At 40.8% G+C, this 370,368-nt stretch carries 328 protein-coding genes, 4 tRNA genes, 2 other RNA genes and 1 pseudogene; 166 read left to right on the forward strand and 169 right to left on the reverse strand.

The features are described from left to right. The coding region (locus tag E4635_RS01000; protein ID WP_169630178.1) for a collagen-like protein at nt 1-2,745 on the forward strand (2,745 nt) is incomplete at its 5' end. A 190-nt stretch (nt 2,746-2,935) separates the two neighbouring features. Here E4635_RS01000 and E4635_RS01005 read toward each other — a convergent pair. From E4635_RS01005 to E4635_RS01015, 3 genes are all read right to left on the reverse strand, one after another. Continuing rightward, the gene (locus tag E4635_RS01005; protein ID WP_135524751.1) at nt 2,936-3,925 is read right to left on the reverse strand and encodes a hypothetical protein; all 990 of its coding nucleotides are present in this window, start codon (nt 3,923-3,925) and stop codon (nt 2,936-2,938) included. A gap of 122 nt (nt 3,926-4,047) precedes the next feature. Then, on the reverse strand, nt 4,048-4,932 hold the full coding sequence (locus tag E4635_RS01010; RefSeq protein WP_135524752.1) for a glycerophosphodiester phosphodiesterase: 885 nt from the start codon (nt 4,930-4,932) through the stop codon (nt 4,048-4,050). A 3-nt stretch (nt 4,933-4,935) separates the two neighbouring features. Further along, entirely contained in the window at nt 4,936-6,063 is a 1,128-nt protein-coding gene (locus E4635_RS01015; RefSeq protein WP_135524753.1) for a cysteine desulfurase family protein, read from the reverse strand. 48 nt (nt 6,064-6,111) lie between these two features. On the opposite strand from E4635_RS01015, the gene E4635_RS01020 reads away from it, so the two are divergent. Beyond that, nucleotides 6,112-6,606 (forward strand): metallophosphoesterase family protein, encoded by a 495-nt coding sequence (locus tag E4635_RS01020; protein WP_135524754.1) that lies wholly within the window; start codon nt 6,112-6,114, stop codon nt 6,604-6,606. Nucleotide 6,607: 1 nt separating this feature from the next. On the opposite strand, the gene E4635_RS01025 is transcribed toward E4635_RS01020, so the two are convergent. From E4635_RS01025 to E4635_RS01040, 4 genes are all read right to left on the reverse strand, one after another. Then, a complete protein-coding gene (locus E4635_RS01025; protein WP_135524755.1) occupies nt 6,608-8,296 on the reverse strand; it encodes a tetratricopeptide repeat-containing sensor histidine kinase in 1,689 nt (562 codons plus the stop codon). Nucleotides 8,297-8,378: 82 nt separating this feature from the next. Beyond that, complete coding sequence (locus E4635_RS01030) at nt 8,379-8,663, reverse strand: hypothetical protein (protein ID WP_135524756.1); 285 nt, start codon at nt 8,661-8,663, stop codon at nt 8,379-8,381. Nucleotides 8,664-8,683: 20 nt separating this feature from the next. Further along, nucleotides 8,684-9,346 (reverse strand): response regulator, encoded by a 663-nt coding sequence (locus E4635_RS01035; protein WP_135524757.1) that lies wholly within the window; start codon nt 9,344-9,346, stop codon nt 8,684-8,686. A gap of 193 nt (nt 9,347-9,539) precedes the next feature. Then, on the reverse strand, nt 9,540-9,950 hold the full coding sequence (locus E4635_RS01040; protein WP_135524758.1) for a DUF4293 family protein: 411 nt from the start codon (nt 9,948-9,950) through the stop codon (nt 9,540-9,542). 187 nt (nt 9,951-10,137) lie between these two features. Here E4635_RS01040 and rho point away from each other — a divergent pair, with 187 nt between their 5' ends. Further along, a complete protein-coding gene (gene rho / locus E4635_RS01045) occupies nt 10,138-11,856 on the forward strand; it encodes a transcription termination factor Rho (RefSeq protein ID WP_135524759.1) in 1,719 nt (572 codons plus the stop codon). A 143-nt stretch (nt 11,857-11,999) separates the two neighbouring features. Here the strand turns inward: rho and yaaA are convergent, their stop codons facing one another. The 5 genes from yaaA to E4635_RS01070 form a co-directional block, all read right to left on the reverse strand. Next, nucleotides 12,000-12,758, reverse strand: coding sequence for a peroxide stress protein YaaA (gene yaaA / locus E4635_RS01050; protein ID WP_135524760.1), 759 nt, complete (start codon nt 12,756-12,758; stop codon nt 12,000-12,002). A 119-nt stretch (nt 12,759-12,877) separates the two neighbouring features. Further along, the gene (locus E4635_RS01055) at nt 12,878-13,435 is read right to left on the reverse strand and encodes a fasciclin domain-containing protein (RefSeq protein ID WP_135524761.1); all 558 of its coding nucleotides are present in this window, start codon (nt 13,433-13,435) and stop codon (nt 12,878-12,880) included. A gap of 162 nt (nt 13,436-13,597) precedes the next feature. Further along, entirely contained in the window at nt 13,598-14,053 is a 456-nt protein-coding gene (locus E4635_RS01060; RefSeq protein ID WP_135524762.1) for a hypothetical protein, read from the reverse strand. A gap of 189 nt (nt 14,054-14,242) precedes the next feature. Further along, nucleotides 14,243-16,645 carry an alpha-ketoacid dehydrogenase subunit alpha/beta gene (locus E4635_RS01065; RefSeq protein ID WP_135524763.1) on the reverse strand — a complete coding sequence of 801 codons (2,403 nt, stop codon included), beginning with the start codon at nt 16,643-16,645 and terminating at the stop codon, nt 14,243-14,245. Between the two features lie 183 nt (nt 16,646-16,828). Then, the gene (locus E4635_RS01070; RefSeq protein WP_246020626.1) at nt 16,829-19,660 is read right to left on the reverse strand and encodes a gluzincin family metallopeptidase; all 2,832 of its coding nucleotides are present in this window, start codon (nt 19,658-19,660) and stop codon (nt 16,829-16,831) included. Between the two features lie 243 nt (nt 19,661-19,903). On the opposite strand from E4635_RS01070, the gene E4635_RS01075 reads away from it, so the two are divergent. Continuing rightward, on the forward strand, nt 19,904-21,853 hold the full coding sequence (locus E4635_RS01075) for an endonuclease (protein ID WP_135524764.1): 1,950 nt from the start codon (nt 19,904-19,906) through the stop codon (nt 21,851-21,853). A 246-nt stretch (nt 21,854-22,099) separates the two neighbouring features. On the opposite strand, the gene E4635_RS01085 is transcribed toward E4635_RS01075, so the two are convergent. Beyond that, nucleotides 22,100-22,963, reverse strand: a complete 864-nt coding sequence (locus E4635_RS01085; protein WP_135524766.1) for a bestrophin family protein — start codon at nt 22,961-22,963, stop codon at nt 22,100-22,102. Then, nucleotides 22,960-24,933 carry a KUP/HAK/KT family potassium transporter gene (locus tag E4635_RS01090; protein WP_135524767.1) on the reverse strand — a complete coding sequence of 658 codons (1,974 nt, stop codon included), beginning with the start codon at nt 24,931-24,933 and terminating at the stop codon, nt 22,960-22,962. The genes E4635_RS01085 and E4635_RS01090 overlap by 4 nt, the downstream gene beginning before the upstream one ends. A 109-nt stretch (nt 24,934-25,042) precedes the next feature. Between E4635_RS01090 and E4635_RS01095 the strand changes: the two genes are divergently transcribed. Further along, a complete protein-coding gene (locus tag E4635_RS01095; protein ID WP_135524768.1) occupies nt 25,043-26,095 on the forward strand; it encodes a WD40/YVTN/BNR-like repeat-containing protein in 1,053 nt (350 codons plus the stop codon). A gap of 17 nt (nt 26,096-26,112) precedes the next feature. Here E4635_RS01095 and E4635_RS01100 read toward each other — a convergent pair whose 3' ends face one another. Genes E4635_RS01100 through E4635_RS01110 form a run of 3 tightly spaced genes read right to left on the reverse strand, consistent with a single transcriptional unit; the run spans nt 26,113 to nt 27,587 of the window. After that, nucleotides 26,113-26,631: a sensor of ECF-type sigma factor gene (locus E4635_RS01100; RefSeq protein ID WP_169630179.1), complete on the reverse strand. Its 519-nt coding sequence runs from the start codon at nt 26,629-26,631 to the stop codon at nt 26,113-26,115. Nucleotide 26,632: 1 nt separating this feature from the next. Next, nucleotides 26,633-27,013, reverse strand: coding sequence for a hypothetical protein (locus E4635_RS01105; protein ID WP_135524769.1), 381 nt, complete (start codon nt 27,011-27,013; stop codon nt 26,633-26,635). Between the two features lie 31 nt (nt 27,014-27,044). Next, a complete protein-coding gene (locus E4635_RS01110) occupies nt 27,045-27,587 on the reverse strand; it encodes an RNA polymerase sigma factor (protein ID WP_135524770.1) in 543 nt (180 codons plus the stop codon). Between the two features lie 492 nt (nt 27,588-28,079). On the opposite strand from E4635_RS01110, the gene E4635_RS01115 reads away from it, so the two are divergent. Beyond that, on the forward strand, nt 28,080-28,739 hold the full coding sequence (locus E4635_RS01115) for an HAD family hydrolase (RefSeq protein ID WP_135524771.1): 660 nt from the start codon (nt 28,080-28,082) through the stop codon (nt 28,737-28,739). Here the strand turns inward: E4635_RS01115 and E4635_RS01120 are convergent, their stop codons facing one another. After that, the gene (locus E4635_RS01120) at nt 28,740-30,026 is read right to left on the reverse strand and encodes a cryptochrome/photolyase family protein (RefSeq protein ID WP_135525119.1); all 1,287 of its coding nucleotides are present in this window, start codon (nt 30,024-30,026) and stop codon (nt 28,740-28,742) included. A 191-nt stretch (nt 30,027-30,217) separates the two neighbouring features. Here E4635_RS01120 and E4635_RS01125 point away from each other — a divergent pair, with 191 nt between their 5' ends. Beyond that, complete coding sequence (locus E4635_RS01125) at nt 30,218-31,063, forward strand: DUF2911 domain-containing protein (RefSeq protein WP_135524772.1); 846 nt, start codon at nt 30,218-30,220, stop codon at nt 31,061-31,063. 54 nt (nt 31,064-31,117) lie between these two features. Here E4635_RS01125 and recG read toward each other — a convergent pair whose 3' ends face one another. Further along, nucleotides 31,118-33,223: an ATP-dependent DNA helicase RecG gene (gene recG, locus E4635_RS01130; protein WP_135524773.1), complete on the reverse strand. Its 2,106-nt coding sequence runs from the start codon at nt 33,221-33,223 to the stop codon at nt 31,118-31,120. A 234-nt stretch (nt 33,224-33,457) separates the two neighbouring features. Here recG and E4635_RS01135 point away from each other — a divergent pair, with 234 nt between their 5' ends. Beyond that, a complete protein-coding gene (locus E4635_RS01135) occupies nt 33,458-33,910 on the forward strand; it encodes a hypothetical protein (protein WP_135524774.1) in 453 nt (150 codons plus the stop codon). Nucleotides 33,911-33,935: 25 nt separating this feature from the next. Continuing rightward, entirely contained in the window at nt 33,936-35,546 is a 1,611-nt protein-coding gene (locus tag E4635_RS01140; protein ID WP_135524775.1) for a tyrosinase family protein, read from the forward strand. Nucleotides 35,547-35,604: 58 nt separating this feature from the next. On the opposite strand, the gene E4635_RS01145 is transcribed toward E4635_RS01140, so the two are convergent. Genes E4635_RS01145 through E4635_RS01155 form a run of 3 tightly spaced genes read right to left on the reverse strand, consistent with a single transcriptional unit; the run spans nt 35,605 to nt 37,541 of the window. Next, nucleotides 35,605-36,300 carry an aspartyl/asparaginyl beta-hydroxylase domain-containing protein gene (locus tag E4635_RS01145; protein ID WP_135524776.1) on the reverse strand — a complete coding sequence of 232 codons (696 nt, stop codon included), beginning with the start codon at nt 36,298-36,300 and terminating at the stop codon, nt 35,605-35,607. A gap of 4 nt (nt 36,301-36,304) precedes the next feature. After that, on the reverse strand, nt 36,305-36,799 hold the full coding sequence (locus E4635_RS01150) for a hypothetical protein (protein WP_135524777.1): 495 nt from the start codon (nt 36,797-36,799) through the stop codon (nt 36,305-36,307). A 7-nt stretch (nt 36,800-36,806) separates the two neighbouring features. Next, complete coding sequence (locus E4635_RS01155) at nt 36,807-37,541, reverse strand: Dph6-related ATP pyrophosphatase (RefSeq protein ID WP_135524778.1); 735 nt, start codon at nt 37,539-37,541, stop codon at nt 36,807-36,809. A gap of 86 nt (nt 37,542-37,627) precedes the next feature. Between E4635_RS01155 and E4635_RS01160 the strand changes: the two genes are divergently transcribed. Beyond that, nucleotides 37,628-39,715, forward strand: coding sequence for a M1 family metallopeptidase (locus E4635_RS01160; RefSeq protein WP_135524779.1), 2,088 nt, complete (start codon nt 37,628-37,630; stop codon nt 39,713-39,715). Here E4635_RS01160 and E4635_RS01165 read toward each other — a convergent pair. Further along, on the reverse strand, nt 39,708-40,229 hold the full coding sequence (locus E4635_RS01165) for a DUF7935 family protein (RefSeq protein WP_135524780.1): 522 nt from the start codon (nt 40,227-40,229) through the stop codon (nt 39,708-39,710). The genes E4635_RS01160 and E4635_RS01165 overlap by 8 nt on opposite strands. Before the next feature lie 130 nt (nt 40,230-40,359). On the opposite strand from E4635_RS01165, the gene E4635_RS01170 reads away from it, so the two are divergent. Then, the gene (locus tag E4635_RS01170) at nt 40,360-42,693 is read left to right on the forward strand and encodes an ATP-dependent helicase (RefSeq protein ID WP_135524781.1); all 2,334 of its coding nucleotides are present in this window, start codon (nt 40,360-40,362) and stop codon (nt 42,691-42,693) included. A 95-nt stretch (nt 42,694-42,788) separates the two neighbouring features. Then, complete coding sequence (locus tag E4635_RS01175) at nt 42,789-43,409, forward strand: L-threonylcarbamoyladenylate synthase (RefSeq protein WP_135524782.1); 621 nt, start codon at nt 42,789-42,791, stop codon at nt 43,407-43,409. Nucleotides 43,410-43,636: 227 nt separating this feature from the next. Here E4635_RS01175 and E4635_RS01180 read toward each other — a convergent pair whose 3' ends face one another. The 4 genes from E4635_RS01180 to E4635_RS01195 are packed head-to-tail and all read right to left on the reverse strand — an operon-like array spanning nt 43,637 to nt 46,851. Beyond that, nucleotides 43,637-44,467: an OmpA/MotB family protein gene (locus E4635_RS01180; RefSeq protein ID WP_135524783.1), complete on the reverse strand. Its 831-nt coding sequence runs from the start codon at nt 44,465-44,467 to the stop codon at nt 43,637-43,639. A gap of 17 nt (nt 44,468-44,484) precedes the next feature. Beyond that, entirely contained in the window at nt 44,485-45,480 is a 996-nt protein-coding gene (locus E4635_RS01185; RefSeq protein ID WP_135524784.1) for a glycosyltransferase family 2 protein, read from the reverse strand. Nucleotides 45,481-45,482: 2 nt separating this feature from the next. Beyond that, the gene (locus tag E4635_RS01190; RefSeq protein ID WP_135524785.1) at nt 45,483-46,394 is read right to left on the reverse strand and encodes a hypothetical protein; all 912 of its coding nucleotides are present in this window, start codon (nt 46,392-46,394) and stop codon (nt 45,483-45,485) included. 7 nt (nt 46,395-46,401) lie between these two features. After that, nucleotides 46,402-46,851 carry a type I restriction enzyme HsdR N-terminal domain-containing protein gene (locus E4635_RS01195; RefSeq protein ID WP_135524786.1) on the reverse strand — a complete coding sequence of 150 codons (450 nt, stop codon included), beginning with the start codon at nt 46,849-46,851 and terminating at the stop codon, nt 46,402-46,404. A gap of 46 nt (nt 46,852-46,897) precedes the next feature. On the opposite strand from E4635_RS01195, the gene holA reads away from it, so the two are divergent. From holA to E4635_RS01225, 6 genes are all read left to right on the forward strand, one after another. Continuing rightward, nucleotides 46,898-47,902 (forward strand): DNA polymerase III subunit delta, encoded by a 1,005-nt coding sequence (holA, locus tag E4635_RS01200; protein ID WP_135524787.1) that lies wholly within the window; start codon nt 46,898-46,900, stop codon nt 47,900-47,902. A gap of 123 nt (nt 47,903-48,025) precedes the next feature. Beyond that, nucleotides 48,026-48,490, forward strand: coding sequence for an Mpo1 family 2-hydroxy fatty acid dioxygenase (locus E4635_RS01205; RefSeq protein WP_135524788.1), 465 nt, complete (start codon nt 48,026-48,028; stop codon nt 48,488-48,490). A 15-nt stretch (nt 48,491-48,505) separates the two neighbouring features. After that, nucleotides 48,506-48,952: a DinB family protein gene (locus E4635_RS01210; protein WP_135524789.1), complete on the forward strand. Its 447-nt coding sequence runs from the start codon at nt 48,506-48,508 to the stop codon at nt 48,950-48,952. Between the two features lie 15 nt (nt 48,953-48,967). Further along, nucleotides 48,968-49,279, forward strand: a complete 312-nt coding sequence (locus E4635_RS01215; protein WP_135524790.1) for a hypothetical protein — start codon at nt 48,968-48,970, stop codon at nt 49,277-49,279. A 51-nt stretch (nt 49,280-49,330) separates the two neighbouring features. Next, entirely contained in the window at nt 49,331-49,744 is a 414-nt protein-coding gene (locus E4635_RS01220; RefSeq protein ID WP_135524791.1) for a hypothetical protein, read from the forward strand. 134 nt (nt 49,745-49,878) lie between these two features. Next, entirely contained in the window at nt 49,879-50,055 is a 177-nt protein-coding gene (locus E4635_RS01225) for a CAL67264 family membrane protein (protein WP_135525120.1), read from the forward strand. A gap of 90 nt (nt 50,056-50,145) precedes the next feature. Here the strand turns inward: E4635_RS01225 and E4635_RS01230 are convergent, their stop codons facing one another. Then, nucleotides 50,146-50,646: an SRPBCC family protein gene (locus tag E4635_RS01230; RefSeq protein ID WP_135524792.1), complete on the reverse strand. Its 501-nt coding sequence runs from the start codon at nt 50,644-50,646 to the stop codon at nt 50,146-50,148. Continuing rightward, nucleotides 50,643-50,963, reverse strand: a complete 321-nt coding sequence (locus tag E4635_RS01235) for an ArsR/SmtB family transcription factor (RefSeq protein ID WP_135524793.1) — start codon at nt 50,961-50,963, stop codon at nt 50,643-50,645. Before E4635_RS01235 ends, E4635_RS01230 begins: the two co-directional genes overlap by 4 nt. A gap of 324 nt (nt 50,964-51,287) precedes the next feature. Between E4635_RS01235 and ettA the strand changes: the two genes are divergently transcribed. Both ettA and E4635_RS01245 read left to right on the forward strand, forming a co-directional pair. Then, nucleotides 51,288-52,979 (forward strand): energy-dependent translational throttle protein EttA, encoded by a 1,692-nt coding sequence (gene ettA, locus E4635_RS01240; RefSeq protein ID WP_135524794.1) that lies wholly within the window; start codon nt 51,288-51,290, stop codon nt 52,977-52,979. A 111-nt stretch (nt 52,980-53,090) separates the two neighbouring features. Then, nucleotides 53,091-55,286: an ATP-binding protein gene (locus E4635_RS01245; RefSeq protein WP_135524795.1), complete on the forward strand. Its 2,196-nt coding sequence runs from the start codon at nt 53,091-53,093 to the stop codon at nt 55,284-55,286. A gap of 91 nt (nt 55,287-55,377) precedes the next feature. Here the strand turns inward: E4635_RS01245 and E4635_RS01250 are convergent, their stop codons facing one another. From E4635_RS01250 to E4635_RS01260, 3 genes are read right to left on the reverse strand one after another with little or no spacing between them, the layout of a single operon-like run. Then, nucleotides 55,378-57,306 (reverse strand): OmpA family protein, encoded by a 1,929-nt coding sequence (locus tag E4635_RS01250; RefSeq protein ID WP_135524796.1) that lies wholly within the window; start codon nt 57,304-57,306, stop codon nt 55,378-55,380. A 17-nt stretch (nt 57,307-57,323) separates the two neighbouring features. Beyond that, complete coding sequence (locus E4635_RS01255) at nt 57,324-58,241, reverse strand: PorP/SprF family type IX secretion system membrane protein (protein ID WP_135524797.1); 918 nt, start codon at nt 58,239-58,241, stop codon at nt 57,324-57,326. Nucleotides 58,242-58,247: 6 nt separating this feature from the next. After that, entirely contained in the window at nt 58,248-63,848 is a 5,601-nt protein-coding gene (locus E4635_RS01260; RefSeq protein WP_135524798.1) for a gliding motility-associated C-terminal domain-containing protein, read from the reverse strand. A gap of 345 nt (nt 63,849-64,193) precedes the next feature. On the opposite strand from E4635_RS01260, the gene E4635_RS01265 reads away from it, so the two are divergent. From E4635_RS01265 to E4635_RS01275, 3 genes are read left to right on the forward strand one after another with little or no spacing between them, the layout of a single operon-like run. Beyond that, nucleotides 64,194-64,682 (forward strand): SixA phosphatase family protein, encoded by a 489-nt coding sequence (locus E4635_RS01265; protein WP_135524799.1) that lies wholly within the window; start codon nt 64,194-64,196, stop codon nt 64,680-64,682. Continuing rightward, a complete protein-coding gene (ppk1, locus tag E4635_RS01270) occupies nt 64,679-66,793 on the forward strand; it encodes a polyphosphate kinase 1 (protein ID WP_135524800.1) in 2,115 nt (704 codons plus the stop codon). Before E4635_RS01265 ends, ppk1 begins: the two co-directional genes overlap by 4 nt. Before the next feature lie 32 nt (nt 66,794-66,825). Further along, a complete protein-coding gene (locus E4635_RS01275) occupies nt 66,826-67,716 on the forward strand; it encodes a Ppx/GppA phosphatase family protein (RefSeq protein WP_135524801.1) in 891 nt (296 codons plus the stop codon). Nucleotides 67,717-67,754: 38 nt separating this feature from the next. Here the strand turns inward: E4635_RS01275 and E4635_RS01280 are convergent, their stop codons facing one another. The 4 genes from E4635_RS01280 to E4635_RS01295 all read right to left on the reverse strand — a co-directional run bounded on the left by E4635_RS01280 (nt 67,755) and on the right by E4635_RS01295 (nt 70,978). After that, nucleotides 67,755-68,291 (reverse strand): DNA polymerase III subunit gamma/tau, encoded by a 537-nt coding sequence (locus E4635_RS01280; RefSeq protein ID WP_246020628.1) that lies wholly within the window; start codon nt 68,289-68,291, stop codon nt 67,755-67,757. 110 nt (nt 68,292-68,401) lie between these two features. Beyond that, nucleotides 68,402-69,487, reverse strand: a complete 1,086-nt coding sequence (gene dnaX / locus E4635_RS01285) for a DNA polymerase III subunit gamma/tau (RefSeq protein ID WP_135524802.1) — start codon at nt 69,485-69,487, stop codon at nt 68,402-68,404. A 96-nt stretch (nt 69,488-69,583) separates the two neighbouring features. Continuing rightward, nucleotides 69,584-70,654, reverse strand: a complete 1,071-nt coding sequence (locus tag E4635_RS01290) for a DNA topoisomerase IB (RefSeq protein WP_135524803.1) — start codon at nt 70,652-70,654, stop codon at nt 69,584-69,586. An 18-nt stretch (nt 70,655-70,672) separates the two neighbouring features. Next, nucleotides 70,673-70,978, reverse strand: coding sequence for a hypothetical protein (locus tag E4635_RS01295; RefSeq protein ID WP_135524804.1), 306 nt, complete (start codon nt 70,976-70,978; stop codon nt 70,673-70,675). 108 nt (nt 70,979-71,086) lie between these two features. Here E4635_RS01295 and rnpB point away from each other — a divergent pair. After that, nucleotides 71,087-71,395, forward strand: an RNA gene (gene rnpB, locus E4635_RS01300) — RNase P RNA component class A. A gap of 351 nt (nt 71,396-71,746) precedes the next feature. On the opposite strand, the gene E4635_RS01305 is transcribed toward rnpB, so the two are convergent. Together E4635_RS01305 and E4635_RS01310 are read right to left on the reverse strand one after the other, a co-directional pair. After that, nucleotides 71,747-72,436: a response regulator transcription factor gene (locus E4635_RS01305; RefSeq protein ID WP_135524805.1), complete on the reverse strand. Its 690-nt coding sequence runs from the start codon at nt 72,434-72,436 to the stop codon at nt 71,747-71,749. 21 nt (nt 72,437-72,457) lie between these two features. Beyond that, nucleotides 72,458-73,825: a sensor histidine kinase gene (locus E4635_RS01310; protein ID WP_246020630.1), complete on the reverse strand. Its 1,368-nt coding sequence runs from the start codon at nt 73,823-73,825 to the stop codon at nt 72,458-72,460. 113 nt (nt 73,826-73,938) lie between these two features. Here E4635_RS01310 and E4635_RS01315 point away from each other — a divergent pair, with 113 nt between their 5' ends. Together E4635_RS01315 and E4635_RS01320 are read left to right on the forward strand one after the other, a co-directional pair. Continuing rightward, complete coding sequence (locus E4635_RS01315) at nt 73,939-74,907, forward strand: alpha/beta hydrolase family protein (RefSeq protein ID WP_135524806.1); 969 nt, start codon at nt 73,939-73,941, stop codon at nt 74,905-74,907. Nucleotides 74,908-74,916: 9 nt separating this feature from the next. Then, nucleotides 74,917-77,016, forward strand: coding sequence for an outer membrane beta-barrel family protein (locus E4635_RS01320; RefSeq protein ID WP_135524807.1), 2,100 nt, complete (start codon nt 74,917-74,919; stop codon nt 77,014-77,016). 1 nt (nt 77,017) lies between these two features. Here E4635_RS01320 and rsmD read toward each other — a convergent pair whose 3' ends face one another. Continuing rightward, entirely contained in the window at nt 77,018-77,614 is a 597-nt protein-coding gene (gene rsmD, locus E4635_RS01325; RefSeq protein ID WP_135524808.1) for a 16S rRNA (guanine(966)-N(2))-methyltransferase RsmD, read from the reverse strand. Then, a complete protein-coding gene (locus E4635_RS01330; RefSeq protein WP_135524809.1) occupies nt 77,605-78,429 on the reverse strand; it encodes a DUF3822 family protein in 825 nt (274 codons plus the stop codon). Before E4635_RS01330 ends, rsmD begins: the two co-directional genes overlap by 10 nt. Nucleotides 78,430-78,538: 109 nt before the next feature. Here E4635_RS01330 and E4635_RS01335 point away from each other — a divergent pair, with 109 nt between their 5' ends. From E4635_RS01335 to E4635_RS01350, 5 genes are all read left to right on the forward strand, one after another. Continuing rightward, nucleotides 78,539-79,966: an ATP-dependent DNA helicase gene (locus E4635_RS01335; RefSeq protein WP_135524810.1), complete on the forward strand. Its 1,428-nt coding sequence runs from the start codon at nt 78,539-78,541 to the stop codon at nt 79,964-79,966. Between the two features lie 61 nt (nt 79,967-80,027). After that, entirely contained in the window at nt 80,028-80,768 is a 741-nt protein-coding gene (gene kdsB, locus E4635_RS01340) for a 3-deoxy-manno-octulosonate cytidylyltransferase (RefSeq protein WP_135524811.1), read from the forward strand. Continuing rightward, the gene (locus E4635_RS01345; protein WP_211518711.1) at nt 80,768-82,525 is read left to right on the forward strand and encodes an FAD-binding protein; all 1,758 of its coding nucleotides are present in this window, start codon (nt 80,768-80,770) and stop codon (nt 82,523-82,525) included. The genes kdsB and E4635_RS01345 overlap by 1 nt, the downstream gene beginning before the upstream one ends. Continuing rightward, nucleotides 82,515-83,375 carry a methyltransferase domain-containing protein gene (locus E4635_RS15790; protein WP_211518713.1) on the forward strand — a complete coding sequence of 287 codons (861 nt, stop codon included), beginning with the start codon at nt 82,515-82,517 and terminating at the stop codon, nt 83,373-83,375. Before E4635_RS01345 ends, E4635_RS15790 begins: the two co-directional genes overlap by 11 nt. A 2-nt stretch (nt 83,376-83,377) precedes the next feature. Next, nucleotides 83,378-84,463, forward strand: coding sequence for a hypothetical protein (locus E4635_RS01350; RefSeq protein ID WP_135524812.1), 1,086 nt, complete (start codon nt 83,378-83,380; stop codon nt 84,461-84,463). A 20-nt stretch (nt 84,464-84,483) separates the two neighbouring features. Here E4635_RS01350 and E4635_RS01355 read toward each other — a convergent pair whose 3' ends face one another. Then, nucleotides 84,484-85,146, reverse strand: coding sequence for a spermidine synthase (locus tag E4635_RS01355; protein WP_135524813.1), 663 nt, complete (start codon nt 85,144-85,146; stop codon nt 84,484-84,486). A 54-nt stretch (nt 85,147-85,200) separates the two neighbouring features. Here E4635_RS01355 and E4635_RS01360 point away from each other — a divergent pair, with 54 nt between their 5' ends. Next, entirely contained in the window at nt 85,201-85,773 is a 573-nt protein-coding gene (locus E4635_RS01360; protein ID WP_135524814.1) for a 1-acyl-sn-glycerol-3-phosphate acyltransferase, read from the forward strand. On the opposite strand, the gene E4635_RS01365 is transcribed toward E4635_RS01360, so the two are convergent. Continuing rightward, nucleotides 85,758-86,237: a helix-turn-helix domain-containing protein gene (locus E4635_RS01365; protein ID WP_135524815.1), complete on the reverse strand. Its 480-nt coding sequence runs from the start codon at nt 86,235-86,237 to the stop codon at nt 85,758-85,760. The genes E4635_RS01360 and E4635_RS01365 overlap by 16 nt on opposite strands. 302 nt (nt 86,238-86,539) lie before the next feature. On the opposite strand from E4635_RS01365, the gene E4635_RS01370 reads away from it, so the two are divergent. From E4635_RS01370 to E4635_RS01390, 5 genes are all read left to right on the forward strand, one after another. Beyond that, complete coding sequence (locus tag E4635_RS01370) at nt 86,540-87,694, forward strand: M14 family metallopeptidase (protein WP_135524816.1); 1,155 nt, start codon at nt 86,540-86,542, stop codon at nt 87,692-87,694. Nucleotides 87,695-87,772: 78 nt separating this feature from the next. After that, complete coding sequence (locus tag E4635_RS01375) at nt 87,773-88,252, forward strand: Lrp/AsnC family transcriptional regulator (RefSeq protein ID WP_135524817.1); 480 nt, start codon at nt 87,773-87,775, stop codon at nt 88,250-88,252. A gap of 44 nt (nt 88,253-88,296) precedes the next feature. Then, nucleotides 88,297-88,809, forward strand: coding sequence for a DinB family protein (locus E4635_RS01380; RefSeq protein ID WP_135524818.1), 513 nt, complete (start codon nt 88,297-88,299; stop codon nt 88,807-88,809). Between the two features lie 315 nt (nt 88,810-89,124). Beyond that, a complete protein-coding gene (locus tag E4635_RS01385; RefSeq protein ID WP_135524819.1) occupies nt 89,125-89,715 on the forward strand; it encodes a Crp/Fnr family transcriptional regulator in 591 nt (196 codons plus the stop codon). Nucleotides 89,716-89,771: 56 nt separating this feature from the next. After that, nucleotides 89,772-90,458: an alpha/beta hydrolase gene (locus tag E4635_RS01390; RefSeq protein ID WP_135524820.1), complete on the forward strand. Its 687-nt coding sequence runs from the start codon at nt 89,772-89,774 to the stop codon at nt 90,456-90,458. Between the two features lie 94 nt (nt 90,459-90,552). Here E4635_RS01390 and E4635_RS01395 read toward each other — a convergent pair. The 5 genes from E4635_RS01395 to porX all read right to left on the reverse strand — a co-directional run bounded on the left by E4635_RS01395 (nt 90,553) and on the right by porX (nt 94,292). Beyond that, nucleotides 90,553-90,627, reverse strand: a tRNA-Val gene (locus tag E4635_RS01395). A 58-nt stretch (nt 90,628-90,685) separates the two neighbouring features. Then, nucleotides 90,686-91,060, reverse strand: a complete 375-nt coding sequence (locus tag E4635_RS01400) for a DUF4258 domain-containing protein (protein ID WP_135524821.1) — start codon at nt 91,058-91,060, stop codon at nt 90,686-90,688. A gap of 38 nt (nt 91,061-91,098) precedes the next feature. Continuing rightward, the gene (locus E4635_RS01405) at nt 91,099-92,292 is read right to left on the reverse strand and encodes an alanine dehydrogenase (RefSeq protein WP_135524822.1); all 1,194 of its coding nucleotides are present in this window, start codon (nt 92,290-92,292) and stop codon (nt 91,099-91,101) included. Between the two features lie 42 nt (nt 92,293-92,334). Continuing rightward, nucleotides 92,335-92,742: a tRNA (adenosine(37)-N6)-threonylcarbamoyltransferase complex ATPase subunit type 1 TsaE gene (gene tsaE, locus E4635_RS01410; protein ID WP_135524823.1), complete on the reverse strand. Its 408-nt coding sequence runs from the start codon at nt 92,740-92,742 to the stop codon at nt 92,335-92,337. Further along, nucleotides 92,742-94,292 carry a T9SS response regulator signal transducer PorX gene (porX, locus tag E4635_RS01415; RefSeq protein ID WP_135524824.1) on the reverse strand — a complete coding sequence of 517 codons (1,551 nt, stop codon included), beginning with the start codon at nt 94,290-94,292 and terminating at the stop codon, nt 92,742-92,744. The genes tsaE and porX overlap by 1 nt, the downstream gene beginning before the upstream one ends. Nucleotides 94,293-94,766: 474 nt before the next feature. Here porX and E4635_RS01420 point away from each other — a divergent pair, with 474 nt between their 5' ends. From E4635_RS01420 to E4635_RS01465, 10 genes are all read left to right on the forward strand, one after another. Further along, entirely contained in the window at nt 94,767-96,815 is a 2,049-nt protein-coding gene (locus E4635_RS01420) for a M13 family metallopeptidase (protein ID WP_135524825.1), read from the forward strand. Between the two features lie 97 nt (nt 96,816-96,912). Beyond that, nucleotides 96,913-98,148: an HD domain-containing protein gene (locus E4635_RS01425; RefSeq protein ID WP_135524826.1), complete on the forward strand. Its 1,236-nt coding sequence runs from the start codon at nt 96,913-96,915 to the stop codon at nt 98,146-98,148. A gap of 33 nt (nt 98,149-98,181) precedes the next feature. Beyond that, complete coding sequence (lpxD, locus tag E4635_RS01430; RefSeq protein ID WP_135524827.1) at nt 98,182-99,201, forward strand: UDP-3-O-(3-hydroxymyristoyl)glucosamine N-acyltransferase; 1,020 nt, start codon at nt 98,182-98,184, stop codon at nt 99,199-99,201. 2 nt (nt 99,202-99,203) lie between these two features. Next, nucleotides 99,204-100,592: a bifunctional UDP-3-O-[3-hydroxymyristoyl] N-acetylglucosamine deacetylase/3-hydroxyacyl-ACP dehydratase gene (locus E4635_RS01435; RefSeq protein ID WP_135524828.1), complete on the forward strand. Its 1,389-nt coding sequence runs from the start codon at nt 99,204-99,206 to the stop codon at nt 100,590-100,592. 3 nt (nt 100,593-100,595) lie between these two features. Beyond that, entirely contained in the window at nt 100,596-101,378 is a 783-nt protein-coding gene (lpxA, locus tag E4635_RS01440) for an acyl-ACP--UDP-N-acetylglucosamine O-acyltransferase (protein ID WP_135524829.1), read from the forward strand. 41 nt (nt 101,379-101,419) lie between these two features. Then, nucleotides 101,420-101,986, forward strand: coding sequence for an elongation factor P (gene efp / locus E4635_RS01445; RefSeq protein ID WP_135524830.1), 567 nt, complete (start codon nt 101,420-101,422; stop codon nt 101,984-101,986). A 4-nt stretch (nt 101,987-101,990) separates the two neighbouring features. Further along, nucleotides 101,991-102,932, forward strand: coding sequence for a UDP-3-O-(3-hydroxymyristoyl)glucosamine N-acyltransferase (locus E4635_RS01450; RefSeq protein ID WP_135524831.1), 942 nt, complete (start codon nt 101,991-101,993; stop codon nt 102,930-102,932). Next, on the forward strand, nt 102,922-103,284 hold the full coding sequence (locus E4635_RS01455) for a nuclear transport factor 2 family protein (protein ID WP_135524832.1): 363 nt from the start codon (nt 102,922-102,924) through the stop codon (nt 103,282-103,284). The genes E4635_RS01450 and E4635_RS01455 overlap by 11 nt, the downstream gene beginning before the upstream one ends. Nucleotides 103,285-103,366: 82 nt before the next feature. Then, entirely contained in the window at nt 103,367-104,239 is an 873-nt protein-coding gene (sucD, locus tag E4635_RS01460) for a succinate--CoA ligase subunit alpha (RefSeq protein WP_135524833.1), read from the forward strand. A gap of 83 nt (nt 104,240-104,322) precedes the next feature. Beyond that, entirely contained in the window at nt 104,323-104,751 is a 429-nt protein-coding gene (locus E4635_RS01465; RefSeq protein WP_135524834.1) for a hypothetical protein, read from the forward strand. A gap of 71 nt (nt 104,752-104,822) precedes the next feature. Here E4635_RS01465 and E4635_RS01470 read toward each other — a convergent pair whose 3' ends face one another. The 4 genes from E4635_RS01470 to recJ all read right to left on the reverse strand — a co-directional run bounded on the left by E4635_RS01470 (nt 104,823) and on the right by recJ (nt 111,501). Continuing rightward, the gene (locus E4635_RS01470; protein ID WP_135524835.1) at nt 104,823-105,548 is read right to left on the reverse strand and encodes an LOG family protein; all 726 of its coding nucleotides are present in this window, start codon (nt 105,546-105,548) and stop codon (nt 104,823-104,825) included. A gap of 118 nt (nt 105,549-105,666) precedes the next feature. After that, nucleotides 105,667-108,498 (reverse strand): excinuclease ABC subunit UvrA, encoded by a 2,832-nt coding sequence (uvrA, locus tag E4635_RS01475; RefSeq protein ID WP_135524836.1) that lies wholly within the window; start codon nt 108,496-108,498, stop codon nt 105,667-105,669. A gap of 56 nt (nt 108,499-108,554) precedes the next feature. Continuing rightward, nucleotides 108,555-109,808, reverse strand: a complete 1,254-nt coding sequence (locus E4635_RS01480) for an MFS transporter (RefSeq protein WP_135524837.1) — start codon at nt 109,806-109,808, stop codon at nt 108,555-108,557. Next, nucleotides 109,801-111,501, reverse strand: coding sequence for a single-stranded-DNA-specific exonuclease RecJ (gene recJ, locus E4635_RS01485; RefSeq protein WP_135524838.1), 1,701 nt, complete (start codon nt 111,499-111,501; stop codon nt 109,801-109,803). Before recJ ends, E4635_RS01480 begins: the two co-directional genes overlap by 8 nt. A gap of 156 nt (nt 111,502-111,657) precedes the next feature. Here recJ and ade point away from each other — a divergent pair, with 156 nt between their 5' ends. After that, nucleotides 111,658-113,277: an adenine deaminase gene (ade, locus tag E4635_RS01490; protein ID WP_135524839.1), complete on the forward strand. Its 1,620-nt coding sequence runs from the start codon at nt 111,658-111,660 to the stop codon at nt 113,275-113,277. Here the strand turns inward: ade and E4635_RS01495 are convergent. From E4635_RS01495 to E4635_RS01505, 3 genes are read right to left on the reverse strand one after another with little or no spacing between them, the layout of a single operon-like run. Then, nucleotides 113,274-113,633 carry a HopJ type III effector protein gene (locus E4635_RS01495; protein ID WP_135524840.1) on the reverse strand — a complete coding sequence of 120 codons (360 nt, stop codon included), beginning with the start codon at nt 113,631-113,633 and terminating at the stop codon, nt 113,274-113,276. The two genes, ade and E4635_RS01495, sit on opposite strands and share 4 nt — an antisense overlap. Then, nucleotides 113,626-114,336, reverse strand: coding sequence for a 16S rRNA (cytidine(1402)-2'-O)-methyltransferase (rsmI, locus tag E4635_RS01500; RefSeq protein ID WP_135524841.1), 711 nt, complete (start codon nt 114,334-114,336; stop codon nt 113,626-113,628). The genes E4635_RS01495 and rsmI overlap by 8 nt, the downstream gene beginning before the upstream one ends. Then, nucleotides 114,337-115,311: a hypothetical protein gene (locus E4635_RS01505; protein WP_135524842.1), complete on the reverse strand. Its 975-nt coding sequence runs from the start codon at nt 115,309-115,311 to the stop codon at nt 114,337-114,339. 101 nt (nt 115,312-115,412) lie between these two features. Between E4635_RS01505 and E4635_RS01510 the strand changes: the two genes are divergently transcribed. From E4635_RS01510 to mscL, 3 genes are all read left to right on the forward strand, one after another. After that, nucleotides 115,413-116,021, forward strand: coding sequence for a thymidine kinase (locus E4635_RS01510; protein WP_135524843.1), 609 nt, complete (start codon nt 115,413-115,415; stop codon nt 116,019-116,021). A gap of 5 nt (nt 116,022-116,026) precedes the next feature. Further along, on the forward strand, nt 116,027-118,471 hold the full coding sequence (locus tag E4635_RS01515) for a bifunctional UDP-N-acetylmuramoyl-tripeptide:D-alanyl-D-alanine ligase/alanine racemase (protein ID WP_135524844.1): 2,445 nt from the start codon (nt 116,027-116,029) through the stop codon (nt 118,469-118,471). An 84-nt stretch (nt 118,472-118,555) separates the two neighbouring features. Then, nucleotides 118,556-118,930 carry a large conductance mechanosensitive channel protein MscL gene (gene mscL, locus E4635_RS01520; RefSeq protein WP_135524845.1) on the forward strand — a complete coding sequence of 125 codons (375 nt, stop codon included), beginning with the start codon at nt 118,556-118,558 and terminating at the stop codon, nt 118,928-118,930. 31 nt (nt 118,931-118,961) lie between these two features. On the opposite strand, the gene E4635_RS01525 is transcribed toward mscL, so the two are convergent. Further along, on the reverse strand, nt 118,962-119,345 hold the full coding sequence (locus E4635_RS01525; RefSeq protein WP_135524846.1) for a hypothetical protein: 384 nt from the start codon (nt 119,343-119,345) through the stop codon (nt 118,962-118,964). A gap of 48 nt (nt 119,346-119,393) precedes the next feature. Further along, nucleotides 119,394-121,349, reverse strand: coding sequence for a metallophosphoesterase (locus E4635_RS01530; RefSeq protein WP_135524847.1), 1,956 nt, complete (start codon nt 121,347-121,349; stop codon nt 119,394-119,396). Between the two features lie 373 nt (nt 121,350-121,722). Here E4635_RS01530 and E4635_RS01535 point away from each other — a divergent pair, with 373 nt between their 5' ends. The 3 genes from E4635_RS01535 to E4635_RS01545 all read left to right on the forward strand — a co-directional run bounded on the left by E4635_RS01535 (nt 121,723) and on the right by E4635_RS01545 (nt 125,402). Beyond that, on the forward strand, nt 121,723-122,712 hold the full coding sequence (locus E4635_RS01535; RefSeq protein WP_135524848.1) for an aspartate-semialdehyde dehydrogenase: 990 nt from the start codon (nt 121,723-121,725) through the stop codon (nt 122,710-122,712). Between the two features lie 67 nt (nt 122,713-122,779). After that, the gene (locus E4635_RS01540; RefSeq protein WP_135524849.1) at nt 122,780-123,133 is read left to right on the forward strand and encodes a hypothetical protein; all 354 of its coding nucleotides are present in this window, start codon (nt 122,780-122,782) and stop codon (nt 123,131-123,133) included. 64 nt (nt 123,134-123,197) lie between these two features. Continuing rightward, complete coding sequence (locus E4635_RS01545; RefSeq protein ID WP_135524850.1) at nt 123,198-125,402, forward strand: TonB-dependent receptor; 2,205 nt, start codon at nt 123,198-123,200, stop codon at nt 125,400-125,402. Nucleotides 125,403-125,435: 33 nt separating this feature from the next. Here the strand turns inward: E4635_RS01545 and E4635_RS01550 are convergent, their stop codons facing one another. After that, entirely contained in the window at nt 125,436-125,858 is a 423-nt protein-coding gene (locus E4635_RS01550; RefSeq protein ID WP_169630180.1) for a thiol-disulfide oxidoreductase DCC family protein, read from the reverse strand. An 8-nt stretch (nt 125,859-125,866) separates the two neighbouring features. Then, entirely contained in the window at nt 125,867-128,032 is a 2,166-nt protein-coding gene (locus tag E4635_RS01555; protein WP_135524851.1) for an endonuclease MutS2, read from the reverse strand. 96 nt (nt 128,033-128,128) lie between these two features. On the opposite strand from E4635_RS01555, the gene E4635_RS01560 reads away from it, so the two are divergent. Beyond that, the gene (locus E4635_RS01560) at nt 128,129-128,797 is read left to right on the forward strand and encodes a uracil-DNA glycosylase (RefSeq protein ID WP_135524852.1); all 669 of its coding nucleotides are present in this window, start codon (nt 128,129-128,131) and stop codon (nt 128,795-128,797) included. 7 nt (nt 128,798-128,804) lie between these two features. Here the strand turns inward: E4635_RS01560 and E4635_RS01565 are convergent, their stop codons facing one another. The 7 genes from E4635_RS01565 to E4635_RS01595 form a co-directional block, all read right to left on the reverse strand. Then, nucleotides 128,805-129,743: a transglutaminase gene (locus E4635_RS01565; protein WP_169630181.1), complete on the reverse strand. Its 939-nt coding sequence runs from the start codon at nt 129,741-129,743 to the stop codon at nt 128,805-128,807. A 29-nt stretch (nt 129,744-129,772) separates the two neighbouring features. Continuing rightward, nucleotides 129,773-130,618 (reverse strand): substrate-binding domain-containing protein, encoded by an 846-nt coding sequence (locus tag E4635_RS01570; RefSeq protein WP_135524854.1) that lies wholly within the window; start codon nt 130,616-130,618, stop codon nt 129,773-129,775. Beyond that, complete coding sequence (locus E4635_RS01575; RefSeq protein WP_135524855.1) at nt 130,615-131,148, reverse strand: GNAT family N-acetyltransferase; 534 nt, start codon at nt 131,146-131,148, stop codon at nt 130,615-130,617. The genes E4635_RS01570 and E4635_RS01575 overlap by 4 nt, the downstream gene beginning before the upstream one ends. 3 nt (nt 131,149-131,151) lie before the next feature. Next, nucleotides 131,152-131,529, reverse strand: a complete 378-nt coding sequence (locus E4635_RS01580; protein ID WP_135524856.1) for a VOC family protein — start codon at nt 131,527-131,529, stop codon at nt 131,152-131,154. Between the two features lie 2 nt (nt 131,530-131,531). Beyond that, a complete protein-coding gene (locus E4635_RS01585) occupies nt 131,532-132,404 on the reverse strand; it encodes a nucleoside phosphorylase (RefSeq protein WP_135524857.1) in 873 nt (290 codons plus the stop codon). A gap of 6 nt (nt 132,405-132,410) precedes the next feature. Then, the gene (locus tag E4635_RS01590) at nt 132,411-132,743 is read right to left on the reverse strand and encodes a translation initiation factor (protein WP_135524858.1); all 333 of its coding nucleotides are present in this window, start codon (nt 132,741-132,743) and stop codon (nt 132,411-132,413) included. Between the two features lie 69 nt (nt 132,744-132,812). Next, nucleotides 132,813-133,766, reverse strand: coding sequence for an isopenicillin N synthase family dioxygenase (locus E4635_RS01595; RefSeq protein ID WP_135524859.1), 954 nt, complete (start codon nt 133,764-133,766; stop codon nt 132,813-132,815). 179 nt (nt 133,767-133,945) lie between these two features. Here E4635_RS01595 and E4635_RS01600 point away from each other — a divergent pair, with 179 nt between their 5' ends. Continuing rightward, on the forward strand, nt 133,946-135,922 hold the full coding sequence (locus E4635_RS01600) for an alpha-ketoacid dehydrogenase subunit alpha/beta (protein ID WP_135524860.1): 1,977 nt from the start codon (nt 133,946-133,948) through the stop codon (nt 135,920-135,922). A 294-nt stretch (nt 135,923-136,216) separates the two neighbouring features. Here the strand turns inward: E4635_RS01600 and E4635_RS01605 are convergent, their stop codons facing one another. Further along, complete coding sequence (locus tag E4635_RS01605; protein ID WP_135524861.1) at nt 136,217-138,793, reverse strand: ligand-binding sensor domain-containing protein; 2,577 nt, start codon at nt 138,791-138,793, stop codon at nt 136,217-136,219. A gap of 396 nt (nt 138,794-139,189) precedes the next feature. Here E4635_RS01605 and E4635_RS01610 point away from each other — a divergent pair, with 396 nt between their 5' ends. Beyond that, nucleotides 139,190-140,257 (forward strand): T9SS type A sorting domain-containing protein, encoded by a 1,068-nt coding sequence (locus E4635_RS01610; RefSeq protein WP_135524862.1) that lies wholly within the window; start codon nt 139,190-139,192, stop codon nt 140,255-140,257. 71 nt (nt 140,258-140,328) lie between these two features. Here E4635_RS01610 and E4635_RS01615 read toward each other — a convergent pair whose 3' ends face one another. Beyond that, nucleotides 140,329-140,508 carry a hypothetical protein gene (locus E4635_RS01615; RefSeq protein WP_135524863.1) on the reverse strand — a complete coding sequence of 60 codons (180 nt, stop codon included), beginning with the start codon at nt 140,506-140,508 and terminating at the stop codon, nt 140,329-140,331. Nucleotides 140,509-140,847: 339 nt separating this feature from the next. Here E4635_RS01615 and E4635_RS01620 point away from each other — a divergent pair, with 339 nt between their 5' ends. The 4 genes from E4635_RS01620 (at nt 140,848) to E4635_RS01635 (ending at nt 143,649) form a co-directional block, all read left to right on the forward strand. Continuing rightward, complete coding sequence (locus E4635_RS01620) at nt 140,848-141,369, forward strand: helix-turn-helix domain-containing protein (protein ID WP_135524864.1); 522 nt, start codon at nt 140,848-140,850, stop codon at nt 141,367-141,369. 189 nt (nt 141,370-141,558) lie between these two features. Continuing rightward, entirely contained in the window at nt 141,559-142,026 is a 468-nt protein-coding gene (locus tag E4635_RS01625; RefSeq protein WP_135524865.1) for a VapA/VapB family virulence-associated protein, read from the forward strand. 314 nt (nt 142,027-142,340) lie between these two features. Beyond that, the gene (locus E4635_RS01630) at nt 142,341-142,979 is read left to right on the forward strand and encodes a fascin domain-containing protein (RefSeq protein WP_135524866.1); all 639 of its coding nucleotides are present in this window, start codon (nt 142,341-142,343) and stop codon (nt 142,977-142,979) included. Between the two features lie 106 nt (nt 142,980-143,085). Further along, complete coding sequence (locus E4635_RS01635; protein ID WP_135524867.1) at nt 143,086-143,649, forward strand: ExbD/TolR family protein; 564 nt, start codon at nt 143,086-143,088, stop codon at nt 143,647-143,649. Between the two features lie 151 nt (nt 143,650-143,800). Here E4635_RS01635 and E4635_RS01640 read toward each other — a convergent pair whose 3' ends face one another. Next, a complete protein-coding gene (locus E4635_RS01640; protein WP_135524868.1) occupies nt 143,801-145,303 on the reverse strand; it encodes a hypothetical protein in 1,503 nt (500 codons plus the stop codon). A gap of 314 nt (nt 145,304-145,617) precedes the next feature. On the opposite strand from E4635_RS01640, the gene E4635_RS01645 reads away from it, so the two are divergent. From E4635_RS01645 to E4635_RS01675, 7 genes are all read left to right on the forward strand, one after another. After that, complete coding sequence (locus E4635_RS01645; protein WP_135524869.1) at nt 145,618-146,295, forward strand: Crp/Fnr family transcriptional regulator; 678 nt, start codon at nt 145,618-145,620, stop codon at nt 146,293-146,295. Between the two features lie 86 nt (nt 146,296-146,381). After that, complete coding sequence (locus E4635_RS01650) at nt 146,382-146,837, forward strand: YHS domain-containing (seleno)protein (protein ID WP_135524870.1); 456 nt, start codon at nt 146,382-146,384, stop codon at nt 146,835-146,837. A 5-nt stretch (nt 146,838-146,842) separates the two neighbouring features. Continuing rightward, entirely contained in the window at nt 146,843-147,223 is a 381-nt protein-coding gene (locus E4635_RS01655) for a DoxX family membrane protein (protein ID WP_135524871.1), read from the forward strand. Nucleotides 147,224-147,225: 2 nt separating this feature from the next. Continuing rightward, nucleotides 147,226-147,714 carry a DinB family protein gene (locus E4635_RS01660; protein WP_135524872.1) on the forward strand — a complete coding sequence of 163 codons (489 nt, stop codon included), beginning with the start codon at nt 147,226-147,228 and terminating at the stop codon, nt 147,712-147,714. Continuing rightward, complete coding sequence (locus E4635_RS01665; protein ID WP_135524873.1) at nt 147,702-148,412, forward strand: NRDE family protein; 711 nt, start codon at nt 147,702-147,704, stop codon at nt 148,410-148,412. Before E4635_RS01660 ends, E4635_RS01665 begins: the two co-directional genes overlap by 13 nt. Next, nucleotides 148,412-149,446, forward strand: a complete 1,035-nt coding sequence (locus tag E4635_RS01670; RefSeq protein ID WP_135524874.1) for an ATP-grasp domain-containing protein — start codon at nt 148,412-148,414, stop codon at nt 149,444-149,446. Before E4635_RS01665 ends, E4635_RS01670 begins: the two co-directional genes overlap by 1 nt. Nucleotide 149,447: 1 nt before the next feature. Next, nucleotides 149,448-150,095 carry a hypothetical protein gene (locus tag E4635_RS01675; RefSeq protein WP_135524875.1) on the forward strand — a complete coding sequence of 216 codons (648 nt, stop codon included), beginning with the start codon at nt 149,448-149,450 and terminating at the stop codon, nt 150,093-150,095. Nucleotides 150,096-150,119: 24 nt separating this feature from the next. On the opposite strand, the gene E4635_RS01680 is transcribed toward E4635_RS01675, so the two are convergent. The 13 genes from E4635_RS01680 to E4635_RS01740 all read right to left on the reverse strand — a co-directional run bounded on the left by E4635_RS01680 (nt 150,120) and on the right by E4635_RS01740 (nt 163,289). Beyond that, the gene (locus E4635_RS01680) at nt 150,120-150,881 is read right to left on the reverse strand and encodes an SDR family NAD(P)-dependent oxidoreductase (RefSeq protein WP_135524876.1); all 762 of its coding nucleotides are present in this window, start codon (nt 150,879-150,881) and stop codon (nt 150,120-150,122) included. Nucleotides 150,882-150,953: 72 nt separating this feature from the next. Continuing rightward, on the reverse strand, nt 150,954-151,346 hold the full coding sequence (locus E4635_RS01685; protein ID WP_135524877.1) for a helix-turn-helix domain-containing protein: 393 nt from the start codon (nt 151,344-151,346) through the stop codon (nt 150,954-150,956). A 9-nt stretch (nt 151,347-151,355) separates the two neighbouring features. Then, nucleotides 151,356-152,441: a winged helix DNA-binding domain-containing protein gene (locus E4635_RS01690; RefSeq protein ID WP_135524878.1), complete on the reverse strand. Its 1,086-nt coding sequence runs from the start codon at nt 152,439-152,441 to the stop codon at nt 151,356-151,358. A gap of 15 nt (nt 152,442-152,456) precedes the next feature. After that, nucleotides 152,457-152,828, reverse strand: coding sequence for a VOC family protein (locus tag E4635_RS01695; protein ID WP_135524879.1), 372 nt, complete (start codon nt 152,826-152,828; stop codon nt 152,457-152,459). Between the two features lie 3 nt (nt 152,829-152,831). Continuing rightward, nucleotides 152,832-153,581 (reverse strand): maleate cis-trans isomerase family protein, encoded by a 750-nt coding sequence (locus E4635_RS01700; RefSeq protein ID WP_135524880.1) that lies wholly within the window; start codon nt 153,579-153,581, stop codon nt 152,832-152,834. 1 nt (nt 153,582) lies between these two features. After that, nucleotides 153,583-154,491, reverse strand: a complete 909-nt coding sequence (locus E4635_RS01705) for a fumarylacetoacetate hydrolase family protein (protein ID WP_135524881.1) — start codon at nt 154,489-154,491, stop codon at nt 153,583-153,585. 66 nt (nt 154,492-154,557) lie between these two features. Further along, entirely contained in the window at nt 154,558-155,664 is a 1,107-nt protein-coding gene (locus tag E4635_RS01710; RefSeq protein ID WP_135524882.1) for a cupin domain-containing protein, read from the reverse strand. Nucleotides 155,665-155,666: 2 nt separating this feature from the next. After that, nucleotides 155,667-156,647 (reverse strand): carbon-nitrogen hydrolase family protein, encoded by a 981-nt coding sequence (locus E4635_RS01715; RefSeq protein WP_135524883.1) that lies wholly within the window; start codon nt 156,645-156,647, stop codon nt 155,667-155,669. Between the two features lie 62 nt (nt 156,648-156,709). Then, on the reverse strand, nt 156,710-157,132 hold the full coding sequence (locus E4635_RS01720) for an acyl-CoA thioesterase (RefSeq protein ID WP_135524884.1): 423 nt from the start codon (nt 157,130-157,132) through the stop codon (nt 156,710-156,712). Nucleotides 157,133-157,147: 15 nt separating this feature from the next. Beyond that, entirely contained in the window at nt 157,148-158,731 is a 1,584-nt protein-coding gene (locus tag E4635_RS01725; RefSeq protein ID WP_135524885.1) for an FMN-binding glutamate synthase family protein, read from the reverse strand. Nucleotides 158,732-158,738: 7 nt separating this feature from the next. Next, on the reverse strand, nt 158,739-160,328 hold the full coding sequence (locus E4635_RS01730; protein ID WP_135524886.1) for an AMP-binding protein: 1,590 nt from the start codon (nt 160,326-160,328) through the stop codon (nt 158,739-158,741). A gap of 3 nt (nt 160,329-160,331) precedes the next feature. Beyond that, nucleotides 160,332-162,635, reverse strand: a complete 2,304-nt coding sequence (locus E4635_RS01735) for an oxidoreductase (RefSeq protein ID WP_135524887.1) — start codon at nt 162,633-162,635, stop codon at nt 160,332-160,334. A 48-nt stretch (nt 162,636-162,683) separates the two neighbouring features. Next, nucleotides 162,684-163,289, reverse strand: coding sequence for a flavin reductase family protein (locus tag E4635_RS01740; RefSeq protein ID WP_135524888.1), 606 nt, complete (start codon nt 163,287-163,289; stop codon nt 162,684-162,686). A gap of 108 nt (nt 163,290-163,397) precedes the next feature. Between E4635_RS01740 and acs the strand changes: the two genes are divergently transcribed. Continuing rightward, nucleotides 163,398-165,305, forward strand: coding sequence for an acetate--CoA ligase (gene acs / locus E4635_RS01745; protein WP_135524889.1), 1,908 nt, complete (start codon nt 163,398-163,400; stop codon nt 165,303-165,305). A gap of 92 nt (nt 165,306-165,397) precedes the next feature. Then, entirely contained in the window at nt 165,398-167,416 is a 2,019-nt protein-coding gene (locus E4635_RS01750; RefSeq protein ID WP_135524890.1) for a T9SS type A sorting domain-containing protein, read from the forward strand. 58 nt (nt 167,417-167,474) lie between these two features. Here the strand turns inward: E4635_RS01750 and E4635_RS01755 are convergent, their stop codons facing one another. The 4 genes from E4635_RS01755 to E4635_RS01770 form a co-directional block, all read right to left on the reverse strand. After that, nucleotides 167,475-168,017 (reverse strand): 3'-5' exonuclease, encoded by a 543-nt coding sequence (locus E4635_RS01755; RefSeq protein ID WP_135524891.1) that lies wholly within the window; start codon nt 168,015-168,017, stop codon nt 167,475-167,477. A 4-nt stretch (nt 168,018-168,021) separates the two neighbouring features. Then, the gene (locus E4635_RS01760) at nt 168,022-169,938 is read right to left on the reverse strand and encodes a DUF294 nucleotidyltransferase-like domain-containing protein (protein WP_135524892.1); all 1,917 of its coding nucleotides are present in this window, start codon (nt 169,936-169,938) and stop codon (nt 168,022-168,024) included. Between the two features lie 126 nt (nt 169,939-170,064). Continuing rightward, complete coding sequence (locus E4635_RS01765) at nt 170,065-171,603, reverse strand: DEAD/DEAH box helicase (RefSeq protein ID WP_135524893.1); 1,539 nt, start codon at nt 171,601-171,603, stop codon at nt 170,065-170,067. 75 nt (nt 171,604-171,678) lie between these two features. Continuing rightward, the gene (locus E4635_RS01770; protein ID WP_135524894.1) at nt 171,679-172,194 is read right to left on the reverse strand and encodes a DUF6155 family protein; all 516 of its coding nucleotides are present in this window, start codon (nt 172,192-172,194) and stop codon (nt 171,679-171,681) included. 105 nt (nt 172,195-172,299) lie between these two features. On the opposite strand from E4635_RS01770, the gene E4635_RS01775 reads away from it, so the two are divergent. Both E4635_RS01775 and E4635_RS01780 read left to right on the forward strand, forming a co-directional pair. After that, nucleotides 172,300-172,584 (forward strand): DUF3817 domain-containing protein, encoded by a 285-nt coding sequence (locus E4635_RS01775; protein ID WP_135524895.1) that lies wholly within the window; start codon nt 172,300-172,302, stop codon nt 172,582-172,584. Next, complete coding sequence (locus E4635_RS01780; protein WP_135524896.1) at nt 172,577-173,839, forward strand: mechanosensitive ion channel family protein; 1,263 nt, start codon at nt 172,577-172,579, stop codon at nt 173,837-173,839. The genes E4635_RS01775 and E4635_RS01780 overlap by 8 nt, the downstream gene beginning before the upstream one ends. Here the strand turns inward: E4635_RS01780 and E4635_RS01785 are convergent. Further along, complete coding sequence (locus E4635_RS01785; RefSeq protein ID WP_135524897.1) at nt 173,836-174,228, reverse strand: acyl-CoA thioesterase; 393 nt, start codon at nt 174,226-174,228, stop codon at nt 173,836-173,838. The two genes, E4635_RS01780 and E4635_RS01785, sit on opposite strands and share 4 nt — an antisense overlap. A gap of 110 nt (nt 174,229-174,338) precedes the next feature. Here E4635_RS01785 and E4635_RS01790 point away from each other — a divergent pair, with 110 nt between their 5' ends. Next, the gene (locus E4635_RS01790) at nt 174,339-174,734 is read left to right on the forward strand and encodes a glyoxalase (protein WP_135524898.1); all 396 of its coding nucleotides are present in this window, start codon (nt 174,339-174,341) and stop codon (nt 174,732-174,734) included. Between the two features lie 2 nt (nt 174,735-174,736). On the opposite strand, the gene E4635_RS01795 is transcribed toward E4635_RS01790, so the two are convergent. From E4635_RS01795 to E4635_RS01850, 12 genes are all read right to left on the reverse strand, one after another. Beyond that, nucleotides 174,737-175,402: a DUF2461 domain-containing protein gene (locus tag E4635_RS01795; protein WP_135524899.1), complete on the reverse strand. Its 666-nt coding sequence runs from the start codon at nt 175,400-175,402 to the stop codon at nt 174,737-174,739. A 42-nt stretch (nt 175,403-175,444) separates the two neighbouring features. Further along, the gene (gene hisIE / locus E4635_RS01800; RefSeq protein WP_135524900.1) at nt 175,445-176,044 is read right to left on the reverse strand and encodes a bifunctional phosphoribosyl-AMP cyclohydrolase/phosphoribosyl-ATP diphosphatase HisIE; all 600 of its coding nucleotides are present in this window, start codon (nt 176,042-176,044) and stop codon (nt 175,445-175,447) included. A gap of 12 nt (nt 176,045-176,056) precedes the next feature. Beyond that, nucleotides 176,057-176,812 carry an imidazole glycerol phosphate synthase subunit HisF gene (gene hisF, locus E4635_RS01805; RefSeq protein ID WP_135524901.1) on the reverse strand — a complete coding sequence of 252 codons (756 nt, stop codon included), beginning with the start codon at nt 176,810-176,812 and terminating at the stop codon, nt 176,057-176,059. A 2-nt stretch (nt 176,813-176,814) separates the two neighbouring features. Then, nucleotides 176,815-177,543, reverse strand: coding sequence for a 1-(5-phosphoribosyl)-5-[(5-phosphoribosylamino)methylideneamino]imidazole-4-carboxamide isomerase (gene hisA / locus E4635_RS01810; protein WP_135524902.1), 729 nt, complete (start codon nt 177,541-177,543; stop codon nt 176,815-176,817). Between the two features lie 4 nt (nt 177,544-177,547). Next, nucleotides 177,548-178,135, reverse strand: a complete 588-nt coding sequence (hisH, locus tag E4635_RS01815; protein WP_135524903.1) for an imidazole glycerol phosphate synthase subunit HisH — start codon at nt 178,133-178,135, stop codon at nt 177,548-177,550. Then, nucleotides 178,135-179,271 (reverse strand): bifunctional histidinol-phosphatase/imidazoleglycerol-phosphate dehydratase HisB, encoded by a 1,137-nt coding sequence (gene hisB, locus E4635_RS01820; protein WP_135524904.1) that lies wholly within the window; start codon nt 179,269-179,271, stop codon nt 178,135-178,137. Before hisB ends, hisH begins: the two co-directional genes overlap by 1 nt. After that, a complete protein-coding gene (gene hisC, locus E4635_RS01825; protein WP_135524905.1) occupies nt 179,264-180,307 on the reverse strand; it encodes a histidinol-phosphate transaminase in 1,044 nt (347 codons plus the stop codon). The genes hisB and hisC overlap by 8 nt, the downstream gene beginning before the upstream one ends. Next, the gene (gene hisD, locus E4635_RS01830) at nt 180,297-181,586 is read right to left on the reverse strand and encodes a histidinol dehydrogenase (RefSeq protein WP_135524906.1); all 1,290 of its coding nucleotides are present in this window, start codon (nt 181,584-181,586) and stop codon (nt 180,297-180,299) included. The genes hisC and hisD overlap by 11 nt, the downstream gene beginning before the upstream one ends. A gap of 11 nt (nt 181,587-181,597) precedes the next feature. Next, on the reverse strand, nt 181,598-182,455 hold the full coding sequence (hisG, locus tag E4635_RS01835) for an ATP phosphoribosyltransferase (RefSeq protein WP_135524907.1): 858 nt from the start codon (nt 182,453-182,455) through the stop codon (nt 181,598-181,600). A 236-nt stretch (nt 182,456-182,691) separates the two neighbouring features. Beyond that, on the reverse strand, nt 182,692-183,180 hold the full coding sequence (locus tag E4635_RS01840; RefSeq protein ID WP_135524908.1) for a hypothetical protein: 489 nt from the start codon (nt 183,178-183,180) through the stop codon (nt 182,692-182,694). Nucleotides 183,181-183,208: 28 nt separating this feature from the next. Then, entirely contained in the window at nt 183,209-184,585 is a 1,377-nt protein-coding gene (locus tag E4635_RS01845; protein WP_135524909.1) for a sensor histidine kinase, read from the reverse strand. A gap of 2 nt (nt 184,586-184,587) precedes the next feature. Then, nucleotides 184,588-185,256 carry a response regulator transcription factor gene (locus E4635_RS01850; RefSeq protein WP_135524910.1) on the reverse strand — a complete coding sequence of 223 codons (669 nt, stop codon included), beginning with the start codon at nt 185,254-185,256 and terminating at the stop codon, nt 184,588-184,590. A 114-nt stretch (nt 185,257-185,370) separates the two neighbouring features. Between E4635_RS01850 and E4635_RS01855 the strand changes: the two genes are divergently transcribed. Beyond that, a complete protein-coding gene (locus E4635_RS01855; protein WP_135524911.1) occupies nt 185,371-187,458 on the forward strand; it encodes an LTA synthase family protein in 2,088 nt (695 codons plus the stop codon). Between the two features lie 3 nt (nt 187,459-187,461). Here E4635_RS01855 and E4635_RS01860 read toward each other — a convergent pair whose 3' ends face one another. Beyond that, on the reverse strand, nt 187,462-189,489 hold the full coding sequence (locus E4635_RS01860) for a hypothetical protein (RefSeq protein WP_135524912.1): 2,028 nt from the start codon (nt 189,487-189,489) through the stop codon (nt 187,462-187,464). 72 nt (nt 189,490-189,561) lie between these two features. Beyond that, nucleotides 189,562-190,308 (reverse strand): 3-oxoacyl-[acyl-carrier-protein] reductase, encoded by a 747-nt coding sequence (gene fabG / locus E4635_RS01865; protein WP_135524913.1) that lies wholly within the window; start codon nt 190,306-190,308, stop codon nt 189,562-189,564. Between the two features lie 259 nt (nt 190,309-190,567). Here fabG and pheT point away from each other — a divergent pair, with 259 nt between their 5' ends. From pheT to E4635_RS15920, 9 genes and pseudogenes are all read left to right on the forward strand, one after another. Then, nucleotides 190,568-192,988, forward strand: a complete 2,421-nt coding sequence (gene pheT, locus E4635_RS01870) for a phenylalanine--tRNA ligase subunit beta (RefSeq protein WP_135524914.1) — start codon at nt 190,568-190,570, stop codon at nt 192,986-192,988. A gap of 133 nt (nt 192,989-193,121) precedes the next feature. Then, the gene (locus tag E4635_RS01875; RefSeq protein ID WP_135524915.1) at nt 193,122-193,796 is read left to right on the forward strand and encodes a hypothetical protein; all 675 of its coding nucleotides are present in this window, start codon (nt 193,122-193,124) and stop codon (nt 193,794-193,796) included. A gap of 103 nt (nt 193,797-193,899) precedes the next feature. Continuing rightward, entirely contained in the window at nt 193,900-194,778 is an 879-nt protein-coding gene (locus E4635_RS01880; protein WP_135524916.1) for a pirin family protein, read from the forward strand. A 64-nt stretch (nt 194,779-194,842) separates the two neighbouring features. After that, nucleotides 194,843-195,160, forward strand: a complete 318-nt coding sequence (locus tag E4635_RS01885; protein WP_135524917.1) for a GNAT family N-acetyltransferase — start codon at nt 194,843-194,845, stop codon at nt 195,158-195,160. A gap of 63 nt (nt 195,161-195,223) precedes the next feature. Beyond that, complete coding sequence (locus E4635_RS01890) at nt 195,224-196,105, forward strand: pirin family protein (RefSeq protein ID WP_135524918.1); 882 nt, start codon at nt 195,224-195,226, stop codon at nt 196,103-196,105. A gap of 4 nt (nt 196,106-196,109) precedes the next feature. Further along, nucleotides 196,110-196,502: an OsmC family protein gene (locus E4635_RS01895; RefSeq protein ID WP_135524919.1), complete on the forward strand. Its 393-nt coding sequence runs from the start codon at nt 196,110-196,112 to the stop codon at nt 196,500-196,502. Nucleotides 196,503-196,514: 12 nt separating this feature from the next. Beyond that, a complete protein-coding gene (locus tag E4635_RS01900; protein WP_135524920.1) occupies nt 196,515-197,279 on the forward strand; it encodes a helix-turn-helix transcriptional regulator in 765 nt (254 codons plus the stop codon). A 73-nt stretch (nt 197,280-197,352) separates the two neighbouring features. After that, nucleotides 197,353-197,745 (forward strand): DUF1398 domain-containing protein, encoded by a 393-nt coding sequence (locus tag E4635_RS01905; RefSeq protein ID WP_135524921.1) that lies wholly within the window; start codon nt 197,353-197,355, stop codon nt 197,743-197,745. A 73-nt stretch (nt 197,746-197,818) separates the two neighbouring features. Continuing rightward, nucleotides 197,819-198,079: pseudogene (locus E4635_RS15920) on the forward strand (hypothetical protein); the annotation flags it as partial. Here E4635_RS15920 and E4635_RS01915 read toward each other — a convergent pair. After that, nucleotides 198,065-200,809 carry a fibronectin type III domain-containing protein gene (locus tag E4635_RS01915; RefSeq protein ID WP_135524922.1) on the reverse strand — a complete coding sequence of 915 codons (2,745 nt, stop codon included), beginning with the start codon at nt 200,807-200,809 and terminating at the stop codon, nt 198,065-198,067. The pseudogene E4635_RS15920 and the gene E4635_RS01915 overlap by 15 nt on opposite strands. A gap of 255 nt (nt 200,810-201,064) precedes the next feature. Here E4635_RS01915 and E4635_RS01920 point away from each other — a divergent pair, with 255 nt between their 5' ends. The 5 genes from E4635_RS01920 to E4635_RS15870 all read left to right on the forward strand — a co-directional run bounded on the left by E4635_RS01920 (nt 201,065) and on the right by E4635_RS15870 (nt 203,228). Then, nucleotides 201,065-201,244, forward strand: a complete 180-nt coding sequence (locus tag E4635_RS01920; protein ID WP_135524923.1) for a hypothetical protein — start codon at nt 201,065-201,067, stop codon at nt 201,242-201,244. Nucleotides 201,245-201,349: 105 nt separating this feature from the next. Then, the gene (locus tag E4635_RS01925; RefSeq protein WP_135524924.1) at nt 201,350-202,126 is read left to right on the forward strand and encodes a helix-turn-helix domain-containing protein; all 777 of its coding nucleotides are present in this window, start codon (nt 201,350-201,352) and stop codon (nt 202,124-202,126) included. An 83-nt stretch (nt 202,127-202,209) separates the two neighbouring features. Beyond that, nucleotides 202,210-202,500 (forward strand): c-type cytochrome, encoded by a 291-nt coding sequence (locus tag E4635_RS01930; RefSeq protein ID WP_135524925.1) that lies wholly within the window; start codon nt 202,210-202,212, stop codon nt 202,498-202,500. Further along, entirely contained in the window at nt 202,497-203,009 is a 513-nt protein-coding gene (locus E4635_RS01935) for an anthrone oxygenase family protein (RefSeq protein ID WP_135524926.1), read from the forward strand. Before E4635_RS01930 ends, E4635_RS01935 begins: the two co-directional genes overlap by 4 nt. A 90-nt stretch (nt 203,010-203,099) precedes the next feature. After that, nucleotides 203,100-203,228: a hypothetical protein gene (locus E4635_RS15870; RefSeq protein ID WP_262710624.1), complete on the forward strand. Its 129-nt coding sequence runs from the start codon at nt 203,100-203,102 to the stop codon at nt 203,226-203,228. Between the two features lie 67 nt (nt 203,229-203,295). Here E4635_RS15870 and E4635_RS01940 read toward each other — a convergent pair whose 3' ends face one another. Further along, a complete protein-coding gene (locus E4635_RS01940; protein ID WP_135524927.1) occupies nt 203,296-204,912 on the reverse strand; it encodes an ABC-F family ATP-binding cassette domain-containing protein in 1,617 nt (538 codons plus the stop codon). Between the two features lie 77 nt (nt 204,913-204,989). Between E4635_RS01940 and E4635_RS01945 the strand changes: the two genes are divergently transcribed. Next, nucleotides 204,990-205,928 carry a WG repeat-containing protein gene (locus tag E4635_RS01945; RefSeq protein WP_135524928.1) on the forward strand — a complete coding sequence of 313 codons (939 nt, stop codon included), beginning with the start codon at nt 204,990-204,992 and terminating at the stop codon, nt 205,926-205,928. Between the two features lie 111 nt (nt 205,929-206,039). Next, nucleotides 206,040-207,431 (forward strand): TlpA family protein disulfide reductase, encoded by a 1,392-nt coding sequence (locus E4635_RS01950; RefSeq protein WP_135524929.1) that lies wholly within the window; start codon nt 206,040-206,042, stop codon nt 207,429-207,431. Between the two features lie 76 nt (nt 207,432-207,507). Here the strand turns inward: E4635_RS01950 and fsa are convergent, their stop codons facing one another. The 4 genes from fsa to ffs all read right to left on the reverse strand — a co-directional run bounded on the left by fsa (nt 207,508) and on the right by ffs (nt 210,304). Further along, complete coding sequence (gene fsa, locus E4635_RS01955) at nt 207,508-208,164, reverse strand: fructose-6-phosphate aldolase (protein WP_135524930.1); 657 nt, start codon at nt 208,162-208,164, stop codon at nt 207,508-207,510. A gap of 180 nt (nt 208,165-208,344) precedes the next feature. Beyond that, the gene (locus E4635_RS01960; protein ID WP_135524931.1) at nt 208,345-209,148 is read right to left on the reverse strand and encodes an SDR family oxidoreductase; all 804 of its coding nucleotides are present in this window, start codon (nt 209,146-209,148) and stop codon (nt 208,345-208,347) included. A 10-nt stretch (nt 209,149-209,158) separates the two neighbouring features. Further along, a complete protein-coding gene (locus E4635_RS01965) occupies nt 209,159-210,151 on the reverse strand; it encodes an enolase C-terminal domain-like protein (RefSeq protein ID WP_135524932.1) in 993 nt (330 codons plus the stop codon). 55 nt (nt 210,152-210,206) lie between these two features. After that, nucleotides 210,207-210,304, reverse strand: an RNA gene (gene ffs, locus E4635_RS01970) — signal recognition particle sRNA small type. A gap of 88 nt (nt 210,305-210,392) precedes the next feature. Between ffs and E4635_RS01975 the strand changes: the two genes are divergently transcribed. Both E4635_RS01975 and E4635_RS15815 read left to right on the forward strand, forming a co-directional pair. Further along, nucleotides 210,393-211,439, forward strand: a complete 1,047-nt coding sequence (locus tag E4635_RS01975) for a glutaminyl-peptide cyclotransferase (RefSeq protein ID WP_135524933.1) — start codon at nt 210,393-210,395, stop codon at nt 211,437-211,439. Between the two features lie 85 nt (nt 211,440-211,524). After that, nucleotides 211,525-212,211: a carboxypeptidase-like regulatory domain-containing protein gene (locus E4635_RS15815; RefSeq protein ID WP_246020636.1), complete on the forward strand. Its 687-nt coding sequence runs from the start codon at nt 211,525-211,527 to the stop codon at nt 212,209-212,211. Nucleotides 212,212-212,249: 38 nt separating this feature from the next. Here the strand turns inward: E4635_RS15815 and E4635_RS01985 are convergent, their stop codons facing one another. The 6 genes from E4635_RS01985 to E4635_RS02010 form a co-directional block, all read right to left on the reverse strand. Continuing rightward, on the reverse strand, nt 212,250-212,858 hold the full coding sequence (locus E4635_RS01985; RefSeq protein ID WP_135524934.1) for a hypothetical protein: 609 nt from the start codon (nt 212,856-212,858) through the stop codon (nt 212,250-212,252). 349 nt (nt 212,859-213,207) lie between these two features. Next, the gene (locus tag E4635_RS01990; protein WP_135524935.1) at nt 213,208-213,576 is read right to left on the reverse strand and encodes a methylglyoxal synthase; all 369 of its coding nucleotides are present in this window, start codon (nt 213,574-213,576) and stop codon (nt 213,208-213,210) included. A gap of 1 nt (nt 213,577) precedes the next feature. Then, nucleotides 213,578-214,429, reverse strand: coding sequence for an N-acetylglucosamine kinase (locus tag E4635_RS01995; protein WP_135524936.1), 852 nt, complete (start codon nt 214,427-214,429; stop codon nt 213,578-213,580). Nucleotides 214,430-214,618: 189 nt separating this feature from the next. Then, a complete protein-coding gene (gene gap / locus E4635_RS02000) occupies nt 214,619-215,620 on the reverse strand; it encodes a type I glyceraldehyde-3-phosphate dehydrogenase (protein ID WP_135524937.1) in 1,002 nt (333 codons plus the stop codon). Nucleotides 215,621-215,695: 75 nt separating this feature from the next. Then, a complete protein-coding gene (gene pfkA, locus E4635_RS02005) occupies nt 215,696-216,682 on the reverse strand; it encodes a 6-phosphofructokinase (protein WP_135524938.1) in 987 nt (328 codons plus the stop codon). A 120-nt stretch (nt 216,683-216,802) separates the two neighbouring features. Continuing rightward, entirely contained in the window at nt 216,803-221,269 is a 4,467-nt protein-coding gene (locus E4635_RS02010; RefSeq protein ID WP_246020640.1) for a translocation/assembly module TamB domain-containing protein, read from the reverse strand. Between the two features lie 195 nt (nt 221,270-221,464). Between E4635_RS02010 and tsaD the strand changes: the two genes are divergently transcribed. From tsaD to E4635_RS02045, 7 genes are all read left to right on the forward strand, one after another. Continuing rightward, complete coding sequence (tsaD, locus tag E4635_RS02015) at nt 221,465-222,487, forward strand: tRNA (adenosine(37)-N6)-threonylcarbamoyltransferase complex transferase subunit TsaD (RefSeq protein WP_135524940.1); 1,023 nt, start codon at nt 221,465-221,467, stop codon at nt 222,485-222,487. Between the two features lies 1 nt (nt 222,488). Then, complete coding sequence (locus E4635_RS02020; protein ID WP_135524941.1) at nt 222,489-223,193, forward strand: 16S rRNA (uracil(1498)-N(3))-methyltransferase; 705 nt, start codon at nt 222,489-222,491, stop codon at nt 223,191-223,193. A 41-nt stretch (nt 223,194-223,234) separates the two neighbouring features. Beyond that, nucleotides 223,235-223,873, forward strand: coding sequence for a DUF4159 domain-containing protein (locus E4635_RS02025; protein WP_135524942.1), 639 nt, complete (start codon nt 223,235-223,237; stop codon nt 223,871-223,873). A 168-nt stretch (nt 223,874-224,041) separates the two neighbouring features. Further along, nucleotides 224,042-224,992 carry a zinc metalloprotease gene (locus E4635_RS02030; RefSeq protein WP_135524943.1) on the forward strand — a complete coding sequence of 317 codons (951 nt, stop codon included), beginning with the start codon at nt 224,042-224,044 and terminating at the stop codon, nt 224,990-224,992. Nucleotides 224,993-225,073: 81 nt separating this feature from the next. Then, nucleotides 225,074-226,162: an AI-2E family transporter gene (locus E4635_RS02035; RefSeq protein WP_135524944.1), complete on the forward strand. Its 1,089-nt coding sequence runs from the start codon at nt 225,074-225,076 to the stop codon at nt 226,160-226,162. Nucleotides 226,163-226,164: 2 nt separating this feature from the next. Beyond that, the gene (locus E4635_RS02040) at nt 226,165-227,343 is read left to right on the forward strand and encodes a THUMP-like domain-containing protein (RefSeq protein WP_135524945.1); all 1,179 of its coding nucleotides are present in this window, start codon (nt 226,165-226,167) and stop codon (nt 227,341-227,343) included. Between the two features lie 5 nt (nt 227,344-227,348). Continuing rightward, nucleotides 227,349-227,921, forward strand: a complete 573-nt coding sequence (locus tag E4635_RS02045; RefSeq protein ID WP_135524946.1) for a hypothetical protein — start codon at nt 227,349-227,351, stop codon at nt 227,919-227,921. Here E4635_RS02045 and E4635_RS02050 read toward each other — a convergent pair. The 5 genes from E4635_RS02050 to E4635_RS02070 form a co-directional block, all read right to left on the reverse strand. Continuing rightward, nucleotides 227,918-228,508: a M15 family metallopeptidase gene (locus tag E4635_RS02050; protein ID WP_135525125.1), complete on the reverse strand. Its 591-nt coding sequence runs from the start codon at nt 228,506-228,508 to the stop codon at nt 227,918-227,920. The two genes, E4635_RS02045 and E4635_RS02050, sit on opposite strands and share 4 nt — an antisense overlap. A 234-nt stretch (nt 228,509-228,742) precedes the next feature. Next, entirely contained in the window at nt 228,743-229,378 is a 636-nt protein-coding gene (locus E4635_RS02055; protein ID WP_135524947.1) for a DJ-1/PfpI family protein, read from the reverse strand. 433 nt (nt 229,379-229,811) lie between these two features. Then, nucleotides 229,812-229,885, reverse strand: a tRNA-Arg gene (locus E4635_RS02060). Nucleotides 229,886-229,900: 15 nt separating this feature from the next. Next, a tRNA-Pro gene (locus E4635_RS02065) sits at nt 229,901-229,975 on the reverse strand. Between the two features lie 12 nt (nt 229,976-229,987). After that, nucleotides 229,988-230,071: transfer RNA gene (locus E4635_RS02070), tRNA-Ser, on the reverse strand. Between the two features lie 258 nt (nt 230,072-230,329). On the opposite strand from E4635_RS02070, the gene E4635_RS02075 reads away from it, so the two are divergent. Next, nucleotides 230,330-231,505, forward strand: coding sequence for an acetyl-CoA C-acyltransferase (locus E4635_RS02075; protein ID WP_135524948.1), 1,176 nt, complete (start codon nt 230,330-230,332; stop codon nt 231,503-231,505). Between the two features lie 170 nt (nt 231,506-231,675). Beyond that, nucleotides 231,676-232,437 (forward strand): C40 family peptidase, encoded by a 762-nt coding sequence (locus E4635_RS02080; protein WP_135524949.1) that lies wholly within the window; start codon nt 231,676-231,678, stop codon nt 232,435-232,437. Nucleotides 232,438-232,488: 51 nt separating this feature from the next. Here E4635_RS02080 and E4635_RS02085 read toward each other — a convergent pair whose 3' ends face one another. Further along, nucleotides 232,489-233,760 carry a tetratricopeptide repeat protein gene (locus E4635_RS02085; RefSeq protein WP_135524950.1) on the reverse strand — a complete coding sequence of 424 codons (1,272 nt, stop codon included), beginning with the start codon at nt 233,758-233,760 and terminating at the stop codon, nt 232,489-232,491. A 25-nt stretch (nt 233,761-233,785) separates the two neighbouring features. After that, the gene (gene gyrA / locus E4635_RS02090; RefSeq protein WP_135524951.1) at nt 233,786-236,317 is read right to left on the reverse strand and encodes a DNA gyrase subunit A; all 2,532 of its coding nucleotides are present in this window, start codon (nt 236,315-236,317) and stop codon (nt 233,786-233,788) included. 258 nt (nt 236,318-236,575) lie between these two features. Between gyrA and E4635_RS02095 the strand changes: the two genes are divergently transcribed. Genes E4635_RS02095 through E4635_RS02120 form a run of 6 tightly spaced genes read left to right on the forward strand, consistent with a single transcriptional unit; the run spans nt 236,576 to nt 242,363 of the window. Next, on the forward strand, nt 236,576-239,122 hold the full coding sequence (locus tag E4635_RS02095) for an ATP-dependent Clp protease ATP-binding subunit (protein ID WP_135524952.1): 2,547 nt from the start codon (nt 236,576-236,578) through the stop codon (nt 239,120-239,122). Nucleotides 239,123-239,180: 58 nt separating this feature from the next. Further along, the gene (gene rimK, locus E4635_RS02100) at nt 239,181-240,545 is read left to right on the forward strand and encodes a 30S ribosomal protein S6--L-glutamate ligase (RefSeq protein WP_169630183.1); all 1,365 of its coding nucleotides are present in this window, start codon (nt 239,181-239,183) and stop codon (nt 240,543-240,545) included. Between the two features lie 4 nt (nt 240,546-240,549). After that, on the forward strand, nt 240,550-241,062 hold the full coding sequence (locus E4635_RS02105; protein WP_135524954.1) for a DUF421 domain-containing protein: 513 nt from the start codon (nt 240,550-240,552) through the stop codon (nt 241,060-241,062). Nucleotides 241,063-241,073: 11 nt separating this feature from the next. Next, the gene (locus E4635_RS02110) at nt 241,074-241,532 is read left to right on the forward strand and encodes an SRPBCC family protein (RefSeq protein ID WP_135524955.1); all 459 of its coding nucleotides are present in this window, start codon (nt 241,074-241,076) and stop codon (nt 241,530-241,532) included. A gap of 14 nt (nt 241,533-241,546) precedes the next feature. Next, complete coding sequence (locus tag E4635_RS02115) at nt 241,547-242,125, forward strand: TMEM175 family protein (protein WP_135524956.1); 579 nt, start codon at nt 241,547-241,549, stop codon at nt 242,123-242,125. Further along, entirely contained in the window at nt 242,100-242,363 is a 264-nt protein-coding gene (locus E4635_RS02120; RefSeq protein ID WP_246020641.1) for a GldL-related protein, read from the forward strand. The genes E4635_RS02115 and E4635_RS02120 overlap by 26 nt, the downstream gene beginning before the upstream one ends. 491 nt (nt 242,364-242,854) lie before the next feature. On the opposite strand, the gene hutH is transcribed toward E4635_RS02120, so the two are convergent. Then, on the reverse strand, nt 242,855-244,357 hold the full coding sequence (hutH, locus tag E4635_RS02125) for a histidine ammonia-lyase (protein WP_135524957.1): 1,503 nt from the start codon (nt 244,355-244,357) through the stop codon (nt 242,855-242,857). A gap of 127 nt (nt 244,358-244,484) precedes the next feature. On the opposite strand from hutH, the gene E4635_RS02130 reads away from it, so the two are divergent. After that, the gene (locus E4635_RS02130; protein ID WP_135524958.1) at nt 244,485-245,840 is read left to right on the forward strand and encodes a TlpA family protein disulfide reductase; all 1,356 of its coding nucleotides are present in this window, start codon (nt 244,485-244,487) and stop codon (nt 245,838-245,840) included. An 80-nt stretch (nt 245,841-245,920) separates the two neighbouring features. Continuing rightward, complete coding sequence (locus tag E4635_RS02135; RefSeq protein ID WP_135524959.1) at nt 245,921-247,279, forward strand: TlpA disulfide reductase family protein; 1,359 nt, start codon at nt 245,921-245,923, stop codon at nt 247,277-247,279. Nucleotides 247,280-247,324: 45 nt separating this feature from the next. On the opposite strand, the gene E4635_RS02140 is transcribed toward E4635_RS02135, so the two are convergent. Then, the gene (locus E4635_RS02140; RefSeq protein ID WP_135524960.1) at nt 247,325-248,179 is read right to left on the reverse strand and encodes an NAD(P)H-hydrate dehydratase; all 855 of its coding nucleotides are present in this window, start codon (nt 248,177-248,179) and stop codon (nt 247,325-247,327) included. A gap of 368 nt (nt 248,180-248,547) precedes the next feature. Between E4635_RS02140 and thrA the strand changes: the two genes are divergently transcribed. The 6 genes from thrA (at nt 248,548) to E4635_RS02170 (ending at nt 257,083) form a co-directional block, all read left to right on the forward strand. Beyond that, entirely contained in the window at nt 248,548-250,992 is a 2,445-nt protein-coding gene (gene thrA, locus E4635_RS02145) for a bifunctional aspartate kinase/homoserine dehydrogenase I (protein WP_135524961.1), read from the forward strand. An 11-nt stretch (nt 250,993-251,003) separates the two neighbouring features. Then, the gene (locus tag E4635_RS02150; RefSeq protein ID WP_135524962.1) at nt 251,004-251,927 is read left to right on the forward strand and encodes a homoserine kinase; all 924 of its coding nucleotides are present in this window, start codon (nt 251,004-251,006) and stop codon (nt 251,925-251,927) included. A 13-nt stretch (nt 251,928-251,940) separates the two neighbouring features. Further along, nucleotides 251,941-253,230: a threonine synthase gene (gene thrC / locus E4635_RS02155; RefSeq protein WP_135524963.1), complete on the forward strand. Its 1,290-nt coding sequence runs from the start codon at nt 251,941-251,943 to the stop codon at nt 253,228-253,230. Between the two features lie 84 nt (nt 253,231-253,314). Then, nucleotides 253,315-254,397, forward strand: a complete 1,083-nt coding sequence (gene gcvT / locus E4635_RS02160; protein ID WP_135524964.1) for a glycine cleavage system aminomethyltransferase GcvT — start codon at nt 253,315-253,317, stop codon at nt 254,395-254,397. Nucleotides 254,398-254,467: 70 nt separating this feature from the next. Further along, nucleotides 254,468-255,181 (forward strand): YebC/PmpR family DNA-binding transcriptional regulator, encoded by a 714-nt coding sequence (locus E4635_RS02165; protein ID WP_135524965.1) that lies wholly within the window; start codon nt 254,468-254,470, stop codon nt 255,179-255,181. A gap of 114 nt (nt 255,182-255,295) precedes the next feature. Next, the gene (locus E4635_RS02170) at nt 255,296-257,083 is read left to right on the forward strand and encodes an ABC transporter ATP-binding protein (RefSeq protein ID WP_135524966.1); all 1,788 of its coding nucleotides are present in this window, start codon (nt 255,296-255,298) and stop codon (nt 257,081-257,083) included. 555 nt (nt 257,084-257,638) lie between these two features. Here the strand turns inward: E4635_RS02170 and E4635_RS02175 are convergent. Further along, a complete protein-coding gene (locus tag E4635_RS02175) occupies nt 257,639-258,679 on the reverse strand; it encodes a PLP-dependent cysteine synthase family protein (RefSeq protein WP_135524967.1) in 1,041 nt (346 codons plus the stop codon). Between the two features lie 77 nt (nt 258,680-258,756). Beyond that, nucleotides 258,757-260,814 carry a S9 family peptidase gene (locus E4635_RS02180; protein ID WP_135524968.1) on the reverse strand — a complete coding sequence of 686 codons (2,058 nt, stop codon included), beginning with the start codon at nt 260,812-260,814 and terminating at the stop codon, nt 258,757-258,759. A gap of 128 nt (nt 260,815-260,942) precedes the next feature. On the opposite strand from E4635_RS02180, the gene E4635_RS02185 reads away from it, so the two are divergent. Further along, nucleotides 260,943-261,266, forward strand: coding sequence for a YbaB/EbfC family nucleoid-associated protein (locus tag E4635_RS02185; RefSeq protein WP_135524969.1), 324 nt, complete (start codon nt 260,943-260,945; stop codon nt 261,264-261,266). Nucleotides 261,267-261,305: 39 nt separating this feature from the next. On the opposite strand, the gene E4635_RS02190 is transcribed toward E4635_RS02185, so the two are convergent. Beyond that, nucleotides 261,306-262,331: a threonine aldolase family protein gene (locus E4635_RS02190; protein ID WP_135524970.1), complete on the reverse strand. Its 1,026-nt coding sequence runs from the start codon at nt 262,329-262,331 to the stop codon at nt 261,306-261,308. 9 nt (nt 262,332-262,340) lie between these two features. On the opposite strand from E4635_RS02190, the gene E4635_RS15670 reads away from it, so the two are divergent. Together E4635_RS15670 and prfB are read left to right on the forward strand one after the other, a co-directional pair. Continuing rightward, nucleotides 262,341-262,568 carry a RidA family protein gene (locus E4635_RS15670; RefSeq protein ID WP_169630169.1) on the forward strand — a complete coding sequence of 76 codons (228 nt, stop codon included), beginning with the start codon at nt 262,341-262,343 and terminating at the stop codon, nt 262,566-262,568. Further along, nucleotides 262,503-263,601 (forward strand): peptide chain release factor 2 gene (gene prfB, locus E4635_RS02195; protein WP_135524971.1). Its coding sequence is split into 2 segments (ribosomal slippage): nt 262,503-262,565 and nt 262,567-263,601, totalling 1,098 coding nucleotides; the frame shifts between segments, so codons are not numbered across the junction. The genes E4635_RS15670 and prfB overlap by 66 nt, the downstream gene beginning before the upstream one ends. 52 nt (nt 263,602-263,653) lie before the next feature. Here the strand turns inward: prfB and E4635_RS02200 are convergent. The 5 genes from E4635_RS02200 to E4635_RS02220 all read right to left on the reverse strand — a co-directional run bounded on the left by E4635_RS02200 (nt 263,654) and on the right by E4635_RS02220 (nt 269,820). Next, nucleotides 263,654-264,076, reverse strand: coding sequence for a DoxX family protein (locus E4635_RS02200; protein WP_135524972.1), 423 nt, complete (start codon nt 264,074-264,076; stop codon nt 263,654-263,656). 64 nt (nt 264,077-264,140) lie between these two features. Beyond that, nucleotides 264,141-265,751, reverse strand: coding sequence for a M1 family metallopeptidase (locus E4635_RS02205; protein WP_135524973.1), 1,611 nt, complete (start codon nt 265,749-265,751; stop codon nt 264,141-264,143). A 166-nt stretch (nt 265,752-265,917) separates the two neighbouring features. Then, on the reverse strand, nt 265,918-266,442 hold the full coding sequence (locus tag E4635_RS02210) for a hypothetical protein (RefSeq protein ID WP_135524974.1): 525 nt from the start codon (nt 266,440-266,442) through the stop codon (nt 265,918-265,920). A 168-nt stretch (nt 266,443-266,610) separates the two neighbouring features. Further along, nucleotides 266,611-268,155: a S41 family peptidase gene (locus E4635_RS02215; protein WP_135524975.1), complete on the reverse strand. Its 1,545-nt coding sequence runs from the start codon at nt 268,153-268,155 to the stop codon at nt 266,611-266,613. 36 nt (nt 268,156-268,191) lie between these two features. Next, entirely contained in the window at nt 268,192-269,820 is a 1,629-nt protein-coding gene (locus E4635_RS02220; protein ID WP_135524976.1) for an acyl-CoA carboxylase subunit beta, read from the reverse strand. A gap of 189 nt (nt 269,821-270,009) precedes the next feature. Between E4635_RS02220 and E4635_RS02225 the strand changes: the two genes are divergently transcribed. The 5 genes from E4635_RS02225 to E4635_RS02245 all read left to right on the forward strand — a co-directional run bounded on the left by E4635_RS02225 (nt 270,010) and on the right by E4635_RS02245 (nt 277,864). Next, nucleotides 270,010-271,554 (forward strand): tetratricopeptide repeat protein, encoded by a 1,545-nt coding sequence (locus tag E4635_RS02225; RefSeq protein WP_135524977.1) that lies wholly within the window; start codon nt 270,010-270,012, stop codon nt 271,552-271,554. Between the two features lie 167 nt (nt 271,555-271,721). Beyond that, nucleotides 271,722-274,571, forward strand: a complete 2,850-nt coding sequence (locus E4635_RS02230; RefSeq protein ID WP_135524978.1) for a TonB-dependent receptor — start codon at nt 271,722-271,724, stop codon at nt 274,569-274,571. Nucleotides 274,572-274,592: 21 nt separating this feature from the next. Then, entirely contained in the window at nt 274,593-275,618 is a 1,026-nt protein-coding gene (locus E4635_RS02235) for a phytase (protein WP_135524979.1), read from the forward strand. Nucleotides 275,619-275,839: 221 nt separating this feature from the next. After that, a complete protein-coding gene (locus E4635_RS02240; protein ID WP_135524980.1) occupies nt 275,840-276,484 on the forward strand; it encodes a DUF47 domain-containing protein in 645 nt (214 codons plus the stop codon). Nucleotides 276,485-276,517: 33 nt separating this feature from the next. After that, the gene (locus tag E4635_RS02245) at nt 276,518-277,864 is read left to right on the forward strand and encodes an inorganic phosphate transporter (RefSeq protein WP_135524981.1); all 1,347 of its coding nucleotides are present in this window, start codon (nt 276,518-276,520) and stop codon (nt 277,862-277,864) included. 56 nt (nt 277,865-277,920) lie between these two features. Here the strand turns inward: E4635_RS02245 and E4635_RS02250 are convergent, their stop codons facing one another. Beyond that, a complete protein-coding gene (locus E4635_RS02250; protein ID WP_135524982.1) occupies nt 277,921-278,967 on the reverse strand; it encodes an AMP-binding protein in 1,047 nt (348 codons plus the stop codon). After that, entirely contained in the window at nt 278,945-279,910 is a 966-nt protein-coding gene (locus E4635_RS02255) for a CPBP family intramembrane glutamic endopeptidase (protein WP_246020642.1), read from the reverse strand. Before E4635_RS02255 ends, E4635_RS02250 begins: the two co-directional genes overlap by 23 nt. Before the next feature lie 54 nt (nt 279,911-279,964). Between E4635_RS02255 and arsC the strand changes: the two genes are divergently transcribed. Both arsC and E4635_RS02265 read left to right on the forward strand, forming a co-directional pair. Next, the gene (gene arsC, locus E4635_RS02260) at nt 279,965-280,306 is read left to right on the forward strand and encodes an arsenate reductase (glutaredoxin) (RefSeq protein ID WP_135524983.1); all 342 of its coding nucleotides are present in this window, start codon (nt 279,965-279,967) and stop codon (nt 280,304-280,306) included. 74 nt (nt 280,307-280,380) lie between these two features. Next, complete coding sequence (locus tag E4635_RS02265) at nt 280,381-282,858, forward strand: outer membrane beta-barrel family protein (protein WP_135524984.1); 2,478 nt, start codon at nt 280,381-280,383, stop codon at nt 282,856-282,858. Nucleotides 282,859-282,907: 49 nt separating this feature from the next. Here E4635_RS02265 and E4635_RS02270 read toward each other — a convergent pair whose 3' ends face one another. Next, nucleotides 282,908-283,075, reverse strand: coding sequence for a hypothetical protein (locus E4635_RS02270; RefSeq protein ID WP_135524985.1), 168 nt, complete (start codon nt 283,073-283,075; stop codon nt 282,908-282,910). 208 nt (nt 283,076-283,283) lie between these two features. On the opposite strand from E4635_RS02270, the gene fumC reads away from it, so the two are divergent. Further along, a complete protein-coding gene (gene fumC, locus E4635_RS02275) occupies nt 283,284-284,681 on the forward strand; it encodes a class II fumarate hydratase (protein WP_135524986.1) in 1,398 nt (465 codons plus the stop codon). 96 nt (nt 284,682-284,777) lie between these two features. Here fumC and E4635_RS02280 read toward each other — a convergent pair whose 3' ends face one another. The 9 genes from E4635_RS02280 to corA all read right to left on the reverse strand — a co-directional run bounded on the left by E4635_RS02280 (nt 284,778) and on the right by corA (nt 291,486). After that, complete coding sequence (locus tag E4635_RS02280) at nt 284,778-285,293, reverse strand: MepB family protein (protein ID WP_246020647.1); 516 nt, start codon at nt 285,291-285,293, stop codon at nt 284,778-284,780. Nucleotides 285,294-285,315: 22 nt separating this feature from the next. After that, on the reverse strand, nt 285,316-286,254 hold the full coding sequence (locus tag E4635_RS02285; RefSeq protein ID WP_135524987.1) for a ketopantoate reductase family protein: 939 nt from the start codon (nt 286,252-286,254) through the stop codon (nt 285,316-285,318). Nucleotides 286,255-286,373: 119 nt separating this feature from the next. After that, nucleotides 286,374-287,102, reverse strand: a complete 729-nt coding sequence (locus E4635_RS02290) for an endonuclease/exonuclease/phosphatase family protein (protein ID WP_246020649.1) — start codon at nt 287,100-287,102, stop codon at nt 286,374-286,376. Nucleotides 287,103-287,162: 60 nt separating this feature from the next. Continuing rightward, entirely contained in the window at nt 287,163-287,897 is a 735-nt protein-coding gene (locus tag E4635_RS02295; protein WP_135524988.1) for a GNAT family N-acetyltransferase, read from the reverse strand. Nucleotides 287,898-287,903: 6 nt separating this feature from the next. After that, the gene (locus E4635_RS02300) at nt 287,904-288,353 is read right to left on the reverse strand and encodes a DMT family transporter (RefSeq protein ID WP_135524989.1); all 450 of its coding nucleotides are present in this window, start codon (nt 288,351-288,353) and stop codon (nt 287,904-287,906) included. 53 nt (nt 288,354-288,406) lie between these two features. Further along, complete coding sequence (locus E4635_RS02305) at nt 288,407-288,997, reverse strand: Crp/Fnr family transcriptional regulator (RefSeq protein ID WP_135524990.1); 591 nt, start codon at nt 288,995-288,997, stop codon at nt 288,407-288,409. Nucleotides 288,998-289,026: 29 nt separating this feature from the next. Continuing rightward, nucleotides 289,027-289,512, reverse strand: a complete 486-nt coding sequence (locus E4635_RS02310) for a hypothetical protein (RefSeq protein ID WP_135524991.1) — start codon at nt 289,510-289,512, stop codon at nt 289,027-289,029. 186 nt (nt 289,513-289,698) lie between these two features. Further along, nucleotides 289,699-290,397 (reverse strand): DUF1003 domain-containing protein, encoded by a 699-nt coding sequence (locus E4635_RS02315; protein ID WP_135524992.1) that lies wholly within the window; start codon nt 290,395-290,397, stop codon nt 289,699-289,701. Between the two features lie 18 nt (nt 290,398-290,415). Further along, nucleotides 290,416-291,486: a magnesium/cobalt transporter CorA gene (gene corA, locus E4635_RS02320; protein WP_135525130.1), complete on the reverse strand. Its 1,071-nt coding sequence runs from the start codon at nt 291,484-291,486 to the stop codon at nt 290,416-290,418. A gap of 69 nt (nt 291,487-291,555) precedes the next feature. Here corA and hutI point away from each other — a divergent pair, with 69 nt between their 5' ends. The 7 genes from hutI (at nt 291,556) to lepB (ending at nt 303,416) form a co-directional block, all read left to right on the forward strand. Then, on the forward strand, nt 291,556-292,794 hold the full coding sequence (gene hutI / locus E4635_RS02325) for an imidazolonepropionase (protein WP_135524993.1): 1,239 nt from the start codon (nt 291,556-291,558) through the stop codon (nt 292,792-292,794). Nucleotides 292,795-293,275: 481 nt separating this feature from the next. After that, nucleotides 293,276-293,602, forward strand: a complete 327-nt coding sequence (locus tag E4635_RS02330) for a DUF6660 family protein (protein WP_246020653.1) — start codon at nt 293,276-293,278, stop codon at nt 293,600-293,602. Between the two features lie 97 nt (nt 293,603-293,699). Beyond that, entirely contained in the window at nt 293,700-298,016 is a 4,317-nt protein-coding gene (locus tag E4635_RS02335; RefSeq protein ID WP_135524994.1) for a CusA/CzcA family heavy metal efflux RND transporter, read from the forward strand. 10 nt (nt 298,017-298,026) lie between these two features. After that, a complete protein-coding gene (locus tag E4635_RS02340) occupies nt 298,027-299,235 on the forward strand; it encodes an efflux RND transporter periplasmic adaptor subunit (protein WP_135524995.1) in 1,209 nt (402 codons plus the stop codon). A 28-nt stretch (nt 299,236-299,263) separates the two neighbouring features. Further along, a complete protein-coding gene (locus tag E4635_RS02345) occupies nt 299,264-299,620 on the forward strand; it encodes a heavy-metal-associated domain-containing protein (RefSeq protein ID WP_135524996.1) in 357 nt (118 codons plus the stop codon). Nucleotides 299,621-299,623: 3 nt separating this feature from the next. After that, a complete protein-coding gene (locus tag E4635_RS02350; RefSeq protein WP_135524997.1) occupies nt 299,624-301,669 on the forward strand; it encodes a heavy metal translocating P-type ATPase in 2,046 nt (681 codons plus the stop codon). Nucleotides 301,670-301,838: 169 nt separating this feature from the next. Then, complete coding sequence (gene lepB, locus E4635_RS02355; protein WP_135524998.1) at nt 301,839-303,416, forward strand: signal peptidase I; 1,578 nt, start codon at nt 301,839-301,841, stop codon at nt 303,414-303,416. 102 nt (nt 303,417-303,518) lie between these two features. On the opposite strand, the gene E4635_RS02360 is transcribed toward lepB, so the two are convergent. Next, nucleotides 303,519-303,881: a SpoIIAA family protein gene (locus E4635_RS02360; RefSeq protein ID WP_135524999.1), complete on the reverse strand. Its 363-nt coding sequence runs from the start codon at nt 303,879-303,881 to the stop codon at nt 303,519-303,521. 213 nt (nt 303,882-304,094) lie between these two features. Between E4635_RS02360 and E4635_RS02365 the strand changes: the two genes are divergently transcribed. Beyond that, complete coding sequence (locus tag E4635_RS02365; protein ID WP_135525000.1) at nt 304,095-304,700, forward strand: DNA polymerase ligase N-terminal domain-containing protein; 606 nt, start codon at nt 304,095-304,097, stop codon at nt 304,698-304,700. A gap of 50 nt (nt 304,701-304,750) precedes the next feature. Further along, nucleotides 304,751-306,613: a DNA ligase D gene (ligD, locus tag E4635_RS02370; RefSeq protein ID WP_135525001.1), complete on the forward strand. Its 1,863-nt coding sequence runs from the start codon at nt 304,751-304,753 to the stop codon at nt 306,611-306,613. Here the strand turns inward: ligD and ku are convergent. After that, complete coding sequence (ku, locus tag E4635_RS02375) at nt 306,610-307,386, reverse strand: non-homologous end joining protein Ku (protein ID WP_135525002.1); 777 nt, start codon at nt 307,384-307,386, stop codon at nt 306,610-306,612. The genes ligD and ku overlap by 4 nt on opposite strands. 148 nt (nt 307,387-307,534) lie before the next feature. Here ku and E4635_RS02380 point away from each other — a divergent pair, with 148 nt between their 5' ends. The 7 genes from E4635_RS02380 (at nt 307,535) to E4635_RS02410 (ending at nt 311,495) form a co-directional block, all read left to right on the forward strand. Further along, nucleotides 307,535-308,353: a helix-turn-helix domain-containing protein gene (locus E4635_RS02380; protein WP_246020655.1), complete on the forward strand. Its 819-nt coding sequence runs from the start codon at nt 307,535-307,537 to the stop codon at nt 308,351-308,353. 77 nt (nt 308,354-308,430) lie between these two features. Beyond that, nucleotides 308,431-309,003, forward strand: a complete 573-nt coding sequence (locus E4635_RS02385; RefSeq protein WP_135525004.1) for an NAD(P)H-dependent oxidoreductase — start codon at nt 308,431-308,433, stop codon at nt 309,001-309,003. 217 nt (nt 309,004-309,220) lie between these two features. Then, complete coding sequence (locus tag E4635_RS02390) at nt 309,221-309,691, forward strand: DinB family protein (protein ID WP_135525005.1); 471 nt, start codon at nt 309,221-309,223, stop codon at nt 309,689-309,691. Nucleotides 309,692-309,821: 130 nt separating this feature from the next. Beyond that, a complete protein-coding gene (locus tag E4635_RS02395; RefSeq protein WP_135525006.1) occupies nt 309,822-310,181 on the forward strand; it encodes a hypothetical protein in 360 nt (119 codons plus the stop codon). Between the two features lie 99 nt (nt 310,182-310,280). After that, on the forward strand, nt 310,281-310,781 hold the full coding sequence (locus tag E4635_RS02400) for a 2'-5' RNA ligase family protein (RefSeq protein WP_135525007.1): 501 nt from the start codon (nt 310,281-310,283) through the stop codon (nt 310,779-310,781). Between the two features lie 27 nt (nt 310,782-310,808). Further along, entirely contained in the window at nt 310,809-311,009 is a 201-nt protein-coding gene (locus tag E4635_RS02405) for a hypothetical protein (protein ID WP_135525008.1), read from the forward strand. 45 nt (nt 311,010-311,054) lie between these two features. Then, nucleotides 311,055-311,495 carry a hypothetical protein gene (locus tag E4635_RS02410; protein ID WP_135525009.1) on the forward strand — a complete coding sequence of 147 codons (441 nt, stop codon included), beginning with the start codon at nt 311,055-311,057 and terminating at the stop codon, nt 311,493-311,495. Between the two features lie 57 nt (nt 311,496-311,552). Here E4635_RS02410 and E4635_RS02415 read toward each other — a convergent pair whose 3' ends face one another. Then, complete coding sequence (locus E4635_RS02415) at nt 311,553-312,434, reverse strand: cation diffusion facilitator family transporter (protein WP_135525010.1); 882 nt, start codon at nt 312,432-312,434, stop codon at nt 311,553-311,555. Nucleotides 312,435-312,697: 263 nt separating this feature from the next. On the opposite strand from E4635_RS02415, the gene E4635_RS02420 reads away from it, so the two are divergent. The 6 genes from E4635_RS02420 (at nt 312,698) to E4635_RS02445 (ending at nt 317,140) form a co-directional block, all read left to right on the forward strand. After that, the gene (locus E4635_RS02420) at nt 312,698-313,450 is read left to right on the forward strand and encodes a helix-turn-helix domain-containing protein (protein WP_135525132.1); all 753 of its coding nucleotides are present in this window, start codon (nt 312,698-312,700) and stop codon (nt 313,448-313,450) included. A 24-nt stretch (nt 313,451-313,474) separates the two neighbouring features. Further along, nucleotides 313,475-314,635, forward strand: a complete 1,161-nt coding sequence (locus E4635_RS02425) for an FAD-dependent oxidoreductase (protein WP_135525011.1) — start codon at nt 313,475-313,477, stop codon at nt 314,633-314,635. 142 nt (nt 314,636-314,777) lie between these two features. Next, complete coding sequence (locus E4635_RS02430; RefSeq protein ID WP_135525012.1) at nt 314,778-315,362, forward strand: hypothetical protein; 585 nt, start codon at nt 314,778-314,780, stop codon at nt 315,360-315,362. Between the two features lie 39 nt (nt 315,363-315,401). Next, complete coding sequence (locus E4635_RS02435) at nt 315,402-315,839, forward strand: DUF1801 domain-containing protein (protein ID WP_135525013.1); 438 nt, start codon at nt 315,402-315,404, stop codon at nt 315,837-315,839. A 12-nt stretch (nt 315,840-315,851) separates the two neighbouring features. After that, a complete protein-coding gene (locus E4635_RS02440; protein WP_135525014.1) occupies nt 315,852-316,640 on the forward strand; it encodes a tetratricopeptide repeat protein in 789 nt (262 codons plus the stop codon). A gap of 77 nt (nt 316,641-316,717) precedes the next feature. Then, entirely contained in the window at nt 316,718-317,140 is a 423-nt protein-coding gene (locus tag E4635_RS02445; RefSeq protein WP_135525015.1) for a DUF1801 domain-containing protein, read from the forward strand. A gap of 489 nt (nt 317,141-317,629) precedes the next feature. On the opposite strand, the gene E4635_RS02450 is transcribed toward E4635_RS02445, so the two are convergent. The 3 genes from E4635_RS02450 to lpdA form a co-directional block, all read right to left on the reverse strand. After that, nucleotides 317,630-319,540, reverse strand: a complete 1,911-nt coding sequence (locus E4635_RS02450) for an SPFH domain-containing protein (RefSeq protein ID WP_135525016.1) — start codon at nt 319,538-319,540, stop codon at nt 317,630-317,632. A 336-nt stretch (nt 319,541-319,876) separates the two neighbouring features. After that, complete coding sequence (locus E4635_RS02455; RefSeq protein WP_135525017.1) at nt 319,877-320,296, reverse strand: cupin domain-containing protein; 420 nt, start codon at nt 320,294-320,296, stop codon at nt 319,877-319,879. Between the two features lie 318 nt (nt 320,297-320,614). After that, complete coding sequence (gene lpdA, locus E4635_RS02460; protein ID WP_135525018.1) at nt 320,615-322,003, reverse strand: dihydrolipoyl dehydrogenase; 1,389 nt, start codon at nt 322,001-322,003, stop codon at nt 320,615-320,617. A gap of 304 nt (nt 322,004-322,307) precedes the next feature. On the opposite strand from lpdA, the gene E4635_RS02465 reads away from it, so the two are divergent. The 5 genes from E4635_RS02465 (at nt 322,308) to purL (ending at nt 332,412) form a co-directional block, all read left to right on the forward strand. Continuing rightward, nucleotides 322,308-323,522, forward strand: a complete 1,215-nt coding sequence (locus E4635_RS02465) for an RsmB/NOP family class I SAM-dependent RNA methyltransferase (RefSeq protein WP_135525019.1) — start codon at nt 322,308-322,310, stop codon at nt 323,520-323,522. 138 nt (nt 323,523-323,660) lie between these two features. Continuing rightward, nucleotides 323,661-324,767 (forward strand): endonuclease, encoded by a 1,107-nt coding sequence (locus E4635_RS02470; protein WP_135525020.1) that lies wholly within the window; start codon nt 323,661-323,663, stop codon nt 324,765-324,767. A gap of 79 nt (nt 324,768-324,846) precedes the next feature. Further along, entirely contained in the window at nt 324,847-326,667 is a 1,821-nt protein-coding gene (locus tag E4635_RS02475; protein ID WP_135525021.1) for an endonuclease, read from the forward strand. 156 nt (nt 326,668-326,823) lie between these two features. Continuing rightward, a complete protein-coding gene (locus tag E4635_RS02480) occupies nt 326,824-328,665 on the forward strand; it encodes an endonuclease (protein ID WP_135525022.1) in 1,842 nt (613 codons plus the stop codon). An 81-nt stretch (nt 328,666-328,746) separates the two neighbouring features. Further along, entirely contained in the window at nt 328,747-332,412 is a 3,666-nt protein-coding gene (gene purL / locus E4635_RS02485) for a phosphoribosylformylglycinamidine synthase (RefSeq protein WP_135525023.1), read from the forward strand. Nucleotides 332,413-332,451: 39 nt separating this feature from the next. Here the strand turns inward: purL and E4635_RS02490 are convergent, their stop codons facing one another. The 3 genes from E4635_RS02490 to E4635_RS02500 are packed head-to-tail and all read right to left on the reverse strand — an operon-like array spanning nt 332,452 to nt 333,366. Further along, nucleotides 332,452-332,757 (reverse strand): hypothetical protein, encoded by a 306-nt coding sequence (locus tag E4635_RS02490; protein WP_135525024.1) that lies wholly within the window; start codon nt 332,755-332,757, stop codon nt 332,452-332,454. Nucleotides 332,758-332,760: 3 nt separating this feature from the next. Further along, entirely contained in the window at nt 332,761-333,069 is a 309-nt protein-coding gene (locus E4635_RS02495) for a hypothetical protein (protein ID WP_135525025.1), read from the reverse strand. 6 nt (nt 333,070-333,075) lie between these two features. Further along, complete coding sequence (locus E4635_RS02500; RefSeq protein ID WP_135525026.1) at nt 333,076-333,366, reverse strand: hypothetical protein; 291 nt, start codon at nt 333,364-333,366, stop codon at nt 333,076-333,078. A 233-nt stretch (nt 333,367-333,599) separates the two neighbouring features. On the opposite strand from E4635_RS02500, the gene E4635_RS02505 reads away from it, so the two are divergent. Together E4635_RS02505 and E4635_RS02510 are read left to right on the forward strand one after the other, a co-directional pair. After that, a complete protein-coding gene (locus E4635_RS02505) occupies nt 333,600-334,355 on the forward strand; it encodes a DUF3667 domain-containing protein (protein WP_135525027.1) in 756 nt (251 codons plus the stop codon). Nucleotides 334,356-334,372: 17 nt separating this feature from the next. Continuing rightward, complete coding sequence (locus E4635_RS02510; RefSeq protein ID WP_135525028.1) at nt 334,373-335,233, forward strand: EamA family transporter; 861 nt, start codon at nt 334,373-334,375, stop codon at nt 335,231-335,233. A 279-nt stretch (nt 335,234-335,512) separates the two neighbouring features. On the opposite strand, the gene E4635_RS02515 is transcribed toward E4635_RS02510, so the two are convergent. Both E4635_RS02515 and E4635_RS02520 read right to left on the reverse strand, forming a co-directional pair. Beyond that, nucleotides 335,513-336,094 (reverse strand): dual specificity protein phosphatase family protein, encoded by a 582-nt coding sequence (locus tag E4635_RS02515; RefSeq protein ID WP_135525029.1) that lies wholly within the window; start codon nt 336,092-336,094, stop codon nt 335,513-335,515. A gap of 3 nt (nt 336,095-336,097) precedes the next feature. Beyond that, entirely contained in the window at nt 336,098-338,023 is a 1,926-nt protein-coding gene (locus E4635_RS02520) for an LTA synthase family protein (RefSeq protein ID WP_135525030.1), read from the reverse strand. Nucleotides 338,024-338,156: 133 nt separating this feature from the next. Between E4635_RS02520 and E4635_RS02525 the strand changes: the two genes are divergently transcribed. Further along, nucleotides 338,157-339,581, forward strand: coding sequence for an L-serine ammonia-lyase (locus E4635_RS02525; RefSeq protein WP_135525031.1), 1,425 nt, complete (start codon nt 338,157-338,159; stop codon nt 339,579-339,581). Between the two features lie 97 nt (nt 339,582-339,678). Here the strand turns inward: E4635_RS02525 and E4635_RS02530 are convergent, their stop codons facing one another. The 5 genes from E4635_RS02530 to E4635_RS02550 all read right to left on the reverse strand — a co-directional run bounded on the left by E4635_RS02530 (nt 339,679) and on the right by E4635_RS02550 (nt 345,425). Next, nucleotides 339,679-341,052, reverse strand: coding sequence for an outer membrane beta-barrel protein (locus E4635_RS02530; protein WP_135525032.1), 1,374 nt, complete (start codon nt 341,050-341,052; stop codon nt 339,679-339,681). A gap of 4 nt (nt 341,053-341,056) precedes the next feature. Continuing rightward, nucleotides 341,057-342,997 carry a KUP/HAK/KT family potassium transporter gene (locus E4635_RS02535; RefSeq protein ID WP_135525033.1) on the reverse strand — a complete coding sequence of 647 codons (1,941 nt, stop codon included), beginning with the start codon at nt 342,995-342,997 and terminating at the stop codon, nt 341,057-341,059. Between the two features lie 111 nt (nt 342,998-343,108). Then, the gene (locus E4635_RS02540; protein ID WP_135525034.1) at nt 343,109-343,792 is read right to left on the reverse strand and encodes a response regulator; all 684 of its coding nucleotides are present in this window, start codon (nt 343,790-343,792) and stop codon (nt 343,109-343,111) included. Continuing rightward, nucleotides 343,785-344,900 carry an ATP-binding protein gene (locus E4635_RS02545; RefSeq protein ID WP_246020657.1) on the reverse strand — a complete coding sequence of 372 codons (1,116 nt, stop codon included), beginning with the start codon at nt 344,898-344,900 and terminating at the stop codon, nt 343,785-343,787. Before E4635_RS02545 ends, E4635_RS02540 begins: the two co-directional genes overlap by 8 nt. 93 nt (nt 344,901-344,993) lie before the next feature. Next, nucleotides 344,994-345,425: a nuclear transport factor 2 family protein gene (locus tag E4635_RS02550; protein ID WP_135525035.1), complete on the reverse strand. Its 432-nt coding sequence runs from the start codon at nt 345,423-345,425 to the stop codon at nt 344,994-344,996. A 101-nt stretch (nt 345,426-345,526) separates the two neighbouring features. Here E4635_RS02550 and panB point away from each other — a divergent pair, with 101 nt between their 5' ends. The 4 genes from panB to E4635_RS02570 are packed head-to-tail and all read left to right on the forward strand — an operon-like array spanning nt 345,527 to nt 349,155. After that, on the forward strand, nt 345,527-346,345 hold the full coding sequence (gene panB, locus E4635_RS02555; RefSeq protein ID WP_135525036.1) for a 3-methyl-2-oxobutanoate hydroxymethyltransferase: 819 nt from the start codon (nt 345,527-345,529) through the stop codon (nt 346,343-346,345). A gap of 18 nt (nt 346,346-346,363) precedes the next feature. Then, nucleotides 346,364-347,059 (forward strand): RluA family pseudouridine synthase, encoded by a 696-nt coding sequence (locus E4635_RS02560; RefSeq protein WP_135525037.1) that lies wholly within the window; start codon nt 346,364-346,366, stop codon nt 347,057-347,059. A 28-nt stretch (nt 347,060-347,087) separates the two neighbouring features. Then, on the forward strand, nt 347,088-348,416 hold the full coding sequence (locus tag E4635_RS02565) for an aldehyde dehydrogenase (protein WP_135525038.1): 1,329 nt from the start codon (nt 347,088-347,090) through the stop codon (nt 348,414-348,416). Between the two features lie 10 nt (nt 348,417-348,426). Next, nucleotides 348,427-349,155 (forward strand): hypothetical protein, encoded by a 729-nt coding sequence (locus tag E4635_RS02570; RefSeq protein WP_135525039.1) that lies wholly within the window; start codon nt 348,427-348,429, stop codon nt 349,153-349,155. A gap of 71 nt (nt 349,156-349,226) precedes the next feature. Here the strand turns inward: E4635_RS02570 and E4635_RS02575 are convergent, their stop codons facing one another. Next, the gene (locus E4635_RS02575; protein WP_135525040.1) at nt 349,227-350,108 is read right to left on the reverse strand and encodes a coiled-coil domain-containing protein; all 882 of its coding nucleotides are present in this window, start codon (nt 350,106-350,108) and stop codon (nt 349,227-349,229) included. A 108-nt stretch (nt 350,109-350,216) separates the two neighbouring features. On the opposite strand from E4635_RS02575, the gene E4635_RS02580 reads away from it, so the two are divergent. Continuing rightward, nucleotides 350,217-351,251: a formimidoylglutamase gene (locus E4635_RS02580; protein WP_135525041.1), complete on the forward strand. Its 1,035-nt coding sequence runs from the start codon at nt 350,217-350,219 to the stop codon at nt 351,249-351,251. Nucleotides 351,252-351,336: 85 nt separating this feature from the next. Continuing rightward, the gene (locus tag E4635_RS02585; RefSeq protein WP_135525042.1) at nt 351,337-352,587 is read left to right on the forward strand and encodes a DEAD/DEAH box helicase; all 1,251 of its coding nucleotides are present in this window, start codon (nt 351,337-351,339) and stop codon (nt 352,585-352,587) included. Between the two features lie 76 nt (nt 352,588-352,663). Here the strand turns inward: E4635_RS02585 and E4635_RS02590 are convergent, their stop codons facing one another. The 4 genes from E4635_RS02590 to E4635_RS02605 form a co-directional block, all read right to left on the reverse strand. Continuing rightward, complete coding sequence (locus E4635_RS02590; RefSeq protein WP_135525043.1) at nt 352,664-353,161, reverse strand: CAP domain-containing protein; 498 nt, start codon at nt 353,159-353,161, stop codon at nt 352,664-352,666. A 137-nt stretch (nt 353,162-353,298) separates the two neighbouring features. Beyond that, on the reverse strand, nt 353,299-353,943 hold the full coding sequence (gene pdxH / locus E4635_RS02595; RefSeq protein ID WP_135525044.1) for a pyridoxamine 5'-phosphate oxidase: 645 nt from the start codon (nt 353,941-353,943) through the stop codon (nt 353,299-353,301). Between the two features lie 97 nt (nt 353,944-354,040). Further along, nucleotides 354,041-354,949 (reverse strand): ribonuclease Z, encoded by a 909-nt coding sequence (locus E4635_RS02600; RefSeq protein ID WP_135525045.1) that lies wholly within the window; start codon nt 354,947-354,949, stop codon nt 354,041-354,043. After that, nucleotides 354,949-356,121 carry a proline dehydrogenase family protein gene (locus E4635_RS02605; protein WP_135525046.1) on the reverse strand — a complete coding sequence of 391 codons (1,173 nt, stop codon included), beginning with the start codon at nt 356,119-356,121 and terminating at the stop codon, nt 354,949-354,951. The genes E4635_RS02600 and E4635_RS02605 overlap by 1 nt, the downstream gene beginning before the upstream one ends. A 94-nt stretch (nt 356,122-356,215) precedes the next feature. Here E4635_RS02605 and aroB point away from each other — a divergent pair, with 94 nt between their 5' ends. The 4 genes from aroB to E4635_RS15675 all read left to right on the forward strand — a co-directional run bounded on the left by aroB (nt 356,216) and on the right by E4635_RS15675 (nt 360,445). Further along, on the forward strand, nt 356,216-357,283 hold the full coding sequence (gene aroB, locus E4635_RS02610) for a 3-dehydroquinate synthase (RefSeq protein ID WP_135525047.1): 1,068 nt from the start codon (nt 356,216-356,218) through the stop codon (nt 357,281-357,283). 286 nt (nt 357,284-357,569) lie between these two features. After that, the gene (locus tag E4635_RS02615; RefSeq protein WP_135525048.1) at nt 357,570-358,967 is read left to right on the forward strand and encodes a type III PLP-dependent enzyme domain-containing protein; all 1,398 of its coding nucleotides are present in this window, start codon (nt 357,570-357,572) and stop codon (nt 358,965-358,967) included. 102 nt (nt 358,968-359,069) lie between these two features. After that, nucleotides 359,070-360,041 carry a deoxyhypusine synthase family protein gene (locus E4635_RS02620; RefSeq protein ID WP_135525049.1) on the forward strand — a complete coding sequence of 324 codons (972 nt, stop codon included), beginning with the start codon at nt 359,070-359,072 and terminating at the stop codon, nt 360,039-360,041. A 5-nt stretch (nt 360,042-360,046) separates the two neighbouring features. Further along, complete coding sequence (locus tag E4635_RS15675; protein ID WP_169630184.1) at nt 360,047-360,445, forward strand: DNA primase; 399 nt, start codon at nt 360,047-360,049, stop codon at nt 360,443-360,445. A 54-nt stretch (nt 360,446-360,499) separates the two neighbouring features. On the opposite strand, the gene E4635_RS02630 is transcribed toward E4635_RS15675, so the two are convergent. From E4635_RS02630 to E4635_RS02660, 7 genes are all read right to left on the reverse strand, one after another. Then, complete coding sequence (locus E4635_RS02630) at nt 360,500-360,832, reverse strand: ribonuclease Z (protein ID WP_135525050.1); 333 nt, start codon at nt 360,830-360,832, stop codon at nt 360,500-360,502. A 9-nt stretch (nt 360,833-360,841) separates the two neighbouring features. Further along, nucleotides 360,842-361,768: an aspartate carbamoyltransferase catalytic subunit gene (locus E4635_RS02635; protein ID WP_135525051.1), complete on the reverse strand. Its 927-nt coding sequence runs from the start codon at nt 361,766-361,768 to the stop codon at nt 360,842-360,844. A 1-nt stretch (nt 361,769) separates the two neighbouring features. After that, nucleotides 361,770-362,306: a bifunctional pyr operon transcriptional regulator/uracil phosphoribosyltransferase PyrR gene (pyrR, locus tag E4635_RS02640; RefSeq protein WP_135525052.1), complete on the reverse strand. Its 537-nt coding sequence runs from the start codon at nt 362,304-362,306 to the stop codon at nt 361,770-361,772. Between the two features lie 187 nt (nt 362,307-362,493). Next, on the reverse strand, nt 362,494-363,861 hold the full coding sequence (locus E4635_RS02645; RefSeq protein ID WP_135525053.1) for a leucine-rich repeat domain-containing protein: 1,368 nt from the start codon (nt 363,859-363,861) through the stop codon (nt 362,494-362,496). A 91-nt stretch (nt 363,862-363,952) separates the two neighbouring features. Then, nucleotides 363,953-367,672 (reverse strand): DUF7619 domain-containing protein, encoded by a 3,720-nt coding sequence (locus E4635_RS02650; protein WP_135525054.1) that lies wholly within the window; start codon nt 367,670-367,672, stop codon nt 363,953-363,955. 94 nt (nt 367,673-367,766) lie between these two features. Further along, nucleotides 367,767-369,989, reverse strand: a complete 2,223-nt coding sequence (locus E4635_RS02655; RefSeq protein WP_135525055.1) for a T9SS type A sorting domain-containing protein — start codon at nt 369,987-369,989, stop codon at nt 367,767-367,769. A 96-nt stretch (nt 369,990-370,085) separates the two neighbouring features. Continuing rightward, nucleotides 370,086-370,368: T9SS type A sorting domain-containing protein (locus tag E4635_RS02660; protein WP_169630185.1), on the reverse strand; the 283-nt coding region annotated here is incomplete at its 5' end.

Consider the following 370,368-nt stretch of genomic DNA (forward strand, 5'->3'; position numbering starts at 1 on the left):
GGTCCAATGGGTCCACAAGGTCCAGCCGGTTTGAACGGTATCGATGGAATCAATGGTTTGGATGGAGCAACTGGTCCTATGGGTCCTCAAGGTCCGGCAGGATTAAACGGTATCGATGGTATCAACGGATTAGACGGAGCAACAGGTCCAATGGGTCCACAAGGGCCAGCAGGATTAAACGGTATCGATGGAATCAATGGTTTGGATGGAGCAACTGGTCCTATGGGTCCTCAAGGTCCTGCAGGATTAAACGGTATCGATGGTATCAACGGATTAGACGGAGCAACCGGTCCTATGGGTCCTCAAGGCCCGGCAGGATTAAACGGTTTGGACGGTGCCACAGGTCCAATGGGCCCACAAGGTCCGGCAGGATTAAATGGTATTGACGGTGCCACAGGTCCTATGGGTCCACAAGGTCCGGCCGGTTTGAACGGTATTGACGGTATCAACGGTTTGGATGGAGCAACTGGTCCTATGGGTCCTCAAGGTCCGGCAGGATTAAACGGTATCGATGGTATCAACGGATTAGACGGAGCAACCGGTCCTATGGGTCCTCAAGGCCCGGCAGGATTAAATGGTATTGACGGTGCCACAGGTCCAATGGGTCCGCAAGGTCCGGCAGGATTAAACGGTATCGATGGAATCAATGGATTAGACGGTGCAACCGGTCCAATGGGTCCACAAGGTCCAGCCGGTTTGAACGGTATTGATGGAATTAACGGATTAGACGGTGCAACCGGTCCTATGGGGCCACAAGGTCCAGCAGGTTTGAACGGTATCGATGGTATCAACGGTTTGGATGGAGCAACCGGTCCTATGGGTCCTCAAGGCCCAGCCGGTTTGAACGGTATCGATGGAATCAATGGATTAGACGGTGCAACCGGTCCAATGGGTCCACAAGGTCCAGCCGGTTTGAACGGTATTGATGGAATCAATGGTTTGGATGGAGCAACTGGTCCTATGGGTCCTCAAGGTCCGGCAGGATTAAACGGTATCGATGGTATCAACGGATTAGACGGCGCAACCGGTCCTATGGGTCCACAAGGTCCGGCAGGTTTAAACGGTATTGATGGTATCAATGGCTTGGATGGTGCAACCGGTCCTATGGGTCCACAAGGTCCGGCCGGTTTGAACGGTATTGACGGTATCAATGGTTTGGATGGAGCTACTGGTCCAATGGGTCCACAAGGTCCAGCCGGTTTGAACGGTATCGATGGAATCAATGGTTTGGATGGAGCAACTGGTCCTATGGGTCCTCAAGGTCCGGCAGGATTAAACGGTATCGATGGTATCAACGGATTAGACGGAGCTACAGGTCCAATGGGTCCTCAAGGCCCAGCAGGTTTGAACGGTATCGATGGAATCAATGGATTAGACGGTGCAACCGGTCCAATGGGCCCTCAAGGCCCAGCAGGTTTGAACGGTATCGATGGAATCAATGGATTAGACGGCGCGACAGGTCCAATGGGTCCACAAGGTCCAGCAGGTTTGAATGGTATCGATGGAATCAACGGATTAGATGGTGCAACCGGTCCTATGGGTCCGCAAGGTCCAGCAGGTTTGAACGGTATTGATGGTATCAACGGTTTGGATGGAGCAACCGGTCCAATGGGTCCACAAGGTCCAGCCGGTTTGAACGGTATTGACGGCATCAATGGATTAGACGGTGCAACGGGTCCAATGGGTCCACAAGGTCCAGCAGGTTTGAACGGTATTGATGGTATCAACGGTTTGGATGGAGCAACCGGTCCAATGGGTCCACAAGGTCCAGCTGGATTAAACGGTATTGATGGAATCAATGGATTAGACGGTGCAACCGGTCCAATGGGTCCACAAGGGCCAGCAGGATTGAATGGTATCGATGGTATCAATGGATTAGACGGAGCCACCGGTCCTATGGGTCCGCAAGGTCCGGCAGGATTGAACGGTATCGATGGTATCAACGGATTAGACGGTGCAACAGGTCCAATGGGTCCACAAGGTCCAGCAGGATTGAACGGTATTGATGGTATCAACGGATTAGACGGAGCAACCGGTCCTATGGGTCCACAAGGTCCAGCCGGTTTGAACGGTATTGACGGCATCAATGGATTAGACGGTGCAACAGGTCCAATGGGTCCACAAGGTCCAGCCGGTTTGAACGGTATCGATGGTATTAACGGATTAGACGGTGCCACAGGTCCTATGGGTCCACAAGGTCCAGCAGGTTTGAATGGTATCGATGGTATTAACGGTTTGGATGGAGCAACCGGTCCAATGGGTCCACAAGGTCCAGCAGGATTGAACGGTATCGATGGTGTCAACGGATTAGACGGAGCAACCGGTCCAATGGGTCCACAAGGGCCAGCAGGATTGAACGGTATCGATGGTGCTACTGGTCCTATGGGCCCACAAGGTCCTCAAGGCCCACAAGGCCCGGCAGGAAATGTAGGAATGACTTCGGGTTATGTACTTATTGGCGATGTTGCTTCAGGTATCAGTACTGCTGTTGGTGGAGGAATAACTTTCGCTACTAAATCCAACAGCGGAAGCGCTTCAACGATCACAGTATATTTTGCAGATCAGGGAAATACGAATTTTGTACCGATGATCAGCCTTATCAGCCTTGGCACTCCTGATGACGATAATGATGTCGAAACACCTGTAATTGCGAATGTGACTCCAACTTCTATCGAGATCTTTTTAAATGAAACAAATGGCACAACACAAGATTTGCGTATCAACGTTATGCTGATGCCATTCTAAAAATAGGTAATGATCAGTTTTCGGGTTAGGATAGATTTCCTGATGTGAATGCGTATCAATGGAAAAGCTACAACAGAAACAGTTGTAGCTTTTTTTATGTCTGATAATCGATTTTTTTCTGATTGAAGATGAAGGTAAATAAAAAAGGAACGGTTTGAGCCATTCCTTTTTCTGTAAAAACGATTAAAAATCAATGTTTCATAAGATGATTGATTAGCCATTCGAAAATTTCCTTGATCTTTTCTTCAATCAATTCTTCGGCAGCGTTAAAAGGAGTGCCGTCAAAAAACTTCGGAACTGTTCCGTCACCAAAAGGGCTTCCGTGTCCTTCATCGATAGATTTCCTCCATCGCTCGGCATGGGTCCGCCATTCTTCCTGGTCTACCAATGCCGGTTCTGAAAACCAGACGTTCCATGATAGTAAATTACCGGGTTGGAGCATATTGCCTGAAGCTAAGTTGAAAGCATCCATGATCAATTGGTTGAAATCATCCACAAGGGCAACGCCGGTTTTTTGGATCGGCCCGATTTCTACCGCAATATTGGCGACAGACCAGGCTACATCATAATGAAGGGCAAAATCGGGGTTTGGAAATAAATCCGATATCCCCGTACGTACCGGAAATACCGGCTGGTCAGGATTGCCGGACAAATGTGTCGTTACTACGATTGCATGTGATTTGTGGGAAGGGAACGGCAGGTCGCTATGCGCAAAAAGGTCCCATAACATTTTAACAAAATAATTTTGGTGCGCGCTCGGGCTAAACCAGATTTTGCCTACCACCGTCATATCGGCGGCAATTTCCTTATTGGTTTCATTGGCCCAGCCTCTTTGCCCGGTAACGGTCACTTCCACATTCATACAGCCAATTTTATGGATGTAAATCCCTTGTTGCGGGCATATGATGGAATAAACCCTTCCTTCATCGGTATAACCTAGCCTTGAAATATAAGGCGCGAACATCGTATAACATCTTTTGGGATCGAGCTGTCCTTTTTCGGTTTCCCAGCTAAACTCCGGCCATTTTACAGGTTGTTGCCGCTGTAATAAGTTAATATTGGCCATATTGTCCAATAAAGGCAATGAGGAAAGGTCAGGATTGGGATAGGCAAAGGCTGGGTTTGACTCTGCGAATCCGCCTTTCCATCCTGGAGGAATGTTGTTTTGAATAGGTTCCATAGTGTGTTGTAATTTTGTTTATAGTTATAATCTTACAAAAATAACACAATAGGAATGGCTGGTTTAACGTATAAATACCTGTTTATTAAGTAGGAGTCAGGGCAGAAAAAAATCTAAACTGTTTATTTACGTTTGATCAAATCAAAATAGCGGTTCGGATAATCTGATATTATACCGTCAACACCCATGTTGATTATCTTTTCCATGTCTGCCGTTTCGTTTACCGTCCAGGGGATTACGTTTATTTTCTTTTGGTGGAGATATGCCACGTTTTCAGGATTGAGTAAAATAAATTCCGGGCTGTATACTGTTGGTTTAAAGCCTAATATCGTTAGGTTCTGTGCTACGGAAAGCCGGTTTTCAACCAATAAGACAGTTTTAATTCCGGGTTCTATTTTATGCAGGTATTGCAAAGTCCTGACATCAAACGATTGAATATAAACACTATCAGTTATATGTTTTTCCCGAAGGACTTTTAAGAGCAGGTCAACAAAAGCATGCGGTTTAGGATGGAATACGTCATCTCCTTCTGCAGCACTTTTGGTTTCTATATTATAATAAATATGTTTTTTAGGATATTTCCGTCGGATATAATTGGAAACGCTGTCGATAACTTCCGATAAAAGAGGCTTGTATGTCCTGATTTTTTCCTGGTCAATAAACCTTGGATGTATTTTGGATCCGCAATCACACTGACGAATGGTGGCATAATCCATTTGGTACAGGTTAAAGTTTTTTTCGTTGGCTTCCGTGATTTCATTTCCATTGCGGTCGAGGCATATCTCATGCGACAAAAAAGGTTCGTGTGAAAGCAATACCTGGTTATCCGCCGATACGACCACATCAAGTTCTAATGTAGTCACGCCCAGGTCTACCGCTTTTTTCATGGCTTCAATGGAATTTTCCGGCAGTAAACCCCGGCAACCTCTATGTCCTTGAATATCAAATTCCTGTGAGAATATAGGAAATGCAGCCAGTAGGAAAGCAATAAGAAGGGACTTTTCCATCGACTAGATCAATTTCAGGTTTTCAATCAGGTAATCAATATCTTCCAAAGTATTATAATGGCTGTATGAAATCCTTAAACTAGGTTTCTTCAGGTCTTCGTCTGCGAGGATTTCTGCCAAAACATGCGATGGTTTGACACTTCCGGACTGACAGGCGCTTCCCCTGGAAACCGCAATCCCTTTCATATCAAGATGGAATAGGATCATGGCAGTTTTTTCTTCCGGGAAAGGCAAAAGGACATTCAGGATATTATAGAATGTTGTAGCAGGATCCCCATTGAATCTTACGCCTGGAAAATGAGTTTTGAGTTGTGAAACAGTATACTCTTTCAATCCTGAAATATATTTTTCTTCTTCTGTTAGATGAGTGTATGACAATTCCAAAGCTTTTGCCATGCCGGCAATATTATGCACGCTTTCAGTCCCGGCCCTTAATCCTTTTTCCTGGTCGCCGCCAAGCAATAAAGGCGTTAGTACCAAACCTTTTCGTATGAAGGCAAAGCCGATCCCTTTCGGGCCATGGAATTTGTGGGCACTCGCTACCAGGAAATCAACAGGCAATACCTGTAAATCCAAAGCAGTTTTTCCAATGGATTGTACCGTGTCGGTATGGAAGTAAGCGTTATATTGTTTGCAGATTTTGGCAATCCTTTCCAAAGAAAGGACAGTCCCTATTTCATTGTTTACATGCATCAGGCTCACTAAAGTTTTTCCTTCAACGGAAAGCAAATCAGTAAGATGCACGATATCAATTTCTCCCGAAGGCAGGACATTGACATATTCAACCGTAACAGGGTTTTGGCTTTGAAGGATCTGTACCGTATGCAAAACGGCATGATGCTCTATTTTACTGGTTATGATGCGGGTTACCTTCAGGTCTTTGATGCAGGACTTAATGATAAAATTATTCGCTTCGGTAGCGCAGGAAGTAAAAATAATTTCCTGTGCCGAACAATTCAGGCTTTTGGCAATGCTTTTGCGGGAAAGCTCAATCAGGTTTTTGGAATTCCTTCCGAAAGCGTGTGTTGATGACGGATTTCCAAAATCTTCCGCTAAAACCTTGGCCATTTCAGCAACTACTTCCGTTCTTATTTGTGTGGTGGATGCGTTATCCAAATATACTTTTTTCATCGTGCGCAAAGATACTAATTTTATATCTTTGAGGATAAATTTACTGCCTTGAAGAAAATACTGCTTTTGTCTGATACCCACAGTCATATTGACGAAACGATTTTGAAATATGCCGCTATGGCCGACGAAGTATGGCATGCCGGGGATATTGGAAGCCTTGAAGTGACCGATGCCATTCAAAAATTGAAGCCTTTAAGGGCTGTGTATGGCAATATTGACGATGCGAAAGCCAGGCTGGAATTTCCGTTGCATAATCGTTTTATGTGCGAAAATGTTGCCGTCTGGATTACCCATATCGGTGGTTATCCCGACAAATACAATCCGGCTATCCGGGCAGAATTGCAATCAAATCCCCCAAAATTATTCATTTGCGGGCATTCCCATATCTTGAAAGTCCAGTTTGATAAAAAACTGAATTTACTGCATATGAATCCTGGCGCCGCCGGTAAAAGCGGTTTCCATGCCGTAAGGACAATGCTTCGGTTTACCATCGATAAGGACAAAATCCAGGACCTGGAAATCATCGAATTAGGAAAAAAATGATCTAGAGGTCTACGTTGATGATGATTTTTGTCCCTTCGTTGAGTTTTGTTTTGATTTCCATGTCCCCATTCATGTTTTTGACGCGCGCACGGATCTGAGTGATACCAAAACCGTTGGATTTGCTGATGTTTTTCGCCTCAAACCCCTTACCGTTATCTTCAATGGTAATGTGGAGCATGTTGCCCAACTCTTCCAGGCTCAATTTGGATTTGGAAGCATTGCTGTGTTTGATGACATTGTTTAGCAACTCCGAAACGATAAAATACATTTTGGTCTCGAATTCGGGATTATACCGCCTGTCTTTCGGCAAGGTGGAGAAAAACTCAAAATGAAGCAAGGAATTGGAATTGTTTTCGCATAAATCCTTCAAGGCAAACTGAAGCCCGAGCTTTACTAAAAGAGGAGGGACCAGCTCGTGCGACAAATCCCTTACTTTATCGTGTGCATCCTTGAGCAGTGTCCTTGTTTTTTTCAAATCATCAATCTGCTCCTTGTTTAAATTGCTTTCAAAAGCAGACAAATGCAAACCTACCGAAGACAACAAAGCACTTACATGATCGTGCAGGATCCCGGAAATCTTATTCCTTTCCTGGTCCTGGCCGTCAAGAGTGGCACTGATGATCTTGAACTGTAAATTACTGTCTATGTCTTTAAGCCTGTTTTTCTGTTTCAGGAGCAGGTTTTGGTAATAAAAATAAAAGATGAAACCGGCCAGTATGAATAAGGAAGCAAACAGCAGCAATATTTTCTGGTTTCGGGCCTGCCTTTCGGTGAGGAGCTTCTCTTTTTCCTTGTATTCGTTTTCTACTTTGTTGATGGCATATTTGGTTTCGATTTCCTGATTGATTTTTTCCAGTCTCCCGGAAGAAATACCCTCAATGGCATCGATGTATTTTTCGTTGTAAAGCAATGCGTTTTTATAATCTCCCAGCTTGTCATAGGCGTACGAAATGTTCAGGTAGGCATTTCCGATTACTTGCTGGTTGTCCATTTTCGGATACAATTTCAATATTTCAAAATACTGCTGGATGGCTTTTTGATAGTTTTTCTCAGCATTCATATAAAAAATGCCGAAATCATTATTGGTGGCCGCTATGTAATCCTTGTTTTTGGTTTGTTTGGCCAAAACAATGGTGCTGTCTAAATATTTTTTAGTGAGAAGGTCATTTCCCTGTGCGATGTAATATTTGGAAAAATTGCTGTAGTTTTTATATTTTTCGTTTACATCAGACGATTTTTTACTGTAATAATCAATCTTCTTTAAGTAATATTCAATACTGTCGGATTGTGTGTCATAATGGATTTTGAGCAGTCCCTGATAGGATTTCAGCAGCAGCTCATTATTGCCCAGGCGGGCGGCAATTGTTTTAGCCTTATTGAGGTATTTTTTGGCTTTGGTATATTCTAATATTTGGCCGTTTAGGTTGCCAAGGCCCCTGTAAATCAGTACTTCTTTTTCAAGAAGGTTGTTTTTTTCGGCAATATCGCGTACACCGTGAAGTACGTTTAGGGCGTTTTCGATATCGTTGAATTTCCGGAATAATTCCGATTTTTTAATCATGATGTCACAATAGGCATCATATTGTTTGTTTTCCAGATAAGAATCCGATTTTTTGCGGACATAATTAAGGGCTTTGATGGCGTTGTTATTCCCCAGGTATATCGCAATAGAATCCGTCTCGGCCCTCATCCCCGGTGTTGGGGATGAAAAGCCAAAACAGATTTGTGTAGCAATCAAAAACAGGATTGCGGATAATTTAGTATAAAAGAAATTATTCTTCAATGGTGGTTCTCGGTTTTCGGATGATAGAGCCGCTTTTTTCGTATTGCTCGAAGGTAACGTCAAGAACATTGCTTATATACGGTATGGTTACCGTGTCACCCCTGAAAGTTGTAGAAGGTTCTTTTTCGCCAGGATTCAGTTTTATGGCGATAGTATATTCACCGCTTGTTTCCGACAAGTTAAAAAAAGTATTGTCCGGAATCTGGAATGAAACTAAAAAATCAGTTGCGTTGATTTGTTCAAAAGAGTAGGCCCCTAGCATGTCGTAAGTCATAATATTTGGTTTTTAAATGTTTAATTTTCAATCAAGTTATGTTTGGCAGCAAATATTACCAATCCAACAGAACTTTTCACGTTTAGTTTTTTCATCAGGTTTTTGCGGTGTGTTTCAACTGTGTTGACACTTATATCAAGCATTTCACTGATATCCTTTCCGCTTTTCTCCTGGCTTATAAGATTCAGGATCTCCAATTCCCGGGCCGTGATGCTTGAGATGATTTCCTCAGTATTCATTGCCTGGTTTTGGGAATTATTGGTGAAGATATTAAAAATCTTATCTTTTATGGTAGAAGAGAAATATTGCTCGCCGTCTGCAACAGTACGGATGGCATCAATAATATTCTCACCCGCGCATTGTTTGGTCAGGTATCCGCTGGCGCCAAGTTTGACCACTTCTTTGATAAGTTTGGCATCGTCATAACTGGATAGGACAATCACTTTGCAGGTAAATCCTTTCTCATTAAATTCCCGCAAAACCTGTATGCCGTCTTTCTCGGGCATGTTGATGTCCATCACTAAGATATCGGTACCGTTTTTGGCAACTCTTTCTACCAGATTTTCCCCGTTTAGCGAAAACCCGACAACTTCGAAATTACTGTTTGTTTTTAAAACGGCCAGCATGCCATCAATAAGTACCTGATGGTCATCGGCTAAATGTATTTTAATTTTATTTTCCATAATGTCTAAAAGATGTTTCAAATGTAGGGGAATAAAAATCTACTTGAAATACCTAAATTTAATGATTTTTACCTCACTAATTTCAGTTAGAAAAAATATTTTGGAAGAAAGGGGATTGTCTTTAAAATTAACAAAAAATCCGTTCACAATTCGGAACGGATTTTTCTCGCACTAATAAACTAAGATGAAAGGTTTATCTTAATCGATCCACAGATTTTACGAGATCTTCGTCCTTCTTGATGGCTCTGTTGGCCAAAACCAACAGAAAGATAGTCCCGATAGGAAGAAACATCCCAATACCCTTCTCGGAAACCGCGGTTTCTCCAGGTAGGTTTAGTGTACGATACACAAATAATCCTAGTAAAATTAAGTTCAATATTATGTTCAATCTGTTCATCACAAATTGATTTTGCCTTTTTTTGAATGATAATATACTTAATAGGGACAGGGTAGTGCCCAACCCGAAAAGAACCGTATACAACATGCTTTGCATGAAATAGAAAGGTGCGCCATTCTCAAGTTTCCACAAATGGAAAACAAAAGGCAAGGCACCGGTCATTATGACCGCCAATCCTAAATAGATACTCTGAATTCTTTGAATCATTATGAAAGTAGTATTATGTAACAAAAATATATTTTCTTTTGATAAAAAACTATTGTTTACTTAAATAAAATTTGTAATATTGCAATAACAATCCGTAAGCACTTCATACTTCGGAACATAAGTTTCAAAAAAAATCTCAATCCATCTATCATCCAAATTAACTTAATTCTAATTCTAACATCTATTTATGTTTGATATTTCTGTTTTAAAAGAAATGAAGCTCTCCGAGCTACAAGAAATTGCTAAAGTTGCTAAAATTGCTAAATTCAAAACACTTAAAAAAGATGAATTAGTTTATCAAATTTTAGATTACCAGGCAGCAAATCCTGAAAAGATTGCACCCGAAAAAATAACCCCTGAAACCAATACCGAAGCTGAAAAGCCAAAAAGAGCCAGGATCAGTAACGCCAAGCCTGCAAAAGCAAACAATAGTGCCCCGGTAAAAAAAGACGTTCCACAACAGGAAATAACGTTTGAGGAAACCCCAAAACCGGTTGTAGACAACAAAAAACAGCGTCCGCCTAAAGTTATCAGGTTCAAAAAAGACGAAAACAATGTCACTCAAGTTGACAAATCACATAAAACCCACAATAAGGCCAATAAACCTGCCGTTGAAGTTACCACAGAAGAAACAGCCGTAGAAATTGCTCCGGCACCGGCTCAAGGAATTGAAAATTCCGCCCAAAACCCTAATCAGGCCAATCCTAGGCCGGCCAATCCAAACCAACAAAACAACAATCCGAACGCAAAACACAAAAAGAACAATAATTTCAGGGAACCGGATTACGAGTTTGAAGGAATTATAGAAAGCGAAGGTGTTTTGGAAATGATGCCTGACGGTTATGGTTTCCTGCGTTCTTCCGATTACAATTATTTGGCTTCGCCGGACGATATTTACCTTTCTACCTCACAAATCAGGCTGTTTGGCTTAAAAACTGGAGATACCGTAAAAGGAGTGGTGCGTCCTCCGAAAGAAGGAGAGAAATATTTCCCGCTGGTTAAAGTTTTGAAAATCAACGGCCATGATCCGCAAGTAGTGCGAGACAGGGTTTCTTTCGAACACCTGACACCGGTTTTCCCAACTGAAAAATTCCGTTTGGCCGAAAAAGGAAGTTCCATCTCCACCAGGATTATCGATTTGTTCTCACCAATAGGAAAAGGGCAGCGTGGTATGATCGTGGCACAGCCAAAAACCGGTAAGACAATGCTTTTAAAGGACATTGCCAATGCTATTGCGGCCAATCACCCGGAAGTATATTTGTTGGTTTTGCTAATTGACGAGCGTCCTGAGGAAGTAACTGATATGCAGCGCAGTGTACGTGGTGAAGTAGTGGCTTCAACCTTTGACAGGGAACCACAGGAGCACGTAAAAATCGCCAACATAGTGCTTGAAAAAGCAAAACGATTGGTGGAATGCGGCCATGATGTTGTTATTTTGCTGGATTCGATTACCCGTTTGGCCCGTGCTTACAATACGGTTCAGCCCGCTTCCGGTAAAGTATTGAGCGGAGGTGTAGATGCCAATGCCTTGCAAAAACCGAAACGTTTCTTCGGGGCAGCCCGTAACGTGGAAGGCGGCGGTTCCTTAAGCATCATCGCAACGGCACTGACGGAAACCGGCTCAAAAATGGACGAAGTGATCTTCGAAGAATTTAAAGGAACCGGAAATATGGAGCTTCAGTTAGACCGTAAAATTGCCAACAGGCGTATTTTCCCATCGGTTGACCTGACTTCTTCCAGCACGCGCCGCGACGATTTATTGCTGGATGAGAAAACAATCCAGAGAATGTGGATCATGCGCAAATACCTGGCCGATATGAACCCGGTAGAAGCCATGGAATTCATAAACGACCGCTTCAAGAAAACCAGGAACAATGAAGAATTCCTCATCTCGATGAATGACTAAAAATACAAAATCCCGTCCGGTAAAGGCGGGATTTTTTTTGCTATGGCGTGACCACAAGGGTCGGGCTATCCGTTGCAATCTTTTGTATGTTGCGCTTGCGCTTCACATTCAAAAGGATTTCCACTGCTATCCCTCACGCAAACCTATCTCGTAAAAACCAATGTATTTCCTTTTGACAAATTGGCATCAAAAGCATAGCCTTCATAATTAAAACCTTTTAAGCCTTCCAGTGTTTCAATATCATGATCGATGATATAGCGTACCATCATCCCGCGGGCTTTTTTGGCAAAAAACGATATCATTTTCAGTTTTCCGTCTTTATAATCTTTGAATTCAGGAGTAATCACGGGTACTTTCAGCTTTTTGGCATCCACCGCCGAAAAATATTCATTGCTGGCCAAATTAACAAATAGCTCGTTTTTTTTCAATTCTTTGTTTAGTGCATTGGTAATGATCTCTTTCCAGAAACCGTATAAATTCTTGTGTTCTCCCACAACCAGCTGCGTGCCCATTTCCAAACGGTAAGCCTGCATGAGGTCTAAAGGTTTCAAAATCCCATATTGGCCCGAAAGTATGCGGAGCTTGTTTTGGAGTACCGGCAGTTTTTCTTCAGGAATCGTAAAAGCATCCAATCCTATATAAACATCACCATTGAAAGTATATACGGCCGGCCGTGCATTTTCGGGAGTAAAAGGCGTTTTGAATTTTTTATTGCGCTGCCAGTTCAGTTCTGCCAGGTTCTCGGAAATATCCATTAATTCCGAAAGGTCTTTGGGTTTGAGTTTTTTCAGGACAGCAACAATTTCTTTGGTATGCTTTAAAAAAGCAGGTTTTGAAAACTGGCCGTTAGGCAAAACTTTTTCAAAATCTAATGATTTGGCTGGCGATACTACTATTTTCATTCTCTGGATTTAATCGTTTTATTTTGGCGTAACAAATATAATGATATCTGTTCGCCGAATGATTTAAGAATAAAAAAAATCCCTGCAAAAAGGGATTTTTAATACGATAGCTACGATCGTTAATTGTGCATAATAACAGCGTCAACTACGTGGATCACTCCGTTTGATTGGTAAACATCTGCAATGGTTACTATAGATTGGTTTCCTTTTTCGTCAGTGATGACTAATTTTTTGCCCATCATTTTGCACCAGATCTTACCACCTTGAACAGTTGTAAATTCTGCAGTCCCGTTTCCGGCTTTTATAGCTGCCGCGATGGCTTTGCTGTCCATTTTCCCGGCTACGACATGATACGTCAGTATGCCTTGGAGCATTTCTTTGTTTTCTGGTTTGAGTAAGGTTTCTACAACTCCTTTGGGTAGTTTGTCAAAGGCAGAATTGGTTGGGGCAAAAACGGTGAACGGCCCTTTTCCGGATAGCGTTTCCACTAAACCTGCGGCTTTTACTGCTGCTACCAAAGTAGTGTGGTCCTTTGAATTGACAGCGTTTTCAATAATATTTTTCGCCGGATACATAGGAGCTCCACCCACTGTTACCGTTTTTTGTGCATTGGCGGTTAGTCCCAATGTTAAAGTAATTCCGAGAAGGGCCGCTGTTAAAAATTTTTGTGTTTTCATGTTTTATAATTTTTTGTTATAAAAGGATTTACGCAACGAACCTGAATTTGGTTTTGCAATAGTATATTTTAACTTTTTTTTAAGAAAAGCGATTTCATCGTTTGCCATAAAAAACCGGGCAAACAGGCTGCCCGGAGTAGTATGAATGGTTATATGTTTTTTTTATAAAGGTTTTGGTTTTACTTCTTTGGTTGAAATGGCCGAGACCCTGTTGTCAGGATCTACGACAACCGTCAGTTCCCGCTTGAAGTATTTTTTCTCATAACGGATGTTATACCGGAAAATGTATTGGTCATTCACTTCATCGTGCATGACATCTATCAGGTTTAAAGACAGGAACCTTCCATTCCTGATATTGATTTTTTTGCAAGTGGCCGAAATCCTTTCAATTGTAGCATTCTGAATTACTTTTTCTGTGGCTTCTTCTTTGGAAAACGGCCTGAAGCGTGACGTATTGCACGTTTCCAACAACCTTTGCCCAACATCGTATGCCCTGTTTTTTTTGGCAACATCAACATCGCTCAGGTTTACGATCACAATTGATTTTTCAATTACGGCTTTTTTACTTTTGCAGGAAAACAGGCAAAAAAGACAAAATAATATAAGTATCCTTTTCATTATCAGGGTATTTGTAATAGTAACGTAAAAGAAACCAATTTACGTATAAAAGATAGAAAAGAAAAGGAAAAATAGAGAATAGAAGCAAGAAGCAAGATGAAAGAAGCAAGAGAAGGCTGGCAAGGCTCCATAAATGAAAACGCCGGAGGAAAATTCCCTCCGGCGTTTAAAAAGTATATCCTTTATTTTTTAGTATAAACTTGGGTATTGAACCGGATTGACTTCGTGCATGATCGCATAGACTTTTTCAAAAATGTCCTCTACGGATGGTTTCGAGAAATAATCCCCATCAGTACCATAAGCAGGACGATGTGCTTTTGAAGCCAATGTTTCAGGGTTGCTGTCCAAATGCTTATAAGCTTTCTGATCGTCTATGATTTGCTGCAGGATGTATGCCGAAGCACCTCCGGGTACATCTTCGTCAATGACCAATAGCCTGTTTGTCTTGGCTACTGATTTCACGATATCGTGGTTTACGTCAAACGGAAGTAATGACTGGATGTCAATGATTTCTGCGTCAATTCCTACTTCCAGCAGTTCTTTCGCAGCCTGTTCCACCAAACGCAATGTCGATCCGTAGGAAACCAGGGTAATGTCGCTTCCTTCCTTAATTGTTTCTACTACACCGATCGGTGTTTTGAATTCGCCTAAATTGGTTGGCATTTTTTCTTTCAATCGGTAACCGTTCAGGCATTCTACAACAAGTGCAGGCTCATCGGTTTCTAATAAGGTGTTGTAAAAACCGGCAGCTTTGGTCATGTTCCTAGGAACCAAAACATGAATTCCCCTAATCGCATTGATAATCATCCCCATAGGAGAACCGGAATGCCAGATCCCTTCCAGACGATGTCCTCGGGTCCTGATGATAAGCGGCGCTTTCTGGCGGCCCGCCGTTCTGTATTGTAAGGTAGCCAAATCATCGCTCATGATCTGAATGGCATACAAAAGATAATCTAGATATTGGATTTCGGCAATAGGGCGAAGGCCTCTCATAGCCATCCCGATTCCTTGTCCTAAAATGGTCGCTTCACGGATTCCGGCATCGGCCACGCGAAGTTCTCCGTATTTTTCCTGCATCCCTTCCAAACCTTGGTTTACATCACCAATGTTTCCGGCATCTTCTCCAAAAATCAAAGTTTCAGGGTACTTGCTGAAAATAGCATCAAAATTGTCACGTAGGACCAAACGGGCGTCTACTTCTTCAGCTGTATCGTCATAGGTTGGCAATACTTCTTTCGCAGAAAATACCGTAGTTTCCGATTGTGAAAACAAATGCGAGCTGAATTTCGGCTGGATTTTTTCGGTATAGGCTGTAATCCAAGCGGCTAGTTGGGCCTTGTTGTTTTCTTTTACGATCAAGCGCAAAACCTTGCGGGCCGTAGTAATAATATCTTTTCGGATTGGTTCTTTTATCGAAGCCAGGTCGTTGGCGTATTTTTCAATGAAAATTTTATTCTCGCTGCTAGCCGATACAGACGTCAATAAAGCAACCAATTCCTGCTGCTCAGCTTTAGTTGGCTCTACAAAAGCGCTCCAGGCTGCTTTTTTTCCTTCTAAAACATCTTTTTTGCTTTGGGAATCAATTTCATCCAATTCATCAGGAGTGGCTAAATTGTTTTCAACAAGCCAATTGCGCATCTGCAATAAACAGTCAAATTCAGCTTCCCATCCCAAACGTTCCGCATTTTTGTAGCGCTCATGGGATCCTGAAGTAGAATGCCCTTGAGGTTGCGTCAATTCCTGAACGTGGATTAAAACAGGGACGTGCTGTTCCCTTGCAATATCCGATGCTTTTTGATAAGTTTCCACCAAAGTAGGGTAGTCCCAGCCTTTTACGGTCATGATTTCATAGCCGTTGTTGTCTTCATCGCGCTGGAAACCTTTCAATATTTCAGAAATATTCTCTTTGGTCGTCTGGTATTTGGCATGAACCGAAATACCGTATTCATCGTCCCAGACACTCATTACCATAGGAACCTGTAAAACCCCGGCTGCATTGATGGTTTCAAAAAACAAGCCTTCAGAGGTAGAGGCGTTCCCGATGGTTCCCCATGCCACTTCATTCCCTTCTTCGGAGAAATTGGTTTGGGTTATCCCGCTTACGTTTCGGTATATTTTCGAGGCCTGCGCCAATCCTAATAAACGAGGCATTTGCCCGGCTGTAGGAGAGATGTCGGCACTTGAATTTTTTTGTTGTGTCAGGTTTTTCCAGTTTCCGTTTTCATCAAGGGAATGCGTAGCGAAATGCCCACCCATCTGACGGCCCGCGCTCATTGGATCATGAGCCAAATCGGTATGGCCGTAAAGGCCTGCAAAAAACTGCTGGATGGTCATCTGGCCGATAGCCATCATAAAAGTCTGGTCCCGATAGTAACCGGAGCGGAAGTCGCCATTTCTAAAAGCTTTCGCCAATGCCAGCTGCGGAACTTCTTTCCCGTCGCCGAAAATCCCGAATTTGGCCTTGCCCGTAAGCACTTCTTTTCTTCCTAAAAGACTGCATTCGCGACTTATCCTGGCAATTTTATAATCATTAATCACTTCGGTTTTGAAATCCTCAAAAGTCAACGGCTGTTTTTCTTCCACTTGTATCATAAAATTATCAATGTAATAAGTACAAATTTATATAAAAACTATATATGATGTACATCTATTGCGAAAAATATTTTTGAATTATATGTAATTTTAAGTTTGATTACAAAGGTTTAATTGTTGATTTGTTTCAAAAAGTAAAAAATTAACAAATAAAATTCAATAAAATATAAAATCTATAATGATTTAAAACCATTTTCGGGTAAAAAGGCTGATTAGGGTCCTTGGTGTGAAGGTCACTACAAAACGTATTTTTTCCTGGTAATTTTTTTGCCCCAATTCAAATCCGTTGGTAGAATAAACCGGCAGGAAAAGTTCAAAATAATCCGGGACCAAATTAAGATGGATTCCGCTGTCGTAAGCAAATTGCACGCTTTGGTTCCTGTTTTGGTAAAAACCGGCATCACCATATAATTCAATCCAATGCCAGATAGAAGAAGTGGCATTTACCGTAGTCATCCATTTGTTGGCGAAAGGGTTATCCAGTTTTGATTTGAAACCGCCTTCTGCAATAATGATCTGTTGCCTGAAAAAACCGGTATTTTCCGATCTTCCGTAAAAATTATAATCGAACAGGATGTCTTTAGGCCTGTCAAGCCCAAATGCATAGGTATTGAGGTTTTTATTATACAAGAACATACCGGCAAATACCCTGAATCCTAATTGGTAGTTATTGGCGAAAAGTTTCCGGTACACAATCTCAGAGGTCATTTTGCCAAAATCCCCAGAAAAGGTAAAATCGGATCCAAGCCCGAAACCTTTGGCCATTTCAAAATCCTGGTACGAATAACTGGCGTCAAAAACCGAATAATTAAGCGGTGTTTGGTTTTTAGGGCTTATCAAAGGTGATTTTTCCTTGTTTACGATTATTTCCCGTAAGGTGACAAATTGCTTTTTATTGCTTCGTAAGTCCAGGTCCCGGAACCGGAATTGGATGGATGGGCTTATTTTGGTATAGGCGGCATCTTGGATGTAATGGAAATAAGAAGCGCCAATTCCGTAACGGATGCCATATAGCTTTTTATTCCTGATTTGATGGTTTAAGGAAAAAGCGACAAGTCCTGTGAGCGAATTGGTGTTGGTGGAATAACTCGGGCTGATATTGTAATAAAAGGGCTTCTCCAAAAATGATTTGTTTTTGAAATTAAGGGAAATGATAGCACCGTCATATAAATTGTAGCCCACGTCCGGAACGTAAAATACCTGGTTGTATTTCGGGTCTTCCAGGTCTTTGAGGAAATTGAATTTTATAGGCCTGTTCAGGGAGAAAAAACTCCGTAAAGACTTGGTATTGTTCCTTAAATTGTTTTCCGGGAATTCGTTTCCTTGGTTCAAAACCAGTTTGTCGGCATAATGTTTTGGAAAAACCAAAGTAGTGTCCGTAGCCATATTCTCAAGCCATTTTGTAAAGATGACTTTTCGGTCTTTTATGCCGGTAAGTGTCACAGGTACAGACTCTTTTGAATTTTTATGGATGGTTACCGAGATGGAATCCTTGCTTTTTTCTTTTTTTCCAAACGAATAATCGATGAGCGCATTCGAATAGATTAAATTCGGGAAGAACCAATCTATGTTTTTGCCTGCGTTTTTCTGGACAATGGCTTCAAAGGTTTTGGCATCTGTTTTCTGCTCTTTGGAAAGGCTTACAAATTCCCGGAATGATTTTTCAACTTCTCCATTTCCAAGGTATTTGTCCAGGTACATAAAACTAAGCCCTGCTTTGTATTTCCCGGCAATCTGTTCGTTAAATTTGATAAAGGTTTCCTTCGAATCGCCAATAGGCTGGTCCAGGTTTTTCCGCACCATCAGCAAATACAAGAAGTTATACTGCTGGTTGAACTGCGCGTTGGCAATATGGTAGCTTTTTGTCAGTTTATAAGAAGATAAGTTTCCTAGAAGCCTCATATCCGGGTGGTTGTCTTCAATGTATTTCATCATCAGATATACCTGCATCGCATCGAAAATATAACCTTCCTTGCGAAGGTCAATGGTGAGTGTCGACTTCAGATAATTGTACAGATAGGCTTTTAAAAACTTGATTTCATAAATAAATTCATCCGGGAACGGGCTCAAAAAAGCCGGAAGCTGGTTCAGTCCGTAAAAAGGATTCCGTTCGTAATCTACCTGCGAAACCATGATTTTGCCTGTCGGCAATTTCCCCAAATTAGCCGAAACATACGTAACGACCCGGTCTATGACTATTGCTTTCTGGATTCCGTTGAGCCTCGAATCATAAAGGTTGGTTTCTACCTGCACCTGGTCATTGGTAAAACTTTCAAAACTGGCATTCTTCTCAATGGCAAACTGGATATCGGTGGTATTTCCGGAGGTAAAAGAGACTGTGTTCCCGTTTCCTGTGAGCGATTCCTTTGCTATGGCAAGCCCGGAGGTGATTTTATATTTTTCCGGAAAGGTAAAATCGAGTGTTAATTTTTCAATTGTTGCATTGGCGATATCTTCCAGGTTTTCGTTGCTATAGGTGGCAAATTCGCCGTTTTCGGAAATCCTGGCCACAGATAAAAAACAGTTTTTCAGGTAATAATTGCCTTTGTCATATCCGAAACGGGTAAACTTTGCATCAGGGATTTTCAGTGCATACGATATTTCAAGATCTGTTGACTGGCCCGGTGCCAAGGGTGAAGGCAAAGCAACTTCGACAATATCAACCTGGCCCAACAATCGGTTCCAGCCTGCTTCTGAACCATTTATGAGCAATTTGCCTATTTCCGTCCTTCCTCTTTCCGATTCACTAGCCAGGTGGAAACTCCTCACAAACTCATCTGAAAACCGTTTCCCCAAGCGGGAATATTTATCCGAATAAGCATTATTCCAGTCGTTAAGGACTATCTTACTAATAGGTACGTTTGAAGTATTGGTAAAACGGATAGACTGGCCAACCTGCAGCGAACGGGCCACAGTGTCCAAAACAACAGTCATCTTAATTTCCTGCTGGCCATAATTTTTGGTCATTATGAGCAGGAAAACAAATACAAAAGATGCTTTTAAGGATACGTTCAAGTTTTTCAGGATTAATTTAACCGCAATGTAATACAATTATCAAGTTTATATAAGGCTTCGGCGTATTTTTAAGTGTATCTTAATTACGGTCAAACTCTTTTTTGTACATTTATAAGATGTTAAATTATTGATTTTTAATAGTTTGAAAATTTATTTTCCTAAGATTAAAGAATTGTCAATTTTTGCATAAAATCCTCATTCCTACTATAAAAGTAATATATTGCGTTCCCTAATTTTAAGGTTATGATAAAAAAATTACTGTTGCTTTTATTGTTTACCCACATCGGATACTCGCAGGTTGTGATCAATGAGTTGGATTCCGATACGCCTTCCACAGACGATAAGGAGTTTATCGAGCTCAAATCGACCGTGCCAAACACATCGCTTGACGGTTATGTCCTGGTTTTTTTCAACGGGGCCAATAACCAGAGTTACCTTACCATGGATTTAGACGGTATCACCACAAATTCGAACGGTATCGCTACCATCGGCGCCAGCCTGTTATCTCCCGTGCCCAACCGCTATTTGCCTTTTGACAGTATCATCCAAAACGGCCCGGACGCAGTCGCTTTATATTGGGGCAACGGATCGGATTTCCCGACCAATTCATCACCTACAATGACTAATCTTATTGATGCACTCGTTCATGAAACCAATGATGCGGACCCTACAGCCTTAATGGCAGCCTTGGGCGAAACCGTATCCTATGACGAAGGCGCCACTTCGGCCTTAGCCACTTCACAATCCATCCAGCGTAAAACAGACGGGACGTACGAAGCCAAAGCCCCAACGCCCGGAGCCAACAACGATGGCAGCGGCGATATTTACAACGGGATTACCATTAGCGTAAATACTTCCCACAAAAATGAAAACCAAAGTTTCGACATTACCTTTACCACACAAACCAACGTCACCGCAGACCTGAATTTCAATTTTACCTTGGCAAACGGGACCTTTACCACAGCCGATTACACAGGAAGCACCTCCGTTTTCATCGCTACAGGTTCCAATACGGCCACAAAAACCATTCAATTGGTAGATGATGCCTTTGATGAAGGAGACGAAATCCTGCGCATCAAATTTGCTGCCATTCCAACCGGTTTTGTCAAAATGAACGACAATATTGACATCAGGGTTATTGATAATGATTTTACCACCGCACCATGGGGGACACCGCTTAATCCTACACACGGCTTGGTTGCCAACACAATGCCTGCCGGTTATTACGATAGCCTCGAAGGTTTGTCCGGCGCCGCTTTAAAACAAGCCCTCCAGGATATTATTGCCAATCCTTCAGTGGTAAGGGCCCACAATTATGGCGATGTAACCGATATTTTAAAAGTGGCCGACCAAAATCCCCAGAACAGCAACCAGGTCTGGATGATGTACGTCGAAGCACCTCGGGCCAAACTCGATTACCAAACCGGTAGCAGCAACATCGGCACCTGGAACCGGGAGCATATTTACTGCCAGTCCCGCGGCGGTTTTACAGACGGGACTTCCGGCACGGCCGATGGTATCAATGTCTGGCTGCCTACCAATGCTGACGATATTTTGTCCGGTCATGCCGATGCCCATCACATCCGGGCAGAAGACGGCCCCGAGAACAGTTCCCGCAACGAAAGAAATTACGGTTCCGATTATAACGGTCCCCTCGGAAATCAGGGAAGCTGGCACGGCGATGTCGCGCGGGCTGTTTTTTATATGTGCGTCCGCTACAACGGGCTGAATGTTGTCAATGGCAACCCTGCGCAAAACCCTGACGGTTTTATCGGGGACCTGGCTACATTGCTGGCCTGGAACGTATCAGATCCTTCAGATGATTTCGAAATGCACCGCAACAATTACATTTACACCTGGCAATACAACCGAAATCCGTTTATTGACCATCCGGACCTTGCCGATCATATCTGGGGCACCAAAACAACCGTTCCCTGGTCTGCCAGTTTGTCGAATCCGGATTTCGAAGCCTCCAAAATCGTCCTGTATCCCAACCCGGCAAATCATTACATCATGATTTCAGGAGTAAGTACCGATGTCCCTCTGGATATTTATTCGACGACCGGAATCAAGGTCTACAGCGGAATCTACAAGCATGACAGCCATCTCGATCTTTCGTTGCCGGCAGGCGTGTATATGGTTACATTTTCGCAAGATGAGCAATCAATCACTAAAAAACTGATTATACAATAATAAGTTCTTTGCACAGCCTTGTGTATCGTTTGCATAGCCATGTGTAGTGTTTGCACAGCCTTGTGTACCGTTTGCATAGCCTTGTGTAGTGTTTGCACAGCCTTGTGTATCATTTGCATAGCCTTGTGTATCGTTTGCACAGCCTTGTGTACCGTTTGCATAGGCTTGTGTATCGTTATTATTGAAGGGAGTATTCCGGGAACATAATACCAGCATAAAAAAAGCCCCTGGTCAAGAGGCTGTTTGCTATAATATTTCTTCGATGTTTTTTTTGATGTTTTCCGCAATTTTTGCTGTTGGCAAATCATTCTCATCATGCCCGAAGGGATCTTCAATTTCCTCGGCAATAAGTTCTAAACTTGCCAGCACATAAAAGATGAAGATCACCACAGGGATGGTATAATTCCCTAAACTGAACACATACCCAAAAGGAAGCGTCATCACATAAAAGAAAATGAATTTCTTAAGGAAAACACTGTAAGAGAAGGGGATAGGAGTGTTTTTTATTCTTTCGCAGGCACCGCAAATGTCCGTAAAAGCAGTCAGTTCCGGATTGATATAAAGCAGTTGTTCCCCGGTAATCTTATGGCTTTTGTGCAATTCGTTGACTTTTTTCATCAACAGGCGGATCACCTGGTTGGGCTTGTGTTTCTTATGGTCGATATTGATATCGAATTCGTCAAAAAGCTCCTGGCTTATCTTCTCGTTCTTAAGATGGAGGTTCAACGTACTGGCATAGTACGGAATGATTTTCCTGAAAAACAATTTGTCGTCTTTCTCCACAAGGATCGTATCAAGTTTTAAGGCTAAATTCCGGCTGCAGTTTACCAATGCTCCCCATTGTTTGCGCCCTTCCCACCATCGGTCGTACGCGGTATTGGTCCTGAAAACCAACAGCAGCGAAATCACAAAGCCAAGCATGCTGTGCATGGTATTGATATTCTTCAAATGGATATCTTCCCCTAATTTGAAGTAATCCAAAATCAGGTAATCCAGCACCCAGCAATACACAGCGATTCCTGCCATCAGCGGGAACAACGCCCGGAAGGTGTCCGCTTTGTGAAACCGGAAAATAAACGTGAACCACTCTTTAGGGTTATACGAAATCATGATTCTCTATACACGCGTGTTAGTTCGATTCTTTCAGGGGCATGGAGCACCATTGGGAATTTTTCAACCTTAACCGAACTGCTGTCCAGGCCAAATGCTTTTTCTTCAGATAAGGAGAATTTCCTAAAGAAGAAATAGGTGTTCATGATCAGTTTTTCGTGCCAATGCATGAAACTGTCGTTGGAAAGGAATTTTTCGGACAATACAAATTTAAAGTCCCCGATGATATTGTTTTTGCTCAACGATTCGTAACGGCTGGTAATGTCCACTTCTCCGTTTTTCACCATATCCTTGATTACTTCCTTAAACATCAGGTTGATTTTGGTCGGTTCCCTGAAGCCTAAATTAAAATCGATCCTGTACAGGTCGTCCTGGATGATTTCGGTTACTTTATATTCTTTTTTATATGGCTCATTGGTCACATTCACATGGATAAACCAATACAAATCGGCTCTTTTAGGGCGCTTCTGCAAAATAGAGTACATTACTTTTTCCTCGATTTCATCCACCCTGTTGGCATTGGTCATGTACACCAAATGCGTCGCATATTTAGGAATGGATAAATCAACACTCAATTCGGCCAATACCTTTTTATAGTTGTCGATTTTCACGATTTTGGTATAAGTCCTGCTGATTTTCTTGGCGGTGTGCCAGATGGTCATTACAAAGATCAGTAGCGCGGCAATGATGATGGTCACGTAACCGCCATGAGGGAATTTGTCCAGGCAGGCAATCAAAAAGCTGATTTCAATAGACAGGTACAATAATATGATTGGAATGATGATAAAGGCTGCGGTTCTTTTCAACACCATATAATACATCAGCAACAGTGTTGTCATGATCATGCACAATACGATGGCCAGCCCGTAAGCCGCTTCCATTTTCCCGGATTCCCTAAAATACAAAACGATCCCGATACAACCCGCTAATAATAACCAGTTTATGGAAGGAATGTACAATTGCCCTTTTAAATCGGTTGGGTATTTGATTTTAACTTTTGGCCAGAAATTCAGGCGCATCGCTTCATTTATCAGTGTAAACGAACCGGAAATTAAGGCTTGCGAGGCAATTACAGCTGCCATGGTGGCAATTACAATTCCGAAAGGCTGGAACCAATCGGCCATAATAAGATAGAAAGGATTGCCATTGTTAGCATTGATGCTTTCCAGTGTTTGCCCTTCGTGTTTGATCAGGAAAGCACCTTGCCCGAAATAATTCAGAAGCAGTGCGATTTTTACAAAAACCCAGCTGATACGGATGTTCTTCCTTCCGCAATGGCCCATATCCGAATACAATGCTTCCGCTCCGGTAGTACATAAAAACACAAAGCCCAATACATAGAATCCTTCCGGATGTACTTTTAACAAATGATAAGCATAATAAGGGTTTACAGCGCACAAAACATCGGTATTGTGTGTAATTTGTATGGCTCCCAGTACGGCCAGCATACCAAACCAAACGGTCATCATAGGAGCAAAAAACTTCCCGACCAATTTAGTACCGAATTGCTGGATGGTAAACAAAACCACTAAAATCCCAATAACAATAGGCACGGTATTGATTTCAGGGAAATAAATCCGGACTCCTTCTACGGCAGAGGAAACAGAAATAGGAGGCGTAATGATACCGTCGGCAAGCAAGGCACTTCCTCCAATAATGGCAGGAATGATGAGCCACTTCACTTTCGTCCTTTTAACAAGTGCATAGAGTGCGAAAATCCCACCTTCACCATTGTTATCCGCTGAAAGGGTCATGATGACATATTTTAAAGTAGTCTGCAATGTAAGCGTCCAAAAGATCGCCGAAATCCCTCCTAAAACAACATCTGCATTAATTCCGTGTGAGCCTATAATGGCTCTCATTACATATAAAGGTGAAGTACCAATATCTCCGTAAATAATTCCCAGTGTGATTAATATCCCTCCAAGTGTATATTTACTGTGAAGATCCTGATGTGATGAAGCACTCATGTTTCTATTATTTAAAAGGTGTCAAAATTAAAATATTTAATTCGATTTGATTCTATTTTTTACTAAAATTTCTACAAAAAACTGTACTTTGGGTCTTTAAAAAGATTTTATGAAAAAAATGGTTTTGACAGCTATCGCCATCAGTTTGCTTGTGTCATGCGGGACGAATAAGGCAGGGATTGCCGCGCCAATGTATTCCCATATCAAAATAGACACTTTATTTAGCGGGAAGTTAAGCTGCCGGGCTTTGGCCGTAGACGGGAATACCGTCTGGTATGCAGGCAACAATGGCAATTACGGCCGTATTTCCTTAAATGGAGAAACAGATTCCAATTGGAATATGAGCCGGGAAAACCAAAAAATCGAGTTCCGTAGCATGGCACAAACTTCAAAATATGTTTTTATGTTATCGATTGAAAATCCAGCTTTGCTCTACCGTATTGCCAAAGATGGCTCGGAAATAAAACAGGTGTATGAAGAGCATCATGATAAAGCATTCTATGACAGTATGCAATTTTTTAATGATACAGATGGAATGGCTGTTGGCGACCCGACCGAAGATTGCCCTTCCGTTATCAGGACAGCAGACGGAGGTGCAACCTGGCAGAAAATCCCATGCAGTAAGTTACCTAAATTAGCCGAAGGCGAGGCTTTTTTCGCTGCAAGCAATACAAATTTAATCCTAAAAGGCACGAAAGCCTGGATAGTTTCCGGTGGAAAAAAGGCCAGGGTTTTTTATTCCGGTGATAAAGGCGATACCTGGACGGCCTACGAAACGCCAATCATCCAGGGTCAAACAATGACAGGAACCTTTACTGCTGATTTTTACAACGAATCCATCGGGATACTTGCCGGCGGGAATTATGAAAAACCGGAGCAGAATTACCAAAACAAAGCCATTACCCTTGATGGCGGCAAGACATGGAAACTCATTGCGGATAACCAAGGTTTCGGATATGCTTCTTGTATACAATATTTTCCGGGTAGCGGAGGCAAAAGTATCGTTTCAGTAGGAGCGACAGGTGTTTTTTATTCCAGGGACGGCGGATTGGCCTGGCAAAAATTAGCCGATGATAAAGATTTCCTCACCATCCGTTTCCTGGATGGCAAAACCGCTGTGGCAGCCGGGAAAAACAGGATTGTCAGGATTACGTTCCAGTAAAAAACAGCGTCAGGTTTTTAGTTCCCGAAACGCCTGCGGTTTTTCATCTGCTGGAGCAATTTGGTTTTAAATTCCACTTCCAGTTGTTTGAGCATGAGTATCTTTTGGTTTGGGATGATTCCCTGTAAATCTTTAGCCAGTTGGCGTTTGTTGTTCTGGATTTCCGTTTCCAGCTGGTCTTCCTGTTCCATTAATCGTGCAGTTTCTTTGTCGGAAAGCGTTGCAACATTTTCATGTCTGAGCTTGAACAACAATTGTTTTTTCTGGCGCTGGAGTTCTATCTGCTTGTCATCGAACTGATTGAAAACCGGCCAGAATCGTTGTGCTTCTTCAGTTGACAAATCCAACCTTTCGGAAATGAAAGCCACACGAAGCGCTTTGATTCGTTCCACTCGTTTATCTGTATTTTGGGCAAAAACCATGCAGGACAGCATCAGCAAAAGTAAGGTTACGATTCTTTTTCGGATGAGCAAAGTGCCGGTTGTTCCGTTGCATTGCTTTTTTTGAGAAGGACTTATAGTGTAATTGGATTCCATCTTAATTTAAGTATTCGTTAATATACGCTTCTGATTCAGTGTGGTATAGGTTTAGAGAATTTTCAACTGCAGAAATATCTTCATCGGATAAAAGAAGGGCAATATCTTCAGTGGTTACATCGCTTTCATAGGCCAGGTATTCCTGATCAGCCACCACATTTTCAGCAGTATCCTGCGCAAAATAAGCCCAGGTCCCAATGGCAATTATAAAAATGGCTGCTGCGCTTGCTATCCAGGCCGGCCTGCGTTGCCACAACGGAATAACTTTCATCCTTTGAGGGAGTTGGGCCATCATTTTATCTTCAAACTGCTCAAAATAGTGCTCCGGAACCTTAAATCCCGGGGTTATTTTTGGATCGTTATCTAAATCAAATTGTTTCATATAGTGTTGGACAAAATTAATTGTAAAAGGTTTAATCTGTATGTAAAAAGTCCTGAATCTTTTTGACAGCATGGAAATAAGAAGCCTTCAGCGCTCCGACAGAAGTACCTAAAGCATCGCTTATTTCTTCGTATTTCAATTCTTCAAAATATTTCATTTTAAAGACAAGCTGTTGTTTTTCAGGCAAAACAGCAATAGCTTTCTGTAATTTCAACTGGATTTCGTTACCGTCAAAATAGACATCGCTTTCCAGCTTGTTGATGGCCTTCTGTTGTACTTCTTCATTGGAAATCCCTTGTTTTCTGGCTCTTTGCTGCATGAATGAAATCGCTTCATTGGTAGCAATCCGGTACATCCAGGAATACAGTTTGCTTTCGCCTTTAAAATTACCCAAATTGGAATAGGTCTTAAGAAACGTATTTTGCAACACATCATCGGTATCATCATGGTTCAGCACCATATTCCGGATGTGGTTGTACAAAGGCTTCTGGTACAATTGCAACAACTTCCTGAACGCCTCATTTTGAGTTTCAGGGTTTAGAAGTTGTGCAATAAAAGCTTTTTCGTCTTGCAAAAGGAAATGATTTTTAAGATAAGACTAAAGATATTGAAAAAGGTTTAATAATACTTTGCTTTTTGTATCAGGGACATAAGGTGTGGTCAACCACGTCCCATAACGTGGTAAACGGGGTTCGGAACGTCAAACACCACGTCCCATAACGTGGTCAATGACGTCTGGAACGTCAAAAATGACGTCTTATAACGTGGTAAACGGGGTTCGGAACGTCAAACACCATGTCCCATAAGGTGGTCAATGACGTCTGTAACGTCAAAAATGACGTCTTATAACGTGGTAAACGGGGTCCGGAACGTCAAACACCACGTCCTGTAACGTGGTCAATGACGTCCGGAACGTCAAATACCAGACTCTCGGGACACAGGTAATCAGGTAATTAGGAATTCCGGAAAGAAATGGATGGTTTTAGTGTATGGTATTTTGATAATTCCAATCGAATATTAAAAATCTTAGTAACTTAGCCCCTTTGCAACCCAAATTTTTTTAAGGATGATTAAAACGGTAATTTTCGATATGGATGGTGTCATTGTAGATACGGAACCTGTTCATCATTATGCTTATCACCAGCATTTTAAGGAATTGAATATAGCTGTTTCGGATGAAATGTATGCGACGTTTACCGGAAATTCGACCCGGAATGTTTTCCAGAAACTCAAAGAGCATTTCAATCTTAAGGAAGATGTGGAAGATTTGATCCTGCGCAAACGCCACCTGTTTAATGAAGCGTTTGATACCAAGCCTGACCTGGAATTAATCGATGGTGTCCTGGAGTTAATAAGAGATTTACATGCCAACGGAATACAATTGATTTTGGCTTCTTCAGCATCTAAAAGTACTATAAACAGGGTTTTTAACCGTTTTGACCTAAACCAATACTTCACCCATAAAGTGAGTGGGGAAGACTTTCCGAAATCTAAACCGCATCCGGCGATTTTCCTGCATGCTGCTTCTTTATCGGTTGCTCCCAAGGAGGAATGTATCGTCATCGAAGACAGTACCAACGGGATTGCTGCGGCAAAAGCAGCGGGTATTTTTTGTGTCGGGTACCACAGCGAGAATTCAAAAGACCAGAATTTATCGCAAGCAGACCATGTCATCCATGATTTCAATGCGTTGGAATTTTCCGTTTTGCAGCGTTTGGACGTATAATTAGTCCAGGGCTTTTTTATACACTTTCAGGCATTTTTCCCGGGCTTCTTTATGATCTACGATAGGTTTCGGATAATCAGGAGTTTCCAGTTCCGGGATCCACTTTTTGATATAAATAAGGTCTTTGTCAAATTTTCTGATTTGCTCCGTAGGATTGAAAATCCTGAAATAAGGAGCGGCATCCACACCCGAACCGGCCGCCCATTGCCAATTCCCGATATTGCTGGCCTGTTCGTAATCCAACAGCCGGGTTGCAAAATAGGTTTCGCCCCAGCGCCAGTCAATCAGTAAATGTTTGCAGAGAAATCCTGCTGTAATCATCCTGACGCGGTTGTGCATATGCCCGGTTGCATTCAATTCCCGCATTCCGGCATCTACAAAAGGATAACCAGTTTTCCCTTCGCACCATTTTTGAAAGAAATCTTCATTATTTTCCCATGCAACAGCATCGTATTTTTCTTTGAAACTTTTTGTGGCAGTATGTGGAAAATGCCATAAAATCTGGGCAAAAAATTCCCGCCAGATTAATTCTTTAAGAAAAGTCGTGTGGCTGCTTCCTGCTGCTTTCGCGATGATTTTCCGTATGGAAACGGCTCCAAAACGTAAATGGGCACTCAGCATCGATGTTCCAGAAAGTGCAGGATAATCCCGGGTATTTTGGTAATCGTCGATTAGTTTTTCGGTAATGTCATAGGGACTTACTTTAATGGTAGAAGATTTAAAACCAATGGATTCCAGGCTTAAAAAAGGGTAATCGTGAAGTGCTGTTTTCTCCAATTTACCTTCAGAAGGGTAGTGCAGGATTTTTATTTTACGGAAGTTTTCCATCCATTTATGGGCATACGGAGTAAAAACCACATAGGGTTTGCCATCTTCTTTGACAATGTCGTTTTTCTCAAAAATCACCTGGTCCTTACTGGTTTTAAACTGGATGCCATGAGTTGTAAAAAGCTGGTTCAGTTCCAGGTCCCTTTTCCGCGCATACGGTTCGTAATCATGGTTGGTGTATACGGTCCCGATTTTGTTTTCGGCAATAAGCTTTTGGAAAATTTTTAACGGTTTCCCTTTAAAAACAGCCAATGATTTCCCTTTTTGATGCAATTGATCCTGTATCTTGGAAAGCAATCCGTGGATAAAAGCAACCCTGGCATCGTCTTTGGGCAATTGGGAAAGAATGGTTTCATCGAAAATAAAAACCGGCAGGACCATAGGGTCATCCTGCAAGGCATGCAGTAAACCGGCATTGTCATCCAGTCGTAAATCGCGTCGGAACCAAAAGATATTCATCATTTATAGTGTGGAAAATGTAAAAATATAAACTTTGGCTTTAGGTTTAGGATAATGGTTGCTATTTTTTTAAGGAATAAGGCCTGTATTCTTGGCTCTTGTTTCTTTCCGCTAATTTTTGGTTTTATACTTTTCTTAACAATTGATATCGGTTTGAAATTTTATCTTTGGGAAAACAAATTTATATCAAAATGGGAAAATTTATAGTTGCATTAGCCCTTCTGGCTGCATCTTTTACAATTGAAGCACAAGTTAAAATTCCACAGGCAAGCCCGAAAGCAACAGTGATTCAGACTGTTGGGCTTACTGACGTAGAAATTGATTACCACAGGCCAAGTGCCAAAGGAAGAGTTGTTTTTGGTGATTTGGTCCCTTTTGGAAAAATATGGAGGACCGGTGCCAATGAAAATACAATTATTTCGTTCAGTGATGATGTGGTTATTAATGGAACGGTACTGAAAAAAGGAAAATATTCACTCTATACCATGCCCAAAGCGGACAGCTGGGATGTGATTTTTTATGCTACGACCGATAATTGGGGTAATCCGGAAACCTGGGATGATGCCAAAGTTGTTTTGAAAGTGAATGCCAAAACAGAAATCCTAAACAGAAATGTGGAGACTTTTGAGATCGGGATCAACAATACGGATAACAATTCGGCAACGTTGGAATTTTCGTGGGAAAAAACCATGGTTGCAGTAAAATTTGAAGTTCCGACACAAAAAACAGCATTGGCCAGCATCGATAAAACATTGGCCGGTCCTGCCGCCGGTGATTATTATGCCGCTGCACAATATTATTTCCAGTCTAACGGTGATTTGAATAAAGCGTTGACCTATGTAAACAAGGCCTATGACATGAACGATAAAAAACCGTATTGGTATACTCGTTTAAAATCTCAGATCCAGGCAAAATTAGGCGATAAAAAAGGTGCTGTGGAAACTGCCAAAATATCCTTGGCTGCCGCACAGGCCGCTAAAAATGACGATTATGTGAAAATGAACCAGGACAGCATCGCAGAATGGACTAAGAAATAAAAAAAACATATATTTTAAAATGAAAAACGTACTCCTTAAAAGAGTACGTTTTTTTTAGCTGATATAATTCCAAATGTTCTTTTTCTTGGATAATTCGATGAAAACCCTTCTTAAAGTTTGATGTTCGGGTTTTTCCATCGAAGCATCTTCCTTGAGGAGTTTCAGGGCATGGTGCCTGGCCAGCAGCAGGATTTCCTTATCCTTGACCAAATCGGCAATCTGAAGGTTCAGGACGCCGCTTTGCTGTTTGCCCATGATATCGCCCGGCCCGCGGAGTTTTAAATCGACTTCGGCAATTTCGAAACCGTCATTGGTCCTCACCATTGTTTCCATCCGGGTTTTGGAATCATGACTGAGTTTTTGCCCGGTCATCAGGATACAATAACTCTGTTCCGCGCCACGGCCCACACGTCCTCGCAGCTGGTGTAATTGCGATAGGCCGAAACGTTCTGCACTTTCAATAATCATCACACTGGCATTGGGTACGTTGACGCCCACTTCGATTACAGTCGTAGCCACCATAATATTGGTTTTCCCTTCCGAAAAACGTTTCATTTCAGCATCTTTTTCGGCGGCTTTCATTTTTCCGTGAACGATAGAGACGGCGTATTGTGGCAAAGGAAAATCACGGGAAATGCCTTCGTAACCATCCATAAGATCTTTATAATCCATTTTTTCAGATTCCTGGATTAGTGGATAAACAATATAAATCTGACGCCCTTTAGCGATTTCATCCTTTAAAAACCTCCAGACTTTCAATCGGTTACTGTCATAACGATGGACTGTTTGTATGGGTTTCCGGCCGGGAGGCAATTCGTCGATTATCGAAATATCCAAATCTCCATAGAGGCTCATGGCCAATGTCCTGGGTATCGGCGTTGCTGTCATGACCAAAATATGGGGCGGGATGTCATTCTTTTTCCAGAGCTTGCTTCGTTGTTCCACGCCAAAACGGTGCTGTTCATCAATAATGGCAAAGCCTAAATTCTTGAACTGTACCTTATCTTCCAGCAAAGCATGTGTACCGATTAAAATATCCAGGCTTCCGTTCTCAAGTTCCTCATGGATGATGTTCCGTTCCTTAGTTTTTGTAGAGCCGGTGAGCAGTTTGATATTCAGATTAAGGGGTTTGGCCAATTCAGTAATGCCGTAAAAGTGCTGGTTTGCCAATATTTCCGTGGGTGCCATCAGGCAGGACTGAAACCCGTTATCCAATGCCAGGAGCATGCTCATCAGGGCCACAATGGTTTTCCCAGAACCCACGTCACCTTGCAGGAGCCGGTTCATTTGTGCATTGCTGCCTAAATCGTTCCGGATTTCCCGAAGGACTTTTTTTTGCGCACCTGTCAAATCAAAAGGCAAGTGATGGTTGTAGAATTCCGTAAAATTTACGCCTACTTTATCAAAAGGATGTCCTTTTATTTTATGTTTTCGAATTAAATTCTTGGTAATCAGTTGCAATTGGATAAAAAACAGTTCTTCAAATTTCAGCCGGAATTGGGCTTTTAGCAAAAGTTCCTGGCTTTTTGGAAAATGAATGTTAAATAACGCGGCATTTTTAGGAATCAATTTCAATTCTTCCAAAATATAACCGGGCAACGTTTCGGTAAATAATGCTTGTGTTTCGGTAAATAACTGCATCATCATTTTATTGACGGCTTTATTGGTAATGCCTCGCTGCACTAATTTTTCAGTCGACGGATACACCGGCTGCATGGCTGAACGCAGGTTTTGTTCATGTTCGGTTAGCAATTCCATTTCCGGATGCGCCATGCTGAACATAGTATTGAAGGAGTTCGTTTTCCCGAAAACCACATAAGGGATATTGAGTTTTACACTTTCCCGGATCCATTTCTGGCCTTGGAACCAAACCAGTTCCATTTGGCCTGTATCATCTGTAAACGTAGCTACCAAGCGGCTTTTCCCTTTGGCAAACTCAACTGTTTTCAGATGGATGATTTTCCCCACTACCTGGACTTCTGCCGTAGTGTCCTGCAATTCATTGATTTTATAATAGCGGGTCCTGTCAATATAACGGTTCGGATATAAATTGATCAAATCCCCGTATTTGAAAATCCCCATTTCCTTGCGCAGCAAATCCCCACGTTGCGGGCCAACGCCTTTAAGGTATTCAATAGGAGTTTCCAGGAGGTTATTCATGGTTGTGAAATCAGGGTCTTTTGATTTGAGAAGTAGCGAAGATAAACTTTTATAAAAAAAATTAAAAATTAAGGCAGAAATATCTCCTGTTTTTCCAGAAGAAAAAAGTATAAACAACTAATATATGAAAATAAAAATTAAAAAACACGTATAAATACCTGTAAGTATTTTCTTAATTATTTTTAATTTTAGGTAAGAAAAGCAGTTTGGAAAATACATTAAAAAAACAGCCCTATGAAAAATTCAAATACGAATGCTGCCTGTCATTGCAAATCAAATGCCTGCCCGAACCAGGAACGGAAAACGCCAAAAGGGATAAAAAAGATATTAGGTTCGGTACCGTCTGTAGTATTGAGCATCCTGGTGGCGGTTTTCCCGAAATGCCCTCTTTGCTGGGCGGTTTATATGAGTATGTTGGGAAGTTTCGGCTTGGCCAAAATACCTTTTATGGGGTGGCTTTTGCCGGTTTTTATAGGCTTTTTAGGTCTCCATTTATGGTTGCTTTGGAGAAGGACCGGCGAAAAAGGATATGGCCCTTTTGTAGTGAGCCTTATTGGTTTTTCGATATTGCTTTCCGCTAAATTGGCCCGTTTGGACCTGGAATGGATATCTGCTTCAGGAATGCTTTTTATAGCTGTAGGTTCCTTCTGGAATAGTTTTTCAGCCCCTAAATTACATATCGTTTAAAAATCAAAAACCAAAACATATTTTTATGACAACACCAAAACAAATCAGAGTACGGAGGTCATTGCATGATGTCCAAAAGGATTACGGAAACGGCAATACCAAAGAATTGGAAAATTTAATGAGAGCCTGGAAAGGAATCAAGGAACTTCCGGCAGATGACCCGAATTCCTTTTTTATGATTGGCGGTTTCCATGGCGAACCATTCAGGGGAGCAGGCTGGGGGAACGGCTCTTACTGGGGCGGGTATTGCAATCACGGGAATGTATTATTTCCTACTTGGCACAGGGCTTACCTGATGCGGTTGGAAGAAGCCCTTCAAAGTATTGCCGGATGTGAGGATGTGATGTTGCCTTTTTGGGATGAAACCAATGAAGAATCCCTTGCCAAAGGAATTCCGTGGGCATTGACCAATGAAAAATTCACTTTGGACGGCGTGGAGATTGATAACCCGCTGCGTTCTTTCATCTTCCCTAAAAATATTGTGGATAATGTCAATCAGGATCCTGTAGATTATTCAAAACCAAAAGGATATGAAACGGTTCGTTATCCGTTATCGGGATTGATGGGGCCAAATGACATCAAGAAAACCACCGTTCACAATGCCCGTTTCCCGGATTATACCAAGAATGTCGAAATACTGAACAACAATGTTATCAACTGGCTTAATTCCTATATTATTGTAAAGCGCAAAAAAATCCCGACAAATGTGCATCAAAAATACATTGACAGCTTAAACGCACCAAATTTTACGGTTTTTTCCAATACGACTTCTTCTGCAGAATGGAATGACAACCTGGAAGACGGAAAAAGCCCTGTCGTTCCTTTGGAATCCCCGCACAACAGTATCCATTTGGCCGTAGGCGGATGTGATATTCCTACCTATGACCGTTCTCCTATACGTGGTGCCAATGGTGATATGGGAGAAAATGACACGGCCGGTTTGGACCCGATTTTCTATTTCCATCATTGCAATGTTGACCGGGTTTTTTGGTTATGGCAAAAAAAATACGGCAAAACAGACCAGCTTGAAATCATTGCCGAATATCCGGGTACCAATACAGTGGACAGCCAAGGGCCAACTCCGGGTGTTGCTCCTAATTCCTGGCTCACACTGGAAAGCCCGCTGACTCCTTTTAAATTAAAGGAGCGTGATATGGAACGCATGTATACTTCTTTGGATTGCATCAATATAGAAACCCAGTTGGGATATACGTACGGAGCAGGTTCCCTGGACGAATATGCGGTACCAAACCTATCGGCTAAAAACCAGGAAGAAAACACAGATGCCAAAGTGCTAAAAGTATCAAAAATTAATCGTGGAGGCATTAACGGTTCGTTTATGATCAATGCTTTTGCCATGATTGACGGCAAAAAAGAACTTATAGGCACGGAAGCTGTTTTAAGCCGATGGAGTGTTCAGACCTGTTCAAATTGCCAGACGCATATTGAAGTTAAAGCTTTCTTTGAATTGCCGGAAACCGGAGATAAATTAATGAAAGGCGTGCAAAGCCAGACCGATCCTGAAATTATTGTCGAAGTCAGTGACCATGAAGACCTGCTTATGACAAATGAGTCTGTAAAAATGCTCAAAGGCACCACACAGACCGCTCCGACTTTTAGAGTAGAAATAGTATAACCAAAGTATTTATAATTCGTCCCGGAAGAGATGGTAAGGAAACTTGCCGTCTCTTTTTTTAATGGTTTTTAAGGTTGGCAAGGATTTCACGAGCCGCAGGAGTATCCATTTTTTCCAGTTCTTCCATCATTTGCAGTTTTTCGCTTTCTTTCAATTGAGGAATAGGCTTGAGGAATTGATCCTGACGGGCTTCTTTAAAAAACAAGGCATCCGTCCATTGGTTACGGGTTCCGTCAATGACCAGGTGGATCCTATTTTCCGTGCCCCGGTTTGCTACCGAATGTGTAAAATTAGCATCAATGTACCAGCATTCTCCTTCATTCATGACCAAACGCGTGCCATCGAGTATAAACTCCACTTCACTGTTAGTGATTATGGGAATATGCAATCGGAATGAACCGTCTTCATACCCTAAACAATAATCTTTATGAGGCTTGATTTCGGCCCCGGCAGACAATTGCAATAAGCGGACAGCGGTTTTTTCAAACAGGAAATTGTCCAGGATTTCTTTGAAATAAGTGCAGGAATCCAATATTTCGGTATAAATGACCTCTTCTGTCCCGGAATGCAAAGCATAGATATTATCCGATTTTCCGCCCACGGCCATAAGGGCGATTGAAGTCCATTTGCCACTGTAATCATTGGTATTGTAATGGTCTGTCCAGTTTTTGCCGATGACTTTCCGAAGGTCGTTTTTTAATCTTTCGGTATCAAAAGCGAAAGGGAATTTAATTGAGCGTACCAAGTTTTCCATAATCCTAATTTCTTAACCATTGCTGCATTGCCGGAAAAGGCTCTTTGTCTTCCTTTAAGGCGCTGTCCTGCCCCAAAGTTAGCCCCGCCCATTCCAGGAAAGGCAATCCGATGTAATTTTTATTTTTATAACTGTCAATAAGCCAGTCTGAATTTCCTTTATAACCGTTAGGATGGAAAACAACATCAAAAGCAAGCTCCAGGTGGCAGGAAGCCGCATATGACCACAGCATCGCACCAATTTCATCACCCTGCGTGGGCCATTCTTCCGGCATGGTTTCAGTACCGATGTGTTTCCTTTCGGCAGCGGGAGTCACCGCCAAATGGCCTGCTTCATGAAGGATATCGCCCGGGTATTTCAACTTCTGGTAATCAATAATCAGGTAATTTGGCCCAATGGCAAGCCCGGGCAGGAAAGTGGTGCCATCCAATTCCTTTTCAATAACCCGGATACCGATTTCTTTCAGGAATGCTAGTATTTTTTGTAATTCTACGGTCATAGTATCGTTATTTTGGAAGCAGGTCGCAATACCAGAATCCATAGTCAAAAGGGTCGGACGTATTGGTATCGCAGGCCGTGCCGGAAGGCTCTTCTTTTGGTTTTTCGTATTTGCGGTAGACAATTTCACCCACTTCGAAGGTAATCGGCTTAGAAAAAACCGGGCCGTCAAAAGTAAAGGTATGAAACTCTCCGTTTTCGCCACAAACATCAACATCATCAGGCAAATCAGCTATAAATTGCGCATCAATGACCCTTCCTGCAAAACTTTTATCAAGATGGCGTTCGTTAACACAGGTAACAATAGTTTTAAAACCCAAATCGAGAAACTCCTGGATCAGTTGTTTTGTTGGGGTGTTCCAAAGCGGGAAAACACCTTCCAGTTGCATGGAGGCCAATTTTTCTTCGCGGTATTTCCGTAAATCTTCCAGGAAGATATCCCCGAAAATAGAAAGAGAAACTCCTTCTGATTTAAATTTCACCATGGTTTCCCGGACTACATTTTCGTACACTTCCATAGTGGGCATCTCGGGAATCTTCATCATATACAACGGCAAGCCAATGCTTTTTGCCTGTTGTTCCAAAAGCTCCGCACGCACGCCATGCATGGAAATCCGGTTGTATTGCTGGTTAACGCTTGTCAGGAGCGAAACAATCTCGATATCAGGATTCTTCAGGGTTTTGTATAAAGCCAGCGCCGAATCCTTGCCGCTGCTCCAGTTAAAAATAGCTTTCTTTTTCAAAAATGATGTAATTTGAAGGTAAACTTACAAAAATGTAGCGAAAAGTTTAGGCAAGCTTTGTAACTTTGAAATTCTTAGTGCACAATATGAAACATTTTTCCCTTTTATTCCTTTTATTTCCTGTCCTTTGCTTCGGGCAACAAATCCGGAAAGTAGATTTTACTATAATGGAAGGCGTGGTTATCCCAAATCCTGCCGAAAAATCCATAACCGGCGATATCCTGTATCATTTTAAAGTGAAAAGCCCGATCGATACCATAAAAATCGATGCCCAGAAAATGAGTTTTACTTCGTTGAAAATCAATGGTAAGGAAGTCAGGTTTAAAAATACCGGTAAGGAATTGCTGCTGTTTGAAGGTTTTAAAAAAGGCAAAAACATATTGGCTTTCTCGTATAAAGCCGTACCGAAACAAGCGCTTTATTTCATTGGAGAGGGGAATTACCTGCAAATCTGGACGCAAGGCCAGGGGAAATATACCAGTCATTGGCTTCCTAGTTTTGATAACGGGAACGAAAAAGTTGTTTTTAACCTTTCCGTCGTTTTTGACAAGCAATACCAGGTCGTATCCAATGGCGAGAACAATTCTTCCAGTAAAAATACCATTGCGCTTACGCACGACAAAAATCATTCTGTTTTCAGCTATTCGATGCGGCAGCCGATGAGTTCTTATTTGGTAATGATGGCCATCGGAAAATACGACAAAGAGGTTTTGCAGTCAAAATCCGGGATTCCTCTGGAAATCTACCTGAAACCCGAAGACAAAGATAAATTTGATGCTACATACAAGTATTCCAAAGAGATATTCGATTTCATGGAAAAGGAAATAGGAGTGAAGTACCCATGGAAAGTGTACCGCCAGCTTCCGGTAAATGACTTTTTATATGCCGGCATGGAAAATACTTCCGCTACGCTTTTTTCGCAGGACCTGGTGGTGGATGCCGTAGGTTTTAATGATAAGAATTACATCAATGTTAATGCGCATGAGCTTGCACATCAGTGGTTTGGAGATTTGATTACCGAAGAATCCGGCCACGATCACTGGCTGCAGGAAGGCTTTGCGACGTATTATGCACTTCTGGCGGAAAAAGCTCTTTTCGGCGAAGACCATTTTAATTATGAACTGATCAAAATCACAGAAGAATTGCAGGCGGCTGCCAAAACAGACACGATTCCCATCCTGAACGGCAAAGCCAGTTCACTAACGTTTTATCAAAAAGGAGCTTTGGCCCTGTATATGCTGGATGAAAAAATAGGGCATGAAAATTTCCAAAAAGCCGTTAAAAAATACCTTCAGCACTATAAATTCAAGAACGTGGTAACCGAAAATTTCCTGGATGAAATCAAGAAAGTATCGGCTTATGATGTGACAGCTTTCCGAAAGGATTGGCTTGAAAAACCTGGTTTCAACCTCGAAGAAGTAACCGCCGTTCTGCACAAGAACAAATTTGCAAAGGCCTATTTGGAGCTTCAAAAAATGCAGGATATTCCTTTTGAACAGAAAAAAGAACACTTCAAGTCTTTGTTGAAATCAGGTGTTTTTTATCCTGTAAAACAGGAAGTTATACGCCAATTATCTGAAGTTTCGATGGAAGATAAAAAAGAATTGCTCCTGTTGGCTTTTCATAGTAATGACATAAAAGTGCGACAGGCCATTGCCGAAACGTTACTGGAAATTCCTTTGGAACTAAAACCCGAATACGAAAGCCTGTTGGAAGACCCGTCTTATAAAACCCGTCAGATAGCCCTGCAGAATCTATGGGTGAAATTCCCGGAAGACAGGGTCAAACTGGTTGAAAAATCTGAAAACTGGGTTGGTTCAAACGATAAAGACCTTCGGATTACCTGGCTTATGCTGGCTTTGGGAACACCTGGATACCAACCGGAGAACAAATCGAGATTGTATAAGGAAATGATTGATTATGCCTCTGTAAATTATGACAGTACCATCCGCCAGAATGCCTTGGAAATGCTTTTAAAAATAAACCCTACTGATGAAAGGGTGCTGCAGTCCCTTGTCAATGCTACAACCCATCACAAATGGCAGTTTGTCGCTTTTGGAAAAAATACCATTCGGGCAATGCTCAAAAAAGAGGAATTCAGGAAGGCTTTTGAAGCTTTGCTTCCCAAATTGACAGGAAAAGAGCAGGCTTTTTTAAAAAACGAGCTTAAATAATAGAGGAAACTTCGTGCTTAAGATACGCCAAAGCAACCACGCAAGGAGATTCGCCATCGAGCAAATCACTTAAAATAGTTTCGCGCAGTTTGTCGGCCGTGTCTATTTTTTCACTCATATTGGTTTTACGGATGTTTTGGATGATAGTGTTTTTGGCCGTTAAAATAATGGTCCAGCATTCATCGGTAACATAAATTTGTTGTGTCAGGTTGTGTTCGAATTCCTGTTCGATGCTGTAAATCAGCAAGTTTTCATAATCATTGGCATTATTCGAAACCGGAGCCACACGGATCAGCAATTTAGAAGGATTGATCCTTTCCAAAAACAGTGCCATGCGTTCGTATGCCTGCAGGCGCAAAGGCAATGCGTCTTTTTGGTTTTCTTTTTGCAACAGCCATCGCCTGGTGTTCTGCTGGTCATTAAAATAAGCATTGAACAGGTAGTAAGCCACACCTCCGGTAATCAAAGAAGGAATGGTATAGGCGATTATTTCGATAATTTTAGTAGCGTCCATAGGAATTGTAATAGCTATTGGTTGTTGAGATACGGATTTCTTCGGGCAAATAAACGAATAATCAAATAAACTTAAAAATTTAATTGTAATAAACCTTTTGTCAGCGTATTTTTGGGGTTTGATTTTTATTATGCAAAAATATATTAGCCAACTTAATGAAGCCCAACAGGCACCTGTCTTGCAGAAGGATGGGCCAATGATTGTCATTGCCGGTGCCGGCTCTGGGAAAACACGTGTACTGACGGTTAGGATTGCCAATTTGATGCACCAGGGAGTGGATGCCTTCAATATCCTGTCACTCACTTTTACCAACAAAGCGGCGCGTGAAATGAAGAAACGTATTGCCGATATTGTGGGGAATTCGGAGGCTAAAAACCTTTGGATGGGGACTTTCCACTCTGTTTTTGCGAAAATCCTCCGTTTGGAAGCCGATAAATTAGGATACCCAAGCAATTTTACGATTTACGATTCGCAGGACAGTGTCCGTTTATTAGGGTCGATTATCAAGGAAATGCAGCTGGACAAGGATATTTACAAACCAAAACAGGTTTTCAGCCGGATATCGTCCTACAAAAACAGTTTGGTAACCGTTAAAGCCTATTTTAACAATCCGGAACTCCAGGAAGCTGATGCGATGAGCAAAAAACCGCGTTTGGGCGAAATATACCAGCATTATGTAGACCGTTGCTTTAAAGCCGGCGCCATGGATTTTGATGATTTGCTGCTGAAAACCAACGAATTGCTAACGCGTTTCCCGGATGTGCTGATGAAATACCAAAACCGGTTCCGTTATATTCTGGTAGATGAGTACCAGGATACGAACCATTCGCAGTACCTGATCGTAAGGGCATTGTCAGATCGTTTCCAGAACATTTGTGTCGTTGGGGATGATGCGCAGAGTATTTATGCTTTCCGCGGCGCGAACATCAACAATATCCTGAATTTCCAGAAAGATTACGATAACGTGACCATGTACCGGCTGGAGCAAAATTACCGTTCGACGAAAAATATTGTAGAAGCGGCGAATTCCATTATTGAAAAGAATAAAGTCAAATTGGATAAAGTAGTCTGGACAGCTAATGACAACGGGCCAAAGATTAAAATACACCGAAGCCTCACCGATGGGGAAGAAGGACGTTTTGTAGCTTCTACTATTTTTGAGGAGAAGATGCAAAAGCAGATGATGAATAGCGAATTTGCAATCCTCTACCGTACCAACGCACAATCCCGTGCCATGGAAGACGCGCTCAGGAAGCGTGATATCCCGTACCGTATTTATGGCGGATTGTCTTTTTACCAACGTAAGGAAATCAAGGACGTTTTGTGCTATCTGCGACTGGTAATCAATCCTAAGGATGAAGAAGCCTTAATCAGGGTCATCAACTATCCTGCCAGGGGAATTGGAGACACTACCGTTGAAAAACTGACCGTTGCGGCCAATCATTACAAGCGTTCCATTTTTGAAGTGATGGAACATATTGATAAAATCGATTTGAAACTGACTTCCGGGACCAAAAACAAATTGCAGGATTTTGTTACCATGATCAAGAGTTTTCAGGTCATCAATGAAAACCAGGATGCGTTTTACCTGGCAGACCATGTGGCCAAAAAAACCGGTTATATACAAGAATTGAAGAAAGATGCGACACCGGAAGGGATTGCCCGCATTGAAAATATAGAGGAATTGCTAAACGGTATCAAGGATTTTACCGAAGGCCAGAAAGAAGTTGACGGTGCCCGTGGTGCCTTATCGGAATTTTTGGAAGATGTAGCCTTGGCCACCGACCTGGACAATGATACCGGTGACGATGATAGGGTGGCTTTGATGACCATCCATTTGGCCAAAGGGCTTGAATTTCCAACAGTTTTTATTGTCGGGATGGAAGAAGATTTGTTCCCGAGCGCAATGAGTATGAGTACCCGAAGCGAACTCGAAGAGGAACGGCGTTTGTTTTACGTAGCCTTAACCAGGGCGGAGCACCAGGCATACCTGACCTATGCGCAATCACGCTACCGTTGGGGAAAATTGACAGATAGCGAGCCTTCACGGTTTATAGAAGAAATTGACGGGCAGTTTTTAGAATACCTGACACCTACCGAGACGAGTTACCGCTATAAACCAATGATTGACCATGATATTTTTGGTGATGTAGACAAATCAAAATTACGCCTGTCGAAACCTGTTGCCGGCACGCCACCTAAATACATCACAGACAAGGAACCGGTTTCTTCAGTAAACATCCGGAAATTGAAACCCGTTGCCAGCAATTCGTCTGGGAATAGCGCCAATTTATTCGACAATAAACTGGTAGCAGGGAATATCGTAATGCACGAGCGCTTCGGAAAAGGGGAAATCCTGAACCTGGAAGGAGCAGGCGCCGATAAAAAGGCGGAAATCAAATTTGAAGTGGGCGGTATTAAAAAATTACTGCTTCGGTTTGCGAAATTGGATGTGATTGGATAAGGAGCATCAAGAAGGATGAGTCAAAGAAACAAGGAAAATACAGGAATAAAAGGTATATTTGTTTGTGTTTCTCCCTTACTATAAAAAATAAAACCATGGCACAATTCATCAAAATATACGAAGACAAGACCAGTGAAGCGGCTATTGCCAAAGTCGTTAAGGTCCTGAGAGAAGGCGGATTGATCATTTATCCTACGGATACCGTTTATGGTTTGGGCTGTGATATTACCAATACAAAAGCATTGGAGAGGATTGCCAGGATAAAGGGCATCAAACTGGAGAAAGCTAATTTTTCCTTTGTTTGCCATGACTTGAGCAATATTTCCGATTATGTGAAACAGATCGATACCTCGACTTTTAAGATATTAAAACGTGCCTTGCCAGGGCCTTATACTTTTATTTTACCAGGAAACAACAACCTGCCGAAGGAATTCAAAAAGAAAACAACTGTTGGGATCCGTGTGCCGGAAAATAACATTGCTTTGGAAATTGTCAGGATGCTCGGAAACCCTATTGTTTCTACATCGATACATGACGATGATGAAGTCCTGGAATATTCCACAGATCCAGAATTGATCTTCGAAAAATGGCAAAACCTCGTAGATGTAGTCATTGACGGCGGTTACGGAGATAATATCGGTTCTACAGTTATAGATTTATCGGGTTATGAGCCTGTTGTGGTTCGTGAAGGAAAAGGGAGCCTTGATATTTTATGACAATACCAATAATATTCCACTAAAAATTTGTAAATTAGTAGGGTATTTCCAATTATTTTTATAACAATCGAAAATTAGGTACAGGAAGCTATAGTTTTATATCTCACGTATAAAAGTATGCAGTCTGGTTTTACCGTTTTTCTATTAAATGGTGTTATCGAAAGAAATTGGGAAATATGGAAAAAGCAGGTCGTGAGACCTGCTTTTGAAGTTTTATGCCGTGCTGTTTATTGCTGTTTTTTCATTTCCTTTTCGATCATTTCATAGAACTGGTCGATTTTAGGCATAATGATGATTCTCGTCCTTCTGTTTTTGGCGCGGTTTTCAGGCGTGTCGTTTTCCACCAAAGGAATGTAATAGCTCCTACCGGCAGGAATCAATTGTTTTGGGTTCACACCCAGGTCATTATGTAAAACCCTTACAATGGAAGTCGCTCTTTTTACAGATAAATCCCAGTTGTCCAGCAGAACAGTATTTTTGATAGGCACGTTATCCGTATGGCCTTCCACCATACATTCGAAATCAGGTTTGCTGTTTACGACCTTCGCTACTTTGGCCAAAACGCCTTTCGCCCTGTCGCTTACATCGTAACTTCCGGATTTGAATAAAAGGTTATCGGCAATGGAAATCATAACCACTCCTTTTTCTACATTGATATTGATGTCCGGATCGTCAATTCCTACTTCGCGTTTCAAACTTGTTACCAAAGCCAGGGTTACAGAATCTTTTTTGGTTAATGCATCTTGCATACGGCTGATTTTCAAGTCTTTTTCTTTGATGGTTTCCAAAGCTTTTTCAATATTTTGAGCCCCTTGAGTAGTAAGGGTTGTCATATTGCCCATATTGTTGATCAGGTCGGTATTGTTCTTTTTCAGGAATTCATTCTGATTGGCCATCGCCTCTTTTTCAGTCAGGCATGCGTTTAATTTTACGGTGCAGCTGTTTAATAAATCCTGAATTTCTTTGTTTTGGGCTTCCAGTGCGGCAATTTTTTTCTTTGTTCCGCACGAACCCATTACCAGTGAAATTACTGATACTAAAAAGACTAATTTTCTCATAAACTTGTGAATTTAATTTACTTTAATTTTTCAAAGAGGTTGTCATTACTGATATAATAACGATAAACGATCGAATTTATTTTGTAATATTTTTCAGATTGGCGAATATCGCGCTTGTTTGAGAACTTAAAGATACGACTATAAAAGGAATAATGCGCATGCAAAACAGAGAACAAGTGTTTCGGCTTTCCCTGTGTGAGGAAACGGATGCCTGCAATCCCATCCAAAACCATGCGGATAAAGAGCGTAACGGCCATTGTTTTCGCCGGAAGGTTTTTGGTCAGCATCCAAAGCGAATTCCTGAAATTCAGGAACGTTTTCTTCGGGCTGCCGGCATTTAAGGTAGCACCGCCAACATGATAAACCGTTGAATTGCCGCAATATTTGATAGTGTAGTTTTTATTGAAAGCACGCCAGCACAAATCGATTTCTTCCTGATGCGCAAAAAAATCAGGATCGAAACCTTCCAGTTCCCGGAATACTTTTTTACGGATAAAAAAACAAGCTCCCGATGCCCAGAAAATCTCACAAGTGTCGTTATATTGCCCATTGTCTTTTTCCAAAGTTTCAAAGATACGTCCACGGCAAAATGGAAACCCGTATTTATCGATAAAACCGCCGCCGGCACCGGCATATTCAAAATATTCCTTGTTTTTGAAATCCAGTATTTTAGGCTGGATGATGGCTGTTTCCGGCTCCTTTTCGAATAAGGAAAGAATAGGGGCGAGCCAGTTTTCGGTAACTTCTATATCCGAATTGACCAAAGCATAAATATCTTCTTCCACAAACTGCAAGGCTTCATTATAGCCTTTGGCAAAGCCGAAATTGTCGCTGTTGGAGATAATTTTAACCGAAGGGAAATGTTTTTTTACAAAAGAAACCGAAGCATCGGTTGAAGCATTATCGGCAACATAAATTACCGCTTCGGGGGAATACCGGATAACGGAAGGCAAGAACTGCTCTAACAAAGCTATTCCGTTCCAGTTCAATATGACAACTGCAGTATTGGGCATTTTTATTTTGTTATGGGATATTTGGTTTCTTCCGTCCTGATCAGCGCATTCAATTCATCCGGGGTTACTTTTCGGGCGAATGCATCGGTAAAAACCTTTGTTATTTTGGTCGCCGTCGAAGCAGGGTATTTTGCCATGAATTCCTCAAATTCCTTTTGGCTTTCCGGATAGAGTGTCATGTTTTCATAATCGAAATTGGCGGTATTGTCTAAACCGTAGAGGTAATTGGTGAGGTAATCTTTGTACGCTTCCTTTGCTTCCGGATACAACATACTTTCCGGGTATTTGGCCAGGAAATTTTCCCAATTGATGACCCTGTCGGACACTTCTTTGAGAGAAATGACAAAACCGGCATCGGCTGCGTATAAAGTCGTATTGTCAAAGGCTTCCAGTTTGAGGTAAGCCACATAATCTTCCGGCAGGTCATTCTTGAAAATATCCAGGTAAAAATTAGGGACAGTGCGTATTTCGGCCATGCCTTCACCAATTTCCCATATTTCCACATTGGCTTTGGTAAACGATTTCACTTTGGTTTTCACAGCACCGGATAATACAATCCTGGCGGTTTTTTGATCGTAAAACTGGTAATATTCGTCCAGAATATTCGCATTGGCATCGTTCAGCTGGCCTATGATGGTTTCAATCTCCTGGCGGAAATCCTTATAGACGGACACGGCATTTTCCTTATTGAGTTTGGCTTTTGCCGCAGCTGTTTCGCTGACAATTTCAGAGGTTAATTTTTCCGTTTTCGAGACCTGGATTTCCCTTGGCGCTTTTTTTGCCGTTTCAGGATGTACAGGAGTGGTTTCTGTTGTAGTAGCCTCGCTTTCAGGTGCTTTTTGATCCTCTTTTTTACAGGAAAAAAACACAATACCTAAAAACAGGCATATAACGCTAACAACTATTTTTTTCATTCTTTTATTAAACTTTAGTAAAATCCGGAAGATCCCGTAAAAACTGATATTGTTCTTTTTCGAAATCCATCTGGCAAAAATAATGATTTAGTCCGTTGGTTACCATTAAATATTGCGATTCCAGCGCCATATTGTAACGGGCAATCTGATCGAAAGTGTTTTGGGAAATGGAAACTTCGGGCGCTTTGCATTCAATAAGGAGGAATAATGAGCCGTCAGGGCGGAAAACCACGATGTCATAGCGTTTGGTCAAACCGTTTACCTTTATGGATTTTTCTACGTTGATATAGGATTTGGGGTAGTTTTTATGCTGCAGCAGAAACTGGACCACATGCTGGCGCACCCATTCTTCAGGTGTAAGGATTACAAATTTTTTACGGATTTCATCAAACACAGCGATTTTATTTTCACTATTTTTGAGCCGGAATGAATACGCAGGGAAATTCAGTTTTTGCATATCGCAAAGCTATTATCAAATAACCAAATAAACAAATCGACTTATTTTGGATGAAGTTTTAAAAATCATAAAAGAAATTCAAGCCGGAAACATACGGCCGATTTATTTTTTAATGGGAGAAGAGCCCTATTATATTGATAAGCTGGCTGAATTCATAGAACAGAACATCCTCCAGGAACACGAACGTGATTTTAACCAAACGGTATTGTATGGGCGCGATGTTACGGTTGAAGATATTGTGGGTAATGCCAAACGTTTCCCAATGATGGCTGACCGCCAGGTGGTTATTGTCAAAGAAGCGCAGGAATTGTCCCGCACCATCGATAAGTTGGAGGCTTATGCCGAAAACCCGCAGCCAACCACGGTTTTGGTCATCTGCTACAAATACAAAACGCTGGACAAACGTAAAAAAGTAACCAAAGTACTCGAGAAAGCCGGTGTTGTTTTTGAAAGCAAGAAATTATATGAAAACCAAGTGGGAACCTGGTTGGTAAGAGTGTTACAAGGGAAGAAACTCAATATAGAGCCCAAAGCCGCAGCCATGTTTGTAGATTTCCTGGGGACAGACTTGAGCCGTATCGCCAATGAAATTGATAAACTGGCTATTATCCTGAAACCCGGCGCTACCATTACCCCGGCGATTATTGAAGAAAATATAGGCTTTAGCAAGGATTTCAACCCATTCGAATTGCGCAAGGCGATAGGCGAACGCAACCAGCTCAAGGCGTACCAAATAGCGGACCACTTTGCCCAAAACCCGAAAGATAACCCTATTGTGCTTACGATAGGCTTGGTATTTAGCTTTTTTTCGCAATTGCTGCAATACCACGGATTGAAGGATAAAAACCCTAAAAACGTAGCAGCGGCATTAAAAGTAAACCCTTTTTTCCTGAAAGATTACGATGTAGCATTGCGAAATTACCCTATGAAAAAGGTGAGTGCCATTGTTGGGACATTACGTGATATAGATGTCAAAAGTAAGGGTGTGGGTGCCAACGCCTTGCCTCAGGCTGATTTGCTAAAGGAAATGTTGGTGAAGATTTTTAGTTAACAATTATTTTGTATTAATTTGAAAATCAATGTATTGATTTAAATGATGCTTAAATAAATATTGTTTCTTTCTTTCAAACGAGAATATTTTATAATTTAGGGGAGAATTATAAATCAGGACACCATGAGGACCTTAGAACAATGGTTTGACGAATATGCCGTAAGCCATCAAAACCCGACAAACAAAGCCATTCATTACATTTGCGTACCGGCTATTTTCTTTTCAATTGTGGGTTTGCTTATGAGTATCCCCAGTTCTTTTTTAAGCAATTTACTTCGGTTAAACCAACCACTGATTGAAAATTGGGCATTTGTAGCGTTGCTGCCAGTGCTTATTTTTTATATCCGGTTGTCTGTCCCGATGGCTGCCAAGATTGGTATTTTTGCCTTTTTATGCCTCCTCCTTAATTTTTATATCGGAAAATGGATGCCACTTTGGGCTTTTTCTTTAATTGTGTTTGCCGTTGCCTGGATCGGGCAGTTTTACGGACATAATATTGAAGGGAAAAAGCCTTCTTTCCTAAAGGACCTCCAGTTCCTGATGATCGGGCCGGCCTGGGTCGTGCAGCATTTGTTTTCAAAAAAATAAACCTTCATAATAATTATGTTAACAGATACTTTACAGCAGTTTTTTGAGAGGGACCTCAATAAACTCAAACAGGAAATTGCAGCCTACACCAACGAAAAATCACTCTGGGAAATTGATAAAAACATTGCGAATTCGGGCGGTAACCTCTGCCTGCATTTAATTGGGAACCTCAATTGGTTTATCGGGGCCACTTTCGGGAAAACCGGATATGTAAGAAACCGCGAATTGGAATTTTCGCAGAAAAGCGTCCCTCGCCAGGAACTGATCAGGATGATTGATGAAACAATCCCGGTCGTAAAAAAAGGGCTTGAAGCCTTAACGGAAGAAGACCTGAAGGCCGATTATCCTATTATCGTATTTGAAAAAGCCACCACAACAGAACAGTTTTTGGTGCATCTTACGACACATTTATCGTACCATTTGGGGCAGATCAATTACCACAGAAGGCTTTTGGATATTTAAAATTTTTAAATTCAAATGAATGAAGAAGAAAGCACCTATCTCGGCATAGGTAAGAACATACCCGGCGCCCAGCAAAGCCAGATGTTCGGCAAATCTTGTTTTAAGAGCGGCGGAAAAGCCTTTATCTGTTTCTTCCAGTCGGCAATGGTTTTCAAGCTGCAAGGGGAAACACACCGGGAAGCGTTATCTTTGGAAGGAGCGCAGTTGTTCGATCCTTCGGGTAAAAACAGGCCTATGAAAGAATGGGTGCAGGTGCCTTTTGCTTTTCATCGGAAGTGGCCGGGCCTAGCCGAAAAAGCTTTGGAGTATGTAAACGATTCACAATAAGAATGCAAAAAGAGGTATCTTGCAATTACAAACCATCAAAAAACAAAACGTATGAACCCGATTTTTAGAAATATCCTGGCAGTTTTGGCCGGTATTGTGATAGGAAGTATCGTCAATATGGGCATTATAACCGTTAGCGGCTCTGTCATTCCTCCTCCGCCAGGTGTTGATATGACTACCATGGAAGGACTGAAAGCCTCTATGCACTTGCTTGAGCCCAAACATTTTATCTTTCCTTTCCTGGCACATGCTTTAGGAACATTGGTTGGAGCGTTAGTGGCGGCTCTTATCGCTGCTAATAACTATAAAAGAATTGCATTAGGAGTAAGTGTGTTTTTCCTTATTGGTGGAATTGCAAATATTGCCATGCTTCCGTCGCCCATCTGGTTTACGGTACTGGACCTGGCTGTTGCTTATATTCCAATGGGTTATCTAGGCTGGAAATTTGCCGGAGGGAAAAAATAAAGCAAGACACAAACCCGGAATTATCAATTACAGAATTGCCTTTTTAAATATGTTAATTATTTTCTAAAACAATAAAAAAAGCGATATTTGCGCCCTCGAATCTTCGAAATTGAATTTAATACGAAAAGAAAATGATGAATAAAAATACGGTATTGGCTTGGGCAACATTGATTATGATTGCAATGGGACTGATATTAATTGGCTTGGGGATTTTCAAGTATGATGATGTGGCCGGATGGGGTTTTGGCGCCGTTGGAATCGGTTTTTTGGCGAATGCCTGGGTTTTCAATGCCTTGAAAGGAAGGGTCTAGCCTTTGTTGAATCCTATTAATGACCTGGAAACTTTTAAAAATTAGGTATAAAAAAACGTTCCGATTTCCCGGAACGTTTTTTGTTTGAAATTACTTTTGGGATAGCGTTTTCAATAGCGCTTCCAAGTTGGCAACCGACATCGTAAAACCTTCTTTGAAACCCATTTCGATCATTTTTTCCATACGCTCAAGCGATTCATTGTAAATAGTGATACGAACGTTCGTTTTTCCGTTTTGTTCCGTAAATCGATAATCCCATTCTGATCCGGGCAATTGCGGATTTTCATTTTCATCGGCAAAAGCATTATGCATTTTGAAATTGGTTTTTGGCGCAATGGCACTAAATTCCTGTATGGCCCAATGTGCTGTTCCTTCCGGGCTAACCATGGCATAAAACCTTTTTCCGCCTTCTTCAAAATTCATGTATTTGGTTTTAGCTGTCCAAGGTTTTGGGGCAACCCATTGGTCTAATAATTCTGCTGTTGTAAACGCTTCCCAGACCAACGAAAGCCCGGCATCGAATTCCCTGTTAATAATTACCGTTTTTGTTGCGTTGTCAACGGTAAAATCTGATTGCAAGTTGTGGTTCATTTTTTCTGTTTTTTAATAGTTGCTAATAAATCGTCTAGTTGGCTGAATTTGGTTTCCCATATTTTTCTGAATTGTTCTAACCAAATGTCAATATCTTTCATTTTTTCCACTTCTAATTTGTAATATATTTCCCTTCCAAGTTGTTCCTGAGAAATCAAATCACATTCCGAAAGTATCTTTAAATGTTTTGAAACTGCTTGTCGGCTTGTTTCAAAATGTTCTGCTAAAGTGTTTGGCGTCATAGCCTGCAAGGCAATCAATGCTATGATAGCCCTTCGGGTTGGGTCTGCAATGGCTTGAAAAACATCTCTTCTCATTGTTCGGGTTTTAAATATGAAACTATATGGTTGCAAATATACGTGCAACTTTTTGGTTGCGCAAATTTTTACGGAAGTTTTTTCAGTACTTCCATTATCAAATGATTGTAATCCTAATATTCCGCCATCATCATTTGCATTTTTTTTATTTAAAACTATCTTTGTAGTCCTAAGATTTGCTTTGTGATAGGAATAAGTGAAGCCTTCTGTTTGAATAGCTATTTTAAAGTGGCAACTTTTAAATAAAAATTCGGATATTTAGGAAAGATTAAAAACAGTGTAAATCTTAAATAATCAAATAATTAATAAAAATTAAAATTTTATATGTCAGACGATAAGAAAGTGATTTTCTCGATGTCAAAATTGAGTAAATCGTATCAAGGAAGTGATAAACAGGTTTTAAAGAATATTTACCTGAGTTTTTTCTACGGAGCCAAAATTGGTATCCTGGGTTTAAACGGTTCGGGTAAGTCCTCATTATTGAAAATCATCGCAGGCGTAGATAAAAACTACCAGGGAGATGTGGTTTTCGCACCGGGTTACACTGTAGGTTATTTAGAGCAGGAGCCGCAGTTGGACGATACAAAAACGGTAATTGAAGTGGTTCGCGAAGGTGTTGCCGAAACAATGGCGCTTTTGGACGAATTCAACAAAATCAACGATATGTTCGGTTTGCCGGAGGTGTATGAGGATGCCGATAAAATGGACAAACTTATGGACCGCCAGGCCGCTTTGCAAGATAAGATCGACGCTTCAGGTGCCTGGGAAATCGATACCAAACTGGAAATCGCCATGGATGCTTTGCGTACGCCCGAAGCAGATACTCCGATCAATGTGTTATCCGGAGGGGAAAAACGACGTGTGGCCTTATGCCGCCTGTTATTGCAGCAACCGGATGTGTTATTGCTGGATGAGCCAACCAACCACTTGGATGCGGAATCGGTACTTTGGTTGGAGCAGCATTTGTCGCAGTACGCCGGAACGGTAATTGCCGTAACGCACGACAGGTATTTCCTTGATAATGTGGCCGGATGGATATTGGAACTTGACAGGGGAGAAGGTATTCCGTGGAAAGGGAATTATTCTTCATGGTTGGATCAAAAATCGAACCGTATGGCACAGGAGGAAAAAGTGGCGTCAAAAAGAAGAAAAACGTTAGAGCGTGAGTTGGACTGGGTACGCCAAGGTGCGAAAGGCCGTCAGACCAAACAAAAAGCGCGTTTGCAGAACTACGATAAGTTATTGAACGAAGACCAGAAAGAACTGGATGAGAAATTGGAAATCTACATCCCTAACGGACCTCGTTTAGGTACTAATGTGATCAATGCCAACCATGTAGCCAAAGCATATGGCGAAAAATTATTATACGATGATTTGAATTTTACGTTGCCTCAGGCAGGTATTGTTGGAATTATCGGGCCAAACGGTGCCGGTAAGACAACTATTTTTAAAATGATCATGGATGAGCTCAAACCGGACAGCGGTGAATTCGAAACGGGAGAAACCGTAAAAATCGCTTATGTAGACCAGTCGCATTCTAATATCGATCCTAATAAATCCATCTGGGAAAATTTCTGCGATGGCCAGGAGTTGATCATGATGGGCGGGCGCCAGGTGAATTCAAGAGCGTATCTGTCCCGATTTAACTTTGGCGGAAGCGACCAAAACAAAAAAGTGAACACATTATCAGGTGGGGAAAGAAACCGATTGCATTTGGCCATGACCCTGAAAGAAGAAGGAAATGTGCTTTTGCTGGATGAGCCAACGAATGATTTGGATATCAACACGCTTCGTGCCCTTGAAGAAGGTTTGGAAAATTTCGCGGGTTGTGCCGTAGTTATTTCGCACGATAGATGGTTCCTGGACAGGATTTGTACACATATCCTTGCTTTTGAGGGAGATTCCCAAGTGTATTTCTTCGAAGGCGGTTTCTCGGATTATGAGGAAAACCGTAAAAAACGTCTGGGAGATGTTGCCCCAACGCGAATCAAATATAAAAAATTGATCAGAAGTTAAAATAAAAGCGGCCAAAAAGGTCGCTTTGTTTTTATATAATAGGTTGCTTTTTAATTTTCTTCTGAATTTTATATGTATTTTTGAAGGAACTAATTCAGTTGAAATTTATTTATGGGAATAACATCAAATAGATTTTGCCTTATCTTATTGCTGATATCGTTTCAGTGGTGCTTTTCGCAAGAGCCCACCGTTTCCAAAAAAGATATCCAGTCCAAGATAAATGAAGCAAGCTTGGCCTTATCTGATTTAGATGCGGATAAATCGCTGCATTTATCACAAAAAGCGTTGGCAGAAGCAAATGCCATAAATGACAATGTGCTTATCGCAAAAGCCTATAATGTCATCGCTACCAATTTCCTTGAATTTTCAGACAGCAAAGAAGCCATTGTGTATTATAACAAAGCGCTTTACCATGCTAATTTAACGGATAATGACACGATTAAGGACTGGATCCTAAACAATCTCGGGAATGCCTATACTTATAAAGACATTGATTTTGACAAAGGAATCGATTATTACAAGCAAGGCTTGGTATACACCGAAAAAACCAAAAACCCAATCCAGATTACCTACAATGCCTTAAATATTTCAGGGGCTTATTTTGACAGGGAAGAATTTGACAAAGGGTATCCTTTTTTGGTGAAAGCCAGCAAATATATTGGGCTCCATGACGAAATCGAGGCAAGGATTACGCTTTTTTCCCAGCTTGGCGGTTATTACAGCCATTTGAAACAGAATGAGAAAGCGGAGGAAAACTTTAAAAGAGCGATTTCTTTCGGGGAACACGAAAAAACGGATTTGCTGGATTCCTATCTTGCGGAAGTATACAATGATTTCTCGAAGCATTATTTCAAAAATAAAAACTACGAACTGGCCTATCATTATTTGCAACTGTACCATGTCCTGGAAGATAAAATCTACAACCTGGAACGAAGCAAAAATGCCAGCAGTTATGAAAACAAGATCCAGATAGACGAATTCAAACGCCAGATCAGCAATATCGAACAGGAAAAAGAGCAAAAGACAAAAAGCCTTCAAAAGACGCAGATTATCGTTTTTTTGTTTGTGATTATCTTTCTTATTTTATTATTGCTGCTCTATAGTTTATTCAAAAACAACAATACTAAAAAGCAAAGCAACAAAGCGCTTCAGTTTGCCAACTATGAGCTTCAGATCGCTAAAGACAAAGCCGAAGAATCAACCCGGCTCAAATCGCAATTCGTATCCACGATAAGCCACGAATTGAGGACGCCGCTGTATGGTGTTGTAGGAATCACGGACATTATCGCCGATGAGCACCCGGAAATAAAGAACAGCCCGTACCTGAAATCGTTAAAGTTTTCCGCCCAATATTTACTATCGCTGGTAAATGATATCCTGCAGGTTTATAAAATTTCGGAAAAAAAAATCGTTTTGATCAATTCGGTTTTCAATCTAAAAGAAGAACTGAACGCTATTTTGGGAAGCCTGCAATTCCTGGCCTTTAAGAACAACAATGAAATCTGCCTGGAATTTGATGAAGACATCCCAAAATGCATCAATTCCGATAAAGTCAGGCTGTCGCAGATATTTATGAACCTGATTAGCAATTCCCTTAAGTTTACCGAAGAAGGAAATGTCATCATCAAGGCGAATCTTATGGAGAAAAAAGACAATGCCTGTGTCATTCATTTTGAAGTGATAGACAACGGGATTGGCATTTCCAAAGAAGACCACGAAAAGATATTCGAGCAGTTTGTGCAAATCGAACGCAGGGACGATGATTACCAGGGAACTGGCCTCGGATTGCCTATTGTGAAAAAATTGATCCAGCTTTTGGGTGGGGAAATACAATTGGAAAGTGAAGAAAAGAAAGGTACTAAGATCAGTTTTGACATTCGTTTTGAAATTGTTGAAGAAACTGTAAATCCCATTTCCAACGAGCAGGATACCCTTTCGAAACCAAGCAAAAAACTTCATGTGCTTTTGGTGGAAGATAATAAGATAAACCAGGTAGTCACCCAAAAGATCCTGGATGGTTTCGGGTATGTCACGACTATTGTCAATGGCGGTTACGATGCTGTTGCCATACTGAAGGAACAAAAATTCGATATCATCCTGATGGATATCAATATGCCAAAAATAAACGGTTTTGAAACTTCCATACTTATCCGCGGCCTGGAAATCACCACACCAATCATCGCGCTCACGGCATTTGACAAACAGGAAATTATGGGCCAGATAAAAAATTCAAGCATGAACGGAATCATCGTAAAACCTTTTGAACCAAGGGTCTTAAACGCCCTAATTATAGAATTGGTGGGATAAAACGAGCCTGCTTTTCAGCTAAAAACCTCCTGGTTCTGTAACAAGCCAGGAGGTTTTCTGCAAAAATAAAAGCAAGTAGTGAGAATTACTTTTACTGCATTTTGAGGACTTTAAAAATCGAGCGTCTGTTCAATTGGTGAGCCGCTTCGGAGCAATCTGCACCGTCTTTGCAATCATTGACAAGATTATATTCCCCGAAACCTTCATATTTTTTAATGCGTTTCGGATCTACTCCTCTTGAAATCAGATAATCATGTGTGGAATTAGCCCTTCTTACGGATAAGGCTTCATTGTATTTGAAACTACCGCGGCTGTCTGTATGCGAAGCAATCTCAATAGCCATTGTAGGATAGGTAATCAGCATAAGATCAGCGACTTTGTTTAATTCTACCGAAGCATCATAGCGTATGTTGTACTTGTCGAAATCGAAATAGATGTTTTCAATATTTACACCGGCCAATACATCGACATCCTGAACCGGATCAAGCTCAAAATCAACAATGACGAAGGTTTTCCCTTTTGAATTCCTTGTGTCACCAATTTTAGAAGGTTCCGCCATGTATTTCGGGTGTGATGCTTCCAGTGTGTAGGTAGTTTCCCGGTCCACATTGATGCTGTATTTTCCTTTGGCATCGGTAACCAAATCCGCAATCTGGTTGCCGTCTTTGTCTTTTATCACGATTTTGGCATCCTGTATCGGCATTTTATTGATGGCATCGGTTACGGTTCCTTTAATAGAAAAAAGCGGAACCCTGTCAAAACCGTATATATCATCATCACCCATGCCGCCTTCTCGGTTTGAGGCAATGAAACCGGTTTCGCCCGAATCATTCAAAAAGAATGAAAAATCGTCCATACTGGAATTTACAGGCATACCAAGGTTGATGATTTCCTGGATATTTCCTTCTTCATCTAAAATGGTCGTGAAGATATCCAACTGGCCGAGGCCCAGCAAACCGTCTGAGGAGAAAAATAAATTTCCATCGGAATGAACAAACGGGAAAAGCTCGTTCCCTTCGGTATTTACCTTATTGCCAAGATTCACAGGCGTTCCAAAGGATTCCCCGTCAACACTTACTTTGTAAATATCGCTTTTCCCAAAGCCGCCCGGCATGTCAGAAGCGAAATATAAGGTTTTCCCATCGGCTGAAAGACTAGGGTGACCTACCGAATAATTGGCATTGTTGAATGGCAATTCCTTGATATTTGTCCATTTATTGTCTTTGTCCAGGGTTGCGCGGTATATTTTAAGGTTGCTTGTCCCTTGGGCATCTTTTCCTTTTTTGTGGTCTGTAAAATTGTTTCGGGTAAAGTACAGGGTCTTTCCATCTTTGGAAAAAGAAACCTGCCCTTCGTGAAACCGTGTATTTACATCTCCTTTTAATTTTTCGGGTTCAGAAAAACTATCTCCGTTTCGGGTAAGCTGGAACAACTCCAAAAACGGCTGGCTGTTCCAGGAGTAGGTTCTTTTGATACCAACTCCTTTGTCCCTGCTGGAAGCAAATGTGATGACATTGTTTTTTTCTGTGGCACCAAAATCACTCAATTCGGAGTTGAACGGTACTGTTTTTGAAAAATATTGCTGCTTGATTTGATAGATGTTCGTAATGAAATTTTCATCTTCCATTATTTTCTGCACCCGTGAATCAATTACGCCCGTTTCCTTGTACTTGCTGATCCATATTTTGGATTCGTCATATTTTTTGAGCGCGCGCAGTGCCATCGCGTAATTCAGGTAATATTCAGGATCTACTTTTTCCTGTTTGACTACATCTGCATAATATACTGCTGCATTTTCCGGGTCGCGAAGCATCGAATAACAATCGGCCAGGCGTCTTTTGGCGTAATCAGCATTGTAATTATTTGCCAACATTTCTTTGTAAACATCAATCGCTTTTACGAATGAAAAACTATTGTACAAAGCATCTGCTTTCTTTTGTTTCCCAAACTGGGCCGAAGCCGAAGGGATATTTCCAAAAACTAAAACAGATATCAGAATATATTGTAAGACTTTTTTCATAATTCAATCATTTTAGGTTAGAAATAGCGAGGTGATTTGTATTTCGATTTATCGAATTTGAAATCGAAAATGAGGAAAATCTCATGGGAGCCGCTGGTGTAAGGTTTGATTTTGGATATAGGATAATCATAGGCATATCCTATACGGAACTGGTCTGTTATGGCAAAATCCACTAATGCGCCAGCTGAATCATCAAAACGATAAGAGCCGCCAATCCAAAGTTTTTCATTAAATAGAAAGGAGAGCGTCGCGTCGTAGGACATAGGAGATCCTTTGGTGTATTTTACCAGGCCTGTCGGACGCATTTTGATACTGCCTTCCTGGTTAAGATCGAAAACATATCCGGCAATTCCATAAAAGTGAGATTGTTCCAATGCTACATAATCCCCGGTTTTATTGTAATCGTTTTCTACCAGTTTTGGAGAAGAAACTCCAACATACCATTTTTGCTGGTGAAGGTAAAGCCCTGCCCCGATGTTTGGTGTCCAGCGATTAAGTTTGTCTTGGAAATACGGGTCATTGTAAACATCCGGATCATTAAACAGGACCTCATCTATTTTATAATGGCTGAAACCTCCTTTAATCCCAAATGCAAGCTTTGTCTGTTCGCTTAAATTGATAGTGTATGAGAAATCTGCGTATACATAACTAAAGTTTTCATAACCCAACCTGTCGTTTATAAAAGAAAGCCCTACACCAATGTGTTCGTTTCTTAACGGAGTATGGGCAGAAAGTGTTTGTGTGGTAGGACCTCCGTCAAAACCAACCCATTGGCTTCGGTGGAGCCCTACGATGGATAATGCTTCCCGGCTTCCTGCATAAGCAGGATTTACCGAGATAGTATTATACATATATTGTGTGAACTGCGGTGTTTGCTGCGCTATCGCTCCAAACACATTTAGAACTATAATGATTGTTACATATATATTTTTCATAACCGTTTAGTTTTTAGTTCCTAAATAAATATACCCTTTAAAGATATCAAACCCACTATTTACAATGTTTACAACGTAGTAATAGGTACCTGATGGAAGATTGCTGTCGGTCACTCCGTTTCTGGCTTTTCCGTCCCAATCGTTTTTATAATTTGGATTTTCATAAACCAAAGCGCCCCATCTGTTAAATATTTTTACATCGTATGTAAATCCGCAAGCCTCAAGGCCTCCAATCACAAAATAATCATTGTAAGTATCATTATTAGGAGTAACCACTTTTGAAATTTTCAACTCGTCTATGGTACATGGTAAAACCACACAATCATCATTTATAGTCATATAAATTTCAATCACCCTAGGACAGCTTCCGTTTTCAATAGTATATCTGTATACATAGAACCCGACTTGGAGATTATGAGGATTTAAGATGCTTCCTGTTAATGCTCCTGAATTGTTCACATCTACCCAGGTTCCTTGAGATTCTTCCGGGCTTAGATTTAAATAACTGAACAAATCAACACTGGAATCATCTGTACACAATGATTTGTCAACATGTGAGAACGGTTCGCCAATCGTTACATATATCGTTTGGGTGAATTCAGATGAATTTCCACAACTATCAGTAGCTGTCCAATGTCTTATTATAGTATATGTATATTGTGTCTGATCCTGAATATTTTCAGTATAAACAACATTTACGGTTGCAGAACAATTGTCTGTAAAAACAAGTTCCGGTTTAGGAGGAATCTCGTTACAGCTAACATTTAGGACTTCATCGGCTGGAGTTGTAAGTACCGGTGCTGTCGTATCCTGAACGGTGATGGTTTGTGTGTGGGAAGTATTGTTTCCGGCACAATCCGTAGCGGTCCAGGTTCTTCTGATGCTATAGTTTGAAGAACAACCTTCGTCATTATGGATAATGTTTTCCACAAATGTTATTACTACTTGATTGTCGCAATTATCGGTAGCATTCAGTACAGCGGCTTCCGGCACATTATCGCATTGTACGGTTACATCGGCTGGAAGAACTTCAGCAACAAATACCGGCGCTGTAGTATCTTGAACAGTAATGATTTGTGTGTGGGAAGTATTGTTTCCGGCACAATCAGTCACGGACCAGTTTCGTGTGATAGTGTAATTCGAAGCACATCCGTCATCCTGACCGCTGATATTCTGAGTATACACAACGGCAACTTGGCTATCGCAATTGTCTGTGGCAGTAAGAACTACCGCTTCCGGCACGTTGTCACATTGTACGGTTACATCGGCTGGAAGAACTTCAGCAGCAAATACTGGCGCAGTTGTGTCTTGAACGGTAATGATTTGTGTATGGGAAGTATTGTTTCCGGCACAATCGGTCACCGACCAGTTACGAGTGATAGTGTAATTCGAAGCACATCCGTCGTCTTGTCCGCTGATGTTTTGAGTATACACTACGGACACTTGGCTATCGCAATTGTCTGTGGCAGTGAGAACTATCGCTTCCGGCACATTATCACATTGTACGGTTACATCGACTGGAAGAACTTCAGCAGCAAATACCGGTGCAGTCGTATCCTGAACAGTGATGATTTGCGTGTGGGAAGTATTGTTTCCGGCACAATCAGTCACAGACCAGTTTCGGGTGATGGTATAATTCGAAGCACATCCGTCATCTTGTCCGCTGATGTTTTGAGTATACACTACGGACACTTGGCTATCGCAATTGTCTGTGGCAGTTAAAACCACCGCTTCCGGCACGTTGTCACATTGCACGGTTACATCGGCTGGAAGTTGTCCGGAAAATACCGGTGCGGTCGTATCTTGAACAGTGATGATTTGCGTGTGGGAAGTATTGTTTCCGGCACAATCAGTCACGGACCAGTTTCGGGTGATAGTATAATTCGAAGCACATCCGTCATCCTGTCCGCTGATGTTTTCAGTGTACACGACCGCAACTTGGCTATCGCAATTGTCTGTGGCAGTTAAAACTACTGCAGCTGGGACATTATCGCATTGTACGGTTACATCGGCTGGAAGCTGTCCGGCAAATACTGGTGCGGTTGTGTCTTGAACAGTGATGATTTGTGTGTGGGAAGTATTGTTTCCGGCACAATCAGTCACCGACCAGTTTCGGGTGATGGTGTAATTCGAAGCACATCCGTCATCCTGTCCGCTAATGTTTTGAGTATACACTACGGACACTTGGTTGTCGCAATTGTCTGTGGCAGTGAGAACTATCGCTTCCGGCACGTTGTCACATTGCACGGTTACATCTGCTGGAAGAACTTCAGCAGCAAATACCGGCGCTGTAGTATCTTGAACAGTAATGATTTGCGTATGGGAAGTATTGTTTCCGGCGCAATCAGTCACCGACCAGTTTCGGGTGACGGTGTAATTCGAAGCACATCCGTCATCTTGACCGCTGATATTTTGAGTATACACTACGGCAACTTGGCTATCGCAATTGTCTGTGGCAGTGAGAACTATCGCTTCCGGCACATTATCGCATTGTACGGTTACATCGGCTGGAAGAACTTCAGCAGCAAATACTGGCGCAGTTGTATCCTGAACAGTGATGATTTGTGTATGGGAAGTATTGTTTCCGGCACAATCAGTCACAGACCAGTTTCGTGTGATGGTATAATTCGAAGCACATCCGTCATCCTGTCCGCTAATGTTTTGAGTATACACTACGGACACTTGGTTGTCGCAATTGTCTGTGGCAGTGAGAACTATCGCTTCCGGCACATTATCACATTGTACCGTTACATCGGCTGGAAGAACTTCAGCAGCAAATACTGGCGCAGTTGTATCCTGAACAGTGATGATTTGTGTGTGGGAAGTATTATTTCCGGCACAATCGGTTACCGACCAGTTACGAGTGATGGTGTAATTCGAAGCACATCCGTCATCCTGACCGCTAATATTTTGAGTATACACAACGGACACTTGGCTATCGCAATTGTCTGTGGCAGTTAGAACTACCGCAGCAGGGACATTATCGCATTGTACGGTTACATCGGCTGGAAGCTGTCCTGCAAATACCGGCGCTGTAGTATCCTGAACAGTAATGATTTGTGTGTGGGAAGTATTATTTCCGGCACAATCGGTTACCGACCAGTTTCGGGTGATGGTGTAATTCGAAGCACATCCGTCATCCTGACCGCTGATGTTTTGAGTGTAGACAACGGCAACTTGGCTATCGCAATTGTCAGTGGCAGTTAAAACCACTGCAACTGGCACATTATCGCATTGTACGGTTACATCGGCTGGAAGCTGTCCGGCAAATACCGGTGCAGTTGTGTCTTGAACAGTGATGATTTGTGTATGGGAAGTATTGTTTCCAGCACAATCAGTTACCGACCAGTTTCGGGTGATAGTGTAATTCGAAGCACATCCGTCATCCTGTCCGCTGATATTTTGAGTATACACTACGGACACTTGGCTATCGCAATTGTCTGTGGCAGTTAAAACCACCGCAGCAGGCACATTATCACATTGCACGGTTACATCGGCTGGGAGAACTTCAGCAACAAATACCGGCGCTGTAGTATCTTGAACAGTAATGATTTGTGTGTGGGAAGTATTGTTTCCGGCACAATCGGTCACGGACCAGTTTCGGGTGATAGTATAATTCGAAGCACATCCGTCATCCTGACCGCTGATGCTTTGAGTGTACACAACGGCAACTTGGTTGTCGCAATTGTCTGTGGCAGTTAGAACTACCGCAGCTGGGACATTATCACATTGCACGGTTACATCGGCTGGAAGTTGTCCGGCAAATACTGGTGCAGTTGTGTCTTGAATGGTGATGATTTGTGTGTGGGAAGTATTGTTTCCGGCACAATCGGTCACGGACCAGTTACGGGTGATGGTATAATTCGAAGCACATCCGTCGTCTTGTCCGCTGATATTTTGGGTATACACTACGGCAACTTGGCTATCGCAATTGTCAGTGGCAGTTAGAACTACCGCTTCCGGCACATTATCACATTGTACAGTTACATCGGTTGGAAGTTGTCCGGAAAATACCGGTGCGGTCGTATCCTGAACAGTGATGATTTGTGTATGAGAAGTATTGTTTCCGGCGCAATCAGTCACAGACCAGTTTCGGGTGATGGTGTAATTCGAAGCACATCCGTCATCCTGTCCGCTAATATTTTGAGTATACGCAACGGACACTTGGCTATCGCAATTGTCTGTGGCAGTTAAAACTACAGCTGCAGGGACATTATCGCATTGTACGGTTACATCGGCTGGAAGCTGTCCGACAAATACTGGTGCAGTCGTATCCTGAACGGTGATGATTTGTGTTTTTGTTGCAGTATTTCCGCAATCATCAGTAGCAGTCCAGGTTCTTGTTAACGTATAATTGCTTGCGCAAGTACCATTCGCTCTTGTTTCTGAAAAAGTAACAGCAGGAGAGGAATCGCAATTGTCAGTGGCGGTCAATACTGCCGGAGCAGGGACAGCGTTGCATTGTACGGTCGCATTTTGAGGAGCGTTGCTTAAAACAGGCGCTGTTGTATCATTGATTTTAATGATTTGATTACAAGTTGTAAATGGAACCCCATTGTATAACAGCGTGTAAGTCCTAACGAAATCGGCGCCATCTCCATCGGTACAAATTACAGTATCGCCGCTATCAGAGCTGGTCATGGTTACTGTTTTTCCACAGGCATTGAAATTAAAGACATTGCTAGGATTTGTAAACGCTGCAGGGATGCTACAAGCTTCGGAAGTTACACTGGAAAGCAAGCAAGATGCCGAAGGAATGCAACATGAGGCAACTGTAACCAATTTTGGCTGGCTCGAAGTTGTCGTAGGCGGAGTGTTGCTGTCTGTAATGGTTAACGTTACCTGATAATCTCCAGGACCATAACTTGAAAAATTAATTGTTAAGGGTGATCCTGAAAAAGGAGAGTTTAAAATAGGCACTCCGTTTTTGGTAATGTCCCATTTATAAGAAGTATAAGGTGTTACACCTCCAGTAGTAGTTGAAGTAAAAACATACGTTTGTGCCAAATTACCCACTGGGCAAGTTCCCACTGCGGTAAAATCTGGTTTGATAGGCGTAATCACTATAAAATTGGTAGTCAAATCATATTTATAGCAATGCGGGCCTAGTTGGCAATCTGTTTCGTTACAAACGTTGCTCATACTCGAATTCCCCCATCCGATGATAATATTCCGAAGGGATAAGACCTCACCACAACTCCAATTGATGGAATTTGGGTACGAAGGCATGTAAATGTAGAATGTCCCGGAACTGGTCGTGGCACAACTCTCATATTTAACATGTTGCTGAAGCGCGTTATCTACAAAAACATCGGCTTCAATCTGCGTACCGTATCTGGTGGTCGCATTTTGATCTAATGTAATTTTTAAATAACCGTTAATTTGCTGACCTTCCAAACAGGTTGTCGGTAATGGCAGGTAGCCGCCCGAACCATTGGGAACGTCAGACACCAATTCTACCTTCTTGATGCTTATGTCATTGGAAGAACAGTGGTTACATTCATAGGTAGTTTGGGCAAAAGTGAAATCATAATACAAGATCAGTACTAATAAAAGTAGTATTTGTATAACACTTTTTTTCGATGGTAAAATAGTAGTGTTTTTCATAAACTTGATTTTTTAGTTTAAAAAAAAGGATAAAAACTTCAGGCCATAATCATAAATGACTACGACACAAGAGGTAAAACAAGAAAAGCTTCTATTATTTTTTTGAGTTAATCAAGTTGCAAACTCAGGGGTGGTATTTGAATTTGCGTTTTTAGAAATTTTGTTTAAAGCATTTTAATTACTTTTAACATTGCTAAATTATTATATTAAATTGTACGATGGTTATTTACGATTCGTTTTTCGATGAAAGGGACAATATCATCTATGAATTAACATTTTTTTTGGGTTTGGGCTATAAAAACCGTAAAGAATATTAATTTTTAACTAATTAATTACAGTTATTTTATGAAATCTTTGATTTTAATTAGACATGCGAAATCCAGTTGGGATTTTCCTGTTACCGATAAAGAAAGGCCTCTTTTGGAAAGCGGCATCAAAAACATCAAAAAAGTAGCCAGGAAAGCTTTGGTATCTCTTCCACAAAAGAAGACTATTTGGAGCAGCACCGCCACTAGGGCAAGCCATACGGCCAGGTTGTTCTGCGAAACCGCGTCAATTGGCCAGGACAGTATTGTTTTTAAAGACAGCCTGTATACATTTGACGGTGATAAACTCGAAAATGAGATACGGAAATGCGAAAATGAAACAGAAAACCTAATTCTTTTCGGACATAATGAGGCAATTACAAATATTGTCAATAAATTTGGGGATCGATTTATAATGAATGTTCCTACAGCCGGTTTCGTCCACTTACAATTTGAGCAGGATCGCTGGCAGGATATTGGCAAAGGAAGCATTGTAAAGGTTATTTTTCCAAAAGAAATTACAGAATGAATGGTATCGAAAATAGGTATTTAGACCGGGAAAAAAGCTGGCTGGCTTTTAACTTCAGAGTGCTTCAGGAAGCTGCAGACGAACGGGTCCCGTTATTGGACAGGATGCGTTTTTTGGGGATTTTTTCCAATAACCTGGATGAATTTTTCAGGGTAAGGTATGCGGCCATTCGTCGCTTGAGCATGGCCGGTGTATCGGGAGAGAATATCCTTGGCGGTATTTCTGCGCAGAAATTGCTGAAGGAAATCACCGAAACGGTTATCGACCAGCAATCCGAAAGTTTGCGTATTTTGAGCATTATTGAAAAAGAGCTCGAAAAAGAAAATATTTTTATCATCAATGAAACCGAAATAAATAAACAGCAGGCTAATTTTGTAAAGGATTATTTTATCCAGAAAGTAAGCCCCGAAGTCGTGACCATCATCTTAAATGACCTGGCCGAATTCCCCTTGTTGAAAGACACTTCAGGCTATCTGGCGGTAAAATTGGTCATGAAACCCAAGGAACCTGTATCGATCCTGGAAAAACTGAAGGTTAAAAAAGAAATCAGGTATGCCGTTATCGAAATCCCCAAAACCATTAACCGTTTTGTGGTTTTGCCTTCCAATAATGACAAGCAATATATTATGCTCCTGGACGACCTTATCAGGCACAACCTGCATAAAATATTCAATATTTTCGATTACGAAAGCATTTCGGCACACATGATAAAAATTACCCGAGATGCGCAATTGGACCTGGACAGCGACTTGAATAAAAGCTTCATGGAAAAAATTTCATCCAGTGTAAAAGACAGGAGGATAGGGGAGCCGGTGCGTTTTATCTACGACCAGACCATTGATAAAGATACCCTGAAATTCTTCCTCCATAAAATGGGGATTGATGCAAAAGACAGTATCATTCCCGGCGGAAGGTACCATAACCGCAGGGATTATATGGATTTCCCCAATTTGGGAAGATATGACCTGTTGTACAAAACAAACACGCCATTGCCGGTTGAAGGCCTCAGCCTGGAAGGAAGCATCCTGAAAAAAATCGAAGAAAAGGATTATTTGGTCAATGCACCATATCAGTCTTTTTCCTATATCATCAAATTCTTGAGGGAAGCTGCTTTGGATCCGAAAGTATCGGCTATTAAAATCACGCTGTACCGTTTGGCCAAGAATTCCCAAATCGTGAGTTCGCTGATCAATGCTGCCAAGAACGGGAAAAAAGTAACGGTCCAGATCGAATTGCAGGCCCGTTTCGATGAAGCCAGCAATATTTCGTATGCCGAACAGATGCAAACCGAAGGAATTGAACTTATTTTTGGTGTAAAAGGACTGAAAGTACACAGTAAAATTTGCCTTGTGGAAAGGATTGACGACCATGGGAAATTAAAACGCTATGGAATCATCTCTACAGGGAATTTCAACGAATCGACCGCGAAAGTCTATACTGACGTGACCTTATTTACGGCGCACCAGCAAGTTTTGAAGGATGTCTCGAAGGTTTTCGAATTCTTCCATATCAATTACAGAGTGCACCGTTACAAGCATCTGATCGTTTCGCCGCATTACACGAGATCCCGTTTTTACAAATTGATAGACCGCGAAATAGTCAATGTCAATTTAGGGAAACCCGCCTATATCAAATTGAAAATGAATAGTTTATCCGATACCAAAATGATCGATAAATTATACGATGCCAGTAGGGCCGGGGTTAAGGTGAAACTGATTATCAGAGGGATATGTTCTTTAATTCCGGGCGTTAAGGGAATGAGCGAAAATATCGAAGCCGTATCAATTGTAGACAATTACCTGGAGCATTCGCGCGTGTATATTTTCTGCAATGACAACAATCCTGAAGCGTTTATTTCTTCAGCCGATTTCATGACCCGTAACCTTGACACCAGGGTGGAAGTTACTTGCCCGATATATGATGCCGGTATCAAAAAAGAGCTGATCGATACGTTTAATATTGCCTGGAAAGGAAATGTGAAAGTCCGTTACCACTCGGAAAAATTAGACAACAAATACCGCATGCGCGGGGACAAGCCTATTTTCAGGGCGCAATTGGAAACCTACAAATATTACAGGGACAAGATTGAAGTAGTCGCTGAAAAATTATAATTTCATTACAATAACCGAATCAAAAATCAAGGATGATTTCAATAAAAAAATATGCTGCGATTGATATAGGATCGAATGCTATGCGGCTTTTGATAGCCAATGTTGTGGAGCAGCAAGGTAAAGAAACCCAGTTTAACAAAAGCGCCCTGATCAGGGTCCCGATCCGTTTGGGCCAGGATGCTTTTACTGTGGGGGAAATTACCGAAGAAAATATTGATCGGATGGTTGATGCCATGAAAGCCTTTAAGTTGCTGATGAAAGTATATAAGGTCGAAAAATATATGGCCTGTGCCACTTCGGCGATGCGTGAGGCCTATAACGGCAAGGAGGTGGCTGAAACCGTTAAGAAAAAAGCAGATATCAAAATTGAAATCATTGACGGAAAGAAAGAAGCCGCTATTATCGCTTCGTCCGATTTGCATCATTTTATCAAAACCGAACAAACCTATCTTTATGTAGATGTTGGCGGCGGAAGTACTGAATTTTCCCTGTTTTCCGATGGTAAAATGGTCGCTTCCAAATCTTTCAAGAACGGAACGGTGCGTTTGCTGAACAATATGGTAAACGATATCGTGTGGGAAGAAATTGAAAAATGGATCAAAACAACTATCGAGCCTTATGAAAACGTAACACTTATCGGTTCCGGCGGGAATATCAATAAAATTTTCAAATTATCTGAAAAAGCGCTGGACAAACCATTGTCGTACATGTACCTGAATTCCCAATACCAATACCTGAATTCCCTTACTTACGAACAGCGGATTGCCGAACTGGCCTTAAACACAGACCGCGCCGATGTTATCATCCATGCGCTTCGTATTTATCTCAATGCCATGAAATGGAGCGGAGCCACTAAGATTTATGTCCCTAAAATCGGACTTTCTGACGGTATTGTCAAAGCCATGTATTATGGTAAGATATAAATGAAGAACGGGTTATGAATAATTTTCTGACCCTTTTTTTATAGGTCCAAATCAAAAGTTTTCCTTAAAAGGTCTAACGCCGGGTTCATTTCCTTCATCCGGTCGTATTTTTCCTGAGTGGTAAAAGCCTTTTTAACTTCTATGGTTTCGTTTATCGTAACTTCAATAGTAATATTATGGTTGTGCAGTTTTCCACGCAAATAGCCTAATAAATCATGCTTTTCCCCTTCAAAATCAATCTTTGAGCTTTCATTCGGCAGTTCATGCACAATAGTAGTGCCTTGCAGTTTAGGATCGTTTAGCAATAATAAGGATTCCAGGATTTTGTATCCTTTATCACCCAATCGGTTGGCATATTTGACCCATTGTTCCAGCATTTGCGTTTCCGTGAAAGGTTCTGTTGGCAATTCATCATGGTGCTTTTCAACGGGTTTCAGCTGGGCTTCCAGTTCTTTTTTTGCCCTGATGCTTCCTAACGATAAAGCGGAAACCTTGGGAACATCCGGTTTGGAAACAGCAGGTGCAGCTTCGGGTTTTGGAGTTTCGGTTCTCTTGATTTCTTCTTTGGGAACCACTACTTCTGCTGCAATTTTTGCAGGTTCACTGTTAGGGGTAACGGCCGGTAAGCTATCGGTTTTAACTTCAACAATAGAATAACTGTTATTCCTGAAATGTGTGGGCGGGATTATAAATTGTTTAGCTTTTTTTTTTCTCCATCAAAAGTGATAGAGGCAAGCTGCATAAGGCAAAGTTCCACCAAAAGGCGTTGGTTTTGGGATACTTTGTATTTTAAGTCGCAATCGTTGGCCAGGTCAATCCCTTGCAATAAAAATTCCTGGGATGCTTTCTGCGCCTGTGCTCCATACAATTTTTGTGCTTGTTCTCCGGCTTCCAGTAAAATAAGGGTAGCAGGATTTTTACTCACCAGTAAATCCCTGAAGTGTGAAGCCAATCCTGCCACAAAATGGTGCCCGTCAAAACCTTTAGCCAAAATGTCGTTATACGCCAAAAGCAATTCAGGAATATTATTTTCGAGTATTAAATCAGTTACTTTTACATAATACTCAAAATCAAGGACGTTCAGGTTTTCGGTAACGGCTGCACGGGTCAGGTTATTTCCACAGTAGGAAACGACACGGTCAAAGATGGAAAGAGCGTCACGCATGGCACCATCCGCTTTTTGGGCAATGATATGCAAGGCATCGTCTTCAAAAGTAATGTCCTGGCTTTTGGCCACTTCAGCAAGATGTTCTTTGGCATCTTTTACAGTAATCCTTTTAAAATCAAATATCTGGCAACGGGATAATATCGTTGGAATGATTTTATGTTTTTCGGTCGTAGCCAAAATAAAAATGGCGTGGCGAGGCGGTTCTTCCAGTGTTTTCAGGAAAGCGTTGAATGCCGCCTGGGATAACATATGGACCTCATCGATGATATATACTTTGTATTTCCCGGTTTGCGGCGGGATCCGGACCTGGTCGATCAGGTTACGGATATCGTCCACGGAGTTATTGGAAGCTGCATCCAATTCAAAAACATTGAAAGCGAAATCCTCATACGGGTCATCATATCCTTCCTGGTTGATTTTTCGGGCCAAAATACGGGCGCAGGTTGTTTTTCCTACACCTCGGGGACCGGTAAAAAGCAGGGCTTGTGCCAGGTGGTTGCTTTCTATGGCATTGAGCAAAGTATTGGTAATTGCCTGTTGCCCCACAACATCCTTAAACGTTTGCGGGCGGTATTTACGGGCTGATACTATAAATTGTTCCATAGAAAATTATTGGATAGCAAATATAGTTTTTAATTTAAATATTTCGAAAGTTTACAGAATGAAAGATTGATTATTCCCGTATTTTTTTCAAAATAATCAGGCTAGGGCTTCGGCAATGGTTTCCCGTTCCAATAACCTTACTAATGCCCTTTCTTCAGGCTGGAGGTTCCCCGGATTCTTACGGGGTTTGTACTTCCAGACCGATCCTTTTACATATGAGGCAATTACTGTGGGATGGACATAATATTTTCGGCATACAGACCGCGTGTTGCCTAATTTGGAGGCGACGCTATCCAACACTTCGATGATTTTTTTATGGGACTGGCTTTCGTTTTCAGGTTTTTCGGCATCCAAAAAAGAAGACAAAGCATTTACGCTTGCGGCCCAAACCCTGTAATCTTTCGCTGTAAAATCCTCTCCGGTGGTTTCTTTCAGGTAATTATTCACATCGGAAGAACCAATGGTATGCCTGTGGCCGTCATGATCATAATACTGGAACAGGTCTTGTCCCGGTATGTCCTTGCACTTTTTGACCAGGTTGGCGAGTTTGCGGCTTTGCAGGCGTATGGAATGTTTGATGCCTTTTTTTCCAGTAAATTCAAAAGAGATGTTTTGGCCCTTAAAAGCAACATGCTTATCCTGCAGGGTAGTGAGGCCGAAGGAATGATAGAGCTCTTTGTAAGCGCTGTTGCCAATGCGGATGTTGGTCATTTCGATAAGTTTGACCACTAAAGCGATTACTTTTTCGTAGGGAAGCCCTTTTTTGTTCAAATCCCGGTTGACGGCTTTCCTAATCAAAGGTAAGACCTGTGCAAAACTGCGCAGCCTGTAAAACTTGGATTGGTTTCTTATTTGGTTCCAATGGGTGTGGTAGCGGTATTGTTTCCGGCCTTTGGCATCATTTCCGGTGGCTTGGAGGTGGCCGTTTTCAAAAGAAGAAATCCAGACATTTTCCCAGGCGGGAGGAATGACTAATTTTTGTATCCTGCCCAGTATTTCGGGATCGGAAACTTTGGCTTTGTCCTGATCGATATATATAAAACCGTTGCCTTTTTTGATGCGGTAATAACCTTTATCGCAGTTTGGGGCATAGCGCAGCCCCACCGATCTGGCCGTGATTTGAGGATCCCGTCCTATTTTTTCCAATTTTGACTGCAACCTGTTCATGGGAAAGAGGTTTGCCTATTAAGGCTCTTTTCGGGCTTTGATGGAGATGTCGGAAAGGATTTTGGCGGCATCGTTTTCGGAATTGGCGGCAAAGCCTGACACAAAAACACCTTTTTGGTTGTCTGAAATTGATTTTATGCCATAAACCGTAGCTTCATCGTCCGGATCGCTGTCTCCTTCATAACGGTAAATGTGCACAATTTCAAAATTGGCAGGGTTGGCGGTAATTTGAGTGTCGTTGATATTAAAATCAATGGTAAAGCCTAACGCTTTTAGCTCTTCGAGTGCTTTGGAAACACTTGCATAATTATAGGTATGTGCCATCTTTAGCTGAAATTATAGTTGTAAAGAATAAATTTACAAAAAATGCATCAGAAATCGAATCAATTGGCTTTGAAAACTGGCATTCAAAAGTATTTGTTGTAAGTTTGCACCGCAGACCGCCTTATCGTTCCCGGTTTTATCGGGAGAGGAAAGTCCGGACACCAAAGAGTAGCATAGCGGGTAACGCCCGTCCGTCGTGAGGCGAGGACAAGTGCAACAGAAAGTATGTACAGGTAATGCTGTAGTGAAACCAGGTAAACTCTATGCGGTGAAATGTCAAGTATATCAGCATTTAAGGGCGACTCGTCCGTTGTTGAAGGGTAGGCAGCTAGATCCCGTTGGCAACAGCGGGACAAGATAAATGATAAGGCTCCGATGTATCGGGGACAGAATCCGGCTTACAGGTCTGCATTTTTTTGAGTTTCGTTTTTCTTCTTCACACTCAAAAACAATTTCCATAAAATTATTCTTTTTGTCTTTTAGGTTACCGATACACAAGGCTGTGCAAACGATACACGAGGCTGTGCAAACACTACACAAGGCTATGCAAACGATACACGTGGCTGTGCAAACGATGCACAAGGCTATGCAAACGATGCACAAGGCTGTGCAAACGATACACAAGGCTATGCAAACACTACACAAGGCTGTGCAAACGGTACACAAGGCTGTGCAAACGATACACAAGGCTATGCAAACGGTACACAAGGCTGTGCAAACACTACACAAGCCTGTGCAAACGATACACGAGGCTGTGCAAACTATAATTTACCGGATCTTGAACTCCAACCCGATATTGCGGATGCTTTCGATGGAAATGTTAGGGTCGTTGGAGAAATATTTGCGGATGCGGCTGATAAAAACATCCATGCTCCGGCCGGAAAAAAAATCATCATCTCCCCAAATGGCCTGTAAAACCTCGTGCCGCCTGATGAGCTGGTTTTTGTTTTTTAGTAAAAAGAGGATCAGCGACACTTCTTTTTCGGTAAGGCGCTGGATGTGGCTGTCCAGTTTCAATTCCAGCCGAGAGGCATTGAAGATATATTTGCCCACTGCCATTTCCTCTAACGGATTGATGGTATTGGTTTTTTGCCGGCTGCGTTTGAGGATGTTGTTCAGGCGCAGGACAAGTTCGTCAGCTTCGAAAGGTTTTACGATATAATCATCGGCACCTAATTGCAATCCTTTGATTTTGTCTTCTTTTAGTTTTCTGGCCGTGAGGAAGATAAAAGGGATTTCGGGGTGGCTGTGGCTTATTTTCCCGGCTACTGTAAAACCGTCCATTTTAGGCATCATGACATCAAAAACGCAAATGTCAAAGGTTTCTTTTTGGAAAACGGATAGGGCTTCTTCTCCGTCTTTTGCCCAAATGACCTGGTAATCGTACAATTCGAGGTATTGTTTGAGGACGGCGGCAAAATCAAAATCATCTTCGGCAAGCAGGATTCTTTTTGTCATGGTTTCGGTATGAAAAACAAATTAATAAAGGGACGGGATGGTGATCCTGAAGATGGCTCCTTGGCCCAAATCACTGATGACGGCTATTTTCCCCTTATGGGCTTTGATAATCTGGTCTACATAATACAGGCCCAGCCCCAATCCTTTGGTATTGTGCAGGTTGCCTTGTTCTACCCGGTAAAATTTGTCAAAGAGCAGCGAATGTTTGTTTTTTGAGATCCCGATCCCGTTGTCCTGGATGCTGATGTTGAATTGGCCGTCGTGCAACGATGTCTGGACGATGATGGTATTGGAGCCATATTTGACGGCGTTTTCGAGCACATTCAGAAGGGCTGTGGTGAGATGGAATTTATCGAGCAAAAGGGTTGTTTTGCCGGTTTTGAATTCTGGCGTGATGCGGATGTTTGGGTTTGCCATCTGAAAATCAGCGATTATAGAATTAAGGAAAGGTTCTATCGTGATTTTTTCTTTTTGCAGTTCGATTTCGCTTTCGCCCAAGGAATTGGTCAGGACCTGGTCTATCAGTTGCTGCAGGCGGTTATTTTGACGGGAAACCGTTGCAATCAGGCTGTTGAAATGCTGTGGGTTTTCGCGGATGTCTTCCCTTTCCAGGATTTTGGTGGAAATGGCTAAGGTGGATAAAGGCGTTTTTAGCTCGTGGGTGATATTGTTGATGAAATCGGTTTTGATATCACTGATTTTTTTCTGTTTGATCAGGGCCCGGATGGCTATCGCAAAAAGGGTTACCAAAGTAAGGATCGATAAAAGGGCAAAAGACAAAACCAGTGCCATGCGCTTTAAAATAAGGGTTTCCCAGTTTGTCACCGAAACATAGAGGGCATCTTCTGTAAGGAGTTTGTAATTGGAGTTTAAAACATTCCCGCCGGTTGTCCCTACATAATTCCGGATCAGGAAAGCATTGTCTAAAGAGGTTAGGTTTCCGTATAATTTATTGCTGATGAGCGGTTTTTCGGCAAAAACAGTATCGGCTGCCTTATTGTTGTTGTAAATGACAAATTTATTGAGCACAATAGCGAAATCCAGTTGGATGTCCGGGATTTCTTTTTCGAATTTGGATTGGAGTTTGCGGGTTAGCTCTGCCTTGAACTTGTTGTCCAGGATAGCGTTTTTGACCCAGAAACGGTTTTTGTTCTCCTGGATGTAATTAAGCGCCAAATGACGGTAGAGCATGTCTTTTTTGGTGAAAACCGTAGAATCGATATCGCTGTAATCGTTGGTGATGGCTGCGATTTTATTGCGTACCTCGGTGTGGAATTGCTCAATCTTATATTCATATGTCGTTTTGATCAAATAAAACTGTATGGCAGAAAGCGCCACAAGCACGACTACGGAGAATAGGATTAATACATTGATTTTCTTTTTCATCATTTCAAAAATACCTTTTTTATTTCAAAACCAAAACCATTAACCCAGCATTAACCCAGCATTAACTTTCGGAATCAAAATTTGCGCCCACATTTGCATTTGAAACGGAATGTCTAATGAAGAAAATTATAATAGTTATGCTCTTGATCTCAAAAAATTATGCTTCCAGCCAGAAAAAACCGGAAGATTTTGGTTACCGGCAGTTATCCTTCAAGTTTCAGGATGATAAGGTTGATTTGATTGTGATTTCCAAAAAAGGAGAAGAGAAAATCCCGAAGCCGTTGTTTTTTTTCTGCCAGGGCAGTTTGCCCAGGCCTGTTGTCATTTATGATGAAAAAGGATTGTTTGGCGTGCTTCCTTTTGACGAATCGCCACTTTTAAGCTGTTACCATATCATAATTGTGGACAAACCTGGCGTTCCCATTATAGCCAATGCGAATGACCTGGCCCCGGATTTTAGGTACCTGAAAGACTTCAAAAAAGAGCTTCCTCCAAAAGCTTATACCGACAGGAATTACCTGGATTATTATGTTTTCAGGAATAATTTTATCCTAAAACAGCTTTATAGGGAACGTTGGGTGGATAAAACGGAATTGGCAGTAGCAGGTCATTCCGAAGGAAGTTCCGTAGCGGCGAAAATGGCTTCGCTCAACCCTAAAATAACAAAATTGATTTACTCGGGCGGAAACCCTTTTGGCCGGATAGCCACCCTTTTGGAACAATCCGGAAATGCAAATGAAATGTTAGAGTATTGGAAGGAAGTTGTTCAAAATGAAAATATTATAAATTATGAAGGTGGTGATACTTATAAAGCAACGTATAGTTTTTCGATGCCGCAAAGAGAGCATTTGATACCGTTGAAAATCCCCGTTTTGATAACCTATGGTACAGAAGATCCTGCCGCCGGCTACAATGACTTGTTCCAGATTGAAGTGATCCGGGAGCGGAAGAAAAATTTTAAATTCATTCGTTATGAAGGTTTGGAACACAATTTTTTTTCGCCGGATGCGAAAGGGAATAGCAACCAGGATACAAATTGGGATGTTGTAGCCCGGGATTGGTTAACCTGGCTAAATAATCAATAAAAAAATAAGATGAAAAATGTATGGATCGGGCTGCTTGCGGCAACGGCTTCTATTGCCGGGTTTTCCCAAAATGAAATCAAAAAAGACACTCTTGCCACACCATTGGAAGAAATTGCCGTTAAAGGAAATGCAAAATCAGTTAGTATCAAAAACGGAAACATAAAACTGGATATTCCAAATAGTGCGTTTAAAACAGTTTCAAATTCTCTGGATTTGCTCTCTAAATTGCCTAAGGTACAAGTGAGCCCGGACAAAGAAAGCATATATGTGGTAGGAAAAGGACAGGCGTTATTGTATATCGACAACCAGAAAGTGGAAATCAACGAATTGAATTCGCTGGCCGTAGAAGACATAAAATCAATCGAAATACTTCAAAATCCTTCATCCAAGTACGAAGCAGCCGGAAGGGCAGTTATTTTAGTAACGCGTAAATTGAGTAAAAAGGAAGGCCTTAAAGCCATGATAACCGAAAATGCTTCTTTTAAAAAATACTTCAATAATTATTTTGGGACCCATTTGGATATAAAAAAGGGCAAACTGGAAATACGGAGCAATTTCAATTACAACCAGCTCGTAGTCTGGGAAAGCAACGGGAATGATTTTTTAATACCAAGTGAAGGAATTGCCATGGATTATTTGGTTAAAGCGGTAACCAAAAGGCCGCAGTTTGTGTTTGGCAGCGGTATTTTTTATAAGATCAATGCAGATGATTACCTTTCTTTTAATGTTAGCTGCCGCACGCAGAAAGACAAGTTTGACATCACAACCATGACTTACAGCAACATACAAAACATAGAAAACAGGATTGCAACAACCAATAGGAACAACGAAGACAGGCAATATTACAGCGCATTTTTCAATTACAACCATGCTCTAAAAAGCATTGAAGGCCTGCTGTTTACAGGATTTCAATATACTAATTTGAATCGGGATATGTCTGGCCTGATTTATGACAATTACAACGATACCGGTTTTGAGCCGGTGCAAAAAAGGAACCAGGAATTTGCAGTTTCGGTTTTTTCCGGAAGGGCAGATTTTGAGAAAAAATTCAAAAATGAAACAAAGCTGGAACTGGGAGCATTATTTCTGCAGGCCCGTTCGGATAACGGCTCTTTGACTGAAAACTTCAACCCTGAAGGCAAAACAGATACGCAATACCTGTATAAGGAAAGGAACAGTGCTGCCTATTCCCAATTTTCAGGGACGCTGAAAAAATGGCGCTACACTTTGGGATTGCGGGCCGAAAATACTTATGTGAAGGGAAAAATCCAATCTGAAAAAGGAATACTGGTTGCTCGGAATTATACCGATATTTTCCCGAAATTAGAAGCCGAACTGCCCATTGACAGCACAAAATCGGTTTCGTTCAGGTACGCCAAAAGCATCTCAAGGCCCGATTTTTCTTCCCTAAGCCAGGCAACCGCCTACATAAACCCTTATTTTGCCTTTTCTGGCAATAGCAACCTGGATCCTTCGCTTACCGATGAGATTACGGTAGATTTCCAGCGGAATGAAATGGCAATCGGGATCAGTTACATCCAAAAAAAACACCCGGTTTATTACGGAAGCATCTATGACAATACGCAGCATTTACTAACGCTAAAACCTATCAATTTTGAAAAAGAATCCGGTTTTAATTTCGAATTTACGATGCCTTTCAGCTATCGTTTCTGGAGCACGACCAATGTTTTCAGTGCGGTTTTGAATAAAGTTGAAGACAATGCGGCAGTTATAAGACAAGCAAAGCCTTACGGATATTGGTATTCCAACAATACATTTAAACTGCCAAAAGAATTTACGTTGATGGTAACCGGTTGGGGGCTGACCAGGCAGCAAGAAGGGATTTTTGAAAGGAAAGGGATTTTTACGCTCGACGCTACTGTTTCAAAGACTTTCCTGCAGCATTTTGACTGTACCTTGAGCTGTACGGATATTTTCAGGAAACTCAATACGTTCGATAATTATACGGTTAATGCAGTAATGGCGAAAGGCCGTTATTTTTCAGATGCGCACATGTTGTCCCTGTCTGTGAAATATTCTTTCGGGAAGCTTAAAAATCAAGGGTTTAAAGAAAAAGATATTGATGAAAACGCCAATAGGATCCGATAATCTAGCTGTCGTATTCTTCTTCGTCCGAATCGATTTCTTCCTCTTCGTCATCATCATCTTGTTCCAGCTCAAAGAATGTAAAAACAGAACCTCCGTACGTTTTTTCCATCGAAAAATGATCCAATTGCTCCAATTTTGTGTATTTGGAATGTTCAACAATCATCATTCCGCCGTTGTCCAGTAAATTATTCTCAAAAACCAATGTTACGATTTTCTCAAAGGCAGACTGGTCCATTCCATACGGCGGGTCGGCAAAGATAATATCATAGGTGCCTTTAGCTTTTTCCAGGAATTTGAATACATCGCTTTTTATGGCTGTAATATCAAAATCAAATTCGTGGGCCGTTTTTTTGATGAACATGACACAACCCATATCGCCGTCGACGCTGGTAATAGGAGAGCAGCCCCTGGAACCGAATTCATAGCTGATGCTTCCGGTGCCGGCAAACAAATCCAAAATACGCAATCCGTTGAAATTGAAGTTGTTGTTAAGAATATTAAACAAAGCTTCCTTGCACATATCGGTCGTAGGGCGAACCGGCAGGTTTTTGGGCGGGTTGATGCGCCTTCCTTTATATTTCCCGGAGATTATTCGCATGAGTGTATCAGTGTAAAGTGCTGTAAATATTCGTATTTGGATAAATTATCCCGCAAACTGTAATTGTCGTAAAAGAAAGAAACGTTGCGTATGTATTTATAGGCAATCTTGTATAAATCGCTTTCCGTATTGATGTTCCCGATGAGTTTCACCTGAACGGTTTCCGGGTTTAACTGCAATTGTTCGGCTGTAAATAAAATGTAATAGATGAAATCCTGTTCGGTTTTATACTCAAAAGAATTGAATAACAATAGCTTCTGGTTTTTTACGGCAACAATCTGGAAATTATCTTTTTGGATATGGATGTAAAGTTGGGGTTCGTCAATATTTTTGGAGCAATCCAGCACTTTTTTGACCAAAACGGAAAAAGAATGCTTGTAATTAAAGCTTCCAAAATAATCAATCAGGAAATTATTGATGTTTACATAAGGAATGTACACCGTGTTCATTTCGTAGTTGGCCACGGCATCATACGTAAAAAAATCGGACTCAAAAACCTTTGTATTGTATTGAAGGTAACTGCTTAACACATTTTCGTCAAATAAAACCGAAGGCACAAAAGTGAGCAGGTTGTTGTTGTGCAAAACAGTAATTTCATCAAACGGGCTCTGCAGGGCAGGAGTTTCATTGAAAATTTTTGTCAACGAGGATTCGATCTGGTGCGGGTTTGAAATATTATCAATCGCAATGTTATCGGCCAGGATGATCCTATTGTCCAAGGTATCTTTTATGCAATAGGAAACATCAGTTAATGAAATCTGAAGGGCTAAATTTTTATATTTTTTTTCGAGAATGGTAGCGTTAGCGGAAGACATTATGCATTTGATTCGTTGATCAGCAAAGCTACAATTTTTTTTAGTTTATTGAATAGCCCGGATGATTTTCATGCGTATCTTTGGAATATAATTTTAGACCCGCATAAAAATGAACTCCCAACTGTTTTACAGTATTTTACACAAAAGATTCCCGTTCAGGCCCACTGTAAAGCAAGATATTTTTTTTCAGAAAATAGCTGATTTTATCACAAACAAGAATAAAAACGAGGTTTTTGTCCTTAAAGGTTATGCAGGAACGGGAAAAACCACGGTCATTTCCACCATTGTTAACAATTTGACGGAAATCAACAAGAAATATGTGCTTTTGGCTCCAACGGGCCGTGCGGCAAAAGTAATAGCCAATTATTCGGAGAAACCCGCCTTTACCATCCATAAGAAAATTTATTTCCCTAAAAAAGGGTCGGGCGGAGGTGTCAGTTTTACGCTGCAGCCCAACAAACATAAGAATACTATCTTTTTTGTGGATGAATCTTCCATGATTTCAGATGTAAATACCGAATCAAAACTATACGAAAACGGTTCTCTTTTAGACGACCTGATTTCTTATGTATATTCCGGCGATAACTGTAAAATGATTTTGTTAGGTGACACGGCTCAATTACCTCCGGTTCAGCTAGATATAAGCCCTGCTTTAAATACTGAAACATTAAGTATCCATTATGACAAAGAGGTTTTTTCGATAGAATTGGATGAAGTCATGCGCCAGGAAGAAAATTCGGGAATCCTTCATAATGCCACAGGGTTGCGCGATTTGCTGAAAGACAGTTTTATTACCGAATTCAAATTTGACCTCAAGGGATTCAAAGACATTGTCCGCCTGGTCGATGGGTACGATATCCAGGATGCGATCAACAGCGCGTACAGCAATTATAGCATTGAAGATACGGCTTTTATAGTGCGTTCCAACAAACGGGCCAATCAGTATAACGAACAAATCCGGAGCAGGATATTAGGGAAGGAGAGCGAACTTTCTACCGGAGATTTTTTAATGGTCGTAAAAAATAATTACTTTTGGCTCAAAGGCAGTGACGAAGCAGGATTCATAGCCAATGGAGATATTATTGAAGTATTGGAAATCAGGAGTATAAAGGAATTGTATGGTTTCAAATTTGCTTCGGTAAAAATACGGATGGTCGATTATCCGAACCAAAAACCATTTGAAACCGTGCTTTTGCTGGATACGATTTCGAGCGAATCGCCATCATTATCCTATGAAGAATCGAATAGGCTCTATGAGGAAGTCATGAAAGATTATGAGCAGGAAACCACCAAATACAGGAAATTCCAAAAAGTAAAGGAAAACGAATATTTTAACGGTTTACAGGTTAAATTTTCTTACGCCATAACGTGCCATAAATCGCAGGGCGGTCAGTGGAATACCGTTTTTATAGAGCAGCCGTATTTGCCCAACGGAATTGACAGGGATTATGTCAGATGGTTGTATACCGCTGTTACAAGAGCGAAAGATAAACTGTATCTCATTGGTTTTAAAGAAGATAGTTTTTCAGCGGATTAAAAGTAGTCGTCATTCATCAGTTTGTATAAATTCAATAGTATAAAAAAATAAATACTTTTTCATGAAAATAATAGCCGTTATCCCCGCCCGATATGCTTCTACACGATTTCCTGCAAAACTGATGCAGGACCTGGGAGGGAAAACCGTTATTGTAAGGACATACGAAGCTGCGGTAAACACTCAATTATTTGATGATGTTTTTGTAGTTACCGATTCAGATAAGATTTATAATGAAATCATTTCCAATGGAGGAAAGGCCATCATGAGCATCAAGGAACACGAATCCGGGAGCGACCGAATCGCCGAAGCTATTGAAAACATGGAGGTTGATGTCGTTATCAATGTCCAGGGCGACGAGCCTTTCATCAACGCGGAACCGCTTGAAAAAGTAATTGAAGTTTTCAAAAACGACATACAAAAGGAAGTCGACCTAGCTTCGCTTATGTTTGAGATTAAAGATATTTCCGAAATCCAGAATCCCAATAATGTCAAGGTTATTGTAGACCAGAAAGGTTTTGCGCTGTATTTTTCACGTTCGGTCATTCCGTATCCGAGGGAAGAAAATGTGGGTGTGAGGTATATGAAACATATTGGTATCTATGCTTTTAGGAAAGAAGCCTTGTTGGATTTTTACCGTTTGCCGATGCTATCGCTGGAAGCTTCCGAGAAATTGGAGCAGCTCCGTTACCTGGAATATGGAAAAAGGATCAAAATGGTGGAAACTACCCACGCCGGCATTGGGATCGATACCATAGAAGATTTGGAGAAGGCCAGGGAAATTCTTAAGAACCAAGTCAAGTGATGGCTTTTAAAGACAAACTTCCAGTAAGTTATTTACTGTTTACCAACAAAGGCAGGATTAACAGGTTGACTTACTTTACGGTATCGGTTTTTATATGGACCGCCTTTTACATTCTTTTCAATGTTCTGGAATGGACTATTTCCTATTCGGCCACACTCGTATTATACCCTTTTTTATTCTGGGCTGTAATCGCAACAGCAACAAAAAGGTTGCATGACACTAATTATTCAGGGAAATTTCTAGCGATTGTCCTCATACCGGTTTTAGGTCCTTTGGTTTTGTTCTATCTATTGGCTTTTAAAAAAAGTAATGCGGGTAAAAACAAGTTTGGGCATAACCCAAATTTTGCTCCCGATTATTTTGAAAACGAATATACAGGTACGATTCCAGATTTGAAGCCAGAGGAAAGAATAATTGATGATGTCACGCAGTTGAATCCGATAATTGTGTCGGGAATAGAAACCCCGGAAAGTATTGAAAAACTTCAGGACATAATTAAAAATGCAGATAGGCCTGTCTCCATTGGAGGCGGAAGGTTTAGCATGGGCGGGCAAACGGCAAGTCCTTACAGCTTACATATAAATATGAGAAAGCTGGATAGAATAATTAATTTTTCAGTTGAAGAAAGAACTATTGAAGTCGAATCCGGAATCCGGTGGTGTGATATTCAAAAGCTTATCGATCCGTTTGGTTTAAGTGTCAAAACAATGCAGACTTATGCCAATTTTACCGTAGGAGGAGCATTAAGTGTCAATTGCCACGGCCGTTATATAGGTTTGGGCGCACTTATTTTATCGGTAAGATCGATAGCTATAATTTTAGAAAACGGAGAACTGAAACAGGCTTCACGGGAAGAAAATGCAGATTTATTTTTTGCTTCCATTGGCTGTTATAACGCGATTGGGGTTATAGCCAGTGCTACGTTCGACCTGGAAGAAAACAGTAGGGTAGAACGTACTCATACACTGATAGATAGAAAGGCTTATCCGGCTTTTTTCTTTACTAAAATAAGAGAGAATAAGGATATCGTTTTTCATAATGGAGACATGTATCCTCCATCTTTTAAAAAAATAAGAGGGGTCAGTTGGGCAAAAACAGAAAAAAATACGACGGAGAAAAACCGATTAATGCCTCTTGAAGCTTCTTATCCGCTGGAAAGATATTTTATTGGAGCTTTCAGTAAAAGTAAATTTGGCAAATGGAGGAGGCAATATATTTACGATCCGCTGTTGTTTTACAAAACTAAAGTTCATTGGCGGAATTACGAAGCCGGTTATGATGTAGCAGAATTAGAACCCGAATCAAGAAAGCACAATACCTATGTTTTACAGGAGTATTTTATTCCTGTTGGGCAATTTGATACATTTACGGATGCGATGAGTGAAATATTTCACAGGCATAAAGTAAATGTGATTAATGTTTCCATAAGGCACGCCCATAAAGATGATGGTTCATTACTGGCATGGGCAAGGGAAGAAGTATTTGCTTTTGTAATTTGGTACAAGCAAAATACAGATGCTGTTGAAAAAAACAAAGTTGGAGTATGGACAAGAGAGCTGATAAATGCAGCCATCTCTGTGGAAGGTTCTTATTATTTGCCTTACCAAGCCCATGCAACGAATGCACAATTTCATCAGGCTTATCCGGACGCCGCAAGATTAATGGAATTAAAATCGAAAATGGACCCGAAATATAAATTTAGAAATATAATCTGGGATACATATTACCAACCTAAACAAAATGAATATGACCAATAAACCATCGCAATTTAAAGCCGTATTTTCAGATACAAAATGGAGTGATGATTTTTACCGTTTTTTGCAGGTTATTTTCCACCTGTATCCTGAAGATAAATTTCACCACCTTATTGCCAAAACCGCCAAAGAGAAAGTTTCGGATGAGGAAATATTCAGGTCCGTGCAGCATAATTTGCCTAAAATTAAGCCATTCCTTTCCGAATTGACTTTCGCTTTGCCAGCTTTGAAAAAGCAAAAAAAAGAAATGTCAAACCAGGTTTTACAGCTCCTGGGAAACAAAACCACTATTGATGGCTATCTGGAAATAGGTTCTACCGGACGCTACATAAGTGAACTGAAAAAGCATATCAAACTCAAAGGTAAAATTTTCCTGACCAACGATATTGAGCCCAGTAACGCAATTGGTGATATTATGGAAAGAGGGCAATTCAGGAAAATGGGGCGTTTTTTCAATTTGAACAATTACCAGCCTATTACCCAGGCGGAGATTGCCGATGAAAGCATAGACCTGGTAACATGCCACATAGGACTGCACCATTGCCCGCCTGATTTATTGGAAGGTTATTTAAAATCGATTAAAAGGATCCTGAGAAAAGACGGTTTGTTTATTATCAGGGACCATGATGTCAAAACAGATGAAATGGCAACATTCGTTTCGTTGGTCCATACCGTTTTTAATTTAGGATTGAAGGTTTCATGGGATATCGATAAGACGGAATTCAAATCATTCAAACCTGTAGAAGAATGGGCCGCCATTATTTCAAGTTATGGTTTCCAGGACATGGGCAAACGGATATTGCAGGAGAGAGATCCTTCAGACAATACATTAATGGGTTTTATAAAGCTTTAAAAATGAAACGCTTACGAATATTAACATTTTGCTCCCTTATTTTGGCAGCTGTCATTTTCTTTACCAAAAAAAGAAACCCGACAACTATTGCCCAGGGAAATGGATTGGTGATACAGAAGAAGTGGCTGCAAATCAACAAAAACCCCCAAACACCACTAAAAAGCATTCGCCCGGCCGATCAGACATTCTTGACTTTTCCGGAATGGTATTTGGTATTCAGCCCGGAAGAACAGGCCGATTATTTCAAAAGGAAAACATCCACCGGCTTTCCTTTTATGAGCCATACCCGGCAAATTTGGGAAGGGTATTACATTGTAAATGAGCAGATAAAATATAATTTCCCTACCAATACAGGCTATCATTTTATGATAGGAGTGATCGGGACAAGTGCTTCTCTGGAATATTCTATGAAAGCATGGTATGAAACAATAATAGGCCGCTTAACAGATACAGATCAGGTCGTTACAGATGAAGACCGGTTTAATGCCAAGTATGCGAAGGACTATGTTGATTTTATAAAAGACAGGCCATGGTATGAATTTGATTTCAAGAGCCAATTGGTCTCTTTTTGGTCTGAACCTTCTTTTTTGGGAAATCATTTTTTTCGGAAAATGGAGCGCAAATACCTGCTTACTTCAGAGTTAATGGTAAAATTCGCTTATGGCAAACTAATAGGGCTGGGCACAGAAACCGTATATGACCAGGCATTGCCTACAACCGAAGTGTTGGTAAGTTCGGTTCCGGTAGCGGTTCCGGGTTTACAAATCATTACAAAATATACGGACAAATCAGCATTAATAAGCCTTCCCCGTTATGACAAATTTAATCCCGCGATTGTAGATTTGGCAAGAAATGGGTTTATCTTTAAAGAAATAGCCGGGAATAATTCGGCCATATTGCTTACGATTTTAGTTTCACCAGATGAAAAAACAACAATCAAAAATGCACAAATTGTTTTCAAACAGCCATTTGCATCTAATCCGAAGATGGAACGAATCGCTTTGGCAGTTCCTGTAAAAGAGCTGAATACATTGCTTTTGCAGTTAGATGCTGATAAAATTAAGATTGAGCATATTTTTGATTTTTAGGAAGATTACCGGCTAACGGTTTATTTCTCCCAAACAAACAATTCATTATCTCCTTCAATATTTGAAAATTTCCGGATTGTTTTGCACTTGTCCTCAAGCAGTTGCAGGTAATTGGCATTCCTGATCTGGTCGCTGTTTGTCGATACGATTGTATTGAAAAGCACGGTTCCTGTTTCAGTAAGGCAATCCAGGATGTTTGCGGTGAACTTTTCATCAAACAAAAAACCGGGCATTACATTATCCTGGAAAATATCAATAATGACCAAATCAAATTTCTGAGTGGTTTGCTGCACGAAACTTTGCGCGTCACCAATAATGATTTCCAGGTTTTCAATTTGGTCTAACCCAAAATAACGATTGGCCAGGTCAATGGCAACTTTATCCAGTTCGACTCCGGTTATTTTCCCTTTATAGCCAACTTCGTCAATTAGCGATTTAATGACGCTTCCGCCTGCAACACCAAGAACGGCAATATGTTTGCACGCTTTCACTTTTTCAAAACCGATTTTCAAAAGCCCAAATTTTAATACTTTTTGCAGGCTTCCATACGAAAAATTGGTGTTCTTGGAATCCAGGACCAATTGGCCGTTATTCCAGGCAATTTCCAGGCTAGTATTGATTTCCGATTTTTTTTGATGTATTTTTATAGGGATAATGAAGCTTAAAAACTTTTTGATATTCATTATTTTTCATTTTCTATTCGTAAATATAATGCTATTTTTGGCCAAATTTTCGCTATGAAAAAAAAGATATACCAATTTATTTTCTTCAGGTTGATGGGGTGGGAAATAAAAGGAACCCTTTCTCCGGAAATTAAGAAATGCATTATGATTGTTGTGCCCCATACGAGTTGGCATGATTTTTACATCGGCCTTTTTGCCAGAGGGATCATTGGCTTGGAAATGAATTGGGTAGGGAAGAAAGAATTGTTCCAATTTCCCTTTGGAGCCTATTTCCGATGGATGGGAGGCGAGCCGCTCAACAGGAAAAAAAATGAAAATAAGGTAGATGCCATTGCCGATGTTTTTAAAAACAAAGAAACTTTCCGTTTGGCCATTGCTCCGGAAGGCACCCGGAAAAAAGTAGACGAATGGAAAACCGGGTTTTATTACATCGCGTTGCAAGCGGGTATTCCGATAATCCCGATCGCTTTTGATTTTGGTAAGAAGGAAGTGAAAATTTCCGCGCCATTTTTCCCAACCGGAAATAAAGAGGCAGATTTTGAAGCTTTAGGAAAAAACTACGTCGGTGTTACCGGTAGGATTCCTGAATATAGTTTTGTTCCAAAAAATAATCATTCGGGAGTATAGTTCCTAAACGTCCCGTTTTTATAAAAAACCACAATTCGGTCAATTTCCGGATTGTTTTGGGGATTGTCCAAAATTCGCGTATTTGAAAAATTATTTAAAAAATTTTCATTTACGCGATTTTTTTCAGGCATAGGATCATCCGAAAATAAATCAGGCTGATTTTCCGTTTTGGTTTCCGGGGCTGCATCTTTTTCAGTTAGGGTGGCAGAGACTGGAAAACTATCATGATTACTTTCAGATTTTGGAAAATTACCTTTTCCATTTAAGATCCAATACAAATCTACTTCCGGAAAATTCTCTACAATTTTTAAAATCAAATCAAGACTTGGCTTGTTCCTTCCAGACAAAAGGTGAGACAAGCTGGACCTTTGCACACCCACTTTATCTGCAAAAGCAGAGGCAGACAAGGAGTAATAATCCAAGATTATTTCAAGTCTTTTAATAAAATCATCAATGTTTACCATTGTAAATTAATTTAGTAATGATTGTAAGTTACAAATGTAAACAAAAGAAATGAAATAACCTATTTTACAATTGTAAAAAGGATAATAAGTTATTATTTAAGTTTATATAAAACACTTTAAGTATTTGATATTTAAAACTTTAAATTAGAATAATGCATTTGTAAATTTAATATATTACTAAGTGTTGCGTAGGTTTATCAACGGCAATTAAAACTGTTTACAAAAGTAATTAAACCTGCATTTTCTCTTGTTTACAATTGTAAAAAATAAGATGTTTACTTTTGTAAATAGAAAAACAGGCTATGGATTTTATTACATTATTCTCAGAAATCAAAGAATCAAAATTATTCGGCAGGTATATTGCAAACGACCATATTGAGCCGATACTTGAGGGGCTTCCGGCTGAATTTGAGGTTTCAACCATCGGTAAATCTGTAAAAGGAAAACCTATTTATGCTGTTACTGTCGGCACCGGAACAACCAAGATATTGATGTGGTCCCAAATGCACGGAAATGAATCGACAACAACTAAGGCATTATTTGACCTGTTTAGTTTCTTGAAGACTGACAGCCCGGAATCGACCCTTATCAAAAATAAATACACCTTATTATGTATCCCGATATTAAACCCGGATGGTGCCGAGGCTTATACTCGCGTAAATGCCAATGAAATTGATCTAAACCGGGATTCGGTAAACCTGTCGCAACCGGAAAGCAGGCTTATAAGGAAAATGTTCGAAACTTTCAACCCTGATGTATGCTATAACCTGCACGATCAGCGAACTATTTTTGCGGCCGGAGAAACAAGGAATCCGGCTACGGTGTCTTTTTTGGCGCCGGCCTACAATGAAAACAGGGATATTAATGCTGTCCGGCAAAAAGCAATCAATATTATTGTGGCTATGAATCGGGAACTGCAAAAACACATTCCTAACCAGGTAGGGCGTTTTGATGACTCGTTTAATATCAATTGTATAGGAGATATGTTTCAATCGTTGAATGTTCCTACAATCTTGTTCGAAGCCGGTCATTTTCAGGAAGATTACCAAAGGGAGGAAACCCGGAAATATATCTTCATCGCATTCCTGTCAAGCTTGCTAAATTGTTATGAAAACATCAATTCTGATGAAAATATCGAATTGTATTTAAACATTCCTCAAAATAAGGCTATTTTTTACGACTTTGTTTATAGAAAATTCAAAATAATTTGCAATTCATTAAATATAATCACTAACTTTGCCGCCCATTACAAAGAAAAACTGGTTGATAATAAAATCGTGTTTGAAGCGTTCTTTACCGAAGTAGGTGAGGAAATAGAGCATTTCGGACACCAGGAATATGACGGAAACGGCGGAATTTACTCGGACGATACCAATAATGTTCCAATTATTAACAAAAAAGCGGATTTTTATTTAAATAAAAACATAGAATTTGTTAATGGTTTGATGAAAATGTAATAAATTTGTTACTATTTTAATCAAAATTTAATTTTTGAGTTTTATTACTAAAGAAAATATAATATTAAATAGCTAATTATGAGTAAGTTTCGTTTAGATGAAGTTGACCATCAAATTCTTGACATGTTAATTGATAATACAAGAATTCCATTTACAGACATCGCAAAAAAATTGTTAATTTCAGCAGGGACTGTACATGTTCGAGTAAAAAAATTAGAAGATGCAGGAATTATTCAAGGTTCTTCCTTAACCCTTGACTATGAAAAGTTAGGTTACTCATTTATCGCATATGTTGGTGTGTTTTTGAATAATACCTCCCAAACGAAATTCGTATTGGAAAGAATCAACGAAATTCCTTACGTAACGGTTGCTCACGTGACTACAGGTAAGTTTAATATCTTTTGTAAAATAAGAGCTCAGGATACAAAACATGCAAAAGACGTAATTTACATGATTGATGATATTGATGGTGTGTACAGGACCGAAACGATGATTTCCCTTGATGAAAGCATCAACGACAAAAAAAGACTGATGCATACGATTTTTAAAAATATGTAATTCCTAAAGACCTTTTTTAAGGTCTTTTTTTTTATTTTTAAAGTATGAAAAATTTACTTGAAACCGATTATGCTCCTTATTATTCATTATACATCGATCAGGTGGAAGAAGAGGATTGCATTGAAGCTTTGGAAGAAAACATGACTGATTTTGTTCAGTTTATTGAAGACATCCCTTCCGAAAAGCATGAATACCGCTACCAGCCGGAAAAATGGTCTATTAAGGAAATCGTACAGCACATTATAGATGCCGAACGTATTTTCGCCTATCGCGCCTTGCGGTTTGCCCGTTTTGATAAAACACCTGTTCCTGGATTTGAAGAAAACGATTATGTCCCTGTTAGCGAATCCGATAAAAGGGAAATGAGCGATTTGCTGCAGGAATTCCTGTTGGTTAGGAAATCAACAATCAAATTATTTGAGAGTTTTTCAGAAGGAATGCTTTCTAATAAAGGTACGGCTTCCGGGCACGAAATTAAGGTCCTGGCACTCGGATTTATAATTTCAGGGCATGCCATCCATCATCAGAAAGTGATTCGGGAACGGTATTTGAAATAAAATAAAACTCTTTAAGTAATTAAAGAGTTTTTTTATGCCTATGAGTATGGTTTGGCTTCGTGAATAGGCTTTCCGAATAATAATCGGCGACTATTTTAAAAGATTTGTTCTTATTAATCTTACACATTAATTTTAGTCGCATTACATAAACTTTTGACGAAGCTTTGAATTCATTCGAAAGAACAGATTGCTGTTGATTTTTTGTAAAGCACTGAAAGTCAAATATAATAGTAAGCAATGCTTAAACCGATTTTATATGCTAAATTTGTTATGCCTACTTTAAGATAAAAAAATATAATCAAAATTATTTTCGATATGGATAACCTGCAAGCAGCAAGGCAGTTTTTAAGCCTCTGCTGTAATTTATCAGAAGATGCCTTCTCTTTATCAACAAATATGTGGCAGACAAAGTCGTATAGCAAAGGAGAAAAATATAACAAATGTGGGCGCATTTGCAGAACATCATCTTTTATATTAAATGGATATTTTAGGACGTATAAGGTAGACCCTGATGGTGAGCAGAGAAATGTTTTTTTGCACCCTCCGGGGCAGACTCTTGTTTCATTTGTGAGTTTTGTTCAGCAAATCCCGTGTGACTATGATATTGAGGCAATTACTGATGCAGAAATAATCAGTATAAGTTATGACGATCTTCAGAGATTGTACAAGAGTTCGATCGAATGGGAAAAAGTGGGGAGATTGTTTGCAGAATACGCTTATAAATTAGTGGAAGACAGATTTTTAGGCTATTATGACCTTTCTCCGGAAGAACGGTATCTAAAGTTGATCGATGACGCCCCGGAAATCTTTAATGTTGTGACTCTAAAAGATATCTCATCGTTCCTCGGAATAGAATTTCAATCATTGTGTAGGATAAGGAAAAGGGTTTCTGAACGGAAAAGTTAACTTAAGTTAACTTTTTCTCAAATGCTAATTTTTAACTTTATTAAAATTTAAAGATTATGACATTAGAAAAAAAACCTAAAATCGTCTTCTGCCACGGAATTTGGGCAGATGGTTCATGCTTTAGCAAGGTAATCCCTTCGTTGCAAGCCGATGGGCATGATGTAATTGCAGTTCAATATGGGTTAGACTCATTTGAAGAAGATGTAGCAACAGTTAAACGTACGATTAACCGCGTTGGCGGTCCTGTTATTCTTGTTGGCCACTCCTATGGCGGAGCAACAATTACAGCTGCTGCAAGTGATGAACGTGTGGTTGGGCTTGTGTATATTGCCGCTGTAGCGCCTGCTGTTGGCGAAACTGTACAGGAGCAACTTGAGAAATACCCTTCAGACATTTTCACACGTGTTGAAGTGGCAGATGGCCGCGCCTGGATGCTTCCGTCAGGAACCGAATTCTTTGCCGGAGATCTTTCTGCGGAAGAGCAAAAGTTAGTATGGGCCACGCATTATGCACCTGCACATGATTTGTTCACTCAACAAAAAATCGCAAAAACACCATGGGATAGAATGCCAAGCTGGTATATTTTATGTACGGAAGACCATACTGTCCATCCGGACCTGCAACGCTGGGTTTCTAAAAGAATGGGGGCGAAAGTAACCGAGATTGTAAGTAGCCACGTGCCGATGCTTTCACAGCCCGAAGTTGTGATTGATGTTATCCGCCAGGCGGCAGCATCTGTTTAAAGATACTATTTAGAACCTAAATTAGAGGCCGCTTGAAGGCGGTTTCTTTATTGCCTGTAAATAAAAAAAGCACTCGATTTGAGTGCTTTTTTTGTGGGCGATGAGGGGTTCGAACCCCCGACCCCCTCGGTGTAAACGAGGTGCTCTGAACCAGCTGAGCTAATCGCCCGTAATAGGACTGCAAATATACAGTTTGATTTTATAAAAACAACTGTTTTTTTAAATAATTATTGTTTTTTGATATCTCTTAAGACGGCCCTGTCGTCATAATTCTCAATAATAACTTCAATAGGCTGGTTTTTAGTTGTTTTTCCTATGATGGTATACAATTTCCCGTTCGAAAACTTAATGTTGCTCCTGTCAAAATCAACATCGCCATACTCTAAAGTATTTTTAACATCGATGGTATCCAGCCAGTCTTCGGCGATTTTCTTTACGGCAACATCCGAATAGACAAAAGGTTTTGTCCTGATATTGTTTAAAACCCTGTCATTTGGGAAATAAGTACAGCGGGTGTGTTTTTGGTTTAAAACGAAAAATAGAAACACGCAACCCACTACAAATCCAAAAAGGTAGTAACTCAATCTGTAAGCAAACTTCATAAGAATTAATTTTCCTGCAAAAGTAAGAAGAATAAAGCTTAAAACACAATTAAGTTAATATCTCTGTATGTTAAATCGAACCATTCCCCGATGGTTTTGTTTGTCAAGATGCCATGATAGTAGTATACGCCGTTTTTAAGGCCGCTATCGCAGCGAATAGCGCTTTCAATACCTCCGTCGTCGGCTATTTTGAGTAGGTAAGGGGTGATGATATTGCTGATGGAAAGCGAAGCGGTTTTAGAATACCTCGATGGAATGTTAGGTACACAATAATGGATAACACCGTTTTTGATGAACGTCGGGTTTTCGTGGGTTGTAATTTCGGAAGTTTCGAAACAGCCTCCCGTATCAATGCTGACATCGACAATTACAGCGCCTTTTTTCATATGTTCGACCATGGTTTCAGAAACCACGATAGGTGTCCTGTATTTCCCTCTCATAGCGCCAATAGCCACGTCGCAACGTCTTAATGCTTTAATAAGGGCTTTGTTCTGAATGGTCGAGGTGAAGATCCTTTGGTTCAGGTTGTTCTGTAAACGACGCAGTTTTGTAATGGAATTGTCAAAAACCTTTACGCTGGCACCAAGCCCGATAGCGGTCCTTGCGGCATATTCTGCAACGGTGCCGGCGCCCAGGATTACCACTTCGGTTGGTGGTACGCCTGTAATATTACCCAAGAGCAGCCCGTTTCCGGATTTGCTGGCTGTCATTAATTCTGCGGCAACAAGTACAGAAGCCGTTCCTGCAATTTCGCTTAAGGATTTTACGGCAGGAAAGGACCCGTCTTCGTCTTTAATGTATTCGAAGGCGAGAGCGGTTATTTTTTTCTTTTTAAGGGCTTCGAAATATTCTTTTTTCCTTGTTTTTAGCTGTATGGCGGAAATGATGATGGTCTCCTGGTTCATCATTTCGATTTCGGCTAAAGTTGCCGGCTCCACTTTTAATATCATGGGGCAGCTTAGGACTTTTTGGGTATCGTTGGTAATTTCTGCCCCGGCATCACAATAATCTTTGTCTGAATAGCTTGAGTTTTCTCCGGCTCCGGCTTCGATTAAAACCCTATGGCCGTGGGAAGTGATCGCATTCACAGCGTCCGGAGTCAGGCAAATGCGGCGTTCCTGGTAAGAAGTTTCTTTCGGAATCCCTACAAATAATTCACTTTTGTGTTTAGCGATTTCAAGCTTTTCTTCTTGCGGAAGTAATTGTTGTTTGCTAAAAGGGGTAATGGCCATGATGCGATTATTATTTGGCACAAATTACAAAAAATCTCATAATTATTGAAGCTCAATCAATCTTTTACCGTCATTTAAAACAGAAATGGTAATGATAGAATGTTTTTCAGGGATTAAATCCGGGATGTTTTCCGCCCATTCAATAAAGCACCAGTTGCCGGAATACAGATATTCGTCTATTCCCATGTCCAGTGCTTCGGTTTGGTTTTTCAACCGATACATATCAAAATGGTAAACTACCTGATTTGTAGTGGTTTGGTATTCGTTAACTAAAGAAAAGGTTGGGCTACTTATTGGGTCTTCAATGCCTAGTTTTTCGCATAAGGATTTGATAAAAGTAGTCTTGCCGGCTCCCATTTGCCCATGAAAAAGGATTACTTTTTCGGGGTTTTGGGCCAATATTTTTTCAGCGGTTTCGCTTATTTGGTCAAGGTTGAATTCGATCTTCATTATTTCTTAGGACTAAAAACTAAAAAGGGAACAATCATTTCTTCCAGTGAAATCCCGCCGTGCTGGTAAGTGTTTCGGTAATAACTGACGTAATGGTTGTAATTGTTGACATAGGCCAGGAAATAGTCGTTTTTGGCAAAAATATACGAACTGGTCATGTTGATGATAGGCAAACCGATCTTCCTAGGGTCTTTGGCAGCGTAAACCTCTTTGTTTTCATAGGTTAAGCTACGTCCGGTCTTGTACCTTAAATTCAGGCTGGTGTTCTTATCCCCAATTACCTTGGAAGGGCTTTTGCAATTGATTGTCCCGTGGTCTGTAGTGATAATAAGCTTAAAGCCAAGTCTTTGGGCTTGCTGTATGATTTCCAGTAAAGGTGAGTTTTTGAACCAGCTCAGGGTTAGGGAACGGTAAGCCTTGTCATCGGAGGCAAGTTCCTTTACGACGTCCATATCTGTTTTGGCGTGGGAAAGCATGTCGACAAAATTATATACGACAGTTACCAGCTTGTTGTCTTTCAAGGCTTTGAAGTTCTCTGCTAGTTTCTTTCCGTTGGCAAAATTGGTAATCTTGAAATACTCATGGCTGATATTGAGCCCCAGGCGTTTGAGCTGTGCAGTCAGGAATTCGGCTTCGTATAGGTTTTTTCCACCGTCTTCCACATCGTTTTTCCAATATTGCGGGAACTGTTTTTCCATATCAAGAGGCAATAGGCCCGAGAAGATGGCATTCCTGGCGTATTGTGTGGCAGTAGGAAGGATGGCGAAATAAGGGGTTTCGGCTTCTAACTTGTAATGGTTGTTGACTACGTTTTCAAAAGCTTTCCATTGGTCGTAACGAAGGTTGTCAATTACGACAAAGAGTATGTTTTCCGGCTTTTTAAGCTCCGGTACTACCAGTTCCTTAAAGAGATTGTGCGATTGTATCGGTTTGTCTGCTTTAGGTTCGAACCAGTCTTCGTAGTTTTTCTCGATAAATTTCCCGAATTGCGAATTGGCTTCGGCTTTCTGGGACTCGAGGATCTGGAACATGTTCTGGTCGTCTATGTCTTCCAGTTCCAGTTCCCAGAATATGAGTTTTTTGTAGAGTTCCACCCATTCTTCATAGGAATTGACCATGGACATTTCCATAGCGATCTTACGGAATTCCTTTTGGTAATCCAAAGTGGTCTTTTCTGAAATAAGGCGGGAGTGGTCTAGGTTCTTTTTCAAGCTGAGGAGAATCTGGTTCGGATTGACCGGTTTGATCAGGTAATCGGCAATTTTAGAGCCGATGGCCTCTTCCATAATATACTCTTCCTCACTTTTTGTGATCATGATGACAGGAGTGGAGGACTTTTTTTCCTTCATTTCCGATAAGGTTTCCAGCCCGCTCATCCCGGGCATATTTTCATCCAGGAAAACAATATCGAAGTTTTCCTCCTGGAACAAATCGACAGCATCGCGCCCGTTATTGCAGGTGGTTACGTTGTAGTTTTTCTTTTCGAGGAATAATATATGTGGCTTTAACAAATCGATTTCATCATCGACCCAAAGGATTTTTATACTCATAACGGTTTAATTTCTGTTGCAATTTACTATTAATTAAACACAGGATTCATAAAAATATTGTAAAAAAAGGGATTTTATATTGTTATAGGCAAGTGGATTTGCCTGGTGCGCCTGATACGGCAAAAGAAGGGGCCACAGTACGTTTTGCTATTGTTGAAAGCTTCCTGAAAAGGGATACTGCACTTTAACTGCACTTTAAGAGCACTTTAAGAGCACTTTAAGAGCAAGTAGTAGGAATTGGATCAGGAAGAAATCCTATAGCGGAAAATAAGCAGCAAAAACAGCAGTCAAATAACATATTCTATTGAAAATGTATTAGTTATAATTAAATTCAAAACTGTTGAAGCCTTCATTTGCCTGTTTTTACATATTTCTAAGGATAATAGTACAAAAAAATGCTTCAAAAAAGGCGCCCGTTTTCTTATGCTTCTCATAAAATCATATATTTGCCGCCTAAATCAAATTAACTTAACTATGAAATTGAACACTCTTGTCTTGCTTTTTTCGGGTGTGGCTTTGTTGGCTACCGGCTGTAAAAAAGAAAAAGAATTTGATCCAAATGCGCCGGATGCCTTGTTTACCAACCGTGATACTTTGGTAAATCCTGCGGATGATTTCTTTATGTATGCCAATGGCGGGTGGTTTGGCAAAAACCCAATCCCGGATTCGGAACGAAGCAATGGTATTTTCAGGACCATACAGGATACCATCAATAACCAAATCATGCAGATCTGTGAGAAATCTGCACAAGCGAAGGCCGAAAAAGGAAGCAACAAGCAAAAAATAGGGGATTTTTATGCCTCAGGGATGGATACTATTGCCATTGACAAAGCCGGCATCAATCCTTTACAAAAGGAAATGGCTAAAATTGATGCTGTAAAAGACGTACCTTCTTTACTTAATACAATTGCTTATATGCATACTATCGGGACCAGCCCTGCTTTTGGTTTCTACCTGGGCCAGGACGATAAGATAAGTACGAAATATGCTTTGTTTTTCTCCCAGGGCGGATTAGGTTTGGGGAACAGGGATTATTATTTCAATACCGATGCGGAAACCACCAACATCCGTGCGGAATATGTGAAGCATATGGAAGCGATGTCAAAACTGATGGGTAATGATGCCGATGTGTCAAAGAAAAACGCTGTAGTGATCATGAAGCTTGAAACGGATTTGGCCAGGGCTTCCAGAAAGTTGGAAGAACTTCGGGATCCGGTAAAGAATTACAATAAAATGGCCATTGGGAAATTTAAGGCAATGACACCTAATATTGACTGGAACAAGGTTTTGCCGCAGCTTAATGTTGTTGCTAAAGCAGATTCTGTGATAGTTGGGCAGCCGGAGTTTTATGCTTCTTTAGACAAAATGGTAACGTCGTATTCTGTTGAAGAATGGAAAACCTACCTGAAATGGAATTTGGTAAACAGTTATGCGTCTTTCCTAAGCAGCGATATCGAAAAGCAGAATTTCAAATTCTACGCGACTGTCCTGAGCGGTGTCGCCAAGCAAAAACCAAGATGGAAACGTGTGGTGGAACAAACCGACGGTTCTTTGGGAGAATTGATAGGACAGGTGTATGTTGAGGAATACCTGCCAAAAGGAACGAAAGAAAAACTATTGGAGATAGGCAACAATATCCGCGACGTATATGCCGAGCATATCAAGAAACTGGACTGGATGAGTGCCCAGACCAAAGCAAAGGCATTGAACAAACTTTCAAAAATTGTCATGAAAGTAGGGTATCCTGACAAATGGAAAGACATGAGTTCCGTTACTATTGACAAAGGTTCTTATTGTGCTAATGTGATGGCTGTGAATAAATGGGATTACAATTATATGATCTCCAAATATGGCAAACCTGTTGACCGTACGGAATGGAGCATGTATCCGCAAACCTACAATGCTTATTACAACCCTAGCAATAATGAAATTGTAGTGCCTGCCTGTAACATATTGGTTCCGGGATATGAAGGAAGAATGCCGGATGACGCTATTTTGTACGGGATTATAGGAGGTTCGACTTTCGGGCACGAAATCACGCATGGTTTTGACGACCAGGGAAGCCAGTATGATGAAAACGGTAACCTGAACAATTGGTGGACTAAGGAAGATTTGAAGAAATTCAAGGAAAAAACCAAACTGATTGTGGCCCAGTTCAATAAATATGAAGCATTGCCGGGCAAATTTGTGAATGGTGATGCCACACAAGGAGAAAACATTGCCGACCTTGGTGGTGTGGTAATGGGGTATGAAGCCTTCAAGAAAACGGCACAATACAAGGAAAATCAGAAAATTGCCAAATTATCCCCTGACCAGCGTTATTTTCTGGCCTACGGATATGCCTGGATGGTTAACATCAAGAACGAGTCGTTGTCACAGCAAATCATGACCGATGTGCATTCTCCGGCGAAATTCAGGATTAACGGGCCGCTAAGCAACATTCCTGAGTTTTATAAGGCTTTCAACATCAAGGAAGGAAGCAAAATGCGCCAGGCAGAAAAAGACAGAGTGATTATCTGGTAATATTATAATCCAAAAACAAGACCCTTTTGAAGTTTATTTCAAAAGGGTTTCTTTTTTCAATACATCAAATTCCTATATTTGTATAAATCAATTTTTTGTGAGCAATACCAATAAGCTAAAAATTTTCAACGACCCTATATATGGTTTTATAACCATTCCGGACCCATTAATTTACGATTTAATCCAGCATCCTTATTTTCAGCGTTTACGCAGGATTTCCCAAATGGGCTTGTCTTATTTGGTTTATCCGGGTGCGAACCATACCCGTTTCCACCATGCTTTGGGCTGTTTGCATATCATGCAGAAAGCCATCCAGGTGCTTCGGTTTAAAAGCACACAGATTTCCAAGGAAGAGGAAAACGCGCTTTATATTGCCATTTTGCTCCATGACATAGGGCACGGGCCGTTTTCGCATGCGATGGAACACAGTATCGCCGAAGACGTGCACCATGAGGAAATTTCGTTGTTGTTCATGGACCGGCTTAATGCCGAATTTGAAGGAAAACTAAGCCTCGCCATCCAGATATTCAAAGGGGAATACCATAGGAAATTCATGCTTCAGCTCATTTCAAGCCAATTGGATATGGACAGGATGGATTATCTCAAAAGGGACAGTTTCTATTCGGGGGTGGAAGAAGGGAAAATAAATTCGGACCGCCTGATCCAGATGATGAATGTTGTGGATGATGTTTTGGTTATTGAGGAAAAGGGTATTTATTCTGTTGAAAAATTCCTGATGGCCAGAAGGCTGATGTACTGGCAGGTGTATTTGCATAAAACCAGCCTGGTGGCCGAATTGATTTTGACCAAAACCTTAAAAAGGGCCAAAGAGCTGTATCAGAAAGGCATCGTGATAGAATGCAGCAAACCGTTGTTCTTTTTTATTGAAAATAAAATCGCATTGAAGGATTTTACGGAAGATACGCTCAATAAATTTGCCCAATTGGATGATTCCGATATTATCGGGGCTATAAAAAACTGGCAGTTCCATGATGATTTTGTGCTGAGTTCGCTGAGCAAAATGATCATCAACCGGGATTTGCTGAAAATTAAGATGGGCGAGGAAAAATTCTCTTTGGCAGAAGTCCAGGAGCTGGCAGGACAATTTTCGGAAGAGTATGGCGTTGGTATTCAGGAGGCTAAGTATTTTGTGTTTAAAGGCAAAATCAAAAACCAGGCCTACAGCAAGATTGCCGAACCGATCAGGATACTCAAAAAAGATGGAGGAATTGAGGATGTTGCCTTGCTTTCCGATCAATTATCGCTCAAAGCATTATCAAAACAAGTGACCAAGTATTTTCTGTGTTTTCCAAAACAACTCAATAAAAACTAAAGTTTCTTTTCAAAATTTTATATTTTTGTCACAATGAAATTTACAGCCGAACAAATAGCAGGAATTTTAGAAGGGGAAGTAGTAGGAAATCCTAACGCTGAAGTCTCCAGATTGTCTAAAATAGAAGAGGGGACGGAAGGTTCTTTAACATTTTTGGCCAATCCCAAATATATTAATTTCATTTACGATACAAAAGCGACCATAACTATTGTAAACAGTACTTTTGTGCCGGAAAATGAGATTACCACCACACTGATAAAAGTGGAAGATGCTTATAAATCATTTTCTAAATTATTGGAATTTTACAATCAGATCAAACTGAACAAGGTAGGTATAGAAGTGCCGTGCGTACTGTCGGAAAGCGCAACACACGGGGAAAACTTCTATTTGGGGAGTTTCGCTTATGTTGGCGAAAACGTCGTGATTGGCAACAATGTCAAGATCTATCCGAATTCGTTTATTGGCGATAATGTGAAAATTGGGGACAATACTATTATTTTTGCCGGTGCCAAAGTATATTCGGAAACGGAAATAGGCAACGGTTGTACCATTCATTCCGGTGCTATTGTGGGTGCCGACGGTTTTGGTTTTGCCCCGAATGAAGAAGGGATTTACAGCAAAGTACCGCAAATAGGCAATGTGATCCTGGAAGATAATGTAGATGTGGGCGCTTGTACAACCATAGACCGTGCTACGCTGGGTTCTACCATTATACGCAAAGGAGTAAAGCTGGACAACCAGATCCAGATTGCCCATAATGTTGAAATAGGAGAAAATACCGTTATTGCCGCGCAAACCGGTATCGCGGGATCTACTAAAATAGGGAAAAGCTGCATGATAGGTGGCCAGGTAGGAATAGCCGGGCATCTGAATATCGGCAACGGAGTAAGGATCCAGGCGCAATCGGGTGTCGGGAGAAATATAAAAGATAATGAAACATTGCAGGGAAGCCCTACTTTTGGATACAGTGATTTTAATAAATCCTATGTCCATTTCAAAAACCTTCCTAAAATAGTATCAGAATTAGAAGAACTAAAAAAGAAAAACAAATAATTATGGTTAAGCAAAAAACCATTCAGTCAGAAATTACGCTTAAAGGCGTTGGATTACACACAGGGAAAGAAGTTACGATGACTTTTAAACCGGCTCCGGTAAACAATGGTTTTACCTTTGTCCGTGTGGATCTGGAAGGGCAACCCATCATTGAAGCCGATGCTGCCTATGTTGTCAATACGCAAAGAGGTACCAATCTTGAAAAATTAGGAGTGATGATCCAGACTCCCGAGCATGTTTTGGCCGCTCTTGTTGGTTGTGACCTGGACAATATCACTATTGAACTGAATGCTTCGGAATTGCCAATTATGGACGGTTCTTCAAAATATTTCGTTGAAGCGATTGAAAAAACCGGGATTGTAGAACAGGAAGCGGAAAGAAACGTATACGTGGTGAAGGAAGTCATTTCCTATATGGATGAGGCAACAGGTAGCGAGATTATCGTGATGCCTTCAGACGATTACCAGGTAACGGCTATGGTTGATTTTGGTACCAAAGTCCTTGGAACCCAGAATGCAAGCATGAAGCATATTTCGGAATTCAAATCGGAAATAGCGGATTCCCGTACGTTCAGTTTCCTGCACGAACTGGAAACATTGCTGGAACATGGCCTGATTAAAGGCGGCGACCTGAACAACGCCATTGTGTATGTTGATAAGGAAATCTCCGATTCTACCATGGACAGGCTCAAAGTGGCTTTTGGGAAAGAAAAGATCTCCGTAACGCCAAATGGTGTTCTGGACAACCTTACCCTGCATTACCCAAATGAAGCGGCACGCCATAAATTACTGGATGTAGTAGGTGATTTGGCACTTATCGGGACCCGTATCAAAGGGAAAGTCATTGCCAATAAACCCGGGCATTTTGTCAATACGCAGTTTGCCAAGAAAATATCAAAAATCATCAAAACGGAACAAAAAAACCATGTCCCGGTGTATGACCTGAATAAGGAACCGCTAATGGATATCCATAAAATCATGTCAATGTTGCCTCACAGGCCGCCGTTTTTGTTGGTTGATAGGATTTTGGAAATGTCGGACACACATGTGGTAGGATTGAAGAATGTAACCATGAATGAAGATTTCTTCGTAGGGCATTTTCCCGGAGCTCCGGTGATGCCTGGCGTCCTTATCGTTGAAGCGATGGCCCAGACAGGAGGGATCTTGATTTTGAGTACCGTTCCGGATCCGGAAAATTACCTGACCTATTTCATGAAAATAGACAATGTTAAGTTCAAACATAAAGTATTACCAGGCGATACATTAATTTTCAAATTAGACTTGCTTTCTCCGATCAGAAGAGGGATTTGTCATATGCAGGCCAGCGCTTACTCGAACGGTAAGTTGGTCGCTGAAGCGGAATTAATGGCACAAATCGTTAAAAAACAATAACATATGAATCAACCTTTAGCCTACGTTCATCCTGGTGCGAAAATCGCCAAAAACGTTGTAATTGAACCTTTTACTACTATTCACAACAATGTGGTCATTGGGGATGGAACCTGGATTGGTTCGAATGTTACGATTATGGAAGGCGCCCGTATAGGTAAAAATTGCAATATTTTCCCGGGTGCGGTAATTTCAGCGGTGCCTCAGGATTTGAAATTCGGAGGTGAAGAGTCACTTGCGGTAATAGGAGATAATACCACTATAAGAGAGTGTGTTACGATAAATAGAGGAACGATTGCTTCCGGGCAAACCACTATAGGGAACAATTGCCTGATTATGGCTACAGCGCATATCGCGCACGATTGCCATATTGGTAACAATGCCATCGTTGTAAACGGTGTAGCACTTGCAGGCCACGTTACTATTGGTGATTTTGCGATCATCGGAGGTTTGGCGGCTGTGCACCAGTTCATCTCGATTGGTGACCATGCCATGGTTTCCGGAGGTTCGCTGGTTCGTAAGGACGTACCACCTTTTACAAAAGCGGCAAAAGAACCGTTATCCTATGTGGGTATCAACTCTGTTGGGCTTAGAAGGAGAGGGTTTACGACTGAGAAAATAAAAGAGATCCAGGATATTTACAGGATTTTGTACCAGAAAAATTACAATACGTCACAGGCTTTGGCTATTATCGAAGCTGAAATGCAGGCTACTCCTGAGCGTGATGAGATTTTGGATTTTATCAGGAATTCTTCAAGAGGAATTATGAAAGGTTATACAGGGGTATAAGCAGTTAAAACAGAAACAAACATAAAATAAATACTTAAAAAATGGCATCTACATCAGATATTAGAAACGGATTATGTATAAAATTCAATCACGATATATATAAAATCATTGAATTCCTTCACGTAAAACCAGGGAAAGGCCCGGCTTTTGTGAGAACAAAATTGAAAAGCTTAACTACAGGGAAGGTTTTGGACAACACTTTTTCGGCAGGCCATAAAATTGAAGATGTCCGTGTGGAAACACATACGTTCCAATTCCTGTATGCAGAAGGAACCCAGTTTCATTTTATGAACAATGAAAGTTTTGAACAGATTACATTAAACAAAGACATCCTTGATGCTCCGGATTTGTTGAAAGAAGGAACTAATGTAATGGTTCAGATCAATACCGAAACAGATTTGCCGCTTGCTGTAGACATGCCGGCTTCCATCGTTCTTGAGGTTACCTATGCAGAGCCTGGAGTGAAAGGAAATACAGCAACAAATGCAACAAAACCTGCAAAAGTGGAAACAGGGGCTTCGGTAAACGTTCCGTTGTTTATCAATGAAGGGGATAAAATCAAGATAGATACTGCTACAGGTTCTTACATGGAGCGTGTAAAAGAGTAATCCGATGAAATTCTCCCAAACACATACACTAAAAGAAATTGCGACTATTATTGGTTGTGAATTCGTTGGTAAAGCTGATTTTCAAGTTTTGGGTATGAATGAGATTCATGTTGTCGAACCTGGAGATATTGTGTTTGTCGATCATCCAAAATATTACGATAAAGCTTTACAGTCGGCGGCTACGATAGTTTTAATCAATAAAAATGTCGATTGCCCGGAAGGTAAAGCTTTGTTGATTTCCGACGATCCTTTTAGGGACTTTAATAAATTGACGCATCATTTCAGGCCATTCCAGGCTTCGAATGCTGCTGTTTCAGTTTCTGCCAAAATAGGAGAGGGGACCGTTATCCAACCCAATACCTTTATCGGGAATAATGTGGCGATTGGCAAAAACTGCCTGATCCATTCTAATGTTTCCATCTATGATAATACGGTAATCGGGGATAATGTCATCATCCACGCGGGGACTATCCTTGGCGCCGACGCTTTTTACTATAAAAAACGCCCGGAAGGCTTTGACCAACTAATTTCAGGAGGACGGGTCGTTATTGAGGACAATGTCGGGATTGGCGCTTTATGTACCATCGATAAAGGTGTTACAGGCGATACTACCATTGGTGCCGGGACAAAAATTGACAACCAGGTCCATGTGGGGCACGATACGATAATCGGTAAAAAATGCCTTATCGCTTCACAAACCGGTATTGCGGGTTGCGTGGTGATTGAAGATGAAGTAACCCTTTGGGGCCAGGTAGGCACTACAAGCGGTATTACGATCGGGTCGAAAGCCGTAGTCATGGGGCAAACAGGGGTAACCAAATCTATTGAAGGCGGAAAATCCTATTTCGGCACTCCTGTAGAAGAATCCCGCGAAAAACTCAAACAGCTGGCCAACCTTAAAAAACTCCCTGAAATACTTAATAAACTCAATAAAAATGAAGGCTAAGGAAATAGTTAAGAATTTTTATAAATCGGATGCTTTTCGCGACAGCGCATTACTGGATACTTTCATACATCCTGATGTTACCCTGGACTGGAACAGCAGCAAAGGATTCCTTCAGCTTAACAGGGAAGAAATGCTGAAACTTGCTTCCGAGATGCAGAAAGCCTACGATTCGTCCAGGATTTACATCACACATATTATAGAGGAGGAAGATACTGTAAGTGTCCGGTACATCCATTATGTAAAGACGATCGAAAATCCAAGGGAAGAAATGATTTTAGCGCATTTCATGGTGATTTGGGAACTAAAAGCAGGAAAATTATACCGGGGATTCCAAATGAGCCAATTAAGTTAATTTATTTTAAAAAATAATATAAAAGTACATTTCAAAACCTTACTTTTGCAACACAAAAAATAAACTATATAAACAAAATATCATGAGTGTTTTAGTCAATAAAGATTCAAAAATAATCGTTCAGGGATTTACAGGAAGCGAAGGAACATTCCACGCTTCTCAAATGATTGAATACGGAACAAATGTTGTAGGTGGTGTAACTCCTGGAAAAGGTGGGACAATGCATTTAGACCGTCCGGTTTTCAATACGGTAAAAGACGCCGTAGACCAGGCTGGAGCTGATACAACTATTATTTTCGTTCCACCGGCATTTGCTGCTGACGCTATTATGGAAGCTGCCGATGCAGGAATCAAGGTAATCATTGCCATTACCGAAGGTATTCCTGTTGCGGACATGATTAAAGCCAATGAATATATCAAAGGGAAAAACTGTCGTCTGATAGGCCCTAACTGCCCAGGTGTGATTACGCCGGGAGAAGCAAAAGTAGGTATCATGCCAGGTTTTGTTTTCAAAAAAGGTACTGTAGGAATCGTTTCAAAATCAGGTACTTTAACCTACGAAGCAGCAGACCAGGTTGTAAAACAAGGTTTGGGAATCACGACTGCTATCGGTATCGGTGGAGATCCTATCATCGGGACTACGACCAAACAAGCCGTTGAATTATTGATGAACGACCCTGAAACCAAATGTATCGTTATGATTGGTGAAATTGGTGGCCAATTAGAAGCGGATGCTGCACATTGGATCAAAGCTGACGGTAACCGTAAGCCAGTTGTAGGTTTTATTGCCGGTGAAACTGCTCCGAAAGGAAGAACAATGGGCCACGCCGGTGCAATTGTGGGTGGTGCTGATGATACTGCGGAAGCTAAAAAACGTATCATGAGAGAAAACGGTATCCATGTAGTAGATTCTCCTGCTGAAATCGGTAAGAAAGTAAAAGAAGTTTTAGGTTAATCCCTAATAGAATATAGAAATCTAATGCCCCACGATTTTCGTGGGGTATTTTTTTTCGGATTATTGATTTAAAAAAATATAAGATGTATAAAGAGTTAAAGAAATTTAAAACCGGTAACAGCTTTGCTTTCACGGTAAATGACAGCCTGGAAGAAGTTTGCAACGCACCGGAAAGCGGGAGCGGTGTTTTTTTGGTTTACGATGCGACCAATGAAGAGAAAGAACTGATCATGGTCGGATCTACCGGAACGATCCAAAATGACGGAACCTTGAAAACAAAATCAGGTGGTTTGTATGACAAAATCGTAAACGGGCATCAGTTTGCCAAAACCGGAAGGAAATATTCCTGGCCGGCACAAATGAAAAAAGAAAATATCAATGCTCTTGAAGTGGTTTGGTATGATACCTTCAATGCTAAAAACAAAGTGATCCCAACGTTTGTAGAAGGACAGGTTTTGCAAAATTTCCTTGATGAAAATGAGAGGCTACCACGATGGAATGTAGCGTTTTAAGTATCAAGAATTAAATAAAAAATTAAGGCTTAAAATAAAAAACTCCGCAACTTGCGGAGTTTTTTGTATGCTTAAAAGTTCGGGCTTAAATTGTATTTTTTGTAGAAATTATCCAGGGCTTCCACCACTTCGTCTTCCGTATCCACAATTTTTATCAGGTCCATATCGGTTGGGCTTACCGTTTTTTCCTGATCGATCATGATGGTTTTGACCCATTCGATCAATCCGGCCCAAAAGCTGGAACCCACCAGGATAATCGGGAATTTCCCTATTTTTTTGGTCTGGATCAGGGTAATCGCCTCAAATAATTCATCCAAAGTGCCAAAACCTCCCGGCATAACTACAAATCCCTGTGAGTATTTGACAAACATAACCTTTCTGACAAAGAAATAATCAAAATTCAGGTTTTTATCTTTATCGATATAAGGATTAAAATGCTGCTCAAAAGGCAATTCAATATTCAATCCTACCGAAGTTCCTTCGCCACGGTGCGCCCCTTTGTTCCCGGCTTCCATGATACCAGGACCACCGCCGGTTATCACTCCATAACCCGCTTTACTGATTTTGTAAGCGATTTTTTCAGCCAGTATATAATATTTATCCTCCGGTTTTGTTCGGGCAGACCCAAAAATAGATACGCAAGGCCCAATCCTGGCCATACTTTCGTATCCATTGACAAACTCCGACATAATTTTAAAAATCGCCCAGGAGTCGTTGGTCCTTATCTCGTTCCAGGTTTTTTGTTTTAATTTATCTTGGATCCTGGAATCCTCATTTTCATAATCATTAAACGACATATTCTCTTTTTTATATTTTATTTTTTAGGAGCTGTTTCCCGCTATTCATTCCAATCTTTTGTTTTTTAAGGAAAAAACAAAAGGATTTCCATTGCTATCGCGGCTAAAAAACAGCCTGCTAAAGTAATTCTTTTTTTAGAAATTGCGCAGTGTAGCTTTTCTTATTTTTAACTATTTCTTCAGGAGTGCCTTTGGCAACTACTTCTCCGCCGCCTTTTCCACCTTCGTAACCAATATCGATAATGTAATCCGCGAGCTTGATGACATCCATATTGTGCTCAATAATCAATACCGTATTGCCCTTGTCCACCAGTTTGTTGATTACGTCCATCAGTACCCGGATATCTTCAAAATGAAGACCGGTTGTAGGCTCGTCCATGATGTAAAACGTATTCCCGGTATCTTTTTTGGATAATTCGGTGGCTAATTTTATACGTTGTGCTTCACCACCGGAAAGTGTGGTACTTTGCTGCCCGAGCGTGATATAGCCCAAACCGACATCCTGGATTGTTTTCACTTTCCTGTAGATTTTCGGGATATTTTCAAAGAACGGAACCGCTTCGTCTACAGTCATGTTCAATACATCCGAAATCGATTTCCCTTTGTATCGAATTTCTAAGGTTTCCCTATTGAAACGTTTTCCCTGGCAGGTTTCGCATTCTACATACACATCGGGCAAGAAGCTCATTTCAATAGTCCTCACACCGGAACCCTCGCAGGTTTCACATCTACCACCTGCTACATTAAAACTGAACCTTCCGGCTTTATAACCACGGATCATGCTTTCAGGAGTCATGGTAAACAAACTGCGGATTTCCGTAAAAACTTCCGTATAAGTTGCCGGGTTGGAACGCGGTGTCCTTCCAATCGGGCTTTGGTCAATATCGATGACTTTGTCTATATGTTCAAGCCCTTCGATTTTTTTATACGGCTGCGGCTTTTTGACACCATTGAAATAATATTCGTTCAGGATAGGGTAGAGCGTTTCATTGATTAGCGTTGATTTTCCGCTGCCCGAAACCCCGGTTACACAAATCAGTTTACCCAAAGGCAGTTCAATGGAAACATTTTTGAGGTTATTTCCCGTGGCACCTGTCAGTTTTATGGATTTTCCGTTGCCTTCCCTTCGTTTGGCCGGAACTTCGATTTTCATTTCCCCATTGAGGTACATCGCAGTAATGGTATGCTGCTTCAATATTTCCGCGGGCGTTCCTTTGCTGATGATCTCACCACCAAATTTTCCGGCTTTCGGGCCAATATCAATCACATAATCAGCACGTTCGATCATGTCTTTGTCATGCTCCACGACAATTACCGAATTACCGATATCCCGCAATTGCTCCAGGGAATGGATCAGTTTTTCGTTGTCCCGCTGATGCAATCCGATACTTGGCTCATCCAATATATACAGCACGCCCACTAATTGCGAACCGATCTGGGTTGCCAGTCGGATGCGTTGCGCTTCACCTCCGGAAAGGGATTTGGAACTACGGCTCAAGGCCAGGTATTCCAAACCTACATTTACCAAAAAGTGCAGCCTGTCCTTGATTTCCTTGACAACTTCAATAGCAATTGTTTTTTGTTTGTCCGATAAATGACTGTCTAAAGTATCAAACCAATGAGTTAAATCCGAAATGTCCATGTTGGATAATTCGGCGATGTTCTTATCATTGATTTTGAAATAGAGCGCTTCTTTTTTCAATCGGGAACCCTGGCATTCCGGACATTTCACTTCGTCCATGAAATCTTTGGCCCACCGTTTTATAGTAGTCGAACCGCTTTCGTCATGTTGGGTTTTGATAAAATTCGAAATGCCTTCAAAATCGATTTTATATTCTTTGGTAACCCCGGCGGCTTTGGAGGAAATTGAAAATTTATCTTTTCCTCCATTAAGGATCACCTCCATTGCTTCTTCGGAAATAGTCTCGATAGGATCGGTTAATTTGAAGCCGTATTTTTCCCCGATGGTTTCCAGTTGTTTGAAGATCCAGGAAGATTTATAATCGCCAAGTGGGGCAAAACCTCCATTTTTAATGGATAATTTTGGGTTAGGGATTATTTTTTTAAGGTTGATTTCATTAACAACGCCCAATCCGTTGCAATGTTCGCAAGCCCCTTTGGGAGAATTGAACGAGAACAGGTTTGGTTCCGGGTTCTGGTATGAAATTCCGGTGGTAGGGCACATCAGGTTTCGGCTGAAATAACGTGTCTGGTTAGTATCCTGGTCCAGGATCATCAGCACATTTTCGCCATGGTACATAGCGGTGTGAATGCTTTCGGATAATCTTTTTTCGCTTTCAGGGGAATTTTCAACCACTAACCGGTCTACAACAATTTCGATATCATGGGTCTTGTAACGATCCAGTTTCATACCGGCAGTCAAATCCAGGACTTCGCCATTGACCCGGACCTTTAGGAATCCCTGTTTGGTGATTTGCTGGAACAATTCGGCATAATGCCCTTTCCTTGCCCGGATTACGGGAGCGAGTATATTAATTCGTTTTCCGATGAAATTTTCGGTAATCAAGTCCTTGATTTGCTCATCAGAATAGGAAACCATTTTTTCACCGGTATTGTAACTATAGGCATCTCCGGCACGGGCAAACAATAATCTGAGGAAATCATAGATTTCGGTAATTGTCCCAACTGTGGAACGAGGGCTTTTACTTGTAGTTTTCTGCTCAATGGCAATTACCGGGGACAATCCATCGATTTTATCAACATCTGGACGTTCCAGCCCGCCCAAAAACTGGCGTGCATAGGCCGAAAAGGTTTCTATATAACGGCGCTGCCCTTCGGCGTAAATGGTATCAAAGGCCAACGAGGATTTACCCGAGCCTGAAAGACCGGTAATTACAACCAATTCTTCACGGGGAATGGAAATATCAATATTCTTGAGATTGTGCACCCTGGCACCAATAACTTCAATAGTATCTTCGGTATCTAGCATAATTTTAGGCAAAACACAAAGGTACATTTTTTGTGTCAAAATTTAGTGTAACATTGTTAAGTTTCCAAATCCTTCTGGATGTCTAAATTCCTGAATTTAGGAGAAGCCAAAGCAGTAACACCAACCACGCCAATGGTCATAATTCCGCCAAAAACAACGGAAGGGACCACACCCATCAGTTTTGAGGTAAAACCGCTTTCAAAGGCACCCAATTCGTTTGAGGAACCCACAAATATGGAGTTTACAGACGAAACCCTGCCCCGCATATGGTCTGGAGTGTATAATTGAAGGATAGTGGATCGTATTACTACTGAAATCCCATCGGCTACACCGCTCAAAAACAAAGCAGCCACCGAAACCCAAAAATTGGCCGACAGCCCGAAAATAATAATGCAAACCCCGAAAACCAGTACCGCCAGCAATAATTTTTTCCCGGCATTGGTATTTAAAGGCATGGAAGTAGCAATAAGCATCGTAATCAGTCCGCCAATGGCAGGAGCAGCCCTTAGTATCCCGAAACCTTCGGAGCCTACTTTTAAAATATCCTGGGCGAAAATCGGCAATAAAGCAACGGCACCTCCAAATAAAACGGCAAACATATCCAAGGATAAGGCATTTAGGACGGTTTTGTTCTGGAACACAAAAGTTATTCCTTCTTTAAGGCTTGTAAAAATCGGTTCTCCTAATTTAGGATTGATAATGGGTTTTGCCGGAATTTGGAATAAGGCGAAAATCCCGAAAATAATACTAATCACCACTAAAAGCATCGAAGCAAAAACACCAATGCCGCCAATGGTAAATCCTGCCAGCGCCGGCCCGATAACAGCCGCAACCTGCCAGGTAGAACTGCTCCAGGCCGCTGCGTTGGGTTTTTCTTTATTGGGTACGATCAAACCTAGTAAACTAAAAACGGACGGGATGATAAAGGCCCGGATAATACCACCTAAAAATACAAGGGCATAAATACCATTTAAAACGGTGTTTTTAGAAAGGGTTTCCGAAACTTCCGGTTTGAGCAATACACACATCAAAATACTGATCAAGGCCAGCCCTGAAAGGCATTTGACCAACATTCCCTTCTTTTCGTTCTGATCGACGATATGCCCTGCGAACAGCGCCATCCCGATAGCCGGGATTACTTCCATTAAACCTATAAGCCCTAATGACAGCGGGTCTTTGGTTATTCTGTACACTTCCCATTCCACCAATACAAATTGCATGGACCAGCCCAAAACAATGCCCAGCCGCATCAATAAAAACCAGCGGAACTCTTTTATTTTCAACGAAGAAAACGGATCTTTTTTACTCATGATTTTCTTTAATATCTCTTAATTTTAATTGTAAGCTTATCGTATTGTTCCATTCGTTTTCATCAACAGAATAAACAATGTCAAACGTTTTTTGATTTCCGGTAAGCATTTTTTTAGGGGCCAGGCCAAAGCCAATGGCAGCAAATCCATCGCCATCGCCTTGTTTTACAAACAACCGCAAGTGTTCTTCGTCTTTGCCCAGGGTTTTTCCGTACCCGGTATCATAGACCTGCCTGGACAGGAAAACCGGTGTCATATTTTGCGGGCCAAAGGGCTCGAATTGTTTTAATATCCGAAAGAATTTAGGATCGATGCCGTTTAATTCCATTTCCAGGTCGGCTGAAATTTCGGGAGTCAATAAATCAGGGTTAATTGTTTCCCGGACCACCTCTTCAAATTTATCCTTAAAAGCACTGTAATTTTCTTCCTTCAGCGTCATTCCGGCCGCATACATATGCCCGCCAAATTGTTCCAAATGTTCCGCACTGGCTTCCAAAGCATTATAAATGTCGAAATCTTTGACAGAACGTGCCGATGCCGCCAATTTGTCGCCGCTTTTGGTAAAAACAATCGTTGGGCGGTAATGCGTTTCAATCAGCCTGGAGGCAACAATTCCTATGACACCTTTGTGCCAATCCTCCTGGTATACAACGGTTGTGAATTTAGCTTCTTCGGCGTTTTCTTCAATTTGAAGGAGCGCTTCCTGCGTAATCTGTTTGTCAAGATCTTTCCTGTCGGCATTGAATATCTCAATTTGGGAAGCAAATGCGGTGGCTTGTTCCAAATCGAATTCAGACAACAATTCGACTGCATAATTGCCGTGTTTGATCCTTCCGGCAGCATTTATTCTCGGCGCTATGATAAAAACCACGTCCGTTATTGTAAGCACTTTCTTTTTTAAGTTCTGGACCATTGCCTTGATGCCTGGCCTTGGAGCCGAATTGATAACCTCTAAACCGAACTTCGCCAAAATCCTGTTTTCTCCCGTCATCGGAACAATGTCCGCAGCAATGGCTGTCGCGACCAAATCGAGATAAGGTATCAGGTCATCAATCGTTTGATTCCTATTTTGGCCTAAAGCCTGAATCAGTTTAAAACCTACTCCGCAACCGCACAATTCATCATAAGGATAACTGCAGTCGGTTCTTTTGGGGTCTAACACAGCTGTGGCGTCTGGCAGGATATCTCCCGGCCGATGGTGGTCACAAATGATGAAATCAATATTTTTCGCTTTGGCGTATGCCACATGATCGATTGATTTGATACCGCAATCCAGGGCAATAATCAGGCTGATCCCGTTATCATCCGCATAATCGATCCCTTTGTACGAAATGCCGTAGCCTTCGTCATAACGATCTGGAATATAGGTGTCTATATGAGGGTAATAGCTTTTCAGATAAGAAGAAACCAAAGAAACGGCAGTAGTGCCATCTACGTCATAATCACCAAAAATCAAAATGTTTTCATTGCTGGCTATGGCGGCTTCGATGCGCGTAACTGCTTTGTCCATATCTTTCATCAAATACGGATCATGCAGGTCGCTTAAACTGGGACGGAAAAACTGCCGTGCCTGCTCGAAAGTTTCAATACCGCGCTGCAATAACAGAATGGCAATATTTTCGTCTACTTGTAAAGCCTGCGAGAGTTCTTTGATTTTTGCTTGGTGGGGTTTTGGTTTAATGGTCCAGCGCATACTATTTTATATGGAGTGTAAGTTTTGAATCCAAATTTACTACAAAATTTGAAAACAATTTGTTAATTAAATTTTTTAAAATCCGAAAATAATTCCGTGAAATCCCGATAAAAAATGGTTATTTTGAACTTTAATACCATTTAAAAAAATCAATAAATGCAGATTCAGGGCCAAATTGTCGATATCGAAAACAAACGGATTTATCCGGGGGAAATTGTGGTTGAAAACGGAGTGATCGTTTCCATTACGGAAAAAGAACATAACGTGAAAAGTTATATCCTTCCGGGGTTTATCGATGCCCACATCCATATAGAAAGTTCCATGCTCGTACCGTCTGAATTTGCTAAAATTGCTGTACTCCACGGAACGGTCGGAACGATTTCGGACCCTCATGAAATTGCGAATGTATTGGGAAAAGAAGGCGTTTATTATATGATTGACAACGGTAGGGAAGTCCCTTTGAAATTCCATTTCGGTGCACCTTCCTGTGTTCCTGCCACTTCTTTTGAAACAGCGGGAGGGATTATAGATTCCGAGGAAATCAAGGAATTGATGGCTTCACCCGATATTTTCTATTTGTCTGAAATGATGAATTATCCCGGTGTTTTATTTGATGATCCGGAAGTCCTGAAGAAAATACAATGGGCCAAACATTTTGGCAAACCTGTTGACGGCCATGCTCCCGGATTGCGGGGCGATGCCATCCGGAAATACATTTCTGCCGGGATTTCGACAGACCATGAATGTTTTACTTTCGAGGAAGCGCAGGAAAAACTGTCCTTGGGCATGAAAGTGATTGTCCGGGAAGGAAGCGCCGCCAAAAATTTTGAAGCCCTGATTGATTTGCTTCCTGAGCACTATCAAAATATGATGTTCTGTTCCGATGACAAACATCCTGATGATTTGATTTTAGGACACATTAATTCGCTTTGCGCCCGCGCCGTGGCAAAAGGAATCGATGTTTTTAAGGTATTACAAGTGGCCTGCATCAATCCTGTAAAACATTATAAAATGAATGTAGGTTTGCTGAAAGAAAAGGATACTGCCGATTTTATCGTAGTGGATGACCTGATTCATTTTAACGTGCAGAAAACATATATTAATGGTGATCTGGTCGCTGAAAATGGGATTTCATTTGTAAATCCGGTAGCTTTTGAGACTCCGAATAATTTCAACATAACAATTAAGGAAACTTCCGATTTTGAACTTTCGGGAACAGCCTCAAAAATAAGGGTGATCGAGGCTTTGGAAGGACAGCTGATTACTAACGAATTACATCATTCGCCAGCTATAAAAGACGGCAAATTGGTTTCGGATACGGAAAACGATATCCTTAAAATGGCTGTAGTCAACCGCTATTACGATGCGGCTCCGGCGATTGCATTTATCAAGAATTTCGGATTGAAAAAAGGTGCCATCGCGAGTTCGGTAGCGCACGATTGCCATAATATCATTGCTGTAGGCACTTCTGATGCCGAAATTTGCAAGGCCGTGAATCTTTTGGTGGAAAACAAAGGCGGAATCTGTGCCGTAAATGGTTCGGAAAGCAAAATATTGCCGCTTCCCGTAGCAGGAATCATGAGCGATAAGGACGGTTGGCAGGCCGGCAGGTTGTACCAGGAAATCGATACAATGGCCAAAGCATTAGGCAGCCCGCTCAAAGCGCCGTTCATGACACTTTCTTTCATGGCATTGTTGGTTATCCCGGACCTGAAACTATCCGACAAAGGATTATTCAGCGGAAATACTTTTTCGTTTGTTGATTTGGAAGTTTAAGGCTTTTTCAGCTGCAACGCTTTTCCTTCAAATTGAATTCCGTTCCAGCCCGTTTTGATGAAATTCCGGATGTTTTGATGGTTTGTCCCGTTGGGATGGTTCAGGACTTCGTCAAAGTAATAGGTGCCAAAACAAGCCAGTGCTTCAGACGGTGTCAAGTTTTGCAAAAGGCCGAAAGCGAAGATTTTACAGGAACCTGAATTTTCACCGGGCGCATTGTATTGGTCCCCGTTTTGAAATCCGGTAGGAGTAAAATCATAATATTCTTCAATAACGGCAATGGTGTCCGAAAAATGGATGCTTTGCGGTTCCAGCCTTACAATATCCAGGAATTGAGCGATACTTCTGTTAGTCATGGTTTTGCGGTTCTTTTTTAGATTCCTTAACCGAAATTTTTCCGGCTACAACGACCACGATTTCCCCTTTGGCAGGTTTTGCTTCAAAATGCTTCAAAACATCTTCTGCGGTTCCCCTGACGGTTTCTTCGTGGAGTTTTGAAATTTCCCGGGATACTGAAACTTGCCGGTCTGCGCCGAAATATTGCACGAATTCGGCCAATGTTTTGGTGAGTTTATGTGGCGAAACATACAGGATCATCGTCCTTGTTTCTTCCGCAAGGGCCAAATAGCGTGTCTGGCGGCCTTTTTTATCGGGCAAAAAACCTTCAAAAATGAATTTATCGTTCGGAAGCCCGCTATTGACCAATGCCGGTACAAAAGCTGTGGCGCCCGGCAGGCAGTCTACTTCAATATTATGTTCCACACAGGCACGGGTAAGCAAAAAGCCCGGATCGGAAATGGCCGGCGTCCCTGCATCAGAAATTAAAGCGATATTTTCGCCCGCCTGGATACGTTTGATGATGTTTTCAACCGTTTTATGCTCGTTATGCATATGGTGGCTGTGCATGTGCGTTGCGATTTCGAAATGTTTCAGCAGTTTTCCGCTGGTCCGGGTATCTTCGGCAAGGATCAAATCAACTTCCTTAAGGACTTTAATAGCCCTGAAAGTCATGTCTTCCAAATTACCGATAGGAGTAGGTACCAAGTATAATTTACCCATTTACAAGAATTTATTTTCAACAAATTCCATGAACCGCTCTGCAAATTCATCTTTTCCTTTCCAGTTATTATAGTCAGGTTTTACAAGCTCATCGATAAAATTACGGGCATCTTCAAAGGTATCGAAAGTACTCAATTGGGACACCACCCGGTTAAAATCCTCGCTGCTTCCCCCGAAAAGGTTTTTTTCAAAAGCGATGCGGTCGTTCAATCCTATGTTTATGCCTTTGTTGAGCTTATCATTAAGGTTGGTTGCCGGTTTTGGGTCAGCTTTTTCAAATACGATATCTTTTCCTTCGGTAACATCCACAAATACGGTTTCCACCTGGATTTCGGGAGCAGGTTTTTCAAAAATCACTTCCTTGCCATCGTGTACATCGCTAAAAACTGTTTCCACATGGACTTCAGAAGCCGGTTTCTCTTCAATTTTATCGTCTATGATTTTTGCTATTTCTTTTGAAATTTTGGCATCTTCCTGTTTTTTAAGATCGCTTACACGGTCAAAAATAGGATCGGCAGTTACGCCGCCCAGGATCTCATCAATGGAAATTTGCTTTTTATCCGGTTTCGGGATTTCTATTATAGGGGTTTCGGCAACGGTTTGAGGTGTTTCGGCAACAACTTCTTTCTCAATGGTTTCAACTATTTCTTCGGTCTTCTTAGGCTCTTCTTTTGGTACTTCGGGAGCTGTTTCCGTTTTAGGTTCCACCACCAATTCGTGGTCTTCCTTTTCAGTAATTTCGGCTACGATTATCTTTTCGTCAAAATCAAAAGCCTTTTCCAGTTTCTTTTCAATTTCGGGCAAACCGATGGTTGGTTTTAGGTCACTGAAATTCTCTTCAACAAATAATAAGACAGATAGCTTTTCGTATAATTTTTGGGCTTCATGGTGCAATTCCCGGACATCTTCTTTGTGTTTCAATTGCAAAATTCTGTGGGCTATGCTAATTAATTCGGCTTCTAACTTTTTTTTCATAACTTTTAAAATTATAATGAGTGAGGCGTATCTTTTTTAATAAATTTGTTGTGTTACAAAGTAATAAAAACTATTCATTTTTATCGTTATAAAAATAAAAAATGTTTCTTGAAAATACAGTAAATCATAAAGAACAATTTGGTTGGATTGAAGTCATCTGTGGTTCAATGTTTTCGGGTAAAACCGAAGAATTGATCCGCCGGCTGAAACGGGCGCAGTTTGCCAAACAAAAGGTTGAAATCTTTAAACCGTCAATAGATACACGCTATGATGATGAAATGGTAGTTTCCCACAATAAGAATGAAATCCGCTCGACTCCGGTTCCGGCCGCTGCCAATATCCGCATCCTGGCACAGGGCTGTGATGTGGTAGGGATCGATGAAGCGCAGTTTTTTGATGATGAGATCGTAGCCATCTGCAATGACCTGGCCAATTCGGGCATCAGGGTAATTGTTGCAGGTTTGGATATGGATTTTAAGGGAAATCCTTTTGGCCCCATGCCGGCACTAATGGCCACGGCGGAATATGTGACAAAAGTGCACGCCGTGTGTACCCGCACCGGAAACCTGGCCCATTACAGTTTCAGGAAAAATGACAATGAAAAATTGGTCATGCTGGGAGAAACGGAAGAATACGAGCCTTTGAGCCGCGCCGCCTATTATAACGCCATGAAAAAGAACCAGGAAGAGAATCCCGATAAGAAAAAATAACAACCTTGAGCGTTACTTTACAAAATATCATTACCGCCATACACGCCAAAGCTAATATTGACAATGCTTCCGGCGTTATCGACAATGTATCTATAGACAGCCGGTCGCAGCAAAACAATAATAAAACGCTGTTCTTTGCCCTGGTAGGCCCAAACCACGATGCACATATTTATATTGAAGACCTGATCTCAAAAGGTGTGAAGAATTTCGTTGTAAACTATATCCCTGAAATCCTGAATGATAAGGCCAATTTTTATGTTGTGGACAATACACTTGCGGCATTGCAGGATTTTGCGTCTTATTACAGGAGCCTGTTCGATTTTCCTGTCATAGGTATTACGGGCAGCAACGGGAAGACCATCGTCAAGGAATGGCTTAATTTCCTGTTAAGCCCTGATTTCAATATTATTAGGAGTCCAAAAAGCTACAATTCGCAGGTTGGTGTGCCTCTTTCTGTTATTGCAATTAATGAAAACCACAATTTGGGTATTTTTGAAGCCGGCATTTCCACAAGCGGCGAAATGATCCATCTTCAAAAAATCATCAGGCCCAGCATTGGGATCCTGACCAATATCGGAACGGCGCATGACGAAGGGTTTTCAGACATTTCCCATAAAATAAAAGAAAAACTAAAGCTTTTTTCAGGAGTTGACATACTCATATTGAATAAAAACAAAACCGTCGAAGCCTTCATAAAACCGGAAATCAAGATTTTTACCTGGAGTACGAATGACAGGACAGCCGATGTTTTTTACCAAAAGCATACCTTTGAAGACCATTCCATCCTAAACATCACATACCGGGAAAAATCATTTCAGGTACGGATCCCTTTTACAGATGAGGCTTCCGCCGAAAACAGCATGCATTGTATCCTGGCGATGCTTTATATGAAGTACAGCCTGGAAACGATAGTGGCCCGCGTCAGTGAATTGTTCCCGGTGGAAATGCGTCTGAAAATAAAAACAGGGATTAATAATTGTACTTTAATTGACGATAGTTACAGTTCTGATTTTCAATCGCTTAAAATAGCACTGGATTTTTTAGAAAACCAAAAGCAGCATAAGAAAAGGACACTAATCTTATCGGATATTTTTCAATCAGGGCTTTCCAATGAAGAATTGTATGCCCGGGTTTCACACCTGATTGTGTCCCACAAAATAAGCCGTGTAATTTGCATTGGCGAAGTTATTTCCCATTTCAAATACAAATTTTTGAATCCGGTTTCTTTCGTTTCCACAGAAGAATTCATAGCGGCTTTCGATAGTTTGGAATTTGCCAATGAAACCATACTGATCAAAGGATCGCGTCAGTTTGAATTTGAAAAAATCGTGTCGCTCCTCGAGGAAAAAACGCATGAAACCGTGCTCGAGATCAATTTGAATGCGATAAGCCATAACCTGAACTTTTTCAAATCAAAACTGGACCCTAAAACCAAACTGATGGTCATGGTGAAAGCCTTTGGGTACGGAAGCGGAAGCTATGAAATTGCAAGGCTGCTGGCCCATCATAAAATTGATTACCTGGGCGTTGCTTTTGCTGACGAAGGAATCGAACTCCGTAAAGCAGGCATAGATTTGCCTATTATGGTCCTAAATCCGGAAATGACGAGTTTTCCTTCCATCATCCAACATTACCTGGAACCTGAAATTTACAGTTTAAGAGGTTTGAAAGCCTTTTTGAAGATTGCTGCAGAGAAAAACCTGGACCAATATCCTGTCCATATCAAAATTAATACGGGAATGAACCGTTTGGGCTTTGATGCCGAAATGCTCCCGGAACTGATCGCTGTTTTGAAGGAAACCAAATTAGTATCCATAAAAAGTATTTTGTCGCATTTGGCAGAAAGCGATAACCAGGAAGACAAAACATTTACAAACCAGCAAATTTCAGACTTTGACAGGTTATCCAAAACTATAACTGAATCTCTGAAAATCAATCCGATACGACATATCAGCAATTCGTCTGGAATCAGTAATTTCCCGCATGCCCAATTTGACATGGTCCGCCTTGGAATAGGTTTGTACGGCGTTTCAAATGATGCTGAAGAAACAAAAATGCTCGAAAACGTTGGGACCTTAAAATCGGTTATTTCACAATTACGAAGCATTGATCCGGGAGAAACAGTAGGGTACAACCGGCGGTTTTCTGCCAAAAGGAAGACAAAAGTCGCAACGGTTCCTATTGGTTATGCCGATGGTATTTCGCGCCTTTGGGGGAATGGAGTAGGGTATGTCATGATAAACAACCAGAAGGCACCCATTATTGGCAGCATTTGCATGGATATGCTCATGGCCGACGCTACAGAAATTAATTGTTTTGAAGGGAATGAAGTGATTATTTTCGGCAAAGACCCTACGGTTACAGCCATTGCCGAAGCAATACATACTATTCCGTACGAAATCCTGACCAGCATCTCCAGCAGGGTAAAAAGGGTTTTCTACAGAGAATAACTGTCAAAATGTTAATTTTATTTAAATAATAATGTTAAATTAGCTTTGTATTTTAAAGTAAATTAACCTAAAAACAAATAAATTATGGGATTCATTTCGGAATTTAAGGAATTTGCCATGAAAGGCAATGTTGTTGATTTGGCCATTGGGGTTATTATTGGTGGTGCTTTTGGGAAAATCATAAGTTCGTTAATTGACGATGTCATTACGCCATTATTGCTTAAACCTGCATTAGAAGCTGCCAACCTTACTGAAATAGAGCAATTGACAGCATTTGGAGGTGTAAAATACGGTGTTTTCCTTTCAGCTGTTATTAATTTTATAATCGTAGCTTTCATTTTATTTTTGATCATTAAAGGAATCAATAAAATGAAAAAACCAGAAGCTCCTGCTGCTCCAGCCGGGCCTACCCAGGAAGAACTACTCACGCAAATCAGGGATTTGCTAAAAAATAAATAATAAAAAAGGAGGATTTTGAAATCCTCCTTTTTTATTCCCTGACCTTAAACCAGCTTTTAAAATTTTGCGGGATGCCTAATAGTAAAAGCAATACCAATGGCAGACACCAATTGGCGGACCTTTCCACAAATTCCACAAACCGCTCTCCGGATATAGGCCTGCTCAAAGCTGTCATAAAGGCCCATAAAATAGCCCATCCAACTACAAAACGTATTGGATAAAGCAATACCGTAAAAGCGATTATGATGTCCGCAATGCCGATATATGGCATCAGGGCAACAGCCTGTCCTTCTGAAAAGCCATAGCAGGTAAGCAATGGAATCCATTTTGGATTAATGCATAAGGCCACTATTCCATGGCCTAAAAAGGTACCAAAAACACCAATTTTGGTAAGGATTTCTATTTTATTCTTCATATTAGTAAATAAAGCCCTGAATTGAAATGTCCAGGGCTTTTTTGGTTCTTATTCACGTATCAGTATAGCACTGTCTTTTTGGTTGTCCATTTGGATTTCAAACACATAGACTCCTTGTTTTAAAGAAGAAGCATCATATTTGTATACAAATTCAGTCTCTGGTTTTGTTGTATTCTCCTGAGCCACCAGATTCCCTTTTATATCAAAAATGCTAATCAGTACTTTTCCTGTGTTTGGCGAGCTGTAGGTTACTTTAAAACTCTCTTTTACAGGGTTTGGCGATAATTTGATAGGGTAAAAAATATTTTTTGGATCTCCTTTCCCTAAATTAGTCTTATTGATACAGAAATTGTCTATAACTACATTGGAATCGTCGTAAACCGTACCGCAAAGCGAAGTGGCCGTAACGTCAAATTTGACAAAATGATAGTCTTTTTTAAAGGTCTGCAACAACCCGGAAGTCCCCGCATCATACAAAGGCGCTCCGGCACCGCCGCAAACCACTTCGCATCGTCCTTCTGTAGGGCCGCTTCCGTAAGTTGCCACGGCATTGGTAGTGCTCACATTTCGGTTGATTGGCTTAAACCTTTCGTATAAATGGTCATGTCCTGTCAAAATCAAATCAACACCATAGTCATCAAAAGCTTTCCACCAGGTTCCAAATTCCGAATTCATTTCATTGGCATGCGGCCCAACGGTATAAAAAGGCTTGTGGAACGAAATGATTTTCCATCTTTTATTGACATTAGCAGCCAGTGTATTGGTCAGCCATGTCCTTTGCGCAGCATTGGTAGGTGTTTCGGTATTTAAGCAGATAAAAATAGCGTCCCCATATTCTACGGCATAGTACAATTCAGTACCGGTAGGGGAATATTTAGGCAATTCAAAGATATTTTGATAATTAGCCGCACTAGACACATCATGGTTACCCTGGGCATGGAAAAACAACTGCTTGTCAATTAGGTTTTTACCATAATCAAACCAATTATCCCATTGGGCATTTGTATTGCCATTTTCTACAATATCACCATTAAACAAAACGAAATCCGGGTTTTTGGATTGTGCCAAATTGGAAATTGTTTGCCATACACCTACGTTGGAACGGCTGTCGCCAATGGCCAGGAACGTAAAATCGCTTGTATTTAAAGGAGGTGCTGTCTGATAGGTTTTTTGTCCGGTCCAGATATTGTTTTGCGAATCATACAGTTCGTAATATATTGTAGCGTTTGGCGTCACAACAGGGAAACTGTAATTGAAATACTTATCGGCATAACCTGCCCTGGAAACCCCGTTGAAAGTCCCTTGTTCATAAGTATTAGTGTAGCCCCATTTGATCTTATCGGCAGTTCCGGTATTTCGCCAGGTAATGGTAAGCCCGTCAAGCGGATTTTTGGAAGAACCCCAGTGGATGTGTTTTTGTGAGGTTACTACAGGAGCCGTAAGATTACCAATCAACTCAAGGTCAAAACTGATGTCGGAGCTGTTTCCTGCGTTTTGATGGATTTCAACGGCAATAGTATTGTTTCCGGTAACAAATGTCCCAGCCGGAAGGGTTGTAGATTGAAAACCCGCCCCGTCATCGCTGGCCAGTGTTGCCAATGTTGCGGATGTGGCGTTTGCTGCCAAATTGTTCCGGTATACTTCCGTACCGTTTACATATACCGCAACACCATCGTCTCTTTTTACTTTCAAAGTATAATTAATAAAAGAATTGGCATTTGCTACAGCAAAGGTTTTCCTGAAATAAGTGGTTACATATTTGTTGGAAGAACTCGAGCCATAACTTACCACAGTAGCCTCATCTCCATCTCCGTAACCCAATTGCGCATTGCCTTGCAGCCATCCGGTTTCAGTAAAAACTGCCGCTCTCCAGGCAGTACCCTGGTTGGATCCGTTGTCCAGGTATTTCCAGGATGAACCCGTTGCCACAAGTGTGGTTTGGGAAAAAACTGTGCCGGCTGTAAAACCGAACAGGCACAGGTAAAATAATTTTAAAGTTTTCATTAGTATTGTTTTTTTGTAGTATTTAATTTACAAATATCTTATTTTTTTATTTAAAACCTATTTTTATACCATTATATTTTTGTTACCAAAAGTTTACATACATTATATAATTTTATTTAAAAGTGTTATTTATATTAAATTTCTGTAGTAATTGTGTAAAATAACAGCGTTTTATATTTTTTCTTTAAGACGGAAAATACACTCATATTTTAGAAAAACAATTGTAACCAAAATGTTGTAAACCCGCTTACATTCAGCTGAAATGGACATTATCTCACGAAATAATATCATTTTGTGTGGTTTTGTTTTTTTGTATTTTTTTAACATCTTAATTATTTACTTTTGTCTTTTAAAACAATAACACACACATCAAATGAAAGTAGCCGTTGTAGGTGCCACCGGAATGGTGGGCGAAGTAATGCTTCAAATTTTAGCGGAAAGAAATTTTCCTGTAACCGAATTAATTCCAGTTGCTTCTGAAAAATCCGTAGGAAAGGAAGTTGAATTTAAAGGGAAAAAGTATAAGGTTGTCGGATTGCAGACTGCTGTGGATATGAAAGTTGACATTGCCTTATTTTCTGCCGGTGGAGAAACTTCTTTAGCCTGGGCGCCTAAATTTGCTGAAGTGGGTACGACAGTTATTGACAATTCTTCTGCCTGGAGGATGGATCCGACGAAAAAACTGGTTGTGCCGGAAATAAACGGTTCGATACTTACAAAAGAAGACAAGATCATCCCTAATGCAAACTGTTCCACCATACAATTGGTTATGGCATTGGCTCCGTTGCATAAAAAATACAAAATCAAAAGAATTGTTGTTTCAACCTACCAATCCATTACCGGGACTGGAGTAAAAGGAGTACAACAGCTAGAGAATGAATACTCAGGAATCCAGGGGGAAATGGCCTATAAATATCCAATCCACCGAAATGCCATCCCGCATTGCGATAGTTTTGAAGATAACGGTTACACGAAGGAAGAAATGAAACTTGTTCGCGAAACCCAAAAAATATTGGACGACAGGACCATTGCCGTTACTGCTACAGCCGTTCGTGTCCCTATTGTTGGAGGCCATAGCGAAGCCGTAAACGTTGCTTTTGAAAATGATTTCGAAGTAAACGAAGTACGAAGCATCCTTCATAATACACCGGGTGTTGTTGTCCAGGATAATGTAGACACATTTACCTACCCAATGCCTTTATATGCACAGGGGAAAGATGATGTGTTCGTAGGCCGTATCCGCCGTGACGAAAGCCAGCCAAATAGCTTAAACATGTGGATCGTAGCAGATAACCTTCGTAAAGGAGCGGCTACCAATACGGTTCAGATTGCTGAATATTTAGTGAAAAACAATCTGGTTTAATCACCATTTAAGATAAAAAATCCGTTAAATGTATGTTTAACGGATTTCTTTTTTACATTTGTCCTGAATGAAAAAACGCCTGCTCATAGTAAATTTCTTCGTCCTTGCGGCAATATCCTTTACGATATTGTATCAATCGGCGCATTCCTTTGAGCATTTGGTCAAGGAGCTTACTACCGAGCACTGCCACCATAAATACAATTCCAATAGCAAAGCGGAGATTACGCACAGCCATCACGATTATGACAATTGTTTTGTGTGCAAATACTCGTTTAGCAATTATATCCCGGCAGAAATTTACTCGTTTGAGTTTTTTAATGCCGTTTCCGATACTACCCGTTTGTTTGGTTACGGAGAAAAATTAGTTTTCTTTACCGGTAGCTCGTATTACCTGCGGGGGCCTCCTGCCATTATTGTTTAATTCCGTTGCCGAATCTCTTAATTTCGGCCGAACTTATTTTTAAACAATAAACAATCTTATTATTATGAAATCTTTTTTCGTAACCCTTTTGTTAGGGTTTTCGCTGTTTTCCGCTGCACAAAACACAGTAAGCGGTACTATTACGGCGGCAAATAACAAACCACTCGAATTGGTGTCGGTAGCTATTCCTGAGCTTACTATCGAAACGCTTTCTGATGCCAATGGAAAATATGCCATCAACAATCTTCCCAACGGGAATTTCAAACTGATCTTTACTTATTTTGGGTACGAAACCCAAGCTGTCACCATACGCCTGAATCAAAAAGAAACCATTGTAAATAGCACGCTTGAAGAATCGGTAAACCATATGGAAGAAGTGATTGTTTCTACCGCATTCAACAAAATGCAATCCCAGAATGTCATGAAAGTGGAGCATAGTTCCATCAGGGAATTACAGCAAAAAGGCGCCGCTACTTTAATTGAAGGACTGGCAACAATACCTGGAGTTTCGCAAGTTTCAACAGGAACTGCCATAGGAAAACCCGTAATCAGGGGATTGAGCGGCAACCGTGTCCTGGTGTATACCCAAGGTGTCCGGTTGGAAAACCAGCAATTTGGGGAAGAACACGGCCTTGGACTGAACGACAGCGGTGTGGAAAGCGTTGAAGTCATAAAAGGCCCTGCTTCGTTGCTTTACGGCTCGGACGCGTTGGGTGGTGTTTTGTTTTTCAATCCGGAAAAATTCGCCCAGCCCAATTCTTTTTCGAGCGATTTTAGCCAAAAACTATTTTCCAATACTAATGGAAGCAATACTTCTTTCGGCCTAAAATCTTCTTCTGAAAACTGGAAATTCATGGCTCGCGGCGGTTATAATTCCCATGCCGATTATAAAATACCCGGCGGAAACAGGGTGACCAATACACGTTTTGAAGAAACCGACCTGAAAACCGGTATCGGTTACAGCAATTCCAAATTTGCCAGCGTTTTACGCTACAACCTGAACAATTTGAGTTTGGGCATCCCCGAAGAAATTGCAGTGCAAACCACCAAAAGGGACCCCAATTACCCACGGCAAGGAGTGGTGAGCCACATTGTCAGTCTTCATAATAATTTCTTTTTCAAAAATTCGAAAATCGATGCCGATTTCGGGTATATCGCCAATAATAGGAAAGAATTCGAAGACAGTTCAATCCCGGTTTTACACATGGATTTGAAAACATTCAATTATGATTTGAAATATTACCTTCCGAAATTTGGGAAACTGGAAACGATTCTTGGTGTGCAAGGGATGAATCAAACCAATAAAAATTCAGGAGAAGAATTGCTGATTCCGGATGCCGTTACTACCGATATTGGCGTTTTGGCCACCAGTAATTACGAATGGAAAAAAAATATATTCCAGGCAGGAATCCGTTTTGATACCCGGAAAATCAATACGGAAACCCACGGAATAGCCGGTTCGGAAGGTTATTTTGAAGCCATTGATAAGAAATTCAACAGTTTTAATGCCTCTCTTGGCTATAAAACGCAATTGATGGACAATCTTTCGGTCAGGATAAATATAGCTTCCGGTTTCAGGGCTCCCAATTTAGCCGAATTAACCTCAAACGGAGTGCATGAAGGCAGTAACCGGTACGAGATCGGGAATCCTGATTTACAAAACGAGCAAAACATCCAGACGGACCTGAACGTGGAATATGGGAATTCCCATTTCGAATTTTTCGCCAACGGATTTTACAACCACATCAACAATTATATTTTTATTTCACCTAACGGGACTGTCATTGAGGACAATAACGTGTATGATTACGTCCAGTCCAATGCGTTTTTGTATGGGGGAGAAGCGGGAATCCATTTTCATCCGCACCCTTTGGATTGGCTGCATTTTACCAGCAGTTTTGAAAGCGTTACCGGAAAGAAGGACAATGGTGGTTTTTTGCCTTTGATCCCTGCCAATAAATGGAGCAATACACTCCGGGCGGAATTTGATTTCCGGGATTGGTTCAAAAAAGCGTTTACATCAATAACGGTCGAAAATACGTTCGCCCAAAACAAGAATAGCGAATTTGAAACAAAATCAGGAGGATATGCTTTGGTGAATGCCAGTTTGGGAGGAAAAATCAATTTGTTGAAACTAAAGTTCGACCTCACGTTGAATGCCAATAATTTATTGGACAGAAATTATGTTTCACATCTTTCCAGGTTAAAATCGGAGGGCATTCCCAACACGGGAAGGAATATTGTCGCAGGATTGAATTTCAACCTATAAATGAAAAAGCCAGGATAATCACCTGGCTTTTTTTTATTCTAAAAATTTAGACTTCAATTCGGGAGAAGGAATCATGCAGGCTTCCTGTTTGCCGTACCATTTGTAACGGTTTTTGGCTACATAATCATACATAAAATCCCTAATTCCAGAAGGTATGATCCTGAAAATAGTGCCATATGTAAAAAAACCACCCAGGTATTGGGCAATTTTAAGAGCCGCCCCGGACTTGTAATAATAGGCTTTTCCGGGCTCATACAAAACAATACTGTCTATTTTTTGCCGGGAAATCCCAATGTGGGTTAGAATTTTCTGGCCTATGTCAGATTGTAGCGACGTAAACCGGAAAATATCCTTTTTGTCATGCCGGATCACATATTGGACGGAAGAATTACAAAGGTTGCAAACACCGTCAAACAATATGATTTTTTTATCTTTTGGTATATCCGCTATTTCCATTTTAGCTCTTATTTTGCTTGTACGAATTCTAATTCCTCAACATTTACCTTTGAAGTGAAGATGCCATAATTGACAGTCGCTTTATTTTTTTCGATATTGTCAATCGTTCCTACGGATTTTCCATCTTTCATACGCACCCTGTCGCCAATTTTAAGGATTACTTTCGGTTTTTCAGGCTCAAGAGAGGCTTTTCTTTTCTTCTCTTTCTTGACTTCGCGGATTTCTTCCACCTTGACTTTTACTTCCTCTATAATCACTTTTTCAATGGCTGCCTTGACCTTCACTTCCTTAGGTGTAAGCTTTTTCCGTTTGGAATTTTCAATCTCGACCATTTTCAGGAATTCACCAATAAGGTCTTTTTTATTTTTGGTATTGAAATATTTCTCCGAGATATCATCAATCTTCTGGCCCATATAAATCAGTCGCTGGTTGGCATCGTATAACTCCTGGTAGCGCTCCAATTTGTCCTGTATCTTCACATTGATGCTTTCCATTTTTTTGCTTTCCTCACGGGCTTTGCTTTCCTCTTCCTTAAGGTTTTGAGACGTTTTTTCCAATTTGGAACGCTCTTTCTGAAGGGTTGCAATAGTTTTGTCAAAACGGACTTTCCCGCCTTCAATCTTCTTTTTGGCACGATTGATCAAGCCATACGGAATACCGTTTTTCTGGGCTACTTCAAAAGTAAAGGAACTTCCGGCTTGCCCTAAAACGAGCTTGTACATGGGTTCCAATGATTTTTCATCAAAAAGCATATTGGCATTGGTGGCAAAAGGCAATTCGTTGGCCAGGATTTTCAAATTGGAATAATGGGTTGTAATGATCCCGAAAGCTTCCCGGGCATAGAATTCCTCCAGGAAAGTTTCTGCTAGCGCACCGCCCAATTCCGGATCCGAACCGGTCCCAAATTCGTCTATAAGGAATAGGGTTTTTGAATTGCATTTCTTTAGGAAATTATTCATGTTCTTCAATCGGTAACTATAGGTACTCAAATGATTTTCAATAGATTGATTATCTCCGATATCGGTCAGGATCCTGTCGAAAAGACACGTTTCGCTTCGTTCATGAACAGGGATCAGCATACCGGACTGCAGCATCAATTGCAATAATCCTACTGTTTTTAAGGAAATTGTTTTCCCTCCGGCATTTGGACCCGAAATGACAATAATCCTGCTTTCATTATGAAATTCAATAGTTTGCGGATAAGTAATTTCTTTTTTGGCTTTGTTGTTCAGGTACAAAATAGGGTGGAAGGCTTCCCGGAAATACACCCTTCTTTCTTTGGTAATTTTTGGAAGGATACCATTGATCCTATTGGCGTATTTGGCTTTGGCAGCAATCACATCTATATCGCTTAAAAACTCCTGGTATTGTATCAGAAGCGGTAAATAAGGGCGGACAATATTGGTCAGGTATTTTAATATCCTGGTTATTTCTTCTTTTTCCTCATATTCCAGGTTGCTTAATTCCCGGGAATATTTAAGCGTGGTTTCGGGTTCGATAAAAGCGATGCTCCCGGTTTTGGAACTGCCTAAAATAGAACCTTTCACTTTTCGCCTGTACATAGCCAAAACGGCCAAAACCCTACGGTTGTTTACAAAGCTTTCCTTGATATCGTCCAGGTATCCCAACCCGTGGTATTGCGTCATGGCAAGGCCGAAGCTCTGGTTGACTTTCCCGCGGACAAGGTTCATATTCTTGCGGATTTCCAATAAAGCCACAGAAGCGTTGTCTTTTATTTCACCATACTTATCAACGATTTCATCTATGGAACGGATAATATCCTTAGTGAGTTCGATCTGGCTTGATTTGGCATATAAAGTAGGGTAATAATCGTCAAATTTTTTAAAATACTGAAGCAGGGCATTTGTCGTTTCAGACAAAGTGGCAATTTTTCTGAAGCTGCCTACTTCCAGGAAACTGTCTTCAATGGCCAGGAATTTTATTTCATGCGAAATGGCATCAAAACTATGATTCGGGATGGCATTGTTGTTTTGAAAGGAAGACACATATTCAGAGGTTTGATGCAAAGCAATCCTCAATGATTCTTCGTCTTTGAAAGGTGTGATCCCCAAAGCTTTTTCTTTTCCTATATCGGTATTGCAAATGGCCGATACCGTTTCTAAAACCGTTGAAAATTGTAAATCCTGAAGTGTTTTTTCGTGTATTGAAATCATTAGTAAAAATAGCAAAAGACAAAGTTACAAAGATTATTGCATCTCTTTACGCTTTGGGATCAGGTCAAAGTGATATATTTGTAAAAAAAGTAGCCGATGCAGCCCAATATCCATCCATCATGGTCGCCCATTTTTGAAAAAGAGCAGCCAAAAGAGTATTTCAGCAAGCTGATGCACCAGGTCGATGAAGAATATTCCAACTTTACTTGTTTCCCGCCTAAAGATTTAATTTTCAATGCTTTTGATCAATTTCCATTGGAAGATTTAAAGGTCGTCATTATCGGTCAGGATCCTTACCATGGAGAAGGAGAGGCGAACGGGTTGTGCTTTTCTGTAAATGATGGTGTAAAAATCCCGCCTTCGCTAAAAAATATTTTCACGGAAATCAATAACGAATATGGGCGTGTTTTTTTTCCGACATCAGGCAATCTTGAGCCCTGGGCAAAACAAGGGGTTTTGTTGCTGAATGCTTCGCTTACGGTACGCAAAGATTTGGCCAACAGCCATAAACATTTAAAATGGAACCTTTTTACAGATGCTGTAATCCAGTATATTTCGGATAATTCCGAGCAAATCGTTTTTTTGCTTTGGGGAAGTTTCGCCCGCAAAAAAGGCCTTAAAATCAATAGGGAAAAACATTTGGTACTCGAAGCAGGCCATCCGTCCCCATTGAGTGCCAACCGAGGGTTTTGGTTCAAGAACAATCATTTCAGGGCAACCAACGATTATTTGAAAACCATTGGGAAAACGGAAATAAACTGGTAACAGGTTTTTAATTCAGCGTAAGCTCACCCAGGATTTCCTCGCTCATGAATTTCCCGCCGGGATAATAAGCGGTATAATCCAGGTTCAGCCAGATTTGCCCGCGTTCGTCAATATGGTAATGGATTTCCTTGTTTTTGCTTTCTTCCGTAAAAAGTACTTTTTTAATCAGGAAAATCACGTTATCCAGGTCTTTTTGGCTCCCGATAAGCATTTCCGGGTAAATATGCTCGTCCGTATGGATCAGCCTTGGAACGCCGCCAACTGCTTTTACACCGGCCGCCATTAAAATAGCATGATCGTCGCAATCTCCGGAAAAATGCTGCAAAGATTCGGAGGCGGAAGCGATATAATCATTTCCTTTAGGATCGTTTACGTAATTCCACCGGGTCTTAATTTCCTTAAAAACAGCAAAACATTGTATGGTTGTCCGGTAATAGCCGTAGCCTTTCATTTTTTTTATATCTGCAAAATGCTTCGTTGTTGCCGAAAGTGCAAAATTCCTGACTTTGGGATTATCAAAATCAATAGCCCGCAATACCTTGGATTTGTTGGGGAAAGGAAGTAATTTGCTTACAATGATATCTTGAGGATACGGATTTTCTTCCATGGTGTACATCATAGAACGGTAATCGTCATATACCCGGTAAAAACTATATTCACCGAAAATTGTCCCACACAAAAGAATGAGAAGATAACCGAAAATACAAATGATGATGATCGTTTTCAGCACACGTAAAATAAGCTGGAAAGCCACCAGGATGATTATAAACAGTAAAATCCTGTCTATCGGGAATTTCCAATGCGGATTGATGAAATTTTGATGGGCAATGATGAAAACAGGAATCGTCAGCAAAATATTCAGCAGGAAAATGACAATACTATCCCACGGACTGGGCAAAGAAAATTTTTCCCTGTATTTTGAAATAAATCCTTTAAAAGTTGTCATCAGCTGGTTAAAAAGATAAAAATAAGTATTTATTTAACTACAGCTTCATATGAAATTTTATTTTCAATAATTTTTAACTCAAATAATTGATTTTGAATGGTATCGAAAGTGTTTTTGTCTAATTTCTTCTGGGACCACCGGGTCAGGGAAAGCCATTCCTGTATGTCTTCGGTTTTCTGGTTGTATTTTGAAGCCAACGTCCTGTCAATACTTGGGATTTCCTTAAATTCTACCGTAGTGCTGTTGATGACCTCCAGGACAAGTTCCACCGAAGCCGTGTGGTTTTTAAGGAATTCATTGCGGACAGCGATTACAAAGCAAGGCCACGGCGTTGGGCAATCTGCAATTCTCCTGAAAGTGCCGTTATCCACCAATGGTTTTGTCATAAAACGTTCCCACATGAAATAATCGGCTTTGCCCGCTGCAAGGGCTTCCACCGCGCCATCAATGGTGTTGACGGTTTCAAAGGAAAGAGTATCGGTTTGCCAATTATTGTTTTTGGCGTTCACAATAGACATCAGGTGCGAGCCGGAACCCAGGCGGGAAATGGCTGCTTTTTTATTTTCCAGATCCGATAATTGCTTGTATGGGGATTTCGCATCCACATGGATTCCCCAGATTAGCGGCGATTGCACATATACCTGGATAATCGAACTGTCATTTCCGGCGGCAATATCCTTCATAATCCCTTCGGTAAGGATGACAGCCATATCGGTTTGGTCATCACGGAGCATTTGGCACAGTTTTCCGGTACCTTCGGGAACATCAGTCCATTGCAGGTCTATGCCTACGACGTCAAATTCCCCGTTATCGATACACAAATGCCATGGTAGGTTGAAATGTTCTGGAACACCGGCTATTCTTATTGTTTTCATTTTGAATATTCTTCTAATGTTAATTCGTACCAGTAACACGGAATGTCATGGTGCAGGTATTGGCCATTTTGCTGTAAGCCGATTTTTTGTAAAATAGTGTTGGAACCTATATTATCTATGTGTGCCGAAGCATAAACCGCCGGGACTTTCATTTCTTCGAAAGCATATTCCAGCCATTTCTTCGCCGCTTCAAAACCATATCCTTTGCCCCAATGGTTTTCCTGCAGCCTGTAGCCGATATCATAGTAATCAACATGATTGTTTTCGTGCTCCGTGATAAATTTCAACCCGGCCCAGCCAATGGTTTCATTGGTTTCTTTCAGGACGACAGCAAATCGGCCGATACCGTTTTGCTGGTATTGGTTGCGGATGTTTTCAATATAACCGCTGCATTGGTCTATTGATGTCACGGGATTGTTCCCGAGGTACAGGTGGACATTCGGATTGCTGTCCAAAAGGAACATGGCTTCTGCGTCAGAAGGCAGGATTTCCCTTAAAAAAAGCCGGTCGGTTTCTAATTTCAGGTTCATATTTTAACGTGCTTTTAAATGGGACAAGATGATTCTAAACCCATCGGGATCGAGGAACATTTTACCGTTTTCATTCCAATAGGGATTTTTAGCTGCAATAACCGGAATAGCATTCTCAGACAGGTTCCCCAATAACTGATCGTATTCGGAAATTGTGCCTGGGTACAATACTATGATATCATCTTCATCTGGAAAATGATTGGCTTTCTCATTCGAAACAGTAAACTCGAAATGCCAGCCTGCATCTGGTTTTCCAATAAAAATACCATCATAGCCGCTGTGGTTTTCAAAACCGCCGAGCCATTCAAATTTTAAAACATCAATATAGAAAGATTTTATTTTTTCTAAATCGTTGGTATGCCTTGCAACCCGTAAGTCCATATTTAAGAGGTCATTTTCCCTAAAGTATACGCAATAAGCTCATCTACCGCTTTATACGGATCTGCACTAAAAGTCCCGTCTGCACGGTTGGCAATAATAGCGTTAAGCGATAATGTTTCATGGCCTAAAAGTTTCCCCAAGCCATAAATCGCAGCAGTTTCCATTTCTAGGTTGGTCATTTTGATACCATTGAAATTGAAGCTATCCATCTTGGAGTTCAAACTTTCATCCTGGATATTTAAACGCAATACACGTCCCTGAGGACCGTAAAAACCGCCCGCAGTCCCGGTAAAACCTTTATGGATCTTTTCACTTTCTATAAACTGCTCTAATTTTGAAGAACAGGCAATTACATACGGCCTTCCTTTTTTCAGATCCCAGTTCGTATGGGAAATAAAAGCGTCTTCAATAGCTTGTTCCGAAATATCCTCAATCAGGTAGGAGCGGAGCATATTGTCCAGCCCAAGCCCGTATTTGGACATTACGAAACTATCCACAGGAATGTCTGTTTGCAAGGAACCCGATGTCCCGATGCGGATAATGTTTAATGAAGTCAGGTCTTTTTTAGGCAAACGGGTTTCCAGGTCGATATTGACCAAAGCGTCCAGTTCATTCATGACAATATCAATATTGTCAGGGCCTATTCCTGTTGACATTACGGTAATCCGTTTGCCTTTAAGGGTCCCGGTTTGTGTTTTGAATTCCCTTTTTTGGGTGGAAAATTCAATGGTATCGAAAAACTGGGTAATTTTCTCTACACGGTTCTGGTCCCCGACAAAAATAATGTCATGGGCAATATGTTCTGGTTTTAAATTTAAGTGGTATACACTTCCGTCCGGGTTCAGAATTAATTCTGATGATTTTATTGATGTCATATATTTTTAGCCGCCTACGCGTTTTACTTTAAATCCTTTTATTTTGAGAATTTCCATGATTTTATCGCGGTAATCTCCCTGAATAATGATGGATGCATCTTTGAAACTGCCGCCAACACTAAGTTTTGTCTTGATTTCTTTGGCCAAAGCCTTAAAATCCTCTTCGCTGCCTTCATAACCTTCAATAATCGTTACAGGCTTTCCTTTGCGTTTCTCGTATTTGCAGATCATGGGGTCTTTCTGGATAAAAAGCACATGATCCTCTTCCTGGGTTTCTTCCGGTTCTTGGGAAGGGATATGGTCCGGGAATAAATTCTTTAACTGATCTTGTAAATCCATTACGTAAAATTATTAAAAAACAAAAGTACGGATCTTATAAACCCGTACTTTTTATCTATTTAGATTTAATTATTTTTTAATCAATCCCAAATCTACCAAACGCTCATACAGGAATTCACCGGCAGTGATATCTTCGTATAATTTCGGATGGTTCTCATCGATACATTCCGGAAGGCAGTTAAGTGACATATCGCTCACAGGGTGCATAAAGAACGGGATCGAAAAACGGGAAGTGCCCCATAATTCCCTTGGCGGGTTTACCACCTGATGGATCGTGGATTTCAGTTTGTTATTGGTGTGACGGGAAAGCATATCCCCAACATTGATGACCAATTCGTCCGGTTCGGCTACGGCATCAATCCACTGCCCGTCGTGGTTCTGGACTTGAAGGCCTTTCCCCTGGGCACCCATTAATAAGGTAATTAAGTTGATATCGCCATGGGCAGCAGCACGAACGGCTCCGTCTTTAGGTTCATCAGTAATAGGAGGGTAGTGTATCGGTCTTAGGATACTGTTCCCCTGGTTTGCATATTTATCAAAATAAAATTCATCCAGCCCTATGTAAAGCGCCAAAGCCCTCAATACATAAACACCTGTTTTTTCAAGCATCTGATAGGCTTCTTTTCCTACTTCATTAAAATGCGGAAGTTCCTTAACCTCTACATTTGCAGGATATTCGGCTGCATATTTAGAATCGGCATCCACATATTGCCCAAAATGCCAGAATTCTTTCAAATCTCCGGCAGAACGGCCTTTAGCGTGCTCTTTCCCGAAAGAAATATAGCCTCTCTGGCCACCAATCCCCGGGATTTCGTATTTTTCTTTTACTTCAAGGGGAAGAGAGAAAAAATTGCGTACTTCGGAATAGAGATCCTGTACTAATTTGTCATCTAAAAAATGACCTTTTAATGCTACGAAGCCAATATCTTCGTATGCTTTTCCGATTTCATTTACAAATTTTTGTTTACGTACCGGGTCACCCGATAGGAAATCACGTAAGTCAACACTTGGAATGTTTTGCATCTTTTAAAAAAAATATGTTAATAACTTACTAAAGGCGAAAAGCCTTCATATCACAAATATAGAGATAAATTTTTTATTGAATTTTTAAAAGTTATCAACAACCTAAAAAAATATCACAAAACAAGGCTTTCCTGTTATTTTTTTATATTTTTGAGGGCGATTTAAAAAAGTACATCTCTATGAATTTTGACAGAAAAAATCTGAGTAACGACCAATTATTAGATTTATATAAAAAATTAATCAAACCGAGGTTAATTGAGGAAAAAATGCTCATCCTGATCCGCCAGGGAAAAGTATCCAAATGGTTTTCGGGAATTGGCCAGGAAGCGATTTCAGTAGGGATAACTTCTGTTTTGGACAAAGATGAATATATTTTGCCAATGCACCGTAATTTAGGTGTTTTTACCACGCGTGAGATTCCTTTGCATCGTTTGTTTTCGCAATGGCAAGGGAAAGCGAACGGGTTTACCAAAGGACGTGACCGCTCGTTCCATTTCGGTACGCAGGAATATAAAATTATCGGGATGATATCCCATCTCGGGCCGCAATTAGGAGTTGCTGACGGGATCGCTTTGGCCAACAAACTAAAGCAAAACGGAAAAGTAACCGCTGTTTTTACCGGTGAAGGCGCCACTTCTGAAGGAGATTTCCATGAAGCATTGAACATTGCTTCGGTATGGGAACTTCCGGTTTTATTTGTTATTGAAAATAACGGATACGGCCTTTCCACGCCAACAAACGAGCAATACCGCTGTGAAGACCTTGCCGATAAAGGAATAGGCTACGGAATGGAAAGCCATGTGGTTGACGGGAACAATATTTTGGAAGTATTCAACCTGATTTCAGAGCTTAAGGCTTCGATGCAGGAAAACCCGCGCCCTGTATTGCTGGAATTCAAGACGTTCCGTATGCGTGGGCACGAAGAAGCCAGTGGTACAAAATACGTACCGCAGGAGCTAATGGACATGTGGGCCGAAAAAGACCCTGTGGAGAATTTCAGGAATTACCTGAAAGCGACAGCCGTTTTATCTGAAGAAACAGATGAGGCATTCAGAGCCGAAATCAAAAAGGAAATAGATACCGATTGGGCAAAAGTACAGGAAGAGCCTGAAATCCAGGCCAGTTTAAGCGAAGAACTAAACGATGTGTACAAACCCTATGATTTTGAAGAAGTTACACATTCGGAAGAAGTTGAAAACATCCGTATGATCGATGCCATTTCAAATGGTTTGCGACAGTCTATGGAACGCCATGGAAACCTGGTAATCATGGGTCAGGATATTGCCGAATACGGCGGTGCTTTTAAAATCACTGACGGCTTTGTAGCACAATTCGGAAAAGAAAGAGTACGCAATACACCTATATGTGAAAGCGCAGTTGTTTCGGCCGGAATGGGACTTTCCATAAACGGGCACAAAGCCGTTGTAGAAATGCAGTTTGCCGATTTCGTTTCGACAGGATTCAACCCAATTGTAAATTTATTGGCAAAATCCCACTACCGTTGGCTGGAAAAAGCCGATGTTGTAGTGCGTATGCCTTGCGGAGGTGGTACACAAGCCGGGCCTTTCCATTCACAGACAAATGAAGCCTGGTTTACCAAAACACCTGGGCTTAAAGTCGTATATCCTGCTTTCCCTTATGATGCCAAAGGATTACTGAACACGGCCATCAACGATCCGAATCCGGTCATGTATTTTGAACACAAGCAATTGTACAGAAGCATGTACCAGGATGTACCAAAGGATTATTATACCATACCGTTTGGGAAAGCGTCCCTGATCAAGGAAGGGGAAGATGTAACCATTATTTCCTTTGGAGCAGGAGTGCATTGGGCTTTGGATACTTTGGCCAAAAACCCGGAGATCAAAGCCGATCTTATTGATTTGCGCTCGCTACAACCCCTGGATTGGGAAACGATCTATACTTCGGTAAAGAAAACCAATAAAGTCATTATTTTACAGGAAGATACTTTGTTTGGTGGAATATCCAGTGATATTTCTGCCATGATCATGGAAAATTGTTTCGAATATCTTGATGCGCCGGTGCGTAGGGTAGGAAGTCTGGAAAGCGCAATTCCTTTTGTGAAAGCGCTGGAAGACCAATACCTGCCTAAGGTTCGTTTTGAAGAAGAACTGAAAGAATTATTAGTGTACTAATAAGGTTAACTATGATTAGAGAAGCCGTCCTGTTGTGGGGCGGCTTTTTTTGTAATTATGAATTATGAGAGATTTCCTCAATCTTTCCAAGCCATCCAAACCCGCCCTTAAAAAGAAATGCATAAAAACAACGAAGAAGCAAAGCGGCAGCGTTCCGCGAGACGAGGAGGAACGACGAGCGGCTCGGGACGCGGAGCGGAGCTTCAAGGTAGTTTTTGCGCTTTTCTTTTTACAGGCTTGATTTTTTGTTTCTTTTGCATCAAGGCAAAAGAAAAGAGAATCAGAATATAAATACTAAAAAAGAATCTTATCCAATTCCGGAAGATACGTTTCTCCCACAGGAATCTCATCCTGATGTACATAGACCGCTTTTTTGCTTTTTTGCTGTACTTTGTCGATGCGTATGATATAGGAACGGTGGATTCTCAAAAACTCCAAAGGATCCCGTACCAAGGAAAGGAAATCGCCAATCTTGCCCCGTACCGTATACGTTTTTGATGCAGTGACAATATCAATATAATTGCCGGAAGAACGCACAAACAATATTTCCGAAGTCCTGACCCTTATTTCTTTCCCGGATTCCTTAAAGGCAAAATAGTCATCTTTTCTTTTGATTCGTTTGAGTAAAAGCCGAAGCAATTCCCGCACGATATCCTCATTATAGCTCAATACCCTTATTTTAAAGAAAAAATAGATCACCGCCCCGAAAACAAGCCCCATTATGCCCAAAAACCAATAGGTTTTCCAGAAAGGCTTATCAATATGTATAGGCAGCATGACACATTCTTTCGAAAAACTCCTGCCATCGTCAAGGACTTTTACCAACAGCGTATAATCACCGGGAGGAATGTAGGCATAGGAAAACTTCCTTTCCCTTGTGGTTTTCCATTCTTTATCGAGCCCTTTCATTTTATAGCGGTATTCTATTTCTTTATTCCCGGAAAAGGAAACGGCTTCTGCTACAAAATCGATCTGGTTTTCATTGTAACTTAAATGCATTTTCTCCCTGTTTCCTTTATAAAGATTGCTGTTGATGTAAAGGTCCTTCAGCCTGAGGAAGTATTTTTTTTCAGAGAGTAAAGCGTCAAATTCTTTTTTGGAAATAACATTGAGCCCTTTGCCTGTACCGATATAAATTGAATCATTGATGATTTCGACATCCTTGATCTGATTGCTCAGCAAGCCGTTTGCCGTAGAAAGGTAATCTACTTTATAACTTCCCGACGAAGCAAAACGGATCCTGTTGAGGCCATAATTAGTACAGGCCCATATGGTTTTGGGGTTTTCTATATAGATTTCCGTGACGATATCGCTCGATAATCCTTTTGTTTTATCAATAGTCTGGACGGTATTTTTTATAGTGTTGTAAATCAGGACTCCTTTTCCTAAAGTAGCGCCATACAAAATGCCATTGTGCCGGTCGTAATCGATATCATCAATCCTGTTGCTAAATTGGGTTCCTTTTTTCTTATAAACCTTGCCATTTACCATAATTTTCAAACCTTCCATAGTGGCCAGGTAATTCTTCGGGCCGATACGGGAAATGTCATGTACCCTGAAAGCCAGGGTATCGGATAAAATCCTGTCTTTCTCCCAAATGGTGCATACGCCAAATTGGATAAGGCACAAGGCTTCAGGATTGTCATCGGACATTTTGGTTACCTGGATAAAATCATTTCTATCGAGTGTATTGCCCAAGTACAGTTTGTTGTTATGGGAAAAAACTGTGGCGCTCTTATACTCATGAAACTGGACATAAGCAGGATAGCTGGTTATGGCTTTTTTAAGCCGGATAATAGGCTGTTTTTTTCCTTTTTGGTAAATATCACCGTTGTAGGTCCCGATGAAAAGGTTTCCGTCATTGTCTTTTGTCAGGGAATGTACGACTTTGTTTTCCATCTCAAACCTTTTAACCTGATGGGAAGAAGCGTAATACACTCCATAATCGTTAGTGGTTACCCATAAACCTCCGTAGCAATCCCTGAAAACATTGCTCACAGTGGCATGCGGCAAATAATGAGCCACGCATTTCCCCGTCAGGTCGAAGATGCGCAACCCGTTACTCCTGTACCCAACCCAAAAATGGCCTTGTCCCATTTTCCCTCCGGATATGGGTTGCGATGTGCCATTATTGATCTTTAAGGAAGGACTGTTCGGAGACACTATTTCCACCACATTTTCGGAAACCACCAGTTTTTTCCCTTGGTCGAGGCTGACAATATTCCGCAGGACGGCCAGATTATTCGGTAAAGTCAGAGGAGAAGGGACTTTAGTATCTGAAGCAAAAAAAACTTCCTGCTGGCTATTAATCTTTCGGTTAAAAAGATCGGGCGTATAATTCTTGGTTTTGATCATTACCTTCCTGTCAATAATAACAGGTTTGCAAAGCTCGGAAGTTTTCCCGTTTGCATCTATAGAGAACAGGGCCATTCCGTTGGAAAGGAAAACCGTACCGTCCTTATCTACGGCCAGGTATTTGATAAAAAAAGAAGTTTTACTGTATTTGCGCAAAAAAGCGGTGATGCGGTTGTTGTATTTATACGGTACAAATTGATTGCTGCCGTTTTCAAAGTAAAAGACCTTTTTATTAAAGGTACTGCACCATACCGTCCCGTTTTGCTGTGGGTAAAAATCGAAAACGGTAATATCGGTAAGGCCGTCTTTGGGTTCGTAACGTTTGAATTCGTATCCGTTATACTGGCAAATCCCCCTGTCTGTAGAAAACCACATGGCTCCGTTCTTATCCTGGAAAACACCGTATACTTCATTGCTTGGGAGGCCTTCTTCTGTAGTGAAATTTTTAAACTCCTGTGCTTTTGCTGAAAAATAATGAACAAATAAAAGAATAATAACAGTATGCTGTAATTTCATGTGAGTATGGCGGTTGTTAATAGCTATTATCGGTACTTGGCAAGATGGAAAGCCGTCCAAAAATAACAATAAAATTCGCTCAAAGAGAAAGAGCAGTGTTAAAACACAGGCATAAATTATTTTACCCAGCAATGACAATACATGAGAAGATTTCTTACAGGTAAAGTCACGGAATTTCCGTTAAAAACAAGGTTTCAGGTAAAGTAAGGAGCAAGGTTTTCAACAAGCAAAATTATCCCATAAAACGATCGGTTCATCACAATTGAAAATTTCCGGAAAAAAAGCATACAGCCATTCATCACTATTATAACAGGTATTCATCACAAAATCAAAATTTTAAGATTTAAGTGCCGGAATCGAAAATACTTTTGTAGGAATAACTTTAAAACCATTTTTATGAAAAAAACATTATTAGCGCTTAGCATCTTTTTGATGTTTGCCAGTTCCAACGTATTTGGAGCCATTACGGTAACTTTGACCACTTCTGCCATTACAAGGAGTACCACTTACCCTGCGTACTATGACGTAAAATTACAATTGAAATGCCAAGACAATTCGTTGTGTAATGCCGGCTTGTTTACGTTTAGCGTAGAAAGGAAATTAACAACCGACACGAATTGGAGCCTAATAACATTAAATATGCCTTTTCCTGCAGATACCACACCGGACGGGGCATATCTTAATTACGGCTATGCACTGCAATTGCCTGGAAAACAATATATGTATAAGGTAAAGGTTTCGTATTCCGGCAACGGATGTTCTGCCACGCCTACTTATACCGGTTATGTAACTTGTCAGGGAGCCAAACCAGACTTTACCTTAGGGACTACCGGAATTACTTTCTCTGATCTTGACGGCCCGATAACATTATGTAAATCCTCACAATTGTATTTTAATCCTGGATCATGTGAGTTGGAAACCAAATATTATGTAGGAATTACGCCTTGCAACCGTTGGTGGGATGTGGGGGATAATGTTGGAAATGGCCAGTGGTATCTCACCCAGGCGCCAAATCAGAACAAGGCAATGACTGAGGTAAATGGAGGTCCTTTATTGGGTGGTGTCTTTGATTCTGGGACACTAATTGGCCAGGATCGTTATTACAGGATTACTGTTGCCACAGGAGAACCTGTTTGGTTTACCAAATCTGTTCTTATCAGGGTAGACGAGGGCTGTAGAGTTGCGGTGGTTGATGTCAGGGATTCGGAAGAAATACCTGTCGAATCTTTAATAAAAATCTATCCCAACCCTGTAAAAGACAACCTTATAATTAATTTGGAAAACAACAAGTTAATCAAAAAAGTTTCCTTCTTCGACATGAACAACAACCTGGCAAAAGAAGAGCAATACAAAGGAGCAGACAATAACGCTGTGATTAATATCGGTGCATTGAAAAAAGGACTGTACCTTATCGCGATTGAAACAACAGACGGTATCGTTAGAAGTAAAGTGGTAAAAGAATAGTTTGAAATAGTACCTATTAAAAAACCCCGAAAGATATACTTTCGGGGTTTTCTTTATTTCAAATAAGGAAATTAAGATTCCTGTGGGCAAAATGCATCGGTTAATTGTTTGCAGTTGTCTGCATGTCCTACTACCAGTTGCCCATTATCACAACGACAAGCCAGAAGATCTCCTCCTTTACCGTTGATTGATTTTTGCTCGTTTTTGCTTAATTCTTTTGCTCCGTCTAATTTTAAGATGTTTTTTAACATGACTTATGGTTTTATTTGTTAGTTAACCCAATATTTTTAAGGCAATTGGGGTTTTACGCCTTTTCCTACCGAGGCATTTTCAGTACGCAACCCAAAACGCATCGTAAGAATTATTGTATAAATGTATTTATTTCTGTTTACATTCAAATAGGATATTGTAAATTTTTTCTTATTTTAACATTCTTCAGGGATTCAAAAAATCATTCCCTGTGATAAAAAATGCAAGTCAAAAAAAATCATCACACTTTAGTGATCAAATTTTAATTTAGATAAAAATTATCACAGAAATGTGATTAAATTTATCCTTCAAAAAAAATTATCACAATTAACTTTTAGTATATGATAAAATCACACCTATTTCGAGAAGCCCTGGGTTTGACCCAGGAAGAAACAGCTATGCTGTTGAAAATTACCATAAGCCAACTCGCCATGTTTGAAATAGGACAGCGAGATTTGCCCGTAAATGCCAAACTGCAACTGATAAAGATGCACAACCACGTCATTGCCAAACAGCAGGAAAAAATGCAGCATCCCATTGTAAGGAACGATGCCGCTAAAATAAAGGAGATAATAGCCAAAGAACTATTGGACAATCAGTACGCGCAATTGGTACTGGAACGCAAAATAAAAGAGGCCAAGCATAAGTATAACAAAAGTATTTCCGCTTTGCAGTTGGCCGAATACCTGGACTCGCTGCCTGCGGAAGGGGAAATACCAGACAAAGGCCTTACGGAAATAATACACGACAAAGCCATTAGGGGAATCGAAAAATACGGGCTGCCGGTCCAAATGAAATACTCCATCAAGCTGCAAGCCCTGCAAAACCATCAAAAAGAACTGGAAAAATCTGGCAAGGCTTAACACAGGCTATGGCTTTTGTGTAATGATTACTAAATCTGTGTTGTTGATTACGTAAAGTTACGTGGGTAAAAATCAGGCAAAACTACCCGTACTTTCTATTGTTGTGAGATGTACCTTTAGGTATAACTATTTAACCACAGCGGAAACCGAAAAGCTTAACAAAGAGTAGGTACCAAAAACAACTAGATTATGTCAAACAACCTAAACGGAACTGACGCCACAGTTCAACACGAAGTAAGCAGGGAAATCGTAGCCCATGATTTTCAAAATGCAATGACCGGTAAATTGGATGATGCCACCATTTCATCCGTAAAAAAACAAATCCTTTCCGCTTCTACGGCGTATCCGGCAAACGGAAGCGTAGCAAGTATGATTTTTTACCTGCAATTCCAGGTAACCGTAAAAAACGGCGGTAAAACATTCAACGGAAAAGGAGGAGGAATTTCTTCTCCAGGTGGGGGAGCCTTGTTCGGGGATGTGTATACCGATGACATCAACCGTTTGTATGCCAACACTGTCAGCATGCAATTCAATTGTGCTTTTGCCTACACCAGCATCTTGTTCTTTGACAAAAGTTCCAATTTGCTGGGAAGTTTCCAATCCGGTTCTGTTTCAACAGTAGCAGGTGTTGGAGGAGGAAGCGGTTCATGGTCTTAAAATAGGCTTTGACCCTTCAGATGAAACGCCTTGGTTGGTATACAAGGCGTTTTTTTTATTCAAATTCCTGGATGAAAATGATTATCCGGTCTTTTTTGATTCTTTTTCATTCCCATTCATTCTAAAAATAAAATCGTGGAAAATATACTCGTCCCATAAAAGAACTGTTTGGTCACAAGCGTTCCAATCCACAAAAAGCATAAAGAAAGATTCGTCACTATTTTATCGGGATTTCGTCACAAACGCTTATTTTAAAAGACATTCACAAGGGTTTCCATTTTAGTTTTGCACTATAACTTTTAAACAAAATTACAATGAAAAAACTTTCAAGATTAGTATGCGCTGTTGCATTTTTATTCTTTGCATCCTGTGAAAAAGATGATGCAGTACTTTCAAACGACCAAAACAATACAGTTAGTGAGGCAAAAACAGGCAGCCGTTATATGGCTTTTGGCGATATCATGACCATTTCCCATGTACCAACCCGAAAATTCTTTACCGGTGAATCTAACGGCGATGCAACCATTAACAAGACCTGGAGTACTACTTCGCCTTGGCTTAATAGCGTATGGATGCCTTGGGCAAGGTTTAAGATTGTAAACCCGAACAATCCAACTTCGACCGCACAGGTAAAAACAGGAGATGAAGTGGCTTTTAAGTGCCTTAACAATAATTTATATATCACTGCAGAATCATGGGACGATGATGTAAGCGTAAACAGGACAGCAATCGGGCCATGGGAAAAATGGAAAATCTATGCGCCAAGCAACACCACGGTTGGAAACTTAATATTTTATGGCTCTGTAGATTACATGTCATTCGTATCCTTAGAATCTGTTTGGGGCAAATACCTCAGGCCGGATGCTTCAGGTTTTGCAAAAGCAGGAGCACCTTTTGATTCGACCGTTTCGGTTCTTAGCAATCCAAACAGTTTCCAATTAACAAGAGAATAGAACGTTTATTGCAATACATTCAAACGCCCTGGTATCCGGGGCGTTTTTTTATGAAGTATATATTGGTATTCTAGTTTTTTTTTATATCATTGGTATAATTATCAATGTGAATAATAATACAGAAAATACCATGAGCGAAGCAAGGAATGATTTCGGTAGAAAACCAATTACCCGAAAGACAAAAAAATTACATCCAAGGGTAGATTTAACAGCAATGGTAAGTATTTCGTTCTTACTTATTGTATTTTTTATGCTTAGTTCTTTTTTATCACGACCAACCAGTATGGATTTAGGAATGCCGGGAAGGGGAAGAGGTTGCGGAGGTGGGGGCTGCTTTTTTGGAACTGATGTCAGAATGATGACCCTATTGATAGGAAAAGATAACCATATTGTGAGTTATTTTGGAGACATGCCGTATCTGTATGAGGAACCAAAAACCTTAACGTATGGAGAAAATTCTTTGCGTAAGGAATTGACTGAAAGAAGCAACAGAGCCGTCAAACATACCGGAGACCCTAAAAGAGGGCTCATTGTAATTATAAAACCAAGCAAAGAGTCTGATTATGGCCATTTAGTAACTGTTTTAGACGAAATGGCAATAACAAAAATCCCAACTTATGCCGTAGTGGATATTTCGCCGGAAGAAGAAAAATTATTAGCCGATAAATAAACATCCGGTAATTTAAATACTGATTTATTTTTAGTTTATTATAGAAAAAACGCTCTGTTATCAGGGCGTTTTTTAGCATAAAAGAAAAACCGCGGGGAAGTGCACACGCCCGCGGTTTCCAATAAAAAACTATGAAATATGATGTGGTATTTTACTTCATAGAAAGATTTAGGGAATACGTCCCCATCGTAATTTTTGTTCCTGAATTGATCCTTTTCAAATATACTTCTACAGATTCTCCCGTACTTAACGATACTGTCCCGGCAATAGAGAAGCCCTGTACAAAACCACTGTTCGTATCGGTAAAAGCTTCGGTTGCAGTAATTGGCGTCACAACAGAACCTGTAGCCGGAGTGGAAACCTTGGCCAGGTAATATACATACTGTGCATTGCTACCACCACTGACTTCCAGGTACGCCACATTAGCAATTACCTGAAACGACCTTGTTTTTTTTCCCATATAGGTTAGCCTGTTGTTTGTAGGTGCGGTAAAACGGTATAAATTGGAGGATACGGTCGTCCCGGTTAATTTATACGCTGTATTGATTGTTGTGGCAATCGTATTGGCCGGCGCACCGCTTCGGTCAAAATAGAAAGCCCCGGTAGCATAGGTATCTCCTTCATTAGGGATCCCGGCGCAACGGACACCCCAACTGTCGTTAAAATTATAACCAGAATAGGTTCCCACCGTATAAGGATTGATGTACTTCCCGGTGGTAACTGTGCCTGTAAAGACAACCGCATCCATTACGGCGTCTCCGGTTATGGTCGGATTGGCAGAAACATCAAAACCTACTGCAGTCCCGATGACTTCGGTAAAACCGCCTTCTTTTTCGATAAGGCCGAAAGTCCCCTGATAGGTTTCATAGGTTCCTGTATTGGTCCCGAACCAAGCTGCGTTGCTAATCAGTAATTTAGTGATATCTTTATAGATTATACCCGTAGTATTCCCAGCAAATTGCACGATACTCATAAAAGCCAATGCGAAATTCTCAATTTTTCCGATGCTCGCCGAACTGGCTATGATACAATCCCTTAAGATCAGGTTTTGTGTTTGCCCGCCGGTTCCCAATAAGTTAAAAACCTGTCCGGACGACGCTACAAGAGTGAGGATTTTAACAGAGCCTCCTTTATCTCCTTCAAAAAGATTTCCAGTAGTCCTGACCAATTTGTCCTCGCCGGCATCCTGACCTACAATATAGGCATTGTTCAAATCGATAGGGAAATTAACAACAATGGTACCGTTGACCTCATAGAGTGTCGAGGTATCCAAAACATATTTTGTTCCGCCGCCTGCTGCGAGTTCGGTAGCCAATACCGTCGCCAGCACATCTGTAGATTTGATCAGTTTGTATTTCAGGCGGCCTTCCTTGTCCCCGAAAACCTTAATCCAGGCAGAAGTGGAAGTGTCATAATAATGAAAAGACTTGATATCGGTATCATAAACCATTAAACCGTTAGCGGGCGAAGCAATGGCAATCCTTTGTGCGGTTGTCATTCTTGGGGCCAATAATCCTTTGGTGGTAGAAGTAATATCCAAAACCGAACTGGCGGCCGGAGTCGACGTTCCGATACCTACCTGTGCACTGAGTTGCATGGCGGAAAAAAGCAATAGGCTGTAAGTAAGTATCTGTATAAATAGATTCTTTTTCATAAGGGCTAATTTTGTGGTATTATTTTTAGAAAACTAAAAGATAAAGTTACATCAAACGATTTGCTGATTGGTGTAATTAAACCGTATCATTTGTTAAAACAAAAGTTAAAAAGTGCTGATAGTCAAACACTTATGTGTAAATATAACCTTACAAAAAATGCTTCCTATTTTTTATTTTCAACAAAATGTAAAGCAGCCGACACTGTTTTCCGACACAAAAATTAAATTTGTTTTTTGAAATTGCCCTTTCATATTTATTGTGTATATTCAAACTTCTTTTCAAGACGCAAACCAAGCAAATCAGCCTTTTTAGTATGTATGAGGAATTAAAATACTGGTATTTAAGAGATCATAAATTATTTAGGGTATTGAGTTTTGCCCAAATAAAGCAACTGTGCATTATTGTCGGTTTTAAGAAAGCCAATAAAGGGGAAATCATTTATTTTTCAAATTCCGAAACCCCGAGGATTTTCCTGCTTAAAAGAGGCGCCATCAAAATCGTTTCTTTAGACGAAGATGGAAATGAAACCATTAAGGATATTGTCCAGAAAGGGGATCTGTTCGGTGAACTTACCCTGGAAAGCGACAGCGTGGTCAATGAATATGCAAAAGTACTAACGGATGAAGTTTCCATCTGCAGTTTCCTTTTGTCTGATTTTGAAGATTTGATGCTCAGAAACCCCAACCTGGCTTTGGGATATACCAAATTTGTCGGGCTGAAGATGAAACGGCTAAAAAATAATTACTCCAATTTGGTTTCCAAAGATGCCCGTACCCGGCTGATTGCTTTCCTTAAGGACTGGGCCGAAAAGGAAGGTGTATTTGAAAACCAAAAAGTGACCCTTGGGAATTACCTGACCCAGAACGATATTGCCCAAATCATATGTACCTCGCGACAAACCGCCACAACATTGCTCAATGAAATGGTGGAAAGCGGCCTTTTGGAATACAACCGGAAGGAAATCATCATACCTGATATTTCGGTGCTGTAAAAAAAACATCCTGTTTGTAAAGTAGCCGACAAAAGCATTTTTCAGCCGTTTATACTTTTACAGTATTAATTCTAAATGTATCTATTATGAAAAAAGTACTGTTTATTGTTCTCCTTTTCTTGAGTTTTTCAGGGTTTTCACAAACAACTAGAAAAACGGCCCATCTGAATTTAGAGGGCAAAGTAGCGCTCCAGGGTTATGATCCTGTGGCGTATTTTAAGCAAAATAAAGCGGTAAAAGGCAAGAAAGAATTGGCTTCCGAATACCAGGGAGTTGTTTATTATTTTTCTTCCAAAGAAAATGCGGCTGCTTTTTTGCAGCATCCCGCCACTTATGAACCCCAATATGGCGGTTGGTGTGCTTATGCCATGGGCGATTATGGCAAAAAGGTTGAAATCAACCCTGAAACCTTTAAAATCACAGATGGCAAATTGTATCTTTTTTACAACGCTTATTTCAACAATACCTTAAAAAGCTGGAATAAGGAAGAGAAAAAACTAAAAGCCAGCGCGGATATCAATTGGAAAAAAATTCAAAATTAACAGCGATGAAAACGATTTATATCAATAGGATTTTAAAAATAATAGTGGCCATAATCCTGCTCCAGACCTTATTTTTTAAATTTACGGCAAACCCGGAATCGGTCTATATATTTACAAAACTTGGAATAGAACCATATGGCAGGATTGGGTCCGGTATTGTCGAATTAATAGCTTCTATATTGTTATTTGTAGACAAAACCAGGTTTTATGCGGCATTTACAGCCATGGGGACGATGCTGGTAGCCATACTTTCGCATTTGTTTGTATTGGGGATAGAAGTGAACGATGATAAAGGAACTTTGTTTATCTTAGCCTTGATTACGTTTTTTTGCAGTTTGCTTTTGATGATCAGGTATAAAGACGATATTAATTTCTTAAAACGGTAATTATGGATTTTAGTGCTGTACACCATACGCTTGGCGATTTAAAAAAGTTACTTGGCCAGCTGCCTGATGAAGATTATACTGCTTCCATACATTCTCTGGGAGATTCCTCCATTGGCCAACACACCAGGCATATCATCGAATTGTTTCAGTGTTTGCTGGATTCTTATAAAAATGGAAAGCTGAATTATGATGACAGGAACAGGGACAAACAAACAGAATCCGACAGTTATTTTGCTATGGCTTGTATTGACGCCATCTTGCAATCCATCGAAAAAGAAAACAAAAGCCTCATCCTTACACAAATGATTTTAGAGGAGCCGGTGGTCATCGAAACCAATTATTTCCGGGAAGTCCTGTACAACCTGGAACATTGCATACACCACCAGGCGCTTATAAAAGTAGCGGCTTACCAGCTGGAAAACATTGCAATTCCTGAAAATTTTGGCGTTGCACCATCTACAATCGAATACCGGAAACAATGTGCACAGTAACTTTTGTAAACAGCAACGGTAAGATTATCATTACATCCAACAGGGATGAAAAAGTGCTGCGCCCCAAGGCAATTGAGCCCAGGAATTACCTGATCCACCATAAAAATGTTTTCTTCCCAAAGGATTCCAAAGCAGGAGGGACCTGGTATGCTGTTGATGAAAATGCAAATGTGATTGTCCTCTTGAATGGCGCTGCCGTAAAACATATCCCCAAAAGCCATTACAGGAAAAGCAGGGGATTGATACTTCTGGATTTGATTGGTTCTGAATGCATTACAAGATATTGGAACACTATCGATTTAGATGATATTGAGCCTTTTACACTCGTCGTCCTTGAAAATATGGAATTATTCCAATTGCGGTGGGACGGGCAGGCGAAAGAAAGTATCCAGCTGGACGAAACCAAGAGCCACATTTGGTCGTCTTCAACCTTGTATCCTATGGAAATCAGGGAGCACAGGGCACAATGGTTTTCCGCTTTTTTAGAAGGGAAAGAGACCGTATCGGAAACGGGCATGATGGATTTCCACCGGTATACGGAAGAAGGGAATCCGGAAAACGGTTTGGTCATCAACCGAAACGAAACCCTTAAAACATTAAGCATTACACAAACCGTTATCGAAAAAAACAAAGTTGTGCTCCGCCACCTGGACCTTATTCAAAATGAGCAATTTATTAATTCCTTTATTGTCATCTGATGCGCTTATTTTTACATAAACTGGCCCATTGGGAATACTGGCCGTTTACGATAGTATATATCCCGATTTATTTTTTATGGGCGTATTATGCCTTGAAAGCCAAAACAATATTCTTTTTCAATGCTTCCAATCCGGGGATGAAAAACGGGGGATTTATCATGGACAGCAAAAAAGAAATCTATGACCTGATCCCCAAAAAGTATTATCCTGCGACCGAACTGGTAAAAGAAGGAACCTCTTTTGCTGCTGTAAAAACTGTACTGGAAGAATCCACTATTGTATTTCCGCTGATTGCCAAACCGGATATTGGGCTAAGGGGTTCTGCGGTGAAAAAAATCCATACCATCGAAGAATTGGAACAATACCATGACAAAGCCAATTTTGATTATTTGCTCCAGGAATTAATTCCGTATGAAAACGAAATAGGCATTTTTTACGTTCGGTTCCCGCATGAAGACAAAGGAAGGCTTACCGGGATTGTCAGCAAGGAATACCTGACCGTTACAGGGGACGGAATTTCCAGCATCAGAGAATTGCTGCAAAAAAACAAAAGGCATGCCTTGCAGCTAAAAGCTTTGGAAAAAGAATATAAGGAAGCATTATCTAAAGTTTTAGATAAAGGAGAACTAAAAAACCTGGTTCCTTATGGGAATCATTGCCGGGGTACCAAATTTACAGATGCAAGCCATTTGATTTCGCCCAAATTGCAGGAAACCATAAATGAAATGTGTTTACAGATTCCCGGGTTTTATTTCGGAAGGATGGATCTCATGTATGAATCGCTGGCTTCCCTGGAGCAGGGAAAGAATTTTGCCCTGGTAGAATTAAACGGCGCAGCGAGCGAACCAACCCATATTTACGATCCGGCACATTCGATTTTCTTTGCCTGGAAAGAGCTAGCGCGGCATATTTCCTATATGTTTGAAATAAGCATTGCTAATAACAAAAGAGGCATTCCATTTTTGAGCCACAAAGAAGGAATGGTGCAATACAGGCTGCATTTGGAACAAAACAATAAGATTGTACATTTTTAGCATGAAACTATTTAAAAACATCCTTGTCGGTTTTGCGGTCAGTTTTGTGGGTTCGATACCATTAGGCTACCTGAGTGTTATCGGTTTCCAGATTTATTCAAAAACAGATCTCACCCAATTGGCATACTATCTTTTTGGGGTTGTACTTGTAGAAGGAATTGTGGTGTACGCCGCTTTGCAATTGGCCCACAAATTGGAATTGAACCAACAATGGAAACAGAGGATTTCGGTTTTTTCCATTTTCTTTTTGCTTTTCCTGGCGTATTATTTTTATGCTTCCAATGCGGACAGAAGTGGAGAACCCTCTGATTATAAGGCATTGTTCCAATATCCCGCCTTGTTTACCGGTTTGTTTTTCAGCGCTACGAATTTTGCCCAGGTACCGTTTTGGATGAGTTGGAATATCTATTTGGTTAATGGCAATTATATTTTCAAAGGACCGGTTTTGAACTTTTTGTATGTAATCGGGACACTTTTAGGGACGTTTTCAGGAATGTTTGTTTTAATTGTAAGCATCGGAAGTATTTCCCATTCCGGGATCATCCATCAAAATACATTTTCCAGATGCATTCCCTTGCTATTTATAGGTTTGGCCGTTTTTCAGCTCTATCAGTTTTTTAAGAACAGGAAAAAACTATCCTTAAAATAAAAAAAGCCCGTAATGGGCTTTTATTTATAACATCATACCGCCGGAAACTTCAATACGCTGGGCATTGACCCATTTGGCATCTTCAGTACACAAAAAGGCAACGACACTGCCAATATCGTCCGGAAGCCCGACACGCCCCAAAGCGGTTGCTGAAGCTATGGATTTATTCATATCCGCATTGTCACGCACTGCGCCGCCGCCAAAATCGGTTTCTATAGCGCCGGGAGCCACCACATTGGCTCTTATTTGCCTGCTGCCCAATTCTTTGGCCTGGTATTTTGTAAGTGTTTCGATGGCGCCTTTCATAGCAGCATAGGCCGCAAATCCAGGAAAAGAAAAACGCGCCAAACCAGTTGAAATATTGACGATACCTCCGCCATCTGCCATTAATGGGAGCGCTCGCTGGGTCAGGAAGAATGTTCCTTTGAATTGGATATTAAGTAGTGTATCAAACTGTTCTTCAGTTGTTTCCATATAAGAAACATGAATGCCGATTCCTGCATTATTAACCAGGTAATCAAATGTTTGTGTTTGGAAAGTAGCCGATAAAACTGCTGAAACTTCCTTAAAAAAAGCATCAAATGTTTTCGTTTCCCCAACATTCAATTGGATAGCCGCTGCTTTTTGCCCCAACGCCTCAACCAGGCCGATTACTTTTTCCGCTTCTTCTTTTTTGCTGTTATAGGTGAGAATAATGTCCAAACCTTTTTTGGCAAGGCTCAAAACCATTTCTTTCCCCAAACCCCGGCTGCCACCGGTCACTAATGCTATTTTACTCTTTGTCATTGCTTTATGTTTAAATTAACAAGACAAAATTAGGGAGTTGGACGTCAAAAAAATGGTGACTGTTTCAGTATTTTACCTGGATTTGGGCATCAGGACGGATTCCCGGTATTGTTTTGGAGTCAGATGGGTAAAACGTTTGAAAAATTTTGTAAAATTGGAAGGGTCAAAAGTCAGGAAGTGGGCAATTTCGGAAATAGACATTTCATTTTCTTCCAGTTTGTTTTTGGCAATAGCAACGATATGTTCTTCAAAAAAATAGCAAGGTGCTTTTCCCGTTGTGAGTTTTATGGTATTGCTCAAATGTGTCGGGTGGATAAACATCTGGCTGGCAAAATCCCGGATTTCATAAAATTCAGCCGTTTTACCTGCCAGGAAATCATTGATGTGCTGTTCGACAATGGCCAAATACCCAACGGTTATCTCGTCTTTCCGGGCTAATATTTTCTTTGGTATTTTGGTTGTCATTTGTATTTATTATACTATTTGAGGTTTGTATTCGGCCTTTTTATTCAAAAAAGATCCAAATGCTTCCAGTTTTTCATGGAATAACTCGTCAATTCCCCTGTTTTCGGATTGAAAGAGATCGGTTTCGATAATAACAGATTCTTTTTTGATTGTCCTTTTCCATAAACCGGCCACTTTTCCGTTCAAAACAATAATCGGGTAAAAAATCCCATTATTGGATATGGTTTTCTTGTGGTTTTCCAGCAGGAGGGAAGCCGTCCTGTTTTTATAACTGATCAAAAACTCATCAAATGCCGGCAATAAATAAAGCGATGGTGTATTGCCTTTTGGCATCGGCACATGTTGCAAAAAATAGAAGGTATCGGAATCTATCGTTTCGGACATCAATCCTGATTTTACCATTTCCAGCGCAGCCCGGGCATCTTTAATTGGCAATCCCGACCACCAGATAAAATCCTGTAATGTGGCGGGGCCATGGCTTGAAAAATAGGTTTGGGCTAATTTGGCCAGCGATTCTTCTTTTGTGAATTTTTTTGTTTGCTGCACCCTTTCCGGGAGAAGCGCGTAGGTCTGTTTTTTACCTTTAGTGGCGCCACTGCACACAATTCCTTCCATTTCAGCATAAACCAGGATGTGGGATAAGCGGTTGTCATTGGTTGCGATTCCGGCATCATTCAATAACGAAGCGATTTCTTCCCTGGTTAAATGATGGTGCCCGGCCAAAGCTTTTTCGATTATAGCATTGCTTTTTGACAATACCGCCTCGGAAAGTTCCAATTCTTTTAATCTTGGCCTCATGTTCGATTTTATCTGGGGAGAAGACAATTCCAGGAGCCAGTATATATCGTCACAAGAGGCGAGGTGCCAGGTAGGTCGCAATAAATGGGTCCGGATGATTTCGCCTTTATCTATGGCTTCCTCCACCGAAAGGTCGGTTGATCCTGATAATCGGGTTCCCAAAGCCCATTTGGACATGGCGTAATCCTGTGCCTGCATAACACCCATCCAGCCGACCAGGTCTTTTGCCTTTTCAAATTTTGAATTGACAATTTGCTGATTGTTCAGGCGGATGTTTGAAATGTCTATTGGCTCCATCTTTTTAGTCTCCGTTTAAGGCAATTTGAATTCCGGATTGTAAATCAGGCCAATGACATTGCCCCAGGGATCTGTCACGGTTGCCACAACAATTTCACCACCTACATTTTGAGGAGCTTCATGGGTTTTGGCTCCCAGGCTTAAGAAATGGTTATAATCCGATTCGATATCGTTTGAACCCCAATAACTTACTACAGCATCTGTTTTAGGGCCCGATTGTTCTTCAGGCTGCAATCCCAGCTCATATCCGCCAATGGAAAAACCTACATAAAATGGCTTGTCAAAATACGGAAGCGCCTGGAAAGCTTTGGCATACCAATCTTTGGCTTTATTGATATCGCTTACTTTATAAATGGTGGTGCGAAGCCCTAAAATGGATGTTTTCATAATTTAATATTTACCGCTTAACAATTCCCCTCCGATATTGGATTTGGCTTCGATGCCTAATTTTTTCATCATTTCATAAGTGGTGCATACCGCTGCAGAAGTAACCGGGATACCTATTTCTTTCTGGATCAAATCAATAGCTTCCAACGAAGGCATCTGCACACAGGCTGAAGCGACTAAAACATCTACGCCTTCAAGGTTCAATCTTTTGTAAATTTCCAATAAATTCATCGGATCTTGAGCAGCAACTTCCAAATTATCAGGAATTTCTAAAGCAATGGAATCTACCACTTCAAAACCCTGGTGTTCTATGTAATCCACAACCAAATCCGTCAACGGACGCATATAAGGAGTAATGACGGCTACTTTTTTGGCTCCCAAAACTTTTAATCCGTTAATCAAAGCTCCGGCACTGGTTACAATAGGTGTCGGGAAATCGTTGGCAACCGTTTCCTGGTGCAGGTTTACTTCGGAAACGCAATGATACCCACGCCCCATGCTCATAATGGCAACCAGGCAGGCATATCCCATAACATCCACATGCGCATCTGATAATTCCTGGGCACATTTCAAACTCATGGCATCCATGGCTTCAAGTTCTTCTTTGGTTACCTTTTTCATCCGCATACGGCTGGAATGGAAAGTAAAACGTTCCGGCAAAATGGTTTCGCGCGATCGGAAAACAGCCGGGATTTCGGTTTCCATAGTCACATTTGAGGAAGGCACAATTTGCCCTATTCTGTATTTTTTCATTTTAAATTTCTTTAACGGTATTCACAATTGTTCCAATGCCTTCAACGGTAGCTTCCACCACATCTCCATCCCACATCCATTCCTGCGGATTGCGGCCGGCACCTACGCCTGCAGGGGTTCCCGTTGCAATAATATCGCCGGGTTCCAGGGTAAAAACCGTACTTAAATCTTCAATCAGGTCGTTGATGTTGAATAACATAAATTTTGTATTGGAATTTTGCTTTTCAACACCATTTACTTTTAAGGACAAAGAGAGGTTATGCGGGTTTGGAATTTCGTCTTTTGTTACCAAAACTGGCCCCATAGGAGCAAAAGTATCCTGTCCTTTGGAAACAATCCATTGACCTGAACGGCGGCAATCCCTGGCCGAAATATCATTGATTACGGTATACCCGAAAACATAATCCATAGCATCAGCTTTAGGGACATATTTTCCTGTCTTACCGATGATTACCGCTAATTCCACTTCCCAATCCAGCTGCTGCGTAAGTTTGGGATTGTGCAAAATGGCTGTGTTTGTGGCGGTAACGGTTGTAGGTGGTTTAGAGAAAATAACCGGTTGTTGCGGCAGTTCGTTGGAAGTATCCAAAGTCCTGGCGCTTTCCGCTACGTGTTCCGTGTAATTCAGCCCGATGCCGATAATATTTTTTCTGGGTTTCGGGATGGGCGCAAGGAAAGTCACGTTCGATAGCGGATATTCGCAGTTCGATTTCTCTTCGGGCGTTAAACTATCAAGCAAAGCCTGTATTTTGGCCACTTCGGGCAAGCCCAAATCTATTAATTCGAGCATTGTTTTAGGAAGTGTTTCCTTTTTGATTTTGGCAACATCTTCCAGGTCGATCATGTGGTTTTCCAGCACAACGCCTAATCTTGGTACGGTATGGTTTATAGTGTAAGTAGCTAATTTCATTTATTTTGGGTTTCTTTTTTTGAATAAAATTAATATTGATTTGGAAATTTTGTCATTCTCGATACATTACAGTACCTGATGCCCGTTATTTTCCGGATATTCTTTTTCCTGGTACAAGCCAAGCTTCTCAATTACAGGCAAATCATTGAAAGAGAAAAGGCAGGCATCTTCTGTTTCCGACAGGTTCACATGTTCGTGCCAAGCCCAGGAAGGCACGCAAAAAATATCCCTTTCTTTCCAATCGAAACGCTTGCCGTTAATAATGGAATATCCTTTTCCTTTGGCACATTGGTATACAAAAGAACCTGTATGTTTGTGCGCTTTGGTATGTTCGCCGGCGCGAAGCAATTGTATGGAAGCTCCCATGGTTTGCATGACATGCCCACCTGTCAGCGGGTTGGAATATTGCATGATAATCCCGTCATAAGGAGACCCTTCATTCACTTTTGCAGCTTCGAGCAAGGCCGGATACACATCTTTCCAGGCATATTTGAATAGGGGAGAATACGGTTTGTCCCAATTGGCATCCTGTGGTACCAATCCGGCTCCGCTGTAGGTCAGTGGCAAATAATTGGCTGGTGCCGTAAGAGGTTGTTTTCCATCAAAAACGGCATAATCATTAGCTTCCAGGGCATTTACCAAAGGAATATCCAAACCATCCTGCCAAATACAGGTCTTCCCGTTTTCGGCAACACCATGCTCATGCCAGGCGCTGTTTGGCGTAATTACGAAATCATTTACTTCAAAAGTGACTTTGTTTCCGTCTACAACCGTATAACCGCCTTCGCCTTCCATGATAAAACGAAGGGCAGAGGCCTTATGACGGTGCGCCGAAGTACTTTCTCCCGGGCGGGTCACCTGAATTCCGGTATAGAGCCAGCCCACGGCAGCGCTTACGTCTTTGCGCTTATCGTTGACCAAATACACAACACGCCTTCCGGCTTGTTCCGGAGTAACCAGTTCGGATGATTTAAGTACCAGTTCGCGTAGGTTATCATATTCCCAAAGCATGGGAACGGAGGAAGAACGGGGTTCCCAGGGCTCGATATCATTGGCAACCGTCCACAAGGCACCGGCGCCAAGGCCTTCCAATTCTTTGTAATAGGCTTCGAGTTCAGGAGTATCTTTTACCCTAGCACGCCCAATTACGTCATCGTTATGTATATCTTCCATAATTATTTCTTATTGAATTCTTCGTTGTTGTCAATAAAAGTGATTTTTCTCGTCGGGCTGATATTGACACGCAGGTCAAAAATATCAAAACGGTTGTAATGCCCTAAAATATCATGCATTTGTTTCGGCTGGATGCATTTCTGCAAATCGATTTCGGCATAGACAATTCCTTCGTCATCAATCAGAGGTTCTCCAATAACAGCTCCGTTTGGCCCTATAAATCCTGAAAAAGCCGATTTTTTACGCGTTAAAAGCTCATCGACATTAGGAACTTCAGGACGTAAGGCATCCATGATTTCTTTTGAAATGGTAGAACAGGAAACAATAGTGAATAATTTCCCTTCAAAGGAATGCGCGGCTGCCCGTATTTTAATCGCTTCGGCCATATCATAATCGGGTGGGGCAACGGGAAGTGAAATATAATTGGCGATATGGATCAGTTCTCCTTGTGATAAAAGGGTGAAACGCGCCAAAGTATTCGTATTCTCGCCGCAGGCTAATGTTCCGATCGGCCCGATTTCGGTATCGTAGACTTTAAGAGATGATCCGTCACCCGAAGTCCAGGTTAGTTTTTCAGCCCAGGTCGGAACTAATTTCCGGTGCTTGCCAATAATGTTTCCTTGGTTATCAATGATAAGATTGGTGTTGTAAATTTCGCCATAACTCCTGCCACGCTCGTTAATACCGATCACGACATGCATGTTATGTTCTTTGGCGGCCTGGTACAAACGTTCCATACCCGGATCTGTTACAGTTACCGAGTTTTTATACAGTTCCTCATACCATTTGCTGCCCTGTACAGGAGTCATTATCCAGTTCCAGTACGGATAACCGGCAATGAAAACTTCCGGGAAGGCAATTAATTTAGCTCCGTTCGAACTGGCTTCTTTGATAAATGAAATGGCTTTGTCAATTGTTTTTTCAGCATTGAGGAAAACAGGAGAAGTTTGAACGGTTGCCGCTTTAAATTTTGGAAAATCCATTGTTAGTTGTGCATTATGGTTAGCTATTCTATTTTTTTATCTGTTGAAAGTTACAAGCAAAATCAAATTACGAATTTACTTATTTTTTGTTTCATTTCCTCTGAAAACGGCTCCGCTTTTATACCGTTCCGATCTTCATTGAAAGCCACATTCACCAAAGTTACTTCGCCTTCAAGGCATGTTTTTCCAGCTTCATCTTCAAACCGGAACCCACACAGGACTGAAGCGCCTCCAAGATTTTGTACCCAAAGTTTTTTGGTGAGGATTTCTCCTAAACGGGCTGCTTTTTTGAATTGTACTTTCAGGTCTACTGTCGGGATGCCGTTGGTTTCATGTATTTTGGAAAACGGACGGTCCAAAGCTTCTTCAAACCAGTCTTCCACTAGGCAATTCAGCATTTCGAGGAATCTCGGATAGAATACGATTCCGGCGTAATCAACATGTTGAAAACGGATTTTTTCTTGTTTTATAAAAGGTTGGTTCATTCGGTTATAATTAATTTAAAACTGTTCTGCCGCGGCTTTTTTCCAGAAAAACAAAAAGGGAGAAGGCACGGTATTTTCATTCAAAAGGCAACCCGTTTCAATTTCAGGGTACATTTCGTAGTAGGTTTCTATTTTTGTTCCGCTCACCCTGGCACTAATTACCGTCCGGTCTACATCATCAGGATGCTCGAGCCCCGCGGAAGCCATTAATTCCATTGCGCTTTTGACCGTTTCATGCTGAAATCTTGCCACTCGTACGCTTTTTTCTTCAGGGACAAGCCCCTTGACTAGTTTAGGATCCTGCGTAGCTACGCCGGTAGGGCAGGTGTTGGCGTGGCATTCCAAAGCTTGTATACAGCCAAGGGCAAACATCATCCCTCTGGCAGAATTGCAGACATCGGCACCAATGGAAAGGCATTTGATGATATCGAAACCGGTAATTACTTTTCCGCTGGCGATAATCTTTATTTCGTTCTTGATCCCGAAACCGTTCAGGCAGTCGTAAACAAAAGCCAATGCTTCACGCAACGGCATTCCCACGTGGTCTGAATATTCCTGCGGTGCCGCTCCTGTTCCGCCTTCGCCACCATCAACAGTAATAAAATCGAAATAGGTTTTGGTTTGCACCATGGCTTTACAGATGGAAATAAATTCCGATTTGTTCCCAATGCAGATTTTCATTCCGATAGGTTTTCCACCCGAGCCTTTTCGAAGCAATCGGATAAAATCCATCAGTTCCAAAGGAGTTGAAAAGGCGGAATGCCGTGGTGGCGAAATAATATCGTTGCCTTTCTCTACCAAACGGATGGCTGCGATTTCATCGGTTACTTTTTGTTTGGGCAAAATTCCGCCATGGCCTGGTTTTGCACCTTGGGAAAATTTGATTTCAATCATTTTTACGTTTTCCAAAGTGGCTCTTTTGACAAATTCCTCATAGGAAAACTTCCCGTTTTTGTCACGACAGCTAAAATAGCCGGTTCCGATATTCCAAACCACATCACCGCCAGGTTCCAAGTGATAGGGAGAAAGGCCGCCTTCTCCTGTATTGTGATAAAAACCACCTTGTTTAGCGCCTGAATTCAAAGCCAGGATAGCATTTTTGCTCAATGATCCATAACTCATGGCACTAATATTGAACAAACTGGCCCTATAGGGTTTTTCGCATTGGGACGAACCGATTGCAACCCTTGGGTTTGGATTTACTTCCGAAAAGGGAATGGCTTTAATACTGTGGTTGATCCATTTATAACCCGGTTCGTATACATTAAGCTGTGTCCCGAAAGGCATCGAATCGGTTTCTTTCTTGCTTCTTTGGTATACCAGGCTTCGCTGTAACCTGTTGAAAGGTTTGCCTTCCGTATCTGTTTCAACAAAATACTGGCGCATTTCAGGCCCGATGGATTCCAATAAATACCGCATCCGCCCTAGTAATGGAAAATTTCTTTTAATGGTTTGTTTCGATTGGAACATATCATGCAGCCCCATACTGATTAAAGGAATGAAAATCAATAACAGCAGGCTGAATTTCCAATTTACGTAAATAAGCATCGCTGTAATGGAAAGTACTGTGATGCTGAAAATGATAAATACTTTTCTCATAAGACTTCTATTTTAATTTAAATCTCTGAATTTTGCCGGTTTCCGTTTTAGGCAACGCTTCTGTAAAATTAATTACCCTTGGATATTTGTACGGAGCTGCTACTTCTTTGAACCACTGCTGTATAGATTCAGCCAATTGATTTGTTGCTTTATCTTTATCTTTTAAAACCACATGGGCGCAAACCAACATTCCGCGTTCTTCATCGGGCAAACCGACCACGGCACATTCCAGGATATCGTCGTGGGTTAAAAGTACGCTTTCTACCTCAATTGCAGCGATATTATAGCCGGAAGATATGATCATATCATCACCACGGGCCACAAACCAGAAAAAACCTTCTTCATCCTGGCGGAAAATATCACCGGTAAGGTTCCAGCCGTTTGCTACATATTCTTTTTGTTTCTCTTCACGGTTCAGGTATTTGCAACCTGTGATTCCGCGTACGGCCAGGCGTCCTGGCGTATTTAAAGGCAATTCTTTTCCTTGCGGGTCAATGATTTTTCCTTCATAACCTGTAATGGCCACACCTGTTGAGCCGGGTTTCATATTTTCTTCATTGGAAGAGATGAAAATATGCAGCATTTCCGTGGCGCCAATGCCATCAATGATTTTCAATCCGGTTGCCGCATGCCAATCTTCCCAAACCTTTAAAGGCAATGTTTCTCCGGCAGAAACGCATTTGCGCAAGCTGGAAATATTATATTCGGAAGCTTTCGCGGTAAGTACCCTCCAAGCTGTTGGCGCCGTAAAACATATGGTAACCTTGTGGTTTTGAATAGCCTGAAGCAATAGATCAGGTGTTGGTTTTTCGATTAAAAAAGTAGACGCACCGAAATACATCGGAAATAAAACCAATCCTCCCAAACCAAAAGTAAAACCCAAGGGCGGGCTTCCGGTAAAAATATCGTTGGCAACCGGCTGTAGGGAATATTGCGGGAATGCTTCGCAGATATTCAGGATATCTTTGTGGAAATGAGTGGTCATTTTAGGCAATCCTGTTGTTCCTGAAGTAAAACCGATTAGTGCGATACTGTCCGATTTCGTATGGTAATTCACAAACGTTTTCGGTTTGCCGACCATCAGGTTTTCCAGCTCCGCCTGGCGATAATAGCAAATCCTTTTTAAAAACGGGGAGATGACCAATTCCATTTCTTCTGTTAACGAACTGTCGCACAACACATGTGAAATTTCGGCACAATCAATAATTGTCGTAAGTTCTTTTGAACGCAGTAAAGGCATGGTGGCTACAACAATTCCACCGGCTTTCAGAATAGCATACCAACAAGCAACCATCATGGGGTTATTGGCCGAACGGATCAGTACCCTGTTTCCTGATTTGAGCCCAAGATCATCTATCAATACATGCGCAATCTGGTTGGCTTTTTCAAATAATTCCCTGTATGTCCATTCTTCTTCAAATGTCCGAAGGCAAACCGCTTCACCATGGCCGTTCTGGATATGATAGTCCAGGAGCCTTTCCACGCAGTTGAGCATATCAGGATGTTGGAATTGCGGCAAGTCCGTAAAAACATAATCAGGCTGCAAATCCAGGCTAGGCAATCTATTATGTGCAAAATTATCGTCGTAGTGCTTCATGGCTTAGTTTTTCTTGTGGCTTTCCGGTTTGAGTGCTTTTTTCATTCCTTCTGTAGTTTTTCTTTCAGAAGCTTTCAATGGATATAAATGAGAGGTTCCCGCCATGTATTGTTTTGGAATGTCCTCCGGTTGAAATCCTTCGTATGCCTGGGCGTTCCGTACAAAATTAGGATCTAAAAGCAATGGCCTTCCCAAAGCGACAAGATCGGCCCTTCCGTTAAGCAAAATCGTGTTGATTTGATCGATATCCTGGATATAACCTGTTGCAATGGTCGGAATATGAACCGTATTGCGCACCATATCCGAAAACGGAGTCTGCCACATCCTGCCTACTTGAGGCTTTTGATGGGAAACCGTATTTCCTGTCGAAACATTGATAATATCGGCACCGGCATTTTTGAATGCTTCGCAGATAAAAACCACATCGGTTTCAGTAATTCCGCCTGCAGCCCAGTCCGAAGCAGATATCCTTACTGACATTGGTTTTTCTTTTGGGAATACCTTTCGCATTTCAGTAAAAACACGCAACGGGAACCGCAACCTGTTTTCTCGGCTTCCGCCAAAATCATCTGTGCGGGCATTGGTTAAAGGAGATAGGAAAGAGGCTAGTAAAAAACCATGATGTGCCTGTAATTCGATCATGTCAAAACCAGCTGCATCTGCATGTTTAGCGGCTTGGACAAACTCTTCGGTAACTTTGTCCATATCTTCCAGGGTCATTTCTTTTGGAACGGACATTTTCTCGTTAAACGCAAGCGGAGAAGCGGAAATAAGCCCCCATGCAGCTTCCAAAGGTTCGCTACCGGTGGCTTCCCAAGGCTTTTTCACGGCACCTTTCCGACCGGAATGCCCTAATTGGATGCCTATTTTTGTTTGGGTATTGTTATGGATGAAATCGGTAATTTTTTTCCAGCTTTGCACCTGATCTTCATTATAGATACCGGCGCAACCTAAAGTAATCCTTCCAGTTTGTGAAACCGCCGTCATCTCGGTCAGGATTAGTCCAAGGCCTCCCAAAGCACGTGTAGTATAATGGGAGAAATGCCAATCGTTTATCAATCCGTTTTCGGCAGAATATTGCCCCATCGGCGACATTACGATCCTATTTTGCAATACCATTTCACGCAATTGGAAAGGGGTAAAAGCGGCAGGTGTTTTAAGGTCCGGGCTTTTTATTTTGGAATTGAATCCGGCCAGGACTTTTTGAGGGAAAGAGGCATCGCGGATGGCCAGGTTCTCGAAAGTAACTTTTTTGGAACGGGTCATGCACCCGAAAGCAAACTGCATAAAATCATGCTGGATATGCCTGTCCATATGCTCAAACCAATCCAGGGAAACATTCGCGGCATGCTGGATCATTTCAACACGGTTCCTGCGGGATTTTTCATATTGCGCAAATGCCTCGAGGACATTGTTTTGATTTACCACTACAGCATCCGAAAGCGCGATGGCACATTCCATGGCCAATTTTGTCCCGGACCCAATCGAGTAATGGGCCGTAGCTTTGGCATCTCCCAATAAAACAATATTGTCTTTGTGCCATTTCCCATTGGTTACATACGGAAACTGGCGCCAGTGTGATTTGTTGGTAATCAAAGGGTGCCCGTCCAGTTCTTCTTTAAAGATTTCGGCAATTTTCCGGACTGTTTCCGCTTCGTTTTCCACTTCGAACCCGGCTTTTTTCCAGGTTTCATCAGAACATTCAAAAATCCAGGTACTCATCCCGGCTTCGTATTGATAGGTGTGTGCTACAAAAGTGCCAAAAGGGGTTGTCCGGAAAAAATACGTAAAAGCATCCAGCGGTTTTGTAGAACCCAACCAGACAAAACGGTTTTTCTGCAGGGTAACTTTAGTTTCAAAATCTGAAGCAAATTGCGTTCGGACAACGCTTCCAATCCCATCGCAGGCCACGATAATATCGCTGTCGTCAAATTGGGTCAGATCGTCTATATTTTGTTCGAAATGCAGGTTAACGCCTTCTTCGGTGCACCGTTGCTGTAATAATTGAAGTAATGTTTTTCGGGAGCAGCCACAAAAACCATTACCTGAAACACTTACATTTTCGCCATCCCGGGCTACGACAATATCGTCCCAATAGGCAAATTTACTGCGGATCAGCTCATAAGACCGGGTATCCCTGGTAAGGAATTCGCCTAAGGTTTCATCGGAAAAAACCACTCCAAAACCAAAACTGTCATCTGATTTGTTGCGTTCGTACACATCAATCTGACAGTCGGGAATGGCTTTTTTTGTCAATATCGAAAAATAGAGTCCTCCGGGACCTCCACCAATTACTGTTATTTTCATATTATTTTTGATTCAGGTGCTTGAAATTTAATTTGTATGGAAAATGACTTAGCCTCTCTTAATCGAGAAAATTTCGCCCAATTTGGAATAATTGGAACCCGCCAAACGGGCTACGGGCTTATAGGTTTCCATATTGATCTTAAAGTCGTCCAATAAGACACTTTCATCCACATGGAACAGTATTACACGACCTATAATTATGGTGGCGCCGCCGTGTTTATGATCTTCCAGCGTATAATGATGCACCAGTTCGCATTCCATCTGTATCGGGCTTTCCTTTACCCTCGGGGCTTTCACTTTTACCGATGGGAGAGGAGTGAGGCCTGCCAATGCAAATTCGTCAACTTCTGGAGAAACGGCCTGCGAAGTGGTATTCATCTGTTCCACAATGGCTTCCACGACCATATTGACTACAAACTGGCCGGTCGCCAAGACGTTATTCAGAGTGTCTTTATTGGAATTGTTGGTGCGGACAGTCGAGAACAATACATGCGGCGGATCTTCTCCAACGGCATTAAAAAAAGAAAAAGGAGCGAGGTTTGGTACCCCTTCTGCGCTAACCGTAGAAATCCATCCGATGGGCCTCGGAATTACTGCTCCGGTCAATAATTTATAGGTAGCTTTTTGGTCAATTAGCTGTGGGTCAAATTCCATTGAATTTTGTGTTGTATTGCTACAAATAAACTAAAAAAAATGCGGAATTTGAAATATTTTATGGCCAACTTATCATAATTTTGCAAAAAATCTTTTACCGCAAAAACCATGTCGTATTACAAAATTGAAAACTTAGAGCATTACTTTAAAATGTATAAAAAATCGGTCCGGGAACCTCGAAAATTCTGGGATAAGATTGCTGATGAAAATTTCGTCTGGTACCAAAAATGGGACAAAGTATTTGATTTCGACATGCAAAAAGCCGAATTTAAGTGGTTTGTTGATGCAAAAGTGAATATTACCAAGAATTGTATAGACAGGCATTTAGCCCGCAGGGGAGAGAAAACAGCTATTATTTTCGAACCCAACAACCCAAATGAAGAAGCGCAGCATATCAGTTATAACGAGTTATATGCAAGAGTGGCCAAAATGGCGAACGTACTTCGGGACCAGGGCATTAAAAAAGGGGACAGGGTTTGCATTTACTTGCCGATGATCCCTGAATTAGCGGTTTCGGTACTGGCCTGCGCAAGGATTGGTGCGATTCATTCGGTAATATTTGCCGGGTTTTCCGCTTCAGCCGTGGCAGCCCGTATTAGTGATTGCGAATGTAAAATGGTGATTACTTCCGATGGTGGGTTCAGAGGCAATAAAACAATCGATTTGAAAGGAATTGTAGATGAAGCCCTGGAAAAATGCCCAACCGTTTCTACTGTATTGGTGGCGCAAAGAATCCATACTCCCATACCGATGAAAGAAGGGAGGGACCTTTGGCTACAGCCATTGCTTGACGAAGCCATTCCTAACAATGTAGCAGAAATAATGGATGCTGAAGACCCTTTGTTCATCTTATATACTTCCGGTTCGACCGGGAAACCGAAAGGAATGCTGCATACCATTGCCGGTTATATGGTTTATACGGCGTATACCTTCAAGAATATTTTCAATTATGAAGAAAACGATATTTATTGGTGTACTGCGGATATTGGCTGGATAACAGGCCATTCCTATATTTTATACGGGCCACTTTTAAACGGGGCGACCACCGTTATTTTTGAAGGGATTCCGTCGTATCCGGATTCAAGCAGGTTTTGGGAAGTGATTGAAAAACATAAAATCACCCAATTTTATACCGCACCGACAGCCATTCGGGCCTTGGCCAAAGAAAGCCTGGATTATGTCCAGAAATTCCCTTTAAAATCATTAAAAGTGATTGGTTCGGTAGGAGAACCTATAAACGAAGAAGCCTGGCATTGGTACAACGACCATGTTGGAGGAAAGCGCTGTCCTTTGGTAGACACCTGGTGGCAAACGGAAACGGGCGGCATCATGATCTCACCGGTTCCTTTCGTAACCCCAACAAAACCAACCTATGCCACGCTGCCTTTACCAGGAATACAACCCGTTTTGATGGACGAACTTCGAAATGAAATTGATGGGAACCAGGTTACGGGAAGTTTGTGCATCAAGTTTCCATGGCCGGCAATGGCCCGGACCATTTGGGGCGATCACCAGCGGTTTATAGACACCTATTTTAAAGCTTTTCCAGGGAAATATTTTACCGGTGACGGGGCTTTGCGGGACGAAGTAGGCTATTATAGGATTACCGGCCGTGTAGATGACGTGATTATTGTTTCAGGCCATAATTTAGGTACGGCACCTATTGAAGACGCCATTAACGAGCATCCGGCAGTAGCCGAAAGTGCCATTGTAGGTTTCCCTCATGATATAAAAGGAAATGCCCTATACGGATTTATTATCCTGAAGGAAGTGGGTGAAAGCCGTGTAAAAGAAAACCTCGAAATTGAAATTAACCAACTGATATCAAACCAGATAGGCCCTATTGCAAAATTAGACAAAGTGCAGTTTGTGTCCGGTTTGCCCAAAACGCGTTCCGGGAAAATCATGCGCCGTATATTACGGAAAATAGCAGAAGGGGATTTTTCCAATTTTGGGGATACTTCCACTTTGCTGAACCCTGAGATCGTAGATGAAATAAAAGAAGGGAAACTGTAAATAAACAACCAAAGCCAATATCTTTACAAATAAAACCATAGCTTTGCATTTGATTTTCAAAATTTTAAAGCCTTAAATACAATTTATATTTGATGAAAAAAACTACTTTTTTTAAAGCGGCGACTACTGTCTTTATTTTTTCTTGCTTTTCTTCCCATTCTCAAAACCTAAAACCTTTTTCACCCAGGTATGATGCTGATGTAAAAGGAGATATGCTTTTAATTGGCAATAATATACTAAACAGGAAAACAGCTACTATTGAGCCTGAAATCTCTTATAATGGAAGTGGTTTCAATTCTGATTTTATCATGGAATATATCGATATTGATACTGATGCCGCGACTTTTAGCTCCAGTAGTGCGAATTTGACAAATCCAAGGCCAGGCGGGGACAATTGCTATAAAATCGTATATGCTGGGTTGTATTGGGGAGCTATGCTTCAAACAGGAAGCAGGGCCGATATCAATAAAGTAAAATTAAAACTGCCAACAGGCGATTATAATGACATAACCGGGGAAATTATTTATGATACCAACCTAACGCCCATAGGAAATGATAATAATAAACCATATGCCTGTTATGCCGATGTAACTTCTTTAATAACACCATTGCAGAATCCGGCAGGAACGTATACCGTAGCAAATGTCTTATCAAGTGAAGGGTCAAACGGAGGTACCGGTTTAAGTGCCGGATGGTCCTTGGTTATTGTATATGAAGATCTTTCTTTGTCAAGTAAATCAATTGTGACTTTTGATGGTTTCAGCGGTATTGGAGGAGCGACTGTATTAGACATCCCGATTTCAGGATTTAGGACTATCCCTTCAGGACCGGTCAATGCAAAATTTGCCATGGCAGCTTTGGAAGGGGACAAACCTATTCAAGGAGATTATCTAAAGATAAACGGAAGTACGATTTCAACTCCTGAAAGAGTAGCTGACAACTTCTTCAACAGCAGCATTAATATTGCAACAGGCCCTTTTACAAACAGAATACCCAACAGCAGCAACACTTTAGGTTATGATACAGGTATTTTGAATATCAATAATCCTGCAAATACAGTCATTGGGAACAATGTTACGAGTACAACGATTCGTTTGGGAAGTACACAGGATGTTTATTTCTACTATTTCAATGCTTTTGCAGTCGAGATTATTGCTCCGAAAATTTTACTTTCTACCGAAGTGGAAGATCTTGCCGGGTCTCCGATTAACACTGCAAATGTAGGGCAAGCGGTCAATTATGTAATCGGATTTGAAAATATTGGAAACGATAATGCAACCTCTTTTACCATTAAAGACATCCTCCCTGGCAATGTGTTATTCAACCCCGCTGATTTAATCCTGCCTCCCGGAGTCTCCTATACCTATAATGCGGCTACCCGTATGCTGCTGTTTACAATTGATAATAGTTTAGTAGAAACCGGCGATCCGCGAATCGAGATTATAGTAAAAGTAACGATGTATCCTTCCTGTAATGATTATATCAGCTCTTGCTCAAGCTTTGTTCAAAACCAAGCCTTTTCGACTTATTCCGGGACATTGAGTTCCAACGTGTTTTCAGATGAAGGCAGTACTGCCGTGTTTGAATCCTGTAATACAGCACCAGTAACACCTACAATCTTTACCATCAATTTGAATAGTTGTAATTTTACAACAAACGAAACCCTTTGTGGCAGTGCCGTTACCCTAGTTGCAGCTGAAGGTTACCAAAGCTATAACTGGTCAGGTCCTGGAACCATAATTCCTGTGCCAGGGACAAATAACCGGGAAATATCAGTTGACACAGCTGGGACTTATACTGTAAATGACCATGCAGGTTCGGCTAATTGCCTTTCTATTGTCGAGACTTTTATAGTTACTCCTTGTTTGAGTACAGAAGACATACAGAAAGATGAAATGAAGCTGTATCCGAACCCGGTTACTGATATTTTTACCATTACAGGCAACATGGTAATTGAAAACCTCATTATCTATAATCCATTGGGGCAAGAAATAATTTCATTTGAAGGCAACCGCAAAGAATATGTCATTGACCAGATTCCGTCAGGTACTTATATAGCTAAAATTCAAGCGCAAAACGGGATTTACATTGCCCGGATACTAAAAAAATAAACCTTTATTCATATAACTAAATCAAGGATTGAAAAGCAACTTTTCAATCCTTGATTTTTTATTTAAGGCCCAAGCGGGATTTTAATTTCAGGAATAATAAGGCGATGGAAAAAGCATCGTCCGCACTGGAAACCCTGTCCGGTTTCTGGATTTTATACTGCGATATCAATTCCAACAATGAGAAATTCTTATCATTGATATCATGGAGTTTTTTGTGCATGATTTCAATATCCAGCGCTTCGTTTTTAATGCGCCCGCAATCCAATTTATCCAAAGCCTCATTAATGATATCGATATCAAAATGGATTCTGTGCCCAACTAAAATACTATTGCCGATATATTGAATAAAATGCTCAATTACAGCATCTTCAGATTCATACCGGTTTTCATTTATAGAAATTTCGAGGCTGTCGCTAATCAAAATGGTATCGTTTACAATGGCAACGGCACCAAAAGAGACCACCACATCTTTTTTCGGGTCGATCCCAGTGGTTTCAACACTCAACGCAATGTACCGATTTGATTTCTCATCAAATTTAGCGATATATTCCTTCCAGAATTCCGGATAGGGTTTGTTGATGTTTTTAATCCAGTCAAACATATTTTTATGAAAATTGTGTTAGTTGAAATTTGTCTTTAATCAGTTCTTCCAGGTTACGGAAAGGCATTAAAGCATGCTTCAGTTTTTCTTTATCTGTTTTGGAAAGCTCATCGATATCGATAAATTCTCCGGTATTGTCATTTTTCAATCCTTCCATAGCCCTGAATTTCGACAATACCAGGAATGCTTCAGCACATTCGAGGTATATTTCGGCATGGTTTGCATCGGAAATGGCCAATTGCTTGAACCTTGAATACGTATTGTTGATTCCTTTTATCCCGAAACTCAACACCAATAACCGCGCACATTCCGTTAAAGGCATCAATCCTTTGGTCTTGATATCGAATTTTCCTTTGTTTTCGCCTTCTTCTTCCAGGTTGAATTTTTTAAAGAAATTGAGCGGCGCCGGTTTTCTTAAGGCATCATTTCCCAGATAATCGTAAAAAAGAGTATTGTTCTTGACGTTTTTGAAAATATTCTCGGTAATCGCGTTCTCAATGCTTTGTTCTCCGAAGGCAAGTTCATAATCAAAGAAAATCGTACAGCTTTCATTGGTGTTTTCACCTGGAGTATTAATCCAGCTATTGTATTGTTTTACCCAGTCTGTCAATGACTTACATAAATTTGTATTGTTGGCAACATGGCCATATGGGCAATGCAGGAAACCAACTTGTTCCAATGTTCCTGTGGTTTTTTTGGCCAGCTGCAGGAAATAATCTTTGACATCGCGGTATTTTTCGGCTGAAACATCTTGAAAAACCAATATATTATCATGGTCGGTATACAACAATTGCTCTTTACGCCCCTGGCTTCCAATACTTAAGAAAGCAAAAGGGACAGGAGGGGAGCCCAATTCCAAAATAGCCTGTTCGACAGCTCTTCTGACAATCGCCAATGTAACTTCGCCGGCAATCGCATTAATATGATTGAGCGGAATATTTTTAGAAATGGATGTTTGAATGATACTCGTTAAACTTTCCCTGACATGCTTGAGTTCTGCCGCAGAAAGCGACCGTTTGATTTCTTTGAGCAAAACGCCCGGATTGTTGGCCTGGGCAGCAATTAAATCATTTTGCGAAATAATCCCTTTTATAGGTGTTTTATCGGTACCGTCTTCCGTAACACACAAATGGTTCAGGTTATGGGTAATCATCACCAATTGAGCTTCCGCCAAAGAAATATTCTCAGGAACGGTCAACACGGGAGAAGTCATTATTTTATCTATGAAAGATTGAATCCCATGCTTCCCGGTAGCGACTTTTGCCCGGAAATCGGAATCGGTTACAATCCCTTTGGCCAAATTGTTTTCGACAACAAGAGCACTTTCAATCAAATTATCACTCATTAATTCAGCCACTTCCTTTATGGAATCTTCTCTTTTAACCTTTAACGGGTTTTTATTATAAGTCAAGGATTGAAAATAGGACACATCAGATTGGTTATCAGATAAATGAAGATTATCCGAAAGGAAATTCCGTGTATTTTCCTTATCCAGCGGGTTGCGGGTATTTGTGGCGAAACTTTCCAATAAAAAGTTCAGGACTTCTGAATTCTGCAGGGCAAAAGGCTTAAAAACATCAATTGGAATAGCGTAAACGATGCTTTCTTCGCGTGCTTTTGCAGTCATTTGGTAATTATTTTTGGCAAAAAACGGTCGCAACCCAAAAATATCGCCAGGATAGCATTTGTTCAGCAACGATTCTTCGGCATCAGAAATTACGGTAAGATGGATAACACCGGAATTCAGTACATAAAACGAATCATGTAACGAATCATTGATCTGGAATAACGTTTTGTCTTTTTCCAGATTGATTACCCGGATAGCGTTTGCGATTTTCTTCAAGTCATCAAAGCTCAGGTAATTAAAAGGCTTGTATGCTTTTAAAAAAAGGGCGACACGTTCTGTAATGGAATTGCTCATAGCTGTACAAATTACTAAAAGGTAAATTTACAGACAAATTTTGTAAGAAAGAAGTGTTATTTGAAATATTCTATTTTACATAATATAAATTATAGTTCAAATAGAGCGACTAAAAACAAGGCGTTTTTAGTCTTCCTGAGCGAATATTTTCTCTCTGTATTTCTTGCCAATCAATAACAGTAAACGCACTTTATAGTCGTCAACAAGCCATTCGCGGTAGTTTTTGCTGCATTGGCTTAAGCATCTGGTATAAATTTTCATGCGGTATTCAATATCATCCGATAATTCTTTGGATAAATTCTTCGCATCAATTAATTCATCCGTATTATCAACACACATAGCCGCATGCTGGTCCAGGGATTTCTCCAGGACAACTTTTGAACGCAGGTTTAATGAAATGGCTAATTTGTGTTCCGCTTCGATATCAAATGTAATGTCGGTGCTGTTTTTGAACTTCATGCGCAATTCGTACGGCATCTCATATTTGAAATGTGTTTCGATTTCTGCATCGTCACGAAGGTTATCCAAATAATATTCAGGCGATTTGAAAATATGCTGCCAATCTACCGGTTCGTTCCATAATCCGAAACGTGCGGCATTATTTCCTAAATCGATTATCGTAAATTCTTCCTTATTGGGCAATTTCCTGGAACCGCGGCCAATCATCTGGAAATACAAAGTCAGTGATTTTGTGGCACGATTGATTATAATGGTTTCTACCGTAGGTTCGTCAAATCCTGTGGTCAAAATCCCCACAGATGTTAAAATTGCGTCCGGAGTGTGCTTGAACCAGCGTAAAATCTCTTTCCTGTCTTCGGAACTTGTCGTATTGTCAAGATGCCTTATCGAAAATCCGGCTTCCTTAAATGTATCGTAAACATACAATGACGTGTTGATACCATTGTTGAAAATCAGGGTTTTCTTTCCTTTGGATTTCTCTTCGTACGCATGCAGCAATTTATTTTGCATGTCTAATTGCGAATACAGTTCATCTGAGGATTTTACAGTATAATCCCCGTTGATGCCTACTTTTAGGCTGGATAAGCCAACATCGTAGCTATAGGTTGTTGCTTTGGCCAAAAAACCATTGTCAATCAGTTTGTTAATCGGGTCTCCAACAATCAGTTCTTTGTAATTCTCATACATCGGTAATTTGATGTTAGAACTTAAAGGCGTGGCGGTTACTCCTAAAATAAAGGAGTTTTTGAAGGAGCTTAGCAGTTTCCTGAATGAGTTGTAATGGGCTTCGTCAATAATAACCAAACCTACGTTATCAATACGGAGTTTTTCGTCGTTAAGCCTGTTTTTAAGGGTTTCGACCATCGCCACAAAACATGAATATTCGTTTTGGTCCGGAAGTTCCTTGACTTTGGAATTGATGATCTTGTTTTTGACATCGAAGCCTTTAAGCATTTTTGACGTTTGCTTGCAAAGCTCGATCCTGTGGGTCAAAACTACAACTTTTTTATTGTGGGTTTCGATATATCTTCTCACGATTTCCGAAAAGATCACGGTTTTCCCTCCTCCTGTCGGTAGCTGGTACAACAGGTGGTAATTGCCGTTTACAGTATCCATCCGGTCAAAAATAGCGTTGATATCACGAGCCTGGTAGTCGTAAAGTACCTTTTTCTCTTCTATTTCCTGCTCTAGCTCGTTGTAAGACATATCTGCTTTTCAATTTTTGCAAAAGTACGTCTAAAAAAGAGTTTTTTGACAATTTAATTTAAAAATTGGCAAAAATTAATATTCAAGGCGCTCAATTATTGCATTAAATTCATAAGAATTAACCCAATGCAAAGCAACCGCTCTTTCGCTTGCAGCCACTGCCCTGCTTCTGAAATCATACAAAATCCCCATTTGGATTGTATAACTGATGGCCTGTTCGAATGAATTTAGCATGCTTTTGTAAAATAATTCTTGTTTAATTACTTTTTCGGAAGCATATGCCTGGGCAATCTCAATATTGTAAAACATAATGTCGGCGATTATGAAAGGATCGACCCCGAGTGAAATAAAATGCTTGATGTATTTTTGTGCGACAGATCTTCGCAACTTGGCTTTTTTGCCTCGTATGGGAAAATATTCATTGGATATCTTAAGCTTGCATTCTTCTAAAAGCCTGTCTTCCTTTGGGTTAAAAGCAAAATCATAGTACGTTTTTACAGAAGCAAATTTCTCATACAATTCGATAATCTGCTCCTGAAGCTGTTCCTTGCTCAATCCTGACACATATTTTTTTAAATCTCTTTTGCTCATTGCCTGGAAATTATACTACAAATGTAAATTACTTTACGCTTCGATACTTTAATTATCAATGATAATTCTTAATTTTGCCGTATTCACACTTTATTACCTATAAAAATGGTCAGGATTTTTAAGTTTACAGCAATTCTGGAAGGAATTTCATATTTGGTTTTGTTTTCGAATATGCTTTTTATCAAACCTACAAACTTGGAGCTTTATAGAAAATTGTTATACCCAATCGGGATGTCACACGGATTATTGTTTATCGGGTATATCCTGATGGCTTTTTTACTTAAAAACAGCCAAAACTGGAACTGGAAGGCTTTTGCCGAGATTTTGGTCGCTTCTGTTCTTCCTTTTGGTACTTTTTACATTGAAAAGAAATATTTAAAGAATGCTTAAATTTACGGAAAAACTTTTCGGGTGGTGCTATAAACTCTTAATGAAACTGGATTTCAATGAGACTATTGCCGCTTACCTGAGCCTGGTTGTAAATATTGCGATACTTTGTTTTATCGCCTATTCCGTGTATGTGGTTTTTAGGTTCATATTGGTTACCATCATGGCGATTGTGGCCAAAAAAACCAAAACAAGATTTGACGACCTGCTGGTTTCCAACCAAACGGCAAAATATATTTCGCACCTTATCCCACTGGTTTTCATTTATAAATCGGTTCCGATCATTTTAAAGCATTTTATTTATTGGGAAGGGATTTTCGGGCGGTTGGTAGCCGTTTATATCATTTTATTGGTTTTATGGATTATCCGTTCGATCCTGAATGCACTTCGGGACCACCTTAAAAATATCCAGGAATATAGTGACAAACCTATAGACAGTTACGTCCAGGTTATCATGATTGTGCTTTGGATCCTTGGTGTAGTGGTTATTGTTGCGAAGATTTTCGACATCAATACAGACACACTGGTAAAAACTCTTGGAGCTGTTTCGGCAGTACTTATCTTGATTTTCAGGGATACTATTTTAGGTTTTGTGGCCAGCGTACAGGTTTCGGTAAACGACATGGTCCGTATCGGCGACTGGATCACTATGGACAAATTTGGTGCTGACGGAGATGTTATTGAAATTAACCTGGCTACTGTAAAGGTGAGGAATTTTGACAATACGACTACAACTATCCCAACCTACAGCTTGATTTCAGACAGTTTCAGGAATTGGCGTGGTATGATCAATTCCGATGGAAGAAGGATAAAACGCCATGTCCTGATCAAAACAAGCAGCATCCGTTTTATACAGGAAGAAGACCTGGAAGGATTTAAGAAAATCCAATTGCTGAAAACCTATATCGAAAAGAAACAGTCTGATATCAATAAGCACAACCAGATGCATGCCATTGACAAATCCATTCCGATCAACGGCAGGAACCTGACTAATTTTGGCCTTTTCAGGAAATACCTGACCAAATACCTCGAAAATTATCCGGGCCTTAATAAGGATATGACCTTGCTTTGCAGGCATTTACAGCCAACAGCCCATGGCATCCCGTTAGAAATTTATGCTTTTTCGACAGATAAACGATTTGTGAACCACGAATACATCATGAGCGATATTTTCGATCATATCATTGCCTCGGTTTCGTATTTCAACCTGGAGATTTTCGAAATTCCTTCCAATAAAAATGCCGTTTCTGAAGCCTAGTCGTTTTTAATCCTGTTTCGGACATATTCCACATGCGTTTTCCCGTGGGCGGCAGGTTTCCCTTCCTTGTCCAGGTTGACCATGGTTATCGAATCTACTTTGAGGATAGTTTCACGGGTCATCATGTTGCGGACTTCACATTTTACCACCATAGACGTGTGGCCGAATTTTACCACTTCCAGGCCAATTTCAACAATATCGCCCTGTTTGGCCGAACTGACGAAATTAATTTCGGAAATATGCTTGGTGACAACTTTCGGGTTTTCGAGCTGGACGATACAGTATAAAACCACTTCTTCGTCAATCCATGCTAAAAGGCGTCCGCCAAAAAGAGTGTGATTGGCATTTAAATCTTCGGGTTTAACCCATTTTCTAGTGTGGAATCTCATAATGCAGATGTGTTATTTTAAGATACGTTTTCAACACTAAATTACTAATAACTTTTTGAAATACCGGGAATTTCAGCCATTGATATTTGCTAACTTTAAAAGAAAAAGATATGGAAAATCGCGATGAGAGTATTGTTGACTTAAGAGGCGAAAGTATTGGAAATATCACAGTGCAGTCTTCAACCGAAGAAGTTTTCCAAAACAAGACGCTGCGCCCTATCCTGAAACTGCAAAATGACCTATTTATACAGGTTTTCATTAATTATGCTATCAAGCAAAAAGGTGGTTTTTTTTCGCTTGCTCCGGAGAAAAAAATGAACTATATCGAACATGTCATCCAAAGGGACATCAAATTCCGGAATTCGCTCAAAGGCATGGTTATAGGTCTTTTTACGGTAGAAGAATATTTGAAATACATCCAGAATTCATCAAACCTGAACAAAAGAATGATGAATTTACTGATCGAAAGGCTAAAAAGCCAGGTACAGCTCCTGGAAGAAGAATAAGGCTAATACAGGCTTTCCCCGTTTAAATTGGTGCCCAGGACATCGCTCATGTAATCAAAAAAGGGACGCATTGCCAAAAAAGTATGGAGTATTTCTTCCTTAAAATTTTTATCGAGTACTTCCTTGTCCGAAAAACGACGGTATACCAAATATTGTTTTTTCCGGATCAAATCAATGGCCGGATGCTCTTTATCAAAACCTTTTGGTGCTGTCTTCAATTCCTGCCCCTGCAAAGTACCAAAGGCCTGGCTGAAGTTTTTTTCTGCAATAATCGAACGGATGTAAGAATCGTCCAGTTCAAATTCTTTCCTGATCCGGTTAAGATCTTCCGCATTCGGTTCCCAAAAACCACCTCCGATAAAACTTGCCTGAGGCTGGATATGCAAATAATAACCGCCTCGCAAATAGGGCTTTGTCCTGTCAAAACTAACACTTAAATTATTCTTGTAAGGTGTTTTGTCCTTGGAAAACCGGATGTCACGGTAAATCCTGTGGATCTGCATTTTTTCAATGCTGTCATGCGCTGCGAAAGCGGCATTGATTTCCTGCAGAAATGTTTTAAATGCTTTTTGGTGCTCTTCAAAACGGGCCTTATTTTCGGCAAACCATTCCCTGTTATTATTTAGCTGTAATTCTGAAAGAAAATCCAATACTGGTTTCGAAATCATTTTTTTATTTTAAAAGTACACTTTTTGCGGCCAACTAAAAAATTATCGGGCTCTTGATTCCAAAGTATCCACAACATGTTGCAGCGTGAAGCCTTTCGCCTGCAGCAAAATAAGGTAATGGAACAATAAATCGGCGCTTTCGCCCAGGAATAGAGCATCATTTTTGTCTTTGGCTTCGATAATGACTTCAACGGCCTCCTCTCCCACTTTTTGGGCAATGGCATTGATGCCTTTTTCAAATAAGGAAGCGATATAGCTTTTCTCCGAAAGGCCGTTTTCTTTTCGCTGTTTTATGGTTTTTTCCAATTCTGTTACAAAACCAAATGACTGATTGTTAACATCTTGCCAGCAAGTATCTGCACCCGTGTGGCAAGTTGGCCCGGTGGGATTTACACTAACCAATAGCGTATCTTTGTCGCAGTCTTCCTTGATAGCAACCAACGTCAAAAAGCAACCACTCTCCTCCCCTTTGGTCCACAAACGGTTTTTGGAACGGCTGAAAAAGGTAACTTTCCCCGTTTCTAAAGTCTTACTCAAAGCTTCCTGGTTCATGTAACCGAGCATTAAAACGTTTCTGGTCACAGCGTCCTGCACAATGGCCGGAACCAGGCCATCTGTATTTTTATCAAAATGAATGTTCATAAATTCGGTTGTTTAAATTCTTATGGGAATAGATTGGTTTTTGAGGTACGATTTGAGTTCCGGAATCCCGATTTCGCCATAATGGAAAACGCTTGCCGCCAAAGCTGCGTCTGCTTTTCCGAGGGTGAAAACTTCTTCAAAATGGGCCATTTTCCCTGCCCCGCCTGAAGCGATAATAGGAATATTTACTGTTTTTGAAAGTTGGAGCAATGCCTCATTCGCAAAACCGTTTTTAACTCCATCATGGTTCATGGAAGTAAATAAAATTTCGCCGGCACCGCGTTGTTCCACTTCTTTTGCCCAATCGAAAAGATCAATTTCCGTTGGGATCTTTCCGCCCGAAAGGTGTACTTTCCACATACCGTCGACCTGCATGGCATCAATGGCTGCAACGATGCATTGGCTCCCGAAAGCTGCCGCCAATTCATTGATCAAATCTGGCTTGTTGACCAATGATGAATTCACAGAAACCTTATCTGCACCACAGCGGAGCAACAGGTTTACATCTTCAACAGAAGCAATACCGCCTCCAACCGTAAAAGGAATAGCGATAGATTTCGCGATTTCCTTAACAAGCGGAAACAAGGTTTTTCTTCTTTCTTCCGTTGCGGAAATATCCAGGAAAACGAGTTCGTCCGCTCCAGATGCGGCATATTTTTCGGCTAATTCCAGAGGATTCCCCACTTCTTTTACATCCAGGAAATTAATACCTTTTACCGTTTGCCCGTTTTTAATATCGAGGCAAGGGATGATTCGTTTGGTAAGCATTTTCAAATAGTTTTTAAAATAAATTCCTCCAATTGTTTCAATGTGATTTGATTCTCATAAATCGCTTTTCCGATTATAGTGCCTTCGCAGCCAAGCTTTGCCAGTTTAGGCAATTCTTCAACATTTGAAATACCTCCGGACGCTATCAGGTGGATATTCATGCAAGACGAAAGGATTTCGCCATATAGCTCAAAATTAGGCCCTTGTAGCATGCCGTCTTTGGAAATATCAGTACATACAACATATTTAATTCCTTGATTCTGATGCTTTTGTATAAACGGAATTACGCTTTCATCGCTTTGTTCCAACCAACCCGAAATTGCAATTTTAGCATGGTTGGAATCTGCTCCTAAAATAACTTTGCCCTTACCATACTTATGCAACCAACTCAGGAAAACATTCGGTTTTTTAACCGCTATGCTGCCTCCGGTAATTTGATTGGCACCACATTCAAAGGCAATCCTTACGTCATCATCGCTTTTCAGCCCGCCTCCAAAATCAATCTTCAAATGGGTGCGGGAAGCGATTTGTTCGAGTATTTTGTGATTGATAATGGTGTCGGACCTGGCTCCGTCCAAATCAACCAAATGCAGGTATTCGATCCCGTGCGCCTCAAATTGTTTGGCCACTTCCAGCGGGTTTTCGTTGTATATCTTACTCGTATTGAAATTTCCTTTGGAGAGGCGCACACATTTTCCATCAATAATATCAATGGCTGGAATAATCCTCATAGTGTTATAGTTTTAAAAAATTATGTAAAATTTGCTGCCCGTACTTCCCGCTTTTTTCAGGATGGAACTGAACACCGTAAAAATTATCTTTCTGCAGCGCTGAAGCATACTCAAAACCATAATGGGTAACCGAAATGGCTTCTTTGCAGACCGGGGAATAATAGCTGTGTACCAGATACATATATTCATTCGGCTGTATGCCTTCAAACAATTCGGATTTTAAATCATAGATCGTATTCCAGCCCATTTGCGGGACTTTAATCCCGATATTTTGGGGGAATTTTTGTATCGATGTGTCAAAGATCCCCAACGCATTGGTATTTCCTTCTTCAGTGGCATTGCATAACAATTGCATCCCCAGGCATATCCCTAAAACAGGCTGTTTCAATACAGGAATCAACTGATCTAATTGAAATTCCCGCATCTTTTTCATCGCTGAAGCCGCCTCTCCTACTCCCGGAAGAATGATTTTTTCTGCCGACGTTATTTTTTCCCTGTCATGGGTCACGAAACCTGTATGACCAAGCCGTTCCAATGCAAACAATACACTTTGCGTGTTGCCTGCTCCGTAATCTATAATGGCAATTTTCATTATAAAAGCCCTTTTGTGCTTGGTAAAATCATTTTTTCCGCATCACGACGAACAGCAGCCTTGACCGCTTTGGCGAAAGCCTTAAAAATAGCTTCGATTTTATGGTGTTCATTGCTCCCTTCTGCTTTGATATTTAAATTGCATTGGGCTCCGTCTGTAAACGATTTGAAAAAATGAAAGAACATCTCCGTTGGCATCTTACCGATCATTTCCCGTTTGAAATTGGCTTCCCAAACCAGCCAGTTCCTTCCACCGAAATCAATGGCGGCACTTGCCAGGCAATCATCCATAGGCAGGCAGAAACCATATCTTTCGATGCCCAGTTTGTTTTCCAATGCTTTGGCAAAAACCTCGCCCAGCACAATCGCAGTATCTTCAATGACATGGTGCTCGTCTACCATCAAATCACCTTTGACATCAATTTCCAAGTCCATTTGGCCGTGACGGGCGATCTGGTCTAACATATGGTCAAAAAATGCTATTCCGGTACATATGTTGCTTTTCCCAATGCCATCAAGGTTCAGGCTTATTTTTATGTCGGTTTCGTTTGTTTTCCGGGTTATCGAAGCGGTCCGGGTCCCTAGTTTTAAAAACGCATAAATTTTTTGCCAATCATTAGTTTCCAAAGCAATGCAGTTGTTTAATTCTTCCGCTTTTAATGAAATTTCATCACTACCCAAATGTGTATTGTCCTGGATTAGAATGGCTTTCGCTCCTAAATTCTTCGCCAACTCTACATCTGTAAGCCGATCTCCAATTACATAAGAAGCAGACAAATCGTATTCTTTGGAAAAATACCGCGATAATAAACCAATTCCCGGTTTGCGTGTGTTTTTATTTTCGTGGGCAAAACTCCGGTCTATAAAAATGCTATCAAAAATAACACCTTCGTTTTCGTAGGTTTTCAAAATAAAGTTATGGATAGGCCAAAAAGATTCTTCAGGAAACGCATTTGTGCCCAGACCATCCTGATTGGTAATCATAACTAATTCATAATCAAGTTCATTTGCAATCCTACTCAGATAAGGAATGCATTTGGGATAAAAAACCAGTTTTTCGAGAGCATCAATTTTTCCGTCAGGAACCTCTTTTATTAGGGTACCGTCGCGATCTATAAATAAAACTTTTTTAGCCATTTGCAAATGATTTTAATGTATTGATTAACAGACTGTTTTCTTCTTTTGTACCGATGGTTATCCGCAAGCAATTCCCACAGAGCGGATCTGAGCTTTTATTGCGCACTACGATTCCTTTTTCAATTAATTGGTTATAACGAAATTTCGCATCATCTACACTGATTAGCAAGAAATTAGCATCTGAAACATACACTTTTTTAATGAAATTAACCTCAAGTAATTGTTTAGATAACAGCATCTTATTTGTTTTAATATTGAATATTTTATCATTAAAGAATTTTGGCTCAGATAATTCTTCCAGCACTTTGTCTTCCGTTAACCGATTTATATTATAGGGTGGTTTTATTTTGGACAGTTCCGAAACGATTTCTTCGGAAGCATATAAAACTCCCAACCGGACGCCCGCCATGCCATAGGCTTTTGACAACGTCTGGATGATTACCAAATTAGGATAATCGTTCAATTTCCTGAGCCAGCTTTCCTTGCTTGAAAAATCAATATACGCTTCGTCCAAAAGCACCAATCCATGGCAACTTTGCAGCAATGTGGCAATATCCTCATCTGAAAAAGAATTTCCGGTGGGATTGTTTGGTGAGCATACGAAAATAATTTTGGTAGCAGCATCAATTTTCTCCAGTATTTGCCGAATGTCCGGTTCGAAATTTTCCAAAAGCAGGACTTCCCTATTTTCTACAGCATTTAACTGAGCCAAGACACTATACATGCCGTAGGTTGGCGGAAGTGTTATGACATTATCCTGAAGCGGTTCGCAAAATGCCCTGAAAACCAAATCCAACACTTCATCGCTTCCGTTTCCCAATAAAATCTGGTTTTCGGGCACGTTTTTAAGTTTTGACAAAACTTCTTTTAGCCTTTTTTGCTGCGTATCCGGATAACGGTTGATGCCATTTTCATACGGATTTTCATTCGCATCCAAAAAAACCATGCCGTCACCGGATGCCGTAAATTCGCTTCTTGCAGAGGAATAAGGCTGCATGGCTATGATGTTTTTTCGGAGTAACTCTTTAATTTTCATCTGCTAACGATTTTAATCGGATGGAAACTGCATTTTTATGCGCCTGCAGGCCTTCGGCTTCCGCCATGATTTCTATTGTTTTTCCTATATTCCGTATTCCTTTTTCGGTAATTTTCTGAAAAGTCATCGATTTTAAAAAACTATCCAGGTGGACACCGCTGTAATTCCTGGCGTACCCGTTGGTTGGAAGCGTATGATTGGTCCCCGAAGCATAATCACCGGCGCTTTCCGGCGTATAGTTTCCAATAAAAACAGAACCCGCATTGATGATCGCATCAATAAGATACTCTTCCTCTGTACTGCAAATATTAAGGTGTTCCGGCGCGTATTCATTGATCATCGCAATGGCTTCCTGTGTACTTCCAATGAGGATTAGTTTTGAATTTTCCAATGCTTTTTCGGCTATTTTTTTGCGAGGCAAAGCAGCCAGTTGAAGTATGATCTCTTTTTTCACTTCTTCCAAAATACGGGCAGAAGTCGTAATCAAAACCACCTGGCTGTCCTGACCATGTTCAGCCTGGCTCAATAAATCGGCAGCGACAAATTTCGGATTGGCTGAAGAATCGGCAAAAACCAATAATTCGCTGGGCCCGGCCGGCATGTCAATAGCGATGCCAAACTGCGTTGCCATCTGCTTTGCGGCCATCACAAATTGATTGCCCGGCCCGAAAATCTTGTACACTTTAGGGATCGAAGCAGTGCCAAATGTCATTCCGGCAATGGCCTGGATCCCTCCCACTTTTAGCATCCGGCTAATCCCACAAAGATTGGCAGCATATAAAATAGCCGGATCAATTTTGCCCGACATATCAGGAGGTGTGCAGAGCATAATCTCCTTGCATCCCGCCAGTGTAGCAGGAACCGCTAGCATTAAAATAGTGGAAAACAACGGAGCTGTCCCGCCGGGAATGTATAAACCAATTTTCTGGATGGGCTTTTTCTCCAGCCAACACGTGACTCCTTCAGTAGTTTCGACCACAATTTTTTCGGTTTTTTGAGCACTGTGGAAGGTTTCGATGTTTTTTTTCGCTTGAGCTATCGCTTTTTTCAGATCCTCAGGAACCAAACCAACCGCTTCGTTGATTTCTTCAGGCGAAACCGTAATATCCGGAAGCGAAACACCATCGAAAAAGGACGTATATTTTGCAATAGCCGTGTCTCCTTTAAGTTTTACTTCTTTGAATATTTCTTTGACAATCCCTTCCATATCTGAAAAAGATGCTGGGCGTTTTAAAATTTCCTGCCATTCGTTTTCTGCAGGATATATTATTTTCTTCATATCACTTGTTTTTAGGAAACTATTTTTTCAATTGGACATACTAAAATCCCTTCCGCACCGGCTGCTTTGAGCTGATCGATCACATCCCAGAATTTCTCTTCATCAATTACAGAATGTACGCTGCTCCAACCCTTTAGTGCAAGAGGCATTACTGTCGGGCTCTTTAAAACCGGTAGGATTTTATTCACTTCGGGGATTTTTGCATCGGGTATATTCATCAGGATGTATTTTGATTTCCGTGCACGCAAAACAGATTGGATCCGAAATTGAAGCTTGTCCAGGATACTTTTCGCAGCGGTTGAAATGGAAGGCGAAACAGCCAGGACGGCTTCGCTTGTAAGGATTACCTCGACTTCTTTCAAATTGTTTTTGAATAAAGTACTTCCGCTGGAAACAATATCGACAATAGCATCGGAAAGGCCTATATTTGGAGCTATTTCTACCGATCCTGAAATTTCATGGATTTCTATCCCTACTTTTTTAGACCGAAAATAATCCGAAACGGTTTTAGGATAAGACGTGGCAATTTTTAGTCCATTCAGGTCTTCTATAGTATTGTAATTAAAAGATTTAGGGACCGCTATGGAGACTTTGCATTTTGAAAAACCCAGTTTTTCCACGATTTGTATGGCCTGGTTTTTTTCTGTTAAAAGATTTTCGCCCACTATGGCCGCGTCTACCACTCCATCAACGAGGTATTGGGGAATATCGGAATTGCGGAGAAAATAAACTTCTAACGGGAAATTGGACGCTGCGACCTTCAACTGGTCATTTCCATTGGTAACAGAAATCCCGCAATCTTTCAGGATTTGGACGCTTTCTTCGCTGAGGCGCCCCGATTTTTGGATGGCAATTTTTAAAATACTCATGATTTGAATTAATTTTATGAGTATACCAAAAGGAAGTTATGAAAAACAAAAAACCCGTCTGATATACTCAAACGGGTTACTAGTTTATATGGTTATTACAATACCATCACTACCTCGCTCGAGCGTGGGACAGATGATGATGATGTAATTGATTTAAAAACATAATTCTTTTTGTTAGGTGCAAATGTAAGCGGATTCTTTTGAAAGAAGCAAATTTATTTTCGAAAAAAGTGTTTTTATTTTTTTTCAACAGATTCGGATTCAGCCGAATGATTAGCATTTACTGGGTTTTTCCTGATTTCCGTATGACGGATTTCACCGCCGGAAGTGCCTACTGATTTAGACAATACTACTGAAACAAGCGACAAAACCACGGCTAAATAAGCCATGAAATTGGCTTTGGAATGCCTTTTCCCGTTCAGGTATAAACCGAAAATGGAAACGATTCCTAAAGCGTATAACACTTTCATAAAACCTTCTGCCAGTTCTTCATGTTCATGGATCAAATCATGCGAAATACCTAAATTTTCAACAATATCTTCTGCTTTTTCACCAGTAAACATGGAGATTTTGCCCATAATCATGCAAATAATAAAAATAGTATATGCCGTGTTGATCAGAGGCGTGTTTTTCCTGATGATCCCATAAAGCAAAATACCAAAACCAAAAAATAATCCGATAATTGGGAAGTGGTTTACCACCATGTGCAAATGCGCGTCGTTCATACGTTTGTTTTTTATAAATGTAATACTTTTATTTGAAAGTAAGCTGTACTATGGTATCCTGGTTGATTTGACTGTTGATTTCAATGTCGATTTTTAGTAACCCGCAAAGCCTCTCGACAATTGACAATCCTAGCCCGGTGCCTTTTATTCCGTGTTTTTTTGTCAAATCGGAACGAAAGAAAGGATTGAATATCTTATCCAGTTCTTCTTCAGGAATGCCTATCCCCGAATTCAGGACCTGCACTATGATTTTTTTTCCGTTTTGCACGAGAGATATAGATAAAGTGCCGCCCTCATGGCTGTATTTTAAGGCATTAGATATTAAATTGGAAAAGATAATGGCTACCATATCATAATCGGATGTAACATGGAAATCCGCTTCAAAAAAAGTTTTACACTTGATTCCCAATTGATTTGATTCTTCCGAATAACGGGCCAAAACATCCAGTATCAAAGCATTCAAATATACTGGTTCCTGTTTTATGTTTTGTTTCTGGTTTTCAAAACGGGCCAATAATAACAATTCGTCTACTAATATATTCAAGCGGTCAACTTCTGTGATGCAGAATTTTATTTTTTCTTCATATTCTTCTTTTACACGAGTTTTACGTATCAGAACCTCAAGTGTACCTTTAATTGAAGTTAAAGGAGTCCGAAGCTCATGAGAAGCATCAGATGTAAATTGTTTTTCTCTTTCAACTGCATTTTCAATCCGGTCCAAAAGACTGTTGATATTCCTGGAAAGTTGATGGAGCTCGTCTTTATTCTGCGGCAGCGAAATCCTGTATTTCAGGTTATCCGGTGTAATTAAATTGGAGGTTTCTATAATCGAATTTACCGGTTTTATACTTCTTCCGGCAATAAACCGGGCAAAAAAGAACAATATCAGAAGTACGATCGGATATAAAATAAACAACACCCGGCTCAAATTGTTCAGCACTGAAGTCGCATCTTCCAAAGACATTGCGATGAGCAGGTATGCTTTGACTTCTCCTTTTATAAAAATAGGAACCTGCGCCTGGCGGATGATTTGTTCTTTAAATTTTGTCGTGTAGAATATTTCCGAAGTTTTTTTGTCCAGGCTTAAATTATGTTCTTTAAGATTGGGCGATTTTTCGATGGAAGCTCCTTTTGTATCGGTAATCTGAACAAATACCGGATCAATATTGATTTCCTTATGTTCCCTTTCTTCCCATTCTTTTTCGTTAATCCAGACAATTTTCTCTTCATCGAATTTCATTTCCTTGAAATGATTGTCAATTTCATGCCTGATATCCGCATTGACATCATTGAAAACGCTCCATCGCACAATAGCGTATATAACTACGAAAACAAACCCAACCAACAAGGCTGTTGAGATTATATAGTGCAAGGCAATCCTGTTTTTAAATGAAAACTGCGGCATAATTAGTGAGTATCATCCGCCATGTAGCCTACTCCGCGGATTGTTTTGATAAATTCTTCTTCTTTATTGATTTTCAGTTTTTTACGGATGGCATTCATAAAAACATCAATTACTCCCGTATCGTATTCGAAATGGATACCCCAAACATTTTCGATGATTTCGTTCCGGGTGCAGACCCTTCCTTTGTTTTCGATCAGGTATTGCAGCAAATCGAATTCCCTTTGGGTAAAATTCACCTCCTGGCCGCCGGCTAAAACGGAATGTTTCAGCAGATTTATCTCAATATTGCCCAAAGTAATTATTTTAGCTGTTCCCTCATTTCGAAAATGGATCTTGATGCGCTCCAGGAGTTCTTCAAAGCTAAACGGTTTTTTTATATAATCATTCGCCCCAGATTTTAAACCTTCAATAGTTTCCTGGATCGTGTCTTTTGCCGTAAGAAATAGTATGGGTGTTTTCTTGTCTTTTTCCCTGATTTTTTTGCAAACCTCAATCCCGGTAAGCTTTGGCAGCATCCAATCGAGCAGGATCAGTTCCGGTTTTTGCTTTTTGGCCAACGCAATTCCCTGTAATCCGTCTGTTGCAACCGATGTTTCATACCCTTGTTCTTCAAGTCCTTGCTTCAAAAAGTTGGAAATCCCGGTTTCATCTTCAATAATTAAGATACGCATGGTTTGTTTCAGGTTTAATCAAATGGTTTGCTGTAGTACAAATATACTCTTCTTAAGCAAAACTTAAGTTTTTTATGTTTTTGATTTTATAGGTTTGTTCACATTATTTTTACAATGAAAGCCCTGAATAAAACCACTCCTTTTTTGTATTTGCTTCTTTTTTACGGAGTTACAAATACTATTCTGAGATTGACGCTTCTTTTCAATCCTATAACGCAAACCAATTTCTCCTTTTTGGACCTGGTCAAGATTTTTGGGTTGGGAATCATTTCCGATGGGTTTGTTTTCCTGTTGGCCGGAAGCATTTTGTGGCTCTACCTGCTCTTTTTATCCAATGAAAAATTCAGCAAACCATGGGGCTATATCATTTTCGGTATTTTAGCAGGATTGTTGGTATATGTATCCTTTTTCAATACGATACTCAATGAATATGGCGGCGTTTTGCCTGAAATCGGGATGAGTTTCATTGGGCTGAAAACCGTTTTATTCGGATTATTGCTTTTTTTGCCGAAATACCGCAATCCTATCCGGTTAGGCTTGTATTCCATTACTATTTTCATTTTTGTTTTGGCCATCATCCAGAATGCCGTCAGCGAATACTTTTTCTGGAATGAATTTGGGGTAAAATACAATTTCATTGCTGTTGATTACCTGGTATATACCAATACCGTAATTGGCAATATCATAGAATCTTATCCTGTGCTTCCTTTGTTTTTAGCTATTGGGACGCTTTCATTCTTGACCACTTTTTATATTGTTAAAAAAACCCGGGCATATTTGGAAAACCTTCCGGATTTTGTAACCAAAGTAAAAATTACCGCTGCTTATGGAGTTTTGTTACTGATTTCACTGCTGGCAATTCCTGCATTGGCTTCCACCGAAAACTCTCAAAATATCTTTAAGGACGAACTACAGGCAAACGGTATTTATAAATTTTACCTGGCCTTTAAAAACAGTGAACTTGATTATTTCAAATTTTACAAAACATTGCCCGAAAGAGATGCTTTTGCGCTTTTAAAACAGGAAATGCCGGGAATTTCCAACAATTCTTCTGCACGGCAAATTACATCCGACGGAAAAGAAAACCATAAAAACGTCGTCCTGATCACGGTGGAAAGTTTGAGCGCAGATTTTCTAAAAACATACGGAAATGACCAGGAAATTACCCCTTTTTTAGATTCCCTGGCCACAAAAAGCTTGGTATTTACTGATTTATACGCTACCGGAAACCGGACAGTAAGAGGTTTGGAAGCCGTTACATTGTCTATTCCGCCAACAGCCGGTGAGAGTGTCGTGAAAAGAAAAGACAATAAAAATAAGTTTTCAACCGGGAGCGTTTTCAAGCAAAAAGGCTACAATGTCAAATTTCTGTATGGAGGTGATGCTTTTTTTGACAATATGGAGGATTTTTTCAGCGGAAACAACTATGATATCATCGATAAAAAGAGATTTTTGCCCAGCGAGATTACTTTTCAGAATGTTTGGGGCGTTTGCGATGAGAACCTTTTCGATAAAGCCATTACTGTTATGAACGAAGAATCGAAAGAGAATAAGCCTTTCTTCAACCATATCATGACTGTCAGCAATCATAGGCCTTACACCTATCCTGAAAACAGGATTGATATCCCGGCCGATGCAAAATCCCGTGAAGGCGGCGTCAAATATACAGACTTTGCCATCAGGAGATTTTTTGAAAAGGCAAAAAAACAGCCCTGGTTTTCCAATACCGTTTTTGTTATCCTGGCGGATCATTGCGCTTCGAGTTCCGGAAAAACAGAATTGCCAATGGAAAAATACCATATTCCGGCGATGGTTTTCGCTCCGGGCTTCGTAAAACCTGAAAAATTCAACACCTTGATGTCCCAAATTGATGTGATGCCAACGGTCATAGCCTTGCTGCATTTTCAGTACCAAAGCAAATTTTATGGACAGGATGTATTCCAGGCAAATTATAAACCAAGAGCGTTTATTGCCACGTATCAGGATTTAGGTTTTGTGAAAGACAATATTTTGACCGTCATTTCGCCAAAGCAGAAAATAAAACAATTTGACCTTATTGCTTCTTCCAAAAACACAGCGGCGCCAATACATTACGAAGAAAAACCCCGTAAAGAGCTAAACCAGGATTTGGTCAATCAAACGATTTCCTTTTACCAAAGCACATCGGAGATCTTAAAAACGAATAAATACCAAAAACTCTGATGCTTAAAGCAATCCGTTGTATTTTCGGATAAACCATTCGGCAGCAAACAATATAGCTAAAAAGAGTAAGATCCAAACCCAATCCAGCAACGGAGATTTTGTGGTAATGGCTTTTTGTACAGGAAGATATGTTTCGTTTTTCAATAGAAAATCTATCAGTTTGTCTACCTGATGCGGATAATAAACAACACCATTGGTATTGCTTGCCACTTGTTTTAGTCTTGGCACGTCCGGATTCACGAACTGTTTTTCAATCTCGAAATCCAACACTTCAAAGCTACTGGTGTAAGAGGTTTTGCTGTTGTTTTCTTTTACGGTAAAACTATAATTACCAGCACTTAAACCTTCAATATTCACTTTGTACTCGGCATTTCCTTTTAAGAAATCGAAAATTTTGGTTTCGTTTGTTTTCTTGTTTTTCAGATGGATGGTCAAGCGGGCGTTTTCGTCAAATTCAAAGTTTTTGTTGAAATATTGAGCAGAAATTTCAATGGTTTCCCCGGAATTATAAAAACTTTCATTGGAAACGATTAATGACTTTTTAGCAGCATTGGATGCCAAATACTGAATAATCTTATTGGCAAAAATATCAAATTGCTCAAACGATTTTGTCCTGAGGTGGCTTTCAACGCGCCATTTCCATATATTTTCCCCAAAAAGGAAAGCGTTCCGGCCGTTTGCGCTTTCTGCAAAAAGCAATAAAGGACTATCGGTCTTGATATTCCGTATCCTGGATTGCAACAGCGTGGTGGTATTTCCTTTTAAAACAATCGTCCCAAAAGGGTTTTCCAACGGCGGAAATTGTTCAAAACCAATATTGTCCAAAGCAAAAGCATTAAACTGGCTATTAAAATCGGCTGAATATTCTTCCTTCTGACCCGACATTCTCAGCTGGGCCTGATCCTGGTACTGGTTGAGCAAATTAAAATCCGTAGCATTTCCCGTAATGGTCCACGTATTTATTTTGAGTTTGCTGTTTTGGTCCAGGACCGATTTGAATTCGGCATTTGGTTGGTATAAAATCAGGACATTGTAGTTTTGTAGTTGACTGATATCCTTTGGTTTGATTATAGTTACCTTACGTTGTTGATTAGATTCGATAGCGCGTTTTAAAGCACCTAGGTCGGGATGGTTTATAGCCGAAATCAAAGCAATTTCAGAACGTTGGTCAATTACTTCAACAGCAAAATTCTTAACATTGTTGTACTTATTCTTTTCGTTTTCAGCAGAAGAAATCACGGCTTTGTACGTATGAACTCCTACTTTATCAGCATTCAGCAATACGGAAATCTGCTGTGATTTTTTAGAAGCCGAAAAAAAGACGTTTTGTTTGTGGATCGTCGTATTCCCTTGTTGAATGCTAAAAGAAGCGTTCACATTCTTATTGCCATTGTACTGCAGGAAAACTTCAACCGGAAATTTATTTTTGAGAAAAGCGTATTTGTTGACATTCAGCTGGTTGACCTTCAAATCCAAAAAGGATGTCGTGTCGCCTAAAACCAAAGGATACACCGAAGTGTTCTGTTGGAAGCTGTACACATAATCCTCTCCTATGGTCTGATTTCCATCGGATAACAAAACAACCGGAAAACTTTGGTTTCTGTACAACTGCTTCAGGTTTTGCGCCGCTTTATGGATATTGGATTGCTTTCCCTTAAAATCCAATGGTATCCCAGAATAAAAATCGTCGTCAAAAGAATACAATTGCACATCATATTTGGCCGCTAACTCACTATTTGCCATTAACTTACCGGAAAGCAGCCTGGCGGTACTGTCCTGTTTCAGAAAATGTATCGATTCCGAGTTATCAACAATAATAGGCAAAGGCGTTTTAACGGTTTCAAATGTTTTCTTTGAAATAATAGGGTTTATCAACAACAATAAAATCAAAAAAACAGAGGCAAAACGCAAAAAAGCCAAAAACAAAATCAGCTTTGACTTGTTTTTGACTTTATATAAATATTGGTAAAATGACAGTCCAAACGCTACTCCAATAGAAAGCAGTATCAATAAAATAGTGTTTGAAGTCATTTTCTCAGGATTGTTTTAAATGAATATCCCGGTTCATGAAAGAATCCTTCAAAAACCGGAACATGGATAATATTAAGTAAGCATTCCTCCGTCAACATTCATAACCTGCCCGGTTACATACGCACTCATGTCAGACGCCAGGAAAACGCAGGCATTGGCAACATCTTCAGGTGTACCGCCACGTTTCAACGGAATATTCTCCCTCCAGCCCTGCACTACTTCTTCGTTTAATTTTGCGGTCATTTCCGTTTCGATAAAACCTGGGGCAATAGCGTTGCAACGGATGTTTCGCGAGCCTAATTCCAGTGCAACCGATTTTGTAAATCCGATAACACCTGCTTTTGAAGCGGCATAATTCGTTTGTCCGGCATTTCCTTTCACACCCACAACACTACTCATATTGATAATCGAACCCGCACGGTTTTTAAGCATAATCCTTTGTACGGCTTTTGTCATATTGAAAACCGATTTCAGGTTCACATTGATCACATGGTCAAAATCTTCTTCCGAAATACGCATCAGCAGGTTGTCTTTCGTAATCCCGGCATTGTTGATCAAAACATCAACCGTACCAAAAGTTTCCACAACATCGTCTACTAATTTCTGTGCTTCATTGAAATCTGCCGCATTGGATTGGTATCCTTTGGCTTTAACGCCCAAAGCCGTCAATTCATCTTCTAAAATTTTAGCCGCTTCCGCAGAAGAACTATATGTAAATGCCACATTTGCGCCGTATTTTGCAAAAACTTCTGCAATCCCACGTCCTATTCCTCTACTCGCTCCTGTAATTATAGCGGTTTTTCCTTCTAATAATTTCATCTTAAAGTTTGTTTGTTTACAATTGAATTCCGAAACAAATATAGAAATTGTTTACTGTTTAAAAAAAACTTACGATTAATTAAATATTTGCTCATATGTGCTTTTAAAAAAGGGCAACTTTTTTTTATACTACGCACAACAATATATATCTTTGCGATGCTGCAATGTATTCCCTGAAAAGGATATTTTCCAATGGGTTGATTAGCTGCGGTGCAATTTTAAGGATTTTACAGATTACATTTAAAATAAATATTTACGAATGAAAATTTCATATAACTGGTTAAAACAATTTATCAAAACGGATTGGGATTCCGAAAAAACAGCTTCCATGCTTACCGATTTAGGTTTGGAAGTGGAAGGTGTTGAAAAATTCCAATCAGTCAAAGGCGGATTAGAAGGTATTGTGGTTGGGCATGTCCTTACCTGCATCCAGCATCCCAATGCTGACAAGCTTAAGATCACTACCGTTGATTTAGGTACCGATGCGCCTCTTCAGATTGTTTGCGGTGCCAGTAATGTAGCTGCAGGGCAAAAAGTACCTGTTGCCACCATTGGTACCGTATTATATGATAAAGAAGGTAAACCGTTTGAAATTAAAAAAGGGAAAATCAGAGGCGAGGAAAGCCACGGTATGATTTGTGCCGAAGACGAACTGGGCCTTGGAGACAGCCACGAAGGGATTATGGTCCTGGACGAAAAACTGGCTCCCGGGACTCCTGCTGCAAAGGTTTTCAATATCGAGAATGACGAAGTGTTCGAAATCGGTTTGACACCCAACCGTGCAGATGCGATGAGCCACTGGGGAACTGCCCGTGATTTAAGGGCCGGAATGCTGCAAAGCGGTACAAATGTTGAATTGATCACGCCTTCGGTTTCCAACTTCAACGTTCAGAAACGCACACTAAAAATCGATGTGAAAGTCGAGGATTCCAAATTGGTACCAAGGTATTGCGGGATAACCATTTCCAATGTAAAAGTGGGGATTTCCCCGGCCTGGCTGCAAAACAGGCTAAAAGCCATCGGAATCACCCCAAAAAACAATATTGTAGACGTAACCAATTATGTGCTCCATGAGCTAGGGCAGCCGCTGCATGCTTTTGATGCTTCCAAAATACATGGGAAAATCATTGTGCAGAATGCCACCGATGGAACAAAATTTACAACCCTTGATGATGTAGAACGCACATTAAGCAGCGAGGATATCATGATTTGTGATGAAAAAGGCCCGCTTTGCATTGCAGGTGTTTTGGGTGGGAAAAATTCCGGTGTGACCGATAATACGACTACCGTATTTTTGGAAAGCGCTTATTTCAATTCTGTTTCCGTACGAAAAACAGCCAAAAGGCATGCCATAAATACCGATGCTTCTTTCCGTTTTGAAAGAGGGATCGATCCAAGCATTACCGAGTATGCCCTGAAACGTGCCGCTATCCTGATCCAGGAAGTTTCGGGAGGTGAAATCACTTCGGATATTGTTGACATACATCCTAAAAAAATAGAAGACCATCAGGTATTCCTGAACCTTGAGAATGTTAACAAGCTCATCGGGCAGGAAATTTCGGATGATGTCATTAAAAAAATATTGGTTTCACTTGACATTAAAGTGAATAGTATTTCTAAAGTAGGTTTAGGCCTTGTCATTCCCGCATACCGCGTAGACGTTACCCGCGAAATTGACGTTATTGAAGAAATCCTGAGGGTTTACGGATACAACAATATCGCTTTCACGCAAAAACTCAACGCATCCACTTCTCATTCCTCAAGAACTGAAGATTATAAAATCCAGAATATTGTGGCCAATTTATTGGTAGGGAGCGGATTTAACGAAATGATGGCCAATTCCCTGACTTCGCCAAGCTACATTGCCTTAAGCGACAGTTTAAATGAAAGCAATAATGTGTTAATGCTAAATCCTTTAAGCAATGACTTATCTGCAATGCGGCAGTCGCTGCTTTTTTCAGGGCTGGAAGCGGTATCTTACAATATCAACAGGAGGAACCATGACCTGAAACTGTTTGAATTCGGGAAATCATACCATAAATTATTGTCCGGTTACCAGGAAAACAACCACCTGACCTTGCTTGTAACCGGTGACAGGAACCAGGAAAGCTGGACTTCGGCCCAAAAGCCATCTGATTTCTTTTTGTTCAAAGGATATGTTTTGGCCATCCTGGAAAGGCTCGGATTGAATAAAATCATGGCAATGCCTTTAAAAACAGATGTATTTGCCGAAGGAATGATCTATGAAATGGGGAATTCGACGTTGGTGGAATTCGGAACGGTTAAAAAATCGGTCTTAAAACATTTTGATATCAAACAAGAAGTATTTTTTGCCGATTTCAACTGGAGCGCTATCCTGAAACAGATTTCAAACAATATCAAATATACCGAAATCCCGAAATACCCTGAAGTAAGACGTGATTTGGCCTTGCTGCTGGACAACCAGGTAGAGTTCGCGCAATTGTTCGAATCTGCTAAAAAAACGGAAAAAACCTTACTAAAGGAAGTAAATCTTTTTGATGTGTATGAAGGCAAGAACCTTCCGTCAGGCAAAAAATCCTACGCGATCAGCTTTATACTCCAGGATAACACCAAAACATTGACCGATTCGCAAATTGATAAGGTAATTAGCAAGCTGGCACAAAATTTCGAAACTGAATTTGGCGCTACGCTCCGCTAAATCCTAAATTATTATCCCATTACAAAAGCCTCTGTATTATTCAGGGGCTTTTTTTATGGTGAATGTTAAACTTGCCTTCTTTATTGCAATCCAATCTGTAAATCATTAATTTTATGGATGTTAAACTTCTCCTATGCTTTTTAACAATATCAATATTGAAGAAAAACTAATGGCCGCACGTACTGCATCCGGCCCTTTGCAATACGCGCAAAGCATTCTAAATGACCAAGGGCACACTCATGAATTCACAGCTGTCAACAAACTATATACCAACGCTTTGGAAACCTCCAGGATTTACCACATCCGGACGATTCAAAAAATATGTGTCGATTACCGCTTGCGTTTCCTGGACCGGAAGTATTACAAAATGGACATTCCCGAAGAGGCGCAACTCCAGATTGACCATATAGAAAGCAGCCACCAAACGGTACTCCACAGCTTCAAGATCATCGCTCCCGCAAAGGCCTTAAAATTGAAGAATGCAGACGATCCTTTATTATTTGTCCCTATCGGAAATGATTATTATTACTTGGTGCATAAATGGGGAAACAACCTCAATGCACTTCGGAAATGGCGGGTACTTCCCTTTAAGAACCTGGGAACCATGATCCTGTCAATCCTGATAATGAGCCTGTTGACTACTTTCCTGATTCCTTTTAAAAGTTACGGCCATGAAAACTACAATACCATAAAACTCATCTCTTTCCTGTTTATTTTCAAATCGTATTGTGCCATCCTTTTGTATTATTGTTTCTGGAAAGGGAAAAATTTCAGCATATACAACTGGAACAGTGAATATTACAATTAAACAACCAGAGCAGTACCAATGGATTTCCATTTCTTAATCTAAATTAAGTGCTTTTGCCCCTATCTTAAAGTAACTTTGTGTAACAATAGTAAAAACAAACACAATGGCAACAAAAAATATAGCATTAGTAGCTGCTCCTGGCACTCCGCACTTTGTAGGTGACGGTTTCAGAGTCCATAATTTTATACCGGGCGCTCCCGGCTTAAGCATGGAACGAATGAGTCCTTTTATCATGCTCGATTACAATTCCAAATACCATTTCCCTCCTTCCGAGATACCAAAAGGTGTTGGCGTGCATCCGCATCGTGGTTTTGAAACAGTCACCATTGCCTATAAAGGAAAAGTGGCCCACCATGACAGTGCCGGCGGCGGCGGGATTATTGGCGAAGGCGATGTACAATGGATGACAGCCGCGTCAGGAGTATTGCACAAAGAATACCATGAAAAGGAATTCAGTAAAACAGGCGGAATTTTCCAGATGGTACAGCTTTGGGTCAACCTTCCGGCAAAAGACAAGATGTCTGCACCTAAATACCAAGGGATTACCAATGAACAGATTAGTAAATATATACTGCCCGAAAATGCAGGTACCATTGAAGTCATTGCCGGGGATTATAAAGGGACAAAAGGCGCTGCGTCTACCTTTTCTCCCGTACATTTGCAAAATGCGAAATTAAACAAAGGAGGAAAAGCAGCCTTCTCCTTCCCGGCGCATTACAATACCGCTTTGCTGGTCATTGAAGGAAGCATCAAAATAAATGATTCTCAAACCGTAGCCACCGATCATTTGGTTTTATTTGAAAACAAAGGAGAAGATTTCACGATTGAAGCCCTTGAAAACACTATTGTTTTGGTGCTAAGCGGCGAACCGATCAAAGAGCCTATCTTTGCGCATGGCCCGTTTGTCATGAATTCTCGGGAAGAAATTATAGAAGCTTTCAATGACGTGAACCTGGGGAAATTTGGGTATCTCGAAGATTAAATACAAACGGCCGGGCAATCATCCGGCTGTTTTGACTCATTACAAAAACATAACCATATCCACTATGAAACCAGAATATACTGAAATTAAATTATTTAAAAACGAAAAAGACCATCAATTTGAAATTACTGTCAATGGCTACAAAGCCCTGATTGTTTATAAAGAGCAACCTGGGATTATTTCACTCATCCATACGGAAGCAGCTCCCGAACTCGAAGGCAAAGGTGCCGCTACGGCCGTGATTGAAAAAACACTCGATTATATTGAAGCAAACAAGTACACCTTAATCCCTCTATGTCCACTGGTTTTCGCTTATATAAAAAGGCATCCGGAATGGAAAAGGATCGTCGACAAAAGCTTCAAAGGGTTTGAACAATCCTGATTTAGCCATAAATAATAGCATCCAAACTAAAAATTACCTAATTTAAGCCTTTACAAAAAGAGTATGTCAAACATCAAACTTATCATAGAAGAACGCGCCGCCAACATTGGCAATTTCATGGTTGGCCGCTTGCTTCCCTTCCGGGAGAAACGTACCGTTGGCCCTTTTGCTTTTATCGACCATATGGGCCCTGCGCACTTAAAAGACTATCAAAACCTGGATGTCCCGCCCCATCCCCACATCGGGCTTTCCACACTGACCTATCTTTTTGAAGGCAGCATCATGCACAAAGACAGTCTGGGCACTGAAGTCGAAATCAAGCCTGGAGCCGTAAACTGGATGACTGCCGGCAAGGGGATCGTACACTCGGAAAGGACGCCACAATACCTTCGTACCTCAGACAAAATGCTCCACGGGCTCCAGATCTGGGTGGCTTTGCCTAAAGAACTGGAAGAAATGGATCCGGCTTTTGCCCATGTAGAAGAAGAAGATATCCCGCATTGGACCCAAAACGATCTTTCCTTCAAACTCATTGCCGGAGAAGTCCTGGGCCATAAATCCCCGGTTCCGGTGCACAGTCCTTTGTATTTTATCGAAATTAAAAGCACATCAGCCCAAAAAATCAACCTTGGGGACCATTTATTTGGAGAAAGCGCGCTCTATATCCTGGAAGGCAACATTACAAGCGAAGGAACGGTTTTCGGGCCCAAACAAATCCTTATCGCCAATGACAGCAAGCTCTGCGAATTCGAAATGGGCGAAAATACCACAATTTATATCTTCGGAGGGGAAGCTTTCCCTGAAGAACGGATTATCTTCTGGAATTTCGTCTCGACTTCCAAAGAACGCATCGAAAAAGCCAAAAAAGACTGGGAAAACCAAACATTTCCAAAAGTTCCCGGAGAAACCGAATTTGTACCCCTTCCACCACCTGTAAAATTCTAAAGACATGACAAAAATAACCGCTCACATAGGAAAAGAATTGTACAAGACCCAAATCAGGTCCGGCAACAATACCATTATCGCAGACGAACCCAAAGAAGCCGGAGGCCAGGATTCCGGATTGGCACCAAGGGATTTGCTGGCTTCCTCCTTAGGCGCCTGCACAGCCATTACCCTTCGCATGTATGCCAACCGAAAAGGCTGGGACCTTACCGATGCCAAAGTCGAAGTAACCTTGCAATGGGACGAAGAAAAATCCAAAACAGTCCTAACCCGCAAAGTAGCCCTCTTTGGTACACTAGACGATACACAAAGGGAATCATTGTTGAAAATAGCCAACAAATGCCCGCTCCATAAAATGCTGTCCAACCCAATAGAAATTGAAACTTCTTTGGGATAAAAATGTGTTCCTATGAGATTTGAAACCATACAGCCTGCCGAAAGACTCAAACCTTACATCAAACATTTGGTCATTTCCGAAAATGCCGAAAAGCAGGTGTATAAAATCTTTCCATCAACCGGCCTGGTCATTGGTTTCCAGTACAGAGGTTCCCTCGCCCTACTGAAAGACAATCAGCAAAACAACTTGTCATCAGCAGGGATTACGGGTATTTCCGATACGTTCAAGGTTTTCAGCAATTCGGCAAATATCGGGACGATTTTGGTTTTCTTTACCGAAATTGGCTTGGCGCACTTTGCCTCCTGCCCTGCCAACGAACTCTTCAACCAAAGCCTCTCCCTGGATGCCATTTTCAACAAACAGTTTATAAACGACACCGAAGAAAAACTCTCGGCCGCAATCACCGACAGGCAAAGGCTGCATATCGTGGAGCAGTTTTTACTTTCCCAGCTCAAGAACATCCATCAGGACAAACTCATTATGGAAGGCGTAAAACTCATCTACCAAACCAAAGGAGCCATACGCATAAAGGAACTGAATGAAAAATTAGGCACCAGCCAAAGCCCGTTTGAAAAGCGGTTTCGGAAAATTGTCGGGACAACGCCTAAAAAATTCAGTTCCATCGTACGCTTCAATACGGTTCTGCAAGAGCTTGATTCCCCAAAAACCTTAACTGATATCTGTTACGAGAATAATTTCTTCGACCAGGCCCATTTCAGTAAAGATTTTAAGCAATATACGGGCGAGGCTCCCGAGAATTTCAAGCGTCATTTGTAAAAAAACGATTTTTTACAATTACAGGTTTTCCAATTATCGGAATTTTGGCATAACAATTTAAAATCATACAGTTATGTTTACAGTAGAACAAATCAAGGTGGCACATTCAAAAGTAAAAAGCGGAGCCGATTTCCCGCAATATGTGCAGGACCTCATTCAATTAGGGGTTACATTTTATGAAACGTATGTTACCGATGGCCATACCGATTATTTTGGCAAAAACGATTACAAAACCACTTCACCGGCAAAATACGGGCCTCTTTCCATTGCGGAAGAAAGCGATAACGAATCCTTTCAAAAAGACCTAAAAGCACACCAGCAGGGAGCATCCGACTATCTTACCTTTTGTGGCCAATGCGCCAAATATGGTGTCGAAAAATGGGCCGTTTGCATGGATCAAATGACCTGTACGTATTATGACAAAGCCGAAAATGTGCTATTGGTAGAAAAAATACCAATGCCTTAAAAGAAAGCTTTCGCAAAAGGTTGGTAGAAACCATTATGCACAAGGTAGAAACTCTTTTGCATATGGTAGAAATGCTTTTGCATACGGTAGAAGCTCCTTTGCACTCGGTAGAAATACTTTTACACTCGGTAGAAATGCTTTTGCACTCGGTAGAAACTCTTTTGCATATGGTAGAAGCTCCTTTGCACTCGGTAGAAAGCCTTTTGCATATGGTAAAAGCCCTTGCATAACAGCAAAAGGTCTTTCAAACCAAAACAAAAACAAAAAACCCCGTCGCGTTATGGGTACGGGACAGGGTTTTTACACATTATTTACCGGCTTAGTCCACAACTAACTTCGCCGTAAATAACTTTCTTGAATGTATTTTTAAGATGTAAACCCCTTTTGGCAAATCCTGCGTAATCAAGGAATACTTATTGTTGTTTACATTTTTGGTGGCATATACCAATTTGCCTTCGGTATTGAAAATCTCTATTTCATCAATAGGATAGTCCGATTGGATAAACGTTTGCTTGTTGGCCTGCGACGGATTCGGATACACCTTCAACCCGTTATCAATCTTGAATTCATCATTGCCCAAAGCACCATCTACCACTTCAAAAGTCACCCTGTTCGAAACCTCGTTATACGAATCATTGGTAAACATCACTATAAAATAATTCCCTGCTGCTGTTGGCAATTCCGGGCTTACGATATTCTTGGTACCTTCGGCCAAACCGTTAAAATACGTATAGCTCACCAACGGGTTTATATTCGGGTTATCCCCTTCGTGGTAAATGCCCAGCCAGTCTTTTACAATCCCGGGAGCATCGGTCCAGGAAGCCGAAATCTGTTCTCCCAGGTCGTATGTAGGTTTGTTGATCCATAATTCGGTAACGATTTCCCCAATCTTGAAAAATACTTTGTTCCCGATAGCATTGAAACCATCCTGAAGGTAATATTCGGCATAATAATATCCTTTTGGCAGCCCGCTGAAAGTTTTCGCTCCCGAAGCAGTCGTCACATATTGCCAGCTTGCCGAAGCAATTCCTGTTCCGGGCGTAATACCCATTTTGTAAATACCGATCCAATCATTGGCAAGTTGCGGCCCATTGCTAAAATTAACAACCACAGGCATTCCCACCGAATATTCTGCCTGGTCTGTGCTTAATACCGGTACCGGGCCTACATAAAAGTATTTTCTCGGTGCTATTTCCGTATAGCCTCCGTTAGAGAATATGGCGGCGTAATAACGGCCTTTATTAGGTAATCCGCTGCTAAAATTGATAAACCCGCTGGCGCTTCCGTTGGTGTATTGCCATGTCTGGGAAGGCGAACTGCCTCCAGGCGTCTGTCCTTCTTTATACAAGCCGATCCAGGTGGAAGTACTCGCCGGGGCATCCGTAAAATTCACTTTAATGGCTGCATTCTGCGCATACGTTACGGCATCAGTAGCAATCTCCGTGTTGACCGTGTTACTTCCTGTGATGGTAAAGGTTTTGGCATCACTCCATGGAGACCATTCCAGGTTGCGGTCGCGGTAACGTAGCCTTACGTAATACTGCCCGTTCGGGATTGAGTTCGAAGCCAACGTCATTTTAGTAATATCGATACCCAAATTGATATTTACAGTAGAATCTTTTTTGGTACCATATTTACCATACAGGTTTTCAAAATCACGGTACACTTCCTTTTTAATAATATCGAAGGTCGCTGTTTGCGAAATCTGGAATTGAGTCGTATTTAGCAATTCGTTTGTTGTAGTGCTGTAAGCAGAACCCGAAATTGTTACAGGTAGCGTCACACTGGCAGGAAAAGTATTGGTTACCGAAGGTTTTGCTGGTGCCTGCTTGTTTTTATAACGATGGAATTCATCCATCAGCTGATTGTTCTTCCATTGGTCCACACTTCCTATGGAATAACTTTCCACATCCATTTTACCGTTGGTTACATCAATATCGACAATCTGGTAAATCCAGTTGCAAATGGTTTTCTGGACATCTTCAAAATCCTGCTCCGTCGAAGAACCCCAATACTGGTCCCAGGCTGTTCCTCCCGAAATAATGTTGTACGTAGGCGTATTCTTTAACTGCCCACGGTGGTACAAATGATGATGGGCGCCAATGTGCATGATATATTTCGGAGAAGTTACCAACAACGGAACCGCTGTATTCCTAACCCATGTAGAAATATCGCCCACATATTGCTCCGCTTGGTAAGGCCTGTGGCTCAAGGAGAAAATCCATTCTACGGTATTATCCGTATTGGCCGCTGCCAAAACCTGTTGCAGCCACGTTAATTGTGCCGCTCCCGTATGTTCCGAACTCATACTGATAAACAAAACATTCCCGGCTTGCTGTGCGTAATAATTTTCTGTTCCGGAAGAAATCCCCTTATAAGACAATTCGCTTACATAAAAATGATCGTAATAGGAATTCATTCCTAAAGTTCCATAGGTTTCGTGGTTTCCTACCGTAGTCTGGATCGGGATATTCCCGGAAAGTCCTCTGTTCTTTTTGAAATGTACATTCTCGTAATGGTCCAGCGTTCCTACATCTACCTGGTCTCCCACCATAAAAGTCATCGAGATATTATCATCCGGCGATAAGGAAGCACCCCATTTTTGTTTTATTTTCCTTTTGGCCGCAGATACCAAAGAATCATAACGCGGTACGGCTTTGAGCTGGTTGTCGCCCATGATCAGGAAACGGATATGCCCGTCTGCTGTAGCGGCCTGCCCCGGGTTCGGGAAAGTTTTAAAAGAATAAACCGAAGATACGTCTGTTCCGGTTTTTATCCTGTAAAAATATTTGGTATTTGGCGAAAGCCCGGTCAGTTTCACACTATGGTAAAAGTAATTGCCAGGATAACCGGAATCGGTAAAAACATTGGTATTTCCGGTAACGGTAACAGTAAGGTTCGCAGCCGTAGTGCCATATTCTACAACAGATTGCGTGTTGCTGTCTGTTTTCCAGTTAACATAAATGGAAGTCGGCGTGGCATTTTGCAAATACGGGTATAAGGTTTGTGCTTTACATACCGTAACGGTGCATAAAAACAATAAGAAAAGGTACATTTTTTTCATGGTTGTAGTGAGTTGTTTTGACCAAGCAAAAGTATTTCACCCATCTTCAAATGGCTTTAAAACAATGTTACTCTTCGTTTACCCTTACGAATCCTTAATGTTATTTGTGTTAATTTATTGTAGTTTTTTACTTATATGAAAGGTTTTTGCCGAAAAAAATATAACATCTGACAGAAATTCTATAACACCTTTGCTTTCTTGTTTTCATACCTTTATTACACAAACAGACCGCTTATGCGTCAAATTCTAAAAGTCATGAAAAGCAATGCAATAAGATTAGGAATGCTACTGATGGCAATGTCATTATTTACAAGCTGCGAAGCCATTGAAGGCATATTTAAGGCTGGAATGGGTTTCGGTATATTTCTTGTAATTGCCGGAATAGCAGTTGTTATTTTTATCATCAGTAAAGTTTTTGGAAAAAAAGGAGGTTAATTCCTGACTTATGTAGTGAGAGTCCCACCCCGTTTCTTTTTTAAAAAAGCGGGGTGGTTTTTTTATATATTTACAGAAGAAGAATTCTTACAAATCATAGGCTACATGAATTTTAAAAGCTGCCCACCTGATGATGCCATTGCGCTGTTTGTCAAAGATATCCTCATTTATGAAGAGCCTGATCCTGTTGGGCAAACGGTCCTGCCTTTCTTCGCTGACGGTTATCCGGGGCTTTTGTTCCAGGAAACGGAAAACGGTTTACGGGTACATCCCCATGATAAGGAAATGCCGGTGTTTTTCCTTTACGGGCAAACCATCAAACCTATCGAACTGGTTATGGAAGGCCGATACAGGCTCATTATCATACAATTATATCCTTTTGTGCTGAAGCAGTTTTTCGGCGTTGACCCCAAAAGCATCAACGACAATTGTTATGATTTGTCACAATTAGAGAATAAACAAATCACAACCACTGTTGAACAGTTGCAAAATGAACAGGGCTTGCAGCAAAGAATTGGTATCCTGACGGATTTCCTTCACTCGTTTTTCCGGGAGAAGAAAGAATCGCTGGATTTCAAAATTCGGCAATCGCTCCAACAAATCCTCGACCACAAAGGACAGTTGAGCATCACAGATCTTTGCATGGCACTGGGATTGAATGAAAGGACACTCGAAAGAAGGTTTCAGAATGAAGTAGGCGTTTCTCCCAAGCAATTTTCAAAAATCATCCAATTCCAGCAATCATTGGAACAACTCATGGTAAAAGATTACGATAAACTGACAGATGTGGTCTATGCGAACGGTTTTGCCGATCAGTCCCATTTTATAAAAGTATTCAAGGCTTTTACAGGGAAAACACCTAAAACATTTGTGAAGGAATAATTTTTTTGCCGCTGTCGGTTTTGTTCTATTTTTAGAATCCGTTAATAGCAAACTTTGCAGTATAAACCATTAAAAATTATACTATGAAAACATTGCTGCTTTTGATTCTATGGGGAACTATCGGAAATCATACAACAACTACCGGCCCTGGCGACGGCAGGATAATATTCGAAAACGAATGTGCCAAATGCCACGGATTGGACGGGACCAAAGGCAGGTTCGGAGCCAAAAACCTGCAGAAAAGCAAATTAACCGATGCCGAATACCTTAAAATTGTTTCCAATGGAAGGTTTATCATGCCCGCCTGGAAAAAAAGATTGACGGGAGAACAGATAAATCAAGTCATTAACTATATAAAAGAACTTAAAAAATGAAAACAACAGACATCATCCTGGTCATAACCACTACATTTTCAGCCTTAATCGCAGGACTGTTTTATGCATATTCCTGCTCGGTCAATTTAGGTTTGGGCAAATTATCCGATGCAGATTATATCAAAGCCATGCAATCCATCAACCGTGAGATACAAAACCCGGTCTTTTTTGCCTGTTTTTTCGGGACTCTTATCTTAATACCACTCAGCGCTTACCTGAATTACCAGCAGCAAACAAGTGTCAAATCCTGGTTGCTCCTCATAGCTGTATTTACGTATGCGATAGGCGTTTTTGGCATAACCGTCGTGGGGAATGTCCCTTTGAACGATGCCTTGGAAAATTTCAACATCACTAATGCTACACCAGACACCATCCGTGACCAAAGAGCGTTGTTTGAAACCAAATGGAACGCCTTCAACACCATCAGGACTGTTTGCTCCCTTATTACAGTTATCTTATTGATTATAAGCTGTATCAATCAAAACAAATCGTTGGAAGTTGCTGCATAATATCGAAACATAAAAACTTTTTGTAACATTTTAAAAAAATGGCTACTTATTTAATAAACAGACATTTAGTAATCATTTAAATCAAAAAACATGGAAACAAAAAAGCATACAGTTAAAGATTGGCTACAGAAGCATCCTTCCGTTATTGTCCTCGCTATTGTTGTCATTTCGTATTCCGGTTATCTTTTTGGCCAATGGATGCACACCGCAACGCACTAATCAATTTAAGTTCGTACCGAAAAACGACAATAAAAAAAAAAATCCCGCTATGTGCGGGATTTTATATTTAAGCATACATTTTCTTTCTCAATTCCTGGATTTTATCATCCTCAAGGTATTCATCAAAGGTCATGTAACGGTCTATGACACCATTTGGTGTAATTTCCAATACCCTGTTGGCAACCGTTTGGGCAAACTCGTGGTCATGGGTTGTAAACAAAACAGAACCTTTAAAATTCTTCAGGGAATTGTTAAACGCTGTAATCGATTCCAGGTCCAGGTGGTTTGTAGGCTCGTCCAGCATCAGCACGTTAGCGCGCATCATCATCATCCTGGACAACATGCAGCGTACCTTCTCTCCTCCTGATAAAACACGTCCGGTCTTTAGGGCTTCTTCTCCGGAGAAAATCATTTTACCCAAAAACCCGCGAACATATACTTCATCACGCTCTTCTTCGGTTTTTGCCCATTGGCGCAACCAGTCAACCAACGTTAAATCATTTTCGAAAAAACTGTGGTTGTCTCCCGGCAAATAGGATTGATTTGTAGTGATTCCCCAGTCAAAAGTCCCGGAATCTGCCGTCATATTACCATTCAGGATTTCGTAAAATGCTGTTGTAGCACGTGAATCTTTTGAGAAAACGACAACTTTATCTCCTTTTGCCATGTTCAGGTCTACATTTTTGAATAAAACATCGCCATCAATTGAAGCACTTAAATTCTGCACGTTCAATATCTGGTCGCCTGCTTCTCTTTCGGTATCGAATATAATGGCCGGATACCTTCTGCTCGACGGCTTGATATCTGCCAAATTCAGTTTATCGATCATTTTCTTACGGGATGTCGCTTGTTTCGATTTCGCGACGTTGGCACTGAAACGACGGATAAATTCCTCTAATTCAGCCTTCTTTTCTTCCGCTTTCTTATTCTGCTGTGCTCTTTGTTTAGCGGCCAGCTGGCTTGACTCATACCAGAAAGTATAATTTCCTGAGTAATGGTTTATTTTTCCAAAATCGATATCGGACACATGTGTACAAACCGCATCCAAAAAGTGACGGTCGTGCGATACAACCAATACTGTATTTTCATAATTAGCCAGGAAGTTCTCCAACCATCCTATAGTTTCAAAATCCAGGTCATTCGTAGGCTCATCCATAATCAGCACGTCAGGATTACCAAACAAGGCCTGCGCCAAAAGGACACGGACCTTAAGTTTTCCTTCCATCTCACCCATCAGCGTATAATGATAATCTGCCGAAATACCAAGGTTGGAAAGCATTGTAGCCGCATCGGAATCTGCATTCCATCCGTTCATTTCTTCAAACTGAACCTGAAGTTCCCCAATCCTGTCTACTTTATCGTCTGTATAATCTGCGTACAAATCATCCATTTCTTTCTTAACGGCAAACAAAGTCTTGTTTCCCATCAGTACGGTTTCTAAAACCGTATAGTCGTCAAACATATTATGGTTCTGGTTCAAAACCGACATACGTTTGCCAGGCTCAAGGATCACTCGGCCGGAAGTCGGGTCAATATCCCCTGAAAGTATTTTTAAAAAAGTAGATTTTCCAGCACCGTTTGCTCCGATAATTCCATAGCAGTTCCCTTGGGTAAAGGTCACATTCACTTCGTCGAACAAAATTCGCTTACCAAATTGTACTGATAAATTTGAAACTGTTAACATTGATATATTTTTTATAAAAGTGTTGCAAAAGTAGAAAAAATAGTGGAGTTTTGAACTAAGAATAACATTAATTATCAATGAAAAGCCTATTTTGCTTTCTATTTGCCTTAACTTCTTTGCACGGTTTTTCCCAAACGGAAAAGCTCTTTTATTATAGTGAAAATGATTCTCTTATTGGTGTCAAAAATGAAAAAGGGCAAGTCATCATACCGGCCAAATACTGCCTGATGTCATTCGCTACCATAAAAAACAACCCTATCAAAGAGAATGTCATCCTGTTCTGGATTGCCAAGGAAGGCCCGAAAGCCTACGACCGCAAAGGGAACTTTCTTTTTACACCTTATATATTCGACAATGGGTTTGATGATTTCCAGGAAGGCTGCATGCGGTTTACGGAAAATAAAAAAATTGGGCTCGCCAATAAAAATGGCACAGTAGTCATCCCTGCCAAATACGATTGGATTTCTCCTGTTACCTTTGGAATAGTCAATTATTGCAACGGCTGTTATTGGGATAGGTCAAAAGATGAGGAGCATCCTGCGTTAGTAGGCGGAACCTGGGGCTATCTTGACAAGGCCGGAAACGAAATAGCATTAACAAGAATAAGGAACCATCCCAAGGATATCAAAATTAAAAACAACGAGTTTATCCCATACCAATTCCGGTATACGGCTAAAGAGATCGGTATTCTGGATTTTTTTGAAAAAAGGAAAGAGCTGATCATCACGATCAACCATCTGGTTTACCCTAAAGAAAATTTTTCGTTTGAAATTACCGAAAGGCCAACAGAATCCGAACCTTATTATATTATCCGATCGTTCGAACTTTTAGAAGGTTATGCCGTAGGCTCGAATTATTACGATGATTTCCAGAATTTTAAAGTTTCCGCAGACGGCAAAAAATATTATGTGACCCATATCGATTTGGTTGACCATAAAGAATATTCAGAATATGTAGCCCGAAAAACCGAAGTGGACAAATGGATACAAAAAGAGTTGCGAGCAGTTAAAAAATAATGCTATTTTTGAGCGGTTTTGTTTATAATATCTATAAGTTTAATTTAACTGTACATTAACAACGTTATATGCGATATAAAAATATATTTGCTCTATCATAAATAAGTTTCAATGATTGCCTATTTAAAAAAACTACTTCTTCTATCACCTATAACTTCAGTTGCATTGCTTTGTTCCTGTAATCAAGGATTCAAGGAGCAAGGCTATACGGCATATTTTGGAGGTGAAATCATCAATCCCAATTCCAAATTCGTCTTTCTCTGCAAGGACAATGAGGTAATTGATACCATTAAACTTGATCAGAACAACAGGTTCCTGAAGAAGTACGATTCTTTGGCCCCGGGCATGTATACTTTTAAGCATGACCCTGAATACCAATACATTTATTTTGATAAGAATGACAGTTTGATGATCCGCCTTAATACCAATGAATTTGACAATTCACTGACATTTTGCGGCCGAGGGGATGAAAAAAACAACTTCTTAATGGAGCTTTTCCTTAAGAATGAAGAAGACAAAAGCAGCTCATACGATTTATTCGATAAGGATTTTAAGACATTCTCAACTACTATAGACAAGGATTATGCCGCCAAAAAAGCTTTTTATTTAAGGCGTCAAACGGAAATTGGCTGGGATAAAGGCTTTGATCTGTACGCGAAGAACATGCTGGATATGAACTACCTGACCAAAAAGGAGATGTATCCATATGTACATAAGCACCGTACCAATAAAAGTGTTTGTAAAGATTTGCCTAAAGATTATTATGCCTTTAGGAAGAATATTGACTATAATAATGAAAAACTGACGACTTTTTCACCTTTTGTAAGGTACCTAACCACCATGTTGAGCAACGTCACCTGCAAAAGCGACAGTAAAAAAATGTTTGAGAACAGCGTTAAAAAGCTCGAAATCGCTGATTCCCTTTTTACAAATGTGAAGATCAAAAATGCCATATTGAACAACATTACTTTCATGTATCTCCTTGAAGATCAAAACGTAACCAACAACAAGGCATTCCTAGACAAATACTTCCAGCTTTCTACCGATAAGGAAAAGCAGAAAGAAATCAAGAAAATTGGCGAATCCATACAGCATTTGGCCATGGGCAAAAAATTACCTGTTGTTGATCTAATCGATTTGCAGGGCAAAGCAGTAACCAATGAACAGGTTTTCACTAAAAACACCGTTGTTTTCTTTTGGACCACCGAGGCAAAATCGCATATGGAACATGTCCATAAATTAGCGGCGGAACTCACCAAAAAACATCCGCAATGGAATTTTGTATCGGTAAACATTGACGATTCCCCGGAAAAGTGGAAAACAACGCTTTCCAAATACAATTTCAAGAATACGATAGAGCTTCATGCTACCAATTTTGAAGATTTAAAAGAAAAATGGGTGATCACCAAAATCCACCGTGTCATGCTTATCAATGCGAACGGCACTATTAAAAATGGATTTGTGAGTTTATTCGATGCCCAATTTGAAGAATATCTTAAATAAACCAAACATTTTTTTTTAAGAAAGAAAAAAGCGATTTCATTTGAAATCGCTTTTTTTGTTATGCCTGAATAAAAAATTATTTATTCCCTTTTTCGTAATCCGCGATAAACTGCGCAATACCGATATCCGTTAACGGGTGTTTCAACAATCCAACGATAGAAGACAATGGCCCGGTCATTACATCTGCACCAATTTTAGCACAATTCACAACGTGCATCGTGTGACGTACTGAAGCAGCAAGTATCTGGGTTTCAAAACCATAATTATCATATATCTGACGAATTTCATCAATTAAATTCAAACCATCGGTCGAAACATCATCCAATCTCCCTAAGAAAGGCGAGCAATAAGTAGCGCCTGCTTTAGCGGCCAATAAAGCCTGCCCTGCAGAAAAAATAAGCGTTACATTGGTTTTGATCCCTCTGTCAGAAAAATATTTACACGCCTTGATCCCTTCTTTGGTCATCGGTAATTTCACGACAATCTGCTCATGCAGGTCCGCCAACTCCTCACCTTCTTTGATCATTCCTTCAAGGTCCATGGCATTCACTTCGGCACTAACATCTCCATCCACAATATTGCAGATATCCACATAATGTTTCAAAATATTATTTTTCCCGGTAATCCCTTCCTTTGCCATTAACGACGGGTTTGTCGTAACTCCATCAAGAACTCCCAGTTCCTGCGCTTCCTTAATCTGCTCTAAATTAGCAGTGTCGATAAAAAATTTCATGTTTTGTTATTTAATTAAGTTGTGTACTACTTTGGGCGTAACCCTTCTCTCGTTTCTAAAGACGAGAGAAGGGTCGGGCTTTCCGCTGCAATCTTTTCTTTTACATTCCTTCCGAAAATTAGGGTATTTGGCCTCAAAAAGAAAAGGATTTCCGCTGCAATCCCTTACGCGAACGCAAAATTACAATTTATAATGATTCATTAACATTTTCTCGTATACTTTATCTGGCAATGCCCTTTTGAGTACAATAGAAAATTTCTGCATAAAAGCCCCTACTTTATAATGTATTTTAGGGCTTGGGTTTTGCATGATACTGTAAATAGCTTCAGCCATTTCGTTGGGATTGCTGCCGCTGTCTACGTGCGTATTCATCTCCTGGAGCGTGTTCCCGTAAGGTGTTTCATAAGCAGAACCCTTAATGACCGGTGCGTGGTAACGGCCTGCGGCGATATTAGTGGCAAAATCGCCCGGGGCGACATTCGTGATATGGATGCCAAAAGATTTGGTTTCCATACGCAAGGCTTCGGTAATTAGCTCCAAAGCACCTTTTGACGCCGAATAAACGCCACGGTACGGCAATCCCATATAACCCGCAATAGACGTGATATTGATGATCAAACCGGATTTTTGCAAGCGCATTTGCGGAAGGACAGCTTTCATCACTTCAATGGGGCCAAACAAATTGGTTTCAAAATTATTCTTGATTTCGGCTGTTGGGATTTCTTCGATTGGCCCGGTAATACCTACTCCGGCGTTATTGATTACCACATCAAGCCTTCCGGTTTTCCCGATAATCTCGCTAACCGCTTTATGGATGGAACCAACGTCTCTTACATCCAATGCAACCAAAGGAAACACAGAACCCTGGATCTTTTCCGGGTTTCGGCTCGTACCGAAAACCAAGTATCCTTTTTGGTGTAAAAACTCCCCGACAGACTTCCCTATTCCCGAAGAACCGCCTGTAATTAAAACTACTTTGCTCATTTTTATATTTTTATAGTATCGAAATCCCCAGGCCGGGCCTTTCCGACAATTCAATTTTCCCGTTCACTACCTTACTTCCGCCTGCAATATCATTGGCAATTAAATTCGCTCCGTCCAAATCTGCATAATCCGTTAATGGCGCTAAAACTGCTCCTGCCGAAATTCCTATTGTAGATTCGGTCATGCAGCCGATCATGGTTTTAAATCCCAGTATTTTAGCTGTGGCAATCATCTCCAAGGCAGGTGTCAGTCCTCCGCATTTGACTAGTTTGATATTGACACTTTTATAATGTGGCTGTAAAGTACGTAAATTTATCGTGGATTGGCAATCTTCATCGGCCATCCAATTCGCAAATGAATTTTGATGCAAAACCTGATAATTCTCCGTTTGCATGGGCTGCTCCAAATAATCAAACTTCGCGGAACCTTCAAAATCCTCAAGCCAGAGGCAATCTTCTTTTGTGAAACTCCCATTCGAATCCAGGGCAATGTTCCTGTCCATCCTTATTAATTTCCGGACATCCTCCTTATTGAACGTATTGCATTTTATTTTGAATTTATTCCAGGAAGAGGATTCTATTTTTTTAATCTGTTCTTCCACTGAAGCGATGCTTATCGTAATGGAAGACTCCGGAATATGGCCAAGGCTGATGGCATTTAGCTCGCAAAAACTCTTGTTTTCCAGTTTCCCAAACAAATCCCAATAGGCACAATCTAGAGCAGATCGCAAGAAACTAGGCAATTGCAAACTTTCCAGAAAAGCATAAAATACCGAAGGAAAGACAATCTGATGGTTTTCAATCAATGACTGTATAGAAGTTAATTTATCGGTAAAATCATTTAAATTGATATGGTAATAATCGATGGCAGTACATTCGCCGTATCCGGAAATCCCATTTTGCTCCAAAGCAACCACAAGAGCTTCCCTATGGGAATAATTCCCGTATGAAATGGAAAAAGTTTCCTTAAGTGCAAACCGCGTAATTTTCCAGGATAAATTCATAAAAAAATGGGAATGACTATAAACAAAAAAATCTGAACAACGTCAGATTTATAAAAAATGGCAAGCGACCTACATCGCACCGCTCAACCACATACCTTTGCTGCGTTCCCACCCTGGAGGAGTCTGCAGGAGCTGGTCGTGTAGGACTTGCCGCTGCAAATATACAATCTTTTTATATTTTTGCAAGCACATTGTTTTATATAAAATCGTGTTGTATATTGTAATCACAAATTTTTAAAAAATGAAAAAGCATAACCAGTTCGCTATCATATCCTTAGTTTCTTTATTGGTCAGTTGTGGCGATGATAAAAAAAATGCAGAAAATTTATTTTCCATCGATGATTCTCAATTTAAGGCCATGTACCATAAGGATGACCATTTAAATTTGACTATAAAGAATAACGCCAAAAAAACGATTGACTCTATTGTTTATTTTAACAATGATGCAAAAATCGGGACGGCAAAAGGCAATGCCAAATTCGATTTTGCGCTCGCTTCCGAAAAATTAGGCTATCAGAACCTGAAAGCGGTAGTATATTATGAAGGGGAACAATCGGAAACGGAAACCCGCATAGAAATGGTTTCCACCATTGAACCAAAACAATTGAATTATAGTATTGTAGGGACTTTTCCCCATGACATTACAGCTTTTACAGAAGGTTTCGAATTTTACAATGGAGATTTATTTGAAAGTACCGGTCAAAAAGGTGCTTCAAACTTCAGGAAAACGGACCCTAAAACCGGGAAAGTGCTGCAACAGGTAAATCTTCAGCCGCAATATTTTGGGGAAGGGATCACTTTTGTAAATGGCAAACTATTTCAATTGACCTGGCAGGAAAAAACAGGTTTCATTTACGATGCCACTACCCTGAAACTGGAAAAATCATTTGCTTTTGATAAAAATATCGAAGGATGGGGAATGACTAATGACAAAAAGTTTATCTACCAATCCGACGGAACGGAAAAAATCTGGAAAATGAACCCGGAAAACCAGAAAATGGTTGATTTTGTCAATGTATACACAAATGCTACCAAAGTGACCAGCATCAACGAACTGGAATGGATCAATGGGAAAATTTACGCCAATATCTGGCAGAAAGACATCGTTTTAATCATAAACCCGCAAAATGGTGCTGTTGAAGCTTTCCTGGATTTGTCGGATTTACGCAAAAAAACCAATGCTACCGCGGACGATGTGTTAAACGGAATTGCTTATAACCCAAAAACACAAACTATTTTTGTTACCGGTAAAAACTGGGATAAAACCTTTGAGATAAAAGTGAAATAATATTTGAAATTAATTTGTGGTCGGTCCCAACCTTTTTGCAGAAAAACATCTCAATATATATAGTAACCTATAATTATTGAGTAAGATGCCGCAAAAAATAAACATAACCATTCCAAATCCCTGCCATGAAAACTGGCAGGCTATGACTGCTACGGAAAAAGGCCGTTTCTGCAGTTCCTGCCAGAAAAACGTATTTGATTTTACCAATTCTTCCGACAGGCAAATCATTGAAGCCTATAACCAAAATAACAATCTCTGCGGACGTTTTTTAAATAACCAGCTAAACCGTGAACTGGTTAAACCAAAGGAAAAGAGCCCGTTTTGGCTGGCAACAGCTTCTACAGTTTTGAGTTTTTTTGCTTTAGGCACCCACGAAGCGATTGCCCAGGGAAAGCCCAGAATGGTCCAGACGGATGTTAAAACTGTTTCTGAAAACAATCAAGATGCAACGGTAAACCTGGAAAAAGAAATTTCCGGGGTCGTGACAGATACATTAGGCCCATTACCGGGTTGTACTGTTATTATAAAAGATACTAAAAATAATACCGTTACAGATTTTGAAGGTAAATTTTCCATAAAAGCCAAGGAAGGCGATATTTTGGTATTTTCTTTCTTGGGAATGAAGGATGAGGAGCTTCAAATAACGAGTGCCTCTTTTTATACCATTAAAATGAAAGACAGGCCTATGGTATTACTAGGAGAAATCGTCTATTGTAAACGCAAAACTTTTTTCGGAAGGATATTCCATAAAATCGGAAAGATATTCCGATAAAAAAAGTCCCGCTTAGAACGGGACTTTTTATTATTTCTTTATTTCTTCTTTTTAGCCGGCGCTGAATTTCCTTTAACTGCCTCATATTTGGAGATAGCGGCGTTATAGGTGTATTTTGTAGAAGACGATTTGTCTTTAAGGGCAAAATCCCCATCGGTTAAAAACTCAAAAGCAAAACCGGAATTCCTCATGCGCTCCTGTGTTTCCGAAGCATTTTTAAGTTTGTCCAAAAAGACCGTTTCCTTGATTTTTACAGCTGTTTGCGTATTCCCGATCAGTAGGGTCTTGGTTGCCGGGTTCCAGATCTGGGATTCGGTGATGGTTGTTTCTTCTTTTTTCAGTTTTGTTTCCGACACGCTTTTTTCCGTCCAGGTAATCAGGTACATCGCAATCCCTTTGGCAGTAAATGGCGTTATCTTGCAATCGGTAGGTGTTCCGGCTGCATTGAATTTCTTCAAAAGCAAAGTGTCTTTCTTTGCTCCGTTTTTGGTAAAAAGATAAAAATTGCTCTTTACCAGTTCGGCCGAAATATTCCCCGATTTAGCAATTACAGGAGAAGCCGCAGCTACTTTTGATGTTGATTTCTTTTTTTGGCAATACATGCTTCCGCAGAAAAGAAGCAAAACTAATAGCATGGTTTTTTTCATAATTTAAGGTCATTTGGTTGTGGCAATATACAAAAATATTTAAGCCTTCAAAATAAAAAATCAGGATCCGGATGATGTTTAACATTTATATTTTGCTGAAACCGAATACAATAATAAAGGACTGGCTACAGAAGGGAAAACGCCGTTACAGAGTGAAAATTGCTATTACAGAACAAAAAATGCTACCACAGAAGCACAATAGGCACTTACAGTAGTGTAATGAGCTTTTACATCATGGAAATAGACATTTACAGCAGTGCAATAAGCATTTACATCAGAGAAATAAAGGCTTACAGTAATGATGTAAACCTTTACAGAGGTTCAGTGTACTGTGACAGTTGCAAGGTAACTATTTTGAAATGGCATTCAATAACAGCTGAGCAGTAGCTTCGTTTGTGGCCAAAGGAACATTATGCACGTCGCACACCCGGATAAGCATATTGATGTCCACCTCGTGGGGATGGCTCGAATTCGGGTCTTTGAAGAACAACACCATTTTGGTTTTCCCCTCTGCAACCCTGGCGGCAATCTGGGCATCTCCTCCCATGGGCCCGGAAAGCATTTTGGTTACTTCAAAACCGGCTTTTTCAGCTTTGCTTCCGGTTGTTCCTGTAGCAATCAGCGTAATATTTTCATTGTGGAGAATAGCGGCGTTTTTATTTAAAAACTGAACCAGGTCAGCTTTCATCCTGTCATGGGCTATGATGGCGATTTCCATGTTATCTGTTTAGAATGTGGTACTCAATTAATCCGTCGATAGGGCGCCTAAGCACATTTCCCATTGTAATCCCGTGCTTATCCAGGATATTTTTCAATTCGTCTTTAAGGTAGAAGGCGATCGAGCCGATAAAATGGACAGGCACCTCTTTATAATTGCTGAATTGCTTGATATACAGTTCGACAAAAGCTTCCATTTCCTCACGGATGAACTGCTGGCAAAATTCGGTATCCTTGTGTTTGATCAGGAATTCCGCGAAAGTGGCCAAATAGGCATTCGGGTTAGGCTCTTTGTATAAATTCTGTTTGACCGGGTCCGGTTCTACATTATAGGTAGTTTCAAATTCACGGGCCAGTTCGGCTGGCATTTTATTGAAATAATAGCCTCGCAGCAAATGCCTTCCAAAACGGTTCCCTGAGCAATCATCCATAGCGATATACCCCAGCGACTGCACTTTTTGGTGCAATATCCTTCCGTCAAAATAACTGCAGTTCGAGCCTGTGCCCAGGATGCACACAATGGCCTTTTCGTTTTTGGGCGTAGTGGCGTAAACCGCTGCGTATGTGTCCTCGTGAACGGTTACGGCAGCACTTGAAAAATAGGCTTTGAATACACCTGTCAGGAAATCTTTCATCCTGTCGGTACCGCAGCCTGCTCCGTAAAAAAACAGGTGCGAGACATTGCTTTTATTGTACAGGATGTCAAATTTGTCGTCCAGTCGGGAGATTAGTTCCTCCTTGGTGAGGACTTCCGGGTTCAATCCTAGGGTTTGTGTGGTAAATAATACTTTTCCGGCATCATCAATAGCAATCCAATCGGCTTTTGTAGAGCCGCTATCTACGAGTAATTTCATTGTTTTTTGTGTATGGTGTTAGTTGGTTTGGTTGTAGCCCCGATGGAGACGATATCCTTTTTAAATGATAGCCAAATAGTATTTTTACTGATGGGCCGGCATTTAAAAAGATAAAGGCGAGAGCGGGAAACAGCTCCAAATATAAATAAAATATCCCGCAATGAAACGGGATATTTTTGATTTGGAGGTTTATTTTAATCCGGCGATATGTACCGATAAATCGATTAATTTGCTGGAATATCCATATTCGTTGTCGTACCAGGAAACGATTTTGAAAAACGTCGAATTGAGCCCGATTCCTGCTTTTGCATCTACAACGGAAGTCAGGGTTTCGCCTACAAAATCCTGGGAAACGACATCGTCTTCGGTAAAACCAAGGATTCCTTTCATGGATGTTTCAGAAGCGTTTTTCAGGACGCTCATGATTTCTTCGTAAGAGGTTTCACGGCTTAATTTGACTGTCAAATCAACCACGGAAACATCGGCAACAGGTACACGCATTGACATTCCGGTTAGTTTTCCGTTTAATTCCGGGATGACCTTCCCTACTGCTTTTGCCGCTCCTGTAGAAGCTGGGATAACGTTTATTAAAGCAGCTCGGCCTCCGCGGAAATCTCTTTTGGATGGGCCGTCAACCGTTAATTGCGTAGCCGTTGTGGCGTGTATGGTGGTCATCAAACCTTCTACAATTCCGAAATTATCGTTAATGACTTTGGCCAGTGGAGCCAGGCAGTTTGTAGTGCAGGAAGCGTTGGAGACGATTGTGTCCGAGGCCTTTGCCTTGTCATGGTTGACACCCATTACGAACATTGGTGCATCTGCTGACGGGGCGGAAATGATTACTTTTTTGGCACCTCCTTTAATGTGGGCCTGGGCGGTTTCCAAGGTAGTGAAAATACCGGTGCATTCGGCTACGACATCTACTCCCGCTTCGTCCCATTTTAGTACGGAAGGGTCTTTTTCGGCCGTGACCCTGATGGTTTTGCCGTTTACGATAAGTTTTCCGTCCTGCACTGCTACCGTTCCGTTGAAGCGGCCGTGTACAGAATCATATTGTAATAAATAAGCCAAATGCTCTACATCTAACAGGTCGTTGATAGCTACAACTTCTACATTATCCCTATTGAAGGTTTCCCTAAACACGATTCTTCCAATTCTCCCGAAACCGTTAATTCCTAATTTTACTTTCATCTTCTTTACTTTAGGCAAAAGGTTTACACTCCTGCCGATTCTAATTATTTTTATTCTATTCTTGTTTACTATATTTTAGGTAGACATGATATCGGAAACCCTGAGTAATTCCATATCGATTTCGGAACTGCCTTTTATGGCCTGCTCCAATGGGGTAAGGTTCACTTTATCGCAAAGTAGCCCGACCATGAAGTTTGATTTGCCTTCGAGGAGCGATTCGACAGCTTTTACCCCTAATCTCGAGGCCAATACCCGGTCAAAGCACGAAGGTGAGCCGCCGCGCTGCATGTGCCCTAAAACGGATACACGGACATCGTATTCCGGCAGGTTGGCTTCTACGTAATCTTTGAGTTCGAATACATTTTTCCCAATTTTATCCCCTTCGGCAATTACGACAATACTGGATGATTTCCCCGAAGCTTTGCTTTTTTGAAGCGATTCGAGCAACCTATCCAATCCTAAATCTTCTTCAGGAATGAGGATTTCTTCGGCTCCGGCCCCAATTCCTGCATTTAGCGCTATATGGCCTGCATCGCGCCCCATAACCTCCACAAAAAACAGCCTGTTATGCGAACTGGCAGTATCCCTGATTTTATCGATTGCTTCCACGACCGTATTCAGCGCTGTATCATAGCCCAAGGTATGGCTGGTGCCAAAAATATCGTTATCGATTGTTCCGGGAATCCCCATGACAGGGAAACCGAATTCGTTATTGAAGATTTCGGCACCGGTAAAAGTCCCGTCACCACCAATAACAACAAGGGCATCAATGTTATAATCGGTCAGGTGCTTGTGTGCTTTCTGACGGCCTTCAACGGTCATAAATTCTTTGGATCTTGCTGATTTGAGTACTGTTCCGCCTTTGTTGACGATGTTATTTACAGAACGCGGTCCCAATTCCTTAAAATCGCCTTCAATCATCCCTTGGTAACCCCTATATATCCCGATACATTCAACATTATGGAAAGCACATGTGCGGACAACAGAACGGATAGCCGCATTCATACCCGGAGAATCACCACCAGAGGTCAATACTCCAATTTTTTTTATTGTTTTAGACATTCATCAAATTATAGTTATGTAAATTTAAGAAAGAAAGGCGATTTTAAAGCGGTCAAATGTTAAATTATAACAAATACTTATGATATAAGCATTTTGACCATGGTAATTTAAAAAAGCGCTTTAATTCGCATCAGGAGCCACATCCTGCCGCGGTTTTGGTTTCTCGGCCGGTTTTTTCTGGCGATGGTCCGTAGGCTGGATAAAGTCGGGGAACAATTCGGAATCCGGGACTTCGTTTTTAGATTCTTTTTCTTTCTCTTTTTTTATTTTCTGTGAGGCAAATATCTTATTGAGGAGTTCTTTGAAGGTATTGAAATCTACTTCATACGATACTCCGACTCCTTGGGTATACCCGATTCCTCCTTCTCCAATATAACTGATATCGTTTTCGCGGTTAAAAACCCTGGCCTTGAGCGAACCATCCTCATTAAGCCTTAACTGGACTTCCACATCGCCCACAATAACCGATTCATTCAATCCGCCAACCGGAACTCCTAATTTACCGTTTATCGTTATTTTATCACTGATTTGTGTAGAAAGCGTCACTCCTACTTCACTGTCTGCCTGTAATTCCGGGCTTCGCCTGTCGCTTTGCTCATAATAAGGAGAAAGTTTGAACTTATCGTCCTGGCTGGAAAATATATCATCAAACAAACTGTTGGCTTTTTCCAGAAGGTTACCGGTTATGGCATTCTCCGCCACTCCTTTGTCGCTTAAGAAACTCCCGGAGGAAAGCAATGCGATAGCCTGTGTCTGCCTTGTATCGTTATCACTCAGTTTATAATCCAGCTCCGATTTCTGCACAGAACCCAAAGTTGGGAAATTGATGGAGATTTCCGGGGTTGGGCTGGTAAGTTTATCCGTTAATTTTATGACTACTTCGGTATCCACTTTTTTATTGAAGGACGGATTATCCAATAAAACCGACGGATTGGCTTTTGTCGTATAAACCGCTTCCATATTTAAGGTCGCATCCATCGGGTTTCCGCTCCAGGAAATGGATCCCAGGGGCTTAACCTTAAATTTCTTGTCTATGATACCGCCGTATTTGAAATTGTATTCCCCTTCGTATACCTGGAAGTCACCCCACATTTTGAACTTGCCCAGCGTATTGATTTCCATGAGCAGGTCTCCCATTCCGCGACCTTTAAGCGCATGACCGTTCCTGTCGATAAGCACTTCGATTTCAGCATCTTTGGTAATGGCGAATTCAAACTTAAGTTCAACACCATTGTATTTTTTGGTTTTGGCTGTTTTTTTACCATTGACCGCTACGTCTTTGGAAGATTTGAACCGGATATAATCTTTTTCAGAAGTAGATTCGGTATCGCTGATAGGGATTTTTATCGAAGTCCCTTTTCCTGATTTCGCATTTACATTGATGACCAAATCATTAATTGGCCCTTTTATGGAAGCATCCCCGTCAATAAAAGCGGTACCAAAATACAGCGCATCGTCGGAATCTTTGGTATCCAATGCCAAAAACCTGCTGGAGGAAAGGTTCAGGTCCAGGAACCAGTTGGCAAATTTATTGTGCCTGATCCCTCCTGTCAATACGCCTTTTGTCCCGTATTTTGAATCAATCAGATCAATATTCCTGAAGGAGAACTGATGCTCCGTCAAATCGACCACCGCATTGTTTTCCATGTTGTAATCTACGTTCAGGTACGGAATTTTGAGTCCTGCCTTATTGAGGTACAACCGGCCCGTTATATCAGGGTTTTCCAGGTCGCCTTCAAACTTTGCCGATCCTGAGGCGAACCCGCGGATGTTTTTGATGACCTCGCCTCCGAGCGGGCTGAATACGGCCATATTAAAGCTGTCCAGCCTTAAATCCAGGTCCAGTTTGGTGTTTTTCCCTTCGATGGCCACATTACCTTCGGCTGAAAACGATTCCATTCCTTCATTGCGCAACACCGAATGGATATTGAAATTTTTGAACGAATCATCGCCTTCCACTTGTATGTCCAGTTTTCCAAGCGCCAGATCATTCACTTTCAAGCTATCAATTACCAATGACGATGAGGGTTTGTAAACCGATTTGTTTTGTTTGAAGTCAATCAGCCCGTTTACTTTCCCTTTAATCCTTAAACTATCGATGGAAGGTGTTATTTTATCAAGATTGACATCTTTGAAAGAAAGTTTCAGGTCTTTATACGTCGAATCCCGCAAAACTCCCATTAGTTCCATTACCTGGTTTTCGTGGGACATCGCAATCCTTTCGATAGAAAAATCAGTCAGCTTTTTGTTGAAAACAATCTTGTTGTCTTTAGCCTCATTTTCATTGATAAACCACAAGTAATCTTTAAAATTCACCTCCGATTTCTTGATTCCCACCACACTGTTGTTGTCTTCATTGATGGTATGGTACAAGTTCAGGTTGTAATAATCTTTCCCTTGTTTGCCTCCTTTGAACTCCGTCCTGAAAAACAAAGTATCATTCGCCGTGACGTTGATCAGGTTCAGGTCTGAAATCTTATAGTATTTCGTCCTGATACTGTCCATTTCAATATACGCGTTATACAATGGATTCTTGTTGTCTATATCGATATTGATATTGTCAAAATAGTTATCGTAAGCTGTTATGCTCGGAGATTTGAAGTTGAATTTAAACTCGTTGCTGTCTGAATTGATAGACCCTTTCATAAAGGTATTTTCGCCCAGGGAAACTTCGGGTAAAAATATTTCGACCAATTTGCTGTAAACGTTAAAATCAAATTTCAGGAACTGCCCTTTGCTCACTTTATTGGGAGAATAATTCGCATACAAGCTTCCCAGGGAATTTTCGATTAATTTCGGGAGCTGTTTGAACTGGAACTTCCCTTCGATTTTCCCTTCTACAATATCCGGGGAATTGATAGTGATTGTCCTCACCTTGTTTTGATCAAAAGTGGACTTGATCACGAAATCATCAAAGAAATACGTGTCTTTGTTATTCTCATAGGAAGTCTGGTTGATGTACACTTCGCCATGAAGGTTGTCTACACTGTTCCCTTCCAGTTTCATCGAAACATCGCCCCTGAAAACCGAAATGGAATCGGCCGTATACAATTTCAGGCTCTTAAGGTTCGCATATTCCACATTGGCATGGAAATCGTATTTGTTTTCCTTATTATTCAGATCCAGCGCACCGTCAAATCCCATCTGGAGGTTCGGGTCATGGACATTCAGTTCGCCTTTGAAAATGGAGTTATCCATGGTTCCGTCGACCACGATATCCTTATAATTGTAATTGTTGTAATAAAGGCTTTGTATTTTCCCTTTCACCTGAGTACTTAAGTATTTCTGCGTAAAACCTTTACCATCAACATCAAAATCCAGGTTTACGATACCGATATCGGTCCTGCTCAAAAACTTGCCCAGGTCAAAATTCTCGAGCTTCACATTACCCACATATGTAGCATTATCGATATTATTGATATTGGTCATATTCAGGTTGGACTTGGCATTTCCCAAAGCCGTCCGCAGGAAAATATCGGCTTTAATAGTCGCCAACGTAACTTCTGTGGTTCCTGAAATAGTGAATCTTCCGAATTTTTTAAATGTAGTAGGCAGGTTTTCGCCCAAAATCCTTGGCAAAATCGCATTAAGGTTGCTATAGGTAGAAGAAATCTTGGAAAAATCCCCTTTCATGTAAAAATCGTTTTTCTTTTTGGAAAAAAGGTTCTTAAACCTGAAATCGCCTATAATTTCAGAACTGTTATCGTCTATCAGTTTTAATTTTTTTGTTGAGAAATCATTCAGTGTCCCGACTAGTTTCCCGCTAAAATTAAACCTCTGGTCCTTTCCGAATTCTCCATAAAAAAGAATCAGGTCATTGGAGGAAACCGAAGCCTTATTTACGTTTACATTGAATAAAACCTTATTGTTGAAGTCTGAAAAATCTTCTCTTTTGTAAAGCAATGCGATAGATCCTTCCAGGTTGGATTGAGGTGTTTTCAAATCCAGGTTTTCCAGCAGGATATTCTTTTTGGTATACGTGAAATTGGACGTAAGGTTATCCACAACAAGGCCTCTATGGTCTACAAAGGACATTTCCTCGATCTTGGTTGTCACGTCCGGGCCTAAAATCTTGAAATTGGTCGTGTTTGCATTTAATCTCTTGATATCCAGGATTTTTGGGGTGCTTAGATTTTCATCCACTAAAATAAAATGGCCGTTTATGACATGGATGTCCTTGGCCGTAAGCAAAAACTTTTTGTTGGAAGTGCTTTTTTTCCCGTCATCAAAAAGCTTGATGAATTTATCAAGGTTGTTTTCTTTTTCTCCCTTATAATTCCACAAATGAAAATCCAGCCCATGCAGCCTTACTTCTCCGAAATGCAGGTCACCATCAATCAGTTTCTTAAAATCAAGGATACTTGTCTGAAGCGTGTTGATATGGAAAAGCGTATCTTTTTTATGGTCCTTGACCAGGACTTTCTTTAACTTGATGCCCCCGAATATCGTAAAAGTTGCTTTGTCTACGGAAATATCAGTGCCGTAATCCTCATTTAATTTCTCGGTTACATATTGTGCGATTTTCGTTTGGACGGAAGGTAAAGAAAGGGTAACACCAAGCGCTAACAATAACAAAATGAGTCCCAAAAGGAAATATAATGTAATTTTTCTAAATTTTTTGAGACGTGTATTTTTTTTATTTTGTTCCAAGAATAATGCTTTCCAAAAGGTAAAAGCCCTAAAAGGATTTCATTTGATAAAAAATCTTTATTTTTGGGCTTCGATGTAAAATTAAATATTTTTAATCGGTTTATCAAATATAACGCAAATTCCGTGCCTTTTATGCAACAAAAACCAATTTTTATTCTGGCTATTGAAAGTTCATGCGATGATACGGCCGCTGCAGTATTACAAGACAGCAAAGTTTTGTCCAATATTGTAGCGCAACAGGCTATACATGAACAATATGGAGGAGTTGTGCCGGAATTGGCTTCACGCGCGCACCAGCAAAATATCGTACCGGTCATTGACATCGCACTGAAAAAAGCCAATATCGACAAATCCGAACTTTCGGGTATCGCCTTTACGCAAGGCCCGGGCCTGATGGGTTCTCTTTTGGTGGGAAGTTCCTTTGCCAAATCGATGGCGATGTCACTCGATATCCCTTTGATGGCCGTCAACCATATGCATGCTCACATTTTGGCCCATTTTATTGATGAAGAAGGGTTTGACAAACCTGAATTTCCGTTTTTGGCCATGACCATTTCCGGAGGGCACACACAAATCGTAAAAGTGAAGAGTTTCTTCGAGATGGAAATTATTGGCGAAACTACCGATGATGCCGTTGGCGAGGCTTTCGACAAAAGTGCCAAAATACTCGGATTGCCCTATCCAGGCGGTCCTTTGATTGATAAATATGCCCAATTAGGAAATCCAAAAGCGTTCTCTTTTACAAAACCAAAGGTAGATGGGCTTAATTTTAGTTTCAGCGGATTGAAAACACAGATTTTATATTTTGTGCAGAAAAATGTAAAGGAAAACCCGGATTTCATTACGGAAAACCTTAACGATATCTGCGCTTCGATACAATATACCATCATCCAGATCTTAATGGACAAACTCAAACTCGCTGCGGTTGAAACAGGGATCCATCAGATTGCCATCGGCGGAGGCGTTTCTGCCAATTCCGGAATCCGGGCGACTTTAAAAGAAGGCGAAAAGAAATACGGCTGGAAAACTTTCATCCCAAAATTCGAATACACAACTGATAATGCCGCCATGATTGGGATTGTAGGCTATCATAAGTTTTTGGAAAACAAGTTTAACGATGCTTCAGTAGTATCCAAAGCAAGAATTGAATTTTAATATGCAGCTGTTTTATAATCCCGACATCCATCCCGGCAACACCGAATTTTCTTTTGACAAGGAAGAAAGCAAACACATTGTTAAAGTATTGCGTAAAAAGGAAGGCGATATATTACACGTAACCAATGGCCTGGGCGTTTGTTTCACTACTGAAATTTTTGTAGCATCCGATAGGAAATGCACTGTAAAAATCCTAGAAACCAATACGGCCGAACCTACCGGTTTTTATCTCCACCTTGCTGTCGCACCAACAAAAATGAACGATCGTTTTGAATGGTTTCTGGAAAAAGCCACCGAAATTGGGATCCATGAAATAACACCTGTCATTTGCGATCATTCGGAAAGGAAAATCATTAAGACGGAACGTTTTGATAAAATCATACAATCGGCCATGAAACAGTCTTTGCAGTTTTATTTACCCAAACTCAACGAACCTGTTTTATTGAAAGATTTTATCCTTCAGGCGCACCCGGGCACTTTATGCATAGCCCATTGTGAAGAAACGGATAAGAAATTATTAAAAGAAATCATCAAGCCTGAAGAGCGTTATACCATACTGATTGGCCCAGAAGGCGATTTTTCCGAAAAAGAAATCAAATTGGCCTTGAGCCACAATTATATTCCGGTATCTTTGGGGAACACCCGATTGCGGACCGAAACCGCTGCCGTAGTTGCTTGCCACAGTATCGTTTTTGCCAATGAATAACCCGTAACGAGTCTTGAGATAAAAGACACAAGATCTTAAAAATGAGAAAAATAGTATATCTTTTATTGCTTGTTTCAACATTCGCTTCCTCTCAGGAAATTGCGCTTTTAAAATATTCCGGAGGCGGTGACTGGTACGCCAATCCGACTGCTTTGCCTAATTTGATCCGATTTTGCAATCAGAATATCAATACCAAAATAAACCCTAAACCTGTTACGGTTTCGCCCGGAAGCCCGGATATTTTCTCCTACCCTTTTATCCATATGACAGGCCACGGAAATGTGATTTTCAATGACCTTGAAGTGCAAAACCTTCAGAACTACCTATATTCAGGAGGCTTCCTGCATATTGACGATAATTACGGAATGGATCAGTATATCCGTAAGGAAATCAAAAAACTATTCCCTAATGATGATTTGGTTGAACTGCCTTCTTCCCATGAAATCTTCCAGAAACCATTTTCTTTCCCGAACGGATTACCAAAAATCCATGAACACGACGGAAAAAGAGCACAGGCTTTTGGAATATTTATTAACAATAAATTAGCATTGCTTTATACCTATGAATGCGATTTAGGAGACGGCTGGGAAAATCCAGAAGTCCACAACGACCCTCAAAATGTTAGGGAAAACGCCTTAAAGATGGGCGCGAACATTATCAGCTACATTTTCAAGAATTAAACATCGCTTTTCGTATTGTATTTGTTTTCAGCAAGTTATTAACAAACGTGCATTACACAGTTTTGTTAATTTTTTATGTTAATAATTTTGTCAATTATAATTATTTTTATAGTATTGCCAAACAATTAAATAAAAAACTAATAAATTATTAACCAAACCAAACAAATTATGAAAAAAATGTTATTGTCTGTTTCCGTGTTATTCTTTATGTTTTCATGCCAGAAAGATGACACTACAGATGTTCAATCAGAAACTGGAGCAGTTACAGCCGGACGTTATTGCGCTTCCCACGAAGTGTTAGAAAGACAGCTTAAGGAAAACCCTGGATTAGCACAGAAAATGGCTGAAATTGAAGATTTTACCAACAATGCAATTGCGTCAGGACGTATCGTAAACGGTAAAATGGAAATTCCTGTTGTAGTAAACGTATTATACAAGACTGCATCGGAAAATATCTCTTTGGCCCAAATCCAATCTCAGATTGATGTTCTAAACAAGGATTTCAATGCCCTGAACTCTGATTATAACACACCTAACAATCCTTATTCAGCTGTAAGAGCGAATGTTGGAATTAATTTCGTACTAGATCAGGTAATCCGAAAATCTACAACGAAAACTTCTTGGGGAACTAACGATGCCATGAAAAAAACGTCTGGCGGCGGGATGGCAGCAGTTTCTCCAACTACCAAATTGAACCTATGGGTTTGTACAATCGGTGGTGGAATCCTGGGTTACGCACAATTCCCTGGAGGTTCTTCTTCAACTGATGGTGTTGTTATCGATTCAAGATACTTCGGTAACACTGGAACAGCTACGTATCCTTTCAACTTAGGAAGAACAGCTACTCACGAAATCGGTCACTGGATGAACCTACGTCACATCTGGGGAGATGCAACGTGCGGAAACGACCAGGTATCTGATACTCCTGTTCATAATACTGCTAACTACGGTGTTCCGGCTGTTGGCCACAGAAGTACTTGTTCAGGAACTCCGCTTGAAATGTACATGAACTACATGGATTACACAGATGACAGAGGTATGTATATGTTCTCTAACGGACAAAAAGCAAGAATGGATGCTGTATTCGCTGTAGGTGGCTCAAGAGCTTCTTTCAGATAAGCAATCCTTAAAATAAGATACAATGAAAAACTCGCTCTAGCAGCGGGTTTTTTTATTATATTCGTTTTAAAATACGTAAAAATGACTTCAAAAATAATTGCCAACGGAATCGTTAGGGCTGTTTTGATATTGGCCGGGATAGCATTGGTTTTGCTTTTTATTTTCCAGATCCGGGCCGCTATCGCTTATGTAATCATTGCTTTAGTGCTTTCATTGGTAGGGAATCCGATAGTCCGTTTTCTTAAACACAGGTTGAAATTTAAAGATACTTTGGCCGCTATCACGACTTTAGCACTGTTCTTCCTTATTATTATCGGTTTTGTTTTGATGTTTGTTCCACTCTTAATTTCTCAGGGAGAGAACCTTTCTTTACTCAATACCGCTCAAATGGAAGCCGATTACAGTGCTTTGAGCATAAAAATAGCAGATTATTTAGGATTGCATGATTTTGACCTGAAGCAATTGTTTGAAAAATCGGGGATTAATTCCAAAGCAGGCATAAACCTCCTATCCGGTTTTTTAAATTCCTGTGTCAATACCTTAAGTAGTGTTGGGGTTGGGATTGCTTCTGTCTTTTTTATTACATTCTTTTTGCTGAAAGACAAGAAAAAATTCAATACGGTCTTCAAATGGATCTTGCCCGATGCACATGAAGACAAGATTTTAGCTTCTTTGGACAAAACCAACCATTTGTTATCCCGCTATTTTATCGGTATTATGCTGCAATTGTTCATCGTATTCCTATTATACCTGATTGTCCTGCTGATTTTTGGGGTGCAAAATGCTTTTATAATCGCTTTTTTATGCGGACTACTGAATATAATACCTTATATCGGTCCGCTTATTGGAACTTGCCTGGCGGTAGTTTTAACCATGATTGGCAACCTCGGAGGGGATTTTGTTTCGGAAACCCTGCCCACAACCCTTTATGTTATGATCGGTTTCTTTGTCGTCCAGCTCATTGACAACAATTTCAGCCAGCCTATAATTTTTTCGAACAGCGTCAAATCGCATCCGCTGGAAATTTTTCTTATCATCCTCATTGGCGGGTATTTGTTTGGCATTGTAGGGATGATTTTTGCGGTCCCGGCCTATACCGTCCTGAAAGTGGCAGGAAAAGAATTCCTGCCTGAAAATAAAATAGTCCAGTTATTAACTAAAGATATTTAGTTTTGAGTTTTAAAATATTAAATACTGATGTCCAGGATTTTATAAACAGTTCCCTGAAAGTCAACTTTACAAAAACAGCACTGCTTAAAAACCCGTTTCCTGACATTCCCTGGAATGAGATTTTAAATCAGATTGCATCAAAAAGCAAAGCACAGGAAAAACTCCCTACCTGGTTTTCGCAGGAAGGAATAATGTACCCCGGCAAAATTTCCATTGAGCAGACTTCTTCTGAAGTAACTGCCAAGTACAAAGCTTCTGTTGTTTCGGGTGAAAGCCTGATTGACCTGACTGGAGGTTTCGGTGTTGACGACTATTATTTTTCAAAAAAAGTAAAAGAGGTTGTCCATTGCGAATTAAAGGCAGAGCTGTCTGAAATTGTCAGCCATAATTTCGATGTTTTAGATGCCGGAAACATTACCTGTATCCAAGGGGATAGTTTGAAAACATTACAAAAGCTAAACCGTCAATTTGATTGGATCTATATTGATCCTTCCCGGCGAAGCGATGCAAAAGGAAAGGTTTTCATGCTTCAGGACTGCTTGCCGAATGTTCCGGAAAATCTCGAAAATTATTTCCTTTTTTCAAAAAACATACTGATTAAAACCGCACCGATATTAGACATTACAGCTGGATTAACGGAACTAAAAAACGTAAAAACTGTACATATTGTAGCCCTGAATAACGAAGTGAAAGAACTTCTTTGGGAAATCCAACAAGGTTACACAGGCGGAATTTCGGTAAAAACGATACATTTCAGCAAATCCGGAGAAGAGAAATTTGAGTTCACACTTCATTCAAAACCTGAAAACATCACGTATTCACTTCCTAAAAAATACATTTACGAACCCAACAGCGCGATCCTTAAATCAGGAGCTTTTGACTTGATTCCCAACGTTTTTGCTTTAGAAAAACTGCACCAGCATTCGCATTTGTACACTTCGGACCAGATTGTGGATTTCCCGGGAAGGGTTTTCAGATTGGCTCATTTCTTTGAATTCACAAAAAAGAACATGAAAGAGCACCTTCAGGAAAAAAAAGCGAATATCACCACGAGGAATTTTCCGGAAACGGTTGAGAATATCCGGAAGAAATTCAAAATAAAAGACGGTGGGGACACGTATACTTTTTTTACAACAGATGCAAATAACAATAAAATTGTTTTAATTTGCGCCAAAATTTAAGCCTTATGAGAATTTTAGTATTGTTTCTTTTTTTAGCATTTCAGCCATTGGTTTTCGGACAAAAGCCTTGTCAATATACCACGAATGTAACGGATAGTTTAGGCACGCTTAAAGAAACAAAAAGCTGCCTGGTGTATGAAAAAGTGTTCGGGAATACAGCCCAATTAATTTTTTTATCTTTAATTTCAAATGACGGCATGCCGGTGTTGCATTTGCAGGTTATCCAAAAAAGCAACGATTTCATATCACCAAAATGCATTGACAAAAATTCAAGAATCTATTTTCAGCTGTCTAACGGTAAGATATTCACTTTGGCAAATTCTTCAGAAAACGAATGCGGCAGCCTGGTTTACAATGATACCGAAAAATTAAACAACCGTTTATTAAATGCTTATTTTTTATTTCTGAAAGATGATTATCAGGACTTTAAAAAATTTCCAGTAACCATGATGCGTATAAAATACGACTCAGAATCAATCGATTATATTTTACCAAAAGAACTTCATGCGGAAAAAGTGGAAGGAGTTTTTGAACCTGAGGACTTCTTCATCAATAATTATCCTTGCATTGAAAACTAGTCACATTTCCAGGTAAAATTAGACAGTTTTTCTTTCCTGGAACCTGTTAGGTTGTAATGCCACCATTCGGAATCCAGAGCTTCGAAATCATGTTTGAGCATGATTTTTTTGAGCAGCTTCCTGTTTTTAAGGATTTCCCTTTCCAGGTTTGTATTGCTATGACTGGATTCCGGTCCGAAAAAATCAAAAGGCGTTCCCATATCCAGCTCTTTCCCGTCCTCGTCCACCAATGTTATATCAACCGCTCCGCCCCTATTGTGTATGGAACCCTTTGAAGGATTGGCAACATAATTGGCATCGGGAACAATAGCCCACATTTTTTTTTGTACATCGAGAGGCCTGTAACAGTCAAATATTTTTATACGATAGCCCTTTCTTTTAAAATGTTTGTTGGCTTCCAGTAATGATTTAACAGTTTTCAGCCTTAAATAGCACGCCTCACAATCGTAAATCTTCGCTTTCAGGAAATTATCTTCGGTGGCATACTTCATATCCAAAACAAAATCAGAACTGTAATCCTTCAGGTTCACAAATACGGAATCATTTACTTCAATGGTATCCTGGGCTATATCCGGCAACGGGATCATTTTTTTATTGGCATTCCAATGAAAGGAATTAAAAGCCAAAGCGCTGTTGATGATTAAAAAGGGTAAAATGAAAAACTGCAATTTCATCGAAATGGGATTATATTTCAGGAAAGATACAAAATATAACCGTTTTTATTTTCATCCCGTTTCTGTTCACTCCTAAATGGCTCTCTAATTGTCCTTATCCGTAATACTATGAATGTATTTGAAGTTAAGAAAAATTTCAATTAACGTTTAAGGCAGGATCGTATTAGGCGGCAATGGCGCTTCCCTATTATAAACCATTATATCTGCCACCTGCTGTGCGATTTCAGCTCCATCAATTTGGTCCACCAGATACAATGCCCCGTCAATACCAGATGTGACGCCACCAGTAGATACGATATTCCCATCCGCTACAAAGCGTACATTTTTGATAAAATCAATATCGGGATATTGCTTTTGAATATCCTCGAGTGCTGCCCAATGTGTTGTCGCTTTTTTAGTATTGAGCAACCCTGTCTTGACTAGAAAATAGATCCCAACACAAACCGACATAATGGTTGCCCCTTCACTTTGCGCTTGCTTTTTTATCCACGTTACCAACTCATCTGAACCGCTACCGTAGGGCTCTGGGCTTCCCTCCGGCATAATTTGCCCGGGAATCACAAGAATATCCGGCTTGGGGCAATTGCTAAGTGTATATTCCGGTATTATACGAACTGCCGAATGTTCGCTTTCAATAACCCCGGCCGATTCTGCAACTGTAAATACCCTGTACTTATTATTGTTATAACGATTTGTCTTTATGAACACATCAATTGGGCCATTCATATCTATTACCTCTACACCTGGATAAATCAAGATAGCTACGTTTACGTTATTTTCCATATAACTTGAAGTTTAGTTAAAAGATTCTTTTTTACCTTATATTATATTTTTCTCAAATGCACATATTGCAGACTTAATGTCGTAGAATGATGGGTTCTGGCAAATGGCGCACACAGCTAATTTATAAAAAGCGGGATTTATTAACAAGGGTATTTTTACGGGTTTTATACCTGATTCGAAATATATGGACCAAGACAAGTTGTATGCCTTCCGGTCAGATTGCATTAAATAAAGTCCTGAAGTTGATTGGATGAGTTGATTTTTTAGCAAACTTTCATTTTGTAAAAAGTCAACCAATGATATGAATTACAGGTAAACAAAAAAATGAAGAATTTTGTTTTGCAAAGATCAATTATTACATCTTAAAAAGGCCAAAAGAGAAATACCGGAGTTATAGAAACAAAAAAACCACCCGGTTAGAGTGGTTTAATCGTGAACGCAGAAGGATTCGAACCTTCGACCGCCTGCTTAGAAGGCAGGTGCTCTATCCAGCTGAGCTATGCGTCCATTATGTCATTATTGTCGGGGTGGCAGGATTCGAACCTGCGGCCTCCTGCTCCCAAAGCAGGCGCGATAACCGGGCTACGCTACACCCCGAGACAAAAAAAGCGGAGAGACAGGGACTCGAACCCTGGCGACCGTTACCGGTCGACAGATTAGCAATCTGCTCCATTACCACTCTGGCACCTCTCCTTTGCGTAAAGACTTAACCTTTTTTGCGGTTGCAAATGTAGGGCATGAAACCTTTATTACCAACTTTTTTTTCCTCTTTTTTAGGTAAATTTTGATATAATTTTTAAAAGTGTTAAAAATCAACAGTATACAGCATTATTTTTTTTTGAATAAATGATAAATTAATTTCAAATTACGGTTAAATAATGTGATTCCATCCGTTTGAATTCTCTCTAAAATTAGTAAATTCGCAAAAATAATTTTAGAAAATCATTCAAAATGAAAAAAGTTGTTATCGTATCGGCTGTACGTACACCAATAGGAAGTTTTATGGGAGCTTTATCAACGGTTCCTGCACCGCAATTAGGCGCAATCGCCATTAAAGGAGCTCTTGACAAGATAAACCTGGATCCGGCTCTGGTTAATGAAGTATTCATGGGGAACGTAGTTCAGGCTGGCGTAGGACAAGCTCCTGCCAGGCAGGCGGCTATTTTTGCAGGTCTTTCCAATGAAGTGGCTTGTACCACTGTGAATAAAGTTTGTGCTTCAGGAATGAAATCTGTGATGATGGGCGCACAAGCCATCATGTGCGGAGATGCAGAGATTGTAGTAGCGGGTGGAATGGAAAACATGAGCATGATCCCACATTATGTACATTTGAGAAACGGTGTTAAATTCGGGCCAACCAGTATGGTGGACGGAATGCAAAAAGACGGACTGACAGATGTTTACGATAACAGCGCCATGGGAGTATTCGCAGATATGTGTGCTACCGAATATAATATTACAAGGGAAGACCAGGATAATTTTGCCATCCAATCGTATGAGCGTTCCGCAAAAGCATGGGAAGCAGGTAAATTTGACAACGAAATCGTTCCGGTTTCTATCCCACAAAGAAAAGGAGATCCTATCGTGGTTTCCAGAGATGAAGAATACACGAATGTGAAACTGGACAAAATCCCAACTTTAAACGCTGTATTTACAAAAGATGGAACGGTTACGGCTGCCAATGCATCTACTATCAATGACGGAGCTGCTGCGATGATCCTGATGAGTGAAGAAAAAGCTTTAGCGATGGGCTTAAAGCCGCTTGCGTACATTAAAGGATATGCTGATGCCGCACAGGAGCCAAAATGGTTTACAACCGCTCCTGCAAAAGCATTGCCAATTGCCTTGAAAAAAGCCGGTATTGCCACTTCCGATGTGGATTTCTTCGAATTTAACGAAGCTTTCTCTGTGGTAGGTTTGGCCAATACCCAAATTTTAGGCCTGGACGGCAGTAAAGTAAACGTAAATGGAGGCGCTGTTTCCCTAGGACATCCACTGGGTTGCTCAGGAGCCAGAATTATTGTAACTTTAATAAATGTCCTGGAACAAAACAATGCTAAAATTGGTGCGGCAGCTATCTGTAATGGTGGTGGCGGCGCTTCGGCAATTGTTGTGGAAAGAGCCTAATTTTAAGAAAATACCTAGCCCTGATTGAAGCGGAAATCCTTTTTGTTTTTTCTTTAAAAACAAAAAGATTGCAGCGAAAAGCAGGAAATAGCTTCAAATAAAAACAAAAATGATGGATTTTGGATTGTAACTAATCCGGAATTCATCATTCCAAATTTAAAATAACCTGAATGTTCGGAGTTTGTAATTTAGCCAATATTCCTTTGCGATTAGAGCCGAGTGACCGTAGCGAATTAGTTTCGCAGGTCTTGTTTGGAGAACATTTTACTGTTTTGGAACACAATCCGAAATGGTCAAAAATCCAGTTGGCGTATGATGGCTACGAAGGATGGATCGATAGTAAGCAGTTTCAGGAAATTACTGAAAACCAGTTCCAGCAACTCTCAAAAGACAGTATTGTACTGAATAACGACCTGATTGAATATATCACTTCGCCTGATAATTTGCTGATGCCTATCCCTTTGGGGGCTTCGCTGTCTTTTCTGAACCATGAGGCGATCAATACCGAAAATTTTTTCTTTGAAGGGTTGAAAACCAGTGGGATCAAACCCAAATCAAATCTTATCAATACGGCGTTTATGTACCTGCATACACCTTATTTATGGGGCGGAAAAACTCCTTTTGGCATTGATTGTTCGGGTTTTACTCAAATGGTTTACAAACTGAATGGCTACAAGCTTTTGCGGGATGCCTCGCAACAGGCAAACCAGGGAGAAGCCTTGAGTTTTATCGAAGAAAGCGAACCGGGAGACCTGGCTTTTTTTGACAATGAGGAAGGCAATATCATCCATGTGGGTATTATTATGGAAGATAATTATATCATTCACGCCAGCGGGAAGGTCCGTATTGACAGGCTTGACCATCTCGGTATTTACAATGCGCAGCTCAACAGGCATACTCATAAACTACGGGTAATCAAAAAAGTTATATAAAAAAAACGTTCGCTTAATAAGGCGAACGTTTTTTTTAAATGCTATTATTTCTTAATTTTTAGCTTTAAGTGCTTTGTATTTTTCGGTCATATCCAATGCGTTGTAAACATTTAGCAATGTTGACCTGATGTCTTTATCATTTGCGAAAAGCTGTTCGGCTTTTTCCAAATAAGGCAAAGCTGATTTGTACATGGCTTCGCGTTTTGCTTTAAGCGCATCGTATTTTTTATTGTCTGCAGCGGAAGTCCCTAGTTTATTCATGCTTTCTACAATGTCTTTTTCATTTGAAAGTTTCAAAATAGCCAAATTAACGTAAGCATTTTTATAGTTAGGATCGATTTCAATCGCTTTTAGGTAATTTTTTTCTGCTTCTGCGTCTCCGCCTTTGAATTTAGAAGAAATAACACCCAGGTTGAAGAACAATTCCGCATCGTTAGGCCTTTTTACCAACGCTTCTGAAATTAGCTTTTTGTATGTAGCGTAATCTTCCGTTTTTAGGTATAGATCCGCTTCGGCGAGAAGCAACGAAGTGTCATCCGGATTAAGCGATCTCGCATCGGAAATTGATTTTTTTGCCGACGGGATATCGTTTTTCATGATATAAATCCTGGCAATATTAGTATAGATTTCACCTCTTTTAGATTCTACTTTTTCCACTTTTGGATCTGAATGCGTACCTATTTTCACAGCATTGTTCATAGCCGCCATAGAAGGGAAAACCTGCTCCTGGTCATTAAGCTTGCTCTTGGCTACATAGTTGGTCGCTTTCCCGGAATAATTCATTTCTTTCAGCTTGTTGTAATAATCCAGGGCCAAATCAAAGTCCTGCGCATTGGAAGCTGTTCCCGCAGCATAGTACAACATGATGGTATCCTTTTTGTCTAAAGTATAGATCTGATACAGTTTTAGCGCACTTTCCTTGTATTTTTTTTCATTATTGTCTGCAACGGCGCTATTTCTAAGTTCTCCTATCACTTCCTGCAATGAGGCCTGCGCTTGAGCCGTGTATTTTGATTTTCCTGATTTTTTTTCAACTTCCATTAAATCATTATACGCTTTTGCAGCCTCACCAAGGTTTTTGTCTGCCTCTATTTTCTTTTTGGAAAGATCAAAGTATGTATTCCCTTTTAGGAAATAAAATTGTGCTTTTTGAGAGTCGTCAGCATTTGCAATTAATGATTCTGCCTGGGTCAAGGCAGTTTTTGCTTCTGCAGGATTTCCTGCTTTCAAAGCTTTTTCAGCTGCTTTTAATTCGTCTTTCTGCGCAAATGTCGACACAGAAAAAATCAATGAAGAAGCTATTACTAAATTTTTGATTTTCATTATGTAGGTATTTAATAGATTTTAATTATTCCTGATCTTCTGCTGTTTCCGGGCTGTCATCTGAAACATCTTCTGACGCAAATTCGTCGGTAATTTCCTCAGCATCAACATCTTCTTCCTCCTCACGTAACACTTTGGCTACAGCCGCAATGGAATCTTTTCCTTTAATATTAATCAAACGAACCCCTTGCGTGGCACGTCCCATAACCCTTAAATCGGAGACCATCATACGGATCGTCAAGCCTGATTTGTTAATAATCATCAGATCGTCCGCATCGGTAACATTGTTGATAGACACCAAAGCTCCTGTTTTTTCGGTAATGTTTAAGGTTTTCACTCCTTTTCCACCACGGTTTGTAATACGGTAATCTTCTAAAGAAGAACGTTTTCCGTACCCGTTTTCCGAAACAACCAAAATTTCACTGTTCATATCATTAACAGAAACCATGCCAATTACTTCATCGTTGTCGTCTGCCAGTGTAATACCGCGGACTCCCGAAGCCGTTCTTCCCATAGGACGTGTCTTTCCTTCTTCAAAACGTACCAGTTTTCCGGATTTTACCGCTACAAGCACCTGGCTTTCACCATTGGTTAATTTAGCTTCCAATAATTCGTCGTCTTCGCGGATAGTAATGGCTGCAACACCATTTACCCTTGGCCTTGAATACAATTCCAATGAAGATTTCTTAACCTGTCCTTTTTTAGTCACCATAATCAAATAGTGGCTGTTGATGTATTCCTGGTCTTTTAGGTCCTGTGTACAGATAAATGCTTTTACCTTATCATCGTTTTCAATGTTCACCAAATTTTGGATCGCTCTTCCTTTTGCCGTTTTGCTTCCTTCCGGAATTTCATAAACCCGCATCCAGAAACATTTTCCTTTTTGGGTAAAGAACATCATGTACTGATGGTTCGTTGCCACAAACATCTGCTCAAGGAAATCCTGGTCTCTTGTCCCGGCCGATTTTTGTCCGACTCCTCCCCTGTTTTGTGTCTTGTATTCGGAAAGCGACGTACGTTTGATATAACCGGCATGCGAAATGGTAATTACCACCTGCTCATCGGCAATCAAATCTTCAATACTTACATCACCTCCGGCATATTCGATGGTTGAACGTCGCCCGTCACCGTATTTGTCTTTGATTTCGATCAGCTCGTCCTTGATTACCTGCATCCTCATTTCTTTGCTCGCCAATAAATCCCTTAAATAATTGATCAATTTCATGATCTCTTCATATTCGGCACGCAATTTATCCTGCTCCAGTCCTGTTAACTGACGAAGACGCATCTCGACAATTGCTTTGGCCTGAATTTCGGAAAGCTTGAAACGTTCGATTAATTTCTCTCTTGCTTCATCTGCATTTTTAGAGGCACGGATCAGCTGGATAACTTCATCGATATTGTCCGAAGCAATGATCAAACCTTCTAAGATATGCGCTCTTTCTTCCGCTTTGCGCAAATCAAACTGTGCCCTGCGGGTTACCACATCGTGGCGGTGTTCAACAAAATAGTGGATTAGGTCTTTAAGGTCCAGCAATTGCGGACGTCCTTTTACCAATGCGATATTATTAACGCTAAAAGACGATTGTAATTGTGTGAACTTATATAAAGTATTCAATACGACGTTCGGAACCGCGTCACGCTTTAGGATATATACGATACGCATACCATTCCTATCCGATTCGTCACGGATATTGGCAATCCCTTCGATTTTTTTATCGTTGACTAAATCAGCGGTTTTTTTAATCATGTCCGCCTTGTTCACCTGATAAGGGATTTCGGTAACAATAATGGATTCGCGCCCTTCAACTTCTTCGAAATTTACTTTGGCACGCATCACAATTCGACCGCGACCGGTCTTGAATGCCTCACGGACACCTTCATAACCATAAATAACACCTCCCGTTGGGAAATCAGGTGCTTTAATATGGTGCATCAATTCATCAATCTCGATATCGTTGTTGTCAATATAGGCCAATGTACCATCTATGACTTCAGATAAATTGTGAGGCGCCATATTGGTGGCCATACCTACCGCAATACCCGAAGCTCCGTTGATCAAAAGGTTAGGAACGCGGGTTGGCATTACTTTTGGCTCTTGAAGCGTATCGTCAAAGTTCAGCTGGAAATCAACTGTTTCTTTTTCGATATCCGCCAAAATCTCTTCTGACATTTTTTTCATTCTTGCCTCGGTATAACGCATCGCCGCCGGGCTGTCCCCATCTACGGAACCAAAGTTACCCTGGCCGTCTACCAATAAGTAACGCAAGCTCCATTCCTGCGCCATACGGACCATGGCGTCGTATACTGAAGTATCACCGTGCGGGTGGTATTTACCCAATACCTCACCTACGATTCTCGCTGATTTTTTATGTGCTTTATTTGAATAAACCCCTAATTCGTGCATCCCAAACAAAACTCTTCGGTGAACTGGCTTTAAACCGTCTCTCACATCAGGTAGGGCACGCGATACAATAACCGACATCGAGTAATCGATGTAAGCTGATTTCATTTCGTCTTCAATGTTAATTGGAATTAACTTTTCTCCGTCAGACATAAGTATTTCTGTATTAATTTATTTTATTTTCAAAACGTGCTAATATACGGATTTCTGAAATTTTAACAGCCATTTGAACCAACATATTTCAATGATTTATTAACAAATTTCCCAGCTATAATGGTTAATAAATAAAGCATAAATTCTCTTTTCTTTCTCGATATTTTTTTGTCAATTAGCTGACAGTACTTTTAGAAGGGAATGATTTTTGCATATGGTTTCCTAAATCACTAAATTTACATTAATAACCACACTATTATGGACGATAATTTTTCACCAAGGGTAAAAGATGTCATTACGTACAGTAAGGAAGAGGCATTGCGTTTAGGCCATGATTTTATTGGTACCGAGCATTTGATGCTGGGGATTTTGCGGGACGGTAACGGATCTGCCATCAATATCTTGAATAACCTTTCGGTAGATTTGGAACATTTGCGAAGGAAAGTAGAGATCTTAAGCCCTGCAAACCCTAATCCTGTGGCCGGAAACGACAAGAAGAACCTGCACTTGACCAGACAGGCCGAGAGGGCATTGAAAACCACTTTCCTGGAAGCGAAGGTTTTCCAAAGTTCTTCCATAAGTACAGCACATCTTTTGTTATGCATATTGCGCAACGAAAATGACCCTACGACCAAGTTACTCAATAAATTAAAAATCGACTACGATGTAGCCAAAGAACAATATTTAACTATGATGCCAAACGAAGAAGATTTTCAGGATAATTTTCCTAAAAACGAATCGTCTTACAATGATGATTCAGGACAAGATGACAGTTTAAAAGAAGGGAATTTCAATAATCCTGCCAACAAGTCGAATAAAAAATCCAAAACACCTGTTTTAGACAATTTTGGACGTGACCTGACCGAAATGGCGGAAGAAGGGAAATTAGACCCTGTAGTAGGCCGTGAAAAAGAAATTGAACGTGTTTCTCAAATTTTGAGCCGTAGAAAAAAGAACAACCCATTGCTTATCGGAGAACCCGGAGTAGGTAAATCTGCCATTGCAGAAGGGCTGGCCCTGCGGATCATCCAAAAGAAAGTATCCCGGATTTTATATGGAAAAAGGGTTGTTACCCTAGACCTGGCAAGCCTTGTAGCCGGTACAAAATACCGCGGGCAGTTTGAAGAGCGTATGAAGGCCGTGATGAACGAACTCGAGAAAAATGACGACATCATCCTTTTTATTGACGAGATCCACACTATCGTCGGTGCTGGTGGCGCTACCGGTTCGCTGGATGCTTCCAATATGTTCAAACCAGCTTTGGCAAGAGGCGAAATCCAATGCATCGGAGCTACGACACTTGACGAATACCGCCAGTATATTGAAAAAGACGGCGCGTTGGAAAGACGTTTCCAAAAAGTTATTGTAAACCCAACTTCTGTTGAGGAAACAATCACCATTTTGAACAATATCAAAAACAAATACGAAGACCATCACAATGTAACCTACACTCAAGAAGCAGTGGAAGCCTGCGTAAGGTTAACAGACCGTTATATGTCTGAACGTTTCTTGCCGGACAAGGCTATTGATGCTTTGGATGAGGCCGGTTCCCGTGTTCACATTACCAATATCGACGTACCGAAACAAATTTTGGATTTGGAACGTCAATTGGAAGAAGTACGCGAGTTGAAAAACACCGTTGTCAAACGCCAGAAATACGAAGAAGCGGCAAAACTCCGCGATGACGAGAAAAAACTGGAAAAAGACCTGGCAATGGCGCAGGAACTTTGGGAAGAGGACTCTAAAAACAACCGCATCCAGGTCACGGAAGACAACGTTGCCGATGTCGTTTCGATGATGACCGGAATCCCGGTAAACAGGATTGCACAGACCGAAAGCAACAAACTGGCCAACCTGCCGGAATTGATCCAGCACAAAGTTATTGGACAAAACGATGCGGTACTTAAAATTGCCCGTTCGATCCAACGTAACCGTGCCGGACTGAAAGACCCTAACAAACCAATCGGTTCATTTATTTTCCTAGGCCAGACCGGTGTTGGTAAAACACAATTGGCTAAAGTACTTGCCAAGGAATTGTTTGATTCGGAAGATGCCTTAGTCCGCCTGGACATGAGCGAATACATGGAAAAATTCTCTATTTCCCGACTTGTAGGAGCACCTCCGGGATATGTAGGTTATGAAGAAGGAGGGCAATTGACTGAAAAAGTACGCCGTAAACCATATTGCGTGGTGCTTTTGGACGAAATCGAAAAAGCGCATCCCGATGTTTTCAACATGATGCTGCAGGTGCTTGACGACGGTTACCTGACCGATAGTTTGGGACGAAAAATCGATTTCAGGAATACGATTATCATTATGACTTCCAATGTCGGAGCCCGTCAATTGAAGGATTTCGGACAAGGAGTAGGTTTTGGTACGGCGGCAAAAATTTCACAGGCAGATGAAAATTCAAAAAGTATTATCGAAAATGCCTTAAAGAAAACATTTGCCCCTGAATTCCTAAACAGGATCGACGATGTAATCGTGTTTAATGCCCTGGAAAAAGAAGACATCAATTCTATCATTGAAATCGAATTGAACAAATTGTATGCCCGTGTGAAAGATTTGGGTTATTCCCTTTCTTTATCCGATAAAGCCAAAGCCTATATTGCCGAAAAAGGTTTCGACAGGCAATTTGGTGCAAGGCCTTTAAAAAGAGCTATCCAGAAATATGTTGAGGATGTGCTTGCCGAGGAAATCATCACTTCCAAAATCCATGAAGGTGATAAAATGGAAATGGACCTGGATCCGGACACGCAGGAACTCAAAGTTTCGATCATAAAAGCTGAAAAACCTACTAATTAAGTAGGTTTTTTCTTTTTTAGGAAAAAAGTACTACTTTAGATTCTTCAATTTAATTATCATGTCTGAAAAAGTAATTGTAGGAAGCGAAGAATGGTGTTCCTTCCCTACTCTAAAAATCCCGTTTATCAAAGCCCGTGTAGACTCCGGGGCCAAAACCTCTGCGCTGCATGCAGTCAATATAAAAATGTTCCAAAAACACGGTGTCGATTGGATTCAATTCGATATCAATCCGTTACAGAACAATGAAAAAGCGGTTATCCATTGTGAAGCACAGCTTGTAGACCAGCGCGTCGTAAAAAGTTCCAGCGGGTTCCGGGAGAAAAGATATGTGATCAGGACTGAACTGGAACTTGGTGAAGATACCTGGGGCGTCGAACTAACGCTAACCAACAGGGATTCCATGGGATACAGGATGCTTTTAGGGCGTGAAGCCATGTTAGGCCGATTGATTGTCGATCCTGAAAAAAGATTCCAATTGGGACAGCCTTCCACCGAAAACCTAAAAACACATTATTATACGGAAACCCACAAAAAAGGATTGAAAATAGGCCTTCTGGCCAGTAATCCCGAACTGTACAGCAATAAAAGGATTATCGAAGCAGGAGAAATGCGTGGCCATGAAATGCATTTCCTGAATTTGAAATATTGCTATATGAAACTAGATGCAACAAAACCTGAAATCCATTACCGTGGCGGAAGAGTCCTGGATGATTTTGACGCGGTGATCCCGAGGATACGCCCAAGCATGACCTACTACGGCTGTGCTTTGACAAGGCATTTCGAGTCATTGAAAGTTTTTGCCCTCAATTCGGCATCAGCCATCACCCAATCCCGTGATAAATTATACTCATTGCAGTTGTTACTGAACAACGGTGTGGATATCCCTACAACCGGTTTTGCCAATTCCCCTTTAGACACCGACGACCTGATCAAAATGGTAGGCGGTTCTCCCCTTATTGTAAAATTATTGGAAGGAACGCAAGGAAAAGGTGTTGTTTTGGCCGAAACCAAAAAAGCTGCAGAATCGGTAATCAATGCTTTTAAAAGCTTAAATGCCAATATATTGGTTCAGGAATTCATCAAAGAAGCCAATGGAAAGGATTTGCGTTTGTTCGTGGTGGACGGCAAAGTGGTCGCAGCCATGCAACGGGAAGCCGCTCCAGGGGAATTCAGGGCGAATATCCATATGGGAGGAACGGCTTCTATTGTAAAAGTTACGGCAGAAGAAAAACGAATTGCCATCAAGGCTTCAAAAGCAATGAACCTTAAAGTGGCCGGCGTGGACATTATCCGCTCGGCAAAAGGGCCGTTATTGCTGGAAGTAAACTCTTCTCCCGGATTGGAAGGAATTGAAGGCGCCACGCAAAAAGATATCGCCGGGGAAATGATCAAAGCGATAGAGAAAAATTTTAAATGGCAATAATCGCATGAACCCTTACCTTGACATTATCCTCAGAAGTGTAGCCGTATATTTCTTTATGGTACTCGCACTGCGTTTTTTTGGCAAGAAAGAATTATCGCAATTAAATACCGCCGATGTCATCTTGGTGCTCCTGATTAGCAATTCGGTGCAAAATGCCATGGTAGGAAGCAACACGAGCCTTTTAGGGGGCTTGCTGGCTGCTTTTGTGTTGTTTTTGGTGAGTTTTCTTTTGAAAAAGATCATGTTCAACTCCAAAACCATCAATACTTTCATCCAGGACAAACCGGAAATACTGATCCATAACGGTAAAATCGATTTCAGTATCCTGGCCAAGCTGGGAATTACTTCGGAAGAACTGGAAGAAGCCATGAGGGAACATGGTGTGCAATTTTACAAAGAAGTGCGTTTGGCGATGCTCGAAATAGACGGCAACATCAGTATTATTTCGGGGAAAGAAGAATTAAGGCAAACACACCACAAACGCAGGATACATAAAACTTTGAGCAAATCTGTATAAAAACGATTAGTATGAAAACAGCCGATCCTAATTTTGCCATGGCCGAAATGCTTATACGCAAGCCAGCCAGGGAAGTATTCGAGGCTTTTGCCAACCCGGAAATCACTACTAAATTCTGGTTTACCAAAAGCAGCGGAAAAATAGAAACCGGTGCCAAAGTTGACTGGACCTGGGAAATGTACAACCACACGGTAACGGTTTTTGTAAAAAAAGCCATCCCTGACGAACTCATCAGTATTGAATGGGGAAATTATCAAGAAACCACAACGGTTGAATGGACTTTCAAACCGATTAGTGAAAATGAGACTTTTGTGAGTATCGTAAACAGTGGCATCAAAGGAAATGCAGCAGAAATTATCGCGCAGGTACGGGATTCGACGGAAGGTTTTACTTTAGTCCTGGCCGGTTTGAAAGCGTATTTGGAGCACGGCATCCAATTGAATTTAGTAGGTGACCGATTTCCACAATAACAAGTATCCATACCATGAATAAAACCAGATTAGAAGCTTTTAGCGATGGCGTTTTGGCCATTATCATCACCATTATGGTCCTGGAACTGAAAGTCCCGCACGGATCCGACTTTGAATCCCTGAAACCGCTGTTCCCTATTTTCCTGAGTTACCTGCTCAGTTTCACGTATATCGGGATTTATTGGAACAACCACCACCATATGATGCATACGGTAAAACAAATTTCGGGAGCGATGCTTTGGGCCAACCTCCACTTGCTTTTCTGGCTGTCCCTGATTCCGTTTGTAACCGCCTGGATGGGAGAAAACCACATGGCTCCGTTCCCTATGATCTTATATGGCGCTAATCTTTTAATGGCCGGTATTGCGTATGTTATCCTTCAGAGTATCATTATAAAAACCCATGGCCCGGATTCTGTTTTAGCCAAAGCAATAGGCAAGGATTACAAAGGAAAACTCTCTCCTATTATGTATCTTTTGGGCATTGTGTGCGCTAATTTCAGCCCGATGCTTTCAGGGATCATTTATTTTTTAGTGGCGATGATGTGGCTCATTCCTGATAAAAGGATTGAAAAGATTATTCGCAACGGATAAGGATTCTCATTTTAAAAAACCAATTCCAAACCAGGACAAATTAACCATGAAATACAAACACATCATCATCATTTTTGTTTTAGCTTCTATTATTACAACTCTTGGAGCCTTGCTGAAAATCATGCATTGGACAGGTGCTTCCTCATTATTGCTGATAGGCATGCTGGGTGAAGCCTTTTCAGGTGTACTGTTGATTATCAAGCTTGCAGCTTCTAAAAACGATTTCCTGGATAAATAATTTGCCTTAAAAAGTATTCCTTTGACGGAAGTACTGCTATTGCTTCGAAAATACGCTCCTTGTATTTTGGAAAGGAATCGTTTTGTTTTGAAAAAAGGGGCGCTATTTTGCAAAGCAGTGCCTCCTACTTAAAACAAAGTAGCTTATCCTTAGAATAAACCTTCACCAATTTAAAATAAACCTTCACCAACTTAAAACAAACCTTCACCAACTTAAAACAAATGTTCTCCAACTTAAAACAAAGGTTCTCCAACTTAAAACAAATGTTCTCCAACTTAAAACAAACCTTCACCAACTTAAAATAAACCTTCACCAACTTAAAACAAACCTTCTCCAATTTAAAACAAATGTTCTCCAACTTAAAACAAAGTACCTTCTATTTAAAATAGACCTTCAAGATTTTAAGAAAGAGTTGTCTCTTTGCATAAAAAAAACAGCCTGTATATTTGTGTCATACAGGCTGTTGTGGTTATTTATGGAGTATGCTTTCCTTATTCCATGTCATCGATCTGGAAACTGTTCAAAAAAGCAATTGATTTTTCGATATCATAATGCAAAATACGATCCTCTGTTACCAAAGGTACTTCTTCACGGTATGCTTTGAGGAACATTTCGATAAAATCACTGGATTTCAAAGGCCTTCTGAATTCGATTGCCTGTGAGGCATTCATTAGTTCAATAGCCAGGATGCGTTCCAGGTTTTCTACTATTTTCAAGGCTTTGGTAGCAGCATTCGCCCCCATACTTACGTGGTCTTCCTGCCCGTTTGAGGAAACGATGCTGTCTATACTTGCCGGTGTGGCCAATTGTTTGTTTTGGCTTACAATACTCGCTGCGGTGTATTGCGGGATCATAAATCCGGAATTGAGCCCCGGGTTGCTTACCAGGAATGCCGGCAATTCGCGCAAGCCTGAAATGAGCTGGTAGGTCCTTCTTTCGGAAATACTTCCCAATTCGGCTACGGCTATTCCCAGGAAATCCAAGGCTAAAGCCAATGGCTGCCCGTGGAAATTCCCTCCGGAGATAATCATATCGCTTTCGATAAAAATATTGGGATTGTCAGTTACCGAGTTGATTTCGGTCCTGAAGACTTTCTTCGCATAATCGATGGCATCTTTTGAAGCACCGTGCACTTGCGGGATACAACGGAAAGAATACGGGTCCTGGACATGTTTTTTAGGCTGTGCTATAATCTGGCTGCCTTCGAGCAATTCCTGGAAACGTTTTGCCGTATTGATTTGCCCTTTGTGCGGGCGAACCAGGTGGATAAGCTCATTGAAAGGTTCAATGCGCCCGTCAAATCCTTCTAAGGAAATGGCGCCGATTACGTCGGCCATATAGGTAAGCCTGGAAACTTTCAGCAAAGAATACACACCATACGCACTCATGAACTGCGTACCGTTAAGCAGGGCAAGCCCTTCTTTGGATTGCAATACAATAGGCTTCCATCCCATTTTGTCCAATACTTTTTGGGCCGGCTGGCGGAAACCTTCATAATATACTTCTCCTTCGCCAAGCAATGGCAATGATAAATGGGCCAAAGGTGCCAAATCACCGGAAGCACCAAGGGAACCCTGTGTATAAACCACCGGAAGGACATCATTATTGTAAAAATCAACCAAACGCTCCACAGTGACTAATTGCACTCCTGAATTTCCGTAGCTCAAGGATTGGATTTTAAGCAGCAGCATCAGTTTTACGATTTCCTGAGGCACTTCGTCCCCGGTGCCGCACGCGTGTGACATCACCAGGTTTTCCTGGAGCTTGGTCAGGTTTTCGTTTGAAATGGTAACGTTGTAAAGCGATCCGAAACCGGTATTGATACCATAAATGGGCGTTTCGTTCTTTAGCATTTTAGCGTCCAGGTAGGCGCGGCATTTCTCTATATTTAATTTGGCTTCTTCTGAAAGGGCGATTTCTTTTCCTTCGTAAACGATCTGATTTATTTCTTCTATTGAAATAACATCTGAAGTGATATAATGTGTTGGATTCATTTTTATATTTTGAAAGTTCAAAATTCCGTAAACAATTATTAAAATGCAAGATTTATTATTAGTATTTCGTTATGATAATTTGTTACCCATATTTTCTATATTTGGACAACTAAAAAAAGACCTGATTATGAAACACACACTTTATTTGGCATTGGTAGTATTGCTGGCCTCGTTTACTACGCCAAAAGAAACCGTTACGCTTTCCGGAAAGATCACCAATACGGAAGACGGGAAAATCAAATTAAGAGGCGAAGGTTTTGAAAAAGAAATCAAACTGAACGCTGACGGAACCTTTTCGGAGACTTTTTCGATTGATTACCAAGGGTTTTATCTCCTTTCGACAAAAAACAACCGTGGCGGGGTTTATTTAGGGCAAGGAACCAAATTGAACATTGCCGCTGATGATAAAAACTTTAGCGGGACTTTGCTGTACACCGGAAAAGGAAGCGCCGAGAACAAATACATGCTCGAAAAATCCAAAATCGTCATGGCTGTCAGCAATGAGGAATTGTACAAACTGGATGAAGTTCCTTTTTTGAAAAAAATCGCAGACATGAAAACCGCTATAACGGCCGTTTACAAAAGCACCAAGTTTTCCGATGCTTATTTTAAGGAGAAAGAAGCGCAAAACATTGCTTATTTAGAGCAGCTCCAGCTTATCAATTATCCTAGTTACCATACGCATTACGCTAAAATACAAGATTTTAAGGCTTCGGAGTCTTTTCCTAAATTCGATGCGTCGATCAATTTGGACAATGAGGCAGATTTCCTGTTCTCGAATACCTACAAACAGATTGTTGAGGCTAAATTTAATGAAGGTATTGCCAGCAAAGCAGGTGAAGATGCCGAATATATAGCTGCTTTTGCCGTTCCGGAAATTAAAAAAATCAAAAGCACCGCCATTAAAAATGCCCGCATCCAGAATGTGGCGTATGAAGTTGGCGCAGGAAACCCAAATGCTGCGAGCCTTTACAATGAATTGATGGCGCTTTCCACAGATACAAAATTCAAGGATGACCTTACTGCAAAATTCAACAAAATCAAAACACTGATTTCCGGGAACGCATCTCCGAAATTTGAATATGAAAATTTCAAAGGAGGGAAAACAACACTGGAAAGCCTTAAAGGGAAATATGTGTATATTGATGTATGGGCCACCTGGTGCGGTCCTTGCCGACGCGAGATCCCTAGTTTGCAAAAAGTGGAAGAGGATTACCACGGGAAGAATATTGAATTCGTAAGCCTTTCTATTGATGCTAAAAAAGACTACGACAAATGGAGAAAGTTCGTGGAAGAGAAAAAATTGGGAGGTATCCAGTTGATTGCAGACAATGACTGGAATTCTAAATTTGTTACGGATTATGCTATTGAAGGCATCCCAAGATTCATATTAATTGATCCGAATGGAAATATTGTTTCTGCAGATGCGCCACGTCCTTCAGACCCAAAACTGATTGAAAAATTCAAGGAATTGGGAATATAATATTTTTTTAAATTATAGGAAAGGTTGCTGAAAGGCAGCCTTTTTTATTGGATGTTTTCCTACATTAGCAAAAAAAACAAATGAAAGTTTCCTTTATCTTCATACTAGCATTAATTACAACCGCAGTATTCCCAAATGACATTGTGACCATTACCGGAACAATCAGCAACGCTACAGATAAGGAGTTGTATATTATGGGGGATTCTTTTGAAAAAGTTATCAATGTAAACGGTGACGGTAGTTTTTCGGATTCTATGGAAATCAAATATAATGGGTCATATTCGTTTTACACCAGAAACAATTTCACTCATATCTATTTAGAAAAAGGCACCAGGCTTGTTATAACTGCGGATGATAAAAACTTTGGCACCAGTATCTCATTTCAAGGAGACAATGCTGTAGAAAACATGTATTGGCAACAGAAAAAAAATATCTTCCATAAAGGAGAAGAAGCAAGCAAAGTATTATTCTCATTGGGTGAAGCCGATTACTTAAAAAGCATTTCCGAATTAAAAAACAATGTTGTCCATCTATTTGAAACCACTCCGTTTACAAATGCCCGTTTTATAGAATATGAAAAAAGGAACATCAATTATTTAGAACAGCTACATTATATAATTTATCAAAAACTGCATATTTTCCATACTAAAGAAGAAGGATTCAGGACTTCCGACAGTTTCCCTCAGCCGGATCCATCCATTGATCTCGACAATGAAACGGATTATTACTTTTCAGACGAATACAAATACCTGATTTATAACATTCTTTATAAAAAAATTCTCCAATCAACCGAAAAAAAACCGGCGTATACTTTTGCACTTTCATTACCGGAAATCAAAAAAATAAAGAGTAATGCAATCAGGGCTTTTTTTATCGAATATGTTACAGAAGAATTACATTATGAGAATCCCGATGCAGAGGTTTTGTATAATGAACTGATGCTATTGACTTCCGATGCTGCCAAAAAAGAAGAACTGACTTCTAAAATCAATGCTATTAGAAGCCTGAAAAAAGGTAGTGTATCTTCCGGTTTTACCTATATGAATTTTAAAGGTGGAGAGACATCATTAGAGGGTTTAAGGGGGAAATATGTATATATTGATATCTGGGCAACCTGGTGCGAACCTTGTATTCAGGAATTTCCTTCCCTTAAAAAAATAGAAGAGCAGTATAAAAAGAGTAACATTGTTTTTGTAAGCATTTCCGTAGATGACAAAGGAAGCATCGAACAATGGCGTAAAATAATCGCAAATAAAAAATTAGACGGTATGCATTTGTTTGCCGATAATGGTTGGGACTCAAAATTTATCAAAGCATATGCGGTTAAAAGCATCCCAAGATTCATATTAATTGATCCGAATGGAAATATTGTTTCTGCAGATGCGCCACGTCCTTCAGACCCAAAACTGATTGAAAAATTCAAGGAATTGGGGATATAATATTTTTTTAAATTATAGGAAAGGTTGCTGAAAGGCAGCCTTTTTTTATTGGATGTTTTCCAAACTTAAAAAAGCTTTTCCCAAATAAGCAATGCAATCTGAAGCAATAAAGGAATGATGACCTGTTTCCGGCAGCGCAATATCAGCAGCTGCACCATGCAGGTAAACCCCTAAAATAGCTGCATCTGTAAGTTTATATCCCTGAGCGGCCAACCCTGTGATGATGCCCGTGAGTACATCGCCGCTTCCGGCGGTAGCCAAGGCTTGGTTGCCGGTCGTATTTTCGTAAACCATATCTTTATCGATAGTATAAGTAGGAGCTCCTTTGGCCACGACAATTAGTTTGAATTCCTTGGAAAATAATGTGGCTTTTTTTATCATATCTTCTTTGGAATCCCACGTACCTATCAATCTTTCCAGTTCTTTTGCATGCGGTGTAATAATGGTGTTTTCAGGCAGTAAAGACAGCCATTCCTTATTCCGGGAAAGGATATTCAATCCGTCGGCATCAATAACAAGGGCGGTTTTGTTTGCTTTGACAAAATTAAAAAAGGCATGCTGCGTGTCCGGGTGCTGCCCCATCCCTATCCCAATGCCAATGGCTTGTAGCGATAGATCAAAATGTATCGAGACGATGTGTTCCATGTAATCATCTGTAATGACCATAACCTCCGGAACCGCGGTTTGTACAATGCCGTAACTGCATTTTGGGACATAGGCCGTAACAAGGCCCGCTCCCGATTTCAGGCATGCTTTTGATGCCAGGCAAACGGCACCGGTTTTCCCGTAACTCCCGCCAATGATCAGTGCATGTCCCTGAACGCCTTTGTGGGCAGATGTAGCAATAGGAATAAACCTTTTGAGGATTTCGGCTCTATCGATTTGAAGGAAATTTTCCATAACCGCACTTTTAAGACACCCTTAAATTTACGACAGTTATGCGTATATAATTGCATTTATTAAGAAAAACTTTACTGTAAGTGCTTATCGGATGCAAAAAAAAAGTATATTTGTTTGAATGTTATACAACAATAGCACATATAACTTTACTGCTACAGCTAAATCCTCAGCTGCAATTTCTGTTGTTTTAACATCAACTACAACTACTACCCCTCTGGGGTATACACTTTACATATAATCCATAGGTCTTTTGTGTTGTCATAACACAACCAACGTTATTTCCGGATAACACTTTTCAATCCCATTTACATTAATCTGGCCAGTCATTATCCTATTCAGGATTTGTCATGGCTTTAAAACAGACCATCATGAACGTTTTAAAATTTGGAGGCTCCTCTGTAGCCAATAGCCACAATATCGTAAAGTCAATAGCCATCCTGGCGGAGAAAAAAGGAAAAAAAATAGTAGTTGTATCTGCCTTAGGTGGTGTCACAGATGCTTTAAACACTATAATCGATACTGCAAAAAACGGCGATAAAAGTTATATTCCCGAACTCTTAAAAATCAGGGACAGGCACCTGGAAACAGTACAAGAACTCTTACCGGAAGAAAACCGGGATTCCCTGAACAGTTATATAGAAAAATGCTTCAGCCATTTAGGATCCTTATTGGAAGGCTGCTGCTTATTGGGCGAATTGTCAAGCAAAACAACAGATATTATCTTATCGTACGGCGAATTGCTTTCCTCACGGATCCTGTACGAAAAGTTGAAATTATCATTCCCCAAAGCAGTCTATGCCGACAGCCGGGAATTGATCAAAACAGATGCTAACCATGGTAATGCAAGTGTTTCTTTTGAAACTACTGATTTTTTGATCCAATATTATTTTGATAAAAACCAGGCGGAAATTACCATTATGCCCGGTTTTATTGCCGAAAGCCATGAAGGCCATACCACTACCCTGGGCCGCGGAGGATCGGATTACACAGCAGCCATACTAGCCGCCGCGCTAGATGCACAACAATTGGAAATATGGACAGATGTGAGCGGGATGTTTACGGCCAACCCAAAAATCGTTAAACAAGCTACGCCAATTCCGTACATTACCTATAGCGAAGCGATGGAACTGTCTCATTTTGGGGCCAAAGTGTTGTATGCGCCAACCATCCAGCCTGTCCTGAACAAGCAAATCCCTGTGTACATCAAGAATACGTTTGAGCCTTTGGCACCTGGTACTTTGATTAGCAATGCTAGCCGCCTGGAAAATACAAATCCAATCAAAGGCATAAGCCATATTGATGCTATTGCTTTGATAACACTTGAAGGATCAGGGTTGATAGGGATTTTAGGCGCTTCCAAAAGGCTTTTCAGTGCTATTGCCAGAGAAGCCATAAATATCATTTTCATAACCCAGGCTTCTTCTGAACATTCCATATGCATTGGCATTTCGGAAAACCAGGCTACAAAAGCAAAACGGGCCATTGATGCGGAGTTTCAATATGAAATCAAACAGTTCAAAATCAATCCGTCATTGGTAGAAGAAAATCTCAGCATTATTGCCCTTGTGGGCGAAAATATGAAAAACCACCAGGGATTAAGCGGGAAAATGTTCAGTACATTAGGCAAAAACAATATCAATATCCGGGCGATTGCCCAAGGCGCTTCTGAACGGAATATTTCAGCCGTCATCGCTAAAAAAGACGTTAAAAAAGCGCTGAACACGTTGCATGAAAGTTTTTTTGAAGACAATATCAAACAACTCAATCTTTTTATCAGTGGTGTTGGGAATGTTGGCGGGAAATTCATCGATCAGGTCAATCAGCAAAAAAAATATTTAAAAGAACACCTGAAGATCAATATCCGGGTAATTGCCATATCCAATTCCCAAAAAATGCATTTTGACGAAGATGGAATCCATCTGAACCATTGGAAAGAAGTCCTGCAAAACGGAGAAGAAAACTGTATGGAAGCATTTATTTCAAAAGTAGAAAAACTCAACCTGCGCAATAGTATTTTTGTCGATAACACGGCAAACACAAGCATTGCCGGCATTTATGACCGGTTTTTAAAGCAAAATGTAGCTGTTGTGACCTGCAATAAAATTGCCTGTTCTTCCGGGTTTGAAAACTATAGGAATTTAAAAGTGTTGTCTCAAAAATACAATGCGCCATTTTTGTTTGAAACCAATGTGGGCGCGGGCCTTCCTATTATTGATACCTTAAAAAACCTAATCGCTTCCGGTGACAAGGTGCACAAAATACAAGCCGTGCTCTCGGGCAGTTTGAATTTTATCTTCAATAATTTTAACGAAAACAATAGTTTTTACAATGTTGTAAACCAGGCCAAAGAAGAAGGATATACAGAACCTGATCCCAAAATCGATTTGAGCGGCGTTGATGTGATGAGAAAGATCCTCATCCTGATCCGGGAAAGCGGTTATGCGATGGAAATTGACGAAATTGAAAATGAATCGTTCCTGCCCAAGGAATCCCTGGAAACTTCCTCTACCGAAGATTTTTTCGCTTCCTTGCAAACCCATGCGCCGCATTTTGAAACTATGTATCAAGAAGCCATAAAAAAGGATTGCCGCCTGAAATATGTAGCGCAATTCGAAGAAGGGAAGGCAAGTGTCGGGTTACGGTACATCCAAAAGGAACATCCTTTTTACCATCTGGAAGGAAAGGACAATATCGTGCTTTTTTACACAGACCGGTATGCCGAACAGCCTTTGCTTATTAAAGGCGCCGGAGCAGGTGCTGCAGTAACCGCTTCTGGGATTTTTGCAGATGTTATCCGAATAGGAACAATTTAAAAATAAGAAAAATGGAAAAAATACAACTTTTTTGCCCGGCAACTATTGCCAATTTATCTTGCGGATTTGATGTTTTTGGTTTGTGCCTTGATACCATTGGCGATGAAATGATCCTCCGTAAAACAGCCGAAAAAGGCATTCGGATTACGCAAATAACGGGTGCCAACCTGCCTTTGGAACCTCAAAAAAATGTAGCCGGAGTGGCAGCTATGGCCTTACTTGAAGAAATAAACCCCGGATTTGGGTTTGAGATCGAAATCCATAAAAAAATAAAAGCCGGCAGTGGTATAGGAAGCTCTGCAGCCAGTGCGGCCGGGGCTGTTTTGGGAATCAATGAATTATTGGGCAGGCCTTTCTCCAGAAAAGAACTGGTCCGATTTGCCATGAAAGGAGAAGCTTTGGCCAGCGGAAGCGAACATGCCGATAATGTGGCTCCTGCCCTTTTGGGTGGATTTACGTTAATCAGAGGTTATAATCCTTTGGATATCATCAAAATAGAAAGCCCACCCGAACTGTTCGCTACAGTAATCCATCCGCAGATCGAATTGAAAACATCCGAAATGAGAGCCGTCCTGGAACCCATGGTTCCGCTAAAAAACGCCATCACGCAATGGGGCAATTTCGGAGGGCTGATTGCCGGATTGTATACGAACGATTATGATTTGATACAACGTTCGCTGCATGATGAAATTATTGAGCCTTTACGGGGGAAATTTATCCCTAACTTTGAGCTTATCAAAAAATCTGCCATGGAAAACGGTGCTTTGGGCGCAGGGATTTCCGGTTCGGGCCCGTCTGTTTTTGCCTTGAGCAAAGGGTTTCATACCGCACAAAAAGTAGCGCAAGCCATACAGGATGCTTATAAAGATACCGGGATCCCTTTTGAGATTCATGTTTCAAAAATAAATGCTGAAGGCATAAAAATAATCGATTAATAACTATTGGAAAATGAAATATTACAGCCTGAACACTAAAAACCATACTGTTTCTTTTCGGGAAGCCGTCATCAACGGATTGGCACCCGACAGCGGTTTGTATTTCCCTGAAACCATCACTCCGCTTCCCTCCTCTTTTTTCGATACTATAGAAACCCTTGATAAAGAAGAAGTTGCCTTTCATGCCATTCGGCAATTTATTGGTGATGAAATCCCGGAAACGGAACTGAAAAAAATCATAATGGAAACAATATCTTTTGATTTCCCCATCATCCCTATTGAGGAAACCGTTTTTGCATTGGAACTTTATCATGGCCCGACCATGGCTTTCAAAGATGTTGGTGCCCGTTTTATGTCACGCTGCCTGGGTTATTTTAATCGGGCCAATGAACAAAAAAACACTGTCCTTGTGGCGACATCCGGTGATACTGGAGGTGCTGTGGCAAACGGTTTTTTAGACGTCAAAAACATTGAGGTCGTCATATTGTACCCTGCTGGGAAAGTAAGCCATTTCCAGGAACTCCAGCTTACAACTTTGGGCGGGAACATAAAAGCCATTGAAGTAAACGGTTCTTTTGATGATTGCCAGGCGATGGTGAAAAAAGCTTTTTTGGATACAAATCTTAAGGAAAAATACCTGACTTCTGCCAATTCCATCAATATTGCCCGGTGGCTTCCCCAAATGTTTTATTTCTTTTTTGCGTACCGGGAATTGAAAAAACACGGCAAACCCATTATCGTTTCCTGTCCGAGCGGGAATTTCGGGAATATCTGTGCGGGAATTATGGCCAAACGCCTTGGGTTGCCTATTGCCCATTTTGTGGCTGCTACCAATGCAAATGACACGGTTCCAAGATTTATGGAAAGCGGGAATTATGCTCCAAAACCAACAATTGCGACACTTTCAAACGCTATGGACGTGAGCGATCCGAGCAATTTTATACGGATTCAAGAACTGTACAATAATGACTTAAAATTATTTGAAAACGATTTCTCCGCTTTTTGTTTTACGGATGAAGAAACCGAAATTGCTTTGCAAAACATTTACAACCAGCTAAATTATATCGCCGAACCACACGGGGCAATAGGCTATCTCGGGCTCAAAAAGGGATTGAAAAAACATCCCGGAAGCATTGGTGTTTTCCTGGAAACGGCACATCCAATCAAATTTTCGGAAATTGTAACATCCGCTTTACATATAGAATTGCCGGTGCCGGAGCAAATCCAAAAGATTTTGGACAAAAAGAAAACAAGTATTAAAATAGACACATACGAAGAACTCCAAAATATCCTGCTTGGTTAATCCCTCGCAAATTGCCTTGCTGATACTTTGATACTCAAAATAAAAAGAATAAATTAGCGACTTCAAATTTTATAACATTACTAAATGAAAAATACAGCATTAACGCACGTTCACGAAAGTTTAGGAGCTAAAATGGTTCCATTTGCAGGTTACAACATGCCTGTACAATATGAAGGAGTAAACGCAGAACACGAAACAGTCCGCAACGGAGTTGGTGTTTTTGATGTTTCCCACATGGGTGAATTTTTCCTGAAAGGTGAAAATGCATTGGCTTTAATTCAGAAAGTAACCTCAAATGACGCTTCAAAATTAGTAGACGGGAAAGCGCAATATTCCTGTTTGCCTAACAACGAAGGCGGAATTGTAGATGATTTGATCGTTTATAAAATTGCCGACAATCATTATATGCTGGTTGTAAATGCCTCCAATATCGAAAAAGACTGGAACTGGATCTCCTCGCACAACGATTTGGGCGTGGAAATGATTAACAATTCCGATGCGTATTCGTTATTGGCCATCCAAGGACCTAAAGCTGCTGAAGCTATGCAATCCTTAACAGCTATCGATTTGGTCAACATGCCTTATTATTCGTTCCAGATTGGGGAATTTGCCGGTGTGCAAGACGTGATCGTTTCCGCAACAGGTTATACCGGTTCAGGTGGTTTCGAAATTTATTTCAAAAACGAAGACGCAGAAGTAATCTGGAGCAAAGTATTTGAGGCCGGCGCCGCTTTTGGCATCAAACCTATCGGATTGGCCGCCCGTGACACATTGCGTTTGGAAATGGGCTTCTGTTTGTACGGAAACGATATCAATGATACTACGTCTCCGTTAGAGGCCGGTTTGGGGTGGATCACCAAATTTGACAAGGAATTCACCAATTCTGACAATCTCAAGAAACAAAAAGAAGCTGGTGTTTCCAGAAAACTGGTAGCCTTCGAAATGCAGGAGCGTGCTGTTCCAAGACACGATTACGAAATTGTCGATGCTTCCGGGAATGTTATCGGGATTGTAACTTCAGGAACCATGTCTCCTTCTATGAATGTTGGGATCGGCCTGGGGTATGTGCCTACTTCATTGGCTGCAGCCGATAGTGAGATTTTTATCCGAATCAGGAAAAATGATGTTCCTGCCAAAGTGGTCAAATTGCCTTTTTACAAGAAATAATCATATTTTTTTTATACATAATTAAGGATTAATTTTGTTCCGGAGTTTTCCGGAATTAAACAGAATAGAAATGGGAAGAGCGTTCGAATTTAGAAAAGCAAGAAAAATGAAACGTTGGTCAGCAATGGCAAAAACGTTTACAAGAATTGGAAAAGATATTGTAATGGCCGTTAAGGAAGGCGGCCCGAATCCTGAAACAAACTCACGTTTAAGGGCGGTTATCCAAAATGCAAAAGCGGCAAATATGCCAAAAGATAACGTAGAACGCGCTATCAAAAAGGCATCCGATAAAGATACGGCAAACTTCAAGGAGGTTTTATTCGAAGGGTATGCCCCGCACGGGATTGCCATTTTAATTGAAACCGCAACGGACAACAACAACAGGACCGTAGCGAATATCCGAAGCTATTTCAACAAATGCAACGGGACAATGGGTACTCAAGGTTCTGTCGAATTCATGTTTGACCATACTTGTAATTTCCGCATTCCTGCTGAAGGCCAGGACGTAGAAGAACTGGAATTGGAAATGATTGACTTCGGGGTTGAAGAAATTTTTGCCGATGAAGACGGGATTTTAATGTACGCTCCTTTTGAAAGTTTCGGTGCCATCCAAAAAGAACTGGAAAACAGGAACATGGAAATTTTATCTTCAGGATTTGAAAGGATTCCGCAGATAACCAAAGAATTAACGCCGGACCAAGTAGCCGATGTTGAGAAATTATTGGAAAAAATCGAGGAAGATGATGACGTGATGAACGTATATCATACCATGGTCGAACTATAATTTTTTACAACGCAATACACTAAAAAACTCTGTCCCTTTTTACATCGGGATGGAGTTTTTTGATTAAAAACAAACAACCCGTCAACAGTATTACTTACTTTTACCTAAAAAAACATGGCCAGATTCAAAGAAAATGATTTGCCCAAAGCAAAACTCAATAAGGACACACTCAACAAATCCCTACTGATATTCAGATACGCCGGGAACCATAAATGGAAATTTTATGTAGGGCTGCTCTTTCTGCTCATGACCGGAGCCACCGCCCTTGCTTTTCCTAAACTGATGGGAATGCTGGTAGATTGTGTCAATGCCAAAGATCTGGCAAAAGCCAAAAATATTGCCCTTCTCCTAATGGGGATTTTATTTTTACAATCCTTTTTCTCGTTCTTCAGGTTATCCTTATTTGTGAATTTTACTGAAAATACCCTGGCCAATATCCGGCTGGCCTTATACAGCAACCTGATCAAATTGCCTATGTCGTTTTTCTCGCAGAAACGCGTTGGTGAACTCAACAGCAGGATCAGTTCCGATATTTCCCAGATCCAGGATACCTTAACCTCTACCATTGCCGAATTCCTGCGCCAGTTCATCTTAATCATCGGAGGTGTTATTTTCCTGGCAACCATCAGCCCGAAACTAACCTTAATGATGCTTTCCATTGTGCCGGTTGTTGCCGTTGCCGCAGTAATTTTTGGCAGGTTTATCCGCAAATATTCCAAAAAAGTACAAGACCAAGTTGCCGAAAGCCAGGTTATTGTTGAAGAAACGCTGCAAGGCATCAGCAATGTTAAAGCATTTGCAAACGAATGGTATGAAATCGCACGGTACGAAGGCAAAATTTCAGAAGTCGTAAAACAAGCCATCAAAGGTGGAAAATACAGAGGTTATTTTGCATCGTTTATTATTTTCTGCTTATTTGGCGCTATTGTGGCCGTGGTTTGGTACGGTGTGAATTTGTGTATCAGTGGCGAAATAAAAGGTGTCGGCGAATTGATCTCTTTCGTATTGTATTCCACATTTATCGGTGCGTCGTTTGGCGGTATCGCCGAATTATATGCCCAGATCCAAAAGGCCGTCGGAGCTACCGAAAGGGTTTTTGAGCTGTTGGATGAAACCCCAGAAAAAATAAACACTTCTAAAATCCAGTCAAAAGAAAAGATAAAAGGAAATGTAGCGTTCCATAATGTGGCATTTAGCTATCCTTCCAGAAAAGAAATACAAGTACTTAAAGATGTGAGTTTTACTGCAGGATATGGGCAAAAAATCGCTATTGTAGGACCAAGTGGAGCCGGGAAATCAACCATTTCTTCTTTATTGCTCCGATTTTATGATATCGAAAAAGGAACCATATTAATTGATGATAAGGATATTTATGAGTACGACCTGGAACATTTGCGCGGCAACATGAGTATTGTCCCGCAGGATGTTATTTTGTTTGGCGGAAGCATCCGTGAAAATATTGCTTACGGAAAACCGGACGCCACAGATGAGGAAATAACAATGGCTGCAAAACAGGCCAACGCCCTTGATTTCATCACTGGTTTCCCTGAAAAATTCGACACTTTGGTAGGAGAAAGAGGCATCAAGCTTTCCGGTGGCCAGCGCCAAAGAATTGCCATAGCACGTGCATTATTGAAAAACCCAAGCATCCTGATATTGGACGAAGCGACTTCATCGTTAGACAGCGAAAGCGAAAAACTGGTTCAGGAAGCCCTGGAAATCTTAATGGAAGGCAGGACGAGCATTATCATAGCGCATAGGTTATCGACCATTAGGAATGCGGATACTATTTTAGTCCTCGACAAAGGTGTCATCAGCGAAAAAGGGACACACAAAGAACTGCTGAAAATGGAAAACGGGATTTATAAAAACCTGAGCAACCTCCAGTTCAGCGATTTTTAGTATCCATTAGCTATGGGAGTCGTAAATGTAAGAACGGATTCATTTTATTGTTATAATTTTTTTGAGAAAGATCGCAAAATTGGGCGTTTTAGCTATAAGAACAAACGGCTGTTATTGGCTGTTTATGAGTCCGAAACCAATAAGGATACTTATTATTTCGCTTGGGAAAAGGGCCGGATTGGCCTTGACTTAAAAATTACTCTAGGGGACAAGGATATTTTTGGCATAAGAATACAGAGCAATTATAATTTTGTAATTACAGATTTTAGAAATGGAGAAAAATATATTTTCTATCCTGCAAATCTATTTAATAAAGGATATTGGCTGAAGCATGAAGGGATAAAAATCATAAGTTTAAAACACAAGTTCAATTGGAAAAAATTCAGGACTGAACGAATACTAAATTCTATTGCAAATTGCGATGAGAACCTATTCTTTATAGTGCTATTTTGTGAAGTTTACTATACTCTATAAAACTATTGGCCACAAAAAAACTCCAGCATCATCAACTGGAGTTTTTTATATCTCTAATCCTTAAAATAAGGAAATCCGTTTCTATTTGATAAATTCTATTTTTTGGGCTTCTTCAGCATTTACGCTATCGAAAAAACCTTGCGCATTCATCCATTCGTCGCTGAATACTTTACTCATGTATCTTGAGCCGTGATCAGGGAAGATGGCAATTACATTGCTGTTTTCATCGAATTCGCCTTCTTCTGCATATTGTTTAACCGCCTGCATAACAGCTCCTGAAGTATATCCTACGAAAAGTCCTTCCGTTTTGGCTATGTTTCGGGTCATGTGGGCACTTTCCTCATCGGTAACTTTAACGAACTTATCGATGATATCAAAATCCGTAGCGGTAGGGATCAGGTTTTTGCCCAATCCTTCTATTCTGTAAGGGTAAATTTCGTCGTTGTCGAATTCTTTGGTTTCATGGTATTTCTTAATCACCGAACCAAAAGCATCCACCCCTAATATCCTGATATCCGGGTTTTGCTCCTTTAAGTATTTTGCAGCGCCGGAAAGTGTCCCTCCGGTTCCGGTACAGGCAATTAAGTGCGTGATTTTCCCATTGGTCTGTTCCCAGATTTCAGGGCCTGTAGTTTTGTAATGCGCCTCAATATTCAGGTCATTAAAATACTGATTGATGTATACCGAACCTTTTGTTTCCTCATGCAGCCTTTTTGCCACATTGTAATACGAACGTTCATCATCAGCAGATACATGAGCCGGGCAGACATATACTTTGGCACCCATGCTGCGTAACATATCTATTTTATCAGCGGAAGATTTTGAACTTACGGCAAGGATACACTCATATCCCTTAATGATACTAACCATCGCTAAACTGAACCCTGTATTACCAGAAGTGGTTTCAATAATAGTATCGCCCGGTTTCAATATCCCTTGCCTTTCAGCTTCTTCAATAATGTATAATGCAATTCTGTCTTTAGTGGAATGGCCAGGATTAAAGGCTTCCACTTTAGCATAAAAATTACCTTTTAAACTTTCAGTAATTTTATTGATTTTAATAAGTGGTGTATTACCAATCAGTTCCAATACATTATTGTAAGCTATAATATCTTTTCCCATATAATAGTAAATCGTGGCATTAAATTTTGAATTATAAATATACCCAAAACTCTGCAAATCTATAAAAAAAATTTCAATTACTTTAGAATTCCTTCTAAATCTAATAAAAAACTAAATTCTTTTGCTATCTCCTTCAACGCTTCAAAACGTCCGGAAGCCCCGCCATGTCCGGCGTCCATATTAGTATTCAAATACAATAGGTTGGTATCGGTTTTTAAAGTCCTCAATTTGGCGATCCATTTTGCCGGTTCCCAATATTGCACTTGAGAATCATGCAATCCGGTCGTTATTAACATATTAGGGTAATTTTGTTTTTTGATGTTGTCATAAGGCGAATAAGACAACATGTAATCGTAATATTCCTTTTCGTTCGGATTTCCCCATTCGTCGTACTCTCCTGTGGTCAGCGGGATGGAATCATCAAGCATGGTAGTGATGACGTCTACGAAAGGCACCTGGGCAATCACTCCGTGGTACAATTCGGGTGCGGCATTGACAACAGCGCCCATTAGTAATCCTCCTGCCGAGCCTCCTTCGGCATATAAATGTTCAGGCGAAGTATATTCTTCAGTGATTAAAAACCTGGAACAGTCAATAAAATCAGTAAAGGTGTTTTTCTTCTTTAACAATTTCCCGTTTTCGTACCATGGTCTTCCCAAATCTTCCCCGCCGCGGATATGTGCTATGGCAAAAATGAACCCGCGGTCCAGCAAACTCAGCCTTGTGGTTGAAAATGTGCAGTCCATCGAATAGCCATACGATCCGTAAGCATATTGCAACAAAGGATTTTTACCGTTTTGGGTGATATCTTTCCTGTGAACGATCGAAATAGGAACTTTGGTCCCGTCCTGAGCTGTAGCCCAGATTCTTTTCTCCGTATAATTGTTTTTATCGAAATTCCCACCCAAAACCTGTTGTTCCTTCTTGATTTCCTTGGTTTTGCCTTTCATGTTAAAATCAATGACGGAAGAAGGTGTAGTCAGGGATTGGTAGCCATAACGAAGGATATCGGTGTCAAAATCAACATTTGTCGTGGTAAAAGCCGAATAGGTTTCGCTTTCAAAAGGCAGGTAATATTCCCCTTTTCCGGACCATGGCATGATACGCAGTTGTGTCAGGCCGTTGGCGCGTTCTTCCACAACGAGGTACTCTTTGAAAATTTCTATGTCCTCCAGCAATACTTCCTCGCGGTGCGGGATGACATCGGTCCAATTTTCTTTCGATGTCGCATTTTCAGGCGTTTTCATCAGCTTAAAATTAGTCGCCTCGTCCTTGTTGGTCAAAATATAAAAATGGTCTTCAAAATGCGAAATACTATATTCCAATCCTCTCACGCGGGGCTGGAAAACCTCAAAAGCTTCGTTAGGCGTATTGGCATTTAATGTCCTGTATTCGGAAGTCAACGTGCTGGAAGATCCTATCACCAGGTACTTTTTAGATTTTTCTTTGTAGATATAAACGCTAAAAGTATCGTCTTTTTCATGGAAAACCAACGCATCATCTTTAGAATCGGTTCCTAAATTGTGTTTGAAAATCTTATCGGAACGCAACGTTTTTTTATCCTGGTTCGTATAGAAAATGGTCTTGTTGTCATTGGCCCAAACCGAACCGCCGCTGGTATTTTCTATCGTGTCCGGAAGGATTTCCCCTGTAAGCAGGTTTTTGACCCGGATCGTATAAATCCTCCTTCCTTTGGTATCGACCGCAAAAGTAGCAAACTGGTTGTCCGGGCTTACGCTCACTCCGCCCAGCTGGAAATAAGCATTGCCTTTGGCCATTTCGTTGCAATTGAACATAATTTCCTCAGGAGCTTCCAAACTTCCTTTCTTACGGGAATAAATTGGATAATCCTGTCCTATTTCGAAACGGGTAATGTAGTAATAGCCGTTGTACAAGTACGGAACAGACTGGTCGTCTTCCTTAATGCGGGATTTCATCTCCTCAAACAAGGATTTTTGAAAGTCCTTCGTATGGGATGTCATTTCGTTGTAATAGTCATTCTCCTTGTTCAGGTAATCAATCACTTCAGGGTTTTCCCGGTCGTTCAGCCAATAGTAATTATCGATTCTGATGTCATTGTGCTTTTCAAGGGTATGCGGAATGATTTTAGCAACCGGAGGAAATATCGTAGTCATTTTTTTAGCATTTAGAATAATAAATGTTGTGCAAAAATAACATATAAAAAACCAAATAGAAGCAGTTTTTTTGTTGTTTTTGTGGGGTGAAATGTGATAATTTTACAGCTAATTTAAAAAAAACGGAAATGTTCGGAGATATCATGGGAATGATGGGGAAACTGAAAGAAACCCAGCAAAAAATAGAAGAAACTAAAAAAAGGCTTGATTCGGTTTTGATAGACGAGCAAAGCACTGACGGACTGCTTAAGGTAACCATAACCGCGAACAGGAAAATAAAAGCGGTTTCCATTGACGATTCGCTTTTGGAAGACAAGGAACAATTGGAAGATTACCTGCTCTTGGTTCTGAATAAAGCAGTTGAAAGGGCTTCTGCAATAAACGAGGCCGAACTGGCGGCTGTTGCCAAAGACGGCATGCCAAACATCCCGGGAATGGATATGTTCAAATAAAAAAGAGAGGTTTTTTCCTCTCTTTTTGTTTATTTTCAATTATACCGATACTTTAGGCAGCATTTCCAAAACATATTCGTGCATCACCTGACGGTAATCGAGGTGTGTTACGATTCGTAATTTGCCCTGTCCCATCGAACTGATATGGATTCCTTTTGTTTTCAGTTTTTCGATGATGGCTTTCTCGCTTAAATAAGGCTGGATGGAAAATATTAAAATATTGGTTTCCACAGGCTCTACCGAAGCCACCCACGGCAATTGTTTAAGGATGCCTCCCAATTCCTTAGCACGGCGGTGGTCGTCTGCCAAACGCTCTACATGATTGTCCAGGGCATAAATCCCTGCGGCAGCCAAATAACCTGCCTGGCGCATTCCTCCGCCCAGGATCTTACGGACACGCAATGCCTTTTTTATGGTTGCCGCATCGGAAACCAGGACCGATCCTACCGGCGCACCCAATCCTTTTGACAAACAAACAGAGATGGTATCAAACAATTCCCCAAATTGCCTTGGCGATTGCTTTTTGGCTATTAGGGCGTTCCACAAACGCGCGCCATCCAGGTGGTACTTCAGTTTATTTTGCACACAAACCTGCTTGATTTCTTTCAGGACATCTATATCATAACAAGCGCCACCACCTTTGTTTGTAGTATTTTCGATACTGACCAGGCTAGTTAACGGCGCATGGTAAAATTCCGGGTCGTTAATGGCATTTTTAACAAGGTCTGCCGTAATCATGCCTCTGTCCCCATCCACCAGGTTGCAGGAAACGCCGCTATTAAAAGAAGCTCCGCCGCCTTCGTAATGGTAAATATGGGACCATTTGTCACAAATAACCTGCTCTCCAGGATTGGTAAGCAATTTTATAGCGGTTTGGTTGGCCATGGTCCCGGAGGGAAAAAACAAGGCGGCTTCCATGCCGAACATTGCAGCTACTTTTTCTTCCAGGGCATTTACTGTCGGGTCTTGCTTGTATACGTCATCCCCTACTTTTGCCTGAAACATGGCTTGCAGCATTTCCTGTGTGGGCTTTGTAACTGTATCGCTTACTAAATTTATTTCCATAATTATAAAATGAATGGTACTTTTGCTTATTCAAGTGATGAAACTAGCCCCGATAAAGCCGGTATCCTTTTTGAGGATGGGCCTGAGCGACAGCGAAGGCATATCCTTAAAAAGATAAAGGCGAAAGCGGGAATAGCTTCCAATAAAAATGTAACAAAAATAATATTATTTATGACAAATACCGAACAAATAAAAGGTATTGTAGAGCGCCTTGGTGCGTTGAGGAGGTATCTTTGACATTGATGCCAAATTAATCGAAATTACTAACGAGGAAGAGAAGACCTTTGCCCCTGATTTTTGGAACAACGCCAAAGAAGCCGAAGTCATTGTCCGGAACCTGCGTTCTAAGAAAAAATGGGTCGAAGATTATGAAAAAGCTGTCAATTTAAGTGATGAACTCCAGATTGCCTACGATTTTTTCAAAGAAGGAGAGCTTACCGAAACCGAACTGGATGAACTGTATGACACGATCAATAACCATATAGAAAACATCGAGTTTAAAAACATGCTTTCGGAAGAGGGCGACAGCATGAGCGCCGTCCTGCAAATTACAGCCGGTGCCGGTGGGACCGAAAGCTGTGACTGGGCCTCGATGCTCATGCGGATGTACATGATGTGGGGCGAAAAAAGCGGCTACAAAATAAAAGAACTTAACTTTCAGGAAGGCGACGTAGCGGGTATTAAAACCGTCACTCTCGAATTTGAAGGCGATTATTCTTTTGGTTACCTCAAAGGGGAAAACGGCGTGCACAGGTTGGTACGGATCTCGCCTTTTGACAGTAATGCCAAACGGCACACTTCCTTTGCTTCGGTGTATGTATATCCTTTAGTGGATGATACGATCGAGATTGAAATCAATCCTGCGGATATAGAAATCACTACGGCGCGATCCAGTGGTGCCGGCGGGCAGAATGTCAATAAGGTGGAAACCAAAGTCCAGTTATTGCACAAGCCCACGGGAATCCAGATACAATGTTCCGAAACACGCTCGCAACATGACAATAGGACGCGTGCCATGCAGATGCTCCGCTCGCAGTTATACGAAATCGAGCTGAAAAAGCAGATGGAACAACGTGCCGATATTGAAGCCGGGAAAATGAAAATCGAATGGGGCTCGCAAATCCGTAATTATGTTTTGCATCCGTACAAGCTCATCAAAGATGTCCGGACCCAGTATGAGACAAGTGACGTTGACGGTGTGATGAACGGAGATTTGGATGAATTCCTCAAAGCCTACCTGATGATGATGGGACAAAAGGAAGAAAAATAAAAAAAGGCCTAAACTACTATTGTTTAGGCCTTTTCCTTTGGATATGATTAGCTTACTGTTGCATTTTGAAATAATAATCAGCCGAATGTTTCCCACTTCCGTAGAAAAGGAAAAAAAGGCAGATGACAAAAAGAAGGAATGACAATATTAAATTGCCCACGTGCATTTCCCCGATAAAATTGATCAGGAATGCGGCTAACAATATCGGAAGCTGTGCTGCGATCGCCCATCGGGTCAATAATCCGAAGACAATCATAATCCCGCCAACCATATGGGCAGCGACAATATAATGCACAAAAAGCATCCCTCCTCCTATATTCTTGATCGGAGCGACCAATTGGGTGTAATATTCGGTATCCGTAAGAAATGAAATCCCTTTGACAAACAAAAATATCCCTACAATAATCCGCAAAACGTCTACTGGATAATACGTGTGGGCGTTGGCCCATTTATTCAAGCTCTTAACAGTTCCCATATTAGTTTAGTTTTAAAATTACTAAACTAATTTAGTAAATCTGATAGAAATAACCTACTTAAAATCAGCTTTTTATAAAAAAATTATTTTTCAGCACCTTGATATTATCCATCGATTTTACTTTTTCTGCCAGCTTTTTCCATTCGCTTGTAGGCTGAAGCCTTACTTTTTTACCCTTGATGGTAATGTCAACCGGCATGGCAAAACCAGGTTCGTCTGCTTTCCAACGAAACTCAATGTCATTTTTCTCTTTCCGGAATTCCAGTTCGGGGATATTCGTATAACGCAAGTATTGATTAAAAACCGGGGTTAGGTCCGTTCCGGATTCCGCGTTGAAGAAATCGACAACCGTTTGCGTATCAATGATTTTCTTCCGGTATGTTTCAGAATATTTCAGTAGCATTTTCCACCATTTGGCATCGTCGTTTACAATATGCCTGATCGTATTGAGCATCAAGGCTCCTTTTGGGTACATATCGCCCGAACCTTCTTTATTGACACCATATTGGCCGATGATTGGCCTGTCATTACTAACATTGTCTTTTAAACCGTTAGCGTATTGCATGGCTTTTTCATACCCAAACTGGCATTCGATGAAAACAATTTCAGAATATTGCGTGAAACTTTCATGGATCCACATATCTGCAATATCTTTACTGGTGATGCTGTTTCCGAACCATTCGTGCCCACTTTCGTGGATGGTGATAAAGTCAAACAGCAGGCCGACTCCCGTACTGGAAAGATCATTGCCCAGGTAGCCCTGCAGATAATGGTTACCATAGGCTACGGCACTTTGATGTTCCATCCCCAAATAAGGGGTTTCCACCAATTTATAGCCATCATCTGTAAAAGGATAGGCCCCGAATTTCGATTGGAAACAATCCATCATCGGTTTTACTTCTTCAAAATGTTTTCGGGCTTTCTCTTCGTTTTCGCGCAATACGTAATAATCAAGGTCCAAGCCCTTGTGATTGTCGTGGATATGTGCGTAATCAGCTATATTGGCTGTAATATCATAAGTATTTATCGGGTTTTTAACTTCCCAGTCCCAACGGGTATAGCCGTTTTTCAGATCTTCGCTTCCCAGGAACCTTCCGTTGGAAACATTCATCAATCCGTTCGGTACCGCAATTTTAATGCTGGCGCCATTGTCCGGTTCGTCGCTCTGGGAATCTTTTACAGGATACCATAAACTCGCCCCTGTTCCTTGAACTGCAACCCCAATCCATGGTTTTCCTTTCGAATCCTGTGTAAAAACAAATCCGCCATCCCATGGAGCCCGTTTGGCAATAATCGGTTTTCCTGAATAATAAAAGCGTAGTTTCTGGTCTGAACCTTTTTTCAATTCGTCGGGAAATGTTATGAAAACAGCGATTTCCTCCCGGATGAAATTCAATTTTTTTGCATTGAAGACAATACTGTCAATTTGCATATTTTCAAAAAGGTCCAACTGGATTTTACTGGTATTTTCAACTACTTTAAAGGCAATGTCATTATAACCCACGATTGTTTTTTCGTCAGGGTTGATTTTGATATTCAAATCATAACGCTGTACGTCGAAGCATGTCCTCTCCGGCCGAAGCCCTCCTTGCAGGGAATCCCGCCGTGTCGCGGTTTGGGCCGAAAGCTGTTGGAATGCAATGATAAAAAGAGAAGTAAGTATGGTATTTTTCATGGCGTTAATTTAAAAATAAAAAATGACCCTGTAAAGTTAGGAGCAGATTTTATTATGCAGTTTTATTTAGGCTTTATTTAACGGAATTTGACCGTATAAAAACACCCGGGTGCTCAAGGGCTTGCCGGGTGCGAGTGTTGTTGGGTTATGCAGTAGTGGAGCTGTTTTATTCTAAAACAAGCTGGCTTGACTTAAAAATTTTGCTCCATTTTTCTTCAAATGATTTTGAGATTGTCTTTTCCTTGACGCCTACAATGTTCACATACAGCGTCGCATCTCCCTGGACAATATAATACACCTGCGATTCGGGTTTTGAGTTGTTCAGGTATTTTTCAACTTCAACTTTAAAAAGGATCCAGGAATTTTTGATGCCGTCTTTTTTCTCAATCAGGGTCAATTTGGCTCCGGGCGCAGTATTCTTGGTTTTCGAATAAAAAAGATTCATCGCCTTATCCATCGGGATGTTCGATACATTTTTAAGGGAGAGCATTGTCCCGATAATGGTCCAATTGTCCAGCGATTCTTTTTCGGGAATCAATTCCATAAAATGGGATGCCTCATTTTCCTGGCTGGAACCAACTTTCCATTTGTATTCTTCCGGCCAGACTACCTTTAAATTTTCAATTTTGCTTTGTGCTTGCACTGCCGCTGCTGAAAAGAACAGCATCAGTAAAAAGAATAGTTTTCTCATTTTTGTAGGTTTTAGAGATTTTAGGTTTCATTTTTAACTATGTAAAAATATAGATTCCTTTTGAATAAAAACAAGAAAAAGATTACAAACTTTAGCAAAAATGCATTTTATTTTGTATTGCAGGCCAAAAAAAGATATAAAATTAGAGAAGTAACAAAAATTTAAGGTTTAAGAGCCGCTTTTGATATCGTTTATGATCCAATCCATTTCAGGGTCGGTGCCTTTGATCCTGTCTTCTAAAGCGGGTACGATTTCCTTGTCGGGAAAAATACCCCGTCCTTCGGTAGCGCTTTGATAATAAGGCCTTACAGACATCAAACCGATGCGGGCTTTGAGTTTCGATTTCGGCAAAGTAACCAGCGGCATAAAGCCTGCAACAGAGCCGTTGTAAGCACCTCCGGTTTCCTCACCAACAAAATAAGCCCTTTTGGACCCTTTTAAATCGGAGGAAATGATGCTTGAAGCGGAAAAACTGCCACCATTAATCAATACGTAAATTTTACCGGAGAAGGCATTTTGTTTCGGTTCCTTGATTTTGGAGCGCGAAGTATGGTAATAATACAGCCCATCTTCCCCTTTCCTTACTTTAAAAAACATAAAGCCATAATAGATTGGGGATGCAATTCCTTTGGCTACTTTGGCACCAATCCCACCGCTTTTAAAATATTCGGCACGGAAAAGGCTTGTTTTGGAAGTTACCTTATAATCCTGTGTAAAAACGAAGGAAGTATCTGCTAAATAAGCATATAGATTGGCAATTTCACTCATTCGGCCACCACCATTGTTCCTTAAATCAATAATTAAAGACTGGGATTTATGTTTCTTTATCTTTTCAAACGCTTCTTTGTAAAAAGTGCTGTAATCACCATTTTTAAAGCCTTTTATGGTCAAAACGGCAACACTGCTGTCTTTTTCCATAAACCTAAGATTCCTCATATACGTTTTGGAATCTTTGTCATATCCTTGAACGAACTTTTTAAGATTTAGCGCTCTTTTAGCCTCTTTGCTTAAGGCAATTTTGGTTTTTTTCCCAGAAGAAACAGTATCTCTTTTGATGCAAACAGTCCTAATGCTATCATTGAATTTCAAATGGTAAACGATGCTGTCTGTCAGGCCATGTTCAAAAGTGTAAAACATCTTGAGCGACTTTGCGATCCTGTTCTTTTTGAATGTCTTATTGAAACCGTCAGAAGCAAACCAATTGTCGTATTCCTTCATAAATGCCTGTGGTGACTGGTTGTTCATCAGCAAAACTTCGGTCCCCGTCTGTATTTTTTTATGGTTGGATTTGTTTTTGACGATATACAATTTATCGTTGAATATTTCGAATTCAAACTGCGTAATCGGGTCAATCCCTTTTTTGGCTATCGCTTTTACTTCTTTTTTGGTATATTTTTTCTGGTTCGGAAGTAAAATCAGGTGCCCTTGCCCAACAGTACTGATGACAGGGCTTAATTTTTTGTAAAAATCAAGGCTTGTCATAGGACGAATTACTGTTGCCTTTAAGCTGTCAAACTTATAATCCAGTTGCTTTTTTGAAATGTACCAATACAAATCCGGATGCATTTTCTGCATTTTCCCATAGGCGAAATCGATATCGCTTTTGATATCTTCCACAGGAATCATATCCTGGATATGCGCATTGTGCTTTTCAACCGAAGCACATCGGATAAGGAACAATGCAGTAATGCAAAGAATTAGAATTTTTCTCATGGAACGGACTTAAAAACTACTGAAAAGCTTGTTTATTTACACCTGGATCACTCCCAAATTGAACTGTTTCTCAATTGGCGCATGGTTTGCAGCCTCGATTCCCATGGAAATCCATGTCCTGGTCTCTAAAGGATCGATGATCGCATCTGTCCACAAATGAGCGGCAGCATAATAAGGGGAAACCTGCTCGTCATAACGTGCTTTAATCTTATCAAACAATTCCGCTTCTTTCTCCGGAGTGATCTCTTCTCCTTTTGCTTTTAGCGAAGAAGCTTCGATCTGTGCCAGTACTTTAGCCGCTTGTGTCCCGCCCATTACGGCCAATTCGGCGCTTGGCCAGGCAAAAATCAACCTTGGGTCGTACGCTTTGCCGCACATGGCATAATTCCCGGCGCCGTATGAATTCCCGACAACTACGGTAAATTTCGGTACCACCGAATTGGAAACCGCGTTGACCATTTTGGCACCGTCTTTAATAATCCCACCATGCTCGGATTTGGAACCTACCATAAATCCGGTCACGTCCTGAAGGAAAACCAACGGGATTTTCTTTTGGTTGCAATTCGCTATAAAACGAGTGGCTTTGTCTGCAGAATCGGAATAGATGACACCGCCAAACTGCATTTCGCCATTTTTGGTTTTCACTACTTTGCGCTGGTTGGCAACAATCCCTACGGCCCATCCGTCAATTCGGGCATAACCGGTAATGATGGTCTGGCCGTAACCTGCTTTGTATTCGTCAAATTCGGAATTATCAACCAAGCGGCTGATGATCTCCATCATATCGTATTGTTCATTCCTCGCTTTTGGAAGGATTCCGAAGATTTCGTTCGGGTCCAATTTCGGTTTTTCCGCTTTGATCCTGTTATAACCGGCTTTTTCGTAATCACCGATCTTACCCACGATGCTTTTGATCCTGTCTAGAGCCGCGGCATCGTCTTTCGCTTTAAAATCGGTTACACCAGAAATTTCGCAGTGTGTTGTAGCACCACCAAGTGTTTCATTATCAATAGTTTCACCAATAGCCGCTTTGACCAGGTAGCTTCCCGCCAGGAAAATACTACCCGTTTTATCTACAATTAGGGCTTCATCGCTCATAATCGGGAGATAAGCGCCACCCGCAACGCAACTTCCCATAACTGCCGAGATTTGGGTAATTCCCATACTGCTCATAATGGCATTGTTCCGGAATATGCGTCCGAAATGTTCTTTATCGGGGAAAATTTCGTCCTGCATCGGCAAATACACACCTGCAGAATCTACCAAATAGATAATAGGAAGCCTGTTTTCCATGGCGATTTCCTGTGCACGGAGGTTTTTCTTGGCCGTAATCGGGAACCAGGCGCCTGCTTTTACAGTAGCGTCATTAGCCACGACAATGCATTGCTTTCCGCTGACATACCCTATTTTGACTACCACGCCGCCAGACGGGCATCCACCATGTTCCTTGTACATTCCATCACCGACAAAAGCACCTATTTCAATACAGTTTTCCTTATCATCCAACAAATAATCAATCCGTTCCCGGGCTGTCATTTTGCCTTCTCCATGTAGTTTGGCTATTCTTTTTTCGCCTCCGCCAAGCTTGATTTTAGCAAATCTTTGTCTGAGGTCGGAAAGTAAAAGTTTGTTGTGGTCTTCGTTTTTATTGAAGTTAATATCCATTGTAATTGTGTCTGTTATTTTTTTGCGTCGCTAAAGTACAAAAACGTTTTTTCTAAATTCCTTAATTTTTTTAACATTGCGTTTTTTTTATACGAATCAGAAGGCAGCTATTGATAACAATAAATTAAATTGCAATTAACATTCCTTTCAATATAATAAAACTCCTTTGCAGGTCAAACCAACCTTCAAATGAAATCATTCCTATATTGTATTGCTTTATGGTCTGTGCAAACTGCTTTTTGCCAGGACCTGAAGGATTTAAAACAACTCAAAAAAACAGAAGTGGGATCCTTTCAGCCCGCTTCTGAAAAAAATACCCTGAAAAAATTCCGGATCGGGCTCATTTACGAATCCAACGGCTTTTACGGAAATGCGCTGGAATACTACAATCAGGCTTTGGACAATTATAAAGGCAAAATCAAGGACAGTTTATACGTGATTGTGAGCAACAAGATTGGCGGCATTTACAACACAACCCGGCAATACAAAGACGCACTGGGTTTTATCAACGATGCTTTTAAAGTTTCAAAAGCATTGGATTATAAGGTAGGATTGGCTAATGCATTAAGCTTGTTAGGAGCCAATTACGAAAAACAGGGCGAGTACCTCAAAGCATTGGAATCGGAAAGCAGGAGCCTGCACTATCTATCGGTAAAGGCCAATAAATTCGAAGTCGCCAAAGTGTATGAAAACATCGGCAGCATTTACGAGGACCTGCTTCAATTTGAAAAGGCATCGCAATTTTTCCATAAATCATATGCTATCGTAAAAGCGACCAATACCCGGCAGGAAGCCAATGTTTTGAACAATCTGGGTGACATCCACAGGAAAAAGGAAAACTTGGATAGCGCTATCGTGGTGACCAATCAAGCATTGCAATTGTCATTGGAACTAAAAGACAACCATTTGCTGGAAAGTGCCCATAAAGACCTGGCCAAATCATTTGCCTTGAAAGGAGATTACAAAAAAGCCTATACCTATAGGATTGAAGCCGAAAAATTCAAAGAACTCGCTTTATTGAATGAAAACAAGAAACAGGTAAACCTGCTGCTGACTGATTTTGAAATTGACAAAAAAGAATCCCAGATCAAAATCCTGGAAGCGCAAAACAAATCGGGCAAGACACAGCTTTTGTTGGCATTGGTGCTTTCGGCCTCGGTAATTATCATCTTGCTGATCCTTTATTTGTCGATCCGGAAGAAAAGGATTGCCAATGCAAAAATCCAAAAATACGAGCAGGAAAGGCTACAATCAGAACTGGATAAAAAATGGGCCGAAGAAAAAAACATGCAAAAGAACCTGGAGCTGAAAACCGCGGCATTATCCAATTACAGCCTCCATATTGCCCAGAAAAACAAAATGCTTTCCGATTTGTCCCTCAAACTGAAAAATATGGCCGGCAGGAAAACCATGAATCATGAAAACCTGATAAAAGACTTATATGTCGCCATTGATTTTACGCTTCAGCAGGAAAACGAATGGGAAGATTTCAATATTTTCTTTGAGGAAATCCATCCCAACTATATCAAAAACCTTTCCGATGCGGCTATTGAAACCCTTTCCCCTACCGAATTGAAACTAGGCATTTTATTGCGCCTTAATTTGTCGTCCAAAGAAATTGCCTCGATTTTGAGGGTTACACCCGATAGTGTCCGTGTGGCAAGGCACCGGTTCAGGAAAAAACTTCCGATTGATTCCAAGAAGGATTTGGTTAATTTTTTATTGAGCCTTTAACGCTTTTCAGCCGTTTCTTTTGCTAAGGTAACCGAAATGTAAAATCCGCATTAATGTTGCCTTGTTATTACACCGAATTGCCATCCGGTATCTTCTTTGTTGCTGTGGTTTATTTTCCGGAAACCATTATGGAATCTAGCTTTGGCAAAAAAATAAAACTCAAAAAAATGAAAAATCAAATTATTTTTAAAGGGTTGTTTGTAACGGTATTTTTACTGTTTGCCATAACTCAAACGATGGCACAAAACGGCTCCGTAAAAGGAAAAGTCATCGATGAAAACCATTTCTCCCTTCCGGGTGCAAGGGTGTTTATCGAATCCTTAAAAAAAGAAGCTTCCAGTGATTTTGAAGGAAGTTATTCCATAGTATCCATCCCAAAAGGAACGTATAGCCTGAAAGTATCCTACCTGGGGTATACCGCATACGAATCCTCCATTACTATTGAAGAAAACAGGACTTTAAACCTCACGATCCAGTTGGCTCCTGAAAAATTAGTCCTGAACGAAGTCGAAATAGAAAGTTATCGCGCCGACGGTCAAGCCAAAGCTTTAAACACGCAAAAAAACAAGGAAAACATTGTCAATATCATTTCAACGGACCAGATTGGCAAATTCCCGGATTCGAACATTGGCGATGCCGTAAAACGCGTTCCCGGCATCACTATGCAAGTCGACCAGGGAGAAGCAAGGAATATTATTGTACGCGGTTTATCGCCGCAATTGAATTCGGTTACCCTAAACGGAAGCAGGATTCCTTCAGCCGAAGGCGATAACCGTAATGTACAAATGGACCTGATCCCGACCGATATGATCCAGACTGTCGAAGTAAACAAAGCCGTAACCCCTGACATGGATGCTGATGCCCTTGGCGGATCGGTCAACCTGATTACCAAAACTTCCCCGCAGAAATTCCGCTTGTCAACAACATTGGGCAGCGGTATCAGTTTTATTACCGATAAACGCATCCTAAACGGCTCATTCCTGCTGGGCAATAGGTCAAAAAACGACAAATTGGGCTGGCTCGTTTCTACCTCTTTCAATGACCGGGATTTCGGAAGCGATAATATAGAAGCCGAATGGGAAGACAAATTCGAATACAATTCCGGAGATCCTGATAATTTGGAAGAAGTAAATGTAAATCCGTATGCCAAACAGGTGGAAGCCCGTGAATACAGGATCCAGCGCATCAGGCGAAGTGTTTCCGCTAATTTGGATTATAAAATTGACAATGCCAATGCCCTAACTTTCAAATCGATATACAATTGGCGGGATGACCGGGAAAAGCGTTTTGCCTTCGGACAGGAAATTTTGGATGGTGAAGATATCGAAACCGGGGATTTTACCATTGATGCAAACGGTAACTTGCAATCTTTCCCTATTGAAGCCACTCGGGAGAACAAACAAGGAATTTCCGGCGGAAGGCATAAAAGCGCCCGGCTGGAAGACCAGCGCATGCAAAATTACAGCTTGGGTGGCAATCACTTAATCGGCAGCCTGCAGCTGGATTGGCTTACCTCCTATGCCATGGCTTCCGAGAAAAAAGACCACGAACGTTACGTCGCCTACAAAAGCGAATACGGTATCCAATACAACAATGACCCGAAAAAACCTTGGTTTACTCCAATAAATGAAGCTGATGCAAACTATAATGCCTTCGAATTTGACGAATTGACAGACGAAACCAGCAAAACCAGCGAAAAAGATATTAACCTTTTGGTCAACGCACAAATCCCGGCTTCATTAATCAGCGGGCAAACCGGAACCTTGAAATGGGGTGCCAAAACCCGCCTGAAAAAGAAAACCAGGAAGAATAGTTTTATGGAATACAGTCCGCTTGGAGCAGAAATGGAGTTGCTTGGCGATATTCCGACCTTACATTATTCTGACCCTGATTTTTTGGCCGGAAGCCAATACCAGGTGGGTACGTTTGCCAATCCTGAGTATATCGGAAGCCTGAATTTAAATGACAGCTCCGTTTTTGAAGCCGAAGACAAACCGGAAGAATACCTTACGGCTAACTTTAACGTAAAAGAAAACATATATGCGGGTTTTGTGATGATGAACCAGAAGTTTTCAGACAAATTCAGTGTTTTGGCCGGAATCCGTTTCGAGAACACCACAATCAACAGCAACGGGAATGAAATCTCTTTTGACCCGGACGGGGATTTTGAAGGGACAAACCCTGTCAGCGTCAAAAATTCCTATACCAACTTTTTACCAGGCATCCACCTGAAATACAACATCACCAACAACACAATCTTAAGGGCTGCCTGGACCAATACCCTGGCAAGGCCGAATTACATTGACCTGGTTCCGTACAAAGAAACAAACCGTGAAAAAGAGGAAATTTACGTCGGAAACCCAGACCTGACGCCAACCACTTCGATGAATTTCGATATGATGGCCGAGCATTATTTCAAATCGGTAGGAATCATTTCCGGAGGTGTGTTTTATAAAAAAATAGATGATTTCATTTATAAGTTCCAATCGGAAAACGCTGACGGATACGATGTCTTTACACCTATGAACGGTGATAATGCCTCTGTTGCAGGAGCCGAATTCTCGTTCCAGCGCCGCCTTGACTTTTTGCCTGGTTTTGCCAAGAACTTCAGTATATATGCCAATTATACATATTTGACTTCCAAGGCAAAAGGTATCCGTAATGAAGACGGGGAAAACCGGGGAGATTTGGATTTGCCGCAATCAACGCCTCATATGGTCAATGCTTCTGTGAATTACAGCACCAAAAGGTTCAGTTTGCGCCTGTCCGGGAATTTTTCCGATGCTTACCTGGATGAATTGGGCAAACGTGATTTTGAAGACCGTTATTACGACAAACAGTTCTTTTTGGATTTCAATGCCAACGTCTCCTTTAACAAAAACCTTAGCTTCTATCTGAACCTGAACAACCTTACCAATCAGCCTTTGCGCTATTACCAGGGAACTGTCAATCGTGTTTCCCAATTGGAATATTATGGAAAAACACTCAATTTAGGTTTAAAATACGATCTTTATTAATTCAAAAAAGGAATCCAAGAAATGAAAAAATACAGCCTTTTATTTGTAGCAATAACAGCACTATGCAGCTGCAGGGAAGAAAAACCGGCAATGCCAATAACACCAGACGCCATAACCCAGAAAACCATAAACGACACTGACGATCCTGCCATTTGGGTCAATCCGCAGGACGCTTCAAAAAGCATCATCTTCGGTACAGACAAAGAAACAAACGGGGCAATCTATGCCTTTGACCTGCAAGGGAAAATCATCGAAAGCAAAACGCTCCGGGGCATGAAAAGGCCTAATAACGTTGATTTGGCTTATGATTTCAAAATCAACGATACATCAAAAGTGGCCATCCTGGCTTTCGCCGAAAGGGAAAAACAGCAAATCCGGGTATTTTCAGTTCCGGACATGAAACCCCTGGATAATGGCGGTATCAAGGTTTTTGAAGATGCAACCCTGCCAGATTTCAAATTGCCAATGGGCATTGCACTATATCATTCTCCTGTGAGCGGGAAAATGTATGCGGTTGTGGGCCGAAAAACCGGGCCAAAGCAAAATTACCTCTACCAATACGAATTGCAAGCCCAAGCCGGTCAGATAAAAGCGGTTTTGGTTCGGAAATTCGGGGACTTCAGCGGAAAAAAGGAAATCGAAGCCATAGCTGTAGACAGCGAAAACGGTTTCATTTATTATTCCGACGAAGAATTCGGTGTACGGAAATATTATGCGGAACCAAGCAAAGGAAATCAGGAAATCGCCATTTTCGGTCAAGATAAATTCCTGACAGACATTGAAGGTATCGCTGTGGCAAAAACTTCAGAAAAAGGCGGTTACCTTATCATTTCGGATCAGCAAAGAGGGCTTTTCAATGTTTTTGACCGGGAATCGAACCAATTTATCAAAGCCATCAACCTGACAACTGTAGAAACTGACGGTTGCGATGTAGTTACTGCAGATTTGGGCGGAAAATACACAAAAGGAATCTTTGTTGCCATGAATGATTCCAAAGAATTTTACCTATACAGCTTCGGCAAGATTTTACAGGAAATTGAAAAATAAACTGCTGCAAGTACAATCAAAAGGGCTATTTTTTTAGCCCTTTTGTTGTTTTACAAATACTTATGCCCCATATTTGCTGCCATTTTCCCGCTTTATTTTTCGCTACAACCTGAATTAGACAATATTAACAAAAGGTTAAAAATATTAATATGAGTTTTATATTAACTTAACGATAACTTAACGTTGCGCCAATACTTTTGCACCATCAAAAACATTATAATATGTCTATAAATAACATTTTTCAATTTCTTGTTCCAAAGGATAAAAAATTCTTCCCATTATTTGAACAAGCTACCTTCAAACTTGTACTTCTGGCTGAAACATTACACGAAGCTGTAAATGTCCCGAAAGACCAAAGAGAGGATTATCTTAAGAAAATAGATGAACTGGAAGCGCAAATTGAAGAAATCAACCACCAAACGCACTTAGAATTAAGCCGTAATTTTATCACTCCTTTTGACAGGGAAGATATCCATACCCTTATAAAATCTATTGATGCCGTTTCAGACAACCTGCAAGGTGCAGCGAGCAGAATGCGTTTGTATCAAATTGAAAAAATCACCAAATCGATCCGTAAACTTACTGAAATCACTCTTGAATCCTGTCAACTGATCAAAGTGGGCGTGGCTCAGCTGGAAGATCTGAAAACTCCAAAGAAAATTTCTGACGTTTGCAAGCGTATCAATAAATTGGAAAGCAAGGCAGATGTGGTTTTCGATAAGGCCGTTGCCGATATTTTTGAGAACGAATCGGACGTAAAAAATATCATCCGATACAAAGAAGTCCTTTCTTCTCTTGAACAGGCGACAGATAAATGTAAAGCGGTTTCTAATATCCTGGAACAAATTTCTGTAAAACATTCTTAAATCTATTAAAGCTTTTTTAAGCAATATATACTTATGGAATTTACCTTACTTATAGTAATTATTGTTCTGGCATTGATATTTGACTACATTAATGGTTTCCATGATGCAGCCAATGCTATCGCTACAATTGTTGCAACAAAAGTACTTTCACCATTTCAGGCGGTGGTTTGGGCCGCGTTTTTCAACTTTTTGGCATATTGGGTTTTTGGTTTTGGCGTAGCCGATACTGTGGCCAAAACAGCCAACACCATGGAAATAAACCTTGTCGTCATCCTGGCAGGAGTTATTGCGGCTATTATCTGGAATTTATTCACGTGGTGGCAGGGAATCCCTTCCAGTTCGTCACATACGCTGATTGGAGGTTTTGCAGGAGCAGCGATCGCACATGCAATAGCCGCTCACGGTTTTGAAGGATATACCGTTGTGGAAGAAGGAAAAAACATTACAAAACACTGGTACAACATCGTAACCTGGTACAAAGCAGGAAAAGACGGAGGAATGCCAACAGGTGTTGCCATCATTATCGCCTTTATCGTATTGGCTCCGTTGTTAGGCGCGCTGGTTTCATACTTAATCTCGATATGGTTGTTAAATGCCTCCAAGAAAAGCATTTATCCTAAAATATTCACCGTATTGCTAATGGTTGTGACCATTTGGTTTGTAGAAAGCCAATTGAAATATTACAGCGAAATCGAAAAGCCAAGATTTGATTCGGTATTTTGGAGCGTTGTCTTTGAATCCCACAATATCAAATGGTTCATTGTTGCTTTTATCGTATTATCTATTAGTTCTTTCTGTTTGATTTTCAGCAGTTTGAGCCATAGCCAATCCGATTCATGGCTTCGAAAAATGCAATTGCTTTCTTCTGCTTCCTTTAGTTTAGGACACGGAGGTAATGATTCTCAAAAAGTTATGGGTATCATCGCAGCAGCCGTAACAGTATATATCCATACGAGTGGTGTGGCCCACGGTACCTTGCCGGATTGGCTGGATGTTGTCCTGCCGGAAGGCGACAGTTCGGGCAAAATGCCGGGATGGATTCCTTTAGCATGTTATACAGCTATTGCTGCCGGGACATTGAGCGGTGGTTGGAAAATCGTAAAAACGATGGGATCTAAAATTACCAAAGTAACTTCTTTTGAAGGTGTTGCAGCTGAAACTGCAGGAGCCCTGACCTTGTATTTTACCGAACATTTAAAAATCCCTGTAAGTACAACGCATACCATTACCGGTTCCATTATTGGTGTCGGGTTGACAAAACGTATCTCCGCAGTACGTTGGGGCGTAACCGTAAGTTTGATTTGGGCCTGGGTACTGACAATACCGGTATCTGCTGTATTGGCAGCCCTTATCTACTACACTTTGGCGCTCTTTATGTAATCAAAAAAGATATAGTTTTACATATAAAAAAACCTGCAGCTTGCAGGTTTTTTTATTTACAATGACTTTACAATTTCGTTCCTTTTTACTTTTCCCGTCCCGGTTTCTTTAAATTTAGGTACAAAATGGACCGCTTTTGGCTTTTCATATTGGCTCAGTGCTGAAAAAACCTGTTCTTTCAAATCATAAGGATTTCCCTCAATGACCAGGATTAATTTCTGCCCTAATCTTTCATCGGCTATGCCAGCCACAAAAAAACGATTGGTAATAGTATGCGAAAGCTTTTCCTCGATTTGTTCCGGGATGAGTTTTATCCCTCCGCTATTGATCACATTATCATAACGCCCGAGCCAGCAAAACTGATTTTCGGAAATCAGTTCCACAATATCATTGGTTATAAGGTCCCCTTCAGTAAGAGTTGGCGCCGAAATAACCAGGCATTGCCTTTCGTCTTGCGAAATAGTGATATTGGGCAAAATAGTAAAAGCCTTCTCGCCTACTCTTTTGGCCGCAATATGCGTAACGGTTTCCGTCATGCTGTATGTTTCGTAAGATTGACAAGGGTTATGGATTAGTTTTTCTTCCAAATTTGGATGGACTTGCGCTCCGCCAATAATCAGTTTTTTGATATGATGCAATTGAGGCAGGGAATTTTCCACCTGGAGCGGAACCATTGCAGCAAAATCATAATGGCTGCTGTTTTGGTCCAAAGGATGGGAACTTGGCGCCACAAAATCCAAATCAAACCCTAAAACAAAAGCCCGTACAAGCATCATTTTTCCGGCAATATATTGTACCGGCAAGCAGCAAAGGGCTTTATTTCCTGCCTTTAAATCAAAAAAAATACCGGTAGCCATTGCTGAATTGACCATAGCCTGCTTCTGTACCTTAATGATTTTAGGTTTTCCCGTAGTCCCGGAAGTCTTGACTTCGACATAGGGCTTGTCATCAAACCAATTCAAAACAAAACGACCGAAATCCTGTTCGGCATCCAAATCACTTTGGCTGTAATCCTGTGCCGCCTGAATCAGGCTTTCTTTAGTAAAAACCAAGCCGTTCAGCTTGAATTCCTTATGTAAATTATGATATGTGAGTACTGCCATTCCCGCTGTTTTCTTCTGGAATTGTATGTAATTTCCCGGTCAGTTTTTCTTTCCAGCCTGACCATTTGTATTTTTTACTAAAGATAAACAAAAGGATTGGGAATAAAATGATAACTGGAAATACCACATCAAAACCTGCAGTTGGCTCGGAAATATCCTTTAAAATCGAATGCGTCTGGAATACCGACCAATCGGAAGTGACCAATAATGCCCCGATCAGGTTATTCGCTGCATGGAAACCCAATGATAATTCCAGGCCGTCATCCATCAGGGTTAAAATCCCGAGGAAAAAACCGGTCCCTACATAATAAATCAAAGTGATATAACCCATCTTTTCAACTTCGGGGTTTGTAATATGCATCAATCCGAATAAAATAGAAGTGACCAAAAAAGGAATCAACCTGCTGTTTGTAACCACACCAATGCCCTGCATCATATAACCCCTGAAAAAATATTCTTCAAAACTGGTTTGCAAAGGGACTAATATAACGGCCAAAAACAGGAAAATAAAAAAAGGGACAGGCTTGAAATTGAAAACAAAACTTTCAGGCTCGCTGAAATAAGCGATGACTGTCAGGCCAATGGTAATGATGGTCCATAATCCAAAAGAGAAAAAAACCCTTTTCCAGTCAATTCTGGGCCTTGCCGTGGTCAGGCTTGTAATACTCTGCCGATGGACCACTTTTACCCAAAACAGCAATCCCAGGCACATCATAGATAAAGGAGCGATAATCAGGACAAAAGTGAGATTGGTGCCCAACTGGTCAATGAGCTGATCGATCATGTCGTTTGCGTTAACGTCTTCTGACATGATATAATTCACGGACATCAACCCAAAAAAACCGCCAATCACGATTAAGTATAAATAAATATTGAAATTTTTATTCCTGATTTGCTCTATAAACATATTAAAATGGTTTCTGGTTACCCAAATATGTTGCATTTACAGTAAATTTGTTACATTTTTGGCTTATTATTTACAATTCAATACGTATTCATGATTACCATTTACCACAATTCCCGCTGTTCAAAATCAAGGGATGGCGTTTGTTTCCTTGAAGAAATGCAGCAACCGTTCGAAACTGTCAATTACCTGGAAAATACCCCTACGAAAGCCAAATTAAAAGCATTGCTTAAAAAATTGAAAATGACTCCTATTGAATTGGTTCGGAAAAAAGAACCGCTTTGGATCGAAAAGTACAAAGGCCAGGAATTAAACGATGATGAAATCATTCAGATTATGGTAAAAAACCCGATACTAATTGAACGCCCTATCGTGGTAAACGGAAATAAAGCAGTCATTGCCAGGCCAATAGAACGAATCAATGAAATTTTATAATTCTTCCCAATTAACAATACTTTGGCAAAAATAAAAAACCGGCATATTATTTTTGCACCAGCAAAAAACAAACTATGATTTCGATAAAAAAATTCACAATTCTTACCTTATTATTGGGTTTTATGTCTGTGTTTGGACAACAGAAACCAGAAGTAAAAAAAATTTCCATAACAGGAAAAATAATTGAAAAATCAAGCTCATTACCTCTTGAATACGCTACGGTAACCCTATCTGCTTCCGCTACAAACAAAGTGGTTTCGGGCGGGATTACCAATTCGAAAGGCGAATTTAAAATTGACATCAATCCCGGGACTTACAACATAAAATACGAGTACATTTCTTTTAAAACCATTGAAATTAAAGGGAAAAACCTATCGGAAGATACGAATGTAGGGACCATTTCCCTCGCCGATGAAGCCCAGCAGCTTGATGCTGTTGAGATCCGTGTGGAAAAAACATCCGTTGATATCAAACTGGACAAAAAAGTCTATTCGGTAGGGAAAGATATTATGGTCCGCGGCGGAACTGTCAGCGACGTTTTGGACAATATCCCATCTGTTACGGTAGATGCGGAAGGTTCGGTAGCCTTAAGAGGAAACGAAAATGTAAGGATTTTAATTGATGGGAAACCTTCAAATGCCGGAAACATCAACGATGCCCTGCGCCTAATCCCGGCAGAAGCTATTGACAAAGTAGAAGTAGTTACCAATCCTTCAGCACGTTATGATGCGGAAGGCGGTGGCGGTATTTTAAACATCATCCTGAAAAAAGGCAAGAACCAAGGCATCAACGGAACATTTGTTGCTTCAGCCGGAGACCCAAGGAATACTGGTCTTTCTGCAAACCTGAACTTCAAACAGGAAAATTCAAATTTCTTCACGACAATAGGTTACAACAACAGGAACAATCCCGGAAACAACAAAATCGACCAGGAAAATTTCAATCCTGACGGAAGTTTGAGATCGGTTCTTAACGAGCGTAGGAAAAATGAGCGTTTCGGAGAAGGGCTGAATGTGAATTTTGGTGTCGAACTTCTGCTGGACAAATCCACTTCTTGGACCAACAGCTTGAATTTCAGGAACAACAATGGCGGAAACAAAGAAAATGTCCTGTATTACAATTATGACAACAACAGGCAGTATATCAATACCAGGCAGCGTTACAACGATTTGGTTTCCGAGAGTGAAAATGTGGAATTCAGTTCCAATTTCGTCAAAAACTTCAAAAAAGACGGCCATAAACTGACAATTGACGCCTCTTTTTCATTAAACAGGGATGATGATTTCTCTAAAATTGAAGGAACTATAATTGATGACGGCAGTTTTGTTTCTTCTGAAACAGCCAAGAACATAAACAAGCAAAACAGGAATTTATTCCAAACCGATTATGTATTGCCAATAGGGAAAAACTCCCAGTTTGAAGCCGGTTTCAGAGGAAATTATGTTTCATTGCTGGCCGATTACCAGGTACAGGAAAAGAAAACCCCGGACGATTACTTTACCAACATAGATGAATTTACCAATAAGCTGGAATATAAGGAAAATGTAAATGCTTTCTACTCGCAATTTGGATCAAAGATCAATAAGTTCTCCTATTTGCTTGGGCTTCGTTTTGAAGATTCAAAAATTGATGTCAATCAGTTAACGACCAATATCTACAAAACAAAAAAATACAACAATTTATTCCCAAGTGTCTTTTTGACGTATGAATTTTCGCAAAACAGCAGTATTTCCTTAAATTACAGCAAACGTATTTCAAGGCCGCGTGACCGTTTCATCAATCCTTTTGCCTCATACACGAGCAATGTGAACCTTTACCAGGGGAATCCGGACTTGAATCCTGCCTTAAGCGATGCCTTCGATTTGGGTTATTTGAGGAAATGGGAAAAACTGACGTTAAATACATCTTTGTATTTCAACCATACGACTGATTCTTTTGAAACGGTTAAAAAAGAGCGTGGCGATGAGATTGACGGCATTCCGGTCATTATCAGCACTCCTTTCAATTTAGGTAAAAATGACCGTTTAGGGTTTGAATTTACACTGAATTACAATTTCAAAAAATGGTGGAAATTAAATGGTAACTTCAACTTCTTCAACAGTAAGAATTCTGGAAGTTATACGTATACCAAAACAAACAATGAAGTGGTTACCCAAAATTTCGACAGAAATGCCAGCTCTTGGTTTACCAGGATAACCTCAAAAGTGACATTGCCTTATAAAATAGAATGGCAAACCAACGGAACCTACAACGGGCCTCAAAAAACCGGTCAAGGAACCAACAAAGGAGTTGCAGCGGCTAATTTGGCCTTCAGTAAAGACATCCTTAAAGATATGGGAACCATTTCCTTGAATGTAAATGATGTTTTCAACTCCAGGAAAAGAATCCAGGAAATCCAGTTGCCTACGGTAAACACATACAGTGAATCGCAATGGAGAACACGCCTTATTACGGTTTCTTTCACCTACAGGTTCAATAAGAAAAAAACAGAGAAGGATACCAAACAGAAGCAACAAAATGATAATAACGGTGATCCGGAGTTCATGGGATAACATAAAAAAAGGTACGCTAAGCGTACCTTTTTTTATTGGAATACAATCCTTAACTAGATTGTTCTTGTTTCTTTGCTCTCTTTTCTTTATATAGTTCCCATAAAGCTCCGCCAACCCAATATTGAACAAAAGCGACAAGGAAAAACATCAACCAAAAACCCATGGTTAATATGGTTAAGAAAAGTAAGAAACCTAAATACTGTTGAAATTCAAACATGTTTTCCGGAATTTTTTTGAATACTTCACAAATGTAACTGTTATTATTGGGTTAACCAATACTTATCATACATTTATTTTACAAAGCCCTTTTTTTCCCTTCTTATAATGACTAATTTTATAGTTCCGAATCCAATACCAAAATCGGAAAACAACAAGGTTCAGGATAAAAGGAAAACACATGAACAATCACATAATCAATACTACAAATGGAATACAGAATTGAAAAAGACACTATGGGGGAAGTCAAAGTCCCGGCAGATAAATACTGGGGAGCCCAAACGGAACGCTCCAGGAACAACTTCAAGATAGGCCCTTCGGCTTCCATGCCAAAAGAAATCATAGAAGGTTTTGCTTATTTAAAAAAAGCGGCTGCCTTTGCCAATTGTGACCTGGGCGTGCTTTCTGCACAAAAAAGAGACGCTATAGCAGCCGTATGCGACGAAATCCTCGCAGGAACTTTAAGCGACCAATTTCCCCTTGTTATCTGGCAAACAGGATCAGGAACCCAAAGCAATATGAATGTCAATGAAGTCATTGCCAATCGTGCACAAGTGCTGGCAGGATATGCAATCGGGGAAGGCGAACCGGTTATCAAAGCCAATGACGATGTAAACAAATCGCAGTCTTCCAATGACACTTTCCCAACCGGTATGCACATTGCGGCTTACAAATCTGTGGTGGAGACCACGATTCCCGGAGTTGAAAAATTACGGGATACGCTCCGGGCGAAAGCTGCCGAATTTATGAATGTGGTCAAAATTGGCCGTACACACCTTATGGACGCCACTCCGCTTACTTTGGGGCAGGAAATTTCCGGTTATGCCGCACAATTGGATTACGGGCTGAAAGCAATCAAGAATACGCTACCGCATCTTTCCGAAATGGCACTGGGCGGAACAGCCGTAGGGACAGGACTGAACACACCGGCAGGCTACGATACCAAAGTAGCAAGTTATATCGCTCAATTTACTGGCCATCCTTTTGTGACGGCTCCAAACAAATTCGAAGCACTGGCTTCACACGATGCTATTGTCGAAACCCATGGGGCACTCAAACAATTGGCGGTCTCTTTAAATAAAATCGCCAATGATATCCGCATGCTGGCTTCAGGGCCACGCTCCGGGATTGGTGAAATTTTAATCCCAGAAAACGAACCGGGTTCTTCTATCATGCCAGGAAAAGTAAACCCGACGCAATGCGAGGCACTTACCATGGTTTGCGCACAGGTCATGGGCAATGATGTGGCCATTTCCGTGGGCGGGATGCAAGGCCATTACGAACTGAACGTATTCAAACCGGTCATGGCGGCAAACTTCCTGCAATCTGCACGGTTATTAGGAGATGCCTGTATATCGTTTGACGAACACTGCGCACAGGGAATCGAGCCCAATTACAGCCGTATCAAGGAATTGGTAGACAATTCGTTAATGTTGGTTACCGCTTTGAATACTAAAATCGGGTATTACAAAGCCGCAGAAATTGCACAAACCGCACATAAAAACGGCACGACGCTCAAAGAAGAAGCTGTTCGCCTGGGCTATGTAACCCCGGAGGATTTCGATGCCTGGGTTAAACCCGAAGACATGGTAGGGAGTTTGAAATAACTAATTGGAAACAAACCAAGACCTGTGGCAGAAATGTTGCAGGTTTTCTGTTTTTAAAAACATCCAAATCAAACAAAATCCCATTCCAAAAATACATCAGAGGCAGTACAATTGTTTCATTCTCACGGCATCAATCGCTTTGTTTAAAGGAATCTCCAAAAAATACTCCAATTGCCATTGTTGGGTTTTCAAGGCTTGCTTATTCAGTTCTTTTTCCCAGGGCGGATACACACGGAAAGCACGTTTGCCTTCTTTTACAGCAGTAGACAGGATCCCTTTTTGGGCGAGTACTGCTGCCGGAAACACAAACTGGCCAAAATCCTCCCCTTTTCGGGTATTGACAATAACCAGGTCAATTGCATCGGAAGCATCAAATGGTGCAGTAATGCCTGCATGGTTCCTTTTCCATACCGTTACAAAATGACCCACTTTGGTTGGGGTAATCTTAGCGGACCGGAAAAGCACCTTCCTGTGATTCAATTCCAACTGGCAAGCATTATAAGCAATACTTTCCTTTTCCAAATGCAAAGGGGAAACTGTTATGCCGAAAGGATCAAATACCCGTTCTTTTGTTTCTTTTAAAAAACCGGCCATGATAAGGGTGTCCCTCATAAATTCTTTATTTATTTTGGAATTAAAGGCCTTTTATTTCATTGGAAATCAACTGTGTTTCAGAAGTATCCGTATTGAGCTTGGTCCCATAATTGATAATCGCTCCGGCAAAAAGGTCCAATTCGTTGCGTTCCTTGCCGGCATTGACGTCCAGTTGTAAAGATGTTGGTGTGCCGTAGGGGAAACTTTCCGCTTTTTCAAATGTTTTCTCGATGATATCCGAAGGAATACCAATAATAAGATTATCTGTAATCGCCTTGATTTCTTCCATAATTTTCCGGGCTCTTTCCTTTAGCGGCCCTTCTTCGCAAATTTGCCCTATGGAACTGTTATAACGCGCCGATACCATTCCGAAACTGGCAATAAAAAAGAATTTTGTCCAGATATCTGCGAAATTGTCTTCTTTATAAATTACATCCGCTCCGCTATCTTTGAGGAGTTTGATTACCCATTCCGCTTCGGTATTTTTATTGTGCGGGTCCTTCCCTAATATGATTTTACCGGTGGCTCCTTTGTGCTCAACAATCCCTTTAGTTTTAATATGTGAAGCCACATAAACACAAGCTGGTAGGATTGTCCCGGTTGTAATGATCTTTCGTACCCTGTCATAAATATCAGCACCGTTCATCAACGCAATAAGAATGGTATCCCCGGTCACTTTATCTTTAATTTCGTGGCAAACACGTTCCAGGTCGTATTCTTTTACGCAAACCAGGATCAGGTGCGCAGGTTCTTTGATATCCGAAAGGGACGAAATCAGGTGGTCCGGCTGTATTACGGCTTCAGCAGCTTCTTCCGAAAGCAAAGTGAGTCCGTTTTCCTTGACTATTTCGTAGGTTTCGCCTCGGGCTGCAAATGTAATTTCGGAATCCGGATTGTTTTTGTTGGATTGCGCCAATTTAAATCCGAAATAACCGCCTACACCGCCCAGGCCTATTATGGTTATGTTTTTTGTTCTCATTTTTAGGGTATTGTGGTATTTATCTTAAAACGCCGAATTGGTTTCATTTAGTCTGTTATCTAACAAATTTAAGGAAAATCAGGCAGTAATAAATTCCTTTTCCAGAAGAAAACATTCCCTCACATCTCAAATGAAACAATAACCGGCTTATGGTCACTATATTGCTTCCAATCGTGGTATTCCCCTATCCGGACATCGTTCATTCTTTTTATAAAATAAGAAGACGCGAAACAATAATCCAGATGGTATGGTTTGTCCTCGTGACGGTACATAAATTGGGTCGGATGCGCTTCTTTTCCCTGAATTTGCTTATGAAAAACATGATAGGTACTGAAAATCTTATACGACTCCAGTTTTGCTACTACATCGGAATGGTTTCCTTCTCTTCTGGGACGGTCCCAAATGGTATTACTATTGAAATCTCCCAGTAAAATCACTTTGGATCCGGATAATAAATCCTCATAATGGCGCAGCGCTTTCCATACCTGGGTTACATATGCCCCGTCTTTATCCTTCGGGTTATTGGCCCAGACGGCAAATAGCGTAAAACGGGCCTTACCTCCTGTTACCGCAATGGGCAGGATATTCTTAAAAGCAGGATTGTGGCAATCCATCAGCTTGAACCTATAATCGCCGTACGAAAAAACACAAAGCCCTTTGTTAGGATTTTCTCCATACCAAAGCATATCGGCAGGCAATGGCACACCTTCGGGAAACCGCAGTTTGTCCGGATGCTCACATTCCGGCACCACAACTATATCCGGCTTTTCCTCCAGGATAAACGCCGCTTTCTTGCGGAAGGCCATGTTGCAATTCCAGGCAATGATTTTCAGTTGTGTCCTATCCATACACTCAAAAGTCGTTTATTTTTGGGGTATGGCCAAATTATCGCCCCTCCTTTTTCTCCATTATTCCACAGGCAGTGTGTAGTTTGTCATCAGGAAATCTTCCGAAAAGCCCATTTTTAGATAGATATTTTTCCCCATGGCAGACGATTGCAAAGTGGCATATTCCACATTCCGGTCTATGGCTTGGTTAATGAGGAACTGCATGATTTCCTCGGCAAACCCTTTTTTGCGCATTTCAGGAATGACCCCGACACCATGAATGCCAATCACATTATCTGAAAACAACACCATGGCAGTGCCAATTGGATTTCCTTCAAAATACGCCAGGTAGAATTCAACTACCGTTTTAGACCGGTCGACAACCTCAGCATCGATAGTATAGCCAAAAGAAAGAGGATAGATTTCCGCCCAAATATTTGCTTCTTCTTTATTATTTATTTTTTTGAAAACCAATCTATTATCACATTTTACCTTCTGGTTAAGTTTTAGTGACATTCCAATCTGTTCCGATTTTTTTACAAAGCCTGCCTTTTCAATTATCTGATAACTATCGCTTGCAAAATCATCCCAATGCGAATAGGACAAATTACCGGCAGAATCCTTAATCAATTGAAATGCTTTTTGCAAAGAAGGTTTTTCGGGCTTGTGGGTGAACCAGAGTTTTTGGGGCCAATCGGAATGCGGAACTTGCGTAAAGTGGTACTTTTCTTCAGTATGGAATCCTTCAAACGGAAGGCTGGCTATTTTCCAAAGGCTGGTTAAATTTTCGATGTTTTTATGTGCGATATTTTTCATGATACATTATTTAGCATTGATACATATAATTCCGATGACCATGGCGGCAACACCTATGATTTTTTTGAAGGTAATGGGATCCGCAGGGATATTAAACCATCCAAAATGACTTGCAGCAAGCGAAAAAATAAGCTGACCGCACAAGCCCAAAGACATCATCCTGGCAATGCCAAGTTTAGGAATCGTAAAATAATAAAGTGTAATCCCCATGACACTGAACAGCCCGCCGATGCACCACAAATACCACGGAACTTGTTTCGCATTATCCAAATTGGGGATTCCTTTGGAAAAAAACAAGACTAAAAGCAACGCGAACACGGCACTGCTCACAGAAGTTGAAATGGCCGCCAACAACGGCTTTTTGAGCAAAACGCCCAACTGTGCATTAAAACCAGCCTGAATGGCCAGGAAAACGCCTCCCGCAAATGCTATTATAGTTACTAATGATTGATTCATAAGGCAAAGTTAGTGCGTCATTTTGACGTTTCGCTTTACCTATGTTGAGTGGGTTATTTTTCTTTTAATTCTTTTCGGATGCGGCTCAATTGCGTAGGGGTTATCCCTAAATGCGAGGCGATGTGCTGCAACGGGATCCTTTGATCAATACTGGGATGTGCCTTGAGGAGCTTCAAATAGCGGGTTGTGGCGTTTTCCATGACAATGGAGATCTCGCGTTGTTCTTTGTCGATAATCCAGTTCCTTTCGAGATATGCGATATAAAAATTTTTAAGATCCTCGTGAGCATAAATAAGCGCTTTGTATTTTTTGTAATTAATGGTAATGATGGTAGAATCTTCAATCGCCTGAAGCGTAAATTGCGACGGGACACCTAATAATGCAGAAACCGTAGAACCTGCAAATTGATTCTCCAGGAATATATTTTTGTTGTAAGTACTACCCGTTTCATCACTAAAAAAGGCAATCATCGCGCCCTTGCAGAGAAAGTGAACATTTCTGGCCACCTCGCCTTCCTGCAGCAAAACCTCATCCCTTTTGAGCTCCCGGAACTGGATTATCTCTTCCAATAGCGCAAAAGAGGCTTCGGAAACCGGGTAATATCCAAAAAGCGTGGTTTTGAAGGAAGAGAGGTGTTCTTTCATTCTAGTTAAAAAATAATTTTTACAGCCATTTACTCCACACCCAGTTCTTTAATCATATCGACATACTCGTCACTGGTAAATTTATATTTCTGATTTAAGGCCGGATGGAGGTGCTCCAGGTAATAGGACCTCACGTCCATGGTTGTGGAAGTGGCAAAATACGAACGGGTCACAATAGCCAGGTCATTCATATGGTCCATAAAGATTTCTTTCACCTTTGGGTAATCCCTTTCAGCCAACCCACGGAAGGCATAACAACGGATGGTCGGGTCTTTATGATCCGTCAGCCCAACCAAATCCTCATCCGTGGCAACGGCCAACAATTCTTTAAACTCCTTATTCGAATCCGAATTGGTTTCCATCTCGTAAATATTCGCTCCAATAGCCAGGTCTGTCACTAATTTTTGTATTTCGTCCTTGACTTTTAAGTTTTCATTGTACTTGTAAATTTCTTTCTTTTTTTCGCAATTGCAAAATATCCCAAGGATCAGGATAAGGAGTAATTTTCTTTTCATTTGTAGGTTAGTTTGTTTTTTAGCTATACAGTGATTTGGGAGCAACACGTATAAGGTTATATATTTTTACTTTTGATTCCCTGCATCGGTTTTTACAGTCAATTTTGTTGCAAATATAGAATCTGTTTTCAATTTTCCTATTCTCAGGCGTTTATATTCTCAATATGGCGTCAAAAAAAGTTTTGCTTATTCCTTTCTGGTTTGTTCGATAATCTTCTCAAGGCGCTCAATCTGCTGCTTCTGCATCTGGATAAGGGCTTCTTCCTGCTGTATGATCAGGTGGTCGATTTTTTCGTGCAGCAGCCTTATTTCCAGTTCCGATTTTAAATTGATCATATAATCATTTTTAGCCCTGTCCCGGTCCTTTTCCTCTTGCCTGTTCTGGCTCATCATAATAACCGGTGCTTGCAGGGCCGCAATACAGGACAAAATCAGGTTCAGCAATATGAAAGGATACGGATCGAAGCTTTTGTTTACCAGGAATAGCACATTTGTCAGTATCCAGATTACTAGAAACCCTACGAAAGAAAGGATAAAGGTCCAGCTTCCGCCGAATTCCGCAACTTTATCAGCAATCCGCTGCCCGAAAGTATCGTCTTTTCCTTCATCGCCATCTACCTTATCGGTAATTGTAGTGCCGTTATTCAAGGAATCCATAACGGTTTGTTCGCTTTTGGTCAGTTGCCGGATGTCTTTGAGTAACATTGTTGACATATGATTGTCGCGGTAAGCCCCAAATTCTTCTGCGGCAATAGCGTCGGAAACTTTAAATTCCGGGTATTCCTTTTTAATCATCTCAAAAATAGACTTGCCAACATTCTGTCCCATAATCTTATCGGTTTCCGGAAATTCTTTCCCCGAAATAGCGCTTTTAAATGTTCCCATATTTGCTTGCTTGTTTTATCAATACCATTTTTTCCATTTGAAGTAATACACCATCCCTATGAAAAGGAAAAACATAATGGCAAGGATGATAAAATACCCATATTGCCAATGCAGTTCCGGCATATTGTCGAAATTCATGCCATACACACCCACGATAAAAGTCAGGGGCATAAAAAATACCGAAACCACCGTCAGCGTCTTCATTACTTCGTTCATTTTGTGGCTTTGCGCCGAAAAAAAGTAATTGGAAGCGCCTTCCAGCGAAGTCAGGTCGTATTCTATCTGTTCCAGGAGTTCCAGGCTTTTTTGGTGCAGCCTTTCGAAAAAACTGTAATTATCCTGTTCTATAGCATTGAAAACATTGTCGTCTTTCATACTTTTGATGGAATACAGCGAATCTCTCAGCGGTATGATGGAACGCTTAAGGAAGTTGAAATTATCGCGGTGTTTTTCAATCTGCTCCAATAAAATCAGTTTGGTGCTGGTTTTGGTAAGGTTGATCAGTTCCTCGACTTTGTCTTCCTCGGTTTCAATCGTGATATAGAAATTCTCCATAACCGCATCCAGTAGCAGGTACAGCAGGTAATCGGCTTTTTTCTCGCGGACAATGCCCGAATGTGTCCTGATGCGCTCCCGTATATGTGAAAAGAAATCGCTTTTCTTCTCCTGAAAAGAAGTAAGAATGCCGTTTTTCAGCAAAAAACTAATCTGTTCCGCATTGATATTATCTGAATTCTCAATCGGCAGCAATGATTTGATATTGAAAAACAAGATGTCATGGTACTCTTCCAGCTTGGTCCTTTTGGTTGTATTGAGGATATCGCCCAGCATAAAATTATCGGCATGAAGGAAATCGCCCACTTGTTTAATGATGCGCGTATTGTTCAAACCGTGGATATTGAGCCAATTTGTTTTGGAAAGGTTTACAGCATGTTCCAACTGGTCAAAGGATCCATCCGAACATTCGGTCAGCTCATCTGCATCATACACAAACAATTGCATTTGTGTAGGGACATCCTTGTGGATCCCGGTATATTCCAACAATGACGGAGCGACTTTTTTTCCTTTTTTATATCTGATTTTACGCACTGTAAATAATTTTTCCATAAAGATAAAAGTATTTCAATTTCATTAGTAGTTTTACAAAAAAATATTCGAATGAAAATTCTTATCACCAATATAAAAGAACTACTCCAGATTCGCGAAGCGGCAATTGATAAAGTTTCCGGCGCAGACATGGCCGTTTTGCCTAAAATAGACAATGCTTACTTACTTATCGAAAACAACCTGATCGCAGATTTCGGCACAATGGAAGACTGTCCTGACATAAGCACCGGCCAGGTTATCGATGCCACCGGAAAAACAGTTTTGCCTTCCTGGGTAGACAGCCATACCCATATCGTATATGCCGGGAACCGCATCCAGGAATTCGCAGACCGCATCAACGGCTTGAGTTATGAAGAAATTGCCAATCGTGGCGGCGGTATCCTGAATTCGGCCAAAAAACTAAACGAAACCCCGGAAGAAGAGATCTACAACCAGTCCAAACTGCGCCTGGAAGAAATCATGCAGCAGGGAACCGGTGCCGTCGAAATCAAATCCGGTTACGGGCTGACGGTTGAAGGAGAATTAAAAATGTTGCGGGTCATCAAAAAACTGGCGGAAAATTATCCGGTAAAAATCAAGGCTACATTCCTTGGCGCCCATGCCTTTCCTATGCAATATAAAGAAAACCATGCGGCTTACCTGGATGTTATCATTAACGAAATGCTCCCTAAAATAGCCGAAGAAAAACTAGCCGATTATATTGATGCTTTTTTAGAAACCGGATATTTCTCCGTAGAAGAAACAGAACGCATCATGGCTGCCGGGAAACAATATGGGCTAATCTCGAAAATACACGTGAACCAGTTTACGGCCATTAACGGAATTGAAGCCTGTGTAAAACACGGAGCGCTTTCTGTAGACCATCTTGAGATTGTTACCGATGAGGATATCGAAGTCCTTAAAAACAGTGATACCATGCCGGTTGCCCTTCCAAGCTGCTCTTACTTCATCAGTATTCCTTATACGCCGGCGAGAAAGATGATTTCAGCAGGATTGCCTTTGGCACTCGCCACAGATTTCAACCCTGGTACAACACCTTCCGGAAACATGAATTTTGTAGTGGCAACAGCGTGCATCAAAATGAAAATGACTCCTGAAGAAGCCATCAATGCCGCAACAATCAACGGTGCATATGCGATGGGGATATCCGCAACCCACGGAAGCATTACCAAAGGTAAGCATGCCAACCTTATCATCACAAAGCCGCTTGCCTCCTATTATCAGCTCCCATATGCTTTTGGTAGTAATTTAATTGACCAGGTTATTATTGAAGGGCAGCTTTTATACTAATAAAAAAGTCTTCCAAACATGTGACTTTGGAAGACTCTCTAAAATAACTAACTAACCAAAACAACCAATATTTATCGTAAGTCAAAGGTGGTTTTTGATGTACAATCCGCCTTTGTGGAAAAATTTCATGTTATATCCCTTTTTAGTTTTCTGTCTGTGAAACCATTAGGGGATTTTTTCGTTTTTTATGTTACTCAAATATACAACAGAATTTCAAACACTTCCAAAAAAAATCGTTAAAATGCAATATAAACTCGATTATGTTATATTATTAAAAATAAATTAACAAGTTTATTGAATGATTTTCTTTTAATTAACAAGCGTTACGGTTAAACCTTACTTGCTGTTTTACAGTCAATTACCTGAAAAAAAAGCACTTTTTTAAGCTTTTTTCATATTGGTTTTTCGGTTGGTCACTAAAAAAATCATAAATTTGAGAGAAAATAAATCAGTTTTTAAATAAAAATCTATTTTTGCTTCTGTGAAATGGTTTACTACAATATTAGCGCTCTATTTGGTAGCACTCTCGTGCCTGCCTTGCAGTGATATGGAAATAAGCCGTTTAGAATTTTCACACACACAAACATCTTCGCATCACGACGGTGATTCCCATGAGCAAAACAAGGATATGTGTTCTCCATTTTGCATTTGCAACTGCTGCGGCTTGCAATTTTTAAGTTTCCAGCCCATCAACACGTATGAGGTACCGATTATCTCCACGATCATCAAGATCGCTTTACCTTCTTACAAATCTGTATTAGCTTCCAGTTTTTTCGGAAGCATCTGGCAACCGCCTCAGTTAGTATAATGATGCCCGAGTAATTTCGGGTTAGAAAATTGTGCAAAAGCACCACTAATGGCAATGTCTTATTTGCCGGTTTCTAATTCATTATAGTATTTGATCAATGTTAGACAAGATTATACAATTCAGTATAAAGAACAAATTCGTTATACTACTTTTTACCCTTGTGCTTCTGGCCTGGGGTAGTTATTCCGTCCGGCAATTGCCGCTTGACGCCTTACCTGATGTAACCAATAACCAGGTGCAAATCATCACTACTGCTCCAACTTTGGCCAGCCAGGAAGTAGAACAGCTCATTACCTATCCTTTGGAACAATCTGTTAAGACCATTCCCAAAATAGTCGAATTGCGGAGTATTTCACGCTTTGGGCTTTCGGTAGTTACTGTTGTTTTTAAAGACGACGCAGATATTTATTGGGCCAGGGAACAAATTTTCCAACGCATAAAAGAAGCCGGGGAAAACATCCCTAAATATGCAGGAACTCCCGAACTGGCGCCTATTTCTACCGGTCTTGGCGAGATTTTCCAATACGATGTATATGCGCAAAAAGGATACGAAGGTAAATACGATGCCGTACAGCTGAGGACCATTCAGGACTGGATCATCATTCCGCAATTGCAAGGTGTTGAAGGTGTAGCCGAAGTAAGTACCTGGGGCGGGAAATTAAAACAATACGAAATCGCCGTCAATCCGAACACATTAAACAGCCAGGGCGTGACCATCACAGAGATTTTCAATGCATTGGAGAAAAACAATCAAAATACCGGTGGCGCTTATATCGAAAAAGACCAATATGCCTATTTCATCCGCGGTGTCGGAATGGCCTCCGGGGTAAACGACCTGCAGAATGTGGTGATCAAAAACCGGAACGGAGCGCCTGTTTTGGTACGCGATGTTGCCACGGTACGTGAAGGAATCGCTTTGCGTTACGGGGCATCTACTAAAGACGGTAAAGGGGAAATTGTTTCCGGCCTGGTTTTGATGCTCAAAGGAGAAAACTCCAGCGCAGTGGTCGAAAGAGTAAAAGAAAGAATGGCTCAAATCAACAAAACCCTGCCCAAAGGCGTTGTGGCGGAACCGTTTATTGACAGAGGAAAACTAGTAGACCATGCCATCGGGACAGTGACCAAAAACCTTATCGAAGGCGCATTAATCGTCATATTCGTCCTGATATTGTTCCTCGGGAACTTGCGGGCCGGATTAATTGTGGCTTCGGTAATTCCGTTATCGATGCTATTCGCTGTGATACTGATGAACTATTTTGGCGTGAGCGGCAATTTGATGAGTTTGGGAGCCATCGATTTCGGGATCATAGTTGACGGTGCCGTTATTATTGTCGAAGCTACGATGCACCACCTGGCAAAACTCAAAAAGAAACAGGAACTGACACAAGAAGAAATGGATACCGAAGTATATCTTTCCGCTTCCAAAATAAGGAACAGTGCGGCTTTTGGTGAAATCATCATCCTGATTGTGTACCTTCCCATCCTCGCATTGGTAGGCACTGAAGGCAAAATGTTCAAACCCATGGCCATGACCGTAGGATTTGCAGTAATCGGTGCTTTTGTCATGTCATTGACATACGTTCCGATGATGACTTCTTTGTTTTTATCTAAGAATACCGGGCACAAAGACAATTTCAGCGACAGGATGATGGCTTGGTTCGAAAGCAAATATACTCCCCTGCTGAACAAAGCACTGCAGTTGAAAAAAGCCGTGCTTCTCGGTGCGGCCGGGTTATTTGCCCTGGCTTTCTTTACGTTCCAAAATATGGGTGGGGAATTCATCCCTACCATCGAAGAAGGAGATTTGGCTATAAATGCCACAATCATGACCGGAAGTTCCTTAAGCCAGATGGTCGAAACCACTACCAAATACGAGAAAATCTTAAAAGCAAAATTCCCTGAAATCAAGACCATCGTATCCAAAATAGGAAGCGGCGAAATCCCAACCGACCCAATGCCGATTGAAAGCGGTGATTTGATCATCGTCCTGAAAGACAAAAGCGAATGGGTTTCTGCTGATAATTGGGAAGACCTCGCTAATTTGATGAAAGAAGAAATGGAGGCGATTCCCGGAGCAAATATCGAAATATCGCAGCCCATCCAAATGCGTTTTAACGAACTGATGACCGGCAGCCGAAGCGATATAGCCATTAAGATTTTTGGCGAAGACCTGGAAGTCCTTGACAGCAAAGCCAAAGAAATGATCGCTAAAATCAGTTCCATTGAAGGCATCGGTGACCTCAAAGCCGATAAAGTGACCGGATTGCCTCAAATTACCGTAAAATACGATTATAACAAAATTGCTTTATACGGGCTGAACATAAGCGACATCAACCAAATCATCCGTTCCTCATTTGCAGGTGAAAGTGCCGGTAAGATTTATGAAGAAAGCAAACGTTTCGATGTGGTGGTACGGCTAAACAAAGACAATCGCGGAGATATTTCGGATGTCAGCAATTTATTCATCCCATTGCCAAACGGCCAGCAAATCCCGCTGTCGCAAGTCGCCTCAATAAGTTATGAGCAAGGCCCGGTCCAGGTAGCCCGAGAAGACGGGAAACGAAGGATAACCGTAGGTTTAAATGTCCGCGGGCGGGATATCAAAAGCGTAGTGGAAGAAATACAGGAAAAACTGAAAACCGGTTTTTCACTACCCGCAGGCTACTACATAACATACGGCGGGCAATTTGAAAACCTTATCGAAGCCAACAAAAGGCTTTCCGTAGCACTTCCTATCGCTTTAGGGCTAATTATAGTGCTATTGTATTTTACCTTCAACAGCCTAAAACAATCCTTACTGATTTTTACGGCAATTCCGCTTTCGGCTATTGGCGGTGTCTTTGCCTTGTGGCTAAGAGGGATGCCTTTCAGTATTTCGGCCGGGATCGGTTTTATTGCCTTATTTGGAATCGCGGTATTGAACGGAATCGTGCTCCTGTCCTGTTTCAACCAGCTCAAGGCGGAAGGCATCACAAATCCTCTAGAAAGAGTCTTTTTGGGCACCAAAACAAGATTAAGGCCGGTATTGATGACCGCTGCCGTGGCTTCGTTAGGATTCTTGCCAATGGCCTTATCGACCAGCGGTGGCGCCGAAGTGCAAAAACCCCTGGCCACTGTAGTCATCGGCGGATTGGTTTCGGCAACATTGCTCACACTAATTGTATTGCCCATCCTTTATTTAGTATTTGAACACGGAATAAAACGAAAAAACAAGATGAATACTTCAACAATCACAATAATTGCCCTTTTGGCAAGCACATTCGCTTTGGCCCAAAACAACCAATCAGTCACTTTGGAACAGGCCATCGCATTGGCTAAAAAAAATAATGCTACCCTGAAAATCGCCGATAAGGAAATCGAAAAACAAAACGCTTTGAAAAAGACAGCCTTTCAGCCGGATCCTTTGCAGGTCCAGTACCAGGGCGGACAATTCAACAGTGCGGCTTATGACCATAATGTATCGGTCCAGCAATATTTCCCCATCGGAAAAACCACAAAAGCCAACAGGCAGCTTCAGGAAGAATTGGCAAGACTGGCGGAAAAACGCAAAGCGATGTCTGAATATGAAATCGAAAAAGCGGTAGCCTTAGCCTATTATCAATATTTATACGGTGTTGAAATACAAAAACTTAACAACGAACTCAATGCCATTTATGCCAAATTTCTCCAAAACGCGGAGCTTCGCTTTAAAACCGGCGAAAGCGGCAATATCGAAGTCATCAGCGCCAAAGCTAAAGTAAAAGAAATCGAAACCCTGAAAACGCAAATCGCATACGACCTGGCCATTTACCAAAGGCAATTGCATTATTTTATCCAGGGCGACACTATGGTTATCCCAGATCCGGCATCTCCTTTGCAATACAAAAGCGTATCAAATAGCGAAAGTTCGAGAGCGGAAAACCTGGTAAACGACTATTATAGACAACAGGTTTTAGTCAATCAAAAAGAAACCAATGTTTTTAAAGCCCAAAAGATGCCTAAATTAGGAGTAGGTTATTTTGCCCAGACAATTGAGTCCAAATCATTGTTCCAGGGGTTTACGGCCGGTTTGCAGATTCCGCTTTTTGGTGGTGTGAACTCGGCCAGGGCCAAGGCATCGGAAATTAGCGTTTCGCAGTCCCAAATAATGCTTGACCGGAACAGATTGGCCTTTCAGCTGAAAAAAGAAGAATTACAGCAGGAGTTCGATAAACAGGAAAAAGCGCTTCAATATTATCAGGACGAAGGTTTGAAATATGCGGCGCAAATAATCAGTACGGCGCAAAAAAGTTATGCGAACGGCGATATGAGTTATTGGTCCTACATCAGTTTTTTAAACCAGGCCATAGATATCAAAAAGCAAAATGCCGAAGCTGTTAATTTGTATAACCAAAGTGCCATACAACTGGCGTTTCCATCCATCCCTAACAATTAATTACCGTAAGATGAAAAATATAATAATCCGCAAAATATCCCAATTCCTGCTTTCTTTTGCAGTATTGCTGATCGTTTCCTGTACTGAAAAGAAAACCGAAGAAAAGCACGGGGAAGAAAAGCCATCAACAATAACAGCACTAACCGAAGTACAGGCCAAAACCATCGGCATTGAAACCGGCAATATTGAAATGAAAAACCTCAACACGGTTATCAAAGCCAATGGCTATACTGCCGTTCCGCCACAAAACCGGGCCGATGTCTCTACACTGATTGGCGGTGTGGTGAAGGATATTTTTGTTTTGGAAGGAACTTTTGTCACCAAAGGCAAAACATTGGCAACCCTTCAAAACCTTGACGTTTCGGAAATGCAGGAAGAATACCAATCCGCAATGGCCAATATTGAATACCTGGAGCAGGAATTTATCCGTCAGAAAACCTTGAGCGAAGAAAATGTCAATCCGCGCAAGACATTCCAGGAAGTAAAATCAAAGCTGGCTTCGGAAAGAGCTAAGGCGCAAGCGGCAAAAAACAAATTACAGGCACTCAATGTCAACCCGAAAGGAAGTACTTCCTTAGTCCCGATTGTAGCCCCGATAAGCGGTTATGTCGGGAAGATCAGCATTACAAAAGGGGCTTTTGCAGAAACAGGTGTGACGCTTTTTGAAGTGGTCGACAACAGCCAAATGCACCTTGACCTGAATGTATTCGAAAAAGACCTCGGAAAAATATCCATCGGGCAAGAAGTCGATTTTGTGCTGACAAACCAATCTAATAAGTCTATCAAAGGAACCATTTTCGGTGTCAACAAGTCCTTTTCGAACGAAAGCAAAACAGTTGCCGTACATGCCAAAATCAATCCGGCCGATGCCAAAGGCCTAATCCCGGGGATGTATGTCGCGGCGAACATCAATATCTCGAACCAAACAGTCCCGGCTTTGCCTAAAGATGCGGTTGTGAGAAACGGAGATAAATATTTTATTTATATTAGAGAAGCGAAACAAGCCACTAAAAAAGAGGAAGGGCATGAACACAATGAAGAAGCAAAAGAACATGCCGAAATCCTCTTCAGAGCTGTGGAAGTTGCTCCTGGAACTACAGATTTGGGCTACACGGAAGTAAAACTGATTGAAGAAATCCCTTCCGGTGCCGAAATCGTAATCAAAGGAGCCTATTATATATTAGCGCAGTCAAAAGGCGGCGGCGAACACGAACATTAATCAATTTCTAACTTATAAATCATTTGCAATGAAAACCATATTCTTACAATCCATTTTCATATTGGCGCTGATATTTTTGGTTCCAAACCCGGCAATGGCGCAAAAAAGCAATCAAAAGGCAATAATCAAGACTACTTTACATTGTGATCATTGCAAACAATGTGAAACATGCGGGTTAAAATTCAATACGGAAATGCTCAAGATAAAAGGAGTGAGAATGTATGAGCTTGATGATGCCAAAATGACTTTTACGATTTATTTCAATCCGAAGAAAACCAACTTGCAAGAAATCAGGATAGCCATTTCAAAGCTGGGCTACGATGCCGATGAGGTAAAAGCCGACCCAAAAGCGTACGAAAGTTTAGATGGCTGTTGTAAAGCATAAACGATGGAACACAAACATACATACGATGCACAGGGCAAACAGCTTTGCTGCACCGAAGAGGGAAAAATCTACACCAAGGCCGGTGCCAAAGAGTTACTCCAGGAAGACGGCTGTTGTACTGCCAAGCATACAAAACACGCAGGGCATTCGCATGACGACGGCCACAATCATGACCATACGGAAGCAGGAAATCCTTTCAAAATGTTCCTGCCGCCTGTTATCTCTTTGGCTTTATTGTTACTCGCTATAAGTTTTGACCATTACTTCACCCCTGCCTGGTTTACGGGATGGATAAGGACAGCTTGGTATGTAATAGCGTATGTCCCTGTGGGTTTCCCAGTCATTAAGGAAGCTTTCGAAAGCATCCGCAACGGTGAGTTCTTTTCCGAATTCCTATTGATGGTCATTGCCACTGTCGGGGCGTTTGGCATCGGCGAATACCCAGAAGCGGTAGCCGTAATGCTTTTTTATGCCGTAGGCGAAGTATTCCAGACCTTAGCCGTTACAAGAGCCAAGGCAAACATCAAATCCTTATTGGACCAACGCCCGGATGAAGTGACTATCCTTGTTGGAGATGCTATGCAAACCATCAAAGCCGAAGAGGCTAAAATTGGCGATATCATCCAATTGAAAGCAGGCGAAAAATTAGGTTTGGATGGAGAATTGGTATCCGATACCGCTTCGTTCAACACTGCGGCCCTGACCGGGGAAAGCAAACCGGACACAAAAGTAAAAGGGAATGCGGTTTTGGCCGGAATGATCAACCTCAATACGGTTTCCCGGGTAAAAGTAACCACTGCTTACACCGATAGCAAGCTTTCTAAAATTTTAGAATTGGTGCAGAACGCTACCACGCAAAAAGCCCCAACAGAATTATTCATCCGGAAATTTGCCCGGATTTATACACCAATTGTAGTATTCCTGGCGGTTTTCATCGCCTTCCTACCCTATTTCTTTGTAAAGGATTATCTCTTTTCAACCTGGTTGTACCGGGCTTTGGTATTCCTGGTTATTTCGTGCCCATGTGCTTTGGTCATCTCAATCCCATTGGGTTATTTCGGGGGGATTGGTGCGGCAAGCCGGAACGGGATCTTATTCAAGGGAAGTAATTTCCTGGATGCCATCGCCACCGTGCAAAATATTGTGATGGATAAAACCGGGACCATGACCGAAGGTGTCTTTAGTGTACAGGAAGTTGTTTTTGACAAACAATTTGACGAAAAAGAAATCCTGCAAATGGTCAACGCCCTGGAAAGCCAAAGTACGCATCCCGTAGCGACAGCCATACATGAATTTATAGGCAAAACAGATACTTCCATCAAACTTGAAAATGTGACAGAAATCCCGGGGCTAGGATTACAAGCAACCGTTAACGGGAAAAACCTGTTGGTGGGCAATTTCAAGCTGATGGATGCCTTTTCCATTCCTTATGGCATTAATCCCGATTCAATAGTGTATACGCTCATTGCAGTTGCCTATGGAGATACGTTTGTGGGATACCTGACTATTGCAGATGTTATTAAAGAAGATGCGCTGGAAACCATCGGTAAACTTAAAGCATTGAAGGTAAAAACCACGATGTTAAGCGGCGATAAAAGTACGGTAGTGCGGTTTGTTGCCGGCAAATTAGGTATTCCGGATTCCTTTGGGGACTTGTTACCGGAAGACAAAGTCAATAAAATAAAAGAAATAAAAGCCAAAAATGAGACCGTTGCTTTTGTTGGCGATGGTGTAAACGATGCTCCAGTAGTAGCCCTGAGCCATGTGGGTATTGCCATGGGCGGTTTAGGAAGCGATGCTACCATTGAAACCGCAGATATTGTCATTCAGGATGACAAACCGAGCAAAATCCCGATGGCTATCCGGATTGGGAAAGAAACCAAAAAAATAGTCTGGCAGAACATTGCTTTGGCCTTTGTCGTAAAAGCGGTGGTCCTAATCCTCGGAGCCGGAGGTTTAGCCACGATGTGGGAAGCTGTTTTTGCTGATGTTGGTGTAGCCCTGCTAGCCATCTTAAATGCTGTCAGGATCCAAAGGATGAAATTTTAATTCTCATCTTTAACAGCCCTTGTACTCTTTACAAGGGCTATTTTATTAATCTTTACGCCAGGAAGTGGTAAATCTATTTTAAAATTTTGAAGGCCGGCCGGGCTTATTGGGTATTTTAAATATATTTGTAGAAATATAGTATCATCGCAAACTTTAATATAAACATATCATGACATCATTTCATTGGCTTTTGTTCTTCTTATTATTGCAGGTCATCCACTTTTTAGGGACCTGGAAATTATACGAAGCAGCCGGCAGGAAATCCTGGGAAGCCGCTGTACCGGTTTACAATGCCATCGTTTTAATGAAAATCATCAACCGGCCAACCTGGTGGACCTTACTGCTTTTTATTCCTATAGTAAACCTTATCATGTTCCCTGTTGTTTGGGTGGAAACTATCCGTAGTTTCGGGAAAAATACGGCATTGGATACTTTTTTGGTACTGATTACCTTTGGCTTATACATCTATTACATCAATTACACACAAAAACCGGAATACATCAAAGACCGGAGCCTCAGCCCTAAAAATAAAACAGCCGATACCATAAGCTCATTGCTTTTTGCCATAGTGGTGGCCACGATTGTACACGGATATGCTATACAGCCTTTTAATATTCCTTCTTCTTCTTTGGAAAAATCATTGCTTATCGGTGATTTCCTTTTTGTAAGCAAGATCAATTACGGAGCGCGTCCTCCAATGACGGCTATAGCAGCTCCAATGGTACACGACACCTTGCCTTTACTGAATAAAAAATCATACCTGAGCTGGCCTCAATTGCCGTATTTCAGGCTTCCGGGTTTCCAAAAAATCAAAAACAACGATATTGTCGTGTTCAACTGGCCGAGGGATACTTTGTTCAACATGTACCTTCCGGCTGATAAAAGATACGACAAGCCGGTCGATAAAAAAACCAATTACGTAAAACGCTGCGTGGGGATTCCTGGCGACAGTTTATCGATAAAAGACGGTATTGTTTTCATAAACGGAAAAGAATTGATTTTACCCGAAAGAGCCAAGCCTCAATACTCGTATAAAGTGGCTTACGACGGAAAAACCCCAATCGATTTCCCTGCGTTGCTAAAATCTATGGACATTACCGATCCTGCGGGTTTTCTGGATGATTCCAAAAGAGATACGATATACTTCAAGTCCTTGACTTTTGCCGCAGCGGAACAATTGAGGCACATCCCTGGGATTACAGGCGTAGACAGAATCATAACACCTGGCCCGGAAGACGGTATTTTCCCGGATTTCAAGGATGGAAAACCTTCGGTAAGCAACCATTGGAGTTGTGACAATTACGGCCCTATATACATTCCTGAAGCCGGAAAAACAGTTGCCCTGACCACAAAGACGCTTCCGTTTTATAAATTAATCATTACCGAATACGAAGGGAATACGTTGCGCGAAGACGGAAATGACATTTATATCAACGACAAAAAGGCCACTACATACACCTTCAAACAGAACTATTACTGGATGATGGGAGACAACCGCCATAATTCGCTTGACGCCCGTTATTTTGGCTACACACCTGAAGACCACATTGTCGGGAAACCTGTTTTTATTTGGATGAGCCTCGACCCGAACGAAAAAGGACTTAAGAAAATCCGTTGGGACAGGGTTTTCACGACCGTTGGCGGAGATGGGCAGCCACAATCCTATTTCAAATATTTCCTGATTGTGCTGGCGCTTTATTTCGGCCTGGATTATTTTATAAAGAAACGCAAGCAGAAACAGGCTTAAAAAAATATTGAAAATTCAAAAAAAGCTATAGATTGTCTATAGCTTTTTTTACGCTGAAAATCTACTGGCAAATAAGATATGATCGTTTCTTTGCCTCTCGATTCAATCTCCTTCCACCCAATGGATGGCCTGTACAAATGCATCTTTTTTGAAACCCCGGAATTCGCCAGGAGCCAAATAACTGAAACCATTGGTAAAGGCTATTACTTTATCGGAATCCGAAACGATCGCAGTCCTGTTCCATTTGCCGAAATTCTTAAGACCTAGCAATGCATCCTGGACCCAGGCCCCTGCTGTGAAATTATCAACATCAGTATCCAAAACCAATAAAAAATTAATTTCGTCCAGTTCCTGCACTAATTGCTCCACGGCCGGAAGTACTACTTCTTTATAATCGTCCTGCGTTACTTCTCCTGTTGCCCTGAAAGCGACTACGTTGTCAGGTGCTTTGATTGTTTCTATCATGGTATTGTTGTTAATTTGTTTGATACAAATGTAGCCACTGCTTTTTCTCTATTATTTATAGCATTTGCGTTTAAACTTACAGGATATCTATTTAAATGATGTGGGAATTATATAGCATCAGGTTACAATGCTATAAAACAACATTTGCGCAGCATTCCTAAATTTGAAACAGTAAGGATATAATAAGGATCCCCGGAATTTAAACTAAAAGCCATGTCACTGGTCAAATACAATGAGAAGAGAGATTTTGAGCAAACGGACGAACCGAAAGGCAAAATAGGGAAATCCGAAAGCGAATTGATTTTTGTGGTGCAAAAACATGCCGCTTCCCACCTGCATTATGACTTCCGCCTGGAAATGGAAGGTGTGCTCAAAAGCTGGGCGGTTCCAAAAGGCCCTTCTCTCGACCCTAAAATAAAACGCCTGGCAATGATGGTAGAAGACCATCCTTATAATTACAAGGATTTTGAAGGTATTATCCCTGAAGGGAATTATGGTGCCGGCAATGTGATTGTATGGGACAACGGGACATACCTGCCGGCGGAAGACACCAAAGGAAAACCGGAAAAACAACTGAAAGAAGACCTGCAAAAAGGACGCTTAAGCTTTATCTTGAAAGGCAAAAAGCTTAAAGGGGAATTTTCATTGGTAAAACTCAAAGGCAAACAGGAAAATGCCTGGCTATTAATCAAAAAGGATGACCAATTCGCTTCAGAAAAAGACATTTTGGGCCAAAACAAATCAGTCCTGAGCAAAACCACTTTGGAAGCGATGGCAAAGCAGCAGGAAAAAGCAGCTGGTGTAAAAAAAAAGCCCTGACAAAAACCAAACAACCTGAAAAAGGAACCAAAGCCCGGTTCATAAAACCGATGCTGGCCCATACTGCTGAAAAACCTTTTGACGGCAACGAATGGCTGTTTGAGAATAAATACGACGGCTACCGGGCCATAGCAGTAATCAATCCCGGGGATGTGATGCTGCTCAGCAGGAATAAACTTTCCTTCAACAGCCCTTTCGGCCCCATTGCCGAAGCACTCGGAAAAATGAGCCACACAGCGGTATTGGATGGCGAAATAGTCGTTGAAAATACTGCCGGCCGTTCTGATTTCCAATTGCTGCAAAACTATATTAAATCTGGCAAAGGCATTCTGAAATACTACGTTTTTGATATGATGGCTCTCGACGGGAATGACATCACCCATTTATCATTGCTGGAACGCAAGGAATTGCTGCGGTTGTTATTGCTTCAGGAAAAACCGGCCGGTGTATTCTATTCCGAACACGTATTGCACAAAGGCACGGCATTCTTTAAAAAGGCTGTTACAAACAAAAGCGAAGGCATCATAGCCAAAAAAGCGAATAGCCCATATGCAATTGGCCAAAGGAGCGGCAATTGGCTTAAAATAAAAATTTCACAACAAGAAGAAGCCTTGATCATCGGGATAACGGCACCTAAAAAAAGCCGTCATTATTTTGGAGCGCTGCTATTGGGGCAATATGACGGGAAAGACCTGAAATACATTGGCAAATGCGGGACCGGTTTTACCGAAGTATTATTAAAAGAACTATACGATATGTTCCAGCCTTATTTTACAACAGCATTGCCCCTGGTTCAAAAGCCAGCGCTCCGCGATACCGTCCAATGGATCAGGCCGAAATATGTAGCGCAGGTAAAATTTACCGAATGGACCCAGGACAACCATCTCAGGCATCCGGTTTTTTTAGGGCTGAGAAAAGACAAAACCCCAAAAGAAGTACAGTTTAATGCAACAACAACCACCATGAAAAAACCAGTTCCTACAGCAAAAAGAGAAAATGATTTTGATGTCAAGGCAGGGAAAACAACACTCCATCTTACCAATCAGAATAAAATTTATTTCCCGGATGACGGGATAACCAAAGGGGATGTTGTGGATTATTATATTAAAATAGCAGATTTTATACTGCCGTACCTTAAAAACCGTCCGCAATCGATGAACCGCTTCCCTAACGGTATCAAGGGCCCGAGTTTCTATCAGAAAGACATCGATATTGACAAAACCCCAAGCTGGCTAAAAACCGAAAAAATCTTTTCAGAATCAAACCAGGCAAATATCGATTACCTGATATGTAATGACAAAGCCACACTATTGTACATGGCCAATTTGGGCTGCATTGAAATCAATCCCTGGAATTCCACCCTTAAAAAACCGGATCATCCGGACTGGATAGTCATGGACATCGATCCCGAAAAAAAAGATTTTACCGCTGTGGTAAAGGCCGCTCTTACCGTAAAGGAAGTGATGGACGAACTGGAAACCGATTGCTACTGCAAGACATCCGGAGCTACTGGTTTGCATGTATATATCCCGTTGGGGGCCAAATACCACTACGATACCGTAAAAATACTGGCACAGCTTATTGCACAGGAAGTCCATGCGCGGATACCGGAACTGACGAGCCTTGAACGGAGCATCAAAAAAAGGGAACATAAGATTTACATCGATTACCTGCAAAACAGGAAAGGGCAAACGTTGGCGGCACCTTATTCGGTAAGGCCCAAACCCGGTGCTACGGTATCAACTCCTTTGGAATGGCAGGAAGTAAACGATTTGCTGTCTCCGTCGCAATTTACCATCCATACGATACTGGACCGCTTGGAGCAAAAAGGCGACCTGTGGAAACCTGTTTTGGGAAAAGGGGCTGACGTGGCAAAAATCCTGAAAAAACTGGAAGCCGGGAATAAAAGCTAGGAAGATTTCTTCTTTTTGGTTTCCAGGCTAGCTTTGAGCATTTCCATTAAATCCCCACTCTGTTTGTGTACAACCCTGAGTTTGGGCGCTGCCTGTTTCTTGCCTTTGGCTTTGTCCTTGATGATTTTCAAAAGCTTGGCTGAGTATTCATCCTTGTAACTGGTAATATCGAATTTTTCGGTAAGCTGTTCGATGAGTTTATTGGCCATATCCATTTCTTTCATTTTGGCTTTGGAAACGGGCGGTAACTTGAGTTCGTCGGTGTTCCTGATTTCCTGTTCCCATCGTATCCGGTTGAGTACAATGACTTTTTTATAAGGCTTCAGGATGGCCAGCCCTTCCTTGTTCCGGAGCACAAAACTGGTTACTGCGACTTTTTTGGAAGCTTCCAACGCGTCTCTGAGGAGCGCATACGCGTTCATGGCGCCTTTATCAGGTTCGAGGTAATAGGGTTTTTCATAGTAGATGCTGTCAATTTCGGTTTCTTCGGTAAAACTTAGTATATCGATGGTTTTGGTCTTTACGGCATCAGCAGCTTCGAAATCTTCTTCTTCCAGTATAACGTACTGATCTTCTATTTTATAACCTTTTACAATATCGGTATAGGCGACTTCCTTTCCGGTAGTCTCGTTTACGCGTTTGAATTTTATGGGCGCATTGTCTTTTTTATCGAGCATATCCATATCAAGGGTGCTTTCTTCGACAGCGGAAAATAATTTGATGGGGATATTGATTAGCCCAAAACTGATAGAACCTGTCCATATCGATCTCATAATATTGCAAATTAATGATTGTAAATTTCGTTCAATTTAGCCTATCGGTACTTATAGAATCTTGGCTGTTCGTTATAACATTTCCAGTGTGGTAAGGTCGTATACCATTTTGTATTAGTATATTTGGGCAGTATTTTCAATGGAAAAAATGGACGATTATACCAGTTTCAGGATAACGGTCCCGGAGGCATTCCAGGAGGTTTTCTCACATCTTTATTTTGCTGCCAACCATACCAAGCAGGTCATCAGTAAAACACTGTACCCGAGTTACCAAACCATCATGATTTTTAATTTTGGTGCCAAAGCCTCTTTGGTTTCCCGACAGGGCGCCACAATAGAAATGGATAAATGCCTGCTCCTTGGCCCGATAAAACAGGCTTTTGACTATACATTGCCGGTGGGTTCGGAAATACTGGTGGCTAATTTTAAGGACGACGCCTTTTACCGCTTTTTCGGGAGCGCTGCCTTACCCGGGAACATCCCGTTTGATCCTGACGGCCTGCTCGATGAGAACTGTTTTACCAGCTTATGGCACGAACTGCAGGAAATAGGTACGGTAGCGGAAAAAGCCGATTATGTGTTTCGTTTCTGCCAGCCGTATTTGAAAGACCGGAGCAGTACCTTTGAACCAATTGCCCATTTCAGGGAACAGGACAATGCACAAAGCCCTATCAAGGTTATTGCCGAAGAAAGCAGCCGGACCCAAAGAAGCATACAACTCAACCATAAAAAGTATTTGGGCTACAGCGCTAAAGAAATTAGCCGTTACCATCGTTTCCTAAAGGCCACGGGACTCATCCGGGACTGGGCTTCCGAAGGGACAAAACCGGACTGGCATGACATTATCAGCCAATGCGGTTATTATGACCAGAGCCAGTTTATCCATGACTTTAAGCACTTTATCAACCTTAGCCCGAACCAATACCTGAGATTCCAGCAGGATATCTGTTTTGCAGAACCGGGCTAGCCTTTCGTTTTCTTACAATTTTAGGATAAGTGCCTGTTTTACTTTTGCCTTGTTAATCTTAATAAAAGCAACAAAACATGAAACATCTTATTATTTATGCGCACCCTAATCAGGACAGCCTGAACAACCTTCTAAAACAAACCGTTATCAAAACGCTGGAAGAAGACAAGCACGAATTTGTAATCCGGGATTTATACGAGCTTAATTTTGATCCGATCCTATCCCTGGACGATATGCGCGGGCAAAGAAGCAGGCAGGTCGCGGCCGATATCAGCCGGGAACAGGACTATATTTCCTGGGCGGAAACCATTACCTTCATTTACCCTATCTGGTGGACCGGCATGCCTGCCATCATGAAAGGCTATATTGACCGTGTCATGAGCTACGGTTTCGCTTACCAATATACCCAGGGCGTACAGGAAGGGCTGTTGGGCGGCAAACAAGCCGTGATTATCAACACGCACGGAAAATCGAATGCGGAATACAAAACAACCGGGATGGACCAGGCGTTGGTGCTCACGTCAGACAAAGGCATCTACGATTACTGCGGGCTGGAAATAAAGCAGCATTTGTTCTTTGGCCAGGCAGACAGGGCTTCTTCCGAAAGCATTGAAAACTGGATTACCGAGGTACAATCCGTTTATAAATAGTAGGAGCTTTTTCCTGCTGTACGCTTTATCTTTTTGTCCCGTTCTAAAGAACAACGGGACAAAAAGGATATCGCTGCCATCAGGGCTAGGGGTTTGGCTTTTGGAAGACAAATATGCTATCAGGGCGATACATTCCTAAAAAACTTCCAATCTTTATCTTTAGCTTTGTGAGGAATACAAAAGGCCAAAGCCATTACCTAATAATACACTTTATCACATGACACATACCGATATTATCATCCTGAACTTTGAGGAAATCCGAAGAAGGAGCACAAAACTCTGGACGGCACTAACACCGGAAAATTATTTTTGGCGGCCGGACGTAAAGGCGATGACCTGTATTGAAATGGTACGGCATATCCTGGAAGGAGAACACCTGTTCCATAAAATTGTGGAAAACCGCGGGAACATTGGGGATTATGTTTCTCCCTGGGAAGGCAGGCCGTATACCTCTATCCAGGACGAACTGGGTTTTGCACAGCCGTTCCGCGATATGTTTTTTGAAACCATACGGTCTTTCAGTGCTGATGACCTGAGCAGCATAGAGATTGTCCGCAGCGAAAAAGGGCAACGCAGGAAACTTGGCGACTACCTGCAGCGGATTGCGTACCACGAAGCGGTCCATACGGGACAAATGCTGGCATACTTCAGGACGCTGGGGCTGGATAGGCCTGTAATCTGGGATTAATAGCCTACTGCTGAATGTGCTTGCGGGTATTGATGTATCTGGAAGGACTTGTGTAGGTTTTTGCATGGCTTTGGTATGGAGTAAACAGCTCTTATTATGGATCATATGTAACTAATCAACTATTTAAAAGATGAATTTCTTCAAAAATATTTTCAACAAACCAAAGAAAAAACAACCGGAAGATTACTTTGAAACAACCATAACCGAAAAGTTTGTAAGGGTTGAGCATCCTGAAAGAGAAGCTGAACAAATATTTTGGGAAGATGTTAATGAAATAAAGTTTATAAATACCGACCAAGGGCCATTTGCGCCCGACATTTGGCTGGCATTAATTGGAGAAAACTCCGGTTGCCTGATTCCTCACGGAAGCACAGGCTGTGAAAAAGTGTATGATATCGTTTCAAAGTTTGAAAATTTTAACTTTGAAAATGTAATACGATCAATGTCATCTTGTGCAAATGAAGAATTTGTAGTGTGGAAAAGAACCTAAAATATGATTCAATAAAACCCCTATCTTTAGCAGAAATTAACTGTTTCCTTAATCTTGTATACTATTGCAAAACATTAAAAAACATAAATTAGGGGTAGAATGAATCAAAACACAAGAAGGCAACTGACTCTTTTTTTAGATAAAAAATATACCTCGGAAATTGAAAAAATCCGGAAAAAATACAATCCGGAGCAATTCAGGATCATCCCTTCGCATGTGACATTGTGCCGGGAAGACGAGATTGAAAACATGCCCCGGGTCCTGGAGAATTTAAAAGCTTTGGCTCTGAAGGCAATTACGGTCAACCTTGGTGAAATAGTACGGTTTTCAAATGACAAAGGGGTTTTAATTGCAGCAGGCGAAAACAATTCCGAATACCATCATTTGAGGGAAAAAATCCTGGAAAATACAGGCGCAACCAAACGATTGGCAGCACCGCACATCACATTGATGCACCCCAGGAATTCTTCCTGTACAACCGAAATTTTTGAGGAAATACTAAAAACCGACGTCCCAAAAGCCATCGTTTTTGAAAAGATTTCAATAATCGAACAGATTGGCAACGGAAAATGGAATGTCGTTGGGGAATATGGGATTTAAGTATCTGGTTTAATTTAAATTAAGGAAATGAATATAATTGAAGATGGTATAGGAGGAATAATTTTGAATGCTCTTTGGAAGCTCCTGAAGGTAATCGGAACGTTAATCAGGTGGCCGTTCCTATCTTCAAAATTAAATGTTGAAGAAATCTATCAGCAAAATCTAAGCGGAGTAATTGGCATGGTTTTTCTCGGAGCAGCAATAACTTTTACGTTTTTACTGTCGTAATACAATGACTTAGGGTATATTCACAAACATCAAATAAAGCTTTAAATGAAAAAAATAATAATTGCCCTTTTTTGTATACTGTTTTTATCGTGTAAGGGAAATGATGAAGAAAGAATCCTTATTTACAAACAACTTATAGAGTATCGCGATGAATTAAAAATGAATTCAAAGGAGATGGATTATCTTATTCATACCCAAGCCCAAAAGGATAAATACTATAAAAGGCTTATTGGGAATCAACGCGAAATCTTAGTTGAATACGAAAAAGCTTTTGAGAAACTAAAATTCAAGGAAAGAAATGCCATAATCAAGCTACGCGATTCATTTAACACTGAACGTGAACATCCGCTGTTCCTGCATTTTGATACTTCCGATTATAAGAATGTGTCTGACACTGTTTTTAACCGGTTAATGGAAATTGATTTTTATAAATCAAAAAGACGTTTCCAAGATATGTACTTACTCAAACGTCGTGATCCTATTTAATAGTTATTCCGAAACGGAGTCAAACACTTACTATTTTTCGCTCTTATTACCAAAACCCTACAAATCATCCGGCTCAATATGAATTAACACGTGGCCCAATTGCGGGAGTTCTTTTCGTAAGGTATTCTTGAGCTTATGGGCGATGTCATGCCCTACTTTTACCGAAAGGTCCGCTTTTACGGTAGCATGGAGGTCTACGTGGTATTTGAGGCCGGCTTTGCGGATGTAACACTTTTCGGTATACAGCACGCCTTCTACCGTTACGGAAATGTCCCTTATTTCCTTCACCAGGTCATCGTATAAATGCTCGTCCATTATTTCCCCCAAGGCCGGCCTGAAAATCAGGTAACTGTTGTATAGGATGAAAACCGAGGCCAGTAAGGCAGCCCAATCGTCTGCGGATTCGTACCCTTTCCCAAAATACAAAGCAATTGAAATCCCTACAAACGCAGTAATGGAAGTAATAGCATCGCTCCTGTGGTGCCAGGCATCGGCTTTGAGGGAAGAACTGTTGGTTTCCCTGCTTTTGCGAATGACATACTGGTAAGAAGCTTCTTTCCATAGTATTATCCCTCCCAGGACAAACAGCGTCCATGCTTTAGGCAAATCGTGCGGTGTCTGGATATTGATGATGCTTTCATAGGCTATAACGGTGGCTGATGTGATCAGGAAACCGACCACGAGGAACGTGATCAGCGGTTCAGCCCTGCCGTGCCCATAGGGATGGTTCTCGTCTGCGGGCCTATTCGAATATTTTATCCCGAAGAGTACCAAAAAGGAGGAAAAAATATCGGCCGTGGATTCTATGGCATCGGCGATTAGCGCATAAGAGTTCCCGAAAAAACCGGTAGCCCATTTCAGGATGGCCAAAACGGTATTGCCTAAAATACTGAAATAGGTAGCTTTAATTGCTGTCTGTTCGCTGGAAGTTGATGCCATTCTATAAATTATGTTCCAAGGTTGGGGCAAATTTAGGGATTAATCGGTTGTGTTGGGTACAAAAGATGATGGCGAAATGGCAGTTTGTTTCCAAAAGCGGCAATAATTAGGTTTTGAATGCCTCTGATTTGTCCTTGGCCATACGTTAAAAGGATTTGAAAAAACTTCCAGATCATCTGAAATCAGTAACTTTATATCCGAATTTGTGGAATAACCGGCCAAAAAACAAGCCTCAAGACCGCAACTACCATAATCCGACAAAAATGGACAATCCCCTAACCTATTCCCTTATCAAGCCGGAGTCTTTGCTGGCTGATTTTGTGCATTGTTTTTCTTCGTTGCAGAACCTGTCGGGTTTTGGGGAAGGTGTCATTATCCCCAATGGGAAGATCGATCTGCTTTTTTGCAAAACGGAAGACCATACATTCCAGATCGTACTTATGGGGCTGGAAACCAAACCCAAGCTGATGCCCAAACGGGGTATCGAAGCTTTTTTTGCGATTAGTTTCAATCCTCTTGCATTGGAATACCTTTTGGGCCAAACCACAGCGGCATTTGTAGACAGCGGCAAAGAACTACCCTGCAATTTCTGGGACTTTGCCATAGAAGACCTGGATGATTTTGAAGCATTTTGTAAAAAATCCTCCCAAAAATTATTGTCCTTGTTGCCCAAAACGATTGATGAACGCAAACGCAGGTTGTTTGAACTGGTTTTTGCCGCCGACGGGGAAATAAATGTCAAAGAACTTTCTGAAAAAATAGCCTGGAGCGAACGGCAGATCAACCGATATTTTAACCGGCAATTGGGGATTTCCTTAAAAACGTATTGCAATATCCTTCGCTTCCAGGCTTCGCTGCCTTATATCAAAAAAGGGGAACTTTCGCCACAGCTCAACTTCACCGACCAATCCCACTTCATTAAAGAAATCAAAAAACTCTCGGGTGTTTCGCCTAAAGAACTGTTCAAAAACGAAGATGACCGATTTTTACAATTTTTGGTATATCCCACACCCTAATTTTGCAGCATAAAATTTAAAATTATGCTATTACAGAATAAAAAAATCGCAATTGTTGGTGCTGGCCCTGGAGGGTTGACGCTGGCGAAACTTCTTCAAATGAAAGGTATCGATACCAAAGTATATGAAAGGGATTTCGATAAAAATGCCCGTGTCCAGGGTTCTCCGCTTGACCTTCACGACGATTCGGGACTGGCGGCCCTGCGAAAGGCTGGCTTGCTGGAAGAGTTCAAACAGCATTTTATGGTTGGTGCCGACCGGATGCAGATCATGGATGAGCATGCCAGGATATTCTTCAGTGACCACGATGAGAAACCCGAAGAGGATTTTGGGCATGAACATTTCCGCCCAGAGATTGACAGGGGCGTTTTACGGAAAATATTGCTGGAATCCCTTGCTCCGGAAACAGTGGTTTGGAACAGCCATTTTAGTTCATTGGAAGCTCAAAACGGCGGCTGGCTGCTGCATTTTAAGAACCGTCCTCCGGAATATGCCGATATGGTCATTGGTGCGGATGGAGCCAATTCCAAAATCCGGCCTTATATAACCGATAGCAAAGCTTTTTATTCGGGTGTTACGATGCTGGAAGGTGTTATTTATCAGGCCAGTAAAACGGCTCCAAAGATCAATGCATTGCTCCGGGGCGGCAAGATAATGGCCTTTGGGAATAAAAAAGACCTACTGATGGGACAGAAAGCCAATGGCGAGATCGGGTTTTATGCCAGTTTTAAAACGGAAGAAAATTGGGCTGTAAACAGTGGTTTGGATTATGCTGACAAACAACAGGTACTGGCATGGTTCAAAAAGGAATATCCGGAATGGAGCAGCGTTTGGCATGAATTGTTTGAAAGTGCCGTTGTCCCGTTTATCCCCCGCCCTATTTATTGCATGCCACTGGACCAAACCTGGGAAGCTTTGCCCAACCTGGCCCTACTGGGAGATGCAGCGCATGTAATGCCTCCGTTTGCTGGCGAAGGGGTGAATATGGCCATGCTGGACGCTCTGGAATTGAGCGAAAACCTGACCGGCGGGCAGCACAATACTATGGAGGAAGCAATCGCCTATTATGAAACAAACATGCGCAAAAGAGCTTCACAAAGCGCCCTGGAATCATTGGAAAACGGGGAACGGATGCATTCGGAAAAAGCATTGGATGTTATGCTGGGCTTTTTCTCGAATCCTTGAAAAAATAGTATCATAAGCCATAGGAATAGGAATTCTTTTGTATGGATTAAAAATTAGCATATCTTTGGAAGTATGCATATTATCCTCTTGTCTTGGTATTATTGGATATAGTAACGTTAACAAATCAATTATTTAAAAATATATGCTAACTATCTTCAATAAAGAAAGAACAAATATTTGGGAATTTTTTGCATTAGAAATAAAAGCAAAATTCATCAAAGGAATAAGTTGGCGTTCAGACAGGACGGAAATCAATCATAACGGTAGAAAAATAATTTTTGACAATTATACATTATGGTCGGGAAAATACGGCCAGATCATGACAAGGGTTGTGGCACCAATAGTCATTACTGATAATTTTCGCTTTGAAATTTATCGCCAGACATTTCCCAGAAACATAGGAAAAATATTTGGTGCCCAAGATATAGAAATTGGCAGGCCTGACTTTGACAAAGAATTTATCATTAAGTCAAATAATGGATTGAAAATTAAAACACTACTTCAAAATCAAGAGATTAGACATCTTATATTTTTACAGAAAGAGGTCAATATTGAAATCTCTGATCATAAAGGTGTTTATGAGGAAAAACTTCCTGAAAATCATTTTGAATTGTCTTTTTATGCTGATGGGGAAATTAAAGATATTGAACAATTAAAATCGTTACTTGGACTTTTTAAAGCAATGCTTGATAAACTTGATGAAATGAAAGCAATAGCAACTCCCTGAAAGCAATAAAGGGTATTACTTAACCAAATATATAACATAATGGCAAAAACAAAGACTACTTACACAGGCCAGAACGTCATAGATTTTGTAAACTCGTATGTTGAAAACCCGCAAAAGAAAGCAGATAGTTTCCAGTTGATTGAACTCCTGCAAAAATGGTCTTGCTCTGAACCCAAAATGTGGGGGCCATCCATTATCGGATTTGGGAATTACCATTACAAATACGCCAGCGGGCACGAAGGAGATGCTCCTGTCCTGGGTTTTTCGCCCAGAAAAGCAGCTTTTTCCCTTTATATCTACTCTGATACTGAAAAAAGTAAATTATTGCTGGCCGATTTCGGTACATACAAAATGAGCAAAGCCTGCATGTATATAAAAAAACTTTCTGACATCAATCTATCGGTTTTAGAAGCGCTTTGCTACGAATCGATCAATTACATCAGCGAACATCATGAATGCTCCTGTAGGGTAAAGTAAGAAATGAAAATTATGAAATACATCACTGTGCTTTTTTTACTTTTTGTCCAATTGGGGCATGCTCAAGTAGATTATTTTAATGGCAATTATACCATTTGCCCAATACCGAATGACAACAAATCTAAAGAAAGCTTCAAATTAGGGATAGATTGTATAAAAGCCAATTTATTTATTGGTGGCGCAAACAAACTATTTTTAGATTTAATAAAAAAAGACAGCACTTTTTGCGATGCGTATTTTTTTGCAGGTTATACATATCGCCTTTCCAATATGGATAAGGAAGCTTTGGCTTATTATTACATTGCAGATAGTTTAAGCAACAATAAGACATTGATTTTTAAACAAAATGTAGCTTTTATGGCTTCTAAAAGAGGTTCTTTTAAGCTTGCCAGAAAGAAATATAATGAAATGAAGCAGTTTTTCCCTGAAAGCCCGGAAGGGTTTTACGGAATAGCTTCAACTTCGATTTACATTGGCGATACTGAAAATGGTTTGAAAAATTTAAATATCGCGATTGAAAAATACAAGGAAAGTGGGATAAAGCTTAGCGAAGAAATTTACCTTATCAAAGGAATACTTTTGACTAGAAATGAAAAATACACCGAAAGTATAGAAGCATTTGAAAGATTGGGTGGCAAAATCACCAAAAATGATGAATATAGAACAAATTATGCTTTCAGTTTGATTAAAGTCGGAAAAGCAAATAATGACGAAAAATTAATCCAAAAAGCAAAAAAAATTTATGAAAAAATCGAAGATAAAACAACTCTTTCTGAAGTAATGCTATCTGAGTTTAAATAGAGGAAGCTATACAATAGAGATAATTTACAACAGCATTTTCGGGAATTAAAAACCAAATCAATTAAAAAAACACACTTATGAACATACAGGAACAAATAAACGAATACATAAACAGCCAGCCGGAACCGAAACGTAGTGAAATGGAGGAATTGCACCAAATCATCCTGGATATAATGCCCGAATGCAGGTTATGGTTCCTGGATGGTAAAAACAGTGATAATAAAACGGTTTCCAATCCTAATATAGGCTACGGGCTGCAGATTATGCAATATGCCGGTGGGAAAACCAGGGAATTTTATCAGATTGGGATGAGCGCCAACACCACTGGGATTTCTGTTTACATCCTTGGTATCGAAGATAAGTCCTATTTAGCCCAAGCCTACGGAAAAGACATCGGGAAGGCAAGTGTAAGCGGGTACTGCATTAAGTTCAAAACACTCAAAGACATACATATTCCTGTTCTTGAAGCAGCAATACGGTACGGGATTGAAATAGAGTAAGGGCTTTTTTACATTGTAATTACATAGAATATCTTTTTTTAGGAGCCAATCCTGCTCTCCGCTATATCTTTTTGTCCCTTTTTTAAAAAACGGGACAAAAAGGATGCCGCTGCGATCAGGGCTAGGGCAATTGCTTTTCAATTTATATCTATTCTTCCAATGCTTCATCAAAAAACAAAACTTATTTACACAACCTGAAGATTTGCAATCGAATTCCCCTTGTGGCAATTTTTTTGAAATTATTTTTTTTGCCACAAAAGTTGTGGCATTTTTTTCAAGTTCAAAAATTTTGCCACAAAAACTGTGGCAAAATTTTTCACTATTATTTTTTTGCCACACAAAATCAATCCTTTTTCCAATCTTTACAAGTTTCCCAATTGGTCATTATATTTTGCATAGCTGCAAAACCACGACTGAACAAAAAAATAATGGAGCCCTAAGACTCCATTATCATTACTGTCGGTTGACAGGTTGCTTTTCAAAAGCTTTTTATTTCTTTTTAGGCTCCTCTTTTTCGGTCTTGGTGTCCATCATTTCCATGAGTTTCATCCCCAAAAGGCCGCTGATGCCTCCTTCTGAACCGCTTGCCCCGGAGATCAGCACATCAGGGATTACCTTGATATTCCCTTTACCGATTTCTTCCGTGATCTTATACTTGGTAAAGTTATCGCCACCCATGGCAGAAACCTGTAACTGATAAGCTTCCGCCGTAGATTTACCAATAGCCATGATTTTTTCGGCTTCGGCCAAACCTGTTTTGGAAATCCTTTCGGCATCCGCGCTTGCTGTCAGCTTGGTTGCTTCCGCCTGTGCTCCCGCTCTTGCTTTGGTTGCTTCGGCTTCGGCATTGGCACGCATTTTTGTGGCTTCCGCTTCTGCGTTGACATTCAGTTTTAAACTGGTCGCATCACCTTCCGCTTTTTTAACAGTAGCATCTGCAGTCCTTTGCGCAATTTCAACACTTTGGGACGCTTTTACGATTTCTTTCTGCATATCGGCAATAGCAGTTTCTTTCTCCATTCCCTGGCGTTGTTCCTGTGCCATTTTCTGGGTTTGGTAAGTCTTTTGTTCTTCCTCGGCGATCTTTCTGTCAGTCAATGTTTTCATCAAAGAATCCGGAGGTACAATATCCCCTATCAGTGTATCGACAGCGTTTACGTTGTATTCATCCAAAACTACCTTAATATGGTTCTTAGCCGATTCCTGGCGCTCTTTTCTGGTACTTAGGAAAGAAATCACATCGCTTTCCTGAGCCGAATTCCTGAAATAGTTACCAATGGTAGGCTCCAGAACTTGTGAAACCAGGTTGGTCATACTTCCGAAACGGGCAATCACTTTAGGCGCTTCGTTTGCCGGGACGTGGATAATCTGGGAGACATCCAGGTTGAACGGGAAACCATCCTGGGAACGTACTGTAATGGTTGACAGGTTATGGTCCAGGTTATGCGATTCGCTTCGGGCATCGGCCCAGTTCAATACCAGGTTTGTGGTAGGAACGGCTTCCAGTTTGGTCGTGTATTTGTTTAAGGCATATTTTCCAGGGCCGAGAGGTTCCATCCATACGCCTCGCTGTCCTTTGGATACGATATTACCATGTTTGAAATGTTCTCCGGTCACATCCAGCCCGTCCTCGCCAATATAAGAAATCACCACACCTACATATCCGATAGGCACATCGGTCATAGGATTTTGCTCGATCTGGATGGCCCAGGTATTGATATAATATGACCCGGCCAGCATTACCTGCGGCTGCAAACCTCTGTTTCCACCCTGGTTCAGGAACTCGTCGCAGTCCTGGAAATTATTATGGCCTTCTACATACTTACCGGCAATCTGACCAATTGGAATGGGATCTCCGTCAAGGGCTGTTACGATACCGATCATGTTTTCGAAAATCTTCACCTGTTCTGCTATCACAATCTCAAAAAGGAAGGTGTTGATACGGTACGAACCTGTTGTAATAAAAGCGGTCTGGCGTCCTTTCTGCCCTCCATTATCAAGAAAGGCTTTGGCATCCTGGAAATTATCGCTGAATACTTTACGTGCCAAAATCCTACCGGTCGGGATTTCCTTACCGTCCTTACTTAAGACCAATCCGATTTTTCCTTCCGGAATAATGGTAAATGGGCTCATATCGACTGAATACTGCCAGATCCACATGCCCCAATACAAACCGGGAGCCAGTGTCTGCGCCTGGAAACCTGCTTCGCCTTTGGTAGCGATGATACGTCCGTCCGGTAAAGATCTGTCTGCACCAAAAAGCACGAATTTCTTGGTTACCAAACCTATTCTGTTTTCCGGGACAATAACCATCCCGAAGAAAACCCGCAGTACGAATTTGTAAAACAAGACAGATAATACCACAAGGATTATCCACCAAAAAGAGAAAATTGTTGTCATTTAATTAGGTTTTGAATGAATGTTTGTTTTGTTTTTGATTTTTAGAACCGATTAATAGAAGAATGATTTGTAAATTCGATGGCTATCGATTTTGGATCCTTGGCATCAGCCTGATTTTGAATCCCTTTTGAAGTTACAACACCTTTGTGTCATTATTGAATATTAATTTCTTTAAAATCGATAATTATACGATAAGAAAATTCAAATGTTACAGAAACCTATTGAATTATTTTTCATAGGATTTAAAACTGTTGTAAATCAAGCATATAAAAAATCCGCCTTGTTTTCACAAAACGGATTGTTAGGGGTAGCCAAAGCCTATTTTAGTACGCCCGGTTATTCTTTTTTAACGGCAGTGACAGCATGGGCATTCATTTTTTTCTTGTTATTCCTGATTTCGGTAACAATTATTTTGGCAGGCGCAGTGCCTAAATTTTTGGCCATATGGGTCACTGCCGGGATGTACATGGCTTCGCCAGCTTTGATATCGGCAACGACCGGAGCTTTGCCCTTGTCTGTAATTTCGAGTTTTGCATCTGTTAAGGCATATGCTACATGATTGGGATGGGAATGCCATGGAACAATTTCACCGGGAGCAATTTCCAGTTCCAATACCCGCACATTTTCATTTTCCAGGACAACTCTTTTATAAATCGAAGGAGCCACAACATGAGGATCCTGCCCATACAAATAGGTGCCAAACATTAGGAATAACCCAATGAACCGCACCGTTGGAATTAGCTTCATTGTTTTCATTGTCTTTTATTTAAATTATTTTTCAGTTTGTGTGGCATTTGCCTGTTTCCTGCCGTTTAATGTGGTACGTGTTTGCGCAGCGAAAAGATATCGCCGTTTTTAAAAATGTAAGTGTGATAAAACCTGACAGTTATGGAGAACTTCCGGAGAAAACCAGTTTTTGGAAACCAAAGCAGGACAACCGCTTTTTCAGTGTTACAAATGTAGTGAAAAACCAGCAATAAAGTACTGATTTTCAAACGAATATCAAATACATAGAAATAAAAAATCCGTCTTGCTTTCGCAAAACGGATTCCTATAATGACAGTACTACTGTTTTTACAAATGGATCACTTCGCCATAAGCATCGGCTACGGCTTCCATAACCGCTTCACTCATGGTTGGGTGCGGGTGGATCGATTTCAGGATCTCATGCCCTGTCGTTTCCAGTTTACGGGCAACAACCGCTTCTGCGATCATATCGGTCACTCCGGCACCAATCATATGGCAGCCTAACCATTCTCCGTATTTTGCATCGAAAATCACTTTTACAAAACCGTCAGGAGTCCCGGCAGCTTTTGCTTTTCCTGAAGCCGAGAAAGGAAACTTCCCTACTTTGATCTCATATCCTTTTTCTTTAGCCGCTTTTTCAGTAAGGCCTACAGAAGCAATCTCCGGAGTCGCATAAGTACAGCCCGGAACATTCCCATAATCAATCGGGTCTACATGCTGGCCTGCAATTTTTTCCACACAATTGATTCCTTCAGCAGAAGCAACGTGAGCCAAAGCCTGCCCAGGCGTTACATCTCCAATGGCATAATAGCCCGGAATATTGGTCTGGTTGTATGCGTTTACTAAAATCTTATCCTTATCTGTAGCGATACCTACTTCTTCCAGTCCGATACCTTCGATATTTGTTTTGATACCAACAGCTGAAAGTACAATATCCGCTTCCAGGATTTCTTCTCCTTTGGCTGTTTTTACGGTAGCTTTTACACCTTTTCCGGATACATCCACTTTTTCAACCGAAGCATTTGTCATCACCGTAATACCTGATTTTTTCAAAGAACGCTCAAATTGTTTTGAGATATCTTCATCTTCAACAGGCACAACATTTGGCATGAATTCCACAATAGTTACCTGGGTTCCCATCGCATTGTAGAAACTTGCGAATTCCACCCCAATCGCTCCCGAACCTACTACAATCATAGATTTAGGCTGCTCTGCAAGGGTCATCGCCTGTCTGTAACCGATGATTTTCTTACCGTCCTGAGGCAGGTTCGGCAATTCGCGGGAACGGGCACCGGTAGCAATGATGATATGGTCTGCACTATATTCTGTTACTTTACCGTCAGCCGCCGTAACGTCTAATTTTTTCCCAGGCTTAAGTTTTCCGAAACCTTCAATAACATCGATCTTATTTTTTTTCATCAGGAACTGGACACCTTTGCTCATTCCTTCAGCAACACCACGGGAACGGGAAACCACGGCAGAGAAATCCTTATCGAACTCTTTTACCGTCAATCCGTAATCGGACGCATGCTTGAGGTATTCGAAAACCTGTGCTGATTTCAACAAAGCCTTGGTTGGGATACAACCCCAGTTCAAGCAAACGCCTCCAAGGTTTTCCTTCTCGACAACCGCTACCTTAAATCCTAATTGCGATGCTCTGATGGCTGTTACATAACCTCCTGGCCCACTTCCTAAAACAATAATATCGTATTTCATATTTCAGTATTTAATTTCAGTTAGCGAAAATAAGCAAATAGTATGTACTACTAAAATATTTCAATGTTTTTTTAGGGCGTTTTAACCTGCTATCCGCTGCAATCTTTTTTGCCATGTTTCCTGCATCCGCTTTGCAAGCGAGCGGTACTTAAAGACAAAAAAGGATTTCCGCTGCTATCAGGAACGCAAAATCCGGTATAAAAACATATTCTAATGTATGAATTTGCCACTTTAAAACTTTCCACAGCATGACTTTATGACTTTACACTAATAAATCGTACCTTTGCGCCTCAATTTTTGAAACATGAGATTACATAGGAATTTAGTTTACACAACGATAGACTCTTTAAACGCAATTTTTAACGAAGGGGAATATGCCGATAAAGTAGTGGCACGAGCCTTAAAAAAAGACAAACGCTGGGGAAGCTCCGACCGCAAATTCGTAGCCGAAACCATCTATGAAATCGTACGCTGGAAGCGCTTGTATTCTGAAATTGCAGAAGTCAAAGAACCTTTCGACCGTGACAATATCTGGCGGATGTTCGCCGTATGGGCGGTACTTCGCGGTTACCCAATCCCGGACTGGCGCCAGCTGGACGGAACTCCTGAACGTAAAATAAAAGGACGTTTTGACGAATTGTCAAAAATAAGAGCCATCAAGGAATCCATTCCGGATTGGATGGACGAATTGGGCGTAAAGGAACTGGGAGAGAAAGTCTGGGCTACCGAAATCGCGGCCCAAAACCAGCAGGCAAAAGTTATTTTGAGGACCAATACCTTAAAAACAACCCGTGACAAACTGCGTTCCATCTTAATGGATCTGAACATCGATACGGAAACCCTGAAAGACCAGCCGGAAGCCTTGGTACTTAAGGAAAGAGCAAACGTTTTCTTAACAGATGCCTTCAAGGAAGGATTGTTTGAAGTACAGGATGCTTCCTCACAATTAGTAGCCCATTTCCTGGATGTAAAACCCGGGATGAGGGTCGTGGATACTTGTGCCGGCGCGGGCGGGAAAACGCTTCATATTGCTTCTTTAATGGAAAACAAAGGGCAATTGATCGCTATGGACCTCTATGAAAGCAAATTAAAGCAATTAAAATTGAGAGCGAAAAGAAACAGTGCTTTCAATATCGAATACAGGATTATCGACACAACAAAAGTCATCAAAAAACTGCACGAAAAAGCCGACAGGGTCCTAATTGATGCACCTTGCAGCGGTTTGGGCGTTTTAAAAAGAAACCCGGACGCAAAATGGAAACTCCAGCCTGAATTCATCGACAATATCCGCAAAGTCCAGGCAGAAGTCCTGGAAAGCTATTCTAAAATAGTAAAGCCCGGAGGAAAGCTTGTCTATGCCACTTGCTCGGTCTTACCCTCTGAAAATCAGGAGCAAATTAAGAAATTCTTAACCTCTGAGACTGGAAAAAACTTTACCTTTGCCAAAGACGTGAAGATTTTAGCTTCCGAATCAGGTTTTGACGGATTCTATATGGCTTTGCTGGAAAGAAAAGCATAATACCATAGTATTTTTCATACGTAAAAAGGCCAAAAACAAAAATTTGTTAAAATTCTAATCCAATATTGGAATTTTAATGTAAGTTTGCTGCCCCAAAATTTAAAAGCACATTATAAGCATTTTATTACAAAAATTACTATGAAGAAAATCTACGTTTTATTATTATCATTAAGCATGGCGGTTGGTTTTGCCCAAACATGCCCGTCGAATTTAACAACTTACTATAGTTCAGCAACCGGAACAGGTTATACGCTAAAGACACAATTGTTCAACATAATCGGCTCGCATACTACCTTATCTTATACTCCGGGCTTATGGAATTTGTATTACACTTCAGATGTAAGGGCAGACGGCAAAGTCTGGGATGTTTATTCTAACTGCAATTTCGTTTTCGGATCAGTAGCTACAGGTGGAAACCAGGATAATGGAACCGGCGGATCTGTTGAGTGCGAACGATACAACAGAGAGCATACTTTTCCTAAAAGCTGGTTTGGTGGCACTTCAGGAATACCGATGTATACCGATGCTTTCCACGTAATGCCGACTGACAAAAAAGACAATGGCCAAAGAGGGAGCATTCCTTACGGCGTTGTAGGCGGAACTCCAACATATACTACAAGCAATGGCTCTAAAGTAGGGGTTTGTACAGCTCCAAATAGTCCAGCTTCATTAGTTGTTTTTGAACCGGCTGACCAATACAAAGGAGATATTGCCAGAAACTATTTTTATATGGCAACCTGCTATCAGGATAGAATTGCTTCCTGGCAAAATATCGACCCGACCAATAACGGTCAAAAAGTCCTGGATGGTACAAGCGACCATTGTTACCAGAACTGGTACCTGGACTTGATGCTTACCTGGCATTTGGCAGATCCTGTAAGTCAAAAGGAAATTGACCGTAACAATGCCGTTTGTGCGGCACAAAACAACAGGAACCCATTTATTGACCATCCTGAATTTGCAACACAGATATGGGGATTCCCATTGGCTACAGACCAGTTTGCTTTATCGGCCAATATCAATGTGTATCCTAATCCGTCGAACGACCACAAGATAAATATCGATTCTGAAGCCATCCTGGATACAATAGAACTGGTCAATATAAATGGTCAATTGATGCAGCAGGTTAAAAATCCGGTAGCTCAAAATCATACATATACTTTAGAAAATTTACCTCAAGGGTTTTATTTCCTTAAATTGAGTTCAAATGATAAAACAATCATTAAAAAGGTTGTTATAAACTAAAACAAAGCGGCTATGGCCGCTTTTTTACGTTTGCTTTACTGTTAAACGCGTTACAAATCTTTAATCAAGAAAAACCAAAATGAAAAAAATCTACTCTTTAGTTGCAATCCTTTTTACGATGATCGGATTTGCCCAGGTTCCAGCCGGTTACTACAATACGGCAACAGGAACGGGAGCTGCTTTGAAAACCAATCTTAGGAAAATCATTGATAATGTTAACAATGGCTTAGCGTCAGAGCATGTTTCCACAGATAACGGCTATAACGGCCTGTATACGACTTACCAGACTTCAGACATCGATAGTTTTTACGAAAATGACGGTACCATAATGGATATGTATTCCGAAAGGCCAACCGCAGCTGATCCTTACAATTATTCCCCTGGAAGTACGCAACGTTGCGGGAATTACAGCGCCGAAGGAGATTGTTACAACAGGGAGCACATGATTCCGCAGTCTATTTTTGATTCGAATGCGCCAATGGTTTCAGATGCACATTTCATTACTCCTACCGACGGAAAAGTAAATGGTGTAAGGAGCAATTATCCGCATGGGAAAGTGGCTACTGCCTCAATAACCTCATTAAATGGAAGTAAATTAGGTTCCAGTGCCGTTCCAGGCTATTCCGGGACCGTGTTCGAACCGATTGATGAATTCAAAGGAGACATCGCCAGGATGTATTTTTATTTTGTAACCCGTTACGAAACAACTGTTTCAGGGTATTCTTATGCTGCTTTTAGCGGAAATGCATATCCTGCGATTGATTCGGCTTTCTTAACAATGCTGATGAGCTGGCATACGAATGATCCGGTAAGTGCTTTTGAAATTGCCCGAAACAATGCTATTTATGCCAGACAAAACAATCGTAACCCTTATATTGACCATCCTGAATATGTAGACTTGGTTTGGGGTGCAACCAGTTGCCCGGCTGATACCCAGGCGCCTACTGCTCCAACGAATGTTACTGTAACCAATACGACATCCTCTACCATAACGTTGTCCTGGACAGCCAGCACGGATAATATCGGTGTAACCAATTATGATATTTATGTTGATGGTGTGAAATATGCTTCCAGCGGAGGTACTACTTCCATTACATTAAACGGTTTGAATCCTTCTACTACCTATAGTATTTATGTGATTGCCAAAGACTGTAAGGACAACCTTTCGCCTGCGAGCAATACTACCAATGGGACTACACTGGCCAATACCGGTGGAAGCTGTTCCGGTTCGATCACAGAAAATTTTGAAGCAATCCCTTCAGGCGGTTCGACCTACGGCACCTATTCCTGGACAAACCCGACCACAAACGTTTCCTGGACCGCAACAGATTCCAGGACAGACCAGACCATCAATACGAAATCGATTACGGTAAGGAACGGTTCTTTGACATCGGGCACGATTTCTAATGGTATTGGAGAAATAACCGTGACTACACAACTGAAATTTACCGGTTCAGCCGGAACTTTTACGGTAAAAGTGAACGGCGTTACTGCCGGGACAATCCCTTATAGCGCAACGGCAACCACTACGACCCTTTCAAATATCAATACTGCAGGGAATGTTGTGATCAGTTTCGATTCCAATACAACCACGAGCAATCGTGTGGCGTTTGATGACCTGACCTGGACTTGCTACAGCCCGATGGATGTTAATGATTTCACTATCGAAGAGTTTATTATTTATCCGAATCCGGCAAATGACCATCGCATCAATATCAAAACCCTTACGGCGCTTGATCAGATCCAATTAGTTAATGTCAACGGGCAAATCATCAAACAGCTAGACCATCCGAAGGCCAACCAGGATGTTTATACTCTGGAAAACTTACCTCAAGGCTTTTACTTATTGAAGTTAAGCTCTGATAATCAGACAATTGTTAAAAAGATTGTTATCAACTAATTAGAAAGCGGCAAATTTGCCGCTTTTTTTATACCTAGTTTTATCATCAGGTTACGGTAACATAACCTTTATATAATCTTGCCCTCAAACCTATTGTTTATCTTATAAATATTTTTGTATGATGTAAAAAACTGAAACTAACCAAACCATTCAACAATGAAATCAAAATTAGTATTGCTTGCCTTTTTATTTTCGATTTTCTCGTTTTCACAGATCCCTTCCGGTTATTATAATACGGCAACCGGGACAGGTTACACTCTTAAAACTCAATTATACAACAAAATAAAGGGGCATTCCGATAAAGGTTATGCCGGGCTTTGGACAACCTTTGGCACTTCGGACAGGGACAATCAATACGAAAATGACAATACTATAATCGATATTTATTCTGAAAACCCTACGGGAGCGGATCCTTATGAATATACGTACAGCACGGATCAATGCGGTACTTATAGTGTAGAAGGGAATTGTTATAACAGGGAACACATCGTTCCGCAATCTGTTTTTAACGAATCGGCCCCAATGGTTTCCGATGCACACCACATTACTCCTACCGATGGGAAAGTAAACGGGATGAGAGGCAATTACCCTCACGGAAAAGTAGCTACGGTAACCTGGACATCCTTAAACGGAAGCAAATTAGGTTCCAGTGCTGTTTCAGGATATTCCGGGACGGTTTTTGAACCGGTAAATGAATTTAAAGGAGACATTGCCCGGATGTATTTTTATTTTGCCACCCGATATGAAAATACTATTGCAGGTTATTCTTATCCAATGTTTAACGGGACAAGCAACCAGGTTTTTACCAACACTTTCAGGGATATGTTACTGGCATGGCACACCCAGGATCCGGTAAGTGCCCGTGAGATAGCGCGCAACAACGCTATTTATGCCCGCCAGGGAAACCGTAATCCGTATATTGACCATCCGGAATATGTAAATGCAATTTGGGGAACCGTAACGCCGCCTGCAGACACCCAGGCTCCAACCGCACCTTCGAACGTGACGGTGTCAAACATTGCCCAGACATCCCTTACTTTGAACTGGACAGCCTCAACTGACAATGTAGCCGTTACCGGATATGATATTTATATGAACGGAAGCCTGAAAACATCGATTTCTGTCACAACCGCTTCCATCACAGGGCTAACTGCCGCCACTGCTTATTCTTTTTATATTAAGGCCAAAGATGCTGCCGGGAATACATCTGCTTCCAGCGCGACTGTAAATACAACCACATCTTCTTCCTCCGCAACAGCAACCGATTTGTATTTTTCAGAATACCTGGAAGGTTCTTCCAACAATAAAGCCATTGAGATCACCAATGCCACCGGAAGTTCCGTTAGCCTTTCTTCCTATAGCATTAAAAAACAAACCAATGGTTCCGGGTCCTGGAGTACAGGATTGGTTTTATCGGGAACGATGGCCAACGGGGCAAAATTCGTCCTGGTCAATAGTTCGATATCTTCAGCATGTTATCCAACCTCTTCAGCCAATGTTTCGACAACGGCAACAGAATTGGCTTTCAACGGAAATGATGCACTCGGTTTATTCAAAAATGGCGTGCTAATTGACATTATTGGAACATTCAATGGCGGAACAGCCGATTTTTCGATTGATGAAACGCTGCGCAGAAAAACAACGGTTACGGTTCCCAAAACCACTTTCAACAAATCGGCCGATTGGACCGTTTATACTACCGATACCTGCTCCGGGATCGGGAATCGGCTGGGCCAGGAAGCGGAAACCAAAGAAATAACCACAGGAAATGATTTCAGGATTTACCCGAATCCTTCCCACGGCGAATTCACAATAGGATTTGAAACCACATCGGCCGGCAGCACGGTTGCCATATATTCCGTCGTTGGCGAAAAAGTTTTTGAAAGGACAAACAATACCGGTATTCCCATCACAATATCCCATTTGGAAAAAGGAATTTACCTTATAAAATTCACTAAAGACTCCAAAACAATTACTAAAAAAATAATTATTAACTAAAAATAAAGCGGCAAAATTGCCGCTTTATTTTTTTAATACTAAATTTGCACTTTCAACACAACAACACAAACAACACACACAATGATTTATTTCTTCGGAAACCAAACCAATTCGGTTTTTGCAGTACATACAAGCGCTAGTGAAGTATCTGCAGAAGACATCAATAAATTAAACTGGCTTTTTGGCAACGCACATAGAATAGAAAAATCCGTACTGACGGATTTTTTTGTTGGTCCCCGTGCCGCTATGGTAACGCCTTGGAGCACGAATGCCGTTGAGATTACCCAGAACATGGGTATTTCGGGGATTATCAGGATTGAAGAGTTTGAAAAATCAACTTCTGATTTTATGGCATTCGACCCGATGATTTCGCAAAAATATACCGAACTCAACCAGGACATCTTTACCATCAATATCCTTCCGGAACCTATTTTGGACATTGAAGATATTGCCGCTTACAACCAGCAGGAAGGTTTGGCTTTAAGTAGCGAAGAAGTGGATTATTTAAATAGCCTGGCTGTCAAATTAGGTCGCAAACTGACTGATTCGGAGATTTTTGCTTTCTCACAAGCCAATTCCGAACACTGCCGCCATAAGATTTTCAATGGTACTTTTGTGATTGACGGGGAAGAAAAACCTACTTCCTTATTCAAACTAATCAAAAAAACTTCTGAACAAAATCCAAACGATATTGTTTCGGCCTATAAAGACAACGTTGCTTTTGTAAAAGGGCCCCGTGTTACCCAATTTGCCCCTAAATCTGCGGACAAACCTGATTTTTACACTGAAAAAGAATTTGATTCGGTTCTTTCCTTAAAAGCCGAAACTCACAATTTCCCTACAACTGTTGAACCTTTCAACGGAGCCGCAACCGGTTCGGGAGGAGAAATCCGTGACCGTTTGGCCGGAGGCCAGGGCTCATTGCCTTTGGCTGGAACCGCTGTTTACATGACTTCTTATTCCCGACTGGAAAATGGCAGGACATGGGAAGAATCCATGAACGAAAGGCCTTGGCTATACCAAACACCGATGGATATCCTGATCAAGGCGTCCAACGGAGCTTCCGATTTTGGAAATAAATTCGGGCAACCGCTGATTACCGGTTCTATCCTAACGTTCGAGCACGAAGAAGAAGGCCGCAAAACAGGGTATGACAAAGTGATCATGCAAGCCGGTGGAATCGGTTACGGGAAACTCGATCAAGCCATCAAGAAAAAACCGCAGGAAGGTGATAAAATCGTTATTTTAGGTGGTGAGAATTACAGGATCGGAATGGGCGGAGCTGCCGTATCTTCTGCAGATACCGGAGCTTTCGGTTCAGGAATCGAACTCAATGCCATCCAGCGTTCCAACCCGGAAATGCAAAAACGTGCTGCCAATGCCATCCGTGGATTGGTAGAAAGTGACAACAACCCTATCGTTTCCATTCATGACCACGGAGCCGGAGGGCACCTAAACTGCCTTTCCGAATTAGTGGAAGAAACCGGAGGATTGATCGACCTGGACAAACTGCCAGTAGGAGACCCTACCCTTTCGGCCAAGGAAATCATCGGAAATGAATCCCAGGAAAGAATGGGATTGGTTATCGGAGAGGAAAATATCGACATCCTTCAGAAAATTGCAGACAGGGAACGTTCGCCAATGTACCAGGTGGGTGATGTAACGTCAGACCATCGTTTTACTTTCGAATCAAAATCAACAGGGATAAAACCAATGGACTATGCCCTGGAAGATTTCTTCGGAAGTTCTCCAAAAACAATTATGGCAGATAAAACCATTGCCCGGAATTACGCCGGCCTGGACTATGCCGTTTCCAATATCCCAGCCTACCTTAACCAGGTACTCCAGCTCGAAGCTGTAGCCTGTAAAGACTGGCTGACCAATAAAGTGGACCGTTGTGTGGGTGGACGGGTGGCCAAACAGCAATGCGCCGGACCATTACAATTGCCGCTAAATAACGTTGGTGTGATGGCCCTTGATTTTAAAGGGAAAGAAGGAATTGCCACTACAATAGGCCATTCTCCTGTTTCCGCATTGATCGATCCTGTGGCCGGTTCACGAAATGCCATCGGGGAAGCCTTATCAAACCTGGTTTGGGCGCCTTTAAAAGACGGGTTGAAATCCGTTTCGCTTTCTGCCAACTGGATGTGGGCTTGTAAAAATGAAGGAGAAGATGCCAGGTTGTATGAAGCTGTAAAAGGATGTTCAGATTTTGCCATCGAATTGGGCATCAACATCCCGACAGGGAAAGATTCACTTTCCATGAAACAAAAATACCCGAATGATGAAGTCATTGCTCCCGGAACGGTTATCATTTCGGCAGCAGGGAATTGTTCCAATATCACAAAAGTTGTCGAACCGGTTTTACAAAGAAACGGCGGCAACATTTATTATATCAATTTATCTCAGGACACTTTCAAATTGGGCGGATCTTCTTTTGCCCAGGTTTTGAATAAAATCGGGGCGGAAACCCCAACGGTTAAAAATGCGGAGTATTTCAAAAAAGCCTTTGCCCTTCTACAGGATTTGATAAAAGAGCGCAAAATCAAGGCCGGACACGATGTTGGAAGTGGTGGTTTGATTACCACTTTACTGGAAATGAGTTTCGCCGATGTTAACCTCGGAGCGCAGTATAATCTCTCTTCTTTAGGAGAAAAAGACACTGTCAAAACCTTATTCAACGAAAACATCGCTGTTGTTTTCCAGGCCGATGCAGAAGTGGAAGCTGTTTTTGCCCAAAATAGTATCGAAATTTTCAATATCGGAAGCGTAGTGGAAGGAAACACGGTTTCTGTGAGCAATTTTGAGGAACATTTCAATTTCAACATTACAGAAATAAGGGATACATGGTTCAAAACATCATTCCTCCTGGATTCGAAACAATCCAAAAACGGTACCGCAGCAGTCCGTTATGCCAATTATAAAAACCAGCCGCTTGCCTACACTTTCCCTTCTCATTTTGACGGAAAAGCGCCTGTTATCGATACTTCAAAAGCAAAACCTAAAGCAGCCATCATCCGTGAAAAAGGCAGCAATTCCGAAAGGGAAATGGCAAATGCGATGTTCCTGGCCGGTTTTGATGTAAAAGATGTCCACATGACCGATTTGATTTCAGGTCGTGAAACCCTGGAAGACATCCAGTTTATCGGAGCTGTGGGAGGATTTTCCAATTCCGATGTTTTAGGGTCTGCCAAAGGATGGGCCGGAGCCTTTTTATACAATGAAAAAGCGAACACCGCACTGAAAAACTTCTTTAAAAGAGAAGATACGCTTTCTGTCGGGATTTGCAACGGATGCCAATTGTTTATGGAGCTGGAACTGATCAATCCGGAGCATGAGGTACACGGAAAAATGTTGCATAACGAGAGCCAGAAACACGAAAGTATTTTTACATCGGTTACGGTACAAAAAAACAATTCGGTGATGCTTTCTTCCCTGGAAGGTACTACTTTAGGGGTTTGGGTTTCCCATGGAGAAGGTAAATTCCAATTGCCGTATGCGGAAGACCAATACGAAATCGTCGGGAAATACGGTTATGCCGAATATCCGTCCAATCCGAACGGTTCAGCCTTCAACACGGCCATGATGTGTGATAAGACCGGACGCCATTTGGTAACCATGCCGCATATTGAGCGTTCCACTTTCCCATGGAACTGGGCCCATTATCCAAACAACGGCCATAAAGACGAAGTAACGCCATGGCATGAAGCTTTTGTAAATGCCAGAAAATGGATCGAAAATAAATAACCATAAAAAATCCTTTCTTTATTCAAGAAAGGATTTTTTTTATCGCATCGCTTTTTCTTTCATCATCGTGGAAGCCAAACCGGTCACGATATTCGAAGCAGCAAAACTGAATAAGCCGGAAGATATGGCTTCCTGTCCTGCAAATAGTGCATCGTTTGCAATGCTTTCCTTAAAAAACAAACCGGCTGCAATTCCCACTATTATCCCGATTGAGGATAGGAAAGCGTATTTCCAGGGGACCGGCTGGGGTTTCCAGGGTACAGGATCGGGTTCTGCAAGCCAGAGCCGCCATCCTTTGAATTTCATACCACTCCAACCTAATATGGCAAAAAAGAATGTTTCCATAATTTATTGATTTTGAGTTTTCATTAGTAGCGAAGCTATACCGGTAAGAAGGTTCGAAGCTGCAAAACTAAACAAGCCTGAAGCAATCAGTCCGCGTCCGGCAAAAAAAGCGTTGTTGGCGATGGTATTGCTAAAAGACAAACCGCTCGCTACCCCAACACCTATGCCTACAGCCGATATGACCACATAAAACCACGGTTCGGTTTCGGGTTTCCACGGAATTGGCTGCGGTTTTGATTTTCGAAAGCTCTTCCACCAGCCGGGATACCTTGTTCCCCACCAGCCCAAAGCTGCAAAAAATAAAAATTCCATAGGCTGTTATTGCTTTCTGGAATCCATCGCTATAGAGGCGATACCTGTTACAATGTTAGAAGCCGCAAGGCTGAACAAACCGGAAGCTATCATACCTTGTCCGGCAAACACAGTGTCATTTGCAATTGAATTGTTAAAAAACATACCTCCTGCAATTCCCACTCCGATACCTACAATTGATATTACCGCATATTTCCACCATGGTTCAGGATCCGGGTGCGGCGGTTTTGGCCCCCACCACCATCCTGGATATTTTGTTCCACACCAACCCATAGCTGCAAAAAATAAAGTTCCCATAATATTACTGTTTAGTTAATGCCTACTCTCAAGCTTTTCGGCGTCTGCTTTATTTTAATACCCAAATCTAAACATAACATCATTCATTTTAGTAAGGAAATACCTCATTTTTGCAGGGTGAAATTACCCTTTTTCATTCAAAGCCGTTCAAAAAAACTTCCATTATATCGCTTGCTGCTCTTTTGGCTTCAGCAGTTTTTTTCGTATCATTGCGTTGCTTTTAACAAACTATAATGAGTCATTCATCACACTGCCTAAACTGTCATCAGGAAGTACTGGGGAAATTTTGCTACGATTGCGGCCAAAAAACAGATACCCACCGCATTACCTTCAAACATTTTGTCCTCCATGATATCCTGCATGGTGTATGGCATTTTGAAAAAGGGATTTTATTTACAATCAAAGAAGCACTCATAAGGCCCGGAAAGGGTTCCTTGGACTATATAAGCGGTAAAAGGGTAAAGTATTACAATGTTTTTTACCTGCTTTTGGTGCTTATCGGCCTGAATATTTTCCTGAGCCATTATTACGATGTGTTTTCAAGTAAGTACCTCAACATTGTTTTTGAAAAAGAATCCGACGAAAGCGAACTCGACAGGTTCCTCTCCGAACATGCCAAACTGATTATTTTTTCTATCGTCCCGCTTTTTGCCCTAAACAGCTTCTTGGTTTTTAGGCGGAAACGACTGAATTTCAGCGAGCATTTTATAATTGCCGGAATGGTTTACCTTGGAGTTATTCTTTTGGTAACCCTGACCGAAATACTCAGTTTCCTCGATTTTTTCAAATATATCGATGTCGTATCCAAATTTTCAAGCCTGCTTATATCATTTGCCATAATGGCCTACGTGCCTTTTGCCTATTATAATGCTTTTCATTCCGACTATTCAAAAAGGAGGTTTTTATTCAACATGTGCCTATTCGGGTTTCTTTTAATGGTTGAAATTACATTTTTTGCTACTTTAGGCATCCTGTATATCGATAAATAAACAACAAACATACTGCCATGGTATTTGTAATTCTTAGTATTCTCTGCAGCGTTTTGGTAGGTGTTTTACTCAAAACCGTCAAAAAAAACAACCTCAGTTTTTACCAGATCATCACTTGGAATTATGTTTTTGCGTTGCTGCTCACCTATGTGGCCTACAAACCGAACCTGAGCGTTAACTTCAGTCATTCAACCGGTTATATCGTGCTCTGGCTCTGTTTGTTGCTTCCGGTTGTTTTTGTTTTCCAGGCAAAAGCGATCCGGTATAACGGTATCGTCAAAACAGATATCGCACAGCGGTTGTCCTTATTCATCTCCCTGATTGCATCTTATTATATTTTTGAAGAAAAGTTCAACACCTTCAAAACCATAGGATTATTGTGTGCCTTTACAGCCATCCTTCTCACCCTGTACAAAAAAGATACCACCCAAAGCAAGAACCCCAACTGGTATTACCTCCTTTTGGTTTTGGCCGGTTTTGGAATTATTGATGTCCTGTTCAAGAAAACCGCATCCGTAAACGAAATGCCTTTCACCCAACTGCTTTTCTTTATTTTCTGCGGTGCTATGATTATCGCTTCACTGATTTCTTTGTACTATTTGGTAACCAAAAAGGAGCAATTCGGTTTTGGCAATATCCTTTGGGGACTGGGCGTTGGGGTTTTCAATTTTGCCAATATCTCCTTCTATATCAAAGCCCATCAGGCGCTGCCTGCCAATCCTTCAACCGTTTTTGCCTCCATGAACATGGGTGTGATTTTATTGGGCAGTGCCGTCGGAATCCTTGTCTTTAAAGAGAAAATGACTAAATTGAATTACCTCGGAATTGCCTGTTCCATCCTGGCCATCCTTTGTATCGCTTATTCCCAGCTCCAATAATCTTTCAGAAAATGATGCCTTGTTTGCACAGCCTTGTGTATCGTTTGCACAGTCTCGTGTAGTGTTTGCACAGCCTCGTGTAGTGTTTGCATAGCCTCATGTAGCGTTTGCACAGCCTCGTGTATCGTTTGCACAGCCTTGTGTACCGTTTGCACAGCCTCGTGTAGTGTTTGCACAGCCTCGTGTAGTGTTTGCACTGCCTTGTGTAGTGTTTGCACAGCCTCGTGTAACATAACAAAACGCCACAAAAAAAGCCCCAATCAATTTGAGGCTTCGTATTTATTTTGCTAAAGAATCTTTTTCTTTCCTTGTTTTATAATTGTGGAGGAAGTCGCCTTTCGGTTTTCCTAAATCGAAGGAACTGAATTTGGTCAGGAACCTTGTACTGGTCCGGGCTTCATCCCTATCCATGCCTTCATACTCAATCCTGTACAAGGCCGAATACATCTCTGCGCGCCCCACTCCGTGGTAACAATGGATCAGCACCGGATAATTGTCCTTATTGTCCATAATCTTAAAGAAAGTATCCAGGTTGTGCTGTTGCGGTACCTGGTCCGAACCGTTATTGAAATAATTGACACCCGGAATTTTAGCCACCGCTTCTTTCTCGGCCGTTAATTCTTTGGGCACTTCCGGATTGTTGACCAAATCGCCGGTTCCCGGGAAACGCAAATCTACGATACTCTTGATGTGGTATTTTTTAACGTAGTCCGCAATTTCGTCCGGCGGGATCACACCGCTTTTATACACTTTGCCTTCGGTAATGGTCTCGAAATTATGGTTGATGTTCATATCATACACATACTTCCCTCCAAAGAAAGCCGCCACCAAAAGAACTACTATAATTATTTTCTTTTTCATATGCTATTTTTTATAATACAATTGCTGATCGATAATCCTTCTCATATAATCCTGCACAAAAGCTTCACAGGCCTGGCCCGCTGCCAGCATTTCCTTGTTAGGATGCGCCATCAGGTTTTTTTCAAGCCCTTTATCGTTTTTGTCATAATAACCGGTAATTTTCTTTCCGTCAAAAGTACAAATATAATTGCCTCGCTGGAATTGGTATTGGTTCCCGTTGAAATTAATCGCATACGGAATGATTTTTGTATCCCCGACCAAGCTTCTTCCCCAGCTCCTGAAAGGCTTGTCATAACCTACTAAATCCAAAACCGTCGGATAGATATCGATCTGCTGTGCCAAATCATGTACTTCACCCTTAAGACTTTCGTCCGGTTTGTAAATCAGGATGGGAACGGCCTGCCTGTTGATGATTTTATAATATTCGTCATAAGCCGTAATATTCCCATGATCGGCGGTAATGATAAAAATGGTGTTCTTGAACCAAGGTTGTTTCTTTGCCGATTCGAAAAATTTCTTAAACGAATAATCGGTATACCCTACGCACTGGTGCATCGGGATGGTACCTTTAGGGAATTTCCCTGCAAATTCTTTTGGGACAACGTAAGGCTCGTGTGAGGAAACCGTAAAAATCGTACTGAAGAACGGTTTTTTCTTCTTATCCAGGGTTTGTTTCATAAACTGCAGGAACGGCTCGTCCCAAATGCCCCAGACACCGTCATATAAAGAATCATTGTTGAATTCGGTCTTTCCGTAATAATGGTCAAAGCCTAAAATATTGCCAAAACCAAGGAATCCCATCGAACCGTTTGGCGCTCCGTGGAAAAACGAAGTATCGTAGCCCATTTCCTTAAGGCAGGAAACCAGCGATTGGATTTTCTGTTTAGGGTAAGGCGAAGAAGTGAACGCATCCCTAAAAGAAGGCACGCCCGCCACCACTGATGACATCCCGTGGATAGATTTGCTGCCGTTGGCATACGCATTGGTATAAATCATACTATGTTGCGCCAGCGAATCAATAAAAGGCGTATAACTTACAAAATCCTTTATTGTAGAGTTAGGATTGAAAGCCCCCAAATATTCACGCCCGAAACTTTCGGTAATGATCAATACGATATTGGGTGTCGTTTTAGGATTGTTACGGTACTGTTTTATCGGCTGGAAATTTTGTTCTACCACGCTTTCAGGTACCATGTTTATTTTTTTGAAACTGGTTTTCCCAATGGTCCGGATGATGGCAAAAGGCGTATTGAGGACAATATCGGCGTGTTGCGGTTTTTCTACATAACGGTTGGCATCAATGATATTCAAGGGGCGTGTGCTTTTCTTGAAATCCCCGCGGATACCACCTACCGCCAAAGTAGCAATAACTAGCACTCCTATAATAGAAGAGATAAAATAACCGGATTTGCTGATGGGTTTTTTAGGTACGATTTTTACCTTCTTATACAAATACACCCAAAGGAACGCCATGATGAAAAACAGCAGGTATACGTGCCAATAGCTCACGATAAAACGGAAAAACATATTCCCTTTATTGGATTCGTTCTTCACGATGTCCATAAAGGCGATGGTCGTCCTGGCGTAGGTAAATTTATAATAAATGAAATCGACAAAATTCGTAGCATACGCAACCAGGTTGCAGGTAAAATACAAATACATCAGGAACTTCTGGTAACCTTTTGTGGTATTGGTCCAAAAAGGAAGGATCGAAAACAACAGGAACAGGGCGTTTGCATACAAGATTGCTGTGGTATCAAAGACCAATCCGTGGTACGACAACGTGAGGAATTCGGAAACGGAATCTACTTTGAGCAATTTATAATTGTAGATAAAAAATCCTACCCTTGCCAAAAAATAAAATACATAAGCCAATAAGATTCTGTAAAAAAGGACTTTATATTCCTGTAACCTGAAAAATCTAAACATTGAAGTTCTGTTTTTGAATGTACTGGTAAAAATAGAAAAAATATACGCTTACGAAGGCATTTTAATGGTTAATATTTATTTAAGATATGTAAAACAAAAACTATATTTGTCCTAGTTAATTACACTTTAGGTTATGGAAGAATGTATTTCGGTTTTTGATATGCTAAAAATTGGTGTTGGACCCTCCAGTTCCCATACGCTTGGGCCCTGGCGTGCCGCCGAACGGTTTTTGAAGGAATTAAAAGAAGAAAACATCCTCGAGCAGACCATTCGTGTAAAAGTGGACCTGTATGGTTCGCTGTCATTAACCGGGACCGGCCATGCTACCGATTTGGCTGTCATGCTTGGACTTAGCGGGCAGGACCCGGAATACATCCCGGTGCAGGATATCGACGGTATTATAAAAAGCATCAGGGCAAACCACAAGCTCAACCTAAATGGTGACTTGCCTATCGATTTTACAATCGCGACCGATATTGTATTCAACAAAAACTTCCTTCCTTTCCACGCTAACGGATTGACATTTACCGCCTATACCTCTGATCGTACTTACGAATCCACGTTTTATTCGATAGGTGGTGGTTTTGTGGTGAAAGAAGAACGGGACAATGCCAAAAAGAAAGTGGAAATCAAATGCGCTTTCCCTTATCCTATTAACCTGGCCTCCGAATTATTGGAATATTGCCAGAAGCAAAACCGCAAGATTTCCGAAATCGTTTACGATAATGAAAAATCCATGCGCTCTGAAGAAGCCATTGACCATGAATTGATGCGTGTTTGGGATACCATGCTGGAATGCATGTATATTGGCTGCCATAGCGAAGGAATCCTTCCGGGCGGTTTACACGTGCGCCGCCGTGCTTTCGATATGCACCAAAACCTTATCGGGCTGGCCAATTACTCCAATCCTCAAGAGTGGTTGGAATCTATCCGGAAAACGGAAGTCAAATTCCGTCAGATCCTCAAATGGGTAAGCTGTTTCGCCTTGGCGGTCAATGAAGTAAATGCTTCACTAGGCCGTGTCGTTACGGCACCCACTAACGGAAGTGCAGGCGTTATCCCTGCCGTCCTGATGTATTATATGGTCATTGAAAACCATCAAGCTGACAAAAACCACATCAAGCAATTTTTGATGGTAGCCGGAGAAATAGGCAGTATCTTCAAAAAAGGGGCAACCATTTCCGCAGCGATGGGTGGCTGCCAAGCTGAAATAGGCGTTTCTTCCGCGATGGCGGCAGCAGCTCTTTGCGAAGTAATGGGAGGCACTCCCGAACAGGTCTTGATGGCGGCTGAAATTGCCATGGAACACCATTTGGGACTCACCTGTGACCCAATAGGCGGTTTAGTCCAGATTCCTTGTATCGAAAGAAATACCATGGGCGCCATCAAAGCCATCAATGCGGCAGAACTGGCTATGGAAACCGATCCTAAAAATGCCAAAGTACCTCTGGACAAAGTAGTCAACACCATGTGGCAGACTGCCAAGGATATGAACAACAAATACAAGGAAACTTCCGAAGGAGGCCTTGCAGTTGCTGTGAATATGGCGGATTGTTAGTACCGTTTTTTCAATGCAAAGTTTGCATTTACTTTGTAAAGTATTTTTTTTCAAAATATAAAAGGCACAAAAGATACTATTCTTGTGCCTTTTATTTTTACAACCTAAAATTAACGGCCAGTGTTATCCTGCTTTCGTCTTCTTTTAATTGTGCCGCCCAGGGTGATGCACCAATAGGGCCATTTACATACCCGCTGGGAGAAGTAGTCCCGCCTGCAGAAGTAAAATAAGGAATGGAAGATTTCCGGTACCCATATTCCAAACGGAAAGTCATATAATCGGAAGGCATGATATCAAAGGTTGTGGTAAACTGCAGCAACCGCAATTTTTCGCCATTGGCCAGTGCCACATCATAATTATTAGGAACAGCTCCCGGGGCAGCCGGGGAAAATGCCAGGTATGGCGCCACATTGACACCATTGACTACCGATTGATTGGTTAAATAATCGCCCCGTAATGTAAGTGCCAGCTTATTCTCCTTGAACCAAATCCTGTTCGCTACTGAAGTTCCGATCATAAAATTCTGCGAAGCTTTTACGATATCGCCGGCCTCATTATTCTGCTGGAAACCGTAATGCGAATTGATACTGAAAGCCGCCTGCGAAATGCCTTTGGCTTTTGGAGTCTTAAAATACCGTGCCACTATGCTATTGTCGTGGTGGAAACGGATGCGGCTTGACTGGTTGCCCAAAGCATCCGGGTTCTGTGTGTCTTTTCCATAATAGAAATTGGCCACCAACTGCAGGTTTTCATTGGGACGGTAATAATTGGAATTCCCCACGCCCAGTCCTTTGGCAGAACTGTTATAGCTTTGCCATCCGTTGAGCAGCCACAATTCGGTCTTGAACTTCGCGGAAGGGAACGCCTGTAGCCTTGCCCCTGAAAAATAAAAAGGTGTAAAATCACACAACATGCTACGCTGGTAACTCCAGTTTTCCTGTGTAATATAACTTTCGAGCCCAATGTAGCTCATAAATATCCCCATTTCCAGGTTCAAGCCATACATCGTATCGAAATGATAACCGGCGGCAGCTTCCCGAATGTATTTCAAATTGCCAATGCTTGTATTACGGCCGTGGTTTACCGAACCGTCCAAATCCTGAATGATGGATGCCATTTGCCCGTATTGCAGCCAAAGGCGCCCGATAATATTCTTATAATTGGTTTCTATACCAATGCTGGCGAGATTTAACGTAAACTCATTATGCCTCCCGATGGTAGAAGATATTGTTTGGGTATTATCTAAAGGGTTGGCAAAATTATAATTGTAATAAGCGTCCAGGTAAGCAACGCCAGTCAGGATTGTTTCTCCTTTGCTTGTTAAGGCTAAAGGGAAATTTTTCTGCCTGTTCTGTCCATTAATCCAGGTCAGGTCCATTCCTTCAAAAGGAACCCGAGCAGGGATTGAATCCGTTTGCGAAAAAATCACGGCCGGGTAAAAAAGAATGAGGGTCAAAAGTATGTTTTTCATTGTTTTAATTTGTTTTTCTGTTTAATTCAAGGGTGGAAGCCGGCGTGTAAATCATCGGAACATTCTCGATAGCCACATCGCTTTTGTCCAGCCCAAAGGCCTTTTCATCGGAAAGTGACAATCGTTTGAGCCAGAAATAGGAAGTTAGTAGCCAGCCGTCCTTCAATTCCAGGTCATTTTCAACAGACAGGAATTTTTCGATGATAATAAATTTGAAATCCGGTTCGGCATTGTATTTAGTGGAACCGTCAGGGCGGATATGCAAGTTGAGTTCTTTTCTTTCGACTAATTCCTGGACAATTTTCTTGAAATACAATTCTACTTTCGGTTGTACCCTAAAGCCGAGGTTTAGCACCACTTTTATTACTTTATCATCGAGGATTTCCACGACTTCATAGTTCAGGGTAAACGGGTCGTTCGTCCTATTGATGTGCAGGAACCAATATACATCGGCTCTTTTGGGTTGCTTGGCAAAAATTGATTTTAGGATCTTTTCTTCAATTTCATAGGTTTTATCTGCTTTGGATAAATAAATCAGGTGTGTGGAATATTTCGGGATGCCGTCATCCTTGCTCAATTCCTCCAGCGCGGCCGTTTGTTCTACAAGATTGGTAAATTTCAGGAACCTATTGTTGATTTTACGGGAATAGTACCAAACGTACATCACCATGAAAATAAAAAGTTCGAAAAACAGGAACATCCATCTTTCTTTGATTTTGACCACATTGGCAATGAAAAAAGAGATTTCAATAACCGAAAAAACAAACAAGATAACCGCCACCCAGCCTATTTTGATTTTTTTGATAAACACTAAATAATACGACAGCAGGAAAGTGGTCATCAGCATGGCAATGGTAATGGAAAAGCCGTATGCCGCTTCCATATGCGCCGAATTCTTAAAGTAGAGGATCATCAATACACAGCCTGCCCAAAGAATGGTATTGACGGAAGGAATGTAAATTTGGCCTTTAAGATTCGTAGGGTTCTTCAGTGCTACCCGCGGCCAGAAATTTAGGGAAATGGCTTCATTTATCAAAGTAAACGAACCGCTGATTAAGGCCTGTGAAGCAATGATGGCCGCCAACGTTGCAATTCCGATCCCAATAATAAGGAACCATTGCGGCATAATGGTATAAAACGGGTTTTTTCCTTCCAAAAACAGCGCACCCTGATGCATAAGCCAGGCGCCTTGTCCTAAATAATTGGTTACCAAAGCAATTTTTACGAAAATCCAGGTAAGGCGGATATTTGCCCTTCCGCAATGGCCCAAATCACTGTATAAAGCCTCTGCTCCTGTCGTACATAAAAAAACAGCGCCCAGCAGCCAGAATCCGTGCGGATATTCGACCAATAACTGATAGCCGTACATTGGGTTTAATGCTTTTAGGATATCAGGATGGTGGACAATTTGGGAAACACCCAAAACCAAAAGCATGGTAAACCAGACCACCATTGCAGGCCCGAAAATATAGCCTACTTTCTGTGTTCCGAAACGCTGGAAAATAAACAAGCCGGAAAGAATGGCAATCACAATAGGAACCGTAGGTAAATTGGGAATAATGGTTTCCAATCCTTCTACCGCTGATGCTACTGAAATAGGCGGCGTGATGATCCCGTCGGCCAATAAAGTGGTAGCACCCAAAATAGTCGGGATGACCAATTTCCCTTTTCCGAAACGTTTGACTAGTGCGTATAAGGAAAACACACCTCCTTCTCCCTGGTTGTCAGCCGATAAGGTCAGGAAAATATATTTAAAGGTAGTTTGGAATGTCAAAGTCCAAAACACGCAGGAAATCCCGCCATATACCAATAATTGGGTAATTTGCCTGTCACCTACTATAGATTTCATAACATATAAAGGACTTGTCCCGATATCTCCGTAAATGATACCGAGAGCAACCAAAAGTGTCGCTGCACTTACTTTTTGCAGTGCTGATTTATTCATTTTTGCATTCATTTTAAGTTCTGTTTTGAGTTCGTTTTTGAGCATAGGAATGCCCGATCGCGATGAATATCCTATTCGCAATAGCTTCTTAAATCGTTATGTAAAAGTTAATTACCCCGAATTGAACCGGTAGCCTACACCTGATTCGGTCAATATGTACCTTGGATGGTTGGGGTCATTTTCTATTTTTTTCCTTAATTGCGCTATGAAGACCCTCAAGTATTGTGTCTGGTCAATATAGCCCGGGCCCCAGACTTCCTTCAAAATATATTGATGGGTAAGTACACGCCCTTCGTTTTTGATCAATAAAGACAATAAGGAATATTCCGTAGCGGTAAGTTTGAGTATTTCTTCTTTTACTTTGACAATCCTTGCGGAAAAATCAATAGTTAGGGTATCAAATGCCATTACCGGCTCGTTTAAAATCCCATTTCGGTTGCGTAATGCCGTTCGTATCCGCGCCAGCAATTCCTGGGTACGGAAAGGTTTTGTCAAATAATCATTGGCACCGTTGTCCAACGATTTTACAATTTCGTTTTCAGCGCTTTTTACCGATAATATTATAATAGGATCAAGGTACCATTCCCGAAGATGCAGCAATACGTTTTGGCCATCATCGTCAGGCAATCCCAAATCAAGGATAATCAGGTCCGGCGGATGGTTGGCCGCGAAGAGCAATCCTTCCTTTGCATTGGAAGCGAAAACCGTTTTATATCCATTGGAATCAAGGGTAATTTCCAACAGTTTCCTGATTTGACTTTCATCATCAATGACTAAAATAGTGGCATTATTCATGGCTAATCGAATTCGTTTGCATCACAGCTGCCGGAAAAGCGATGGTAAACACCGCGCCTCCTCCTTCTTCTTTATTTTTCAGGGAAACTTCTCCTTTTTGAGCCTCGACAAATCCTTTCACGATAGAAAGCCCAAGGCCAGTCCCGCCGGTTTTTGAATGTTGCAGGCGGTAGAATTTATCAAAAACTTTATCTATTTCCTCTTCCGGGAACCCATTTCCGTCATCGGTAACGGTTATGATGCAAGTCATGGCATGTTCCTGTTCCAATTCAAAACTTACTTCGGGGTTATATGCAATGCTTACTTCAATCAAAGCGCCTTTCGGAGTATATTGGGATGCATTGAATATCAGGTTGTAAAGAAGTTGTTCCGTCAGCCCGTAGTCCAGTTTGAACAAAGGAAGATAATCGGGCGAATTCACTTTTATCCTATGAAGGTTCAACTCCTCTTTCAGGGAATCCAGGACGTTGTACGTTAATTCCTTTATATCGCACCAGTCCATTTTTGGCTGGATATAACCCGATTCCAGGCGCGACATATTCAGTAGGTTTTCTACCTGATGGTTTAGCCGCAAAGATGCTTTTTCCATTTCAGATAAAAGTTTTGCCTGGTTTTCTTCTGAAAGTTGGGCCGACTTCTCCTGCAAAGTGCCCACAGCTCCCATAACGGTAGAAATAGGCGTCCTGAGCTCATGCGATAAAGAATCCAGCAAGGTATTGTACAGTTTCATGGTATGCAGTTTGGCTTCCTTGGCATGGGCCAACTGGTTTGCCTTTCTTATCTTGTAGGTTAGCACACCATTGATCAGCGCTATAATAAAGAAAAGAAGAAGCAATAATGCATCCTTGGCCGTTTCTACATGTAACGTATAATAAGGCTTGATAAACAGGAAATCCATGATGATGGCGCTCAATACCGCCGCCAGTAAAACCGCATAGATATCCAGGAAAATAGCCAGTACGGAAACCAATACAAGCAATAAATAACCTATAACGGTATAATCGAGGAAGCTTCTCGTAAACAGGAATACAACCGATACCATACTTACCGAAGCAACGCTAAATACGTATTGGTTTTTGGGCCTGATATGTTGAATCAACTTTTTCAATTTCTTATGACTTAATTACATTGCAAAGTTAAACCATAAGTTGTAAGTATTTTATAATATAAAACCCGGCCGGTATAAAGATTTTATAAAGATTTATTTCCTCCTGGTATCTATGATGTGAATGATTTTCCAGGTATCGTTTTCCTTAAAAAGCGTGAAAGAATTTACGCCCGAATGGCTGAGTTTGCCGTTTACATAAAATTCATATGGAGTCCAGGCATGGGCCATCGCCCCATCGATTTGGATTGTATAGCCTAGTATTTTTTCTTCAAATTTCAAATCTGCCGGGAAAGTGGAGAAGGATGCATAGAATTCAGCTGTTTTTTCGTCTACAAGCCTGCTGCTCTTTACACCTTCCACAACAGATTGCAACATCATTTTTTCATGGCATACAGCCTTTATCTTAACCGTATCTTTAGCATGGAAACCTTCAAAAAAAGAAGTGATAGTTTTTTTAACATCAGCTTGTTGGGCATTTCCATTTAAACCCAAAATAAAGACCAATAACAGTATTGTTTTTTTCATATCCATACAATTTAAAAACTTTCTAATTGGTATGAATAATCCGATTATTGTTACACTTTTATAGAATTTGTAGTACTTTTACACTTTAATACATTACAGCTATGTCAACCGCGAAAAAAGATTACAAAAGAATAACCACAAAGTCCCTGATCGATATGAAGGCCAATGGCGAAAAGATTTCAATGCTGACTGCATATGATTTTACCATGGCAAAAATAGTTGACTCGGCCGGTGTAGATGTGATATTGGTTGGTGATTCGGCAAGTAATGTTATGGCCGGGCACGAAACAACATTGCCTATTACCCTGGACCAAATGATCTACCATGCTTCTTCAGTGGTCCGTGCTGCGGAAAGAGCCCTGATTGTGGTCGATTTGCCCTTCGGTTCGTACCAATCGGACTCCAAGGAAGCCTTGCGTTCTTCTATCAGGATTATGAAAGAAAGCGGCGGGCATGCGGTAAAGCTGGAAGGCGGAAGCGAAATCAAAGATTCCATTAAGAAAATATTGAATGCCGGGATTCCGGTCATGGGGCATTTAGGCCTTACGCCGCAATCCATCTATAAATTCGGGACGTATACTGTCCGTGCCAAAGAAGACGCAGAAGCTGAAAAATTATTGGACGATGCCAAAATGCTCGAACGGATTGGCTGTTTCGCTTTGGTACTGGAAAAAATCCCGGCCCATTTGGCTCAAAAAGTCGCCGAAAGCATTTCTATCCCGGTTATTGGTATCGGAGCAGGAAGCGGGGTTGATGGCCAGGTATTGGTTTTGCATGATATGATTGGGATGACGCATGAATTCAGCCCGCGTTTTTTACGCCGTTATATGAATTTGTACGAAGACATGACCAAAGCCATCGGGAATTATGTAACCGATGTGAAATCAGTGGATTTCCCCAATGCAAATGAACAATACTAATTTGCCGGCAGTTTAAAAATGGCAGAAAAGATCCTTTCGAATAAAAACAACTTGCAGGTTATCCACGAAGACAACCACATTATTGTCGTGAACAAACGTGTGGGAGATATTGTCCAGGGAGATAAAACCGGAGACAAACCCTTATCCGACGTTGTAAAAGAATACCTGAAAGACAAATATAACAAACCGGGTGAAGTTTTCCTGGGAGTAGTACACCGTTTAGACCGGCCCACAACCGGTATCGTGGTATTTGCAAGGACCAGCAAAGCCCTGACACGCCTGAACGATTTGTTCAAAAACCGGGAAACTAAGAAAACCTATTGGGCTGTCGTAAAAAACAAACCGCCCAAAACAGAAGACAATCTAATCCATTTCCTGAAAAAGAACGAAAAAAACAATACTTCAAAAGCGTACATGAAAGAAGTCCCTGAAAGCAAAACCGCCAGCCTGGATTATAAGATCATAAAGGAACTTACGCATTATTTTGCCCTTGAGATCAACCTTCATACAGGGCGCCATCATCAGATAAGGGCACAATTATCGGCTATAGGATGTCCTATAAAAGGAGACCTGAAGTATGGTTTCGACCGAAGCAATCCTGACGGAGGCATCCATCTCCATGCCCGGAAACTGAGTTTCATCCATCCGGTGACCAAAGAAAACCTGACCCTTACGGCTCCCGTTCCCGATGATGTGATTTGGCGCGCAATATAATTTCATATCTTTAGTAAAAAAATAGTCTATGAGAAATTTTCCTTCTGTATCTGAAAGAAAAGAAATGCTTAAAAAACTTCTGCGGAGCATCATTATCCACGAAGAAGAAATACTCGAAGCCTTATACAAAGATTTCAAGAAACCGAAGTTTGAAGGAGTCCTTTCGGAAACAGCCTATATCATTTCCGATTTAAAGAACACCATCGACAACCTTGATTCCTGGGCAAAGCCGAAAAGGGTTTTCCCGTCACTGCTTAATTTCCCTTCCTCCGATTACATTTACAGCGAGCCCTACGGAAGAGTGTTGATAATTGCCCCTTGGAATTACCCTTTCCAGCTGGCATTTTCCCCGCTTATCGCTGCGGTGGCTGCCGGTAATAAAGTAACGATAAAACCTTCTGAACTTACGCCATATACCTCGGCCATTATCTCTAAAATAGTCCGGGAAACATTCGATATCAAGCAAGTGGTTGCTGTTACCGGCGATTATACCATTGCACAGGACCTGCTCCAAAAACGGTGGGATTATATTTTTTTTACCGGAAGTGTTGCCGTTGGGAAAATAGTGGCCAAAGCAGCTGCCGAACACCTCACGCCCGTCACGCTGGAATTAGGCGGCAAAAACCCTTGCATTGTAGATGAGACCGCCAACCTTCCTTTAGCGGCCAAAAGGATAATCTGGGGAAAGATCCTCAACGCCGGCCAAACGTGCATTGCGCCCGATTATATTTTAGTCCATTACCGCGTCAAGAAGAAACTGGTCGGATTCCTGATGGAAGAAATTGAGAATGCTTTGGGTGAAAACCCGGAGTTATCCGAAGATTTTGCACGGATTATAAATCTTAAGAACTGGAGAAGGCAAATCAGCCTGCTGGAGCATCAAAATATTTTATCCGGCGGTGAAAATACCGAAGAAACCTTATATCTTGCTCCTACCCTTATTGACGAACCGGACCTCGATAGCCCGCTAATGCAGGAGGAAATTTTCGGGCCTATTTTACCTATTAAATCGTATGAGAACAAATCGGATATCGAACGGATTGTTTCCAAATATGAAAAACCACTTTCCATGTACCTTTTTTCCGAAAACAGGGCTTTTATAAAAGAATTTTCAGCAAGATATTCTTTTGGAGGCGGTTGCATAAACGATACCATTATCCATTTTTCCAATAAACGCCTGCCGTTCGGAGGCGTTGGTCATTCGGGAATAGGCGCTTATCACGGAAGCCGTGGTTTTGAATCTTTTTCACATAAAAAAGCGGTGGTAAAAAAAGGCAACTGGCTGGATATCCCCATAAGATATGCTCCTTACAAAGGCAAATTGGGTTTATTAAAAAGAATATTAAATTGGTTATAAGTATAAAAAAATGGAAGAATTACATCAAAAACGAAACTCCCTGGACATAGGAGAAGTGGTCAACGACGCTTTTGAAATTTATAAAAAAACATACATACAGGCCGGATTGGCTATTTTATGCATTTATTTTGTACTGGTGTTGCTGTTTTTTATTGGAAGTAAGTTTTTCTTCAAAATGGAAGACCTTCCTGAGATCATGAAAAATTTCAACCCGGAAAAATTCAGTTCGACCGGAAAACTAATCTATATCGCCTGCAGCGCGGTTTTCCTTTCTTTGATAGCGCCTTTTATGGCCGGGATATTTAAAATGTTCCAGGATTCCGACAATAATGAAGAAATCGCGTTTTCTGCTATTTTTGCGTATATCAATAGCCCGAAATACATCCACATCGTTTCGGCTACAGCAATCATAGCCGTTTTATCGAATGGCTTCAACCTCTTCCTAAAGGATTTTTTTCCTGAATTTGTGGGGATACTCCTGGGCGCCATTATTTCGCTGGCCATCGGGATTCTAACCTATATTGTAATTCCGCTGGTTATTTTCAAAAACCTGAATTGCATTGCTGCCATTAAAGAAAGTACCAAACAAATCGGGACGCATTTATTCCCTGCCGTAATACTGATGGTTATTGCTTTTGTTTTCTCCTTTATTGGTATTTTTGCTTTTTGTATCGGGATATTTTTTACCATACCTTTCTTGTATGCCATGCAGTATAGTGTGTACAAAAGACTGAATTAAAATTTGAACTGCATAAAAAAACCCGTCTCGTTTAGAACAAGACGGGTTTTGTTTTTTATCCTGGAAAAGGATTATCTCAAAGTAAAGCTGGTTTTGGAAACCAATACATCTTTATCGAAAATATTCACAAAATAAGATCCTCCCTGGATATCGGCAACAGACAGGTCTTTTTCTACTTTTACCGTTTTGTTTTCATATTTTACAGTAGCGATAAAACTATAGGTTAAGGATTTTTCGCCGAAAGCCTCTGTTTTTTTCTCTCCAAGTACATTGTTTTTACTGTCAATCACCTGAACATAATACGCTTTATCTCCTGATTTTGCAATTAGGTTTTCAGCAATCATGAAACTGATTTTAAGCACATCAGCCCTGCTGGCCTTATCTGTGGCAACCTGTTTTCCTGAACTACGTTGTTTTACAGCAGATGTTTGTAGGTTTAAGATGGTCAGCCTCGAACCTTTCTCGACCGTTTTGGCCAGGTTATCGTTGTGGGCGGTAAGCGTATCGTTAGCTCTTCTGGCATCAGTAAGGACAACGGCTGTGCTGTCTCTTTCCACTGTCAGGCGCTCGTTTTGTTTTTTAAGCTGCGTAACCTGTTTCATCAGGTTGTCTACACTGCTTCGCAATTTTATGGCTTCTGTTTTATATTTTGACATAGAGGCCGCATCTCCTTTGGATTTTTCCACATCGGCCATTAATTTTTGAACTCGGTCCCTTTCTACAATCAGCTCTTCAGACATTGAAGTGTTGGAGGCAATTGCCGCGCTCAACGAATCGTTGGCTGCATGCAGGTCTTTTAAAACTGAGTCTTTTTCACTCATTAATACTTTTTCAACGGCTTTAGAATCACTGGTCAGCTTGTACATGTAACCCAAACTCCCTAATAATAATAACGCTAAAATGAGGATAATCGCTTTAAGGCCAGAGTTACTTTGTTTTTGGTTTTCTTCCATTTTTTTCGGTTTTTAATAGGTGCTAATTTAATTTTTTATTTGAGACTTTCATAAACATAACGCAAGTTTACATAAAAATAGTATTTTTGACTTATTATAATCACAAATATGGAGAATTTAATTCGTTTTAAACAATCTGATTTAGCCAAAATCACTAATTTCAGGAACGGTGAAGTAAAGTTTGGAGAGAAGATAATCATAGTGCCCAAAGACGAAGATGTGATGGATTTTATGACCCGGTCTGATGCGAAATATGTCATTATCGGCATTCCTGAAGATGTGGGCGTTAGGGCGAATTTAGGCCGTCCGGGAGCAAAAACCGCCTGGCAGAGTGCCATACAAAGCATTGCCAATATCCAGCACAATAAATTCTGCAAAGGAAGTTCCATCCTGATTTTAGGCCAGGTGGATGTTTCCCAGGAAATGGAAAAGGCACAGGACCTGGATGAAAACATACCCGAAGAACGAAAAAAACTCTTCTCGATAGTAGAACAAATCGACAAAGAAGTATCCCACATCATATTTTCCATTGTAAAAGCAGGCAAAAAACCTATCATCATCGGCGGTGGACACAACAATGCCTACGGTAATATAAAAGGGACGGCCCTGGCCAAAGGAAAACCTATCAATGCGATTAATTTTGACGCCCATTCCGATTTCAGGATTTTGGAAGGAAGGCATAGCGGCAACGGTTTTTCCTATACTTATGACGAAGGTTTCCTTAAAAAATATTTTATTTTCGGGCTTCACGAAAGCTATACGTCCAAAAGTGTTTTGGATACCATCAAAAAACTAGACGACAGGGTCCGTTACAACACGTATGACGAAATAAAAATCCGGCGCCAGAAAAATTTCGATTTTGAAATGCAGCAATCTTTAGACTTTATCAAAAGTGACTGTTTCGGGATTGAGATCGATCTGGACGCTATCCCAAACATTGCTTCCAGTGCGATGACATTGAGCGGTTTTTCCGTAGAAGAACTCCGTCAGTTTGTGTATTATTTCAGCAGGCACCAAAATGCCAGTTATATCCATATCTGCGAAGGCGCACCTTCCTTGGGAGAAGAAAAAAACAACCATCTCATTGGTAAATTGATCGGATACCTGGTTACGGATTTCATAAAAGGGAGCAGCGAAATGTAATACTAATCGGTTATTTTCGTTTCTAATTTCAAAAGGCTATCTTTGTACCGGCTTGCGAACTTATGCAAGCCTTAAATTTGACTTTATGTTATTCGAAGATCTATCACTTTCAAAAAGTATCCAAAGAGCCGTTTTTGAAGAAGGCTATACAAACCCAACCCCAATACAGGAACAAGCAATACCGGTAATTTTAGCCGGGCAGGATTTAATTGGCTGCGCACAAACCGGTACCGGGAAAACAGCTGCTTTTGCCATTCCAATCATCCACAACCTGCACCGCATTGTAGGTTCCTCAAAAAAAGAAAAACTAATCCGGACCCTTGTGGTAACGCCAACGCGCGAACTCGCCATTCAAATTGGTGAGAGTTTCGATACTTACGGGAAATATACCAATTTAAGGCAATTGACCGTTTTTGGCGGTGTTTCCCAAATCCCGCAGGTAGACCAACTCAAAAAAGGCGTTGACATCCTTATTGCCACACCGGGACGTTTACTGGACCTGCACAAACAGGGATTCATAGATTTGAACCACCTACACCATTTGGTACTTGACGAAGCAGATCAAATGCTGGACATGGGATTCATCAATGATGTGAAAAAAATCATAAAGCTGACGCCAAACAACAGGCAGACGCTATTGTTTTCTGCCACCATGCCTATAGCCATCCGCGAATTGGCCGAAATGTTCCTTACCGATCCTGAAACGGTACAGGTTTCGCCTGTATCATCTACTATCGACACGGTGGACCAACGCATTTATTTTGTGGAAAAATCAGATAAAAGACAATTGCTTTACCATATTATCCGAAATGAAAAATTAAGCAACATTTTGGTTTTCTCCAGGACAAAACATGGCGCGGACAATGTAGTGAAGGCATTGCGCAAGCAAGGCTTGAGTGCCGAAGCCATCCATGGGGACAAATCACAAAACGCAAGGCAGAGAGCGCTGGATAATTTCAAAAACAAGGAAACCAATATCCTTGTAGCTACCGATATCGCAGCACGTGGAATAGATATCGAACAATTGCCGTTTGTCATCAATTTTGACCTGCCTAATATTCCTGAAACCTATGTCCACCGTATCGGAAGGACCGGCCGTGCAGGAAACGGGGGAATTGCCATATCCTTTTGCGGAAAAGACGAAGAACCGTACTGGAAAGACATTATCAAGCTAACCAAAGCCAAGGTAACTACGATTGAAGAACATCCTTACCCTTGGAAAAATAATGCGGGCGAACCTATACAACCGGAAAGCAACTCGAACAGAAGTGCCGGCCGCCATAAATCATCCCGGAAATCGGATAATTCCAAAAAGAACAAGAAACGCTGGTATTAATAGAAACAAAAAAAAGTCTTAGTTGGGGAGCTAAGACTTTTTTTCAATCAAATAAACAAACTAAACAATATACCAATTATTTTTTCATGAAAATATTAGTATAATACTTTTTCCCTTCTGCATTTGCACGAATGGATATTCCAAAATGGGTGTAATCCCCTTCTAAATTTACTTTGTGGCTTTCGCTGTTCAACCAGGCGTTAACAACACTTTCGGCAGAAGAATAATTGCAAGCCAGGTTTTCGCCTACTGTTTTGGCGCCTAAACCTTCAACAATTTTCTCGTATCTGTCCTGAAAAAAATTATGGCTTATCGTTCCGGTAGAAATCATGTAGTTGTCATGCTCTTCCGATACAAAAGAAATATAATCCACTACTTGTAACCTGTTTAGGCCGATACTAGCTCTGTGGTCGTTAATCAGTTTCATAACCTGTTCTTCTTCGCTGATATAACTGTATTTTGCATCCAATTTCGGGTCTCTAACCACTGTTTCTTCATCGCTTCCTCCAGAACATGAAATAAATGAAGTTGAAATCAAAACTAAAAAAACAACCTTCGCTAAAATCTTTTTCATATAAATAATTTGTTAGTGAGTTAACATCGATTTTTGGATAAATTTCGATGCCGCAACATTACAAACTATTCGATGAAGTGCCAAATAAAATCGATAAACTGCACAAAATCAGTTTATTGATGTAATAATTCTTACGATTAAGGTTCCAATCTTTCTATTTTCCAGGAGAAATCGTCCTGGATCTGAAAACGGATTCTGTCGTGAAGACGATTGGGTCTTCCCTGCCAAAATTCCATCTCTTTTGGTTCTACAATATAACCTCCCCAGTGTTTTGGCCTTGGAATCTCTTTTCCTTCAAAATCGGCTTCCAGTTGTTTTAATTTTTCTTCCAAAACCGAACGCGAGGGGACTACTTCGCTTTGGTTTGAAACCAGTGCGCCCAGCTTGCTTCCTTCCGGCCTGGATTCAAAATAACCGTCGGACAGGTTTTCCGCAATTTTCCTGGCTGTGCCTTTAATAATAACTTGCCGTTCCAGGGAATGCCAAAAAAAAGAAAGGCATACATTCGGGTTGGCCGCTATGGCTTTTCCTTTTTCGGAATTGTAATTCGTATAAAAAATAAAGCCTTCAAAAGTGAATTGCTTGAGCAGTACTACCCTGTTTTTAGGAAAGCCGTCCAGCCCAATGGTAGCAACCGTCATGGCATTTACTTCGTCAACACCTCCGAAATCCTCCACTTCATGGAACCATTGCTTAAAAAACGTGATCGGATCTTCCGGAAGGCTGTTTTCCAGCAACTCGCTCTTTTGGTATGATTTCCGGTAATTACTTAAATCTTCCATATATCCAGAATATTAAATTTTGCTTAAAAATCCTTTGATTTGCCTTATTTTGAATGCATTTCTTTCAAAAACAAGCCGAAATTCATTCAAATTGTGCTTATTGCCATTCAAACGTGGCACCGTCATCTCCTAAAACGGTATTTTCAAAAATGGTCTTCGCTTCTTCCTGAAACAGCTTGATGGAATCGTATCGGGTAGAATAATGCCCTAAAATCAACTGTTTGCAATTAGCCTTCTTTGCGATCATGGCTGCTTGTTTGGCAGTAGAATGCATTGTTTTTTCGGCTAAGGCTTCTTCCGATTCCAAAAAAGTGGTCTCGTGGTAGAGGATATCCGTATTTTCTATAATCGGGAGGATCGTTTCGGTATACATCGTATCGGAGCAAAAAGCATAACTTTTAGGCGCCGGCGGATCGAAAGTCAAAGCAGCGTTTGGAATAACCCGGCCATCTTCAAGGGTAATGTCTTTGCCGTTTTTGATATTTTGGAAATAACACTTCTCAATAGCATGCTCCTGGACGGCAGCAACATTAAGTTTGCGTTCTTTTGTTTTTTCCAGGAATAAAAAGCCATTGGTATAGACCCGGTGCTTTAACGGAATTGTTTTGACCATTACTTTTTCGTCCTCAAAAATCACCTCCGGTTCCGTAGAAGACAATTCTACAAAATGCAGTCCATATTGCGGCCAGGAATTGGATAATTTCAATTGCAGCCTGATGATTTCCTGGATTCCTGTTGGGCCGTAAACGGTAAGGTCATTGTTTCTGTTGAGCAGGTTAAAGGTCGAAATCAAACCGATCAAACCGTAAAAATGATCTCCGTGCAAATGCGAAATGAAAATGTGGTTAATTGCCGAAAACTTGATCTTGTTCTTTCGCAGCTGTACCTGTGTCCCTTCGCCACAATCGATCAGGAACAACCTGTTCCTGATTTCCAATACCTGCGATGTAGGATTTGTAAACGTTCGTGGCGTTGCGGCGTAACAACCAAGTATGGTTAAGTTCATTAGTTTTTATTCTTTCTTCTGTCGCGTTCTGTTTTAATCAATGTCAATTCGCGGCTTGTCTGCCCGGCTACTGACGTATTTTCTTCCGCACGTCTTATCAGGTAAGGCATAACGTCTTTTACAGGCCCAAAAGGTAAATATTTGGCAACATTGTAACCTTCAAACGCCAGATTGTAGCTGATATTGTCGCTCATGCCGTACAATTGCCCAAACCAAACCCTGAAATCATTTCGGGTAATCCCTTTGAAATTCATCAATTCCATCAGTTTATAGGAACTCTCTTCATTATGGGTCCCGGCAAAAATGGCCATTTGGTCTATATGTTCCACCATGTACGCCACAGCATCATCGAAATTGTAATCCGTAGCTTGCTTGGAAGCACAGATCGGGGATTTATACCCTTTTTCTTCGGCACGCTTGTTTTCTTTTTCCATGTAAGCGCCGCGAACGAGCTTCATTCCTATGTAAAATCCGTCTTTTTTAGCTTGCTCGTGCAGTTTTTTCAAATAATCCAGCCTGTCCCAGCGGTACATCTGCAAAGTATTGTATACGACTGCTTTTTCTTTGTTGTATTTTTGCATCATGCGGGCCACAAGGTCATCGGCAGCATCCTGCATCCAGCTTTCTTCACCGTCTATCAGCAGCGCAATGTCATTATCGTAAGCCGCTTTGCATACGACATCAAAACGGGCTTCCACCCTATTCCATTCTTCCTGTTCGTCTGCGTTGAGTGTTTTGCCTTCGCCTAATTTCTCATACAATTCGAAACGCCCAAAACCTGTTGGCTTGAATACGGCAAAAGGGATTGCTTTTTTCTCTTTGGCAAATTCAATGGTTTTTAAAGTCATAGAGAGAGCATCGTCAAAATGCGCTTCGTCTTCTTTTCCTTCCACAGAATAATCCAAAACCGAAGAAACGCCTTTGGTAAACATTTTATCTACCACCGGAATACAGTCATCTTCCGAAACACCACCGCAAAAATGATCGAAAACCGTAGCTCGGATCAGTCCTTCAACAGGCAGGTTCGCCTTCAAGGCAAAATTGGTTACGGCTGTCCCAATCCTAACCAAAGGCTGGGAATCAATCATTTTAAATAAAAAATAAGCTCTGTCGAGTTCTGTATCGCTTTTAAGGGAAAAAGCATTCTGCGTATTATTGAAAATTTTATCCATGTGAAATAATAATGTTATGCAAATATACTACTCAAGCGCATTTTTTTAAATAAAAAATACTTTATTTTGCGGAACAAATCAAACTTTTACCTTTATGGTTCCCATTGTCTCTAACGGATATTCTATTTATTTTAACCAGGAAGGTTACGTCAGTTTAAATGCCTACCTGAAAGAAAATACATTTTCCAAAATTTTTATTCTGGTAGATGAAAATTCCAATGAATTTTGCCTTCAGAACCTTCTTCCGCAACTGGAAACGGAAACGGTCATCGAAATTATAGAACTGGAACCGGGAGAAGAAAACAAAACGATAGAAACCTGTGTCCAGGTATGGAATGTGCTGATTGAACTCGGCGCAGACCGCAAAAGCCTTATGATCAACCTGGGAGGCGGTGTCATCACTGATTTGGGAGGGTTTGTAGCCTCTACTTACAAAAGAGGTATCCCGTTTATCAATATCCCAACGACTTTATTGTCTATGGTCGATGCTTCGGTAGGCGGTAAAAACGGTGTCGATTTAGGCGGGTTGAAAAACCAGATCGGGACCATAACCAATCCGGCAATGGTGCTTGTAGATTCGGATTATATAGATTCGCTTCCGCAGAACCAAATGCGTTCCGGCCTGGCCGAAATGCTCAAACACGGGCTGATCGCAAAGAAAACGCACTGGGAAAAATTCAGGCAGATGGAGCACATCGATTTTGCCGATTTTGATGACCTGATCCGGGAATCGGTGGAAATCAAAAGCAATATCGTCACTCAGGACCCAACGGAAAACGGCATCAGGAAAGCACTTAATTTCGGGCATACTTTAGGACATGCCATCGAAACCTATTTCCTTGAAAATCCGGACAAAACATCTTTACTTCACGGCGAAGCCATCGCTGCGGGAATGATTATGGAAAGTTTTATTTCCTGGGAACAAAACCTTATTTCAGAAGGCGAATTCAACGAAATAAAATCGGTTTTAAACGGTATTTTCGACAGGATCGATATTGACGAATCGGAAGAAAACAGGATTACCGAATTACTGATCCACGACAAAAAAAACGAGTACGGGAAAGTGCAATTTGCGCTTTTAAACGGCATCGGAAATATCAAAGTAAACCAAATCGTTGAAAACGAAAGTATTAACAGAGCATTTTCCAATTATAAATCGTAAAGATTTTTTAATGAAATGTTTTTTTATCCGATATATAATTTTTTAAATTTGCCCTCATGGATAAACGCAAGAAATGGTCTAAAAACACAACGTATCAAGATATGATTCTGGATATGCCGCACGCCATTTTGAAATCTGCGAAAAAGTTCAAAACCGCAATTTTGGAGCCGTTATCCGCCAACACTTTTACCAATAAGGAATTGGAAATCATTTTCGCAAATATTAGAGTTTGAATAAATTGTATGATTTTTTTTTATACTTTTAATTCTAATTTACTGATAAATAAATGAATACAAAATATTCTGACCTAATAAATCAAACTTATTATTTTCCACAAGAGGAATTTAACCTAAATAAAGACAATCTGGAGTTTCACAAAATCGATTTAATGAAATTGGTTGAACAATACGGAACGCCTTTAAAATTCACCTACTTACCTCAAATTTCCAACAACATCAAAAGAGCCAAAGGCTGGTTCCGAAATGCCATGGAAAAGAACAATTACGAAGGTAAGTATTACTATTGTTATTGCACGAAAAGCTCTCATTTTGAATATATTATGAATGAAGCTTTCAAAAACAACATCCATATCGAAACCTCTTCCGCTTTTGATATCAATATTGTGGAAAACCTGATGCAGTCCGGCAAGATCAACAAAAGTACTTATGTGATTTGTAATGGTTTCAAACGTGACCAATACATCGAAAATATTGCACGGATCATCAATAACGGCCATAAAAACACTATTCCGATCATTGACAATTATGAGGAACTGGATTTATTGCAGGCGGAAATAAAAGGAAAATTCAAAATCGGGATCAGGATTGCTGCCGAAGAAGAGCCTAAATTCGAGTTTTATACCTCGCGTTTAGGAATCGGATATAAGAATATCGTTGCTTTTTACAAAAAACAGATTCAGGAAAATAAAAAGCTGGAGCTTAAAATGCTACACTTTTTCATCAATACCGGGATCAACGATACGGCTTATTACTGGAATGAGCTGGTAAAATGTATCAAAGTATACATTTCACTTAAAAAGGAATGCCCGAGTTTGGACAGTTTGAACATCGGCGGTGGTTTCCCTATCAAGAATTCATTGGCGTTCGAATACGATTACCAGTACATGATTGACGAGATCATCAACCAAATCAAGATTGCCTGCGAAGAAGCTGAAGTGGATGTACCGCATATCTTTACGGAATTCGGTTCGTTTACCGTTGGGGAAAGCGGCGGTGCGATTTACCAGGTTTTATACCAAAAACAACAAAATGACAGGGAAAAATGGAACATGATCGATTCGTCTTTCATTACCACTTTACCGGATACCTGGGCCATCAACAAACGTTTTGTCATGCTGGCCGTTAACCGGTGGAACGAGACGTACGAAAGGGTTCTTTTGGGCGGAATGACTTGTGACAGTGATGATTATTACAATTCCGAGCAAAACATGAATGCTATCTACCTGCCTAAATACAACAAGGAAAAACCTTTGTACATCGGTTTTTTCAACACGGGAGCATACCAGGAGACCATTGGCGGCTACGGAGGCCTGCACCACTGCCTGATTCCGCAGCCAAAACACATCCTGATCGACAGGGATGAAAACGGTATTATCGCTACGGAAGTTTTTTCTGAAGCACAAAAAGCCGAAGATGTTTTAAAAATATTAGGTTACAATAAATAAAATTCTATTTTTGGAACAATTTCCATTCGCATTTGCAAAAATGGATCTGAATACAAATATTAACTATCCGGATAAACGGATAAACGCATAAAAAAACAAACAATGAAAGGACCTATAAGTCAGTTTATAGAAAAACACTACCTGCATTTTAATGCGGCAGCGTTAGTAGATGCAGCAAAAGGATATGAGGAACATTTACTGGATAACGGTAAAATGATGATTACCCTTGCCGGGGCCATGAGTACGGCAGAGCTTGGAAAATCATTAGCAGAAATGATCCGCCAGGACAAAGTACATATCATTTCCTGTACCGGAGCCAATCTTGAAGAAGATATAATGAACCTTGTAGCGCATAATTCCTACAAAAGAGTGCCGAATTACAGAGATTTGAGCCCTCAGGAAGAATGGGACCTGTTGGAAAACCATTACAACCGTGTAACCGATACCTGTATCCCGGAAGAAGAAGCGTTCCGCAGGCTGCAATCACACCTGTTTGACATCTGGAATAAAGCCGATAAATCAGGCGAAAGATATTTTCCTCATGAGTTCATGTACCAAATGATCAATTCCGGCGTTTTAAAACAATATTACGAAATTGACCCTAAAGATTCATGGATGGTTGCAGCAGCAGAAAAAAACTTACCTATTGTAGTTCCTGGTTGGGAAGACAGTACTATGGGGAATATTTTCTCTTCTTATTGCATCAAGGGCGAATTCAAACCGACCACAATGAAAAGCGGTGTGGAATATATGATGTGGCTTGCAGACTGGTACCCTAAGAATTGTGCCGGCAAAGGAGTTGGTTTCTTCCAGGTTGGCGGTGGAATCGCAGGTGATTTTCCTATCTGCGTGGTGCCAATGTTATATCAGGATATGGAAATGCATGATATCCCGTTTTGGAGTTATTTCTGCCAGGTTTCGGATTCGACCACAAGCTACGGTTCCTATTCAGGAGCTGTTCCTAATGAAAAAATCACCTGGGGCAAGCTGGACATCACCACTCCGAAATTTATTGTGGAATCAGATGCTACAATTGTAGTTCCATTAATTTTTGCTTATATTTTAGATTTATAATATTTATGAAAAGAATTATCGTTGATTATTCAAAACTAACAGGCGAGATTTTAAACCTATTAGTCGAAAAATTCCCTGACGGATATGATGATTCCGATATTGTCCGTTTTAAAAATGCCAAAAACGAAACTGTCGAAGCCGTAGAAGTCAGAACCGAAGACACTATCTATCTTGTAAAAGTAAGTACCAAGCTTGCTGACAGGATCGAGAATTATGACGAAGATGATGAATTAGAAACAGAAGGGGAAGATTCATTGGACGCATTGAAAGAACTGGAAATCGATGATGCTGATGATGACGATGACGTGGATTCCGACAAAGCGGAAGATGATACCGAAGATACTGATGAAGACACCGAAGATTCGGACATCGAGGACGAAGACGATGATTCAGAAGAAGATTAACAAAAAAGGAACTCAAATTGAGTTCCTTTTTTTATTTCCTGTTGCCAACGTTTTTTAAAATCCCAAATCACGTTCTATTTCTTCCATTTCAATCAAATCATGTGCTTCCAATAAGGTCGGAACCACATGCAAAGAAGATGGCACATCATTAAAATCAATAGCCGATGTGACTAATACGAATGATTTCTTCTCTTTTTTAAACTTTTTGGCCAGGTCCTGAAAGGACTTTACAGCCTTTATATCCAATGATGCGTCATGGGACATGTCCAAAATGACATTCGTTTCTTTAAAGGTGGCAAACTGATTTGTCACTTTCTCCAAAAAAACACCCGAGTCGCTTTCGGTATCCCTTATTATGGTGGTATGTCCTTTGTGTTCTACTTTCATACTACAAATTTACTTAATTTTTGAAGCCAATAGATAAATTACTGCCATTCTTATCGCTACCCCGTTTTCCACCTGGTTCAGTATCACCGATTGTTTCGAATCTGCAACGTCGGATGTAATCTCAACACCACGGTTGATAGGCCCTGGATGCATAATTACGATTTCCTTCTGTAAGGAATCCAATAATGCCTTATCCACTCCATATTGCATCGCGTACTCGCGGGTTGACGGGAAATAACTAATGTCCAATCGTTCGTTCTGCACCCGAAGCATGTTAGCCACATCGCACCATTCCAAGGCTTTACGCAAATTTGGCTCCACTCCTACACCCAATTCCCCGATGTATTTGGGAAGCAATGTTTTAGGTCCGCAAACTTTTACTTCTGCCCCTAATTTCTGTAAGGAATAAATATTGGAAAGCGCTACTCTCGAATGCAGGATATCCCCCACAATAACGACTTTCTTACCGGCTACATCCCCTAGTTTTTCACGGATCGTATATGCATCCAGCAAGGCCTGGGTTGGATGTTCGTGCGCCCCGTCTCCGGCATTTACAATACTTGCTTTCACATTTTTAGACAAAAAAACCGCCGCACCGGGAGACGAATGCCTCATGACCACCATGTCTACTTTCATGGAAAGGATATTGTTTACGGTATCTATCAGTGTTTCTCCTTTTGTTACGGAAGATTGTGAAGCAGCAAAATTAATGACATCGGCCGAAAGCCTTTTCTGGGCCAGTTCAAACGAAAGTTTTGTCCTGGTGCTGTTTTCAAAAAATATATTGGCTATTGTAATGTCTTGTAAGGAAGGTACTTTTTTGATCGGGCGGTTGATAACTTCTTTAAAATGATCGGCAGTTTCAAAAATGAGATTAATATCGTGCTCATTAATGTATTTTATTCCTAATAAATGATTTACGCTTAATTCCTTCATTTTACTTTGTAATTAATTCTACTGAATCCTCTCCTGCGGTTGCTGCCCATTTGACCACCACTTTCTCATTATTTATGGCATCCACCTGTCTTCCGCGATAATCGGGCTGTATAGGCAAATGACGGCTGAAACGCCTGTCAATAAGCACCAGCAGTTCAATTTCGGCTGGTCTTCCGAAGGATTGTATCGCCGTTAATGCTGCCCTGATGCTTCGACCAGTATAGAGTACATCATCAATAAAAATGACTTTTTTATTTTCTACCGGAAAATCAATCTGTGTTTTATTGGCCTCCAGTGTTTCGCCCCTGCGGAAATCATCCCTGAAGAAAGTGATGTCCAGAAAACCCAAAGAAACGGCCGGGATTTGGTACTCTTCTTCTAAAATCTGCTTTAAACGGTTGGCTAATTCCACTCCCCGGGGTTGGAGCCCTATCAAAATCGTATCGGAAAAATCAAGGTGATTTTCAATTAACTGACAGGCCAAACGGTGAAGTATGATGGTTACTTCTTTTTGATTGAGCAAAATTTTTTGACTCATAGCTGGTTGTTATGTTTGGAGTGTAAAATTAAGGATTTTTTTGGATAAAAAAAGGGCCTCTTAATCGATGGGTTAAAATATTATTGCCGATTTATATTTCAAGGCTTCGACAGTTGGGAAACTTTCTCTTCTTTTGCTATTTTCATTGCAAAAAAAAGCCTTGCATTTCTGTAAGGCCTTTATGCTGTTAATTTTTGATAAACCTGGTAGTTACCGTTCCTTTATCGGAATCAATCCTCATAAAATAATGGCCTTTTGCCATCATGGAAACATCTACAGTCCTTGTATTGTGCGCGTTGGGAATGGACAGTGCCAATTGCCCTAAAGTATTGTAAACCGTAACAGACGTAATTTCAGCAGCTCCGGTAGAGATATTCAGCACATCATTTGCCGGATTCGGATATACATCGATAAGAGAAGCTAGAGCAAAATCTTCGGTACCTAAAGTACAGGAAGAACTTACGGCGCAATTTACATAGTTATATTGATTGACGATATTCTGTACCAGGCTGATTTTATTTTCATTGGTACAGATCAAGCCCAGCCCCGGATTGCTGGAAAATGTAAAAATATCGTTGACTCCGCCAGTATAACCTGTATTTTTAAACAAGATAGTATGTAGGTTATTCCGATCGCATGCCAAAGTGGTAAGATGGCCGAGTTCGTTTACATCCAGCTGCGTCAACTGATTGTTACTGCAATAGATTTCTATAAGATTATACAGCCCGCTAACATTCAAATAGGTCAATTCGTTCATATGGCAATACAAATATTTCAGGTTGTTCAGTCCTGTAATATTCAAGTTGTTGATATGATTGTTCCAGCAATACAGGTAATCCAGGTTAGGCACTCCGCTGGCATCCAGGGCAGTCAGCTGGTTGCTTCCGCAAGATAAGGAACGAAGACTGGTCAATCCGCTTAAATTCAAACTCGCAAGCTGGTTGTTCCCACACAAAACCTCGTTAAGATTTGTCAGGCCCGTAATACTTAAACTGGTTAATTGGTTATTGTTGCAATGCAGGTATTTAAGGTTCGACAACTGGCTGACATTCAGGCTTGCCAATAGGTTATTATCGCAACCCAAACGTTCCAGTTGTACCAATCCTGAAAGGTTCAGGTTTTGTATCTGGTTTTTATCCAGGAGCAGTTTCTTAAGATTGGGCAATCCGGCCACATTGACCTGTTGTAAGTCGCAGAACGTCAGCTCCAATTCAATAAGATTTGTCAGGGTAGAAACATTTACGGTACTCAATGCCAGATTATAGCAGTACAGGTTTTTAAGATTGGTAAAGCTCCCAACGCCCGTAATATCGTGCATCTCCGGCATATGGAACACAAAAAGAGAAACTACGTTAGCCGTTTCACTGACTTCAATCTCACCATTATGGTTGGTATCAATCGTAATATTATTGCCGGCGGCATTTTTTGCGATGCCCTGGCTTGGGCTTGCTTCCAGCAACCTGGCTTTAAAAGCAGCATCGGGAATGCTAATAACCTGCGCACGCACTCCTGTAAAAAGGCATAAAGCCAATAGTAGAAAGTAGCTCTTCTTCATGGGTTAAATTTTAATAAAGATACGTTTTTTAGATTTTATTAACAAAAAAAGCCCCACAATTTTAAGGGCTTTTTTTGAAAAATATCTTTTTTTAATTCTTGACAAACTTCGTATTGGCAATTCCTTTATCGGTATGGGTTTTGATAAAGTAATTACCCGCAGCCAATCCTGAAACATCAATGGTTTTAATTTCTTTCGCATTTGGGATTACTAAAACCAATTGGCCTACCGTATTGTAGATACTAATAGAATTGATTTCGATGGTTTCTTTGGCAGAAATAGTCAATACATCATGCACCGGATTCGGATATACGTTAAAATAATTCGAAAATTCAAAATCTTGTCGGTTTAATGCCCCAATAGTCGTTGTGGCTGTATTGGTTACAACAGGAAAATTATAATCAAAATAAATACTGGCCGTATTGCTGAAAGTGTCTCCATTTACCAAAGTCGGTTTGGTCTTGATTTTAAAAGCTACGAAACCGTCATTATTGGCATCATCGAAAGGCAAGTTAATGTTCTGGAAAATGAATTCCACTTTATCGCCTTCGGTAATTTTTGTCACAAACGAATGGCTTCCTTTAATCGGAAGTAAGGAACTGATATCGAACTTAGCCGTATCGATCATATCTTTTACCACAATATTCTGGGCTGGGAAAGTTCCTGTGTTTTCAAAACGGATCATGTAATGCACATACTCTCCTATTTTAGTTGTCGAGATAGTACGGCCTTCCATACACGTTTTGTCATTCGGATCTAAAGAATTAACAACTGTCTGGTTAAGCTCAAAAGTATTGTCATTAGGAAATTCATCAGTTACTGCAGAAGTTATCGAAGCTGTGAAATTTAAAACATCGCCATTGTTCAAAGCCGGTGTTTCGGTTGGTGAATTCAAATTCAGGACAACTGAAACCTCCCTGCTTTCCAAAGGCTGCAAATTTGTAAAATCCCAAGACAGGCTATTTCCATTCTGATTGGCAATCAATGGGCTGGCAGAAACAAGATCCAAGGTTGCATCGTTGAAAGCCATGGAAACCGAACCTGATTGGATACCGGTTCCTTTGTTTTTATAAATCAGTTTATAAGTAGCATCAAATCCAGGTACGGCTTGAGCTATAGGCAGCAGCGTAATCTCCAAATCTTCATGCGTACCATTTGGAGTAATGCAGAAATTTTGTACAAACGGGCTGGTTTCTGTAGGGAATTCGACAGTAACGCTCGCAGGCGATACGGAAAAATACGCTGAATTCTCAACAAGCGGAGTTATCGTATGCGTACCCGAAGCTACAGGAATAGAATAATTCCCTGACATATTGGAAATCAAGCTTCCAGTAGCCACACCATCGCTGATATTGAATTTCAAATTTGAAAAAATAGCATCTGAAGCATCACAACCGTTGGCATCACCATCAAGTTTAATATTCCCTTGGATGAGATACGAATCACCTTCAGGTGCAAAAGAACAATAGGAATTAACATGGCAATTGACATAATTATTTTCGGCAATTATGTTCTGGATCTGCTCTAGTTGCGATTCATCGGCACAAACATATTCCAAGGCAGGATTTCCCGTTAGGTCAATTTCCTCTTCATTAATGCCATTTTTCAAGAAAACCGTTTTTAGCAAAGGAGAATTGCCGCAATACAAATATTGAAGTAAAGGAGAATGGATCACATTAAGCGTAGTCAATTGATTTTCAGAACAAGCAAGTCCATTAAGCATGGTCAAATGGTCAAGATCCAATACGCTTAGCTGATTGTTGGAACAATATAAATTTTCAATAGTATCTAAATCACTGGTATCCAGAGATGAAACCTGGTTATACGCAAAAGCAAGGGTTTTTAAATTAGTCAAACCTGTTACATCCAAAGACGTAATAGCGTTGTATGAACAATTTATAAAGTAGGCATCGGTTAAATGGCTAAGATCTAAAGCTGCCAACTGGTTTTTAGAGCAGTTCAGGTATTGTATTTCCTGCATCTCCAAATTCAAAACAGGCAGTAAATTAGAAGAACAATCCAAAGTTTGAAGGCTCGTACAACCACTTAAATCTAAGTTTGCAAGCTGGTTTTGACCACAACTCAGTTCTGTAAGCAAAGGCAGGTTATTTACTTCCAAAGCAGTCAGGTTGTTAGTACCGCATGACACTTTTTTTAGGGTTGGAAAACTATTCAAATGCAAGGAAGGCAACAGGTTTTTGCTACAATCTATAGTGGTAAGGTCCGGGATATCGGACAGGTTCATAACCGTGAGTTTATTGTTCCGGCAGTAAATAGTTTTTAATATAGGCATATTGGCAACGGTCAAGGAATTGATTTTTCCCGAATTGCCACAATTTAAATAGGATATCAGAGGTAGGTTTTGAATTTTTACGGTTTCCAGGTCACTTGCTGTTGGTATATTCAAACTTGTCAAAGCAGCCATGTTGGAAACCTCCAAGCTGACCAATTTAGTATTTTGCGTTAAGGATAAACCTTGCGTTGTCAAATTGTCAACCACCAAAGTTTTCAACAAAGGATAAGGAGAAAAATCAGGCCAGATATTCACATCTTTAATCACAACATTCTCTAAAGGGTTGCTATAAAATCCCAATGACCCGGTACAGTTCTTTATCGTAAGGTCTTTTACCTGGTTATTATTACAAACAAAATACTCCAGATGGGTAAAATCTACAAGGCTTAAGGAAGTTATCTGATTTATAGTGCAATCAATATTCTTTATATTAGGAAGATTGGTCGTAGTTAGCGTAACCAGATTGTTGTTCCTGCAATTTAAATCTGTAAAATAAGGCTTATCCTGAATATTCAAAGAAACAATTTGATTCTGAGAACAGGAAAGGTTTTTCAACATATTGGTATTATCAACATTTAAAGAGGTCAAGTTGTTCTTGTCACAAGACAAATCTTCCAAAAGAGGAGAACTGCTTATATCTAAAGAAGTTAAGTGGTTCTGATAACAGTTGATGGATTTTAATGCCGGCAAATTGGCGGTTTGCAAGGAAGTCAATTCGTTCCAGCCGCAATACAACGTTTCCAAATGGATTAAATCGGAAACATTTAAAGCTGCTATTGTATTTTGATTACAGTTCAAATCTTTTAGCATTGGAACATTTGTCAATACCAAAGTATTCAATCTGTTATAATTACAATCCAATACTTCTAATACAGGTAAATCTGACAGGTTCAATGAAGTCAGGAGGTTTTCATCGCATATGATCGATTTTATCCCGGGAGCACCAGAAATGGACAAGGAGGAAATCCCGTTAGAATGACAATCCAGGATTTCCAGTTCTGGCAAATTAGACAGGATAATCGAAGGAGCCCAATTATTGACCGTCTGCATATAATAACGGTTATGGTACCAGTTCAATTTTTTCAGGTGTGGCAAGCCATGGATATCGATTGGAAAACTAGATGAATTGTTTACACTGGTGAGTTCTTGTAGGTTTGTAAACGAATTCAGCGTATTCCAGCCTAAGGACACGGCACTCATACTGCAATCCAGCTTTCGTATGTTATGGAAATTTTCAAGGCCGGTAAGGGAATATATATAATCCCCACCCGTAAATCCTGGGACAATGGCCGGGCTTAAGTTCAATTCATACACATTTAATGCTTCGCTAACTTCAATCTGATTGTTGTTATTAGCGTCGATTTTCATGTTGTTGCCGTTTATGTCTTTGGCAATTTCACTATTTGTACCGGATAAAAGCAAACGATTTAAGGTCCGAAAGTCAAAATTATTGATCGTTTGTGCCGTAACACCATTAAAAAGGCCTAAAGCCAATACCAAAAAGTAGATTTTCTTCATTTATGGAAATTTTTGTGCAAATATAACTGTAAACAGCTCCTTTAAAATTATTTTTTCAATAAAAAAGCCCCATATTTCTATGGGGCTTTTTATTTTAATTTTTGATAAATTTCGTATTTGAAACACCTTTATCAGACTGGATTTTTATAAAATAATTACCCGATGCCAAATTAGAAACATCAACGGTTTTTATATTTTTTGCATTTGGAATGACCATAACCAACTGGCCAATTGTGTTATAAATGCTGATAGAACTGATTTCGATGGTTTCTTTAGCAGAAATAGTCAATACATCATGCACCGGATTCGGATAAACATTAAAATAATTCGAAAATTCAAAATCCTGGACACCTAATGCTGCAATGGTTGTAGTAGCAGTGTTGGTCACAATCGGGAAATTGTAATCGAAATAAATATTCGCATTTTTAGAGAAAGTATCTCCAGCCACTAAAGTTGATTTTGTTTTAATTTTAAATGAAACATAACCATCATTGGTAGCATCATCAAAAGGAAGATTGATATTTTCAAAAATAAATTCTACTTTATCGCCATTGATACGAGTATAAAAATCATGACTACCATTAAATGGAACAATTGAATTCACATCAAATTTTGCTAAATCAACCACATCTTTCACCACAATATTGGTAGCATTGGCAGAACCTGTATTTTCAAAACGAATCATGTAATGCACATAATCGCCAATTTTGGCAGTAGAAACTGATGTTCCTTCCAAACAAGTAATGTCATTAGGATCATATGAATTCTCAACGGTTTGATTTAAGGTAAAGGTATTGTTATTTGGCAACTCATCTGTATTAGCAGAAGCAATTGTAGCGTTATAAATTAAAACATCTCCCCCATTTACTGATGGCGTTTCCATTGGCGAATTGATATTCAAAACTACATTTATTATTCTGGTTTCAAATGGTTGCAGATTGTTGTAATTCCATGTTAACAATCCTGTGGTTTGAGCTGGATTATTGGTAGCTGAAACAAAATCAATTTTTGAGTCATCAAAAGTGAAATTTACACTGCCGTTTTCAACTAGATTTCCTTTGTTTTTATATACAATTTTATACTTTGCATCAAAACCTGGTCGTGCCGATACTAAAGGTAAAATTTTCAACTCTAAATCAGAATGAATACCATTTGGTGTTATACAAAAATCTTGAATAAATGGAGACAATTGTACAGGAAAAGAAACAGCAACCGCAGTTGGCGAAACAGCAAAGTAGTCAGGATTTTCAATTATTGGAGTAACTAGGACATTACCCGCCTGAACTATTGTTTTATATTCACCTGATAGATTAGAAATAATTGTTTCAGGATTTGCTTCATTAGTAATTAACTTCAAATTAGGATATACTATATCCAATTCATCACAACCATTATTATTTGTGTCAAATTTATTTTTCCCTTTTATCGTATAATATTGTCCTCCTGGCTCAAAACTACAATAACTATTAATAACTGTATTAAAACCAACTAATCCTGAATTCAAAATTTGTTGCAATTCTTGTGAGTTATCATCTATACAAATAAATTTAGGTTTTGGATAGCCTGAATCCATGGGTATAATTATCGAGTTTAATAAAGATCCATTCTTTAAAATTAAAACATTCATAAAATTATCACCTAGAGTCAATGTTTCTAATTTTGTCAAACAACTAAAATCAAAAATTCCATCGACAGGTTCACCACCTTCAAGATAAAAACAATTCAAGTTTTTTAAATTGGGTATTTGGCAAAAATTAAAATTTAGACAACTGTTATAATAAGTCAAATCCATAAGGTTTACGGAGCCGTTCAAATTTACATTTACATTATCATTAGGTAAAGCCGTATCATAAAACCTATTAAAATTTAAATCTAAAGAAATCAAATGAGTCAGATTTGAAAGATTAATCGATCCCATCAAATCAGTATTGGAATTATTAATCTTAACAAATTCTAATTGGGATAATTGAGACAAATCAACATCTATATTATTAAAAGAAATATAATCAAATGAAATTCTTTTCAAATTAACAAATGAGTTTAATCCTTCTAAATTTGAAATCAAATACGTTTCATCTTCAGCTGATATATAGGTATATACAATATTTAACTGAATAACATTTTGCGCTTCATTTTCTTGAATTTCTCCATCATTATTAACATCAACATCACCGTCAAAAATTCCATCGTTATTAAAATCCGCACAATTAAGTGTTAGTAATTTATTTTTAAAATTGGCATCGGGAATATTTACAATCTGTGCATTAATACCAGTAAAAAAGCCAAAAGCCAATAGCAAAAAGTAAAGTTTTTTCATTTATGTAATTTTTTGTGCAAATATAACTGTAAACAGCTCCTTTAAAATTATTTTTTCAATAAAAAAGCCCCATATTTCTATGGGGCTTCAGTTTTTTTAATTCTTGATAAACTTCGTATTGGCAGTTCCTTTATCGGTATGGGTTTTGATAAAATAATTACCCGGAGCCAATCCTGAAACATCAACGGTTTTTATATTTTTGGCATTTGGAATGACCATAACCAACTGGCCAATTGTGTTATAAATGCTGATAGAACTGATTTCGATGGTTTCTTTAGCAGAAATAGTCAATACATCATGCACCGGATTCGGATAAACATTAAAATAATTCGAAAATTCAAAATCCTGGACACCTAATGCTGCAATGGTTGTAGTAGCG

It is taken from the genome of Flavobacterium humi, assembly GCF_004745595.1.
GTDB lineage: Bacteria > Bacteroidota > Bacteroidia > Flavobacteriales > Flavobacteriaceae > Flavobacterium > Flavobacterium humi.

Excerpts from the sequence above, each read along its gene's own strand:
- E4635_RS01005 (WP_135524751.1), bottom strand. The coding sequence starts at position 3,925 with ATGGAACCTATTCAAAACAACATTCCTCCAGGATGGAAAGGCGGATTC.
- E4635_RS01010 (WP_135524752.1), bottom strand. The coding sequence starts at position 4,932 with ATGGAAAAGTCCCTTCTTATTGCTTTCCTACTGGCTGCATTTCCTATA.
- E4635_RS01015 (WP_135524753.1), bottom strand. The coding sequence starts at position 6,063 with ATGAAAAAAGTATATTTGGATAACGCATCCACCACACAAATAAGAACG.
- E4635_RS01025 (WP_135524755.1), bottom strand. The coding sequence starts at position 8,296 with ATGAGGGCCGAGACGGATTCTATTGCGATATACCTGGGGAATAACAAC.
- E4635_RS01030 (WP_135524756.1), bottom strand. The coding sequence starts at position 8,663 with ATGACTTACGACATGCTAGGGGCCTACTCTTTTGAACAAATCAACGCA.
- E4635_RS01035 (WP_135524757.1), bottom strand. The coding sequence starts at position 9,346 with ATGGAAAATAAAATTAAAATACATTTAGCCGATGACCATCAGGTACTT.
- E4635_RS01040 (WP_135524758.1), bottom strand. The coding sequence starts at position 9,950 with ATGATTCAAAGAATTCAGAGTATCTATTTAGGATTGGCGGTCATAATG.
- rho (WP_135524759.1), top strand. The coding sequence starts at position 10,138 with ATGTTTGATATTTCTGTTTTAAAAGAAATGAAGCTCTCCGAGCTACAA.
- yaaA (WP_135524760.1), bottom strand. The coding sequence starts at position 12,758 with ATGAAAATAGTAGTATCGCCAGCCAAATCATTAGATTTTGAAAAAGTT.
- E4635_RS01055 (WP_135524761.1), bottom strand. The coding sequence starts at position 13,435 with ATGAAAACACAAAAATTTTTAACAGCGGCCCTTCTCGGAATTACTTTA.
- E4635_RS01060 (WP_135524762.1), bottom strand. The coding sequence starts at position 14,053 with ATGAAAAGGATACTTATATTATTTTGTCTTTTTTGCCTGTTTTCCTGC.
- E4635_RS01065 (WP_135524763.1), bottom strand. The coding sequence starts at position 16,645 with ATGATACAAGTGGAAGAAAAACAGCCGTTGACTTTTGAGGATTTCAAA.
- E4635_RS01075 (WP_135524764.1), top strand. The coding sequence starts at position 19,904 with ATGATAAAAAAATTACTGTTGCTTTTATTGTTTACCCACATCGGATAC.
- E4635_RS01085 (WP_135524766.1), bottom strand. The coding sequence starts at position 22,963 with ATGATTTCGTATAACCCTAAAGAGTGGTTCACGTTTATTTTCCGGTTT.
- E4635_RS01090 (WP_135524767.1), bottom strand. The coding sequence starts at position 24,933 with ATGAGTGCTTCATCACATCAGGATCTTCACAGTAAATATACACTTGGA.
- E4635_RS01095 (WP_135524768.1), top strand. The coding sequence starts at position 25,043 with ATGAAAAAAATGGTTTTGACAGCTATCGCCATCAGTTTGCTTGTGTCA.
- E4635_RS01100 (WP_169630179.1), bottom strand. The coding sequence starts at position 26,631 with ATGGAATCCAATTACACTATAAGTCCTTCTCAAAAAAAGCAATGCAAC.
- E4635_RS01105 (WP_135524769.1), bottom strand. The coding sequence starts at position 27,013 with ATGAAACAATTTGATTTAGATAACGATCCAAAAATAACCCCGGGATTT.
- E4635_RS01115 (WP_135524771.1), top strand. The coding sequence starts at position 28,080 with ATGATTAAAACGGTAATTTTCGATATGGATGGTGTCATTGTAGATACG.
- E4635_RS01120 (WP_135525119.1), bottom strand. The coding sequence starts at position 30,026 with ATGAATATCTTTTGGTTCCGACGCGATTTACGACTGGATGACAATGCC.
- E4635_RS01125 (WP_135524772.1), top strand. The coding sequence starts at position 30,218 with ATGGGAAAATTTATAGTTGCATTAGCCCTTCTGGCTGCATCTTTTACA.
- recG (WP_135524773.1), bottom strand. The coding sequence starts at position 33,223 with ATGAATAACCTCCTGGAAACTCCTATTGAATACCTTAAAGGCGTTGGC.
- E4635_RS01135 (WP_135524774.1), top strand. The coding sequence starts at position 33,458 with ATGAAAAATTCAAATACGAATGCTGCCTGTCATTGCAAATCAAATGCC.
- E4635_RS01140 (WP_135524775.1), top strand. The coding sequence starts at position 33,936 with ATGACAACACCAAAACAAATCAGAGTACGGAGGTCATTGCATGATGTC.
- E4635_RS01145 (WP_135524776.1), bottom strand. The coding sequence starts at position 36,300 with ATGGAAAACTTGGTACGCTCAATTAAATTCCCTTTCGCTTTTGATACC.
- E4635_RS01150 (WP_135524777.1), bottom strand. The coding sequence starts at position 36,799 with ATGACCGTAGAATTACAAAAAATACTAGCATTCCTGAAAGAAATCGGT.
- E4635_RS01160 (WP_135524779.1), top strand. The coding sequence starts at position 37,628 with ATGAAACATTTTTCCCTTTTATTCCTTTTATTTCCTGTCCTTTGCTTC.
- E4635_RS01165 (WP_135524780.1), bottom strand. The coding sequence starts at position 40,229 with ATGGACGCTACTAAAATTATCGAAATAATCGCCTATACCATTCCTTCT.
- E4635_RS01170 (WP_135524781.1), top strand. The coding sequence starts at position 40,360 with ATGCAAAAATATATTAGCCAACTTAATGAAGCCCAACAGGCACCTGTC.
- E4635_RS01175 (WP_135524782.1), top strand. The coding sequence starts at position 42,789 with ATGGCACAATTCATCAAAATATACGAAGACAAGACCAGTGAAGCGGCT.
- E4635_RS01180 (WP_135524783.1), bottom strand. The coding sequence starts at position 44,467 with ATGAGAAAATTAGTCTTTTTAGTATCAGTAATTTCACTGGTAATGGGT.
- E4635_RS01185 (WP_135524784.1), bottom strand. The coding sequence starts at position 45,480 with ATGCCCAATACTGCAGTTGTCATATTGAACTGGAACGGAATAGCTTTG.
- E4635_RS01190 (WP_135524785.1), bottom strand. The coding sequence starts at position 46,394 with ATGAAAAAAATAGTTGTTAGCGTTATATGCCTGTTTTTAGGTATTGTG.
- E4635_RS01195 (WP_135524786.1), bottom strand. The coding sequence starts at position 46,851 with ATGCAAAAACTGAATTTCCCTGCGTATTCATTCCGGCTCAAAAATAGT.
- E4635_RS01205 (WP_135524788.1), top strand. The coding sequence starts at position 48,026 with ATGAGGACCTTAGAACAATGGTTTGACGAATATGCCGTAAGCCATCAA.
- E4635_RS01210 (WP_135524789.1), top strand. The coding sequence starts at position 48,506 with ATGTTAACAGATACTTTACAGCAGTTTTTTGAGAGGGACCTCAATAAA.
- E4635_RS01215 (WP_135524790.1), top strand. The coding sequence starts at position 48,968 with ATGAATGAAGAAGAAAGCACCTATCTCGGCATAGGTAAGAACATACCC.
- E4635_RS01220 (WP_135524791.1), top strand. The coding sequence starts at position 49,331 with ATGAACCCGATTTTTAGAAATATCCTGGCAGTTTTGGCCGGTATTGTG.
- E4635_RS01225 (WP_135525120.1), top strand. The coding sequence starts at position 49,879 with ATGAATAAAAATACGGTATTGGCTTGGGCAACATTGATTATGATTGCA.
- E4635_RS01230 (WP_135524792.1), bottom strand. The coding sequence starts at position 50,646 with ATGAACCACAACTTGCAATCAGATTTTACCGTTGACAACGCAACAAAA.
- E4635_RS01235 (WP_135524793.1), bottom strand. The coding sequence starts at position 50,963 with ATGAGAAGAGATGTTTTTCAAGCCATTGCAGACCCAACCCGAAGGGCT.
- ettA (WP_135524794.1), top strand. The coding sequence starts at position 51,288 with ATGTCAGACGATAAGAAAGTGATTTTCTCGATGTCAAAATTGAGTAAA.
- E4635_RS01245 (WP_135524795.1), top strand. The coding sequence starts at position 53,091 with ATGGGAATAACATCAAATAGATTTTGCCTTATCTTATTGCTGATATCG.
- E4635_RS01250 (WP_135524796.1), bottom strand. The coding sequence starts at position 57,306 with ATGAAAAAAGTCTTACAATATATTCTGATATCTGTTTTAGTTTTTGGA.
- E4635_RS01255 (WP_135524797.1), bottom strand. The coding sequence starts at position 58,241 with ATGAAAAATATATATGTAACAATCATTATAGTTCTAAATGTGTTTGGA.
- E4635_RS01260 (WP_135524798.1), bottom strand. The coding sequence starts at position 63,848 with ATGAAAAACACTACTATTTTACCATCGAAAAAAAGTGTTATACAAATA.
- E4635_RS01265 (WP_135524799.1), top strand. The coding sequence starts at position 64,194 with ATGAAATCTTTGATTTTAATTAGACATGCGAAATCCAGTTGGGATTTT.
- ppk1 (WP_135524800.1), top strand. The coding sequence starts at position 64,679 with ATGAATGGTATCGAAAATAGGTATTTAGACCGGGAAAAAAGCTGGCTG.
- E4635_RS01275 (WP_135524801.1), top strand. The coding sequence starts at position 66,826 with ATGATTTCAATAAAAAAATATGCTGCGATTGATATAGGATCGAATGCT.
- dnaX (WP_135524802.1), bottom strand. The coding sequence starts at position 69,487 with ATGGAACAATTTATAGTATCAGCCCGTAAATACCGCCCGCAAACGTTT.
- E4635_RS01290 (WP_135524803.1), bottom strand. The coding sequence starts at position 70,654 with ATGAACAGGTTGCAGTCAAAATTGGAAAAAATAGGACGGGATCCTCAA.
- E4635_RS01295 (WP_135524804.1), bottom strand. The coding sequence starts at position 70,978 with ATGGCACATACCTATAATTATGCAAGTGTTTCCAAAGCACTCGAAGAG.
- E4635_RS01305 (WP_135524805.1), bottom strand. The coding sequence starts at position 72,436 with ATGACAAAAAGAATCCTGCTTGCCGAAGATGATTTTGATTTTGCCGCC.
- E4635_RS01310 (WP_246020630.1), bottom strand. The coding sequence starts at position 73,825 with ATGATGAAAAAGAAAATCAATGTATTAATCCTATTCTCCGTAGTCGTG.
- E4635_RS01315 (WP_135524806.1), top strand. The coding sequence starts at position 73,939 with ATGAAGAAAATTATAATAGTTATGCTCTTGATCTCAAAAAATTATGCT.
- E4635_RS01320 (WP_135524807.1), top strand. The coding sequence starts at position 74,917 with ATGAAAAATGTATGGATCGGGCTGCTTGCGGCAACGGCTTCTATTGCC.
- rsmD (WP_135524808.1), bottom strand. The coding sequence starts at position 77,614 with ATGCGAATAATCTCCGGGAAATATAAAGGAAGGCGCATCAACCCGCCC.
- E4635_RS01330 (WP_135524809.1), bottom strand. The coding sequence starts at position 78,429 with ATGTCTTCCGCTAACGCTACCATTCTCGAAAAAAAATATAAAAATTTA.
- E4635_RS01335 (WP_135524810.1), top strand. The coding sequence starts at position 78,539 with ATGAACTCCCAACTGTTTTACAGTATTTTACACAAAAGATTCCCGTTC.
- kdsB (WP_135524811.1), top strand. The coding sequence starts at position 80,028 with ATGAAAATAATAGCCGTTATCCCCGCCCGATATGCTTCTACACGATTT.
- E4635_RS01345 (WP_211518711.1), top strand. The coding sequence starts at position 80,768 with ATGGCTTTTAAAGACAAACTTCCAGTAAGTTATTTACTGTTTACCAAC.
- E4635_RS15790 (WP_211518713.1), top strand. The coding sequence starts at position 82,515 with ATGACCAATAAACCATCGCAATTTAAAGCCGTATTTTCAGATACAAAA.
- E4635_RS01350 (WP_135524812.1), top strand. The coding sequence starts at position 83,378 with ATGAAACGCTTACGAATATTAACATTTTGCTCCCTTATTTTGGCAGCT.
- E4635_RS01355 (WP_135524813.1), bottom strand. The coding sequence starts at position 85,146 with ATGAATATCAAAAAGTTTTTAAGCTTCATTATCCCTATAAAAATACAT.
- E4635_RS01360 (WP_135524814.1), top strand. The coding sequence starts at position 85,201 with ATGAAAAAAAAGATATACCAATTTATTTTCTTCAGGTTGATGGGGTGG.
- E4635_RS01365 (WP_135524815.1), bottom strand. The coding sequence starts at position 86,237 with ATGGTAAACATTGATGATTTTATTAAAAGACTTGAAATAATCTTGGAT.
- E4635_RS01370 (WP_135524816.1), top strand. The coding sequence starts at position 86,540 with ATGGATTTTATTACATTATTCTCAGAAATCAAAGAATCAAAATTATTC.
- E4635_RS01375 (WP_135524817.1), top strand. The coding sequence starts at position 87,773 with ATGAGTAAGTTTCGTTTAGATGAAGTTGACCATCAAATTCTTGACATG.
- E4635_RS01380 (WP_135524818.1), top strand. The coding sequence starts at position 88,297 with ATGAAAAATTTACTTGAAACCGATTATGCTCCTTATTATTCATTATAC.
- E4635_RS01385 (WP_135524819.1), top strand. The coding sequence starts at position 89,125 with ATGGATAACCTGCAAGCAGCAAGGCAGTTTTTAAGCCTCTGCTGTAAT.
- E4635_RS01390 (WP_135524820.1), top strand. The coding sequence starts at position 89,772 with ATGACATTAGAAAAAAAACCTAAAATCGTCTTCTGCCACGGAATTTGG.
- E4635_RS01400 (WP_135524821.1), bottom strand. The coding sequence starts at position 91,060 with ATGAAGTTTGCTTACAGATTGAGTTACTACCTTTTTGGATTTGTAGTG.
- E4635_RS01405 (WP_135524822.1), bottom strand. The coding sequence starts at position 92,292 with ATGGCCATTACCCCTTTTAGCAAACAACAATTACTTCCGCAAGAAGAA.
- tsaE (WP_135524823.1), bottom strand. The coding sequence starts at position 92,742 with ATGAAGATCGAATTCAACCTTGACCAAATAAGCGAAACCGCTGAAAAA.
- porX (WP_135524824.1), bottom strand. The coding sequence starts at position 94,292 with ATGAGTATAAAAATCCTTTGGGTCGATGATGAAATCGATTTGTTAAAG.
- E4635_RS01420 (WP_135524825.1), top strand. The coding sequence starts at position 94,767 with ATGAAATTGAACACTCTTGTCTTGCTTTTTTCGGGTGTGGCTTTGTTG.
- lpxD (WP_135524827.1), top strand. The coding sequence starts at position 98,182 with ATGAAATTTACAGCCGAACAAATAGCAGGAATTTTAGAAGGGGAAGTA.
- E4635_RS01435 (WP_135524828.1), top strand. The coding sequence starts at position 99,204 with ATGGTTAAGCAAAAAACCATTCAGTCAGAAATTACGCTTAAAGGCGTT.
- lpxA (WP_135524829.1), top strand. The coding sequence starts at position 100,596 with ATGAATCAACCTTTAGCCTACGTTCATCCTGGTGCGAAAATCGCCAAA.
- efp (WP_135524830.1), top strand. The coding sequence starts at position 101,420 with ATGGCATCTACATCAGATATTAGAAACGGATTATGTATAAAATTCAAT.
- E4635_RS01450 (WP_135524831.1), top strand. The coding sequence starts at position 101,991 with ATGAAATTCTCCCAAACACATACACTAAAAGAAATTGCGACTATTATT.
- E4635_RS01455 (WP_135524832.1), top strand. The coding sequence starts at position 102,922 with ATGAAGGCTAAGGAAATAGTTAAGAATTTTTATAAATCGGATGCTTTT.
- sucD (WP_135524833.1), top strand. The coding sequence starts at position 103,367 with ATGAGTGTTTTAGTCAATAAAGATTCAAAAATAATCGTTCAGGGATTT.
- E4635_RS01465 (WP_135524834.1), top strand. The coding sequence starts at position 104,323 with ATGTATAAAGAGTTAAAGAAATTTAAAACCGGTAACAGCTTTGCTTTC.
- E4635_RS01470 (WP_135524835.1), bottom strand. The coding sequence starts at position 105,548 with ATGTCGTTTAATGATTATGAAAATGAGGATTCCAGGATCCAAGATAAA.
- uvrA (WP_135524836.1), bottom strand. The coding sequence starts at position 108,498 with ATGCTAGATACCGAAGATACTATTGAAGTTATTGGTGCCAGGGTGCAC.
- E4635_RS01480 (WP_135524837.1), bottom strand. The coding sequence starts at position 109,808 with ATGAGTAAAAAAGATCCGTTTTCTTCGTTGAAAATAAAAGAGTTCCGC.
- recJ (WP_135524838.1), bottom strand. The coding sequence starts at position 111,501 with ATGCGCTGGACCATTAAACCAAAACCCCACCAAGCAAAAATCAAAGAA.
- ade (WP_135524839.1), top strand. The coding sequence starts at position 111,658 with ATGCAGATTCAGGGCCAAATTGTCGATATCGAAAACAAACGGATTTAT.
- E4635_RS01495 (WP_135524840.1), bottom strand. The coding sequence starts at position 113,633 with ATGACTAACAGAAGTATCGCTCAATTCCTGGATATTGTAAGGCTGGAA.
- rsmI (WP_135524841.1), bottom strand. The coding sequence starts at position 114,336 with ATGGGTAAATTATACTTGGTACCTACTCCTATCGGTAATTTGGAAGAC.
- E4635_RS01505 (WP_135524842.1), bottom strand. The coding sequence starts at position 115,311 with ATGAAAAAAAAGTTAGAAGCCGAATTAATTAGCATAGCCCACAGAATT.
- E4635_RS01510 (WP_135524843.1), top strand. The coding sequence starts at position 115,413 with ATGTTTCTTGAAAATACAGTAAATCATAAAGAACAATTTGGTTGGATT.
- mscL (WP_135524845.1), top strand. The coding sequence starts at position 118,556 with ATGGGATTCATTTCGGAATTTAAGGAATTTGCCATGAAAGGCAATGTT.
- E4635_RS01525 (WP_135524846.1), bottom strand. The coding sequence starts at position 119,345 with ATGAAGAATAAAATAGAAATCCTTACCAAAATTGGTGTTTTTGGTACC.
- E4635_RS01530 (WP_135524847.1), bottom strand. The coding sequence starts at position 121,349 with ATGAAAACTTTAAAATTATTTTACCTGTGCCTGTTCGGTTTTACAGCC.
- E4635_RS01535 (WP_135524848.1), top strand. The coding sequence starts at position 121,723 with ATGAAAGTAGCCGTTGTAGGTGCCACCGGAATGGTGGGCGAAGTAATG.
- E4635_RS01540 (WP_135524849.1), top strand. The coding sequence starts at position 122,780 with ATGAAAAAACGCCTGCTCATAGTAAATTTCTTCGTCCTTGCGGCAATA.
- E4635_RS01545 (WP_135524850.1), top strand. The coding sequence starts at position 123,198 with ATGAAATCTTTTTTCGTAACCCTTTTGTTAGGGTTTTCGCTGTTTTCC.
- E4635_RS01550 (WP_169630180.1), bottom strand. The coding sequence starts at position 125,858 with ATGGAAATAGCGGATATACCAAAAGATAAAAAAATCATATTGTTTGAC.
- E4635_RS01555 (WP_135524851.1), bottom strand. The coding sequence starts at position 128,032 with ATGATTTCAATACACGAAAAAACACTTCAGGATTTACAATTTTCAACG.
- E4635_RS01560 (WP_135524852.1), top strand. The coding sequence starts at position 128,129 with ATGCAGCCCAATATCCATCCATCATGGTCGCCCATTTTTGAAAAAGAG.
- E4635_RS01565 (WP_169630181.1), bottom strand. The coding sequence starts at position 129,743 with ATGACAACTTTTAAAGGATTTATTTCAAAATACAGGGAAAAATTTTCT.
- E4635_RS01570 (WP_135524854.1), bottom strand. The coding sequence starts at position 130,618 with ATGAAAACAATAAGAATAGCCGGTGTTCCAGAACATTTCAACCTACCA.
- E4635_RS01575 (WP_135524855.1), bottom strand. The coding sequence starts at position 131,148 with ATGAACCTGAAATTAGAAACCGACCGGCTTTTTTTAAGGGAAATCCTG.
- E4635_RS01580 (WP_135524856.1), bottom strand. The coding sequence starts at position 131,529 with ATGGACTTACGGGTTGCAAGGCATACCAACGATTTAGAAAAAATAAAA.
- E4635_RS01585 (WP_135524857.1), bottom strand. The coding sequence starts at position 132,404 with ATGACATCAATAAAATCATCAGAATTAATTCTGAACCCGGACGGAAGT.
- E4635_RS01590 (WP_135524858.1), bottom strand. The coding sequence starts at position 132,743 with ATGGATTTACAAGATCAGTTAAAGAATTTATTCCCGGACCATATCCCT.
- E4635_RS01595 (WP_135524859.1), bottom strand. The coding sequence starts at position 133,766 with ATGCAAAACATTCCAAGTGTTGACTTACGTGATTTCCTATCGGGTGAC.
- E4635_RS01600 (WP_135524860.1), top strand. The coding sequence starts at position 133,946 with ATGAATTTTGACAGAAAAAATCTGAGTAACGACCAATTATTAGATTTA.
- E4635_RS01605 (WP_135524861.1), bottom strand. The coding sequence starts at position 138,793 with ATGAAATTACAGCATACTGTTATTATTCTTTTATTTGTTCATTATTTT.
- E4635_RS01610 (WP_135524862.1), top strand. The coding sequence starts at position 139,190 with ATGAAAAAAACATTATTAGCGCTTAGCATCTTTTTGATGTTTGCCAGT.
- E4635_RS01615 (WP_135524863.1), bottom strand. The coding sequence starts at position 140,508 with ATGTTAAAAAACATCTTAAAATTAGACGGAGCAAAAGAATTAAGCAAA.
- E4635_RS01620 (WP_135524864.1), top strand. The coding sequence starts at position 140,848 with ATGATAAAATCACACCTATTTCGAGAAGCCCTGGGTTTGACCCAGGAA.
- E4635_RS01625 (WP_135524865.1), top strand. The coding sequence starts at position 141,559 with ATGTCAAACAACCTAAACGGAACTGACGCCACAGTTCAACACGAAGTA.
- E4635_RS01630 (WP_135524866.1), top strand. The coding sequence starts at position 142,341 with ATGAAAAAACTTTCAAGATTAGTATGCGCTGTTGCATTTTTATTCTTT.
- E4635_RS01640 (WP_135524868.1), bottom strand. The coding sequence starts at position 145,303 with ATGAAAAAGAATCTATTTATACAGATACTTACTTACAGCCTATTGCTT.
- E4635_RS01645 (WP_135524869.1), top strand. The coding sequence starts at position 145,618 with ATGTATGAGGAATTAAAATACTGGTATTTAAGAGATCATAAATTATTT.
- E4635_RS01650 (WP_135524870.1), top strand. The coding sequence starts at position 146,382 with ATGAAAAAAGTACTGTTTATTGTTCTCCTTTTCTTGAGTTTTTCAGGG.
- E4635_RS01655 (WP_135524871.1), top strand. The coding sequence starts at position 146,843 with ATGAAAACGATTTATATCAATAGGATTTTAAAAATAATAGTGGCCATA.
- E4635_RS01660 (WP_135524872.1), top strand. The coding sequence starts at position 147,226 with ATGGATTTTAGTGCTGTACACCATACGCTTGGCGATTTAAAAAAGTTA.
- E4635_RS01665 (WP_135524873.1), top strand. The coding sequence starts at position 147,702 with ATGTGCACAGTAACTTTTGTAAACAGCAACGGTAAGATTATCATTACA.
- E4635_RS01670 (WP_135524874.1), top strand. The coding sequence starts at position 148,412 with ATGCGCTTATTTTTACATAAACTGGCCCATTGGGAATACTGGCCGTTT.
- E4635_RS01675 (WP_135524875.1), top strand. The coding sequence starts at position 149,448 with ATGAAACTATTTAAAAACATCCTTGTCGGTTTTGCGGTCAGTTTTGTG.
- E4635_RS01680 (WP_135524876.1), bottom strand. The coding sequence starts at position 150,881 with ATGACAAAGAGTAAAATAGCATTAGTGACCGGTGGCAGCCGGGGTTTG.
- E4635_RS01685 (WP_135524877.1), bottom strand. The coding sequence starts at position 151,346 with ATGACAACCAAAATACCAAAGAAAATATTAGCCCGGAAAGACGAGATA.
- E4635_RS01690 (WP_135524878.1), bottom strand. The coding sequence starts at position 152,441 with ATGGAGCCAATAGACATTTCAAACATCCGCCTGAACAATCAGCAAATT.
- E4635_RS01695 (WP_135524879.1), bottom strand. The coding sequence starts at position 152,828 with ATGAAAACATCCATTTTAGGGCTTCGCACCACCATTTATAAAGTAAGC.
- E4635_RS01700 (WP_135524880.1), bottom strand. The coding sequence starts at position 153,581 with ATGAAAAAATACAGAATAGGGCAAATTGTGCCTTCCTCAAATGTGACT.
- E4635_RS01705 (WP_135524881.1), bottom strand. The coding sequence starts at position 154,491 with ATGAAATTAGCTACTTACACTATAAACCATACCGTACCAAGATTAGGC.
- E4635_RS01710 (WP_135524882.1), bottom strand. The coding sequence starts at position 155,664 with ATGGAAGATATACATAACGATGACGTAATTGGGCGTGCTAGGGTAAAA.
- E4635_RS01715 (WP_135524883.1), bottom strand. The coding sequence starts at position 156,647 with ATGGATTTTCCAAAATTTAAAGCGGCAACCGTTCAAACTTCTCCTGTT.
- E4635_RS01720 (WP_135524884.1), bottom strand. The coding sequence starts at position 157,132 with ATGAACCAACCTTTTATAAAACAAGAAAAAATCCGTTTTCAACATGTT.
- E4635_RS01725 (WP_135524885.1), bottom strand. The coding sequence starts at position 158,731 with ATGAGAAAAGTATTTATCATTTTCAGCATCACAGTACTTTCCATTACA.
- E4635_RS01730 (WP_135524886.1), bottom strand. The coding sequence starts at position 160,328 with ATGAAGCACTACGACGATAATTTTGCACATAATAGATTGCCTAGCCTG.
- E4635_RS01735 (WP_135524887.1), bottom strand. The coding sequence starts at position 162,635 with ATGAAAATAACAGTAATTGGTGGAGGTCCCGGAGGACTCTATTTTTCG.
- E4635_RS01740 (WP_135524888.1), bottom strand. The coding sequence starts at position 163,289 with ATGGAATTTGACCCACAGCTAATTGACCAAAAAGCTACCTATAAATTA.
- acs (WP_135524889.1), top strand. The coding sequence starts at position 163,398 with ATGTCGTATTACAAAATTGAAAACTTAGAGCATTACTTTAAAATGTAT.
- E4635_RS01750 (WP_135524890.1), top strand. The coding sequence starts at position 165,398 with ATGAAAAAAACTACTTTTTTTAAAGCGGCGACTACTGTCTTTATTTTT.
- E4635_RS01755 (WP_135524891.1), bottom strand. The coding sequence starts at position 168,017 with ATGTTTGACTGGATTAAAAACATCAACAAACCCTATCCGGAATTCTGG.
- E4635_RS01760 (WP_135524892.1), bottom strand. The coding sequence starts at position 169,938 with ATGAGCAATTCCATTACAGAACGTGTCGCCCTTTTTTTAAAAGCATAC.
- E4635_RS01765 (WP_135524893.1), bottom strand. The coding sequence starts at position 171,603 with ATGTCTTACAACGAGCTAGAGCAGGAAATAGAAGAGAAAAAGGTACTT.
- E4635_RS01770 (WP_135524894.1), bottom strand. The coding sequence starts at position 172,194 with ATGAGCAAAAGAGATTTAAAAAAATATGTGTCAGGATTGAGCAAGGAA.
- E4635_RS01775 (WP_135524895.1), top strand. The coding sequence starts at position 172,300 with ATGGTCAGGATTTTTAAGTTTACAGCAATTCTGGAAGGAATTTCATAT.
- E4635_RS01780 (WP_135524896.1), top strand. The coding sequence starts at position 172,577 with ATGCTTAAATTTACGGAAAAACTTTTCGGGTGGTGCTATAAACTCTTA.
- E4635_RS01785 (WP_135524897.1), bottom strand. The coding sequence starts at position 174,228 with ATGAGATTCCACACTAGAAAATGGGTTAAACCCGAAGATTTAAATGCC.
- E4635_RS01790 (WP_135524898.1), top strand. The coding sequence starts at position 174,339 with ATGGAAAATCGCGATGAGAGTATTGTTGACTTAAGAGGCGAAAGTATT.
- E4635_RS01795 (WP_135524899.1), bottom strand. The coding sequence starts at position 175,402 with ATGATTTCGAAACCAGTATTGGATTTTCTTTCAGAATTACAGCTAAAT.
- hisIE (WP_135524900.1), bottom strand. The coding sequence starts at position 176,044 with ATGAACATTCATTTTGATAAAAATACAGATGGCCTGGTTCCGGCCATT.
- hisF (WP_135524901.1), bottom strand. The coding sequence starts at position 176,812 with ATGCTTACCAAACGAATCATCCCTTGCCTCGATATTAAAAACGGGCAA.
- hisA (WP_135524902.1), bottom strand. The coding sequence starts at position 177,543 with ATGAGGATTATTCCAGCCATTGATATTATTGATGGAAAATGTGTGCGC.
- hisH (WP_135524903.1), bottom strand. The coding sequence starts at position 178,135 with ATGAAAATTGCCATTATAGATTACGGAGCAGGCAACACGCAAAGTGTA.
- hisB (WP_135524904.1), bottom strand. The coding sequence starts at position 179,271 with ATGGCTAAAAAAGTTTTATTTATAGATCGCGACGGTACCCTAATAAAA.
- hisC (WP_135524905.1), bottom strand. The coding sequence starts at position 180,307 with ATGAAAATTAAAGAGTTACTCCGAAAAAACATCATAGCCATGCAGCCT.
- hisD (WP_135524906.1), bottom strand. The coding sequence starts at position 181,586 with ATGAAGAAAATAATATATCCTGCAGAAAACGAATGGCAGGAAATTTTA.
- hisG (WP_135524907.1), bottom strand. The coding sequence starts at position 182,455 with ATGAGTATTTTAAAAATTGCCATCCAAAAATCGGGGCGCCTCAGCGAA.
- E4635_RS01840 (WP_135524908.1), bottom strand. The coding sequence starts at position 183,180 with ATGAACGACGCGCATTTGCACATGGTGGTAAACCACTTCCCAATTATC.
- E4635_RS01845 (WP_135524909.1), bottom strand. The coding sequence starts at position 184,585 with ATGCCGCAGTTTTCATTTAAAAACAGGATTGCCTTGCACTATATAATC.
- E4635_RS01850 (WP_135524910.1), bottom strand. The coding sequence starts at position 185,256 with ATGCGTATCTTAATTATTGAAGATGAAACCGGGATTTCCAACTTTTTG.
- E4635_RS01855 (WP_135524911.1), top strand. The coding sequence starts at position 185,371 with ATGAAAGCCCTGAATAAAACCACTCCTTTTTTGTATTTGCTTCTTTTT.
- E4635_RS01860 (WP_135524912.1), bottom strand. The coding sequence starts at position 189,489 with ATGACTTCAAACACTATTTTATTGATACTGCTTTCTATTGGAGTAGCG.
- fabG (WP_135524913.1), bottom strand. The coding sequence starts at position 190,308 with ATGAAATTATTAGAAGGAAAAACCGCTATAATTACAGGAGCGAGTAGA.
- pheT (WP_135524914.1), top strand. The coding sequence starts at position 190,568 with ATGAAAATTTCATATAACTGGTTAAAACAATTTATCAAAACGGATTGG.
- E4635_RS01875 (WP_135524915.1), top strand. The coding sequence starts at position 193,122 with ATGCTTTTTAACAATATCAATATTGAAGAAAAACTAATGGCCGCACGT.
- E4635_RS01880 (WP_135524916.1), top strand. The coding sequence starts at position 193,900 with ATGGCAACAAAAAATATAGCATTAGTAGCTGCTCCTGGCACTCCGCAC.
- E4635_RS01885 (WP_135524917.1), top strand. The coding sequence starts at position 194,843 with ATGAAACCAGAATATACTGAAATTAAATTATTTAAAAACGAAAAAGAC.
- E4635_RS01890 (WP_135524918.1), top strand. The coding sequence starts at position 195,224 with ATGTCAAACATCAAACTTATCATAGAAGAACGCGCCGCCAACATTGGC.
- E4635_RS01895 (WP_135524919.1), top strand. The coding sequence starts at position 196,110 with ATGACAAAAATAACCGCTCACATAGGAAAAGAATTGTACAAGACCCAA.
- E4635_RS01900 (WP_135524920.1), top strand. The coding sequence starts at position 196,515 with ATGAGATTTGAAACCATACAGCCTGCCGAAAGACTCAAACCTTACATC.
- E4635_RS01905 (WP_135524921.1), top strand. The coding sequence starts at position 197,353 with ATGTTTACAGTAGAACAAATCAAGGTGGCACATTCAAAAGTAAAAAGC.
- E4635_RS01915 (WP_135524922.1), bottom strand. The coding sequence starts at position 200,809 with ATGAAAAAAATGTACCTTTTCTTATTGTTTTTATGCACCGTTACGGTA.
- E4635_RS01920 (WP_135524923.1), top strand. The coding sequence starts at position 201,065 with ATGAAAAGCAATGCAATAAGATTAGGAATGCTACTGATGGCAATGTCA.
- E4635_RS01925 (WP_135524924.1), top strand. The coding sequence starts at position 201,350 with ATGAATTTTAAAAGCTGCCCACCTGATGATGCCATTGCGCTGTTTGTC.
- E4635_RS01930 (WP_135524925.1), top strand. The coding sequence starts at position 202,210 with ATGAAAACATTGCTGCTTTTGATTCTATGGGGAACTATCGGAAATCAT.
- E4635_RS01935 (WP_135524926.1), top strand. The coding sequence starts at position 202,497 with ATGAAAACAACAGACATCATCCTGGTCATAACCACTACATTTTCAGCC.
- E4635_RS15870 (WP_262710624.1), top strand. The coding sequence starts at position 203,100 with ATGGAAACAAAAAAGCATACAGTTAAAGATTGGCTACAGAAGCATCCT.
- E4635_RS01940 (WP_135524927.1), bottom strand. The coding sequence starts at position 204,912 with ATGTTAACAGTTTCAAATTTATCAGTACAATTTGGTAAGCGAATTTTG.
- E4635_RS01945 (WP_135524928.1), top strand. The coding sequence starts at position 204,990 with ATGAAAAGCCTATTTTGCTTTCTATTTGCCTTAACTTCTTTGCACGGT.
- E4635_RS01950 (WP_135524929.1), top strand. The coding sequence starts at position 206,040 with ATGATTGCCTATTTAAAAAAACTACTTCTTCTATCACCTATAACTTCA.
- fsa (WP_135524930.1), bottom strand. The coding sequence starts at position 208,164 with ATGAAATTTTTTATCGACACTGCTAATTTAGAGCAGATTAAGGAAGCG.
- E4635_RS01960 (WP_135524931.1), bottom strand. The coding sequence starts at position 209,148 with ATGAGCAAAGTAGTTTTAATTACAGGCGGTTCTTCGGGAATAGGGAAG.
- E4635_RS01965 (WP_135524932.1), bottom strand. The coding sequence starts at position 210,151 with ATGAATTTATCCTGGAAAATTACGCGGTTTGCACTTAAGGAAACTTTT.
- E4635_RS01975 (WP_135524933.1), top strand. The coding sequence starts at position 210,393 with ATGAAAAAGCATAACCAGTTCGCTATCATATCCTTAGTTTCTTTATTG.
- E4635_RS15815 (WP_246020636.1), top strand. The coding sequence starts at position 211,525 with ATGCCGCAAAAAATAAACATAACCATTCCAAATCCCTGCCATGAAAAC.
- E4635_RS01985 (WP_135524934.1), bottom strand. The coding sequence starts at position 212,858 with ATGAAAAAAACCATGCTATTAGTTTTGCTTCTTTTCTGCGGAAGCATG.
- E4635_RS01990 (WP_135524935.1), bottom strand. The coding sequence starts at position 213,576 with ATGGAAATCGCCATCATAGCCCATGACAGGATGAAAGCTGACCTGGTT.
- E4635_RS01995 (WP_135524936.1), bottom strand. The coding sequence starts at position 214,429 with ATGAAATTACTCGTAGATAGCGGCTCTACAAAAGCCGATTGGATTGCT.
- gap (WP_135524937.1), bottom strand. The coding sequence starts at position 215,620 with ATGAAAGTAAAATTAGGAATTAACGGTTTCGGGAGAATTGGAAGAATC.
- pfkA (WP_135524938.1), bottom strand. The coding sequence starts at position 216,682 with ATGTCTAAAACAATAAAAAAAATTGGAGTATTGACCTCTGGTGGTGAT.
- tsaD (WP_135524940.1), top strand. The coding sequence starts at position 221,465 with ATGCAACAAAAACCAATTTTTATTCTGGCTATTGAAAGTTCATGCGAT.
- E4635_RS02020 (WP_135524941.1), top strand. The coding sequence starts at position 222,489 with ATGCAGCTGTTTTATAATCCCGACATCCATCCCGGCAACACCGAATTT.
- E4635_RS02025 (WP_135524942.1), top strand. The coding sequence starts at position 223,235 with ATGAGAAAAATAGTATATCTTTTATTGCTTGTTTCAACATTCGCTTCC.
- E4635_RS02030 (WP_135524943.1), top strand. The coding sequence starts at position 224,042 with ATGAAAAAAATGTTATTGTCTGTTTCCGTGTTATTCTTTATGTTTTCA.
- E4635_RS02035 (WP_135524944.1), top strand. The coding sequence starts at position 225,074 with ATGACTTCAAAAATAATTGCCAACGGAATCGTTAGGGCTGTTTTGATA.
- E4635_RS02045 (WP_135524946.1), top strand. The coding sequence starts at position 227,349 with ATGAGAATTTTAGTATTGTTTCTTTTTTTAGCATTTCAGCCATTGGTT.
- E4635_RS02050 (WP_135525125.1), bottom strand. The coding sequence starts at position 228,508 with ATGATCCCGTTGCCGGATATAGCCCAGGATACCATTGAAGTAAATGAT.
- E4635_RS02055 (WP_135524947.1), bottom strand. The coding sequence starts at position 229,378 with ATGGAAAATAACGTAAACGTAGCTATCTTGATTTATCCAGGTGTAGAG.
- E4635_RS02075 (WP_135524948.1), top strand. The coding sequence starts at position 230,330 with ATGAAAAAAGTTGTTATCGTATCGGCTGTACGTACACCAATAGGAAGT.
- E4635_RS02080 (WP_135524949.1), top strand. The coding sequence starts at position 231,676 with ATGTTCGGAGTTTGTAATTTAGCCAATATTCCTTTGCGATTAGAGCCG.
- E4635_RS02085 (WP_135524950.1), bottom strand. The coding sequence starts at position 233,760 with ATGAAAATCAAAAATTTAGTAATAGCTTCTTCATTGATTTTTTCTGTG.
- gyrA (WP_135524951.1), bottom strand. The coding sequence starts at position 236,317 with ATGTCTGACGGAGAAAAGTTAATTCCAATTAACATTGAAGACGAAATG.
- E4635_RS02095 (WP_135524952.1), top strand. The coding sequence starts at position 236,576 with ATGGACGATAATTTTTCACCAAGGGTAAAAGATGTCATTACGTACAGT.
- rimK (WP_169630183.1), top strand. The coding sequence starts at position 239,181 with ATGTCTGAAAAAGTAATTGTAGGAAGCGAAGAATGGTGTTCCTTCCCT.
- E4635_RS02105 (WP_135524954.1), top strand. The coding sequence starts at position 240,550 with ATGAACCCTTACCTTGACATTATCCTCAGAAGTGTAGCCGTATATTTC.
- E4635_RS02110 (WP_135524955.1), top strand. The coding sequence starts at position 241,074 with ATGAAAACAGCCGATCCTAATTTTGCCATGGCCGAAATGCTTATACGC.
- E4635_RS02115 (WP_135524956.1), top strand. The coding sequence starts at position 241,547 with ATGAATAAAACCAGATTAGAAGCTTTTAGCGATGGCGTTTTGGCCATT.
- hutH (WP_135524957.1), bottom strand. The coding sequence starts at position 244,357 with ATGAATCCAACACATTATATCACTTCAGATGTTATTTCAATAGAAGAA.
- E4635_RS02130 (WP_135524958.1), top strand. The coding sequence starts at position 244,485 with ATGAAACACACACTTTATTTGGCATTGGTAGTATTGCTGGCCTCGTTT.
- E4635_RS02135 (WP_135524959.1), top strand. The coding sequence starts at position 245,921 with ATGAAAGTTTCCTTTATCTTCATACTAGCATTAATTACAACCGCAGTA.
- E4635_RS02140 (WP_135524960.1), bottom strand. The coding sequence starts at position 248,179 with ATGGAAAATTTCCTTCAAATCGATAGAGCCGAAATCCTCAAAAGGTTT.
- thrA (WP_135524961.1), top strand. The coding sequence starts at position 248,548 with ATGAACGTTTTAAAATTTGGAGGCTCCTCTGTAGCCAATAGCCACAAT.
- E4635_RS02150 (WP_135524962.1), top strand. The coding sequence starts at position 251,004 with ATGGAAAAAATACAACTTTTTTGCCCGGCAACTATTGCCAATTTATCT.
- thrC (WP_135524963.1), top strand. The coding sequence starts at position 251,941 with ATGAAATATTACAGCCTGAACACTAAAAACCATACTGTTTCTTTTCGG.
- gcvT (WP_135524964.1), top strand. The coding sequence starts at position 253,315 with ATGAAAAATACAGCATTAACGCACGTTCACGAAAGTTTAGGAGCTAAA.
- E4635_RS02165 (WP_135524965.1), top strand. The coding sequence starts at position 254,468 with ATGGGAAGAGCGTTCGAATTTAGAAAAGCAAGAAAAATGAAACGTTGG.
- E4635_RS02170 (WP_135524966.1), top strand. The coding sequence starts at position 255,296 with ATGGCCAGATTCAAAGAAAATGATTTGCCCAAAGCAAAACTCAATAAG.
- E4635_RS02175 (WP_135524967.1), bottom strand. The coding sequence starts at position 258,679 with ATGGGAAAAGATATTATAGCTTACAATAATGTATTGGAACTGATTGGT.
- E4635_RS02180 (WP_135524968.1), bottom strand. The coding sequence starts at position 260,814 with ATGACTACGATATTTCCTCCGGTTGCTAAAATCATTCCGCATACCCTT.
- E4635_RS02185 (WP_135524969.1), top strand. The coding sequence starts at position 260,943 with ATGTTCGGAGATATCATGGGAATGATGGGGAAACTGAAAGAAACCCAG.
- E4635_RS02190 (WP_135524970.1), bottom strand. The coding sequence starts at position 262,331 with ATGGAAATAAATTTAGTAAGCGATACAGTTACAAAGCCCACACAGGAA.
- E4635_RS15670 (WP_169630169.1), top strand. The coding sequence starts at position 262,341 with ATGAATGGTACTTTTGCTTATTCAAGTGATGAAACTAGCCCCGATAAA.
- E4635_RS02200 (WP_135524972.1), bottom strand. The coding sequence starts at position 264,076 with ATGGGAACTGTTAAGAGCTTGAATAAATGGGCCAACGCCCACACGTAT.
- E4635_RS02205 (WP_135524973.1), bottom strand. The coding sequence starts at position 265,751 with ATGAAAAATACCATACTTACTTCTCTTTTTATCATTGCATTCCAACAG.
- E4635_RS02210 (WP_135524974.1), bottom strand. The coding sequence starts at position 266,442 with ATGAGAAAACTATTCTTTTTACTGATGCTGTTCTTTTCAGCAGCGGCA.
- E4635_RS02215 (WP_135524975.1), bottom strand. The coding sequence starts at position 268,155 with ATGAGAAAAATTCTAATTCTTTGCATTACTGCATTGTTCCTTATCCGA.
- E4635_RS02220 (WP_135524976.1), bottom strand. The coding sequence starts at position 269,820 with ATGGATATTAACTTCAATAAAAACGAAGACCACAACAAACTTTTACTT.
- E4635_RS02225 (WP_135524977.1), top strand. The coding sequence starts at position 270,010 with ATGAAATCATTCCTATATTGTATTGCTTTATGGTCTGTGCAAACTGCT.
- E4635_RS02230 (WP_135524978.1), top strand. The coding sequence starts at position 271,722 with ATGAAAAATCAAATTATTTTTAAAGGGTTGTTTGTAACGGTATTTTTA.
- E4635_RS02235 (WP_135524979.1), top strand. The coding sequence starts at position 274,593 with ATGAAAAAATACAGCCTTTTATTTGTAGCAATAACAGCACTATGCAGC.
- E4635_RS02240 (WP_135524980.1), top strand. The coding sequence starts at position 275,840 with ATGTCTATAAATAACATTTTTCAATTTCTTGTTCCAAAGGATAAAAAA.
- E4635_RS02245 (WP_135524981.1), top strand. The coding sequence starts at position 276,518 with ATGGAATTTACCTTACTTATAGTAATTATTGTTCTGGCATTGATATTT.
- E4635_RS02250 (WP_135524982.1), bottom strand. The coding sequence starts at position 278,967 with ATGGCAGTACTCACATATCATAATTTACATAAGGAATTCAAGCTGAAC.
- E4635_RS02255 (WP_246020642.1), bottom strand. The coding sequence starts at position 279,910 with ATGCAACATATTTGGGTAACCAGAAACCATTTTAATATGTTTATAGAG.
- arsC (WP_135524983.1), top strand. The coding sequence starts at position 279,965 with ATGATTACCATTTACCACAATTCCCGCTGTTCAAAATCAAGGGATGGC.
- E4635_RS02265 (WP_135524984.1), top strand. The coding sequence starts at position 280,381 with ATGATTTCGATAAAAAAATTCACAATTCTTACCTTATTATTGGGTTTT.
- E4635_RS02270 (WP_135524985.1), bottom strand. The coding sequence starts at position 283,075 with ATGTTTGAATTTCAACAGTATTTAGGTTTCTTACTTTTCTTAACCATA.
- fumC (WP_135524986.1), top strand. The coding sequence starts at position 283,284 with ATGGAATACAGAATTGAAAAAGACACTATGGGGGAAGTCAAAGTCCCG.
- E4635_RS02280 (WP_246020647.1), bottom strand. The coding sequence starts at position 285,293 with ATGAGGGACACCCTTATCATGGCCGGTTTTTTAAAAGAAACAAAAGAA.
- E4635_RS02285 (WP_135524987.1), bottom strand. The coding sequence starts at position 286,254 with ATGAGAACAAAAAACATAACCATAATAGGCCTGGGCGGTGTAGGCGGT.
- E4635_RS02290 (WP_246020649.1), bottom strand. The coding sequence starts at position 287,102 with ATGGATAGGACACAACTGAAAATCATTGCCTGGAATTGCAACATGGCC.
- E4635_RS02295 (WP_135524988.1), bottom strand. The coding sequence starts at position 287,897 with ATGAAAAATATCGCACATAAAAACATCGAAAATTTAACCAGCCTTTGG.
- E4635_RS02300 (WP_135524989.1), bottom strand. The coding sequence starts at position 288,353 with ATGAATCAATCATTAGTAACTATAATAGCATTTGCGGGAGGCGTTTTC.
- E4635_RS02305 (WP_135524990.1), bottom strand. The coding sequence starts at position 288,997 with ATGAAAGAACACCTCTCTTCCTTCAAAACCACGCTTTTTGGATATTAC.
- E4635_RS02310 (WP_135524991.1), bottom strand. The coding sequence starts at position 289,512 with ATGAAAAGAAAATTACTCCTTATCCTGATCCTTGGGATATTTTGCAAT.
- E4635_RS02315 (WP_135524992.1), bottom strand. The coding sequence starts at position 290,397 with ATGGGAACATTTAAAAGCGCTATTTCGGGGAAAGAATTTCCGGAAACC.
- hutI (WP_135524993.1), top strand. The coding sequence starts at position 291,556 with ATGAAAATTCTTATCACCAATATAAAAGAACTACTCCAGATTCGCGAA.
- E4635_RS02335 (WP_135524994.1), top strand. The coding sequence starts at position 293,700 with ATGTTAGACAAGATTATACAATTCAGTATAAAGAACAAATTCGTTATA.
- E4635_RS02340 (WP_135524995.1), top strand. The coding sequence starts at position 298,027 with ATGAAAAATATAATAATCCGCAAAATATCCCAATTCCTGCTTTCTTTT.
- E4635_RS02345 (WP_135524996.1), top strand. The coding sequence starts at position 299,264 with ATGAAAACCATATTCTTACAATCCATTTTCATATTGGCGCTGATATTT.
- E4635_RS02350 (WP_135524997.1), top strand. The coding sequence starts at position 299,624 with ATGGAACACAAACATACATACGATGCACAGGGCAAACAGCTTTGCTGC.
- lepB (WP_135524998.1), top strand. The coding sequence starts at position 301,839 with ATGACATCATTTCATTGGCTTTTGTTCTTCTTATTATTGCAGGTCATC.
- E4635_RS02360 (WP_135524999.1), bottom strand. The coding sequence starts at position 303,881 with ATGATAGAAACAATCAAAGCACCTGACAACGTAGTCGCTTTCAGGGCA.
- E4635_RS02365 (WP_135525000.1), top strand. The coding sequence starts at position 304,095 with ATGTCACTGGTCAAATACAATGAGAAGAGAGATTTTGAGCAAACGGAC.
- ligD (WP_135525001.1), top strand. The coding sequence starts at position 304,751 with ATGCTGGCCCATACTGCTGAAAAACCTTTTGACGGCAACGAATGGCTG.
- ku (WP_135525002.1), bottom strand. The coding sequence starts at position 307,386 with ATGAGATCGATATGGACAGGTTCTATCAGTTTTGGGCTAATCAATATC.
- E4635_RS02380 (WP_246020655.1), top strand. The coding sequence starts at position 307,535 with ATGGACGATTATACCAGTTTCAGGATAACGGTCCCGGAGGCATTCCAG.
- E4635_RS02385 (WP_135525004.1), top strand. The coding sequence starts at position 308,431 with ATGAAACATCTTATTATTTATGCGCACCCTAATCAGGACAGCCTGAAC.
- E4635_RS02390 (WP_135525005.1), top strand. The coding sequence starts at position 309,221 with ATGACACATACCGATATTATCATCCTGAACTTTGAGGAAATCCGAAGA.
- E4635_RS02395 (WP_135525006.1), top strand. The coding sequence starts at position 309,822 with ATGAATTTCTTCAAAAATATTTTCAACAAACCAAAGAAAAAACAACCG.
- E4635_RS02400 (WP_135525007.1), top strand. The coding sequence starts at position 310,281 with ATGAATCAAAACACAAGAAGGCAACTGACTCTTTTTTTAGATAAAAAA.
- E4635_RS02405 (WP_135525008.1), top strand. The coding sequence starts at position 310,809 with ATGAATATAATTGAAGATGGTATAGGAGGAATAATTTTGAATGCTCTT.
- E4635_RS02410 (WP_135525009.1), top strand. The coding sequence starts at position 311,055 with ATGAAAAAAATAATAATTGCCCTTTTTTGTATACTGTTTTTATCGTGT.
- E4635_RS02415 (WP_135525010.1), bottom strand. The coding sequence starts at position 312,434 with ATGGCATCAACTTCCAGCGAACAGACAGCAATTAAAGCTACCTATTTC.
- E4635_RS02420 (WP_135525132.1), top strand. The coding sequence starts at position 312,698 with ATGGACAATCCCCTAACCTATTCCCTTATCAAGCCGGAGTCTTTGCTG.
- E4635_RS02425 (WP_135525011.1), top strand. The coding sequence starts at position 313,475 with ATGCTATTACAGAATAAAAAAATCGCAATTGTTGGTGCTGGCCCTGGA.
- E4635_RS02430 (WP_135525012.1), top strand. The coding sequence starts at position 314,778 with ATGCTAACTATCTTCAATAAAGAAAGAACAAATATTTGGGAATTTTTT.
- E4635_RS02435 (WP_135525013.1), top strand. The coding sequence starts at position 315,402 with ATGGCAAAAACAAAGACTACTTACACAGGCCAGAACGTCATAGATTTT.
- E4635_RS02440 (WP_135525014.1), top strand. The coding sequence starts at position 315,852 with ATGAAATACATCACTGTGCTTTTTTTACTTTTTGTCCAATTGGGGCAT.
- E4635_RS02445 (WP_135525015.1), top strand. The coding sequence starts at position 316,718 with ATGAACATACAGGAACAAATAAACGAATACATAAACAGCCAGCCGGAA.
- E4635_RS02450 (WP_135525016.1), bottom strand. The coding sequence starts at position 319,540 with ATGACAACAATTTTCTCTTTTTGGTGGATAATCCTTGTGGTATTATCT.
- E4635_RS02455 (WP_135525017.1), bottom strand. The coding sequence starts at position 320,296 with ATGAAAACAATGAAGCTAATTCCAACGGTGCGGTTCATTGGGTTATTC.
- lpdA (WP_135525018.1), bottom strand. The coding sequence starts at position 322,003 with ATGAAATACGATATTATTGTTTTAGGAAGTGGGCCAGGAGGTTATGTA.
- E4635_RS02465 (WP_135525019.1), top strand. The coding sequence starts at position 322,308 with ATGAGATTACATAGGAATTTAGTTTACACAACGATAGACTCTTTAAAC.
- E4635_RS02470 (WP_135525020.1), top strand. The coding sequence starts at position 323,661 with ATGAAGAAAATCTACGTTTTATTATTATCATTAAGCATGGCGGTTGGT.
- E4635_RS02475 (WP_135525021.1), top strand. The coding sequence starts at position 324,847 with ATGAAAAAAATCTACTCTTTAGTTGCAATCCTTTTTACGATGATCGGA.
- E4635_RS02480 (WP_135525022.1), top strand. The coding sequence starts at position 326,824 with ATGAAATCAAAATTAGTATTGCTTGCCTTTTTATTTTCGATTTTCTCG.
- purL (WP_135525023.1), top strand. The coding sequence starts at position 328,747 with ATGATTTATTTCTTCGGAAACCAAACCAATTCGGTTTTTGCAGTACAT.
- E4635_RS02490 (WP_135525024.1), bottom strand. The coding sequence starts at position 332,757 with ATGGAAACATTCTTTTTTGCCATATTAGGTTGGAGTGGTATGAAATTC.
- E4635_RS02495 (WP_135525025.1), bottom strand. The coding sequence starts at position 333,069 with ATGGAATTTTTATTTTTTGCAGCTTTGGGCTGGTGGGGAACAAGGTAT.
- E4635_RS02500 (WP_135525026.1), bottom strand. The coding sequence starts at position 333,366 with ATGGGAACTTTATTTTTTGCAGCTATGGGTTGGTGTGGAACAAAATAT.
- E4635_RS02505 (WP_135525027.1), top strand. The coding sequence starts at position 333,600 with ATGAGTCATTCATCACACTGCCTAAACTGTCATCAGGAAGTACTGGGG.
- E4635_RS02510 (WP_135525028.1), top strand. The coding sequence starts at position 334,373 with ATGGTATTTGTAATTCTTAGTATTCTCTGCAGCGTTTTGGTAGGTGTT.
- E4635_RS02515 (WP_135525029.1), bottom strand. The coding sequence starts at position 336,094 with ATGAAAAAGAAAATAATTATAGTAGTTCTTTTGGTGGCGGCTTTCTTT.
- E4635_RS02520 (WP_135525030.1), bottom strand. The coding sequence starts at position 338,023 with ATGTTTAGATTTTTCAGGTTACAGGAATATAAAGTCCTTTTTTACAGA.
- E4635_RS02525 (WP_135525031.1), top strand. The coding sequence starts at position 338,157 with ATGGAAGAATGTATTTCGGTTTTTGATATGCTAAAAATTGGTGTTGGA.
- E4635_RS02530 (WP_135525032.1), bottom strand. The coding sequence starts at position 341,052 with ATGAAAAACATACTTTTGACCCTCATTCTTTTTTACCCGGCCGTGATT.
- E4635_RS02535 (WP_135525033.1), bottom strand. The coding sequence starts at position 342,997 with ATGAATAAATCAGCACTGCAAAAAGTAAGTGCAGCGACACTTTTGGTT.
- E4635_RS02540 (WP_135525034.1), bottom strand. The coding sequence starts at position 343,792 with ATGAATAATGCCACTATTTTAGTCATTGATGATGAAAGTCAAATCAGG.
- E4635_RS02550 (WP_135525035.1), bottom strand. The coding sequence starts at position 345,425 with ATGAAAAAAACAATACTGTTATTGGTCTTTATTTTGGGTTTAAATGGA.
- panB (WP_135525036.1), top strand. The coding sequence starts at position 345,527 with ATGTCAACCGCGAAAAAAGATTACAAAAGAATAACCACAAAGTCCCTG.
- E4635_RS02560 (WP_135525037.1), top strand. The coding sequence starts at position 346,364 with ATGGCAGAAAAGATCCTTTCGAATAAAAACAACTTGCAGGTTATCCAC.
- E4635_RS02565 (WP_135525038.1), top strand. The coding sequence starts at position 347,088 with ATGAGAAATTTTCCTTCTGTATCTGAAAGAAAAGAAATGCTTAAAAAA.
- E4635_RS02570 (WP_135525039.1), top strand. The coding sequence starts at position 348,427 with ATGGAAGAATTACATCAAAAACGAAACTCCCTGGACATAGGAGAAGTG.
- E4635_RS02575 (WP_135525040.1), bottom strand. The coding sequence starts at position 350,108 with ATGGAAGAAAACCAAAAACAAAGTAACTCTGGCCTTAAAGCGATTATC.
- E4635_RS02580 (WP_135525041.1), top strand. The coding sequence starts at position 350,217 with ATGGAGAATTTAATTCGTTTTAAACAATCTGATTTAGCCAAAATCACT.
- E4635_RS02585 (WP_135525042.1), top strand. The coding sequence starts at position 351,337 with ATGTTATTCGAAGATCTATCACTTTCAAAAAGTATCCAAAGAGCCGTT.
- E4635_RS02590 (WP_135525043.1), bottom strand. The coding sequence starts at position 353,161 with ATGAAAAAGATTTTAGCGAAGGTTGTTTTTTTAGTTTTGATTTCAACT.
- pdxH (WP_135525044.1), bottom strand. The coding sequence starts at position 353,943 with ATGGAAGATTTAAGTAATTACCGGAAATCATACCAAAAGAGCGAGTTG.
- E4635_RS02600 (WP_135525045.1), bottom strand. The coding sequence starts at position 354,949 with ATGAACTTAACCATACTTGGTTGTTACGCCGCAACGCCACGAACGTTT.
- E4635_RS02605 (WP_135525046.1), bottom strand. The coding sequence starts at position 356,121 with ATGGATAAAATTTTCAATAATACGCAGAATGCTTTTTCCCTTAAAAGC.
- aroB (WP_135525047.1), top strand. The coding sequence starts at position 356,216 with ATGGTTCCCATTGTCTCTAACGGATATTCTATTTATTTTAACCAGGAA.
- E4635_RS02615 (WP_135525048.1), top strand. The coding sequence starts at position 357,570 with ATGAATACAAAATATTCTGACCTAATAAATCAAACTTATTATTTTCCA.
- E4635_RS02620 (WP_135525049.1), top strand. The coding sequence starts at position 359,070 with ATGAAAGGACCTATAAGTCAGTTTATAGAAAAACACTACCTGCATTTT.
- E4635_RS15675 (WP_169630184.1), top strand. The coding sequence starts at position 360,047 with ATGAAAAGAATTATCGTTGATTATTCAAAACTAACAGGCGAGATTTTA.
- E4635_RS02630 (WP_135525050.1), bottom strand. The coding sequence starts at position 360,832 with ATGAAAGTAGAACACAAAGGACATACCACCATAATAAGGGATACCGAA.
- E4635_RS02635 (WP_135525051.1), bottom strand. The coding sequence starts at position 361,768 with ATGAAGGAATTAAGCGTAAATCATTTATTAGGAATAAAATACATTAAT.
- pyrR (WP_135525052.1), bottom strand. The coding sequence starts at position 362,306 with ATGAGTCAAAAAATTTTGCTCAATCAAAAAGAAGTAACCATCATACTT.
- E4635_RS02645 (WP_135525053.1), bottom strand. The coding sequence starts at position 363,861 with ATGAAGAAGAGCTACTTTCTACTATTGGCTTTATGCCTTTTTACAGGA.
- E4635_RS02650 (WP_135525054.1), bottom strand. The coding sequence starts at position 367,672 with ATGAAGAAAATCTACTTTTTGGTATTGGCTTTAGGCCTTTTTAATGGT.
- E4635_RS02655 (WP_135525055.1), bottom strand. The coding sequence starts at position 369,989 with ATGAAAAAACTTTACTTTTTGCTATTGGCTTTTGGCTTTTTTACTGGT.